Below are 461,373 nucleotides of genomic sequence, written 5' to 3'. Positions count from 1 at the left end.
TGGGGGCTGGGGTTGGGCTGACAGGTGTTCATTCAATCGGAAGCCAAACCCTCACTGCTTCATCCCCAACTCAGCATCATCCATCAGTGCCTTGGCCATCGCACTCAGGTAATGGGCAGCCCAGATCATCATCGGCTTCTCATCCATCAGCCCGGTAATGGTCAATTCGCGGACATTACCCATCAACTCCGACGACTGCTCACGGGCGTCCCTGCACGGGATGCCAGGCTCGATGCGGCTTGGGTGTCTTCTGTTGTCATTGTTCAACCCCCTGATAATTCTCGAGTGCCTGGCCGGGCCTATTCGCGGGCGCGCCCGCTCCCACAGGATCACCACAAGCTTCATGACTTGCACCGTACCTGTGGGAGCGGGCATGCCCGCGAAAGGGCCGGCTCAGGCGACACATCATTAAGCCTCAGTGCGAAGTTCGCGACCTAGATTAGGATCTTCGAGTGAATCTGCGTTCAGGGGTGGATCAGGAACTATCACCACCTGCTGTCAAACAAGAGGGTGGCAGCTGTGCATGGGTTGACTGACCGGTAGAAAAATCCAAAAAACCCGGCGCACACCGTTACCCGCGCTTTCGCCAGAGCCACAATAGGCACCAGCCTTTCCCAGCCTCCGAAATCAGCATCAGCCCAATCCACACCGAGTTACTGATACTGGAAGCCAGCATCGGCAACAACAGGATTATGGATATCGACGGAACGATAAAAAAGATGCGAAAGGGGATCTGCACCATCGCCAAGTAGACAGCCAACCGGCAACGCATAAGAAACAACCCGCAGGTCGCTATCAACGAAAGCTGCAGAATCAGGCCTAGCCAGACGATTAGCTCTAGCCCTCCTCCCCAGATCTGCATGTTGCTCAATGCGTCCTTGAAATCCGACCAGAAAGGTATGGCACCTCGCTCCGTACTGCGGAAAACATAAAGGCAGATGTAGAACGCGTCCATGCCTCCCCAAAACAGGAAAGCGATCGCATGCCAGCTCAAGTTCGAGTTCTTCAATATGCTCCCTCTTCGAACCGCGCCGGAATACCGAGCTTCGCAGGGGCGGCCTTTCGCCGCGAAAGGGCCGCAAAGCGGCCCCGGCAAATTCTGCTGCGACGCTGCTCAAGCCATGGACGAAAGTGTGATCAAAGCAAACAGCTGCGCTGCTGTAATTACGGCAGCCAGCAGCATCCACAACCAATTGGCCAGCGTGAAACGGCTGTTGGCCACTCCTGCCTCATCCCCCGCGCTGAAATTGGCGCCTTTCTGCATGGGCACCAGAATGACCAACCAAGCTGCTTGAATGACTACACCCGCAAAATACGCCGCCCACAACTGATCATCCAGAATCACAGTGGCAGCCACCCAGACAGCACACATACCGTAGTAGCCCAGCGTGAGCCCCAGAATGGACCAAGGGTAGGTTCTGCCTGACTCGCGAATATGATCATTCACCCTTCTCAATAACGGGTAGATGAAGAACACTGCAAAAGCGCTTCGCCAGAATGGGCTGACCTTTTCTCCTGTCCTCACTCCATACAGCTTCCAGCTCTGATAAAAGCAATACAGCCAGTAAAAACCAAGGGTGAAGAAGATCATTACGCCAAACTTCAGGGGCGAGACTACGAAGAAGGGAAGTTGCTTGCCCTCGAAATCAGTCAAGTCGTTCTTGTGGACATCACTCATCAGAAAAGCCTCATTGCGAACACCAAAGCACACATTCAAGGCCAAATGGCATTCGATCCGCAGTAGTCCAGTTCCACTCTGACTTGTGGGAAACGTCTCTACATTTTCCTGCGCCTGCTCCGGCCCTTTCGCGGGTAAACCCGCTCCTACAGGTGCAGCGTTGATGGCTGGGGCTGCGCAGTACTTGTGGGAGCGGGTTTACCCGCGAAAGGGCCCGAACAGGCAAAACAACAACTGCCCCCACCCCGCGTGATCTGTTCGACCAACCACCAGGCATCCCGGAGTTCTCAACCCATATCACCCAAACCTATTAACCTGTCCCCCACCCCACCACCCTCCTACACTCGCAGCATCCCGCCTCAGGACCGCGACCATGCCCGAGACCCTGCTCAACCCCCGCAACCTCGCCTTCGAACTCTACGAAGTCCTCGACGCCGAGGCCCTGACCCAACGCCCGCGCTTCGCCGAGCACAGCCGCGAAACCTTCGATGCGGCGCTTTCAACTGCCCGCACCATCGCAGAGAAATTTTTCGCCCCGCACAACCGCAAGGCCGACGAAAACGAGCCGCGCTACGTGGATGGCCGAGCCGAACTGATCCCTGAAGTGAAACCCGCCGTCGACGCCTTTCTCAAAGCCGGCTTCCTCAACGCCAACCGTGACTTCGAAGCCGGCGGCATGCAGCTGCCGAGCCTGGTTTCGCAGGCCTGCTTCGCCCACTTCCAGGCGGCCAACGCCGGCACCACGGCCTACCCGTTCCTGACCATGGGCGCGGCCAACCTGATCGAGAGCTTCGGCAGCGATGAACAGAAACGCCTGTTTCTGCAGCCGATGATCGAAGGCCGCTACTTCGGCACCATGGCCCTGACCGAACCCCACGCTGGCTCGTCGCTGGCCGATATCCGCACCCGCGCCGAACCTGCCGGTGACGGCAGCTACCGGCTCAAGGGCAACAAGATTTTCATTTCCGGCGGAGATCACGAGCTGTCGGAGAACATCGTGCATATGGTTCTGGCCAAGCTTCCGGATGCTCCGCCCGGCGTGAAGGGCATCTCGCTGTTCATCGTACCCAAGTACCTGGTCAACGAAGATGGCAGCCGTGGCCCGCGCAACGATGTGCTGCTGGCAGGGCTGTTCCACAAGATGGGCTGGCGCGGTACTACCTCCACCGCGCTGAACTTCGGCGACAACGGCCAGTGCGTCGGCTACCTGGTCGGCCAGCCGCACCAGGGCCTGGCCTGCATGTTCCAGATGATGAACGAGGCACGCATCGGTGTCGGCATGGGCGCAGTGATGCTCGGTTACGCCGGCTACCTGTATTCGCTGGAGTACGCCCGCCAGCGCCCGCAGGGTCGGTTGCCGGACAACAAAGACCCGCACAGCCCCGCTGTGCCGATCATCGAGCACAGCGATGTGAAACGTATGCTGCTGGCACAGAAGGCCTACGTGGAGGGCGCCTTCGACCTGGGTCTGTATGCCGCGCGCCTGTTCGACGACACCCAGACTGCCAGCGACGAAAGGGCCCGCAAGCAGGCGCAGGAACTGCTCGACCTGCTGACCCCGATCGTCAAATCCTGGCCCTCGACGTTCTGCCTCAAGGCCAATGAACTGGCGATCCAGATCCTCGGGGGCCACGGCTACACCCGCGAGTACCCGGTAGAACAGTACTACCGCGACAACCGCCTGAACCCGATCCATGAAGGCACCGAGGGCATCCAGTCGCTCGACCTGCTGGGCCGCAAGCTGGCGCAGAACAATGGCGCCGGCCTCAAGCAGTTGATCCGGTCGATCGCTGCCACCGGTGAGCGCGCCAGCCACCATGCGAACCTCGACCCACTGCGCCAGCCGCTGGAGCAACTGGTCAACCGCCTGCAAGGTGTGACGCTGGCGTTGCTGGGTGACCTGGCCGAGGGCAAAGTCGCCGGCGCCCTGGCCAACTCGGCTCTCTACCTCAAGGCCTTCGGCCACTGCGTGATTGGCTGGCGCTGGCTGGAACAGGCGATCCATGCCGAACTCGGCCTGCTCAAGGGCAAACCCACCGACCGCGACTTCTACCTCGGCAAGCTGCAGGCAGCGCGTTATTTCCTGACCTGGGAGGTACCTGGCTGCCATAATGAGCTGGCATTGCTCGAGGCGCGCGACGACACTTGCCTCGCCATGCAGGACGAGTGGTTCTAAGGGGGAGCCACCGTGTACACGGAGGCTTCCACATGTTCGATACCAGCGCCCTGCTGCGCCAGCGCTTTGCCACGCTGCGCAGTACGGCCGAGCTGTTTTCCCTGCGCCATGTGAAACAGTCGCACCAGGCGCTGTCGGTTCGCCGCAACGTCGCGGAACCACCCTTCTTCAGCCAGGACGAGGGCGCCATGCTCACCGTGCGGGTGAATGGCGTGGAAGCCTATGCCGCCACCGCCGACCTGTCCCAGGCCGGCCTGCAGCGCGCCCTGGAGCAGGCCGAGGCGCTGGCTAGGCAGATCGCCCGATACAACCTGCTGGACCTGCGCGAGCAACCGGTGACCAGCGCACGCCACGACCACATTTCGCCCAACTTCGACCAACCCGTGCCCAACCTTGCCGACTGCCTTGGCCTGCTCGCTGCCGAATCGGCCAGCGTGCCCAAGGACAGCCGCCTGGTGGACTGGCAGGCCAGCCTGGGCCTGAGCCTGGTCGAGCAGACCTACCTGAACTCGGCCGGCGCCGAGCTACGCCACGCCCAGCGCTTCCTGTTCCCGGGCCTGGGGGTGACCGCCAGCGACGGCCAGGACAGCCAGAGCCGCAGCCTGGGCCGCGACAACTTCGGCCAGCAGGGCGGCTTCGAGGTCATCGAGCGCTGCGGCCTGGTCGGTGCTGCCCGCCGGGTGGCCGACGAGGCGCTGCAACTGCTGCTGGCGCCGAACACCCCCAGCGGCCCGCGCGACCTGCTGTTGATGCCGGACCAGATGATGCTGCAGATCCACGAATCCATCGGCCACCCGCTGGAGATGGACCGCATTCTCGGCGACGAACGCAACTACGCAGGTACCAGCTTCGTCAAAGCCGATGACTTCGGCCACCTGCAGTACGGCTCCGCGCTGCTCAACGTGACCTTCGACCCGACCATCGGCGAAGAGCTGGCCAGCTACAGCTTCGATGATGACGGCACCCAGGCCAGCAAGCAGTTCCTGATCCTCGATGGCCTGCTGCTGCGCCCGCTGGGTGGTGCGCTGTCGCAGTTCCGCTCCGGCCTCGACGGCGTGGCTAACAGCCGCGCCTGCGGCTGGAACCGTGCGCCGATCGACCGCATGGCCAACCTCAACATCGAGCCGGGCGACCAGAGCCTGGATCAGCTGGTGAAAGGCATCGAGCACGGCATCCTGATGCGCACCAACCGTTCCTGGTCCATTGATGATGCTCGAAACAAGTTCCAGTTCGGCTGTGAATGGGGCCAACTGATCGAAAACGGCGAGCTCAAGGGCATCGTCAAGAACCCCAACTACCGTGGTATCTCCGCGCAGTTCTGGCGCAACCTGGCGGCGGTCGGCGACAGCAGTACCTTCCAGGTGCTGGGCACGCCCAACTGCGGCAAGGGCGAACCCAACCAGGTGGTACGGGTGGGGCATGCCTCGCCGGCCTGCGTGTTCCGCCAGATCGACGTATTCGGAGGAGACGCCTGATGAAACACGCTTTCGAAACCCTGGTCGGGGATGTGCGCAAAGCCCTGCAGACGGGCGAACAGTTCACCCTCGGCTACAGCGCCGAACAATCGCAATTCGTGCGTTTCAACCATGCCAAGGTGCGCCAGGCCGGCACCGTGAACCAGGCCGGCGCGCAACTGCGGCTGATCCGCGATGGCCGCCAGGCAGAGCAACAGGTGACCTTGAGTGGTGACACGCAACTGGATAGCCAGCGTCTGTTCACGGCCCTGGAGCAACTGCGCCAGACCTTGCCACTGCTGGCGGTCGATCCGTACCTGCGCCTGGACGAAAGCGCCTGGCACAGCCACAGCCAGCAGGAGCAGCCGCTGCCCGAACTGAGCGATGTGCTGACCTTGCTCGAGCGCGAAGCCGGCGACCTTGACCTTGTCGGCATCTACGCCGCCGGCCCCATCTGCCGGGGCTTCGCCAGCTCGTTCGGGGCCTTCGGCTGGCACCAGGCCAACAGCTTCAACTTCGACTGGAGCCTGTTCCACGAAAACGGCGAGGCGGTGAAGGCCAATTATGCCGGGCAAGTGTGGAGCGCCGACGACTTCACCGCACGCCTGCGCCAGGCGCGGGAACAGCTGGGTTTCCTTGGCCGCCCTGCCGTCACGCTGAAGCCTGGCAGCTACCGCGCCTACCTGGCCCCGGCGGCCATGGACGAAATAGCCGGCATGCTGTGCTGGGACGGTTTTTCCGCACAGGCCCTGGCCACTGGCAACAGTGCCCTGCAGCGCCTGTACAACGGCGATGCGCGGCTGAGCCCACTGGTGAGTTTCACCGAGCAGGTCAGCGGTTCGCTGAGCCCTGCGTTTTCCGATGAAGGCTCGCCGCGCCTGGATGTGCCGTTGATCCAGCAAGGCGAGGCCCGGCAGCGATTGATCAGTGCGCGCAGTGCGGCCGAGTTCGAGCTGTTGGCCAATGGCGCCGATAGTTACGAGTCACCGTGTGCGCTGAGCCTGGCAACAGGTAGCCTGCCGAACGAGCAGATTCTGGAGCGGCTCGGTACCGGGCTGTACATCAGCAACCTGTGGTACCTGAACTATTCCGACCTGCCGGCGGCACGCATGACCGGGCTGACCCGCTTCGCCACCTTCTGGGTGGAGAACGGGCAGATCCAGGGCCCGGTGAGCACCATGCGCTTCGATGACAGCCTGTACAGCTTGCTCGGCAGCCAGCTGGAGGACCTGACAAGCGAGCGCGAGATGATCCTGTCGACCAGTACCTATGGACAGCGCAGTACCGGGTCGAGTCATTTGCCGGGGGCACTGGTCAAAGGCCTGACCCTGACACTGTGATAGGCATTACCGGCCTCTTCGCGGGCATGCCCGCTCCCACAGGTATTGCACCATCATCGGATGCGGTGCGATACCTGTGGGAGCGGGCGTGCCCGCGAAAGGGCCGGCACTGACAAACGAGGAAGTCATGCCCGAACGCACCCCGCTGGACCCTGTCACCGCCCGCTGGATCCCTTGGGTGGTGGCCATCGCCTTTTTCATGCAGTCCCTGGACGGCACCATCCTCAACACCGCACTGCCAGCCATGGCCCGGTCGCTGGCCGAAGACCCGCTGCGCATGCAGGGCGTGATCATCGCCTACATGCTCACCGTGGCCCTGCTGATCCCCGCCTCAGGCTGGATCGCCGACCGCTTCGGCACCAAGCGCATCTTCTTCAGCGCCATCCTGCTGTTCAGCTTCGGCTCGCTGCTGTGCGCCGCCGCCAACAGCCTCGGTTTCCTGATCTTTGCCCGTGTCGTGCAAGGGCTGGGCGGTGCGCTGATGCTGCCGGTCGGGCGCTTGGTAGTCCTACGTGCCTACCCGCGCACCGAGCTGGTGCGCATCATGAGCTTCATCACCATCCCCGGCCTGCTCGGGCCGCTACTGGGCCCGACGGTTGGCGGCTGGTTGGTGGAAATACTGAGCTGGCACTGGATCTTCCTGCTCAACCTGCCGGTCGGCCTGATCGGCTGCTATGCCGTGTGGAAGTTCATCCCCGACCTGCGCGGCGCCGAGCGCACCACGTTCGACGGCCCCGGGTTCCTGCTGTTTGGCGCAGCGATGGTATTGATCACCATCGCCATGGAAGGCCTGGGCGAACTGCACCTGCCGCACCTGCGGGTGATGTTGCTGCTGTTCGCCGGCATGGCCTGCCTGGCGGCCTACTGGCTGCGCGCCGGGCGCGACCCGGAGCCGTTGTTCTCACCCAGCCTGTTCCGCGTGCGCACCTTTGCCATCGGTATTCTCGGTAACCTGTTCGCCCGCCTGGGCAGCGGCGCGCTGCCGTTCCTTGTGCCGTTGCTGCTGCAAGTGGCGCTGGGCTACTCGCCGGCCCAGGCCGGCATGAGCATGATCCCGCTGGCGGCTGCGGCGATGCTGGCCAAGTCCATTGCCCGACCACTGATCGAACGCTTTGGCTACCGCATCATCCTCACCGGCAACACCCTGCTGCTGGGCCTGCTGCTGGCCAGCCTCGGGCTGGTCGACGAACAGACGCCCTATGCCGTGCTGCTGATTCAGCTGGGCCTGCTCGGCGCGGTCAACTCGATGCAGTTCACCGCGATGAACACGGTAACCCTGATCGACCTCGACGACGCCAGCGCCAGCAGCGGCAACAGCCTGTTGTCGGTGGTCGCGCAGCTGGCCCTGAGCCTGGGCGTGGCATGTGCAGGGGCATTGCTCGGCGGCTTTACCGCAGCCGGAAACGCCGACGGTGTGGAAACCACCTTGGGTGCATTCCAGCTGACCTTCGTTACCATCGGCGTGATGGCCATGCTGGCGGCGGCAATATTCCTGCAGCTGTCGCCGACGGACGGAAGGCGTGCCCGTCGTCCGGAACAACACATGGAGTCGTAGGGTGAATGGCCATGAGGCTGGTAGACTATGCGGCATTTTTCGCTTCGCACCGCAGGCCCGCCTCGTGACCACCGAATCCACCGCCTTTGCCACCTTGCCGCTGTCCACTGCCATGCTGGCCAACCTGGACGCCCTCGGCTATGCCTCGATGACACCGATCCAGGCCCAGAGCCTGCCGGTCATCCTCAAGGGGCAGGACCTGATCGCCCAGGCCAAGACCGGCAGCGGCAAGACCGCCGCCTTCGGCATCGGCCTGCTCAACCCGATCAACCCGCGCTACTTCGGTTGCCAGGCGCTGGTGCTGTGCCCTACCCGCGAACTCGCCGACCAAGTGGCCAAGGAGCTGCGCCGCCTGGCCCGCGCCGAGGACAACATCAAGATCCTGACCCTGTGCGGCGGCGTTTCGCTGGGCCCGCAGATCGCTTCGCTGGAGCACGGCGCACACATCATCGTCGGCACCCCAGGGCGCATCCAGCAGCACCTGGACAAAGGCACCCTGGTGCTCGACGGGCTGAACACCCTGGTGCTGGACGAGGCCGACCGCATGCTCGACATGGGCTTCTTCGATGCCATCGCCAGCATCATCGGCAAGACCCCGTCGCGCCGCCAGACCCTGCTGTTCTCGGCCACCTACCCGGCCGGCATCAAGCAACTGGCCGCCGACTTCATGCGCAACCCGCAACAGGTCAAGGTCGAGAGCCTGCATGCCGACAATCAGATCGAGCAGCGCTTCATCGAGATCGACCCGCAACAGCGCCTCGAGGCGGTCACCCGCGTGCTCGGCCACTACCGCCCGCAGTCCTGCGTGGCGTTCTGCTTCACCAAGCAGCAGTGCGAGGATGTGGTCGCCCACCTGACCGCCAAGGGCATCGTTGCCCAGGCCCTGCATGGCGACCTGGAGCAGCGCGACCGCGACCAGGTGCTGACCATGTTCGCCAACCGCAGCAGCTCGGTGCTGGTGGCTACCGATGTGGCCGCCCGCGGCCTGGACATCGATGGCCTGGACATGGTCATCAACGTCGAACTGGCGCGTGATGCGGAAATCCATGTGCACCGTGTCGGCCGCACCGGCCGTGCTGGCGAGAAAGGCATTGCGGTCAGCCTGGTGGCACCGGCCGAAGGCCACCGCGCCCAGGCCATCGAAGACCTGCAGAAGAGCCCGCTGCGCTGGGACCAGCTGGACAGCCTGAAGCACAAGGGTGGCGAACCGCTGCTGCCGCTTATGAGCACCCTGTGCATCGCTGCCGGGCGCAAGGACAAGCTGCGCCCGGGTGACATCCTCGGGGCGTTGACCGGTGATGCCGGTATCCCCGGCAAGCAGGTGGGCAAGATTGCGATCTTCGATTTCCAGGCGTTCGTGGCCGTGGAGCGACCGCTGGCCAAGCAGGCCATGCAGCGCTTGAACAGCGGCAAGATCAAGGGGCGCTCCCTGAAAGTCCGCATCGTCTGACCTAATTTTGGGGCCGCTTTGCGGCCCTTTCGCGACACAAGGCCGCTCCTACAGGGGATCGCAAACTCCTGTAGGAGCGGCCTTGTGTCGCGAGAGGGCTGCAAAGCAGCCCCCAGCAATCCTGAAGAGGTAACACCGTGCACTCCACCGACGTGATCATCCTCGGCGCCGGCGCCGCCGGCCTGATGTGCGCACAGCTCAGCGCCCGCCGTGGCCGCCGGGTACTGGTGCTCGACCACGCCAACAAACCGGGCAAGAAAATCCTCATGTCCGGCGGCGGCCGCTGCAACTTCACCAACATGTATACCGAGCCGGGCAACTTCCTCTCGCAGAATGCGCATTTCTGCAAGTCGGCCCTGGCTCGCTACACCCAGTGGGACTTCATCGAGCTGGTGTGCAAGCACGGCGTGGCCTACCACGAGAAGAAACTCGGCCAGCTGTTTTGCGACAACAAGGCCAGTGACATCCTCGACATGCTGCTGGCCGAATGCGATGAGGCCGGCGCCGAGATCCGCATGCACACCAGCATCGAGCAGATCGAGAAGACCGAAGGGGGCTACCTGCTGCAGACCAGCGGCGGCCAGTTCGCCTGCCAGTCGCTGGTGATCGCCACCGGCGGCCTGTCGATCCCGACCCTGGGTGCCACCGGCTTCGGCTACCAGGTGGCCCGCCAGTTCGGCCACACCCTGCTGCCGACCCGCGCCGGGCTGGTGCCGTTCACCATCACCGAGCCCCAACTGAAGGCACTGTGCACCGAGTTGTCCGGCACATCGCTGGATTGCACCGCCAGCTGCAACGGCACCAGCTTCCGCGAGAACCTGCTGTTTACCCACCGCGGCCTCAGCGGCCCGGCGATTTTGCAGATTTCCTCGTTCTGGGAAGCAGGCGACACAGTCGAGATCAACCTGCTGCCCGACCGTGATGCACTGACCTGGCTGCAACAGATGCAGGCCGAACGCGCCAACACCGAGCTGAAAACCGTGCTGGGCGAGGTATTTACCCGCAAGCTGGCCAACCTGCTGGCCGAGCAGTGGTTCGAGTCCCGGCCCATGAAGCAGTACACACCGGCGGAACTGGCACAGATCGCCGAGAAGCTGGCGAACTGGCAGGTGGTACCGGCCGGCACCGAGGGCTATCGCACTGCCGAAGTGACCCTGGGCGGCGTGGATACCCGAGAGGTGTCGTCCAAGACCATGGAATCGCTGAAAAGCCCTGGGTTGTATTTCATTGGTGAAGTGCTGGATGTGACTGGCCATTTGGGCGGTTTCAATTTCCAGTGGGCCTGGGCCTCCGCCAACGCCGCGGCGCAGTTCGTGTAGAGTAGAATCCATTCAGCAGCACGGAATGCTTCTTGCTGGCCCGTGCTGGGAGTGCCGAAATTCGCATGGGGCTGCCATGCAGCCCATTCGCGGCACAAGGCCGCTCCTACAGGGGACGCGATCGACTGTAGGAGCGGCCTTGTGCCGCGAATGGGCCGCACAGCGGCCCCAATGACACGGCCTCGAACGGTATTTCTCTGATCACTGCCTAGCAGGCCATCATGTCATCGAGCTCGTTCCGTCAGTCACTGCGTCGCCTGTGGGGTCAAGACAAGTTCAGCTACAGCATCCGGGTCACCATCGCCCTCACCGGCAGCCTGGCCCTGTGCTGGTACCAGAACGAAATGGCCCTGCTGATTCCGCTGTTCCTCGGCATCATCGCCAGCGCCCTGGCCGAAACCGATGACAGCTGGCAGGGCCGCCTCAGCGCCCTGGCCGTCACCCTGGTGTGTTTTGCCATCGCCGCACTGGCGGTCGAACTGCTGTTCCCCTACCCGTGGGTATTCGTCATTGCCCTGGCCTTGGCGGCCTTTGGCCTGACGATGCTCGGTGCCTTGGGCGAACGCTATGGTGCCATCGCTTCAGCGACCCTGATCACTGCGGTGTACACCATGATCGGCGTGGACCAGCGCGGCGGCCAAGTCACCGATTTCTGGCACGAACCGCTACTGCTGGTGGCGGGCGCAGCCTGGTATGGGCTGCTGTCGGTGCTGTGGCAGGCGCTGTTTTCCAACCAGCCGGTGCAGCAGAGCCTGGCCAAGCTGTTTTTCGAGCTGGGCAGCTACCTCAAGCTCAAGGCCAGCCTGTTCGAACCCGTCCGCACCCTAGACGTCGAAGCCCGGCGCCTGGAGCTGGCCCAGCAGAACGGCAAGGTGGTGGCGGCGCTCAACGCGGCCAAGGAAATCATCCTGCACCGGGTGGGCAACAGCCAGCCGAACTCCAAGGTCAGCCGCTACCTCAAGCTGTACTTCCTGGCCCAGGACATCCATGAACGGGTCAGTGCTTCGCACTATCCCTACAACGCCCTGACCGAGGCTTTTTTCCACAGCGACGTGATGTTCCGCTGCCAGCGCCTGCTACGCAAACAGGGCTCGTCCTGCCAGGAGCTGGCCCGATCGATCCGCCTGCGCCAGCCGTTCGTGCTGGCCAGCGGTTATCCCGAAGCCCTCGAAGACCTCAACGCCTCGCTGGAACACCTGCGCACGCAGAACAACCCGGCCTGGCGTGGCCTGCTTCGCTCGCTGCGGGCACTGGCGGCCAACCTGGCGACGCTCGACCGCCTGCTCAGCGCCGCCAGCAACCCGGACAGCCTGGCCGACACCGGCGATAGCAGCCTGCTCGACCGCTCGCCACGCTCGCTGAAGGATGTGTGGACCCGACTGCGCACCCAACTGACGCCGACCTCGCTGCTGTTCCGCCATGCCCTGCGCCTACCCCTGGCGTTGTCGATCGGCTATGGCATGGTGCACCTGATCCACCCCACTCAGGGCTACTGGATCATCCTAACCACGCTGTTCGTGTGCCAGCCCAACTACGGTGCGACCCGACGCAAGCTGGTGCAGCGGATAGCCGGCACCGCCGTCGGCCTGACGGTAGGCTGGGCATTGTTCGACCTGTTCCCCAACCCGGTCATCCAGTCGTTGTTCGCCGTGGTCGCCGGGGTGGTGTTCTTCGTCAACCGCACCACCCGTTACACCTTGGCAACAGCCGCGATCACCCTGATGGTGCTGTTCTGCTTCAACCAGATCGGCGATGGCTATGGCCTGTTCCTGCCGCGTCTGTTCGATACCCTGGTCGGTAGCCTGATCGCCATCCTTGCGGTGTTCCTGTTCCTTCCCGACTGGCAGGGGCGACGGCTGAACAAGGCGCTGGCCAATACGCTGGCCTGCGCCAGCGTGTACCTGCGGCAGATCATGCAGCAGTATGCCCACGGCAAGCGCGATGATTTGGCCTACCGCCTGGCCCGGCGCAACGCCCACAACGCCGACGCGGCGCTGTCCACCACCTTGGCCAACATGCTGATGGAGCCGGGGCATTTCCGGAAGGAGGCCGACGTCGGCTTCCGCTTCCTGGTGCTGTCGCATACCTTGCTCAGCTACCTCTCGGGGCTGGGCGCGCACCGCGACACCGCCTTGCCGGCGGAGGTGCAGGAGCAATTGATCGAAGGTGCCGGGCAAAGCCTGGCCAGCAGCCTGGACGAGATTGCCAACGGCCTGGCCGCGCGGCTACCAGTGGCGATTCACAGTGATGCCGAAGAGGCGCTGGCCAATGCCCTGGAGCAGATGCCGGAAGAGCTGGACGAGCACCAGCGGCTGGTACAGACGCAGTTGGCGTTGATCTGCCGGCAGTTGGGGCCGCTGCGGACCTTGGCAGCGCATTTGATCAAGGAAGGTGCACCGGCCTGAGTTGTAATATCGTCTGTGCCGGCCTCTTCGCGGGTGAACCCGCTCCCACAGGAACCCCACAAGTTTCAAGTCCTGTGTAATACCTGTGGGAGCGGGTTTACCCGCGAAGAGGCCGGCACAGGCGATATAGATCAAAAGCCATGCTGGCGCATGAGCCGCGCATAGCTGCCATCCGCCTTCATCGCCGCAATCGCCTGCTCGAACCGCTCGACGATCCGCGCATGCTCCGGGTTTTTCAGGCTGACCAGGATATGCAGGGTGTTCTCTCCCAACGGCGGCTCCACCAGCATCACCCCATCGCGTACCTCCGGCAGCTCGCGCTGCAAGTTGTAACGGGCCACGTACTCGTCTTCCACCGCCAGGTCCACCCGCCCTGCCGCCAGCATGCGTACCGCAGAGGGAAAGTTGCGCACCGCCACCTTGTGCAGGCGAGTGTCGCGGTCGAACGCGGGAGAATAGGCGTAATCACGCACCACAGCGATGCTGTAGGGGTACAAATCTGACTGGCGCTTGTAACGAAACGCCTCGCCCTTGCGTTGCAACAGGCGAATGCGGTTGACCAGGTAGGCTTCGGAAAACTGCCCGATGCTGGCGCGCGAGTCGTTGTACCAGGCGTTGATCAGTACGTCGTAACGCCCCTCGCTCACCCCCAGCAGAGCCCGCGCCCAAGGAGCCTCTTCGACCCCACTGGTGTAGCCGGCCCGGGCCAGCGCCGTGGTGACGATGCTGGTCGCCAGGCCACCGCCCGGCATGCTGGCATCGGTGAACGGCGGCCAATTGTCGGCCACCAGCCGCAGCTTTTCGTGACCCAGGGCGGGTGTTGCAAGCATCATTGCCAACAATCCCAGAACACAAAGCAGTGGCCGCATGCTCACGTCCTTTCGCAATGGAGGGCACACACTGCCAATGAGATTACACAAAGGCGTCGCCGAGGGCAGCGGCCAATAGTGTCATTTAGCCTCTATTTTGGCCGTGGCACGTGCATCATGCGATGATCGACGGTCCACTCAAGGAGTTCGCACCAATGTCCATCGACTGGCTTTGCAAGCACCACACCGATCTCAGCAAGGACCAGCTCTACGCCATTCTGCAGTTACGCACGGAAGTGTTCGTGGTCGAGCAACGCTGCGCCTACCAGGAAGTCGATGGCCAAGACCTGACCGGCGATACCCTGCACCTGATGGGCTGGCAGGATGACCAGCTGGTGGCCTACCTGCGCCTGCTCGACCCGCAATCCCAGGGTGGGGATGTGGTGATCGGGCGGGTGGTGACTGCACCCGCGGCGCGCGAGCTGAAGCTGGGGCATACCTTGCTGCTCAAGGGGTTGGAGGCAGCGGAGCATTGCTGGCCGGGGGTGCCGGTTTACCTGTCGGCGCAGGCGCATTTGCAGGCGTTCTATGCCCGGCATGGGTTCGCTGTGGTGGGCGAGGAATATCTTGAGGATGACATTCCGCATATCGGGATGCGCAAGGGTTGAGATCGCCGGGGGTGCTTCGCCCCCCTTTCGCGACACAAGGCCGCTCCTACAAGGGAATGCGATCATCTGTAGCAGCCGCCCCCAGTGGATCAGGGATACCCCAGCACTTCGCGAACCTGCCGCAGATGCTGGATGATCCACTGCTTGTCGATCGCCCCCCAGTCATGAATGCGGTAATGCCCGGCGTGGTTGCGCGCGCCTTCCTGCTGTTCGAACTCGCAGACGATATCCAGGTCGGCTAGTGCCGCAATGGTGTCCTGGGCGGTGCGCCGGGGCATGCCGGTCGCTTCCATCAGGGCCGGAACGCTGGTCGCGGTCTGGCTGTCGATCAGCCAGGCCACGTACAGGCGCCGGTAGAAGCTGCTCTTGGTCTTGCTCACTTCCATGCTGCGTGGTCCTTAACAGTTGCCCGGCAGCTCCCGATAGGTCAGGTAGACGCGCAGGTCGAATTCCAGTTGGTGGTAGTCCGGCTCCATGTGCTGGCAGAGCTGGTAGAACGCCTTGTTGTGGTCGCGCTCGCGCAGGTGTGCCAGTTCGTGCACCACGATCATGCGCAAGAACTGCGGCGCGGCCTCCTTGAACAGCGAGGCAATGCGGATTTCCTTCTTCGCCTTGAGCTTGCCGCCCTGCACCCTTGATATCGCCGTATTCAGGCCCAGGGCCCGATGGGTCAGGTCGAGACGATTGTCGAACAGCACCTTGTCCAGGTTCGGCGCGCTGCGCAGGTATTGCTGGCGCAAATCCTGGGCATAGCCGTACAACGCCTTGTCGTTCTGCACGTCATGGCGGTCGGGGTAGCGGCGCTGCAGGTACTCGCCCAGGCGGTCGCTGTCGATCATCTGCCGCACTTGCTGCTGCAGGTGCGGCGGATAAGCTTGCAAATATCGTAATACGGTCATGGCGCTGCATTCGGTGTAACGAATGCCGATTCTAGCCAATCATGGCCCCGGCCAGGAGAAAATCGCCGGGAAGCTGCTGGCATCCGTGGCGGTCATCGGGTAAGCCACCAGGAACCCCTGCACGTACTCACAGCCATTGGCTTTGAGCCAGGCTGCCTGAGCCGGGGTTTCCACCCCCTCGGCGATCACCGTGATGCTGTAGTCGAGGCACAGGCCGATGACGCTGCGCACCAGCGCGGCATCCACCACCGAGTCGGGCAAGCGCGCCACCAGGTGGCGGTCGAGCTTGAGGGTATCGATCGGCAGGTCGCGCAACATGCGCAACGAACAGTCGCCGGCACCAAAGTCATCCAGCGCCACCCGCACACCCAGCTCACGCAAGCGGTGTATCTGTTTCACTGCCGCATCGATGTTGTACATCAGCGAGGTTTCCGCCACTTCCACCTCTAGCTGCGCCGGGTCCAACTGGTAAAGCTGGATGACCCGGTGCAGTTCGTCGACCAGGCTGGGCATGGCGAACTGCGCGCGGCTCAGGCTGATACCCAGCACCAGGTCCGCCGAGAAACGCTGGCACCAGGCCTGGCGCTGTGCCGCGCCCTGGCGGTAGATCCAGCTGGCCAGGCGGTTGATCAAGCGCGCCTCTTCCAGCAACGGGATGAACAGCCCCGGAGGTACGTCGCCGACACTGGGATGCTGCCAGCGCAACAACGCCTCGAAGCCACGTAGGCGGCCATCGATGAAGCCGACCTGCGGCTGGTAAACCAGAGTGAAGTCTTGCTGCTCCACGGCCGTGCGTACGCTGTCCTCGAGCATCAGCCGCGAACGTGCCCTGCCATTGAGTTCCTGATCGTAGAAGCGATACTGCTGGCGCCCGGCCTGCTTGGCTGCGTACATCGCCGCATCGGCCGCGCGCAGCAGGCCTTCGACATTGGCCCCGCAATCCGGATAAGTGGCGATGCCAATGCTCACCCCAAGGCTCACATCCAGCCCTTCCACCTGGTGGCTGATGGAAATGCGTTCCAGCAACCGCTCGGCATAGCGCCCAGCCTGCTCCGGGTAAGGCAGGCTGTCGAACAGTGCAGTGAACTCGTCCCCGCCCATGCGCGCCAGCAGCGCTTCACTGCCCAGGCAATCCTTGAGCTGTTCGGCCACCCAGTGCAGCACCCGGTCGCCCGCGTCGTGGCCGAGCGAGTCGTTTATGCGTTTGAAACCATCCAGGTCCATGTACATCAGCGCCTGTGCCTTGTCCGAGCGCTCATTGCGCAGCAGCGCACCTTCGGCGGCCTGGTAGAACCCGCGGCGGTTGAGCAGGCCGGTAAGCGGGTCGGTGACGGCCTGGTACTCCAGCTGCTGGTGCAGGTTGCGCACCACCGACATGTCCAGCACGGTGACCACCATGGCCTGTTGCTCGGCCGGCAGTGGAGCACAGGACAACGCCACCGGCACCAGCTCCCCGCCAAGGGTGCGCAGCTGAGCATCGTGAACACGGAAGATGCGCCCCCCCAGGTAAGCCTGGTAGAACTCCGACTCGTTCCACAAGCAGGCACTGGCCAGTTGCACCAAATCCAGCAGATGGGCGCCCTGCAACTGCTGGACTGGCGCTGACAACAAACGGGAAATGGCCGGGTTGGCAAAGCTGATGATGCCTTGGGCATCCACCACCAGAATGCCCTCGGCAGCGTTCTCCAGGATCGACGCGTTGAACGCCCTGGCCGTTTCCAGTTCACGGGTCAGGCGCTGCAGCATGCGCCGATTGCGCTGCTGGTCGAGCAGGGCCTGGACCTTGGGCTTGAGAATTTGCGGGTCGAACGGTTTGAACATGTAGTCCACGGCGCCACTGGCGTAACCCTTGAGCACGGCCGCTTCGGACTGTTCATTGGCGGTGAGGAAAATGATCGGGGTCAGCCGAGTGCGCTGGCTGCCGCGCATCAGTCGGGCGACTTCGAAGCCGTCCATCTCCGGCATCTGTACATCCAGCAGCACCAGGTCGACATCGTGTTCAAGCAAAGCACCCAGGGCTTCCATCCCCGAGTTTGCCGTCAACACCTGCCAATCCTGACGGGCCAGCAATGCCCGCATGCTGATGAGGTTTTCGGGGTAATCGTCTACCACCAGAAGAACCGAGTTGCCATCCAGTGGCTGAGGGTGAGGTTGAGCGCCATCCATGCTGCTTCTCTATTATGTGACCGACTTCAAGATACGGTTGGATCCACTAGTACTCTAGACCTGAGCGGATAACACGCAATGCAATCAGAACGCTATCAGTGCCTCAACTATACGGTAGCCGACTAACGGTCGCTTTGCCGGGAATATGTGCCGGCCTTTTCGCGGGCATGCCCGCGCAAGGTTCTAACACCCAAAAATGAAAAAACCCGCATCGCTGCGGGCTTTTTCATCAATACCAGAAGATCAGTTGACCTTGGCGGCCAGCTCACCTTTCAGGTAGCGCTGGTACATGCCTTCCAGGGAGATCGGCTTGATCTTCGAGGCATTGCCAGCGGTGCCGAAGGCTTCGTAACGAGCGATACACACGTCACGCATGGCCTTGATGGTTTCACCGAAGAACTTGCGCGGGTCGAACTCGCTCGGGTTCTGCGCCATCAGGCGGCGCATGGCACCAGTGGAAGCCAGACGCAGGTCGGTGTCGATGTTGACCTTGCGCACGCCGTACTTGATACCTTCGACGATTTCCTCGACCGGTACACCGTAGGTTTCCTTGATGTCGCCGCCGTACTGGTTGATGATCGCCAGCCACTCTTGCGGCACCGAGGACGAACCGTGCATCACCAGGTGGGTGTTGGGGATGCGCTTGTGGATTTCCTTGATGCGGTCGATGGCCAGCACGTCACCGGTTGGTGGCTTGGTGAACTTGTAGGCACCGTGGCTGGTACCGATGGCGATGGCCAGGGCGTCGACCTGGGTCTTCTTGACGAAGTCGGCAGCCTCTTCCGGGTCGGTCAGCATCTGGCTGTGGTCAAGCACGCCTTCGGCGCCGATGCCGTCTTCTTCACCGGCCATGCCAGTTTCCAGCGAACCCAGGCAGCCCAGCTCGCCTTCTACCGAAACACCGCAGGCGTGCGCCATGGCAACGGTCTGCTGGGTAACGCGAACGTTGTACTCGTAGTCGGTCGGGGTCTTGCCATCTTCACCCAGCGAGCCGTCCATCATCACCGAGCTGAAGCCCAGCTGGATCGAGCGCTGGCAGACGTCAGGGCTGGTGCCGTGGTCCTGGTGCATGCACACCGGGATATGCGGGAATTCTTCGATGGCCGCCAGGATCAGGTGACGCAGGAACGGGGCACCGGCATATTTGCGGGCACCGGCCGAAGCCTGGACGATCACCGGGGAGTCGGTCTTGTCGGCCGCTTCCATGATGGCGCGCATCTGCTCGAGGTTGTTGACGTTGAAAGCTGGTACGCCGTAACCGAACTCGGCGGCGTGGTCCAGCATCTGGCGCATGCTAATGAGTGCCATTGTGTATCTCTCTCCCGACAAGCGTCGTTTGTTTCGTGCAAGCCTGCCGCAGGGGCGGTTGCTGTTCAAGTAGTGTGGGCCACCCTCGCGGCCCGGCCAGTCACGGTGCCTTGCAGCCCCGCCCAATCAGATCGTTGGTTGCCACCCAGTACACCAGGCCTTCTTCGCCCTTGGTATGGAAGGCCAGCATGCCATCGCTGTACAGCGCACCCGAAGCACCCGGCTCGGCCTTGAGCCGGTAGACCTGGTCGCCGCCACCAAGGCGCACATCGACCTGATCGCGCTGCACATCGGCGAAGCGCCACAGCACTTCAGCCTGGGTGTCGCAGACCCAACGGGTCCAGTCGTCTGCCGGGGCGGGTTGCGCCGGCTTCAGCAGCGAGCATCCTGCCAGTGTCGCCAGGGCCGTCACGGCCAAAAGCGCTTTCATTACATATCCTCTAGATGACCATGCAGCGGCCGCTTGGTTGCCCGACCCGACGAAATGCCGGGTTCAAGGGCAACCAGGCGCCTTGCGCTGGTGGTCTTCGTCGTACTTTTCCAGGCCTTCCGGGCCCACGCGCTTGCTGATTACCGGCACGGTCTCGGCCTGCCACTCGGACTGGTAGCAACCGCCCTTGGGCGGCTGCGCCGGGTCGGTATCCGAGGACGGGCTGCCGGCGCATGCGCTCAGCAGGCCAGCCAGCATCATCACAGGCAATTGCTTGACCATCAGGCCGCTCCCTTTGCCAAGCGCCGACGTCATCAGGCCTTGGCCCGCTCTTCCAGGATCGCCACGGCCGGCAGTACCTTGCCCTCGACGAACTCGAGGAAGGCGCCACCACCGGTAGAAATGTAGGAGATATCGGCGCCAACGCCATATTTGTCGATGGCAGCCAGGGTGTCACCGCCACCGGCGATGGAGAACGCAGCGCTGTCGGCGATGGCCTTGGCCAGCACCTTGGTGCCGTTGCCGAACTGGTCGAATTCGAACACGCCGACCGGGCCGTTCCACAGGATGGTCTTCGACGACTTCAGCAGCTCGGCGAAGTGGGCTGCGGTTTGCGGGCCGATGTCCAGGATCATGTCGTCAGCGGCAACGTCGGCAATGGCCTTGACGGTGGCTTCGGCGCTCTCGGCGAATTCCTTGGCAACCACGACATCGACCGGCAGAGGCACGCTGACCTTGGCAGCGATGGCCTTGGCGGTATCGACCAGGTCAGGCTCGTACAGTGACTTGCCTACCGGGTGGCCGGCTGCGGCCAGGAAGGTGTTGGCGATGCCACCACCGACGATCAGCTGGTCGCACACCGAGCTCAGGCTGTTCAGCACATCCAGCTTGGTGGAGACCTTGGAACCGGCAACGATGGCCGCCATCGGCTTGGCCGGGGCCTTCAAGGCTTTGCCCAGGGCATCCAGCTCGGCTGCCAGCAGAGGGCCAGCAGCAGCGACCTTGGCAAACTTGGCAACACCATGGGTCGAACCTTCGGCACGGTGGGCAGTACCGAAAGCGTCCATGACGAACACGTCGCACAGGGCGGCGTATTTCTGCGCCAGCTCGTCGGCGTTCTTCTTCTCGCCCTTGTTGAAGCGCACGTTCTCGAACAGCACCAGGTCACCAGCCTTGACCTCGACACCGTCCAGGTAGTCGGCAACCAGCGGCACGTCGCGGCCCAAGGCCTTGCTCAGGTAGTCGGCGACCGGCTTGAGGCTGTTCTCGGCGGAGAATTCACCCTCGGTCGGGCGGCCCAGGTGCGAGCAGACCATTACCGCCGCACCCTTCTCCAGGGCCAGCTTGATGGTCGGCAGCGCTGCCAGGATACGCGCGTCGCTGGCTACCACACCGTCCTTCACAGGCACGTTGAGGTCTTCGCGGATCAGTACGCGCTTACCTTGCAGGTCGAGGTCGGTCATCTTCAACACGGTCATGAATGCAGTCCTTCAGGGCTGTTTGTTGCGGGTTGGGTGGACGACGTGCAGATAGTGTTCGGCAACGTCGAGCATACGGTTGGCGAACCCCCATTCGTTGTCGAACCAGGCCAGCAGGTTCACCAGGCGAGGGCCGGAAACACGGGTCTGGCTGGCATCGACGATCGCCGAATGCGGGTCATGGTTGAAATCACAGCTGGCGTGGGGCAACTCGGTGTAGGCCAGCAAGCCTTTCAGCGGGCCTTCCAGCGCCGCCTCGCGCAGCACCCGGTTGACTTCAGCCGCGCTGGTATCGCGGGCGGTCTGCAGGGTGATATCCAGGCACGAGACGTTGACGGTCGGTACGCGTACCGCTTTGGCCTGGATTCGCCCGGCAAGTTCCGGAAGCAGGCGTTCGATGCCTCGCGCCAGACCAGTGGACACCGGGATCACCGACTGGAAGGCCGAGCGCGTGCGGCGCAGGTCTTCGTGGTGGTAGGCGTCGATCACCGGCTGGTCGTTCATCGCCGAGTGGATGGTGGTGATCTGCACGTACTCGATACCGAATGCCTGGTCCAGCACACGCAGCAGCGGCACGCCGCAGTTGGTGGTGCAAGAGGCGTTGGACACCAGGCGCTCGCTGCCGGTCAGGCAGGCCTGGTTGACGCCGTAGACCACCGTGGCATCGACATCGGCCTCGCTGGCCATCGGCTGCGAGAACAGCACCCGAGGCGCGCCGGCGTCGAGGAAGCGCTGGCCATCGGCGCGGGTGTGGTAGGCGCCGGAGCACTCCAGTACCAGGTCGATGTCCAGGGCGGCCCAGTCGATGCCCTCGGGGGTGGCACTGCGCATCACCTTCACGCAGTCGCCATTGATATGCAGACAGTCCCCATCGACCTTCACCTCACCGGGGAAGCGCCCGTGGGTGGAGTCGAAGCGTGTCAAGTATTCAAGGCTGGCCTGGTCGGCCAGGTCGTTCAGCGCGACGATCTCGAAACCGGCCTTTGCCCCCCGCTCGAACAGCGCGCGCAGGACACAGCGGCCGATACGGCCATAACCGTTGAGTGCAACTTTGTAGGGACGCAGGTGGGGCATAGGTAGCTCTTGAACTCCGGCAGTTGAACGGGGCCGCTGCGCAGCCCATTCGCGGCACAAGGCCGCTCCTACAGGGGACGGCGTGCGCAATACCCTGTAGGAGCGGCCTTGTGCCGCGAACGAGGGCCAAAGGCCCTCGCCTTCCTTGTATCAGTCTTCCAGCAGCTCTTCGGCAGTACCGAGGATGTTCTCCAGGGTGAAGCCGAACTCTTCGAACAGTGCCGAAGCCGGCGCCGACTCACCGTAGGTGGTCATGCCGATGATACGACCTTCCAGGCCGACGTACTTGTACCAGAAGTCGGCGTGAGCGGCCTCGATGGCGATACGCGCACCCACTTCCAGCGGCAGCACGGACTGCTTGTAGGCAGCGTCCTGGGCATCGAACACGCTGGTGCACGGCATGGAAACCACGCGCACCTTGCGGCCTTGTTCGGTCAGCTTGGCGTGCGCCTGAACAGCCAGGCCCACTTCGGAACCGGTGGCGATCAGGATCAGCTCAGGCTCGCCGGCGCAGTCCTTGAGCACGTAGCCACCGCGGCTGATGTCGGCGATCTGCTGGGCGTCGCGGTCCTGGTGCTGCAGGTTCTGGCGCGAGAAGATCAGCGCCGAAGGGCCGTCCTTGCGCTCCAGGGCGCTTTTCCAGGACACGGCAGATTCCACCGCGTCGGCTGGGCGCCAGGTGTCCAGGTTCGGCGTGCTGCGCAGGCTGGTCAGTTGCTCGATCGGCTGGTGAGTCGGGCCGTCTTCGCCCAGGCCGATGGAGTCGTGGGTGTAGACGTGGATCACGCGCTGCTTCATCAGTGCCGACATGCGCACGGCGTTACGGGCGTATTCCATGAACATCAGGAAGGTCGCGCCGTAAGGCACCAGGCCACCGTGCAGGGCAACGCCGTTCATGATGGCGGTCATGCCGAACTCGCGCACGCCGTAGAACACGTAGTTGCCGCTGGCGTCGTTGGCTTCGACACCCTTGCAGCCCTTCCACAGGGTCAGGTTGGAACCGGCCAGGTCGGCCGAACCGCCGAGGAACTCTGGCAGCAGCGGGCCGAAGGCGTTCAGGGCGTTCTGGCTGGCCTTGCGGCTGGCGATGGTTTCGCCCTTGGCGGCCACTTCGTTGATGTAGGCCTGGGCCTTCTCGCTGAAGTCGGCCGGCAGCTCGCCGCTGTCACGGCGCTTGAACTCGGCAGCCAGCTCCGGGTAGGCCTTGGCGTAGGCGTCGAAGCGCTGGTTCCAGTCGGCTTCAACCTTGGCACCGGCAGCCTTGGCGTCCCACTCGGCATAGATGTCGGCCGGGATTTCGAACGGGCCGTGGTTCCAGTTCAGTTCCTTGCGAGCCAGGGCGATTTCGTCGTTGCCCAGCGGTGCGCCGTGGCAGTCTTCCTTGCCCTGCTTGTTCGGCGAGCCGAAACCAATGATGGTCTTGCAGCAGATCAGGGTCGGGCGATCGCTCTTGCGAGCGGTCTCGATGGCGGTCTTGATCTCGTCGGCGTCATGGCCGTCGACGTTGCGGATCACCTGCCAGTTGTACGCTTCGAAGCGCGCCGGGGTGTTGTCGGTGAACCAGCCGTGCACTTCGCCGTCGATGGAAATGCCGTTGTCGTCGTAGAAGGCGATCAGCTTGTTCAGGCCCAGGGTGCCGGCCAGCGAGGCGACTTCATGGGAGATGCCCTCCATCATGCAGCCGTCGCCGAGGAACACGTAGGTGTGGTGGTCGACGATGTTATGGCCATCACGGTTGAACTGGGCAGCGAGCACTTTTTCGGCCAGGGCGAAGCCCACGGCGTTGGCGATACCCTGGCCGAGCGGGCCGGTGGTGGTCTCGACGCCTGGGGTGTAGCCGTATTCCGGGTGGCCCGGGGTGCGGCTGTGCAGCTGGCGGAAGCCTTTGATGTCATCGATGGTGACGTCGTAGCCGGTCAGGTGCAGCAGCGAGTAGATCAGCATCGAACCGTGGCCGTTGGACAGTACGAAGCGGTCACGGTCGGCGAAACTCGGGTTGCTCGGGTTGTGCTTCAGATAGTCGCGCCAAAGCACTTCGGCGATATCCGCCATGCCCATGGGGGCACCTGGGTGGCCGCTGTTGGCCTTTTGCACGGCATCCATGCTGAGGGCACGAATGGCGTTGGCACGTTCACGACGGCTGGGCATCGCTGATCTCCTGGGGGCTTGAATAGGTGGTGTCACGAAAAAAGGCGGCCATTTTCGCCCACTGGGGGGGCTTGGGGCAATGACGTATGGTCGCAGTCGGGGGATTTTCCTGCGATTGGCATTCAATTCGGGGTAAAACCGGGAGAACCACCCCACTCATCACTCAATATCAAAACTTTTTGATATTGCCCTTGCTAGGGCAACGATGCCTGTCTAGACTGCCGCACCATGAACCTCCGTGCGCAATCGATCCCCGAGCAACGCGAAGCATTGGCTGCCCTGTGCAAAGCCAGTGGCGACGAGCTGCGCCTGAACGTATTGCGCGCCCTGGCCAACGACTCGTTCGGCGTGCTGGAGCTGGCGCAGATCTTCGACGTGGGCCAGTCGGGCATGAGCCATCACCTTAAAGTGCTGGCCCAGGCCGAGCTGGTGGCGACCCGCCGCGAGGGCAATGCCATCTTCTACCGCCGCGCCCTGCCCGACAGCTTGCGCCTGGGCGGTCGGCTGCACGCGGCGCTGCTCGAAGAGGTGGACGACCTGACTCTTCCGCCTGACGTGCAGGCGCGCATTGCCCAGGTGCAGCAACGCCGCGCAGCCACCAGCCAGGACTTCTTCCTGCGCGTGGAAGAGAAGTTCCGCGCCCAGCAAGACCTGATCGCCGGCCTGCCGCAGTACCGCGAAAGCCTGCTGGCGCTGCTCGACAAACTGAATTTCGACCCGGCCGCCAGCGCCCTGGAGGTCGGCCCCGGTGACGGTGGCTTCCTGCCCGACCTGGCCCGGCGCTTCGCCCAGGTCACCGCCCTGGACAACAGCCCGACCATGCTCGAACTGGCGCGCCAGGTGTGCCAGCGCGAAGGGCTCGACAACGTGAACCTGCAGTTGGCCGATGCACTGGGTGCAACGGATGTGGCCGCCGACTGCGTTGTGCTGAACATGGTGCTGCACCATTTCAGCGACCCGGCCCTGGCCTTGCGCCAGCTGGCCAAACGGGTGAAGGCAGGCGGCAGCCTGCTGGTAACCGAACTGTGCAGCCATGACCAGGGGTGGGCGCGCGAAGCCTGCGGCGACCTGTGGCTTGGCTTCGAACAGGACGACCTGGCCCGTTGGGCCAACGACGCCGGGCTGGCCCCCGGGGACAGCCTGTACGTGGGCTTGCGTAACGGTTTCCAGATCCAGGTCCGCCATTTCCAGCGGACGGCTGGCGACATACACCATCGGTAAATTTCAGGAACCTTCGAGATGAGCGAATACTCCCTTTTCACCTCCGAGTCCGTGTCCGAAGGGCATCCGGACAAGATCGCCGACCAGATTTCGGACGCCGTCCTTGATGCCATCATCGCCCAGGACAAATACGCCCGCGTAGCCTGCGAAACCCTGGTCAAGACCGGCGTCGCCATCATCGCCGGCGAAGTCACCACCTCCGCCTGGGTCGACCTGGAAGAGCTGGTGCGCAAGGTCATCATCGACATCGGCTACAACAGCTCCGACGTCGGTTTCGACGGCGCCACCTGCGCCGTGATGAACATCATCGGCAAACAGTCGGTGGACATCGCCCAGGGCGTCGACCGTTCCCGCCCGGAAGACCAGGGCGCCGGTGACCAGGGCCTGATGTTCGGCTACGCCAGCAACGAAACCGATGTGCTGATGCCGGCACCGATCTGCTTCTCGCACCGTCTGGTCGAGCGCCAGGCCGAGGCGCGCAAATCGAAACTGCTGCCATGGCTGCGTCCGGACGCCAAGTCGCAGGTCACCTGCCGTTACGAAAATGGCAAGGTGGTCGGCATCGACGCCGTGGTGCTGTCGACCCAGCACAACCCTGAGGTTTCGCAGAAAGACCTGCAGGAAGCCGTGATGGAGCTGATCGTCAAGCACACCCTGCCTGCCGAACTGCTGCACAAGGGCACCCAGTACCACATCAACCCGACCGGCAACTTCATCATCGGTGGCCCGGTGGGTGACTGCGGCCTGACCGGGCGCAAGATCATCGTCGACTCCTACGGCGGCATGGCCCGCCATGGGGGTGGCGCGTTCTCCGGCAAGGACCCATCCAAGGTCGACCGTTCCGCCGCCTACGCCGGCCGCTACGTGGCCAAGAACATCGTCGCCGCCGGCCTGGCCGAGCGTTGCGAGATCCAGGTGTCGTACGCCATCGGCGTGGCCCAGCCGACCTCCATCTCGATCAACACCTTCGGTACCGGCAAGGTCTCCGACGACAAGATCATCCAGCTGGTGCGCGAGTGCTTCGACCTGCGTCCTTACGCCATCACCACCATGCTCGACCTGCTGCACCCGATGTACCAGGAAACCGCTGCCTACGGCCACTTCGGCCGTACCCCGCAGCAGAAGACGGTCGGCGACGACACCTTCACCACCTTCACCTGGGAGCGTACCGACCGCGCCCAGTCGCTGCGTGACGCTGCCGGCCTGTAAGTTTCCTACAACGCCAGGCGAAAGCCCCTGCTGAGCAATCGGCAGGGGCTTTTTTGTGACATATGGGCTGACAAACGCTGCATGGCGACCCGCACGCTACCTGCCTAGGCTGAGGGCTCACACCCGCCATGCAAGGATGCTGGCCATGCCGCTCATGCTGCTTTTCGCCCTACTGTTGACGTTGAATGCTCCCCTGGCCCGTGCCGCCACATGCCCCACCTGGAACCCGCAACAAGTCGAGGCTGAAGTGAGCCGACTGCGCGCCACGCTTGCCCGCTGGGACGACCATTATCATCGTAAGGGCATCGCACTGGTGGCCGATGAACTGTACGACCAGAGCCGCCAGCACCTGGCGCACCTGCAGCAATGCTTTGGCATCACGACTACCCCGTCCCCGCTGGCCAGCGCTGGCGGGCCAATTCCGCATCCGGTACCGCACACCGGCGTCGACAAGCTGGCCGACCGTCAGGCTGTAGAACGCTGGCTGGCCGGCAAGGCAGATGTCTGGGTGCAACCAAAGGTCGATGGCGTAGCAGTCTCCCTCATCTACCGAAAGGGCCGGCTGGTGCAGTTGATCAGCCGGGGGGACGGCGTGCAGGGGCACGACTGGAGCCGCCACATCCCCCTGCTCGTCGAACTCAACCGGCAGCTGCCCCAGGCCATTGACCTGCAACTGCAGGGCGAATTGTACCTGCGCCTGGACGCGCATGTGCAAGCCCGGGCAGGCAGCGCCAACGCCCGAGGGACAGTAGCCGGGCTGCTGGCTCGCAAGCAGCTGGGTCGTGAGCAAGGTGAGCGCATCGGCCTGTTCGTATGGGACTGGCCGCAGGGCCCAGACCAGCAGGCCGAGCGCCTCGCGCAGCTGGCGGATCTGGGTTTTGCGCACAGCCAGGATTACAGCGTCGCCATAGAAACAGCGGACGATGCAGCGCACTGGCGTGAGTACTGGTACCGCTCACCCCTGCCTTTCGCCACCGATGGCGTGGTGTTGCGCCAAGGCGTCCGGCCTCCGTCCGAGCGCTGGCAGGCCAAGGCGCCCTACTGGATCGCGGCGTGGAAGCACCCGTACACGCAGGCCTTGGCCGAAGTGCGCGAAGTACGCTTCCGCGTCGGCCGTACCGGCAGGGTTACGCCAGTCTTGCATGTACTGCCGGTTACCCTGGATGACCGGCGAATCACCCAGGTGAGCCTGGGATCGCTGGCACGTTGGCTCAAGCTCGACATCCGCCCCGGTGACCAGGTGGCCGTCAGCCTTGCCGGGCTGACCATCCCACGCTTGGAGCAAGTGGTGCACCGCGCCGCCGAGCGCCAACCGGTGATCGCACCAGCGCCCGGCCAGCATCATGCCCACAGCTGCTGGCAGATCAGCGAAGGCTGCGAAGAGCAGTTCATTGCTCGTCTCACCTGGCTCAGCGGCAAGCAGGGGCTGGCCCTGCCGCGCACCGGCCCTGGTACCTGGCGCCGACTGGTGGCTGCCGGGCTGGTGACCTCGATGACCGACTGGCTGCATCTGGATGCCGAGCGCCTGGCCCAGGTAGCGGGTATCAGTGACACAACGGCTTCGCAGTTGCTGGGCAGTTTCGACCAAGCCCGCTCACGGCCCTTTGCGCAATGGCTGCGCGGACTCGGCGCGCCTACACCCACCGGCATGCAGGTAACAGGCGACTGGCTGGAGCTGGCTGCCCGCACGAATCTTGAATGGCAAGCCATGCCCGGTATCGGCGAAAAGCGCGGGCAACAGCTTGCTGGATTTTTTGCAACCACCGAGGTTCAAGCCATTGCAACGCAACTGGCCACGGCAGGGATCGATGGATTCCGGATCGACAGGCAAAGCATCGAGCAATGATTATTTACCAATTTACCTGTAGGAAAATCCCGAGATTAAGCCGGAAAACCCCAACAAGGGTTTCTAAATGGGCAAAACCAAGGCAGGATTTCCCCCAACTTTTGCTGCCCCGCCCCCTCAAGGAGGCTTTTCATGAAACGTATTTCGACCCTTTTCCTGATCGCGACACTGGGCCTGGCCGCTGGTGCCGCACAAGCCGCCCAGCCGGATGCCGGCCTGACCGGTTGCGCCGCCAAGCGTAGCGCCATCGAGAACCAGTTGAAGATTGCCCGTGACCACGGCAACAACGAACAGGCCGCAGGGCTTGAAGAGGCACTGCGAGGGGTCGATAACTGCACCGACGCCGGCCTGCGCAAGGAACGTGAGCAGAAGGTGCTCGACGCCCGTCACGAAGTGGCGCAGCGGGAAAAGGACTTGAAGAAAGCCGAGAAGAAAGGCGATTCGGAGAAGATCAACAAGCGCAAGGACAAGCTGGCCGAGTCGCGCAAGGAACTGCAGGAAGCGGTGGAGGATCTGGATCGCTGAGGCTCCGACCGGGCAAACGCGATCATTGTAGGAGCGGCCTTGTGTCGCGATGGGCCGCAAAGCGGCCCCGGCCATTTGTGCATCAGCTGAAATCCTGGGGCCGCTGCGCAGCCCTATCGCGACACAAGGCCGCTCCTACACAGGGCAATGCAGTCCATCAATGATTGCGGAATTCCGTATGACAGGCCTTGCAAGCCGCTTCGACCTTGTCCATCGGCGCCTTCAGCTGCGCAGCGTCCAGCGGCTGACCGCGGGTGACATCGACCAGTTCGCCAGTGACGCCTTCCAGCTGGCGGGCCAGGTCATGAAAGCGCGTCTGCCGCTCCCATACCTCGGCACGCGCACTACTGTCGCCACCATCACGAGCCTGTGGGAAGTGCTGCCAGGGCTGGTGCGAAAGGTTGTCCAGCTTCAGCGCACCGTCGGCAAACTTCACCCCGTCGAACGGCAACCGCCCACGCAACATGCCGCCCAGGTCTTCGCTGGTCTTGAGCATGTCCTTGAAGATCACCTTGCGCTTGCCCAGCGGGGAGTTCGGGTCAACCCGGTCACAACCACCCAGAGCCAGTGCTGCCAGCAGAACAATGGTCAATCGCTTCAACATCACGGTCACTTCGGCCTACGCAAATGGGCGGCCAGTATCGCCGCCCAGCGGCCAAAGACCAATAGCCACATAAAAATAGGGGCGAATATCCGTGTTCACCCATGACAGGAACGTACTCATGAAATCTGCCCTGCGCCATCTGGCCTGGACACTTCCGGCGCTGGCCCTGCTGGCCGGCTGCAACGGTGGCGAAAGCACCAAACCCGAGCCCCATGCCATCGCCACCTACGCCAATGCCACTTGGCAGGACCTGCCCACCGTCAGCGACAGCGACCTGGTGGCGGGCTTCCAGGCCTGGCGCAACGGCTGTGAAAAGCTAAAGCGCGACACCGTCTGGGCCAGCACCTGCGAAGCAGCCGCCAGCGTGCCCGACAATGCCTTGCAGGTGCGTGCCTTCCTGCAACAGAACCTGCAGGTATACGGCCTGCGCTCGGCCGAGAATAACGCCAACGGCCTGATCACCGGTTACTACGAACCGGTCTACCCTGGCAGCCTGAGCCAGTCGGCAACCAACCACGTGGCGGTCTATGGCATCCCCGACGACATGATCGTGGTCGACCTGGCCAGCGTGTACCCCGAACTCAAGGGCAAGCGTCTGCGCGGTCGCCTTGATGGCCGGGTGCTCAAGCCATACGACACCGCCGAGGTGATCAACCGTGACGGCGTCAAGGCACCGGTGCTGGCCTGGCTGACCGACCCGATGGACCTGCAGTTTCTGCAGATTCAGGGTTCCGGCCGGGTACAACTGGAAGACGGGCGCCAGCTGCGCCTGGGTTACGCCGACCAGAACGGCCACCCCTACCGGCCGATCGGGCGCTGGCTGGTGGAACAGGGCCAGTTGAAGAAGGAAGAAGTGAGCATGGGCGCCATTCATGCCTGGGCCCAGGCCAACCCACAACGGGTGCCGGAACTGCTCGCCAGCAACCCCAGCTACGTGTTCTTCAGCACCCGCCCGGACAGCAACGAAGGGCCACGCGGTTCGCTGAACGTACCGCTGACCGCTGGCTACAGCGTGGCCATCGACCGCAAGGTGATTCCGCTGGGCAGCTTGCTGTGGTTGTCCACCACTCGCCCGGACGGTACGCCGGTGGTACGCCCGGTGGGGGCCCAGGATACCGGCGGGGCAATTACTGGCGAGGTGCGCGCGGACCTGTTCTGGGGCACTGGGCCGGAAGCTGGAGAACTGGCCGGGAACATGAAGCAGCAGGGGCAGATCTGGATGCTGTGGCCCAAGGGCAAGCCGCTGCCCGAGGTGCCGAAAGTACCTTGATCGACGGTGGATTCTTCGCGGGCTTGCCCGCGAAGAAGGCGACGCGGTATCAGATTGAAACCACGAAGAAAGCCACGATCATCGCCATCCCGGCAAACCACACCAGCGATCGCAGCATGGCCCAGTCGGCCAGGTAACAGATGATGTAAAGCAGCCGGCTGGTGATGTACATCACCCCCAGCACATCCTGGGTCACCTGCTCGGCATTGCCGACGATATCCGCCACCAGCACCGCCGCGGCAAATGCCGGGAAGGCCTCGTAACTGTTCTGCTGGGCAGCATGCGCGCGCCGCGGCAGCCCGGACAGGGTATCCAGGAACGCACGCGGGTCGTGGTTGTCGCGCAGTCGGAAGCGGCCACTACCGGCCTTGGCGATCAACGCGCAAAGTGGCGGCAAGAGCAGCGCGATCAGGATGCACCACAGGGCAACAGTCATGGACAGGACTCCTTGTTCAGTCTTCGGGTCAAAGCTTCATTACCAGCATGCCGGCCAACACCAGCCCGCAAGCTAGGAGTCTCGGCCCGCCAAAAGGTTCTTTCAGGTAGCGCATGCCCAGCAGCACCACCAGAATCACACTCAACTCGCGCAACGCCGCCGCTTCGGCCACCGACCCGAGGTGCATGGCCCACAGCACCAGCGCGTAACTGAGCAGTACACACAGCCCCACCGCCAGCCCCAGGCGCCACTGAAGGCGCCAGAACAAGATGAATGGCGCACGTCGGGCCACGCTGGCCAGCAACGGGAAGGGCCAGGCACTGAGCAAGGTCAGCCATACCAGATAATCCCAAGGCTTGCCCCACAAGCGCACGGCCTGGCCGTCGAACCAGGTGTAGCAACCAATACACAGGCCAATCAGGACAACCACCGGCAGCATCGACCAAGGCAGCCGGTCACCGCCACCGCCCTGCCACAACAGGCAGGCCATGCCACAGGGGATCAGCAGGATGCCGATGATCTGCTGCTGGCTCAGCGATTCGCCGGCAAAGGCCAGGGTCAGCCCCAGCACCACCAACGGCGACAGCCCGCGCATCAGAGGATAGACCAGCCCCAGGTCGCCCACGCGGTAGGCCTGGATCAACAGGAAGCGGTACAACTGCTCGGCCAGCGCCGAAGCCAGAAGCCAGGGCCAGATATTAGTCGGCGGTACCGCGGCGAAGGGCACCGCCAGCACCGCGAAGGCCAACGCCACCGTATCCATGCTGGCGATCACCAGCAGGCGCTCGCCGCTGAATTTGATCAGGGTATTCCAGGTCGCATGCAGCAGGGCAGCGACCAACACTAGGGAAGTTGCCAGCACGCGAAATCGTCCTTGCCTTCGAGTCAGATTCGTTTGCAGCACTATACATTGGGTAAAAGGTACGACTAAGGAGAAAGACTACAAACTCTGTGGAAGTTTCAATACGCCTTGCAAGCCGGGGCTTACCCCAAAACGCAATACACTCATCGCTCGCTGTGCCGCATGGAAACGCGTGATACCTCAAGGCGGCCACCCAAACGGAAACACACTCGCTTACGAAACGCGATTGACGCTTCAGGCTTTCCAGGATTAGGATCGCCGTAACGCATGGGGTTACCCGTGCCTACCTTCCGAGGCCCGCGATGCGCAAGCATGCGGGCTTTCGTGTTTCTGGGCCAAGGACACCCAGAAATCATGACGCATTATGTGGCCTACCTCGACGAATTCGGCCATGTCGGGCAATACATCTCGCGCACTCATACCCAGTTCAAGACCAGTCCAGTGTTCGGGCTGGGTGGGGTGCTACTACCTGCAGAAGAAGTACGGGAGTTCGCCATCTTCTTCTATCAGCTGAAATGCCAGTTACTTGCCTGGGATATAAACCATGAAAACCCCAGAAGCCTCCCTCCCTATCAATGGGAAAAGAAGGGCTCAAAGTTATTCACGACACGTAACGTCACACAATATCGATCGTTGAGACAGGCAACGTTTCGCCTGCTCAACCACATCAGAAAGATTGGTGGGTATGTCATTTATGCGGGTGAACATAAGACCGGCCCGGCCAGGCAGCACGACGCGACCAAGACATTCAGACGCCAACTGCTGCATGCGGTGCGAACGATCGATCGTTACTGCACGCAGTCCCGCTCAACCTTCATGCTCCTGCTGGATGAGCAGCGTGCTGGCAACGAGTGGCGTGAGCAAAATGTAGAAGCCTGCACCCTGGCAATGTTCGAGGATCCCGCAGAAAAATGTCGGAGCCTGATAGAGCCGCCGCTGCAGGGCGAAAGCCACCTCTTCCAGACCCTGCAATGCGCAGACTGGATCTGCGGCCTTGTAGGTCGTTTGATGGCAATGGCTGTCTCGCCCGAGGAATATCCCGACTGGGAGCCTTTCGACAGGTACTTCTCGACACGAATCGCCGAGGTCGCCCTACCGGGCTCCGGCTTGCAGCACCAGCCCGTCGAGCCAGAAAGCCATGAGTGCTCGACAGCAAGAACCGAAGCATGATGAAACCCGATGGAAACCTCACAACAGAAACGCGGTCTACCTGCACAGTCAAATAGTGTGTCCCGAACCCTGCGCCAGGTCATCAAAGAACTGCCCGAGCCATTCGGGTTACGACTTGGAAGCCACTGTTACAGGATTCGGGATGCTTGAACTAGTTGCCGCGTTTATCTGCCTCACCACCCTCCTCACCTATGTAAATTACCGTTTCATCGGCCTGCCCCCTGCCATCGGCGTGATGGTCACGGCGCTGCTGTTTTCCCTGATGCTGCAGGGCCTGAGCCTGATCGGCTTCCCTGGCCTGGAAGCGCGCGTCGAAGGGCTGATGAACCAGATCGACTTCAATGACCTGCTGATGCACTGGATGCTGGCGTTCCTGCTGTTCGCCGGCGCCTTGCACGTGAACCTTTCCGACCTGCGCAGCTACCGCTGGCCCATCGGCCTGCTGGCCACCGTCGGCGTACTGATTGCCACCGTCGTCATCGGCTACCTGTCGCACTGGGTGTTCGCCCTGTTCGGCTGGCAAGTGCCGCTGATCTACTGCCTGCTGTTCGGTGCGCTGATCTCGCCCACCGACCCGATCGCCGTGCTTGGCGCGCTACGTACCGCCAACGCCTCCAAACCACTGAAAACCACGATCGTCGGCGAGTCGCTGTTCAATGACGGCACCGCGGTAGTGGTGTTCACCGTGTTGCTGGGCATCATCCGTTTGGGCGAAACGCCGAGCATGACCGATACGGCGATCCTGTTCGCCCGCGAGGCCATCGGCGGGGTGCTGTTCGGCGGCCTGATCGGCTATGCCACCTACCGCATGATCAAGAGCGTCGAGCAATACCAGGTGGAAGTGATGCTGACCCTGGCGCTGGTCATCGGCGGCTCGGCAATGTGCTACGAACTGCACGTTTCGGCGCCGATCGCCATGGTGGTGGCCGGGCTGATAATCGGCAACCTGGGGCGCAACCTGGCGATGAACGACATGACCCGTCGCTACATGGACGGCTTCTGGGAGCTGATCGACGACATGCTCAACGCCTTGCTGTTCGCGTTGATCGGCCTGGAGCTGTTGCTGCTGCCTTTCAACTGGATGCACATGGTAGCCGGCGGCGTGCTGGCGCTGGCGGTGCTACTGTCGCGGTTGCTGACCGTGGCCCCGGCGATCGTGCTGCTGCGGCGCTGGCGCCCGGTGCCAAAGGGCACGGTTCGGGTGCTGACCTGGGGTGGCCTGCGCGGTGGGGTATCGGTTGCCCTGGCACTGTCGCTGCCACTGGGCGAGGAACGTGACCTGCTGCTGTCGATCACCTACATCGTGGTGCTGTCGTCGATCCTGGTGCAGGGGTTGAGCATCGGGCGGGTGGTGCGCAAAGTGAGCGCTCAGCCTTGAGAATGCAGGGGCCGCTTTGCGGCCCCAGAATGTTCATTCCACTGCCGAATCCGGGAACTGGTCCTGGATGTACTTGATCTCGGTCCGCCCATGCGCCGCCGGCAACCCATCCTCGCCAAGGTTGACGAAGACCATCTTGTCGACCGTGAGGATGGCCTTGCGGGTGATCTTGTTGCGCACTTCGCACTTGAGGGTGATCGAGGTACGGCCGAACTCGGTGGCAGTGATGCCCAGCTCGATGATGTCGCCCTGACGCGAGGCACTGACGAAGTTGATTTCTGATATGTATTTGGTCACCACACGCTGGTTGCCCAACTGGACGATGGCGTAGATCGCAGCCTCTTCGTCGATCCAGCGCAACAGGCTGCCACCGAACAAAGTGCCATTTGGGTTGAGGTCTTCGGGTTTAACCCACTTGCGGGTATGAAAGTTCATCTGTACTCCTGACCTGCTTGGCTAACGTGCAGCAATGATGGCAGAGCGGCCGCTGCCGCTCCATTGAACATCGACTATCGTCGCGATTAATCGACAGAAAACCTTGGGCAAGCCGACGGGCGCGGCTATAATCTCCGCCGCTTCACATGGCCGCCCACAGCGGCGCCATGCCCGCCACCCGTCCGAGGGGCGCTGCAGCAGGCTAGGCCTGTCAGGCTCGGATGGGGCGTTGCTCGCTCTCGCGAGCGCTTAACGCACAACGGCGCCCATTCGCACACTACGAATGGAGGCTCTCATGAGCGCTGCAAACATGCCTGCTGGTTTTACCGATTACAAAGTCGCCGACATCTCCCTGGCCGCCTGGGGGCGTCGCGAAACCATCATCGCCGAGTCGGAAATGCCTGCACTGATGGGCCTGCGTCGCAAGTACCTGGCCGAGCAACCGCTCAAGGGTGCGAAGATCCTGGGCTGCATCCACATGACCATCCAGACCGCCGTGCTGATCGAAACCCTGGTTGCGCTGGGTGCCGAAGTGCGCTGGTCGTCCTGCAACATCTTCTCCACCCAGGACCAGGCCGCCGCGTCCATCGCCGCCGCCGGTATCCCGGTTTTCGCCTGGAAAGGTGAAACCGAACAGGAGTACGAGTGGTGCCTGGAGCAAACCATCCTCAAGGATGGCCAGCCATGGGACGCCAATATGGTCCTCGACGACGGTGGCGACCTGACCGAGCTGCTGCACAAGAAATACCCGCAAGTGCTGGAGCGCGTCCACGGTGTGACCGAAGAGACCACCACCGGCGTGCACCGCCTGCTGGACATGCTGGCCAAGGGCGAGCTGAAAGTCCCGGCGATCAACGTCAACGACTCGGTTACCAAGAGCAAGAACGACAACAAGTACGGCTGCCGTCACAGCCTGAACGACGCCATCAAGCGTGGTACCGACCACCTGCTGTCGGGCAAGCAGGCCCTGGTGATCGGCTACGGTGACGTGGGCAAGGGCTCGGCCCAGTCCCTGCGCCAGGAAGGCATGATCGTCAAGGTCACCGAAGTTGACCCGATCTGCGCCATGCAGGCCTGCATGGACGGTTTCGAAGTGGTTTCGCCGTTCATCGACGGTATCAACAATGGCACCGAAGCCAGCATCGACAAGGCCCTGCTGGGCAAGATCGACCTGATCGTGACCACTACCGGTAACGTCAACGTCTGCGACGCCAACATGCTCAAGGCGCTGAAGAAGCGTGCCGTGGTGTGCAACATCGGCCACTTCGACAACGAGATCGACACCGCCTTCATGCGCAAGAACTGGGCCTGGGAAGAGGTCAAGCCGCAGGTGCACAAGATCCACCGCACCGGCGCTGGCAGCTTCGACCCGCAGAACGACGACTATCTGATCCTGTTGGCCGAAGGTCGCCTGGTCAACCTGGGTAACGCCACTGGCCACCCAAGCCGCATCATGGACGGTTCGTTCGCCAACCAGGTACTGGCGCAGATCTTCCTGTTCGAGCAGAAGTTCGCCGACCTGCCGGCCGAGAAGAAAGCCGAACGCCTGACCGTCGAAGTACTGCCGAAGAAGCTCGACGAAGAAGTGGCACTGGAAATGGTCCGCGGCTTCGGTGGCGTGGTCACCCAACTGACCAAGCAGCAGGCCGACTACATCGGTGTCACCGTCGAAGGCCCGTTCAAGCCACACGCCTACCGCTACTAAGCGGCCAGCTTGAAGCGTCAAGCGGCAATCAAAGGCAGACCGTGCCATTGCCGCTTGCAGCTCAAGCATCAAGGATCTTGAACGATGCCCAAGCCAGGCCGGCCATAACCGATCTGGCTTTTACTTGCAGCCTGCCGCTTGAAGCTTGCTGCTAGAGGAACGCCAGATGTCCCAGGAACGCCGTTACAGTTTCGAGTTCTTCCCGACCAAGACCGATGCCGGTCACGAAAAGCTGATGGGCGTCGCCCGCCAGTTGGCCGCTTACAACCCGGACTTCTTCTCCTGCACCTACGGTGCCGGTGGCTCGACCCGCGACCGCACGCTGAACACCGTGCTGCAGCTGGAAAGCGAAGTGAAGATACCTGCCGCGCCGCACCTGTCGTGCGTAGGCGACACCAAGGCCGAACTGCGTGCCCTGCTGGCCGAATACAAGGCTGCAGGCATCAAGCGCATCGTCGCCCTGCGTGGCGACCTGCCATCGGGCATGGGTATGGCCAGTGGCGAACTGCGCTACGCCAGCGACCTGGTCGAATTCATCCGCCAGGAAACTGCCGACCACTTCCACCTGGAAGTGGCCGCCTACCCCGAGATGCACCCCCAGGCCCGCAACTTCGAGGCTGACCTGGCCAACTTCGTGCACAAGGTCAAGGCCGGTGCCGACAGCGCCATCACCCAGTACTTCTTCAACGCCGACAGCTACTTCTACTTCGTCGAGCGCGCACAGAAGCTGGGCGTGGACATCCCGGTGGTACCCGGCATCATGCCGATCACCAACTACAGCAAGCTGGCGCGTTTCTCCGACGCCTGTGGCGCCGAGATCCCGCGCTGGATCCGCAAGCAGCTGGAAGCCTATGCCGACGACACCGCCAGCATCCAGGCATTCGGCGAGGAAGTGATCACCGGCATGTGCGAACAGCTGTTGCAAGGTGGCGCACCGGGCCTGCACTTTTACACCTTGAACCAGGCCGAGCCGAGCCTGGCGATCTGGAACAATCTGCAGCTGCCGCGCTGAAATTTTTTGCAAAATCTGTTTAAGATTTGATTAAGGCTTTGGTCATAGACTAAAGCCTTATTCATTTTCCGGTTAAACAGGTCTTGCCTGCCATGCAGCCCCCTCAGCCATTGCGTCCCCAGCTCGTCTACCTGGCTTTTGGCCCGGCAACCTACCATCAGGAAGCCTGCTTCAGCATCATCAGCGCCCTCGCCCATCTGGGCACGGGCGAAGCCATGGACATTCAGGTTTACACCGACAACCCGCAGCCCTATGCCGGTCTGCCGGTCACCGTGCACCTGTTGGACGAAGCCACACGCCAGGCATGGAACGCGCCTCACGGTTATCACTTTCGCAGCAAGCATGTGCTGTTGCGCCAGGTGCTGCAGCAACACCCGCTGGCAGTGCTGATCGACACCGACACCTTCTTCCGCAAGTCGCCGCTGGAGCTGTTCGCTCGGGTAGCCCCTGGCCGCCTGCTGTGCAATGCCATCGGTGCGCGCTACGGCAGCAACCAGAAGTGCCTGCTGTACAAGAACCTGCTGGCCATCCTCGAGTCCAGAGGCCTGGCTGATTGCCAGATGCCACTGGTCAATTCGGGGGTGATCGGCCTCACCGTCGAAGACGCCGGCACCCTGGACCGCTCCATCGCCATGATGGACGAGTTCCACCCCCTGGCTCGCGAGGCCTATACCCTCGAGGAGTTCTGCCTGGCGGTGGCGGCCTACCGCACGCTGGAATTGGCCGAATGCACAGATGTCATCCACCACTACTGGAGCCGCAAGGCGCAGTTCCGCGCCAAGATCCAGGCCTGGCTGCGCAAGCACGGCCACGAGCCGCTGAGCCAGGCGGCGCTGGCTGATGTGTCCCTGGTCAATGACCAGTTGCCTCGCCCCCCGGCTCTGCAACGCCTGGGTTACAAGGCACTGAGCATGACCCTGCCCAGCCACGAGCGCCAGTTCGCCCGCGAGCTGCTTTATGGCTGCTACCCCTACCCCAATGAGTTCGACCGCGCCTGCGCGCCGGCCTGGTGGGACAAGGCCCTGGAAAACCTCAACGCCCGCCATGGCCACGTGGAGCCCGAGCAACTGCGCCAGTGCCTGCGCCACCCGGGGTTGCGCCTGTCGCTGGGCGAGCGGCGCAAGGATATCGAGGCGCACCTGCTGAGGTCATCCCACACTTGAGTAAACCTGTGCCGGCCTCTTCGCGGGTAAACCCGCGCCCACAAGTACATCGCGAGCCTGCAAGCCAGCAGAGATCCTGTGGGAGCGGGCTTACCCGCGAAGAGGCCGGCACAGGAGAACATCATCCTCACTGGCCTTGAACAGGCCGAGCGCGTAATCTCCGGCCATGCCACACGTCGCCCGTCTGTTCTGGATCCTGTTGCTCGCCTGCCTGAGCCCGCTGGCCCTGGGCGAGCGCCTGCGCCTGGTGACCGACGACTGGGCACCTTATGCGTACCAGCACGACGGCCAACCGCGCGGCATCGACTACGAAGTCACCACCCAGGTGTTCGAGCGCCTTGGCGTCGAGGTGGAGTGGGAGTTCCTGCCGTGGAAGCGCTGCCTGGCAATGATCGAGCAGGGCTTGGCCGACGGCATCATGGATATCTTCCAGAACGAGTCGCGCCAGCACTACCTGGTGTACGCCCCCGAGCCCATGTCGGAGGTAGAGTTCGTCCTGTTCCACGCCCGCACTCGACGCCATGCCGTCAAGACTCTCGATGACCTTGCCGGCCTCACCGTCGGCACCTCACCCGGCTACGCCTACGGTGCCGCTTTCAACGAAGCCGTACATTTCCGGCGCGAAGCTGCACCTACCCATGAAGCCAACTTCGGCAAGCTGATGCTGGGCCGCATCGATCTGGCAATCACCGACCGCAAGGTCGGCCATTACCTGCTGCGGCATCTGGGCCTCCAAAAGCAGGTCGAGGAGCTGCCCTTGGTGATCAGCCGCCAGCCCCAGTACCTGGCGCTGGCGCGCAAGCCAGGGCGGGAGGCACTGGCCCAGGCCTTCGCCGTGGAACTGCGGCGCTTCAAGCAGGAACCGGCCTATGCAGCGATCAGCAACCGCTACACAGGCGACATCGGAAACATTCTCAACGCCGTTGAGCAGCAGGAAAGCAGCACAGCGCGATAGCTCTGTTATACTCGGGCCTTCCCGCCCGGCTCACGCCCGGACGCTCGGCCTCGCAACAGGCATCCCGATCGGCATCGACGCACTTTCGCGTCCACCCTCTGCTACCCGGATGTGCAGTGAAAGCCCAGCTGGACCGGACGCGATCGCATCCCACCGATGCCCGTCGCGCCAGGCAGAACATCCCAAACGGGCCCAGCCCACACGAGAACAGGATTGCCCATGTCCTTTGCTTCCCTCGGTCTCTCCGAGGCTCTTGTCCGCGCTATCGAGGCTGCGGGCTATACCCAGCCGACCCCCGTGCAACAGCGGGCGATTCCCGCCGTGTTGCAAGGCCGCGACCTGATGGTCGCCGCACAGACAGGTACTGGTAAAACCGGCGGTTTCGCCCTGCCGATCCTCGAGCGCCTGTTCCCGGCCGGCCACCCCGACAAGTCGCAGCGCCATGGCCCGCGCCAACCTCGCGTGCTGGTCCTGACCCCGACCCGCGAACTGGCAGCCCAGGTGCATGACAGCTTCAAGGTCTATGCCCGTGACCTGCCACTGGTCAGCGCCTGCATTTTCGGCGGCGTCGGCATGAACCCGCAGATCCAGGCCATTGCCAAGGGTGTGGACGTGCTGGTCGCCTGCCCTGGCCGCCTGCTCGACCTGGCCGGCCAAGGCAAGGTTGACCTGGCCCACGTGGAAATCCTGGTGCTGGACGAAGCCGACCGCATGCTCGACATGGGCTTCATCCATGACGTCAAGAAAGTCCTCGCCCGCCTGCCGGCCAAGCGCCAGAACCTGTTGTTCTCGGCCACCTTCTCCAAGGACATCACCGACCTCGCCGACAAGCTCCTGCACAACCCGGAGCGAATCGAGGTCACCCCGCCGAACACTACCGTCGAGCGTATCGAGCAGCGCGTCTACCGCCTGCCCGCCAGCCACAAGCGCGCGCTGCTGGCGCACCTGATCACCCAGGGTGCCTGGGAACAGGTACTGGTGTTCACCCGCACCAAGCACGGCGCCAACCGCCTGGCCGAGTACCTGGAAAAGCACGGCCTGACCGCCGCCGCAATTCATGGCAACAAGAGCCAGAACGCTCGCACCAAGGCCTTGGCCGACTTCAAGGCCAACAGCGTGCGCGTACTGGTCGCCACCGACATCGCCGCCCGTGGCCTGGACATCGACCAGCTGCCGCACGTGGTCAACTTCGAGCTGCCGAACGTAGAGGAAGACTACGTCCACCGTATCGGCCGTACCGGCCGTGCCGGGCGTTCGGGCGAGGCCATTTCCATGGTCGCGCCGGATGAAGAGAAACTGCTCAAGAGCATCGAGCGGGTAACCAAGCAGAAGATTCCTGACGGCGACCTGATGGGTTTCGACGCCAGCCAGGTTGAAGCAGAAAAGCCTGAAGTACGCGAACGCCAGCAGAACAATGGCCGTGGTGGCCGTAACCAGCAGGCCCGCGGCGAAGGCGGCAAAGACGCCAACGGCGGCCGCAAGGACAAGGGCAAGGATAAAGGCAAGGCCAAGCAACAGGCTGCGGACAAGCCGGCCGACAAGGAAAAGAGCGGCGACAAGCAACAGCAGCAACGCAAGCCGCGTGACAAGAAGCCACGCCAGCAGCAACAGCAGGCCAGCAACGGCAGCGTGCCGAAAGTGCCTGCCGACCGTGATCCTGAAGAGTTCCTGGACGACGATATCGACAACTTCGGCAACCGTGCCGACTATGTCAGCCCGTACCAGGGCAAGAACCAGGGCCGGAATCGTCGCCCGGGTGCCAATGCCGGCCAAGGTCAGGGCCAGGGTAATGGCCGCAGCAACACCGGTGGCCAAGGTCGCAACAGCGGCCAGCAGCGCAACGGCGGTGGCGGCGAGAAACGTCCAGCCCGCGCTAACAACGGTGGCGGTGCCCGTCGTGATGGGGGTGGCCGTGGCCGCCCGGCCCGTGACGATGCTGCCCGGCAAGAGCCAGCCGTTCGCAACCCGCGCCAGCCGGAAAAACAGCCAGTGATCATCCGCAAGGAATCCAAGCTCGACCGTTACCCGACGCCTGAGCAGCTGGATGATCTGCCGAGCCGCCCGCGCGGTGAGCGCCCGGCGCTGTTGACCCGCAAGGGCTGACAGAAGCACCGAGGGGGCTGCTTCGCAGCCCTATCGCGACACAAGGCCGCTCCTACAGGGTTACGTAAATCCCTGTAGGAGCGGCCTTGTGTCGCGATAGGGCCGCAAAGCGGCCCCCTCGGTTTTCAGCAGGTAAGAATTACTTCTGCTTCACACCTTCAACACTGATATCCAGGTCCAGGGTCTGCGAGGTAGCGCCCGGGCCCTTGATGCCGAAGTCGTTCAGGTTCAGCGTGGTGGTAGCGTTGAAACCAGCGCGCTCGCCGCCCCATGGATCCTTGCCTTCACCGTTGAAAGTGGCCTTGAAGGTGACCGGCTTGGTCACACCGTGCATGGTCAGGTCGCCAGTCACGTCAGCAGTCTTGTCGCCAGTCGGCTTGACGCTGGTGGAGACGAACTTGGCTTCGGGATACTTCTTCACGTCGAGGAAGTCGGCGCTGGCAATGTGCTTGTCACGCTCGGCGTGGTTCGACCACAGGCTGGCGGTTTTCAGGTCGACGTTGATCTTGCTGGCTTCAGGCTTTGCACTGTCCCAGGTGAAGTTGCCGTCGAAGTCCTTGAAGGTACCGTGAATGAAGCTGTAGCCCAGGTGGCTGATCTTCCAGTCAACGAACGCGTGCTGGCCTTCCTTGTCGATCTTGTACTCGGCAGCCATGGCCTGGCCGGCGGAGAGCAGAGCGGTACCGAGCGCCAGAGCGGCAAAAGTCTTTTTCAACATCCTTACTTCCTTCCTTTGCAATTGAGGTTGAGAGTCAAGCTTTGCGGCCCAGCATGCGGGTCAGGGTCGCGTCACGGTCGATGAAATGGTGCTTGAGCGCTGCCAAGCCATGCAGCACGGCAAAAATCACCAAGCCCCAGGCCAGCCAGAGATGGATCACGCCTGCCAGGTCTGCCTGGTCGGGCAGGTCGCTGACCAGTGCCGGCACTTCGAACAGGCCAAACACCGGAATGCCGACACCGTCGGCGGTGGAAATCAGGTAACCGGCGATCATTACCGCGAACAGCCCCAGGTACAGGGCCAGGTGGCCCAACTTGGCTGCCAGGCGGGTGAATGCGCCGTGGCTGGCTGGTGCCGGTGGTGGCGGGCTGATGAAGCGCCAGAGCACCCGCAGCAGCATCACCGCCAGCAGCACCAGACCAATGCTTTTGTGCAGGTCCGGGCCGGCCTTGCGCCAAGGGCTGTAGTAGTCGAGGCCGACCATCCACAGGCCCAGGCCGAACAGGCCGAAGACTGCCAGAGCCACGCCCCAGTGCAGGACGATGCTGACCACGCCGTAGCGAGAAGGTGAATTGCGCAGTTGCATGTTGCGTGTTTCCCCGTGAAAGCTGTGCACAGACTAACGCGTAACGCATCGAATAAAAGCGTAAAAAACTGCTTTGGATTATCGATAAATACGATATGTATTCTGTAAGTTTCCCATTAAGGAAACATTAACGATAGACGGAGCGTTCGCGGTTGCCAGTGCCGCCCCTTTCGCAGCACAAGGCTGCTCCTACAGGACGGCGCAGAACCTGTAGGAGCAGCCTTGCGCTGCGAAGGGGCCAGCACTGTAATAAATCAACCCGCTTTGGCCTGAGTATTGGCCACAGCTTTCTTGGCCGGTTCGGACTTGGCAGTCGCTTTTTTGGTCTGGGCTGGCTTGTGCGCCGGTGCGCGCTTGGCAGGCGCAGCCTTGGTCGCAGCAGGCTTGGCCGCTGCTTCCTTGACCACAGGCGCTGGCGCAACCGGGGCCGGCGCGGCTTGCGGGGTTGGCGCAGGTGCCGGCGCCACTGCCTCGGCCTTGGCAATCGGCTCGGCCTTCACCTCAGGCTTGTCCGCCCCGCCAAAAAGGCGCTTGAAGAAGCCCGGCTTATCCTGCTTGGCCTCATCGACCGGCTTCGGCTCGGCCTTGACCGGGGCCTTGTCAGCCTTGTCGCCCTTGTCGGAAGAACCACCGAACATGTTGGAGAAGAACCCACCCTTGCTCTCCTTGGCCGCCACGGCGCCTGCAGCTGCTGCCGCCGCCACCGGTGCCGCCTTGGCCGGGTCGAACGACTTGCCGGCCAGCAGGTCCTGCACCTGGCTGGCCGCGCGCTGGCCACTGCGCAGGGCGCCTTCCAGGGTGCCTGGGTAGAGGGCGTCGGTATGCTCACCGGCAAAGGTGATGCGCTGCACCGGGCGCTCCCACAGGCGCCAGTACTTGCTGATCTGGCCCGGGCCATAGGCCAGGTAGGCGCCGCCGGTACCGGCGTCGGTGCTGTAGCGCTTGACCTCGTAGCCGGTGAACGAGCCACGGGCCTGTGGGTAGAACGCATGCAGGCGGATCAGCACCTGGTCGACCATCTGTTTGTCGCCGAACGCCTGCAGCAGGCGGGCGTTGTCGCCCGACAGGTTGATCACCACGTTGGCGCCACCCTTGAGCGCGGGTTCGATCCACAGCATGCCCAAGCCTGCGTTACTGAAGATTTCGCCCGACATGCGCGCCCGGCTTTCCCATACCGGCTTCTTGAACTTGAGCATCAGCTGGTCGCGCCAGCCATAGTTGGTACCCTTCAACGCCGCCAGGTGCTGGCTGTCCAGGCCCGGGGTCATCTGGATCTTGGCCAGGGCGCGCAGGGGCACGGCCATGACCAGGTAATCCGCCTGGTAGCCGACGCTGCCGACCTTGACCGTGACACCGTCCTTGTCCTGGACGATGGAGGTCACGGGTGAACTGGTCTTGATGGTCTTCAGTTGCTTGACGAACGCTTGGGCCAGCACCGGGCTGCCACCAGGCAGGCGCGCGGCACGCAGGTCACGGTCGCTGACGCCGCGATACACGCGGTTCTGCTGGGCAAAATACAGCAGCGACAGGCGCGATGGCTCATCGTAGCGGGTACGGATCTGCTGGTTGACCAGCTGGCGGGCGGTGGTCGGCAACTGCAGCTTGTCCAGCCAGGTGGAGACGTTGATCTGGTCGAGGGCGAACAGCGTGCTGTTGGCTTGCGGGTTCAGCGGGTCTTCGATCGAACGGGCCAAGTCATCAAGGGTTTTCTCGTAACGCTTGAGCGCCTCGGCAGTGGCCGGTTGCTTGGTAGCCAGGTCGGTGGCACTGAAATACTCGCCGTCGATCAGGTAACCGGGGGTACGCACGAACTCCGGTGCCGGCAGTGTTTCAAGTTTGAAACGGTCGAGGTACTGGTTGAGCACCGGCTGCGCCTTGGCGTTGCCGATCCACTCGCTGGTGGCCAGGCCCGAGCGCCCGCCCATGCCTGCCTTGGCTTCCAGCAGCGTCACCTGCCAGCCTTTGTTCTGCAGCTCGTAGGCGGCCGTCAGGCCCGCCAGGCCGCCACCCACGACGATCGCCGAAGGTGTCTTGTCCTTTGCCAGCGCGGCGCCGCTGGACACACCAATCAATACCAACGCGCACAGGCGCACCCAAGCAGCAGCCATGTCGGCGAACTCCGAGTCAGGGGGTTACAGAAACGTGGAGAGGCAGGAATGCCCCGGGAGAGATGCGTTAAGAATACGTCAGGTCTACCGACCCTGCCAGCGCAGTGACATCAAGTCCTTTTCGCCACAGACATTTTTGCCTGCAGCGTTTCCACGCGGTAGCAAGCGTAGCTGGCAACCCGATGAACAGCGGCGGTTGTCCTGCCCTGCGGCATTGCTTAGGCTTACGCGGTCGAACCAAGCCGCAAAGCCAGGAGAAGTGCCCATGGGCCTCAATGATCAGTGGATGCAACGCGACCTCAAGGTCCTGTGGCACCCCTGCACCCAGATGAAAGACCACGAGCAGCTGCCGCTGATCCCGATCAGGCGCGGCGAAGGCGTGTGGCTGGAAGACTTCGAAGGCAAGCGCTACCTGGATGCGGTGAGCAGCTGGTGGGTCAACGTGTTTGGCCACGCCAACCCGCGTATCAACCAGCGCATCAAGGACCAGGTCGACCAACTGGAGCACGTGATCCTGGCCGGTTTCAGCCACCAGCCGGTGATCGAGCTGTCCGAGCGCCTTGTAGCCATGACCCCGGCCGGCCTCGACCGGGTGTTCTATGCCGACAACGGTTCGTCGTGTATCGAAGTGGCGCTGAAGATGAGCTTCCACTACTGGCAGAACGTCGGCAAGCCGGGCAAGAAGCGCTTCGTCACCCTGACCAACAGCTACCACGGCGAAACCATCGCCGCCATGTCGGTCGGCGATGTGCCGCTGTTTACCGAAACCTACAAGGCGCTGCTGCTCGACACCCTCAAGGTGCCCAGCCCCGACTGCTACCTGCGCCCCGAAGGCACGAGCTGGGAAGAGCACTCGCGCACCATGTTCCAGGCCATGGAACAGACCCTGGCCGATCACCACGCCTCGATCAGCGCGGTGATCGTCGAACCGCTGATCCAGGGTGCCGGCGGCATGCGCATGTACCACCCGGTGTACCTCAAGCTGCTGCGCGATGCCTGCGACCGCTACGACGTGCACCTGATCCACGACGAAATCGCCGTGGGCTTCGGCCGCACCGGCACCATGTTCGCCTGTGAACAGGCCGGCATTCGCCCGGACTTCCTGTGCCTGTCCAAGGCCCTGACCGGCGGTTACCTGCCACTGGCCGCCTGCCTGACCACCGACAAGGTGTACCAGGCGTTCTACGACGACTACCCGACCCTGCGTGCGTTCCTCCACTCGCACAGCTACACCGGCAACCCGCTGGCCTGCGCCGCGGCGCTGGCGACCCTGGATATTTTCGAGCAGGACAACGTGATCGAGGCCAACAAGGCCCTGGCCACACGCATGGCCAGCGCCACCGCGCACCTGGTCGACCACGCGCATGTGGCCGAAATTCGCCAGACCGGCATGGCACTGGCCATCGAGATGGTCCAGGACAAGGCCGGCAAGGTCGCCTACCCGTGGCAGGAGCGTCGTGGCCTGAAAGTGTTCGAGCATGCCCTGACGCGTGGCGCCCTGCTGCGCCCGCTGGGCAGCGTGGTGTACTTCCTGCCGCCGTATGTGATTACGCCAGATCAGATCGACTTCCTGGCAGAAGTGGCCAGCGAAGGCATCGACATTGCCACCCGCGATAGCGTCAGCGTGGCCGTACCGGCCAACTTCCACCCCGACTTCCGCGACCCGGGCTAAGCCCGGAAGCCCGCCGCGTACTCTCTGGGAGCGGGTTCACCCGCGAATGCAATAGTGGAGTCACCGCCGCATTCGCGGGTGAACCCGCTCCCACAGGGACCACCTTCTCCCTTTAGCTTGAGCTCAACCATGAGACTGTCCCGCTTTTTCATCGACGCCCCCCTGAGCCTTGGCGAGCATGACCTGCCCGAAGCCCAGGCCCACTACATCGGCCGCGTACTGCGCATGGCCCCCGGCGACGCCGTGCAGCTGTTCGACGGCAGTGGCCAGGAATACCGCGGCCAGTTGCTCGAAGTGGGCAAGAAAACCGTGCGCGTCAGCCTCGACCAGGCCCTCGCCGGCCAGGCCGATTCACCACTGCACGTACACCTCGGCCAAGGCTTGTCCCGTGGCGAGCGCATGGACTGGGCGATCCAGAAAGCCACCGAGCTGGGCGCCAACGAAATCACCCCGATCGTCAGCGAACGCTGCGAAGTGCGGCTGAAGGACGAACGCGCCGACAAGCGCCTGGCCCACTGGCGCCAGGTGGCGATCAGCGCCTGCGAACAATGCGGCCGCTCGACCTTGCCGGTCATCCACCCGCCAGTGACCCTGGCCGAGTGGCTGAGCAGTGCCAAGGCCGACCTGAAACTGGTCCTGCACCCGGTGGCCGAACCGCTCACCAGCCATGCCAAGCCGGCCACCCTGGCCTTTCTGATCGGCCCCGAAGGCGGCCTGAGCGAAGCGGAGGTCGAGCAGGCCAAGGCTGCCGGTTTCCACGCCGCACGCCTCGGCCCACGCGTGCTGCGCACCGAAACCGCACCGGTGGTTGCACTGTCGGTGGCACAGCAACTGTGGGGTGACTTTTAACTAACGCACGTAGAACGACACCGCCACGAAATGCATGAGGCTGCCGGCGATCACGAACAGGTGCCAGATGCCATGCCAGTGGCGGAAGCGGCTGTCGAAGGCGAAGAAGATGATGCCGACGGTGTAGAACACCCCACCGGCAGCCAGCCAGGCAAAGCCGGCGCTACCGAGCGAGTGCAGCAGCGGCTTGACCGCCACCAGCACGATCCAGCCCATCACCGCATAGATGATGATCGACAGGATGCGCGCCTCGGAGCGCGGCTTGATCTCCTGCAACATGCCGATCACCGCCAGCCCCCAGACCACCCCGAACAGGCTCCAGCCCCAGGGCCCGCGCAGGCTGACCAGGCAGAACGGCGTGTAGCTGCCGGCGATCAGCAGATAGATCGACAGGTGATCGAGCTTGCGCATGATCACCTTCGCCCGCCCGCGAGTGCTGTGGTACAGGGTAGAAATGCTGTACAGCAACAGCAAGGTGCTGCCGTAGATGGAGAAACTGACGATCTTCCACGGGTCGCCCTGCAGGCCCGCGACCACGATCAGCCAGATGGCACCGATACAGGCCAGGACGGCACCGACCAGGTGGGTCCAGGCGTTGAAGCGTTCACCGTAGTACATGCAAACACAGACCTCCTGAGGTGGGCTGGGTTCCTGTTGTGATGCTGATGGCCTCTTCGCGGGCACGCCCGCTCCCACAGGTATCCACTTGCCTTGAAGTGTATGATTTTCCTGTGGGAGCGGGCGTGCCCGCGAAAGGGCCCTGTGCCTTACATCCTAACCAATCTCAGGTTGCAGTTCCGCGTCACGCACCAGCCGTTCCAGCCCGACCAGGTCCGGCACCCGCGCTACCTGTTCGCCCACCTGCACCGCCGCCAGTTCCAGGCGACCCAGCGCCACGTCCACGTAGTTCAGCTGGCTGTCCAGCTTGCAGGAGCGCGGTATGTCCTGCAGCAACAACGCCAGGTAGCGCAGGCCGGTATCACCCAAGGCATTGAGCACCACCACGCGTGCCCGCTCGCCGCAGGGTGTCTCGCCACCGCACGCGGCTTCGAAGCCGATCAGCGGCAGGCGCTGCTGGCGCCAGTCGATCCAGCCCAGGTGCCAGGCCGGCTCGCCGCGTTGGCACACCACGTTGCGCTGGCCACTCAACTCCGCCACCGCCACGTTGGGCAACACCAGGGTACGGTCGCCCAACGGCAGCAAAAGCCCGGTCAGGCTGCTGCGTTGGCCGGCGATCAGTTCAAGCATGGGTCTGGCTCCAGTGGGCAATGCTCTGCAACAGGACCGACTCCTGGTACGGCTTGCCCAGGTATTCGTTGACGCCGATGGCCATGGCACGGTCGCGGTGCTTCTGCCCGGTGCGCGAAGTAATCATTATGATCGGCAAGTCTTTCAGTCGTTCATCACGGCGGATACGTGTGGCCACCTCGAAGCCGTCCATGCGCGGCATCTCGATGTCCAGCAGCAACACATCGGGGCGGTGTTCTTCCAGCAGGGCCATTGCATCGACCCCGTCCTTGGCCGTCAGCACACTCATGCCGTGGCGTTCCAACAGGCGGCTGGTGACCTTGCGCACAGTCACCGAATCGTCCACCACCATTACCAGCAACGCCCGCCGTGGCGCCGGGCCGAACACCTGGCGCCGAGCCGCACCGCCACCCGGCAGGCGCGCCAGGCGCCGCTGCTGGCCACGCAACTGGCCCAGCAGGTCGAGAATCAGTACCACCCGACCATCGCCCAACAGCGTTGCCCCCGACAACCCGGCAACTGCGGCAAACTGCGGCCCCAGGCTCTTCACCACGATCTCGCGGCTGGGCGACAGGCTATCGGCCTGGATGGCGAACGACTGCTCCTGGGAATGCACCAGCAGCACCGGCAGCGGCACGCTCTGCCCGAGCAATGCCGGGCGCGGCATGCCCTGCAGCAGCTCACCCAGGTAGCGCAGCTCGTATTCGTGGCCGGCGTACACATAACGCGGGGCGTCCAGCTGGTAGCACGCCGCCAGTTCGGCCGGCGGCACGCGGACGATGCCCTCGATGGTATTCAGCGGAATGGCGTACTGCTCTTCGCCCAGGTGCACCATCAGCGCGCGGTTCACCGACACGGTGAACGGCAGGCGGATCAGAAAGCGCGCGCCCTTGCCCTGGGCTGACTCGATACTCATCGAGCCGCCCAGCTGCTTGACCTCCTCGTGCACCACGTCCATGCCCAGGCCACGCCCGGAAATCTGAGTAATCTTCTCGGCAGTGGAAAAGCCCGGGCGCAGAATGAATTGAAGGATCTCGTGATCGCTCAATTGCGCCTGCGGGTCTAGCAGGCCGCGCTTGATGGCCTTGCGGCGCACCGCTTCCAGTGGCACGCCGGCACCGTCGTCGGTCATTTCGATAACGATATCCGCGCCTTCGTGCAGCAGATTCAGGTGAATGGTGCCCTGCTCCGGCTTGCCCGCAGCCAGGCGCATTTCGCGGCTTTCCAGGCCATGGTCGACGGCGTTGCGCAGCATGTGCTCCAGCGGTGCCACCATACGTTCGAGCACGCTGCGGTCGAGTTCACCCTCGGCATTGCCGACCACCAGCTCCACCTGCTTGCCCAGCTCGCTGGCCACCTGCCGTACCACACGCTGCAAGCGCGGCACCAGGCGCTCGAAGGGTACCATCAGGGTAGCGGTCAGGCCTTCCTGCAACTGGCTGTTCACCCGCGCTTGCTGCTGCAGGAGGCTGTGGGCTTCCTGTGCGCGCTGTGCCAGGGTTTCCTTGAGGTCGAGCAAATCCGAGGCGGACTCGAACAAGGCCCGCGACAGCTGCTGCAGTTGCGAGTGGCGGTCCATTTCCAGCGGGTCGAAGTCGTCATAGGCATCGCCTTCGAACTGCTGCCGGCTGGACATCCGCCCTTGGGTCTCGATATCCAGGCGCAGCAACTGGTCGCGCATGCGCTCGAGGGTGGTTTCCATCTCGTTGAGGGTGAACTGCGCATCGTTCACCTGCTGCTCGATGCGCCCACGGATGATCGAGTGCTCACCGGCCAGGTTGCCCAGGTCGTCGAGCAGCTCGGCATCGACCTTGACCATGTCGCCCGGTGCCCGCTCCGGTGCCACCGCCGGGGCCTCACTGGTTGCGGCTTCGACCGGCCCCTGGCCGGCGGCGCTATCGGCCAGGGCCGAGAAGCTGAAGTTGCGGATGTAGTCGATCAGCGCGGTGGCGGCATGCAGCGGTTGCCCCAGGCGCACGGCATCGAGCATGTGCGCCAGGCGGTCATGGCAGTTCTGCAGCAAGGCGAACAGTGGCGCGCTCGGTGGCATACGGCCTGCGGCCAGCAGTTCGTAGAGAAACTCCAGCTCGTGGGCCAGGTCGCCGATCGGCGCAATTTCGACCATGCGCGCCACACCCTTCAGGGTGTGCAGGTCGCGCATCAGGTTGTCCACCTCGACACTGTTGCGCGGGTCGGCCTGCCAGCGCGCCAGGGCTGCGGCGGCACTCTCGACGATGTCCGAGCTTTCTTCGAGGAAGACTTCCAGCAGCTCTTCGCCTGGGCTTTCCGGCTCTTCGACCAGCGGCTCGGCCACAACCGGCAGCAAGGGGTTGTGCGCAGGCCCCAGGCCAAGGGTATCGGCCAGGTCCATGTCCGGATGCAACGGCGTGACCGTGTCGATGCCCACCAGGCCAGTGGCCTCCGGTGCCAGGGCCTGGCCAAGCAGGTGGCGCAGGCTGTCGACCAGCTCTGGCCTTGGCGGGATGTCCTGCCCGGCCGCCACTTCGTCGAGCATGTCCAGCAGTGCTTCATGGGCCCGCTGCACGTGGGCGAAGAACCGTGCATCGGCGGGCAGGCTGCCCTCCTCCACGGCGCCGTACAAGTCGAGCAAGGCCTCGCACACGTCATCCATCTGCCACAGGTCGGCCAGATGCGCGGCGTGGCCCAGGGTAGTCAGTTCGTCGAGCAGGGTGTCCAGCGCATCGCGCTGGCCGGGCTGTTCCTGCCAGCGCGACAGCAACGACTCGGCATCAAGCAGGATATCCATGGCCTGGGCCAGGAAACTGGCAATCGATTGCGGGTCGCGCTTGCTGCGCCGCCCATGCTGCGGGTCGTCATGCAAGCTGGCCAGGTGCCCGTCAACCGCCTGGCCGACCTGCTCGATCAGTTCTGCGGCACCGGGGATGGCTGCCAACGGCGTGCTGTCGAGTTGCACCAGGCCCAGGTGGAACAGCGAGCGCGCAGCTTCCAGCCATTCGATCTCGGCCATTCGCAGGGGCAGTTGGTGGCCCTTGTATTCACGTGCCAGGCGGTCGAAGGCGGTGGCCAGTTCGGCGACCGGCATCACCCCGGCCATGGCGGCACTGCCCTTGAGCGTGTGCAGGGCGCGCTGCAGGCCATCGCTGACCTGCGTATCGTGGCCGTCGGCGCCCTGCAGGAAAGCATCCAGGCTGGCCAGGTGGCCCTGCGCCTCGCTGCGGAAAATGTCGAGCAGTTGCGGATCGAGGCCGTCGATGTCGGCCGCCACCGGGGCATCGTTTTCGGCGAGGGCATGCAGGTGCCCGGCCAGTTGCTCGATTTCCGTCAGTTGCGGCAACTGGCCTGCGGCGAAGTCGGCCAGCAGGTCGGGCAGGTAGACGAATACCTGCTGCAGGGCCACCACGCCTTCCGGGCTGAGCACGCTGCGGCCCTCGAGTACCCGGTTCAGCAGGTGTTCTGCGCCCCAGGCCAGCTCGGCCACCGCCTCGGCATGCACCATGCGGCCGCTGCCCTTGAGCGTATGCAAGGCGCGGCGTACTTCTCCCAGTGCCTCGCGCTGCTGGTTGTCGGCACGCCAGCGCAACCAGTGGCGCTCGATTTCAGGCAGCAGTTCACCGGCCTCGTCGAGAAACACTTCACGCAGCTCGTCATCGATGCCATCAGCGCTGCCATCCTGGCCTGCGGTGGCCTCGACCATCGCGCAGTGCACACCCAGTGTCGCCAGGCTGGCGCGCGCCATGTCGATGAAGGGCTGGCCATCCGCCAATGGGTCCGCCACCCGCCATTGCAGGTAGCATTCGGCGGCGCTCAGAGCCTCGGCCAAGTGCGTCAGCTCATCGGCTGGCGGCTCCACCTCCAGGTGCTGCAGCCAACGCTGCACATAGCTGGCGCAACCGGCAAACAGCTCGGCCACGGTCGGCAGCATCAACATCGCCAGTGCACCACGAATCTGCTGCAACAGCCCTGGCAAAGGTTGCAGGCGTTGCCGAGGCCAGCCGGATTCCAGGCAATCGCCGATCAGGTCCTTGGCCTGCTGCAGCACATTCAGCGACTCGTTCAACACCAGCTGGCGGATTTCGGCCAGGTCCGAGCCCGGCAGGCCGCCCTGGCCGTTTTCCTCCAGCGGGCCGACCATGCCATTGAGCGTGGCCTCCACGTACAGCAGGGCCCCCGCTACATCCATCAACACCGCGTCGTCCACGGCCCGCTCGCCCTGGGCCAGGGCCTGCAGCGCCAGCACCTGGTCGATGATCACCCGGCGTGGCTGCTGGAAGCCAAGCACCGCCAGGGTGTCGGCCACGTGGCGCAGCGGTGCCAGCAGGGCATCAAGTTGCTCGCTGTGCTGGCGATCGCCACGCACGAACTGGTCCAGGCGCTCCTTGATGCGCATCAGGTCGTCGCACAGCGCGGTCACCACCGAGCGCAGGGCATCGCGGCCAGGCCCTGCCTGCAGCTGCTCGCGCCAGTTGCCCAGCGACAGGTCGAGGTTGGCCAGGTCGTCGGCACCGGCAAAGCGTTGGGTGGCGCCGCTGATCAGGCTGGCCTGGGCCAACGGCTCCTCGCCACGGCAGGCACGCAGTTGGTTGAGCAGCGGCAGCATCACCAGTGGCAGGTCGTGGCGGGCGCCGCGTAGGCGCTCCAGATACGACGGCAGTTGCTCCAGGCCGCGAAACAAAGCGCCCAGGCAATCACCGCGGGGGCTGACCTGACCATCGGCCAGGGCCTTGGCGAACAGCTCCAGTTCTTCAGCCAGGCGCGTGGCACCGCGCAGTTCGAGCATGCGCAGGCAGCCGTGCACCTGGTGCAGGTTGTCTACCACGAATGCCAGCATCGACAGGTCGCCAGGCTCGCCGGCAAAGCGCTCCAGCGCCTGGCGCGCCTGGCCCAGGCAGTCGAGGATGGCGGCTTTGGTCCAGGCCAGCGCCACGGTGTCGTGGCGCTCGGGGCTTACAGCTGCTACAGCCATGGGCATTCCTCGGCGCGGCTTTTCAGTAGAGCTCATCAGTAGGGCTCTTCACTTGGGCTCTGCTGGTGGCGGCAGGGTGAACCCGGACACCGAACGGCGCATCTCGCTGGCCATGCGTGCCAGGTGGCGGATGCTGTCGGCAGTGGCGCCGGAGCCGGCGGAGGTCTGCGCGGTAATCTGCTGGATGACCGCCATGGTGTGGGAGATCTGCCCGGCAGACGAAGTCTGCAGCTGGGCGGCATCGGAGATGCTGTGGATAAGGTCGGCGAGGTTCTGCGAGACGCCTTCGATCTCGGCCAGCGCCACCCCGGCATCCTGGGCAAGGCGGGCACCGCGCACCACCTCGGCGGTAGTCTGCTCCATGGAGATCACCGCCTCGTTGGTGTCGGCCTGGATGGTGCGCACCAGCGCTTCGATCTGCCGGGTGGCCGATGACGAGCGCTCGGCCAGGCGCTGCACTTCGTCGGCGACCACGGCGAACCCACGGCCGGCCTCGCCGGCCAGCGAGGCCTGGATCGCCGCGTTGAGGGCGAGGATGTTGGTCTGGTCGGCAATGTCGTCGATCAGGCTGACGATATCGCCGATTTCCTGGGAGGACTCACCGAGGCGCTTGATCCGTTTGGCGGTGTCCTGGATCTGTTCGCGAATGTTGTCCATGCCGTTGATGGTGTTGTGCACCACCTCGTTGCCCTTGTTGGCGATCGCCACCGAGCGCTCGGCCACCTTGGCCGACTCGTAGGCATGCGCCGAAACCCGGTCGATCGATTCGACCATGTCGCCAACCGCCTCGGAAGCCTCGCTGATCTGCTCGGCCTGGTGCTCCGAGGCCTTGGCCAGCTGGCGTGCGGTGTTCTGTGTGTCCTGCACGGCGGCAGCGACCTGCATGGCACTGTGGTTGATGGTGGCGACCAGGTCGCGCAATTGGTCCACGGAATAGTTGATCGAGTCGGCAATGGCGCCAGTGAAGTCTTCGGTCACCGATACGGTCACGGTCAGGTCGCCGTCAGCCAGCTCTTCGATTTCGTCGAGCAGGCGCATGATCGCCTGCTGGTTGCGTTCGTTCTTTTCCGCCGTCTCACGCAGCTGGCGGTTGGTGGTGCGTACCATGACCAGGCCGATGAGGATGATCGAAGCCAGCGCCAGAAGGCCCAGGACATAGCCGCCGACGGTGTCGAGCGTGCGCCCGCCGGCCAGGTTCTCGAAACCGTTGGCCAGGTGCGAGGCCTCGTCGAGCAGGGTTTGCGACAGGCTGAAGATGTTGCCCGCAGCCTCGCGCACGCGGAACAGTTCCGGCGAGGTTTCGAGGATTTCATCCACCGAGCCGGCAACGAACTGGAACAGCTCTGCAATTTCAGCCAGGCGCGCACGGGCATCGGCGTCCTCGACACGGGTCACCTGGATCGCCGCGTTGCCACTGAGCATGCCCTCGAGCACCTGGCCGAAGCGCCCGGCATCGCGGCCGAAGGCATCCGCCGCCTGGGCCGCGGCGTCGTCACCGGCCAGCACAGTGTTGACCGAGCCGAGAATGCGTTCGGCCAGCAGCAACTGGCGCTGGGCCACCGCCACCTGGCTGGCCGGGGCGCCACTCTGCAGCAGGATCTCGACCACTTTCTCGTATTCCACCTGCAACTGCGGCACGGTCTCGGCCAGGGTCGCCGCCACCTGGTGCAGCGACAGCACGGTCTGCTCGCTGGCCAGGATGGTGTCGGTGTTCTTGCGCAGGTTTTCCCAGTCGCGGCGTACCGCTTCCATTTCGTCACGCACCATGGGCGGCGCAGGTGGCAGGCCGGTGGACTTGTCACCTTCACGCAGGTAGCCCCAGCGCCGTTCGAAATCGTTGCGCGCGTCCGACAGCAGCTTGAAGGCCAGGGCCTTGCCGGTGGCGGCTTCGGTGGCGTTCTTGGCGATGCGCTGCGACAGCACCCGCAGTTCGCCGGCGTGGCCGATGTACTGCTTGTCGTAGTTGGACTGGGTGTTCAGGTAGGCAAAGTTGGCGAACAGCAGAATGATCGACAGGATCAGGATCAGGAACAGCACGGTGATCTGCGCGATGCTGCGGGTACGTGGGGTCACGGTGGTGACGGGGGTGGCAGGCTTGTTCACGTTCGCAGGTCCTATAACGCCACATCGAGAAAGCCCGGCGCCTGGGCCAGGGCGAAGGGGCTGAAGATCGCCCAGTTGCGTTCACGCGGGAAGTGCCCCTGCACGAAAGGTGCAGCGGCGCGGATCAGGGGCTGTGGCGGCGACAGTTGCAGGCTGTCGAGGGCAAAGTGCTGCAGGCCCAGCACCTCGTCTACCAGCAGGCCGACGAACAGGTCCTCGTGGTCCAGCACCAGCACCCGCCGCTGCTTGCCCGGGGCGGCGTGGCCCAGGCCGAAGAAACTGCTCAGGTCCATCACCGGTAGCAGCCGTCCGCGCAGGTTGGCTACCCCGCACACCCACGGCTGCACGCCGGGGACGCGGCTGCTGCGCGGTTCGCGCAGCACCTCGGCAACCTCGCCCATGGGCGCGACGAACCATTGCCCGGCTATGCGGAAGCCGATGCCGCTCCACTGTTGCAGGCGGTTGTCCTGCGGCGGCTGGTCGGCGACCAGCAGGCGGCAGCGCCGGTCGATGTCCAGCAACAACTCGAAGGCGGTCAGCGACGCGCCCTGCGGGCGGGTGGTCAAGCCCCGAGCACTTCTTTGAGCTTGGCGATCAGCGCGTCCTCTTCCACCGGCTTGGTCAGGAAGTCACGAGCGCCCTGGCGCGTGGCCCAGATACGGTCGGTTTCCTGGTCCTTGGTGGTGACCACGATCACCGGGATGGTGCTGGTTTCCGGGTCCTTGCTGAGCTGACGGGTTGCCTGGAAGCCGTTCATGCCGGGCATCACGATGTCCATCAACACCGCGTCGGGCTTGTCCTGCCGTGCCAGGGCCACGCCATCGGCACCGTTGTTGGCCTTGAGCACCTGGTAGCCGTGCTTTTCCAGCCATTCGGTCAATCGGTACATCTCTGTCGGCGAGTCGTCGACAATCAGAACTCGGGCCATGCTGGTTCCCCATCAGGAAAGAAAGACCGTGCCATGGCGAGGCGCGGTCAGGGTGCGTGTTGTTGGGCTGCGGCAAAACCGGGCACGTGGGCGCGGATCGCGTCGAGCAGTTCTTCCTTGCTGAACGGTTTGGTCAGGAACTGGTCGGAGCCGACCACCCGGCCGCGGGCCTTGTCGAACAGGCCGTCACGTGACGACAGCAGAATGACCGGGGTGTCCTTGAAGGCACTGTTGTGCTTGATCACCGCGCAGGTCTGGTAGCCGTCCAGGCGCGGCATCAACACATCGACGAAGATGATGCTGGGCTGGTGGTCGACGATCTTGGCCAGGGCATCGAAGCCATCGCTGGCGGTGATCACCTCGCAGCCCGCTTCACCGAGCAACATCTGTGCGGTGCGGCGGATCGTGCGCGAGTCGTCGATCACCATCACCTTCAGGGGTTGTTCCATCACTTGGGCTACCGTCGCTGCTTATGCCGAATTCCTGGAGCTGCTGCGCAGCCCCAAAGGCCTGTTGTATAGCGCTATGACTGGCATTTTTAGCACACTCCGGGTGGCCGTTCCATCTGCGGCGCCCCTTGACCGGCGGCGTTCACGGCGCCACCCTGAGCCACTTTTCTTTCGATCCATCGCGGCCACGTGCCGCCAAGAGGAACCACCCCATGAGCGTTCGCCTCGGCATTGTCATGGACCCCATCGCGTCCATCTCCTACAAGAAGGACAGCTCGCTGGCCATGCTGCTGGCCGCACAGGCGCGCGGCTGGAGCCTGTTCTACATGGAACAGCGAGATATGTACCTGGGCGCCGGCCAGGCCCGTGCGCAGATGCGCCCGCTGAAAGTGTTTGCCGACCCGGCCCGCTGGTTCGAGCTGGGCGAGGAGCAGGACAGCGCGCTGGCCGAGCTGGACGTGATCCTGATGCGCAAGGACCCGCCCTTCGACATGGAGTTCGTCTACAGCACCTACCTGCTGGAGCAGGCCGAGCGCGAGGGGGTACTGGTGGTCAACCGCCCGCAGAGCCTGCGCGACTGCAACGAAAAACTGTTCGCCACCCAGTTCCCGCAGTGCATGGCGCCTACCCTGGTCAGCCGCCGTGTCGACATCCTGCGCGAGTTCGCCGACAGCCGTGGTGACGTAATCCTCAAGCCGCTGGACGGCATGGGCGGCGCCTCGGTGTTCCGTCACCGCAAGGACGACCCTAACCTGTCGGTGATCCTCGAGACCCTGACCCAGCACGGCGGCCAGCAGATCATGGCGCAGGCCTACCTGCCCGAGATCAAGGACGGCGACAAACGCATCCTGATGATCGACGGCGAGCCGGTGGACTACTGCCTGGCGCGTATCCCGGCCAGCGGCGAGACCCGTGGCAACCTTGCCGCCGGCGGCCGTGGCGAAGCACGCCCGCTGACCGACCGCGACCGCTGGATCGCCGCCCAGGTCGGCCCGACCCTGCGCGAGAAGGGCCTGACGTTCGTGGGCCTGGACGTGATCGGCGACTACCTCACCGAAATCAACGTCACCAGCCCCACCTGCATCCGCGAGATCGATGCCGCCTACAACACCGATATCGGCGGGCAATTGATGGATGCCATTGATCGCCAGCTGAAGGCGCGCTGACCGCCGACGCACGGCAACAACCCAGAGTGGGGTATGATGCGGGTCCTTTTAGCCTGGCCTGCTGCCCCGCCCTGCGGTTGCTGGAAACCCGATGACGCTGCCCGCTGACATCCCCGCCGACCTGCTGCCCCCCCGTGTTCGCCCGGTGGACCGGCTCGGCTTTACCCTGTTCCTGGCTGCCCTGGTGCACCTGGCGCTGATCCTCGGCGTCGGCTTCAGCGTGGTCAAGCCTGCAGAAATCCGCCACACCATGGACATCACCCTGGCCACCTTCAAGAGCGAGAAACCGCCGGAGAAGGCCGATTTCCAGGCCCAGGACAACCAGCAGGGCAGCGGCACCCTGGACAAGAAAGCGGTGCCCAAGACCACCGAACTGGCACCGTTCCAGGACAGCAAGATCAACAAGATCACCCCGCCACCCGCCGCGAAGCCCGAGGTGGTACCGCCCCCTGTCCCGCAGAAGTCGGCGGTAGTGACCACGGCGCCCAAGCCGCAGAAGGTCGAGCCCAAACCCAGGGAAAGCAAACCGCAGCCCAAGCCGGCAGCCCCGGCACCGGACTTCGACAGCTCGCAGTTGTCCAGCCAGATCGCCAGCCTGGAGGCGGAGCTGTCCAACGAACAGCAGATGTACGCCAAGCGCCCGCGCATCCATCGGCTCAACGCCGCCTCGACCATGCGCGACAAGGGTGCCTGGTACAAGGAGGAGTGGCGCAAGAAGGTCGAGCGGGTGGGCAACCTGAACTACCCCGATGAAGCGCGCCGGCAACAGATCTACGGCAACCTGCGCATGATGGTGTCGATAAACCGCGATGGCTCGCTGTACGAGGTACTGGTGCTGGAGTCGTCCGGGCAACCGGTGCTTGACCAGGCGGCGCAGCGCATCGTGCGGCTGGCGGCGCCGTTTGCGCCGTTTACCGGGGACCTGGCCGAGTTTGACCGGCTGGAGATCATCCGCACCTGGCGCTTTGCCCGTGGGGACCGTTTGTCCAGTAACTGAATCAGGGCCGCTTCGCGCCCCATCGCCGGCAAGCCAGCTCCCACAGGGATAGCATGTGGCTTGAGATCGATGCGATCGGTGTGGGAGCTGGCTTGCCGGCGATGGGCTGCACAGCAGCCCCAAAACAGCCATGCCGAGCACCTTGTCAGCCTCGCCACCTGGCGCCACACTATCCCCCATGAAAACCCTCACGCCGAGCTACCTCAAGCATCAGTTCCTGATCGCCATGCCACACATGGCCGATCCGAACTTCGCCCAGACCCTCACGTACATCGTCGAGCACAACGCCCATGGCGCCATGGGCCTGGTGGTCAACCGGCCGCAGGAGCTGAACCTGGCCGACATCCTCGAGCAGCTGCGCCCGGACGAAATGCCACCGGCCAGCACCTTGCAGGTGCCGATCTACCAAGGTGGCCCGGTACAGACCGACCGTGGCTTCGTACTGCACAGCAGCGAATGCAGTTTCCAGGCCACCGTGGCGCTGGAAGGGCTGTCGCTGACCACCTCGCAGGATATATTGCTTGCCATCGCCGCCGGGGTAGGCCCGAAACAGAGCCTGATCACCCTGGGCTATGCCGGCTGGGAAGCGGGCCAACTGGAAGCGGAGCTTGCCGACAACGCCTGGCTCAACTGCCCGTTCGACCCGGAAATCATCTTCGGCCTGACCAGCGACCTGCGCCTGGAAGCCGCCGCCGCCAGCCTGGGGATCAACCTGAACCTGCTGACCAGCCAGGCGGGCCACGCCTGATGGCCGAACTGCACCCTGAACTGCGTCTGCTGCTGGGCTTCGACTACGGCAGCAAACAGATCGGCGTAGCCGTCGGCCAGGTGGTTACCGGCCAGGCCCGCGAGCTTTGCACACTGAAAGCACAGAACGGCGTGCCGGACTGGGCCCAGGTGGAAAAGCTGATTGCCGAATGGAAGCCCGACGCCATCGTCGTCGGCCTGCCGCTAAACATGGACGGCACCCCCAGCGAAATGAGCGCCCGCGCAGAAAAGTTCGCCCGCCGCCTGAACGGCCGCTTCAACCTGCCCGTGCACACCCACGACGAACGCCTGACCACCTTCGAGGCCAAGGGCGAGCGCATGGCCCGTGGCGGCCAGCGCGGCAGCTACCGCGACAACCCGGTCGATGCCATCGCCGCCGCCCTGTTGCTGCAAGGCTGGCTGGAGGCCAATACCTGATCATCTTTGCCGCCGGCCCCGCCCGGCGCACCCTTCCGAGGAGCCCGCAATGAGCCTACCCAATCCCGCCGACCTGATTCGGCAGATGGCTGTCGACCTTCGTGCCCACCTGGCGCGCCGGGCAATTACCGAACCGCGCTACATCGGTATCCGCACCGGCGGCGTCTGGGTTGCCCAGGCCCTGCAGGAAGCCATGGGCGACACCAGCCCCATGGGCACTCTGGACGTCTCGTTCTATCGCGACGACTTCAGCCAGAACGGCCTGCACCCGCAAGTGCGCCCGCCCGAGCTGCCGTTCGAGGTCGAGGGCCAGCACCTGGTGCTGGTGGATGACGTGCTGATGAGCGGCCGCACGGTACGCGCCGCGCTCAACGAACTGTTCGATTATGGCCGCCCGGCCAGCGTCACTCTGGTCTGCTTGCTGGACCTGGATGCCGGCGAACTGCCAATCCGCCCGAATGTACTCGGCGCCACCCTGTCGCTGCCCCCCCATGAACGGGTAAAATTGACCGGACCCGCACCGCTCGCCCTCGAGCGCCAGGACCTCGCCTCCGCTTCCGCCCTTTAAGAGTCCCCCGCGATGACGCCAATCGACGCCAAGCGCCCGCTGCAGCTCAATGATCAGGGCCAGCTGCGCCACTTCCTCTCGCTCGACGGTTTGCCCCGCGAACTGCTCACCGAGATCCTCGACACCGCCGACTCCTTCCTGGAAGTCGGTGCCCGGGCCGTGAAGAAAGTCCCGTTGCTGCGCGGCAAGACTGTGTGCAACGTGTTCTTCGAGAACTCCACCCGTACCCGTACCACGTTCGAACTGGCGGCCCAACGCCTGTCGGCAGACGTGATCAGCCTGAACGTGTCGACCTCCTCGACCAGCAAGGGCGAAACCCTGTTCGATACCCTGCGCAACCTCGAAGCCATGGCCGCCGACATGTTCGTGGTGCGTCACTCCGATTCCGGGGCCGCGCACTTCATCGCCGAGCACGTGTGCCCGGAAGTTGCCGTGATCAACGGCGGTGACGGCCGCCATGCGCACCCGACCCAGGGCATGCTCGACATGCTCACCATCCGCCGCCACAAGGGCAGCTTCGAGAACCTGTCGGTGGCCATCGTCGGCGACATCCTGCACTCGCGCGTGGCCCGCTCCGACATGCTGGCGCTCAAAGCGCTGGGCTGCCCGGACATCCGCGTGATCGGCCCGAAAACCCTGATCCCGATCGGTATCGAGCAGTACGGCGTGAAGGTCTACACGGACCTCGCCGAAGGCCTGAAGGACGTCGACGTGGTGATCATGCTGCGCCTGCAGCGTGAGCGCATGGCCGGCGGCCTGCTGCCCAGCGAAGGCGAGTTCTACCGCCTGTTCGGCCTGACCACCGCGCGCCTGGCCGGGGCCAAGCCCGACGCCATCGTCATGCACCCGGGCCCGATCAACCGCGGCGTGGAAATCGAGTCGGCGGTGGCCGACGGCAAGCACTCGGTGATCCTCAACCAGGTCACCTACGGCATCGCCGTGCGCATGGCCGTGCTGTCCATGGCCATGAGCGGGCAGAACGCGCAACGTCAATTCGACCAGGAGAACGCCCAGTGACCATCAGTATTCTCGGCGCCCGGGTCATCGACCCGAACAGCGGCCTGGACCAGGTCACCGACCTGCACCTGGACGGCGGCCGCATTGCCGCCATCGGTGCAGCCCCGGCCGGCTTCAGCGCCAGCCGCACGATCCAGGCTGATGGCCTGGTCGCCGCACCCGGCCTGGTCGACCTCGGCGTGTCCCTGCGCGAGCCGGGCTACAGCCGCAAAGGCAACATCGCCAGTGAAACCCGCGCCGCCGTCGCCGGCGGTGTCACCAGCCTGTGCTGCCCGCCGCAGACCAAGCCGGTGCTGGACACCTCGGCCGTGGCCGAGCTTATCCTTGACCGCGCCCGCGAGGCCGCCAACAGCAAGGTCTACCCGATCGGCGCCCTGACCAAGGGCCTGGAAGGCGAGCAACTGGCCGAGCTGGTGGCCCTGCGCGACACCGGCTGCGTGGCCTTCGGCAATGGTCTGAAGGAAATCCCCAACAACCGTACCTTGGCCCGCGCCCTGGAATACGCCGCCACCTTCGACCTGACCGTGGTGTTCCACTCCCAGGACCGCGACTTGGCCCAGGGTGGCCTGGCCCACGAAGGTGCCATGGCCAGCTTCCTCGGCCTGCCGGGCATTCCGGAAACCGCCGAGACCGTGGCCCTGGCGCGCAACCTGCTGCTGGTGGAACAGACCGGCGTGCGTGCGCACTTCACCCAGATCACCAGCGCCCGTGGCGCGCGGCTGATCGAGCAGGCCCAGCAGCTTGGCCTGCCGGTGACCGCCGATGTGGCGCTGTACCAACTGATCCTTACCGACGAGTCGCTGCGTGAGTTCTCCAGCCTGTACCACGTGCAGCCACCGCTGCGCACCGCCGCCGACCGTGACGGCCTGCGTGCGGCGGTGAAGTCGGGGGTGATCCAGGCGATTTCCAGCCACCACCAGCCGCACGAGCGCGACGCCAAGCTGGCCCCGTTCGGCGCCACCGAGCCGGGCATCAGCAGCGTCGAGCTGCTGCTGCCGCTGGCCATGACCCTGGTGCAGGACGGCCTGCTCGACCTGCCAACCTTGCTGGCCCGCCTGAGCAGCGGCCCGGCGGCGGCCCTGCGCCTGCCGGCCGGCGAGCTGAAAGTGGGTGGCGCGGCCGACCTGGTGCTGTTCGACCCGCAAGCCTCGACCGTGGCCGGCGAGCAGTGGTTCTCCCGCGGTGAGAACTGCCCGTTCATCGGCCACTGCCTGCCGGGTGCGGTGCGTTATACCTTGGTCGATGGGCATGTCTGCCACGAGGCCTGAGTAACCCTCACTGGCCTCATCGCCGGCAAGCCAGCTCCCACAGGAAATCACTGCCCTCAATGCCTGTGATATCCGTGTGGGAGCTGGCTTGCCGGCGATGAGGCCAGTACAAGGGAACACCTACCATTCATCCCCCACGGTTGAAATCCTTCCCCCCACCCCCATATGAGTCTGCATCAGGCACTTTCGCCCCGCTGCGTGGAGACTCTCCCCTTGACCACCATCGTTTCTGTCCGCCGTAACGGCAAAGTCGTCATGGGCGGCGACGGCCAGGTATCCCTCGGCAACACCGTGATGAAAGGCAACGCCAAGAAGGTGCGCCGCCTGTACCACGGCCAGGTCATCGCGGGCTTCGCCGGCGCCACCGCCGATGCGTTCACCCTTTTCGAGCGCTTTGAAGGCCAGCTTGAAAAACATCAGGGCCACCTGGTCCGCGCCGCCGTCGAGCTGGCCAAGGAATGGCGTACCGACCGCTCCCTGAGCCGCCTGGAAGCCATGCTGGCCGTGGCCAACAAGGACGCCTCCCTGATCATCACCGGCAACGGCGACGTGGTCGAACCCGAAGACGGCCTGATCGCCATGGGTTCCGGCGGCGCCTACGCCCAGGCCGCAGCCCGCGCCCTGCTGAACAAGACCGACCTCTCGGCCCGTGAAATCGCCGAGACCGCCCTGAACATCGCCGGCGACATCTGCGTGTTCACCAACCACAACCTGACCATCGAGGAGCAGGACCTGGCCGACTGATCAGCTGTTCTGGCGCCTCATCCCGGTGATGGGGTTTTTCCACGCTGATTCACTCCGCCCGAGGACCATTTTCATCATGTCCATGACCCCCCGCGAGATCGTCCACGAACTCAACCGCCACATCATCGGCCAGGACGACGCCAAGCGCGCCGTGGCCATCGCCCTACGCAACCGCTGGCGGCGCATGCAGCTCCCCGCCGAGCTGCGCGCCGAAGTGACCCCGAAGAACATCCTGATGATCGGCCCTACCGGCGTCGGCAAGACCGAAATCGCCCGCCGCCTGGCCAAGCTGGCCAACGCGCCGTTCCTCAAGGTCGAAGCCACCAAGTTCACCGAAGTGGGCTACGTGGGCCGCGACGTCGAGTCGATCATCCGCGACCTGGCCGATGCCGCGCTGAAGATGCTGCGTGAGCAAGAGATCATCCGCGTGCGCCACCGCGCCGAAGACGCCGCCGAAGACCGCATCCTCGACGCCCTGCTGCCGCAGGCGCGGGTCAGCAGCTTCGCCGAAGAAGCCGCGCAGACCAGCACCGATTCCAACACCCGCCAGCTGTTCCGCAAACGCCTGCGCGAAGGCCAGCTGGACGACAAGGAAATCGAGATCGAAGTGGCCGATGCCGTGGGCGTCGAAATTGCCGCGCCGCCCGGCATGGAAGAAATGACCAACCAGCTGCAGAGCCTGTTCGCCAACATGGGCAAAGGCAAGCGCAAGGCGCGCAAGCTGAAGGTTAAAGAGGCGCTGAAGATGGTTCGCGATGAAGAAGCGAGCCGCCTGGTCAACGAGGAAGAACTCAAGGCCAAGGCCCTGGAAGCTGTCGAGCAGCACGGCATCGTGTTCATCGACGAAATCGACAAGGTTGCCAAGCGCGGCAATGTTGGCGGCGCCGACGTGTCCCGTGAAGGCGTGCAGCGCGACCTGCTGCCGCTGATCGAAGGCTGCACCGTCAACACCAAGCTGGGCATGGTCAAGACCGACCACATCCTGTTCATTGCCTCGGGTGCGTTCCACCTGAGCAAGCCGAGCGACCTGGTGCCCGAACTGCAAGGCCGCCTGCCGATCCGTGTAGAGCTCAAGGCCCTGACCCCGGAAGACTTCGAGCGCATCCTGCAGGAGCCGCACGCGTCGCTGACCGAACAGTACCAGGCCCTGCTCAAGACCGAAGGCCTGAATATCGAGTTCCTCGCCGACGGTATCAAGCGCCTGGCCGAGATTGCCTACCAGGTGAACGAGAAGACCGAGAACATCGGTGCCCGCCGCCTGCACACCCTGCTCGAGCGTTTGCTCGAAGAGGTGTCGTTCAGCGCTGGCGACCTGGCCAGCACCCATGACGAAGCGCCGATCCAGATCGACGCGGCGTATGTGAACAGCCACCTGGGTGAGCTGGCGCAGAACGAAGACCTGTCGCGTTACATCCTGTAAGACCGCAGGGGGCCGCCTTGCGGCCCATCGCGACGCAAGGCCGCTCCTACAAGGGAACGCGATCTCCTGTCGGAGCGGCCTTGTGTCGCGATGGGCTGCAAAGCAGCCCCTTGCACAATCCCCCGAATCTCCTGAAGCTGTGCACCATCAGCTCCCGAGAGATTCCGCCCATGGCCCGCCTGCCCACCGCCATCAACCTGCACAAAGCCTCGAAAACCCTCAGCCTCACCTACGCCCCCGGCGAGGTCTACCACCTGCCCGCCGAATTCCTGCGCGTGCACTCCCCCTCCGCCGAGGTTCAGGGCCACGGCAACCCCATCCTGCAGTTCGGCAAGATCAACGTCGGCCTCAGCGGGCTGGAACCTGCCGGGCAATACGCACTGAAACTGACCTTCGACGACGGCCATGACAGCGGCCTGTTCACCTGGGAATACCTCGAGCAGCTGTGCCTGCGCCAGGAACAGCTGTGGGCCGAGTACCTCGACGAACTGCACAAGGCCGGCAAATCCCGCGACCCCGCCGAGTCGGTGGTCAAACTCATGCTCTAGCGCAAGGCCTTCAGGATTTAGAGCGCATTTTCTAAATTCATTTGTTTGAATACCTTACAGACAGCCCAGTGACGGGCTGTCTTGCGCATTACATGAAAGTCGGGTAACCAATGGGGGGTGGCAAGTTCCCTGCATCAAATTGCAGGTAGCCAGAACCCTCGCAGCACCGCTGTTCCTTATCACTGGTCACCCGAGTAGCAGTACCGGGCTCAGAACTGTGCACCCGCCACAGAAACCGGTACTCGTCTCAGGACAACGGAGCGTCGTAGATGAGTAACAAGAACAACGATGAGCTGCAGCGGCAGGCCTCGGAAAACACCCTGGGGCTGAACCCGGTCATCGGTATCCGTCGCAAGGACCTGTTGAGCTCGGCACGCACCGTGCTGCGCCAGGCCGTGCGCCAACCGCTGCACAGCGCCAAGCATGTGGCCCACTTTGGCCTGGAGCTGAAGAACGTGCTGCTGGGCAAGTCCAGCCTTGCCCCGGAAAGCGACGACCGTCGCTTCAATGACCCGGCATGGAGCAACAACCCACTTTACCGCCGCTACCTGCAAACCTATCTGGCCTGGCGCAAGGAGCTGCAGGACTGGATCGGCAGCAGTGACCTTTCGCCCCAAGACATCAGCCGTGGCCAGTTCGTCATCAACCTGATGACCGAAGCCATGGCGCCGACCAACACCCTGTCCAACCCGGCAGCGGTCAAACGCTTTTTCGAAACAGGCGGCAAGAGCCTGCTCGATGGCCTGTCCAACCTGGCCAAGGACCTGGTCAACAACGGCGGCATGCCCAGCCAGGTGAACATGGACGCCTTCGAGGTGGGCAAGAACCTGGGCACCAGTGAAGGCGCCGTGGTGTACCGCAACGATGTGCTGGAGCTGATCCAGTACAGCCCCATCACCGAGCAGGTGCATGCCCGCCCGCTACTGGTGGTGCCGCCGCAAATCAACAAGTTCTACGTATTCGACCTGAGCCCGGAAAAGAGCCTGGCGCGCTACTGCCTGCGCTCACAGCAGCAGACCTTCATCATCAGCTGGCGCAACCCGACCAAAGCCCAGCGCGAATGGGGCCTGTCCACCTATATCGATGCGCTCAAGGAGGCGGTCGACGCGGTGCTGGCGATAACCGGCAGCAAGGACTTGAACATGCTCGGTGCCTGCTCCGGCGGCATCACCTGCACGGCATTGGTCGGCCACTATGCCGCGCTCGGCGAGAACAAGGTCAATGCCCTGACCCTGCTGGTCAGCGTGCTGGACACCACCATGGACAACCAGGTCGCCCTGTTCGTCGACGAGCAGACCCTGGAGGCCGCCAAGCGCCACTCCTACCAGGCCGGCGTGCTCGAAGGCAGCGAGATGGCCAAGGTGTTCGCCTGGATGCGCCCCAACGACCTGATCTGGAACTACTGGGTCAACAACTACCTGCTCGGCAACGAGCCGCCGGTGTTCGACATCCTGTTCTGGAACAACGACACCACGCGCCTCCCGGCCGCCTTCCATGGCGACCTGATCGAGATGTTCAAGAGCAACCCGCTGACGCGCCCGGACGCCCTGGAAGTGTGCGGCACTCCGATCGATCTGAAACAGGTCAAATGCGACATCTACAGCCTCGCCGGCACCAATGACCATATTACCCCTTGGCAGTCGTGCTACCGCTCGGCGCACCTGTTCGGCGGCAAGATCGAATTCGTGCTGTCCAACAGCGGCCATATCCAGAGCATCCTCAACCCGCCAGGCAACCCCAAAGCGCGCTTCATGACCGGTGCCGATCGCCCGGGTGACCCGGTGGCCTGGCAAGAAAACGCTACCAAGCATGCGGACTCCTGGTGGCTGCACTGGCAAAGCTGGCTGGGCGAACGTGCCGGCGAGCTGAAAAAGGCACCGACCCGCCTGGGCAACCGTGCCTATGCCGCTGGCGAGGCATCCCCGGGCACCTACGTTCACGAGCGTTGAGCTGCAGCGCCGTGGCCCCCTGCGGGGCGCCACGGTGTTCATTTCACCCCATGAGTCACGCGCATGCCGCAACCCTATATCTTCAGGACCGTCGAGCTGGACAACCAGTCCATCCGCACCGCCGTCCGCCCGGGCAAGTCGCATCTGACGCCGCTGCTGATCTTCAACGGCATCGGCGCCAACCTGGAGCTGGTGTTTCCGTTCATCGAGGCGCTGGACCCGGACCTGGAAGTCATCGCCTTCGATGTGCCCGGGGTCGGCGGCTCGTCCACGCCGCGCCACCCTTACCGCTTTCCCGGGTTGGCCAAGCTGACGGCACGCATGCTCGACTACCTCGACTATGGCCAGGTCAATGTCATCGGTGTGTCCTGGGGCGGCGCCCTGGCCCAGCAGTTCGCCCACGACTACCCCGAGCGCTGCAAGAAGCTGGTGCTGGCCGCCACTGCCGCCGGTGCGGTGATGGTGCCGGGCAAGCCCAAGGTGCTGTGGATGATGGCCAGCCCGCGGCGCTACGTGCAGCCGTCGCATGTCATCCGCATTGCGCCGACGATCTATGGCGGCGGCTTCCGGCGTGACCCGGACCTGGCCATGCAGCACGCCGCCAAGGTGCGATCCGGCGGCAAGATGGGCTACTACTGGCAGCTGTTCGCCGGGCTTGGCTGGACCAGCATCCATTGGCTGCACAAGATCCAGCAGCCGACCCTGGTGCTGGCAGGCGACGACGACCCGTTGATCCCGCTGATCAACATGCGCCTGCTGGCCTGGCGAATTCCCAATGCCCAGCTACACATTATCGACGACGGCCATCTGTTCCTGATCACCCGGGCCGAGGCCGTCGCCCCGATCATCATGAAGTTCCTTCAGCAAGAGCGTCAGCGCGCTGTCATGCACCCTCGCCCGGTTTCGGGCGTGTAGGGGCGTGCTTGCCCGCGAAGCGGCGCCATGGTTAGAACGAGGGAGTGTTGCCATGAAAGACAAAACGGCCAAAGGAACGACAACGCTTCCCGCCACCAGCATGAACGTGCAGAACGCCATCCTCGGACTGCGCGGCCGTGACCTGATTTCCACGCTGCGCAATGTCAGCCGCCAAAGCCTGCGTCACCCGCTGCACACCGCGCATCACCTGTTGGCCCTGGGTGGTCAGCTGGGCAGGGTGATGCTGGGTGACACACCGTTTCAGCCGAACCCGCGGGATCCGCGCTTCAGCGACCCGACATGGAGCCAGAACCCGTTCTACCGGCGCGGCCTGCAAGCCTACCTGGCCTGGCAGAAGCAGACCCGCCTGTGGATCGAGGAAAGCCACCTGGATGACGATGACCGGGCCCGTGCGCACTTCCTGTTCAACCTGATCAACGATGCACTGGCGCCGAGCAACTCGCTGCTCAACCCGCTGGCGGTCAAGGAACTGTTCAACAGCGGTGGCCAGAGCCTGGTACGCGGCGTGGCCCACCTGCTCGATGACCTGCGCCACAACGATGGCCTACCACGCCAGGTCGACGAGCGCGCCTTCGAAGTGGGCGGCAACCTGGCTGCAAGCGCCGGCGCCGTGGTGTTTCGCAACGAGCTGCTGGAGCTGATCCAGTACAAGCCGATGAGCGAAAAGCAGCACGCCCGGCCACTGCTGGTAGTGCCGCCACAGATCAACAAGTTCTACATCTTCGACCTCAGCTCGACCAACAGCTTCGTCCAGTACATGCTCAAGAGCGGCCTGCAGGTGTTCATGGTGAGCTGGCGCAACCCCGACCCGCGACACCGCGAATGGGGCCTGTCGAGCTACGTGCAGGCCCTGGAAGAAGCGCTCAACGCTTGCCGCAGCATCAGCGGCAACCGCGACCCCAACCTGATGGGTGCCTGCGCCGGCGGCCTGACCATGGCCGCGCTGCAGGGTCACCTGCAGGCCAAGCACCAGCTGCGTCGGGTGCGCAGCGCCACCTACCTGGTCAGCCTTCTGGACAGCAAGTTCGAAAGCCCCGCCAGCCTGTTCGCCGACGAGCAGACCATCGAAGCCGCCAAGCGCCGCTCCTACCAACGCGGCGTGCTGGATGGCGCCGAGGTGGCGCGGATCTTTGCCTGGATGCGGCCCAACGACCTGATCTGGAACTACTGGGTCAACAACTACCTGCTCGGCAAGACACCACCAGCCTTCGACATCCTGTACTGGAACGCCGACAGCACGCGCCTGCCCGCCGCGCTGCATGGCGACCTGCTGGACTTCTTCAAGCTCAACCCGCTGACTCACCCAGCCGGCCTGGAGGTATGCGGCACCCCCATCGACCTGCAGAAGGTCGATCTGGACAGTTTCACCGTAGCCGGCAGCAACGACCACATCACCCCGTGGGATGCGGTGTACCGCTCGGCCTTGCTGCTGGGCGGCGACCGTCGCTTCGTGCTGGCCAACAGCGGGCACATCCAGAGCATCATCAACCCGCCCGGCAACCCCAAGGCCTATTACCTGGCCAACCCCAAGCTGTCCAGCGACCCGCGTGCCTGGTTCCACGATGCCAAGCGCAGCGAAGGCAGCTGGTGGCCGTTGTGGCTGGAGTGGATCACCCCGCGCTCCGGCCCGCTCAAGGCACCGCGCAGCGAACTGGGCAATGCCACCTACCCACCGCTGGGCCCTGCGCCGGGCACCTACGTGCTGACCCGATGAGCATGCCGACTGGATGAAGACTCGCGACCGTATCCTCGAATGTGCCCTGCAGCTGTTCAACCAGCAGGGCGAACCGAACGTATCCACCCTGGAAATTGCCAACGAACTGGGCATCAGCCCCGGCAACCTCTACTACCACTTCCACGGCAAGGAGCCGTTGGTGCTGGGGCTGTTCGAGCGCTTTGAAGAAGCGCTGATGCCCTTGCTCGACCCGCCACTGGAGGTACGCCTGGATGCCGAGGATTACTGGCTGTTCCTGCACCTGATCGTCGAACGCATGGCGCAGTACCGCTTCCTGTTCCAGGACCTGTCGAACCTGACCGGGCGCCTGCCCAAACTGGCCCGCGGCATGCGCAGCCTGATCAACGCACTCAAGCGCACACTGGCGGCGTTGCTGGCCAGCCTCAAGGGCCAGAGGCTGGTAGAGAGCGAGACCCAGGCGCTGGGGCAACTGGTGGAGCAGATCACCCTGACACTGATGTTCTCGCTGGATTACCAGCGGGTACTGGGGCGCGAGGGGGATGTGGGGATTGTGGTGTACCAGGTGATGATGCTGGTGGCGCCGCATCTGCAGGCCCAGGCGCGGGGGGCGGCGGAGCAGTTGGCGGTGCGGTATCTGGAGGGGTAAGCCTGACTGGAATGTATTGCGGCAGCCGACGCATTCGCCGGTGAACCCGCTCCTACAGGTACGGTGCAGAGCTTACAAGCGGCGCAGTACCTGTGGGAGCGGGTTTACCCGCGAAGAAGGCGACGCGGTATCAGATCAGGGTACCGGTGCCTGTTTGTGCCGAAGGCGGGTTGCTGGCCGGAGCCGCGGTTGGTGCCGGAGCTGCGCTAGCGGCCGGAGCGGCGCTGGCCGCTGGAGCTGCCGGCTTGGCGGCCGCCGGTTTGGCCGGCGCTTTCTTCACTGCAGGCTTCTTCGCCACAGCCGGCTTGGCCGCTGCCGGTTTCGCCGCAGGCTTGGCCGCTGCAGTCTTGGCAGCAGGTTTCGCCGCAGCAGTCTTGGCCGCCGGCTTGGCCGCCGCAGTTTTCGCCGCAGGCTTGGCCGCTGCCGTCTTGGCCAGTGGCTTGGCCGCCTTGCTCGCAGCCGGTTTGGCCGCAGCGCGCGACGAAATCGGGGTAACCGAAGCGCCGGTAAGTTTCTCGATCTGCTTGGTCAGGCTGTCCACCTGCTGGTGCAGGGCCTTGATCTCGTTGCGGCTCGGCACGCCAAGGCGCGAGATGGCGCTGTTCAGGCGCTTGTCGAAGGCCTCTTCGAGTTCGCTCCACTTGCCCAGCGCACGGTCCTTCACGCCCGACACACGCGAAGTGGTCGACGACTTGGCAGTTTCAGCAACATCTTCGGCGGTCTTCTTCGCCTGCTTCTCGGCCTTCTCGCCATCCTTCACCAGCGAGTCGAACAGCTTCGGGCCGTCCTGGTCGATCTTCGAATAGATACCAAGCCCCGCCAGCCAGATCTTGCGGGAGTACTTCTCGATCCCGCCGACCCAGGAGCTGCCTTCTTTCTCGGAATTCTTCTTGCCAGCCATCCTGCTCTCCTTATGGTTTGTGCGCGACGCGCTCGAGCAGCTCGTGCAGCTGTTCAAGCTTGATGGACAACGCCTCAACGTCATGTTTAGACGGAATGCCAAGGCGATTCAAGGCGCGACCTACCCGCGCGTCGAAAGCTTTTTCGATCTTGTCCAGTTGAACTTCGACCTTGCCGCGTACGCGACTGACTTCCTGGGTCGCTTCTTCGATCTGATTGTTGGCAGCATCGAGCTCCTTGTCGATGCGCTTCTTGCCACGCTTCTCGACGCCTTCGCCGGCCTTGACCAGCTCATTGAAGTAGTCGGAGCCTTCCTGGCCCACACGCGCATAGGCGCCGATGCCCGCCAGCCAGATCTTGCGCGCGTAGCCGCGCACCTCGCCCAGCGTGCCCGGGGCGTCGTCCTTTTTCTTCACAGTCACTTTGGCCATGCTCTGTACCTCATGCTCATGAGTGGAGGATAAACCGCCCATGGAGGTTGGGCTTGAGCACAAGGTAGAGAGGGAAATTAGAATCTTCACCCTAAGGTGATTGAGCATGGCCCCCGGAAGGGGTCAGGCCAGGGCTTTGTCCAGCGCCCGCTCGATCTCGCCCTTAATGGTGCCGCTCATCATCGACAGCATCATGCCCAGCTTCAATTCGACGCGGATGCGGTCATCGAAGATGTGCACGCTGCCGTTGGCACCGCTGCGCGCCACGTCGACCCTGTCGCCGTTCCAGGTGGCCTTGAGGTCGTATTCGCGGGTCAGTTTGTCGACCAGCGCTTCAGCCTTGGCACGGGCGGCATCGCGGCCGAGGGAATGTTTGCGTTCGACGCTGATCTGGGTCATGCGGGTGTTCCTGAAGATGAAGACATAATGGGCATTATGCCCGCCCCTGCCCACTGGCACACCCCGCCAAGACAAATCTGCCCGTTCGCCCTAGAATGGCGGTAATTTTTTCCGGTGAAGCGATATGAACGACCAGCGCAAAGGCGACCACGCCGAACCCACCACCCATTTCGGTTACCAGGACGTCCCTGAAAGCCAGAAGGCGAAGAAAGTCGCCGAGGTGTTCCACTCGGTAGCGGCCAAGTACGACCTGATGAACGACGTGCTTTCCGGCGGCATGCACCGCCTGTGGAAGCGCTTCACCATCGAGCTGTCGGGCGTACGCGCCGGCAATCGTGTACTGGACATCGCCGGCGGTACCGGCGACCTGGCCGCCAAGTTCTCGCGGCTGGTCGGCCCGACCGGTCAGGTAGTGCTGGCCGACATCAACGAATCGATGCTCAAGGTCGGTCGTGACCGCCTGCTCGACCGTGGCGTGGCCGGCAACATCGAGTTCGTTCAGGCCGACGCCGAGAAGCTGCCATTCCCGGACAACCACTTCGACTGCGTGACCATCGCCTTCGGCCTGCGCAACGTCACCCACAAGGACGAAGCCATCCGCTCGATGCTGCGCGTGCTCAAGCCAGGCGGTCGCCTGCTGGTGCTGGAGTTCTCCAAGCCGACCAACAAGCTGATGTCCAAGGCCTACGACGCCTACTCGTTCGCCTTCATGCCGCTGGCCGGCAAGCTGATCACCAACGATTCGGAGAGCTACCGTTACCTCGCCGAGTCGATCCGCATGCACCCCGATCAGGAAACCCTGAAGGCCATGATGGTCGAGGCCGGTTTCGACCGGGTCACCTACCACAACATGACCAGCGGCATCGTTGCCGTGCATCGGGGGATCAAGCCCTGATGCTGCTGGCCGGGCTGCTCGCCAGCGCCGAACATGGCCTGAACCGCGTCCTGCGCATGGACAGCACGGCCCTGCCGCGGCTGGCCGCGCTGGAGGGCAAGGTCATCGAGATCGACTGCCGCCAGCCGGCCTTGCAGGTTTTCATCCTGCCCGATGAAGAGGGCCTGATGCTCGCCGCCCACTGGCAAGGCGAGGTCGACTGCAGCCTGCGCGCCCCGGCCGGCAGCCTGGCGCAACTGGCCCTGGCCAGGGACAAGACCGCCGTGCTGCACAGCCCGCAAGTCGAATTGCATGGCGACAGCGCCGTGCTGCTCGACCTGTTCGGTGTGCTGCAGGACCTGGAGCTGGACTGGGAGCACGAGCTGCAACGCTGGCTTGGCCCGGTCGCCACGGCGCTGCTGGCCGGCCACATCCGCCTGCGCGCACGCTGGACCCGCCAGGGCCTGGCGCGCTTCAGCCAGAACCTTTCCGAGTACCTGGCCGAAGAGTCCCGTACCTTGGTCGGCAAGCGCGAAGCCGAAGCCGCCTTCAGCGAGCTCGATACCCTGAAGCTCGATACAGAACGCCTCGAGGCGCGCCTCAAGCGCCTCTCCCGATCCCTTGATACCAGCGATAACGCATGAAGCTGCTCGCCGTCCGCCGTCTTTTTCGCATCCAGCGTGTGGTGATTCGCTACCGTCTCGATGACCTGCTGTTCGACCTGCCGCTGCCCTGGTGGCTGATGAGCCTGCGCCTGCTGATGCCGTGGCGCTGGCTGCCGCGCAAGCCGTCAGAGCTCAACCGAGGCGCGCGCCTGCGCCTGGCCCTGCAGGACCTGGGGCCGATCTTCATCAAGTTCGGCCAGTTGTTGTCCACCCGCCGTGATCTGCTGCCCAACGACATAGCCGATGAACTGATGCTGCTGCAGGACCGCGTGCCGCCGTTCGACCCCAAGCAGGCCGTGGCACTGATCGAGGCGCAGCTGGGCGCCCCGGTAACGCAACTGTTCAGCCGCTTCGACGTCGAACCACTGGCCTCGGCCTCGGTGGCCCAGGTGCATGCTGCGCGCCTGAAAAGTGGCGAGGAAGTGGTGGTCAAGGTGGTGCGCCCGGGCCTGAAGCCGGTGATCGCCCAGGACCTGGCCTGGCTGTTCCTGATCGCCAAGGCCGCCGAGCGCGCTTCGGCCGACGCCCGCCGCCTGCACCCGGTGGAAATCGTCGGCGACTACGAAAAAACCATCTACGACGAGCTCGACCTGCTGCGCGAAGCGGCCAACGCCAGCCAGTTGCGGCGCAATTTCGAAGGTTCCGAGCTGATGTACGTGCCCCAGGTGTACTGGGACCTGTGCCGCCCCAAGGTGCTGGTGATGGAGCGCATCTACGGCGTGCCGGTGACCGACATGGCCACCTTGGCCGATCAGCGCACCGACATGAAGCTGCTGGCCGAACGAGGCGTGGAGGTATTCTTCACCCAGGTGTTCCGCGACAGCTTCTTCCATGCCGACATGCACCCGGGCAACATCTTCGTCAGCACTGTCAAACCATGGAGCCCGCAGTACATCGCCATCGACTGCGGCATCGTCGGCAGCCTGACCGCCGAGGACCAGGACTACCTGGCGCGCAACCTGATCGCTTTCTTCAAGCGTGACTACCGCCGCGTCGCCCAACTGCACATCGACTCGGGCTGGGTGCCGGCGCACACCAAGGTCAACGAGTTCGAAGCGGCGATCCGCACCGTGTGCGAACCGATCTTCGAAAAACCGTTAAAGGATATTTCCTTCGGCCAGGTGCTGATGCGCCTGTTCCAGACCGCCCGGCGCTTCAACATGGAAGTGCAGCCGCAGCTGGTATTGCTGCAGAAAACCCTGCTCAACATCGAGGGCCTGGGCCGCCAGTTGTACCCAGACCTGGACCTGTGGAGCACCGCCAAGCCATTCCTCGAGCGCTGGATGCGCGACCGCATGAGCCCCAAGGCCGTGCTCGGCAACATCCACAGCCAGGTCGAGCAACTGCCGCACCTGGCCGACATGGCCCGCGACCTGCTCGAGCGCCTGTCGCAACCGCACCTGCACGATCCGCAACTGCCGGAGCGGCGCCGCCAGGGCGACCGCTGGGCGCTGCGCCTGCTCGGCGCCGGCCTGCTCGGCGGGGGCGCGGTACTGGCCGCTGGTGCCGCCGCAGCCACCAGCCTGGCCGCCCCTGCCGCCTGGCCGGCCTGGCTGATGTTGGCCGCCGGCCTTTACCTGATCGTGCGCCAATAGCCAGCCGCGCCCATGGCTGGCACACTAGCGCAAAGGGCCCGGCACAGGAGCGGGCCCGCTTTGGAGTCGACGATGAAAGACTGGCTGGACGAGATCAAGTGGAACAGCGAGGGCCTGGTACCGGCGATCGCCCAGGACCACAAGACCGGACGCGTGCTGATGATGGCCTGGATGAACCGCGAATCGCTGGCCCTGACCGCCGCCGAGCAACGCGCCATCTACTGGTCGCGTTCGCGTGGCAAGCTGTGGCGCAAGGGCGAGGAATCCGGGCATGTGCAGAAGCTGCATGAAATGCGCCTGGACTGCGATGCCGACGTGATCATCCTGATGGTCGAGCAACTGGGCCATATCGCCTGCCATACCGGCCGTGAAAGCTGCTTCTACCGCGTCTTCGAAGACGGCCAGTGGAAAACCGTCGACCCGGTCCTGAAAGACCCGGATGCCATCTACAGCGCAGGACACTGACATGAGCGACACCCTGAACCGCCTGGCCGAAGTGCTTGAAGAACGCAAGCAAGCGGCCCCCGACAGCTCCTACGTGGCCAGCCTGTACCACAAGGGCCTGAACAAGATCCTCGAAAAGCTCGGCGAAGAGTCGGTCGAGACGATCATTGCCGCCAAGGACGCCGCGGTCAGCAAGGATTACAGCGATGTCATCTACGAAACCGCCGACCTGTGGTTTCATAGCCTGGTAATGCTCAGCGCGCTGGGCCAGCATCCGCAGGCCGTGCTCGATGAGCTGGAACGCCGCTTCGGGCTTTCCGGGCATGATGAGAAGGCTGCACGAACGCCTGCTGCCTGACGTATTTTCGGGGCCTGTGGGAGCGGGTTCACCCGCGAACACCGGCAAAGCCGGTGCCATACACCGCGTTGCATTCTTCGCGGGTGAACCCGCTCCCACAATGGTTGCAATGCAGCCCCGATAGGGCCAACACACATTTTTCAGGAGTACGAAATGGGTATCTTTGACTGGAAACACTGGATCGTCCTGCTGGTGGTCGTGGTCCTGGTGTTCGGTACCAAGAAGCTGAAGAACTTCGGCAGTGACCTGGGTGAGTCGATCAAGGGCTTCCGCAAGGCCATGAGCGACGAAGAGAACAAGCCGGCCGAGCAGACCCCGCCGCCTGCCCAACCCGTTCCACCGGTGCAGAACACTGCCCAGCAGAACCAGGGCCACACCATCGAAGGCCAGGCCCAGCCGGTCCAAGAGCCGCAGCGGAAAGACTGACCCATGTTCGGCATCAGTTTCAGCGAGCTGCTGCTCGTCGGCCTGGTCGCCCTGCTGGTGCTCGGCCCCGAGCGCCTGCCCGGTGCCGCGCGCACGGCAGGCCTGTGGATCGGCCGGCTCAAGCGCAGTTTCAACAGCATCAAGATGGAAGTGGAGCGCGAAATCGGCGCCGACGAAATCCGCCGCCAGCTGCACAACGAGCACATCCTGCAGATGGAAGAGGAAGCCAAGCGCATCCTCAACCCGATGACGCCACCGGCGCAGCCGCCTGTCACCACCGCAACCGTTCAGCCCCCCGCCGGGCTCGAAGCCAGGCCGGTCGAGACCGCTGCCGCCCCGGCCACGCCTTCTGAACCGCCTCAACCGCCGCGAGCCCCATGAGCGAAAATCCGGAACACGACCAGCCAATGCCGCTGGTTTCGCACCTGACCGAACTGCGCACCCGCCTGTTGCGCTGCGTTGCCGTCATTTTCCTGATCTTTGCCGGGCTGTTCTCCTTCGCCCAGCAGATCTACACCCTGGTCTCCGCACCGCTGCGCGAGCACTTGCCGGCCAATGCCACGATGATCGCCACCGACGTGGCATCGCCGTTCCTCACGCCGTTCAAGCTGACCATGATCGTCTCGCTGTTCCTGGCGATTCCGTTCATCCTCCAGCAGATCTGGGGCTTCATCGCACCCGGGCTGTACCGCCATGAAAAGCGCATTGCCATTCCGCTGCTGGTGTCGAGCATCTTCCTGTTCTACGCCGGCATGGCCTTCGCCTATTTCCTGGTGTTCCCGCTGATCTTCGGCTTCTTCGCCAGCGCCACGCCAGAAGGCGTGTCGATGATGACCGACATCGCCAGCTACCTCGACTTCGTGATGACGCTGTTCTTCGCCTTTGGCGTGGCCTTCGAAATCCCGGTGGCGGTGGTGCTGCTGGTATGGATCGGCGTGGTCGACGTGAAGTACCTGAAGAAGATTCGCCCCTACGTGATCATCGGCTGCTTCGTGGTCGGCATGGTCCTTACCCCGCCGGACATCTTCTCCCAGACCCTGCTGGCCGTACCCATGTGGCTGCTGTTCGAGATCGGCGTGCTGTGCGGCAGTCTGATCCGCAAGCGCAGCGCCCACGACGAAACCGCCAACGACCACAACGACCAGCCACCAGCGACCCAACCGTGAACCTGTTGCTCCTTGAAGAGGCCGACTTCGTCTCGGCCGACCGCGTCGTCCTCGCAGATAGGCGCTTCACCCACATGCAGGACATCCACCGTGTGGCGGTGGGCGACAACCTGCGCGTGGGGCGAATCAACGGCCTGATGGGCAAGGCCACGGTGCTGCGCCTGGAAAAGCACGAAGCCGAACTGGAAGTCGCCTTTGACCAGCAGCCACCGCCCAAGCTGCCGCTGACCCTTGTGCTGGCCGTACCTCGGCCGAAAATGCTGCGCCGGCTGTTCCAGACCGTGGCCACCCTTGGCGTGCCGCGGCTGATCCTGCTGAACAGCTACAAGGTCGAGAAAAGCTTCTGGCAAACACCGTTCCTGCACCCGGACAGCATTCGCGAGAACCTCATCCTGGGCCTGGAACAAGCCCGCGACACCGTGCTGCCCGAAGTGATGATCGAGAAGCGCTTCAAACCGTTCGTCGAAGACCGCCTGCCGGCCATCGCCGCAGGCACCCTAGGCCTGGTCGGCCACCCCGGCCCCTACCCCGCCTGCCCGCGCGCCGTGGAGCAGCACGTGACCCTGGCCATCGGCCCGGAGGGCGGCTGGATCCCCTACGAGGTGGACCTGCTGGGCAAGGCAGGCCTGGCTCCGGTCCAGCTGGGCGACCGCATCCTGCGGGTCGAGACCGCGGTGACAGCGCTGCTTTCACGGATTTTCTGACACTCTAGTCAATTTTTACCCATAAAGTTTCCCTTCCCCAGGCCGATTGTCTTGGCAACACAACAATTAATCGTGCTGCCAAGGCGCCGGGGAGTCGTACATGTATCAATGGTTCGCCCAATCATTGGGCAATGTGAGCGTCAATCGCAAACTGGGGCTGGGCTTCGGCCTGGTGCTGCTGTTGACCCTGGCCATTACCCTGGCTGGCTGGCACGGCATGGACAGCATCATCAACCGTGGCGACAAGCTGGGAAACATCTCGGTCATCCAGCAGTACACCCAGGAACTGCGCATCGCCCGCCAGCATTACCAGCGCCAGCCTGACGAAGCCTCGGTGGCAGAGCTGGAAAAAGCCCTGGGCAATCTCGAGCGCCAGGTGCAGCTTATGCTCGGGCAGATCGAGCAGCCCGCTGACAGACAGCGCCTTGAGCAGCAGCGCGAGGCCGTGCGCGGCTACCAGCAGGCATTCAACGACCTGAAACAGGCCGGCCAGCGCCGCGAGGCCAGCCGCGCCGTGCTAGGCGACACTGCCGACAAGGCCGCGGAGCTGATTGGCCGGGTGCAACGCGGCCTGCTGCAGGGTGGCGATATCAGCCAGTACCAGCACGCGGTGGAAGTCAGCGCCCTGTTGCAACAGGCGCGGTTCCAGGTACGCGGTTACACCTACAGCGGCAACGCCGACTACCAGCAAACGGCGCTGAAGGCCATCGACCAGGCCTTGGCCGAGCTACGCGCGCTACCGGCCAAAGTGCCGGCGGAGCACGCTGCCAGCCTGGACGATGCCACCACCGCCCTGGCAGGCTACCGCGACGCGGTCACCCAGTTCGGCAATGCCCAGGCCGCCAGTGAGCAGGCCCTGCAGAGCATGGTCGAGCACGGCACGGTACTGCTGCAGACCAGCCAGGCGATGACCACATCGCAAACCGCTGTGCGCGACGCCGGGGCGGCCCAGGCCAAGACCGTGCTTGCCGTGGCTACCGTGCTGGCCCTGGCCCTCGGCCTGCTGGCGGCCTGGGCCATCACCCGGCAGATCATCGTCCCGCTGCGCCAGACCTTGCACGCCGCCGAGCGCGTGGCCAGTGGCGACCTGACCCTGAACCTGCAGGTACAACGCCGCGACGAACTGGGCCAGTTGCAGGCCAGCATGCAGCGCATGACCCAGGGCCTGCGCGAACTGATCAGCGGTATCGGTGATGGCGTCACGCAGATCGCCAGTGCTGCCGAGGAGCTGTCGGCGGTGACCGAGCAGACCAGTGCCGGAGTCAACAACCAGAAGGTCGAGACCGATCAGGTGGCAACCGCCATGAACCAGATGACCGCCACCGTGCATGAGGTGGCGCGCAATGCCGAGCAGGCCTCGGAAGCTGCGTTGATGGCCGACCAGCAAGCCCGCGAAGGCGACCGTGTGGTGGGCGAGGCGGTGGCGCAGATCGAGCGCCTGGCCGGCGAAGTGGTCAATTCCAGCGAAGCGATGAACCAGCTCAAGGCCGAAAGCGACAAGATCGGCAGCGTGCTCGACGTGATCAAGTCGGTGGCCCAGCAGACCAACCTGCTGGCCCTCAACGCGGCGATCGAGGCGGCCCGGGCCGGCGAGGCCGGGCGTGGCTTTGCTGTGGTGGCTGATGAGGTGCGCAGCCTGGCGCAGCGCACCCAGCAATCGACCGAAGAGATCGAAGAGCTGATTGCCGGCCTGCAGAGCGGCACCCAGCGTGTGGCCAGCGTGATGGACAGCAGCCGCCAGTTGACCGACAGCAGCGTCGAACTGACCCGCCGAGCCGGCAGTTCGCTGGAGACCATCACCCGTACCGTGTCTTCGATCCAGGCCATGAACCAGCAGATTGCCACGGCAGCGGAAGAACAGACGGCTGTTGCTGAGGAGATCAACCGCAGCGTGATGAACGTGCGGGATATTTCTGACCAGACCTCGGCGGCCAGTGAAGAGACGGCCAGTTCCAGCGTGGAGCTGGCGCGGTTGGGTACCCACCTGCAAGGGTTGGTGGGGCGGTTCAGGCTCTAGGCTGATGTGTAGGTCACCTGTACTGGCCTCTTCGCGGGTAAACCCGCTCCCACAGGTACCGCACAGTTCTCAAAATCTGTGCAGTACCTGTGGGAGCGGGTTTACCCGCGAAGAGGCCGGCGCAGGTGGAGTATTCCTACCTGTTGAAGTGAAATTTCCTACCTGATTATCAGGTCAAGTCCTACAGCTCCGCTGCCGATTGGCAAAGGTGTGATGCCAGCAATGCGCCTGCATCCTCGCCCCCAATCGCACGGAGATTCCTCATGCTCGGCTACCTCAACCGCAAGCTCGGCAACATCAGTGTCGCAGCCAAGCTCGCCCTCGGCTTTGCCGTAGTCCTGCTGCTTACCCTGGCCACCACCGTCAGTGGCTGGCGTGCACTGGATGACGCCATTGTGCGCTCGCAGCAACTCAGCGAAATCGGCCTGATCAACGACCTGACCAAAGACTTGCGCGCAGAGCGCATCACTTACCGCGTACTCAACGACAATGCCAGCAGAACGCGGATAGCCAACATTCTCGACCAGCTCAACAGCATGCTGAGCACCTTGCAACAACGTAGCAGCGTGGATGAATCCCGGCAGATGCTGACCGAAAAGCTGGCGTTGCTGCAGCGCCTGCGCGGCGATTTCAGCGCGCTGGAGAATACTGTTGCCAAGCGTATCGCCCTGCGCCAGGCCATGCAGGCCCATGAGCAGAAGCTCACCGAAGTAATCGACGATCTCCAGACCCAGGCCTTGCTGAGGATGCCTGCCGACAGCCAGCAAAGCGGTGTGCTGGGGCTGATGGACACGCTTGGCCGACATATCGACGGTGCCAACCAGCAGAGCCTGATTCCGGCCTATACCTTCTCCCCTGTGGAAAGCTTCGCCAAGGTCGGCGACACCTCCCTGGATGCCGCCGCCAGCAGCCTTGCGCAACTGCTCAAAGGCCTTGCTCCACTTGGCTTGCCCCATGCGCTCACCCAGCAGCCCGGCGAGCAGCTGGCCAAGTACCGCGCCAGCCTGGATGAGTATCGTCGGGCTGCGGTGCGTGTCGAACAGCTGCAAAACAACATGGAGAACATGGGCAACGAGCTGCGCGCGGTAAGCCTGGAACTTGGCAAACGCAAGATCGAGCAGCGCGACAGGGAAGCCCTTGAGGCCCGCTCGCTGCTGACCACTGTAGCCCTGCTGGCGTTGGTCGTAGGCGTCGTGGCCGGCTGGCTGATCACCCTGCAGATCACCCAACCTTTGCGCCAGACCCTGGCCGTGGCCGGGCGCATCGCCAAGGGCGACCTGAGCCAGGTCGAACCGGTGCAACGCCGCGACGAGATGGGCCAGTTGCAAACCAGCATGCGCGAAATGACCTTGAGCCTGCGCGAGCTGATCGGTGGCATCGACCAGGGCGTCAGCCACCTGTCACAGGCCGCCACACAGCTGGCGGCCAGCAGCGAAGACACCAAGCTGCGCATCAACCAGCAACGCGAGGAAACCGACCAGGTGGCCACGGCCATGAACCAGATGAGCGCCACCGTGCAGGAAGTGGCGCAGAACGCTGAACAGGCCTCGCTGGCGGCGACCAACGCCGACCAGCAGGCGCAGATCGGCGACCAGGTGGTGGCCGAAGCCATTGGCCGTATCGAACAGCTGGCCGGGCAGATGGACCATTGTCTGGCGGCCATGCAGCACCTGGCGGGCGAGAGCCAGCGCATTGGCAGCATCCTCGATGTGATCAAGTCAGTGTCCGAGCAGACCAACCTGCTGGCCCTGAACGCGGCGATCGAAGCGGCACGGGCGGGTGAAGCCGGGCGTGGTTTTGCCGTGGTGGCCGATGAAGTGCGCGGTCTGGCCCAGCGTACCTCGACGGCGACCGAGGAAATCGGCCAACTGATCGACAGCCTGCACAACGGCACCGACGAAGTGACCCGCCTGCTGGACAACAGCAAGAGCCTGACCGAGCAGAGCGTGGAGCTGAGTCGCAAGGCAGGCCAGGCCCTGAGCCAGATAACTGACACCGTGTCGAACATCCAGGGCATGAACCAGCAGATCGCCACGGCCAGCGAAGAGCAGAGCGTGGTCGCCGAGCAGATCAATCGCAGTGTGCTGAATGTGCGCGATGTGTCGGATCAGACCAGTGCGGCCAGTGAGCAGACGGCGGCGTCGAGCGGGGAACTGGAGCAATTGGGGCAGCAGTTGCGGGGGATGGTGGGGCGGTTCAGCATTTGAGATTGCGGGGGGCTGCTTTGCAGCCCATTCGCCGGCAAGCCAGCTCCCACAGGGACCGTACAGTTCTCAGTACCTGTGGCACTCCTGTGGGAGCCGGCTTGCCGGCGATTGGGGCGCAAAGCGCCCCCCTTCGGTTAAAGCACCTGGCGCAGGAACGCCTGCGCGCGCGGGTCTTTCGGCGAGGCGAAGAACGCGGCCGGGGCCGAATCTTCCAGCAGCTTGCCATGATCGAAGAACAGCACGCGGTCCGCCACTTCACGGGCAAAGCCCATTTCGTGGGTAACGCAGACCATGGTCATGCCTTCCTGGGCCAGGGTCTTCATCACGTCCAGCACCTCGCCGACCATTTCCGGGTCAAGCGCCGAGGTTGGCTCGTCGAACAGCATCACTTTCGGGTCCATGGCCAGGGCCCGGGCGATCGCCACCCGCTGCTGCTGGCCACCGGACAGGCGCGACGGGTATTCGTTGGCTTTCTGCGCAATGCCTACCTTCTCCAGCAGCGCCCGGGCCTTGGCTTCGCGGTCGGCCTTGTTGCGCTTGCGCACCACCTTCTGCGCCAGGCACAGGTTCTCCAGCACGGTCATGTGCGGGAACAGGTTGAAGTGCTGGAACACCATGCCGACTTCGCGGCGGTAGGCGTTGATGTCGGTCTTCGGGTCGGCCAGTTGCAGGCCGTCGATGGCCACATGGCCTTCGTCGAAATGCTCCAGGCCGTTGAGGCAGCGCAGGAAGGTCGATTTGCCCGAGCCCGACGGGCCGAGCACCACCACCACCTCGCCCTTGGCGACCTGGGTGGTGACGTTATCCACAGCCCGTACCACGTGGCCACGGGTGTCGAAGACTTTAAGCAGGTCACGGACTTCAATCACTTTGCGCAAGCCTCCGCTCGAGCCGGCTGGCCAGGTGCGACAGCGGCAGGTTGATCAGCAGGTACAGGCCTGCCACGCAGAACCAGATCTCGAAGGTCGAGAACGAGGTGGTAATGGCCTCGCGGCCGCTCTTGGTCAGTTCGGTGATGGCGATCACCGAGACCAGCGAGGTGTCCTTGACCAGGCTGATGAACTGGCCGGCCAAAGGCGGCAGCACGCGCTTGAAGGCCTGCGGCAGGATGACGTGGCGCATCGACTGGCCCGCGTTCAGGCCCAGCGAGCGGGCTGCTTCGTTCTGGCCCTTGGCAATGGACTGCACGCCGGCACGAACGATTTCGGCCACGTAGGCGCCAGTGAACAACGCCAGTGCGGCCACCCCGGCAAACTCGCGGGACAGGTTGAGCACGGTACCGATGAAGAAGTAGAAGATGAAAATCTGTACCAGCAGCGGTGTACCGCGCACCAGCTCGACGTACACCGTCGACAGGTCCCGCAGCGTAGGGTTGCTGGACAGGCGGCAGAGGCCAGCGAACAGGCCGATCAATAGCCCCAGGGCACCGGACACCACAGAAATCCAAAGCGTGGTCCACAGGCCCCAGGCCAGCGGGCCGGCCGCCCAGTGGCGGGTGACGCCAATCTGGTCGCCTTCGGAAACGTCGTCGCCACGGGCCAGCTGCAGGCTGTCCTTGTCTACATCGAGCACCTGCTCGGCACCGCTCTCATCTTTCAGCGTGACACGGGCATTGTCGCCAGAGATGACGATGTCCTGCACGGTGCCGTAACCGGCGGCGCGCTGTGCTTCCTCGGCCTTGTAGGCGAAGTACTGCGGGACGCGGTTCCAACGCCACTCGTAGGAAATCATCGAGGTGGCCATGTACAGGCTGAACGCCAGGCCCACCAGGACCAGAGCAGTCAAACCGTGCCAGGGCCACTGGGCTTTCTTGTGTTTGATCACGTGGGGTACTTCCGTAAATGCAAACGCGCAGGGTTTGCCTGCGCGTCGGGGTCATAAAGCCGGCTTGTGGCCTGGGCCTTATTCCATTTCCTTCAGCCAGTCCTTGTTCTTGAACCACTTGTCGTGAATACGATCGTAGGTCCCGTCATGCTTGATCTGGTGCAGGAAGTTGTTGATGAAGTTTATGCTGTCGTAGTCGCCTTTCTTCAGGCCGAAGGCCAGCGGCTCGTAGGTGAAGGGTTCTTCGAGGAACAGCAGCTTGCCGGCACCGGCCTTGTCCACTGCCACCACGTTGTACGGCGCGTCGTAGACGAAGGCGTCAGCCTTGCCGTTGACTACGTCCATCACCGCTTCCTGCTCGTTGTCGTAGCCGTGGTACTTGGCCTTGGCGATCAGCTTCTTGGAAACCATTTCGCCGGTGGTGCCGAGCTTGGAGGTGATGCGGTACTTCTCGTTGTTCAGGTCCTTGTACGACTTGATCTCGCCCGCCAGTTCCTTGCGGATCAGCAGGGTCTGGCCGACCACGATGAAGGGTTCGCTGAAGTTCAGGCGCAGGTTGCGTTCCTGGGTCAGGGTCATGCCGCTGCCGATCATGTCGAACTTGTCGGTCAGCAGGGCCGGGATGATGCCGTCATAGGCCGTGGATACCGGCTCGAACTTGACGCCCATGGACTTGGCCATGGCCTTGAGGATATCGACTTCGAAGCCGATGATCTCGCCACGCTTGTTGGTCATCTGGAACGGCATGTAGGTCGGGTCCATGCCCACCCGCAGGGTGCCGCGCTTGACCGCGTCATCGATCGCGCCCGCCTGGGCTGCCGTCACGGCGACCAGGGCGGTGACACCGACCAGCAGTCGCGAAAGGTATTTCTTGATCATCACCAAGTCCCCTAGCAAGAAAAGTAGCGAATCTTATTGTTGGCATGGCCGTGGCGGCCGATGCGTCATATCGGAGAGGGATGCTAACGCATGGCGGCTCGGGGACCTAGAGCCGGGGGGGACTTTGTTGGCCAAAATCCATCATGCAGGGACATTGCTAGCGAGGGCTTTGCCCTCGTTTCGCGACACAAGGCCGCTCCTACAGGGGCATGCATTCCCTTGTAGGAGCGGCCTTGTGTCGCGATAGGGCCGCAAAGCGGCCCCTGGGCCGATCAGGCGCCGACGAGTGCCGGTTGGCCTTCATTCTCCGGATGCAACGGCAACAGCGGCGAATGCGGGTCGTTCTTGATCGACGCACGCCACACGTCGATCCACGCCGCATTGTGCTCGGCCCAGACCTGCTCGTGCAGGCGGGTCAGCGCCACCGGGTCGCTGAGCAGGGCCAGGCGGGTATTGAGATCCAGCCCTTTCGGCCCTACCTCCATCGCCTTGGCCACGCGCTCGGCGCGCAATGCCTCGATCGGCGCTGCCTGACCATGACGGGCAGTGGCCATGGCACAGGCCAGGGCGTTCTGCCGCGGGTCGACCACAGCCCGCACGAAGCCGTCATGCAGGGCATGCCAGCGGTTTTCGTGGGTGTACTGGTCGGTGGCCAGCAGTTCTTGCGGGGTGGCATATTCCTCGGGGATGAGGAACAGCTTCTCGTCCTTGGCGGCAAGGCCCAGGCGGGTGCGGCTGGAGATCACCGAAACCGGGATCGACAGCACCAGCGAACCAACGATTGGCGCCAGCCACCACAGGAAGCTCGGGTTCAGCCAGGCGACCAGCGCCGCCCAGGCGATGCCCAGCAGGGTCTGCGGGCCGTGGCGGCGCACCGCTTCACTCCACGGCGTGGAGTCGTCGTCACGCTGCGGCGAGTTCCAGGTCGCGGCCCAGCCGAGGAACGCGGCCAGCACGAAGCGGGTGTGGAAGATCATGCGCACCGGTGCCAGCAGCATGGAGAACAGCATCTCCATCAGCATCGACAGGGTGACCTTGATGCGCCCGCCAAACTCGGTCGCGCCCTTGGCCCAGATCAGAATGACGCTGAGCAGCTTGGGCAGGAACAGCAGCACGATGGTGGTGGAGAACAGCGCCACGGCCTTCTCCGGGTGCCACTGCGGCCACAGCGGGTAGAGCTGGTACGGCTCGATGAAGTACTGCGGCTCCATCAGCGTGTTGGTGGCCAGCAGCGCGGTCGACAGCACCAGGAACAGGAACCACAGCGGCGCCGACAGGTACGACATCACACCGGTGAGAAACACCGCACGGTGCACCGGGTGCATGCCCTTGACCAGGAACAGGCGGAAGTTCATCAGGTTGCCGTGGCACCAGCGGCGGTCGCGCTTGAGCTCATCGAGCAGGTTCGGCGGCAGTTCTTCGTAGCTGCCCGGCAGGTCGTAGGCAATCCACACGCCCCAGCCGGCACGGCGCATCAGCGCGGCTTCGACGAAGTCGTGGGAGAGGATTGCACCGGCGAACGCACCCTTGCCCGGCAATGGCGCCAGGGCGCAGTGCTCGATGAACGGCTTCATGCGGATGATCGCGTTGTGGCCCCAGTAGTGCGACTCGCCCAGCTGCCAGAAGTGCAGGCCGGCGGTGAACAGCGGGCCGTACACGCGGGTGGCGAACTGCTGCAGGCGCGCATACAGGGTGTCCATGCCCGAGGCCTTCGGCCCGGTCTGGATGATGCCGGCGTCCGGGTTGGCCTCCATCAGGCGCACCAGGCTGCTCAGGCACTCGCCGCTCATGACGCTGTCGGCGTCGAGTACGACCATGTACTTGTATTCGCCGCCCCAACGACGGCAGAAGTCGTCGAGGTTGCCACTCTTGCGCTTCACTCGGCGCCGACGACGGCGGTAGAAGATGCGGCCGAAGCCTTTGGTTTCGCGGCACACGTCCAGCCAGGCCTGTTGCTCGGCAACGGCGATGTCGGTGTCGTTGGTGTCGCTGAGCACGAAGAAGTCGAAGCGATCGAGGTTGCCGCTGGCGGCCACCGACTCGAACGTTGCGCGCAGGCCGGCGAACACGCGCGGCACGTCTTCGTTGCAGATCGGCATCACCAGCGCGGTACGCGCCTCGGGCGCGATCGGCTCGTTGCCTGCACTGCTACCCGAAATCTTGTACTTGTCGCGCCCGGTGAGCAGCTCGAGGAAGCCCATCAGCGCAGTCCAGAAGCCCGCCGATACCCAGCAGAACAGGATGCCGAAGAGAACCAGGATGGACGTCTGCAAGGCATACGGCCAAACCTGCACCACGGTGTCCCACAGCGGCTGGTTGACGACTTCGTCAAAGTCCACGAACGACCAGCCCTGGTACGGCAGGATGCCCTTCATGTACCAGCCGGCAACGATGGTCTGGCCGATCATCAGCGCCAGCAGGATGTAACGGCGGATCGAACCGACCGTACGCCAGCGGGCTGGCGGCAGCTCGCGCTTGGGCGGCTGCGGGGCGTTGGTGCGGCCGGTCATGCGCCGCCAAATGCGGATCAGCACGTTGGTACGCCATGGCTCGGGAACGACCTTGGTGCGCTTGATCGGCGGGGCGATCTTCAGGCACAGGCGGCCGCTGCCGTCGACACCAAGCATTTCGGCGTCTTCCAGCTCGGCGGCGCTGCCTACGGTCAGGCGCGGGCCCACCGAGGCCTGCACGGCCTCGGTAGAGCTGGCGGCCGGGTTGGCCGCCAGGCGTTGGTGCAGCTCACTGAATGACGTGCAGCTGGCGAGTTCCGCCCGTTGCTCGTCGCTCAGTGGTAGGTGGGCCAGGTACTCGCGAAGCGATTCCGGCCTTGCGCTTGAGTTACTCATCGGCAGGCAACTGATAGCTCCAGGTCTCGGTCAGCACCTTCTCGGTGGTGGCCGGGGTCCCGTTGGTGGGCGCCGCATCGGCGGCAGGTTGTTCGGCCTTGGCGGCTTTCTCGGCCTTGGCTTGCTTGGCTGCAGCCTTGTCCTGCTTGGCGTCCTTGGCAGGCTTGGCGGCTTCGACCGGCACGTCACGCACAAGCGCGGCACGCATTTCGGTCGATTTGTTGGCTTCCTTGACCTTCAAACGCAGGGTCAGGCGCCAGCCCTTGGTCTCAGGGTTATAGCGCAGGTTGTTCTCGACCACCTCGGCGTTGTCGCCCACGCTGATCTGGCTGCGCACGGCGGTGTCTTCCGGCAGGGCGGCCAGCGCCGGGCCGGCGAAGTCGACCAGGAAGGCCACGCTGCCGTCTGGCTGGCGGATCAGGTTGGATTGCTTGACGTCGCCGGTGGAACGCAGGGTCTGCTTGACCCAGCCCAGCTCGGGAGCCTGGAACTTCGGCTCGTCGATGGTCCAGTGCAGGCGGTACGCGTACTCGAATGGCTTGCCTGGCTCAGGCAGCTTTTCCGGGCTCCAGAAGGCCACGATGTTGTCATTGGTCTCGTCGGCAGTCGGGATTTCGACCAGGTCGACGGTGCCCTTGCCCCAGTCCCCCTTCGGCTCGATCCAGGCGCTCGGGCGCTTCTGGTAGTTGTCGTCGAGGTCTTCGTAGTCGCTGAAGGCGCGCTGGCGCTGCATCAGGCCGAAACCACGCGGGTTCTCGACGCTGAAGTTGCTCACGGCCAGGTGTTTCGGGTTGTTCAGCGGGCGCCACAGCCATTCGCCGTTGCCGGCATGGATCGACAGGCCTTCGGAGTCGTGCAGGGCCGGACGGTAGTTGAGGACCTTGGACGGCTGGTTGGGGCCGAACAGGTACATGCTGGTCAGCGGGGCAATGCCCAGGCGGCTGACATGGTCACGCAGGAACACGCGGGACTGCACGTCGACCACGGTATCGTTGCCTGGGCGCAGGGTCAGCTTGTAGGCGCCGGTGGAACGCGGCGAGTCCAGCAGGGCGTAAATGACCAGGTGCTTGTCGGCCGGCTTGGGCTTCTCGACCCAGAACTCGGTGAAGCGCGGGAACTCCTCACCCGACGGCAGTGCGGTGTCGATGGCCAGGCCACGGGCCGACAGGCCATATACATGGCCCTTGCCGACCACGCGGAAGTAGCTGGCGCCAAGCAGGGTCATGATCTCGTCCTGCTTGTCGGCCTTGTTGATCGGGTACAGCACGCGGAAACCGGCGTAACCCAGGTTCTTGGTGGTTTCCGGGTCGTGTGGCACGTCACCGAACTCGAAACGGCTCGGGTCGTACTTGATTTCCTCGACCTTGGTGGCGGTGACCTCGTTGATCTTCACCGGGGTATCGAAGTGCATGCCCTGGTGATAGAACGACAGCTTGAACGGGGTCTTGTCCTTGGCCCACTCGGCCTTTTCCTGCAGGAAATGAATCTTCTGGTAGTCCGCGAACTTCATGTCGCGGAATACGGCCGGCAGGTTGCTTTTCGGTGCTTCGTACTTCTGGCCGGCCAGATCCTTTGCCTTGGCTGCAACATCGTCAAGATTGAATGCCCACAGCTGGCCCGCGCTCATCAGGCCGACCAGTGCAACACTGGCCATCAGGGCCTTGCGCAGCCCGGTACCGGGGATTCTTGATGCTTTTTGGGGACTAACAATCACGAGCAACCCTCGCCGAAAACAGATCATGAAACCAACGGCCAGCGACAAATGCCGGGTTGGCGAGCACTGTTCGGACCCCGTGAGGGCGTAATGATTCCCCAAACGGATCCAGACAATACTCGAGTCAGAGTGAAACGAACCTGCGAACGCAGGTCCATGCAGCGCGCGATTATCCAGCAGGTCGCGTGACAACGCATCAGGCTGGAACAACTATTTATCGTACAAAACCCCTTGTTTTCCTGTGAACAAGGGGTTTTTTAACCTCATATTTGTAACATAAATGTTACGGGGCCATCATTGACCAGGTGCACCTGCATGTCTGCGCCAAATTGCCCGCTTGCCACATCGGCGTGCCGGGCCTTCGCCTGCTGCAAAAGATAGTCGAACAACTCGGCGCCAAGGGCCGGTGGCGCTGCCGTCGAGAAGCTCGGGCGCATGCCGTTGCGGGTGTCTGCCGCCAGGGTGAACTGCGACACCAGCAACAAACCTCCCCCCACATCCTTGAGCGACAGGTTCATCTTGCCCTGCTCGTCGCTGAACACCCGGTAGTTCAACAGCTTGTGCAACAGTTTGTCGGCCTGCTCACGGGAATCTTCAGGCTCGACGGCCACCAGCACCAGCAAACCCTGGTCGATGGCACCGACCACCTCCCCTGCTACCTCCACCCGTGCACCGCGCACGCGCTGCAGCAGGCCCCTCATGCTTCTTCCAGGGGCAGGTCGAGCAGGCGCCGGGCCATCTGGTCGGCGGCACGCACCAGGGCATCGGTGATACCCGGCTCGGAAGCCGCGTGGCCAGCGTCACGGATCACCTTGAGCTCGCTGTTGGGCCAGGCCTGGTGCAGCGCCCAGGCGTTGTCCAGCGGGCAGATCACATCATAGCGGCCATGCACGATCACGGCCGGCAGGTGGGCGATCTTCGGCAGATCGCGGATCAGCTGGTCCGGCTCGAGGAAGGCGTTGTTCATGAAGTAGTGGCATTCGATACGGGCGATCGACAGTGCACGCTGCGGCTCGGAGAAGCGGTCGACCACCAGCGGGTTGGGACGCAAGGTGGCGGTACGGCCTTCCCAGGTGGACCACGCCTTGGCCGCGTGCATCTGGGCGATCTGGTCGTTGCCGGTCAGGCGCTTGTGGAAGGCCGTGACCAGGTCACCGCGCTCCTCCGGCGGGATTGGCGCGATGTAGTCCTGCCAGTAATCGGGGAACAGGCGGCTGGCGCCTTCCTGGTAGAACCACTGGATCTCCTGGGGCCTGCACAGGAATATGCCGCGCAGGATCAGGCCATGCACCCGCTCGGGGTGGGTCTGGGCGTAGGCCAGGGCCAGGGTGGAGCCCCACGAGCCGCCGAACAGCACCCACTTGTCGATGCCAAGGTGCTCGCGGATGCGCTCAAGGTCCTCGACCAGGTGCCAGGTGGTGTTGTTCTCCAGGCTTGCGTGCGGCGTGGAGCGGCCACAGCCGCGCTGGTCGAAGGTGATGATGCGGTACAGGGTCGGGTCGAAGTAGCAGCGGCTCTGGGCGTCGCAACCGGCGCCCGGGCCGCCGTGGATGAATACCACCGGCAGACCTTCTGGCGAGCCGCTTTCGTCGACATACAGCACATGCGGCGCTTCCACGGCCAGATCGTGCCGGGCGTAGGGTTTGATCTGCGGGTACAGGGTCTGCATTGCGCACTCCGTGTGAGGATTATTCGGCCGTGGGCCATCATAAACCTGAATTGCGCTTTGAGCACTGCCCGCGCTGATGCCGCCGCACCTCGAGGGCACATATATCTACCTCCAGCAGCTCAGACAGGCCCGCGATAGTCCCTCGCCCCAAATCAAGCAAGGGCTTCGCCATGCCAACTGCAGTCACTGCCGTACCTAGTGTTCATTACGCCACCATCGAGCGCAGAATCCCCACCTGGCTCAAGCAGGCTCCGCCAGAAACCCAGAGCGCGATGCGCAACTGGCATCAAGCCCCTGCCTGGCTGGCGACGGCACTCCAGCAACAACCGGAAGTCGCCAAGGCATGGCAGGAAGAGCACGCACGTCACCGCGAGCACCAGGTGCAGGTGCACAAGCTGTTCGAAAAGCTTCCAACCCTGGAAGCGTACGCCACCAAGACACTCACCGAAGCCATCAAGCAGCGATTCAGGCTTGACCTGGACGTGCGCAACACCTACCTCGTCGATGCCCGCCAGATCGAAACGACCAATGCCATCGACAACCGCCAGGCGGTCGACCGGGCTACACGCTCGCTGCTGCACTGCGCCTTGCACAACTTCGACCAGGATGCCGCTGCCGAGCATGGCATGGACGCGCCCGCCTCCCTGCTCAAGAGGTCGGTCATAGTCGATCACCGGCGCTTCATGGGCACCGTGCCGATCAACAATGCACTGGATATCGCCGCCGAAGACTTCGCCGATTTGTGTCGTACGCTGGATATCGGCGGCAAATACCATCAACAGGTACATGCCATCTACTATCCAGCGGCCACGCCGCCACTCGGCGCGGATGAAGCCGCACTGGCCGTTTATGAAACACTGGGGCGTGCGGAGGTCTCGGCATTCCGGCAATCCCTGCATTTCGCCCGCCTCAAGGGGGATATCAGCGAGGCGCTATATTCCGCCGCTCTTGCCACGCCACTTGACCAGGCGCCATCGCCCTCTTCGCCGGTGACGTTCAGCCTGCTCAACTTGTGGGAAGCCGAGCTGACCGGCGTTGTGCTCATCACCCTGCAAGCTGAAGAGCATCAGGCAGTGGCGCTGTACATCCCCGAAGACAGCACAACGCCCCTCAAGGAATTCGCCAGCCAGGAAGCCATGAACGAAGAGTTGCGCGACAGGCTCCAGGCCGATATCGGATACCTGGACAAGCACCTCGCCGACCGCGACAAGGCGCCGATAACCACCCGCCTGAAGGACCGGCTCATGCCCCTCGCCTGGAGTGTCCGCGGCTTGCATGAACGTGTTCCGGACCCGCACGCCACCCTGTATCCGGTCATGAAGCCTTTCAGCCACGCCTTCCAAGGCGTGATGGCTTTCCAGAAGGTCCAGCGTCATGAAAAGGATGTGCTGTTCCACGCCACGCCAACCGAAATCGTCGACCGGCGCACCGCCCAAGCGCACCGAGAGCTGATTGCCGGCCGTGTGCTCACGGCCTTGAACATCGCCGGCTTCTTCGTGCCGGGGCTTGGCGAGGCAATGCTTGCTGTTTGCCTGGCCCAGCTGGCCCATGAGGTGTATGAAGGGATCGACGCCTGGGAAAACGACGAGCGTGATACTGCCTATGGCTATCTGGTCGATGTGATCGAAAACGTGGCCATCATGGCCGCCCTCAGCGCAGCAGCCAAAGATTTGAGAGGCTTGCACGGCAGCGAAACCGGCACCTCGCTGGAAGGGCCGGAGATTGAAGAGCCAGAGGATGAGGAGCCAGGGATAACCCGTATTCCGGTAGAAACGCCTTCATTCATCGAAGAACTGGAAGACGTGGAAACATCCGACGGTCAGACGCGGTTGTGGAAACCCGACCTCACGCCCTACCAGAGTCACGAGACGCTGCCCCATGACCTGGTACCGGACGAACTGGGCCTACGGCATCACCAAGGCAAACGCTGGCTGGTACTGCAGGGCAATCAGTACATCGTCAGCCAAACGCCAACGACTGGCGAATATCGTTTGCAACACCCTGCAAGTCCTCGCCGTTACCAGCCGCCAGTGCGGCACAACGGTGCCGGAGCATGGTTGCACGTTACGGATAAGCCACTGAGTTGGTCGGGCATGACACTCCTGCGCCGCATCGGCCACTTGAGTGGGCACTTCGACGAGCCGACGCTGCAACGGATTATCGCCGTCAGCGGCGTACACGAAGACGAGCTCCGCCGGGCCCTGGCCGAAAGCCAGCGGCTGCCGGCCTTGCTGGAAGACACCCTGCAACGCTTCAAGCTGGACGAAACGGTCCGCCAGCTGGCGGACGAGAGCACTCGGCCCGCTGAGTTTGCCAGGGCCTACGCCGGCCTTTCGCACGACCTGGCGCCGGGTGCCGAGGCCATCCAGAGGGCGTATCCGAAATTGCCATCAGCAGTCGCCAATGAGCTGGCACGCGAGGCCAGTGCCCTCGAACTGCAGATGCTCGACAGTGGCAAGGTACCACTGCGCCTTGGCGAGGAGGCCCGCGTCTACCAGCAACAAATTCGCCTTGCCCGCACCTGCGAAGGGCTGTACCTGTCCAGCGTGCCGAGCTGGGATAGCGACCTGTTGATCATGCATACGCTCGAACGCTTGCCAGGCTGGCCTGCACAGACCAGGCTCCGGCTGCTCCAGCGCATGTCCTGGCCAACCCAAGATCATGCCATTGGCACGCCGGGCACCCGCCCATACACGACCATCACCCATGCCCCGGCAGGGTACATCGTCCACGACGAAAGCCTGCCCAGTGCGGCGGTCAAGGTGTACCCAAGCCTTTACGCTGCATTGTACGAGGCACTGCCCGCGGCGATGGCGAGCATGGACGTCACCGATCAGCAAGCGCTGCAGCGCCTTGTACAGGAAAGCCCGTTACTACCCCGCCCAGCCCTGAGGGCGCTGCTGGGCATGCAGCCCGTACGCCCCGGCTACCGTTCTCCCATGCGTCTGGCCGATGGTCGCCTGGGCTACCCACTCAGTGGCGGCGGCCCGGCCACCCACGGCATCACCCGTCAGCGCCTGCTCGAAGCTATCGAAGCCACAGGGCTCGCCACACGCACCGGCCGCTCGGCAGATCAGATTCTGCTGGCACTTGCCAGCCGCGGCCGTACACAGCTGCAGATATTCGAGCATTTGCAGACGCTGGTGGAGCAACGCAACGAGCTGCAAAGCAGCCTGGACGATTGGAGCGAAGCCATTTCGCCGGCAAGCGACCAGGCAGCCCACGACTACGACAGCCTGCGTGACTCGATCATGCAACATTGGTACGAGACTGCGCTGGAGGAGAGTGCAGAGCCCACGACCGAACTGCGTATCGCCCGCGTCCCACTTGCCGACGTACCCCTCACCTTGCCCGCTTTTTTCAACACACGCGTGCGCAGCCTGAGCCTGATCGACCTACCGTCAGGATCGCTGGCGGGCTGGGCGCAAAACGAGCGCCTGCTGCAGCGCCTGCTCAGGCAGATGCCGCAGATCGAGTCGCTGGAAATCAGCCGTGCGTTTGACCCCAGGGCAACGCCCTCGCCCTTCCTGTTCAGCGTGCCCACCATCACCGAGTGCCTGCCAGCGTTGCAACGACTGGTGCTCACCAACCAGAACATGACGCTCTCCGAAAGCGACCTGAACCTGCTGTCAGGGCTTCGCCAATTGAGATATCTGGACCTGAGTGGTAACCGGCTGGCGCAGAGCAACAGGCCAAGTTTCCATGAATTGACCCTGGACTACCTGGGCCTGGACCAGATGCAGCTGGCCCAATGGCCGATCGGGATTGGCAGCGACGCCCTGGCGCGCATTTCCCATCTGTCGTTGCGCCACAACAATCTCAGGTCGTTGCCCTCGTTCCTGCTTCATGAAGCGGACATGCTGACCACCCCACCGGTGATCTCGCTGGAAGGCAACAGCATCAATGAATCTCACCTGCAGCGATTGTTGCTGAACGAGCGCGTCGACACCTCGGGCATCACCACGGACCAGCCAGAAGCACTATCCGAACAACTCGCACGCATTCGCGATGAGCGACGACAGATGCGCGATGCGATCGATGGCTGGGCCCAGGCATCCAGTTCGAGCAACCCATTGACCCAAGCCGCGCTAGCAGACAGGCAACGTATCGCGTCAGCGATCGGTCAATTCTGGGAACAACAGGAGCAGGGCCAGTCCTACCTGCGCCTGCAACTTGAGGACGTGGCTATCGAACATTTCCCCAGGCGGCTTCCAGCGTTCTTCGGCGCCCGCGTACGCGCACTCAGCCTGACGCGGTTGCGAGGCAGCGCCTCACAGCTCGATGAACTACTCAGCCGGTTCCCTAACATCAGCCGGTTGACCATCGATGAGCACCAGGCCGCCATGCCCTCGCTGGCATCCGCTCTGGCTCGCCTTCCCCAGCTCACCTTCCTGGAGTTTCGCAACATGGGCCTTGAGGTCGATCAGGCCATGCTCGACATTTTCGCAGGGCTGCGAAACCTGACGTCGCTGGACCTGTCGGGCAACCGCATGGGCAGCATCGACCGGGTGCCCGCATCGCTGGCCAGCAACCTGCAGTCACTCGCATTGACCAACATGAACCTGCAAGCCTGGCCCAACTGGTGTGACAGTTTGCTGCCACTGGAACTTCTCGACCTGAGCTCGAACAACATCACCCAGTTGCCCGAGCACATCCTGTCGAACCTGAACAATCCCATGCCGATCTCGTCGATCGCCTTGTTCGACAACCCGTTGCCTCTTGAAACCATCCTGCGGGTACGCACGTTCTCGGACAGCCAGCACAGCTATTCCTTTGCCCTGGATATCCCCGACGACCTGATGTTCTTCGATACTTCCAGCGAAGGATCTCTCGACCACCCTCACTTCCCACTGCTCGGCGATGATACGCCCAGGCTGGAGGACTGGATGCTGGGTAACGAGGCACAGAATGCAGCATTGCGGGAGTGTTGGGAGCAGCTTGAAGGCAGCGATCTGTTGCGTCTGACAGGCCGTCTGCACAATGCCGCTCCGTACGTTGACCCGAATACGCGAACCACCTTCTGCGAACGGGTACGCATCATGCTGGTGGTGGCTGCAAGCAACGAAACCGAACGCCCGATCATGGAGAGCATCGCCGCTGCGGCATTGCCCGACCCGGCAACCGGCTCGCAGACCTGCCACGATGGAGCGCTGCAGGAGTTCAACAATATTGAACTGTATCTGATGAGCCAACGCCTGTTGATCGACGCCGGCGACTCCCTCCAAGCACTGCGTCGTCGCCTGTTGCAACTTTTCCGGGTCGAACAGCTGGAGCTGATGGCCAACCAACGGACTGGCACGGGTGACCGGGTATCGGTACGCCTGGCCTACCGACGGGAACTGGCCAAGGAACTGGACCTGCCGATCGCCGACAGCATGCGTTTTCGAGGTGCTGCAAACCTGGCGCGCGATGAGCTATCCAGCGTGCTGGAGAAGGTCCGGAAAAGTGAACTGAGCGATGCACTGGTCGATTACATGCTGGCGAATACGGATTGGACCACGCGTCTGCGAGCCGAATTTGCCGACCGATTCGCCGAAATAGAAGCACGTTTCCGCCTGCGGGTGCTTGAGCTGGCAAGCAAGGACCACTCGCTTCAGGACGAGTTGAACTTGCAGCAAGGCCTGCAAGATGACAAGGATCAGGAAGAGAGGGAGCTACTGCGCGAACTCACCATCAAGCAAATCAACAACAACTGAGCAGTAGTGACTGGCGACGCGAACAACCTGCATCGCGTCGCCATTCTCACCGGTGAACTTCACCGCCCGTAACGCGCCTGGCCCCAGTCCAGCAGCGCCTGCAGAAGCTGCTTCAACACCTCCTGTGTCGGTCGTGCCAGGTTTTCGCGGTAATCGAACGGCTCGGCTTCTTCCATATAGGTGCTCTGCGCCAGTTCCAGCTGCACCGCATGGATGTGGTTGGCCGGATCACCGTAATACCGGGTGATATGCCCGCCCTTGAAGCGGCCATTGAGCACGTGGCTGTAGCCTTGGGCCTGGGCACAGACCTCTTTCAGCTGTTCGGCCAGAGCCGGGTCGCAACTGGCGCCGTTGAAGGTACCCAGGTTGAAATCCGGCAGCTTGCCGTCGAACAGGTGCGGGATCAGCGAACGGATCGAATGGGCGTCCCACAGCAGGGCGTAGCCGAATTGCTCGCGCAGCCGTGCCAGCTCACGACGAATCGTGTCGTGGTAGGGGCGCCAGATCTGCTCCAGATACTGCTTGCGCTCCTCGCCTGTCGGCACCAGCCCGTCCTTGAACAATGGCTCGCCATCGAAGAGTGTGGCCGGGTACAGGCCAGTAGTGGCGCCGACGTAAAGTGGTTTGTCGTCATCCGGCCGGTTCAGGTCGATGACGAAACGCGAATACTCCGCGGCTACGACACTGGCGCCCATCTCGCGGGCAAAGTCATACAGCCGCGGAATATGCCAGTCGGTGTCCGGCAGGCTGCGCGCCTGCTCGACCAGGCCGTCTCGAACAGCCGGCGACAGTTTCAGGCCGGCGTGGGGCATGCTGATCAGCAGCGGCAGGCGCCCCTGGTGAAAACTCAGTACCTTGTCCATCGTGCCTCACTCAATTGGAAATTTCGTGGCCCTTGCGCACTACGCGCTTGGGCAGGTCGCCGCCCAGCCAATAGGCCAGGTCGGCGGGGCGTTCGATCTGCCAGGCGACGAAGTCGGCAACCTTGCCCACTTCCAGCGAGCCATGGCTGTCGCCCAGGCCCAGCGCCGTTGCAGCGTGCACGGTGACACCGGCCAGTGCCTCTTCCGGCGTCATGCGGAAACATGTGCAGCCCATGTTCAGCATCAGCCGAAGCGACAACCCTGGCGAGGTGCCGGGATTGAGGTCGCTGGCCAGGGCGATCTTCACACCGTGGCGGCGCAGGGCGTCCATCGGCGGCAGCTGGGTTTCGCGCAGGAAGTAGAACGCGCCCGGCAGCAGCACGGCGACCGTGCCGGCTTTTGCCATGGCAATGGCGTCTTCCTCGGTCATGAACTCCAGGTGGTCGGCCGACAGCGCCTGGTAGCGCGCCGCCAGGCTGGAACCGTGCAGCGACGACAACTGTTCGGCGTGCAGCTTGACCGGCAGGCCCAGTTCGCGCGCCTTGATGAACAGCCGCTCGACCTGGGCCGGGGAGAACGCCAGGTGTTCGCAGAAGGCATCCACTGCGTCCACCAGGCCTTCGGCGGCCAGGGCCGGCAGCATTTCATCGCAGATGTGCGCGATGTAGTCATCAGCCCGGCCGACGTATTCCGGCGGCAAGGCATGGGCTGCCAGACAGGTGGCGCGCACCGCCAGAGGCAACTCGTCGGTTAGGCGCCGGGCCACACGCAGCATCTTGCGCTCGTTGGCCAGGTCCAGGCCGTAGCCGGACTTGATCTCGATGGTGGTCACGCCATCGCGCATCAGCGCCTGGACCCGCTGGCGAGCACTGGCGAACAGCTCGTCCTCGCTGGCCGCGCGGGTGGCCCGCACGGTGCTGGCGATGCCACCGCCCTGTGCGGCGATTTCGGCATAGCTCACGCCCTGCAGGCGCTGCTCGAACTCGCCGCTGCGGTTGCCACCGAACACCGCGTGGGTGTGGCAGTCGATCAGCCCGGGGGTAACCCAGGCGCCGCCCAGGTCCACCGTACGTTCGGCCTCGACCGACGCCAGCTCGACGCGCGGGCCGATCCACTCGATCAGCCCGGCGTTGGTGACAATGGCCGCGTCCTCAATGGCCGAGTAACGGCCCTCGGCCATGGTTGCCACATGGCAGTGCTGCCAGACGGTTCTCATACATCGACTCCTTTACTTAGCGGTGCAGCTCGGCCGGTTCCGCTACTGGCTTGCCCTGCCCTGCGCGCGGCTTGCACCACAGCAGGTAGGACGCCACCAGGAACACCACCCAGACCACGCCGACGAGCAGTGCCGCCTGGGTATCCGGGAAGTAACCGAGCACGCCAAAGATGAACACCATGAACGCAATGGCCATGGCTGGGCCGTATGGCCAGAATGGTACCGGGAACTGCAGCTGGGCCACTTGTTCACGGCTCATGCTGCGGCGCATGGCCACCTGGGTGAGCAGGATCATCAGCCACACCCAGACGGTAGCGAAGGTGGCGATCGAGGCGATCAGCAGGAACACGTTCTCCGGGATCAGGTAGTTGAGCAGCACGCCGATCAGCAGCGCAGCACCCATCACCACAACGGTCATCCACGGCACGCCGTGCTTCGACAGCTTGCTGAAGCCGCGCGGCGCGTGGCCTTGCTGGGCCAGGCCGTACATCATGCGGCCGGCGCCGAAGATGTCGCTGTTGATGGCCGAGATCGCGGCAGAAATCACCACGATGTTCAGCACCGCGGCGGCAGAGCCGATGCCCAGGTTACTGAAGATTTGCACGAACGGGCTGCCCTGGCTGCCAATCTGCGGCCATGGGAACAGGCACATCAGCACGAACAGGGTGAGCACGTAGAACAGCAGGATGCGCAGCGGCACGGCGTTGATCGCCTTGGGGATGACCCGCTGCGGGTCCTTGGCCTCACCGGCGGTCACGCCGATGATCTCGATGCCGCCGAACGCGAACATCACCACGGCAAAGGAAGCGATCAGGCCACCCACGCCATTGGGCATGAAGCCGCCGTGGTCGAACAGGTTGCTGACACCCACGGCCTGCCCGGAGCCTACCTGGCTGAAGCCGAAGGCCATGATGCCGAGGCCGGCCAGGATCATCGCCACGATGGCGCCGACCTTGAGCAGCGACAGCCAGAATTCCATTTCGCCGAAGACCTTGACGTTGCACAGGTTGAGGCCGCCGATCAGGAAGACGATGCCCAGCACCCAGATCCAGCGGGCCACTTCCGGGAACCAGAAGCCCATGTAGATACCGAAGGCGGTGACGTCGGCGATGGCGACGATGACCATCTCGAAGGCGTAGGTCCAGCCGAGGATGAAGCCGGCCATGGGGCCGAGGTAGGTGCTGGCGTAGTGGCCGAACGAGCCGGCGACCGGGTTGTGCACAGCCATTTCGCCGAGGGCGCGCATGACCATGAACACGGCGGCGCCGCCGATCAGGTAGGCCAGCAGCACGGCCGGGCCGGCCATCTGGATGGCCGAGGCGGAGCCGTAGAACAGGCCGGTGCCGATGGCGGAACCGAGGGCCATGAAGCGGATGTGGCGGGCACTTAGCCCGCGTTTTAGACCTTGAGCTTGTTGCATGTCACGTCCTTAAATTGTTTTTGTGGTCGTGAGATCGAGGGGGGCTGCCTTGCAGCCCAATCGCCGGCAAGCCAGCTCCCACAGAGATGGTGTGTCGCATCTCCATCTGTGGGAGCCGGCTTGCCGGCGATGGGCCGCACAGCGGCCCCTGGGAGCATTACAGGCTTGGCAGCACACCAGCCGGCAGCAGGCCGGTCAGGCGCCCCTTGGCCAACAGTTCCACGGCCTTCTCGATGTCGGGCGCGAAGAAGCGGTCACGGTCGTAGTGCGGCACTTCGCTGCGCAGCGCCTGGCGCGCCTGCTCCAGCTTGGCCGAGGTCTTCAGGCCCTTGCGCAGGTCCAGGCCCTGGCAGGCGCCCAGCCATTCGATGGCCAGCACGCCGCGGGTGTTTTCAGCCATTTCCCACAGGCGCTTGCCGGCAGCCGGGGCCATCGACACGTGGTCTTCCTGGTTGGCCGAGGTCGGCAGGCTGTCGACACTGTGCGGGTGCGACAGGGCCTTGTTCTCGCTGGCCAGGGCAGCAGCGGTGACCTGGGCGATCATGAAGCCCGAGTTGACCCCACCGTTTTCCACCAGGAACGGCGGCAGCTGGGACATGTGCTTGTCCATCATCAGCGAGATACGGCGCTCGCTGAGCGAACCGATTTCAGCGATGGCCAGGGCGATGTTGTCGGCGGCCATGGCCACCGGCTCGGCGTGGAAGTTACCGCCGGAAATCACGTCACCTTCGGCAGCGAACACGAGCGGGTTGTCCGACACGGCGTTGGCTTCGATGCCCAGTACCTCGGCGGCCTGGCGCAGCTGGGTCAGGCAGGCGCCCATGACCTGAGGCTGGCAGCGCAGCGAGTACGGGTCCTGGACCTTGTCGCAGTTCTTGTGCGACAGCGACACTTCGCTGGAGTCGCCCAGCAGGTCACGGAAGCAGGCAGCAGTGTCGATCTGGCCGCGCTGGCCACGCACTTCGTGAATGCGCGCATCGAATGGCGAGCGCGAGCCCAGTGCGGCTTCGACGCTCAGGCCGCCGCAGGCGATGGCAGCGGCGTACAGGTCTTCGCCCTGGAACAGGCCACGCAGGGCATAGGCGGTGGACGCCTGGGTGCCGTTGAGCAGGGCCAAACCCTCCTTGGCGGCCAGGGTCAGCGGCTCGAGGCCGGCCACGGCCAGGGCTTCGGTGGCTGGCAGCCACTGGCCCTTGTAGCGGGCCTTGCCTTCACCCAGCAGCACCAGCGACATGTGCGCCAGCGGGGCGAGGTCGCCGGAAGCGCCCACCGAACCCTTCAGCGGGATGTGCGGATAGACTTCGGCGTTGACCAGGGCGATCAGCGCGTCGATGACTTTGCGACGGATGCCGGAGAAGCCACGGCTGAGGCTGTTGATCTTCAGCACCATGATCAGCCGCACCAGGTCGTCATCCAGCGGCGCGCCGACACCGGCGGCGTGGGACAGCACCAGCGAACGCTGCAGGTTTTCCAGGTCGTGGCTGGCGATGCGGGTCGAGGCCAGCAGGCCGAAACCGGTGTTGATGCCGTAGGCGGTACGGTCTTCGGCGATGATCTGCTCGACGCAGGCAACGCTGGCGTCGATGGCTGGCGCGGCGCTGGCGTCCAGTTGCAAGCGCACGGGCGCCGCATGGATGGAGCGCAGTTGGGCCAGGGTCAGGGTGCCGGGCTTGAGGGTCAATTCGGTCACTTCACTACTCCAATCGCGTGGAGCCGCAGGCCCGTTTGTAAGTGCCTGCGTGCTCCTTCTTGTTGTTCAGTATCACCCCTTGTGGGGTGCGATCCAAAGCGTGGCGATCAGCCAGTGATCATCGGCAGGTCCAGGCCCTGCTCCTTGGCGCAGTCGATGGCGATGTCGTAACCGGCATCGGCATGACGCATCACACCGGTCCCTGGGTCGTTGGTCAGCACGCGAGCGATACGCTCGGCGGCTTCATCGGTACCGTCGCAGACGATGACCATGCCAGAGTGCTGGGAGAAGCCCATGCCCACGCCACCACCGTGGTGCAGCGAAACCCAGGTAGCACCGCCGGCGGTGTTCAGCAGGGCGTTGAGCAGCGGCCAGTCGGAGACAGCGTCGGAACCGTCGCGCATGGCTTCGGTTTCACGGTTGGGGCTGGACACCGAACCGGAGTCCAGGTGGTCACGACCGATCACGATCGGTGCCGACAGCTCGCCGCTGCGTACCATTTCGTTGAACGCCAGGCCCAGCTTGGCGCGCAGGCCCAGACCAACCCAGCAGATACGTGCCGGCAGGCCCTGGAAGCTGATGCGCTCGCGAGCCATGTCCAGCCAGCGGTGCAGGTGGGCGTCGTCGGGGATCAGTTCCTTGACCTTGGCGTCGGTCTTGTAGATGTCTTCGGCATCACCGGACAGCGCCGCCCAGCGGAACGGGCCGATGCCACGGCAGAACAGCGGGCGGATGTAGGCCGGCACGAAGCCCGGGAAGTCGAAGGCATTGGCCACGCCTTCTTCCTTGGCCATCTGGCGGATGTTGTTGCCATAGTCGAAGGTCGGGACACCCTGCTTCTGGAAATCGAGCATGGCTTGCACGTGCACGGCCATCGACTGCTTGGCGGCCTTGACCACTGCAGCCGGTTCGGTCTGTGCGCGGTCGCGGTACTGTTCCCAGGTCCAGCCGGCTGGCAGGTAACCGTTCAGCGGGTCGTGGGCGCTGGTCTGGTCGGTGACCATGTCCGGGCGCACGCCACGCTTGACCAGCTCTGGCAGGATTTCGGCAGCGTTGCCGTGCAGGGCGATGGAGATGGCCTTGCCTTCGGCGGTGTACTTGGCAATGCGTGCCAGGGCGTCGTCGAGGTCAGTGGCCTGCTCGTCGACGTAGCGGGTTTCCAGACGGAAGTCGATGCGGCTCTGCTGGCATTCGATGTTCAGCGAGCAGGCACCGGCCAGGGTGGCGGCCAGTGGCTGGGCGCCGCCCATGCCGCCCAGGCCGGCGGTCAGTACCCACTTGCCTTTCAGGCTGCCGCCGTAATGCTGGCGACCGGCTTCGACGAAGGTTTCGTAGGTGCCCTGGACGATGCCCTGGCTGCCGATGTAGATCCAGCTGCCGGCGGTCATCTGGCCGTACATGGCCAGGCCCTTGGCGTCCAGTTCGTTGAAGTGTTCCCAGTTGGCCCAGTGCGGCACCAGGTTGGAGTTGGCAATCAGTACGCGCGGGGCGTTGCTGTGGGTCTTGAACACGCCGACCGGCTTGCCCGACTGCACCAGCAGGGTTTCGTCGTCTTCCAGGCGGGTCAGGGTCTCGACGATCTTGTCGTAGCACGCCCAGTTACGGGCAGCGCGGCCGATACCGCCGTACACCACCAGTTCCTTCGGGTTTTCCGCGACCTGTGGATCGAGGTTGTTCATCAGCATGCGCAGTGGCGCTTCGGTCAGCCAGCTTTTGGCAGTCAGCTTGTTGCCACGTGGGGCACGGATTTCAACGTCACGGTATTTGTTGTTGTCGGTCACGGGAAAGGTCCTCTGCGGTCGTCCGCGGGCGGGTATGTCGTGGTAGATATACAAACACACCTTTACTTGTATGTACAAGCATGGACAACCAAAATAATTGGACCTTTCCGCTGAATGGCAAAAGAAATGGGGCCGCTGCGCGGCCCTTCGCGGGCTTGCCCGCTCCCACAGAGAGCTCCACTGCCTTCAAGGCGTGCGCTGTACCTGTGGGAGCGGGCAAGCCCGCGAAGGGCTGCGCAGCAGCCCCCGGCTATTTCAACGTGAAACGAGTTCGATCAGGCAGAACCGCCCCTGCACATCCAACCCCAACAACTGGTCATTGCCCTCCAGCCGCAAGCAGTCATACAACCCCAACCGCTGCGTCTCACGCCCGGCAATACCCACCTCGACCTGGCTGCTGGCAGCGAACAGCAACACCGTCGACGCCGAACTGTACAAACGGCTGGTGCCATCGAACCACTGCAACCGCGCCCGGTAGCGCTGCGGTGCATATATCAGGTTGAAATCACGGATCGCCCCGCCCAGCAGCTTGCAGCTGACCTGGCTCTCGCCGCTGAAGGCAAAGGCATCGAACGGCAGCAACGGCCGGCTGGCCTGGCCGTCCACCAGCAAGCGCATGCCGTCGCCCTGCAACACGGTGATGATTCGCTGGTAGCCGGCGAAGGTGGAAAAGCCACCGGACTCCTCGATATCGGCAATCGACAAGCGCCAGCCAAAGCCGTCCAGGCCTTCGCCACTGTCGCGGGTAATCTCTTCGGTGAAACCGCCACCGTTCTTCCACGGCATGCGCGGGTAGCCCTGCGCACGCAACAACTGCAGCTGACTCATTTACTGAAACGTCCTTCCAGGCGATGACGGGAACCGGGGTGGATCAGCCGCGCGGCAGTCACCGGCTGGCGGCCGGACCAGGTGCGACGGCGGATCAGCAGGCAGGGCTCGCCCCTCTCGATCTGCAACAGGCGGCATTCTTCCGGCTCGGCCAGGATTGCCTCTACCACGTGCTCACCCTCGGTCAGCGGCGCCACCTGCGACAGGTAGGCGTATGGCGTCTGCCGGGTGAAGTCCTGCTTGAGGTAGTCGGGGGCAATCGCCGCATTGACGTAGCGGTCCTCGATCTGCACCGGCACGCCGTTCTCGAAATGCACGATCAGCGAGTGGAACACTCGCTGGCCTTCGCGCATATCCAGGGCCAGGGCCCGCTCGGAACCGGCCGTTTCCTCGGTGAGGGTGATCACCTGGCAGCTATGCTGGTGGCCACGCGCGGCAATTTCGTCGGCAATGTTGTTGACCTCGAACAGCGCCGAACGCCCCTTGGGCTCGGCCACGAAGGTACCGACCCCTTGCATGCGCACCAGCAGGCCTTCGGCAGTGAGCTCGCGCAGGGCGCGGTTGATGGTCATGCGGCTGAAGCCCAGCTCACTGACCAGTTCGCTCTCCGAGGGTACCCGGTGATGCGGTGGCCAGCTGCCGTTGTCGATCTGCTGGATGATCATCTGTTTGACCCGGGCGTAAAGCGGAGCCGGGCCCTCGCCCATCTGGGCAACCAGCGCGGAGACAGGAGGTGTCGGCACGGCGTTGGATCCTTGTGCAAATGGAATGAGCGGTAGCTTGCCGCAGTTTACCCGGCAGGCAAACGCCTGTATATGTATATACAAGTTAATAATAACAGGATTTTCACCGATGTCCGCCTACTTCGCCGAACGCGCCCTGCTACCCACGGGTTGGGCTAGCCATGTCCGCATCGAGGTCACCAGTGATGGCCATGTGGCCCGCATCGAACCGGGTGCCTCGGCCGAAGGCGCCGAGCGGCTGGCCGGCCCGCTGCTGCCCGGCATGCCCAACTTGCACTCGCATGCCTTCCAGCGCGCCATGGCAGGGCTGGCGGAAGTCGCCGGCAACCCCAACGACAGTTTCTGGACCTGGCGCGACCTGATGTACCGCCTGGTCGGCCAGATCAGTCCAGAGCAGCTGCAGGTCATCGCCCGCCAGCTGTACATCGAAATGCTCAAGGCCGGCTATACCTCGGTCGCCGAGTTCCACTACGTGCACCATGACCAGGCCGGCAGGGCCTACGCCGACCCGGCCGAACTGTCCCACCGCATCAGCGCGGCGGCAGCCGACAGCGGCATTGGCCTGACCTTGCTGCCGGTGCTGTACAGCCACGCAGGCTTCGGCGGCCAAGCCCCGAATGACGGGCAACGGCGCTTCATAAATTCCACTGAACAGTACCTGCAACTGCAAGCGCAGCTGGCCCCGCTGCTGGCCGCGCAACCCGCGCAGCAACTGGGTCTGTGCTTCCATTCGCTGCGCGCGGTGACGCCCGGGCAGATCGCCGAAGTGCTGGCAGCCAGCGACAAACAGTGCCCGGTGCATATCCATATCGCCGAGCAGCAGAAGGAAGTCGACGACTGCCTGGCCTGGAGCGGCCTGCGCCCGTTGCAGTGGCTGTACGAGCACGTGGATGTGGACCCGCGCTGGTGCCTGGTGCACGCAACCCACGCAGAGCCGGATGAAGTCACCGCAATGGCCCGCAGCGGCGCGGTAGCCGGGCTTTGCCTGACCACCGAGGCCAACCTGGGCGACGGGATTTTCCCGGCAGTGGACTACCTGGCGCAGGGTGGGCGCATGGGCATTGGTTCGGACAGCCATGTATCGCTGAGCGTGGTGGAGGAACTGCGCTGGCTGGAATATGGCCAGCGACTGCGCGACCAGCGGCGTAACCGCCTGTATCGCGGCGACCAGCCGATGGTCGGGCGGACTTTGTATGACGCTGCCCTGGCGGGCGGTGCGCAGGCGCTGGGGCAGGCGGTCGGGGAACTGGCCGTGGGCAAGCGCGCCGACTGGCTGGTGCTCGATGGGCAGGACCCTTACATAGCCATGGCCGATGGGGATGCGATTCTCAACCGCTGGCTGTTTGCCGGCGGCGATCGCCAGGTGCGGGATGTGATGGTGAATGGGCAATGGGTGGTGCGCCAGGGGCGGCATGCGCAGGAAGAGCAAAGCGCGCTGGCGTTTGCCGAGGTGTTGCGACAGCTGTTGGGGTGAGTTTATTGGGGCCGCTTTGCGGCCCATCGCGACACAAGGCCGCTCCTACAGGAATGTGCGTTCCCCTGTAGGAGCGGCCTTGTGTCGCGATGGGCTGCAAAGCAGCCCCCAGAAATTCAGTGCATCTTGACGATCTGCTGGTCCGACGCGCGCCAGATCAGCCGACTGGTGTCATAACCCTGCTGCCGGGCCTTGGACATCAGGTTCTCGCGCTCCCAGGCTGGTAGCGTCGGCGTACGCGACAGTAGCCACAAGTGCTTGCGGTCCGGGCTGCCGACCACCGCCGTGCGATAGCGATCATCCACATACAGGATCCAGTACTCGCCCCTCGCCACCCCTGGCACCAGCTTGGTGAACCAGTTGTCGAACTCGACCCACAACTTGTCGGTGTGCCCTGGCTCCTGGATGTTCGCATGCCCTTCGGCGCGCAGCCATTCGTCACCCATGGTGCGGCAGCGGTTGAGCACGCCGAGGCTACCATCGAGCCTGAGGTTGTAGTGCGCTTCGGACTGCTCACAGCCGGTCTGGTAGCGCATTGGCAGGCGCGCCAGTTCGTACCACTTGCCCTGGTAGCGCTTGAGGTCGATGTTGCCCGCGGTTTTCGGCGCCAGCGGGTCGTGCACGGAGCCGGCACAACCGCCCAGCAGCAACGCCAGGCATACCCCCATCAGCAGATAAACGCGCCTCATTTGAGACCCTGCCCTGAATACATGAGCACCTTGTCAGCCGCGTACTGCACACTGATGAAGCTCTTCTCGTCCCCCCAGGTGCAGCTGCTCATGCCCAGCGCGCCAGAGCACTCGGTCGGCGTGCCGAGCAGCTGCTCGACCTCGGCCTTGTTCATACCGGCCTTGATCTTGGAATAGTTTTCCTGATTGATCTTGCTGCAGGCAGTCAGAACGACGCACAGCGACAACAGGGCGAGGGAACGCAACGACATGAAGGACACTCCTGGAGAGGGGATACAGGCGAGTGGCCTGCAGTGACCTTCGACGGTAAAAACCCTCCCAGGTTCCCTGCTCCCCCTCCTCTACCCCTACACCATTGGTCGGATGGCCACTACTGTGCGATTAATCACAAAGAATTACCCCGCACAAACAAAAAGGCCGCCCCTACGTACTGTAGGAGCAGCCTTGTGCTGCGAAAGGGCCGGTGAGGCCAACAGGGATGCATGGGCAGCGAGGGACACTTCGCAGCACAAGGCTGCTCCTACAAGGATCCCGCCAACCCTGGAATCAGAACCTGGACCCAGGCTCCAGCAAAAAGTCCATCTCTTCGCTGGTACTCGGCCGCTCCAGCACCAGGTTGCGGTGCGGGAAGCGCCCGAAACGGGCAATTACCCGCTGGTGCTGCTCGGCATAGTCGAGGAAGCCTTCGAACAACCGGCGGTTGGCTTCGGGCTGCTCGTCCAGCAGCACCTGGTAGCGCTCGACGCACAGGTTCTGCCAGTCCAGCACTTCGGCATGTTCCAGTACCAGCAGCACGAACACCCGCTGTATCGGCAGCAGCTGGTAATCCCAGTTCTTCTGCAAACCCTGCATCGCCACCACCTGAGCACGCCGGTCGCCCTCGAAGGCACGCGGCGTGTCGCGGTAGATCATGCGCGGCAGCTGGTCCAGCAGGATCAGCAGGCCCAGCCAGCCCTGCGGGCTTTGCTGCCACTCGTCGAGCCCACCCGCCAGGGCATGCTCGACCAGATCGCCAAACAGCGCATGGGCGTCGGCGTCATGATGCTTGCCGAACCACAGCGTGCTCTTCTCGTCAGCCACGGCCTGGGGACTGGTGCCCCAACCGAACCACCACTCCAGCAACGGCTGCCAAGGTGCGAGCATGACTTACTCCTTGTGGTAGGCGGTGACGCGCTCTACCTCTTCCTTCGAGCCGAGAATTACCGACACACGCTGGTGCAGGCTTTCTGGCTGGATGTCGAGGATGCGATCGTAACCGTTGGTGGAGGCGCCGCCGGCCTGTTCGATGATGAAGGACATCGGGTTGGCTTCGTACATCAGGCGCAGCTTGCCCGGCTTGCTCGGTTCGCGGGCGTCACGTGGGTACATGAACAGGCCGCCACGGGTCAGGATGCGGTGTACGTCGGCCACCATCGAGGCGATCCAGCGCATGTTGTAGTTTTTCTTCAGCGGGCCGGTCTCGCCTGCCAGCAGTTCCCCCACGTAACGCTGAACCGGGGCTTCCCAGTGGCGCTGGTTGGACATGTTGATGGCGAATTCTGCGGTAGTTTCCGGCACGCGGATGTTTTCGTGGGTGAGGACGAAGCTGCCCAGTTCGCGGTCCAGGGTGAAGCCCTTGACGCCGTTGCCCAGGGTCAGGATCAGCATGGTCTGCGGGCCGTAGATGGCGTAACCGGCGGCAACCTGCTGTGTGCCTGGTTGCAGGAAGGCTTTTTCGTTCAGGGTTTCGTTCTGGCTCAGGTATTCGTTAGGGCAACGCAGTACCGAGAAGATAGTGCCGACCGAAACGTTGACGTCGATGTTGGACGAGCCATCCAGCGGGTCGAATACCAGCAGGTAGGCGCCTTTCGGGTACTTGCCCGGGATCTGGTAGGCGTTGTCCATTTCTTCGGAAGCCATGCCGGCCAGGTGGCCGCCCCACTCGTTGGCTTCCAGCAGGATATCGTTGGAAATCACGTCCAGTTTCTTCTGGACTTCGCCCTGCACGTTTTCAGTGCCCATGCTGCCCAGCACGCCACCGAGGGCGCCTTTGGAAACGTGATGGCTGATTTCCTTGCACGCACGCGCCACCACTTCGATCAGGAAGCGCAGATCGGCAGGGGTATTGTTGCTGCGGGTCTGCTCAATCAGATAGCGACTAAGGGTAACGCGGGACATGTATGGCTCCGAAAGGATTGGGGGATAAAAACCCCCGCAGTTTACAGGGAGAGTTGCAGGCTAGCGAGTGATGAGACTCGCAACGGCTCTCAGACGGCACAATAGGTCGGTAGTTCAGCGCGCGCCAGGCCGGTGGTCTGGTTGTGGGCCCATTCGCGGGCACGCCCGCTCCCACAGGGACTGCACAAGATTTCCAAGGTCGTGCGAATCCTGGGAGAGCGGGCGTGCCCACGAAGAGGCCGGCACAGGCTTACCTCAATCCAAAGCCTTCCAGATCTCGCTGGCATATTCCCGAATGGTCCGGTCCGAGGAGAACCAGCCCATCCGCGCGGTATTCAGCACCGCCATACGCCACCATTCCTGCGGCGTGTGCCAAAGCTCCTCGACCCGTCGCTGGGCATCCCAGTAGGCATCGAAATCGGCACACACCAGGAAACGGTCATGAGCTACCAGCCCGTCGATCAGCGCGCTGTAGCGCGACGGGTCGTCCGGTGAGAACACCCCGCTGCGAACAGCCTGCAACACGTCGTTCAGGCGGCTGGACGCGGCAATCGCCGCACTGGCGCCAAAGTCACCGTCGCGCCGCCTGGCCTCCACCTGCTGCGCAGTAAGGCCGAAGATGAACATGTTTTCGGTACCCACCTGCTCGCTCATCTCGACATTGGCACCATCCAGGGTACCGATGGTCAACGCGCCGTTCAGGCCGAACTTCATGTTGCTGGTGCCGGACGCTTCGTAACCGGCGGTGGAAATCTGCTCGGAAAGGTCCGCCGCCGGGATGATGCTTTCAGCCAGACTGACGTTGTAGTTGGGCAGGAACACCACCTTCAGCAGGCCGCGCACGGTGGGGTCGTTGTTCACCACCCGGGCGATGTCGTTGGCCAGCTTGATGATCAGCTTAGCCTGGTGATAGCTGGCCGCGGCCTTGCCGGCGAAGATCTTCACCCGCGGCACCCAGTCGGTACCGGGGTCGTTGCGCATGGCCTGGTACAACGCCACGGTGTGCAGCAGGTTGAGCAACTGGCGCTTGTATTCGTGGATGCGCTTGACCTGCACGTCGAACAACGCCTCGGGGTTCACCGTAACGCCCAGGCGGTCCTGGATGATGCTGGCCAGGGCACGCTTGCTGTGCAGGCGCTGCGCGGCGAACTGCTTGCGGAAACCGCTCTTGTCGGCGAACGGTACCAGATTGGCCAGGCGTCCTTCGGGGTCGTCCAGCAGATCAGGGCCCAGCGCCTCGATCAGCATCGCGGTCAGCTGCGGGTTGGACTGGTACAGCCAGCGGCGGAAGGTAATGCCGTTAGTCTTGTTGTTGATCCGTTGCGGGTAGAGCTTGTGCAGCTCGGCGAACACCGTGCTTTTCATCAGCTTGCTGTGCAGCGCCGACACACCGTTGACGCTGTGCGAGCCGAGGAACGCCAGGTTGCCCATGCGCACCCGGCGGCCATTGTCTTCCTCGATCAACGACACAGCCCGCAACACGTCGAAGTCGTGCAGGCCTTTCGCCCGCAGCGCGTCGATGTGGTAGGCGTTGATCAGGTAGATGATCTGCATGTGCCGCGGCAGCATGCGTTCCATCAGCGCAACGGGCCAGGTTTCCAGGGCTTCGGGCAGCAAGGTGTGGTTGGTGTAGGCCAGGGTGCCGACGGTCAACTCCCAGGCGGTATCCCAAGGGATCTCATGCTGGTCGACCAGCAGGCGCATCAGCTCGGCCACGGCGATCGACGGGTGGGTGTCGTTGAGCTGGATGGCCGCCGCATCCGGCAGGTTGAGCAGGTTGTCGTGCATGTTCAGATGGCGGCGCAGCAGGTCCTGCAACGAAGCCGAGACGAAGAAGTATTCCTGGCGCAGGCGCAGTTCCTGGCCCGCCTCGGTGCTGTCGGCCGGGTACAGCACCCGCGAAATGCTTTCGGCCCGTGCCACCTCGGCCACCGCGCCCAGGTGGTCGCCGGCATTGAAGCGTTCCAGGTGCAGCTCTTCCAGCGCCCGCGCACGCCACAGGCGCAGGGTATTGACGCTGGCCCCGCGCCAACCGACCACCGGGGTATCGTAGGCCACCGCCCGCACGGTCTCGCCCGGCCACCACACCTGACGCTGCTGGCCGTGGGTGTCGTGCACCGTTTCGACGCTGCCGCCAAAGCTGATGGGGTAGATCACCTCGGCGCGCTCGAACTCCCAGGGGTTGCCGAAGTCGAGCCAGTTCTCGGTCTGCTCCTGCTGCCAGCCATCGACCATGGCCTGACGGAACAGCCCGTGCTCATAGCGGATGCCATAACCGTGAGCAGCGATGCCCAGGGTCGACATGCTCTCCATGAAGCACGCTGCCAGGCGACCCAGGCCACCGTTGCCCAGCGCGGCATCGGGCTCGAGCAGGCGAATGCGCTCCAGGTCCACGTTCAGCCCTTCCAATGCGTCGCGGGCAATGTCGAGCAGGCCCAGGTTGCTCAGGCTGTCATACAGCAGCCGGCCGATGAGGAATTCGAGAGAAAGGTAATAGACCCGCTTCTGGCTGCGGCGATACGCCTGGCGGGTGTGGTCCATCCAGTGATCGACCATGTGATCGCGCGCGGCCAGGGCGATGGCCTCGAACCAGTCGTGGTCGAAGGCGTGCTCTGGGTCCTTGCCAACCGCGTAGGTCAGCTTGTCCAGTACAGCGGCGCGAAATTCGGCCACCTCGGCGTCACGAGCTTTGGGTTCCTGGGACATGCGGCATCCTCGGGCAAGTTGACGAAAACGGAGGGAGACTGTTGAGCCTAGACCCTTCGACAGGGAGTGACAGTTAGCGTTCGCAGTTTTCATGCCCACTTTGCGATTCCGGCAAAAGGTTGTTCATAAATTGAACAATTCCGGTATGATCGCGCGCCCCAAGACCGTGATACACCCCATAAAGATGAAAACGACCCTGATCGCCGCAGCCGAAGTCGACCGCCTGGAGACCTGGCAGCGCTACACCAGCAACATGTGCCATGGCTGCCATTCGACCTGCTGCACCCTGCCGGTGGAGGTGAAGATCAAGGATCTGATCCGTATCGGCGTGGTCGACGAGTTCGAGAAAGACGAACCGCCGAAGAACATCGCCAAGCGCCTGCAGAAGGATGGCATCATCGAACGCTTCAACCAGAAGTCGGGGATCTTCACCCTGACCCGGATGAGCAATGATGACTGCCTGTATCTGGATCGTAAAAGCCGGCTGTGCACCATTTATGACAAGCGGCCGGATACCTGCCGCAACCACCCCAAGGTCGGGCCGCGGCCGGGGTATTGTGCGTACAAGCCCAAGGTGGTCGGGCGCTGATCGCTAGCCTTCAAGGGCCTCTTCGCGGGCTTGCCCGCTCCCACAAGGGTCGCGCAAATCATGGGCTCAGCGACACACCTGTGGGAGCGGGCAAGCCCGCGAAGGGCCGCAAAGCGGCCCCAATTCGCTTAGCTTACTGGCATTAGGACACGCCCGTGAAAAACGGTGAAGCCGGTGCAATCCATTTCAGTATTCAAGCGGCCACTGCTGGCCAATTATGTGCCAAGCCAGATTTCTACTTTCCGCCAGAGGGAAAGCTCCTGCATGCACCACCCTGCTCCGCCGGTGGATGTTCGGGATAGGTCTGCGGCAGCACGCTGACCGGGCTGGTAGCGATAAAGCCATCAGCAAACTTCGCTTCGACGAACTGCGCCCGCCATCCCACCGCCGGCGGCGTGCGCTGCAGGGTGAAGCTCTGCATGGGAGCGAGCGTCTCGGATTGGTAGCGCACCCCGCAGGCAAAACGGAAGTCGCGGTCCTGGCTGTTGCTCGCCGTCCACACCTTCACCGCCACTGGCGGCTCAGAGAAGTCGACGCTCATCTGCCCGGCATACCCGCTGGCCGACACCTGCACGCTTGGCAAAGGTGTGCCATCGCGCAGGCGCGTCACTGCAGGTACCAAGGTACTGACTACCGCTTGACGCACCCCGCCATGGTCAGAGTTCGGCAATACCCTGAGGCTGGTCTGGCCCGGCAGGCGCTGCTGATAATCGGTGACCGGGTCAGGGGCGAAGAAATCGTCACCACTGGCGGACACCAGGTACTTGGGAATGGCCAGACGCTGCCTTTTCTCGTTCAGGTACTGCATCGGGTCCATCATCGCCATCAGCCGCTCGAATGCCGGGGTGCCCAGCTGCTGCAGGACACCAGCCTGCTGGTAGGAACCCAGCGCCAAGGGCCAGTGACCACCATAACGCTTGCGCAATCCGGCCAGCATGTCCGAAGTATCCGCGACGTCGATCACACTGGGCACGATGGCCACCACCCGCTCATCGGCCAATGCCGTGAGCCATGCGCTCCAGCCGCGCTTGGAGGCACCCGTGATAATGAAGCGGTCCACCGTGAGCCCTTGCCCTGCCAGCTCTTGCTCGGCCAGATCCATCGCCCGGCTTGCCGCCGCGGCCATCGGCACGTGCAGTGGCAATTCCGGCGCGGCGCCGCGAAGCGCATGAGCCCAGGTATGGGCCACGGCGTCATCCTCGCGCAAGGGCTTCTCGTTATCGTTGAAGGTCACGTACTGATTGGGCACATCGCTGATCATGACCACGGCCATCCGTGCCTTGAGGGCGACCTCGCGCAATGCCTCGCGGGTATAGTCCGGGGTTTGCGCCGGTCCGAACCGTACACCGTTGTTCACCACCAGCAAGGCTTTGCCGGGCACGGCATTGTGCGGGATATGCAGCTCGACATCATGCTCCCAGCGGCGCGGCTCAACCACCGGCGCTGGTTCCCAAACCTGCGAAACCATCTGCAAGCGACGGAACGCATACCCAGGCTCGGAGGCTTGCTCGAGCAATACGGCTTCCAAGGGTGCCTGACGCACCTTGCCAATATGGCACTGGACAACATCCTGCGGACGCAGGCTGGCACAATCCTGCATGGTGCAAGCCTGCAAGCCTGCCATCAGGCAGGGGATGGCCAGCGCTAAACGGTAATTCATGTGCATGCTTCCGGCTTCGAGAAAGCACTTCACGCTAGGCATCACAACAAGCGCGCACAAGTCGCAAAAGGCCGTGAAGGATGCAACCTACATCAGCTTGAGATATCACCTACAAAAAACCTGCGTCATACAAACAAAAACGCCCCCGGCGATGCGTGCGAGGGCGTTTTGACTCGAACGAGCAAAATGGGAATAGCTCTATTTCTATATCAACCCTGCCGAGCAAGGTCGCGCAGATGAAGTACAACCATAACGATCGCGGCTATGGCGGTCACTATTGATGCCAAGGTACCCAACACGACCGTGGACATTATCGATTCATTATTCCAAACCACGACCTGTTGATTGAGACGATCGTCGTAGAGTATTTGCCCGTCCAACGTGGCGAGTTCACGCACGGTGCTACCATCATCCCCACGTTCCACTGTAAGAATAACCTTCGCATTGATACGAAGCCCCGATGCCTCATACAACTTCCGGTAAGTATAAACACGTTTACCCTCCCGCCTTCCATCAAGCTTATATGCTACGCCAAAATGTACTAGCGAACGGTTATGCTCCCAAACGTCTGGATAACCGGATACTCGCCCCTCGATAACTAGTAGCCTAGACAAATCAGGGGCCTTATATACTTCCAGCTGACTGAAATAAAGCGCAACACCTGCAAGCATCGTAATCACGACAATCGCAAGCAATTGAGCTCGCTTTAAAGGAGGGGACACTCTGAGCAACTTTATGAATCCAGAAAATGACTGCACACGCCCCTCCTGCTATTTTAAATAGGAAAATCACCTAAAAATCTTTAATGATACCTATCAACTCCACCTACGCCCCCGCCAGGCGGGATGATCTCTATAGGACCTATATCAATATTCCACCTGGGGAGTTCCGGCAATGGGAATACCATAGGCCCGCCACCGAAGTCCGGCTCAATATAGCCACCCCCGCCGCCGCCAGATATTCCGTACAGGTGAGAAAGGTCGCTTCCAAGCAGCACGCCTTGCGTATCCGGGTTCCACTGGGTTACCGCAACTCGGCCCGCATAGATTGCGCTGATTTGGGCGAGCGATGCAAGGGCCAAGTCCGGCGCTACCCAGTAATCAGGGTAGGTGGCATTTGTATTTGCAACGAAATGTTTTTGCACTACAGGTGCGATAAAAGAATGATACAAATTTGTTGCCGCATCGGAATTGAGTATCCCCAAGGCATTAGCCCCAACGCCCACAGCAGTGAAAATAACTGCGGGAGTGCCAGCCCCAGCAAGCAAGCTTATACTGCCGACAATCCCCGCAACATTTCCAACCAGGCTCAGGACGTCACCTTTTTCAAATTTCTGGTCGGTCTTGTACTGAGCAGTAATTTTTAGAAATACTGTAGTCGCAGCAAGCGTATTCACCTTGATATTGAGGAAGGGTGTAAAACCCGCAGTCAGCTTTACTATTGACGTGATCCCGGCGACTGCAGCTCCGGTTTGGGCACTCTGATTCACTAGAACGAACCCTGACTTGTCGCTATTGTACTGATCCGTCAGGGAAGTAGCTGCCGCACCCACCGCTACCGGTTTTTCAACGTAGCCCAAGATAATCTCAAGTGTTTTGATCATCTTTCGCTACTCCCTGATCAATGTCTTGAAGGCGATGCTCATACGCAGCCGATTACAACTCACACCAGGCGCCCGAGCACCATGCGGCACTTCCCCATTGAAGATTACAACCCGCCTCGGCTTAGGCTGTACCGACAGCACAATACTTTCTTTGTCAGCGTCGTAGAATACAAGCTCACCACCCCAGCAGGTGGCCCAGTACTCGCTGCAAAACAGCATTACAGTTTTCCCTGGCGCCTCGGCTGTATTGTCACGATGAATAGGACCATCCTGGCTGCTTGTTTGACCATTGGCGTATACCCCTAACAGGGTCGCCGAAGGCATATGCGCAGCCTTGATACGTGCCCAGATATTCGCCAGAAAAGCCCAGTCCGGTCGCTCTCGTAGTTCTTGCTCACAGTCTTCCAATTCATTTCTGCGAGTACCGGCGATAAAACTGTGCCAACATGGACGATCAAGGGGAGCATAAGGATAGGGCCAGCCATAACGCCAGAGCGAGCCAGTTAGGAGCCTCAATATTTTCGTGTGCTCTTCGTCCGTTATTCCATCATCAATCACACAGATATTTTTACAAGCAGTCAAACCTACCATTACTTCAATCTCCTGATCTCAACATAGCGATTGGAGACTGAAAGTTAAAACACCTTTAGATATTCTCACACAGGGAAACAGCCGCTCAGCCGGTGACCTTTACCATAGCCTTGACGTGATAACAGATTTAGTCGCCATAACGAGTTCCAATTTTCTTTACCTCAAAAAAACTTTTTTCAGACTGACACCAACCTGAAGCTTTACCAGCCCCCAAGCATTTACCATGATAAAAGCACGTGTGCGTGAGAGACCGCAGGCAGCCACTGCCCTTGGCTTCACTCAGAATTGGACATAAAAAAACGCCCCCGGCATTTCGACCGGGGGCGTTTTCGTTTCAGCTCAAGCTAGACGATCAAGCCTTGGCTTTCTTGGCAGCGCGGGTACGCTCGCCTTCGTCCAGGATCTTCTTGCGCAGGCGGATCGACTTCGGAGTCACTTCGCACAGCTCATCGTCCTGGATGAATTCCAGGGCCTGTTCCAGGGTGTGGCGAACCGGCGGTACCAGGGCGATGACTTCGTCTTTGCCCGAAGCACGCATGTTGTCGAGCTTCTTGCCTTTGGTCGGGTTCACGCCCAGGTCGTTGTCACGGCTGTTCAGGCCGATGATCTGACCGTTGTAGATGTCCTGACCGTGCTCGATGAACAGCTTGCCGCGAGCCTGCAGGGTTTCCAGCGAATAGGTCAGCGCCTTGCCGGTCTCGATCGAAACCAGTACACCGTTCAGGCGACCGGACATCTGGCCGGCTTTCATGGTGTCGTAGCGATCGAAGATCGAGGTCAGGATGCCTGCACCGTTGGTCAGAGTCAGGAACTGGTTACGGAAACCGATCAGACCACGAGCAGGTACGTTGTACTCCAGACGTACACGGCCTTTGCCATCCGGCGCCATGTTGGTCAGGTCGCCCTTACGCAGGCCCATTTCTTCCATGACCTTGCCCTGGGATTCTTCAGGGATGTCGATGGTGACGTTCTCGAACGGCTCCTGCTTCACGCCGTTGACTTCGCGGATGATCACTTCAGGGCGGCCTACAGCCATCTCGAAGCCTTCACGACGCATGGTTTCGATCAGAACCGACAGGTGCAGCTCACCACGGCCGGAAACCTTGAACTTGTCAGCCGAGTCGCCTTCTTCAACGCGCAGTGCAACGTTGTACAGCAGCTCTTTGTCCAGACGTTCCTTGATGTTACGGCTGGTGACGAACTTGCCTTCCTTGCCGCAGAACGGCGAGTCGTTGACCTGGAAGGTCATCGAAACGGTCGGCTCGTCAACGGTCAGTGGCTTCATCGCCTCGACGTGGTTCATGTCGCACAGGGTGTCGGAGATGAACAGCTCGTCGAAACCGCTGATGCAGACGATGTCGCCAGCCTGGGCTTCTTCAACGTCGACGCGGTGCAGGCCGTGGTGGCCCATCAGCTTGAGGATACGGCCGTTACGCTTCTTGCCTTCGGTGTCGATGGCAACAACCGGGGTGTTCGGCTTGATACGACCACGGGCGATACGGCCAACGCCGATAACACCGAGGAAGCTGTTGTAGTCCAGAGCGGAGATCTGCATCTGGAACGGGCCATCGACGTCAACGTTCGGCGCCGGTACGTTGTCGACGATCGACTGGTACAGCGGGGTCATGTCTTCGGCCATGTCGGTGTGGTCCAGACCGGCGATGCCGTTCAGGGCCGAAGCGTAGACAACCTGGAAGTCCAGCTGATCATCGGTGGCACCGAGGTTGTCGAACAGGTCAAAGATCTGGTCCAGAACCCAGTCAGGACGCGCGCCCGGGCGGTCAACCTTGTTGATCACGACGATCGGCTTCAGGCCAGCTTCGAAAGCCTTCTTGGTCACGAAGCGGGTTTGCGGCATCGGGCCGTCCTGGGCATCGACCAGCAGCAGCACGGAGTCGACCATCGACATTACACGCTCAACCTCGCCACCGAAGTCGGCGTGGCCGGGGGTGTCGACGATGTTGATGTGGTAGCCGTTCCAGTTGATGGCGGTGTTTTTCGCCAGGATGGTAATGCCGCGCTCTTTTTCCTGGTCGTTGGAGTCCATCACGCGCTCGTCGTTGAGCTCGTTACGCTCCAGGGTGCCGGACTGGCGCAGGAGTTTGTCGACCAGGGTGGTTTTACCATGGTCAACGTGGGCGATGATGGCGATGTTACGCAGATTTTCGATCACAACTGTATCTCGATCAGAGGATTCGGTTGCCGCCAGTGTAGGCGGCGAATATGTATGGTTTGAGGCTCAGCGGGCCCGGTGGTCGGGAGGGCGATGGCGGATGCTGCCGCCATACAGCCCTGGCGTCTTATGCCGGACGATAAACACGCACATTGGCATGTCCCTCACTGAGCAGGTGGTGTGCGTGCAGACGGCTCATCACACCTTTGTCGCAATACAGCAAGTACTGGCGGTTGGCATCCAGCTGCTTGAACTTGCTGTTGATGGCATAGAACGGCATGGCCTGGACTTCGATACCGTCCAGCACCAGAGGTTCGTCTTCCTGGGCATCGGGGTGACGAATGTCGATAACGATCTGGCCGGGCAGCGCCTCGGTCACTTCCTCAATTTCGATGTCCTTGCCCAGTTCGTCGATCACATGGTCGATGGAGATCAACCGGGCGCGTTCCAGGGCGCGCTCCAGCACGGCCATGTCGAACTGCTTCTCTTCATGCTCCATGCGGTGGCGCTTGGCGTGAGTGGTCGGGTTTACCGAGATCACGCCGCAGTATTCTGGCATGTGCTTGGCGAAGTCGGCAGTGCCGATCGCGTAGGCCTGGTCGATGATGTCCTGCTTGTGGCTGGCCAGCAGGGGGCGCAGCACCAGCTTGTCGGTGGCCGAGTCGATGATCGACAGGTTCGGCAAGGTCTGGCTGGACACCTGGGAAATCGCTTCGCCGGTGACCAGGGCATCGATCTCCAGGCGGTCGGCCATGTGCGCGGCACCACGCAGCATCATGCGTTTGAGGGTCACGCCCATGTAGCTGTTGTCGACCTTGTTCAGAATCTCGCCGACCACTTCCTCGAACGGCACGCTGATGAACAGCACGCGCTGGCTGCTGCCGAACTTCTTCCACAGGTAGTGAGCCACTTCCATCACGCCCAGCTCGTGGGCACGGCCACCGAGGTTGAAGAAGCAGAAGTGGGTCATCAGGCCGCGGCGCATCATCTGATAAGCCGCCACGGTCGAGTCGAAGCCACCGGACATCAGTACCAGTGTCTGCTCCAGGGCGCCCAGCGGGTAGCCGCCGATGCCCTGGTGCTGGTTATGGATCACGTACAGGCGCTGGTCGCGGATTTCGATGCGCACCAGCACTTCCGGGTTCTTCAGCTCGATGCCGGCGGCGCCGCACTGCTGGCGCAGCTGGCTGCCGACGTAACGGTCGACGTCCATAGAGGTGAAGTCGTGGTGACCACCTCGCTTGCAGCGCACGGCGAAGTGCTTGCCGGCCAGCAGGTGGCCGAAGTGCTGCTTGCACTTGGCGACGATGTCATCGAAGTCGCCGAGCGGGTATTCCTCTACCTGCAGGAAGTGGGTGATACCCGGGGTGCAGGTGAGGCGCTCGATCATCTCGCGCTGGACCTTTTCGTCTTCGACGCGGGTGACCACTTCGAGATTGTCCCAGACACCATCGACCACGAGCTCAGGATCGAGGTCCTTGAGCACGTTGCGGATGTTCTTGCCGAGCTGGCGGATGAAGCGCTTGCGCACCGGCCGGCTCTTGATGGTGATTTCTGGGAAGACTTTGACGATAAGTTTCATTGGTTAACAGCGCGCGCAGGGCCTGCCGAAAATGAGGGGCGCGAATTATAGCGGAAATTGCTCAGGATTTGACCAACTTTTGTACAGAAGGTCGGATTTATATTGCCTGCACCGGCCTCATCGCCGGCAAGCCAGCTCCCACAGGCTATCCACAGTTCTCAAGACCTGCGCCCTACCTGTGGGAGCTGGTTGCCGGCGATGAGGCCCTCAAAGAAAGCACACAACTCAAGCAATGCACACTATTGGTGCACCGCTACCAAAATTCGCATCTTAAGAGTGCACTTCTCCCCAGCAACCCACCCCCAGATGCCCGCAAACGCCCCCTTTTATCCCGCCCTCGCCATTTTCGGGCACTGGCATGCAATTTGCTCCCTTGTGAGGCAGGTAAGCTTGGCCGACTATCCGCGCCCGGCAACACCCTTTTTCCAGGGCAGCGGCCCACCGCGCTCTAGACCATCCGGAGGACAACATGTCGAAGTCGGTTCAACTCATCAAAGATCATGACGTCAAGTGGATTGATCTGCGTTTCACGGACACCAAAGGCACTCAGCACCACGTGACCATGCCGGCGCGTGATGCACTGGAAGACGACTTCTTCGAAGTCGGCAAGATGTTCGACGGTTCCTCCATCGCTGGCTGGAAAGGCATCGAAGCCTCCGACATGATCCTGATGCCGGTCGACGAAACTGCCGTACTGGACCCGTTCACCGAAGAGCCGACCCTGATCATCACCTGCGACATCGTCGACCCGTCGAGCATGCAGGGCTACGATCGTGACCCTCGCGCCATCGCCAAGCGCGCCGAAGAGTACCTGAAGAGCACCGGCATCGGTGACACCGTATTCGCAGGCCCGGAGCCAGAGTTCTTCATTTTCGACGAAGTGAAGTTCCAGTCGGACATCTCCGGCTCGATGTTCAAGATCTTCTCCGAGCAAGGCTCGTGGATGACCGGCGCTGACGTGGAAGGCGGCAACAAAGGCCACCGTCCAGGCGTGAAGGGCGGCTACTTCCCGGTTCCGCCGTTCGACCACGACCACGAAATCCGTACTGCCATGTGCAACGCACTGGAAGAAATGGGCCAGACCGTCGAAGTTCACCACCACGAAGTGGCGACTGCCGGCCAGAACGAAATCGGCGTCAAGTTCAACACCCTGGTGAAGAAGGCTGACGAAGTACAGGCGCTGAAGTACGTCGTGCACAACGTTGCCGACGCCTACGGCCGCACCGCTACCTTCATGCCGAAGCCACTGTACGGCGACAACGGCTCGGGCATGCACGTGCACATGTCGATCTGGAAAGACGGCAAGAACACCTTCTCGGGTGAAGGCTATGCCGGCCTGTCCGACACCGCCCTGTACTTCATCGGCGGTATCATCAAGCACGGTAAGGCCCTGAACGGCTTCACCAACCCGTCGACCAACTCCTACAAGCGTCTGGTCCCAGGCTTCGAAGCCCCGGTAATGCTGGCCTACTCGGCTCGCAACCGTTCCGCCTCGATCCGTATTCCTTACGTCGGCAGCCCGAAAGCCCGCCGTATCGAAGCTCGCTTCCCGGACCCATCGGCCAACCCATACCTGGCCTTCGCGGCCCTGCTGATGGCCGGCCTGGACGGTATCCAGAACAAGATCCACCCAGGCGATGCTGCCGACAAGAACCTGTACGACCTGCCGCCTGAAGAGGCCAAGGACATTCCGCAGGTTTGCGGCAGCCTGAAGGAAGCTCTGGAAGAGCTGGACAAGGGCCGTGCGTTCCTGACCAAGGGCGGCGTGTTCTCCGACGACTTCATCGATGCCTTCATCGAGCTGAAGAGCGAAGAAGAAATCAAGGTCCGCACCTTCGTTCACCCGCTGGAATACGAGCTGTACTACAGCTGCTGATCTGATCGGCGCCTCGCGCCGATGACATGATCACGAACGGCCTCCTTCGGGAGGCCGTTTTCGTTTCCGTGGCTGCGTCCTCGATTTCATACAGAACCGGCAGATGCCGCTGACATTTCGCCGCCCCCCTCAGCACGCAGGGTAGGCGTCCCTTCAGTCAAAGGACATCACGCCATGCGCAAACTTCTACCTGCAATGATTACCGTATCCGCCCTCCTCACCGGCTGCGCCAGCAATGGCACCGCGCCAGGCCAGGCAACGTCACAGGTGCTTCACCGCGCCACCGGCAGTTGGGACGGTACTCCCTATCTCGATTACCCCGAAGGACGACCAGTGCTGTCGCTTGTGAAAGTCAGCATTCCCGCCCACACCACCCTTGGCTGGCACTGTCACCAGGCGCTCAATCTAGGCTATCTGACCGAGGGACGACTCGAGGTGGAAACCCGCGACGGCAAGCGGACAAGCCTGGTTGCAGGCCAGACGCTGGCCGAACTTCAAGGGGAAGTGCACCGCGGGCACACCACTGGGCAGCCCGCCACTGTCATGGTGTTCCACGCAAGCAATGAAGACCTTGCGTTTTCAACGCCAGAAGCCGAATGCCCGCCAACTGTGCGATAAACCCTGAAACCACCTATGCTCCATATTGGTGCGCGCTGTGGACTAACGCCCCCGAATGCACCCCAAAAGCGATCACATGAACCGTTTAATCAGTTCATTCTGGTGCGAATTTTCCCGTTTCCAGGGCTTTATCGGCAAATTCCGCTTCTTTTCGGAGCCTTGGTTTGGTTCTTGCATTTTTTGCCCAAAGACTGGAATCAGCGGATCCACCGCGCGCCCGACCATGGCCGCGCCCATGCCCGACACGCGCCAAAAGAGGTCGACGACGCCCTATGACCATCAGCGATGCCCAGCACCGTCTACTTCTGGACAACCTGACCACCGCCACGCTGCTGCTCAACGCCGAGCTGCGCCTGGAGTACATGAACCCGGCCGCGGAAATGCTTCTGGCAGTGAGTGGCCAGCGCAGCCATGGGCAGTTCATCAGCGAGCTGTTCACCGAGTCGACCGAAGCGCTCAGCTCGCTGCGCCAGGCGGTCGAGCAGGCGCATCCGTTCACCAAGCGCGAAGCGCAGCTCACCTCGCTGACCGGGCAGACCATCACCGTCGACTACGCGGTTACGCCGATCCTGCACCAGGGCCAGACCCTGCTGCTGCTCGAGGTGCACCCGCGCGACCGGCTGCTGCGCATCACCAAGGAAGAGGCCCAGCTGAGCAAGCAGGAAACCACAAAGATGCTGGTACGCGGCCTGGCCCATGAAATCAAGAACCCCCTCGGCGGCATTCGCGGCGCAGCTCAGCTGCTGGCTCGCGAGCTGCCTGAAGAAGGCCTGCGCGACTACACCAACGTGATCATCGAGGAAGCCGATCGCCTGCGTAACCTGGTCGACCGCATGCTCGGCTCGAACAAGCTGCCGTCGCTGGCCATGACCAACATCCACGAAGTGCTTGAGCGGGTCTGCAGCCTGGTCGAGGCCGAAAGCCAGGGTTGCATCACTTTGGTGCGCGATTATGACCCCAGCCTGCCTGACGTATTGGTCGACCGCGAGCAGATGATCCAGGCCGTGCTCAACATCGTGCGCAATGCCATGCAGGCGATCAGTTCGCAGAACGAACTGCGCCTGGGCCGCATCACCCTGCGCAGCCGTGCCCTGCGCCAGTTCACCATCGGCCATGTGCGCCATCGCCTTGTGGCGAGGGTGGAGATCATCGACAACGGCCCGGGCATCCCGCCGGAACTGCAGGACACCCTTTTCTATCCCATGGTCAGCGGTCGCCCGGACGGTACCGGGCTGGGCCTGGCCATTACCCAGAACATCATCAGCCAGCACCAGGGCCTGATCGAGTGTGAAAGCCATGCAGGCCACACCGCATTCTCGATCTACCTGCCCCTGGAACAAGGAGCCACCGCCTCATGAGCCGAAGTGAAACCGTATGGATCGTCGACGATGATCGCTCCATCCGCTGGGTCCTGGAAAAAGCCCTGCAACAGGAAGGCATGACCACCCAGAGCTTCGATAGCGCCGATGGCGTCATGGGCCGCCTGGCACGCCAGCAACCGGACGTGATCATTTCCGACATCCGCATGCCGGGCACCAGCGGCCTCGACCTGCTGGCACAGATCCGTGAGCAGCACCCGCGCCTGCCGGTCATCATCATGACCGCCCACTCCGACCTGGACAGCGCCGTTGCGTCGTACCAGGGCGGTGCATTCGAGTACCTGCCCAAGCCATTCGATGTGGACGAGGCGGTCTCGCTGGTCAAGCGCGCCAACCAGCACGCCCAGGAGCAACAAGGGCTGGATGTGCCGCAGAGTCTGGCGCGCACCCCGGAAATCATCGGTGAAGCACCGGCAATGCAGGAGGTGTTCCGCGCCATCGGCCGCCTCAGCCACTCCAACATCACCGTGCTGATCAACGGTGAGTCCGGTACCGGCAAGGAGCTGGTGGCCCACGCCCTGCACCGCCACAGCCCGCGTGCGGCCTCACCGTTCATCGCCCTGAACATGGCAGCCATCCCCAAGGACCTGATGGAGTCCGAGCTGTTCGGCCATGAAAAGGGCGCCTTCACCGGCGCCGCCAACCTGCGCCGAGGGCGCTTCGAGCAGGCCGACGGCGGCACCCTGTTCCTCGACGAGATCGGCGACATGCCCGCCGACACACAGACCCGCCTGCTGCGAGTGCTGGCCGATGGCGAGTTCTATCGCGTGGGCGGCCACGTACCGGTCAAGGTCGATGTGCGCATCATCGCCGCCACTCACCAGAACCTGGAGTCGCTGGTGCAGGCCGGCAAGTTCCGCGAGGACTTGTTCCACCGCCTGAACGTGATCCGCATCCACATTCCGCGGCTGGCCGACCGCCGCGAAGATATCCCTGCCCTCGCCCGCCACTTCCTCGCCCGCGCCGCCCAGGAACTGGCGGTCGAGCCGAAGATCCTCAAGCCGGAAACCGAGGAATTCATTCGCAATCTGCCGTGGCCGGGCAACGTACGGCAGATGGAGAACACCTGCCGCTGGATCACCGTGATGGCCTCCAGCCGCGAAGTGCTGATCGGCGACCTGCCGCCGGAGCTGCTGAACCTGCCACAGGACGCCGCACCGGTAACCAACTGGGAGCAGGCCCTGCGCCAGTGGGCCGACCAGGCGTTGGCGCGTGGGCAGACCAGCCTGCTGGACAGCGCAGTGCCGAGCTTCGAGCGGATCATGATCGAGACAGCCCTCAAGCACACGGCTGGCCGTCGGCGCGATGCGGCACTGTTGCTGGGTTGGGGACGCAACACCCTGACGCGCAAGATCAAGGAACTGGGGATGAATGTGGCGGGGGGCGATGATGAGGAAGGTGACGAGCACTGAGTTCCAGGTAAACCCATAGTTCTCTGGGGCTGCTGCGCAGCCCATCGCGACACAAGGCCGCTCCTACAGGAGAATGCGATCCCCTGTAGGAGCGGCCTTGTGTCGCGATGGGCCGCAAAGCGGCCCCAAACATTTCAGCCCTTCGATGCACCGATCCTGTGCCCGATGCACCTCACTAAGGCACAAATCCCCTCAAAAAACGGCCAATTCACCCTGAAAGCCCAGATTCACGGGCTTTTCAAAACTGGCACGCCCCCTGCAATAAACAATACATATCCAGTTTCGGGGGCCCTGGTACAGGCAGGCCGGGTGAACCCCTCTTTTATTCGCAACATCGCCAGTTTTGGGGACCTCGGTACAGGCAGGCCGGGCCATCCCCCCTTTATACGCAGTACCCCTTTCGGGGACCCTGGTACAGGCAGGCCGGGATATCCCCTCTTTTATTCGTGCAGTTTCACCTGCAACCGCCAGCGCCCAGCGTCCTCTGCACCGGCCCACTCGCCGTGCAGGGGGCGCGCAGCCACCACCGTCAGCAACAGCCCTTCCTTGCTATTCTGCACCCGCCAACTCACAGGCTTGCCCTGCAGGCTCAGTTGCCCTTGCCGGGCCTTGCCTTGGGCCTGGAACAACAGTGCTACCGTACCGTCCACATTCTCGCCATGCAGCTGAGGCTCTTCGTTGAACCACAGCTCCAGGCCATCCTGCACCACCTCCACCTGCTGCAACTCGCGCTCGTCGGGTGTAGTCAGGCGGCCGATCATCAGCCCTACCATCAAGCCGACGATCGCCAGCGACAGCATCACCCGCGGGAACGCCTTCGAACGCACGTCCGGTTCGGGGGTAGAATGCCCGTCATCTTCACGCTTGGAGCCGTGCATGTTTCACGTCATCCTTTTTCAACCAGAAATTCCGCCGAATACCGGCAACATCATTCGCCTCTGCGCCAACAGCGGCTGCGACCTGCACCTGATCGAGCCCATCAGCTTCGAGCTGGACGACAAGCGCCTGCGGCGCGCGGGGCTGGATTACCACGAGTATGCCACGCTCAAGCGCCACGAAAGCCTGGCCGGATGCCTGGAAAGCCTGGGCAACCCACGGCTGTTCGCCTTCACCACCAAGGGCTCGCACCCGTTCCACGAAGTGGCTTACCAGCCGGGTGATGCCTTCCTGTTCGGGCCAGAAAGCCGCGGCCTGCCGGCCGAAGTACTGGACAGCCTGCCGGCCGAACAACGCCTGCGCCTGCCCATGCGGCCCGGGTGCCGCAGCCTGAATCTGTCCAATACCGTGGCTGTGACGGTGTATGAGGCGTGGCGGCAGAATGGGTTTGCCGGCAGTTGATGCGCTGCCTGCACTGACTCTATCGCCGGCAAGGCAGCTCCCGCAGGGACCGCACCGCCCTTGAAACCTGTGCAGTACCTGTGGGAGCTGGCTTGCCGGCGATAGGGCCGGAACAGGCCAACAAAAAAGGCGACCGAAGTCGCCCTTTTTCAAACGCAGCTATTACTGCACAGTCGGCGCTTCGCCGGCTTCCTGCATGCGCTGCATTTCTTGCGCGTACAGGGCGTCGAAGTTGACCGGCGACAGCATCAGGGCCGGGAACGAACCGCGGGTCACCAGGCTGTCCAGGGTCTCGCGGGCGTACGGGAACAGGATGTTCGGGCAGAACGCACCCAGAGTGTGGCTCATCGAAGCCGCGTCCAGGTTCTTGATCAGGAAGATACCGGCCTGCTGCACTTCAGCGATGAAGGCCACTTCGTCACCGTTCTTGACGGTAACCGACAGGGTCAGCACCACCTCGTGGAAGTCGCCTTCCAGGGCTTTCTGCTTGGTGTTCAGGTCCAGGGCAACGCTCGGCTCCCAGGTCTGGCGGAAGATCTGCGGGCTTTTCGGGGCTTCGAACGACAGGTCGCGCACATAGATGCGCTGCATGGAGAACTGAGGGCTGTTGTCTTCTGCAGCAGCGCCGTTGGTCTGTTGGTCAGTCATGGCAGATCCTTATCCTAATGTTTTTGAATGCAGTGCAAATCAGGCCGCCAGCAGCGCGTCGAGCTTGCCGGCGCGCTCCAGGGCATAAAGGTCATCGCATCCACCGACGTGGGTGCTGCCGATCCAGATCTGCGGCACAGATGTACGGCCGGCCTTCTGGCTCATCTCGGCACGAACCTGTGGCTTGCCGTCGACCTTGATTTCCTCGAAGGCCACGCCCTTGCTCTCGAGCAGGTACTTGGCGCGCATGCAGTAGGGGCAGTAGTCGCTGGAATAGACGATGACGGGCTTCATATCACTTCACCAGGGGCAGGTTATCGGCTTTCCAGCTGGAAACGCCACCGCTCAGTTTGGCGGCGTTGTAACCAGCCTTGAGCAGCTCGCGGCAGATGGTGCCGGACTGCTGGCCCATCGAGTCGACGACGATCAGGGTCTTCTCTTTGTGCTTGTCCAGCTCGCTCATGCGGTTGACCAGCTTGTCCTGCGGGATGTTCACCGCACCGACGATGTGACCGGCGGAGTATTCCTTGGTCGGGCGAATGTCGATGACCAGGGCTTTCTCGGCATTGACCAGGGCAGTCAGCTGGCCGTTGCTCAGGCTCTGGCCGCCGCGACGGATTTCGTTGACCAGCAGCGCGACCAGCAAAACAACGAAGATCGCCACCAGGATGTAGTGGTTTGTCGCAAATTGAATCAGGTTAGCAACCATCTGGGGTGTTCCACGCGATTGAAAATGCCGGCCAGTATACACAGGCCCTTATTGCCACCAAAGCCCGACGGGCCGGCCGGAAAGGTACCTTCATGTTGCCACATTGGCCACGCTGGTCAGGGAACAGGACGAATATTCGCCGCCGGTGGCGCATTTGCCCTAAAATGCGTGTCTTTATCATCTTTGAACAACCGTGAGTTTGATTGATGACGAGTACGCCCAAACCCCTGGTCCTGATCATCCTGGATGGCTTCGGCCACAGCGAAAGCCCCGAATACAACGCCATCTATGCCGCCAACACACCGGTCTATGACCGCCTGCGCGCCAGCCAGCCGCATGGCCTCATTTCCGGCTCAGGCATGGATGTCGGCCTGCCGGACGGGCAGATGGGCAACTCCGAAGTCGGTCACATGAACCTCGGTGCCGGCCGCGTGGTGTATCAGGATTTCACCCGGGTGACCAAAGCCATCCGCGACGGCGAGTTCTTCGAGAACCCGGTACTGACCGGCGCCGTGGACAAGGCAGCCAGTGCCGGCAAGGCTGTGCACATTCTCGGCCTGCTGTCCGATGGCGGCGTACACAGCCACCAGGACCACCTGGTAGCCATGGCCGAACTGGCCGCGCAGCGCGGCGCGCAGAAGATCTACCTGCACGCCTTCCTCGATGGCCGCGACACGCCACCACGCAGCGCGCAGTCGTCCATCGAACTGCTCGACGCCACCTTCGCCAAGCTGGGCAAGGGCCGCATCGCCAGCCTGATCGGCCGCTACTACGCCATGGACCGTGACAACCGCTGGGACCGTGTCAGCGCCGCCTACAACCTGATCGTCGACAGCGCTGCCGAATACACCGCCGACACCGCCTTGGCCGGCCTGGAAGCGGCCTACGCCCGCGACGAGAGCGACGAGTTCGTCAAGGCCACGCGCATTGGTGAAGCAGTCAAGGTCGAAGACGGCGACGCGGTGATCTTCATGAACTTCCGCGCCGACCGCGCCCGCGAACTGTCGCGCGTGTTCGTCGAAGCCGACTTCAACGAATTTCCGCGTGCCCGCCTGCCAAAACTGGCCGCCTACATCGGCCTGACCCAGTACTCGGCAAAAATCCCGGCCCCCGCCGCCTTCGCCCCGGCCAGCCTGAACAACGTGCTGGGCGAGTACCTGGCGAAAAACGGCAAGACCCAGCTGCGCATCGCCGAGACCGAGAAGTATGCCCATGTCACCTTCTTCTTCTCCGGCGGCCGTGAAGAGCCTTTCGAAGGCGAAGAGCGCATTCTGATCCCGTCGCCGAAGGTCGCCACCTACGACCTGCAGCCGGAAATGAGCGCACCGGAAGTTACCGACCGCATCGTCGAGGCTATCGAGCAACAGCGTTATGACGTGATCGTGGTCAACTACGCCAACGGCGACATGGTCGGCCATACCGGCGTGTTCGAGGCTGCGGTGAAGGCCGTCGAGGCCTTGGATGGCTGCGTCGGGCGTATCGTCGAAGCACTGGACAAGGTCGGCGGCGAAGCGCTGATCACCGCCGACCATGGCAACGTCGAGCAAATGGAAGACGAGTGCACCGGCCAGGCGCACACCGCGCATACCACCGAGCCGGTACCGTTCATCTATGTGGGCAAGCGCAACGTCAAGGTGCGTGACGGCGGCGTGCTGGCCGATGTGGCGCCGACCATGCTGAAGCTGCTGGAGCTGGAAAAGCCGGTGGAAATGACTGGTACCTCGATTCTGGTCGATGCCTGATTCGGTGCCAAAGGGAGCCGCTTTGCGGCCCATTCGCAGCACAAGGCTGCTCCTACAAAGGGCTCATGCAATGCCTGTAGGAGCAGCCTTGTGCTGCGAATGGGCTGCACAGCAGCCCCAATAACACATGAATTCCAGACAAACGCCCCTCTGCACCCGCAGCGAGGCGTTTTTTTTGCCCGCCCGCGCGGGCATACTAGGCCAGTCTCCATCCTTGGTACGCCAAACCCCATGCTTCGCGCCCTGATCCTCCTAGCCCTGTCTTGCCTGCTCAGCCCGGCCTTTGCCGATGAGCGTGCGCAGACCCAGCAGCAACTGGACGCCACCCGCCAGGACATTGCCGAGCTCAAGAAGACGCTGGGCAAGCTCCAGGAAGAAAAGGCCGGTGTGCAAAAGGACCTCAAAGCCACCGAGACCGATATCGGCAACCTCGAAAAGCAGGTGGAGGCCCTGCAGCAAGAACTAAAAAAGACCGAGGGCGAGCTGGAGCGCCTTGATACCGAGAAAAAAAAACTCCAGAGCGCCCGCGTTGAACAACAGCGACTGATCGCCATCCAGGCCCGTTCGGCCTACCAGAACGGCCGCGAGGAATACCTCAAGCTGCTGCTCAACCAGCAGAACCCCGAGAAGTTTGCCCGCACCCTCACCTACTACGACTACCTGAGCAAGGCGCGCCTGGAGCAACTGCGCACCTTCAACGAGACCCTGCGCCAGCTGGCCAACGTCGAACAGGAAATCGCTACCCAGCAGCAACAGCTGCTGGCCCAGCGCGCCGACCTCGACAGCCGCCGCCAGGCCCTGGAAACCGAGCGTGGCAAGCGCCAGCAGGTGCTGGCCAAGCTCAACAGCGACATGAAGGACCGCGACCAGAAGCTGCAATCGCGCGAGCAGGATCAGGCCGACCTGTCCAAGGTACTCAAGACCATCGAGGAAACCCTCGCCCGCCAGGCCCGCGAGGCCGAAGAAGCGCGCAAGAAGGCCTTGCTGGCCCAGCAGGAAGCGGAAAAGCGCCGCCAGCAGGAAGCCCTCGCTGCCGCTGCCGCTCGCGAACAGGCCCGCGAACCGGTGGAGCCACCGAAAAAGGCCCGCACCACCCTGGGCCCGCTGGTTTCCAGCGACGGCGCGAACTACGGCGGCGCATTTTCTGCCGCACGGGGAAAACTTCCCTGGCCAGTCAATGGTCGATTGCTGGCACGTTTCGGTGATGCCCGCGGCAGCGATGCCCGTGCCAAGTGGGACGGGGTGATGATCAGCGCCAACCCGGGCACTCAGGTACGTGCCGTGCACGGCGGGCGCGTGGTGTTCGCCGACTGGTTGCGCGGTGCCGGGCTTCTGGTCATTCTCGACCATGGCAACGGTTACCTGAGCCTGTACGGCCATAACCAGAGCCTGCTCAAGAGCGCCGGTGATATCGTCAAGGCCGGCGAGGCCATTTCCACCGTTGGCGACAGCGGCGGCCAGGACGCTGCCGGCTTGTACTTCGCCATCCGCCAGCAGGGCCGGCCTACCGACCCTTCGCAGTGGTGCCGGGGCTAGTCAAATTTCTACGGGGTAGCCCACGGGCTGCGCCGATGCTCCCCAGGGAGCGCTTACAGGATCAGGAGTTCGTTCGACATGCTGCACTCGCCTCGTCTCACCCAGCTGGCCCTGTCCATCGCCCTGGCGGTCGGCGCGCCCCTGGCCACTGCCGCGGAGCCGGCCAAGCCGGCCGCAGTACCGGCCACCGAGGTGACCGCCAAGGCGCCACTGCCGCTTGAAGAGCTGCGCACCTTCGCCGAGGTCATGGACCGCATCAAGGCGGCCTATGTGGAGCCGGTGGATGACAAGACCCTGCTGGAAAATGCCATCAAGGGCATGCTCAGCAACCTCGACCCGCACTCGGCCTACCTCGGCCCAGAGGACTTCCAGGAGCTGCAGGAAAGCACCAGCGGCGAGTTCGGCGGGCTGGGCATCGAAGTAGGCCAGGAAGACGGCTTCATCAAGGTGGTCTCGCCGATCGACGACACCCCGGCATCGCGTGCCGGCGTGCAGGCCGGCGACCTGATCGTCAAGATCAACGGCGCCCCGACCCGTGGCCAGACCATGACCGAAGCGGTCGACAAGATGCGTGGCAAGGTGGGCGAGAAAATCACCCTGACCTTGGTGCGTGACGGCGGCACCCCCTTCGACGTGACCCTGGCCCGCGCGGTCATCCAGGTCAAGAGCGTGAAGAGCCAGCTGCTGGAGAACGACTACGGCTACATCCGCATTACCCAGTTCCAGGTCAAGACCGGCGACGAAGTAGGCAAGGCCCTGGCCAAACTGCGCAAGGACAACGGCAAGAAGCTGCGCGGCGTGGTGCTGGACCTGCGCAACAACCCGGGCGGCGTGCTGCAGTCGGCGGTGGAAGTGGCCGACCACTTCCTGACCAAGGGCCTGATCGTCTACACCAAGGGCCGCATCGCCAACTCCGAGCTGCGCTTCTCGGCCGACCCGGCCGACGCCAGCGACGGCGTGCCACTGGTGGTGCTGATCAACGGCGGCAGTGCCTCGGCCTCGGAAATTGTCGCCGGCGCCCTGCAAGACCAGAAACGCGCCGTGCTGATGGGCACCGACAGCTTCGGCAAAGGCTCGGTGCAGACCGTGCTGCCACTGGCCAACGACCGTGCCCTGAAGCTCACCACCGCGCTGTACTTCACCCCCAACGGCCGCTCGATCCAGGCCCAGGGCATCGTCCCCGACATCGAAGTGCGCCCGGCCAAGCTCACCGCCGAAGCCGACACCGACAACTTCAAGGAAGCCGACCTGCAGGGCCACCTGGGCAACGGCAACGGCGGTGCCGACCGCCCGACCGGCAGCGGCAAGCGCAAGGAGCGCCCGCAGGATGACGACTTCCAGCTGAGCCAGGCTCTGAGCCTGCTCAAAGGCCTGAACATCACCAAGGGCGACTGATCCACTCCATGCGTTATCTGCTGTGTCTGCTGTTCTGCCTGATGGCAGGGGTCGCGCAAGCGGCGCCGGCCGGCAAGGCCTACATGAGCATCATCATCGACGACCTCGGCCAGAGCAGCGAGCGCGACAGCCGCACCTTGGCCCTGCCCGGCCCGGTAACCCTGGCGATCATGCCGGACACTCCGCATGCCACCACGTTTGCCCGGCAGGCGCACAAGGCCGGCAAGACAGTTATCCTGCACATGCCCATGGACCCGGCCACCGGCCCTTACGCCTGGCACCCGGGCACGCCCCTGCCGGAGCTTGCCCACCGCCTGGACACCGCCCTGGCGCAGGTGCCTTACGCAGTCGGTATCAACAACCACATGGGCAGCCGCATGACCGCCCAACCCGAAGCGATGGCCATGCTGATGGCCGACCTGCAACGCCGACACCTGTTTTTTGTCGACAGCCGCACCAGCGCTGCCACGGTGGCTGCATTCCAGGCTCAGGCCCAGGGCCTGGCACAGGTATCCCGCGATGTCTTTCTGGACAACGTACGTACGGTCGAGGCCATCGGCAGCGAATTGCAGCTCGGGGTCGAACTGGCTCGCAAACAAGGCTCAGCCGTGCTGATCGGCCACCCTTATCCGCAAACCCTCGAAGTGCTCGAACGCGAACTGCCCCGACTGAAGCGCCAGGGCGTAGAGCTGATCGGCCTGGAACAGATGATTGCCGAGCGGGGCAATCAGACGATGCCCGCGCATGCCAAGCACCATCCCACCGCCCCCGTTGGCCGACTCAATGGAAAGGAATGATTCCTCGGGCCTGTGCCAGAGTAAGGGCTCCCCTGTGCAATCGCTGTTTCGAGTCTGCAGCGGCCTTGCTACTCAAACGACGCTGGCTCCAGGTCTTGAGGTGACCCACCGTGAAATCCTCTGCAAACGCATCTGGCGAGCTGAAATGAAAGTGCGCAGCCCAGAGGTTCCGCTTGCTCGGTAGACGAACGATCCGGTATTCGTCAAAAGCGCTGCCACCCTGCATGGTGCGCCGTTCCACATATTCGACCTGTATCAGGCGCTTTCCGTGGAGATACTGCAAACCTTCGGCCGACGGATACTTGGTGTCGGTATAGAGCGTGGTCATCTGAAATGTTTTATCCGCCTCCAACTTGTCCAGATCCACTTCCAGCGTCCTGATCAGCTTGTCGTTTCCTCCGGCATCACGCACCACACTGAGTGCCTGATTCAGCTTTTCCAGATGCTGATCGAACAACTGCTTGAGCAACGCCCCTTTGATGTCGTGCTTGACATAGTCCTTGGCCTGCTCCCTGACTGCATCGCTCTCGTCCAGAAGCGCCTGTACCCACATGGGCAGGTCAGTTGGAGCGGCTTCGTCCGACAATGAAGGGCGCTTGCTTTCACGCTGTCGCCATTCCCCATCCACCAGGTCGAAGGTTGCCAGTACTTCTTCACTGAACGTCTCCCGCACTTCAACGATCTGGCTTTCGTCTATCGTCCTTTCCACCCCGATCATCAACTGCCCAGCAAGGTTGCGCACCACTCGCTGCTCTTCGGTAGACACCTTGTAGGGCCTGCGCTTTTGCGCGACCGTTCCACCCTCCTGCTCCGAGATCGCGGCAACCAGCCGCTGTCCTGCATCTTCCTTCAGTTGCTTTACATGGTTGCGATACCGCTCGTGCATCACGGGTTCGATCAGTTCGCCACCTTCACGGAGAATGCGGGCACTGTTGAGTAATGCGGCAGAGTACTCATCCCATGCCTCTTGCAGGATCACGATGCGGTCGTCTGCCGTCAGATTGGCGAAGTCAAGCTCCCCATGAGTCTCTGCGGCATTGCGCAAGGCCGTGCTGACCAGTTCGTCACGGTAGCGGGCGACTGTCTGGAGGCCGCCGGGAGCATTGAGGTGCAAGGCCAGGTCTGCCAGGTTCTGCACCTGATGGAAGCGCATCTGCACGGTCGAAAACGGTCTTTCGTCGATCAGATGCCCCACTGTGCGATGGTCACCAGGGGGGTTGGAAGGTATGACAAGCTCAACCGGCGACTCGGCCAGCAAATTGTCCAGGTGCACTCGTATGGCAAGCATGCGGTCCTGATACTCAGCCACATGCTCCAGCTTGATACGAAACGCAGCATATTGTTCGCCGACTTCAGCCAATGGCTTACCATCAATAGCCCGTTGCAGCGCGGCAAGTTGCGGATAGTCCGTAAGGCTCCAGAGCTCGTTGTAAACGAAGACACAATCGCGAATCAGCTCTGTGCGAGCATTCTCTTCATGCTTGGCAACAGGCTTATCCAACCCATCTTTTTGGCGTTGCCCGGCATATTTGGGTTCCGCCATCGTGATCAACAGCTTTAGCTGTTCGTCTTCCTTGCCAATGGCCTCTTCAAGCAGCGAAACGATTTGCTCACGCTGCTGGGCGATACTTTCCCGCGCATCCATCGCTCGTTGTTCATACTGCGCGGTCAGTGACCGGAGAGCTGTCGTATCGGTACCTGCCGGGGCCGAATTCACATCCTCCTGCGCCTTTGCCTTCAACGCGTCCATTTTGACGAGGCTCTGGTGCAAAGCCATCATCTGCTGACTCGCTGCCTGAACCGTCGACTTCAACTTCGGGATTTCCGCATCCAACTGGACGACGCGGTCGTAAAGTTTCTTGAATCGGACCGATACCGAAGTTCTGGGGCTGGGAGCCCCTCCTGCAAGGCGCAATTTCGTATCCACCCGCCAAGCCCCGTCGACAAATGCCAACCAGGGCCCGTAACCGCCAGTCGCATCGACTACCCGAACTCCCTCAGCCAGCAACTCCACGCTATAGAGGTCACCAGCCATGGCCGCGTAGTAGTTCTTATCGATCTGGTACAGGCCTTCACCATCGCCCGCTGTCAAAGGCTTCAACCCATTGACAGAGACGCTGGAGCGCATGGCTTGCAACCTTTGCCGCTGTTGCGCGGGCAGCCAGTTGAACCCATGCTGGCCGCGCCAGGAAAAGTCCAGCACCTGGCTGCCCAGTTCGCCCAGCGTGCCTTCCGGTTCTTCACGCGCCTCGATAGCTAGTTCGGCAAACGCGCCGTTTTGCCGGTCAGGTCCTTCGAACAGTGAAACATCAGGCAGCCGCCTTGTGGGCACTGTCTCCTGCTTCGGTTGATGGGCATGCAGCAGCGTCATCCCGAGGTTGAGCAACAAGTCGGCCACTGCAGCAGACCGATCGAACTCACCACCCTGCTCCAACGCGGTCAAGTCGTTTTGCAGCGAAGCCAGAAACTGTACCAACCAGGCCACAGACGCGACCGGACCGCGTATCGCCTGAGTCACCACATCGAACAACAGCCAGGCGCCTTCGCACAGGAGCTGCCAGCGGCTCTCGGCGTCAGATACCGATTCCAGCCCTGCCAGCTCGACCAGCAGATCTCGATTGGCCTGGTAGATTTTCTCGTCAACCTTGTTGCGCCACAGCTTCAGGTCGAGCATCGCCGGCTCCGGCTTGGCCGGGAGCGTATAAGGGTCGATACCAATACTCACAATGTGCGGCTCGCTGAAACCACCCTCTGCATATACGTCGCGCGCGGTCGGGTCGATCCAGTCAAGAATGCTCTCTTGGAAGAGAGCCGACTCACGAATATGTGCAAGCAAGGCCTCAAGGCTTGCGTACTCGCGAACCGTGTCCTGTCGATATAGCGGGCGGTACACCAGAACCTTTGCCGGCTCGGCGCAGAACAGCAAGTACATGCCGCGCACAGTGTCTTTCTTGCGCGAATGGCGGCTGCGCCTGAAAGCCAAGGGGATCAGTGACATGCGCGGAACCAAGGGGTCCTGATGACCTGCGCAAAAATCGACCACGCACTGTAAACCCACCTCGGAGACTTTAGCGTCGAGCCTGGCCGAAATGGCGCTGGAAAGAAACGCGCTTCGCCACTCCCTGCCCAAAAGCTCGACGCGCTCGGCACGCATGGCCTGATCATCCAACTGTCCGGCAACATAGGCCGGGTAGCGGCCACCAATGTCTACCTGGGTGACCAATCGCTTCGCTGCATCGGCATTCAGCCACTTCGGAAGCTTGATGCTCTTCTGATGGCGGACCTGCTTGATGTACGCGCCCTTGAGCGAAGCAAGGTTACCAATGGCGAATTCGGTAAGCGACTTGGTGCCCACGAACGCCAGTGGCTCGCCACCGCCGGCTCCAGTCGCAGCGCCACCAGGCACACCCCGGGCGATGTACAGGTCAAGAAGCACCTGATCTGGAGAAATTTCGTCCCCGTGCTCGCTTTTTATCTGCTCGGTCAGTTGCTGCGCGGTATACGCCGTCAATGACTGGATGCCGTCCAGCACCGAAACACCTCCGGCATCCAGTTGGTCGAGGGAGAGTTGCAACAACGCGGCGCGACAGGCAAAGCTGTCCTGCGGGGCGCTGGCCCTGAGCCCCGGCGGGGCTACGGTGGCTGGCGTGTCGTCTTCGTAGCGCACGAACCAGGCCGCCGGGTCGCTCAGCTCGGCAAAACGTTGCTCCAGCGAAGCCACATCCGCCAAGCCACTGAAGCGCATCTGGTCGAAAGCCAGGAACATGGACTCAAGCAACAGCGAAACCTGTTGGGCAAAGACGTTGCCCTCGACCGGCTGACGCGTCCACGACAGGCTTTGGAAGCTGTAGTGCCGCGCCAGTTCGTTGCGCAGCGCGTTACCGAAATCGATCAACGAGGCGAAGCTGCGCGTGATACCGGACGGGGCGCACCAGAGCACCACTTGCCGCTCATCGTAATCGGCAGTGACCAGCAGGTGACTGAGCATCTGGTCGTATTGAATCGACCCACAAGTCAGGCTGGCTTTGACGAAATAGACCGAGGGCTGGGCAGCGCCACCGCGGATCAACCCGCGGATGCAGGCCTGCTCCTGAACATCCAGCCCTTGCAGTGGCAGGCCGCGCAAAAGCGTAGTCTTGAGCAGTAATTGCAGCCACTGGTCACGGCTCACTCCCGCACTGCCCTTGTCACTCCAGTACTTGAGCTGTGCCTCGCAGAACAGCCGTGGCAACCGTTGCACCAGTTCGTCGAGTGCATCGGACAGGCCGCTCAGTTGACGGGTGTCGAACGCGCTGTCCGAGCCAGGAAAACGGTATGAGGAGGTCAATGCAAGATTGTGATGCCGCTCACCGACAGGCTCGATGTCCAGCGGCTGTGCTTCGAGCAATGCCTGGAGCACACGGTCGACCAGCGGTTGCGTGGTCCAGTAAGGCGTGCTGGGGTCGGGACTATCCAGCATGAGAGGGTCGGCGTTGGACAGCGCCGGCTTCACAAAGGCAAGCCAGGACAGCTTCTCCTGCAGCACGGTCCACAGCTGCTCGCTGGTCACCTGCCGCAATGTTGGCCGACCACTGAACTGACTGGCTGCAGCGTACTGAAAATCGAATGTGGGAATAACGGAACGTTTCATAAAGCATGCCTCCGGAAGAAAACCGGCAGGCTGAAGCAAACTTGTCCGTTACCCGGGCTAATTATTGCTTGCCCATGAAAAAGGCCCTGCGTCCTGCAGGGCCTCCTCACCGCTCAAGAATCAGCTGTACACACGCCCCAGCAACTGGCGGTGGCTTTCGAACTGGTCCAGCACATCACGCACGATCTGCTCCGGCGCAAAGCCCATCAGGTCGTACTCCTGGCTGCCATCGTGCAGGTATACCTCGGCGCGGTAGAAGCGCTGGCGCACCTCCGGCTCACCTTCCACCGGCGCTTCGCTCGGCGCGGCCAGGTAGCCATCCAGGCTCACTTCATAGACGAACGGGTTGCCCTCTTCCATCATCACCCGCAGGCCCATCATGTTGCGCGACTGGCCAACCCGGGTTTCCACCTCGAAGCCCAGGGTCTGCAACTGCGCGGCAGCTTCTTTCAGCGCCGGGCTGACCTGCTTGTCCATGAAGCGCTGTACAACGGCCTGGGTCGGCTGCAGCTCCAGCTGGGTCAGGCGCTCGCTGAAGCCACGACGGCCACGTGCGGCCAGCTCGGCACGCTCCTGCTCCACCGCCACGTCCTGCTTCATGGCCTTGTACAGGCCGAACATGAACAGCACCAGCACCACCGAGAACGGCAGACCCGCCAGCACCACCATGGTCTGCATGGCTTCGAAGTTACCGGCGAAAAGTAGGCCGATGGTGACCAGGGTGATGACCACCGACCAGAACACCACCATCCAGTGCGGGGCGTCTTCGTCGACCTTGCCACCTTTGCACGACAGGTTGGCCATCATCACCGCGCCGGAGTCGGCCGGGGTGAGGAACAGCACGAAGCCGACGAACACCGCTACACCGATCACGATCTTGGCCGCCGGGAAGTATTCCAGCAGCTGGTAGATCGACATCGACGGCTGTTCAAGGGCGGTCTTGCCCAGTTCCACGGCGCCTTGGTTGATCACCAGGTCCAGCGCGGTGTTGCCGAAGATCGACAGCCAGGCCAGGGTGAAGCCCAGCGGGATCAGCAACACGCCGCTGACCAGCTGGCGCACGGTGCGACCCTTGGAGATACGGGCAATGAACATGCCGACGAACGGGCCCCAGGAAATCCACCAGGCCCAGTAGAACACGGTCCACAGGCCCAGCCAGCGTTCGGACTTGCCAGCTTCGCCTTCATATACGTAGAGGTCGAAGGTTTTCAGCACGATGCCGTTGAGGTAGTCACCGATGTTCTGCACGAAGCCGTTAAGCAAGTGCAGGGTTTCGCCGCCCAGCAGGACGAAGATCAGCAAGCCGCTGAACAGCACGATGTTGAGGTTGGACAGGCGGCGAATGCCGTTTTCCACACCCGAGACCGCCGCCACGGTGGCGACGCCGGCCATGACCAGGATCACCACCAGCAGGTTGGTCTTGCTGTGATCCATGCCGAACAGGTATTCCAGCCCGGAGGCCACCTGCATCGAGCCGATGCCCAGGTTGGTCACCAGGCCCAGCAGGGTTACGAACATGCCGAAGATGTCCACGGCATTGCCCGCAGCACCCTTGACCCAACGCTCACCGACCAGCGGGTACAGCGCCGAGCGCAGGGCCAGTGGCTGATTGTGGCGGTAGGCGAAGTAACCCACGGCCAAGCCGACCAGGGCGTAGATCGCCCAGCCGTGCAAACCCCAGTGCAGGAAGGTCAGCTGCAGGCCCTGACGCGCTGCGTCGAGGCTGGCAGAAGTGCCTTCCGGTGGGTTGAAGTAGTGGTCCAGCGGCTCGGAGGCGCCGAAGTACAACAGCGAAATGCCGATACCGGAGGAGAACAGCATGCCGGCCCAGGCGCCATAGCTGAAGTCGGGCTGGTCATCCTTGCCGCCAAGCTTGAGCTTGCCGTAGTCGGAGAAGGCCAGGTAGATGACGAACAGCAGGTAACCGCCGATCACCAGCATGTAATACCAGCCGAAGGTGCGCGTCAGCCATTTCTGGGCCACGCCCAGCACTTGGCCGGCGGTTTCGGGTACAGCGATAAGCAAGGCAGTCAAAACGAGAATCATCAGCGCGGAGGTGAAGAACACCACGCGGTTGACCCGTACCCTCTCGGCCGGAGGGTTGGTAAGTGAGGCAGAACTCATTGCACGAATGCTCCGGGCAGTGCGGCTGTGGAGGCTAATCAGTCTTTCCCGAGCAATTGGTGGAATATCCCCACTGCATCAGGTGTTATAAAAGCACCCTTGGAAACCGTGATCCCGAATCGATACGTTGCAAAAAACAGACAGGTGGCCTGCTGCAAATGCCACGCCTCAGCTGAGGTGCGCGCATTGGTCACAGATCACCCCGCCCGCTCCAAGGGCCCGCCGCAGGGTCCATGACCGCACGGCAGAATCTGCATTTCGCATCGCTCATGCCCGTCAACGCCTTGTATTCAGGGGGTTACGCGATTTCCTGGGGTGTCAATCCGTGCCTTCTCGACCGCCTTAAAAACTGTCAATGGCACAAATTGTCGCAGAGCTTATTCTTTATTGATTGAACGTTCAATCAAAACAAAATAGACTGGCCTTCGCCGAGTCAGCCGCCCGTCGTCTGCTCGCAGGCCTGAGGAGAACGCAAGATGCCCAAGGTCGGTATGCAACCCATCCGCCGCCAGCAGTTGATCGAAGCCACGTTGCAGGCGGTCGATCAGGTCGGACTGGGTGACGCCAGCATTGCGCTGATTGCCCGTTTGGCCGGTGTGTCGAACGGCATCATCAGTCACTACTTTCGGGACAAGAACGGCCTGATAGCAGCGACGATGGGTTACATCATGAACATGCTCAACGAAGGTGTTAGAGCACGTCGCCAGGCCCTGACGGACGACAGCCCGCGCGCCCACCTGAAAGTGATCATCGAGGGCAACTTCGATGCCAGCCAGGTAAACGGCCCGGCGATGAAAACCTGGTTGGCCTTCTGGGCTTCCAGCATGCACCAGCCCGATTTGCACAGGTTGCAGCGGATCAACGACCACCGCTTGTATTCCAACCTGTGCTGCCAGTTCCGCCGCGCGCTGCCGCTCTACCATGCGCGCAAGGCAGCCCGCGGCCTGGCAGCTTTGATCGACGGCTTGTGGCTGCGTGGCGCCCTGTCGGGTGATGCATTCGACACCGACCAGGCGATACGGATTGCTTACGAATACATGGATCTACAACTGGCTAAACAGCACACCCTGGGTACAAACGACCAGGCCGCTGAACAACCGCGCACGGCCCTTGCCAACCCAGCAGGAGCGTGACGCGCAAGCCAAACCACACACTGCACTTGCGAGGACACTATGGCCCGTTTCGGAACGCAAAAACTCTACATTGATGGCGCTTACGTCGACGCTGGCAGCGATGCCACCTTCGAAGCCATCAACCCGGCTACCGGCGAAGTCCTCGCCCACGTGCAACGTGCCACCGAGGCTGACGTCGAGAAGGCCGTCGAAAGCGCCGAGCGAGGCCAGAAGGTCTGGGCCGCGATGACCGCCATGCAGCGTTCGCGCATCCTGCGCCGCGCCGTCGAGATCCTGCGCGAGCGCAACGACGAGCTGGCCATGCTGGAAACTCTGGACACCGGCAAGTCGTACTCGGAAACCCGCTACGTCGACATCGTCACCGGCGCCGACGTGCTGGAGTATTACGCTGGCCTGGTTCCGGCCATCGAAGGCGAGCAGATCCCGCTGCGTGAATCGTCCTTCGTCTACACCCGCCGCGAGCCGCTGGGCGTGACCGCCGGTATCGGTGCCTGGAACTACCCGATCCAGATCGCCCTGTGGAAATCCGCCCCGGCCCTGGCCGCCGGCAACGCGATGATCTTCAAGCCGTCGGAAGTCACCTCGCTGACCACCCTGAAGCTGGCCGAGATCTACACCGAAGCCGGCTTGCCGAACGGCGTGTTCAACGTCCTGACCGGCAGCGGCCGTGAAGTCGGCACCTGGCTGACCGAACACCCACGCATCGAAAAAGTCTCCTTCACCGGCGGCACCACCACCGGCAAGAAGGTTATGGCCAGCGCCTCGAGCTCGTCGCTCAAGGAAGTCACCATGGAGCTGGGCGGCAAGTCGCCACTGATCATCTGCGCCGACGCCGACCTGGACAAGGCCGCCGACATCGCCATGATGGCCAACTTCTACAGCTCGGGCCAGGTTTGCACCAACGGCACCCGCGTGTTCATCCCGGCTGATATGAAAGCTGCCTTCGAGGCCAAGATCGTCGAGCGCGTTGCCCGCATCCGCGCTGGCAACCCGGAAGACGAAAACACCAACTTCGGCCCGCTGGTCAGCTTCCAGCACATGGAAAGCGTGCTTGGCTACATCGCCAAGGGCAAGGAAGAAGGCGCACGCGTGCTGTGCGGTGGCGAGCGTCTGACCGCCGGTGATTTCGCCAAGGGTGCATTCGTGGCCCCGACCGTGTTCACCGACTGCACCGACGACATGACCATCGTCAAGGAAGAGATCTTCGGCCCGGTGATGAGCATCCTCACCTACGAAACCGAAGAAGAAGTCATCCGTCGCGCCAACGACACCGAGTACGGCCTGGCCGCCGGTGTCTGCACCAACGACATCACCCGCGCTCACCGCATCATCCACAAGCTGGAAGCCGGTATCTGCTGGATCAACGCCTGGGGCGAATCGCCGGCCGAAATGCCGGTCGGTGGCTACAAGCAGTCGGGCGTCGGCCGTGAGAACGGCGTCAGCTCGCTGGCTCAATACACCCGCATCAAGTCGGTCCAGGTCGAGCTGGGCGGCTACAACTCGGTCTTCTAAGGCCCTGTCCAGCCACGCCCGTGCCTCAGCGCACGGGCGTTCCTGCTCCCTGAACACCGCCAACACGAGGGTACTTTCATGTCCCAAGAATTCGATTACATCATCGTCGGTGCCGGTTCGGCCGGTAACACCCTGGCGACCCGCCTGACCGAAGACGCAGGCGTCACCGTATTGCTGCTGGAAGCCGGTGGCCCCGACTACCGCTTCGACTTCCGCACCCAGATGCCAGCAGCCCTGGCCTTCCCACTGCAGGGCCGCCGCTACAACTGGGCCTACGAGACCGATCCGGAGCCGTACATGGACGGCCGCCGCATGGAATGCGGTCGCGGCAAAGGCCTGGGTGGCTCGTCGCTGATCAACGGCATGTGCTACATCCGCGGTAATGCCCTGGACTTCGATGGCTGGGCAGAACTGCCAGGCCTGGAAGACTGGACCTATCTGGACTGCCTGCCGTACTTCCGCAAGGCCGAAACCCGCGACATCGGCCCGAACGACTACCACGGTGGCGAAGGCCCGGTCAGCGTGACCACGCCGAAAGCCGGCAACAACCCGCTGTTCCACGCCATGGTCGAAGCCGGCGTGCAGGCCGGTTACCCGCGCACCGAAGACCTGAATGGCTACCAGCAGGAAGGCTTCGGCCCGATGGACCGTACGGTGACCAAGAACGGCCGCCGCTCCAGCACCGCCCGTGGCTATCTGGACCAGGCCAAGAAGCGCCCGAACCTGACCATCGTCACCCACGCCCTGACTGACCGCGTGCTGTTCGACGGCAAGCGCGCCATCGGCGTGACCTACCTGGTCGGTGACAGCGAAGAGCGCGTTGAAGCCCGTGCCCGCAAGGAAGTCATCGTCAGCTCCGGCGCCATCGCTTCGCCGCAGCTGTTGCAGCGCTCCGGCGTTGGTCCGCGCGCCCTGCTGGAAAGCCTCGACATCCCGGTGGTGCACGATCTGCCAGGCGTTGGCGAAAACCTGCAGGACCACCTGGAGCTGTACCTGCAGTACGCCTGCACCCAGCCGGTGTCGCTGTACCCGTCGTTGCTGTGGTGGAACCAGCCGGCCATCGGTGCCGAGTGGATGTTCAACGGCACCGGCATCGGCGCCAGCAACCAGTTCGAGGCCGGTGGTTTCATTCGTACCCGCCCTGAATTCAAATGGCCGAACATTCAATACCACTTCCTGCCAGTGGCCATTAACTACAACGGCTCCAATGGCGTGAAGGAACACGGCTTCCAGGCACACATGGGTTCCATGCGCTCGCCTGCCCGCGGCCGCATCCAGGCCAAGTCGAAGGACCCGCGCCAACACCCGAGCATTCTGTTCAACTACATGTCCACCGAGCAGGACTGGCAGGAATTCCGTGACGGCATCCGCCTGACCCGTGAAATCATGGCCCAGCCGGCACTGGACCCGTACCGTGGCCGTGAGATCAGCCCCGGCGCGCACGTGCAGACCGATGAAGAGCTGGACAAGTTCATCCGCGAGCACGCCGAAACCGCCTTCCACCCGTCCTGCTCGTGCAAGATGGGCACCGACGACATGGCGGTGGTCGACGGCGAAGGCCGCGTGCATGGCATGAAGGGCCTGCGTGTGGTCGATGCGTCGATCATGCCGCTGATCATCACCGGTAACCTCAACGCCACCACGATCATGATCGCCGAGAAAATCTCGGACAAGATCCGTGGCCGCAAGCCGCTGCCGCGCAGCACTGCCAAGTACTACGTGGCGGGCGATGCACCGGTGAAGGGCAAGCCGATGCGTGAAATCAAGCAGGCGTAAACTGCACCGGCCCTTTCGCGGGCATGCCCGCTCCCACAGGACTCTCACAGAACTTGAGATTTGTGATTCACCTGTGGGAGCGGGCGCGCCCGCGAAGAGGCCCACCCAGGCAACACCCGAAAAGGCACCCACCGCGGTGCCTTTTTTTCATCTGCAGAAACGCTTTACAGCCTGCCAATTCATCAGGTTAGAATCATTTGGCACGCGACCTGCTAGCGTCATGCTATCAAGTCCCCTCCCCCGCGGTCCCCGGAGTACCTGCCTTTGGATGCAAGCACCATCAACAGCCTGTTCCTGATCGGCGCATTGCTGGTGGGCGCAAGTATCCTGGTCAGTTCGCTGTCGTCGCGCCTGGGCATCCCTATCCTGGTCATCATCCTTGCGGTCGGCATGATCGCCGGCGTCGATGGTGGCGGCATCATCTTCAACAACTATCCGACCGCCTACCTGGTGGGCAACCTGGCTCTGGCCGTGATCCTGCTCGACGGTGGCCTGCGCACACGGGTGGCGAGCTTCCGCGTGGCGCTGTGGCCGGCGCTGTCGCTGGCCACCATCGGCGTAATGATCACCACCGCCCTCACGGGCCTGGTCGCCGCCTGGCTGTTCGACCTGAGCCTGATCCAGGGCCTGCTCATCGGCGCCATCGTCGGTTCCACCGACGCTGCGGCGGTGTTCTCGCTGCTCGGCGGCAAAGGCCTGAACGAGCGGGTCACGGCCACCCTGGAGATCGAGTCGGGTAGCAACGACCCGATGGCAGTTTTCCTCACCGTCACCCTGATCGACATGATCGCCAGCGGCCAGACCGGCCTGCACTGGAGCCTGCTCACCCACCTGCTGCGCGAATTCGGCATCGGCGGGCTGGTGGGCCTGGGCGGCGGCTGGCTGATGCTGCAACTGGTCAACCGCATCAAGCTGGCTGGCGGCCTGTACCCCATCCTGGTGATCGCTGGCGGCCTGGTGGTGTTCTCGCTGACCAACGCCCTGCATGGCAGCGGATTCCTTGCCGTGTACCTGTGCGGCCTGGTGCTGGGCAACAAGCCCATCCGCAGCCGCCACGGCATCCTGCACATGCTCGACGGCATGGCGTGGCTGGCGCAGATCGGCATGTTCCTGGTGCTGGGGCTGCTGGTCACGCCCCATGACCTGCTGCCCATCGCCCTGCCGGCGCTGGGCCTGGCGCTGTGGATGATCCTGGTAGCGCGCCCGCTGTCGGTGGTCGCCAGCCTGTTGCCGTTCAAGGCCTTCCACGGCCGTGAAAAGGCCTTCATTTCCTGGGTCGGCCTGCGCGGTGCGGTACCGATCATCCTCGCGGTGTTCCCGCTGATGGCCGGCCTGCCGGACGCCCAGCTGTTCTTCAACCTGGCCTTCTTCATCGTGCTGGTGTCGCTGCTGGTGCAAGGCACCAGCCTGCCGTGGATGGCCAAGCTGCTGAAAGTGACGGTACCGCCAGACCCGGCGCCGATCTCCCGTTCGGCGCTGGAAGTGCACATCACCAGCGAGTGGGAAATGTTCGTCTACCGCCTGGGTGCCGAAAAATGGTGCATCGGCGCCGCCCTGCGCGAGCTGAAGATGCCCGAAGGCACGCGAATCGCCGCGCTGTTCCGGGGCGAGCAACTGCTGCACCCGTCCGGCAGTACGGTACTGGAAGTAGGCGACATGCTCTGTGTGATCGGCCACGAGCACAACCTGCCGGCCCTGGGCAAGCTGTTCAGCCAGGCGCCACAACGTGGCCTCGACCTGCGTTTCTTCGGCGACTTCGTGCTCGAAGGCGATGCCGAACTGGGTGCGGTGGCAGCGTTGTACGGTCTGAAACTCGACGGCCTGGACGCGAAAATGCCACTGGCCCAGTTCATCCGACAGAAGGTCGGAGGCGCTCCAGTAGTAGGTGACCAGGTCGAATGGCATGGCACGATCTGGACCGTGGCCACCATGGACGGGAACAAGATTCAGAAAGTAGGCGTCAGATTCCCCGAAGGAACGCGACCCGGACCAGGATTGTTCCTCTAAACTTCGTTTCTGCCGGATCCACAAGTAGTCTGCCTATGTCCCTGCGCGTGTACCTCCGCACAGCCCTGTTCGGGCTGTGCCTGTCTCTCTCTTTTGCAGCCACGGCAGCAGAAGCCCCGACCACCGCCAGCATCCAGAACAGCCTCGACAAGATCGCCGAGCGCAAACTGCCCGAGGCCGAGCAGAAAGCCCTGCAGCAGGTGCTGGAGCAAACCCTCAGCCTGCTCGCCAGCAAGGAAGACAATGAGAAGAAACTCGCCGCGCTGAAGCAGGAGCTGACCGGCGCGCCGAAAGAAACCAGCGACAGCCAGCGCGAACTGGCCAGGCTCAAGGAAACCAAGCCACAGCCGGTAGCCCAGCGTTATGCCGCCCTTTCCGTGCCGCAACTGGAGCAGATGCTCAGCGAGCGCAGCACCCTGCAGGGCGAGCTGCAGAAGGCGTTGTCCGAAGCCAACAGCCTGATCATCAACTCGCAGACCCGCCCGGAACGCGCCCAGGCCGAAATCAGCAACAGCCAGGCGCGCACCCAGCAGATCAACAGCATCCTCAAGACCGGCAAGGACGCCGGCAAACCGATCAACACCGACCAGCGCAACCAGTTGAATGCCGAACTGGCCTCGCTCAACGCGCTGACCCTGCTGCGCCGCCAGGAGCTGGCCGGCAACAGCCTACTGCAAGATCTGGGCAACGCCCGCCACGACCTGCTGATCGAACGGGCCGCGCGCCTGGAGCAGGAAATTCAGGACCTGCAGACCCTGATCAACGACAAGCGCCTGGCCCAGTCCCAGGAAGCGGTCACCCAGCAATCGATCGAGGCCCAGAAAGCCGGCGGCAGCAGCCTGCTGGCCACCGAAAGTGCGGTCAACCTCAAGCTTTCCGACTACCTGCTGAAAAGTACCGACCGCCTCAACGAACTGACCCAGCAGAACCTGCGCACCAAGCAGCAACTGGACAGCCTGACCCAAGCCGACCAGGCGCTGGACGAGCAGATCAACGTGCTCAAGGGCAGCCTGCTGCTGTCGAAGATCCTCTACAAGCAGAAGCAGACCCTGCCGCACCTGAAGGTCGATCGCGACCTGGCCGACCAGATCGCTGACACCCGCCTGTACCAGTTCGAGGTCAACCAGCAACGCGAGCAGATGAGCAGCCCGGTCACCTACGTCGACAAGCTGCTGGCTGCCCAACCACAGGAAGATGTGACACCACAGCTGCGCAAGGCCCTGCTGGAAGTGGCGATTACCCGCAGCGACCTGCTGGAGCGGCTGAACCGCGAGTTGTCGGCACTGCTCAACGAATCGATCACCCTGCAGCTCAACCAGAAGCAGCTGCTGGGCACCGCCCAGAGCCTGCGCACCACCCTCGACGAGCAAATGTTCTGGATCCCCAGCAACAAGCCGCTGGACTGGGACTGGCTGCGCTATGTGCCGGAACGCCTGGCCGACCAGGTGGCCAACTTGCCGTGGGGCTCGGGCCTGAAGGAGCTGGGCGACGGCCTGAGCCAGCGCCCGTTGCTGTTCCTGCCGCTGCTGCTGGTGATCGGCGCCCTGCTGTGGCGGCGCAAATACCTGTACCAACGGCTGGGCAAGGTGCACCAGGACATCGGCCACTTCCGCCGTGACAGCCAGTGGCACACGCCCCAGGCGATCCTCATCAACATCCTGCTGGCAATGCCCGTCAGCCTGGGCCTGGCCCTGTGCAGCTACGCCCTGCAGATCGACGCCCGCGGGCAGAACGCCAACCTTGGTGCAGCCCTCTGGCAACTGGCCCAGGCCTGGCTGGTGTTCTACACCGCCTACCGCATCCTCGCCCCGGGCGGAGTGGCGGAAATCCACTTCCGCTGGCACAAGCCGCAGGTCGAGTTCCTGCGCGGCTGGGTGCGCCGCCTGGGCACCGTGGTGCTGGCACTGGTCGGTGTGGTGGCGGTGGCCGAGCATCAGCCTTCGGCGCTGGCCGATGATGTGTTGGGTATCGGCGTGGTACTGACCTGCTACGCACTGATGGCCTGGCTGCTCAGCCGCCTGCTGCTCAGCAGCCCGGCGCACCGCGATACCTCGCTGTTCCGCAAGGCCGTGGGTGTGGCCTTCACCGCCCTGCCCATCGCCCTGTTCGTGGCCGTGTGCTTCGGCTACTACTACACCGCGCTGAAACTTACCGACCGGCTGATCTATACCTTGTACCTGCTGCTGTTCTGGCTGGTGATCGAAGCCGCGTTCGTACGTGGCCTGTCGGTGGCGGCACGGCGCCTGGCCTACCAGCGCGCGCTGAGCAAGCGGGCGGCGGCCAAGGAAGGGCTGGATGGCGAAGTCATCACCGAAGAACCAGCGCTGGACATCGAACAGGTCAACCAGCAGTCACTGCGCCTGATCCGCCTGGCCCTGCTTGGCGGCTTCATCGCGGGCCTGTACTGGGTGTGGTCGGACCTGATCTCGGTGTTCGCCTACCTCAACAACTTCGTCCTCTACGAATACACCAGCGGCACCGGCGCCGCCGCCAGCATGGTGCCGATCAGCCTCGGCGACCTGCTGGGCGCACTGGTAATCGTCGGCATCACCTTTGCCCTGGCCGGCAACTTGCCGGGCCTGCTGGAAGTGCTGGTGCTGTCACGCCTGAACCTGGCCCAGGGCAGTGCCTACGCCACCACCACGCTGTTGTCGTACACCATCGTCGGTATCGGTATCGTCAGCACCCTGTCGACCCTGGGTGTCAGCTGGGACAAGCTGCAATGGCTGGTGGCCGCGCTGTCGGTGGGCCTGGGCTTCGGTATGCAGGAGATCTTCGCCAACTTCATCTCCGGCATCATGATCCTGTTCGAGCGCCCGGTACGGATTGGCGACACCATCACCATCGGCAACCTGTCGGGCACGGTGAGCAAGATCCGCATCCGCGCCACCACCATCACCGACTTCGACCGCAAGGACATCATCGTCCCCAACAAGACCTTCATCACCGGCCAGCTGATCAACTGGTCGCTGACCGACACGGTCACCCGGGTAACGCTGAAGCTGGGCATCGACTATGGCTCCGACCTGGACCTGGTGCGCGACCTGCTGCTCAAGGGTGCTCACGAAAACCCACGCGTGCTCAAGGACCCGGAGCCGATCGTGTACTTCCTCAACTTCGGCGAGAGCTCACTGGACCACGAGCTGCGCATGCACGTACGCGACCTGGGCGACCGCAACCCGACGCTGGACGAGATCAACCGCTACATCAACCGCGAGTTCAAGGCGCACAACATCAAGATCTCGGTGCGCCAGGTCGAGGTGTTTCTGATGGATCCGAAGGGCGGCAAACAGCAGCTGATTCCGGTGGAGCAGCCGAAACCGGATGGCACTCACCCTGTGTGAGTGGACTCCATAGAGCATGAACGCCCAGAATGCCTGCGAGGGCTTCGCCCTCGATCGCCGGCAAGCCAGCTCCCACAGTGACCGTGCCGCACCCAAGCCCTGCACATCCCCTGTGGGAGCTGGCTTGCCGGCGATGGGCCGCAAAGCGGCCCCCTAGGTACCGACTTCCAGGAGCAGCCCGTGAAAGCCCTCGACCAACTCACCTTCGACAATCGCTTCGCCCGCCTGGGCGACGCGTTCTCCACCCAGGTCCTGCCCGAACCCATCGCAGACCCACGCCTGGTGGTAGCGAGCGAGTCGGCCATGGCGCTGCTCGACCTCGACCCAGCCCAGGCAGAGCTGCCGGTTTTCGCCGAGCTGTTCAGCGGCCACAAGCTATGGGAAGAGGCCGACCCGCGGGCGATGGTCTATTCCGGCCATCAGTTCGGCTCCTACAACCCACGCCTGGGTGATGGCCGCGGCCTGCTGCTGGCCGAAGTGCTGAATGACCAGGGCGAGCACTGGGACCTGCACCTCAAGGGCGCCGGCCAGACGCCCTACTCGCGCATGGGCGACGGCCGCGCCGTGCTGCGTTCCTCGATCCGCGAGTTCCTCGCCTCCGAGGCTCTGCACGCCCTGGGCATTCCCAGCAGCCGGGCACTGTGCGTGATCGGCTCGAGCACCCCGGTTTGGCGCGAAACCCGCGAAAGTGCGGCCATGCTCACCCGCCTGGCGCAAAGCCATGTGCGCTTCGGGCATTTCGAATACTTCTACTACACCAGGCAACCAGAACAGCAGCGGGTGCTGATCGACCATGTGCTGGAGCAGCACTATCCGGAATGCCGCGACGCCGAACAGCCCTACCTGGCCATGTTCCGCACCATCGTCGAGCGCAATGCCGAGCTGATCGCCCGTTGGCAGGCCTATGGTTTCTGCCACGGGGTGATGAACACCGACAACATGTCGATCCTCGGCATCACCTTCGACTTCGGCCCGTACGCCTTCCTCGACGACTTCGACGCCAACTTCATCTGCAACCACTCCGACGACCGTGGCCGCTACAGCTACGCCAACCAGGTACCGATCGCTCACTGGAACCTCAGTGCGCTGGCCCAGGCGCTGACCACGGTGATCGAAGTCGAACCGCTCAAGGAGGCGCTGGGCCTGTTCCTGCCGCTGTACCAGGCACACTACCTGGACCTGATGCGCCGCCGCCTGGGCCTGACCACCGCTGAAGAAGACGACATGGCGTTGGTCGAGCGCCTGCTGCAGCGCATGCAGAGCGGTGGTGTGGACTACAGCCTGTTCTTCCGCAAGTTGGGCGATCAGCCCGTGGCCGAGGCGCTGAAGATGGTGCGTGACGATTTCATCGACCTGGCCGGTTTCGATGCCTGGGGGGCGGACTACCTGGCCCGCTGCGAGCGCGAAGCGGATAATGTCGAAGGACGGCGTGAGCGCATGCATGCGGTGAACCCGCTGTATGTGCTGCGCAACTACCTGGCACAGAAAGCCATCGAAGCGGCCGAAGCGGGGGATTACAGTGAAGTGCGACGGCTGCATCAGGTGTTGAGCAAACCGTTCGAGGAGCAGGCCGGGATGCAGGGCTATGCCGAACGCCCGCCGGAATGGGGCAAGCACCTGGAAATCAGCTGCTCATCATGAATCCTGGGACCGCTGCGCGGCCCATCGCGACACAAGGCCGCTCCTACAAGGGTACGCGGACTCCTGTAGGAGCGGCCTTGTGTCGCGATGGGCTGCAAAGCAGCCCCAAAAACCTCAAGGAAACGACATGTCCGAACCACTGGTAATCCCCTGCCCCCACTGCAACGGCCTCAACCGCCTGCCCGCCGAGCGCCTGGGCGACGCGCCGAAATGCGGCCGCTGCAAACAGGACGTGCTGCTGAGCACTCCCTTCGAACTCACCGAAGCCAGCTACGCCAACCAGATCAAAGGCGACCTGCCACTGCTGGTCGACATCTGGGCCGACTGGTGCGGCCCGTGCAAATCCTTCGCCCCCACCTTCGAACAGGCCGCCCGCCAACTGGCCGGCCGCTGCCGCCTGGCCAAGCTCGACAGCGAAGCCAACCGCAACCTGGCCGGGCAACTGGGCATCCGCTCTATCCCCAGCCTGCTGCTGTTCAAGAATGGCCGTGAAGTCAGCCGTCAGGCCGGGGCGTTTCCACTCCAGTCGTTGCTGGAGTGGTTGCGTAGCCAGGGGGTTTAAGCGTTCTCTTCTAGTAGCGAATGCAACTCGACAAACTGCTGGGTCAGCTTGTGCCTGGGCTCCAGGTGAATCAGCGGAAGGCTGGCATGGTGCGACTCACGCATCTTCACCGAGCTGCCCAGGTACACCGGTAGCACCGGGAGCCCTTCGGCCAGCAGCTCGTCGAGCATCTGCTGTGGCAGGCTGGCACGGGACTGGAACTGGTTGACCACGATGCCTTCGACCACCAGGTCTTCGTTGTGGTCGTCCTTGAGCTCTTCGATCTCAGCCAGCAGGCCATACAGTGCCTGGCGCGAGAAGCTGTCGCAGTCGAAAGGAATCAGCACGCGATCGGCGGCGATCAGTGCGGAAACCGCATAGAAGTTCAGCGCTGGCGGTGTATCGATGTAAATGCGCTCGTAGTCCTCGTCCAGTTCGTCGAGCAACTTACGCAGCTTGTTGATCTTGTGCTTCGCCTCAAGCTTCGGCTGCAGATCGGCCAGCTCGGCCGTGGCGGTGACCACGTGCAAGTTGTCGAACGGGGTTTCGTAGATATCGACCTGGTTCTTCTTGCTGAACGGCCCGCTGGACAGGCTTTGCTTGAAGAAGTCGGCGATACCCATGGGGATATCGTCGCCGGTCAGGCCAGTCAGGTACTGGGTCGAGTTGGCCTGGGCATCCAGGTCGATCAGCAGGGTCCGATAACCTTCGCTGGCGCTCACAGCCGCCAGGTTGCAAGCGATGCTCGACTTGCCCACACCACCTTTCTGATTGAACACCACGCGCCGCATGATTGACCTCCGTGTATCAACGAATGCCCGAGTATGTGGCGCCGCTGCGGCAATGACCAGTGCCATTTGCCCGGAACAACAGCCTTGTGCTGCCTGCCCTGGCCCTATCGCCGGCAAGCCGGCTCCCACACCGACCGCATAAGCCTCAAGCCATGTGCGTCCCTTGTGGGAGCTGGCTTGCCGGCGATGGGGCCCGATCAGGCAACTACACTGCCCCCGCCAACCACCTGCCCCGTGAGCAACTCGGCAAATGCCCGTGCCATCGCCGACCCACCATGCTCGCGCTGCACCAGCCACACCGCCGACATCGCCCCTTCATCCAGCAGCGTGCGATAAACCACCCCCTCGATGCGCATCCGCTGGAACGACGCCGGCAGCACCGATACCCCAAGCCCTGCCGATACCAGCCCGATGATGGTCATCGCCTCCCCCGCCTCCTGGGCAAAATGCGGGCTGAAACCCGCCTGGCGCGCCAGGCTCAGCAACTGTGCGTGCAACCCGCTGCCATAGCTGCGCGGGAAGAACACGAACGGCTCATGGGCCAGCGCGGCCATGTGCAGGCCATGTTCCGTGCCTTCGGCCAATGGATGCGAGGCATTGATCACTGCCACCAGCGGCTCGCGAAACAACTCGGTGGCCACCAGCCCTTCCGGCAGCGGCATCGGCCGCATCAGCCCGACCTCGATGGACTCGTCGAACACCCCTTCTGCGACGTCGCGACTGCTCATTTCCTTGAGGTTCAGGTGTACCGCCGGGAAACGCTTGCGGAAGGCGTGGATGGCCTTGGGTATCTTCGAAGTAAACGGTGCCGAGGAGGTAAAGCCGATCTTCATCTCCCCCAGCTCCCCCAACTGCGCACGCCGGGCGACATCGGCGGCCTTTTCCACCTGCGCCAGCACCTGGCGGGCTTCCTCGAGGAACAACCGCCCCGCCTCGCTCAGCTCGACCCGACGGTTGGTACGCTCGAACAGCCGGGCCCCCAGCTCCTGCTCCAGCGCCTGGATCTGCTGACTCAAGGGTGGCTGCGAAATGCCCAGCTGCTGGGCAGCGCGGCCAAAATGCAGCTCTTCGGCCACGGCGATGAAGTAACGCAGATGGCGCAGTTCCATGATCAGCTCCAAACAGGTCGTATAACGTCTCAAATAGGTCGAACAATATATTGGATCTAATCATTAGCCAGCTATATGCTTTTTTCATTGCGCCAGAGGTACCCGCCCGTGAAAACTGCTGTAGCTCCCCTTCCCGCCGAGCCAGAACCTGCCCCGCTGAACGAAATGTGGATCGAAAAAGGCACCCCCGCCTTCATGAAGACCGTGCTGGCGCTATTCAGCGGCGGCTTCGCCACCTTCGCCCTGCTGTACTGCGTGCAGCCGATGATGCCGTTGCTGTCGAAGGAATTTGCCATCAATGCGGCGCAGAGCAGCCTGGTGCTGTCGGTCTCCACAGCCATGCTGGCGTTCGGCCTGCTGATCACCGGCCCTATCTCCGACCGCATCGGGCGCAAGCCGGTGATGGTGTTTGCCCTGGCCTGCGCCGCCCTTTCCACCCTGGCCAGCGCGGCGATGCCGAGCTGGGAGCTGGTACTGGCCACCCGCGCTCTGGTCGGCCTGTCGCTGAGCGGCCTCGCGGCGGTGGCGATGACCTACCTGAGCGAAGAGATCCACCCGCAGCACATCGGCCTGGCCATGGGCCTGTACATCGGCGGCAACGCCATTGGCGGCATGAGCGGGCGCCTGATCACCGGCGTGCTGATCGACTTCGTCAGCTGGCACACGGCGATGCTGACCATCGGCGGCCTGGCCCTGGTGGCGGCGCTGGTGTTCTGGAAGGTGCTGCCCGAATCGCGCAATTTCCGCCCGCAGTCGATGAACCCACGCAGCCTGCTGGATGGGTTCGTCATGCACTTCAGGGATGCCGGCCTGCCCTGGTTGTTCCTCGAAGCCTTCCTGCTGATGGGAGCCTTCGTCACCCTGTTCAACTACATCGGCTACCGCCTGCTGGCCGAGCCGTATCACATGAACCAGGCGCTGGTCGGCTTGCTGTCGGTGGTTTACCTGTCGGGCATCTACAGCTCGGCGCAGGTCGGTGCACTGGCGGATAAACTGGGCCGGCGCAAAGTGTTCTGGGCCAGTATCGTGGTGATGGCGGGCGGCTTGCTGATGACCCTGGCCAGCCCGCTGGTGATGGTGATCGTCGGTATGCTGGTGTTCACCTTCGGCTTTTTTGGCGCGCACTCGGTGGCCAGCAGCTGGATCGGCCGCAGGGCTTTGAAGGCCAAGGGACAGGCGTCGTCGTTGTACCTGTTCAGCTATTACGCCGGGTCGAGCGTGGCCGGTACGGCGGGCGGGGTGTTCTGGCACCAGTGGGGCTGGAATGGCATCGGGCTGTTCATTGGCAGCCTGCTGGCGGTGGCGTTGCTGGTGGCGCTGCACCTGAGCAAGTTGCCACCGAAATCGGGCTGAACCCCATCACGACAAAAGGCCGCTACTACAGCGGAACGCGATTCCCTGTAGGAGCGGCCTTGTGTCGCGATGGGCTGCAAAGCAGCCCCAAAATCTCGGATCAGTTGATGATCTCGACCATATCCACATCCACCTCCCGGCTCATCAGGTGCTTCTCCACCTCACCGGTCAGCTTGACCTTTGTCTTGTCGTTGAACGGCGTCGGCGGCAGGTCTTCATCATCGATTTCCACGGTGATGGTGCCGGTGTTGTCCTTGAACTCGTACTTGTCGTCGTTGTTGATCTTCTTGGTCACGAAGCCTTGCAGCACCACTGGGGTGTCGTCGGCTGCATCGTTGGCCGCAGCTACGGTGGTCACCGACTGGGCGCCCGGACCGGTGTAGCCGGCAGCCAGGGCGGCAGTGCTGAACAAGGGGGCAAGAATCATCGCAAGGTAACGTGCTTTCATGAGGATCAGGTCCTGTTTCGGTTTCGATGGGACCAGATTAACGATGATCGCTGAATTAAAACTTAATGAACAAAAAGCCCGACACATGGCCGGGCTTCGTGTTCAGCGATCGACTCACTGATGGTATTGCGCCGACAGCTCATGCACGGCGTTGATGAACACGCCAGCGTGCTCCGGGTCGACTTCCGGTGTGATGCCGTGGCCCAGGTTGAACACATGGCCCGTGCCGTGGCCATAGCTGGCCAGGATACGCGCCACTTCCTTGCGGATGGCCTCGGGCTTGGCGTACAGCACGGTCGGGTCCATGTTGCCCTGCAGCGCCACCTTGTCACCCACGCGGCGGCGAGCATCGCCGATCTCGCAGGTCCAGTCCAGGCCCAGCGCGTCGGCACCGGCTTCGGCGATGCTTTCCAGCCACAGGCCGCCGTTCTTGGTGAACAGGATCACCGGCACCTTGCGCCCCTCGTGCTCGCGGATCAGGCCGCTGACGATCTTGCGCATGTAGGCCAGGGAGAACTCCTGGTAGGCCGCCGCCGACAGGTTGCCGCCCCAGGTGTCGAAAATCTGCACGGCCTGGGCACCAGCGAGGATCTGGCCGTTGAGGTAGCTGGTGACCGACTGGGCCAGCTTTTCCAGCAGCAGGTGCAGGGCCTGCGGGTTGTCGTAGGCCATGGCCTTGGTCTTGCGGAAGTCCTTCGACGAGCCGCCTTCGACCATGTAGGTGGCCAGGGTCCACGGGCTGCCGGAGAAGCCGATCAGCGGCACGCGGCCGTTGAGCTCACGGCGGATGGTGCTGACCGCGTCCATCACATAGCCGAGGTCTTTCTGCGGGTCGGGGATTGGCAGCGCCTCGATGTCGGCCGGGGTGCTGATGACCTTCTTGAAGCGAGGGCCTTCGCCGCTTTCGAAGTACAAGCCCAGGCCCATGGCATCGGGGATGGTCAGGATGTCCGAGAACAGGATCGCCGCGTCCAGCGGGTAGCGGTCCAGCGGCTGCAGGGTGACCTCGCAGGCGAACTGCGGGTTCATGCACAGGCTCATGAAGTCACCGGCCTTGGCGCGGCTGGCGCGGTACTCCGGCAGGTAGCGGCCGGCCTGGCGCATCATCCACACCGGGGTGACGTCTACGGGTTGCTTGAGCAGTGCACGCAGGAAACGATCGTTCTTCAGGGCAGTCATGTCGGCATCCGGAAAAATAGTGCGGGCATTTTCTCAGACGCCAGCGCAAAAGGCACGGTCAAGGCCATGCGTTTTGTCTATTGGATGCCATGGATCAAGGATTTTTGTATACAAAAATGCCTTTGGGGCTGCTTTGCAGCCCGTCGCGACACAAGGCCGCTCCTACAGGAAGTACGCGATCCCCTGTAGGAGCGGCCTTGTGTCGCGATGGGCCGCGAAGCGGCCCCGACAATCAATCAGACTTCCAGGTAGTCCAGAATGCCTTCAGCAGCAGTACGCCCTTCGAAGATAGCCGTCACCACCAGGTCCGACCCACGCACCATGTCGCCGCCGGCAAACACTTTCGGGTTGCTGGTCTGGTGCTTGAACTTGCCTTTCTCCGGCGCAACCACGCGGCCCTGGCTGTCCAGTTGGATGCCATGCTGCTCAAACCAAGGCGCCGGGCTTGGGCGGAAGCCGAAGGCGATGACCACGGCATCGGCCGGCAGAATCTCTTCAGACCCCGGGATCGGCTCCGGGCTGCGGCGGCCACGGGCATCCGGCTCGCCGAGACGGGTCTCGACCACCTTCACGCCTTCGACCTTGTCCTCGCCGACAATGGCGATAGGCTGGCGGTTGTAGAGGAACTTCACGCCCTCTTCCTTGGCGTTCTTCACCTCACGACGCGAACCCGGCATGTTGGCCTCGTCACGGCGATAGGCGCAGGTCACCGACTTGGCGCCATGGCGGATCGAGGTGCGGTTGCAGTCCATCGCGGTGTCACCACCGCCCAATACCACCACCTTCTTGCCCTGCATGTCGACGAAGTCTTCCGGCGACTTCTCGAAGCCCAGGTTGCGGTTGACGTTGGCGATCAGGAAGTCCAGCGCATCATGCACGCCCGGCAAGTCCTCGCCCGGGAAGCCGCCCTTCATGTAGGTGTAGGTACCCATGCCCATGAACACCGCGTCGTACTCGGCGAGCAGTTGCTCCATGGTCACGTCCTTGCCCACCTCGGTGTTCAGGCGGAACTCGATGCCCATGCCGGTGAACACTTCACGGCGGTTGCTGAGCACGGTCTTTTCCAGCTTGAACTCGGGAATACCGAAGGTCAGCAGGCCGCCGATTTCCGGGTTGCGGTCGAACACCACCGGGGTCACGCCGGCACGTACCAGCACGTCGGCACAGCCCAGGCCGGCCGGGCCTGCACCGATGATGGCGACGCGCTTGCCGGTTGGCTTGACCTTGGACATGTCCGGGCGCCAGCCCATGGCGAAGGCGGTGTCGGTGATGTACTTCTCCACCGAGCCGATGGTCACCGCACCGAAGCCGTCGTTCAGGGTGCAGGCACCCTCGCACAGACGGTCCTGCGGGCATACGCGGCCGCACACTTCCGGCAGGGTATTGGTCTGGTGCGACAGCTCCGCCGCAGCCAGGATGTTGCCTTCGGAAACCAGCTTCAGCCAGTTGGGGATGAAGTTGTGTACCGGGCACTTCCATTCGCAATACGGGTTACCGCAGCCCAGGCAGCGGTGCGCCTGCTCCACGGACTGCTGCGGCTTGAACGGCTCGTAGATTTCCACGAACTCCTTCTTGCGCTGGCGCAGCAGCTTTTTCTTCGGGTCCTTGCGGCCCACTTCGATGAACTGGAAGTCGTTGTTCAGACGTTCAGCCATTTTTCAAAACCTCTTTACCGCAGTTGCCAGCCTCAGGCTGCAAGCTGCAAGACGATCACTTGAGCACGACGGGCCCCGCGCACGGGGCCGTCACTTGCAGCTGTTGTTACTGCGGGTTGGCACGGGTGCTGGACAGCAGTTGCTTCAGGTTGGCTGCCTTCGGCTTGACCAGCCAGAAGCGCCGCACGTAGTCGTCCAGGTTCTCCGAGAGCTCACGCCCCCACTCGCTGCCGGTCTCTTCCACGTACTCGGCAAGGACCCGCGCCAGGTGGCTGCGGTAGGCCTCCATCGCTTCACCACTGATACGCTGGATTTCCACCAGCTCATGGTTGAGCTTGTCAACGAAGGTATTGTCCATGTCGAGCACGTAGGCGAAGCCGCCAGTCATGCCAGAACCGAAGTTGTAACCGGTCTTGCCCAGCACACAGACAAAGCCGCCGGTCATGTACTCACAGCAGTGATCGCCAGTGCCCTCGACAACAGCGTGGGCGCCGGAGTTACGTACAGCGAAGCGCTCGCCAGCAGTACCGGCGGCGAACAGTTTGCCGCCAGTGGCGCCATACAGGCAGGTGTTGCCGACGATGGCGCTGTGCTGGGTTTCGAACGGGCTGCCGGCTGGCGGCACGATGGTGACCTTGCCACCGGTCATGCCCTTGCCGACGTAGTCGTTGGCATCGCCTTCCAGGTGCAGGTTCAGGCCACCAGCGTTCCACACGCCGAAGCTCTGGCCCGCAGTGCCCTTGAAGCGGAAGGTGATCGGTGCCGCGGCCATGCCCTGGTTGCCGTGCAGGCGGGCGATTTCACCCGAGACCCGCGCACCGATCGAGCGGTCGCAGTTGCAGATGTCGAGGCTGAACTCGCCACCGGCCTGGTCGCGGATGGCCGGCATGGCCATTTCCACCATCTTCTCGGCCAGCTCGCCCTGGTCGAATGGTGGGTTCTTGTCGACTTCGCAGAACTGCGGCTTGTCAGCCGGGATGTGCGAGCTGCCCAGCAGCGGCGTCAGGTCCAGGTACTGCTGGCGCTCGGTGTCGCCTGGCAGCACGTCGAGCAGGTCGGTACGGCCGATCAGCTCGCCGAGGCTGCGTACGCCCAGCTTGGCCAGCCACTCACGGGTTTCTTCGGCGACGAAGGTGAAGAAGTTGATCACCATGTCGACGGTGCCGATGTAATGGTCCTTGCGCAGCTTGTCGTTCTGGGTGGCCACGCCGGTAGCGCAGTTGTTCAGGTGGCAGATGCGCAGGTACTTGCAGCCCAGGGCGATCATCGGCGCGGTACCGAAGCCGAAGCTTTCGGCGCCGAGGATGGCTGCCTTGATCACGTCCAGGCCAGTCTTCAGGCCGCCGTCGGTCTGTACCCGTACCTTGCCGCGCAGGTCGTTGCCGCGCAGGGTCTGGTGGGTCTCGGCCAGGCCCAGCTCCCATGGGGCGCCGGCGTACTTGATCGAGGTCAGCGGCGAAGCACCGGTACCACCGTCGTAGCCGGAGATGGTGATCAGGTCGGCATAGGCCTTGGCCACACCGGCGGCGATGGTGCCGACGCCGGCTTCTGCCACCAGCTTGACCGAAACCAGGGCCTGCGGGTTGACCTGCTTGAGGTCGTAGATCAGCTGGGCCAGGTCTTCGATCGAGTAGATGTCGTGGTGCGGCGGTGGCGAGATCAGGGTTACGCCCGGTACCGCGTAACGCAGCTTGGCGATCAGGCCGTTGACCTTACCGCCTGGCAGCTGGCCGCCTTCACCGGGCTTGGCGCCCTGGGCAACCTTGATCTGCAGCACTTCGGCGTTGACCAGGTACTCCGGGGTCACGCCAAAGCGGCCGGTGGCCACCTGTTTGATCTTCGAGCTCTTGATGGTGCCGTAGCGCGCAGGGTCTTCACCGCCCTCGCCAGAGTTGGAACGCGCGCCCAGGCGGTTCATCGCCTCGGCCAGCGCTTCGTGAGCCTCCGGCGACAGTGCACCCAGCGAAATACCGGCGGAGTCGAAGCGTTTGAGGATCGCCTCCAGCGGCTCGATCTGCTCCAGCGGCAGCGGCTGGTCAGCCACTTTCACCTTCAGCAGGTCGCGGATCATCGACACCGGGCGCTGGTCGACCAGCGTGGTGTATTCCTTGAACTTGGCATAGTCGCCCTGCTGCACGGCAGCCTGCAGGGTGTTGACCACATCCGGGTTGTAGGCGTGGTACTCGCCACCGTGAACGAACTTCAACAGGCCGCCTTGCTGGATCGGCTTGCGCGCGCTCCAGGCTTCGGCTGCCAGCAGCTTCTGGTCGCTTTCCAGGTCTGCGAAACGCGCACCCTTGATGCGGCTGGAAACGCCCTTGAAGCTCAGGCCGACCACTTCCTCGGACAGGCCGATGGCTTCGAACAACTGCGCACCACGGTACGAGGCAATGGTGGAGATACCCATCTTCGACAGGATCTTCAGCAGGCCCTTGGAGATGCCCTTGCGGTAGTACTTGAAGACTTCGTCCAGGTCGCCCAGCACTTCGCCGGTACGAATCAGGTCAGCCAGCACTTCATAGGCCAGGTACGGGTAAACGGCCGAGGCACCGAAGCCCAGCAGCACGGCGAAGTGGTGCGGGTCGCGGGCGGTGGCGGTTTCCACCAGGATGTTGCTGTCGCAACGCAGGCCCTGTTCGGTCAGGCGGTGGTGTACCGCACCAACGGCCAGCGAGGCGTGCACCGGCAGTTTGCCAGGGGCAATGTAGCGGTCGCTCAGCACCAGCTGGGTCTTGCCAGCGCGCACGGCTTCTTCAGCCTGGTCGGCGATGTTGCGGATGGCCGCTTCCAGGCCGACGCTCTCTTCATAGTTGAGGTCGATCAGCTGGCGGTCGAAACCTTCGCGCTCCAGGTTCATCAGCGAACGCCACTTGGCGGGCGAGATGACCGGCGAGCTGAGGATTACCCGCGAAGCGTGCTCGGGGGATTCCTGGAAGATGTTGCGTTCGGCGCCCAGGCAGATTTCCAGGGACATGACGATCGCTTCGCGCAGCGGGTCGATCGGCGGGTTGGTCACCTGGGCAAACTGCTGGCGGAAGAAGTCGTACGGCGAACGCACGCGCTGCGACAGAACGGCCATCGGCGTATCGTCACCCATCGAGCCGACCGCTTCCTGGCCCTGCTCGCCGAGCGGGCGCAGTACCTGGTCACGCTCTTCGAAGGTGACCTGGAACATCTTCATGTACTGCTTGAGCTGGTCGGCGTCGTAGCTGGCCACGCCCTGGTCATCGGTCAGCGTCGCCTGGATGCGCGTGGCGTGCTGACGCAGCCAGCGCTTGTACGGGTGGCGCGACTTCAGGCGGTTGTCGATGGCGTCAGTGTCGAGGATCTGGCCGGTTTCGGTGTCCACGGCGAAGATCTGGCCCGGGCCAACGCGGCCCTTGGCGATGACGTCCTCGGGCTTGTAGTCCCAGACACCGATTTCCGACGCCAGGGTGATGTAGCCGTTCTTGGTGGTCACCCAGCGCGCCGGGCGCAGGCCGTTACGGTCGAGCAGGCACACCGCATGGCGGCCTTCGGTCATGACGATACCGGCCGGGCCATCCCACGGTTCCATATGCATGGAGTTGTATTCGTAGAAGGCACGCAGGTCGGCGTCCATGGTCTCGACGTTTTGCCAAGCTGGCGGTACCAGCATGCGCACGCCACGGAACAGGTCGATGCCGCCAGTGACCATCAGCTCCAGCATGTTGTCCATGCTAGAGGAGTCGGAGCCGACGCGGTTGACCAGCGGGCCGAGCTCTTCGAGGTCGGGGATCAGGTCGTTGGCGAATTTGGTGCGACGGGCCATGGCCCAGTTGCGGTTGCCGGTGATGGTGTTGATCTCGCCGTTGTGGGCGAGGAAGCGGAACGGCTGCGCCAGCGGCCATTTCGGCAGGGTGTTGGTGGAGAAGCGCTGGTGGAACACGCAGATCGCGGTTTGCAGGCGCTCGTCACCCAGGTCCGGGTAGAAGGCCGCGAGATCGCGCGGCATCATCAGGCCTTTGTAGATGATGGTCTTGTGCGAGAAGCTGCAGATGTAGTGGTCGGCGTCGTGGGCGTTGGCCACGGACGAACGGCGACGGGCACTGAACAGCTTGATGGCGAATTCCTGGTCGCTCAGGCCTTCACCGCCGATGAACACCTGCTCGATCTGTGGCAGGCGCTCAAGGGCCAGGCGGCCGAGCACGCTGGTATCGATCGGCACCTTGCGCCAGCCGACCAGTTTCAGGCCAGCAGCGAGGATTTCGCGGTCCATGTTGGCGCGGGCGGCTTCCGCTTTGACCGGGTCCTGGTTGAAGAACACCATGCCGACGGCGTACTGCTTGGGCAGCTCGACGGCGAAGTGCTCCTGGGCCACGGCACGCAGGAATTGATCGGGCTTCTGCATGAGCAGACCGCAACCGTCACCGGTCTTGCCGTCGGCGTTGATACCGCCGCGGTGGGTCATGCAGGTCAGTGCCTGCATGGCGGTTTGCAGAAGGTGGTGGCTCGGTTCGCCCGTCATATGGGCGATCAGGCCAAAACCACAGTTGTCCTTGAATTCTTCGGGATGGTACAGACCTGTTTTCATAGACACATTCTCACCAGGTTCACCTCTCAACGGAGGTAAATCTCTTTTTTAACAACCACTTACCATCCACGCCGATCAAACGCCAGCTTTTTTGCGGTGGCCATGGAAAACCATTGTTGCACAGCGACAGCGATGCCCACAAATTTTCATGTCTCACCATTGAAAATTTATGTCGCAATTTTGAATGTTTTTGCGCCATGCGCCGTGATAGCGGCTTGGCTCGAGTCTGAAGCGTTTCAGCCATGACTGCAAGTAAGGCTTGTGGCCGGCAGCCTGGGACAGAAAAGCCTGCCGCGTGACAACGCAGCAGGCTAGTCGAAAGTCAGTAATCGCTCAGCAACTGGGCGGCGGGGTGGTGCCGCCCGGAAGGTATCAGCGGGCCGAGGCCAGCTCTTGTTGGACGCTGGCGACGGTACGTGGCCAAGGTTTACCAGCCTGGACCTTCGCTGGCAAGTTCTTGATTGCCGCAACCGCTGCGTCGCGGTTGGCGAAGTTGCCGTAAGTGACTACGTACAGCGGCTTGCCCTGCAGGTTTTTCTTGAAGTAGCGATAGTCGCCACCTTGAGCCTTCACGAACGCCTGAGCCGAAGCCTCGGAGCTGGTACCCAGGATCTGCACCACATAATTGCCCGGTTTCTGCCCGGCGTACCAACCGCTGTTGCCGCTGCCACCGGCTGCCGGCTTCTCGACAGGCTTGGCGGCCGGCTTGGCCACGGGGACCTGGGTTGGTGCTGGTGCAGGCTTGGCAGGCGCAACCGGCTTGGCAGGTTGGGTTGCGACAGGTTTTGGCGCAGGCGCAACCGGCTGCGGTGGCGTCTGTACTGGCTGGGCTGGCGCCGCGGCTACTGGCTGGGCAGGTACCGGTGCAGGGCCCGCTGGCACACCTTGCGGCGGCGCGATGGTGGTCACGGTTGGCGGCGGGTTGCCTGGCTGCAGGGCGGTATCACCGGCCGGGCTGCCCTCTTCACCCTCGCCCATGCCCGCGGCCTGGGCCAGTGGCTCGCGCATCACCGGCTGCGACTGGCCAACCAGCGGCAGCGGCATCGGCTGGGACGAACCCGAGAACTCGATGGCGGGATTGCCACCATTGGCCTGGCCCTCGCCAAGCGGCAGCTGGGCCTGGGCGGCCGGCGCTTCGGCAGGTGCCTTGTCACCTTTCTTCGGCATCAACACCGCGGCCGCAACGGCGACCACAACCACAGCGGACAGCGCGAGCACATGTTTTTTAGGCATCTTGAACCCCATGGATGGTCGCTTGGCCGTCGAGCGGCTGGCGATCATGGCTTCGATCAAAGTGTCACGGGCGACCTGGTTGATGTTGCCAGGCCAGCCGTCGGAGTTTTCATGGATATCGACGATCTGTTCACGGCTGAACACCTCGATGCCCCGGCCAGCACCTTCCAGGCGCTGCTCCAGGTACTCGCGGGTTTCTTCTTCACTGTAGGGGGCGAGTTCGATGATGTGGAAGCGTTCTTCCTCGATATTGATCTCGTCCAGCCCGGCAATCAGCGACGGCTCACCGAACAGGAACACGTGCGGGCGCCCTTCCGGTACACCCGCCGCCAATTCCAGCAACGCTTGGAGTGCCGACTCGTCGAGTTGTTCCGCATCGTCCACCAGCAAATACACTTCCTGGCCGGTCAGTGCCAGTTGCACCACCTTGGCCAGGATCGCCTGCATTTCGGCCTCGGCCACATCCAGGTTCTGTGCAACCTGGCCGAGTACGCTGGCGGCATCGCTGGCGCCACGGGCGGACACCACCACGCTCTGCACCGCCTGCTTGTTGGTACTGGCCACCAGGGCCTGGCGCAGCAGGGTCTTGCCACTGCCCAGCGGGCCGGTGACAACCAGCATCAGCTGGCTGTAGCGCGCCAGGTGATGCAGCTGGCCGAGCACGGGCTTGCGCTGGGCCGGGAAGAACTTGAAGCCGGGCACGCGGGGCGCGAACGGATCATGGCTCAACTGGTAATGGTCGAGAAAGGCCTCATCGGCATGCAAACTGGTCATTGCGCTGTCACAACCTCAAAGCTGGGCCACGATCGCGCGGTAATCCGCCGACAACGTGGCCTGTAGAATCTCTTTCGGATAGTCGTCGGTCACCACGGCCTCGCCCATCTGGCGCAGCAGCACCAGACGCAGGCGGCCGTCGAGCACTTTCTTGTCGACCGCCATGTGCTCCATGAAATGCGCCGGGGTCATTTCCTGTGGTGGCACCACCGGCAAACCTGCGTCCTGCAACAGGCGGATTCCGCGATCGCGCTCGGCCTGGTCGATCCAGCCAAGGCGCATGGACATCTCCAGGGCCATCACCGTGCCCGCCGCCACGGCTTCGCCGTGCAGCCACACGCCGTAACCCATGTGGGTCTCGATGGCATGCCCGAAGGTATGCCCCAGGTTCAGCGTGGCGCGCACGCCAGACTCGCGCTCGTCGGCACCCACCACCGCGGCCTTGGCCGCGCAGGAGCGGCGGATGGCTTCGGTCAGCGCCACCGGGTCGAGGGCACGCAGTGCCTGCATATTGTCCTCGAGCCAGGCGAGGAACGGTTTGTCGCAGATCAGGCCGTACTTGATCACTTCGGCCAGGCCTGCTGACAGCTCGCGTGCCGGCAGGGTCTTGAGGCTGGTGGTGTCTATCAGCACCGCATTGGGCTGGTAGAAGGCACCGACCATGTTCTTGCCAAGCGGGTGGTTGATACCGGTCTTGCCGCCGACCGAGGAGTCGACCTGGGACAGCAAAGTGGTCGGCACCTGGATGAAGTCGACGCCGCGCTGGTAGCAGGCGGCAGCGAAGCCGGCCATGTCACCGATCACGCCGCCGCCCAGGGCAACCACGGTGGTGCGGCGGTCGTGCCGTGCAGTCAGCAGGCCATCGAAGATCAGCTGCAGGGTTTCCCAGTTCTTGTGGGCTTCGCCATCGGGCAATACCACCGGCAGCACCGAATAGGCCCCCAGGGTCTTGCTCAGGCGTTCGAGATACAGGGGCGCGACGGTCTCGTTGGAAACAATGGCAACCTGCCGCCCGGCAATGTGCGGCGCCAGCAGCTCAGGCTGGTCCAGCAGGCCTTCGCCAATGTAGATCGGGTAGCTACGCTCGCCCAGGTCGACCTTTAGTGTCTGCATGTATCCCCACAATGTACTTGTGCGCGGCGCCGCTCGGGCACCTACGCGGTTACGTTGAACCTCGCCTCGGCGCTGGTGGCCGAGAATAGTCCCGGGCTAACGGGGCGGCAACTGCTGCAAGCGCTCGAGAATATCGATCACCACCATGCGTGGCGGCCGCTCGTCGGTTTCTACCACCAGGTCGGCGATCTCGCGGTAGAGCGGGTCGCGGGCTTCCAGCAGGGCGCGCAAGGTCGCCTCGGGGTTGGCGGTGCGCAACAGGGGGCGATTGCGATCACGCGCGGTGCGACCAACCTGCTGTTCGACCGAAGCATGCAGATAGATCACCCGGCCACCCTGGTGCAGGGCCTTGCGGTTGGCTTCGCGCATTACCGCACCACCGCCGGTCGCCAAGACCACGCCATCGAGTGCGCACAGCTCGGCGATCATCGCCTGCTCGCGGTCACGGAAACCCGGCTCGCCTTCCTTGTCGAAAATCCACGGGATGTTGGCGCCGCATCGCAGTTCGATTTCCTTGTCGGAATCCTTGAACAGCAGGCGCAGCTCTTTGGCCAATAGGCGTCCGATGGTGCTTTTACCAGCACCCATGGGCCCCACAAGTATCAAATTTCGCACAGAATCAACGACTCACAGCAATCGCCTGGTCACTCATGATACGCGGAGTCAGGAAGACCAGCAGCTCGGATTTTTTCTCTTGTAATGCATCGCGTCGAAACAGCCGCCCAACATACGGCAGATCGCCGAAAAATGGCACCTTGTCGACCACATTGTTTTGCGAAGTCGAGTACACGCCACCGATCACGATCGTTTCTCCGTCCGTCACGCGAACCTTCGCATTGACCTCGTTCTTGCGGATCGGCGGTACGTTGTTCAAGGCATTGACGTAATCCGGCTCGTCCTTGGTCACCCTGACGGTCATGATCACCTTGTTGTCCGGAGTGATCTGCGGGGTCACTTCCAGCGACAACGAGGCTTCGCGGAACGCTACCGAGGTGGCGCCGCTCTTGCTGGTTTCCTGGTACGGCACCTCGGTGCCTTTGAGGATCCTGGCCGTTTCCTTGTCGGCCGTGACCACCTTGGGCTGCGAGATGATTTCGCCGTTGCCGCTCTTTTCCATGGCACTGAGTTCCAGGTCGAGCAGCACATCGCCACGCAACAAGCCCAGACCGATGCTACCGCCCACCCGCTCCACCCCGAGATCGACGAACAGATCCTTGCCCGGGCGCGGGTTCTCGACATACAGCGGCCCACCCCAGCGCACCCCCAGGCTTTTCTCGTAATCGACGTTGGCCTCGACGATACGTGCCTCGATCGCCACCTGACGCACCGGCACATCCAGCTGCGCCACCAGCTGCCTCAGTTCGGCAAGGCGGTCTGCCGGCTGGTACACCACCAGCGTATTGGTGCGCTCATCGACACTCAGGCTGCCCCGACCGTTGAGGATGCCGTCATCCGCCAGGCTCGCCAGCAGCAGCTCTGCCAGCTCGGCGGCCTTGGCGTGATGAATGGGCAACAGCTCCCGACGCAACGGCTGCAACTGTGCATCCAGCGCCTGGCCCACATGGGCATCGACAGACTGCGCGGCAAACTCCGCCGCGGGCGCCACCAACAGCACATTGCCCTCCTGTCGCCGGGCCAAGCCCTTGCTGCGCAGCACCAGATCCAGCGCCTGGTCCCATGGAACATCCTCAAGGCGCAAGGTGACGCTACCCTGCACGGCATCGCTGGCAACCAGGTTGACACCGGCATAGTCAGCCAGCACCTGCAGCACCGAGCGCACTTCCACATCCTGGAAGTTCAGCGACAGTGGTTCACCCTGATAAGGCATTGCCGACGCCAGCGGGAACGGCAGCAGGGCTGCCAGCATCCATTTCATCAATCTTTTCATCGTCGTCCGGGGCCTCCTTGCCCAGGTGCTTTGCCAGCGTGATGAACGCCGTGCGTTCATGCCACCCCCCTGCCATGAACAGCCGTTCGCGTACTTCGACCTGGGATTGATCAACTCTCGCCACCACCCCCTGGTCACGCCCGACCCGGTCCCCAGGGCGTACGCGATAGAGCCTGCCCGCCGCCATCAGCAGTGCTTCGTGTTCCGCTCCACGTGACAGGCTGCCGACCATCTCCAGTTGCGCCAAAGGCACGCCGGCCAACCCGCTGGCCGACAATCGCGTCGCTCCAGGCGCAAACGGGTCGACTGCGGGCGCTGCCGTCCCGCCCCTGGCTGGCATGCGCGCTAGCATCGCAGGCTGCGGCACTGGCGCCAGCGCCTGATAGGCATCAACCCGCAACTGCAGGCGCAGCAGCCCAGGCTTGCCATCTGCTGGAGCCAGTTGCAGGTCACCACTACGCAAAACACGCGCCTGGCCCAACCAGTCACCCAGCCACTGGCGCAATGCCGCGTATCGCCCCACCACCTGTAACTCCAGCGGCACCTGGCGGAAACCGGCCTGCTGTTCGTCTTCATGAACGTCGAAGCGCTCGATCAGCAAGCCATGCGCGTGCCCCGAAGCCGCCAGACGCTCGAGAAGGTCACTCATGCCCTCACCGGCCGCCAGGTGCCAGTGCGCCTCGCGCAAGCGTTGCTCGGCGATGGTTACCGACGCGTGGAGTTGCTCCAACTCGGCCAGTTGCACCGCGCCGGCTGAATGCTGTTCGTTCAACTCGGCGTGCCGAGCCTCCTCCTGCGCCTGCTGTTGCAGCGCTGCAGGCAGACGTATGGCGCAGCCCAGGCCGAACAACGCCAAGGCCACCAGCACTGGCGCCAGCTGCCTGAAGCGGCTGGAGCTCTCGGCCATGGCCAGCCAGCCGAGCACCTGCGCAGCATTCACGACCAGAACGCCGAAACGCGCGCCCCCAGCAGGAATTCATCGCCGCCTGGCAGGCTCCTGACGCGTTTGAGTTCCAGACCGACCAGCGCACTCGAGCGACTCAGGTCACGCATGAACTGTGCGACCACGGCACCTGACTTGGCCAGCCCGGTCATCTGCAGATTGCCATCCTCCAGGCTGAGGTCGAGCAGTTGCACACCCACCGGCAACGCCCGCTCGAGGTCAGCGAAGACCCCGACCAGCACATCCTGATGGGCGCGCAGTGCTTCCAGCGCCACCACGCGTGCCAGCAGCGCCTCATGCTGCGCATGCACATCGGCCAGCGGCTGCAACTGCTCGCCCAACGCCTCAAGGGCTGCCTGGTGCCGGGTATTGGCCAGCGCCTGCTGCTCCCCGCGCCAGCGGGCCAGCTGGTCGACCAACATCACGCCACACAGGGCCAGTAGAGCGCCGGCGACCAGTTGCCTGCGGAAAGACCGCAACGCGGCTTGCCGCTGCCGTTCGCGCCAGGGCAGAAGGTTCAGCCGCATCATCGACGCAATCCTCCGAGAGCCAGGGCGCAAGCCAGAATCATCGCACCATCGACGTGTTCCAGACGCGCCAGGTCAGGCACTAGGCGGCACGGAAGGTTCAGCTGGGAGCCGAGGCTTTGCAACTGGCCCGCTTCGACCGGAGAACAGCTGGCAATCAACAGGCATTCCGGCAAAGGCTCACCGGCGAGCAAGGCCAGCAGGCGCTCTGGCAGCGCCCCGGTTATCGTCGACAGCCCCAGGCTCAGCTCACGCCGTTGCTGAGGCTGCCCCGAATGCCAGCCATAAAGAATGGTGCTGTGCGCCTCGATACGCAGCAACGCCGAGCTTTGGTGCCGGCCCTGCGACAGCATGCGCCCCAAGGCAATGCTGTCGACCTCCACGGCCTCCAGTTGCAGCCCTGCCTCCTCGACGATGCCTTCAAGTGGCGCCAGTGCGCTCTGCCGACATGCCGCCACCATCACCTCGGCGCAGCCTGGCTGGACGCGAGAACCGCCCAGGACCTGAAAATCCAGGGCCAGGTCTTCCAGCGGAAATGGAAACAGCCGTTCGGCGTCAGCCAGCAGCTGCGCCTCCACTTCTGCACCGCCCTGTTCCACTGGCAGGTGGCATAGCTTGCAGATCACCTGGTTACCCGGCAGTGCCAGCGCGACCCGGCGCTGTCTGAGGCCGCTGCGCCTGTAGGCGCGCCTCAAGGCAGCCGCCACGGCGCCAGGCTCTGCCGCCCAATCACTGCCAGCCAATGATTCGAACGGCTCTTGTACCGAGGCAAGCACCCGGCAGCGCCGGTTACGCCGCTGCAGTTGCACAATCCGAACGGAGTCAGGGGCAATTTCCACCCCCACGAGTGAACCGGCATCCTTGCCGAAGCGTCCTAGCATCGTGGCATCCTTGTTGTCTGTCGCCGCCATCTTTCGCGGCTACCTGCCCCAACCCCGCGTCAGCACTAGGCCGCGCCTGCCCATCGAGGCGACGGGCAGCCTGGCCGGTAACCCGGAGAGGCGAAAAAATGCTTATAATGCCCAGCGTTTTTTGGTCCGCCGGACCTGCGTGCAATCCACTCCCAACCTGGACACCGAAAAGCCTTGATACGTCTGCTGAAGTTCTTCTGGTGGTCTTCCGTCGCAGTCATCTGCGCGCTCGTACTCGGTGTGAGCGGTGCGTTTCTGTATCTTAGCCCCAACCTGCCCTCGGTCGAGTCGCTCAGAAGCATCCAGTTGCAGATCCCCCTCAGGGTGTACAGCAGCGACGGCAAGCTGATTGCCGAGTTCGGCGAAATGCGTCGCTCACCGATCCGCTTCGAGGAAATTCCCCCACAATTCATCCAGGCGCTTCTGTCGGCCGAGGACGACAACTTCCTCAATCACTACGGTGTCGACCCCAGCAGCCTGATGCGCGCCGCGACCCAGTTGGTGAAAACCGGCCATATCCAGACCGGCGGCAGTACCATCACCATGCAGGTGGCGAAGAACTTCTTCCTCACCAGCGAGCGCAGCTTCTCGCGCAAGACCAATGAAATCCTGCTGGCCCTGCAGATCGAGCGTGAGCTGACCAAGGACGAGATCCTCGAGCTGTACGTGAACAAGATCTACCTGGGCAACCGCGCCTACGGTATCGATGCCGCCGCGCAGGTGTACTACGGCAAGTCGATCCGCGACGTGAGCCTGGCGCAGATGGCGATGATCGCCGGCCTGCCCAAGGCACCCTCGCGCTTCAACCCGCTGGCCAACCCCGTACGCGCCAAAGAGCGCCGCGACTGGATCCTCGGCCGCATGTACAAGCTGGGCAAGATCGACGAAGCCAGTTACCAGGCGGCCCTGGCCGAGCCGCTCAACGCCAGCTACCACGTGCCCACGCCTGAAGTGAATGCGCCTTACATCGCCGAAATGGCCCGCGCCGAAATGGTCGGTCGCTACGGCAGCGACGCCTACACCGAAGGCTTCCGCGTCACTACCACGGTGCCCAGCGACATGCAGGAAATGGCCAACAAGGCCATCCTCAACGGTCTCTCCGACTACGATGAGCGCCACGGCTACCGCGGGCCCGAAGCACGCTTCCCGGGCCGCACCCAGGCAGCCTGGCTGCAGGAACTGGGCAAGCAGCGCAGCCTCGGCGGCCTGGAGCCGGTCATCGTCACCCAGGTCGAAAAAACCGGCCTCAAGGTGCTGACCCGCAGCGGCCAGGAAGAGCAGGTGGCCTGGGACACCATGAAATGGGCGCGCCCGTTCATCAACAGCAACTCCCAGGGCCGTGCGCCGCAGTCACCGGCAGATGTGGCCCAGGTTGGCGACCTGGTGCGCGTGCAGCGCCTTGAGGATGGCAAGTTCAAGTTCAGCCAGGTACCTGGCGCGCAGAGTGCGCTGGTCACCCTCGACCCTTACAACGGCGCCATCCGCGCCCTGGTCGGCGGTTTCTCGTTCGAGCAAAGCAACTACAACCGCGCCATGCAGGCCAAGCGTCAGCCGGGCTCGAGCTTCAAGCCGTTCATCTACAGCGCCGCACTGGACAGTGGCTACACCGCATCCAGCCTGGTCAACGATGCACCAATCGTGTTCGTCGACGAGTACCTGGACAAAGTCTGGCGACCGAAGAACGACACCAATACCTTCCTTGGTCCGATCCGCATGCGCGAAGCGCTGTACAAGTCGCGCAACCTGGTGTCGATCCGCCTGCTGCAGGCCATGGGCGTGGACCGCACCATCGACTACATCGCCAAGTTCGGCTTCAACAAGCAGGACCTGCCACGCAACCTGTCGCTGGCACTGGGCACCGCCACCCTGACCCCTATGGAAATCGCCACAGGCTGGAGTACTTTTGCCAACGGCGGGTACAAGATCACCCCGTACCTGATCGATCGCATCGAAAGCCGCAGCGGCGAGACGCTGTTCACCGCCAACCCGGCTCGGGTACCGCAAGGTGCCGAGGACCAGGCGGGTGTGGCCGCGCCCGAACAGCCGATCAGCACAACCGCCATGCCTGGCGAGGCACCCGCTGCCTTCAGCCAGGTGGCTTCTGCACCGCAGGCGCCGGCCGTGGCCGAGCGGATCATCGACGGTCGCACCACCTACATCCTCACCAGCATGCTGCAGGACGTGATCAAGCGCGGCACCGGCCGCCGGGCGCTGGCCCTGGGCCGCACCGACCTGGCAGGCAAGACCGGTACCACCAACGAGTCCAAGGACGCCTGGTTCTCTGGCTACAACGCCGACTACGTGACCACCGTGTGGGTCGGCTTCGATCAGCCCGAAACCCTTGGACGCCGCGAGTACGGCGGCACGGCGGCACTGCCGATCTGGATGAGCTTCATGGGCGCGGCACTCAAGGACAAGCCTGCGCATGCGCCGGCAGAACCGGAAGGCATCCTCAGCCTGCGCGTCGACCCGGTCAGCGGCCGTGCCGCTTCGCCGAGCACGCCGAATGCCTACTTCGAGCTGTTCAAGGCCGAGGACTCGCCGCCGTCGGTGGATGAACTGGGCACTGGCGCAGCACCGGGCAGCCCACTGCCGGCGGATGAAGCGGCGCCGATGGACCTGTTCTGACGGCAGGTGCTTGTCTCAGGTTTTTGCGTGGGCGCGTAAATCGAGCGCCGCCCGCGCGGCGCTTCGCGGCACAAGGCCGCTCCCACATTTGTTGCAACGTGGCCATGTCTGTGAGGCCATGGTTGTCAGCCTTGTTGGCATGACTGGATTTCAAGGTGGGCATTGATGCCGCCCCGTCTGGCTAAAACCATGCACTAAGGCGGGCAACCATGGCCTGACAGGTTCGGCACGTTGCAACAAATGTGGGAGCGGCCTTGTGCCGCGAAGCGCCGCGCGGGCGGCGCTCGATCTCATAGGCGACAAATTTGCCATGGCAAACACCAGCAGCCCTGACACATCCTTCACAACGGCAAACAAAAAGCCCCGGCTCATACGAGCCGGGGCTTTTTTGTGTCGCCAGGCAGCAATCAGCCTTTGAACACGTCATCCACGCTGGTCAGCGGGTAGTGCTTCGGATACGGCAGGGTTGCCACGCCGGATTCGATGGCGGCCTTGGCCACAGCGTCGGAAACGACGGTGATCAGGCGTGCGTCCAACGGCTTCGGAATGATGTACTCACGACCAAATTCCAGAGCCTGTACGCCGTAGGCGTCGCACACTTCCTTCGGCACTGGCAGCTTTGCCAGATCTTTCAGGGCGATGGCGGCGGCGATTTTCATTTCTTCGTTGATGCGCTTGGCGCGAACGTCCAGGGCACCACGGAAGATGAACGGGAAGCCCAGTACGTTGTTGACCTGGTTCGGGTAGTCGGAACGACCGGTAGCCATGATCACGTCGCTGCGAGTGGCATGCGCCAGCTCTGGCGAGATTTCCGGGTCCGGGTTCGAGCAGGCGAACACGATCGGGTTGGCAGCCATCGACTTCAGGCCTTCGGCGCTCAGCAGGTTCGGGCCGGACAGGCCTACGAACACGTCGGCACCGTCGAGGGCGTCAGCCAGGGTACGCTTGTCGGTGGCGTGGGCGAACTGCGCCTTGTACTGGTTCAGGTCGTCACGGCCAGCGTGGATCACGCCGCTGCGGTCGATCATGTAAATGTTTTCGACCTTGGCACCCATGCTTACCAGCAGCTTCATGCAGGAGATGGCGGCAGCGCCGGCACCCAGGCAGACGATCTTGGCGTTTTCCAGCTTCTTGCCGGCGATTTCCAGGGCGTTGATCATGCCGGCAGCGGTCACGATGGCGGTACCGTGCTGGTCATCGTGGAATACCGGGATGTCGCACTGTTCGATCAGGGTGCGCTCGATTTCGAAGCACTCAGGCGCCTTGATGTCTTCGAGGTTGATGCCACCGAAGGTGATCGAGATGCGGCGAACGGTGTCGATGAACGCCTGCGGGCTTTCCGACTCCACTTCGATGTCGAACACGTCGATACCGGCGAAACGCTTGAACAGAACACCCTTGCCTTCCATGACCGGCTTGGAAGCCAGTGGGCCGAGGTCACCCAGACCGAGGATGGCGGTGCCATCGGAAATCACCGCAACCAGGTTGCCTTTGCCGGTGTATTTGTAAGCCAGCTCTGGATCACGGCCGATTTCACGCACGGGCTCAGCAACACCTGGGCTGTAGGCCAGGGCGAGGTCACGGGCGGTGGCTGTGGGCTTGGAGAGTTCGACGCTCAGTTTCCCCGGACGAGGTTGAGCGTGATATTCGAGAGCGGCGGTTTTCAGGTCTGACATGGTGGGCATTCCGCTATTTACTGTTCTGACGGACCGCCGAGGATACGCAAAGAGCCGGGGAGCCACAAGACTGGTCGGTCACTTGTGTCAAGGCCTTTAGCCTACGACTTTACGCTATAACCCACGGGGCATACGCCTAACAGTGTGTACAATCCAATAGCGAAATGTCTACATCTTTTAGCCTGAAATGCGCTCCAACATGCTCGGATCGGTCAACGGCAACAGCCAACGTCGCTGCCCGGGCTTGAGGCCGCCCTTGCGGGAACGATCCAGCACCCAGCCACGCGCCTCGACTTGGCGTCCCTTGAGGTTATCGAAGAAGCTGGCGGGGAAGTTGCGCTGCAGACGAGCGGGAACCTGCAGCACCACCGCACCGTCCAGGTTCAGCCAGACCCCGCCACGGTTGCGCTCCACGCCTTCGATGCGGCCCGCAATGACCGCGAAACCCGACTGCCGGACATCCCCGGCACGCACCACCGGCGAACGACGCCACAGCCCGGAGCCAGCCTTGCGCGCAGCCTGCTCGGCAAGCTGCTGGCAAGCGCTGAGGCGCACATTGGGGGCAACCGCGACGCGATAGCCCAAGCCCTCGCTGAGCAGCTGTGCTTCGATATTGTCGCCATTGCGCCCGTAGATATGCGCCAGCGTGCGGCCGTATTTGTCCTTGGACTCGACGCCCGGCTCCAGCCCTACACGCCCGTCGCTGGCTTTGACCAAAGCTTGCAAACGCTGCCTGGCGGCCTCGGCATAGGGTTCGCTAGTGCGCCCGTTACGGCCGATTTCCGGGGCATTGATGCCGATCAATCGCACGCTGCGGCCATCGACCAGGCGCAAGGTATCGCCATCGACCACCTGGCGCACCGCCACCTGCTGAGGGCTGCCTGGTAGCGGGCAGAACGCCAGGGCCGGGAATTGCCAGATGACGCCCATAAAAAAGGCGCCCACAAGGGGCGCCTTTTTTTGCAGCAATGCGAAACCCGAGGGGTTCGCCATGCGCATGATTACTTCTTGGTACCGAACATACCGAAGCGATCGGCGAACTTCTGTACGCGACCACCGGTGTCCAGGACTTTCTGCTTACCGGTGTAGAACGGGTGGCACAGGTTGCAAACGTCGATCGCCAGGGTGCTGCCCAGGGTCGAACGGGTTTCAAACTTGTTGCCGCAGCTGCAGGTGACTGCAACTACTTCGTAGTTCGGATGAATATCTGCTTTCATGGTCACTTCCTCGAGCTGCGTGCCGCCACCCAACACCAATTGTTGAATACCGCACGTAATTAGGCGGCGAATAATACCAGAGCATCACGCCAACGCAAGTTGTCGCTTGCACCGACCGTCGTCTGCTAGGCTCGCCAGTCTTTGAAACGCCCTCCGAGACTTTCCGCGTGTCCGACGTCATCCTGCGCCTTGCCCTGCCCTCCCCGCTGCGTCGCCTGTTCGACTACAAGGCGCCGGCAAGCATGGCACGCCAGGCCTTGACTCCGGGCATGCGCATTCGCGTGCCATTCGGCCGCCGCGAAATGATCGGCGTGCTGGTGGAGGTGTGCGAGCAGAGCGAAGTGCCCGCCGACAAGCTCAAGCCGGCCAGCGCCCTGCTCGACCCGGTATCACCGATCCCGCCGTCGCTGTTCAAGTTGTGCTTGTGGACCGCCCAGTATTACCAGCACAGCCTGGGTGACACGCTGAGCTGGGCCTTGCCGACCCTGCTGCGCCAAGGCGAACCTGCCGAGATGCGCCAGGAGCGCTTCTGGCACGTCGCCCCCGGCGCCCGCCTGGAAGACCCGCGCATCGCCCGCGCTCCGCGCCAGCGCGATGCCCTCAAGACCCTGGCCCAGCACCCGCATGGCGTGGCCCACAGCCTGCTGGCCAAGCTCAATCTGAACAAGGACAGCCTCGACCTGCTGCTGGCCAAGGACCTGGTGCAGATCGAGGTCCGCCGCCATCTGCCGGCACTTCGCCACGAACACTGGCTGGCACAGCCGGAACTGCCGCTCAACGAAGAGCAACGCGAAGCATTCGACGCCGTGCGCGAAGGCTTTGGCGGCTTTGGCGCCTTTCTGCTGGCCGGTGTCACCGGCAGCGGCAAGACCGAGGTCTACCTGCAACTGATCCGCGAAACACTGGAAGCCGGCAAGCAGGCCCTGGTGCTGATCCCGGAGATCAACCTCGGCCCGCAGACCCTGGCCCGCTTCGAGCAACGCTTCAACGCCCGCATCGCCCTGCTGCATTCGGCGGTGAACGACCGCGAACGCCTGGATGCCTGGCTGGCAGCCCGGGACGGCGAGGCCGACATCATCATCGGCACCCGCTCGGCACTGTTCACGCCGATGAAGAACCCCGGCCTGATCATCATCGACGAGGAGCACGACGGCTCCTATAAACAGCAGGAAGGCCTGCGCTATCACGCCCGCGACCTGGCGCTGGTACGTGCCCACCAGGAAAACGTCCCGATCCTGCTCGGTTCTGCCACGCCATCGCTGGAAACCCTGCACAACGCCCTGACCGGTCGCTACCGCCTGCTGCGCATGAACCAGCGTGCCGGCGGTGCCCGCCCGCCACGCATGCTGCGCCTGGATGTGAAGAGCCTGCCGCTGGACAGCGGCATCAGCGGCCCACTGCAGCAAGCCATCCGCCAAACCCTGGAAGCGGGCCAGCAAGTACTAGTGTTCCTCAACCGCCGCGGTTTCGCCCCGACCTTGCTGTGCCACGATTGTGGCTGGCTGTCCGAATGCCCGCGCTGCGATGCGCGCATGACCGTGCACCAGCGCTCCGGCGTGCTGCGTTGCCACCATTGTGGCTATGACGAGCGCCTGCCGCAGCAGTGCCCGCAGTGCAACCACGTTGACCTGCGCCCGGTCGGCGCCGGCACCGAGCGCGCCGAGGAGCGCCTGAAAGTGCTGTTCCCGGATTACCCGATCCTGCGTGTGGACCGCGACAGCACCGCGCGCAAGGACGCCATGCACAACCTGTTCAGCACCATCCAGCGCGGCCAGCCGAGCATCCTTGTCGGCACCCAGATGCTCGCCAAGGGCCATCACTTCCCGCGGGTGACCCTGGTGGCCATCCTCGATGCCGATGGCGGGCTGTTCTCCGGCGATTTCCGCGCCAGCGAACGCATGGCACAGCTGATCGTGCAGGTTGCCGGTCGGGCCGGGCGGGCCGAAGAGCCCGGCAAGGTCATCATCCAGACCCACCTGGCCGACCATCCACTGCTGGTGCAGCTTACCGAGCAGGGCTACTTCGCCTTCGCCGAGCAGGCCCTGGACGAACGCCGCGCCGCCGGGCTGCCGCCTTACTCGCACCTGGCGCTGCTGCGCGCCGAAGCGCACAAGCCCGGACAGGCCGAAGGTTTCCTCGACGAGGCCTGCGCCGCCGCCGAGCGCCTGGTGGCCGAACAGCGCCTGCCCGGCATCGAGCTGCTGGGGCCGGTGCCAGCACCGATGGAGCGCCGCGCCGGGCGCTTCCGCGCACAACTGTTGATACAGGCCAATACCCGGGCGCCTTTGCATCGACTGATCAGCGCCTGGTTGCTAGTGTTGGAGCAGATGCCGAGCGGGCGCCAGGTGCGGTGGTCGCTGGATGTCGACCCGGTAGACCTGTACTGAATCGACCGGCCTCATCGCCGGCAAGCCAGCTCCCACAGGTTGCGCGCACTCTTCTGTGGGAGCTGGCTTGCCGGCGATGAGGCCCTCGAACACAACATGGAACCCTTGATGGTTGCACCCCAAAGGTTGGCAACCCGCCCCCAGCCACGGATAATGCCCAGTTTTTCCACCTGCGCATCCAAGCGCTCCACCGCGCTTGCGGTCGAAAAGAGATCCCCATGAAAGACACCATTCGCCAGCTGATCCAGCAAGCCCTCACCCAACTCGTCACCGACGGTGTGCTGCCTGAAGGGCTGTCGCCGGCGATCCAGGTGGAAAACGCCCGGGACAAGACCCACGGCGACTTCGCCAGCAACATCGCCATGATGCTGGCCAAGCCGGCCGGCATGAAGCCGCGCGACCTGGCCGAGAAACTGATCAATGCCCTGCCGGCCAGCGCCGACATCAGCAAGGTCGAGATCGCCGGCCCCGGCTTCCTCAACTTCTTCCAGAACACCGACGCCCTGGCCAACCGCCTGGATGCCGCACTGGCCGACGCCCACCTGGGCGCGCGCAAGGCCGGCCCTGCGCAAAAGGTTGTGATCGACATGTCGGCACCCAACCTGGCCAAGGAGATGCACGTCGGCCACCTGCGTTCGACCATCATCGGTGACAGCGTGGCGCGCGTGCTGGAGTTCCTCGGCGATGACGTGATCCGCCAGAACCACGTGGGCGACTGGGGCACCCAGTTCGGCATGCTGCTGGCCTACCTGGAAGAAAACCCGATCACCAGCGACGAGCTGTCGGACCTGGAAAACTTCTATCGCGCCGCCAAGAAGCGCTTCGACGAATCCGAAGAATTCGCCACCCGCGCCCGCGGCCTGGTGGTCAAGCTGCAGGCCGGCGACCCGGACTGCATGGCCCTGTGGACGCGTTTCAAGGACATTTCGCTGTCGCACTGCCAGAAGACCTACGAGCTGCTCAACGTCAAGCTGACCATGGCCGACGTGATGGGTGAAAGCGCCTACAACGACGACCTGGCCAACGTGGTCGCCGACCTCAAGGCCAAGGGGCTGCTGGTCGAAGACCAGGGCGCCCAGTGCGTGTTCCTCGACGAGTTCAAGAACAGCGAAGGCGAGCCACTGCCGGTGATCGTGCAGAAGGCCGACGGCGGCTACCTGTACGCCACCACCGACCTGGCTGCCGTGCGCTACCGCAGCAACGTGCTCAAGGCAGACCGCGCCCTGTACTTCGTCGACCAGCGCCAGGCCCTGCACTTCAACCAGGTGTTCGAAGTTGCACGCCGCGCAGGCTTCGTGGGCCACCCGATGCAGATGGAGCACATGGGCTTCGGCACCATGAACGGTGCCGACGGCCGCCCGTTCAAGACCCGTGACGGCGGTACCGTGAAGCTGATCGACCTGCTCACCGAGGCCAAGGAACGCGCCTACGCGCTGGTCAAGGAAAAGAACCCGAGCCTGGCCGACGAAGAACTGCGCCACATCGGCGAAGTGGTTGGCATCGGCGCAGTGAAGTACGCCGACCTGTCCAAGCACCGCACCAGCGACTACAGCTTCAACTTCGAGCTGATGCTCAACTTCGAAGGCAACACCGCGCCTTACCTGCTGTACGCCTACACCCGCGTGGCCGGCGTATTCCGCAAACTGGGCAAGGGCTTCGATGAAGTCGACGGCAACATCGTGCTGCAGGCTGCCCACGAGCAGGACCTGGCCGCGCGCCTGGCGCAGTTTGGCGAAATCCTCAACAACGTCGCCGACAAGGGCACGCCGCACGTGCTGTGCAGCTACCTGTACGACCTGGCCGGCCTGTTCTCCAGCTTCTACGAGAACTGCCCGATCCTTGCCGCCGAAACCCCGCAGCAGCAGCAGAGCCGCCTGCGCCTGGCGGCCCTGACCGGCCGCACCCTCAAGCAAGGTCTGGAACTGCTCGGCCTGGAAACCCTGGAGCGCATGTAAGTTGGCTGCCAAGAAAAAACCTGCACCCAAACGCGGCGCCAGCCGCCAGACGGCGCCGGCCAAGCAGCCGATTCCCGGTTGGGTATGGCTGGCGGTCGGCCTGACCGTAGGCGCGTTCATCGTGTTCCTGATGAAGCTCGAGCCTGGTGGCGAAGACATCAAGCGCACCAAGCCGGAGCAGCAGAAAGCGGACAAAGTGGCCGAAGCCGGCAAGTCGGCGCAGCCCACTCCGCAGCAGCCTGTGAAGCCGAAGTACGACTTCTACACGCTGCTGCCGGAGTCCGAGGTGATCGTGCCGCCGGAGGCCGTACCAGAGAAGACACCACCCGTCCCGGCCCAGCCGGTGACCCCGGTGACGCCAGCCGAAGCGGCAAAGATCGACACGGCGCGAGCCCAGGCAGCATTGATGGGCCAGACACCGCCACCGGCACCGCCAGTCATCAAGCCGGCGGCGACCACCCAGTTCTTCCTGCAGGCCGGCTCGTTCCGCAAGCAGGCCGATGCTGACAAGGTGCGCGCGCAGATCATCCTGCTGGGGCAGTCGGTAAAGGTAGAGTCGGGCACGGTCAAGGACGAAACCTGGTACCGCGTGCTAGTGGGCCCGTTCAGCAACCGCGAGCAGCTGACCGGGGCGCAGAAGCAGTTGGCCGGGGCAGGTTTCAGCAACCTGCTGCTGCAACAGCGGCAGACCCGTCAGTAACCTGCGTTCGGGGGGCGCTTTGCGCCCCTATCGCGACACAAGGCCGCTCCTACAATGTGCGGGTAAACCTGAAAGTCGGGTTTACGCGCCCCCTGTAGGAGCGGCCTTGTGTCGCGATAGGGCTGCAAAGCAGCCCCCATGTGAACTCAACCCCGCCCCGCATTCCGCTCGGAAACCTGGCTGTTCAGCGTCCAGAAGTCATACAGAACCCCCACCAGGAACAGCCCGCCGGTAAAGAAGTAGATGATTGCGGTGATCCACTTGCCCTGATACAGCCGGTGCAGACCAAACACCCCTAGGAAGGTCAGCAGGATCCAGGCGATGTTGTAGTCAATGCGCCCGGACTGGAACCGGAGGTCAGCTTCACGGTCCATGGACGGGATCAGGAACAGGTCAATCAACCAGCCGATGCCCAGCAGGCCCAGGGTGAAGAACCAGATGGTGCCGGTTACGGGCTTGCCGTAATAGAAACGATGCGACCCGGTAAAGCCGAAAATCCATAGCAGGTAGCCAATGGTCTTGCTGTGGGTGTCGTGAAACGGCGCCCCCTGTTGATAACTGTTCATTCATAGCCCCCGTGGGTTATCCGAAAATTTTCTAAGAAAAAATGTGACTTTCTTGTCGCAGGCCGACGTACGGCACCTGGACAATCGACCAACGGATCAAAGATTGATCAAAAAGCTGTTATAAAGTTGCGCGCCCAACACATAACTATTCATAAGAGCTTCATCTATGCCGCCTTTACTCAAGACATGGCTGACCCTCTGCCTATTATTGCCCCTGGCCGCCCACGCCACCAATCGTGAGCAACGTCTTCCCAATGGTTTTACCGGCTACACCACCAATGCCTCGGTAAGACACGCACCAGTCAAGCAGACCGCGCTGCGCACCCGCCCAAGCAATGCCGCCATCAGCCGCAGCGTGCCCGGTGCGCCAGTCGCCGCCATGTCGCCGAAGCAGAGCAGCGATGTGCTCAGCCGCGCGGTAAATGTGCTCGGCACCCCTTATGTCTGGGGCGGCAGCAGCCCGAAGAAAGGCTTCGACTGCAGCGGGCTGGTCAAATACGCCTTCAACGACGTCGCCGACGTCGACCTGCCGCGCACCTCCAATGCCATGGCCCAGGGCCACGGCATCAAGGTGGCCAAGGGTGACCTGAAGCCAGGCGACCTGATCTTCTTCAACATCAAGAGCCGTCGGGTGAACCACGTTGCCATCTACCTGGGCAACGACCGCTTCATCCATGCTCCACGCCGTGGCAAGCGGGTGAGCATCGACACCCTGAGCAAGCCTTACTGGCAGAAGCATTACGTGGTGGCCAAGCGAGTGCTGCCGAAAGAACAGCAGCAACTGAGCCTGGCCAAGCGCTGATCTGATCGGCGCTCTCCTGTATCGGCCTCTTCGCGGGCACGCCCGCTCCCACAGGTACACCACAGCATTCGAAGGCTGTGTTATCCATGTGGGAGCGGGTTTACCCGCGAAAGGGCCAGCACAGGCACTATAGATCGCTGATCAGCCCCCTCTCCTTCAACCCTCGCATCGCCCCTTCCATCGTCCGCATCCCGTCCGCACCACCCGCCTGCATCACCGAACACAACTGCGCCATTCGCCCTTCCCGAACCAGGTTACGCACCGCTGACGTCACCACCAGCACTTCCCGCGCAGCAACCCGCCCTCCGCCCGCGCGCCTGACCAGCACCTGCGCTACCACCAGGCGCAACGACTCGGCCAGCATCGCCCGCACCAACGGTTTCTCTTCGGCAGCGAACACCTCCACCAACCGGTCAACACTGCTCACCGCCGAACGGGTATGCACGGTCGCCAGTACCAGGTGCCCGGTCTCAGCCGCACGCAAGGCCAGGCGAATGGTTTCCAGGTCGCGCAGCTCACCGATCATGATCACATCCGGGTCCTGGCGCAGGGCACTGCGCAGCCCCTGGGCGAACCCACCGCAATGGCGGCCGACCTCACGCTGGTTGACCAGGCTGCGCTGGCTGCTGTGGATAACTTCGACAGGGTCCTCAAGGGTGATGATATGCAGAGCACGATCTCGGTTCAGTTGGTCGAGCAGTGCCGCCAAGGTGCTGGACTTGCCACTGCCGGTCGGCCCACCGACGAGGATCAAGCCATCTCGGCACTGCGCAACAGCTTGAAACACATCGACCAGGTCGAGTTCATCGAGCGTGGCTATATGCCCCGGGATCAGGCGAAAGGTGGCCGCAGGGCCGTGCAACTGGCGAAACAGATTCAGCCGAAAGCGCCCTAGCGCCGGCAATTCCAGCGCCAGGTCCAGCTCATCACCCTGGGCCCACTGTCGGCGCTGGTCTTCATCCAGCAAGGGTGCCATGCCCTTGGTCAAGGTCGCCGGGCCCAAGGTCGGCAGGGCCATGCGCTGCAGCTCGCCATCCAGGCGCAACATCGGTAACTGGCCCGCCGCCAGGTGCAGGTCGGAAGCCCCCGCATCCACGGCCCGGGCCAACAGGTCGGTCACATCCATGAGACTCCCCAAAGGCCTTCAAGTAGGTAGAATGCCGCAAACCCTCCAGCCGCCGGCATCAGTCCATGTCCACCCTAGCAGACAACCTTTCCGCTATTTCCGCCCGTATCGCCAGCGCTGCCCAGGCTGCCGGGCGTGATCCGGCCAGCGTCCAGTTGCTGGCCGTGAGCAAGACCAAGCCAGCCAGCGCCATCCGCGAAATCCACGCCGCCGGCGTATGCGATCTCGGGGAAAACTACCTACAGGAAGCGCTGACAAAGCAGCAGGCACTCGGCGACCTGCCCTTGATCTGGCACTTCATCGGCCCCATCCAGTCGAACAAGACCAAAGCCATCGCCGAGCATTTCGACTGGGTACATTCCGTGGACCGCCTGAAAATCGCCCAACGCCTCTCGGAGCAGCGCCCGGCCGGTCTGCCACCACTGAACATCTGCCTGCAGGTGAACGTCAGCGGCGAAGACAGCAAATCCGGCTGCACCCCTGCCGACCTGCCGGCCCTGGCCAAAGCGGTAGCCGCACTGCCCAACCTTCGCCTGCGCGGGCTGATGGCCATTCCCGAACCCACTGATGACCGCGCCGCCCAGGAAGCCGCCTTCGCCACCCTGCGCCAGTTGCAGGAAGGCCTCGGCCTTGGTCTGGACACCCTGTCCATGGGCATGAGCCACGATCTGGAAGCGGCCATTGCACAGGGTGCGACCTGGGTGCGTATCGGTACCGCCCTGTTCGGTGCCCGCGATTACGGGCAGCCCTGATTCCATGCTTTACTCACTCTTTCCTACAAGGACCTGACATGAGCAAGACTCGTATTGCCTTTATCGGCGCCGGCAACATGGCCGCCAGCCTGATCGGTGGTCTGCGTGCCCAGGGCCTGGACGCCTCGCAGATCCGCGCCAGCGACCCGGGCGCCGAGACCCGCAGCCGCATCCAGGCCGAGCACGGCATCGAAACCTTCGAGAACAACGCCCAGGCCATCGATGGCGCCGACGTCATCGTGCTGGCGGTCAAGCCGCAGGTCATGAAAGCCGTATGCCAGTCCCTGCAACCGAACCTGCAGGAAGGCCAGCTGATCGTTTCCATTGCCGCCGGCATCACCTGCGCCAGCCTGCAAAGCTGGGTCGGCGCTCGCCCGGTGGTGCGCTGCATGCCCAACACCCCGGCACTGCTGCGCCAGGGCGTCAGCGGCCTGTACGCCACCGCGGAAGTATCCAGCGAACAACGCCAGCAGGCCGAGCAACTGCTGTCGGCCGTGGGCACCGCCCTGTGGCTCGAGCAGGAGCAGCAACTGGACGCCGTGACGGCAGTCTCCGGCAGCGGCCCGGCGTACTTCTTCCTGCTGATCGAAGCCATGACCGCGGCAGGCGAAAAGCTTGGCCTGCCACGTGAAACTGCCTCCCAGCTGACCCTGCAGACTGCCTTGGGCGCCGCACGCATGGCGGTTGCCAGCGATGTCGATGCTGCCGAACTGCGCCGCCGAGTCACCTCGCCTGCAGGCACTACCGAAGCGGCGATCAAGTCGTTCCAGGCCAGCGGCTTCGAAGCCATCGTCGAACAGGCGCTGCAGGCTGCGGCTACACGTTCCGCCGAGCTGGCCGAACAACTGGGCAAATAAGGAGCTTCAGATGAATGCACTGTCCGGCGCCGCGATCTTCGTGGTGCAAACCCTGGTCAGCCTGTACCTGGTGATCGTCCTGCTGCGCTTTGTCCTGCAGCTGGTCAAGGCCAACTTCTACAACCCGCTGTGCCAGTTCGCCGTGCGCGCCACACAGCCGCTGCTCAAGCCGATTCGCCGAGTCATCCCCAGCGTTGGTGGGCTGGATACCTCGTCGCTGCTGTTGTCGGTGGTCATCCAGGCGCTGCTGATGGCTTTCGTGCTGATGGTCACCTACGGGACCTTCGGTGACATCCTGCACCTGCTGATGTGGGCCATCATCGGTATCACCTCGCTGTTCCTGAAGATTTTCTGGGTCGCGATGATCGTCATGGTGATCGTGTCCTGGGTTGCTCCCAACAGCCACAACCCGGCGGCTGAGCTGGCCTACCAGATCAGTGAACCGGTGCTGGCACCGTTCCGCCGCATCGTGCCCAACCTGGGCGGCATGGACATCTCGCCGATCTTCGCCTTCCTCGCGATCCAGGTAATCCAGTCGTTCGTCATGCCGCCGCTGGCCGCCTACGCCGGCATGCCACAAGAGCTATGGCGGATGATCTGAGCCCCAGCTGACTCTGGTTGCTTCCAGCGACAAGCCTCTGCTTGCCGCTGGGGGTAGCGCTCTTTAGACTTACGCCTCCGTCAAGCGTGAGCAGGGTCGATGTCCACTGTCTTTCCCGAAGATTCCGTCGGTCTGGTAGTACCGCAAACCGCCCGGTTCGATGAACCGCTGGCCCTGGCCTGCGGTCGCTCCCTGGCCAGTTACGAACTGGTCTACGAGACCTATGGCACCCTGAACGCCAGCGCGAGCAACGCCGTGCTGATCTGCCATGCCCTCTCCGGCCACCACCATGCCGCTGGCTACCATGCCGCCACCGACCGCAAGCCGGGCTGGTGGGACAGCTGTATCGGCCCTGGCAAGCCGATCGACACCAACCGCTTCTTCGTGGTCAGCCTGAACAACCTGGGCGGCTGCAACGGCAGCACCGGCCCCAGCAGCATCAACCCGGCCACCGGCAAGCCCTACGGCGCTGACTTCCCGGTGCTGACCGTGGAAGACTGGGTGCACAGCCAGGTGCGCCTGGCCGAGCGCCTGGGCATCCAGCAGTGGGCCGCCGTGGTCGGTGGCAGCCTGGGTGGCATGCAGGCGCTGCAGTGGACCATCAGCTACCCCGAGCGTGTGCGCCATTGCGTCGACATCGCCTCGGCTCCCAAGCTGTCGGCACAGAACATCGCTTTCAATGAAGTGGCACGCCAGGCCATCCTCACCGACCCCGAATTCCACGGCGGTTCATTCCAGGACCAGGGCGTGATCCCCAAGCGTGGCCTGATGCTGGCGCGCATGGTCGGCCACATCACCTACCTGTCGGATGACTCGATGGGTGAAAAATTCGGCCGCGAGCTGAAGAGCGACAAGCTCAACTACGACTTCCACAGCGTCGAATTCCAGGTCGAGAGCTACCTGCGCTACCAGGGCGAGGAATTTTCCGGGCGCTTCGACGCCAACACCTACCTGCTGATGACCAAGGCGCTGGACTACTTCGACCCCGCCGCCGCCCAGGGCGGCGACCTGGCAGCCACCCTGGCCCACGTCAAGGCGGATTACTGCATCATGTCGTTCACCACCGACTGGCGCTTCTCCCCGGCCCGTTCGCGCGAGATCGTCGACGCCCTGATGGCCGCGCGCAAGAATGTCTGCTACCTGGAGATCGACTCGCCTTACGGGCACGATGCCTTCCTGATCCCCACGCCTCGCTACATGCAGGGTTTCTCGAACTACATGAACCGCATTGCCATCTGAGGACAGCATGAGAGCCGATCTGGAAATCATCCACGACTGGATCCCCGCCGGCAGCCGGGTACTCGACCTGGGTTGCGGCAGCGGCGAACTGCTGGCCTCGCTGCGCGACCGCAAGCAGGTCACCGGCTATGGCCTGGAGATCGACGCCGACAACATCGCGGCCTGTGTGGCCAAGGGCGTCAACGTCATCGAGCAGGACCTGGACAAGGGCCTGGGCAACTTCGCCAGCAACAGTTTCGACGTGGTGATCATGACCCAGGCCCTGCAGGCCGTGGAGTACCCCGACCGCATCCTCGACGAGATGCTGCGCGTGGGCCGCCAGTGCATCATCACCTTCCCCAACTTCGGCCACTGGCGTTGCCGCTGGTACCTGGCGACCAAAGGCCGCATGCCGGTTTCGGACTTCATGCCGTACACCTGGTACAACACGCCGAACATCCACTTCTGCACCTTTGCCGACTTCGAAGAGCTGTGCCACGAGCGCCGCGCCAAGGTGCTAGACCGCCTGGCGGTCGACCACTTGCACCGCAACGGGTGGGGTGGCCGGCTTTGGCCTAATCTTCTAGGTGAGATCGGCATCTACCGTGTCAGCAGCCCGGGCCTGCAAGAACATCAGCTCGCGGTCTGACGCCCACCGGAGGAATCACCCCATGCGTCGCCTAGCCCTGTTCCTGATCAGCCTGTGCCTGGCCCTGCCGGTACTGGCTGCCGATGCTGCCCGTCCCGAGCGCAAGGAAGTGTTTGGCGACGTGACGGTGCACTACAGCGCGTTCACCTCGAGCATGCTGACACCGGAGGTGGCCGCAGCCACCGGCCTGGTACGCAGCAAGAACCAGGGCGTACTCAACATCGCCGTGCTCAAGGCCAACAAACCCGCCATGGCGGTGGTCAGCGGCACGGTCAAGGACCTGACCGGGCGCAGCAGCCCGCTGTCGTTCAAGCAGATCACCGAACAGGGCGCGGTGTACTACATCGCCCAGTTCAAGATCGACCAGCCAGAAACCGTCACCTTCGACCTGAATATCGAAACCGGCGGTATCAGCAACTCCCTCAGTTTCAACCAGGAAGTGTTCCCAGGCGAATGATGAATTTCCAGCAACTCGTATTGGCCAGCCACAACGCCGGCAAACTCAAGGAACTCCAGGCCATGCTCGGCGCGTCCGTGCAACTGCGCTCGATCGGCGAGTTCAGTCAGGTCGAGCCGGAAGAAACCGGCCTGTCGTTCGTCGAGAATGCCATCCTCAAGGCGCGCAACGCCGCACGCATTTCCGGCCTGCCGGCCCTGGCCGACGATTCTGGCCTGGCGGTGGACTTCCTCGGCGGCGCGCCGGGCATCTACTCGGCGCGCTATGCCGACGGCAAGGGTGATGCGGCGAACAATACCAAGCTGCTCGAAGCACTGAAAGACGTGCCTGAAGCCGAGCGCGGTGCTCAGTTCGTCTGCGTCCTGGCACTGGTGCGCCATGCTGACGACCCGCTGCCGATCCTGTGCGAAGGCCTGTGGCACGGGCGCATCATGTTCGAGGCCAGTGGCGAGCACGGCTTTGGCTACGACCCGCTGTTCTGGGTACCGGAGCGCAGCTGCTCCAGCGCCGACCTGGCCCCTGTGGACAAGAACCAGCTCAGCCACCGCGCCCGCGCCATGGCCCTGCTGCGCCAACGTCTGGGCCTGGCATGATCGAAACGCTGTCCAACCCCGGCGCGGCGGGTTTCACCAGCCTGCCGCCGCTGGCGCTGTACATCCACATCCCGTGGTGCGTACGCAAATGCCCTTACTGCGACTTCAACTCCCACGCTGCCGGGCCTGAACTGCCGGAAGATGCCTACGTCGCCGCCCTGCTGACCGACCTCGACCAGGAGCTGGCTGCCGTGCAAGGCCGGCCGATCAGCTCGATCTTCTTCGGCGGCGGTACCCCCAGCCTGTTCAGTGCCGACGCCCTTGGCCGGCTGCTGCGTGGCGTGGAACAACGTATCCCGTTTGCGCCGGACATCGAAATCACCCTGGAGGCCAACCCGGGCACGTTCGAGCAGGACAAGTTCAAGGCCTACCGGCAAACCGGTATCAATCGTCTGTCCATCGGTGTGCAGAGCTTCCAGCCAGCCAAACTGCAGGCGCTGGGGCGTATCCACAATGGCGATGAAGCGGTCCGCGCCGCCGGCATGGCGCGCGCCGCCGGCTTCGACAACTTCAACATGGACCTGATGCACGGCCTGCCCGACCAGTCGCTCGACGACGCGCTGGGCGACCTGCGCCAGGCCATCGACCTGGGGCCGACGCACCTGTCGTGGTACCAGCTGACCGTGGAGCCGAACACGGTGTTCTGGAACCAGCCGCCCGAGCTGCCCGAGGACGACATCCTCTGGGATATCCAGGAGGCCGGCCAGGCACTGATGGCCGAACACGGCTTCCGCCAGTACGAAGTCTCGGCCTATGCCCAAGCGGGGCGCGCTGCCCGGCACAACCTCAACTACTGGCGCTTTGGCGACTTCATCGGCATCGGCGCTGGTGCCCACGGCAAGCTGACCTTCGCCGACGGGCGCATCCTGCGCACCTGGAAAACTCGCCTGCCCAAGGACTACCTGAACCTGGCCAAGCCGTTCAAGGCCGGCGAAAAGCTGCTGCCAGTCGACGAGCTGCCGTTCGAGTTCCTGATGAATGCCCTGCGCCTGACCGATGGGGTGGAAGCCGAACTGTTCACCCAACGCACCGGTTTGCCGCTGGCACAACTGCGCGAGGCACGCCGCGCGGCCGAACAAAAGGGCCTTTTGCAGGTCGAACCGGATCAACTGGTGGCCACGCCGAGGGGCCAGTTGTTCCTCAATGACCTGCTGCAGTATTTCTTGACCTAAGGATGACCCATGGATCTGGTACTTGATCTGCTCGCGACGGTTTCTCGCTGGAGCCGCAGCAACCTGTCGGAGATTTCACTGGCCTTGGTAGGCTGCCTGTTGGTGCTGTTCGGCACCGATATCAAGGGCTGGGTGGAACAACGCCTGGGCGGCCTGGCGGGCGCCCTGCGCGTACCGTTCATGGCCTTGCTGGTGATGATCGGCAGCGGTGCGGCGCTGATCTATGCCACGCCTTGGGTGGTGAAAGGGCTGAGCCAGTTCAACAACTACGCGCTGGCGCCGGTGTTGCTGGTGGTACTGGTGCTGATCGGGGTGGTGGCGGATCGACGGGGCTGAACCACGGCCTTGCACTGAACCTTGCAGGAGCGGCTTGTGTCGCGAAAGGGCCGCAAAGCGGCCCCAGCAATTGCTGCCTCACCGCTGACATCCTGGGACCGCTACGCGGCCCATCGCGACACAAGGTCGCTCCTACAATGACCGCGTAATCTGGCGAGTACAGAGATGGGTTGTAAAAGCTGCCCCGGAGAATCAGGGCAGCCCTACCACCTGACTAGCCCTTACCGGGCATCATCGAAGTGATCGCGCATGAAGTCCCGAACGGTCTTGAGCACAGTCAAAATCCGGATGAACGTCCAAACGCGGCTCAGCGCATCAAGCAAACGCTTCATATGCCTTGGCCTCCGTGTTGGCGGGCCAATCTTCCAGCATCTAACCGGCACTTCGATGCCTTCGAAAACTGTGTGAGAGTCTTCTGTGAAGTGGCCAGGTCAATGGCCCTTCGAAGAGGTGCACCGGCACGGTTCTCAGGCCGTGTCGAAGGGACCGGAAAGCAGAATTCTTCTCCTACCCGGCCCATCACTGATTTCATCCACACAGGAGCAGCGCGATGATACTTGGAATGCTCACCCAAGACTGTTAACCGCTCCGACACACGTGATGCCGGATATTTCTGAGCATTGACGTTCCCCCGCTACGCTGCCTATGATCAGCCAACTGTGTGAGGGTTTTCTGTGAAACCTCAGAGCGAAGGATACTCAGTCCTGTTGCTCACATAAAAAACCGCCCTTTCAAAGGCGGTTTTTTTTCGCCTGCATTTCTGCAGGCATCGGCAAATCGAAAGGCCGTATCAGCCGGTCAATCCACCTTCTCGAACTTCAAATCCCAAACCCCATGCCCCAGCCGCTCGCCGCGGCGCTCGAACTTGGTGATCGGGCGTTCTTCCGGCCGTGGCACGTAAGTACCGTCGGCCGCACGGTTGCGATAGCCCGGGGCAGCGCTCATCACTTCCAGCATGTACTCGGCATACGGTTCCCAGTCGGTGGCCATGTGGAACACGCCACCGGGCTTGAGCTTGCGCCGTACCAGTTCAGCGAACTCCAGCTGGACGATGCGGCGCTTGTGGTGGCGCGCCTTGTGCCATGGGTCGGGGAAGAACAGCATCAGGCGGTCGAGGCTGTTGTCCGCCACGCAGCGGTTCAGCACTTCGATGGCATCGCAGTCATATACCCGCAGGTTTTTCAGGCCCTGGGTCAGCACGCCGTTGAGCAGCGCACCAACACCCGGGCGGTGTACTTCCACACCAATGAAGTCCTGTTCAGGCGCGGCAGCAGCCATTTCCAGCAGGGAATGGCCCATGCCGAAGCCGATCTCCAGGGTGCGCGGCGCCGAGCGGCCGAACACCTGGTCGTAGTCCACCGGGCTGTCGGCCAGCGGCAGGATGTACAGCGGGCCGCCCTGCTCCAGGCCACGTTGCTGGCCTTCGGTCATGCGCCCGGCGCGCATCACGAAACTCTTGATGCGGCGGTGCGGGCGGGCTTCGCCGTCGGGGGTGATCGGCGTATCGTGCGATTCAGTCATCAGGGGCTCTTACTTGATCAGACCATCCAGCGGCGAAGAGGCGCTGGCATAGAGTTTCTTCGGCATACGGCCGGCCAGGTAGGCCATGCGACCGGCGACGATGGCGTGCTTCATGGCCTCGGCCATCAGCACCGGCTGCTGGGCGTGGGCGATGGCCGAGTTCATCAGCACAGCTTCGCAGCCCATTTCCATGGCGATGGTGGCGTCGGACGCAGTACCCACACCAGCATCCACCAGCACCGGCACCTTGGACTCTTCCAGGATGATCTGCAGGTTGTAGGGGTTGCAGATACCCAGGCCGGTACCGATCAGGCCAGCCAGCGGCATGACCGCAATGCAGCCGACTTCGGCCAACTGGCGGGCGATGATCGGATCATCGCTGGTGTAGACCATCACATCGAAACCGTCTTTGACCAACACTTCGGCGGCCTTGAGGGTTTCGATCACATTGGGGAACAGGGTTTTCTGGTCGGCCAGTACTTCCAGCTTGACCAGGTTGTGGCCATCCAGCAGTTCGCGGGCCAGGCGGCAGGTGCGCACGGCTTCGACCGCGTCGTAGCAGCCAGCGGTGTTCGGCAGGATGGTATAGCGGTCCGGAGGCAGCACATCGAGCAGGTTCGGCTCGCCCGGGTTCTGGCCAATGTTGGTGCGGCGCACGGCTACGGTGACGATTTCGGCACCCGAGGCTTCGATGGCCAGGCGGGTTTCTTCCATGTCACGGTACTTGCCGGTACCGACCAGCAGGCGCGACTGGAAAGTACGCCCGGCTAGGGTGAAGGGCTTGTCGCTACGAACGTTGCTCATGGTTGTTCCTCGGGAAAAGGTTGCTGGGCTTGCAGGTGAATCGCCGGCCAGAATCAGCCGCCACCGATGGCGTGGACCACCTCGACCTGATCGCCGTCGTTCAACAGCGTGCTGTCGTGCTGGCTACGCGGCACGATATCCAGGTTCAGTTCCACCGCGACGCGGCGCCCGGTCAGCTCCAGGCGGGCCAGCAGGGCCGCGACACTTTCGCCAGCGGGCAATTCGTAAGGTTCACCGTTCAGTTGAATGCGCATGCGCACGGCCACCATTGTTCTTTGGGGGCCCGCATTCTAGCGCTGAACCGCCCTGCAACCCAAGGGCGCTGCACACCATTAGTCGTGATTGTGGACCACCCGGTCAACCGAGCCGCCAGGCTGCCAGGCCCAGGCACAGCCAGCCGGCGAGGAAGCACAGGCCACCAATCGGGGTGATGATGCCGAGCTTGCCCAGGCCGCTGAGGGTCAGCAGGTACAGGCTACCGGAGAACAGCACTATCCCCACGGCAAACAGGCCGCCAGCCCAGCCGACCAGGCGCCCTGGCAGGTGCACCGAGAGCACGGCGACAGCGAAGATCGCCAAGGCATGCACCAACTGGTATGTCACACCAGTCTGGAAGATCGCCAGATAGTCGGCCGTCAGCCGGCTTTTCAGGCCATGGGCGGCGAAAGCGCCCAGGGCGACACCGGTGAAGCCGAAAAAGGCGGCAAGCATCAGGAAGCTGCGAAGCATGGGACGACTCCTTGGATCGGGTCTGTATAATGGCCCCTTCCACCCGTACGGCCAAGCCATCGCCATGCTGCCAACCCTTCTCCGCCGCCTCTCTCGCGCCCTGCTCTGGTTCGCTGCCGGCAGCATTGTGCTGGTACTGGTGTTCCGCTGGGTCCCACCACCCGGTACGGCGCTGATGGTGGAGCGCAAGGTGCAGTCCTGGGTGAATGGCGAGCCGATCGACCTGCAGCGCGACTGGGAGCCGTGGGAGAACATCTCCGACGACCTCAAGGTCGCGGTCATTGCCGGCGAGGACCAGAAGTTCGCCAACCACTGGGGCTTCGACATCCCGGCCATCCAGGCAGCGCTGGCCTACAACGAGCGCGGCGGCAGCATTCGCGGTGCCAGCACCCTGACCCAGCAGGTGGCCAAGAACCTGTTCCTGTGGTCCGGGCGCAGCTGGTTCCGCAAAGGCCTGGAGGCCTGGTTCACCGCGTTGATCGAGCTGTTCTGGTCGAAGGAGCGGATTCTCGAGGTCTACCTGAACAGTGCCGAATGGGGCAAAGGTGTGTTTGGCGCCCAGGCGGCAGCGCGCTACCACTTTGGCGTCGATGCCAGCCGGCTTAGCCGCCAGCAGGCGGCGCAGCTGGCGGCGGTGCTGCCGAGCCCGATCAAGTGGAGCGCCAGCCGGCCGAGCGCCTATGTGGCCAGCCGTGCCGGCTGGATTCGCCGGCAGATGAGCCAGTTGGGTGGGCCCAGCTACCTGATGCAGCTCGACACTTCGCGCAAACTTTGAGCCTTTTGGGGCTGCTGCGCAGCCCATCGCGACACAAGGCCGCTCCTACAGGGGATCGCTGTCTCTTGTAGGAGCGGCCTTGTGTCGCGAAAGGGCCGCAAAGCGGCCCCAAAATCCCCCGGCCAAAAAAAAGGTTCATCGCGCTTTCCCGGGGAAGGCAGCCTTGATTTTCAGGAAAAAGTATTCCGAGTCCCGAAAACCATAGGCCATACGCTTGATCACCTTGATGCGGTTGTTGACGCCCTCAAGGACGCTGGTATGCATATGGAAGTTGGCACTGGCGAGGATGCCTCGGGCGTATTTGCGCAGGTTGCGAGCGAAGCGCTGTAGCGGCGCGAGGCCGCTGTCCCGGGCGTGCCGCAACCAGGTTCGCCAGCGGCGCCAGCCCTCTCGTACGCTGGGGGCGAACCAGACATCCTTCAGCGCATCCTTGAGGACATAGACCGTAGCCAGCGGCTGGTTGGCCGCGAGTAGTTCTTGAAGCTGCACGGCTTGTCCGTCCTTCAGGTTGTTGCGATTGCGCAGCAGCAGCCAGCGGCTTTGCTTGACCGCCTTTCGTGCCGGCTTGTCTTCGCGCAGGAGGTTGGCCTGGTCAACCCGGATACGGTCGATCACATCCCGACCGTAGCGCGCGACGACGTGAAACAGGTCGTACACCACTTCGGCTTGCGGGCAATGCTTCTTCACCTCCAAATCAAAAGCCGTGTTCATGTCCATGGCCACCGCCTCTATCTGCTGGCAGTGCTTGCCGAGCAATTCAAAGAACGGGCGGACCGCCTCGCGGCTGTTGCCGTGGCCGACCCACAATACCCGCGTTCGCTCGGCATCCATGATGACCGTGGCATAGCGATGCCCTTTGTGCAGGGCGAACTCGTCCATCACCAGGCGGCGGACACCGGTTGAATCGAAGTTGCCTACCTCGGCTTGAAGGCGTCGTTTATCGAGCGTTTTGAGGGTGTGCCAATGCAGGCCGGTGAGCTGGCTGACGTGGCTGATCGGCAGCAGCCGCAGCAAGCTTTCGAGCCATATCCGTAACCGCTGGGTCAGCCGAGATGCTGGCTCCAACCAGTCGATCCGCTCGGTCACCCGCCCACAACTCAGGCAATCGACTCGGCGCACTGGTAGTTGAAGCAGGACGCGCTGATCGAACAGATCACGATCACGCACCAGACGAATCCGGCGATCGTGAATCAACGGGCTGAACTGGCCACAACGCCCGCACTTAGGAAGAGAGCCGGCTTGAGGTTCAAGCTCAATGAGGAGGGTGTTATCGGTAGATGGGCGACAGGTAACGGCGTCGTAGCCTGGCCAGAAAGCGGCAAGATCAATAGGATGCACGGCGACAGCAGGGACAGGTGAAGGGTGTGTTTGGCGACTGCCAATTTACCTGCTTCCCTGACTGTCAACTCGCTCTTCCCCCAGACTCCGCGAAGAACCAAAAAAAAGCCGCTCACCCTATGCGGGCCAGCGGCTTTTCCTTGCAGCCAGGACTCGATCAGACCGCGATCAGCGCCTTGACCTTGTTCATCGCATTCTTCTCCAGCTGGCGAATCCGCTCAGCCGAAACGCTGTACTTGTCCGCCAGCTCATGCAACGTGGCCTTCTCTTCCGCCAACCAGCGCTGGTAGAGAATGTCGCGGCTACGCTCGTCCAGCCCTTGCAGTGCTTCGTGCAGGTTGCTGGTGGAGTTGTCGCTCCAGTCGGCATCCTCCAGCTGCACTGCCGGGTCGTAACGGTGGTCTTCCAGGTAATGCGCAGGCGACTGGAAGGCACTGTCGTCGTCAGCTTCCGCTGCCGGGTCGAACGCCATGTCCTGGCCGCTGAGGCGGCTTTCCATCTCGCGCACTTCACGCGGCTCCACGCCCAGGCTTTCCGCCACGCGGTGCACTTCGTCATTGTTCAGCCAGGCCAGACGCTTCTTCTGGCTGCGCAGGTTGAAGAACAGCTTGCGCTGGGCCTTGGTGGTGGCCACCTTGACGATGCGCCAGTTGCGCAGGATGAACTCGTGGATCTCTGCCTTGATCCAGTGCACGGCGAACGACACCAGGCGCACGCCCATTTCCGGGTTGAAGCGCTTGACGGCTTTCATCAGGCCGACGTTGCCTTCCTGGATCAGGTCGGCCTGGGCCAGCCCGTAGCCGGCATAGCTACGGGCGATATGTACGACGAAACGCAGGTGGGCCATCACCATTTGACGAGCGGCCTCGACATCCTGCTCATAATAGAGACGCTCGCCCAGATCACGCTCCTGCTCGACAGTCAGCAGCGGGATGCTGTTGACCGTGTGCACGTAGGCTTCCAGGTTTGCACCAGGTACCAGGGCATAGGCAGGTTGCAACGATGTGGTCATTCAAGAACCTCCGACTTACAGAACTTGCGCCTTGTGGGCGCTGCCAACATTGACCTGGAACGACGGTACAAGTTCCATGGTGAATAATTTGTCAATGCTGGCACGTAAAAACTATCGCGGCGCCAGCTCGTTCAGATGACGAGCCACTGCGATCCATGCACCGATATACCCCAACAGCACCGCTCCGATCAAGAGCGACAGACCATCGGACGCCGGCACCCCACCCAGGGCGAAGTCGCTGCCGTACAGCCCGGAAAGCCCTACCACCGCCTCGTTCAGCCAGTTCAGGCCAAACGCCAGAATACCCCAAGCAATCACCCCTGCACCCAGGCCATACAGTGCGCCCATGTAAAGGAAAGGCCGGCGTACGTAGGCGTCTGTACCACCGACCAGCTTGATCACTTCGATCTCGGTACGGCGGTTTTCAATATGTAGACGAATTGTGTTACCGATTACTAACAGCAGGGCAGAAATCAGCATCACGGCCAGGCCGAAGACGAAGCGGTCACCCAGCTTGAGGATGGCCGCCAGGCGCTCGACCCATACCAGGTCGAGTTGCGCCACCTCCACCCGCGGCAGCTCCGACAGGCGCTGACGCAAGGCTTCCAGGGCCGGCTTGTCGACTTCGGTCGGGGTCACCACCACTACGCCGGGCAGCGGGTTGTCAGGCAGTTCACGCAGGGCTTCGCCCAGGCCAGACTGTTGCTGGAACTCCTCCAGCGCCTGCTCGCGGCTGACATACTGAGCGTCGGCCACGCCGGGCATGCCCTTGATCTCGTCGCGCAGCGCCTCGCCTTCGCGGCTACCGGCATCGAGCTTGAGGTATAGCGAGATCTGTGCGGCGCGCTGCCACGAGCCGCCAAGCTTCTCGACGTTCTTCAGCAGCAATGACAGGCCCATGGGCATGCTCAGCGCCACCGCCATCACCAGGCAGGTGAAGAAGCTGCCGATCGGCTGCTTGCCCAGCCGGCGCAGGCTGTCGGCCATGCTGGCACGGTGGCTTTCCAGCCAGGCATGCAGCAGCGTGCGGAAATCCGGGCCGTCATCGTCGTCGTGCTTTTTCTTCGCCGGTTGCGGGTCGGCCGGCTTCGGCGCAACCCGCTCGGAAACCTTCGGCGTACGTGTAGTGCTCATTGCCCGGCCTCCCCATCGCCGATCAAGCGGCCGCGCTGCAAGGTCAGCATGCGGTGGCGCATGCGCGCAATCAGTGCCAGGTCGTGGCTGGCGATCAATACCGTGGTACCCAGGCGGTTGATGTCCTCGAACACCCCCATGATCTCCGCGGCCAGGCGCGGGTCGAGGTTACCGGTGGGTTCGTCGGCCAGCAGCAGGGCCGGCTGGTGAACGATGGCGCGGGCGATGCCCACCCGTTGCTGCTGCCCGGTGGACAGGTCGGCCGGGAACAGCTCGCCCTTGTCGGCCAGCGACACTCGCTCCAGCGCCGAGTCCACGCGCTTGGCGACCTCGGCCTTGGACAGGCCGAGAATCTGCAGCGGCAAGGCGATGTTGTTGAACACCGTGCGGTCGAACAACAGCTGGTGGTTCTGGAACACCACGCCGATCTGCCGACGCAGGAACGGGATCTGCGAGTTGCTGATCTGGCCCAGGTCCTGCCCGGCCAGCATCAGCTTGCCGCTGGTCGGGCGCTCCATGGCCAGCAGCAGGCGCAGCAAGGTGCTCTTGCCCGCGCCCGAGTGGCCGGTGACGAACAGGAATTCGCCCCGGCGCGCCCGGAAACTCAGCTCATGCAAACCCACATGACCATTGGGATAGCGCTTGGCAACCTGTTCGAATCGGATCATGTTCAGTCTCGCTCGGCGAACAGAGCCTTGACGAACGGCTCGGCTTCGAAGGTACGCAGGTCGTCGATGCCTTCACCGACACCGATGAAGCGGATCGGCAGCTTGAACTGCTTGGCCAGGGCGAAGATCACCCCGCCCTTGGCAGTGCCGTCCAGCTTGGTCAGGGCCAGGCCGGTCAGTTCGACGCTCTGGTTGAAGTACTTGGCCTGGCTGATGGCGTTCTGGCCGGTGCCCGCATCGAGTACCAGCAGCACCTCGTGCGGCGCCTCGGCGTCGAGCTTTCCGATGACCCGGCGGACCTTCTTCAGCTCTTCCATCAGGTTGTCTTTGGTGTGCAGGCGGCCAGCGGTGTCGGCGATCAGCACGTCGACGCCACGGGCCTTGGCGGCCTGTACGGCATCGAAGATCACCGAAGCGGAGTCGGCGCCGGTGTGCTGGGCGATCACCGGGATCTGGTTACGCTCGCCCCACACCTGCAGTTGCTCGACCGCAGCAGCACGGAAGGTGTCGCCAGCAGCCAGCATCACTTTCTTGCCTTCGAGCTGCAGCTTCTTGGCCAGTTTGCCGATGGTGGTGGTCTTGCCGGCGCCGTTCACACCGACCACCAGGATCACATAGGGCTTGTTCTGCGCCTGCACCACCAGCGGCTGCTCGACCGGGCGCAGCAGCGCAGCCAGTTCTTCCTGCAGCGACTTGTACAGAGCATCGGCGTCGGCCAGCTGCTTGCGGGCAACCTTCTGGGTCAGGTTCTGGACGATGGTGGAAGTGGCTTCCACGCCAACGTCGGCGGTCAGCAGTCGGGTTTCGATTTCGTCAAGCAGGTCGTCATCGATGACTTTCTTGCCCAGGAACAGGCTGGCCATGCCCTCGCCGATGCTGGCGCTGGTCTTCGACAGGCCCTGCTTGAGGCGGGCGAAGAAGCCGGGCTTGGCCTGTTCGGCCTGCACGGCGACCGGGGCTGCAGCCACAGGGGCAACAGGCTCTGGTGCAGGGCGTTCCGGGATGGCGGGCGGCGCTTTCGGCTCCAGATCCGGCACCAGGGCCACGGGCTCTTCAGCAACCGGCAGCACCAGGTTGCTGACCGGCGCGGCCGGTTCGACGACCGGGGCCGCCTCGATCGGGGCCGCCTGCAAGGGCATCGACGCGACCGGCTGCGGTGCAGGTGCCACCAGCGGCTGGGAAGCGACCGGCTCGGGTTCAGGGGCCTGCAACGGCTGGGAAGCAACCGGTTCGGGGACAGGGGCCTCGACCACTGGGGATTGGACGGGTGCGGCGACCTGCTGCGGTTCTGTCAGCTGTGGGGCCGCAGGGGCCTGAACGGGTTCAGGGGCCTGTGGCGCTTCGGCGGTAGCCCCTTCGACCGGAGCGGCTGCAGGCTGCTCGACGGCTGGGGGTTCATTCGCGGGCACGCCCGTTGCCACAGGTTGCTGCGGCTTCTTGCGAAACCAGCTGAACAGGCCTTTCTTCTCACCAGCCTCGGCTGGCGCTTTTTTGTCGTCGTTGGAACCAAACATGGAAGACGGCTATCTCAGGGTAGCGATGGGCCAGCTATGGCGCATCGGGAATTCTCTCTACGCAGAACAGACTATCTTGAAGCCGGCTGGTTCATGCGCAACGTTTTGTCTTAGTGTCCTGCGGGCCAGAACGGCGACAGGCATGGTCGCCAGGCAACCGGATCAGTATCCTAGCACCTCCTGGCCCGCCGACGCTAAACCAGCGGGCCGCCGAACAGGTTAAACACCGTATGAATGCTCTAGCCCGCCGCGCCGCTGGCCTGTTGCTCGGCACGCTCTGCCTGCCGCTCGCGGCCTTCGCCGCCGATGTGCAACCCACCCATGAATTCATCCTCGACAACGGCCTGAAAGTAGTCGTGCGCGAGGACCATCGCGCCCCGGTGGTGGTCTCGCAGATCTGGTACAAGGTTGGCTCCAGCTACGAAACCCCTGGCCAGACCGGCCTGTCACACGCGCTGGAACACATGATGTTCAAGGGCAGCGCCAAGGTCGGCCCCGGCGAGGCCTCGCGCATCCTGCGTGACATTGGCGCCGAAGAAAACGCCTTCACCAGCGACGACTACACCGCCTATTACCAGGTGCTGGCCCGCGACCGCCTGCCGGTGGCCCTGGAGCTGGAGGCCGACCGCCTGGCCAGCCTGCGCCTGCCCGCTGACGAATTCAGCCGCGAAATCGAGGTGATCAAGGAAGAACGCCGCCTGCGCACCGACGACCAGCCCAACTCCAAGGCGTTCGAGCTGTTCCGCGCCATGGCCTACCCGGCCAGCGGCTACCATACCCCGACCATCGGCTGGATGGCCGACCTGGAGCGCATGAAGGTCGAGGAACTGCGCCACTGGTACGAATCCTGGTACGCCCCCAACAACGCCACCCTGGTGGTGGTCGGCGATGTCACCGTCGATGAGGTCAAGGGCCTGGCGCAGAAGTACTTCGGCAGCATCCCCAAACGCGCCGTGCCACCGGCCAAGTTGCCGCTCGAGCTGGTCCAACCAGGCCAGCGCCAGCTGACGCTGCACGTGCGCACCCAGTTGCCGAGCCTGATCTACGGTTTCAACGTACCTGGCCTGCCCACCGCCAAGGATCCGCGTACGGTGCATGCCCTGCGCCTGATCTCGGCATTGCTCGACGGCGGCTACAGCGCCCGCATGCCGGCACGCCTGGAACGCGGCCAGGAACTGGTGGCCGGCGCTTCGTCCAGCTACAACGCCTTCACCCGCGGCGACAGCCTGTTCCTGATCTCGGCCACGCCGAACGTGCAGAAGCAAAAAACCCTCGCCGATGTCGAGAAAGGCATCTGGCAGCTGCTTGATGAGCTCAAGACCACCCCGCCCAGCGCCGAAGAGCTGGAGCGCGTACGCGCCCAGGTCATTGCCGGCCTGGTCTACGACCGCGACTCCATCAGCAGCCAGGCCACTACCATCGGCCAGCTGGAAACCGTCGGCCTGTCGTGGAAGCTGATCGACAGCGAGCTGGATGAGCTCAAGCGCGTTACTCCGCAGGATATCCAGAACGCCGCGCGTACCTACTTCACCCGCGAACGCCTGAGCGTTGCCCATGTACTGCCCGAGGAGTCCGCTCATGAGTAATCGCCGCGTACCACGCCCAACCCTGCTGACCACGGGCATCCGCGCCCTGGCGCTGGCGGCGGTGCTGGCCGCCCCGGCCATGGCTGACAATGCCGCCAAAGCCGACAGCAACGCGGCACGCCCGGCCAATACCTTGCAGTCACTGGCCGAACTGGATGGCAAGGCGCCCAGCCGGCGCCAGTTGAACATACAGCACTGGAACACTGCAGAAGGCGCCCGCGTGCTGTTCGTCGAGGCCCGCGAACTGCCGATGTTCGACCTGCGCATCACCTTCGCCGCCGGCAGCAGCCAGGATGGCGGCACGCCAGGCCTGGCCGCCCTGACCAACGCCATGCTCAACGAAGGCGTGGCCGGCAAGGATGTGACTGCCATCGCCGAAGGCTTCGAGGGCCTGGGCGCCGACTTTGGCAACGGCTCCTACCGCGATATGGCCGTGGCTTCGCTGCGCAGCCTCAGCGCCAAGGACAAGCGTGAACCGGCGCTCAAGCTGTTCACCGAAGTGACTGGCAAGCCGACCTTCCCTGAAGACGCCCTCAAGCGCATCAAGAACCAGATGCTCGCCGGCTTCGAATACGAGAAGCAAAACCCCGGCAAGGTCGCCAGCAAGGCATTGTTCGCCAATCTCTACGGCGACCACCCCTACGCTCACCCAAGCGACGGCACCGCCGAGAGCATCAATGCCATCAGCCTGGCACAGCTGCGCGCTTTCCATGCCAAGGCCTACACCGGCGGCAACGCAGTCATTGCCCTGGTCGGCGACCTCAGCCGTAGCGAGGCCGAAAGCATCGCCACCCAGGTATCCGCCGGCCTGCCCAAGGGCCCGGCACTGGCAGCACCGGCCCAACCTGCTGAAACCTACCCAAGCCTCAACCACATCGATTTTCCGTCCACGCAGACACACCTTATGCTCGCCGCCCTGGGTATCGACCGCCAGGATCCGGACTGGCCAGCGCTATCGCTGGGCAACCAGATTCTCGGTGGGGGTTCCTTCGGTACCCGATTGATGAGCGAGGTGCGCGAGAAGCGCGGCCTGACCTACGGCGTGTACTCGGTATTCAGCCCGATGCAGGTGCGTGGCCCGTTCATGATCAACCTGCAAACCCGTGCCGAGCTCAGCGAAGGTACGCTCAAGCTGGTACAGAGCATTCTCGCTGATTACCTCAAGACCGGCCCCACCCAGCAGGAACTGGACGACGCCAAGCGCGAGTTGGCTGGGAGTTTCCCACTGTCCAATGCAAGCAATGCGAGTATCGTCGGCCAACTGGGCGCCATCGGTTTCTACAATCTGCCGCTGACCTGGCTGGAGGACTTCATGCAGCAGTCCCAGGCACTCACCGTCGAGCAGGTCAAAGCAGCCATGAACAAACACCTGTCAGCGGATAAACTGGTGATGGTTACCGTGGGCCCGAAAGTGCCACAGAAACCGCTGCCTGCCCCCACTGACAAGCCCTCCGAGCAGCCGCTCGGGGTACCGGAGCACTAATGCCAAGATCCACCCCTCCCGCCCGCCCGCAACCCGGCCAAAGCAAGGGCCAGGGCCACCTGCGCATCATCGCCGGCGAATGGCGCAGCCGCCGCCTGTCGGTGCCGGATGGAGAAGGCCTGCGGCCAACGCCCGACCGCGTGCGCGAAACCCTGTTCAACTGGCTGGCACCCTATATCGAGGGAGCCCGCGTGCTGGACGCCTTCACCGGCAGCGGCGCCCTGGTGCTCGAAGCCCTGTCCCGCGGGGCCGAGGACGCGGTCGCGCTGGACAGCAACCCGGCGGCCATCGCCAACCTGAAGAACAACCTCGAGATACTGCGCTGCCCGCGCGGGCAAATCCTGCAGACCGACGCCCTACGTTATCTGCAAGGCCCAGCCAAGCAGCAGTTCGATGTGGTGTTCCTTGACCCACCGTTCCACCAGGACCTGCTGGCCGACACCTGCAACCTGCTGGAACAGAACCAGTGGTTGCGCGAACAGGCGTGGGTCTACACCGAAAGCGAGGCCGCCCCGTCGACCTTGCAGTTGCCGGGCAACTGGCGCCTGCACCGCGAGAAAAAGACCGGCCAGGTGCACTACGCACTTTGGCAACGGGGTTGATCCGGTAACCCTGGGTTGCCGTATTTAGTTACCACAAACCCGCCGCCTTCTTGGCTGAAGCTGCTCCTCCGATTCCTGCAGGAGCACTTCAACCATGACCCACCACCCCGCCCCACCCGCGCCGGCAGGCTCGGTGCACAGCTTTACCCTCGCCAACGGCCTGCGCGTCTACCTGCGTGAAGACAACCGCGCGCCGCTGGTCAGCGTGCAGCTGTGGTACCATGTAGGCTCCAGCTACGAGCCTGAAGGCCACACCGGCCTGTCCCATGCCCTGGAGCATCTGCTGTTCGAAGGCAGCAGCAAACTGGCTCCAGGCCAGTATTCTGCCCTCATGAGCCGCCTGGGCGGTGACCCGAATGCCTTTACCTACGCCGATGCCACGGTCTTTCCGCTGACTTTGCCACGCAACCGCCTGGAGATTGCCCTGGAGGCGATGGCCGACGTCATGGCCAGCGCCACCCTCAGCGAAGTACCTTTTGCCCGTGAACTGGCAGTAGTCATGGCCGAGCGACGCGAGGATATCGACAACAGCCCCTTGGCACTGGCAGTGGAACATCACCAGTTGCTGGCCTATGGCAACAGCGGCTATGGCACCCCCGTGACCGGCCACAAGACCGACCTCGGCCATATGACCCCGGCGGCGGCGCGCACCTGGTACCAGACCTGGTACCACCCCAACAACGCCACGCTCGCCGTGGCCGGTGACATTGCCCTGGCCCAGCTGCAAAAGCTGGTGACACGGCACTTTGCAGCGATCCCCGCCAACCGCCTGCCAACACGGCAAACACCCATAAAGCCTTCTGGGCAAGTTCGGCGCAGCCAGACCCTTCGCTGGCATGGCCTGTACACCGGCGTGATCATCAGCTTCAACCTTCCCAGCCAATGCACCGCACGCTCTGGCTCACACGCCTGCGCACTGCGCCTGCTGCCGGACATTCTTGCCGAAGGCCACTCCAGCACGCTGCTGCGCCTGTTGGTACAGGACACTCCGCTGCTACAGGGCTTGAGAGCGACCTATGAGCCATGGCAGCGCGGTGACAGCCTGCTGACCTTGTACGCGTTCTGCAGCCCGCAGGTTACGCCGGAGGCCGCAGCCGAAAGGCTGATGCTGGAAATCGAAGCGTTCCGCCAGTCGGCCCCCTCCAAGGAAGACCTTCAACGCGCCAAGGCTCGCCTGCTGGCCAGGCAACTGTTCGAAAGGGACGACATCGGCAAACAGGCAGAGGCCATCGGCAAACAGGCCGCCTGCGGTCTGGACCCCGTTGCCCTGGATGATGAGCGGCAAGCCATCGAAGCCGTGACAGCCGAGCAGGTAGGCCTGGTTGCGCTGGAGTTCCTGACTGATGCCCGTGCGGCCATCACCTTCATGCACCACAAGGAGAGTACCGATGAATGACAAGATCGCGAGCATGCCGCAACCGGCTGTAGCCAACGGAAGTTACAGTGGTCTGGTCTCGGCCCAAGGGGTTGATCTGGACCAGCTCGACACCCTTCAGACGCAGGTGCAGGCGTGGACCACCGAAGCAGGCACAGGCGTGAAGTTCGTAGAAGCCCGCGGGCTGCCTATCGTCGATGTGGTCTTGCGGTTCAAGGCCGGCACGACCCAGGACACCTTGCAACCCGGCCTGGCAGCCTTGACGCTGTACATGCTCGACGAGGGCAGCAGGCGCTACACCAGCGCCCGGCAAGCTGAGGGCATGGAGCGCCTGGGCGCGATCATGGAAAAGCAGATACGCCTGGAGCATGCAACGCTGAGCCTGCGCAGCGTGAGCACGAAAACGATACTTGAACCTGCCCTGGACCTGTTTACCGACCTCGTGGCAAACCCGGCTTTCCCCGCGCCTGCCCTGGAAAAGGTCAAACGCCAGCTCGTGCAGCACAACGCATCACGCGAACGGCGCCCCAGGCTCAGGGCGCGCAGCGAGGCGTTTCGCCATTTGTTCCAGGGCCATCCCTATGGCAACCCGCTGGGCAGCACCATTCAAGGCGTGGACGCCGTCAGCCCTGAAGACTTGCGGGCATTCCACCAACGCGCCTACAGCGCCAGCAACCTGGAAATGGTGCTTGTCGGGGACCTGGCCCTGAGCGAGGCGCAAGCCATCGCGCAACAGATCAGCCAGGCCCTGCCGAAAGGCTGGTCCGCCGTTGACCTGCCAGCCATCCCGGTAGCGACACATGCAACCATCAACGTCGAACAGCCCGGCACCAGCAGTGCAGTGCTGCTGGCTCTGCCCATGAACGTTCCCGCCAATGACCCGGAATTCCCAGCCCTGGTGCTGGCCAGTGAAGTGTTGGGTTCAGGCCTCGAATCGCGCCTGATGGTGGAACTGCGCCAACGTCGCGGGTTGACCTACGGCATCTACAGCCATGCTTCGCCGTTGAGTGCCGGCGGGCTGTTCACCATAGAGTGGGAGATCGCGCCACCGTACGTGCAAGGCTCCCAGGAACTTGTAGCAGCCTTGCTGCGCGATTTCATGGAGCAAGGGCCAACCCAGGCCGAGCTCCAGCTGGCGCGCAAACAGCTGGCTGGGCAGTTGCTGCGTGGCGTGGCGCAGAACAACAGCCTGGCAGCATTGCTCACGGCGATCACCCAGCAGCATCAGCCTGCAGACCACCTGAACAGCTACATCGAGCGCATCGGCAGGCTGAGCCCGGCAGATATCCGTGCGGTGATGCAGCGCCGGCTCGACCTGAACTGCAAGGTGCTGGTCAGTGTCGGCCCACGTGTCGACCAGCAACCGCTGCCAGCCACCGACCAATAGCGCAGGTACAGTGGCGTTGTTTCATGGCACTCTAGGCAGGCACATCACGAGTCGTCCAGCATGCCCAGCCCCAGCGCCACATTCCGCCCGGCCATCGGCCTGTCCAACCCCCACCTGCAAACTCTGTGGGGGCCATTGTGGCGAAAACTGCCAGAGCTGCAGCGCAACCGCGAGCGGCTATGGCTGGCCGATGGCGACTTCATCGACCTGGACTGGCACGGACCGCACCAGCCCCACGCGCCGTTGGTGCTGGTGCTGCACGGCTTGACCGGCTCCTCCCACTCGCCCTACGTCAAAGGCTTGCAGCAAGCGCTGCAAGGCCGCGGCTGGGCCAGCGTGGCGGTGAACTGGCGCGGTTGCTCGGGCGAGCCCAACCTGCTGCCACGCAGCTACCATTCCGGTGCCAGCGAAGACCTGGCCGAAATCGTCAGCCACCTGCGCGCCCAGCGCCCGTTGGCGCCGTTGTATGCGGTGGGTTATTCGCTGGGGGGCAATGTGCTGCTGAAATACCTTGGCGAAAGCGGTGTCGCCAGCCAGCTGCAGGCTGCGGTGGCAGTGTCGGTGCCGTTTCGCCTGGACCACTGCGCCGACCGCATCGGCCAGGGCTTTTCAAAGGTGTACCAGGCGCATTTCATGCGCGAGATGCTGGCTTATGTTCAGCTCAAGCAGCGGCACTTCCACGACAAGGGCCAGCATGAACGGCTGGCGACGCTGCAACGGCTGGGGCCGCTGGTCAACCTGCGCACGTTCTGGGAATTCGACGGCAAGGTCACCGCACCGCTGAACGGTTTTCGCGATGCGCACGACTACTACCGCCGCTCATCGAGCCATTTCTTCCTCGGCCAGAACCGCACACCGACGCTGATCATCCATTCCAGCGATGACCCTTTCGTCTCCGGCCACAGCCTGCCAACAGCCCGCGAACTGGCGCCGCAGACCCGCTTCGAATTGCACAGCCGCGGCGGCCATGTGGGCTTTGTCGATGGCAGCCTGCGTAACCCGGGGTATTACCTGGAGCGGCGGATTCCACAGTGGTTGGTGGAAGGCCAATAGGAGCTGCAGATTTCATTGGCAGTACCGACCTAATCGCCGGCAAGCCTGCTCCCACAGGTGTGCCACAGGCCCGATGGGTAGTGATGTACCTGTGGGAGCTGGCTTGCCGGCGATGAGGCCGGGCCTGCTTACTCGCCAGTGGCTACGCCATGCTGCGGATCGTTGATCCACTCGCTCCACGACCCGGCATACAGCTTGCCCAGTGGATATCCCGCCAACGCCAAGGCGAAAAGGTTATGACACGCTGTCACCCCCGACCCGCAATACGCCACCAACTGCTCCGGTGCACGCCCGGCGAGCTTTTCAGCAAAGCGCTGTTTTAGCTGGTCCGAAGGCAGAAAACGCCCATCAGCCCCAAGGTTGTCGGTAAACGCCGCGCACTGCGCCCCCGGAATATGTCCAGCAACCGGGTCGATCGGTTCCACTTCGCCACGGAAGCGCGGCAAGGCACGCGCATCGATCAAGGTCAGGTCTGGGTTACCCAGACGCTTGGCCAGGTGCTCGGCATCGATCAGCAGCTTGCCGTCCGGCTCACCGTTGAAGGTGCCTTCCCGCTTGAGCGGCGGGTCCAGGCTGAGCGGCAGGTGCGCCGCATGCCAGGCCTTCAGGCCACCGTCGAGGATCGCTACACCGCTGCGCTTGCCCAGCCAGGCCAGCAGCCACCAGGCACGGGCGGCAAAAGCGCCAGGGCCGTCGTCGTACAACACCACCTCGCTGTCATCGTCCAGGCCCCACTCACGCAGGCGCTCGACCAACCGGCGCGCATCCGGCAATGGGTGGCGCCCGGTGCGTCCCTTGCTCACAGGCCCGCTGAGGTCACGCTCCAGGTCGGCAAAATGCGCTCCGGCAATATGCCCCTGGGCATAGCTGCGTTGGCCATAGTCCACATCCTCGAGGGCAAAGCGGCAGTCGAGGATCACCAACTTGGGCGAACCCAGACGCTCGGCCAACTGCTGCGGGGTGATCAATTGCGCAAGGGGCATGACAATCTCCTGATCGATGGCACTATCGATAACACTGAGGCCCTGGGTTAGTGCTCCAGGGCCTGGTTGAACGGTACATGGAATTCCTGGCAAAGGGCGTCCACCGCATTGCGGGCGTTGTCGGTGACGAAGCCGAGCTCCAGCACCAGTACCTGGTAGACGCCGCGCTTGAAGGCTTCTTCACCCAGGTGCGCGGAATGTTCCCGCGTGGTGCTGAGAAAACGTACCCAGGACGTCAATACGATCCAGGCATTGATGGTCAGCGATTCGATCTGGGCTGGTGTCATGGCCAGGATGCCCGCCTCGACGAAACCGCGGTAGATCGCCTGGCCCTGACGCAGGCAGCGTTCGGAAAAGCGCCGATAACGTGCGGCCAGCTCCGGGTCGCTGTCCAGCAGATGCTCCAGGTCACGATGCAGAAAACGGTAGTTCCACATCGCCGCCAGCAGCGCCTTCAGGTAGAAGCGCTTGTCCTCCACGGTCGCCGAACGGCCTTGCGGCGGGCGCAGGAAGCTGTCCACCAGTTCTTCGTACTGACTGAACAGCAAAGCGATGATCGCCTGCTTGTTGGGGAAGTGGTAATACAGGTTGCCGGGCGAAATTTCCATGTGCGCGGCAATGTGGTTGGTACTGACGCTGCGTTCGCCCTGCTGGTTGAACAGCTCCAGGCTGTTCTGCACGATGCGCTCTCGGGTCTTCATGCGCGGGGCCATGCTCAGCTCCCAGTCTGCGGGCCTTCAACAAAGGGGCATCTTACGGCGTATTGGCGGTGGAGTGCACCGCTCGATAAAGCGGAAAAATTCGCACCATGGTACAGATTAGAGTATAGGCTCTAGTGATTTCCTGCTCGGACTCGGAGCCGCCATGACCTCGCCCAGTGCCTTGCCCCCTGTGCAATTCGACCTCGACCTTGCGGCGACGTTCGCCACCCAACGCCAGGCCTTTGCCGGCAACCCACTGCCACCAGCTGCGCAGCGGCGTCAATGGCTGAAAAGCCTGCGGGAAGCCCTGCTGGCCAGCCAGGCCGAACTGATCGAGGCAATCGGCCAGGACTTTGAAGGGCGCAGCGCCGACGAAACCCTGCTGGCCGAGCTGCTGCCCTCGGTGCAAGGCCTGCGCCACGCCGAAAAACACCTGCGGCGCTGGATGCGCGCCAGCCGGCGCAGGGTCGGCCTGGCCTTCCAGCCGGCCAGCGCGCATGTGCGGTACCAACCCCTGGGCGTGGTCGGCATCATCGTGCCGTGGAATTACCCGCTGCTCCTTGCCATCGGCCCCCTGACCTGCGCTCTGGCTGCCGGTAATCGGGTCATGCTCAAGCTCAGCGAGGCCACGCCTGCCACTGGCCTGGCGCTGAAAAAACTACTTGAGCAAGTGTTCCCCACCGATCTGGTCAGCGTGGTGCTCGGCGAGATCGAGATAGGCCAGGCCTTTGCCCGCCTGCCGTTCGATCACCTGTTGTTCACCGGCGCCACCAGCGTGGGGCGCAAGGTAATGCTGGCTGCGGCGCACAACCTGACCCCCGTCACCCTGGAGCTGGGTGGCAAGTCGCCAGCCATAGTCTCGGCCGACGTACCGCTGGACAGCGCCGCCGAACGCATTGCCTTCGGCAAGACCCTAAACGCCGGCCAGACCTGCGTCGCCCCCGACTACGTGCTGGTGCCACGCGAGCGCCTGGAGGCCTTCAGCGACGCCTACCAGCGTGCAGTACGCCGGCTATACCCGCGCATCGCCGACAACCCTGACTACACCGCAATCATCAACTCGCGCCAACTGCAGCGCTTGCAGCATTTACTGGACGATGCTCACGCCAAAGGAGCGCAGGTACTTGACCTGTACCCGGGTGAAACCCGCCAGGGCCGGCGCCTGCCACCACACCTGCTGCTGGGCGTGAACGATGACATGCAGGTGATGCAGGACGAAATCTTCGGCCCGCTGCTACCGCTGGTTCCCTACGACAACCTCGAGCAGGCACTGGCCTACATCAACCAGCGCCCGCGCCCGCTGGCGCTGTACTACTTCGGCTATGACCGCGCCATACAGGAGCAGGTGCTGCGCCACACCCACTCCGGCGGAGTGTGCCTGAACGACACCCTGCTGCACGTGGCTCAGGACGACTTGCCGTTCGGCGGCATCGGGCCTTCAGGCATGGGCCATTACCATGGCCATGACGGCTTCCTGACCTTCAGCAAGGCCAAGGCGGTGCTGACCAAGCAACGCTTCAACGCTGCCCGGCTGGTCTACCCGCCTTATGGCAAAGCCTTGCAGCGCCTGGTCTTCAAGCTTTTTATCCGCTGAGGGCCGGCAGATGCACCGCCGCGAACTGTTGCGCTTCAGCCTTGGCGCCAGCGTCTTTCTGGCCGGTACCAGCCTGGTCGGCTGCAGCGCACAGACAGCCGCAACGGGTTACCGGGTACTGCGGGACGACGATCTGCCGATGTTGCGCGCGCTGATCCCGGTAGTACTGGCCGGCACGCAGGCTGCCGATACTCTGGTGCTGCACAGTCTCGACCACAAGCTGGCGGCGCTGTCGCCGGAAATGCTCAAGCTCACCCGGCAGTTGTTCGACGTGCTAAACCTGTCGCTCACCCGCGGCCCCCTGACCGGCGTCTGGGGCGCCTGGGAACAAGCCAGCGCGGCACAGGTCACCGCCTTCCTGCAACGTTGGCAGGACAGCTCGCTGAACCTGCTGCGCATGGGCCACGCCTCGCTGTTGCAGTTGCTGCAGATGGCCTGGTACGAACGCCCCGAATCCTGGGCCGCCTGCGGCTACCCCGGTCCACCGAAAATCTGAAAACAACAAGAGCAGCACCAATGCCTGTACCCGACACGTTTCGCCAAGGCCTGGAAAGCGGCTGGATCACCCACGACGCGTCGCGCCTGGAGCACGACCTCACGCTGGAAGCCGACGTTGCCGTGATCGGCAGCGGGGCCGGCGGCGCTACCAGCGCGCAAATGCTCAGCACTGCCGGCTTCAAGGTGCTGCTGATCGAAGAAGGCCCGCTGAAGACCAGCAGCGATTTCCACCTGCTGGAAAACGAAGCCTATGCCAGCCTGTACCAGGAAGGCCTGGGCCGCATGAGCAAGGACGGCGCCATCACCATCCTCCAGGGCCGCGCCGTGGGCGGCACCACGCTGGTCAACTGGACCTCCAGCTTTCGCACGCCGCCACAGACCCTGGCGCACTGGGCCGCAGCCCACAACGTGACCGGCATGGGCGAGGAGCAAATGCGCCCCTGGTTCGAGCGCATCGAGCAGGAACTGGGCATCACCCCCTGGGCCCTGCCACCGAACGCCAACAACGATGTGCTGCGCCGTGGCTGCGAACAGCTGGGCTACCGCTGGGCGGTGATCCCGCGCAACGTGCGCGGCTGCTGGAACCTGGGCTACTGCGGCATGGGTTGCCCGGTGAATGCCAAGCAGTCGATGCTGGTAACGCGTATTCCCGCCACCCTCGAACAGGGCGGCGAGCTGCTGTACCTGGCGCGGGCCGAGCGCTTCGAACACAACGGCGAGCGCATCCAGGGCCTGTCATGCCAGGCCCTGGATAGCCACGGCATACATGCCACAGGCCGGCAGGTCCGCGTTCGCGCGCGTCACTACATCCTTGCCGGTGGCGGCATCAACAGCCCGGCCTTGCTGCTGCGTTCCGACGCGCCCGACCCGCATGGACGCCTGGGCAAACGCACCTTCCTGCACCTGGTCAACTTCAGCGCAGCACGCTTCAACGACCGTATCGACCCCTACTACGGCGCCCCACAGTCCATCTACAGCGACCACTTCCAATGGCAAGGCGGCAACGATGGCCCGATTGGCTACAAGCTGGAGGTGCCACCGCTGCACCCGGCCCTGGCCAGCACGCTGCTGGGCGGGCATGGCCACGAGAATGCCCAGCGCATGGCCGAGCTGCCACATACCCACGTGATGCTGGCGCTGCTGCGTGACGGCTTCCACCCGCAAAGCCAGGGCGGGACCGTGGAGCTGCGCGGCGATGGCTCACCGGTGCTCGATTACCCGGTCACCGATTACCTGCGCGACGGCCTGCGCCGCGCCTATCGCAGCATGGCGCAGATCCAGTTCGCCGCTGGTGCCACCCAGGTCACCCCCGTGCACAGCGACGCCAACGCCGCGTCCCGCCTGGAACACGCCTTGGCCATGATCGACAAGTTGCGCCTGGAGCCGTTCCGCACGCGCCTGGGCAGCGCTCACGTGATGGGTGGCTGCGCCCTTGGCGACGATCCGCGCCAGGCAGTATGCGACAGCCTGGGCCGCCATCACCAGCTGGAAAACCTGTCGGTTCACGATGGCTCACTGTTCCCCACCAGCATCGGCGCCAACCCGCAACTGTCGGTGTATGCCATCAGTGCCAGGCTCACCGAAGCACTGGTCGCCCGCCTGGCACACAGTGCATGACAAGGAACAGGCCCCCTGTCTATAGTGCCGTCAGCCGGCCGCATGACTTGGCCGGGGCGCCGTCGCTGCGCTACCATCCGACTCCCCAACGCACTCCAGCCAGGATGACGCGATGAACCGAGTGTTGTACCCGGGTACTTTCGACCCCATTACCAAAGGCCATGGCGACCTGGTCGAGCGTGCCTCGCGGCTGTTCGACCACGTGATCATCGCGGTGGCGGCCAGCCCGAAGAAAAACCCGCTGTTCCCGCTGGAACAACGGGTGGAGCTCGCCCGTGAGGTCACCAAGCACCTGCCCAATGTCGAAGTCATCGGCTTCTCCTCCCTGCTGGCGCATTTCGCCAAGGAACAGGGCGCCAACGTCTTCCTGCGTGGCCTGCGTGCGGTGTCCGACTTCGAGTACGAGTTTCAGCTGGCGAACATGAACCGGCAACTGGCCCCCGACGTCGAGAGCCTGTTCCTCACGCCTTCGGAGCGTTATTCGTTCATTTCCTCGACCCTGGTCAGGGAAATTGCCGCCCTGGGCGGTGATATCAGCAAATTCGTCCACCCAGTGGTGGCCGAGGCGCTGACCGAACGCTTCAAGAAATGACCTTTAGCGGCTGATTATCGCGCCCGCGTGCACTGCGGGCGCGAATGCGGCACAATTGTGCCCACTGCGTTGAACATGCCCGGGCGCGGAGCCCCGGCCGGAGTCCCCATGTCCCTGATCATCACCGACGACTGCATCAACTGCGACGTCTGCGAACCCGAGTGCCCGAACGAGGCCATCTCCCAAGGCGAAGAGATCTACGTGATCGACCCTAACCTGTGCACCCAGTGCGTGGGCCATTACGACGAGCCACAATGCCAGCAGGTCTGCCCGGTCGATTGCATCCCGCTGGATGAAGCGCACCCGGAAACCGAAGAAGAGCTGATGGCCAAGTACCGCCGGATTACTGGCAAGGCCTGATCCCCTCAGCCCTACGCTGTACCTGTAGGAGCGGCCTTGTGTCGCGATGGGGTACGAAGCGCCCCCAAATTTCAGCTCCGCAGCAGAAATTGCCGGGGCCGCTTTGCGGCCCATCGCGACACAAGGCCGCTCCTACAAGTTTCCGCGTAACTTGCCTCAGCGCTGGCAACGCGGGCAATACACACTCGCCCTCTGCCCCAGCTTCACCTCGCGCAACTCCGTGCCACACACCTTGCACGGCTGCCCGCCCCGCCCGTACACGAACAATTCCTGCTGGAAGTACCCCGGCTGCCCGTCGCCACCGATGAAGTCGCGTAGCGTGGTGCCGCCCTGTTCGATCGCCGCCGCCAGCACACGCTTGATCTCGATCGCCAGCTTCAAGTAGCGCGCCCGGGAAATCCCGCCCGCTTCCCGACGGGGGTCGATGCCAGCGGCAAACAGCGCCTCGGTGGCGTAGATGTTGCCCACTCCCACCACAACCGCGTTGTCCATGATGAACGGCTTGACCGCCATCGACCGCCCACGGGACAGCTGGAACAGTCGCTCGCCGTCGAACAGGTCGGTCAGCGGTTCAGGCCCCAGGCGCAGCAGCAGTTCGTGATTGAGCGGGTCCAGGCTCCACAGCATCGCGCCAAAGCGGCGCGGGTCGGTGTAGCGCAGCATCAACCCCGACTCCAGCTCGATATCCACATGCTCATGCTTGGCCGCCGGCAAGCCCAGTTCGACCAGGCGCAGGTTGCCCGACATGCCCAGGTGACTGATCAGGGTGCCGACCTCTGCATTGATCAACAGATACTTGGCGCGCCGCTCGACACTGACGATGCGCTGCCCCGACAGTCGCACATCCAGGTCTTCCGGAATCGGCCAGCGCAGGCGCCGGTCGCGCACCACTACCCGGCTGACACGCTGGCCTTCCAGATGGGGCGCAATACCGCGTCGGGTGGTTTCTACTTCTGGCAATTCCGGCATGTGTCAGTGCCCGCCCATCTCGCGAATATTCTGCTTGAGGTTCTCGAAATCGTATTCCGACAAGCCGATGTAATCGAGCACCAGCGGGCCGACCACATTCCATTCGTGGTCCACGGCCTGGTTGCCCAGCACCCGGTACGATGCGCAGATGTGCTCGGCCATCTTCAGCACCGCCAGCAGGTTTTTAAGCTGGCTCTGGGTATTGCGCGAGCTCTCGTCGCGGAACACCGCCAGAGCGTTGTGGTGGTTGGCAATGGCCGCGCTGAGGTGCTCGGGCAGGCGCCAGGATTTGGCAGTGAAATAGCCGACCACAGAATGATTGGTGTTGAACACGCGGTTTTCGGTGTCGACCACGCGGGTTTCCTCGTCGGACTTGGCATAGGCGTCCTCCAGCACATCCATATAGTCGGGGAAGCGCTTGAGCATCAGCGGCACGCCACAGTCATGGAACAGGCCCAGGGTGTAGGCCTCGTCCGCCGCCTGGATGCCGGTGCGCTTGGCCAGGGTCAGACAGGTCATCGCCACGTCCTGGGCAGTGTCCCAGAAGCGGTTGAGGGTAACGATGGTCTCGTCGGTCATCTCACCCTTGATCGACTGGGCGTTGATCAGGTTGATGATCGAACGGCTGCCCAGCAGGTTCACCGCGCGCTGGATCGAACCGATCTTGTTGGAAAGACCGAAATGCGGGGAATTGACCAGCTTGAGCAAGGCGCCCGAGAGGCCCGGGTCCTGGGAAATCAGCTTGGCGATGGTTTCCAGGTCCGGGTCAGGCATGTACTGCTCGAACTGCAGGTCGACCATTATCTGCGGTTGCGGCGGGATGGTGATGCCTTGCAAGGCTTGCTGGATCTGTTCGGCGCTGAGTTCTTGGGACATACGTGCACACTCGTTTGGGACCGGCGATTCTAACCCTCCAGACCGGAAAGGGACCAACCACTGAATCGTTGCGCCGGAACTTTACTCTATCCATGCGGGCCTCTTTCTCATATTCATCAAGGAAAGGAGCAAGGCCCATGAGTGTAGAACTGAACGGCAAGCGAGTGGCTTTCCTGGTCACCGACGGCTTCGAGCAAGTGGAACTGACAGGCCCCCGCGAGGCCCTGGAACAGAGCGGCGCGGTGGTGGACATCCTCAGCAACAAAGAGGGAACGGTACGCGGCTGGAACCACGACCAGCCGGCTGACGCATTCGCCGTGGACGCAACCTTCGAAAGCGCCCACCTGGACCTCTACGATGCCCTGGTGCTGCCCGGTGGCGTGCAAAACTCTGACACGATTCGGTTGATTCCCGCTGCGCAGAAACTGGTGAAAAGCCACGATTCGGCTGGCAAGCTGCTGGCGGTGATTTGTCATGGTGGCTGGTTGCTGGTGTCCTGCGGGTTGGCCAAGGGCAGGCGGCTGACCAGCTACAAGACCCTGCAGGACGACATCCGCAATGCCGGCGGAGACTGGGTGGATGAAGAAGTGGTGGTCGATGGCAACCTGATCACCAGCCGCCAGCCCGATGACATTCCGGCGTTCAACCGGCAACTGATCAAGGCATTGGCAGCCTGACGTCATCTCATGGCCGACGCGAGGCTGCTCCTGCAAGGGACGAGTGCCCAGGCAACAGGCTATAATCCCGCTCTTTTTCCCGGAGCGACGTCATGTCCCTGCCCAGCCTACGCCTCAAAGCCAATGCCGACCGCCGCCTGCGCGCCGGCCACCTGTGGGTCTACAGCAACGAAGTCGACGTCAGCGCGACCCCGCTGCAAGGCTTCCAGGCCGGCCAGCAGGCTGTTCTCGAGGCGGCCAACGGCAAGCCGCTGGGTATCGTCGCACTGAGCCCGAACAACCTGATCTGCGCCCGCCTGCTGTCGCGCGACGCCAAGCTGCCGCTGGACAAGTCGCTGCTGGTGCACCGCCTGAACGTCGCCCTGTCGCTGCGCCAGCGCCTGTTCGACCAACCGTGCTACCGCCTGGTCTATGGCGATTCCGACCTGTTGCCAGGCCTGGTGGTCGACCGCTTCTTCGACATCCTCGTGGTGCAATTGGCCTCCGCCACCATGGAAGCGCACAAGGACGACGTGATTGCAGCCCTGGTACAGGTGCTCAAGCCAAGCGGCATCCTGTTCAAGAACGACTCCTCCGCACGGGATGCCGAAGGCCTGCAGCGCTATGTCGAAACCGTCTATGGCGAGGTGCCGGACTGGGTGCCGCTGGAAGAAAACGGCGTCAAATTCGAAGCCCCGGTACGCGAAGGCCAGAAGACCGGCTGGTTCTACGACCACCGCATGAACCGTGCACGCCTGGCGCCGTACGTGAAAGGCAAGCGCGTGCTCGACCTGTTCAGCTACATCGGTGGCTGGGGCGTGCAAGCCGGTGCCTTCGGCGCCAGCGAAGTGTTCTGCGTCGACGCCTCGGGCTTCGCCCTGGACGGCGTGGAGCGTAACGCCGCGCTGAACGGCATCAGCGAGAAACTGACCTGCATCGAAGGCGATGTGTTCGAGGCCCTGCGCGAACTGAAGGCCGCCGAAGAGCGCTTCGACGTGATCATTGCCGACCCACCCGCCTTCATCAAGCGCAAGAAAGACCTGAAGAACGGCGAAGCGGCCTACCGCCGCCTGAACGAACAGGCCATGCGCATGCTGACCAAGGACGGCATCCTGGTCAGTGCCTCGTGCTCGATGCACCTGCCCGAGGACGACCTGCACAACATCCTGCTGACCAGCGCCCGTCACCTGGACCGCAACCTGCAGTTGCTCGAACGCGGCGGCCAAGGCCCCGACCACCCGGTGCACCCGGCCATCGCCGAAACCCGCTACATCAAGAGCATCACCTGCCGTTTGCTGCCAAACAGCTGATATCCGCTAAAAAGGGCCGCCAAGCGGCCCTTTCCTGCTGCAATCTCCCCGCCAGCTATCCACATCTGCATTCCCTCGCCGCGCCAGCGGTGTAGAATCGGCCTATTCATCGCCAGTCATCCCCGGCGGGTTTATGAGCTCTGCCCAAGCACGCGGCGATCCCGCGCGGTCTTCGGCCCCATCCGTGCCAGTGGCAACCGGCCTGCGGTACAAAGGACAAGAGAAGCTCACTCCCCTTTTTGTGACCTGATTAAGCCGCCAGGAGTGTTTCATGCCTGATTATCGTTCCAAGACTTCCACCCAAGGCCGCAACATGGCCGGCGCCCGTGCCCTGTGGCGCGCCACCGGGATGAAGGACGAAGATTTCAAGAAACCGATCATCGCCATCGCCAACTCGTTCACCCAGTTTGTCCCGGGCCACGTGCACCTGAAGGACCTGGGCCAGCTGGTCGCCCGCGAAATCGAACGCGCCGGTGGCGTGGCCAAGGAATTCAACACCATCGCGGTCGATGACGGCATCGCCATGGGCCACGACGGCATGCTCTACTCGCTGCCAAGCCGCGAGATCATCGCCGACGCCGTGGAGTACATGGTCAACGCCCATTGCGCCGACGCCATCGTGTGCATCTCCAACTGCGACAAGATCACCCCCGGCATGCTGATGGCCGCCCTGCGCCTGAACATCCCGGTAATCTTCGTCTCCGGCGGCCCGATGGAAGCCGGCAAGACCAAGCTGGCCAGCCACGGCCTGGACCTGGTCGACGCCATGGTCATTGCCGCCGACTCCTCGGCTTCCGACGAAAAAGTCGCCGAATACGAGCGCAGCGCCTGCCCTACCTGCGGTTCGTGCTCCGGCATGTTCACCGCCAACTCGATGAACTGCCTGACCGAAGCCCTGGGCCTGGCCCTGCCGGGCAACGGTTCGACCCTGGCCACCCACGCCGACCGCGAGCAGTTGTTCCTCACTGCCGGCCGCACCATCGTCGAGCTGTGCAAGCGCTACTACGGCGAGAACGATGAGTCGGTACTGCCGCGCAACATCGCCAATTTCAAGGCGTTCGAGAACGCCATGATGCTCGACATCGCCATGGGCGGTTCGACCAACACCATCCTGCACCTGCTGGCTGCCGCCCAGGAAGCCGAGGTGGCGTTCGACCTGCGCGACATCGACCGCCTGTCGCGCAAGGTGCCGCAACTGTGCAAGGTTGCGCCGAACATTCAGAAATATCACATGGAAGACGTGCACCGTGCCGGCGGCATCTTCAGCATCCTCGGCTCGCTGGCCCGTGGCGGCCTGCTGCACACCGACCTGCCGACCGTGCACAGCCGCAGCATGGAAGAAGCCATCGCCAAGTGGGACATCACCCAGACCGATGACGAAGCCGTGCACACCTTCTTCAAGGCTGGCCCTGCCGGCATTCCGACCCAGACGGCATTCAGCCAGTCGACCCGCTGGCCGAGCCTGGACCTGGATCGTGCCGAAGGCTGCATTCGCAGTGTCGAGCACGCCTATTCGCAGGAAGGCGGCCTGGCCGTGCTGTACGGCAACATCGCGCTGGATGGCTGCGTGGTGAAAACCGCCGGTGTCGACGAGTCGATCCTGGTGTTCGAAGGCACCGCGAAGATCTTCGAGAGCCAGGACAGCGCCGTACGCGGCATCCTCGCCGACGAAGTGAAGGCCGGCGACATCGTGATCATCCGCTACGAAGGCCCGAAAGGTGGCCCGGGCATGCAGGAAATGCTGTACCCGACCTCGTACCTGAAGTCCAAGGGCCTGGGCAAGGCTTGCGCCCTGCTCACCGACGGCCGCTTCTCGGGCGGCACCTCGGGCCTGTCGATCGGCCACGCCTCGCCGGAAGCCGCAGCCGGCGGCGCCATCGGCCTGGTGCGCGACGGCGACAAGGTGCTGATCGACATCCCGAATCGTTCGATCAACCTGCAGGTCAGCGACGAAGAGCTGGCCGAGCGCCGTGTCGAGCAGGACAAGAAGGGCTGGAAACCGGCTGAAGTACGCCCACGCAAGGTGACCACCGCGCTGAAGGCCTATGCCCTGCTGGCGACCAGTGCCGACAAGGGTGCTGTGCGTAACAAGGCGATGCTGGAAGGGTTGTAAGGCTTTCTGGCGTTTGAAAAAGCCGGCGCCTTGTGCGCCGGCTTTTTTATGGCGCTAGAGAAATGCTGAGTCAAAGCTCCCCCCTCGAAGCACATTGGCGCAATTGCGCCAGCAGCAGGGCAACTGAGCGCTTCGGCTTCGCCACCGAGGTCAAAATGAACTGCGCTTGAGGAAGGGATGGCAGCGTTGGCACTTCCTGTAAACCTGCAGTCAGTGCGGACGACCGGGTGACTGGCGTTACACCCAGCCCACCACTGACAGCGGTTATCAGCCCCCCGGCACTTGGGCTCTGGCAAACGATCCGCCATTGTCGCCCCGCACGCGCCAGGGCTTCGATGGCGGCGGCACGGTAGGGGCATTGATCGGAAAACACCGCCAAGGGTATTGGAGTGGTTGCATCATCGGTGGGCAGCGCAACCGGCCCTCTCGCCCAGACCAACGGCTCGGACCAAAGCAGTTCGCCACGTTCTTCGTCGCCGCAGCGGCTCCCCAACACGATATCGAGCCCACCCGATTGAACAAGTGCAAGCAGCTCGCCGGTCAGGCCGACTTTCAGGGAAACCTCTACATCGGGATGCGCCACCGAGAATCGACGCAGGCAGTCGATGATGGGGGCTTTCACCATCTCCTCGCTCAAGCCCACAAATACCATGCCTGAAACCCGACGGCCTACGCCCAGGCTCGCGCGAGCATCATCATGCAACGCCAGGATAGTGCGGGCATAACCTGCCAGCCGGGCGCCCGCTGGCGTCAGGCTGACCGAACGGGTCGTGCGCTCCAGCAATTTGTGCCCAGCTTCACTCTCCAGCCGCCTGATGTGAGCGCTGATCGCCGACTGCGTTAGATGCAGCCTCTGCGCCGCGCGCGTGAAACCACCGTTGTCGGCAACGGCAAGCAAGCTACGCAAAAGCACAGTATCGAACACAGATTAATCACCTATCTCACTCAATATGCAGAGCATACGTCATTTCTATAAACAATCATTCTGAATCAGACTTTGCGCCAAGCACCTGTGCAGTCGAACGCCAGGGGAAGTGTCACCAACGCTGCCAAGGAGAAGCCCAATGGTTGAACGTATCTTGTATGTTTGTGCCTCACCGAGAGGAGAGCGGTCCGTTTCCACTCAGATTGCAGAAGTGTTCCTGACGGCATTGGCCGAGCGCAAAGCCGTGGAGATTGACTGCCTTGACCCTTGGGAATGCGAGCTCCCCGAAGTGGATGGCGCTTTGCTCGCGGCAAAGTACGCAGGGCTTGCCGATGCCCCACTGTCAACCGCCCAGGCTGCAGCATGGGGGCAGATCAAGGCACTCGCTGAACGGTTCCACCGGGCTGATACCTTGGTGTTCAGCGTACCGCTGTGGAATTTCGGCATCCCGTACAAGCTCAAGCATCTGATCGACGCAATTTCGCACAAAGGCGTCCTGTTCACCTTCGATGAGCAAGGGTTGAATGGCATGCTGGGCGGACGTCGAGCTGTTGCAATCTACTCCCGTGGACTTGGTTACGGCTCTGACTCACAGACACCCGACCAGGCTTTTGGACTGGAAAAACCCTTCATCGATACGTGGTTCCGCTTCGTCGGGATTAACCAGGTGCACAGTGTCGTGGTCGAACAGACGCTTGGCCCGGTGGGGGCCAGCGTCCGTGCAAGCGCCATCGAAGCAGTGACCTTGTTGGCACAGAACATCGATCAGGAAGCGGCCCGGACTCTCATCGTGGGCCGCAACGGCTGACAGGCCTCGTTACTGGATCTGCTCCGGTGTCACGATCACCCAGTTCTTGTCGGCGGTCACTGGCAGCCCTTCCTTGGCCTGCGCCGCAGCATTCCTGGCAATCATCCCGTTCAGCTGGTCCATGTACTTGGCCTTGCGATTTATCCACAGGTGAATGCCGCCCTTGCCCACATCCACGCCATGGAATTGCATGTAGCCATCACTGGTCGGCGTATCGCCGCCGACCAGCACCGGCTTTTTCCACTCATCGATATAGGTGAGGATCGCCGCCTGCTTGCCTGCCATCCAGGTGGCCGGGGTCCACAGGTATGGGGTCAGCTCCAGCCCCACGTTGGCCTTGGCATCATAGTGCCCGGCGCTGATCTGCTTGCGTGCGGTGGTCAACTGACCGCTGGCACGGTCCTTCAGCAACAGGCTCACGCCAATCACGTTCTGCGGCTTCACGTTGTAGCCGTACTTGGGGTCCGACGCGACCATGCGCACCAGCTCCTCGGAAGCAGCGGAAACCACATAGACCTCGATACCGTTCTCCATCAGCTTGTTGTACAGCTCGGCCTGGCCCTTGAAGACCTTGGGTGGCTGTACCTCGATGGCCTTGACCTGGTCCCCTTCGTAATAGGTGGCCGGGATCGGTTTGCCGGAGGCCATCAGCTCATCCACCTGCACCTTCAGCTCCTGCAGGGTAAAGCCGGAGAACACCTGGGCCACCCACGGGTAGCAGACCATGTCGTCCACTTCACACAGCCGGTAGTAGTAGCTGAACAGGCTTTCCTTATGCTCGGCGGTGTCCTTGAACGGCATCAGCTTCAACGAGGGGTCGAGCTTGTCGCGGCTCAGCAGGCCCTTGTTTTCCATGAACGGCAGCAAGGCCTCTTCAAGATCGTAGCGGTAGCTGGTGTTGTCCATGTCGAACACCGCGTAGTTACCCTTGTTGGCATTGGCGGCGATCATGCTGTCGAGCTGCCTGGCCGCGTCGGCGGGCCAGTGTTTGAGCTCGGTGGCGAAGGTTTCGATACTGAACAACAGGGACAGGCCGACGGCGACGGCTTTCGGAGCAAACTTCATGTACGAATCTCCTGAAATGACTCAGAAACGCTAGTGCAACAACCTGCGCTGGCAGCCCTCGATAACGACCTCCATGCAGCTGCAAACGCCGCGTTCATTGCAATCCGCGACACATCGTTATTCCATAAACGACTATACAAATTCCATTTGGGTATAAATTCGTTTGTTTTCAGGCTGTTAGCATTTCCGTTCGCAATCGCTCACAGGGGCGATGCCTCTTCTGCTTTTTTCTGCTGGAGCTTCAATGAACCTGCCGCTGTCCCTTAACCTGCTGGCGTTCCTGGCCCTGTTGCTGGACCTGGCACAAACCCGCCGCACCGACTGGAGCCTGGCCAAGAAGGTATTGCTGGGCCTGGTGCTGGGCGTGGTGTTCGGCCTGATCCTGCATACCGTCTATGGCGCTGGTCACCCTGTGCTCAAGGCCACCATCGCCTGGCTCGATCTGGTCGGCAACGGCTACGTCGGCTTGCTGCAGATGATCGTCATGCCGCTGATCTTCGCCTCGATCCTCAGTGCCGTGGCGCGCCTGCACAATGCCTCGTCGTTGGGCCGCATCAGTGTGCTGAGCATCGGCACCCTGCTGCTGACCACCGCCATCGCTGCGTTGATCGGCATCGTCCTGACCAACCTGTTCGGCCTCAGCGCCGAAGGCCTGGTGGCCGGCGCCCAGGAAAGCGCGCGCATGCAGGTTATCCACAGCGACTACGCCGGCAAGGTCGCCGACCTCAACATCCCGCAACTGCTGCTGTCGTTCATCCCCAGCAACCCGGTAGGTGACCTGGCACGGGCCAAGCCGACCTCGATCATCAGCGTGGTGATCTTTGCCGTGTTCCTGGGCCTGGCCGCGCTGCAGCTGATCAAGGACGATGCCGAGAAAGGCGAGCGCGCACTGTCGGCCATCGACACCCTGCAGGCCTGGGTGATGCGCCTGGTGCGGGTGGTGATGAAGCTGACCCCGTATGGCGTACTGGCGCTGATGACCAAGGTGGTGGCCAGCTCGAACATGGAAGACATCCTCAAGCTGGGCAGCTTCGTGGTGGTGTCGTACCTGGGCCTGGCGCTGATGTTCGTGGTGCACGGCATTATCCTCGCCGCCACCGGCGTGAGCCCGCTGCGCTTCTTCCGCAAGGTGTGGCCGGTGCTGACCTTCGCCTTCACCAGCCGCTCCAGCGCCGCCAGCATTCCGCTGAACATCGAAGCGCAAACCCGCCGCCTGGGCGTACCGCAGTCGATTGCCAGCTTCAGCGCATCGTTCGGTACCACCATTGGCCAGAACGGCTGCGCCGGGCTCTATCCCGCGATGCTGGCGGTGATGGTGGCGCCGGCGGTGGGCATCGATACCTTCGACCCGCTGTGGATCGCCACCCTCGTGGCCATCGTCACCTTGAGTTCGGCAGGTGTTGCCGGCGTAGGTGGCGGTGCGACTTTCGCCGCGCTGATCGTGCTGCCGGCCATGGGCTTGCCGGTGGAGCTGGTGGCGTTGCTGATTTCGGTGGAGCCGCTGATCGACATGGGCCGCACGGCGTTGAACGTGAACGGTTCGATGACCGCAGGGGTGGTGACCAGCCAACTGCTGAAAGAGACCGACAAGGATGTGCTGGCTGGCGATGAACATGCCGAGCTGAGTCATTCCTGACAGATTGCCGGGGGCGCGTTGCGCCCCTGTCGCGACACAAGGCCGCTCCTACAATCGCCCAGCGTACGCCGATCAATGTAGGAGCGGCCTTGTGTCGCGATAGGGCTGCAAGGCAGCCCCGGCAATCTCAAACCTTGTCCCAGACCTCGAAATGATACCCAGGCTTGCCTTTCTCAGCCTGCGCCTCGCTCGATACCCGCTTCCACTGCCCCCGATCGAACTCAGGGAACCACGCATCCCCTTCCGGCGACAACTCGACCCGCGTCAGGTACATGCGGCTGACCAGCCCTTTCTCCAGCGCTTGCCCATACAGCTGCGCCCCGCCAATCAGCATAAGCTCATCAACGCCCTGCTCACGCGCCCACTGCTCGGCCCGCACCAGCGCCTCTTCCAGCGAGCCAAACACCTCGGCCCCCGCCAGTTCCAGCCCTGCCTGCCGGCTGACGACGATATTCAACCGCCCGGGCAATGGCCTGCCCAGCGAGTCCCAGGTCTTGCGCCCCATGATGATCGGCTTGCCCAGGGTAGTGGCCTTGAAGTACTTGAAGTCCCCCGGCAGATGCCAGGGCATGGAGTTGTCGATGCCGATCACGCGGTTCTCGGCGTGAGCCGCGATCAGGCTGAGGGGGAGTGATGTATTCATGCCAGCGAGGATAGCACCGGGCGTGTGGGTTATGCTTCTGCCCTGACCTGTGCAATGGAAGACCTTGTGACTGCACCCACTTCACTGGACAAGCGCTGGCTCACCGAAGCGGTACGCCTGCGCGAGGAACATGCCGGCCCGCTGGAGGACCAGGAAGCCAACCGCTGCGCCCGCCAGGCAGGCGGTGACCTGGCGGCCCGCATCGAAACCCGTGCCCTGTTCCTGGCCGAACGCGACGGCATCACCACCGCCCTGCGCCACTGGAAACAGGGCGCACGCCTGGCGCTGCTGGCCTTGCTGGTACTGGCCGTGCTCAGCGGCGCAGGGTTGGCCCTGGCCGCCTTGAGCGACGGGCAGCGCCCGGTGAATGTGTTCTGGGCCCTCGGCAGCCTGCTCGGGCTGAACCTGCTGATGCTGCTGGGCTGGGCCATCGGCTTTGCCCTGAGCGGCGAGCATGGCGCGGGGCTGGGCCGTTTGTGGCTGTGGCTGAGCGAACGCTTTGCCCGTGACGCCAAGGCCGCGCACCTGGCACCGGCGCTGCTGGTGCTGCTGCAACGTCAACGCCTCAACCGCTGGCTGCTCGGCCTGCTGGTGCATGGCCTGTGGCTGCTGGCGATGATCACCGCGCTGGGCATGCTGCTGGCCTTGCTGGCGACCCGGCGCTATGGCTTTGTCTGGGAGACAACCCTGCTCGCCGCCGACCCGTTCATCCACCTGACCCAGGCCTTGGGCGCGCTGCCCTCGTTGCTGGGCTTCACGGTACCCGACGAGGCCATGATCCGCGCCAGCGGCGACAGCCAGCCGGCCCTGGACCTGGCGCGCCAGGCCTGGGCCAGCTGGCTGCTTGGCGTGGTGCTGGTGTACGGCCTGCTTCCGCGCCTGCTGTTGGCCGGGCTGTGCCTGTGGCGCTGGCGTCAAGGCCGCCAACGCCTGGCGCTGGACCTCAGCCTGCCCGGCTACGCGCAGCTGCGTGAAGCGCTGATGCCGCGCAGCGAACGCATCGGCGTCCAGGATGCCGCGCCCGAGGCCTTGCCGCAGTTTGCCGCTGGCCAGCTGGAAAGTGGCAGCAGCGGCGCCCTGCTGGTCGGCCTGGAGCTGGACGACCAGCACCCCTGGCCGCCCGCGCTGCCAAAAAGCGTAACCAGTGCCGGCGTGCTCGACAGCCGAGAATCGCGTAACCGCCTGCTCGAACAGCTCAGCCGTTTCCCGCCAGCACGCCTGGCCATCGCTTGCGACCCGCGCCGCTCTCCCGATCGTGGCAGCCTGGCGTTGCTCGCCGAACTGGCACGCAACGCCGGCGCCACCCGTATATGGCTACTGCAGGCCGCACCGGGCGAGGCCCTGGACGCCCAGCGCCTGGGCGACTGGCACGAAGCCCTCGACCACCTTGGTCTGGCGCATGCCGATACCTCGCCGCTGACCTGGCTGGAGCATGGCCATGATTGAGCCGCTGAAACTGGCCGTGGTCGGCCACACCAACGTCGGCAAGACCTCGCTGCTGCGCACCCTGACCCGTGACGTCGGCTTTGGCGAAGTTTCCCACCGCCCCAGCACCACCCGCCATGTGGAAGGTGCGCGGCTGTCGGTGGACGGCGAACCTTTGCTCGAGTTGTATGACACCCCGGGCCTGGAAGACGCCATTGCCCTGCTCGACTATCTCGAACGCCTGGAGCGCCCGGGCGAGCGGCTGGACGGCCCGGCCCGCCTCGAGCGCTTTCTGCAAGGCAGCGAGGCACGCCAGCGTTTCGAGCAGGAGGCCAAGGTGCTACGCCAGCTGCTGGCCAGCAATGCCGGCTTGTATGTGATCGACGCCCGCGAACCAGTGCTGGCCAAATACCGCGACGAACTGGAAGTGCTGGCCAGCTGCGGCAAACCGCTGCTACCGGTGCTCAATTTCGTCGCCAGCCATCAGCACCGCGAGCCGCAATGGCGTGAAGTCCTTGCCAGGCTTGGGCTTCACGCGTTGGTGCGGTTCGACAGCGTGGCCCCGCCAGAGGATGGCGAGCGCCGGTTGTACGAAAGCCTGGCCCTGCTGCTGGAAGACGCCCGCCCGGCCCTGCAGCGGCTGATCGACGACCAGCAGGCACAGCGCCTGGCACGCCGCCACAGCGGCAAGCGCCTGATTGCCGAGCTGCTGCTGGACTGCGCCGCCTGCCGGCGCAGCGTCGAGGCCGAGCCGGCTGCCGAAGCCCGGGCCATCGAGGCATTGCGGCAAGAGGTGCGCCAGCGCGAACAGCGCTGTGTCGAGGCACTGCTCAAGCTATATGCCTTCCGCCGCGAGGACGCCCATGCCAGCGACCTGCCGTTGCTGGATGGCCGTTGGGGCGATGACCTGTTCAATCCCGAAACCTTGAAGCTGCTGGGCGTGCGTTTGGGCAGCGGTGTGGCCGCCGGTGCTGCGGCGGGTGCCGGGGTGGACCTGCTGGTCGGCGGCCTGACACTGGGGGCTGCCGCCCTGGCCGGGGCAATTGCCGGCGGCGCGCTGCAGACGGCGCGCAACTATGGGTCGCGGTTGATGGGCAAGCTCAAGGGCAAGCGCGAGCTGACGGTGGACGACACGGTGTTGCGCCTGCTGGCCTTGCGTCAGCAGCAGTTGATGGTGGCGCTGGAAAACCGCGGGCATGCGGCGCAGGACAGCATTCGGCTGGGGGAACTGGATGAGAAGGCCTGGCGGGAGGGCAAGTTGCCGGAGGCGCTGAGCAAGGCGCGGGCGCATCCGCAGTGGTCCACCCTGAACCCTGGGGCGAAGCTGAACCAGGCTGAGCGGCAGGAACAGCTGGAGGCGCTGGTTTCACAGTTTTGATCAAGCGGGTCTGGCCTCTTCGCGGGTAAACCCGCTCCCACAGGTATCTCACATTCCTTGAGATGTGCACTATTCCTGTGGGAGCGGGTTCACCCGCGAAGAGGCCCGCACAGGCAGCCCACATCTCAAAGTAATGCCAAAGCCTTCCGCTTCAACCCATCCAGGTCAATCACCGTCACCCCGACCACCTTGGCCCGCTCATCCCACTCCCTCATCCGCAAGCTCACCTCGAACAGCGGATCCCGCTCGAACACATCCGCCTCGTCCTCGCTCATCACGCCCCCCTGATACTCCAAAGTCCGCCGGCTCGCCTCACTCAACCGCTGGTAATACCCAGGCTGGCGCAAAGTCAGGTAGCGCTTGGCCTCCACGTGATACTGCACCAGCCGCGCCATGCGTTCGCCGAAGCCACAGCGGCGTAAATACTCAGCGCCGATGCGCTCATGGCTGACCACGCCATAGCCGCCCATGCTCGCGTCACCGCCGCACAGGTGGCCAATGTCGTGGAAGAACGCCGCCAGCACCACTTCGTCGTCGAAGCCTTCGGCGATGGCCAGTTGCGCGGCCTGGGACATGTGTTCGAGCTGGGTGATCGCTTCGCCGATGTAGTCGTCACTGCCGTGGCGTTCGTACAGCGCGAAGGTGCTGTCGATGATCTGGGCTGGGGTTGGCATCACCGTCTTCTCCTGGCTTGATTGGGTGGTGGCTTCTTCGCAGCACAAGGCTGCTCCTACAGGTTGTCGCCGCCCCGTAGGAGCAGCCTTGTGCTGCGAAGAGGCCGGTGCAGGTTACTGCTGAGCCACCTTCTCCGACTTGCCGTCATAGCGCTTGCGCCACTCGGCCAGGATCTGGTCACGGTTCTTCGAGGCCCAGGCAAAGTCGTTCTTGATCAGGCGCTGTTCATAGTCAGCCGGCAGTTCGGTCTGCGGCTTGGCAATACCCGGGGCAGCCAGCACGGCGAAGTTCTCCTTGTACAGCTCCATGGCCGCCGGGCTTGCCGAGAAATCAGCCAGGCGCCTGGCCGCATCCGCTTTTGGCGAACCTTTGATCACCGCAGTCGCCTCGATCTCCCAACCCAGGCCTTCCTTCGGCAGCACGATGTCCAGCGGCGCGCCCTGGCGCTTGAGCTGCACGGCCGGGTACTCGAACGAGATACCGATCGGGAATTCACCCGCTGCGGCAAGCTTGCACGGCTTGGAACCGGAATGAACATACTGGCCGATGTTCTGGTGCAGTGCATCCATGTACGCCCAACCCTGTGGCTCGCCGAAGGTCTGCAGCCAGGCACTGACATCCAGGAAGCCGGTGCCGGACGAAGCCGGGTTCGGCATGACGATCTTGCCCTTGTACTCGGGCTTGGTCAGGTCCTGCCAGCTCACCGGCTTGCTCAGGCCCTGCTTCTCGGCCTCGATGGTATTGAAGCAGATGGTCGCGGCCCACACGTCCATACCGACCCAGGCTGGCGGGTTGGCAGCATCGCGGTAGTTGGCGGCAATCTTGCCCAGGTCCTTCGGTGCGTAGGCTTCGAGCATGCCGTTCTGGTCGAGGATAGCCAGGCTGGAAGCAGCCAGACCCCACACTGCGTCGGCTTGCGGGCGGTCTTTCTCGGCCAGCAGCTTGGCGGTGATGATGCCGGTAGAGTCGCGAACCCACTTGATCTCGATGTCCGGGTTGGCCTTCTCGAAGGCTTGCTTGTAGCTCTTCAGCTGTTCGGCTTCCAGGGCGGTGTAGACCGTCAGCTGGGTACCAGCGGCCGAAGCCTGCAGGCTGAACACGGCGGAAACGGCAGCGGCAAGTGCAAGGTGCTTGTACATGGGTAGGTTCCTTACAGGTCAGACGGTCGCGGCGCGTTGGCGCCAGGCTTGGGAGCGGCGCAGCAGGCCGCGTGAGGCTGCGGCCAGCAGCAGTGAAGCGCCGGCACTGGTCAGCAGGATCAACGTCGACATGGCGGCGGCACCACCGACATTGCCGGCGTCATCCATGTTCAGCACGGCGACGGCAGCCAGGATGGTGTCGGGGCTGTACAGGAAGATTGCCGCCGACACGGTGGTCATCGCCGATACGAACAGGTAGCGAATGATGTCCAGCAGCGCCGGCAGGCAGATCGGCACGGTCACCCGCAGGAAGTGCCTGTAAAGCGGCGCCTTCAGCGACAGCGCGGCGGCCTCGAACTCGCCGTCGAGCTGGCGCAGGGCGGTGGTCGCGGTCATCTGCGCGGTGGTCAGGTAGTGGGCGATGGTGCACACCACCAGCAGCCCCATGCCGCCGTAGAACACATGCAGCGGGTTGCCGTTCAGGTTGAAGAAGAATACGTAGCCCAGGCCCAGCACCAGGCCCGGCACGGCCATGGGGATGAAGCTGAGCAGGCGCAGCGCCTGGTTGAGCAGGCGTTGGCCCTGGGTCTTCTCCATCAGGTAGGCGCCGGTGAAGATCACGATGCTGCCGATCAGCGCGGTGCCGATGGCCATGGTCACGCTGTTGCGGTAGGCCAGCCAGCCACCACCGGCGGTGTCCTCGAACATGTAGTGACGCAGCGACAACGACAGGTTGTAGGGCCAGAACGTGACCAGCGACGAATACACCGCCATGCCGATCACCAGCAGCAATGCCGCGCACACCAGCAGCACGATCGCCAGGAAGCAGGCATCACGGCCGCGCGACGGCTTGGGCTCGAACACCTGGGCACGGCCGCTCATGGCTTCGCCCTGGCGCCGGCGCAGCCAGGCATCGACGGTAAAGCTGAACAGCGCCGGCAACAGCAGCACCATGCCGATCAACGCGCCGCGGCCGAACTGCTGCTGGCCGACCACCGCCTTGTAGGCTTCCAGCGCCAGCACCTGATAGTCGCCGCCGACCACGACCGGTACACCGAAGTCGGTGATGGTCAGGGTGAACACCAGGCAGAACGCTGCGAATACTGCCTGGCGCGTGGCCGGCCAGGTGATGCTGGTGAACGCTCGCCAAGGGCCGGCACCCATGCTGGACGCTGCGTCGAACAGGCGTGCATCGGCCAGCGATAGCGCCGACAGCAGGATCATCAGGGCATGCGGGAAGGTGTAGATGGCCTCGCCCAGCACAATCCCCCAGAAGCCATAGATGTTGTCGCTGAGCAACCCGCGCAGCAGCCCCTGGTTACCGAACAGGTAGACCAGGGCGATGGCCGGCAGCATTGACGGCGCCAGCAGCGGCAGCAACGAAATCCCCCGCCACAGGCCTTTGCCCGGAATCAGCGTGCGTTGCAGGGCATAGGCGAACAGGTAGGCCAGCGGCACCACGATGGCTGCCACCGTGAAGGCCACCGACAGGCTGTTGCCCAGCAGCCAGTGGAAGTTTTCACTGGCCAACAGTTCGCGGGCCGCCAGCAGGCCACCACCCTGGCCCGCTTCTGCGCTGAAGCCGCGCCAGAAGATCGCCAGCAGCGGCATCAGCACCGCCAGCACCAGAAGGATCAGCAGCAGGCTCTTGCCGCCGACGACGAACAACCGGTCGCCCAAGGCGACACCAGCACGCGGCGTGGCTTTGGCCTGGCTCAGCGGCAGGGACATTGGCGCGGCCATCTCAGGCAAACACCTGCAGGCTCTGCGGTGGCAGCGCCACCCAGATGTCCTGCGAGCCCAGCCGCGGCATGGCCTCGGGGGCAAGCTCCGCCAGCAGTGCATGGCCAGGCAGCGCCTTGAGCTCGAAGCTCATGCGGCAGCGGTTACCAAGGAAGGTGATTTCACGGACCATGGCCGGGAACAGGTTTTCTTCGTGCACCGCCGGGTTGACCGTGATCGCCTCCGGGCGGCAGAACAGCCGGCCGCTGCTGGGTCGGGCCGAACCTGGTGCCAGACGCATGTTCATGCCACCGACCTGGGCATGGCTGTCACTGCTGCGCTGGAACGGCAACCAGTTGCCCTGGCCGACGAACTCGGCAACGAACGGCGTGGCCGGCTGGTCGTAGATTTCCTGCGGGGTGGCGTACTGCTCGACCTGGCCGTTGTTCATCACCGCAATGCGGTCGGCCATCAACATGGCCTCGTCCTGGTTGTGGGTGACCATCAGCGTGGTGATACCCAGCTGGCGCTGCAGCTGGCGCAGTTCGGTGCACAGGTGCTCGCGCACCCGGGCATCCAGCGCCGACATCGGCTCGTCCAGCAGCAGCAACGACGGCGACGGTGCCAGCGCGCGGGCCAGGGCCACACGCTGCTGCTGGCCACCGGAAAGCTGGCCGGGGTATTTCTTCTCGCTGCCGGCCAGGCCCACCAGTTCGAGCATTTCGGTCACTCGCTGGCGGGCCTGTTCACGGCCGCTGCCAGTCAGGCCATAGGCGATATTGGCTTCGACGGTGAGGTTGGGGAACAGCGCGTAGGACTGGAACAGGATGCCGTAGTCACGGGCCTGGGGTGGCAGCTCGGAGATATCGCGCTCGCCGATGTACAACGTACCGCGGTCCTGGCGCTCCAGGCCGGCGATGCAGCGCAGCAACGTGGTCTTGCCGCAGCCGGACGGGCCGAGCAGGCACACCAGTTCGCCGGCGGCGATGTCCAGCGAGACATCATTCAGCGCCGTGAAGGCGCCGAAGCGCTTGTGGATGTTGCGCACTTTCATCTGTGCGCCGGGGGTGGTGTGGTTCATGGCAGGGCCTCATCGAAGAGATGGAGGCCATGCTAGGAAGGCTGTGCGAAGGTTCTGTGGCTTTAGGGCAAAAGCGGGTGATAGTGGTATAGGCAGATTTTGTAGTGGCCTTCAAGGACCCTATTGCCGGCAAGCCAGCTCCCACAGGTACTGCACAGGTTTCAAGGACTGTGGGGTACCTGTGGGAGCTGGCTTGCCGGCGATAGGGCCGGTACAGCCACTACATGGCTATCAGAAGTGCGAACCGGCCACTTCCTGCGCCACCCCAAGGAAGGCCGCCGGCAACCGCGCCTGGCGCCGCTCCTTCAGGCAATACAGGTACTCATGCATCACCGGCGCGTTCTCCAGCGCCAGCACCCGCAACTCAGGGTTGTGCGGCACCTCGTGCCGGGCAATCACGCTGATGCCGATATTGCGCAGTACCGCCTCACGGATCGATTCGCGGCTGCCAATCTCCAGCAACGCCCCGGCTTTCACCCCGGCCTCCTGCATCATCTGCTCGGTCAGCTTGCGTGTGGTCGAGCCCTTCTCGCGCATCAGCAGGCAATGCCCGGCCACCACGTCAATGGACACCGCCTGGCGGTGTGCCAACGGGTGGTTGCGATGCACCGCCACCACCAACGGGTCAGTCCCCAGCACCCGCCGCACCAGCCGCGCGTCTTCCAGCAGTTGCGACGAAGCGGCGATATCCACCCGGTAGTCCTCGAGCATCTCCAGCACCTGCTGCGAGTTGCCGATTTCCACCGCCACTTCCACCTGCGGCAGGCGTTCGCGGTAGATCTTCACCAGGTCGAGGATGTAGTAAGGCGCCGTGGCCGCGATGCGCAGGCTGCCCTGTGCCTGGCCGCTGTTGCGCAGTTCGAACTCGATGTCGGCTTCCTGCTGAAGCAGTGCCTTGACCATCGGCAGCAGGCGCACGCCCTCCTCGCTCAGCACCAGGCGCCGCCCGCCGCGGTAGAACAGCTCCACCGCGTACTGGCTCTCCAGGTTGCGAATCTGCGTGGTCACCGTGGGCTGGCTGAGGCCGAGCTTCTTCGCCGCCAGGGTGATGCTGCCCAGGCGGGCCACCATGTAGAAGGCTTTAAGCTCCGAACTCAGCATGCACGTCCTCTATTTGCGCAACAGGCGCAAGCCGTTGAACACCACCAGCAGGCTCACGCCCATGTCGGCAAACACCGCCATCCACATGGTGGCCATGCCGGCAAAGGTGATCGCCAGGAATATCGCCTTGATGCCCAACGCCAGAACGATGTTCTGCATGAGGATCGCCGCACTTTGGCGCGACAGCCTGACGAAGGCCGGGATTTTCCGCAAGTCGTCGTCCATCAGCGCCACATCGGCGGTCTCGATGGCGGTGTCGGTACCGGCCGCCGCCATTGCAAAACCGATCTCGGCACGAGCCAGTGCCGGGGCGTCGTTGATGCCGTCACCGACCATGCCCACCCGATGGCCCTGGGCGTACAGGGTTTCGATGCTCTTGAGCTTGTCGGCAGGCAGCAGGTTGCCTTCGGCACGGTCGATACCCACCACGGTGGCGATGGCCTGGGCGGTATGTGGATTGTCACCGGTCAGCATGACAGTCTTGATGCCCAGCTCGTGCAGCTCGGCGATGGCCTGGCGACTGCTTTCCTTGACCGTGTCGGCCACCGCGAACAGCGCCAACGGGCCGGAGCGGTCGAGCAGCAGCACCACGGTCTTGCCCTGGCGCTCCAGCGCATCCAACTGGGCCTCGAGCTCGGGCGAGCACAGCCCCAGCTCCTCGACCAGACGGTGGTTACCCAAGTGGTAAACCTCACCCGCGATGGTGCCGCGCACGCCGCGCCCGGCAAGGGCTGCGAAGTCGTCTACCTCGCTCAAGGCCAGGCCTTGCTCCTTGCCGAACTGGGCAATGGCGCGGGAGACCGGGTGGTCCGAACGCTCGCCAAGGCTGGCGGCCAGGGCTTGCGCGCGGCCTTCGAACAGCGGCTCCAGTACCTTGGCATCGGTTTGCACCGGCTTGCCGTGGGTGATAGTGCCGGTCTTGTCCAGGGCCAGGAAGTCCAACTGGCGCCCGCCTTCCAGGTACACGCCACCCTTGATCAGGATGCCCTTGCGCGCGGCGGCAGCCAGGCCGCTGACGATGGTCACCGGGGTCGAGATCACCAGGGCACACGGGCAGGCCACCACCAGCAGCACCAGGGCGCGATAGACCCAGTCGAACCAGGCACCGGCCATGAACAGCGGCGGTATCACCGCAACGGCCAGGGCAATGGCAAACACCACTGGGGTGTAGATGCGCGAGAAGCGGTCGACGAAACGCTGGGTAGGCGCCCGCGCGCCTTGCGCTTCCTCGACGGCCTTGATGATCCGCGCCAGGGTCGATTGCCCGGCAGCAGCGGTAACGCGGAACTCCAGCGCCCCTGCCTGGTTGATGGTGCCGGCGAACAACTTGTCGCCCACCGTCTTCTCCACAGGCAGGCTTTCGCCGGTGATCGGTGCCTGATCGACGGTGGATTGCCCGCTGGTCACTTCACCGTCCAGGCCAATGCGTTCGCCGGGGCGTACCCGCACCAGGGCCCCGATGGCCACCTCCCGCACCTCTGCTTCCCGCCACTGGCCATCGGCCTGGCGCACGGTAGCCATGTCCGGGGTGAGCTGCATCAGGCCGCCAATGGCGTTGCGCGCGCGGTCCAGCGAGCGGGCTTCGATCAGCTCGGCGACGGTGAACAACACCATCACCATGGCCGCTTCCGGCCACTGGCCGATCAGCACCGCGCCAGTCACGGCAATGCTCATCAGCGCGTTGATGTTGAGGTTGCGGTTTTTCAGGGCGATCCAGCCCTTCTTGTAGGTACCCAGGCCACAGCCGAGGATCGCTGCCAGCGCCAGCGCCGCCACCACCCACTCCGGGGCCAGTGCGGCAAAGTGCACGATTTCGGCGGCGATCGCGGCAATACCGGACAGCGCCAGGGGCCACCAGCGGGTCTTGGCCACTTGCGGTGCGCTGGCAGTGCTATCGTCTTCGGCGCCAAGCGGCTCGGCTTTCATGCCCAGGCTGTCGATGGCCTGCTCGATTTCAGCAGTGCCACCCAGGGTGTGGCGCACGCCAAGCACACGGTTGATCAGGTTGAACTCCAGCTGCTCGATACCGGCCAGCTTGCCCAGCTTGTCCTGGATCAGGGTCTGCTCGGTAGGGCAGTCCATGGCCTCGATGCGGAAACGGCTGAACTGGGCGTGGCTGCTGGCCTTTTCGCTCAGCTGGACCAACGCTGGCGCAGCAGCGCTGCCACAGCAGCTGTGGGCGTGGTGATCGTGCTTGTGTTCGTGGCTGACAGGCTGGTTCATGGGGTCATCCTTAATTTGAGCCTGTTGCCAAGTGAACACCCTGTAGCCACTATAGGGTCAAGCCACTTGCTGGAGAATTTCGTGATGAAGATCGGAGAACTGGCCAAAGCCACCGACTGCGCCGTGGAAACCATCCGCTACTACGAGCGTGAACAGCTGCTGCCGGAGCCGGCACGCAGCGACGGCAACTACCGGCTGTACACCCAGGCCCACGTCGAGCGGCTTACCTTCATCCGCAACTGCCGCACCCTGGACATGACCCTGGATGAAATCCGCAGCCTGCTACGCCTGCGCGACAGCCCCGATGATTCGTGCGGCAGCGTCAATGCGCTGATCGACGAACATATCGAGCATGTGCAGGCTAGGATCGATGGCCTGGTGGCGCTGCAGGAACAGCTGGTGGAGCTGCGGCGGCGCTGCAATGCGCAAGGGGCGGAGTGTGCGATCTTGCAGCAACTGGAGACGAACGGGGCGGTATCGGTGCCGGAAACCGAGCATTCGCATGTGGGGCGAAGTCATGGGCATTGAGATTTTGGGGCTGCTTTGCAGCCCATCGCGACACAAGGCCGCTCCTACAGGCTACGCGATCTCCTGTAGGAGCGGCCTTGTGTCGCGAAAGGGGCGCAAAGCGCCCCCGGCAATCTAGAACATCACACCGCCATCGGCGCCGTCATCGGCGCATGGTGCTCATACCCTTCCAGCCAGAAATCGCTCGGCTCGATCTTCTCCAGCCACTCCGGCTCGTACTTGCCCGTCTCGGCAAACGCCGGCACGCGGTCGCTGATCACCAGCTTCGGCGCCTCCAGCGGCTCACGCTTGAGCTGCTCGTTGAGCATGTCCAGATGATTTTCATACACATGGGCATCGCCGATGAAGTAGGTGAACCAGCGCGGGGTGTAGCCGGTCAGGCGGCCGAACAGCGACAGCAGCGCCGCGCCTTCGGTGAGGTTGAACGGCGTACCCAGGCCCAGGTCGTTCGAGCGGATGTAGAGGGTCAGGGAGATTTCCCTGGTCTCAACGTTCGGGTGGAACTGGTACAGCAGGTGGCACGGCGGCAGGGCCATTTCGTCCAGCTGCGCACAGTTCCAGCCGTGGAACAGGATACGGCGGCTGCCCGGGTCGTTGGCGATGGTGTCCAGGCACTGGCGCACCTGGTCGATGGCCTTGTACAGGATGACGAACGCGACGCCGTCCTCCTCGTCCTGGGCGATGCGGCGGAAGCCCGCCTTCTCGGCCATTTCGATGGCCGCCGGGTTGCTCAGCGGGATGCGCTTGTAGCCCGGCCACTGGCGCCATTGCACGCCGTAGATCTCGCCCAGGTCGTCATGGCCCTGGCGGAACGGGTTGGCCAGCCACTGGGCGTTCTCGTTGGCGTTCTGGTCCCAGACCTTGCAGCCCAGTTCGCGGAATTCACCGGCGTTCTTCACGCCACGCAGGAAACCGACCATTTCACCGATCGCCGACTTGAACGCCAGTTTGCGCGTGGTAATGGCCGGGAAGCCCTTCTGCAAGTCGAAACGCAGCATGGCGCCCGGCAGGCTGATGGTGCGGATGCCGGTGCGGTTGCCCTGCAGCGTGCCGTTGTCGATGACGTCGCGGACCAGGTCCAGATACTGTTTCATGGCTTACCTGTAGCAAAAACGGCAGGGGGATCGCCCCTGCCGTGGGATTAATCAGGCGGGTTTCGCCGTAGGCTTGCGATTATAAGCCCACCAGATCAGGCCAAGGCCAGCCAGGATCATCGGCACGCACAGAATCTGACCCATGGTCAGCCAGCCCCAGGCCAGGTAGCCAAGCTGGGCATCCGGTACGCGGACGAATTCGACGATGAAGCGGAAGATACCGTAGAACAGCGCGAACATGCCGGATACCGCCATGGTCGGCCGCGGCTTGCGCGAGAACGCCCAGAGGATCAGGAACAGCGCCACACCTTCGAGTGCGAACTGGTAAAGCTGCGATGGGTGACGCGGCAGCTGCGCCGGGTCGCTGAACGGCGGGAAGACCATCGCCCATGGCACGTCGGTGGCCTTGCCCCACAGCTCGGCGTTGATGAAGTTGCCGATGCGCCCGGCCCCCAGGCCGATCGGCACCAGCGGGGCGACAAAGTCCATCAGCTCGAAGAACGACTTGTTGTTGCGCTTGCCGAACCACAAGGCCGCCAGCATCACGCCGATGAAACCGCCGTGGAACGACATGCCACCCTTCCACACTTCGAAGATCAGCGTCGGATTGGCCAGGTAGGCGTGCAGGTCGTAGAAAAGCACGTAGCCCAGGCGACCACCGACGATCACACCCATCGACAGCCAGAACACCAGGTCGGAGAGCTTTTCGCGCGTCCAGGTGGGGTCGAAGCGGTTCAGCCGGCGCGAGGCGAGCAGCCAGGCACCGCCGATGCCGACCAGGTACATCAGGCCGTACCAATGGATTTTCAGCGGCCCGATGGCCACGGCCACGGGGTCTATCTGCGGGTAAGGCAGCATGGAACTTCCTCTCGATTCAAATCAAAAAGCTGAGGCCGACACAGAACAGCAGGGCTGCGAACAGGCGTTTCAACAAACGTGGCGACAGCTTGTGCGCCAGGCGCGCGCCGAAGCGGGCGAAAAACATGCTGGTCACGGCAATGCCGAGCAGCGCCGGCAGGTACACGTAACCCAGGCTGTGGGCCGGCAGGTGCTGCTCGTGCCAACCCAGCAGCATGAAACTCAGGGCACTGGCCAAGGCAATGGGCAGGCCACAGGCCGAAGACGTGGCCACTGCCTGCTGCATGGGCAGGCTGCGCCAGGTCAGGAACGGCACGGTCAGCGAACCGCCGCCGATGCCGAAAATGGCCGAAGCCCAGCCGATCACCCCACCTGCACCGATCAGCGCGGGCTTGCCGGGGATGCCACGACTGGCCTTGGGTTTGAGGTCCAGGGCCATCTGCGCGGCGATGACCAGGGCGAACACACCGATGATCTTTTGCAGCAACGGCCCCTGTATCAGCGAGGCGGTCTTGGCGCCGACACCGGCCCCAAGGAGGATGCCGAGGGTCATCCAGGCGAAGATCGGCCATTGCACCGCGCCCTTGCGATGGTGCTCGAGCACGGCGTTGATCGAGGTGAAAACGATGGTTGCCAGCGACGTACCGACAGCCAGGTGGGTCAGCACCGAGGCATCGAAACCCTGCAAGGTGAAGCTGAACACCAGCACCGGCACGATGATGATACCGCCGCCCACGCCGAACAGCCCGGCCAGCACACCGGCGCAGGCGCCCAACAGCAGATAGAGCACGAATTCCATTCGTCTTCCCCGAGAAAACAATCCGGCATGGTAACGGAAGCCGGGCTCGGGGCTCTAGTGAACAGTGTGTCAGGATGGATCCTCCCTGCCGCTGTGGGTACAGTGGCGAAAAAACGGAGGCCCGACAGATGTGCCTGATCGTATTCGCCTGGCGGCCGGGGCACGCCCTGCCGCTGATCGTGGCGGCCAACCGCGATGAGTTCTATGCCCGCCCCACCCAGGCCCTGGCGGCCTGGGAGGATGCACCCGGGGTATATGCCGGGCGCGACCTGGAAGCCGGCGGCACCTGGCTGGGCGTCGGCCCGCAGGGGCGGTTCGCGGCGCTGACCAATATTCGCGACCCGGCGCAGGCACTGGGGCCACGCTCGCGGGGCGAGCTGGTGGCGGCGTATCTGCAGGGGGAGTTGGGGGTCGAGGCCTATCTGGACCAGGTGGCCAGCCGCAGCAGGCAATATTCAGGGTTCAACCTGCTGGTGGGCGATGGACGGCAGTTGGGCTACCTGCATGCCCAAGACGCGGCGCCGCGCTTGCTGGAGGCCGGGGTTTACGGGCTTTCCAATGCCGGGCTAGATACGCCTTGGCCGAAGCTGGTGAAGGCGCGCAGTGGGCTGGAAGGGTTACTGGAAACGCCAGAGCCACAGCGCTTGCTAGCGTTGCTGGCCGATGCCGAACCGGCGCCGGAGGGCGAGTTGCCGGAGACGGGCGTGGGGTTGGCGACCGAGAAGTTGCTGTCGAGCGTGTTCATTGCCAGCCAGAACTACGGGACGCGGGCGAGCACGGTGCTGATAGTGGATGATCAGGGGAAAAGGCGGCTTATTGAGCGCAGTTTTGGGCCATTTGGCGGGCACTTGGGGGAAGTTGAGCTTTCGGTCTGAGCACTGTGCTGGCCTTTGTGGGAGCGGGCGAGCCCGCGAACACCGGCGAAGCCGGTGCCATACAGCGAGTCGCCTGCTTCGCGGGCACGCCCGCTCCCACAAACCCGCGAAGAGGCCGGAACAGGCACCCCGCATTCAGAGGGTCTTATTGGCCCCAGGCCCGATCATCCGCGCCAACCCAAGGTTTTTCAGGGCCAGTTGCAGCGAGCTGTGGATAACCTGCGGGTTGTCATGGCTCAGTGCCTCGGTCAGCAATTCCTTGGCCTTGACCAGGTTGATCTGGCGCAGCATCCACTTCACCTTCGGCAGGTTGGTGGCGTTCATCGACAGACTGTCGAAGCCCATGGCCATCAACAGGATCGCCGCTGCCGGGTCACCGGCCATCTCACCGCAGATACTCACCGGCTTGCCTTCGCCATGGGCGTCGCGCACCACCGTGTTCAGCGCCTGCAACACCGCCGGGTGCAGGTAGTCGTACAGGTCGGCGACCCGCGGGTTGTTGCGGTCCACCGCCAGCAGGTACTGGGTCAGGTCGTTGGAACCGACCGACAGGAAGTCCACCTGCCGCGCCAGCTCCTTGGTCTGGTAAACCGCCGCAGGAATTTCCACCATCACGCCAACTGGTGGCATCGGCACATCGGTGCCTTCGTCACGCACCTCGCCCCAGGCGCGGTGGATCAGGTGCAGCGCCTCTTCCAGCTCATGGATGCCGGAAATCATCGGCAGCAGGATACGCAGGTTGTTCAGCCCCTCGCTGGCCTTGAGCATGGCGCGGGTCTGAACCAGGAAGATTTCCGGGTGGTCGAGGGTGACGCGGATGCCGCGCCAGCCGAGGAACGGGTTTTCTTCCTTGATCGGGAAGTACGACAGCGACTTGTCGCCACCGATGTCGAGGGTACGCATGGTCACCGGCAGCGGGTGGAAGGCCGCCAGCTGCTCGCGGTAGATGGCCAGCTGCTCTTTCTCGCTGGGGAAGCGCTGGTTGATCATGAACGGCACTTCGGTGCGGTACAGCCCCACCCCTTCGGCGCCACGCTGCTGGGCACGGGCCACGTCGGCGAGCAGGCCGGTGTTGACCCACAGCGGCATGCGGTGGCCGTCCGGGGTAACGCACGGCAGTTCGCGCAGGGCATCCAGGCCCTGGGCCAGCTGGCGCTCCTCCTCGACCACGTCGCTGTACTGCTTGCGCAGCACTTCGCTGGGGTTGGTGAACACCTCGCCCTTGTAGCCGTCGACGATCATCTCGATGCCGTCGACCTTGGAATAAGGCAAATCGACCAGGCCCATCACCGTGGGGATGCCCATGGCGCGAGCCAGGATGGCGACGTGGGAGTTGCCCGAGCCCAGTACCGAGACCAGGCCGACCAGCTTGCCTTCAGGCACTTCGCCGAGCATCGCCGGGGTCAGCTCTTCACTGACCAGGATGGTGTTGTCGGCATACACCAGCGACTGCGCGCGGGCTTCCTGCAGGTAGGCCAGCAGGCGCCGGCCCAGGTCCTTGACGTCGGAGGCGCGCTCGCGCAGGTAGTCATCGTCCATCAGCTCGAAGCGGTTGACGTGCTCGCCCACCACCTGGCGCAGTGCGCCCTGGGCCCACTGGCCGGTCTTGATGACTTCGGTCACCTCACCGCCCAGAGCCGCGTCTTCGAGCATCATCAGGTACACATCGAACAGTGCACGCTCCTCCGGGCGCAGCTGGGTGGCCAGCTTGGCCGACAGCTTGCGCATATCGTCGCGCACACCTTCGAGGGCGTTCTGGAACAGCTTCAGTTCGGCGTCGATGTCATCGACGGTCTTGTCCGGCACCACTTCCAGATCGGCTGGCGGTAGCATCACCACTGCGCGCCCCACGGCGGCGCCAGGCGAGCCCGGTACGCCGACGAAGCGCGCTTCCTGGATGCCCTTGCCCTGGCGGCCCAGGCCACGGATCGAGCCAGTAGCCTCGGCGTGGGCGATAACCCCTGCGAGCTGGGCGCTCATGGTGACCAGGAAGGCTTCTTCGCCCTCGTCGAACTGGCGGCGCTCCTTTTGCTGGATGACCAATACCCCGACCACGCGGCGGTGGTGGATAATCGGCGCACCGAGGAAGGAGGCGAATTTTTCCTCGCCGGTTTCGGCAAAGTAGCGGTAACGCGGGTGGTCGGCAGCGTTTTCCAGGTTCAGCGGCTCTTCCCGGGTACCGACCAGGCCGACCAGGCCTTCGTTGGGGGCCATGCTGACCTTGCCGATGGAACGCTTGTTCAGGCCTTCGGTGGCCATCAGCACGAAGCGGTTGGTTTCCGGGTCGAGCAGGTAGACCGAGCAGACCTGGCTGCCCATGGCCTCCTTGACACGCAAGACAATGATCCCCAACGCCGACTTGAGATCTTTGGCGGAGTTTACTTCCTGGACGATCTTGCGCAGCGTATTGAGCATGGCTCGGGGTCGAACTCCGTCGTCAGTCGCGCGTCAGCAGACGCGGTGCTAGCTCTTTCAGGGCGCGTCGGTAGACCTCGCGCTTGAATGTCACAACCTGGCCCAGCGGGTACCAATAGCTGACCCAGCGCCAGCCGTCGAATTCCGGCTTGCCGGTCAGGTCCATCCGCACCCGTTGTTCGTTGCTGACCAGACGCAGCAGGAACCATTTCTGCTTCTGGCCGATGCACAGCGGCTGGCTATGCGTACGCACCAGTCGCTGGGGTAAACGATAACGCAACCAGCCACGGGTGCAGGCAAGAATTTCCACATCATCGCGTTCAAGGCCAACTTCTTCGTTCAGCTCGCGGTACAGGGCATCTTCCGGCGTCTCGTCAGGGTTGATGCCACCCTGGGGAAACTGCCAGGCATCCTGGTTGATCCGTCGAGCCCATAGCACCTGCCCGGCATCATTCGTGAGAATGATCCCGACATTGGGGCGAAAACCATCCGGGTCGATCACGGCAGCAACCTCGCAAACGCATGTCACCGCATTGTTCCACAAAGCTTGCGAGCGCAGCAACGCGCCCGCCAAGCTTATGTGCAGCAGCGTGAAAACTCCGTATTCTGCGGGCCTACCCTGTGGCTTATGCGAGTGACCGCGATGCGCCTGGCTTTATTCGACCTGGACAATACCCTCCTCGGTGGCGACAGCGACCATGCCTGGGGTGACTACCTTTGCCAGCGCGGCATCCTCGACCCGGTTACCTACAAGCAACGCAACGATGGCTTCTATCAGGAATACCTGAACGGCACCCTGGACCTGCAGGCCTACCTGGCCTTTTCCATGGAAATCCTTGCGGCAACACCGGTAGCCCAGCTCGACGAATGGCACCGCGACTTCATGCGCGCCTGCATCGAGCCGATCATCCTGCCCAAGGCGCTGACCTTGCTGCAGCAGCACCGCGAGGCCGGCGACCAGCTGGTGATCATCACCGCCACCAACCGCTTCGTCACCGCACCGATTGCCCGGCGCCTGGGGGTTCGCGTGTTGCTGGCGACCGAATGCGAAACGCGTGATGGCCGCTATACCGGGCGTAGTACCGATATACCGTGTTTCCGTGAAGGCAAGGTGACGCGGCTGGAGCGCTGGATGCTGGAAAACGGCTTCGACCTTGAGGACAGCTATTTCTATAGCGACTCGATGAACGATTTGCCGCTGTTGCAGCGGGTGGCGCATGCGGTGGCGGTGGACCCCGACCCGAAGCTGCGGGCGGAGGCCGAGATGCGTGGGTGGCCTGTGGTTTCGCTGCGGGATTGAGGTTTTCCTGTAGCGGCCACTTCGCGGGCATGCCCGCTCCCACAGGGATCACCACAGGCCTGGAGGGCTGCGCCGTACCTGTGGGAGCGGGCGCGCCCGCGAAGAGGCCGGTACATACAGCACTAGGCTGACAGACCGGCTTGGCCCCCATCAGCCCGGCGATGGACAGGAAGCAAACCCCACTGAACACCGCCAGTGCCAAGGTAAAGCGCAGCCCCACCACCTCGGCCTTGCGCAGCCGGTTCAACCGCACCAGCAGCCACCACACGGCAAACGCGCCCAGCGTATAGATGACGCTGGACGCCAGCACCCAGGTCTGCCCCAGCGGCCAGCCCACCAGGTGCACCAGCCACCAGCCGGTGAACGGCATGCTCACCAGGCACAGGCCCATCACCAGCCAGACGAACACCAGCGGCCGACGCAGCAGCTTGGCGTAGGCCTCGGCATCGCCCTGGCGGCGGGCGCGCACGGTCCAGAGCGCCAGGCCCAGAGCACCCAGCAGCAGGAGCGCGGTGGCGATGATGTGCAGGGTCTTGAGGGTGGTCAGGTGTTCCATGTCCGAATTGTCCTTTGTCAGGCCATTTTTGCAGCAGCCCCTAACCCTTGTAGGAGCGGCCTTGTGTCGCGAAAGGGCCGCAAAAGCGGCCCCGGGATCTCGGCCATGATCACACATTGCCGGGGCCGCCTTGCGGCCCATCGCGACACAAGGCCGCTCCTACAAAAAGCGAGATATCTGGCTTAGCTTAGCCGCTCAGCCCAGGAACAGCTTGTAAGCCGGGTTGTCGGTTTCGTCCCAGTACGGGTAGCCGATCTTCGCCAGCGCCGCCGGCACCATGTGGCGCTCGTCCTCCGGCACCTGCAACCCCGCCACCACGCGCCCGTCAGCGGCGCCATGGTTGCGGTAGTGGAACATCGAAATGTTCCAGCGCCCGCCCAGCTTGTTGAGGAAGTTGAACAGCGCCCCCGGCCGCTCGGGGAACTCGAAGCGCAGCACCATCTCGTCACTGGCACCGGCCGAATGACCACCAACCATATGGCGAATATGCAGCTTGGCCAGCTCGTTGTCGGTCAAGTCGGTAACCGGGAAGCCCTGCTCGGTCAGTTGCTGTACCAGCGCCGCACGCGGGTCGTTTTCCGGGTGGGTCTGCACGCCGACGAAGATATGCGCCTCGTCGGAGGTGTGCTTGCGGTAGTTGAATTCGGTGATCTGGCGCTTGCCGATAGCCTCGCAGAAGGCCTTGAAGCTGCCCGGGCGCTCAGGGATGGTCACGGCGATGATCGCTTCGCGCTTTTCACCCAGCTCGGCACGCTCGGCCACATGGCGCAGGCGGTCGAAGTTGACGTTGGCACCGGAGTCGATGGCCACCAGGGTCTGCCCGGTCACGCCGTACAACTCGACGTACTTCTTGATGCCCGCCACGCCCAAGGCACCGGCAGGTTCGGTGATCGAGCGGGTATCATCGTAGATATCCTTGATAGCCGCGCAGATTTCGTCGGTACTGACGGTGACCACTTCATCCACATGATGGCGGCAGATGTCGAAGGTGTGCTGGCCGATCTGCGCCACCGCCACGCCGTCGGCGAACAGCCCGACCTGCGGCAGCACCACGCGCTCGCCGGCCGCCATGGCCGCCTGCAGGCAGTTGGAGTCGTCCGGCTCGACACCAATCACTTTGATTTCCGGGCGCAGGTATTTCACGTATGCAGCAATGCCGGCGATCAGGCCACCGCCACCCACCGGCACGAAGATCGCGTCCAGCTGGCCTGGGTGCTGGCGCAGGATCTCCATGGCCACGGTGCCCTGCCCGGCGATGGTGTGCGGGTCGTCGTAGGGGTGCACGTAGACGAAGCCCTTTTCATCGACCAGTTTCAGCGAATAGGCCAGCGCCTCGGGGAACGAGTCGCCATGCAGCACCACCTTGCCGCCCCGCGAACGCACGCCCTCGACCTTGATCTCCGGGGTGGTCTTGGGCATCACGATAGTGGCCTTGATGCCCATCTCGCGCGCGGCCAGGGCTAGGCCCTGGGCGTGGTTGCCGGCCGAGGCGGTGACCACGCCACGGGCCAGTTCTTCCGGGGTCAGTTGGGCCAGCTTGTTGTAGGCCCCGCGGATCTTGAACGAGAACACCGGCTGCAGGTCTTCGCGCTTGAGCAGAATCTGGTTGCCCAGGCGCTTGCTCAGCTGCCCGGCGCTCTGGAGCGGGGTTTCGACCGCAACGTCGTAGACGCGCGAGGTGAGGATCTTCTTGACGTACTGTTCGAGCATCGGGAATGCATCACTGGGCCGCGGGACAAGGGCTGGGAGTCTACCCCAGCGCTACGTCGGGCGACCACAGCAAAGCCGCCCGAGCCGTTATACTAGGCTCTTTTCAAAACCGCCCTGCCCCCTCTCGGAGCCCGCATGACCCAGGACCAACTCAAACAGGCCGTCGCCCAGGCCGCTGTCGACTTCATTCTGCCCAAGCTGGATGAAAAGAGCGTCGTCGGCGTCGGCACCGGTTCGACCGCCAACTTCTTCATCGACGCCCTGGCTCAGCACAAGACCGCCTTCGACGGCGCGGTCGCCAGCTCCGAAGCCACTGCCCAGCGTCTGAAGGGCCATGGCATCCCGGTCTACGAGCTGAACAGCGTCAGCGAACTGGAGTTCTACGTGGACGGCGCCGACGAGAGCGACGCGCACCTGAACCTGATCAAAGGCGGCGGCGCAGCCCTGACCCGCGAGAAGATCGTCGCCGCCGTGGCCAAGACCTTCATCTGCATCGCCGATGCCAGCAAGCTGGTACCGGTGCTGGGCGCGTTCCCGCTGCCGGTCGAAGTGATCCCGATGGCCCGCAGCCACGTGGCGCGCCAGCTGGTCAAATTGGGCGGTGACCCGGTGTACCGTGAGGGCGTGGTTACCGACAACGGCAACGTGATCCTCGATGTGCACAACCTGCAGATCACCAACCCGGTGGAGCTGGAAGCGCAGATCAATGCCATTGTTGGCGTGGTGACCAACGGCCTGTTCGCGGCGCGGCCGGCAGATTTGCTGCTGCTGGGTACCTCTGAGGGCGTGAAGAGCCTCAAGGCCGAGTAACTTTCTGCTAGAGCTTCGCCCTCGATTCGCAGCACAAGGCTGCTCCTACAGGGGTACGCGGTTTCCTGTAGGAGCAGCCTTGTGCTGCGAATGGGCTGCAAAGCAGCCCCACCTGCTCACTCCGCTGGCTGTTTGAACACATAGAACAGGTTCGGCTCACTGACCAGATAGATGGTCCCCGCCTCATCCATCGCAATCCCCTCCGCCTGTGGCACCGTCGCCTGCAACCCCTGGAACCCCTTGCGCAACGACAAGGTACTCAGCGGCCGGCCCTCCACATCCAGCTCCAGCACCAGCCGCGACTCGTCCGACAGCGCCAGCAGGTGCCCGCTGCGCTCATCGAACTGCAAGCTCGACAGGTCCCGCACGAACAGCCGCGAATCACGCTTGCGGTCCTGCACCACATGCACCGCATAGGGCTGCTCAGGATTGTCGTGCGGGAAGCCATGCACCTCGTAGATCAGCATTGGGTCACGCTCCTTGGCCACGAACAGGCGCTTGCCCGCCGAATCATAGGCCAGCCCCTCGAAGCCCTTGTTGCCATTCAGGCCAATGCCCAGGGTCAGCTGCTCGGCATCGCCGGCATCGAGGAACATCGTGTCGTCCTCCAGGCGCACGCGAATCAGCCGCTGCTGACGCTCGTCGGTGATCACATAGCTGTTGGGCCCGACGTACTCCACGGCTTCCGGGTCGCCGAAGCCGGTCAGCGGCACTCGGCGCAGGATGCGCCCGTCCAGCGACAGCTCGATCAGCTCCGAGCGTGCATTGGTAACGGTAAACAGAGTCTTGCGGTCGGGGTCGTAGGTCAGCGCCGAGATGTCGTCATCCAGCCCCTCGATCGGCTGCGCCTCCACCACCACCCGGTAACGGTCCAGGCCGATGCTTTGCTCGGCTGGCTGCCACCAGGCGTTGAGGTTGAACCAGCCACGCTCGAACAGGCGAAACTCCTGCCCGGCCAAGCCGAGCAGGATCAGGCCGATAACGACCAGAACAGGGAACGGACGAACAAAACGGCGCATGAGGGAAGACTCGACACAGGGGTGACGAATCTAATCACGAACAACTGAAGTAAAGCTTAATGCCAGCATCCGAAAAGTCGGATGTTTGGGTCAGTTTTTGCTGAAGCGATAGAACAGTGCAGGCTCGCTGACCATGTACAGGTTGCCCTTGTCGTCCATGGCCACCCCTTCGGCACGCGGGATGGTGTCCTGCAGGCCGTTGAAACCGCCGAGCAGGGTCATGAAACTGACTTGCTGGCCCTGCTCGTCCAGTTCCAGAAGCATGTTGGAGTCGGACGACAGCACCAGCAAGTGGCCGGTACGCGGATCCACGCCAAGCGCCGATAGGTTGCGCAGGTCAAGTTCATCACTGGGCAAAAGCTGTTTTTCACCCGTGAGCGGGCTGCGGCCGTCGGTATTCCAGGTATACAGCCTGGGCGGGCGCTCCTCGCCGATGACCAGGCGCTGGCGCAGCGGGTCCCAGGCCACCGCCTCGAAGCCCTTGTTGCTCTTCAACGACGGGCCCAGGTCGTGGCTCTGGAAATCATCATGGTTCAACGAGGTGGTCTGCGCATCCACCTTGACCACGGTCAGGTCGTGCAGGCGCTCATCGGTGATTGCCAGGTAGCCGTCTTCCAGTACGGCGACGCCTTCCGGGTTGTTCCAGCCGTTGAGGGGGATCTTGCGCAGTACATCGCCATCCAGGCTCAGTTCGACCAGGATCGGGTTCTTGCCCATGACTGCGAACAGGGTGCGGGTACGCGGGTTGAAGGCCACATCTGAAGCTTCATCGTCGTCCATGCCCGGCAACGGTTTGGCATTGATGTCGACCTTGTAGTCTGGTAGCCATACGCTCTCGCTGCGCTCGGCGGCGCTTTCGAAACTTTCTTTGACCCACAGCGCACCGCGGTCATCCCAGTGCATGGCTACGGCCACGCCATAGCCGACTACCGCCGCCACAGCCAGGCCGAAGGGCCAGCGCAGAAAGAAACGACGCTTGGGGGTTGCCGGGGCGCTGGAGGGAGATGGCATGCAGGGGTCCTGGGGAAATGGGCGAAGATTCGCGCATTATCCGGATCAGGTGTGAAAAATCGGTAAACAGGACCGGCCTCTTCGCGGGTTTACCCGCGAAGAAGGCGACGCGGTCTCGAGTCAGAGCACCCGGCTTTCGAAGCGGCTCACACCCGGCAACTCCAGCACCAATTCGTCACCGACATTGAACGGCCCCACACCCGCCGGGGTACCGGTGAGGATCACATCCCCCGCCTGCAGCGAGAAATGCGCGGCCATGTGCTGGATCATCGGCACGATCGGGTTGAGCATCATCGCGCTGTTACCATCCTGGCGAACTTCGCCGTTGACGGTCAGGCGCACTGGGATGTCGGTCACATCCTCGAAGCTGGCGGCCGACACGAACGGCGGCAGTACGCAGGCGCCATCGAAGCACTTGGCCAACTCCCAGGGCAGGCCCTTCTCTTTCAGCTTGGCCTGCACGTCACGCAGGGTAAGGTCTAGCGCCGGTGCATAGCCGGAAATGGCGTCCAGCACCTCTTCCTCACTCGGGTGAGTCGACAGCGGCTTGCCCAGCAGCACGGCAATTTCCGCCTCATAGTGCACCGAGCCACGTTCCGTCGGGATCTTGAAGCCGCCCTCGGCTGGTACCACGCAGCTGCCCGGCTTGATGAACAGCAGCGGTTCGGTGGGGATCGGATTGTCCAGCTCCTTGGCATGCTCGGCATAGTTACGGCCGATGCAAACCACCTTGCCCAGCGGGAAGTGAATGCGTGTGCCGTCTACGTACTGATGCTGGTAACTCATGGCCGACTCCTCTGGACACTGCTTTCTATTCAGGTGCGAAGATCTTACCCGGATTCATGATGCCGTTAGGGTCGAACACGGCCTTTATTGCCTTCATGCAGGCAATTTCTTCGGGCGAGCGGCTATAGCCCAGGTAGTCACGCTTGGTCATGCCCACACCATGCTCGGCGGAGATCGAGCCGTTGTAGCGCTCGACGATCTCGAACACCCACTTGTTGACCTTGGTGCACGAGGCGAAGAAGTCGTCCTTGCTCATGTGCTCGGGCTTGAGGATGTTCAGGTGCAGGTTGCCGTCGCCGATGTGGCCGTACCACACCACTTCGTAATCCGGGTAATGTTCGGCGACGATGGCATCTATATCGCGCAGGAACGCTGGCACTTTCGACACCGTGACAGAAATGTCGTTCTTGTACGGGGTCCAGTGCGAGATGGTTTCCGACAGGTACTCGCGCAGTTTCCACAGGTTTTTCAGCTGGGTCTCACTCTGGCTCATCACCCCGTCCAGCACCCAGCCTTGCTCGACGCAGTGCTCGAAGGTGGCCAGGGCTTCGTTGGCCACCTCCTCGGTGCTGGCCTCGAATTCCAGCAGCGCATAGAACGGGCAGTCGGTCTCGAACGGTGCCGGCACATCGCCACGCGCCAGGATCTTGGCCAGGCCCTTGTCGGAAAAGAACTCGAAGGCGGTCAGGTCCAGCTTGCCCTGGAAGGCATGCAGCACCGGCATGATCGAGTCGAAATCCGGGGTCCCCAGCACCATCGCGGTGAGGTTGCGCGGCGCACGGTCCAGACGCATGGTGGCCTCGACCACAAAGCCCAGGGTACCTTCGGCACCGATGAACAGCTGCCGCAGGTCGTAGCCGGTGGCGTTCTTGATCAGGTCCTTGTTCAGCTCCAGCAGCTCACCCTTGCCGGTCACCACTTTCAACCCGGCCACCCAGTTGCGGGTCATGCCGTAGCGAATCACCTTGATTCCGCCGGCATTGGTGCCGATATTGCCGCCAATCTGGCTGGAACCGCTGGAGGCGAAGTCCACGGGGTAATACAGGCCCTGTTCTTCGGCGTAGGCCTGCAGCTGGCGGGTAATCACCCCTGGCTGGCAGACCACGGTGCGGTCGAAGGCATTGAAGCCGAGAATCTGGTTCATGTAGTCGAAGGCGACCACCACTTCGCCATTGGCCGCCACGGCGCCTGCGGAAAGCCCGGTACGCCCGCCAGACGGCACCAGCGCCACCTTGTGCGTATTGGCCCAGCGCACGATCGCCTGCACCTGCTCCACCGTCTTGGGAAAGACGATGGCGCTGGGTGCCGGTGGGTAATGCTTGGTCCAGTCCTTGCCATAGGCTTCCAGGGAAGCTGCGTCGGTCAGGACCTTGCCAGGGTCGACAAGGGTCATCAGTTCATCAATTACAGCGGGGTGGGTCATCGCTGGAACTCTCGACTTATTCATAGTCACCCTGAGCACTCTTCACCTGTCGGGATAAGCTCAGATTGTGTCGCGTATGCTAGCATAGCCCTCCCGCTGTTCATGCTAAGGCCGCCTTTGCGCCTAGCATCACCCTCGCCATTTTTTCTCCGGGATACAGGTTTACGCAGATGAGCAAGACTTCTCTCGACAAGAGCAAGATCCGGTTCCTTCTTCTTGAAGGTGTGCACCAGAACGCGGTCGATACCCTCAAGGCCGCCGGCTACACCAACATCGAATACCTCACTGGTTCGCTGCCGGAAGCCGAGCTGAAGGAAAAGATCGCAGATGCCCACTTCATCGGCATCCGTTCGCGCACCCAGCTGACCGAAGAGATCTTCGACTGCGCCAAGAAACTGGTCGCCGTTGGCTGCTTCTGCATCGGCACCAACCAGGTCGACCTGGAAGCTGCCCGCGAGCGCGGTATCGCCGTGTTCAACGCGCCATACTCCAACACCCGTTCGGTAGCCGAACTGGTACTGGCCGAAGCCATCCTGCTGCTGCGCGGCATCCCCGAGAAGAACGCTTCCTGCCACCGTGGCGGCTGGATCAAGAGCGCGGCCAATTCCTTCGAAATCCGCGGCAAGAAGCTGGGTATCGTCGGTTACGGCTCGATCGGCACCCAGCTGTCGGTCCTGGCCGAGAACATGGGCATGCAGGTGTATTTCTACGACCCGCTGACCAAGCTGCCACTGGGCAACGCCGTGCAGGTCACCAGCCTGCACGAGCTGCTGGGCCTGGCCGACATCGTTTCGCTGCACGTGCCTGAGCTGCCGTCCACCCAGTGGATGATCGGCGAGAAGGAAATCCGCGCGATGAAGAAGGGCGCGATCCTGATCAACGCCGCACGCGGCACGGTGGTCGAGCTGGACCACCTGGCCGCCGCCATCAAGGACCAGCACCTGATCGGCGCCGCCATCGACGTGTTCCCGGTGGAGCCGCGCTCCAACGACGAGCAGTTCGAAAGCCCGCTGCGTGGCCTGGACAACGTGATCCTGACCCCGCACATCGGTGGTTCCACTGCCGAAGCCCAGGCCAACATCGGCCTGGAAGTGGCCGAGAAGCTGGTCAAGTACAGCGACAACGGTACCTCGGTATCCTCGGTCAACTTCCCGGAAGTGGCCCTGCCGGCGCACCCAGGCAAGCACCGCCTGCTGCACATCCACGAAAACATCCCGGGCGTGCTCAGCGAAATCAACAAGGTCTTCGCCGAGAACGGCATCAACATCTCTGGTCAGTTCCTGCAGACCAACGAGAAAGTCGGTTACGTGGTGATCGACGTTGACGCCGAGTACTCCGACCTGGCGCAAGAGAAGCTGCAACAGGTCAAGGGCACCATCCGTTCCCGCGTGCTGTTCTAAGTTCGCTGGCGGCATGAAAAAAGGGAGGCCCTGGTGGCCTCCCTTTTTTTGCCTGTGACATTGGTGTCGCTTGCTTCGCGGGCTTGCCCGCGAAGAGCTCAACCCCTATTTCACGTCGACAGTAATCTTCTGCGACACGACGCTCGGCTTGAACGGCACGTGATACTGGTCACCCAGCACCAGCTGCAGGGTGTGCTTGCCTGGGGTCAGGGTAATGCTGGTTTCGGTCTGCGCCTTGCCGAAGTGCAATACTTGCGGGCCATCCGGCAACGCGGTGCCGGCCTGTGGCATCAGGCTGGCCGGCAGGGCCATGTCGGCCACCGGCTCTTTATCCACATCCACCAGCAGGTGGTGGTGGCCGGAGTGCGGGGTGTTGTCACCCGCAGGCTTGAGCGCCATGCCCTCGATGCCGAACTTGACGGTGAAGGTCTTGTCGACCGTGGCGCCATCGGCAGGGGAAACGATGAAGACCTTGGCATCCTTGGGCGGCTCCTGGCTCTTCAGGGCATCTGCGGCACTGGCGAACATCGACGCTCCCATCATCAGACCAGCAACGGCAGCACGCGAAAATAGGCTGTTCATTCACTTCTCCTGTGATTCACTTATTGACCGCCGCCAGTATTCCAGTGGCGGCGGTGGTTCACCTTAGTTGATATGTTTGCCCAGATGTTCACATCCTCAGGCAGAAATATTTCAATCAGGGTTAAACAATGCCGAGGCTTCAAGGTCATAGGCTGCGCTCGACCACGGCGAGGAAGAAAGCCGTGGCGAAGGTTATTCATCTGCCAAAGAGAAAAGGGGCTTTAATGCGTTCGACCATAGGAGTAATGCTGGCGGTACTGATCACGCCATTGGCTCAGGCCGAGCTGATAGACGAAATTGCCGACCGGGGCGAACTGCGCATAGCCGTACAGGCCGACAACTCGCCGTACGCATTCAAGGAAAATGACCACCTGAGCGGCTTCGAGATCGACTTCGGCCAGGCGCTGGCCAAGGAACTGGACCTGCGCGCCGAGTTCATCGAAGCCCCTGCGGCAGAGGTACTGCCCGGTGTCGAGAGTGGCAAGTACGACATCGCACTGACCCCGTCGAGCGAATCGCCCAAAGGTGACGGCCAGCTCGATATGAGCCTGCCGTTTGGCGAGAAGCAGCTGGTGATCCCGTTCCAGAAGGACAACCCGGCGTTCGAGAGCGCGGTGAACAATGCACTGCAGCGGCTCAAGGACAGCGGGCGGACTGCCGAGCTTGAGCAGAAGTGGTTCAAGGGTGTGCCTGAGACTGCGTCCGGGCAGTAAGCGCTTTATTGCCTATCACGGCCTCTTCGCAGCACAAGGCTGCTCCTACAGGGATCGCTTACCCTTGTGCTGCGAAAGGGCCGGGACAGGCTCAAGCCGAAAGCCCAGCCAACGCCTGCTCCGCCAGTTCCAGCTCCAGCTCGCTGAACACCAGCACCCCCGCCCGCCGCAGTAATGCCGTGGTCACCCCTTCCCCGGCCACCTTCACACCACTGAACGTGCCGTCATAGGTCAACCGGTTGCCACACGAAGGGCTTCCAGCCTTCAGCACGGCCACGCGAATGCCATGCCGGCGCACCAGGTCCAGCGCCCGCTGCGCCCCGGCCAGGAACTCGGCGCTGACATTCTCGCCCGTCACCGTAAGCACCTGCGCGTCACCATCGAGCACCTCCCCACCCTGCCCGCCCGGTATCTCTGCAGGCGGCCGTGGAGTCGGCAAGCCACCCGCCACTTCCGGGCACAACGGCACCACGCGCCCTTCGGCCTGCCAGCGCTGCAACAGGTCGGGGTGACCACTGGCTCGGCCGTCATAGCGCACTGGCTGCCCCAGCAGGCAGGCGCTGACCAGCACCTTGGGCAGGTCAGAACGGGTCATTGCCACGGCGTCGGAACCAGCCGGTCAACGACAGCCGCTCACGCCCGGCCGGCAGCACCTCATGGGGCACCTCGCCCGACAGGAACACTACCAGGCAGCCCGCCACCGGCTCGACATCATGCTCGACACCATCCGCCAGGAACATGCGCAACTGGCCACCGTCCTGCGGCTGCCAGCCTTCATTCAGGTACAGGACTGCCGACACCATGCGCCGGTCATCATCGCGGAAGCGGTCAAGGTGCCGGCGATAGAACGCCCCTGGCGGGTACAAGGCAAAATGGCACTCGAAGTCTTCCAGGCCAAGGAACAGGCCCTGGTTGATGGCCTGGCGCAGCTGGTCCATGGCGCTCAGGTACTGGTCGCAGGCCTCGGCCTGGCCGGGGTCGATCCACTGGATCTGGTCGCCGCGAATGGCCTCGCGCACCTCCTGGGCAGCACCGCGCCCAACCCCTGCAGGGTTGAGTTCGCCTTCGGCATCACGGCGCCGGCACTCGGCCGCGAGCGCACGCACCAGGTCGGCAGGCAGAAAAAGCGCCTGCTGGGACCAGCCATGGGTGGCCAGATCGTCGACGACGGCCGCAAGCATCGGGTGTTCAGGGGAGATGTGCATGGCGCGCATCATATCCATTAGCCATGCCGGCGCACAGCGCCACTTGGCCGAGAAGCACGCGGATATCTCGACAAACCGGCGCCCGGCCACGGACAATAGCCACCTGCCGACAGGAGTCCTGAATGCGCCGTCTGTTTTCCCTGATTCTGCTGATGATCTGCACCGTGCCTGTCTGGGCAGACAACCTGGATCAACTGTACAAGGCCGCCGGCTGGCCCGACCAGCGCGCCCATTTCAATGATGCCCTGACCGCTGCCCAGGAACGCTACCGCAACAGTTTGCCACCCGCCGTGTACCAGGCGCTGGTAAACAACAGCAACCAGCGCTTCCAGGCCCAGGCGGTGGACCGTCGCGCCCAGGCGCAGCTGCGCGCAACCTTGGCCAACCCGGCACCGGCGCTGGCTTTCTTCCGGTCGCCGCTGGGGCGCAAGGTGGTGGCTGCGGAGCTCAAGGCCACACGCAAGGACGAACTGGCCAGGAATGCCAAGGGCTTGCCGAAGATCCAGGCCAGCGATGATCGCCTGCTGATAATCGGGCATCTGGCCCAGGCCCTGCCGGCGCGCGAAGCCGGCGCCGAAGTGAGCCTGGCCATCGCCGGCGTGGCTGCCGACAGCCTCAGTTCGATGATCCCCGGCCTGTTCGGCGGCGGTCAGGCCCAGGGCCTGCTCGATGGTCAGCGCCAGCGTCTGATGAGCCAGATTGGCGAAGACCTCAACAACACGCTGCTGTATGTCTACCGCGACCTGTCCGATGCCGAGCTGGAAGAGTTCGCCACCTTTGCCGAGTCGCCGGACGGCAAGGCTTACTACCAGGCAGCCCTGGCCGCTGTACGCGCAGGCCTGGCGGTTGGCCAGAGCACCAACGACCTGAAGTGATCAGTTCAGGCGCTGGTCGATGAAGTCGAAGTAGCGCTTGCGAATGCCAGGTAGCTCGTTGGCCAGGTGGTGACGGGCCTCGGGCAGCATCAGAATCTGCGGCTCGGCAAACTTGGCCTTGAGTACTTCGAGGTTGTACGGCCAGTCCACTGTGCCATCCGCTTCTCCTTGCACGATCAACGGCCGCCGCGAGCTGCGCGGCGCGGCTTCGATACGCTTGACCCAGGCAATCAAGGCGCCCACCCAGGCGGTTGGCAGACGGCGCGGTTGCAGCGGGTCGGCTTCGAGGAACGGCAGGAAGGTCGGGTCATTGGTGTTCTCGCTGAAGCGCCGCTCGATGCCATTCACGAAGTGACGCAACACGCGATAGCTCAGCTTCGACCAGCGCCAGGCACAGGGCCGCACCAGCGGTGCCAACAGGATGACCTGGCCATCGATGGGGCTGCGCGCGCCTTGGTACAACAGGTGGTCCACGGCGATGGCGCCACCGGTGCTTTGCCCGCACAGGTGCCAGGGGCGCGGCAGTTGCAGCGTGCGCGCCTGTTCGAGCAAAGCCTCCAGCACCTGCTGGTAAACCGCGAAATCACTGATGCTGGCCCGCTCGCCGCTGGACAGGCCATGGCCGGGCAGGTCGCAACTGATCACGGCGAACCCCTGTTTGAGCGCCCAATCGATCACGTGACGGTACAGCCCCATGTGATCGTAATAGCCGTGCAGCAGAAACAGAGTCGCGCTCGGCTGCTCGGGTAGCCAGGCCTGCCCGACCAGATCGAACCCCGCGGCCTGGAAGCCGCCCAGCCAACTGTGAGCCGACAGGTTGAGGCCATAGAAGCGCTGGTAGTCTTGCGCCTGCGCCGACAACGGCTGGCGAACGGTCAGCGGCGCCAGGCTGGTGCGCAGGAGGTCGGGATGAAAGGCAGCGGGCATCGGGTACATCCACAGTGAAGCAAGTATTGATCTGGGATATTCAGCTCTGGCTGGCGTCGTGGCAAGCTTGCTCGATTTCAGGCCGATAGCGGTATCCCCCGGTAGGAGCAGCCTTGTGCTGCGAAGAGGCCGGTACTGCCACAACAACTCCCTCAGTCATGCCGGCCCTTTCGCAGCACAAGGCTGCTCCTACAGAGGGCCGCGGAAACTTCATGAAGACTCGGATCATCAAACCGCTGTGCACGGCAATCGCCCTTCTGGTCGGCGTGACCATCCTCTGGCAGGCCTACACCACCTTCCAGGCCCGCTACCTGCGCCCGTTCGACAACCAGGCCACGCTGTTCGACGGCAGCCAGCTGCAGTTGCCCCCCGAACTGGCAGGCCCCGGCCCGATCCGGGTAGTGCATTTCTGGGACCCGGCCTGCCCGTGCAACGTCGGCAACCAGCAGCACCTGGGCGACCTGGTCAGCCGGTTCGCCAGCCAGGGCGTGACCTTCCACGTGCTGCAAAAGCCCGACAGCCACGGCCAGCTGCCAGCCAACCTCACCGCCCTCAAGCCACTCGCCAGCCTGCCCGGCAGCGAACACCTGCCCGCCTCCCCGGCCGTGGCCATCTGGGACCGGCAAGGCCACCTGGCCTACTTCGGCCCTTACAGCGAAGGCGCGGTGTGCAATGCCAGCAACAGCTTCATCGAGCCGATCCTCAAGGCGCTACTCGACGGCCGCCAGGTGAGTGCCTCAAATACCCTGGCGGTGGGCTGCTACTGCCCCTGGGCCGGCTGACGCACCCGCGCAGGGTTGCCCACCACCACCGCCCCAGCCGGCACATCCCGAGTCACCACACTACCGGCACCCACCACGGCGTTATCGCCAATGGTCACCCCCGGCAGGATGATCGCCGCGCCGCCGATCCACACGTTGTTGCCGATGGTCACCGGCCGGCCACTCTCCAGCCCAGTGCGGCGCACCTCGGGGTCGAGCGGGTGGTCGGCGGTATAGATCTGCACGTTGGGGCCGATCTGGCAGTCATCACCGATACGCACCGGCAGCACATCGAGGATCACGCAGTTGAAATTCATGAAGGTGTTGCGGCCGACGCTGATGTTGTAGCCATAGTCGCAATAGAACGGCGGGCGGATCACCGCGCCTTCGCCGACCTGGCCAAAGTGCTCTACCAGGAGCCCATGACGTGCGTCGTTGAGCAATTCGACACTGCTGTTGTAGCGGTGCATCCAGTGCTTGTTGGCGATCTGCTCGGCCTGCAGCTCGGGGCAGCCAGCGTGATAGAGCTGGCCTGTAAGCATTTTCTGTTTTTCGCTGAGGGACATGGAAACTCCTTCCTGGGGCTATGCTCTGGTCGCGAATCCGCCGATCATCGGACCACATTTTTCGCTTGAACGCACAAGGAGCCTGCATGAAGCGCAGCTTGACCCTGTTGGCCGTGATGGTTGCCGTGGCCGCCGGCGCCGGATACTGGTATGTGCAGGGCAAGCTGCCGCAACGCGAGGGCGACGTGGCCATCGCCGGCCTGCAGGCGCCGGTCAACGTGCGCTACGACGCCCGTGGGGTGCCGCACCTGCAGGCGCAGAGCGAGCCGGACCTGTATCGTGCTCTCGGTTACGTGCATGCCCAGGACCGGCTGTTCCAGATGGAGATCCTGCGGCGCCTGGCCCGGGGCGAGCTGGCCGAGGTACTGGGCGACAAGCTGCTGCCCACCGACACCCTGTTCCGCAGCCTGCGCATTCGCGAACAGGCAGCACTGATGGCCAAGCGTCAGGACCGCCAGTCACCCGCCTGGCAAGCCCTGCAGGCCTACCTCGACGGGGTGAACAGCTGGCAGGCCAGCCACCCAAAACCCGTGGAGTTCGACCTGCTCGGCATCACCCCACGCCCCTTCAGCGCCGAAGACACCCTGAGCATCGCCGGCTACCTGGCCTACAGCTTCGCCGCCGCGTTTCGCACCGAGCCCGCGCTGACCTACATCCGCGACCAGCTGGGCCCTGAGTACCTGAACATCTTCGATCTCGCCTGGCAGCCCGAGGGCGCCTTGGGTACACCGCTAGCTGCTGCCGACTGGCAAAGCCTGGAGGCCCTCGCCCACCTCAGCCATGACGCGCTGGGCGATGCGGGCATCCCGCAATTCGAGGGCAGCAACGCCTGGGCCGTGGCCGGCAGCCGCACCCGCAGCGGCAGGCCGCTGCTGGCCGGCGACCCGCACATCGGTTTTGCGGTGCCGGCGGTGTGGTACGAGGCCGAGCTGTCGGCGCCGGGCTTCAACCTGTATGGCTACTTCCAGGCGCTCAACCCGTTCGCCCTGCTCGGCCACAACCGCGACTTCGGCTGGAGCCTGACCATGTTCCAGAATGACGACGTCGACCTGATCGCCGAGCGCACCAACCCTGCCGACGCCAACCAGGTGATGGTCGATGGCAAATGGCAGGCGCTGGAAAAGACCGAGCAGCAGATTGCCGTCAAAGGCGAAGCACCGGTCACCCTCAGCCTCCGCCGCTCGCCCCATGGCCCGATCGTCAACGACGTGCTGGGTGCCATTGCCGGGCCCACGCCAATCGCCATGTGGTGGGCGTTCCTAGAAACCGAAAACCCGCTCCTCGACGGTTTCTACCATCTCAACCGCGCGGATACCCTGGGCAAGATGCGCGAGGCTGCGGCCAAGGTGCATGCGCCAGGGCTGAACCTGGTCTGGGCCAATGCCCGTGGCGATATCGGCTGGTGGGCGGCGGCGCAGTTGCCGATCCGCCCCGACGGCGTCGACCCCGTGTTCATCCTCGATGGTGCCAGTGCGCAGGCGGACAAGCTCGGCTTCTACCCCTTCAGCGTCAACCCCCAGCAGGAGAACCCGGCACGCGGCTACATTGTCTCGGCCAACTACCAGCCTCCAGCAGCAGTGCCGATACCCGGTTACTACAACCTGCCGGACCGAGGCCGCCAGCTCGATCGCCACTTGGCCAACCCCGACGTGAAGTGGGATACCCAAAATAGCCAGGCGCTGCAGTTGGACACTGGCAGTGACTATGGTCCGCGCACCCTTGCACCACTGCTGGCAACGCTGCGCGCAGTGGCCGAAGGTGACGAAGAGAAGGAGCTGGTCGAGCAACTGGCAGCCTGGAGCGGCGACTACCCGCTCGACTCGACCAGTGCCACGCTGTTCAACCAGTTCCTCTACGAGCTGGCATTCGCGGCCTTGCATGACGAGCTGGGCGACACCTGGTTCCCGGTGCTGATCAGCACCCGCGCCATCGACGCAGCCCTGCCGCGCCTGGCGGCGGATGCCGATTCACCGTGGTGGAACACCCGCGGAGCCAACCAGCGCACCGACCGTAACGCCGTGGTGCGGATGGCGTGGCAGAACAGCTTGAAGCACCTGCGGGAAACCCTGGGCAACGACCCGGCCAGTTGGCAGTGGGGCAAGGCCCATACCCTGACCCACAACCACCCGCTGGGGGTCAAAAAGCCGCTGAACCTGCTGTTCAACGTCGGCCCGTTCGCCGCACCGGGCACCCATGAAGTGCCGAACAACCTCTCGGCGAAGATCGGCCCGGCGCCATGGCCGGTGACCTATGGGCCGTCGACGCGGCGGCTGGTCGACTTTGCCGATGCCGGGCAGGCGCTGACCACCAACCCGGTCGGGCAGAGTGGTGTGCCGTTCGACAGGCATTTTGCGGATCAGGCCGAAGGGTATGTGCAGGGGCAGTACCAGAAGGCGCAGATGGGGGTGATTCCGGCGCAGAGTACCTTGCGTCTGGTGCCAGCCCATTCGCAGCACAAGGCTGCTCCTACAAGAGACCGCGATCCCCTGTAGGAGCAGACTTGTGCTGCGAATGGACCGCAAAGCGGCCCCCGACAATTTCGAATACCCTACAGCGCTCCCAGCCGAGACCCATTCCATGCAAAGACACTTCATCGAAATCGACGGCGCCCGCATGAGCTACATCGACCAGGGCCAAGGCTTCCCGGTCCTGCTCGGCCACAGCTACCTGTGGTCCGCCCAGATGTGGCAGCCGCAAATCGAAGCCCTGTCAGCACACTTCCGCGTCATCGTCCCTGAGCTTTGGGGCCACGGCGGCTCCGATGCTCCGCCTGCCACGACCATCGACATTAACAGCCTGGTCCGCCAGCACCTGACGTTGCTGGACAAACTGGAAATCACCAGGTGCCACCTGGTCGGGCTGTCGGTAGGCGGTATGTGGGGGGCACCGCTGGCTGCTACCCACCCTGACCGAATTGATCGCCTGGTGCTCATGGACACTTACCTGGGCGCCGAGCCGGAGGAGACTCGGCTCAAGTACTTCGCCTTGCTGGATGCCGCCAGCGAAGCCGGCGAATTCAGCGACCTGCTGCTCGACATCATCGTGCCTATTTTTTTCCATGCAGGCGGCCAGACCGTGCCTGAAATCCGTAAGCGGTTTCGCGCTCAGCTAAAGGCAAGCAGTGCACAAACAATTTCCGAGAGCCTCGATCCCATGGGGCGGATAATCTTTGGACGACACGACCTGCTGGAGCAACTCGAGCAGCTGCCGAGCGAGAGAACCATCCTGATGTGCGGCGACCAGGACATTCCGCGGCCGCCGGAAGAGTCCAATGAAATGGCGCGGATCATTGGCTGCCTGGCGGCGCAGATTCCGTTTGCGGGGCATATCTCCAGCCTGGAGAACCCACGGGTGGTGAATGAGTTCCTGTTGAACTGGCTGCCGCGCAACCAGTGAGATTGCCGGGGCTGCTTTGCAGCCCTTGTGGGAGCGGGTTCACCCGCGAAGCAGGCAACGCGGTGCATGGCACCGGCTTCGCCGGTGTTCGCGGGTGAACCCGCTCCCACAACAGCCTCATTTACCCGACTAACCCTGCCACTTGCCCCCTTCCACAATCACGCTTTCCGGCTTGGTGTCATCGCTCAGTTCCTTGCGTACATACTGGTCATACAGCTTCAGCAGAAACTTCTCCTCCCCCAATTTGGCCAGCTCGGCATTCACCCAGTCACGCAGCTCGGTGTTGCCCTTTTTCACCGCCGGTGCAATCGGTGCCTCGTCACCCAGCAGCTCAGGCAGCACGCGGTACCCCGGGTTCTGCTTGGCCCAGCTGAACAGAATCAGGTTGTCCTGCGCATAGGCATCGCCACGCCCGGTGGCCAGCGCCTGCAGCGACTCGCTGTTCTTCTCGAACTTGAGCAGTTTCCAGTCCGGGTGGTTCTTGGTCAGCCAGATATCAGCGGTAGTGCCGGTGGTGACGATGATGGTCTTGTCGGCCAGGTCGTCGAGCTTCTGCACCGGGCTGCCATCCGCGACGATGGCCTGCACGGCAACGCGCAGGTTGGGGTTGGTGAAGTCCACCGCTTCCTTGCGCTCCGGGGTCACGGTCATGTTGGCGAGAATCAGGTCGACCTTGTCGCTCTGCAGGAACGGGATACGGCTGGCCGGCTCCACGGCAACGAACTCGACCTTGTTTTCATCACCCAGCAGGTCCTTGGCCAGGCGCCGGCCGATATCGGTATCAAAGCCCACGTAGCGGCCCTGCTCATCGACGAAACCGAACGGTGGCTTGTCGGTGAACACGCCGACAATCAGCTTGTCGCGGGCCTTGATGGTTTCCAGGTAGCTGGTGGCCGGCGAGGCCGCCGCCGGCTTGGGTGGCTCTTCAGCCTTGTTGCAGCCGGCCAGCAGGGCCAGGCCGAACAACGGCGCCAGCAGTTTGGTGAGGTTGGCAGTTTTCATGACAGTTCCTTGTGCAGTGTCTTCGGCAGGCTTTCTACGAAGGAGAATTTCTCCAGGAACTGCTGCGCGCGTGCGGTCCGCGGTCGTGTGAAGAAGCTCTCGGGGTCGCCCTGTTCAAGGATCCTGCCGGCCTCCATGAACACGATGCGGTCGGCCACCGCGCGAGCGAAGGCCATTTCGTGGGTAACGATGAGCAAGGTCATGCCGTCGCGGGCCAGGCCCTGGATCACCTGCAGCACCTCCTTGACCATTTCCGGGTCGACGGCTGCGGTAACCTCGTCGAACAGCATCACCTCGGGGTTCATGCACAGCGAACGCACGATGGCGATGCGCTGTTGCTGGCCCCCGGACAATTGCCGGGGAAAGGCGTCGCGCTTGTCCAGCAGGCCGACCCGCGCCAGCAACGCCTCGGCCTGGGCCTGGGCTTCGGCGCGCTCGCGCCTTTGTACCTTGAGCGGGCCAAGCAGCAGGTTGTCGATCACGCTCATGTGACCGAACAGGTGATAGCTCTGGAACACCATGCCGACCCGCTGGCGGATCTCGCGCCAATCGGTGCGCGGGTCGAGCAGCTCCTGCCCGGCCAGGCGCAGGTGGCCGCCGTGGGCCTGCTCCAGGCCGTTGAGGCAGCGCAGCAGCGTGCTTTTGCCACAACCGCTGGGGCCGAGGATGACCACCACCTCGCCGGCCGCCACCTGGAGGTCGACGTCCTTGAGCACCTGGTGCTCGCCAAAGAACTTGTTGAAACCCTGAAATTCGATCAATGCGCTCATGAGTGGGCCCAGCGGCGTTCCAGCACGCGTGAAGCGGCGGACAGCGGATAGCAGACGATGAAAAAGAACAGGAACAAGGCGCCGTAGATCAGCACCGACTCGTAGGTGCGTTCGATAATCTGCTGGCCGGCCTTGATCACCTCGACCACGCCGATCAGCACCGCCAGCGAGCTGGTCTTGATGATCCGCGTGTAGATGTTGATGGTTGGCGGGGTCATGCGCTTGAGCGCCTGTGGCAACAGCACGTAGCCATACAGCTGCCAGCCGGCCAGGCCGATCGACAACCCCGCCTCGCGCTGGCCGCACGGCAGCGAGCGCAGCGCGCCACGCACCACCTCGCCCACCTCGCTGGCGCCCCACAGGCCCAGCACCAGTACCGCGCACCAGAAGCTGGGGATGCTCAGCGCCAGGAAGATCGGCAGGCCGAAGAACACCAGGTACAGCCAGACCAGCACCGGGATGGCACGGAACAGCTCCAGGTACACCTGCAAGGCAATGTTCAGGGCCCGGTTGCCCAAGGTTGCCAGCACGCCATAGAGCACACCGCCCAGCGTCGCGAAGAGGATGCCCAGCGCAGAGATGGCCAGGGTCTGCGCCGCGCCGCCAGCCAGCTGCGGCAATGCCTGCAGCAGCAGTTCAGACGCCGAACTGGCCATGTTGCAGCCTCCTTTCGATATAGCGCAGCAGCAAGGACAGCGGCAGGAACAGCAGCACACAGAGCAGGGTCAGCACGGTGAGCATTTCATAGGTCTTGTAGTACAGCGCGATGTAGTTCTTGGTCGTGTAGAGAATTTCCGGCACGGCCACCGCCGACACCACGGTGGTTTCCTTGAGCAGGAAGACGAAGTTGGCGAACAGTGCCGGCAGGCTGAGGATGCCCGCCTGGGGCAGCACCACATGGCGCAGTAGCTGGCCTTCGGACAGGCCGATGGAGCGCCCGGACTCCAGCTGGGTACGGGGCACGGCCTCGATGCCGGCACGCAGCACCTCGGTGAGGTAGGCACCGCCCATGAAGGTCATGGTGAAGATTGCAGCGGCAAAGCCGGAAATCTTCAGGCCCAGGCTGGGCAAGGCGAAGTAGACGAAGAACAGCTGGATCAGCAGCGGCGTGTTGCGGGCCAGCTCCACGTAGGCTTTTACCAGGCGCCACAGGTACGGGGTGCGTAATACCAGCAGTGTGGCGTTGACCAGAGCGACCAGCAGCGAGGTGGCGATGGCGATCAGGCCGACCTGCAGGGTCACGCCCACGGCCTTGAGGAAGGCGGGCAGCGTGCCAAGGATGAATGTGGTGTCGAGGGTCATGGGTAAAGCAGGTCTGCAGGGTGCGCGTGGGCACGATAAATAGACTCTAATGATCTAAAAACTTTTTAATAAATATCTTTTTCATATATACATATCACTGAGAATTCAGCGCTGATGGCATGTATTGCCGGCGCATACAGGACCTTGTGGGAGCGGCTTTAGCCGCGAACACCGGCGCAGCCGGTGCCATGCACCGGGTTGAATTCTTCGCGGCTAAAGCCCAGAAATGAAAACGCCGACACAAGAGTGTCGGCGTTGGGTCATGCAAGGTAATGCAAGCGCATCAGAACGCCGGCAGCACCGCACCTTGGTACTTCTTGGCGATGAATTCCTTCACTTCCGGGCTGGTCAGGGCCTTGGCCAGTTTCTGGATGGCTTCGCTGTCCTTGTTGTCCGGGCGGGCGACCAGGAAGTTCACGTATGGCGAGTCGCTGCCTTCGATCACCAGCGCGTCCTTGGCCGGGTTCAGGCCGGCTTCCAGGGCGTAGTTGGTGTTGATCATGTCCAGGTCGACTTGGTCCAGCACGCGCGGCAGCATGGCCGACTCAAGCTCGCGGAACTTCAGCTTCTTCGGGTTCTCGGCAATGTCCTTGGGGGTGGCCAGGGCGTTCTTCGGATCCTTCAGGGTGATCAGGCCAGCCTTCTGCAGCAGTAGCAGGGCGCGGCCGCTGTTGCTGCCCTCGTTAGGGATGGCAACGGTAGCGCCTTCTTTCAGTTCGCTCAGGCTCTTGACCTTCTTCGAGTAACCACCAAAGGGTTCGACATGCACGCCGATCACGGTTTCCAGGTGGGTGCCCTTGCCTTCGTTGAAGTTCTGCAGATAAGGCAGGGTCTGGAAGTAGTTGGCGTCCAGGCGCTTCTGGTCAACCTGCACGTTCGGCTGCACGTAGTCGGTGAAAACCTTGATCTGCAGGTCCACACCTTCCTTGGCCAGGGTCGGCTTGATCAGCTCGAGGATTTCGGCGTGCGGTACCGGGGTGGCGGCGACAACCAGTTTCTCGGCGGCGGTAGCCAGGCCGGCAAACGACAGGGCAGCGGCCAGGGCAGTGGTCAGCAGGGTCTTCTTCATGGTGATCCTTGTTCTGGTTCTGGGCCATCGACGATGGCGAATCGGGTGCCCAACCGGTTCACCAGCGGGCGTGAGGCGGACAATACCCAGATTTTTTATTCCGCAAAAATATCTTTTATTTAGCTGCTTATTCCAAAAACAAAATGCTATCAGCCATTTTGCTTTTGAGCAGTGCCTAGCGCGCAGGATCGGGCAGGTCCAGGTCCTCTGCCAGGATCTCCTCGCCATCATTCAGCAGCAAGGCAAAGTGGATGACATTCTCCAGTTCACGGGTGTTGCCGGGCCAGGGGTGTGCCTCCAGCGCCTGCTGTGCCGCCTCGCTAACCAGCGGCACAGGCCGCTGCAGGCGCACGCTGTAGATGCCCACGAAGTACTCGGCCAACGGCAGGATATCGCCCGGCCGCTCGCGCAGTGGCGGTAGCTCCAGCGCTCCCTCGCGCAGGTACTGGTACAGGCGCTCGTTGAAGCGCCCCGCGCGCACCACCCGCGCCAGATCGATGCTGGTAGCGGCCACCAGGCGCACGTCCACCGGTTGCGGCTGCTGCGCGCCCACCCGGGTAACCTCGCGGTTTTCCAGGGCGGCCAGCAGCTTGCCCTGGATGGCCAGCGGCAAGTCGGCGATCTCGTCCAGGTACAACGTGCCGCCGTTGGCAGAGCCGAACCAGCCGGCACGGCTGCTGGCTGTGCCACCTTGGCTGCCGGCACTGTAGCCGAACAGCTCGGCATCGGCGTAGGTGGGGCTGATGGCAGCGCAGTTGACCGACACGAACAACCCGCTGCGGTCACTGGCACGGTGGATCTGCCGGGCCAGCAGTTCCTTGCCGGTGCCGGTTTCGCCACGGATCAGCACCGGCAAGGATTGTGGCGCCAGGTGCTCGAGCTCCTCGCGCAACTGCTGCGAACGTGGGTCGATGAACACCAGCGCCTTGGCGCGGATGCTCAGCGGGCTCTTGTCCAGTTCAGGGAAGGTCAGCAACGGCTGGCCAAAAGGGTTTTGAAAAGTCATGACGAACTCCCGCCCCAGGCCTTCAATGGCCGGGCGTCAGGCAAACGGTAAACAGTAAGGGCGATCAGGCGCGGCGCAGTGCGCGCTGCTCGACCCGGCTCTGCAAGCGATACAAGTAGGCGAAACCTTGTTCCCAGCGCTCATGGCCGGACTTGACGTTGATGTGCCCGGCGTTGGTCAGCAGCCCTGCTTCGGCGCCCCAGACCTGGGCCAGATACAACGCCCTTGGCACGCTCACGGCCGGGTCGTTGTCCGAGCTGACCACCTGGCTGGGGAATGGCAGTGCTTCGGTCGGGATCGGTGCGAAGTTGCGCAGAGCTGGCGCGCAGGTCGGCCGCTCCACGTCAGCGGGTGCCACCAGCAGCGCGCCACGTACCCGCCGCAGCAGGGCCGGGCTGGCCTGCGCGGCCCAATGAGCGACGGTTATGCAGCCCAGGCTATGGGCAATCAGAATCACCGGCGAGCGCTCGGCGGCAATCGCCTGCTCCAGTGCCTGCACCCAGTCCTGGCGTTGCGGAGTCAGCCAGTCGTTCTGCTCGACCCGCATACTGTTCGGCAGGGTGCGCTGCCAGTGACTTTGCCAATGATTGTCTGGCGATCCTTGCCAGCCCGGCACAATCAGGTAACGAATCGACTCATTGCGCATGGGGACGCCTCCGGTGAGTTTGCGTGCTTGGAGACAAGTATAGGGAGGGAGTTATACCAGTAAAGGAATAAGAAGCTATTTATTAATAACCAAAAATCTCAATATCTTGTGCGACCCCTGTGGGAGCGGGCATGCCCGCGAAGCAAGCACCGCGGTGGATGGCACGGGCTTCGCCCGTGTTCGCGGGCACGCCCGCTCCCACAGGGATCACGCAAAAAAAAGGAGCCATCCCCTGCCAAGAGATATGCCCCCTAAGCACTTGCCTGAAGAAAGTTGACGGGTTCAGCGCGCGGTAATCACCGCCAGCTTGCTGATCCCGGCACGTTCGATAGCCGCCATGGCCCGCGCCACTTCGCCGTAGTTCACGCCGTCATCGGCCTGCAGCTGTACGCGCAGCTCCCCGTCCTTGTCCTTGGCAGCCTTGAGGCTGGTTTCCAGCAGGTCTGGCTGGATCTCGTCCTTGTTGATGAACAACTTGCCGTCACCATCAATGCTGACCACCAGCGGGTCCTTCTGCTCCACCGGGGCCACAGCCTCGGTCTTGGGCAGGTTGATGGGGATGGCATTGGTCAGCAGCGGCGCGGTGACGATGAACACCACCAGCAGCACCAGCATGACGTCCACCAACGGCGTGACGTTGATTTCACTGAGGACTTCGTCGCTGTCCTGGGTCGAAAAGGCCATGTCAGGACGCCTCCTTCACCGGTTGGGTGAAACCGGCCTGGGGCCTGTGCACGGCCGGGTGCACCAGCACGCGGAAAGCACTCTTCTGCGCCAGGCTGTAGAAGTCGTGGGCGAAGTCATCGAGGTCGGCGGCGGTTAGCTTGAGGCGGCGCAGGAAGTAGTTGTAGACCAGCACCGCCGGCACCGCGACGGCGATACCCACGCCGGTGGCCACCAGTGCCGCGCCAATCGGCCCGGCCACGGTTTCCAGGCTGGCGGAACCAGCCGCGCTGATGCCCTTGAGCGCTTCCATGATGCCCCAGACGGTGCCGAACAGGCCGATGAAGGGCGAGGTACTGCCAATACTGGCGACCACCGCCAGGCCGGTTTCCAGCGAACGGCGCTCACGCACGATCTGCTGGCGCAGGGCGCGCTCCAGGCGGTCCTGGTGGTTGATGGCGTGGCTCAGGTCATTGGCCTGGCTGTCACCGACTGCGATGGCGGCATAACCGGCCTGGGCAACACGGGCGACAGGGCCTGGCAGGTGGTGGCTGGGCTCGGCAGCCGAGTCCAGGCTCGAGGCGGCCCAGAATTGCTGGTGGAAGCGTTTGTCCTGGTTCTTCAGCCGCACGAACTGCACGACCTTGACCAGGGCCAGGCCCCAGGTGACGACAGAAAAACCGACCAGCAGCCAGATGACTGCGCTTTCAACGGATTGGAGGGGGGATGCCAGCAGGCTCATGATGATGTCTTCCTGTGTTCTGCGAAAAAGTTAGCGAAGCTTGAAATCAATCGGCACGCTGACCCAGCCGGTCTGGGCCACGTCACCCTGCTTGGCAGGCACGAAACTCCAGCGCTTGACCGCGGCCAGTGCGGCAGCGTCGAGGGCATCACGGCCGCTGCTCTTCTGGATCTGGATCTGTCCGGGCTTGCCGCTGGGCAGCACCTCGACGCGCAGCAGCACGGTGCCTTCCCAACCGCGGCGCTGGGCCATCTGCGGGTACTCCGGCGCCGGGTTCTTCAGGTACGCCGCGTTGGCCGATGCCGGGGTGACCGGGGCCGGCGCGGGTGGTGCTGGCGGGGCCGGAGCGGCCACAGGGGCTGGCGGCGGTGCTTCGACCGGCTTGGGCTGAGGTTTGGGCTGTTGCTTGACCACCGGCTTGGGCACGGGCTTTGGCTTGGGTTTGGGCTTGGCGGCCAGTTCGTCGACCACGGCCGGCGGTGGCGACTGGACCACCGGCGGTGCCGGGGCTGGTGGCGGTGGTTCGACTACAGGCGGTGCTGGCGCGGCGAACTCGATGGTCATCGGCGGTACTTGCGGTGGCACCACCGGCAGCTCGGGCGTTGGTGCCTGGTTGACCCAATACGCTGCTGCGCCATGCAGGGCCAGCACCAGCAGGCCCAGCACCAGCTTGTCGCGGCGCTTGAGCCCACTGACAGGCGTGCGTTGCAAGCGCAGCTGGCCAAGCGGGAGGCGAAGCGTGCGTCCAAGGTCGACCAGGTCACCCGGGGCCGGGCGCCATGGCTGGTCGTAGGCCCTGACGGCCGACTGGACATTACCCATTGATCAAACTCCTGGGACTCGATTCAGGTGTGTGGCTGAATCATCGGGGCCAGGGGCTTATCACTTAAAGTAATGTTTAAAATTATGATTAGAACTTTACTGAATATAGTTTTTGAAGGATTGTGGCAAAGCCGCGGAATTCGCGGGCTGTGGCCGGGCGGGTTTTCAATCATGCATTGCCGGCATGCGAAATATTCGCGTAAGGCATGAGATTGCCGCGAGGGCTGCGCCCTCGATCGCCGGCAAGCCAGCTCCCACAGGGAACGGTGTTACGCGGTCAATGTGGGAGCTGGCTTGCCGGCGATGGGCTGCAAAGCAGCCCCGGCAATCCATCAGGCATAAAAAAGCCCAGGACCAACCCTGGGCTTTTTCATCATCAAAGCCGACTCAGATATCCGCCACCTTCTGCCAAACCTTTGGCCGGAAGAACAATGTCTCCCCCCGCGCCAACCCGGTCAGGCTGTCATGGTCCTTGACCACTTCGGCCTCGATCAGCTCGCTCTGCCCCTCCACCTTCAAGGTCACCCGCGTGGTCGCGCCCAACGGCCGAATGTCGCGCACCTCGGCCGCATGGTGCCCTTCGGTCTCGTGCCGCGACAGCGACACTTCGTGGGGGCGGAACAGCACATGATGTCCTTCGCTCAGGGCCAGGCGGTTGGAATCACCGAGGAAGTGGTAGACGAAATCGTTGGCCGGGTGCTCGTACACCTCGCCCGGCGAGCCGATCTGTTCGATCACGCCCTTGTTCATCACCACGATGCGGTCAGCCACCTCCATGGCTTCTTCCTGGTCGTGGGTGACGAACACCGACGTCAGGTTGATGTCCTCGTGCAGGCGCGCCAGCCAGCGGCGCAGCTCCTTGCGCACCTTGGCATCCAGCGCACCGAAAGGCTCGTCCAGCAGCAGCACCTTGGGTTCCACCGCCAGCGCACGGGCCAGGGCGATACGCTGGCGCTGGCCACCGGACAACTGCTCGGGGTAGCGGTCGGACAGCCAGTCCAGCTGCACCATGTTCAGCAGTTCATGCACCTTCTCGGCTATCTTGCTCTCGCTCGGGCGCTCGCCCTTGGGCTTCATGCGCAGGCCGAAGGCAACGTTGTCGAACACACTCATGTGGCGGAACAACGCGTAGTGCTGGAACACGAAACCGACGTTGCGGTCGCGCACGTCATGGCCGGACACGTCCTCGCCATGGAACACGATATTGCCCTGGTCGGGGGTTTCCAGGCCGGCGATGATGCGCAGCAACGTGGTCTTGCCGCAGCCGGAAGGGCCGAGCAGGGCCACCAGCTCGCCGCTGTTGATGTCCAGGTTGATGTTGTCCAGGGCCTGGAAGCTGTTGAAGCGCTTGCTGACGTTACGAACTTCGATCGACATGAATCATTCCTCCGCGGCGCTGTGGCGCAGGCGGTTAATACGGTTCTCGCTCCACTGCTTGAGCAGCAGGATGAAGAGCGCCAGGATCAGCAACAGGCTGGCCACGCTGAAGGCCGCGACATGGTTGTACTCGTTGTAGAGGATCTCCACGTGCAGCGGCAAGGTGTTGGTCACGCCGCGAATGTGGCCGGACACCACCGACACCGCGCCAAACTCGCCCATGGCCCGCGCGGTGCACAGCACCACCCCGTAGATCAGGCCCCATTTGATGTTCGGCAGGGTCACGTGCCAGAACATCTGCCAGCCATTGGCGCCGAGCAAGCGCGCGGCCTCCTCTTCCTGCGTGCCCTGCTCCTGCATCAGCGGGATCAGCTCACGGGCCACGAACGGTACGGTGACGAAGATGGTGGCCAGGACGATGCCCGGCAGGGCGAACACGATCTGGATATCGTGGTCCTGCAGCCATGGCCCGAACAGGCCTTGAGCGCCGAACATCAGCACGTAGACCAGGCCCGCGATCACCGGCGACACCGAGAACGGCAGATCGATCAGGGTGACCAGGATACTCTTGCCACGGAAGGTGTACTTGCTCACGCACCAGGCGGCGCTGACACCGAACACCAGGTTCAGCGGCACCGAAATAGCCACGGCGAGCAGGGTCAGCTTCAGCGCCGACAATGCGTCAGGCTCGAAGATCGCCTCGAAGAAGGTGCCAAAGCCGTTCTTCAGCGCCTGCGACACCACGATCACCAGTGGCAGCAGCAGGAACAGCGCGAACACCAGCCAGCCAAGGCCGATCAGGATACGCCGCGAAGTGGCGCTGCCCCGGCGGGCAGCGTTGGCGGCGGCGGTTGCATTCAGGGATGAACTGGACATGCCGGCCTCCTTCAAGGGGTTTCGATGCGGCGCTGCAGCAGGTTGATCAGCAGCAGCAGGATGAAGGAAACCACCAGCATCAGCACGCCGATGGCGGTCGCGCCGGTGTAGTCATACTGGTCGAGCTTGACCATGATCAGCAGCGGCAGGATCTCGGTCTTCATCGGCATGTTGCCGGCAATGAAGATCACCGAACCATACTCGCCCACGCCGCGGGCGAAGGCCAGGGCAAAACCTGTCAGCCAGGCAGGCAGCAGCGCTGGCGCCAGCACATGGCGGAACACCTGCAGCGGCTTGGCGCCCAGGCAGGCAGCGGCCTCCTCCACTTCACGCGGAATGTCGGCCAGCACCGGCTGCACCGTACGCACCACGAACGGCAGGGTGACGAAGGTCAGCGCCAGGGTGATGCCCAGTGGGGTGTAGGCGATCTTGAAGCCCAGGTCGGTGGCGAACTGGCCGACCCAGCCCGAGGGCGCGTACAGGGCGGTCAGGGCGATACCGGCTACAGCCGTGGGCAGGGCGAACGGCAGGTCGATCATCGCATCGATGATCTTGCGCCCGGGGAAGGTGTAGCGCACCAGCACCCAGGCCAGCAGGGTGCCGATCACTCCGTTGATGATGGCGGCGAACAGGGCGGTGCCGAAACTCAGCTTGAGCGCGGCGATCACCCGCGGTGCGCTGATGATGTTCCAGAACTGCTCCCAGGTAAGCTGCGCGGCATGCACGAACATGGCGGCCAGCGGTATCAGCACGATCAGGCTGAGGTACACCAAGGTGTAGCCCAGCGTCAGCCCGAAGCCGGGTATGACGGGGGAAATGCGGCGTGACATAAATATCCCTGGTTGAACGCACTTGGCCCGGGAACGATCCCGGGCTGGTGCTAGCTTCTGAAATCCTGGGGCTGCTTTGCAGCCCATCGCGACGCAAGGCCGCTCCTACAGGGGTGCGCGTACCTCTGTAGGAGCGGCCTTGTGTCGCGATGGGCCGCATGGCGGCCCCGCTTTTCCTTGGCCCTTACTGTGCCTGATAGATCTGGTCGAACACACCGCCATCATTGAAGAATTTCGGTTGTGCAGTCTTCCAGCCACCAAAGTCCTTGTCGATGGTTACCAGGTCCAGTTTCGGGAACTGCTTGCCAAACTCGGCAGCGACCTTCTCGTCACGCGGGCGGTAGAAGTTCTCGGCTGCGATCTTCTGCCCGGCCGGGCTGTACAGGTGCTTGAGGTATTCGGTGGCAATCTCGGTATTGCCCTTCTTCTCGGCGTTCTTGTCCACCACCGCAACCGGCGGTTCGGCGAGGATCGACAACGACGGCACGACGATCTCGAACTTGTCGGCGCCACCGTCTTCCTTCAGCGCCAGGAAGGCTTCGTTTTCCCAGGCCAACAGCACATCGCCCTGGCCGTTATTGACGAAGGTGATGGTCGAGCCACGGGCGCCGGTATCCAGCACCGGGACGTGCTTGAACAGCTCCTGCACGTACTCCTTGGCCTTTTCTTCGCTACCGCCGGCCTTCAGGCCATAGGCCCAGGCCGCCAGGAAGTTCCAGCGGGCGCCGCCGGAGGTTTTCGGGTTGGGGGTGATGACCGACACATCCTTCTTGATCAGGTCGCCCCAGTCCTTGATGCCTTTAGGGTTGCCCTTGCGCACCAGGAACACGATGGTCGAGGTGTACGGGGTGCTGGCATCCGGCAGGCGGGTCTGCCAGTTGTCTGGCAGGGTCTTGCCGAGCTTGGCGACTTCATCGATGTCGCCGGCCAGGGCCAGGGTCACCACGTCGGCACGCAGGCCATCGATCACCGCACGGGCCTGCTTGCCCGAACCGCCGTGGGATTGCTGGATCTTCACCTTGTCGCCCGGGTGGGCCTGCTGCCAGTGCTTGATGAACTCGGCGTTGTACTGCTGGTACAGCTCGCGGGTCGGGTCGTAGGACACGTTCAGCAGTTCGTAGTCCTTGGCGATGGCGGAACCGGCAAAAACAGCACTGGCCAGGGCGGCAAGCGCATAACGGCGGATGGACATGGTGAAGCTCCCGATTGGCATTTTTCTAGTTTTTGAATGTGTGGTGCGATCAGCCGGTCTTGTTGCCGGGCTGCTGCAGGCGGAACTTCTCCTTGCGCTCGATCTGTACGACCTGAGCGTTGTGCACGGTGATCTCCACCGCACCGAATCGCAGGTCGCGCAGAGCGCTCTGGATTTCCCGCAGAATGGTGGCTTCGTCCTGACCGTCGATGCTACGCAGAGATGCACTCATGCTCGTTCTCCTTGGAGTGAGGGTGCCGGGCTGAGGTTTGAAGGGGATTTGCGCCTGGCTTGAGGGCAATAGTAGTGAGGCGGGATTATTCTTAAAAATACTGTTTGAGAATGTTTATATAACCATTTTTCAAGCGCCGCATTTCCCTTGTAGGAGCAGCCTCGTGCTGCGAAGAGGCCGGCAATCCCATCAGCATTTGATGATGAATTTACCGGCCTCTTCGCAGCACGAGGCTGCTCCTACAAGGGGATACGTGGTCAGGAGGGTTTCTTCTGTGGCTCGCGGATCTTGTACCAGGCCACATACAAGGCCGGCAGGAACAGCAGCGTCAGCAGGGTCGCCACGATGATCCCGCCAATCATGGCGTAGGCCATCGGCCCCCAGAACACTTCGCGGGCAATCGGGATCATGCCCAGGCTCGCCGCCGCCGCGGTCAGCAGAATCGGCCGGCGCCGGTGGTTGGTTGCCTCCACCACCGCATCCCACGGCGACAAGCCCTGGGCTTCGAACTCGTCGATCTGGGTCACCAGGATCACCGAGTTACGAATGATGATGCCCGCCAGCGCGAGAATGCCGAGAATCGCCACGAAGCCCATGGGCGTACCTGTGGGCACCAGCGCAATGATCACGCCAATCAACCCCAGCGGCGCCACGCTGACCACCAGGAACAGCTTCTGCACGCTGTGCAGCTGGATCATCAGGAACGTCGCCATCAGGAACAGCATCAGCGGGATGACCTTGCGGATCGGCCCCTGCGCCTTGGCGCTCTCCTCCACCGTGCCGCCGGTGGCCACTTCGAAGCCCACCGGCAACTTGCTGGCGAACTCGTCGATCTTCGGCTTCAGCTGGGCCACCAGGTCGGTGGGCTGGATGTCACCGTTGACCGATGCCTTGATGGTGATGGTCGGCTTGCGGTCACGACGCCACACAAGCGGCTGCTCCAGCTCGTAGCGCACAGTAGCGAACGCAAGCAGCGGGATCGAAGTGCCGTTGGGTGTCAGGATCTGCAGGTTCTGCAAGGTATCCGGCGAGCCACGCTCGCTGTCCTCGGCACGGGCGACCACGTCGACCAGGTAGATGTTGTCGTTGACCTGGGTGATCTGCACGCCGCTGACGATGCTGTTCATCACATTGGCCACGTCCTCCGACGACAGGCCCAGCTGGCGCGCCTTGTCCTGGGCGATTTCCACGCGCAGCACCTTACCCGGCTCGTTCCAGTCGTAGATCATCTCGCCGATGTGCTCGTTCTGGTCGAGCAAGGTGGCCAGCTCGATGGCGTGCTTGCGAACCTCGTCGATATTGGCACCGCTTACCCGATACTGGATCGGTCGGCCCACCGGTGGGCCCATTTCCAGCGATTGCACGTTGGTGCCGACGCCAACGAATTCTTCATGCAGGATCTTCTGCAGGCGCTCCATCATGGCCTGGCGTTCTTCGAAGCCCTTGCTGACGATCACCAGCTGCGCGTAGTACGGGTTCTGCAACTGCTGGTCGAGGGGCAGGTAGAAGCGGATCGCGCCCTGGCCGATATAGGTAGTCCAGTGCACCAGGTCCGGGTCGTCCTTGATCCGCGCCTCGAAACGGTCGACCACCTTGCGCGTCTCCTCGATCGAGGCGTTCTGCGGCAGGTTGAGGTCGACGAGGATTTCCGGGCGGTCAGAGGACGGGAAGAACTGGTTCTGCACGAAGCGTTCGCAGAAGATCGCCAGGGCGAACAGCACCACGGTGCCGATGATGGTCAGCCAGCGGTTGCGCATGCACCACAACAAACCATGCTCGAAGGCCCGGCCGACGCGCCCGGGCTCGGCTTCATGGTGCTTGAGCTTGGCACTGCTGAGGATGTGCACGCCTAACACCGGGGCGAAGAATACCGCCACCACCCACGACACCATCAGTGCCACGGCAATTACCGCAAACAGCGTGTAGGTGTATTCACCCGCCGAACTGGCGTTGAGGCCGATCGGCACGAAACCGGCCACAGTCACCAGGGTGCCGGTGAGCATGGGGAAGGCTGTGGAGGTATAGGCAAAAGTCGCCGCCTGCTCCTTGCTTTCGCCCATTTCCAGCCGTGTGACCATCACTTCCACAGTGATCATCGCATCATCCACCAGCAGCCCCAGGGCGATGATCAGCGCCCCCAGCGAAATCCGCTGCATGGTGATACCGCTGTACTCCATGAACACGAACACCATGGCCAGCACCAGCGGGATCGAGCAGGCCACCACCAGCCCGGCACGCACGCCGAGGCTGACGAAGCTCACCGCCAGCACGATCACCACCGCCTCGAACAGCGCACTGGTAAAGCCGCCGACCGCTTGCTTGACCACCACGGCCTGGTCGGAAACAGTGTGCACCCCGACGCCCACCGGCAGGTCTTCGACCACCTGGTCCATGCGCTTTTTCAGCGCCGCGCCGAACACCTGGATATTGCCGCCGGCCTTCATGCCGATGGCCAGGCCCAGCGCCGTCTGGCCGTTGTAGCGGAACATCGGCGAAGGAGGGTCGACGTAGCCGCGCTCGATATCGGCGATGTCTGCCAGGCGGAAGAAGCGGTCGTTGATCTTCAGGTTGACGGTTTCCAGGTCCTTTTCCGAGGTGAACTGCCCGGAGGTACGCACCGAGATACGTTCAGGCCCTGCCTCGATCACACCGGCAGGGGTCACGGCGTTTTGCGATTGCAGGGCCTGCATGACCTGGCGCTGGTCGATGCCCAAGGCTGCCAGCTTGCGGGTGGAGAAGTTCAGGTACAGCACTTCGTCCTGGGTGCCGATCAGCTCGATCTTGCCGATGTTGGGCACATCGCGCACTTCGGCCCGCGCCTGCTCCACGTAGTCGCGCAGCTGGCGCAGGGTCAGGCCGTCGGCAGTGAAGGCATAGATAGAACCGAACACATCGCCGAATTCATCGTTGAACCCGGGCCCCTGGATGCCTGCAGGGAATTCACCGCGAATGTCCTGGATCTTCTTGCGCACCTGGTACCAGATTTCCGGGATGTCCTTGGCCTTGGTGGTGTCGCGCAGGTACACGTAGACCGTGGATTCGCCGGGGCGGGTGTAGCTTTTGGTGTAGTCGAGGGAGTCGAGTTCCTCGAGCTTCTTCTCGATACGGTCGGTGACCTGGTACAGGGTTTCGTCCTGGGTAGCGCCGGGCCAGCGGGTCTGGATGACCATGGTCTTGATGGTGAACGACGGGTCTTCCTCACGGCCCAGGTTGAAGTAGGAGAAAATCCCCATCAACAGGGCAACGAACATCAGGTACCAGACGAACGATTGATGCTTGAGCGCCCAGTCGGACAGGTTGAAGCTTCCTTTCATTGCGCATCCTCGTCGAAGGTGACCTTCTGGCCAGGCTTGAGGCTATTCACGCCCGCAGTCACCACCCGCTCGCCGGGCTGTACGCCCGAGGTCAGGACGATGCTGTCGGCGGTTCGACCGATCAGGGCCACATCACGAGTGGCCACGGTCTTCTGTTGCGTATCGATCACCCATACCTGGGTCTTGCCGTCGCGCTCGAGCAAGGCACTCAAGGGCAGTTCACTGCGCGGCGACACCTCCGAACTCAGGGTCACGCTGATGGCGGTGCCCAGGTGGAAGGCCGCCGGGGTGCTGGCCAGGGTCAGGCGCGCGCGGCGGGTGCGAGTGGTGGCGTCGGCCTGGGGTTCCAGTTCCCGCAGGCTGGCGGTGGTGTTGATGGTCGGGTCCAGCTGCGAAGCAACGGTGAACGTCAGGCCTTTGCTCAACTGCTCGGCCAGGCCGATCGGCAGGTCGATCACCGCTTCCTTCACATCCGGCCTGGCCAGGGTTACCACGGCCTGGCCGGCGGTGACGGTTTGCCCGGCTTCGGCCTGCCAGGCAGTGATTACCGCGGCGTGGTCGGTGCGCAGGGTACTGTAATCGAGCTGGTCACGCGCCTGGCTGAGCGCAGAGCGCGCTTGCTCCAACGCCGCACTGGTGGTTTTCAGATTGGTCTGAGCGATATCCAGCTGGGCCTGGGCGCCTACGCCACGGTCGTACAGCTGTTGTTGGCGGCGGGCATCGGCCTGGGCGTTGATCCACTGCGCCTGCACCTTGGCCAGGTCGCCCTCGGCGGCGCGCAACTGGTTCTGCTGGTCGGTCGGGTCGAGGGTGGCCAGGGTGTCGCCCGGTTTCACCTGGGCGCCCACATCCAGCCAGCGCCGGGCAATACGCCCGGAAACCCGGAAGCCCAAGGTGCTTTCGAAACGGGCTTGGATACTGCCGGCGAAGCGGCCCAGCTGCGACTGCACCTGGGGTTCGACCTTGACCGACAGCACCGGCCGAATCGGCTCCGGCACTTCATCCTCGCTACTGCAGCCGGCCAACAGCACGCCGGCCGACAGCATCAGCAGCAGGCGCTTCATAGCTCACCCCCTTTGGCCTTGGCATCGACCTTCAGTACCTGCATGCCGGGGTGCAGCAACTGCCCGCCATTTACCACCACGGTCTCGCCGCCTTTCAGGCCACTGGCGACCACGATCCTGCCGGTGAGGTAACGGCTGACCTCGACCTTGCGCAGCTCTACCTTGTCACCCTCGCCCACTACCCAGACGGCGGGCTCATGCAGGGCCTTGGTCAGTGCCGACCATGGCAGCTCGATACTTGGTCGGCCCTGGGCATTGGTGGTGGCCGTCACCGGTGCACCCAGTTGCATCCCTGGCGGCACATCCCTCAGCCCGACCTTGACCTGTACCGTGCCGCTTTGCGCGGACACCGTAGGGGTGATTTCGCGCACGAAGCCACGGGCCTGAACCTTGGGGTCGTCCAGCAGGCTGACGATCACTCCAGCGTCGCTGGGCGGGGCCACCAGCAGCGATTCGTAGACATTGAACACGGCATCACGGTCGCCATCGGTGGCCAGGCTGAAGATTGGCATGGTCGCTTGAACCACCTGGCCGACCTCGGCCTGGCGCTCGGTGATGACCCCATCGGCCTCGGAGACCAGCGCGGTATAGCTCAGTTGTTCGTTGGCATTGGCCAATTGCGCTTGCGCGGCCTTGAGCGCGCTCTGGTTGCTGCGCAGCGCGGCTTCGGCGGAATCGTATTCGCTCTGGCTGGTGTAGCCCTTGGGCAACAGCTTTTGCTGGCGCACGAACGCGGCACTGGTCTGGGTGACCCGCGCCTGCGCGGCGAACACCTCGGCCTTGGCCGAGTCGACATTGTTCTGCAGGTCTTTCGGGTCCAGCCGCGCCAACACCTGGTTGGCCTTTACGTGGTCGCCGACATCGACACTGCGCGAAATGATCTTGCCGCCCACCCGGAACGACAGGTCGGTCTGCACCCGCGCCTGCACATCGCCAGTCAGGGTGACCCTGGCAGCGAAATCGGTGGGTGATACCTGTTGCACGCCTACGCGTGGCAGTGTTTCGGTGGTTTCTTCCTTACTACAGCCCGACAGCAGGGACACAAGCCCCAGGCAGACGACCAACAGCGGACGTATCAACGTCATGCAGGCTCCTTGCTTGCGCGCAAATGATTCGTGGAATGCGACTGTCAGCGTAGTTCAGGGTTCGATAAACGGCACTAACCGCGATCAAGCTGGCATTTTCGGCGCCTGCGCGGGCCTCTTCGCGGGCACGCCCGCTCCCACAGGATGGTCGCCAGCCTCAAGCGTGCGCTGTACCTGTGGGAGCGGGCGTGCCCGCGAAAGGGTGAAGGTCAGAGCTGAACTGAAGCCTTGTTCAGTCCCAGTTCGATGTCATCGATCAGTGCTTTTGCAAAGCCACTGAGAATTCTCGCGGCACTACCGGCCAGCCGGTCATTTTCCATCTCGGCTTCGGTCGTCAGGTGATTGATGCAACCGAGCATTACGGAGAGTTCGGAGAAGGCATGGTTGAAGGGGATGTTGGCCTGGACGCGAAACAGGTCCATGCAGGTTTCGCGGCCGACGGTGCTGCTGTTTTTTGGGTGATTTGGAACGTGCGTTGTCATGGTCGGAATCCAATGTCGTTTATGGAACCGCCAGCTCATCTTTCTCACGGATAAGGGGTGGCAGCCGTACGCGGGGTGAGAAAACCGAGGACATTGAACCCGGCCAGGCCTAGGCCTGCCCACGCAAGGCCGCCATGACAGGAAGCCTGTTCAACATCGAGCGGGTTTCTCACACCCGGTCACCTTGGTTGGCGACTCGACGACGTTATCCCTGGGGCATTTCCCCTACAACAGAGCAGCTTCCACACGGCTCGTAGGATAATTCCCAAGCCGATCCAACTGAAGCCTTTGGTTTGAGTTGATGAAAAGTCGTACGCCTTGAGGGCCCCTTCGCGGGCATGCCCGCTCCCACAGGAATGTCGCCAGCCCCAAGCCAGTGCTGTACCTGTGGGAGCGGGCGCGCCCGCGAAGAGGCCGGCACAGCAATGCATGAGCTTCTGCCATATTCAGAAACCATCAGCCACCCGGTCCCCCCGCTTCAGCCACTACCTTTCAAAAGGAGGTTCAATTTCAAGGAAGATCACAATGCCATTAGCCGAATCCCACCGACTGCGTCGTGGGCGCTACTCCGAGCCAGGCAGGCTCTACCTGCTGACCACCATCACGCACCAACGAAAACCACTGTTCCATGACTTCGACAATGCTCGCCTGGTGGTCAAACATCTGCGGGTTTCAAATGACATTCAGGATTGCCATTCCCTGGCCTCGGTAGTGATGCCGGACCACCTGCACTGGCTGGTCGAGCTGAAGGAAGTGGCATTGGGAACGTTGATGCGCAAGTTCAAATCACGCACAGCCATTGCGTTACGCAAGGCAGGTGTCAGGCACAAACCGATCTGGCAACCCGGTTACCATGACCATGCGCTGCGGCGGGAAGAGTGTGTGGTGCATGTAGCCCGGTACATTGTTGCCAATCCTCTGAGAGCAGGATTGGTCAGGAGTGTCAGGGACTATCCACACTGGGATGCGGTATGGCTTTGAGTCGGCGTTGGGGCCTTCGCGGGCTTGCCCGCTCCCACAAGGACATCACAGCCTTCAGGCTTGTGGTGATCCCTGTGGGAGCGGGCGAGCCCGCGAAAGGGCCAGATCAGGCCGACGCCGCAACCTGCGCCGGGCGCTTCACCTGTGGCTGCGAAGCATTCGCCGCAGCGCCCTCTTCGATCGCCTGCTGTATCGCCTTGCGCCGGCGCTCTTCCGCTTGGCGGCTGAAGTACCAGACGAAGAAGGTCACCAGCGACACCGACAGCAGGATCAGGCTGGCCACGGCGTTGATCTCCGGCTTCACGCCCAGGCGCACCGCCGAGAACACTTCCATCGGCAAGGTGGTCGAACCAGGGCCGGAGACGAAACTCGCCAGTACCAGGTCATCCAGCGACAGGGCGAACGACATCATGCCGCCCGCCGCCAGCGATGGTGCAATCATCGGGATGGTGATCAGGAAGAACACCTTCCACGGCTTGGCACCCAGGTCCATCGCCGCTTCCTCGATCGACAGGTCCAGCTCCCGCAGGCGTGCCGACACCACCACCGCCACATACGCGGCACAGAACGTGGTATGGGCGATCCAGATGGTGACGATGCCACGCTCCTGCGGCCAGCCGATCATCTGCGCCATGGCCACGAACAGCAGCAACAGCGACAGGCCGGTGATCACCTCAGGCATTACCAGCGGCGCAGTGACCAGGCCACCGAACAGCGTGCGGCCCTTGAAGCGGGTAACCCGGGTCAGCACGAACGCCGCCAAGGTACCCAGCGCCACCGCCGCCACCGCCGTGTAGCAGGCGATTTCCAGCGAACGCATCACCGACCCCATCAACTGGGTGTTGTCGAGCAGGCCGACGTACCACTTCACCGACCAGCCACCCCACACCGTCACCAGCTTGGAGGCGTTGAACGAGTAGATCACCAGGATCAGCATCGGCAGGTAGATGAACAGCAAGCCGAGCACCAGCATCAGCTTGGAGAAACTGAAGCGCTTCATGCCCTGCCCTCCATTTCTTTGGCCTGGCTGCGGTTGAACAGCAGGATCGGCACGATCAGGATCGCCAGCATGACCACCGCCAGCGCAGAGGCCACCGGCCAGTCACGGTTGTTGAAGAACTCTTGCCACAGCACCTTGCCGATCATCAGGGTTTCCGGGCCGCCAAGCAGTTCAGGAATCACGAACTCGCCCACCACCGGGATGAACACCAGCATGCAGCCGGCGATGATGCCGTTCTTCGACAGTGGTACGGTGATCTTCCAGAAGCTGTTGAAGGTGCTCGAACCCAGGTCCGAAGCGGCCTCGAGCAGGCTCGGGTCGTGCTTCACCAGGTTGGCGAACAGCGGCAGGATCATGAACGGCAGGTACGAATAGACCACGCCGATGTACACCGCCAGGTTGGTGTTGAGGATTTGCAGCGGCTGGTCGATCAACCCGGTCCACAGCAGGAAGCCGTTGAGCAGGCCGTTGTTGCTGAGAATGCCCATCCAGGCATAGACGCGGATCAGGATCGCGGTCCAGGTCGGCATCATGATCAGCAACAGCAGGACCGTCTGGGTTTCCTTCTTGGCGTTGGCAATGGCATAGGCCATCGGGTAGCCGATCAACAGGCACAGCAGGGTGCTGAAGAAGGCCATCTTCAGCGAGCCCAGGTAGGCCGAGATATACAGCTCATCCTCGGTCAACAGGCCATAGTTGGCCAGGTTGAGCACCAGCTGGACCTTGTCTTCGACGTAGCTGTAGATCTCGGTATACGGCGGGATCGCCACGTCGGCTTCGGCGAAGCTGATCTTCAGCACGATGAAGAACGGCAGCATGAAGAACAGGAACAGCCAGATGAACGGCACGCCGATCACCAGGTGCCGCCCCTCCGGGGTAATACGCTGGAAGGCTCGCTTGAGCTTGCGCAGTTTCATGACCGCAGTACCACGCCGCTGTCGTCTTCCCACCACACGTACACTTCATCGCCCCAGGTCGGGCGGGTGCCCTGGCGCTCGGCGTTGGCGACGAACGACTGGACGACCTTGCCGCTCGGCAACTCGACGTAGAACACCGAGTGGCCACCCAGGTAGGCAATGTCGTGAACCTTGCCGCGCGACCAGTTGTGCTCGCAGGTCGGTTGCTGGGTGGTGACCAGCATCTTTTCCGGGCGCAGGGCGTAGGTGATGTGCTTGTCTTCCACCGACGTGGTGATGCCGTGGCCGACATAGATCTTGCGCTCCAGCTCCGGGCTGGCAATGATCGCGTGGCCTTCGGCGTCGTCGACCACTTCACCTTCGAACAGGTTGACGTTGCCGATGAATTCGCACACCAGGCGGCTGGTAGGCGTCTCGTAGATGTCCACCGGCGAGCCGATCTGGGCGATCCAGCCCAGGTGCATGATGGCGATGCGCTGGGCCATGGTCATGGCCTCTTCCTGGTCGTGGGTCACCATCACGCAGGTCACGCCAACGCGCTCGATGATCTCCACCAGTTCCAGCTGCATCTGCGAACGCAGTTTCTTGTCCAGTGCACCCATCGGCTCGTCGAGCAGCAGCAGCTTGGGGCGCTTGGCCAGCGAGCGGGCCAGTGCCACGCGCTGGCGCTGGCCACCGGACAGCTGGTGCGGCTTGCGCTTGGCGTACTGGGTCATGTGCACCAGCTTGAGCATCTCGGCCACGCGGGCGTCGATCTCGGCCTTGGGCATCTTGTCCTGCTGCAGACCGAAGGCGATGTTCTGCGCCACGGTCATGTGCGGGAACAGCGCGTAGGACTGGAACATCATATTGATCGGCCGCTCGTAGGGCGGCATGTCGGTGATGTCGACGCCATCGAGGAAGATCCGCCCTTCGGTCGGGCGTTCGAAGCCGGCCAGCATGCGCAGCAAGGTGGACTTGCCGGAACCGGAGCCCCCCAGCAGGGCGAAGATCTCGCCCTTGCGGATTTCCAGGGACACATCGTCCACGGCTACCGTTTCGTCGAACTTTTTCGTGACCCGGTCGATCTTGACCAGCACCTGCTTGGGTTGCTGGCCACCCTCGAGGGCTTTTTTATAGGCACCGGAGGCAACTGCCATGAGTGAAACTCCCAACAAGATTTTTGTGCCCGCGAGCCCTGTGCTACAGGTGCCGCCACGGGCCTGGATTTTTACTTGCCCGACTTGACCTTGGTCCAGCTACGGGTCATCAGCCGTTGCACCTTGGGTGGCAACTCTGAATTCACGAACATCTTGTTCAGCACTTCCTGCGGTGGGTAAACCGCGGCGTCAGTCCTCACGGCCTGGTCCATCAGGTCGCCAGCCTTGGGGTTCGGGTTGGCGTAACCGACGTAATCACTGACCTGGGCGATAACCTCAGGCTTCAGCAAATAGTTGATGAAGGCATGCGCCTCTTTGACGTTCTTGGCGTCCTTGGGAATCGCCAGCACGTCGAACCAGAGGTTGCCGCCTTCCTTGGGAATGGCGTAGGCCAGGTTCACGCCCTTCTTCGCTTCTTCGGCGCGGGTCTTGGCCTGGAACACATCACCTGAGAAACCTGCCGCGACGCAGATGTCGCCGTTGGCCAGGTCGGTGATGTACTTGGACGAGTGGAAGTAGGTCACGTACGGGCGTACCGCCAGCAGTTTCTTCTCGGCGGCCTGGTAGTCCTTGGCATTGGTGCTGTTAGGGTCCAGCCCCATGTAGTTGAGCACCGCCGGCAGCATTTCGTCCGCCGAGTCGAGGAAGGCCACGCCGCACTTGGCGAGCTTCTTCATGTTCTCGGGCTCGAACAGCACTGCCCAGGAGTCGATGGTGTCCACGCCCAGCGCGGCCTTCACCTTGTCGACGTTGTAACCGATGCCGTTGGTGCCCCACAGGTAAGGCACGGCGTACTGGTTGCCCGGGTCGTTCCTTTCCAGGCGCTTCATCAGCGCCGGGTCCAGGTTGGAATAATTGGGCAGCAGGTTCTTGTCGAGCTTCTGGAATGCGCCCGCCTTGATCTGCTTGCCGAGGAAATGGTTGGACGGCACTACCACGTCATAGCCGGTATTGCCGGCCAGCAGCTTGCCTTCCAGGGTTTCGTTGGAATCGAACACATCTTGCACGGGCTTGATGCCTGTGGCTTTCTCGAAGTCCGCGAGTGTGGTCGGGCCGATGTAGTCGGACCAGTTGTAGAAGTGCACCGTAGGCGCCGCTTGGACGCTGCATGCCAGCGTCAGGCCCGCTCCAGCCATCAAGGCCTTGCGGAATACAGAAATGGACAAGTGGGTGGTCCTCACAATCAGTGCCTGGGTAGCGACAATGCTGCCGCACACGCAAAACCGGCGCGCAACTTACCTTCGCAGCTTCGATGCCGCAATCATCAATTGCCTTTCACTGGCTCTGGGCCGGGACTCCCCGACCCAGAGGTACCGCATCGGGCTTATTTGCCCGACTTGATCTTGGTCCAGCTGCGGGTGATCACACGCTGGGCAGAAGCTTCAGGCGCAGCGATCGCGTACAGCTGCTTCTTCACTTCAGCTGGTGGATAGATGCTCGGATCGCTGGTGATTTCCTTGTCCACGAACTGGGTGGCGGCAGCGTTGCCGTTCGGGAAGCGCACGGCGTTGGTGATCTCGGCCATGATTTCCGGCTGCATCAGGAAGTTCATGAACTGGTAGGCAGCGTCTTTATGCTCGGCATCCTTGGGGATGGCGACCATGTCGTAGAAGGTACCGGCACCTTCCTTCGGAATGACGTAGTCCACCTTGACCTTGTCGCCAGCTTCGTGGGCACGGGCCTTGGACTGCTCCAGGTCACCCGAGTAACCGACAGCTACGCAGATGTTGCCGTTGGCCATGTCGCCGATGTACTTGGACGAGTGGAAGTAGGTGATCGAAGGACGGATCTTGAGGAACAGGTCCTCGGCGGCCTTCAGGTCTTCCTTCTTGGTACTGTCGGTCGGCAGGCCCAGGTAGTGCAGAGCAGCCGGGAGCATTTCGGTCGGGGCATCGAGGAAGCTCACGCCGCAGCTCTTGAGCTTGGCGATGTTCTCAGGCTTGAACACCACGTCCCACGAGTCGATCTTGTCCACGCCCAGCGCGGCCTTGACCTTCTCCGGGTTGTAGCCGATACCGATCGAGCCCCACATGTACGGGAAGGCGTGCTTGTTGTCCTTGTCGCTGGCATCGCCAACGGCCTTGAGCAGGTCAGGGTCGAGGTTTTTCCAGTTCGGCAACTTGGAGCGGTCCAGTTCCTCATACACGCCAGCCTTGATCTGCTTGGCCAGGAAGTTGTTGGACGGCACTACGATGTCGTAGCCGGACTTGCCGGCCAGCAGTTTGGCCTCGAGGGTTTCGTTGCTGTCGAATACGTCGTACTTGACCTTGATGCCCGACTGTTTCTCGAACTTGGCGATGGTGTCCGGAGCGATGTAGTCCGACCAGTTGTAGACGTTCAACACCTTGTCTTCAGCCTGAACAGCGGTAGCCATGGCACCCATCAGGGCGGTGGCCAGCAACGTCTTGCCCAATTTATTCATGCGTAATGCTCCAGAATTTTTTATTTAGCCATCTGTTCAGCAGCCAGGACCTACGGTGCAGAGCGCGCGGCGACTGAAACAGTCGCTAGTCTGGCAAGTTACAAGGCTCTGTATCAAGGAAAGCAGGGCCTTGTAACGACTTAATGTCACATCGCTAGCCTAGCAAACTGTCAACGAATCGCTTCGAGCGTCAGGTCCAGGCATTTGCGTGCCTTTTCCACCAGTTCGTCGATCTCTGCATGGCTGATCACCAGCGGCGGCGCAATGATCATGGTGTCACCCACCGCACGCATGATCAGGCCGTTTTCGAAGCAGAAGGTGCGGCAGATCATGCCCACGCCCTTGCCTTCGTAACGGCTGCGGGTGGCCTTGTCCTTGACCAGCTCGATCGCGCCGAGCAGGCCCAGGCCGCGTACCTCGCCCACCAGAGGGTGGTCCTGCAGCTCACGCAAACGCTTTTGCAAATAAGGTGCCGCTTCGGTGCGCGCCTTCTCGACGATTTTCTCGTCGCGCAGGATGCGCAGGTTTTCCAGGCCCACCGCCGCCGCTACCGGGTGGCCGGAGTAGGTGAAGCCGTGGTTGAAGTCGCCGCCTTCGCTGAGTACCTGGGCCACGGTGTCACGCACGATCACACCGCCCATGGGGATGTAACCGGAAGTCAGGCCCTTGGCGATGGTCATCAGGTCGGGCTTGAGGTCGTAGTAGTCGGAGCCGAACCACTCGCCGGTGCGGCCGAAACCGCAGATCACTTCGTCGGCAACGAACAGGATTTCGTACTTGGCGAGGATCTCCTTGACCTTCGGCCAGTAGGTTTCCGGCGGGATGATCACGCCGCCGGCACCCTGGATCGGCTCGGCGATGAAGGCGGCGACGTTGTCTTCGCCGACTTCGAGGATTTTCTGCTCCAGCTGCTCGGCCGCCCACACCCCGAACTCATCCGGGGTCATGTCGCCGCCTTCGCCGAACCAGTAAGGCTGTGGGATATGCACGATGCCAGGAATCGGCAGGCCGCCCTGCTCGTGCATGCCGCTCATGCCACCCAGGCTGGCACCAGCCACGGTGGAGCCGTGGTAGCCGTTGATGCGGCCGATGATGGTCTGCTTCTGTGGCTTGCCTTTCAGCGCCCAGTAATGGCGGACCATGCGCAGCACGGTGTCGTTGCCTTCGGAGCCGGAGCCGGTGAAGAACACATGGGTCATGCCTTGCGGCGCCACGTCGGAGATCGCCTTGGCCAGTTCCAGCGCAGGCGGGTGGGCAGTCTGGAAGAACAGGTTGTAGTACGGCAGCTCGCGCATCTGCTTTTCTGCCGCCTGCACCAGTTCTTCACGGCCATAGCCCACAGCCACGCACCACAGGCCAGCCATGCCGTCGAGGATCTTGTGCCCCTCGCTATCCCACAAATGCACACCCTGGGCCTTGGTGATGATGCGCGGCCCCTTCTCCTTCAGCTGCTTGTAGTCGCTGAAGGGCGCGAGGTGATGCTCCCCGCTCAGGGTTTGCCATTCACGGGTTTGCGGGTTGTTGACGCTCATGTGCTTCTCCGTTGTTCGACAGCCGCGTCCTGCGGCACCAAGTTGATCAGACAGCAAACAGCAGGAACTCACGCTCCCAGGAACTGATGACTCGCTTGAAGTTCTCGTGCTCGGCGCGCTTGGTGGCGACGTAGCCGGTGATGAACTTCTTGCCCAGGTACTGCACCAGTGCACGGCTGTTTTCCATGCGTTCCAGGGCATCTTCGATGGTCAGTGGCAGGCGCAGGTTGCGGCGTTCGTAGCCACGGCCCTGCACCGGCGCGCTGGCGTCGATGCCTTCGACCATGCCGATGTAGCCACACAGCAGGCTGGCGGCGATGGCCAGGTAAGGGTTGGCGTCGGCGCCTGGCAGGCGGTTCTCGACCCGGCGGCTTTGCGGGCCGGCGTCCGGCACGCGCAGGCCGACGGTACGGTTTTCCTCGCCCCATTCCACGTTCACCGGCGCCGAGGTGTCGGGCAGGAAGCGGCGGAACGAGTTGACGTTGGGGGCGAACAGCGGCAATGCCTCGGGGATGAACTTCTGCAGGCCACCGATGTGGTGCAGGAACAGTTCGCTCATGCTGCCGTCGTCGTTGCTGAAGATGTTCTTGCCGGTGGCCACGTCGACCACGCTCTGGTGCAGGTGCATGGCACTGCCTGGCTCACCGGTCATGGGCTTGGCCATGAAAGTGGCGGCCACATTGTGCTTGAGCGCGGCCTCGCGCATGGTGCGCTTGAACACCAGGATCTGGTCGGCCAGGTGCAGAGCGTTGCCATGACGGAAGTTGATCTCCATCTGCGCCGTGCCGTCTTCATGGATCAGCGTGTCGAGGTCCAGCTGCTGCAGTTCGCACCAGTCGTAGACGTCTTCGAACAGCGGGTCGAATTCGTTGGCGGCTTCGATCGAGAACGACTGGCGGCCGGTTTCCGGCCGGCCCGAACGGCCTACCGGGGGCTGCAGCGGGAAGTCCGGGTCTTCGCTGCGCTTGGTCAGGTAGAACTCCATCTCCGGCGCGACGATCGGCTGCCAGCCCTTGTCGGCGTATAGCTTGAGGACTTTCTTCAGCACGTTGCGCGGCGACAGTTCGACCGGGTTGCCCTTCTTGTCGTAGGTGTCGTGGATCACCTGGGCGGTCGGCTCGATGGCCCATGGCACCAGGAACACGGCGTTCTCGTCGGGGCGGCAGATCATGTCGATGTCCGCCGGGTCCAGCAGTTCGTAATAGATGTCGTCGTCGACGTAGTCGCCGGTCACGGTCTGCAGCAGCACGCTCTCAGGCAGGCGCATGCCTTTTTCGGCGATGAACTTGTTGGTAGGCGAAATCTTGCCGCGCGTGATGCCGGTCAGGTCACTGATCATGCATTCGACTTCGGTGATCTTGTGCTCTTTCAACCAATCGGTGAGCTGGTCGAGGTTGTTACTCATAAATACCTCAGGAGGTAAGGTGGTCCGCGCACTGATTCTGGATGGAGTACATTGCTAAAGCAAAAACCCCCGCGCAGAGCCGCAGTGGATACACTGAAAACAAGTGTGTCCGTAATGAGTTCGAAAGGCAGGAAGACGAAACGAAGGGCGGCAAGCCGCTGCGAGGGCAGGTCCGGGAGCACCAAACGTCAATTATTGCGGCCAGGGCGGCCACGCCGTTGACGAAGCTTGCAAAAATGACGGATGTACCCGATGGCACTGCGCAGGCAGTACTTTCAGGTCTCGGCAAGCGGACCATGTGACCCTCGTATTATTGTGTTCTGGGTTGAGACCGAGCTTAGCCTTGTTCATTTTTTTACACAACACCTCCGTAAAAAATAAAACACGGCTGGTCGGAGATAGCCCTTTGCGAGGGAAATAGCGGATAATGGCTTGCCCCGATATGCAGCAAATCTGCCGTCGATGTGCCATTTCAGGGCATCATGGGGTTGGCTTGACATCAGTTTGTCTTTTCGATTGACTGGTCTTGCAAGCCCCCCTTGATTGATATTTTTAACAACAAAGGTGTTGCATCATGTCGGTACCCCCGCGTGCCGTTCAGCTTAACGAAGCGAACGCGTTCCTTAAGGAACATCCTGAGGTTCTCTACGTTGACCTTCTGATTGCAGATATGAATGGTGTGGTGCGTGGCAAGCGCATAGAGCGCACCAGCCTCCACAAGGTTTACGAGAAAGGCATCAACCTGCCTGCCTCCCTCTTCGCCCTGGACATCAACGGTTCCACCGTCGAAAGCACCGGGCTGGGCCTGGACATCGGCGATGCTGACCGCATCTGCTACCCGATCCCCGGCACCCTCTCCAACGAACCCTGGCAGAAGCGCCCGACCGCCCAGCTGCTGATGACCATGCACGAGCTCGAAGGTGAGCCGTTTTTTGCCGACCCGCGTGAAGTGCTGCGCCAGGTGGTCGACAAGTTCACCGAGATGGGCCTGACCATCTGCGCCGCGTTCGAGCTGGAGTTCTACCTGATCGACCAGGAAAACGTGAACGGCCGCCCGCAGCCGCCGCGCTCGCCAATTTCGGGCAAGCGCCCGCAGTCGACCCAGGTGTACCTGATCGACGACCTCGACGAATACGCCGACTGCCTGCAGGACATCCTGGAAGGCGCGAAGGAGCAAGGCATCCCGGCCGACGCCATCGTCAAGGAAAGCGCCCCAGCGCAGTTCGAAGTCAACCTGCACCACGTGGCCGACCCGCTCAAGGCCTGCGATTACGCGGTACTGCTCAAGCGGTTGATCAAGAACATCGCCTACGACCATGAAATGGACACCACCTTCATGGCCAAGCCCTACCCGGGCCAGGCAGGCAACGGCCTGCATGTACACATTTCCGTGCTGGACAAAGATGGCAACAACATCTTCACCAGCGAGGATCCCGAGCAGAACGCCGCGCTACGTCACGCTGTCGGCGGTGTGCTCGAGACCCTGCCCGCGTCCATGGCGTTCCTTTGCCCGAACGTCAACTCGTACCGCCGCTTCGGCGCGCAGTTCTATGTACCGAACGCGCCAAGCTGGGGCCTGGACAACCGCACCGTGGCCCTGCGCGTGCCGACCGGTTCGCCGGACGCCGTGCGCATCGAGCACCGCGTGGCCGGTGCCGACGCCAACCCGTACCTGATGATGGCCGCCGTACTGGCCGGCGTGCACCATGGCCTGACCAACAAGGTCGAGCCGGGTGAGCCGATCGAAGGCAACTCGTACGAGCAGTTGGAGCAGAGCCTGCCGAACAACCTGCGCGATGCCCTGCGCGAGCTGGACGACAGCGAGATCCTGAACAAGTACATCGATCCGAAGTACATCGACATCTTCGTCGCGTGCAAGGAGAGCGAGCTGGAGGAGTTCGAGCACTCGATCTCCGACCTCGAGTACAACTGGTACCTGCATACCGTGTAAACGAAAACGCCGCCCACAAGGGCGGCGTTTTTGTTCGAGATCGGTGTCGCCTGCTTCGCGGGTAAACCCGCTCCCACAGGGACCGCGCCGGCCTCAGGTCCGGTGAAGATCCTGTGGGAGCGGGTTCACCCGCGAAGAGGCCAGTACAGGTTTACAAGGGCTTCTCGAAGATCTTCGAATTACGCTGGTAGTTGTACAGCGAAGCCCGCGCCGCTGGCAGTCGCTCGACCCCACTCGGAGCAAACCCGCGTTCGCGGAACCAGTGCGCGGTACGCGTCGTCAGCACGAACAAGGTGTTCAGCCCCAACTGTCGCGCCCGGCTTTCGATGCGCTCCAGCAGCTCGTCGCCACGCCCGCCATGGCGGTACTCCGGGTTCACCGCCAGGCACGCCAGCTCGCCGGCATCGGAGTCGGCAATCGGGTACAACGCCGCACAGGCGATGATCATGCCCTCGCGCTCGACCACGCTGAACTGCTCGATCTCCCGCTCCAGCACCTCACGCGAACGGCGTACCAGGATGCCCTGCTCTTCCAGCGGGCTGATCAGCTCCAGCAAACCGCCCACGTCCTCGATGGTCGCCTCGCGTACCACTTCGAACTGCTCCTGCGACACCAGCGTGCCGCCACCGCCACGGGTGAACAGCTCGGTCAGCAAGGCGCCGTCCTCGGCATAGCTGACGATATGGCTGCGCGCCACGCCGCCTTTGCAGGCTTCGGCCGCGGCATCCAGCAATTCTCCCTGGTAATCGCTGCCCAGGCGCTGCAGATGCGGGGCAACCTGCTGCGGGCGCAGCTCACGCACCAGCTTGCCATCGGCATCCAGCAAGCCCGGCTCGGCACCGAACAGCAGCAGCTTGTCGGCACCCAGTTCAATGGCGGCGCGGGTGGCCACGTCTTCGCAGGCCAGGTTGAAGATTTCACCCGTGGGCGAATAGCCCAGCGGTGACAACAGCACGATGGAGCGCTCGTCGAGCAGGCGGCTGATGCCCTTGCGGTCAACTCGACGCACTTCGCCGGTGTGATGGTAGTCCACGCCTTCTAGCACACCGATCGGCCGCGCCGTGACCAGGTTGCCGGACGCCACGCGCAGGCGCGAACCCTGCATCGGCGAAGCGGCGATGTCCATCGACAGGCGTGCCTCGATGGCCAGGCGCAAGGCGCCGACGGCATCGATCACGCAATCCAGGGTGGCGGCATCGGTGATGCGCAGGCCACGGTGGTAGTGCGGGGTCAGGCCGCGATCAGCCAGGCGGCTTTCGATCTGCGGGCGCGAGCCATGCACCAGTACCAGGCGCACGCCCAGGCTGTGCAGCAGCACCAGGTCGTGGACGATGTTGCCGAAATTAGGGTGTTCCACCCCATCGCCAGGGAGCATGACCACGAAGGTGCAGTCGCGATGGGCATTGATATACGGGGAGGCATGACGCAGCCAGTTGACGTAGTCGGGCATGACAGGGCCTGTGGATAAGTGGACGGAGAACGGCGATACAGGTGGCGTTCAGGATCATCGTCGGAACAGGCTTGCGGTCACGCGCGGTCTCCTCTAGGCAGGAACGAAACAGTTCGGTTGACGTTTAGTCCAGGCAATAGTGCCGGATCAGGTCACGCAATAGACGCACGGTAGGCTCGATTCGTGACATTTCCAGGTATTCGCCGGGCTGGTGGGCACAGGCGATGTCGCCGGGGCCCAGCACGATGGTCTGGCAACCCAGTTGCTGAAGATAAGGCGCTTCAGTGCCGAACGCCACCGCTTCGGCGCGATGGCCGGTCAGGCGCTCCGCCACTTGCACCAACTCGGCGTCGGCTGCCTGCTCGAAAGGCGGCACCTCCGGGAACAACGGCGCATAGTCGATGCGCACCTCAAAGCGCTCTGCCACCGGCATCAGCTTGGCGCGAATGGCCGCGCGCAGTTGCTCCACATCCATGCCTGGCAGTGGGCGCAGGTCGAACTCCAGGGCACATTGGCCGCAGATACGGTTGGGGTTGTCGCCGCCGTGGATGCAGCCGAAGTTCATGGTCGGGGTCGGTACGGTGAACTGCGGGTTGCGGTAGGTTTGCTGCCATTGCTGGCGCAACCCCATCAGCTCGCCCATCACTGCGTGCATGGCCTCCAAGGCGCTGCGGCCCAGGCTTGGGTCCGAGGAGTGGCCGCTGCGCCCGAGGATGTGGATACGGTCCATGAGGATGCCTTTGTGCATGCGGATCGGCCGCAGCCCAGTGGGCTCGCCGATCACCGCCGCACGGCCGAGCGGCTGGCCGGCCTCGGCCAGGGCACGGGCCCCGGACATGGAGCTTTCTTCGTCACAGGTGGCGAGGATCAGCAGCGGCTGCTTGAAATCGTGCTCCAGCAGCGGGATGACCGCTTCGATGACCAGAGCGAAGAAGCCCTTCATGTCACAGCTGCCCAGGCCGACCCAGCGGCCGTCGGTTTCGGTCAGTTTCAGCGGGTCGCTGGCCCACAGCTGTTCGTCGTAGGGCACCGTGTCGCTGTGCCCCGCCAGCACCAGGCCACCCGGGCCGGTGCCACGGCTGGCCAGCAGGTTGAACTTGCCGGGGCTGACCTGCTGGATGTCGCACTTGAAACCCAGGTCGCCCAACCAACCGGCCAGCAGGTCGATGACCTGGCGATTGGACTGGTCCAGCGCAGGCTGGGTGCAACTGACCGAGGGCGCGGCGATCAGGGCGGCGAACTGGTCTTTCAGCGTCGGCAACGGCATGCGCGTACTCCTCGGAAGCGTTGCCCATCATAGCAATGCCGTCCAACCGTGTGGGCTTCTTCGCGGGTAAACCCGCTACCACAGGGAAAGCGCCGCACCTGAGGGCAGCACAGGACCTGTGGCAGCGGGTTCACCCGCGAAGAAGCCTCCACGATCCAACAGACGAGAGCCGACTCCTGTAGACTGCTGGGCAACCACGCCCCTCCTTCGAGCCTGTGATGCACAAAGAAACCGAACTCAAGCTCCGCGCCAGCCGCGAGACCCTTGCCGCCCTGCGCGAGCACCCTCTGCTGAAAAAGCGCAACAAGTCCGGCTGGCAGACCCGCGAACTGCTCAACCAGTACTTCGACACTCCCGAGCGCGAGCTCTCTGCTGCCCGTGTCGCCCTGCGCCTGCGCCGCGATGGCGAGGCCATCATCCAGACCCTCAAGTGCCGCGGCACCAGTGTGGCCGGTCTGTCCGAGCGCAACGAGCATGAATGGCAGCTGGACAAGGTCAAGCTCGACCTGAAGAAGCTCGACGACAGCTGCTGGCCCGCGCAACTGGCCAACCTGGACAAAAAGACCATCAAGCCGCTGTTCACCACCGACTTCAGCCGTGAATACGCCGAAATCGCCTGGGGCCGTGGCAAGAGCAAGGTGGTGATCGAGGCCGCGCTGGACCAGGGTTTCGTGATCGCCGGCAAGCGCAAGGAAGAAATCTGCGAGCTGGAACTGGAACTGCGTGAAGGTGAGCCGCAGGCACTGCTGGAACTGGCCGCCGAGCTGGCCGCCAGCCTGCCGCTGATGCCATGTGACATCAGCAAGGCCGAGCGTGGCTACCGCCTGCTGGAGCCGGACAGCTACGAGCTGGGCCTGCCGCACACCGAGCTGGAAGCCGAAATGGCCGTGGACGACGCCTACGCCGCACTGGCCTGGCAACTGCTGGGCAGCAGCCAGCGCCTGGCCGAGCAATACCGCCACAACGGCCACTGGCGCCTGCTGCAGGACTGGGTCGAGTGCCTGAGCGAGCTGCGTGCCATTACCGCCAGCCTGGGCCAGGCCGCGCCACGCGCCATCACCCGTGACCTGCGCAGCAGCCTGGACGCCTTGCTCGAAGACTGGCGCCCGCTGGTGCAGGCCGGTAACGAAGACGAAGATATCCGCCGCGCCGCCCCCGAGCAGTTCGCCGAAGAACTGGAAGACGTGCGCTGGGGCCAGTTCTCGCTGGAAACCTCGCGCTGGCTGCTGGCCCGTGCCTGGACCGTGGAGCGCAAAGGCCGTGGCGAGCGCCAGGGCAAGGCGCAGCTGGCAAGCTGGCTGGCGCACCTGCTGGGCGAAGAAGGCCGAGCGTTGAAGCTGCCGCTGTACACCCAGCGGCCGGAAGACCTGGCCGAGCAACTGCCGCGTATCGAGCAGCTGCTGGCCTGGCTGCACCATGCTCGTCAGGTGCTGGAAGCGCCCCAGATGGACCGCCTGTATGGCGACCTGAAGAAGCTACATGAGCTGGCTGAGCAGCCGATCAGCGATGAGGTACTGGAAGCGCGTATCGAGCAGGCTCGGGCGGTGGATCAGAGCCGCGGCTGGAAGCACCTGCTCAAGGCTTGATACCGCGTCGCCTGCTTCGCAGCACAAGGCTGCTCCTACAGGGCACCGATATCCCCTGTAGGAGCAGCCTTGTGCTGCGAAGACCTCACCGCGACAGTGGCAGGCTGGTGGTGGACTTGATCTCCGACAGCGCCACGATCGAGTTCACCTCCTGAATCCCCGGCACGTTCGACAGCTTTTCGAAGAAGAACCGTTCATAAGCCTCGATATCCGGGGTGACGATGCGCAACAGAAAGTCCACCGACCCCATCAGCACATAACACTCCAGCACCTCCGGAAACCCGCGGATCGCGTCGGTGAACTCTGTGAAGTTGGAGCGCCCATGGGCGTTCAGTTTCACCTCGGCGAAAATCTGCGTGTTCAGGCCGACCTTCTTGCGGTCCAGCAAGGTCACCTGCCCACGAATCACCCCCTCCTCCTTCAACCGTTGGATACGCCGCCAGCACGGCGATTGCGACAGCCCCACGCGTTCGGCGATCTGCGCGCTGGACAGCGAAGCGTCCTCCTGCAGCAGTTCGAGGATACGGCGGTCGTAGGCATCCAGCTCGCTGTGCATAGACAATTCTCCTGAGAATCATTTTATGAATAGATCAATTCGCCAATACCGCGAAATGCTCAAATAATAGCGAAAAAATACCGCCACCAACGTGCAAGAATTTCTCCAACATTTGCGGAGACCAGCATGAACGCACAGCCCCGTACCGACGCCTGGGCCGCCAGCAGCGCCCACAGCACCGTGCACTATCGCCTGCAGGCCGAGGCCGAGCCTGACAGCCTGTGCCGGGTACTCAACCTGTTTGCCCTGCAGTTCCTGACCCCACACAGCGTGCAGGTCAGTCAGCAGGACGACTGGCTGGATATCGAGGTCGGCATCGGCGGCCTGAGCTGGCACCGGGCCGAGGTGATTGCGCAAAAACTGCGTAACCTGGTGTGTGTGGGTGAGGTGAGCCTGAGCAACCTGCAGCGGGTGGAGCTGGCGGTTGTGTAAGCATTTACCGACCCTATCGCCGGCAAGCCGGCTCCCACAGGTACAGCGCAATCTTCGAGCCTGTGGTGGTCCTGTGGGAGCTGGCTTGCCAGCGATAGGGCCAGTACAGGCACAGTAAATTTCCGAAACTTTTCACTTCCGTTAACCTTCCGCCGTCCGGCTAGCCTTGATCAGCACTCCCCTATCAGGCACGGACGCCAACCATGCACTCCCCCGACAACCCGGCACTCGACCTCAAGCGCGTGCTCCAGGCCCTGCTCGCCGACCAGCACCTGCACGCCAACGACACCCTGCAGGTACTCGAGCACGCCGCCAATCACCCCACCGCCCACCCGCTGGAACAGATCGCCGCCTGCGCCCTGGAAGACCGCCGACACCCTGGCGAGCCCCTGGACCTGGATCGCCTCTGCCAATGGCTGGCCAACAAGGTCGGCCAGCCCTACCTGCGCATCGACCCGCTGCAACTGGACCTGCCCCAGGTCACCGGCCTGATATCCCCGGCCTTCGCCCAGCGCCACGGCATCCTTATCGTCGCCGCCGACGCCTCCAGCGTCACCGTCGCCAGCGCCCAGCCCTACCAGGACGACTGGCTGGCCGACCTCACCCGCAGCCTGGGCCGGCCGATCCGGCGCGTTCTGGCCAGCCCGCAGCAGGTCCGCCAGGCAGGGCAGTCGTTCCACCGCCTGGCCCAATCGGTAAAGGGCGCGCAACACCAGCAGTCAGCCAGCCTGGGCGAACTCGAACAGCTGCTGGAGCTGGGCAAGCGCCAGGCCGAGGCCAGTGCGGACGACGCGCACATCGTGCATATCGTCGACTGGCTGCTGCAGTACGCCATCGAGCAACGCGCCAGCGATATCCACCTGGAACCACGCCGCGAACAGGGCCAACTGCGCTACCGCATCGACGGCCTGCTGCACAACGTCTACGCCTTCCCCGCCGGGGTGACCCTGGCGCTGGTCAGCCGCCTGAAACACCTGGGGCGCATGGACGTCGCGGAAAAACGGCGGCCGCAGGATGGCCGGCTGCATAGCCGCCTGCCTGGCGGCGGCGAGGTGGAACTGCGACTGTCGACCTTGCCGACTCCGTTCGGCGAGAAACTGGTGCTGCGCCTGTTCGACCCGCAACAGTTGCAAGAGGGCTTCGACCGGCTCGGCCTGGACGGGGCGCAACTGGACCAGTGGCAAGGCCTGCTGCGTCATCGTCAGGGCATCATCCTGGTTACCGGCCCCACCGGGTCCGGCAAGACCAGCACGCTTTACGCCAGCCTCAAGCTGCTGGCCACGCCGCAGGTCAACCTGTGCACCATCGAAGACCCGATCGAGCGCCTGGAACCCGCCTTCAACCAGTTGCAGGTGCAACCCGCCCTGGACCTGGGATTCGCCAATGGTGTGCGGGCCATGCTGCGCCAGGACCCGGACATCATCATGATCGGCGAAATCCGTGATCGCGAGACCGCCCTGGTGGCGGTACAGGCAGCCCTTACCGGGCACCTGGTCCTGTCGACCCTGCATACCAACGACGCCTGTGGCGCGATCACCCGCCTGCAGGAGCTGGGTGTGGCCGACTACCTGATCAAGGCGACGCTGGTGGGGGTCATGGCCCAGCGGCTGGTGCGCACACTGTGCGCGGATTGCCGGGGTGATACAGCGCTGCGCGAAGGGCAGCCATGCCGTACCTGTCGTGGCACGGGGTTCCATGGCCGCACAGGGTTGTTCGAGCTGCTGATACCCAGCGACAGACTGCGCGCCCTGATAGGCCCGGACAGCGATCTGGCCAGTTTGCGTCGTCAGGCCGTGGCCGATGGCTTGCTCGATCTGCGCCGCTGCGGCGATGCCAAGGTAGCCTGTGGGCAGACCCGCCAAGAGGAAGTGCTACGGGCCTGTTCCTGAGCAAAAATCCTTTGTATTCAAGGAACTTGCCCCCCTGTGGCAGGATCAAACCGCGCATCTTCAACCCTCACCCTTCGAGGTGTTTCAACATGCGTTTCAAAACCGCCATCGCTGCCGCTGCCTTGCTTTCGCTGCCTATCGGCTCGGCCATGGCCGATACCTTCTGGCGTAACGTGATGACTACCGGTGCTACCACGGCATCGAGCTACCTGACTTCCGGGGATCACAAGCTGGTGATGGCGGCGCAGGATGACGCCGGCAGCTTCGTGGCCAGCGAAGGCGCGATCCGTGGGCCGTTCCTCGAAGCGGCAATTCGCCAGGCTCGCGCGGAGAACCCGGGGATGCAGGCTTCCGACATGGAACTGGCCAATGCCATCTTGGCCAAGAATGCGGTAGCCGAGTAACCGCGTCGCCTGCTTCGCGGGTGAACCCGCTCCCACAGGTACTGCACAGTATTCGAAACTTGTACAAGTCCTGTAGGAGCGGGTTTACCCGCGAAGGGGCCGGCACAGGCAAACCACAATTAGCGATACGCCTCCACCGGCACACAAGCACAGAACAGATTCCTGTCCCCATAAACGTTGTCGACCCGGTTCACCGCTGGCCAGTACTTGTGCTGGCGCACGTGAGCACTGGGCGCCACCGCCTGCTCCAGGCTGTAAGGCCTGTCCCACTCCGCCAGCACATCGGCCAGGGTATGCGGCGCATGCTTGAGCGGGTTGTTCTCCGCCGGCCAGTTGCCCTCCTGCACTTCGCCAATTTCCGCCCTAATCGCCAGCATCGCCTCGACGAAGCGGTCCAGTTCAGCCTTCGATTCACTCTCGGTCGGCTCGACCATCAGCGTGCCCGGCACCGGGAACGACATGGTCGGCGCATGGAAGCCATAGTCCATCAGGCGCTTGGCCACGTCCTCTTCACTGATGCCGGTCAGCGCCTTCAGCGGCCGCAGGTCGAGGATGCACTCATGCGCCACCCGCTGGTTGCGCCCGCGGTAGAGCACCGGGAAGGCACCACCCAGCTGGCTGGCCAGGTAATTGGCCGAGAGGATCGCCACCTCGCTGGCATCGGCCAGTTGCGGGCCCATCATGGCTATGTACATCCAGCTGATCGGCAGGATGCTCGCACTGCCCCAGGGCGCAGCACTGACCGCGCTGTTGTTCGGGTCCAGGCCGGGTACCGGCACCACCGGATGGCTGGCAACGAACGGCTTGAGGTGCGCGCGAATGCCGATCGGGCCCATGCCCGGGCCGCCACCACCGTGGGGGATGCAGAAGGTCTTGTGCAGGTTCATGTGTGAAACGTCGGCGCCGATATCCGCCGGACGCGCCAGGCCCACCTGGGCATTGAGGTTGGCACCATCCATATACACTTGGCCACCGTGCTGGTGGACCACTTCGCAGATTTCGCGAATCCCCTCTTCATAAACGCCGTGGGTCGACGGGTAAGTGATCATCAGGCACGACAACCGATCCCCGGCCGAGTGGGCCTTGGCCTTGAGGTCGGCCAGGTCGACGTTGCCATCGTCGTCGCAATCGACGATCACCACCTCCATGCCGGCCATTTGCGCCGATGCCGGGTTGGTGCCGTGGGCCGACGACGGGATCAGGCAGAGCGTGCGTTGCGGCTGGTGGCGGCTGCGATGATAGCGGGTAATGGCCATCAGGCCGGCATACTCGCCCTGGGCGCCGGAGTTGGGCTGCATGCAGATGGCATCGAAGCCGGTAATGGCGCACAGCCAGCTTTCCAGTTCGTCGATCATCGCCTTGTAGCCGGTGGCCTGGGCCGCCGGGGCAAACGGGTGCAGCTGGGCAAAGCCGGGCCAGGTGATGGGGATCATCTCGCTGGTAGCGTTGAGCTTCATGGTGCACGAGCCCAGCGGGATCATCGACTGGTTCAGCGCCAGGTCCTTGTTCTCGAGTTGCTTGAGGTAGCGCAGCATCTCGGTTTCGCTGTGGTGCAGGTTGAACACCGGGTGGGCGAGAAACGGCGTGCGCCGCACCAGGCTGGCAGGGATGCCTTCGGGCAGGGCCAGTTGGTCGAGTGCGGCTATATCCAGGCCGTGATCCACCCCCAGGAAGATATCGAACAGGCGCAACACCGTCTGCTCCGAGCAAGTCTCGTCCAGGCTCACGCCCAGATGCCCGCGGCCAAGGATTCGCAGGTTGATCTGGGCGGCCTCGGCGCTTTCGATGATGGCCGCCTGGGCACCGCCGACGTCCAGGGTAAGGGTGTCGAAGAAGTGCTGGTTGAGGCGCTTGATGCCCTTGGCCTCAAGGCCGGCGGCCAGGATGAAGGTCAGCCGGTGCACGCGCTGGGCAATGCGCTGCAGGCCTTCGGGGCCATGGTATACCGCATAGAAGCCGGCAATGTTGGCCAGCAGCACCTGGGCCGTGCAGATGTTGGAGTTGGCCTTCTCGCGGCGGATATGCTGCTCGCGGGTCTGCAGTGCCATGCGCAGCGCGGTGTTGCCACGGGCATCGCGCGACACGCCGATGATGCGCCCCGGCATGGCTCGCTTGTAGTCATCGCGGCAGGCGAAATAGGCCGCGTGGGGGCCGCCATAGCCCATCGGTACGCCAAAGCGTTGGGTTGAACCCAGCACAACATCGGCTCCCAGCTCCCCGGGCGGTGCCAGCACCACCAGGCTGAGCAAGTCGGCGGCTACGCAGGCCAGGGCATGCTGGCTGTGCAAATGGTCGACCAGCGGGCGCAGGTCGCGCACCTCGCCATGAGTATCCGGGTACTGCAGCAAGGCCCCGAAAACCGCGTGTTTGCCAAGGTTATCCACAGAGTCGACGATCAGCTCGAAGCCGAAGCCCTCGGCACGGGTCTTGAGTACCGACAGGGTTTGCGGGTGACAGTGCTCGTCGGCGAAGAAGGCATTGCTCTTGTTGCGCGCCACCCGCTTGGCCAGGGCCATTGCCTCGGCGGCGGCGGTGGCTTCGTCGAGCAGCGAGGCATTGGCCAGGGCCAGCCCGGTGAGGTCGATGACCATCTGCTGGAAGTTCAGCAGCGCCTCCAGCCGGCCTTGGGCAATCTCGGGCTGATAAGGCGTGTAGGCGGTGTACCAGCCCGGGTTCTCCAGCACGTTGCGCAGGATGACCGTGGGGGTGATGGTGCCGTGGTAGCCCATGCCGATCAGACTGGTCCAGACCTGGTTCTGCCCGGCGTAACCGGCGAGCTTGGCCAGGGCGGCCTGTTCGTCCAGTGCCGGCGGCAGGTCGAGGGGGCGATTGAGGCGGATGTCTGGCGGTACGGTCTGCTCGATCAGCTCACTGCGGCTGGCGACACCCAGCGCGTTGAGCATGGCCTGCTGCTCCGTGGCATCCGGGCCAAGGTGGCGACGCAGGAATGGGTTGAGCTCTTGCAGTTGATGCAGGGATGGCGACTGGGACATGACGACGCTCTCTTCCTGGAACAGCTCTCATGGAGACTTACAAGTCTAGGAAGGGATTGCCGATTCTGCGGGGAAACTTGTTTTGCCAGTACCGGCCCTATCGCCGGCAAGCCAGCTCCCACAGGTAACCACAGGCCCTGAGGCGCGCGCTATCTCTGTGGGAGCTGGCTTGCCGGCGATGAGGCCTGAAGCCCTATTCGCCGATAGCGGCCGCGTAACCAGCAGCATCCAGCAGCTTGTCCAGCTCAGACTTGTCGCTTGGCTTCAGCTTGAAAATCCAAGAATCGTAAGGTTCTTCGTTGAGCAGCTCAGGGCTATCAGCCAGCTCTTCGTTGACCGCAATCACTTCGCCACCGACCGGGGCGTAGATGTCCGAAGCGGCCTTGACCGACTCGACCACACCGGCCGCATCGCCAGCGGCGAATACCTTGCCGACTTCGGCCAACTCGACGAACACCACGTCACCCAGGGCTTGCTGGGCGTGGTCGCTGATACCAACAGTCACGGTGCCGTCGGCTTCCAGGCGAGCCCACTCGTGGCTTTCGGCAAAACGCAGTTCGGCGGGGATATTGCTCATGTCTTGAATTCCTCGATTGGCTCAGCGGTACGCCCGCCGGTTAAAAATTGTTCAGATCAGGATCTTGCCGTGGCGCACGAAGGTCGGTTTGACCACCCGCACCGGGTACCACTTGCTGCGAATTTCCACCTCGGCCCGGTCGCCGGTGGCCATGGGCACGCGTGCAAGGGCAATGGACTTGCTCAGCGTAGGCGAGAAACTACCACTGGTGATCTCCCCTTCGCCAATCCCGGCTACACGCACCACCTGGTGGGCACGCAGCACGCCACGCTCTTCCAGCACCAGGCCGACCAGTTTTTCCTGCACGCCGTGCTCGATTTCCGCCAGCAGCCCGGCGCGCCCGATGAAATCGCGCTCGGCCGGCTCCCAGGCGATGCTCCAGCCGAGGTTGGAGGTGAGCGGTGTGTGGTTTTCGTCGATGTCCTGGCCGTACAGGTTCATGCCGGCTTCCAGGCGCAGGGTATCGCGGGCACCAAGGCCGCTGGGGGCGATGCCGGCACCGACCAGGTCGTTGAAGAAGGCCACGGCCTGCTCGCCGGGGAGGATGATCTCCAGGCCGTCTTCACCGGTATAACCGGTGCGGGCAATGAACCAGTCGCCTTCGGCAAAGCCTTCGAAAGGACGCAGTTCGCGGATCAGCGCCGCACGCGAGGGGCTGAGCAGGGCTGCAACCTTTTCTCGAGCATGCGGGCCCTGGATGGCAAGGATGGCCAGGTCTGGGCGGACCTGGAAGTCCACGGCAAAACCGCCACGCTGCTGCTGCAGCCAGTCGAGTACCTTGGCACGGGTGGCGGCGTTGGTGACCAGGCGATAGCCATGTTGTGTGCGGTAGACGATCAGGTCGTCGATCACCCTGCCCTGTTCCTGCAACAGCGGGCTGTACAGCGCCTTGCCGGTGTCGTCGAGGCGGGCCACGTCGTTGGCCAGCAGACGCTGCAACCAGGCAGTGGCGTCGCTACCATCGACATCGATCACGGTCATGTGGGAAACATCGAACACCCCGCAATCGCTGCGCACCTGATGGTGCTCCTCGACCTGCGAGCCATAGTGCAGGGGCATGTCCCAGCCACCGAAATCGACCGTCTTGGCGCCAAGCGCCAGGTGCAGGTCATACAAAAGCGTGCGCTGTCCCATGGGTTTCTCCTTCCGGGCGTGGCGAAGCGGCGGCGGTCGATGACGTCGGGTCGTCAGCTCTTCTTGTGTAGGACCCGCCGCGCGAATGCCGCGCATTGTAGCCGCAAGGGCGCGGGCTGGCACCCTCAGTGACTGTGACCGGGTCGACGTGCCGAACGGCGGATCAGGCCGATGACCGGCAGCAGGCCCACCAGCACCAGGGTCAGTGCCGGCAACGATGCACGCGCCCACTCACCCTCGCTGGTCATCTCGAACACCCTTACCGCCAAGGTGTCCCAGCCGAACGGGCGCATCAGCAAGGTGGCCGGCATTTCCTTGAGCACGTCGACGAACACCAGCAGGGCGGCGCTGAGCGCGCCAGGCACCAGCAGCGGCAGATACACCTTGAAAAACAATCCCGCGCCACCGACGCCCAGGCTGCGGGATGCCTCGGGCAGTGACGGGCGGATCCGCTCCAGGCTGCTCTCCAGCGGCCCGTAGGCCACCGCGATGAAGCGCACCAGGTAGGCCAGCAGCAATGCGGCCAGGCTGCCCAGCAGCAGCGGCTTGCCGGCACCGCCCAGCCAGCTGGACAGCGGGATGACCAGGTGGTTGTCGAGGTAACTGAAGGCCAGCATGATCGAAACCGCCAGCACCGAGCCGGGCAAGGCATAGCCCAGGTTGGCCAGGCCCACCCCGGCGCGAATACCACCCGTCGGCGCCTGGCGCCGGGCAAAGGCCAGCAGCAACGCCACGCACACCGTGACCAGCGCCGCCATGCCGCCCAGGTACAGGGTGTGCAACACCAGGCCGACATAGCGCTCGTCCAGGTCATGTCGGCCACGCTGCCAGAACCACGCCAGCAGTTGCAGCAGCGGGATGACGAAGGCGCAGGCGAACACCAGCAGGCACCAACCGCTGGCCAGCAACGCCTTGACCCCGTGCAGGTGGTACAGCGCCTGCCCGCGCGGCCGCTCGTTGCCGCTGCGGCTGGCCCCCCTGGCACGGCGCTCGCCATACAGCACCAGCATCACCGCCAGCAGCAGCAGGCTGGCCAGCTGGGCAGCGCTGGACAGGCTGAAGAAGCCGTACCAGGTCTTGTAGATGGCCGTGGTGAAAGTGTCGAAGTTGAATACCGCAACCGCGCCGAAGTCGGCCAGTGTTTCCATCAGGGCCAGGGCAATACCGGCGCCGATCGCAGGCCGAGCCATGGGCAGAGCCACGCGCCAGAACGCTTGCAGCGGGGACAGCCCCAGCACCCGCGCGGCTTCCATCAGGCCCTTGCCCTGGGCCAGGAATGCGCTGCGCGCCAGCAGGTAGACATAGGGGTAGAACACCAGCACCAGTACGACGATCACCCCGCCGGTGGAGCGAACCCGCGGCAGGCGCATCGGCCCGAACACCTCGCGCAGGGCGCTCTGCACCGGGCCGGCGAAGTCCAGCAGGCCGACGAAGACGAACGCCAGCACATAAGCAGGGATGGCGAACGGTAGCATCAGCGCCCAGTCCAGCCAGCGCCGGCCAGGGAACTCGCAGAGGCTGGTCAACCAGGCCAGGCTGACCCCCAGTAACGTGACGCCGATGCCCACACCCGCCACCAGCGTCAGGGTATTGCCCAGCAGGCGAGTCATCTGGGTGTCGAGCAGGTGCGACCAGATCTGCAGGTCGATCGACTGCCAGGACAACAGCAGGACGCTCAGGGGCAGGAGCACCAGGGCGGCGACCAGGGTGACCGGGAGGTACCAGCGGCGTTGGGGGGAGTGGGGCAAGTTGAATGTCTCTGTGGCTGATTTGCGACCGCTATGCGGTCGTTCGCGGGCATGCCCGCTCCCACAGAGATCGAGTAATCCTGTGGGAGCGGGCATGCCCGCGAAGAGGCCCTGAAAGGCCCCGGAAGGATAAAGCCTGGCGCTTAGTTCCAGCCAGCCCGATCCATCAAGCGAATCGCTTCAGCCTGGCGCTTGCCAGCGATTTCAACCGGAATGCTGTCAGCCTTGAAGCTGCCCCACGCTGCCACTTCTTCCGATGGCTTGACCTTCGGGTTGGCCGGGAACTCCTGGTTGATGTCGGCGAACAGCTTCTGCGCCTCTTCACCAGTCATCCATTCAACCAGCTTCTTCGCCGCCTCCGGGTGTGGTGCATGCTTGGTCAGACCGATGCCCGACAGGTTCACGTGCACGCCACGGTCACCCTGGTTGGGCCAGAAGATCTTCACCGGCAGTTTCGGGTTCTGGTTGTGCAGACGACCGTAGTAGTAGGTGTTGACCACGCCCACGTCGCACTGGCCGGCCTCGATGGCCTGGATCACTGCGTTATCGTCGGAGAACACGTCGGTGGACAGGTTGTTGACCCAGCCTTTGACGATCTGCTCGGTCTTCGCCTCGCCGTGGGTCTCGATCAGGGTGGCGGTGAGCGACTGGTTGTACACTTTCTTCGCCGTGCGCAGGCACAGGCGGCCTTCCCACTGCTTGTCGGCCAGGGCTTCGTAGGTGCTCAGCTCTTGCGGCTTGACCCGCTCGGTGGAGTAGATGATGGTGCGCGCGCGCAGGCTCAGGCCGGTCCAGTCGTGGGACGAGGCGCGGTACTGCGGCGGGATGTTCTGGTCGATGATGTCGGACTTGATCGGCTGCAGGATGCCCATCTGCTCGGCCTGCCACAGGTTGCCGGCATCGACGGTCAGCAGCAGGTCGGCCACGCCGTTTTCGCCCTCGGCCTTGATGCGCTGCATCAGCGGGGCTTCCTTGTCGGTGATGAACTTGATCTTGACCCCAGTCTTGGCGGTATAGGCATCGAACACCGGCTTGATCAGCTCGTCGATGCGCGAGGAGTACACCACCACTTCGTCCGCTGCCTGGGCGGTGCCGCCGAACAGGGTCAGGGCCAGGGCGGCCAGTAGGGGCTTGCGTGGCAACATGGAAAGCACTCCTCGGATCGTATGAGAGGTGCAAATGGTAGTGAATCCCATTTTCCGACTCATCTACATAGGCGTTACCGGATGTTGCAGAGGGGGCTGCTGTGCAGCCCATCGCGACACAAGGCCGCTCCTACAAGAGATTGCGTCCCCCTGTAGGAGCGGCCTTGTGTCGCGAAAGGGCCGCAAAGCGGCCCCGACAATCTCAAGCCTTGGCCAGATCCGGCAGATCACCGCTCAAACCCAGCGCCTGCCGCACGAACAGCGCCTTGGCCTCCGGCATCTGCTCCACCAGCTTCAACCCGCTGTTACGCAACCAGCGCAACGGCAACGGGTTGGCCTGGAACAACCGCTCGAACCCTTCCATCGCCGCCATCAGCGCCAGGTTGTGCGGCATGCGCCGTCGCTCGTAACGGCTCAGTACCTTCACATCCGCCAGCCGCTCGCCACGCTCGCAGGCGTTGACCAGCACCTCGGCCAGCACCGCAGCATCGAGGAAGCCCAGGTTGACGCCCTGCCCGGCCAGCGGGTGAATGGTGTGCGCGGCATCGCCGATCAATGCCAGGCCTTCATCCACATAGCGCTTGGCGTGGCGCTGGCGCAGCGGCACGCACAGCCGCGGGTCGGCCTGCAGCACATCACCCAGGCGCCCCTCGAAAGCCCGCTCAAGGGCTTTCAGGAAGGCCGCTTCATCCAGCGCCATCAACTGCTCGGCATGCTCCGGCGTGGTCGACCACACGATCGAGCACCAGTCCTGCTGGCCATCGCGGGTCAGCGGCAGGAACGCCAGTGGCCCTTCATCGGTGAAGCGCTGCCAGGCCGTGGCCTGGTGCCCGGCGCTGCAACGCACGCTGGTGACGATGGCGTGGTGCAGGTAATCCCACTCGCGGGTTTCGCAGCCGGCCAGGCGCCGCACTGCCGAGTTGGCACCGTCGGCCGCGATCACCAGCGGCGCACGCAACTGGCGGCCATCGGCGAGGGTCAGCAGCCACTCGTCGCCGGAGCGTCGCAGCTGTTCGAGCCGCGCATTGGGCAGCAGGCCGATATCGCTGTCATGCAGGCGCTCCAGCAGGCCATCCTGCACCACCCGGTTCTCGACGATGTGGCCGAGCACTTGGGCATGCACGCTGGCAGCCGAGAAGTGAATCTGCCCGGTGCCGCTGCCATCCCATACATGCATGTCCGAGTATGGCGTGGCACGCCGGCGGGCGATGCCATCCCAAGCGCCAAGGCGCTCGAGGATGCGCTGGCTGGCTGCCGACAGCGCGCTGACACGCGGCTCGAACGGGGCCTGGGCATCGAACGGCTTGACCGTCAGCGGGCCGCCGTCGAGCAAGAGGATTTGCAAGCCACTGTGGCGCAACGCCAGGGCCAGGGCGCTGCCGACCATACCGGCACCGACAATCAACAGATCTGCGCGCATTTCCATGCCTTACGCCAGCCTCGCTTGCGGCTTGAGCCGCACATATAGGGTTTTATCGACCCGCGCCACCAGCTCGCCGGCGCCGTCGCGGATATCGACCTGCAAACGCGGCAGGCACTTCTTGCCGGTGGCAGTCTGCTGGCGGATTTCGTCCAGCAGCGCGTCATCGACGTGGAGTTCGGCATACACCGGGCCTTTGCCCGGCGAAATGAAATCGATGCTGGCGGCCTTGTCCCAGACGATATAGTCACGCCCCAGCTGCTCGATCAACAGCAGCATGTAGAACGGGTCGACCATGCCGTACAGGCTGCCGCCGCACTGGGTGCCGACGTAGTTGCGGTTCCAGCGGGTCAGCTTCATCGCCACCTTGACGCTGCGCAGGTCCGGGCTGATGTGCTGTACGCGGATACCAGCGCCGAGGTGCGGCGGGAACAGGTTCAGCCGCCAGCGCAACAGGCACGCCCGGCGCGCCAGCCTGCGCGTGTTGTCACTCATGCCTGACCTCGCGGATCGGGGCGGGTGCCCAGGCCCATGGCCTGGCGGGCGAACCAGCTTTTGGCCGGTGGCAGCAGGTCGAGCCCGAGCAGGCCAAGGTTGCGGCCGGCGGCCAGCAATGGCTGGCTGCTGCCGAACAGACGGGTGACCTGATCGGAAAAGCCGATGGTCATGGCCTGGTCCACGCGCTGGCGCTGGTGGTAGGCCTGCAATGTTGTCAGGTCGCCAGGCTGCTGCGGGCCGGCCAGCAGCGCCTCGGCAAGCGCCTGCACGTCACGCAGCGACAGATTGAAGCCTTGGCCGGCAATAGGGTGCAGGCTGTGCGCGGCGTTACCCAGCACCACCAGATGCGGCCGCACCTGCTCCTGGGCCTCGATCAGCGACAGTGGGTAGAGGTGCCGCGCGCCGACCTGGCGCAAGGCGCCCAGGCGATAGCCGAACACGCCCTGCAGTTCACGCAGGAAATTGCGCTCGTCGATGTCGGCCAGACGCCTCGCGTCCATGCCCTGGCGGGTCCAGACCAGCGCGCAGCGGTTATCCGGCAGCGGCAGCAGGGCCATGGGGCCTTCTTCGGTGAAACGTTCGAAGGCCTGGCCGCCGTGGGCCTCGCCCGGGGTTATGTTGGCGATCAGCGCGCTCTGTTGGTAGGGCGTGTGGCGCACGTGGATACCCAGCTGTTCGCGCAGGCCGGAACGGCCACCGTCGGCCAGTACAGCCAGGTCGCACTCCAACTGGGTGTCATCGTTCAGCTGCAGGCGGTAGCCACCCTCAATGGCCTGCATCGCAGTCACTTCCGCCGGGCAGCGCCAGCTCACCACCTCGCTGTCCAGCCCTTGCCAAAGGCACTGGCCCAGCCAGGCGTTTTCCACCACGTAGCCAAGCGCCGGCACACCCTCTTCCCGGGCATCCAGGCGGGTGGCACCGAAACGGCCGCGGTCGGACACGTGAATCTGCAAGATCGGCTCGGCGCGATGGCCGATGGCCTGCCACAGGCCCAACTGCTGGTAGATCTGCTGGGTACCGAACGACAGTGCCGACGAACGCGCGTCGTAGCTGGGCTGGAAGCTGTCACCGGGGGCGAACGGCTCGATCAGCAGGATCTTCCAGCCTCGCGCCTTGGCCCCCGCCTGCAGGGCCAGGGCCAGGCTCGCGCCCACCAGGCCGCCACCGATGATCGCCAGGTTTACCCGATTCATGCCGCGTCCTTGCGGGCGGCCTGCATCAGCGCCTCGATCTCGGCGACCGTGCGCGGCACGCCCGAAGTCAGGATTTCACAACCTTGCCTGGTCACTACCACGTCGTCCTCGATCCTTACACCAATGCCGCGCCATTTCTTGGCCACGGCCTGATTGTCGGCGCCTATGTAGATGCCCGGCTCGACGGTCAGCGCCATGCCGGGTTCTAGCACCCGCCACTCACCGCCCACCTTGTACTCGCCCACATCGTGCACATCCATGCCCAGCCAGTGCCCGGCGCGGTGCATGTAGAAGGCACGATAGGCCTCGCTGTCGATCAGCGCCTGTACCTCGCCGGTCAGCAGGCCCAGTTCCACCAGGCCCTCGGTGATGACCCGCACGGTCGCCTCATGGGCGTGGTTCCAGTGCTTGCCAGGGGCGATTTCGGCAAACGCCGCTGCCTGGGCCTTGAGCACCAGCTCGTAGATGGCCCTCTGCTCGGGCGAAAAACGCCCGCTGACAGGGAAGGTACGGGTGATGTCGCTGGCGTAGCAGTCGATCTCGCAGCCGGCGTCGATCAGCACCAGGTCGCCATCCTTGAGCGGGGCGTCGTTCTGCTGATAGTGCAGGATGCAGCCATTGCGCCCGGCCGCGACGATCGAGCCGTAGGCCGGCATCTTCGCCCCGCCCTTGCGGAACTCATAGTCCAGCTCGGCTTCCAGGCTGTATTCGTGCAAGCCGGCCCGGCAGGCCTGCATGGCCCGCACGTGGGCCCGCGCCGAGATGTCTGCGGCAGCGCGCATCACCTTCACTTCCGCTGCCGATTTATACAGGCGCATGTCGTGCAGCAGATGATCCAGCGCAACGAACTCGTTCGGCGGCTGGGCCCCCAGGCGCGCCTTGGAGCGGATCACGTTGATCCAGTCCATCAGCCGGCGGTCGAACTCGGGGTTGCTGCCCATGGCGCTGTATACCCGCTCACGGCCTTCGATCAGGCCCGGCAGGATCTCGTCGATGTCGGTGATGGGGAAGGCATCGTCTGCGCCAAAATCGCGCACCGCACCTTCCTGGCCGGCACGCAGGCCGTCCCACAGCTCGCGCTCGGGGTTGCGTTCTCGGCAAAACAGCACGTATTCGCCATGCTCGCGACCGGGAATCAGCGCAATCACCGCTTCCGGCTCGGGGAAACCACTGAGGTACTGGAAGTCGCTGTCCTGGCGGTAAACGTGCTCGACGTCGCGGTTACGGATGGCAACCGCGGCGGCGGGCAGGATGGCGATGCTGTTGGGGACCATCTGCGCCATCAGCGCCTTGCGCCGACGGGCATACTCGGCCTTGGGAATGTGGCTCATGGGCAGACTACCCCTGGTTGATCAGTGCAGCGATGGCTTGGGTGCAGGGGCGGCCGGCTTGGCCAGCTCGGAGAACAGCAGCAACGGCGCCACACGCAGGTATTCCATGACTTCCATGTAATCGCTCTCGCCATCCTCGGACTCCTCGAGGGCTTCCTGGACCTGGGAAATGGCCACCAGGTCCTGCAGCACTTCCTTGGCCTCGTCGGACAGGTCCTTGCCACCGGCATTCAGGCCGAAACCGGTGATGAAGCCCTGGCACCACTGGCCCAGCGCGGTGGCGCGATCGCTCAGGGCGGCGTCGTCGGAAGGCAGCAGCAGGACGATCGCCATGTCGTCGCTGGTCAGTTCGCCCTTGACCATTTCCTGCAGGCCGACCAGGGCGTTGCGTACGGTGTCACCGGGCTCGGTTTCCAGCAGCTGGGCGGCATCGGCCAGCCAGCCGTCGGCGTCGAAGCCGGCACCGGCGCAGCTGCGGCCGATCAGCAGGCCGTGCAGTTCGGCCGGTGTTACAGGATGGCCATTGCTGGACAGCAGCATGGCGAAGGCGATGTAGGGCGATTGGGTATTGGGCATGGGCAGCTAGGCGCCAGACGGCGCAATGACTAGAATGGAGACCTTGTATCCTAGCACCGGCAGGCGCGCCAAGACCATCGGCACTGGCCGTCGCCGCCCAGGGAGAGGCATCATCGCCAGGTGACTCAACGACGGAGCGAATCGAGTGCAACCCACGCAAGAGAACGACCTGCAGGCACTGATGAGCCGATTCGAGTTGCTGATCGAACGTGTCGAGCAACTAAAACGGCAAAATGCACTCCTAGTAGCTCAGGAAAAGTCCTGGCGCGAAGAGCGCGCCCACCTCATCGAAAAGAACGAGATCGCCAAGCGCAAGGTCGAGTCGATGATTTTACGCCTCAAGGCTCTGGAGCAAGACTCATGAGTTCAAGCAATAGCGTCACCGTGCAGATCCTCGACAAGGAATATTCGATCATCTGCCCGCCGGAAGAGCGCAACAACCTGGTCAGTGCCGCGCGCTACCTGGACGGCAAGATGCGCGAAATCCGCAGCAGCGGCAAGGTGATCGGCGCCGACCGCATCGCGGTCATGGCAGCGTTGAACATCACCCACGAAATGCTGCACCGCCAGGAAGAGCGCAACGATGCTCCGGCAGGCGGCACCACCCGCGAACAGGTGCGCGACCTGCTGGAACGGGTCGACCAGGCACTGTCCGACGACGCGGATACCAAAATCGGCTGAGATTGGTATACTGGCGCCACTCCCTGGGGGATGCGCCAGTCGGTTATGTCCCTGAGCCGATACGCACAACCACGGGGGTTGCACGCTGGGGCCGGTGTGCATGTCCGCCCGACGGAAAGCCTTAACGCCCCCTGCAATCTCCACCTTGAACTTTCGGGTTCAAGGGCTACACCGATAGCGGTCTTATCGGGGAGCCTGAATTCTCTTGCCCGCCCTTCCGGCGGGCAATTCGTTTTGGCCGACCACGTCGGCCAGCACCTGGGATCGCCCGTGCCATGACCGACACCGCGCAGCTCACCCGCCCCCAGCTCCGTCGCCTGCTCCGCAATGCCCGCCGCGCCCTTACCCCTGCTCAGCAACGCCAGGCCGCCCTTGGCCTTTACCGCCAGCTGGCGCAGCACCCGCTGTTCCGACGCGCCCGGCACATTGCCCTGTACTTGCCCAACGATGGCGAAATCGACCCTTACCTGCTGCTGCGCGAGGCCCAGCGCCGCGGCAAGCGCACCTACCTGCCGGTGCTGCACGCCTGGCCGCGCACGCGCATGGTGTTCCAGCGCTTCGAGCAAGGCGAGAAGCTCAAGCCCAACCGCTTTCGCATTCCCGAGCCGGTCACCGAGCGCAAGCGCCAGCGCCCGATCTGGTCGCTGGACCTGATCCTGCTACCGTTGGTCGGTTTCGACGAAGTGGGCGGTCGCCTGGGAATGGGCGGTGGTTTCTATGATCGCAGCCTGGCCTACCAGGCGCGTCGCCAGACCTGGAAAAAGCCGTTGCTGTTGGGGCTGGCACATGAATGCCAGAAGGTCGAGCGGCTGGCTCAGGCCAGTTGGGATGTACCGCTGCAGGGGACGGTCTCGGACCGTGGCTGGTACCTGGCGCCGCGTTGAGCGGCGCCAGCGGGGGCATCAACGTTTCGGCTGGCTGGCGTCGACCGGCATCTGATAGGCGTTGTCCAGCTTGCGCTCCCAGATCCCTTGCGCATAACCGGTAGTGACCACACCCAGGCCGAAAATGAACACCAAGACCCACAGCAGATCCGGCTTGTTACGTTGATTCATCGAAGATTGCCCCCCAGGCAAACTGTTCACGCTCGGCAACTTTCTGGGTATTGCCGGAGCATCGCGCTTTAAACGGGGCGCATTTTCCGACAACCTGCGTCTGCACGCAAACCTTGACGCCAACCGGCTGTCGGTTTCGTGCAACAGGTTATTTCAAACCTTTTCAGGAGCAGCACCCCATGGCCTACTGGCTGATGAAATCCGAGCCCGACGAGCTCTCCATTGAAGCCCTCGGCCGGCTCGGCGAAGCGCGCTGGGACGGCGTGCGCAACTATCAGGCACGCAATTTCCTGCGGGCCATGAGCGTTGGCGACGAGTTCTTCTTCTACCACTCCAGCTGTCCGCAGCCGGGCATCGCCGGCATTGCCAGGATCACCCGCGCAGCCTACCCGGACCCAACCGCGCTGGACCCGCAGAGCCCCTACTACGATGCCAAGGCCACGGCCGACAAGAACCCTTGGAGCGCGGTCGATGTGGCCCATGTGCAAACCCTGCCACGGGTGCTGGAGCTGGGCTGGCTGAAACAGCAGACAAGCCTGGCCGAACTGCCGCTGGTGCAGAAGGGCAGCCGCCTGTCGGTAATGCCCGTGACGCCAGAGCAATGGGCGGTGATTGTCGCTTTGCGTTGAAACTGCGGCTAAGGTCAGATCTTGCTGACCGGGGCGGTCCCCTGTAGGAGCGGCCTTGTGTCGCGATGGGGCGCACAGCGGCCCCGGGATATCAGCGTCACCCCATGAATTGCCGGGGCTGCTTTGCAGCCCTTTCGCGACACAAGGCCGCTCCTACAGGGACTGTGGGGGCCTTTGATTGATATCAACACATCGCTCATGGCTGCACGCCATGATGCAGTGTGCATGACCGCAAGGATGCAGACCGATGAACCGATACGCCCCCAGGATCTTCGCCACCGCGCTGATCGCCCTACTCGCAACAGCCGGTGGGCTGGGGTACTGGAAGTCGCTCCACGACCAGTTGCCCGAAGGCCTGAGCATGGGCAACGGCCGCCTGGAAGCCACCGAAGTGCAGATCGCCAGCAAAATCCCCGGCCGCCTGGCCGAAGTGCTGGTCGACGAAGGTGACAAGGTAACTCGCGGCCAGCTGCTGGCGCGCATCGACACCCGTACCATGGAAGCCCAGCGCAGCCAGGCCGAAGCCGAAGTGCTGCGCGCCCGGGAAAACTACGCCGCCGCCCAGGCCAGTGTGCAGCTGCGCCAAAGCGAACTGCTGCTGGCCAGCCAGGAGCTCAAGCGCGTGCGCGAGATCTTCCAGCGCAAATACGCCAGCCAGCAGTTGCTCGACCAACAGCAGGCGCGCTTCGACACGGCCAACGCCGCCGTAGTCGCCGCCCGCGCCCAACTGGCGGCGATCAAGGCCGCCATCGGCGCCGCCGAGGCCCAGGTAGCGCAGCTCACCAGCGAAATCGACGACAGCAGTCTGCGCGCACCGATCAACGGCATCATCCAGCTGCGCCTGGCCGAGCCCGGTGAAGTGCTGGGTGCCGGCGGCCGCGTGCTGATGTTGATCGACCCCAGCGACCAGTACATGAACCTTTACCTGCCCGCCTCCACCAGCGGCCGGCTGACCGTCGGCGACCAGGCACGGATCGTGCTCGACGCCCTGCCCGAGCGGGCGCTGCCGGCGAAGGTTGCCTTTGTCGCGGCCAAGGCCCAGTTCACCCCCAAGCAGGTGGAAACCCGCGACGAGCGGCAGAAGCTGGTGTTCCGGGTCAAGTTGCGCCTGACCGACCCGGGCGCCGTGCCGCAGGCCAAGCCGGGCATGCCAGGCGCCGGCTACGTACGCACGGCTGAGGTGGACTGGCCGGCCAACCTGCAATGAACGCCCCGGCACTGCTGGCCGAGGGTATCAGCCATCGCTACGGCGACCTGGTCGCCTTGCACCCCCTCGGGTTCAGCCTGCCGGCGGGCACCCGCTGCGCGCTGATCGGCCCTGACGGGGCTGGCAAATCGACCCTGCTGGGGCTGATCGCCGGCGTCAAGCGCCTGCAACAGGGCGAACTGCAGGTGCTGGGTGGCTCGATCCGCCAGCGGCGCCATCGCGCGGCGCTGTACCCGAAAGTGGCGTTCATGCCGCAGGGGCTGGGCAACAACCTGTATCCGGAGCTGTCGATCAGCGAGAACATCCGCTTTTTCGCCACCCTGTTCGGCCTCGGCCGTCGCGAATGCGAACAGCGCATGGCCAACCTGCTACAGGCCACCGACCTGCAGCGCTTTGCCGAGCGCCCGGCGGGCAAACTGTCGGGCGGCATGAAGCAGAAGCTTGGCCTATGCTGCGCGCTGATCCACGAGCCGGACCTGCTGATCCTCGACGAGCCGACCACCGGCGTCGACCCACTGTCGCGGCGGCGCTTCTGGGAGCTGGTCGAACAGGTACGCGCACAGCGCCCGCAACTGACCCTGCTGGTGGCCACCGCCTACATGGAAGAGGCTGAACAGTTCGAGCATTGCCTGATGCTCGATGGCGGCCGTCTGCTGGCCGCCGGCCCCAGCCATGAACTGGGCGCAGTCACCCCCAGTGGCAAGCTGGACGACGCCTTCACCCACTACCAGGGCGCGGGCAAGGCACAACACCCTCCGCTCATCATCCCGCCGCGCCCGGCCGCTGACAGCCCGGTCGCCATCGAGGCCCACGACCTGACCCTGCGCTTTGGCGATTTCACTGCTGTGAACAAGGTCAGCTTCGCCATTGGCCGCGGGGAGATTTTCGGCTTCCTGGGCTCCAACGGCTGCGGCAAGACCACCACCATGAAAGTGCTCACCGGCCTGATGCCGGCCAGCGAAGGCAGCGCCAGCCTGCTCGGCCGCCCGGTGGATGCCAGTGACCTGGCCACGCGCAAACGGGTCGGTTTCATGTCGCAGAGTTTTTCGTTGTATGGCGAGCTGAGCACCCGGCAGAACCTCACTCTGCATGCACGCCTGTTCGACCTGCCCAAGGCCGAGAGCGCCCAGCGCATCGACGAGCTGATCGAGCGCTTCGACCTGGTTGCCATCGCCGACCAGCCATCCGGTGCCCTGCCCCTCGGCCTGCGTCAGCGCCTGTCACTGGCGGTAGCGGTGCTGCACCGCCCGGAAGTGCTGATCCTCGACGAACCCACCTCCGGCGTCGACCCGGCTGCCCGTGACGACTTCTGGCGCCTGCTGGTGGAGCTTTCACGCGAGCAGGGCGTGACCATTTTCCTTTCTACCCACTTCATGAACGAAGCCCAGCGCTGCGACCGTATCTCGCTGATGCATGCAGGCCGGGTACTGGCCTGCGACACGCCGGATGCCCTGCAACGCCACTACCAGGGCAACACTCTGGAAGACGCGTTCGTGCGCTGCCTGGAACAGGCTCAGGAACTAGCGCCGCAAGCCACCGACAACACCGTGCTGGAGCAGACCGCCACGCCTGCGCCGACGCTGCGCCAGGGCTTCAGCCTTAGTCGCCTGCTGGCGGTGGCCAGCCGTGAGGGCAAGGAGCTGCTGCGCGACAAGGTGCGCCTGGCCTTCGCCCTGCTGGGGGCGATGTTCATGATGGTGATCTTCGGCTATGGCATTTCACTGGATGTGGAAAACCTCGCCTTCGCCGTACACGACCAGGACCAGAGCCCGCAAAGCCGGGCCTACCTCGAAGCCTTCCGTGGTTCACGCTATTTCGCCGAACAGGCGCCCATCCGCGACACCCGCGAAATGCACCAGCGCCTGCAGCGCTCGGAAATCAAACTGGCACTGGAAATTCCACCCGGCTTCGGCCGCGACCTCTACGCCGGGCGTCAACCGGTGGTGGCCGCCTGGCTCGATGGCGGTATGCCGTTCCGCGCCGAAACCAGCCGCAATTACGTGGAAGCCGTGCACCAGGCCAATCTCGAGCAACTAGCCAAAGCCAGCCCACAGCCGCAGCCGCGCCAGGACCTGGTGCGCCTGGAAACCCGTTTTCGCTACAACCAGGATGTGGTCAGCGTGAACGCCATCGGCCCTGGGGTAATGGCGCTGATCCTGGCCTTCATCCCGGCCATGCTCACCGCGCTAGGTATCGTCCGCGAGAAAGAGCTCGGCTCCATCACCAACTTCTACGCCACACCCCTCACCCGCCTGGAGTTTCTGCTCGGCAAGCAGATGCCCTATCTGGCCGTGAGCCTGGTCAACCTGGCGCTGCTGGTGGCGATGAACCGCTGGCTGTTCGCCGTGCCGCTCAAGGGCAGCGTGCTGGCCCTGGCCTGTGGCGGCGTCGCCTACCTGCTGGCTACCACCAGCCTGGGCCTGTTGATCTCGGCCTTCACCCGCACACAGATCGCCGCCATCCTGGGCACCATGATCATCACCAGCTTGCCGACCATCCAGTTTTCCGGGCTGATCGTGCCACGCTCGTCGCTGGATGGCGCGGCGGCGGTGATGGGCCAACTGTTCCCGGCGGGCTACTTCCTCGATATCGCGGTCGGCACCTTCACCAAGGCGCTGGGACTGCGCGAGCTGTGGCCGCAGTGCCTGATCCTGCTCAGCTTTTTTGCCGTGTTCACCGGCCTGAGCCTGGCCATGCTGAAGAAGCAGGAGGCCTGATATGTCACGCCTGAACCACACCCTGCGTCTTGGCCTGAAAGAGCTGACCAGCCTGCGCCATGACAGCGTGCTACTGCTGTTCCTGCTGTATGCCTTCAGCGTGGCCATCTACATGCCGGCAGCCGGCTCGGTGATCGGCGTGCACAACGCCAGTGTCGCGATGGTGGACGAAGACCACAGCCTGCTATCGCGCAAGCTTGGTGAAGCCCTGCAACCACCCGAGTTCCAGCCCGCCGTGCCACTGGCCCCGCAGCGTCTGGACCAGGCCATGGACAGCGGCCAGTACACCTTCGTGATCAACGTGCCGGTGAACTTCCAGAGCGACCTGCTGGCCGGGCGCTCGCCGGAACTGCAGATCTATGTCGACGCCACGGCCATGAGCCAGGCGTTCATGGGTGCCGGCTACATCGGCCGCATCTTCGAACGCGAGTTGCTCGACTACAGCCAGCGCAGCAACACACAGAGCCCGGTGATAATAAACGCCAAGGCTCTGTTCAACCCCAACCTGGAGGGCGGCTGGTTCCTTGCGGTGATCCAGATCGTCAACAACATCACCATACTGGCGATCATCCTCACCGGCACCGCGTTGCTGCGCGAGCGCGAGCACGGCACCCTCGACCACCTGCTGGTGCTACCGCTGACCGCGCTGGAAATCATGCTGGCGAAGATTGCCAGCAACGCGCTGGTAGTGGTGATCTGTACCTGGATTTCGCTGGTGGTGGTGGTCAAGGGCGCGCTTGGCGTGCCGCTGTCCGGTTCGATGGGCCTGTTCCTGGCCGTGACGGCGCTCTACCTGTTCGTCAGTACCGCACTGGGCATCTTCCTCGCCACCCTGGCGCGCTCGACGCCACAATTCGGCCTGCTGGCGATCCCGGTGATCATCCCGATGCTGTTGCTTTCCGGCGGCAGCACACCGCTGGACAGCATGCCGCAGTGGCTGCAGTGGGTGATGCAGGGGTCGCCGTCGACGCACTTTGTCAGCCTTGGCGCCGCAATTCTGTTTCGTGATGCCGGTTGGACGGTGGTGTGGCCGGACATCCTGGCGCTGGCCGTGATCGGGCTGGTGTTCTTCGGCGTGGCGCTGGCGCGGTTTCGCCGAAGCCTGGCGTCCTGATCCAAATTGGTATCTAGCACAAAGACAAAGGGCGCCTTTCGGCGCCCTACTCACAGACAGGTCGGCTTGTCATCGCCGTACACCTGCCCGGCTCTGTAATTGCTGGTTGAACCAGGATCCGCAGAGTCTTGCAAGCCCCTTACGGGAACGGGCCCATTATCACGCATCGAGCGTTACATTGCCAACAGACTGCACTGTTGCTGGATGTGAGAAACCCAGCGTAAAACCAACAGCAGCCCTCACGGCGGCGAAGTGCTCCGGCCGCATTGTAAAGGTCATGTATTCCCGACCACCGCCCTGGCGCGATCTGATCCGACATCTGTCCAGTCTGGAGGTAGCTACCGTGTAGATCATGTCGCACTTGGCCCAGCATGTCGGGGCCGGGCCAGGCAGATAACTCGGCAGCACAACGTGATGCCTTGTCAGTTGATCCGGTGCGGTGGTGCTCAGTGGGATTATCGTCACCAACTGACGGTTTTGACTGTGCTTGCGAAGAACGACAACGGGGCGCACCTTGATCATTTCAGGCACTTGAAAGCCTGAAAAGTCGCACATCAGTACAGTCGCCTCTTTCGGCTGGTACTTCAAAGGCATTGCCAACACTCTCAAGCAACTGAAGACAAGGCACAATTTAGCTCGGCCTTGGCTTCAGAAACCGAAAACTGGCGGGCTTACAGGAAAGACGGAAAAGTCCTACAACCGTGGTAAGCCTGACTTCAATCCAGCTCACCAGCAATCGACCTCACAATGCTTCAGATCACTGCACGATCAGGTTGTTGAATAGCAGGTCTTCAACGATCGGCTTGCCTTCTTCGGCTTCCATCACCTGCTGCACCTGTTTCAGCGCTTCCTGGCGAAGATGCTCCTTGGCCTCGACGTTGCTCATGCTGTCCACCGACTGTTGGGTGAACAGCGCCACCAGCTGGTTGCGGATCAGCGGCTCGTGGTGCTTCACCGCCTTGGCGGCTTCGTCGCCGGTCACGCGCAGGGCCACGTCGGCCTTGTACACGCGCAGCCGCGGGCTACCGTCGAGGGCGTAGTTGCCCACAAAGGGCGGACTCAGGCTGATGTAGGCGACTTTCGGCGCCCCTTCCTTGGCTTCCTCGCCCATGGCCGCAGCCGGCAGCAGCAGCGCCAGCACCATCAAGATCCACGCTTTCAAGAATTCGCTCCTCAATACAGTTGGTGCCAGCTTACCCAGCATGCCGCTCAAACCCAAGCCCGTGCTTGTGCCGCCACTTATGCCTGCACATCAGGGCGCCCCATGCTCGTTGACCGGGCAGGCGGCCCTCCTACACTTATCGGCCACGACCCGCAAAGGAATAGCCCCGATGAAAGCTGTGTTGTGCAAAACCCTGGGCCCGGCGCGCGACCTGGTGCTGGAAGAGGTAGCCAGCCCGGTGCCGAAGAAAAACGAGATCCTGCTGGATGTGCAGGCCGCAGGGGTCAACTTCCCCGACACCCTGATCATCGAAGGCAAGTACCAGTTCCAGCCACCGTTGCCGTTCTCCCCCGGCGGCGAGGCAGCGGGCGTGGTGGCCGCAGTCGGGGAAAAGGCCGGCGCGTTCAAGGTCGGTGACCGGGTCATGGCGCTGACCGGCTGGGGTGCATTCGCCGAGCAGGTGGCGGTGCCGTTCTACAATGTGTTGCCGATCCCGGCGAGCATGGACTTCACCACTGCCGCGGCATTCGGCATGACATACGGAACCTCCATGCACGCCCTGCGCCAGCGCGGCCAGTTGCAGGCGGGCGAGACGCTGTTGGTGCTGGGTGCGTCCGGCGGGGTCGGCCTGGCGGCGGTGGAGATCGGCAAGGCCATGGGCGCGCGGGTGATCGCGGCCGCCAGCAGTGCGGAAAAACTGGCCGTGGCCAAGGCAGCCGGCGCGGATGAACTGATCGACTACAGCCAGGCCAGCCTGCGTGACGAGATCAAGCGCCTGACCGGTGGCCAGGGCGTAGACGTGATCTACGACCCGGTGGGTGGCGAGTTGTTCGAGCAGGCCGTGCGCGGGCTGGCCTGGAATGGCCGGTTGCTGGTGGTGGGCTTTGCCAGCGGGACCATCCCGCAGCTGGCGGCCAACCTGGTGTTGCTCAAGGGTGCGGCGGTGCTCGGGGTATTCTGGGGGGCGTTTGCCCAGCGTCAGCCGGAGGACAATGCGGCCAACTTCCGGCAGCTGTTTGCATGGCATGCCGAAGGCAAGTTGAAGCCGCTGGTGTCGCAGACTTATCCACTGGCTGAGGCAGGGGCTGCCATTGAAAAGTTGGGGCAGCGTCAGGCTGTGGGTAAGTTGGTGGTGCTGGCCAGGTAAGGATTGAGAAATCTGTTGCCTGTCAGGGCCCTATCGCCGGCAAGCCGGCTCCCACAGGATCTCCACAGTGTCCAAGGCCAGTGGAGTACCTGTGGGAGCGGGCGTGCCCGCGAAGAGGCTGGTGCAGGCCAATCAGACTTCGCGCAGGTTATGGCAGCGCCTGAACCGCGCCTCCAGGTTGCGATCGGGCATCTGGTGGCTGCGCAGGGCATTCAAGGTCTGTTCGACATAATCACGCGTAGTGCCATAGCGCCCCTTGGCACTGGCCAGGATCTGGCTTAGCAGGGTGTCCGGCAGGTTCCCGGCATAGCACGGCAAATGCCGCTCCAGCACGAAACCCAGGGCCTGCACCTTGCTGCCATCACCCAACCGGCAGCTGAGCCAGTGCGGCCGGTACGCCGGGTACGGCATCTCGCGCTGCCACAAGGCCATCAGCGAATCGTCCAGGCTGCTGTCATCCAGCCGGTAGGCAAAACCGCTGCAGGAGCCACCACGGTCCAGGCCGAACACCAGGCCAGGGGTTTCCGGGGTGCCACGGTGCTCATGCGACCACAGGTACAAGCCACGGTGGTAACCATGCACCCGCGCGCGCTGGCGCTCCACCGAGTTGCACTCCGGTCGCCAGATCAACGAACCATAGGCGAACAGCCACACCGGCCCACCCTGATGGCGAGACATGGTTGTCTTCATGGAATTGAACAACTGTTCGCGAGTATGTTGCTGACCGAAGTCGAGTGTCGGTGGATATGAAACTTCCCAGGACATACTTTCAAGTGCCGACATAAGCTGCCGCCATTATCCCTGTGAACTACGGATGTAGCGAGATTCGATTACGATGCGCCCCCAGCCTCTGTACCAAGGGCGCTTGCAGTAACCATAGGACAGAAGTGCAGGAATACTCAAGCCCTCGCGCCAGAGTTTCATCCTCGCTCCCGACGACTGGAAAGTACTGTTTCAGCAACTGTGAAAGTTATTAGCCAAGGCGGTAACAATTACCGCCTTATACCAATACTTTCAAACTCCAGTTATTAGCCGCGCGGTGCGTAGGCAAACACATCGGCACGCATGCGATGCGCATCCATGCCGGCTTCGACCAAGGCGTCGAGCGTGGCATAGATCATGTTCGGCGAGCCGCTGGCATATACATGCACGCTGTTGAGATCGGCGATGTCTTCGCAGACCGCCTCATGCAGCATGCCGCAACGGCCTTCCCAACCGCACAGGTCGCTGACCACCTGGTGCAGGAACAGGTTGGGCAGGCGCTGCCACTCGTCCCAGTGCTCGATCTGGTAGAAGTCCTCGGGCCGACGCACGCCCCAGTACAGGTGCACCGGGTGCTTGAAACCCTGTGCCCGGCAATGCTCGACCAGGCTGTGCATCTGACCCATGCCGGTGCCAGCAGCGATTAGCACCAGCGGCCCATCGGGCAACTCGGCCAGGTGGGTGTCACCGAACGGCATTTCAATGCGCGCCAGGCCGTCGCGCTTGAGCTGCTCGATAAGTTGCAGCGCACTGGGCTCGCGCGCCAGCACATGCAGCTCCAGCTCGCGTCCGGCATGGGGTGCGGAAGCCAGCGAAAACGCCGCCTGCTTGCCGCCTTCGCGCTCGATCATCAGGTACTGCCCCGCGTGATAGCGCGGCGGCCTGCCAGCCGGCGCGCGCAACCGCACGCGCCAGACGTCGCCACCGACCTCGACGCACTCACTGACACTGCACGCCAGTTTGCGCACCGGCAGCTCGCCAAGGGCGAGCACACCATCCCAGAGCAACACGCAGTCCTCCAGCGGTTCGGCAATACAGGTGAACAGCTCGCCATGGTCGAGGACTTCGCCGTCCTGGCGTACCCGGCCTTCGACCAACAACGCGGCGCAGACATGGCAATTGCCATTGCGGCAGCTGTTCGGGCAGTCATAGCCCAGCCGCCGCGCTCCATCCAGGATCCGTTCCCCGGGTTCGAGCGCCAGCACCGCCCCGGACGGCTGCAACGTTACCTGCATCAATCTATTCCCAACTGATCCCACAGCTCATCGATACGGCGGGTGACGGCTTCGTCCTTGACGATGACCCGTCCCCATTCGCGTGTAGTCTCGCCCGGCCACTTGTGCGTGGCATCCAGGCCCATCTTCGACCCCAGCCCGGATACCGGTGACGCGAAGTCCAGGTAGTCGATCGGGGTGTTGTCGATCATCACCGTATCACGCTTGGGGTCCATGCGTGTGGTGATGGCCCAGATCACGTCATTCCAGTCACGGGCATTGATATCGTCATCGGTGACAATAACGAACTTGGTGTACATGAACTGTCGCAGGAACGACCACACACCCAGCATCACGCGCTTGGCGTGGCCCGGGTACTGCTTCTTCATGGTCACCACCGCCATGCGATACGAGCAGCCTTCCGGTGGCAGATAGAAATCGACGATTTCCGGGAACTGCTTCTGCAGGATCGGCACAAACACTTCGTTCAGCGCCACGCCGAGGATCGCCGGCTCATCTGGCGGCCGGCCGGTGTAGGTGCTGTGGTAGATCGGTTTCTGCCGATGGGTGATGCGCTCCACGGTGAACACCGGGAAGCTGTCCACTTCGTTGTAGTAGCCGGTGTGGTCGCCATACGGGCCTTCCGGGGCCATTTCGCCCGGGTGGATCACGCCTTCCAGGATGATTTCGGCGGTGGCCGGTACCTGCAGGTTGCTGCCCCGGCACTTGACCAGTTCGGTGCGGTTGCCACGCAGCAGGCCGGCGAAGGCATACTCGGAGAGGGTGTCCGGCACCGGGGTCACGGCGCCGAGGATGGTGGCCGGGTCGGCGCCCAGGGCCACGGCGACCGGGAACGGCTGGCCAGGGTTCTTCTCACACCATTCGCGGTAGTCCAGGGCGCCGCCACGGTGGCTGAGCCAGCGCATGATGACCTTGTTGCGGCCGATAACCTGCTGGCGGTAGATGCCCAGGTTCTGACGGTCCTTGTTCGGGCCGCGGGTGACGGTAAGGCCCCAGGTGATCAGCGGTGCCACGTCGCCCGGCCAGCAGTGCTGGATTGGCAGAGCGCCGAGGTCGACGTCATCGCCCTCGATGACCACTTCCTGACACACCGCGTCCTTGACCACTTTCGGCGCCATCGACACGACTTTCTTGAAGATCGGAAGCTTGGACCAGGCATCCTTCAGACCCTTCGGCGGCTCGGGCTCCTTGAGGAAGGCCAGCAGCTTGCCGATTTCCCGCAGTTCATCGACCGACTCGGCGCCCATGCCCATGGCCACACGTTCCGGGGTGCCGAACAGGTTGCCCAGCACCGGGATGTCGAAGCCGGTGGGCTTTTCGAACAGCAATGCAGGGCCCTTGGCACGCAAGGTGCGGTCGCAGACCTCGGTCATTTCCAGGACGGGGGAGATCGGAACCTGGATGCGCTTGAGCTCGCCGCGCTGTTCCAGGCCACGGATGAAGTCGCGCAAGTCGCGATACTGCATGCAGAAGCCTCATGTTGGCCGTATCGGTCGGGGGTGCAGAGTGTAGCGCCGTTCAGTACCCAATGGCCAAAAATGACTTGGGGCCGCTTCGCGCCCCATCGCCGGCAAGCCAGCTCCCACAGAGTCCGCACAAGCTTCAAGAGCTGTACAGTACCTGTGGGAGCTGGCTTGCCGGCGATGGGCTGCGAAGCAGCCCCAATCAAATCCGGCCTGAAACGCTTACTTGCGCTTCATCGACAGGAAGAACTCGTCGTTGGTCTTGGTCTGCTTGAGCTTGTCGACCAGGAACTCAATGGCGGCGATTTCGTCCATCGGGTGCAGCAACTTGCGCAGGATCCACATGCGCTGCAGCTCGTCGTCGGCAGTCAGCAGCTCTTCGCGGCGGGTACCGGAGCGGTTGATGTTGATGGCCGGGAACACGCGCTTCTCGGCGATGCGGCGGTCCAGAGGCAGCTCCATGTTGCCGGTGCCCTTGAACTCTTCGTAGATCACTTCGTCCATCTTCGAGCCGGTTTCGACCAGCGCGGTAGCGATGATGGTCAGCGAACCGCCTTCCTCGATGTTACGCGCGGCGCCGAAGAAGCGCTTCGGCTTCTCCAGGGCGTGGGCGTCGACACCACCGGTCAGTACCTTGCCGGAGCTCGGGATCACGGTGTTGTAGGCACGCGCCAGACGGGTGATGGAGTCCAGCAGGATGACCACATCCTTCTTGTGCTCGACCAGGCGCTTGGCCTTCTCGATTACCATTTCGGCAACCTGCACGTGGCGGGTTGGCGGCTCGTCGAAGGTGGAGGCAACCACTTCGCCGCGCACGGTGCGCTGCATTTCGGTCACTTCTTCCGGGCGCTCGTCGATCAGCAGAACGATCAGGTGGCACTCGGGGTTGTTACGGGTGATGTTGGCCGCGATGTTCTGCAACATGATCGTCTTGCCCGCTTTCGGCGGAGCAACGATCAGGCCACGCTGGCCTTTGCCGATCGGGGCGCACAGGTCGATGACGCGGCCGGTCAGGTCTTCGGTGGAGCCGTTACCGGCTTCCATCTTCAGGCGCTTGTTCGGGAACAGCGGCGTCAGGTTTTCGAACAGGATCTTGTTCTTCGCGTTTTCCGGGCGGTCGAAGTTGATGGTGTCGACCTTCAGCAGGGCGAAGTAACGCTCCCCTTCCTTCGGCGGGCGGATCTTGCCGACGATGGTGTCGCCGGTACGCAGGTTGAAGCGGCGGATCTGGCTGGGCGAGACGTAGATATCGTCAGGGCCGGCCAGGTAGGACGCATCAGCCGAACGCAGGAAACCGAAACCATCCTGGAGAATCTCCAGCACGCCGTCACCCGAGATCTCTTCGCCGCTTTTCGCGTGCTTCTTCAGCAGGGCGAAAATCACGTCCTGTTTGCGCGAACGGGCCATGTTTTCGATGCCCATCTGTTCGGCCATTTCCAAAAGATCGGTAATCGGCTTTTGCTTGAGTTCAGTCAGGTTCATAAGGGGAATGACGTAATCATGTAAGAAGGGAGAATTAAGCTTCTGGCTTAATGAGGCCGCGCCGCTAGATGGCGACAAGATCGCGTACTGATTCGAATTAGGGATGCTTCGGCGACGGCGTGTAGAGGGCACTGGAGAAGCAGTGCGAGGCCGAATGTAACACTTGCTTTTTTCTGCGTCTAGTGGTTTTGCCCTGCCATTTTCAGCTGCAACACACCTGCCCGTAGGAGCAGCCTTGTGCTGCGAAGAGGCCATCAACCGCAGCGACAACGTCAGCCTTACCGGCCCTTTCGCAGCACAAGGCTGCTCCTACATGGGCAAGACTGCCTTTGCAGAGGCAAAAAAAACCCCGCATCTGCGGGGCTTTTTTACATCACAGGTGGGCGTCGAGGAACGCGGCCAGCTGCGATTTGGACAGGGCGCCGACCTTGGTGGCTTCGACGTTGCCGTTCTTGAACAGCATCAGCGTCGGGATACCACGCACGCCGTGCTTGGCCGGGGTTTCCTGGTTCTCGTCGATGTTCAGCTTGGCGACGGTCAGCTTGCCCTCGTAGGTGGCAGCGATGTCGTCCAGAACCGGAGCGATCATCTTGCATGGGCCGCACCATTCAGCCCAGTAGTCGACCAGCACCGGGCCTTGAGCCTGCAGTACGTCGGCTTCGAAGCTGGCGTCGGTGACGTGTTTGATTTTGTCGCTCATGGAAATCTCCAAGGTCGTAAGCAATAAAAAACGTTGCCCATCATAGCCGCACCCGTCTCCTACAGGAAGCCGCGGACGATTGAGTGTAACTATAGTTGTGCAAGACGCCACGAATCGAAACTGTCATGCAAACGTCATAGCATCGAATGGCACATTGCCTTGCATCAAGGCCAGCTCAACGGCTGTGTGCCACGCGTTGGCGACAGCCTGCTATCGTGGCACGATTGCCGGGTTAACGACCGAGAACAACCAGATCATGCCGCATACCATCGCGAAGAACTTGTCCCTGATCGCCGCCATCGACCTTGGCTCCAACAGCTTCCACATGGTCGTGGCCAAGGCCCACCATACCGAAATCCGCATTCTCGAGCGGCTCGGCGAGAAGGTTCAACTGGCCGCCGGCATCGACGAAGAACGCATGCTCAGCGAAGAGGCAATGGAACGAGGCCTGGATTGCCTCAAGCGCTTTTCCCAACTGATCAACGGCATGCCGGCAGGCTCCGTGCGCATCGTCGGTACCAACGCCTTGCGCGAAGCGCGCAACCGCAACGAATTCATCCAGCGCGCCGAAGCCATCCTTGGCCACCCGGTCGAGGTGATCTCCGGCCGTGAAGAAGCGCGCCTGATCTACCTGGGCGTGTCGCACACCCTGGCCGACACCCCCGGCAAGCGCCTGGTGGCCGATATCGGCGGCGGCAGTACCGAGTTCATCATCGGCCAGCGCTTCGAGCCGCTGCTGCGCGAAAGCCTTCAGATGGGCTGTGTAAGCTTCACCCAGCGCTACTTCCGCGACGGCAAGATAACCCCGGCCCGCTACGCCCAGGCCTACACCGCCGCGCGCCTGGAGCTGATGAGCATCGAGAATGCCCTGCACCGCCTGACCTGGGACGAGGCCATCGGCTCGTCCGGTACCATTCGTGCCATCGGCGCCGCCATCAAGGCAGGCGGCCTGGGCAATGGCGAGGTCAACGCCGAAGGGCTGGCCTGGGTCAAACGCAAGCTGTTCAAGCTGGGAGAGGTCGACAAGATCGACTTCGAAGGCGTCAAGCCGGACCGCCGCACCATCTTCCCGGCGGGCCTGGCGATTCTCGAAGCGATCTTCGATGCCCTGGAACTGCAGCGCATGGACCACTGCGACGGCGCCCTGCGCGAAGGCGTGCTGTTCGACCTGCTGGGCCGCCACCACCACGAAGACGTGCGCGAACGCACCCTGAACTCGCTGATGGAGCGCTACCACGTGGATCAGGGCCAGGCCGCGCGCGTCGAGCGCAAGGCATTGCACGCCTTCGACCAGGTGGCCGACGCGTGGGACCTCAAAGACGGGAACTGGCGCGATCTACTGGGCTGGGCGGCGAAAGTGCACGAAATCGGCCTGGATATCGCCCACTACCATTACCACAAGCACGGCGCCTACCTGATCGAGCACTCCGACCTGTCGGGCTTCTCCCGCGAGGACCAGCAGATGATGGCCTTGCTGGTACGCGGCCATCGCCGCAACATCCCAAAGGACAAGATCGCCGAACTGGGCGAGGAAGGAGTCAAGCTGCTGCGCCTGTGCGTGCTGCTGCGCTTCGCCATCCTGTTCCACCACATCCGTGGCAATCAGCAGATGCCGAAGGTCGAGCTCAAGGCTGCCGACAGCAGCCTCGATGTCGCCTTCCCGGAGGGCTGGCTGGAACAGAACCAGCTGACCCAGGCCGACTTCGCCAACGAGGCGGAGTGGCTGGCCCGGGTCGGCTTCGTCCTCAGCGTACGTTGAGGACCGGGTTGCTCAGGCGCTCCAGCAGGGTCGCCTGGGCACTGCGCGGGTTCTGGTTGCCGGTCGGCGTGCTGCGCACATAGCGCCCGTCCGGCTGCAGGGTCCAGGCGTGGGTGTTATCGGTCAGGTAGCCTTCCAGCTCCTTCTTCACCCGCAGCAACAGCTTCTTGCCTTCCACCGGGAAGCAGGTTTCGACGCGCTTGTCGAGGTTGCGCTCCATCCAGTCGGCACTGGACAGGTAGATCTGCTCTTCGCCGCCATTGAGGAAGTAGAACACCCGCGTGTGCTCGAGGAAGCGGCCGATGATCGAGCGCACCTGGATGTTGTGCGAAACCCCCGGAATGCCTGGGCGCAGGCAGCACATGCCACGCACCACCAGGTCGATCTTCACGCCCGACTGGCTGGCCTTGTACAGCGCCTTGATGACCTTCGCGTCGGTCAGCGAGTTGAACTTGGCGATGATATGCGCCGGCTTGCCTTCGAGGGCAAACTGGGTTTCCCGCGCGATCATGTCGAGCATGCCCTTCTTCAGGGTGAACGGCGCGTGCAGCAGCTTCTTCATGCGCAGGGTCTTGCCCATGCCGATCAACTGGCTGAACAGCTTGCCGACGTCCTCGGTGAGGGCGTCGTCGGAGGTCAGCAGGCTGTAGTCGGTATACAGGCGGGCGTTGCCGGCGTGGTAGTTACCGGTGCCCAGGTGCGCATAACGCACGATCTCGCCGTGCTCTCGGCGCAGAATCAGCATCATCTTGGCGTGGGTCTTGAAGCCGACCACGCCGTAGATCACCACCGCACCGGCCGCTTGCAGGCGGCTGGCCATCTGCAGGTTGGACTCTTCGTCGAAGCGCGCCCGCAACTCGATCACCGCAGTGACCTCCTTGCCGTTACGCGCCGCGTCCACCAGCGCATCGACGATTTCCGAGTTGGCCCCGGAACGGTACAGGGTCTGGCGCACGGCAAGCACGTGCGGGTCCTTGGCGGCCTGGCGCAGCAGGTCGATCACCGGGGTGAAGGACTCGAACGGGTGCATCAGCAGGATATCCTGCTTGCCGATCACGCTGAATATGTTGTCGGCGTTCTGCAGCAGCTTGGGGATCGCCGGGGTGAACGGCGTGTACTGCAACTCGGGGTGGCTGTCCAGGCCAGTGATGCTGAACAGGCGGGTAAGGTTGACCGGGCCGTTGACCTGGTAAAGCTCGCTTTCGCTGAGGCTGAACTGCTTGAGCAGGTAGTCCGACAGGTGTTTCGGGCAGGTGTCGGCCACCTCCAGGCGAACGGCGTCACCGTAGCGGCGCGAGAACAGCTCGCCGCGCAGCGCGCGGGCCAAGTCATCGACCTCTTCGGAGTCCAGCGCCAGGTCGGCGTTACGGGTCAGGCGGAACTGGTAGCAGCCCTTCACCTTCATGCCCTGGAACAAGTCGTCGGCGTGCGCGTGGATCATCGACGACAGGAACACATAGTTGGCGCCCGGCCCACCCACCTCTTCCGGCACCCGGATGACCCGCGGTAGCAGGCGCGGGGCCGGGATGATCGCCAGGCCCGAATCGCGGCCGAAGGCGTCGACACCCTCGAGCTCGACGATGAAGTTGAGACTCTTGTTCACCAGCAGCGGGAACGGGTGGGTCGGGTCGAGGCCGATCGGGGTGATGATCGGGGCGATTTCGTCGCGGAAGTAGCGGCGCACCCAGGTCTTGAGCTTGGGCGTCCAGTAACGCCGGCGGATGAAGCGGATATGGTGCTTTTCCAGCTCGGGCAGCAGCACGTCGTTGAGGATCGCGTACTGGCGCTCCACTTCGCTGTGCACCAGGTCGCTGATACGCGCCAGCGCCTGGTGCGGCTGCAGGCCGTCGGCACCGGCCTGTTCACGGGCAAAGTTGATCTGCTTCTTCAGGCCGGCGACGCGGATCTCGAAGAATTCGTCGAGGTTGCTGGAGAAGATCAACAGGAACTTGAGGCGTTCGAGCAGCGGGTAGTTCTCGTCCAGCGCCTGCTCCAGCACACGGATATTGAACTGCAGCTGCGAGAGTTCGCGATGAATGTACAGGCTGCTGTCGTCCAGGCCTGGGATGACGATCGCCGGGGCCGGCGCAGGGGCCGGGGCCGCAGTCTCTGCCACCGGTTCGGCAGGCAGGGGCGCTGGCGGCAGGTCTGGCGGGGTCTGCACCATCTCTTCGGGGAGTTCCTGAGCATCCTTGATCGCGACAGGGGTTAGCACTTCATTATTCATCTGGCGTTCCTGAGGACGTTAACGCCCTATCATCTATTGAGCGGCAAGATAAGCGCCCATTATGACGCCTGTGTTACACGCCAGGGCAAGCCGTGGCGCGTGGCTTCTGGCATTCTCCAAGCAGGAATTGTTCATGTCGAGACACATCTGGACACTTTCACGAACGCGCGCGAAGGGGTAGGCTTCGCGTTCATTTCGCCAGCACCTCAGAAAATGCTTCAACAATTCCTGCAGGATTTCGGCTACTTCGCCCTTTTTCTAGGCACCTTCTTCGAAGGCGAGACCATCCTGGTGCTTGCAGGATTCCTTGCGTTCCGCGGTTACATGGACATCAACCTGGTGTGTCTGGTGGCATTTTTCGGCAGTTATGCCGGCGACCAGCTGTGGTACTTCATGGGCCGCCGCCACGGGCGCAGGATCCTGGCGCGCAAGCCACGCTGGCAGGCGATGGGTGACCGGGCGCTGGACCACATCCGTCGCCACCCCGACATCTGGGTACTGAGTTTCCGCTTCGTCTATGGCTTGCGCACGGTCATGCCGGTGGCCATTGGCCTGTCCGGCTACCCGCCACGCCGCTATTTGCTGCTGAACGGTATCGGCGCGGCCATCTGGGCAGTGGCCCTGGGCGCGGCCGCGTATCACTTCGGCGCCATCCTTGAAGGCCTGCTGGGCAACGTGAAGCGCTACGAGCTATGGGTGCTCGGTGGCCTGTTGGCGCTGGGCGGCCTGTTGTGGCTGCGCCGGCGCTTCCGCACGTTGCGCGCGGAGCGCAAGGCGGCGGGCAAAGCCCAGGCCCCAGAGGCTGAGCAGGCTGTAAGCCACGAGGAACAACCAGGTCGGCGGCACGACCACCGCTAGGCCCAGTGCGCCCGCCAGGTAAAGCGCCGGCGCATTTGCCAGCAACCGTACCAACTCCAGGCGTATGGCCCATGGTCGGTTCTCCAGCAGCGCGCCAAGTACGAACAAGCCAAACGCCATCTGCGCCCAGCCAAGTACCAGGGCGGCGATTGGCACGCGCTCGGCCACCTCCATCAGATAGCTGCCTAGCGCCACGTAACCCACGAATTGCGCCGCCACATAGGCCTGCTGCGCACGGCCCAAGGCAACCTCGAACTTGCGAAACAACGCCAGGTCCTGCTTGGCCTGCGGGTAGCGTGCGGCCACATCGGCCGGGCGCCAGCCGGTGGGCATGAACCAGATGCGCAGCTTGTCCCACAGGCTGTCGGTGCGCCGGGCGTCGTGCCAGAGCTGGGCATAGAACTGCAGGTTGGCCCACAGCGGGTTCCAGCTGGCCAGCGGCGTGGTCACCCCGAACACCACCGGCTCGGCTGGGTCCTCCTCTTTGAAGGTGCCGAACAGACGATCCCAGAGAATGAACACGCCGCCGTAATTGCGATCCAAGTAAGCAGGATTTTGCGCATGGTGGACGCGATGGTTGGATGGCGTGATCAACACCCACTCAAGCCAGCCCAGCTTGGGAATGTGCCGGGTATGCACCCAGAACTGGTACAGCAGGTTGAGCGATGCCACCGTGATGAACACCAGCGGCGGCACACCGAGCAACGCCAGCGGCAGGTAGAACAGCCACGAGAAGATGAACCCACTGCTGGTCTGGCGCAGCGCCGTGGTGAGGTTGTACTCCTCGCTCTGATGATGCACCGAATGCGCAGCCCACAGCACGTTGCGCTCGTGGCCAAGACGATGCAGCCAGTAGTAGCAGAAGTCGTACAGGACAAAGGCCAGCAACCACACCCACCAGGCCTGCGGCGGCAGGCGCAGCAACGCCATGTGTTCGAACGCCAGGGCATAGGTCACCAGCCCCACCCCTTTGGTCAGCAACCCGGTACTGGTCGACAGCGCACCGGTGCTGAGGCTGTTGATCGAGTCGGCCAGGGTGAAGTTGCGCTGGCCGCGCACACGGTCGGCCAGCAGTTCGACGGCGATCAGCACGAAGAAGAACGGCACGGCCAGCAGGATCAGGTCCATGGGTACGACCTCAGACGTTATCCGCCAAGATTAGGCCGCGCTTGCAGGAATCCCTATGGCTACATCTGCCAAACTAGAGGACATTTAGCGCCTCGACACTGGAGTAGAAAGCATGACAAAAAAAGTAGCGGTGATTCTTTCCGGCTGTGGCGTTTATGACGGCGCCGAAATCCACGAAAGCGTGATCACCCTGCTGCGCCTCGACCAGCGTGGTGCGCAGGTGCAGTGCTTCGCGCCGAACATTGCGCAGATGCATGTGATCAACCACCTGACCGGCGAGGAAATGCCCGAATCGCGGAATGTGCTGGTGGAGTCGGCGCGCATTGCCCGCGGCGAGGTCAAGGACATCCGCGAGGCCAAGGCCGAAGACTTCGATGCGCTGATCGTGCCGGGCGGTTTCGGGGCGGCGAAGAACCTGTCCAACTTTGCCGTGGAAGGCGCCAACTGCAACGTTAACCCGGATGTGCTGGCCCTGGCCGAAGCCTTTGCCGACGCCTGCAAGCCGGTCGGCCTGATCTGCATCTCGCCGGCGCTGGCGGCGAAGATCTACGGGCCAGGCGTGATCTGCACCATCGGTACCGACGCTGGCACTGCGGCGGCCGTGACGAAGATGGGTGGCACCCATGAAGAGTGCGATGTGCACGATATTGTCGAGGACACCCAGCGCAAGCTGGTGACCACCCCGGCGTACATGGAGGCCAAGTCGATCAGTGAAGCGGCTGGCGGGATCTACAAGCTGGTGGATCGGGTGCTGGAGCTGACGCACGAATAGGTTCTTGCTGGCACGCGCGGTGTAGGGGCGGCCTTGTGTCGCGATCGGGCCGCGAAGCGGCCCCGGCAATTTATGCGGCGAAGCTGAAAACCTGGGGCCGCGCTGCGGCCCGATCGCGACACAAGGCCGCTCCTACAGGGACCGCGCCTGCCCTCAGGGTTTGGACAACCGGGCAATGATCCGGTCCAGCGCATTGGCAAACGCCTGCTTCTCGCGCTCGCCATAAGGCGCCTGCCCTCCCCCCACCTGGCCCTGCTCGCGCAACTCGGTAAACAAGTTGCGCGCCGCCAGCCGATCACCCATGTTGCGCTCGTCGAACTCGCGCCCGCGCGGGTCCAGCGCCGCCACGCCCTTTTTCACCAGGCGGTCGGCCAGAGGCACGTCACTGCAGATCACCAACTCACCAGGCACGGCGTGCTCCACCAGGTAATCGTCGGCTGCGTCCATGCCGCTGGGCACCACGATCAGGCGCACGATCGCGAACGCCGGCTTGGCCACAGCCTGGCCCGCCACCATCACTACCTCGAACTTGCGCTTGAGGGCGAACTTGACGATCAGATCCTTGGCCGCCTTGGGGCAGGCGTCGGCATCGATCCACACACGCATCGGAAAACCTCGCAATCAGCTGGAGGCGCCCATCATGCCTCAAGCGCTACGAAAGCTGCAGCCCGCCGCCCACGCGCGCTGGGAAAATGGCGCCAATATTTCAATTGCCGCTTATCCGACCCAGCCACTCAGGCTACACTCGCCACAGCCCCGCTGGCCTGCCCGAGTGCGCAATGAACCACCCCCACGAAATCCGCCCCGACCTGGACGAAGGCATCGACCGCAAGGTCCTGGCGACATTGCGTACGCGCTTCCTGCGACTCAACCAAGGCCGGCTGCAGCGGGCCCTGGAGGGCCTGTCGACGCGCCAGCAACAGGTGCTGACACTGCTGCCGCTGCTGTTTCATGTGAACCACCCGTTGCTGCCGGGCTATGTCTCCGGCAGCACCCCCGCCGGCGTATCGGGCTACGAGCCAAGCGCCGAGCTGGTAGTCGAGGCCCAGCGCCTGGCCCGCTCGTTCACCTACAAGGCCCGCCATGGCAACCCACCGTGGCCGATCCACGGCCTGTTCCTGATGGGCAGCCTGGGCTCACTGGCCCAGGCCGAGCAAAGCGACATGGACCTGTGGGTTTGCCACGCCCCGGGCCTGGCCGATGAGCTGCTGGACGAACTGCGCCGCAAATGCCAGCTGCTAGAGGCATGGGCGGAAAGCCTGGGTGCCGAGGCGCACTTCTTCCTGATCGACACGCAAGGTTTCGCCCAAGGCCAGCGCGAAGGCCAGCTCGGCTCCGACGATTGCGGCACCACCCAGCACTATCTGCTGCTGGACGAGTTCTACCGCACCACTATCTGGCTGGCCGGGCGCACGCCACTGTGGTGGCTGGTGCCGGTCTACCAGGAACACGATTACCACACCTATACCCAGACCCTGCTGTCCAAGCGTTTCATCCGCAGCCAGGACGCCCTCGATCTCGGCAACCTGGCGCACATCCCGCCCGGCGAGTTCGTCGGCGCCGGCTTGTGGCAGCTGTTCAAAGGCATCGACTCGCCCTACAAGTCGCTGCTCAAGCTGCTGCTGACCGAGGCCTATGCCAGCGAGCACCCCACCGTTCGCTGCCTGAGCCTGGACTACAAGCAGGCAGTGTTCGCCAACCAGCTAGACCTCGACGAGCTGGACCCCTACGTGATGGTGTACCGGCGCATCGAGCGCTACCTGCTGCAGCGTGGCGAACACGCGCGCCTGGAGCTGGTGCGGCGCAGCCTGTACCTGAAGGTGAACAAGAAACTCAGCGACCCGACCCGGGCCAATGGCTGGCAACGCCGGCTGTTGCAGCGCCTGGCCGACGAATGGGGTTGGGACGAGCGCCAGCTGGCCCTGCTGGACAGTCGCAATCAATGGAAGGTGCAGCAGGTTGCCATCGAGCGCCGTGAACTGGTGGCCGAACTGAACCATAGCTACCGATTTCTCAGCCAGTTCGCTCGCACCCAGAACGCCAGCAGCCGCGCCGACCAACGCGATCTCAATGTGCTGGGCCGGCGCCTTTACGCCGCCTTCGAGCGCCGCGCCGGCAAGGTCGAAGTCATCAACCCCGGTATCGCCCCGGACCTGGCCGAAGGCACCCTGACCCTGGTACAAGCGCCTAATCGCAAGGAGCCCGGCAGCCATCACTGGGAGCTGTACACCGGCAACCTGAGCCCCCATGAGGTGGACCACTTCAGCCCGCTCAAGCGCTGCCGCGAGCTGCTCGAGTTGCTGACCTGGGCTTATCGCAACGGGGTGATCGACAGCAGCACGCGCCTGGCGCTGCACCCGGGTGTCAGCGACCTCAGCGAATTCGAGCTGTTCAACCTGATCGGCTGCCTGCAGCAAAGCATTCCCCTGCCCTTGCCGACCGTCAGCGAGGTGCGCTTGTTGCAGCCGAGCGTTGCCGACGAGGTGCTGTTGCTGGTCAACGTCGCCATCGACCCGCTGCGCCACCACCGCGACCTGAACATCCTGATGACCACCGAGCGCACCGACTCTTTGAGCTACGCAGGCGTGCGCGAAAACCTGGTCCTGACCCTGGACCAGGTCATCCTCAACAGCTGGAACGAAGTACTGGTCCAGCGCTATGACGGCGAGCACGCACTGGTGCGCTGCCTGCGCGACTTCCTCAACAGCCCCGTGCCGCGCGGACACCGGCCGAAGGTGCGGGTGCGTTGCTTCTGCCAGAGCCGCGCCCAGGCCATAGGCCAACGCGTGGAGGAAATATTCGACACCGTACAACTGCTGCTGGACCAGGGCCTGAACCACCGCTACCTGCTGCAGGTGGCCCAGCACACCCATGTGCTGGAGCTGATGCCCGGGCATGTCGGCCTCACCACCTTGGCCGAGCATGAGGCACTGCTGAACCACCTGGGCGAAGAACGCAGCGCCTACAGCCCACTGTACCTGGATGCCAACGCCCTGCAGGACCACGACCTGCACCTGGTGCTGGAGCAAGGCCGGCCTTTCTGCATCCAGGTGTTCTACCGCCTGCAGGGTGGCTGGGCCGAGTTGTACGTGCTGGATGAATACAATGCCCTGTGGCAGCAACGCCTGCCGCTGCACGACGAAGCTCACTTGCTGTTGCCGCTGCAGCGTTTTCTGCGCTCGGTGGTGATGCGCCGTGATGCCCGGCTACCGCTGGACACCCAGCGCGCGGCTTCACTGGACATCCACTACGCGCAACTGTTGCCTTCCGGGCCAGGCAAGGCGCGCAGCATCGAGCCGCGCCAGGCGCCGGCCGAGGGTAGCGACCAGCCTTACTATGAGGTGCAGGCGATCATCCAGGCCGGGGTGGCAGGCGCGGCGCACGTGACGCTGTATTGCGACCAGCAGGAGTTTTCCGAACTGGAGCATGGTGAGCAGTTGTATGCGGTGGTGGCCCGGCAGATCATCGGGCAGCGACGTGGTGCAGGGCAGTACCGCTGTTACATCACGGACCTGGATTTGTCCGAGTTGCTGGATGACCAGCTGGGGTCGACGCAGCTGTACCTGCGCTACAAGCGGGAGCTGGAGCAGGCTTTGAACGAGGGGTTGGAGCAGGTTTTGGCGCAAGAGGCTTGAATTGCCGGGGGCGCGTTGCGCCCCTTTCGCGACACAAGGCTGCTCCTACAGGGAATGCGTAATCCTGTAGGAGCGGCCTTGTGTCGCGATGGGCCGCAAAGCGGCCCCCTAGCCCTTACAGGTCGAAATCGCCCGCCGCTTCCGGCTGGTATTCCACTTCCAGCAGCTTCAGCTTGAGGGTCTTGCCCCCCGGCGCCGGCCAGTCGATCTGCGCGCCCACCGACAACCCCAGCAAGGCGCAACCGATCGGCGCCAGGATCGAGACCTTGCCTTCCGGCCCGGCATCCTTCGGGTATACCAGGGTCAGGTGGTAGTCCTTGCCGCTGGCTTCCTCACGGCAGTGCACACGCGAGTTCATGGTCACCACGCCAGCCGGTACTTCCTCGTGACCGACCACCTGCTCGGCGCGGTCCAGCTCGCCCTGCAGGGCGAGCACACCCGGCGTACTCTCGTCGAGGCTGTCGATCAGACGCTCCAGACGTTGTACGTCCAATCGGGTGAGGATGAGGGAAGGCTTGGTGCTCATGATCCAGTCAGACTCCTTTGAACAGGCGGTTTTCATCGTGCAGATAAAGCAAAACCCCGCCCAAGGGCGGGGTTTGTGAAGGCTTTGGCGTCACCGACGCAGAACCCGACGTTACCACAGCCGGGTAAATACTCAAGCCCCTGCGATCAGTGTGCCTTAGCCTGGTCGCGCAGGGCCTGGGCCTCGCGGCAAATCTGCCGGCGCCGTTCGTCATCGGCCGAACGCCATTCACGGATATGCTCGACATGCCGGTGGCAACCTGTGCACACCCGCTGTTCGTCCAGCCGGCAAACGCTGATGCACGGCGACGGCACGGCGGGGCTGACGTTGCTGTAGAGCGGTTTGGGCGGCCGGGCCTGGGTACTGCTCATGTCAGATCTCGTCGAAGTCCAGCTTCTCGCCGGCCCGCTCCCAGACGATGCGCTCGAGCATTTCGCCCAGCAGCTCCTCGCTCTTCTCGCACACCCACTTGCCGCTTTCTTCGTCGTAGTCGAAGTGGAAACCGCCGGAACGGTCGGCCAGCCACAGCTGGCGCAGCGGCTCCTGGCGGCTGAAGATCAGCGTGCTGCCATTGTCGAACTTGATGGTCAGGACACCAGCGGAGTTCTCCATGTCCAGATCCAGGCCGCTCTCGTCGAACAGGTCTTCCAGGGCCTGTTGGGTCGCGTCGACCAGATCATGGAAACGCGCTTCACTCAAACTCATTGCAGGAACCTCGAAATTGGCTGCGTTACAGGCAAGCCCGGCAAGATACGGGCGCTTGCCGCCGAATGCAAAGGTTTAGCCGCTACCTTCACTGGCATGAACTCAAAGCCAGCGCAGTACCTGTGGGAGCGGGCATGCCCGCGAATCAGGTGCCGCGGTGTGTGGCACCGGCTTTGCCGGTGTTCGCGGGCACGCCCGCTCCCACAGGTACTGCGAAAGGGCCCTTGCAGGCGGTAAGAATAGCCCGCCCGGCGGGCCGGCCCTTGCATAGGCAAGCCGTCGGTCGCTCGGTATACTCGGGCGCAATACTGCATATTTCTAAGGATTTCACCCATGAAGCGCCTGATTTCCTCCCTCGCGGCGCTGGTCGCTGTTGCCTGCCTCGTTTCGGCCTGCGGCCAGAAAGGCCCGCTGTACCTGCCTGAAGACGGCAAGGACGGCAAGGCCAGCCACAAGTCGCACCAGTACCAGCCAAAAGCCAAGCCGGCCCCGACGCAGGAGCAGCAACCCGAGCTGCAGTCCGAGCCCGAGCAGTCGCCAGCGCAGTAAGGAAACCAGATGAACGCTTTCAACTACCGCGACGGCGAGCTGTTCGCGGAAGGCGTGGGCCTGTCGGCCATCGCCGAACGCTACGGCACCCCTACCTACGTGTATTCGCGCGCCCACATCGAGGCCCAGTACCGTAGCTACGCCGATGCACTGCAAGGCACCGAGCACCTGGTATGTTTCGCGGTCAAGGCCAACTCCAACCTTGGCGTGCTGAACGTGCTGGCACGCCTGGGCGCAGGCTTTGACATCGTCTCTGGCGGTGAGCTGGAGCGCGTGCTGGCCGCTGGCGGCCGTGCCGACCGCGTGGTGTTCTCCGGTGTCGGCAAGACCCGCGAGGACATGCGCCGTGCCCTGGAAGTCGGCGTGCACTGCTTCAACGTCGAATCCACCGACGAACTGGAGCGCCTGCAGGTAGTGGCCGCCGAGATGGGCAAGGTTGCCCCGGTCTCGCTGCGGGTCAACCCGGACGTCGACGCCGGTACCCACCCGTACATCTCCACCGGCCTGAAAGAGAACAAGTTCGGCATCGCCATCGCCGACGCCGAGGCCATCTACGTGCGGGCCGCGCAGTTGCCGAACCTGGAAGTGGTCGGCGTCGACTGCCACATCGGTTCGCAGCTGACCACCGTCGAGCCTTTCCTCGATGCCCTTGACCGCCTGCTGGTGCTGGTCGACCGCCTGGCCGAGTGCGGCATCCATCTGCGCCACCTGGACCTGGGTGGCGGCGTCGGCGTGCGTTACCGCGATGAGGAGCCGCCGCTGGTGGCCGACTACATCAAGGCGATCCGCGAGCGCGTCGGCGACCGCGACCTGGCCCTGGTGTTCGAGCCGGGCCGCTACATCGTGGCCAACGCCGGCGTCCTGCTGACCCGCGTGGAATACCTCAAGCACACCGAACACAAGGACTTCGCCATCATCGATGCGGCGATGAACGACCTGATCCGCCCGGCCCTGTACCAGGCCTGGATGGGTGTCAGCGCGGTCAAGCCACGCGCAGGCGAAGGCCGTGCCTACGACCTGGTCGGTCCTATCTGCGAGACTGGCGACTTCCTCGGCAAGGACCGCGTGCTGAACCTGGCCGAAGGTGACCTGCTGGCCGTACAGTCCGCGGGCGCCTATGGTTTTGTCATGAGCTCCAACTACAACACCCGTGGCCGTTGCGCTGAAATCCTGGTCGACGGCGACCAGGCCTTCGAAGTACGCCGCCGCGAGACCATCGCCGAATTGTACGCTGGCGAAAGCCTGCTGCCGGAGTAAGCCCATGCTGCTGCGTTTTACCAAGATGCATGGGCTGGGCAACGACTTCATGGTCCTCGACCTGGTCAGCCAGCACGCGCACATCCAGCCCAAGCACGCCAAGCAATGGGGTGACCGCCACACCGGCATAGGCTTCGATCAGTTGCTGATCGTCGAGGCGCCGAACAACCCGGAAGTGGACTTCCGCTACCGCATCTTCAATGCCGACGGCTCCGAGGTCGAGCAGTGCGGCAACGGTGCGCGCTGCTTCGCCCGCTTCGTGCTGGACAAGCGCCTGACCGCGAAAAAGCGCATCCGCGTGGAAACCAAGAGCGGCATCATCGAGCTGGACGTGCAGAACGACGGCCAGATCAGTGTCGACATGGGCCCACCGCGCTTCATCCCTGCCGAAATCCCCTTCGTCGCCGACGAGCAGGCGCTGAACTACCCACTGGAAGTCGACGGCCAGGTGCATTCGATTGCCGCCGTGTCCATGGGGAACCCGCATGCCGTGCTGCGTGTCGACGACGTGCGTACCGCCCCTGTGCATGAGCTGGGCCCGAAGATCGAAAACCACCCACGCTTCCCGCAGCGGGTAAATGCCGGCTTCCTCCAGGTCATCGACCGCCACCGCGCCAACCTGCGGGTGTGGGAACGTGGTGCGGGCGAAACCCAGGCCTGCGGCACCGGCGCCTGCGCCGCCGCCGTGGCGGCGATCAGCCAGGGCTGGATGGACTCCCCGGTATCCCTCGACCTGCCCGGTGGCCGCCTGCACATCGAGTGGGCCGGCCCCGGCAAGCCCGTGCTGATGACTGGCCCAGCCGTACGCGTCTACGAAGGACAGGTTCGTCTCTAAGCGAGTAACCGCCATGACCGATCAGCCCCAGGTTGTACCCCAGCAGTCCGCCGAGCTCGATGCCGAAGCGGTGGTCGCCTACCTGCGCGCCCACCCCACCTTCTTCGCCGAGCACGACGAGTTGCTGATCGAACAACGCATCCCTCACCAGCGTGGCGACAGCGTGTCGCTGGTGGAGCGCCAGCTCAAGTTGCTGCGCGACCGCAACATCGAGATGCGCCACCGCCTGTCGCAACTGATGGACGTGGCCCGCGACAACGATCGGCTTTTCGACAAGACCCGCCGGCTGATCCTCGACCTGCTCGACGCCGGCAGCCTGGAGGAAGTGGTGATGGCAGTCGAAGACAGCCTGCGCCAGGAATTCCAGGTGCCCTTCGTCAGCCTGATCCTGTTCGGCGAAAACGTCGCGCCGGTCGGGCGCTGGGTGAGCAACGCCGAAGCGCAGCAGGCCATCGGTGCCCTGCTGGGTGGCGGCAAGACGGTCAGCGGCAACCTGCGCGAGCACGAGCTGGCCTTCCTGTTCGGTGAAGAACAGCGCCGGGAAGTGGGCTCCAGCGCCGTGGCTGCCCTGGAATACCAGGGCCTGCACGGGGTGCTGGCGATCGGCAGCCGCGACCCGCAACACTACAAGAGCAGCGTCGGCACCTTGTTCCTTGGCTACATTGCCGAGGTGCTTGGCCGCGTTGTGCCACGCGTTACCCAGACCCTGCGCCCGGTACGCTGATGGAACGCCAGCTGGAGGCTTATTGCGCACACCTGCGCAACGAGCGCCAGGTGTCCGAGCACACCTTGCTGGGCTACCGTCGCGACCTGGACAAGGTGGTCGCCTACTGCAAAGAACATGGCATTACCGGTTGGGAGGCGCTGCAGATCCAGCAGCTGCGCCAGCTGATCGCCCGCCAGCACCACCACGGCCAGTCCTCGCGCAGCCTGGCCCGGCTGCTGTCGGCGGTGCGTGGCCTGTACCGCTATCTCAACCGCGAAGGCCTGTGCCAGCACGACCCGGCCAGCGGCCTGAGCCCGCCCAAGGGCGAACGCCGGCTGCCCAAGGTGCTGGACACCGACCGCGCCCTGCAACTGCTGGATGGCGGTGTCGACGATGACTTCATCGCCCGTCGTGACCAGGCCATCCTCGAACTGTTCTATTCGTCGGGCCTGCGCCTGTCCGAGCTGACCAACCTCGACCTCGATCACCTGGACCTCGCAGCCGGCCTGGTGCAGGTGCTGGGCAAAGGCGGCAAGGCCCGCGTGCTGCCGGTCGGCCGCAAGGCCCGCGAGGCATTGCAGGCCTGGTACCGCCTGCGCGGCATCGGCAACCCGCGCGACCGCGCGGTTTTCATCACCCGCCAAGGCAACCGCATCAGCCCACGGGCCGTTCAGCAACGGGTGAAGGCGGCCGGTGAGCGCGAGCTGGGCCAGCACCTGCACCCGCACATGCTTCGCCATTCCTTCGCCAGCCACGTGCTGGAATCGTCCCAGGACCTGCGCGCGGTGCAGGAGATGCTCGGCCACGCCGACATCGGCACCACGCAGATCTACACCCACCTGGACTTCCAGCACCTGGCCGCGGTGTACGACAGCGCCCACCCTCGGGCCAAACGCAGCAAAGGCACAGACTCATGAGCATCAAGCTGATCACCTTCGACCTCGACGACACCCTGTGGGATACCGCGCCGGTGATTGCCAGCGCGGAAGTCGTGCTGCGCGACTGGCTCGAAGCCAACGCCCCGATCCTTGGCGGCGTACCGGTGGAGCACCTGTTCGCCATTCGCGAGCGCCTGGTACAAGCCGAACCCGGCCTGAAGCACCGTATCAGCGCCCTGCGTCGACGGGTGCTGTTTCATGCCCTGGAAGAAGTCGGCTACAGCGAAAAACATGCGCAGGAGCTGGCCAACGAAGGTTTCGAAGTATTCCTGCATGCCCGCCACCAGGTGGAGATTTTCCCGGAGGTGCAGCCGGTGCTGGAGATCCTGCGCCATCACTACACCTTGGGCGTGGTCACCAACGGCAATGCCGACGTAAGCCGGCTGGGGCTGGCGGACTATTTCCGCTTTGCCCTGTGTGCCGAAGACCTCGGCATCGGCAAGCCGGACCCGGCGCCGTTCCTCGAAGCCCTGCGCCGCGGTGACGTGGAGGCCAGCGCAGCGGTGCACATCGGTGACCACCCGGGCGATGACATTGCCGGCGCCCAGCGCGCCGGGCTGCGGGCGGTGTGGTTCAACCCCCAGGGCAAGGCGTGGGTAGGCGAACAGGCGCCTGATGCCGAGATCCAGCGCCTGTCGCAGTTACCCGACATCCTCGCGCGCTGGCGCTGACAGGCGCCGCTTCGCGGCCCATTCGCGGGCACGCCCGCTCCCACAGGTTTACTGCCCTCTCAGCTTCTGCGCGATCCCAGTGGGAGCGGGCGAGCCCGCGAAGAGGCCGGTACAGGCAACACAAAACAGACAGGCACAAAAAAGCCCGCAGCGACGGCGGGCTTTTTTTCGATCAGCCACTCAGATAGGGCGGCTGCCGTACTTGTTGTCCGGCTTCTTGGGCGGATCGGCGACCACGTTGGCCTCGACTTCCTGAACCTTGCCGCCGCGAGCAAGGAACTCTTCCATGGCCTTGGCCAGGGCGTCACGCTCCTTCTGCTTGGCTTCCATGCTCGGCATCTCGTCTACCGAGACCGCGGCCTTGGATTTGCCCTTGGCAGCGGGTGCCGGGCTGCTGTCGTCATCGCCAGCGTCTTCGGCGCCATCATCAGCTGCCGCTTCGAGGCCTTCATCGCCCTCGTCTTCGTCGCCTACTTCGAGGTCATCATTTTCCAGATCGTCGTCGCTCATGTTCTACCTCATGACTTGCGAAAAGCAGGTTAGTTATAGACCAGTGCAGCCGTAGACCGGCAGCCACCAGTGAAAATTCAACTGGCCGTGGGTTAGGCCACTGCCCTAGGGTCGGCGCTCCTGATGGGAGGCGGCACCCAGCAGACCCTGCTCCTGGCAGGACCTGACAAATCCTTTAGCCCCTGCTGGCCACACGCTATTGGCAAGCCTAGCAAAGGCTGGCGAAGCGTGTGGACTACTCGTCAAACACCCTTCGGCGCGCATTCTAGCGCGCCAGCAGAAAAAGCAAAGCACCATGAATGCTCTGCGTTTTGTAAGATTTCCGCCTACGTCGCGAACGTGTCGGATAAACCGTTTGCCGTGCGGGAAATGCTAAAAATCTGGCAAAAAAATGCCCGGCAAGCCGGGCAAGTTTTTACCGCGTCGCAGTTACAGGTTGTAGCCGCGCTCGTTGTGCTGAGCCAGGTCGAGGCCGACCGACTCTTCTTCTTCGCTTGCCCGCAGGCCCATCACCACATCAAGCACCTTGAGAATCACGTAGGTGACGATGGCGGTGTAGACCACGGTGAAGATCACGCCCTTGGCCTGGATCCAGACCTGCATGCCGATGTCGGTGACGGCACCGAAGCCGCCCAGCGCCGGAGCTGCGAACACACCGGTGAGGATGGCGCCGACGATACCGCCGATGCCGTGCACGCCGAAGGCGTCCAGCGAGTCGTCATAGCCCAGCTTGCGCTTGAGGCTGGTGGCGCAGAAGTAGCAGACCACACCCGAGACCAGGCCGATCACCAGGGCACCCATGGGGCCTACGGTACCGGCAGCCGGGGTGATGGCGACCAGGCCGGCGACCACACCCGAAGCAATGCCCAGGGCACTCGGTTTTCCGTGACCGATCCACTCGGCGAACATCCAGCCCAGGGCCGCGGCGGCGGTGGCGATCTGGGTCACCAGCATGGCCATGCCGGCGGTGCCGTTGGCAGCCGCGGCAGAGCCTGCGTTGAAGCCGAACCAGCCGACCCACAGCATGGCCGCGCCCATCAGGGTATAGCCCAGGTTGTGCGGAGCCATCGGGGTGGTCGGGTAGCCCTTGCGCTTGCCCAGCACCAGGCAGCAGACCAGGCCAGCGATACCGGCGTTGATGTGCACCACGGTGCCGCCAGCGAAGTCAAGCACGCCCCAGTCCCACATCAGTGCACCGTCACCGCTCCAGACCATGTGCGCGATCGGCGCGTAGACCAGGGTGAACCAGATGCCCATGAACACCAGCATCGCGGAGAACTTCATGCGCTCGGCGAACGCACCGACGATCAGCGCCGGGGTGATGATGGCGAAGGTCATCTGGAAGGTGATGAATACCGCTTCAGGGAACAGCGCGGCAGCCGAGGTCAGGTTCGAGGGCGTGACGCCGCTGAGGAACGCCTTGGAGAAGCCACCGACGAAGGAATTGAAGTTGAGCACGCCCTTTTCCATACCGGTGGTATCGAAGGCCATGCTGTAGCCATAGACGACCCAGAGAATGCTCATAAGGCCAGTAATTGCAAAGCACTGCATCATTACCGACAGCACGTTCTTGGAACGCACCATGCCGCCATAGAACAGGGCCAGGCCCGGAATGGTCATGAACAGCACCAGCGCCGTTGCGGTGAGCATCCAGGCGGTGTCGCCGGAATTCAGCGCTGGGGCAGCTTCCTCTGCCAGGGCAAGCCCGGGCATTACGAGGGACAATAGGGCTCCTAGCCCTGCGATCTTACGCAGAGTCATGTTGTTTTCTCCTGGGGCGTTGGGTTTGGTGAGGCTTTGTTGCTGCTTAGATCGCGTCGGTATCGGTTTCGCCGGTACGGATACGGATCGCCTGCTCCAGATTCACCACGAAAATCTTGCCGTCACCGATCTTGCCGGTGTTGGCTGCCTTGGTGATGGCTTCGATTACCCGATCAAGGTCCTTGTCATCGATGGCGACATCGATCTTCACCTTGGGCAGGAAATCGACCACATATTCAGCACCGCGATACAGCTCGGTGTGGCCCTTCTGCCGACCGAAGCCTTTGACTTCGGTGACGGTGATGCCCTGCACGCCGATTTCCGACAGCGACTCGCGCACGTCGTCCAGCTTGAACGGCTTGATGATGGCTGTGACTAGCTTCATGAAACTCTCTCCCGATTTGGTGGACTTGCCCCAGGAAAACAAACCCGTCTCAAGTCTAAGCGCAGCGGTTGGCTTTGTAACGCGTCGTCGGCATCCGGCTCCGCGTGCGCACTGCCTGGTCACAAGGAACTGCATCAGTGCATGGCTCGCACTGGTCTTTGCAGAAACCTTGCCAGTTCCGTCAAAACACGGGAAAACAGCGAGTTATGTGAATCAGTCGGGATTGGCCAGTCGCCAGCATGGAAAACATGCACAATTCCGGTGCATCCCGACCTGGCGCATTGCTCGAAAAATGTGCAGTTCCAGAGGAGCGCCGCTCCTACACGAGCCAGCGACGAGGCCGGATGTTCATGCATGCGTGTTACACTGCCGGCCATTTCCCAGTATCAGTGGACAGCCCCATGCTCGCGCCCAAAGCCCTTCTCGATGCCCTGAGCGACCAGGCATCGCGCCTGTTCAGCAGCGATACCGCCCAGCCCCGCGCCGAACTGGAAAGTCAGTTCAAGGTGCTGATGCAAGGTGCCTTCAGCAAGCTGGACCTGGTCAGCCGCGAAGAATTCGACAGCCAGATGGTCGTACTGGCGCGCACCCGCGCACGCCTTGAGGCTTTGGAAAAACAAGTGGCCGAGCTGGAAGCCCGGCTGAACCCGACCCCACAGGATGAGTGAATGCAACCCTCCAGCGCATACCCGGTACTGTTGTTTTCCTACGGCACCTTGCAGGACAAGGCCGTGCAGCTCACCAACTTCGGCCGCGAACTGAGCGGCCAGGCCGACCGCATGCTGGGCTACCGCCAGGACTGGGTCGAGATCACCGACCCGGCCGTGCTGGCAGCCAGCGGCAAGTCCCATCACCCTATCGTCGCTCCCAGCAGCCAGGCAGACGACAGCGTGGCCGGCATGGTCTTCCAGATCAGCGAAGAAGAGCTGGCAGCGGCGGATCGCTATGAAGTCGCAGACTACAAGCGCGTGGCCGTAACGCTCGCATCGGGCCTGACCGCCTGGGTTTATGTACGCGCCTGAGCCCTTCCGGCGCACAGCAGGCACGAACCCGACAGGGTGACAATGCAGGGGAAAACCCTGCCTGAAAAACCAGGACGCACACTTCTTTCGCCGGCCCGGGCCGTGCTCGCTATTCTTGCAAAGCCGCAGGAAGCGGCCCTCTTCAGCGACAACGGAGCGTCCATGTCCCTAGCCCTCGTCCACAGCCGCGCCCAGGTGGGCGTGCAGGCACCGGCGGTCAGCGTCGAAACCCACCTGGCCAACGGCTTGCCCCATCTCACGCTGGTCGGTCTGCCGGAAACCACGGTCAAAGAGAGCAAGGACCGGGTACGCAGCGCCATCGTCAACTCCGGTTTGAACTACCCGCAGCGGCGCATCACCCAGAACCTCGCCCCCGCCGACCTGCCCAAGGATGGCGGGCGCTATGACCTGGCAATTGCCCTGGGTATCCTCGCCGCCGATGGCCAGGTACCAACGGCCACCCTTGCCGAGGTCGAATGCCTGGGCGAACTGGCGCTGTCTGGCAAGTTGCGCCCGGTGCAGGGCGTGTTGCCCGCAGCACTGGCGGCACGCGAAGCAGGCCGGGCGCTGGTGGTGCCGCGGGAGAATGCCGAGGAAGCCAGCCTGGCAGGCGGGCTGGTGGTGTATGCGGTGGGGCACCTGCTGGAACTGGTCGCCCACCTGAACGGCCAGGTGCCATTGCCACCGTATGCCGCCAACGGCCTGATCCTGCAGCAACGTCCGTACCCGGACCTGAGCGAAGTGCAGGGCCAACTGGCGGCCAAGCGTGCGCTGCTGCTAGCGGCGGCCGGGGCGCACAACCTTTTGTTCACCGGGCCTCCCGGTACCGGCAAGACCTTGCTTGCCAGCCGCTTGCCGGGGCTGCTGCCACCACTGGACGAGCACGAAGCACTGGAAGTGGCGGCGATACAGTCGGTCAGCGGCCATACGCCACTGAGCAGCTGGCCGCAGCGGCCCTTCCGCCATCCGCATCACTCCGCCTCCGGCCCGGCACTGGTCGGCGGCAGCAGCCGGCCGCAACCGGGCGAAATCACCCTCGCCCACCATGGCGTGCTGTTTCTGGATGAACTACCTGAGTTCGAGCGTCGCGTGCTGGAAGTGTTGCGCGAACCGCTGGAGTCGGGCGAGATCGTGATTGCCCGGGCCCGCGACAAGGTGCGCTTCCCCGCACGTTTCCAGCTGGTGGCGGCAATGAACCCCTGCCCTTGCACGGTCGACATGGACGACGTGGACAGACATAGTCTACATTGTGCGCCCCATGGACATTTAGACCCTCACACCTAAATGGCAACCCTAGAAAGAATTCGCTACACCCCCACCCAAATTAAGCTGCTAGACGGTGAGTTGCACAGAACACCAGCGTCAGCTAAGAACATCATCGAGTCACTCCCGCAAATCGTTTGGGCTGACCAGACCCCGTGGAGAGAGGCGAACCTTTGGGCATTCGAGCAGGCGAGCAAAAGTACCGACTCGAAAACTACTTTATCTTCGATCACCCACCTTCATGCTTATGCCAAATGGCTAGAGCGACAAAATGTTCAGTGGTGGCATTTTCCGGCGCGTGAGGCAGATCGATGCTTAGTGAGGTTCCGAGGCGACCTGATCGCGGCTAGAGATTGCGGAGAGCTGGCACCGTCTACGGCGTCTCAACGCATGGCGGCAGTTGTCAGATTCTATAAGTGGTTGGCAGCGTCCCGGTTGCTGTCTACAGAATGGCCCATGTGGACTGACGAGCAAGTCGGCGTCCGGCTGGTGGATGAGTTCGGTTTTGCTAGAACGATGATGGTCGCGACCACAAATTTAGCGATCCCAAATCGCAAGTCTCAGGGAGAAAAGCTTGAAGATGGGCTCATCCCACTTACCGCAGAGGCTGCCAGTCAGGTGGTCAGCTTCGCTTTGATACATGGGAATTATGAGCTCTACCTTATATTGAGACTCGGCTTCGGCACAGGGATGCGGATAGGCACACTATGTGATCTGAGGATCGCCACAATTAAGCGGGCCGTGCCTGATCCCATGTTCCCAGGTTTCAACAAGCTTGCAGTTGGCCCAGGAGCGCACCCGCCAGTACACACTAAGTTTGGTGTTACAGGTCAGATCTGGATCAGCGACGAAGATCTGAAGCTTTTGAATGAATACATTTACTCGACACGAAGGTTAGCCCGCCAGAGCCAGGCTGCCCCTGATAGCCGCGATGTGATCTTCCTGAGTCGTTACGGGAAAGCTTTCGGCCACGGAGATGGCAATGCTAGTCGCGGTATCAGTGTACAACTGGGCAGGCTGCGAAAAGACGGAATTTCAAATGGGATCAGTGCCTTTCGGAACTTCCGATTTCATCAAAGTAGGTGCACTTTCGCAACTGAACTCGCTCGAATTGCATTAAAACACGGCACAGTTAGCACGGCTATTCAACTGGTTAGACAAGCACTGCTACATAAAAGCGAAAAAACCTCCCTCACCTATATTCGCTTCATCGAGAAGATGGAAGTTATGTCAGAAATAGCGGACGCTTTCACACGTGACTTCTTAGGAATAGCCGGCTCGGATGCATTCGGCAATGAGTAAAATTCTAGACCTAACCTTTCCAGCGCTCCCCTATGGCACGCATGAAGCTAAGTTTGACCTCGCTTCTTTGCTCTACATCGGGGCCTCTAAAGCCCCCGCTGACAAGGTTATGAAATTGATTGAGGCTGGCCATTTCGGCCTACCTGACGCTAAGCGATTCCCGCTGGTTCAGGCATTGCATGACGAATTAAGCGCACAGATAGTCCGTGGCGTTCAGCAAGTTACTGTCAAAACCAGAATCCGAACTTTGCGCACATTTTTCTCATGGTGTGACCAGAACACTTCCCAGGCGACTATAGAGCAAGTCGCTGCGTCCTACCAATCTTGGGTAGAACACTTGATCCAGAGAGTGCGGGTCAATCGAGACTTAAAAAATATGACCGCCTACAGGCAGGCAAAAACGATTGACAACCTACTAAAGCCTTGCCTCCGGCTCACTGTCGGCCTTCTAACCACAACTAGGCTTAGGGTGAGCTCAAAAAAAAATAGAGCCTTGGGCACAGAGGCTGACAAACAAAACTTAGAGGAGCTCTTTAGGTTCGGCAGCTTATTAATGGATCTATCAAATAACTTAACGGTAGAAGCGATGACTGGACCTCTGCCGTTATTAATAAAATTAAAATCCGGCGATGTACTTACTGAACAACCGGGGCTGCTAAACAGAAAAATCGAAGATTCCTGCCAAGCCACCTCAGAAAAAAATAGATTTTTAGAGCGCAGAGCGGCAATTCCACCTCATCTGGTTTTTGAAAAGCGGAAATCCCTGGTAAACCTCCGGATAGAGGTCGAGATTTTAATTTTCATATCCCAGACCGGAATGAATCTTTCCCAAGCCGCAAGACTGAAAGTTGGAAGTTTTAGATATAAGACTGATGGGGATGACGTGGTAGTTTACAGAGTCTACAAGGGGCGTCTGGGCGGAGAAGCTGAGTTTGTAATATTCAAAGAATATGTACCACTGTTCAAGAGATACCTAGAATGGGTTAAAATTTTAGGGGTCGCTGACGACGACCGATTGTTCCCCTTTGTGTACTCAAACAAGATACCCGTCGAGGGTAGCTTTCCAACATTTCAGGGTATTATTTCTCGGTGCAGAACACTAGGAATAAAACATTTCCGCCCTATGGCCTTGCGCAAGTCTAGAATCAATTGGTTACTTCGGAAAAGTCGCAGTCCTGACCTCGTGGCTGAAATGGCCCAGCATACAAAAGAAACCTTGCTACATATATATGAGGAGCCACATCACCAAGCAGCGGCTGTAGAGATATCTCGATTCTATCGAATGACCGATCCAGCTGTCGCGTCAGTGGGGCCCGGAATGTGTATAGCACCAGTTCATCCCATCATGTCGGGCACGTTATTGGATGGAGCCTATAAGCCTGATTGCTCAACACCTGCAGGTTGCCTTTTCTGCGAATACCAACGCGATGTAGATAGCGAAGATTACGTGTGGTCCTTAGCTACCTATAAATACCTAAAAGCGTTGGAACTAGATCGTTCTGTTCCTTCCAAAGAAACAAAAAAAGATCACCCCATAACTACACTGATAAACCGCATAGATACAAAGCTTAACCATTTTTCCAAAAGTGGTGAGCCTCGCACATCTTGGGTGCTAGAATCTGAGAACAGAATGAGAGAAGGCCGCTTTCATCGCAACTATGAGGGACTGATACAACTTATGGAGCTAGGGCGGTGATGCCGAGTATGGTTTTTGCTGGCTTGAATATAGTTACAGCCACGGCATCGCCAAGCGACGTGAATTTTATGCCGAGCGCGTGGCCGCCCGCACCTGACTTTCCAATCTGCATATCTACCGAGGGTGAAATAACAGCGAGGTATGGCGATAACGAGTGGGACCTAACACCATGGGCAGGCTTTGTACTAAAGCTAAACTTTGGAGAATCTAAGAGAAAAAGATCCGGAGATATCAGCCCGGAGAACTCTGAAATCTTCAAACGCATTGTAGCATTTTGGATTTACGGCCCTAATCCGTGTAGAGAAATCCGGACTTTAGTGAGTCAATATGAAAATTTTAGACAGATCTTCACATACTGCACAAAGAACAATATTCTAGCGACTGACTTGTATCGATTCCCAAAAGTTATTGAAAGCTTCTCTAAGGTCGTCTGGCCGTCTCAGGCTCGTCGACTTATCGTACTGCTTCATACCTTATGGGAGCAACGCGAGCATTCTGGCGTATACATTCTTGACGCCAAAGGAATAGCCGAATTACAGTCAAAAATCCCTGCACATGAAAAATCACAGACAGCCTATATCCCGCCCCGGATATGGCTGTATCAATTAAGTCGACTCCGTGATTTCCTTGAAGACTTCAGGAATAACTTAGGTGCTTTGGAGGCATGTGCGGAATACTGCCTTCAAGCATATGCTCTAAACGCCGGAAGCTTGGAAGCTTCATGCTCACAACAATTGACAAAATATAACCTCCCCTTTGTATCACTAAACAATCCAGCTTTAAAGTCGAAGTTATTTAGCGGTCATAAATTTGGCCCTTTTTATATCACCGCCGAAAATTTTGGGATATTGGATCTGCTAGAGAAATGGTGTGGAGATGTCCGACATAATGGCGCCACCATCTTGTCGCAGTATTTTTCAATGGCTAGCAATATCGGTAAAGCATACTTACTAAATTTTACGCTAATGCGTATCGATGAAACATCCTCGCTCAGATCCGATTGCTTGGTGATTGAAAAAGACAAGGTTACAAAAGAAGACATTTACCTCCTTAGAGGCTCGACTAACAAAACAGTCGAGGACGATGAAGCATACTGGATCACCTCCCCATCTTCGAACTTGGCCATTGAGGTAATGAACTCAGTTAGCAAATTTAGGACCAGGTGTGCCTCCTTCAACTCAAATATTTCATTGACTGAGGAAGACAAACAAAATCCTTTTCTTGCACTTAGAGCTTACGAGCCATGGCGTAGAAGTACCAGATTTGATACCACCCCCGATATCCGCTGCCATGAACTCCATTACAGTATGTTTCTAAGCAGATATCCAAGATTATTTGATACTAACGAGCTTAAGATCCAGGAAGGCGATTTAGTAGGGGCTCTTTTGATCACTCCAACATTATCCCCTGCAAAATATGCTGTGGGTAAAATCTGGCCGCTTGCATGGCATCAGCTTCGGCGCACGGGGGCGGTTAACATGAGCGCCTCAGGGATTGTGAGCGACCCCTCAGTTCAGTATCAACTGAAGCATGCGAGTCGTGCCATGACTAGGTATTATGGAAATGGGTATTACCATCTCAATGCTAACTTAAATCAAGAAGCGCAGGCTGAGTATATCCGCGCCATGTATGAATCAGTGGCTAGAAGCTTCTCTGCACTCAACACCTCTACCTTCGTAAGCCCACATGGCGAAAAGAGAAAAGACCAAATTTTAAATCTAGTCAGCGTGAAAGATCACAACAAGCTTGTAAAGGCTGCGAAAGATGGCGCGATTGGTTACCGCGAAATTCTTCTAGGAGCATGCGCCAACCCAATGCCCTGCCCCTATGGGGGATAGATTATGTTGGCAGATGTGGTGGTGGCGATGGCAAACCCCCGTGTCTTGATCTGCTGATTGATAAGGGTAAAAAACAACAAATCCTAAAATTGCGGGGACGTCCTTCAAAAGCGTTCGAGAGATGCCGAAGATGGATCTCCATTCCATATATCAATCAACTATCAGCTGCAGGCTGTAGAGAGCGTCTTGGATGTCATCAAAAATTCCTAATTCACCTCGCGGCGGGCGTGCCGAGACAGCATTCCGTGAGGCTTTTGACAGGCTCAAGCGGGGTAAACCGAACCTATTACCTAAAGGAACGCGGGTTACTCAAAATAACGTGGCCAGGGAGGCGGGTTTAGATCCATCGGCTTTGAAAAAAGCCAGGTTTCCCACACTTGTTGAGGAGATCCAGTATTGGATCAACCAGTACGGTGATGAGCAACCCCGCTCTCCATCACAATCAATTTACGCTCAGCGCAATCGCAATAGGACGCTACGGGAGCAAATTGAGGCACTCAAAAGCCAACGGGATAATGCCCTGGCTCTGCTAGTGGAGGCTGACTCAAAAATCCTTGAACTCACGATGGAAAATCAACGGCTCCAAGCAACAAAGCCAAAAAGCAACATTTCCAAGTTAGGCAGGTAAGCCGAGACTTTCTCACCCATTTGCATTTCGGCATGACCAGATATTTCCGACGGATTTGATCATCTGACGTGCTCGCATCTCCACACACATTATTGTCAGCGGGTGAAAGTTCGCCGGGGTTGAAATCGGAAAGGGAATGGAAGCTCGAAGGGTGAGAGGTTTTCAAATCTTGTTTTCTTCGAGCTTCGATGGGATCGCTCTGAGCAGTCACCGTTTCAGATGGTGCTCGGTGCTCAGTCCCTATGAGTTCTAACACCTTGTTTACTAACGTGAGCAATAGGCCGATAACGAATGGCATCCGTGGATGAATCATAGAACGATTGGTAAAATGTGAATTCTTCGCGACCTCTTATCTTACACATCCTTTCTACCATTTCTAAAAGCTTATACTTATCTGAATCCGCTGTTTTTATCCCAAATATAATTCCGTCCAGGTCATCAAAGCTATAACGAAGCTTCCTATCTTCTTCGTTAAGATAGGAGTTAAACTGAGACTTTAGAATAAGCCTGTACTCCTGTTCATTCGACCAGTGCCTTGTTTTCACTGTAAGGCTTTTAAAATTGTCCCTGTGGTAATTATCACGCCATTGTGAATGATTCTCGAAGACATCTGATTTTCTCGAGCTTACATTTCCATTTTTATCGGTATACCATTTATCTATAACTTCCTGTGCACCATATGCAGCTAGGCTACAAAAAAAATCAAGATTAGGGCTCTTTTCTGTATAAGATACTTTAGTGAAATGAAATTTGGTTTGAGTCCACCACTTTATGCCCTGTTTTAATCCGGGTTTCATAAGCGAGATCCCTGGCTGCCCTTCCTCATTGTTTACTTTAAATTTTAGACAAACGCCTTGGTGGTTATTGCCATATGTACCCCAGATTGCCGAGTTCTCACAATTCTCCATAAAACAGCTTACGAACCATTCAGAGGTTGTGAGCCTGATCCTGGATGTCAAAAACTCTTCTGGAAAATCTATGCAAAGCCGTGTCCAATTTTTGGATTCGCCTATTTTAGATCTAGCATAACCTTTTACCAAGTCATCACTTCTTAAAAATGCCAGCGCAGAACTATCGAATTCAACGTTTAACAGCTCGTCACCTAGCCCTTCTAGATAATCTAGAAGGTTGGTTGAAACTGCTAGCAACTCTTCATGCGAAGCGCCATTTATACCGAAGCCTTTTTCAACAAGCTTGTAGGAAACTAACACTTCAGAAATAATATGCATTGCGAAGTATTGAATCGATCGCAGGTGCAGTATTAGCTCGTGTTGATTTACTTCCCGCCCCTTAAAAGCCAAAACTGCGATATGTCTTTTTACATTTGGCGAGTCAAAAAATCTCGATACAAGACCGGCGATCTCTTTGTAATTTTCAGGTGGTACTGCTTGAATGTCATAATTTGGAAATATCGGAAAATCTAAATTTTCAAACTCCCCAGTAAAATATTGAGTATTTCGAATGAGTAAGCAGTCCATGAAGTGCTGGAAGAAATTCTCCCATACGACCGAATCCCCTTTCCATACGATCTCCCGATGTCCTTCCAGTGGGTCGTTGAGCTTTTCCGGTGGCGAGAAGTAGATATAGCACCCTTCCAGCTCGCTTTCTCTGGTACCGCCAAGCAGGCTACTGACAGGGCGAAACCTATAAAGATGATTGAGCACTGCCGTCCCTCCGTGTCTGTTTGAGCTTCTATTTTCACCATGATGGGCATCTGCGCTTAGATCTTCCCGTGAATGCAAGTCACACTGGCAAGATTACGTCAGTTAACGATCGCTTCGGTCCGTTTTTTGCTGATCATGGTCAAAATGTGTGCATGGCAAATCCGGTGGTATCGATGGTGAGCACGAATGCAGAAGACAGGTCCGGTCAGGGCGGCTCAACGGCTTACTCCTGCGCATGGCATCTACCCTGTTGTCGAGCGTCTTAACGGGCTGCTTCAGTTCTGCCAACGCTTTCAGCTACCGTAACGGCTTGAGCCTTGAACTCATCAGTGTAGTTACGGCGAGTGCTCGGGTACATGGCAGTCTCCAACATAGCGATCTAAGTATCGCTTCTTGGCGTTCGTTGTCATGGGACAGGTCCTTTTTCACTCCCATAACAACTGGCCTGTAAACTACTTTTTTTACTTGTAAACCACTATGGTTTACAGTGAAAAAAAGTAGTTTACACGAAGCCAGGACATGCCTGATTTACAAGACGAAGCTAAGACCTACATCGAGTCCGCTCTAGGTGTAAAAGCGCACCTAACGCCGATGCCCCTTCGCGTCCCCTACTCCATCCGGGATAGCTACAAGACCTACGAATTGAGAATGCGGATGGGTAAAAACTCGGCGTTCAATATGATGCTGCTGGTCTCGCGTGATGAGGTTGCTTATCCAGGCATCGTGAGCCTGCAGAAGCACATCGAGCTCGTGCACAAGGTCACCAACCAGGTAGTAGTCTACGTCTGCAGATCATTGACGATTCAAGACCGCCGTAGCCTCATCACGCATCAAGTCAACTTCATCCAACCCAGCTTCCAGATGTTCATACCGGAAATGGCTCTGGACCTGCGCGAACGCTTCCGCCTGCGCCGAGAGCAAAGCGAGGTGGCCTCCCTGCTCCCTGCGGCCCAAGCCATGCTGCTCTCATGCCTGTATGCCGGCAAAACCGACGAAGCCTATTTCACGACAAACGCCCTCCTGGGCGACCTCAATTACAGCCGGGTAACACTCTCGAAGGCTGTGGAACAGCTGACCTCCCGTGAGGTGATTACCCCTGCAAAGAGCGAGCTTCACTGGAAGACCTATGCCTTCAACGGGACACCAGTTGAGGTGTTCCGAAAGGCCAAGCAATACCTACGGTCCCCCGTCAGACAGAAAATTGGCATAACCCGCAACACTCTCCCCATGGCGGCCGGTGTGTGTCTCGCAGGGGAAACTGCCCTGGCCAAATACACGATGTTGGCGGAGCCTAAGCAGGCCGTGTGGGGAATGACCAAGAAAGTGTTCAACGACATGCTGGCGCTTGATGCGTTCGAAGTCATAGATTCGTTGGACAGGATCGAGGAATGGGTAGAGATCTGGGCCTATCCGTCCCTCACCGAAAGACAATACATAGCAGATGCGGCATCGCTGTATCTGAGCCTGGAAGAAAACCCTGACGAACGCATTCAGATTGCATTAGATGAACTCAAGGAGCAAGTCAATTGGCTAGCGTGAAAGGCTTAAAGCGTACACTCGATAGTGTATTGTCTAAGATTAAAAACTTGAAAATTTGTTGCTACTAGACACAGGGGAACTGTCTTGCCTCCAATAATTCAAAACTTAGATCTAGCGAAGCGTATTTTTTTTGAGGAGCACGCTCGCTATCCGAAGTATAGAATTCAGTATTACGTACCCCATTTTAGGGCTGATTGCGAGTCAGCTTCATTTTTTATGGCGTATTGGCCAGGGATACTTTTCTCGGCTGAGTTGTTGGAGCTCTCTTTGATGTTGCCGTGCGACATTCGAGAGATCAAGTGTCAACGTAGACCTGTCGTGGTTTCAAGAGCTGCCGGAATAACATCATTCACAATCATACCTATAACGATCGAGTCTCTGGTGCGCGGCGCAGAAGTAATGAGTGCTGTTACGTATAAGTGTTTATTGTCGAATGATAGGACCTTCGAAGCTGCGCAAGAATTCATGAATGCGAAGGGGGATGGATGGCTGCATGTGTCATTGTCAGGTAAGGCTGATGCGGATATTAGGGATTTCAGCAACGATCGCTTTCTTAAATACATACTACATCGGACCGCTCAACTAAAAGAACGTGGGCAGGCTGATGAGATTTTTACTGATTCAATACATGATTTGCTTAGTCCTAAACGCCCACCCTGGAGCAGGCTGCAGTTTCCAGGGTATGCGCATGGTATAACCCGCCCTAACGAAATTATCGCTGCATCAATAGATTCAAAGATAAGCCTGGAAAAGAGGCTCGCAGTAAACCGAGTTGAGGAGTACGTGCCAGCAGTTGTGAAATCCTGTCGGGCAGTGCTAAGTCTGCGTAGAAAATTGGCAGCAGATGTGCCAGTTGAAAATGAGATTTGTTTGACGGTTGAGCCGATCCTTTGGCATCTGCACAGAGCTGATGTAGATAGAGAGTTATTTGATAAAGCTGATGAATGCAAAGAGGTTATAAGTGCACTTCGCAGGATGGTAAAATCAATAAAGAAACCTGGAGGCTACACAAAACTAAGCATTGCAGATAACGAAAAAGACCTGGTTGGCTTACTCAAAAACAAAACAATATCAGCTTTTTTGAAAGCTTATCAGATGGAGTTGCGAGCATTTGGAACCAGTCTGGCTTTGCTCAACGCCTCCGAACTCACTCCTGTACTTAGACTGGAATCTAGAATAAATAGTATTAAAGGTGACCTTGTAAATTTATCGGCTTGCGCTAGGGGCGGAAATCCCCATGTTAAATTCAAGTCAAGCAAGCTTGCGCAAAAAATTCAAACTACTATGAAGTCGTTAGTGTCATTGGAGCACCATAAATTAATCAACGATACCTTGCCGGAGTTCACAGGCGTGGTGCTCCTTGGAGATATTCCTCTTGAATGGCTGCCCCTCCGAGACTTACCGCTTACATTGAGGTGTGACGTGAGTCGGATCTCAGCCACCCCAGGCAACCTAAGTTTGCAGCAATGCCTAAGAAGTCAATATATCAATGTGGCTCAAGCAGATTTTGAGGAGGTTTTGATAGTTAGGTCTTTTCACGAGGGAGACAGAATTCGCACTGTGTTAGAGGATGCGATAAGCAAGTTGTCAAGCATGCACAAGGCTTTTCCGAAGTGTAAAATAGTAGATGTTGAGAGTGTTGAAGAATTTATTTTGGCGGTTAACAGCTTTAGCGGCGCCATGATGATATTCGATGGCCACGGAACTATTGCTGACAATACTGGAGTTGGGTCCATAGTTGTTGGTGGCGAAGCGATAGATGTGTGGAAGCTGCGAAACTCTATACGGATGCCACCCATAGTTCTGTTGAGCGCGTGTGATACCCTCCCTTTAGATGGAGGGCATGGCGCATCAGCGAACGGAATGCTGGCGCTGGGTGCGGTTACAGTATTAGGTACAGTTTTGCCAATTGACTCAGGTCGCGCAGCAGGATTTATCGGACGTCTATTATTAAGAGTTCAAGAGTACTTGCCAATAGTACTAAAGCGTTCCAGTTACTTGCCATGGCGCTCATTCATGAGCGGGATGCTTCGCATGACATATTGCACAGAGCTCATAATCTCACTTATTGAAGAAGCAAAAATAATTTCCCCCAAGGATTGGGCTGGAATCCAGGCCAAGGCTAATTTTGCCATTAACTCTCTGAATCCGGATTGGTTTGAGGTGATTGTAGATGAGGTGGCTGCGTGTTCTGGGCTTGAAAGAGGTGTCGTACGTGAAAAGTGTTTGTTCTGGGGCTCATTGGTTGATTCGTTGAAGTATATTCAACTAGGCCGTCCCGAGAAAATTCGACTTCGACCTCACAGCCTTGGAGATGTGATTTCCGCTATGCTGGCTGAAAAGTCTATCCCACAAAGCGTAGTTCCGATGATGGATTTTTACCCTGGCTTGTTCTTACACTCGGAACAATTTATTCCTCAGGACTTTAAATAAAGGTTAATTTTGACTCGAAGCGTAATATTTTTACAACTAGATGCTCCGCGCGGTCAAGTGGAGTGCAATTGCCCAGCCAATGACTAAATCCCATTGCCTATGGACATTTTCGAGTCTGATGTCCACGTTCATTCAAGATATCCATGGACACTTTATGTTCAGTCCAAACCGTTGGTTTAGGCCGCCTTCAGCGCTTGTCCATAGATATTATGTCGACCGTGCATGTGCGGCTATCTGGGCGACCCCACTGGCCGCTGCCGCTGCAGTACCGAGCAGATCGCGCGGTATCGCAACAAGCTGTCCGGGCCGTTGCTGGACCGTATCGACCTGCACCTGACCGTGGCCCGGGAGAGCACCACGCTGAACAACCAGCCCTGCGGCGAGACCAGTGCCGATGTGGCGGCCAAGGTAGCCGAGGCACGTGAACTGCAACAGCGGCGGCAAGGGTGTGCGAATGCGTTTCTCGACCTTGAGGGGTTGCGCCGCCATTGTGGCTTGGCAGCGGCGGACCAGGCCTGGCTGGAGGGGGCATGTGAACGGCTGACCCTGTCGTTGCGCGCGGCACACCGGTTGCTGAAGGTGGCGCGGACGCTGGCGGATCTGGAAGGTAGCCAGGCAATTGGCCGGGCGCATCTGGCCGAGGCCCTGCAGTACCGGCCGGGGAGCAGTTAGATTGCCGGGGCTGCCTTGCAGCCCATCGCCGGCAAGCCAGCTCCCACCCCGACCGCATCGGCCTCAAGCCATGCGCAGTCCCTGTAGGAGCGATGAGGCCAGTACAGGCAGTGCAAGACAGTTTCTCCCAAACCGAATACATCGGCCCAAAGCCTGCGCAGTACCTGTAGGAGCGGGCAAGCCCGCGAAGGGGCCGGGGCAGGAATACCTCACTGGCTGCCCACCAAAGCATCCTCAACCACCTTCAGCAGCACCTCTTCAGAAAATGGCTTGCCCAGGCAGACCAGCGCCCCAAGCGCCATCGCCGCCCGCACCGCCCCTTCATCCCAGTGCGCCGACATGCAGATCACCGGCAACCGCCACCCCAGCCTGGCCAGCTCGCGCTGCACCACCAGCCCGCTCATTCCGGGCATCCTCAGGTCGAGCAGCACACACCCCGCTTGCCGCGCCAGTGCCGAGGCCAGGAACAGGTCCCCGGCAGCAAAAGACAAGGTCTCGAAACCTGCCGAACGTAGCAGGTTGGCCAGGCTTTTGCGCACCGAAGCATCGTCGTCGACGATGCACACCGTGCTGCTCATGCGCCGCCCAGGCCCTCAGGCTGCGCCCCGATAACGTTGTGCATGGCCACCAGTTCAAGCAGCGAGCGGGACTGCATCTTGTTCATGATGTTTTTCTTGTGCACCTTGGTCGTCACCTCGCTGGTGCCGATCTGCCTGGCGATCTGCTTGTGCGACAGGCCACCGACCACCAGCGAGAACACCTGGCGCTCGCGCTGGGTCAGGCGCTGGTACTTTTCCTCGACCTGCCGCGCATGGTGCCACTTGCGCCCTTCGGCCACGGCACGCGTGCGCACCGCCTGCAACAGTGTCAGCAGCTGGTCTTCGTCGAACGGTTTGGTCAGGAACTCCACGGCCCCGGCACGCATGGCCTGGACGGTCATCGGGATGGTGCCGAAGCCGGTCATGAACACGATCGGCCAGGGCAGCGCAAGTCGGCGCAGCGCATCTTGGACTTCCAGGCCGCTGGTATCGGGCAGGTGCATGTCCAGCAACAGGCAGGCATAGGGGGTTTCCAGGCGGGCCTCGAACAACGCCTCGGCACTGGCGAACAAATGATGCGGAATGTCCTGCGAGCGCAGCAGGCGGCCCAACGCCGTGCGCACCGACGGGTCGTCATCCACCACCAGCACCGGCACGTTCAAGTGCTCATCGAACAACTCGACAGTTTCGGCCGCGGCGCACAGCGGCGATTTGCCCGCCGCCTTGCCAGGCAACTCGAGGCTGATCTCGGCGGCCAGGCGGTAGCCCCGGCGTGGCACGGTCTGGATCAGGCCACGGTCGCCAAAGGCCTTGCGCAGCAAGGACACCTGCACCTGCAGGTTGTTGTCCTCGACTACCGTGCCGGCCCACACCTGGCTGAACAGCTCGTCCTTGTCGACCACCCGCCCCTTGGCCTTGATCAGCGTCGCCAGCACTTCGAATGCCCGCCCCCCCAACAGGACAGGCTTACCGTCAACAAAGGCTTCGCGCCGCTCCAGCGACACCTGGGCATTACCTATTCGGATCATGGCTTCCTCGCGCGGGCACGGGCGTTTCCCAGCCCAGGGCAGCCTAGGCCAGGGTACGCCTTCAGACAATTATCCCGAGGGATAGGTTGGCCTGAGGACTATACAAAAGCCCGCCAGCCCCCAGGGGACGATAACGGACAACAGCGTACCCTTTCCTGCCAAGCAGCCTGCAGCCCGCATCCCTGCTGGGTCCGCTGCGTATACTCGTGCGTCAGGATGTCGCTAGCAGGGGTGCCTTATGCTCGATGAACGCCTTGCCCACAGGCCCATCGATTACGACCAGTCCGTCGACGAGGGGTGGCTGAACCGGTGCGACATCAACGCGCTGGGCCAGGAAGGTGAACTCAGTTACTTCCGCCTTCGCGATCCAGCCACCGACCAGGCATGGATCGCCGTGCGCGCCCCGCGCGAGGTCCCCGCCGCCTGCCAGCGCCTGGAACGTGACTACCGCCTGCAACTCGACCCGCAATGGGCGGTGATCCCCTCGGCGTTCGTGCGCTCGGCCGAAGGCCCCCTGCTGGTGTACCCGGCCGGCCGCTCCATCGCCGACCTTATCGCAGAGGGCCCTGCCGCCCTGACGCCGTTTCTCGAGATTGCGGTAAACGCGGCCACTGCCTTGGCCCAGGCCCACGAACGCAATGTGCTGCACGGCGCGCTGCAGCCCGAACATGTGTGCCTGCACACCAACCAGCGAGTGCGGCTTGGCTGCTTTCGCGCCGACCCGGCGGAGCTGATCAGCGAACAGGGCACCGCGCTCGGCAACTGGGCGTACCTGGCACCGGAACAGGTCTGCCCGCACGGCAGCAGCAGCGACCGACGCACCGACATCTATGCCCTGGGCGCGATCCTTTACCAGCTACTGCTGGGCGAATTGCCTCTGGCCGGGCGCGACACCCAGCACTGGCGCCAGCTGCATGCCGGCGTGCAGCCACGAGCGGCCTGCGAAGTGGACAGCAATGTGCCGCAACCTCTCAGCCGGATCCTGGCCAAGGCCTTGGCCAAAGAGCCGGACGCCCGCTACCAGAGTGCTCGCGCCCTGGCGGTGGACTTGGCCTATTGCCAGCGACAGTGGGCCGCCAGCAAGTCCATGGAGGCCTTCGAACCAGGCTGTGCCGACCCGATGACGCCCGACCGCGCACGCCTATATGGCCGCAGTGCCGAACAGAAGGCCATCGCCCTGCTGCTCAAGGCACAGCGCCGTAACAGCAAGCCACAAGCCCTGTTCATCAATGGGGCTACGGGCATGGGCAAGTCGAGCCTGGTCGAGGCAGCGCTCAGGGCCAACGCCCAGGGTTACTGGGCCACCGGCAAGTGCAACGGCGTTGCCCAGGCCGTGCCCTACGCGCCCTGGGTCGAAATTCTCGGCGCGCTGACCACCCAGTTGCTGGCCAAGAACAGCCGGGACCTCGACGCCTTGCGCTGCGAGATTCTGCGCCGTATCAAAGGCCACGGCCGGCTGCTCGGCAAGCTGGCACCAGACCTGCAACTGATCCTCGGCCCCTTGCCCGAGTTGCCGGCCAAGCCCACGCGTCTGGCGCTGCAGAAGGAGCTGCGGGCGATCGTCGAATTCCTGCAGGTATTCAGCCGCCCCGACCAGCCGCTGGTGCTGTTCTTCGATGACATGCATTGGGTCGACGACTCCAGCCAGCAACTGCTGGCGCAACTTCTGGCTCACTCGCCCGGCAACCTGTTGCTGATCTTCGCCCGGCGCAGTGATGCGCCAGCCAGCAGTACACCCCTTGCCCTGCCCGCAGCGTTGCGCAGCACCACGCTGAACCTGCGGCCCCTGGCGGTGAGCGCGGTGACCGAGTTGATCGGCGAGCGCTACCACGTCGGCCCCGAGGACGCATTGCAGGTGGCCGAACTGGTACACGACAAGACTGCGGGCAATCCGTTCTTCATCAATCAGATCCTCCGGGCCATGGTCGAGGACCAGCTGTTCACCTTCGATACCCAGGCCATGCGCTGGTCATGGTGCCTGCAGGCCGTGGCCCGCCACCGCTATTCCGACAATGTCGCCGACCTGATGATCCACCGCCTGGTGCGCCTGCCCGAGCCGCAGCGCGACCTGCTGCGGGTGGTCAGTGCGGCTGGCAGCCGCTGTGATGAACGCCTGCTTCACCAGGTACTCTCTCAAGCGCCCGGCGAGCCGTTGAAAGCCTTGATTGGCGCGGGTTTCCTGCAACCGGGCCAGAACGGCCTGGGCTTCGCCCATGAACGGGTGATGGAAGCTGCGTACGCTCTCACGCCAGCGCGCGCACGTGCCCAACTGCATGCACGTATTGCCCAGGCCATGCGCCAGGCCTGGCCGGGGCGCCTGCACGAGGTACTGTTCGAGCTTGCCAACCAGCTGCAACGCGCCAGCCCATGCGGGTTTGCAGCGGATGACTGCGAAGCTTTTCTGCAGCTTTTACGCGAGGCAGCAGCACGCGCACGCGATGGCGGCGCGTTCGAACAATCGGCTGGCTACCTGCACACGGCCGAGCAGTTGCTGCAACGCGGCGCAACGCTGGAAAGCCGCGCCACGCATGGCTTTGCCATCGCCTGCATGGCCACCGAGTGCGACATGCAACTGTCGCGAATGGTCGCGGCCGAGGCCCGCATCACTGAATGCCGCCTGCGCGCGCGCTCGGCGTTGGACCAGGCGCGGGTATGCCGCCTGCAGGCGCTGCTGTACACCTTGCGCGGCGACTATCAGGCGGCCATCGACAGCGCCATTTCCGGCCTGGACTTGCTGGGTATGAGCCCGGTGCGAGGTGTCGACTGGCAACAGGTCGAAGCCAGTCATGCCCATGTACAGACCTTGGTCGAACAGAAAGGCCGACACTGCCTGGAATCGCTGCAGCGCACCGATTCGGAGGAAGTGACAGTTGCCATCAGCCTGCTGGCCACCCTGTCGTCATCGTTTTTCGTGAAGGACGACATCTGCTTCCTGCACCTGGCCAAGCTCATGGAGCTGTCACTGCTGCACGGCGTCGCCCCGGGCAGCACCTACGGCATGGCCTGGTACGGGGTGATGATTGCCGAGCGCTTCGGCGCCTACCATGATGGCCACGCTTGCTGCCTGGCTGCGCTCAAGCTGATAGAGCGGCACGGTTTCGACGCTGACTTGACCAGCGCGCTGCTGGCCCTGGACCAGGTCAGCGCCTGGACCTCGCCCATGGAGTTCGCCCGCCGTACCGCACTGGATGCGGTCGACTCGGGGCGCCTGAGCGGCGACCTGGCGATGAGCTGCTATGCCTGCAACCACCTGGTTTCCGATTCGCTGTTCATGGGCCGCTACCTGCCGGACGTGGTGGAGGAACTGGCGCAAGGCCTGGCCACCGTGCGTCGCTACGGTTACCGCGACATCGAGCAGATCCTGCAGGCCCAGCAAGCGTTCGTCGCCAAATTGAGCGGCACGCCCTGCCCGGCCTCGGCCACAGCCTCGAAATCGCCTACCACGCGGTTCTTCCAGTACCTGATGGCCGGCATGTGCGACTTCTACCTGGGCAATATCCCGCAGGCCATGCGTAACCTGGCACTGGCCGGCGACAACACCTGGGCGGTACCGGCGCACATCAACCTGGCCGACTATCACCTGTTCCACGGCCTGGCCCTGGGCAGCCCCGAGGCCATTGGCAGCCTTGCCGACAAGCTGCGCGAGCTGCAGGCCCTGCGGGAGCGCTTCGGCCGCTGGGCCGGCTTCAACCCGGCCACCTTCCGCAACAAGCTGTTGCTGATCGAAGGCGTGATCGCCAAGCTCGAAGGCGACGGCCTGGCCGCCATCCGCTGCTTCGACCAGGCACAGATCGCCGCCACCGCAGCCGGTTTCATCCACGAGCAGGCGCTGGCCCACGAGCAGTTGGCCGAAGTATGTATCCCCAGCGGCCTGATCTCTGGCGCCAACCTGCACCTGCGCATCGCCCGCGACTGTTTCCATATCTGGGGCGCGACCGGCAAGGTGCACCAGCTGGAGGCGTTGCACCCGTTCCTGCGCACCCAGCCAATCCAGGAAAGCCAACGCGCAACCAACCAGGCCAAGCTCGACCTGGAAGCCGGCATCGAGGCAGCACGGGCGCTGTCCGAGGAAGTACTGCTCGAAGGCCTTATCGAAACCCTGATGGGCCACCTGACCCAGCATTCCGGGGCCGACCACGGTGCGCTGCTGATCGTCAGCGGTGCCGAATTCCAGATGGCTGCCCTCGCCTACATCGACGACGCCGGGCTGCACGTGAGCATGGACGACTGCCAGAAGTTCTTGACCCAGGCACCGCTGTCGATCATCAACGCCACCATGCGCACCAAGAAGCCCCTGGTGCTCAACGATGCCCAGAGCGATTGCCCCGAGGCCTTCCGCCAGCAGTTGCAGGCGCGCAAGGCCCGTTCGGTACTGTGCCTGCCGCTGGTGATCCAGGGCGTGCTGATCGGCCTGGTGTACCTGGAAAACCGCCTGGTACCGAACCTGTTCGGCAGCCAGCGCCTGGCCATGCTGGAAATCCTCGCCTCGCAGGCAGCGGTGTCGCTGCAAACCGCCAAGTTCTACACACGCCTGGCCGAAGACAACCAGACCCGCGCCCAGATGGAGGCCGAGTTGCGCCGCTCCCGCGCGGAGTTGGCGCGCACGGCGCACCTGCAGGTGATGAACGAGCTGTCCGCGTCCATCGCCCACGAGATCAGCCAGCCGCTGCTGGGCATAGCCTCCAACGCCGCTGCCAGCCTGCGCTGGTTGAAACGCGCCAAGCCCGACCTGGAAGAGGCGATTGCCGGCCTGGAAGATATACGCAACGACAGCGAACGGGCCGCCAACATCGTGCGTGCACTGCGCTCGCTGGCCAAGCAGTCGCCGATGCAGCTCAAGGTAGTAAAGCTGGACGAACTGATCCGCGAAGTGGTGCGCCTGACCTCGGCCGATGCCGCCAAGGGCACGGTGGATGTGCAGATGCGCTTGCAGGCGGGGGTGAGCGTGATGGCCGACCCGGTGCAGTTGCAGCAGTTGGTGTTCAACCTGATTACCAATGGCCTGGAGGCGCTGGCGGGGTATCGCAGCGATGGGGTGCTGCGGATTGCGTCGGCGGTGGTCGGGGATGGGGTGGAAATCTGCGTGGACGACAACGGGCCGGGGATTGCAGCGGATGAGCGCGAGCGAGTGTTCGATGCGTTTCATACCACCAAGATCGGTGGCATGGGGATGGGCTTGGCGATCTGCAACTCGGTGGTGCAGGCCCATGGTGGGCAGTTGCAGGCGCTGGTGTCAGAGCTGGGGGGGTGCCGGATTCGCCTCACTCTGCCTGTGAATCATTCTTAGCCTGCTCCGGCCTCTTCGCGGGCACGCCCGCGAAGGGGCCGGTACAGGTTTACATCAACGGGCGCTCAGGGCCGCATAGCTGTTCATCAGGTTGCGGTAGTTGGGAATGCGCTGCGACAGCAGGTTACCCAGCCCTTCGATGTCGTTGCGCCAGTCGCGGTGCAGCTCACAGGCCACCGAGAACCAGTTCATCATCTGTGCACCCGCCTGGGTCATGCGCACCCAGGCCGCCTGCTGCACGGTTTCGTTGAAGGTGCCCGAAGCATCGGTCACCACGAACACTTCAAAACCTTCCGCCAGCGCCGACAGGGTCGGGAACGCCACGCACACATCGGTCACCACGCCTGCGATGATCAGCTGCTTGCGGCCAGTGGCCTTGATCGCCTTGACGAAGTCTTCGTTGTCCCAGGCGTTGATCTGGCCAGGGCGGGCAATGTACGGCGCATCCGGGAACATCTCTTTCAGCTCGGGCACCAGCGGGCCGTTCGGGCCTTGCTCGAAGCTGGTGGTGAGGATGGTCGGCAGGCCGAAGAACTTGGCCAGGTCGCCCAGGGCCAGCACGTTGTTCTTGAACTCGTTGGGCGAGAAGTCCTGCACCAGCGAAATCAGGCCGGTCTGGTGGTCGACCAGCAGCACCACGGCGTCGTCTTTGTTCAGGCGCTTGTAATCGGGTTGGCTCATCGGGGTGACTCCTTGGGTTGGGAAAACAGGCCGGCACTGTCCACAAGGGGCTATACCGGCGGATAGGTTCGGCTTAAGGATGGGCCTGCGCCTGGCGCCAGGCCTTGGGTGGCTGGCCGACCAGGCGGCTGAAGGCGCGGGTGAAATGGGCCTGGTCGCAGAAGCCGCATTCCAGGCTCACGTGGGTGATCGGCGCCTCGGTGGCGAGCAGGCGCTTGGCCTTTTCCATGCGTGCCAGCAGGCGCCACGCCTGGGGCGAGAGGCCGGTGTTGACCTTGAACGCACGCGAGAAGTGGCTGCGGGTGAGGTTGCATAACCCGGCGATTTCGATGATCGACAACGAGCTGTGCAACATCAGTTCCTTGGCCCGGCGCAAGCGCGCCGGCGTCAGTGCGCCGGGGGTTTGCAGCGGCGCTTGGGGCGTCCCGGGGTGCATGGCGGCTCTCCTGTTCAATGCAGAAAGTCTCGCCTCCGGCACATGACAAAGTCCTGAGCCAAACCTGAATTGTTGTTAATTGCGCGCTGCTGGCCCTGACGGTTTTGCCGATACCTTAAGATGCGTTTCGTATTCAGCTTCGGGCCGCTGGTGGCGGCCGGCATTCAAGGCAAAAGAGCGATGCAGGAAAAACCCGCCCACCGCACCGTGGCCATGGTGTTGTTCAATGATGTGTTGTTGCTGGACGTGACCGGGCCCATGGACGCGTTTGCCATTGCTAACCGCTTCCTTCCTGCCGAGCGGAAGTACCGGCTGCTGACCCTGGCCGAAGGGCAGGCAGCGGTGCGCGGCTCCTGCGGGTTGAAAGTGGTAGCCGACCTGCGTCTGGAGGATTTGCCGGAAGCCGTCGACCTGTTGCTGGTGCCAGGCGGCCCGGGCGCCTATGACATCGCCCTGCCGGGCATCGAGCGCTGGCTGCCCCAGGCCGTGCGCCGGGCCAAACGCTTTGGTGCAATATGCACCGGAATATTCCTGCTGGGCCGGGCCGGGCTGCTGGACGGCTATCGCTGCACCACCCACTGGAACTACGTGGAGCGCCTGGCACAAGCGTTCCCCGAGGCGAAGGTCGAGACCGAGCAGATCTACGTGATCGACCGTTGCCTGATTACCTCGGGTGGCATCACCGCAGGCATCGACCTGGCACTGGCAGTGGTGGCCGAGGACCACGGCAAGGCGCTGGCCCTGGAAGTGGCCAAGGTGCTGCTGGTCGCCCGCCATCGCCAGGGTGGGCAAACGCCTTACGGGCCACTGCTGGCGGCTGTGCCGCGGGATGATTCGCCGATTGCACGGGTGCAGGCGTATATCGTCGACCATATCGAGCAAGCCTTCACTGTGCAGAAGATGGCCGACCTGGTGGCCATGAGCGGGCGCAACTTCGCCCGCACCTTTCAACGCGAGGTGGGCATCACGCCGCTGCAATACTTGCAGAACGCACGCATCGACCGCGCGCGCAAGCTGCTGGAAAGCAGCGACCTGCCATTGAAAGTGGTGGCGACGCAGTGCGGTTTTGGCAGTGACCGGCATTTGCGCAAGGTTTTCTGCGAGCGGATTGGCATGACGCCGGCGCAGTATCGGGCGCAGTTTGGTGGCAGTTGAGTATGCAGATTTCCTGTGCCGGCCTCTTCGCGGGTGAACCCGCTCCCACAGGTGTTGCGCAGGCTTGAAGACACCGCTGTACCTGTGGGAGCGGGTTCACCCGCGAAGAGGCCAGCACGACTGTCACCTGATTCAGGACAATGTGTCTTCCTCACAGCAGATTGTCTGGCACTCCCACATTCCCCAGAATTGTCCGCCAAACTGATCTAACGCTGCCCCAGCAGCTCATGGAGTACGAGCCAATGCCACACGAAGGCAGCCTTCTGCAAACCGCGGTGATCTTTCTGCTTGCCGCTGTCCTCGCCGTCCCGCTGGCCAAGCGACTGAAACTGGGGGCCGTGCTCGGCTACCTGCTCGCCGGCGTGATCATCGGCCCGCAGGCGCTGGGCCTGATCCGCGATACCGAAAGCGTGGCGCACATTTCCGAGCTGGGCGTGGTCCTGCTGTTGTTCATCATCGGCCTCGAGCTGTCGCCCAAGCGCCTGTGGCTGATGCGCAAGTCCGTATTCGGCGTCGGCACCGCCCAGGTGCTGCTGACCGGTGCGCTGATCGGCGCCATCGCCCTGTTCGGCTTCAGCCAGACGCTACCGGCGGCCATCGTGCTCGGTCTGGGCCTGGCGCTGTCGTCCACCGCCCTTGGCCTGCAGAGCCTGGCCGAGAGCAAGCAGCTCAACGCCCCGCACGGCCGCCTGGCGTTCGCCATCCTGCTGTTCCAGGACATCGCCGCCATCCCACTGATCGCATTGGTTCCGCTGCTGGCCGCCAGTGGCCCGGACACCAGCCACGGCGACAGCCTGGAGCATGGCCTGAAGGTGTTCGCCAGCATCGCAGTGGTCATCGTCGGTGGCCGCTACCTGCTGCGCCCGGTGTTCCGCACCGTGGCCCGCACCGGCCTGCCGGAAGTGTCCACCGCCACCGCGCTGCTGGTTGTGATCGGCACGGCCTGGCTGATGGAAGAAGCCGGCATTTCCATGGCCCTGGGTGCCTTCCTCGCCGGCCTGCTGCTGGCCGACTCGGAATATCGCCACGAGCTGGAATCGCAGATCGAACCGTTCAAAGGCCTGCTGCTGGGGCTGTTCTTCATCAGCGTCGGCATGGGTGCCAACCTGCGCCTGCTGCTTGAAATGCCTTTGGTGGTGCTGGGCCTGACCCTGCTGCTGGTGGCCGTGAAGCTGGTACTGCTGATCGGCGTCGGGCGCCTGGCCGGTGGCCTGAACAGCGCCAGCGCCCTGCGCCTGGGCATGGTGCTGGCTGCCGGTGGCGAATTTGCCTTCGTGGTGTTCAAGCTGGGCAAGGACCAAGGCCTGTTCGACACCCAGACCTACGACCTGCTGCTGATGACCATCACCCTGTCGATGGCCATTACCCCGCTGCTGATGATTGGCTGCGCCCACGCCCTCAAGCGCCCGCAAACGGCGCGTGAAGTGCCGGAGCATTACAAGCAGATCCAGGCTGACACGCCACGGGTGGTGATCGTTGGCATGGGCCGCATGGGCCAGATCGTCGCGCGCATCCTGCGGGCACAGAAGATTCCGTTCATTGCCCTGGAAACCTCGGTGGACACCATCGAGATGACCCGTATGTTCGAACAGGTACCCGTGTTCTACGGCGACCCTCTGCGCCCCGAGGTGCTGCATGCCGCCAAGGTGGGCGAGGCGGAATACTTCATCATCACCATCGATGACCCGGAAGCTGCCATTCACACAGCGGAACGGGTGAAACGCCTGTACCCGCACCTGAAAGTGCTGGCCCGCGCGCGTAACCGCCAGCATGTGCACAAGTTGGCGGATGTCGGCACCGAGCCGATTCGCGAGACGTTCTACTCCAGCCTGGAGATGACCCGCCGGGCATTGGTGGGGTTGGGGTTGAGCGAGGCGCAGGCGGCGGACCGGATTGCGCGGTTTACCCAGCATGACGAAGAGGTGCTGGTGGCCCAGGGGCAGGTGCGTGATGACCGGGCCAAGGTGATGCAGACGGCCAAGGAGGCCCGGGCGGAGTTGGAGCGGTTGTTTGATTCGGATGCGGATTGAGGATCTCGAGCGCATGACTGTAGAGATGCAGCGCCCTTGCGATCGAGCGCCGCCCGCGCGGCGCTTCGCGGGACAAGCCCGCTCCCACATTTGTTTCGGGCCAATTATTCCTGTGCCAGGTGGGTTGCAGCCTTGGTGTATGGCTGAAGATGAATGAAGAGCAATTGCGCCCCCTTCGATATCGAATGGAACAAACAAGGCGGACAGAGGTGACTTCACAGGAGTGACTGGCCCGAAACAGATGTGGGAGCGGGCTTGTCCCGCGAAGCGCCGCGCGGGCGGCGCTCGGTCTCATAGGCGCCAGAAATCTATCGTCAGGCACCTGGAGGCCATTCTGCAACCTCCCGACGGTCACCTCCCTGCCATTACGCGGATACCAAAAAACCATCAAAAAATCGTCCGTCTCAGCAAGGTCCTACCTCCTAGCGAACCATTTCCTACGTTAATGCTGACCCTGACGAATTATCCTACGCACCGTGTCGACGCCCGTCTGATTGTCCGGGGAAAGCCTGCTCTCTAGGCTTGCCGGGTCGCTGTCGGTTCAGCGATCGGGTGTGGAAACCCGTCTCGGTTTGAGGTTCTGTCGTCAATGGCAGTTGTGCGCGGGAGGCCGTATGGCCTACCGGGTTGCCTCTCACCGGTTTTCCACCCCGCGTACAACTGCCACCCTTCGCGTGGAAACGGATGATTGCAGTACAACCTAGAGAGCTTACTGCAATGAAAAAGATTGTTCCCAATCCACCTCTTCCCGACACCAAAGAGCGCGCTTTCAGCCGCTGCGATGCCGGCCATCCACCTTTGTTCACAGTAAACCCGGGCGTCTCTGCCCACGACGCCCTGGTGCATGTCGCCCAGTACCTGCGCGGCGCCTACGACTGTGGCTACAAAGCCCTGGAACACCTGGATGAAACCGGCAAGAGCCTGTTCTGGAGCAACCTGAATGCGCTCGAAATGGCAGAAGGATTGGTTGAGGCATTGCTGGATGGGATTGAGTCGCAGCCCATGAATTGATGTTGTCCTTGCTGGCCTCTTCGCGGGTGAACCCGCTCCCACAAGGATCACCACAGGCGCTGAAACTGTGCAGTACCTGTGGGAGCGGGTTTACCCGCGAAAGGGCCAGCGCAGCAAACAAAAAAGGCCAGCTCCCTACAGAGGGAGCCGGCCTTTTTGCATTCAACTAACGGGCTGTTACTTACCCGCAGTCAACGCGTTGTAGCTGGTAATCAGGTTGCGATAATCCGGAATGTGGTTGGAGCACAGCGCCGCCAGCCCTTCGATGTCGTTGCGCCAGTCGCGGTGCAACTCACAGGCCACGCCGAACCAGGTCATCATTTGCGCGCCTGCGCGGCTCATGCGGTCATGGGCAGCATCGCGGGTCATTTCGTTGAAGGTGCCAGAAGCATCGGTCACCACGAAAACTTCGAACTCCTCTTCCAGGGCCGACAGCGCCGGGAACGCTACACAGACCTCGGTCACCACGCCGGCAATGATCAGCTGTTTCTTGCCAGTGGCCTTCACCGCCTTGACGAAGTCCTCGTTGTCCCAGGCGTTGATCTGGCCTGGGCGGGCGATGTACGGGGCGTCCGGGAACAGGGCTTTCAGCTCTGGTACCAGCGGGCCGTTGGGGCCTTGTTCGAAGCTGGTGGTGAGGATGGTCGGCAGGTTGAAGAACTTGGCCAGGTCGGCCAGGGCCAGCACGTTGTTCTTGAACTTGTCCGGCTCGATGTCACGGACCAGGGACAGCAGGCCAGCCTGGTGGTCGACCAGCAGGACAGCGGCATCGTCTTTGTTCAGGCGGTTGTAGGTGAATTTGCTCATGGTCTGTGCTCCTGAGGGTTATGAATTTTTCAGCATTCGGGGGTGTTTCGCGTTGATGGGCACAGATTAAAATCATCACCTTTGTGGCGGTAGATAGCAGAATTTGGCTTTAGCGTTCCGTTTTATGAACGATAGATTGGCGCTGCCTGTACTGGCCTCTTCGCGGGCACGCCCGCTCCCACAGCTACTGCACTGGCTTTGAATCTTGAGCGATCCCTGTGGGAGCGGGCGTGCCCGCGAAGAGGCCAGTACAGGCAGCCAACAATCCGGAGACCGATCATTGGAAGACCTCAACTCCCTCTACTACTTCACCCAAGTAGTCGAACACGGCGGCTTCGCCCCGGCTGGCCGGGCGCTGGACATGCCCAAGTCGAAGCTAAGCCGGCGCATCGCCGATCTCGAAGACCGCCTGGGCGTGCGCCTGCTGCACCGCACCAGCCGCCATTGTTCGCTCACCGAGATCGGCCAGGCCTACTACAACCGCTGCCTGGCCATGCGCGTGGAGGCCGAGGGCGCGGCGGAGATCATCGAGCGCAACCGCAGCGAACCGCGCGGCCTGGTGCGTATCAGTTGCCCGACCACCCTGCTCAATTCCTGGGTCGGGCCGATGCTGACCCGCTACATGCTCAAGTACCCGCAGGTGGAGCTGTTCATCGAGAGCACCAACCGCCGCGTCGACCTGCTGCACGAGGGGTTCGACATCGCCCTGCGGGTGCGCTTTCCACCGCTGGAGAACACCGACATGGTGATGAAGGTACTGAGCAACAGTACCCAGTGCCTGGTCGGCCAGCCGCAGTACCTGGAGCAGTTGCCCAAGGGCTTCGACCCGCAGTTGCTCGGCACGCTGCCGAGCCTGCATTGGGGCAGCGCCCAGCGTGAGTACCAATGGGAGCTGTTCCAGGGCGAAGACAGCAGCCGCAGCATCGTCATCCCGCACACACCGCGTATGGTGACGGACGACCTGTTCGCCCTGCGCCATTTCGTGGTGGCCGGGGTGGGTATTGCGCACCTGCCGCGGGTGGCGGTGCGCGAAGACCTGGCGGCGGGTCGGCTGGTGGAATTGTTGCCGGACTGGCACCCGCGTTGCGGCATCGTGCATGCGATCTTCCCGTCACGGCGGGGGTTGCTGCCATCGGTGCGGGCGCTGATCGATCATCTGGCCGAAGAATTCGCCATCAGCGACATGGCTTGAGCCGGCACAGGCAAGACCAGCCAGAGCACACGCATACAAGACCCCTGGCCTATCCTTCCTCCACAGTCCCGGATCATTCCTCCCGGAGCCCCCATGATCCGCGCCACCCACGGACCAGGCCGCGCCCTGCTCGCCACCCTCGCCCTGTGCCCGGTGCTCAGCCAGGCCGAAGAGCCCGGCTGGTCGCTGCTCAGCCGCAACTACTTCCTGCACAGCGACTTCCGCTCGCCCTCCGGCAGTGGCCAGAACTACCGCCAGGAATGGGCCCAGGGCTTCATTGGCGAAATCCGCTCCGGCTTCACCGAGGGCACACTCGGCGTCGGCATCGATGCCCATGGTTTTCTCGGCCTCAAGCTGGACGGCGGCCGCGGCCATGCCGGCACCGGCCTGCTGCCGCGCGACAGCGATGGCCGCGCCGAGTCCGACTACTCCAGCGCCGGCGCCGCACTCAAGCTGCGCCTGGGCAACACCCAACTGTGCTACGGCGAAATGACCGTGGAAACCCCGGTGTTCGACACCAGCGACAAACGCCTGCACCCGGAGTACGCCACCGGCTGGTTCCTGGACAACACCGACATGCCCGACTGGCGCCTGCAGGCCGGGCACTTCACCGCCTTCAAAAACCAGGACAACAGCTCCAGCCATGATGACTTCAGCGGCTACGGCGCTACCACTGACAACCGCGCCATCAGCCTGGCCGGTGCCGCGTTCGCACCCGACGGGCCATTCGGCGGCGCACTGTACGCAGGCCAGCTGGAGGACACCTGGCGCCAGGCCTACCTCAACCTGAACCTGGCCGAGGGCAACTGGCGCCTGGACGGCAACCTGTACAAGACCCACGACACCGGCAATGCCAGTGCCGGGGCAATCGACACCCTCGCCTACAGCCTGCTGGCCAGGTACAGCTTCGGCGCCCAGGCGCTGAGCCTGGCCTACCAGAAGGTCGAGGGCGATACCCCGTTCGACTTCGTCGGCGGCGACTCCATCTACCTGGCCAACTCGATCAAGTACGCCGACTTCAACGGCCCCGGCGAGCGCTCGTGGCAACTGCGCTACGACCTCGACTTCGCCACCCTCGGCGCCCCCGGCCTGAGCCTGATGGGCCGCTACGTCAGCGGCCGTGGCATCGACGGTAGCCATGCCCCGGCAGGCGGCGCCTATGTGGGCCAGTACGGCGACGGCGGCAAGCACTGGGAGCGCGACATCGACCTGAAATACGTGGTGCAGTCGGGCGCCGCCAAGGACCTGAGCCTGTCGTTTTCCCACGTCAGCCACCGCGCCAACCAGGCCCAGGCCGGCGATGACATCGACCGGATCTACCTGATCATCGAATACCCACTCAAAGGCAGCTTCTGACATGAGCACGACCCCTTCAGGCGCCTGGAGCCCATTGCGCAACGCCACCTTCCGCATGCTGTGGATCGCCACCATCGCTTCCAACATCGGCACCTGGATGCATGAGGTGGGCGCCGGCTGGCTGATGACCACGCTGTCGGCCAGCCCGTTGCATGTGGCCCTGATCCAGGTAGCCGGCTCGCTACCAATGTTCTTCCTCGCCCTGCCGGCCGGCGCGGCGGCTGATATCGTCGACAAGCGCCGCTACCTGTTGCTGGTGCAACTGTGGATGTCTTCGGTGGCCGTGGTGCTGGCGGCCCTGACCCTGCTCGGGCTGATGAACGTCACCCTGCTGCTGGTGCTTACCCTGGCGTTGGGCATCGGCACGGCACTGATGATGCCGGCCTGGAGCGCGCTGACACCGGAGCTGGTAGGCAAGGACGACCTGGCCAACGCGGTGGCGCTTTCCAGTGTCGGTATCAACGTGTCGCGCGCCATCGGCCCGGCTTTGGCGGGCGTGGTGGTGAGCATGGTCGGCCCGTGGTTGACCTTCGCCTTGAATGCCATCTCGTTCGCCGGGGTGATCCTGGTGCTGTTCCTGTGGAAGCGCGAGGTGAAGGAGCCGCTGCTGCCGGCCGAGCGCTTCGTCGGCGCCATGCGCACCGGGCTGCGTTTCGCGCGCAGTGCCAAACCCTTGCAGGCGGTGATATTGCGCGCCTTGGCATTCTTTTTCTGCGCCAGCGCGGGCACCTCGCTGCTGCCGTTGATCGTGCGTGGCGAGATGCATGGCACCGCCGCCGATTTCGGCCTGCTGCTGGCGGCCATCGGCATCGGCGCGGTGGCCGGCGCCACCTTGCTGCCACGCCTGCGCGAACGCATCAGCCGCGACCGCCTGGTGCTGCTCGCCAGCCTGCTGTATGCCCTGTTCCTGCTCGCCCTGGCGCTGGTGCGCAACTTCTATGTGCTGCTGCCGGCAATGCTGCTCAGCGGCGCGGCGTGGATTGCCGTGCTGTCCAACCTGCAGGTGGCGGCGCAGACCTCGGTGCCGGCCTGGGTACGGGCGCGGGCGCTGTCGGTGTACATCCTGATCTTCTTTGGTGCCATGGCCAGTGGCGGGTTGCTGTGGGGCACGCTGGCCAGCCATGCAACGATCACCTTGAGCCTGCTGCTGGCCGCAGGAGGCCTGGCACTGGGCACGCTGCTGACCTGCAAGGTGACGCTGCCGGAAACCGCAGCCGAGGAGCTGACGCCGTCACTGCATTGGCCGGTGCCGCTGCTGAGCGACGACATGGACAAGGAAAGCGGGCCGGTGATGGTCACCGTGGAATACCACATCGACCCGGCCAAGGCCGAGGCGTTCCAGCAGGCAGCGCGGGAGCTGGAGGCGATGCGCAAGCGCAATGGCGCGTTGTCGTGGGGGTTGATGCGCGACAGCGCGGACCCGGCGGTGTGGCTGGAGTTCTTCTTCGAGGAATCGTGGCTGGAGCATTTGCGGCATCACCACCGGGTTACCCGGGGTGAGCTGAAGATCGAGGCGCGGGTGCGGATGCTGCAGACCGCTGGGGTGGAAGTGAAGATTCGGCATCTGTTGGCTGGAGCTGAGCACAAGGCTCACCATTGATGTTGGCCTTTCCGGCTTCTTCGCGGGTAAACCCGCTCCCACAGGGACAACACAGGCCTGAGTGCGCCGCCGTACCTGTAGGAGCGGGTTTACCCGCGAAGAGGCCAGCACAGAAGGAACAAAAAAGGGGGCCAATAACTGGCCTCCTTTTCATCAGCTCAGCTTAGAACGCGAAGCACGAGCAACCCAGCGCCCCCCAGAAGCCCTGGAAGTCATTCACCGGCACACTCGAATGCCGTGCCTTCTCATGGCTGTGCGCATGCACCCCGCAAGGCCCGACACACTGGTGCGCCACCGCTGCCAGCGACGGCGTGCCCACGCGCCAGTGGCCCGGCACCTTGGTCACCGGAGACCACTCCGGCAGCACCGGCACCTGGGGCGGGCCGAGCTTGTCGAATTCCGCCGCGCCATACACCACCTTGCCATCGACCACGGTCAGCACCGACTCGATGCCTTTGATCGCCTCTTCATCGACACTGAAGAAGTCCAGCGACAGCGCCGCCAGGTCAGCCAGCTGGCCCACCTTGATCTGGCCTTTCTTGCCCTGCTCGCTGGAGAACCAGGCGCTGCCCTGGGTGAACAGCTGCAGCGCGGTGTCACGGCTGAGGCCTTCCGGGTACAGCTCCATGCCACCGACGGTCTTGCCGCTGACCAGCCAGTACAGCGAGGTCCAAGGGTTGTAGCTGGACACGCGGGTGGCGTCGGTACCGGCGCCCACCGGCACGCCCATGTCGAGCATGCGCTTGATCGGCGGGGTCTGCTCGGCAGCCTTGGCGCCGTAGCGGTCAACGAAATACTCACCCTGGAAGGCCATGCGATCCTGGATCGCGATACCGCCGCCCAGCGCACGCACACGCTCGATGTTCTGCGGGGTGATGGTTTCGGCGTGGTCGAAGAACCATGGCAGGCCATTGAACGGGATGTCGCGGTTGACCTTCTCGAACACGTCGAGCATGCGCGTGATCGATTCGTTGTAGGTGGCATGCAGGCGGAACGGCCAGCGCTGCTCGACCAGGTGGCGCACCACCGGCTCCAGCTCTTGTTCCATGGTTTGCGGCAGGTCCGGGCGCGGTTCGAGGAAGTCCTCGAAGTCGGCGGCGGAAAACACCAGCATTTCGCCGGCGCCATTGTGGCGCAGGAAGTCGGTACCGCTGTGCAGCTTCACGCTGGAGGTCCACTTGCGGAAGTCGTCCAGCTCTTCCTTGGGCTTCTGGGTGAACAGGTTGTAGGCAATGCGCACGGTCAGCTGGTTGTTGTCGGCCAGCTCCTGGATCACCTGATAGTCGTCCGGGTAGTTCTGGTAGCCACCACCGGCATCGATGGCACTGGTCAGGCCCAGGCGGTTGAGCTCGCGCATGAACTGGCGGGTGGAGTTGACCTGGTATTCCAGCGGCAGCTTCGGCCCCTTGGCCAGGGTGGCGTAGAGGATCATCGCGTTGGGGCGGGCGATGAGCATGCCGGTCGGGTTGCCGAACTTGTCACGCTGGATCTCGCCGCCCGGCGGGTTGGGCGTGTCCTTGGTGTAGCCGACTGCCTTGAGCGCGGCGCGGTTGAGCAGTGCGCGGTCATACAGGTGCAGCAGGAATACCGGGGTGTCAGGTGCGGCCTGGTTGATTTCCTCCAGGGTGGGCATGCGTTTTTCGGCGAACTGGAACTCGTTCCAGCCGCCGACCACACGCACCCACTGCGGGGTCGGCGTGCGCGCGGCCTGGTCCTTGAGCATGCGCAGGGCATCGGCCACCGAAGGCACGCCTTCCCAGCGCAGCTCCAGGTTGTAGTTCAGGCCACCACGGATCAGGTGCAGGTGCGAGTCGTTCAGGCCAGGGATGACCGTACGCTGCTTGAGGTCGATGATCTGCGTGGTGGCGCCCTTGTGGGCCATGGCTTCGGCGTCGTTGCCCACGGCGATGAAACGGCCATCCTTGATGGCGACGGCGGTCGCGGTGGGCTTTTCACGATCAACGGTGTGCAGTTTGCCGTTGAACAGAATCAGATCGGCGGTCATGGAACCTCCTTGGGTGGATGCGTGAGCGGAACCGGCGGAACCGGTAAAGGGCAATGCGGACCAGAGCGCGCCAGCGGCACCGAGCACGGTACTGGTGGCGAGGAACTGGCGACGGGTCTTGTCGTTGCGGTCCTGGGACATGGGGTTCTCCGTCTGGTGCGGCAGCGGGCAGGCGCAACTGCGGAGCATGCCGGTTGGTGTAGGGGCAAGGCTTGGATGGATGTGCGGTGGGTTGTTGAAGGTTAGCCTTGTTCAGCATTTGCGCTGCCTGGGCTGGCCTCTTCGCGGGCACGCCCGCGAATGCCCCAGCACAGTTACTTCTGAAGGAACGCCAGCAAGTCTTGATTGAGCTGCTGTGCATGGGTCACCGCAAACCCGTGCGGCGCCCCCGCATACACCTTCAGCTCAGCCCCACGAATCAGCTCCGCCGCCCGCTTGCCGGTGCTCTCGAACGGCACGATCTGGTCGTCGTCACCGTGGATCACCAGGGTCGGCACATCGATCTTGGCCATATCCGGGCGGAAGTCGGTTTCGGAGAACGCGGTCACGCAATCCAGGGTGCCCTTGATCGATGCCATCAGCGCAATGTTCAAGGTCTGGGTCTGCACACCCTGGGACACCTGCTGCCCATGGTTGATGCCATAGAACGGCGTGGCGAAATCGGCGATGAACTGCGCCCGGTCGGCACGCAGGCCGGCGCAGATACCCTCGAACACCGATAGGTCGACACCTTCAGGGTTGTCGTCACGCTTGCCGAACACCGGCGTCACCGCGCCCAGCAGCACCAGCCCGGCCACACGCTCGCTGCCGTGGCGGGCGATGTAGCGGCTAACGTCGCCGCCACCCATCGAGAAGCCCACCAAAGTCACGTCGCGCAGGTCGAGGTGTTCGATCAGCTGGGCGATGTCATCGGCGAAGGTGTCGTAGTCGTAGCCGTTCCATGGCTGGCTCGAACGGCCGAAACCACGGCGGTCGAAGGCGATGGCGCGGTAGCCGCGGCTGGCCAGGAATTCCATCTGCGAATCCCACATGTCGGCATCCAGTGGCCAGCCGTGGCTGAACAGCACAGGTTTGCCGCTGCCCCAGTCCTTGAAGTAGATCGAAGTGCCATCGCGGGTAACGAACGTGCTCATGTCGGTATCTCCTTGAAAATGTCGAGGTAAAGGCCTGGCTCAGCCACGTAGCCAGTTGGCGCAGCGGCGGGTTACCCAAGGCATGATGTAGAACACCACGGGCAGGATGACGAACAGGTTGACGATCAGATTGCCGGTGATCGCGCCCCCCAACTGCGGAAAGCGTGCAAACAACGGTGCCAGCAGTTGTGGAATGATCATGGTCATCGGGCAGATCACCAGGTAGGTCAGCAACGCCTGCTTCCAGCGCGGCGGTTGCGCCGGCGTGGTGCCCGTCGAACTGGCGATTACCTTGTGTTGCAGGCATACGGTCACTACGTCGCGGTTGTCTTGGGGTGCGGTGTTCATCGGCGTTCCTTGGGATGAGCTTGCCCGCATCCACTGTGCAACGGCGGACGGGCGCTGGATTGGACAGGTGTGCTGCCTTGGCGGGCACCGGCTGGCGGTGCCCGCGCATCTGGCTTACTTGCTGGCGTTGAAAGCGTTGTAGCTGGTGATCAGGTTGCGGTAGTCCGGGATGTGGTTGGAGCACAGCGCGGCCAGGCCTTCGATGTCGTTACGCCAGTCGCGGTGCAGCTCACAGGCCACGCCGAACCAGGTCATCAGTTGTGCGCCGGCCTGGCTCATGCGGTCGTGGGCGGCGTCGCGGGTCATGGCGTTGAAGGTGCCGGAGGCATCGGTGACCACGAACACTTCGAACTCTTCCTCCAGGGCTGACAGCGCCGGGAAGGCTACGCACACTTCGGTCACCACGCCGGCGATGATCAGCTGCTTCTTGCCGGTGGCCTTCACCGCCTTGACGAAGTCCTCGTTGTCCCAGGCGTTGATCTGGCCTGGGCGGGCGATGTAGGGGGCGTCCGGGAACAGGGCTTTCAGCTCTGGTACCAGCGGGCCGTTGGGGCCTTGTTCGAAGCTGGTGGTGAGGATGGTCGGCAGGTTGAAGAACTTGGCCAGGTCGGCCAGGGCCAATACGTTGTTCTTGAACGCGTCCGGCTCAATGTCGCGGACCAGGGACAGCAGGCCAGCCTGGTGGTCGACCAGCAGGACAGCGGCGTCGTCTTTGTTCAGGCGGTTGTATTTGAAGTTGGTCATGGTCGTTGCTCCTAAGGTTTTGATCTTTTCAGTAAGTTGGGTGTTTCGCGTTGATGGGAGAAGATTAAAACCATGACCTTTTGGGCGGTAGATAGCAGTTTTTGGCTCTAGCGTTCTGTTTTGTGAACGATGGATTGATGCTCGATTTGCCGGCCTCTTCGCGGGCTTGCCCGCTCCCACAGGGATCGCGCATCCATCAACTCATGCACAACATCTGTGGGAGCGGGCAAGCCCGCGAAGAGGTCGGCACAGGCTGTCATTGCCTGCCCGGCCAACCTGCTCTATTACTACCCACAGCCCTCCCCTCACCCGAGACCACCATGCTGGCGTTCATCCAGTCGTACCCGCTGTTGCTCGGCACCGCCCTGATCCTGCTCGACCTCGCGCTCTGGCAGCTGATTCCTCTCCAGCAACGCGCCTGGCGTATCGGCACACGGTTGGTGCTGTTCCTGCTGTTCAGCTCGGTACTGGTGGCTGCCGGCATGAGCCCGATGCAACCACCACCCTGGCCCGATGATGTCTCGCGCAACCTGATCGCCACGGTACTGGCGATCGGCTGGTGGCTGTTCGGCGCACGCACGGTGACGGTGGTGTTCGGCCTGTTGCTGGGTGCCCGTGGCAGCCATGGCGGGCGTTTGCTGCAGGATGTGCTGGGGGCGCTGATCTTCCTGGCTGCGGTAGTCGCCGCCGCAGGTTATGTGTTGCAGTTGCCGGTGAAGGGCCTGCTGGCTACATCGGGGGTAATGGCCATCGTCATCGGCCTGGCGCTGCAGAGCACATTGGCCGACGTGTTCAGTGGCATCATCCTGAACACCACGCGGCCGTATCAGATTGGCGACTCGATCTCCATCGATAGCACCGAAGGCAAGGTGCTGGAAATCGACTGGCGTGCCACCCGCCTGCTCACCAGCACCGGCAGCCTGGCGGTGATCCCCAACTCGGTGGCGGCCAAGGCCCGGCTGCTCAACCACAGCCGCCCGGCCGATGTGCACGGGGTGTCGGTCAGCGTGGTGGTACCGGCCAAGGTGCGGCCCAAACGGGTGTTCGATGCTCTGGAAAAAGCCTTGCAAGGCGTCAGTGCCATCCTGGCTACACCAAGACCAAAGGTGACGGTGAAAGCCTCGACGCTGGAATCAGTGGAGTACGAAGCCAGCGGCTTCGTGGCCGACGCGGGCGCCAAGGGCGACGCGCGCAATCAGCTGTTCGACCTGGCCCACCGGCACCTGGAGGCCAGCGGGGTAATGTGGAACACCGACCTGGCCATGCCACCACGCAGCCGCCAGCGCGAGGTGCTGGATGAGGTGCGGGTGTTCCGCTCGCTGAGCGCTGAAGAGCGCGATGCGTTGAGCCAGCGTATGACGGCGGTGGAATACCTTGCCGACCAGGTAATCCTGGGCGTGGGCGAGCATTCCGATCACTTGCTGGTGATTGGCAGCGGGGTGGTTTCGGCGTCGATCCGCGATGGCGACAAGCTGGTCGAGGCCGGGCGCATGGGGCCGGGCGAGGTGCTGGGGATCGAAGGAATCATCGACGAAGAGGACTCGCTGGCCGAGTTCCGCACGCTGACCGGTTGCGTGCTGTATCGGATCGACAAGGAACAGGTGAAGAGCTGCCTGGTGCAACGCGGCGATGTGCAAACGGCGTTGAGCAAGTTGCAGCGGTTTCGGCGGCAGAGCCGGGAGTCGTTGTTGCTGCAGAAGCCGGTTTCGATCAAGAAGGGCGGTTTTCTCAGCTGGTTGCACAAGTAAGCCTGTGCCGGCCCTATCGCCGGCGAGCCGGCTCCCACAGGTACTGCACAGGCTTTAAGGGCAATGCGATCAATGTGGGAGCTGGCTTGCCGGCGATAGGGCCGGTGCTTACAACACAACCCTTAGGCATTGCCCCGCGTGGTACAGCGAGAACCCGGACTCGTAGAACGCAGTCCGCAGCGAGGGCGCACTCACGCCCTTCATCGGCGAAAACGGAATCGGCAGGCTGCCCGCCTCCCCCTTCAGCAGGAACTCGGCAAACGCCCGGCCAATCACGGTCCCAGTAGTATTGCCCCGCCCGTTGTACCCGGTCACGGCCACCAGCCCCGGCGCCGGTTCGAACAGGCGCATCAGGTGGTCCGGGGTGAAGTCGATGCAGCCGGTCCAGTGCATTTCCCACTCGACCTTGCCCAGCTCCGGGTAATAGTGGCTCTGGATGCGGTCGGCCCAGCTGCGCACGAACCACGCCGGCTTGTTGTCGACCCGGCCCAGGCTGCCGAGCAGCAGGCGGCCCTGGTCGTCGCGACGGATGCTGCTGAGCACGGTGCGGGTGTCCCACGAGCCTTGGCCATGTGGCAGCACCTTGTCGGCTGCAGCACCCTGCAACGGCTTGGATGCCACCTGGTAGTAGTAGCCACGGAAGAATTGCTTCTGCAGGTTGCTCCAGTCGCCTTCGGTATAGGCACCAGTGGAAATCACCACCTTGTCGGCGCGCACCGAACCACGTGCGGTCTTCACCCGCCAGGCATCGCCGTCACGCTCCAGGCCTTCGACCGAAGACTGCTGGAACAGCTTGCCACCCAGGCGTGCCACCGCTGCGGCCAGGCCCTGGGTGTAGCCCATGGGGTTGATGGTGCCGGCGCGGCGGTCGAGCAGCGCGGCGGAAATCTTGTCGGTGCCGCAGTATTCCTGGCATTGGGCGCCGGTCAGCAGCTCCACATCGGCACCACGGCGGCGCCATTGCTCGTGGCGGGCCTCCAGGTCGGCGATACCGGTGGCGTTATGCGCCATGTGCAGCGTGCCTTTGTGCTGGGCCTGGCAGTCGATGCCAAGGCGCTCGATCATGGCGAACACTTCAGCCGGGGCCTCGCCGAGCACCTTGTTCAGGCGGCTGCCCTGCTGCAGGCCGAGGGTGGCCTCGACATCGTCGGGGCGGATCCAGGTGCCGGCGTTGACCAGGCCGACGTTGCGCCCGGAGCCACCGTGACCGATCTTCCAGGCCTCCAGCAGGATCACCGACTTGCCCTGTTCGAGCAGGTGGATGGCCGCCGACAGGCCGGTAATACCGCCACCGATCACACAGACATCGGCCTTGTGCTCACCGGCCAGGGCCTGGGCGGCGACGGTCGGTTTGCTGACGAATTCCCACAAGCATTCTTGACGCAGTTCGGACATGGCCCGGCTCCAGCAATTTGTTCTTGTTGGGGCTGCATTGCAGCCCATCGCCGGCAAGCCAGCTCCCACAGTGTGGGAGCTGGCTTGCCGGCGAAACGGGGGCAAAGTCCCCGCCTGCGGACATCAGTCGAACACGATACCCTGCGCCAGCGGCAGTTCGCGCGAGTAGTTCACGGTGTTGGTCTGGCGACGCATGTAGCCTTTCCAGGCGTCCGAACCGGACTCACGGCCACCGCCAGTCTCCTTCTCGCCACCGAACGCACCGCCGATCTCGGCGCCGCTGGTGCCGATGTTGACGTTGGCGATGCCGCAGTCGCTGCCCGAGGCGCTCTGGAAGCGTTCGGCCTCACGGATGTCGGTGGTGAAGATGCACGACGACAGGCCTTGTGGCACTTCGTTGTTCAGGCGCAGGGCCTCTTCGAAGTCGTCGTAGGCCAGCACGTACAGTATCGGGGCGAAGGTTTCGTGGCGCACCACGTCGCTCTGCGCCGGCATTTCGGCGATGGCAGGCGATACGTAGTAAGCGTTCGGGTACTGATCGGCCAGCTGACGCTCGCCACCAAATACCTGGCCACCTTCGTCGCGGGCCTTGGCCAGCGCGCCCTGCATGGCGTCGAACGACTGCTTGTCGATCAGCGGGCCCACCAGGTTGTCCTTGCGTGGGTCACCGATGCGCACCTTGCCGTAGGCGGCTTTGACACGGGCAACCACTTCGTCCTTGATCGAACGGTGCACGATCAGGCGGCGCAGGGTGGTGCAACGCTGGCCGGCGGTGCCGACTGCGGAGAACAGGATGCCACGCACGGCCAGGTCGAGGTCGGCGCTCGGGGCCAGGATCATGGCGTTGTTGCCGCCCAGTTCGAGGATGCTGCGGCCGAAGCGGGCAGCCACACGCGGGCCGACTTCGCGCCCCATGCGGGTGCTGCCGGTGGCGCTGACCAGCGGTACGCGCGGGTCGTCGACCATGGCTTCGCCGGCTTCACGGCCGCCGATCACCAGTTGTGCCAGGCCAGCCGGGGCATCACCAAAGGCTTTCAGGGCTTTTTCGAACAGCGCCTGGCAGGCCAGGGCGGTCAGCGGGGTCTTCTCGGACGGTTTCCATACCACCGAGTTACCGGCGACCAGGGCCAGGGCAGTGTTCCAGGCCCAGACTGCGACCGGGAAGTTGAAGGCGCTGATCACGCCGACCACGCCAAGCGGGTGCCAGGTTTCACGCATGTGGTGGCCAGGGCGCTCGGAAGCGATGGTCAGGCCGTACAGCTGGCGCGAAAGGCCAACGGCGAAGTCGCAGATGTCGATCATTTCCTGCACTTCGCCCAGGCCTTCCTGGGTGATCTTGCCGGCTTCGATCGAAACCAGCTCGCCGAGGTCGGCCTTGTGCTCACGCAGCACTTCGCCGAACAGGCGCACCAGCTCGCCACGGCGCGGGGCCGGCACGCTGCGCCAGGCTTCGAAGGCGCTCTGGGCCTGATCGATGCGGGCGATGGTCTCGGCCTTGCCGAGCAGTTTCACCGAGGCGATCTGGCTGCCGTCGATCGGCGTGTGAACAGGGTAGTCGCCCTGGGTGTAAGCCTCGGCAGCAACGCCAAGGCGCTCGAGCAGTCCAGCAACCATTTGTGCATCTCCTACATCGGGTGATGGGGTGGAAAAATGATGTGGATCAGTATTAATCCGATCACACCGGTGCAACAAACGACCTTTATTCCGCATATCATTCCGTCAGGTAATGATTTGAGCCGCAGAGACCGCTATGTCCAAACGCCTGGTGCCCTCCATGACCGCCCTGCAGTGCTTCGAAGCTGCAGCCCGCCATTTGAGCTTTACCCGTGCCGCCGAAGAGCTGCACCTGACCCAGAGCGCAGTCAGCAAGCAGGTGGCGCAGCTTGAAGACATGCTGCGCCACCACCTGTTCCTGCGTATCCGCCGCCGTCTGCAGCTGACGCCGGCGGGTAGCCTGTACCTGGCCGAGGTCAACAAGATCCTCACCCAGGTGGATATGTCCAGCCGCTACGTGCTCACCTACGGCGAGCAGACCGAGATATTGAAGGTAGCCACTCAGCCGAGTTTTGGCGTGCGCTGGTTGATCCCGCACCTCAAGGGTTTTGGCAAGCGCCACAACAACATCCACCTGGACATCCGCAACGAGATGGAGCCTTTCGCCCTGCTGCAAGGATCGGCGGACGTGGTGTTCTTCTATGGCCAGGGTACTTGGCCGGGGGCCACCTGCGTGGAGCTGTTCGGTGAAGAGGTGGTGCCGGTATGTGCGCCGGAGTTGCTGGCCGGGCGTGAACTGAACGATGCCGGGGAGCTGGCCGACCTGGTGCTGCTGCAGAGCACCTCGCGGCCAGAGGCCTGGCACGAGTGGTTCCTGGAGTTGGGCTTGCAGAGCGTCAGTGCCTACCACGGGCCGCGCTTCGATACCTTCTACATGGCCTTGAGCGCGGCGCAGGCCGGGTGCGGGGTGGCGTTGGTGCCGCGCTATCTGGCGGCGAAGGAGCTGGCCGAGGGGAGTTTGGTGGTGCCGTGGAACCATGCGATGCGCAGTGCCGGGGCGCATTACCTGGCGTATGCCGAGCATGCGGCGGAGGTGCCCAAGGTAAGGGCGTTGGTGGAATGGATTCGCGAGCAGCTTCAGGCTTGAGATTGCCGGGGCCGCTTTGCGGCCCATCGCCGGCAAGCCAGCTCCCACAGGGAGCTCCACAATTGCTGAATCCTGTGTCCAACCTGTGGGAGCTAGCTTGCCGGCGATAGGGCCCTTGAGGTCGATCAAAAAAGGAATGACACACTCACTTTTTTTCGCTTGTGAGCAAAGTGCATTCCCAGCTTTCATGTAAGCGTCCGAACCCAACCAGGAAGCTAGCGATGCCCGCCCACGATTTCGTCAGCCCCGACAGCATCCGCGCGCAGTTCTCTGCCGCCATGTCGCTCATGTACAAACAGGAAGTGCCCCTGTACGGCACGCTGCTGGAGCTGGTGAGCGAAATCAACCAGCAGGTCATGGCCCAGCAACCCGAGGTTGCCGAGGCCCTGCGCTGGACCGGCGAAATCGAGCGCCTGGATCAGGAGCGCCACGGCGCCATCCGTGTCGGCACCGCCGCAGAGCTGGCCACCATCGCCCGGTTGTTCGCGGTCATGGGCATGCAGCCAGTCGGCTACTACGACCTTAGTTCCGCCGGCGTGCCGGTGCATTCCACCGCCTTCCGCGCGGTGCACGAGCAGTCGCTGCACGTCAGCCCGTTCCGCGTATTCACTTCGCTGCTGCGCCTGGAGCTGATCGACAACCCGCAACTGCGCGAGCTGGCAGAGAGCATCCTGGCCAAGCGCCAGATCTTCACCGCCCGCGCCCTAGAGCTGATCGACCAATGCGAGCGCGATGGTGGCCTGAATGCCGCCGATGCCGAGGTGTTCGTGCAAGAAGCGCTGCACACCTTCCGCTGGCACCATGACGCCACCGTCACTGCCGAGCAGTACCAGCAGTTGCACGACCAGCACCGCCTGATCGCCGATGTGGTGGCCTTCAAGGGCCCGCACATCAACCACCTGACCCCGCGCACCCTTGACATCGATGCAATCCAGCTCGGCATGCCGGCCAAGGGCATCCCGCCAAAGGCCGTGGTCGAGGGCCCGCCCACCCGCCGCCATCCGATCCTGCTGCGCCAGACCAGCTTCAAGGCCCTGCAGGAAAAGGTTGCGTTCAGCGACCAGCAGGGCAGCCACACCGCGCGCTTCGGCGAAATCGAGCAACGCGGCGCGGCGCTGACGCCGAAAGGCCGCCAGCTGTACGACAAGCTGCTAGACGCCACCCGCGCCGCCCTGGGTGGCGCCCCGGCCGAGGCCAATGCCGAACGCTACATGGCGTTGTTGAAGGACACCTTTGCCGAGTTCCCGGACGACCTGGCGCAGATGCGTGAACAAGGGCTGGCCTACTTCCGCTACTTCGCCACCGAGAAAGGCCTGGCTGCGCGCGACCAGGACGACCGCCCGACCACACTGGATGGGCTGATCGAGGCTGGCCATGTGCATTTCGAGGCGCTGGTGTACGAGGACTTCCTGCCGGTGAGCGCGGCGGGGATCTTCCAGTCCAACCTGGGTGACGATGCGCAGGCCGAGTACGGCAGCAACGCCAACCGCGATGCGTTCGAAACAGCGCTGGGGCTGCAGGTGCAGGATGAGCTGGCGCTGTATGCGCAGAGCGAGCGTCGGTCGCTGCAGGCGTGTGCACAGGCGTTGAACCTGGGCTCGATGTAAGGCTGTAGATCGCAGGGGCCGCTTCGCGGCCCTATCGCCGGCAAGCCAGCTCCCACAGGATGGCATCGAGCCTGAGGCAAATGCAGTCCCTGTGGGAGCTGGCTTGCCGGCGATGAGGCCAGGGCAGGCAACACAGACAGTTGCCCCCAAACCTGTGGGAGCGGGCAAGCCCGCGAAGAGGCCGGCACAGGCGATCAAAGGGGCGGCAGGATCTGCACATCCGGCAAATCCATCGCCGCCACCTCCTCTTCCAGAAACGCGCTCAAACGCCGCAACCGCTCGCCCCCTGGCCGAGTGCGCGGCCACACCAGGTAATAATCCATCCCGCTGGGCACGGCCGTCGGCCAAGGCAGGCTCAAGCGCCCCTGCGCCACATCTTCGGCCACCATCAGCAAATCACCCATGGAAATGCCGTAGCCACGCGCAGCGGCAATCATGCCCAGCTCCAGGGTGTCGAACACCTGCCCGCCCTTGAGCGAAACCTTGTCACTCAACCCCATGCGCTCCAGCCATTCCCGCCAGTCGCGCTTGTCCACCGTGGGGTGCAGCAGCTCTATGCAGGCCAGCCGACGCTCGTCCCAGGGTTCCTCGTCGAGCAGGTCTGGCGCACCCACGGGGATCAGCAGTTCCGGGAACAACCTGCGCACTTCCCATTCCGGCGGGAACACCCCGTCGCTGAGCAACACCGCGCAATCGAACGGCTCCTGGTTGAAGTCCACATGGTCGACATCCATCCAGGCGCTGGTCAGCTGCACTTCGTTGCCAGGCTGCAAGTGGCGAAAGCGGCTAAGGCGCGCCAGCAACCAGCGCATGGTCAGGGTCGAGGGAGCCTTCATGCGCAGGATGTCATCCTCACCGCGCAAGGTATCGCAAGCCCGTTCCAGCGCGGCAAAGCCTTCACGCACACCGGGCAGCAGCACCCGCGCCGCTTCGGTCAGTTGCAGGCTGCGGCCGCTGCGCACGAACAGGCGGCAGGCAAAGTGCTCCTCCAGCGTGCGGATATGCCGGCTGACCGCGCTCTGGGTAATCGACAGCTCTTCGCCGGCACGGGTGAAGGAGCTTAGCCGCGCGGCGGCTTCGAATGCGCGCAGGGCATACAGCGGGGGGAGCTGACGGGACATGAGGCACCTGCCATACGGGGCTGTGAAATGAATCACCGGGAAGCATATATACATGAGTCAGACTCATGCCAATGATCGCTTTTATCCTTTTGTGCAAAGTTGACCAAAGCCTCAGAATCGCCCTTCGTTGATCACCCCAGGAAAAGGACTGCCCCCATGCATGTCGCGCCCACCACAGAACTCAAGGCTTTGCTGCGCCTGGCCGGGCCGCTGATCGCCTCGCAGTTGGCGCACATGCTGATGGTGCTGACCGATACCCTGATGATGGCCCGCATCAGCCCGCAAGCCCTGGCTGGCGGCGGCCTGGGTGCGGCGAGCTACTCGTTCGTGTCGATCTTCTGCCTTGGCGTGATCGCTGCGGTCGGCACCCTGGTGGCCATTCGCAAGGGCGCCAACGACATCGAGGGCGCCACCCGCCTGGCGCAGGGTGGCCTGTGGCTGGCCTGGAGCCTGGCGCTGTTCGCTGCGCTGGTGTTGTGGAACCTTGAACCGGTACTGCTGCTGTTCGGGCAAAAGCCCGAAAACGTTGCATCGGCCGCCGAATTCCTCACCCTGCTGCCACTGGCGCTGCCCGGCTACCTGACCTTCATGGCGTTGCGCGGCTTCACCAGCGCGCTGGGCCGGTCTACGCCGGTGATGGTCATCAGCCTGGTCGGCACGGTGCTCAACTACCTGTTCAACGTGGCGCTGATCGAAGGCATGTTCGGCCTGCCCAAGCTGGGCCTGATGGGCATCGGCCTGGTCACCGCGGTGGTGTCGATGGGCATGGCCATTGCCTTGGCGCTGTATATCCGTTGGCACCCGGCCTATGCCGCCTACCCATTGCGCAAGGGCCTGTCGCGCTCTTCGCTGCCGGCCCTGCGCGAGCTGTGGCGGCTGGGCTTGCCGATTGGTGGCACCTACATGGTGGAAGTCGGCCTGTTCGCCTTCGCCGCGCTGTGCATGGGCGTGCTGGGCAGCACCGAGCTGGCAGCGCACCAGATCGCCCTGCAGATCGTCTCCACAGCGTTCATGGTGCCAACCGGGTTGTCGTATGCGGTGACCATGCGCGTGGGGCTGTACTACGGCGCCGGCAACCTGCTGGCGGCGCGCAGTGCCGGGCGGGTGGGCATAGGCTTCGGGGCGATGATCATGTTTGCCTTCGCCGCGCTGTTCTGGCTGCTGCCCGATACGCTGGTGGGGCTGTTCATCGACAGTGACGACCCGGCATTTGCGGCGATCTTCCAGCTGGCGGTGCAGTTGCTGATGGTGGCTGCGTGGTTCGAGCTGTTCGATGGCATGCAGACGATCGCGATGGGCTCGATCCGTGGGCTGAAGGATGCCAAGACGACCTTCCTGATCGGGCTGGTGTGCTACTGGCTGGTAGGGGCGCCGAGCGCCTGGCTGTTCACCTTTACCCTGGGCGGTGGCGCAGTCGGGGTGTGGTGGGGGCTGGCGTTGGGGCTGGCGTGTGCGGCGGTGGCACTGACCTTTGGCTTTGAGTGGCGCATGAAGCGGCTTTTGGGCAAGGCAGGTCTGGCTGACGGGTCGGCAGTGTCTGTGTGATTGCCGGGGCTGCTTTGCAGCCCTTTCGCGACGCAAGGCCGCTCCCACATGGGAATGCGTTCGCCGATCAATGTGGGAGCGGCCTTGTGTCGCGAAAGGAGGGCGAAGCCCTCCCCTGCGATGTCACAGGCTAACCAGCTTCGGCTTGCTGTAATCCAGCAAGAACTCCATCAACTCCCCCACCGGCAGCGGCTTGCTGACCAGGAAGCCCTGCACCTGGTCACAGCCAAACCCGCGCAGCAACGCCATCTGCTCTTCACTCTCCACACCTTCGGCCACTACTTCGAGGTTGAGGTTGTGCGCCAGGTTGATCATGGCGTGCACCAGCTTGCGGTTCTCCTCGCGCATTTCCATTTCCGCGACAAAGCTGCGGTCCACCTTGAGCAAGGTGATCGGCAGGCTGTTGAGGTGCACGAACGAAGAGAACCCGGTACCGAAATCATCGAGCGAGAAGCGCACGCCCAGGCGCCCCAGGGCGTCCATGGTCTGGCGCACCAGTTCGTTGCGGCGCATCACTGCCGTTTCGGTCAATTCGAACTCCAGCCAGCGGGCATCCACGCCATGTTCGAGAATCAGGCGGCTCAAGGTCGCCAGCAACTGGCTGTCCTGGAACTGGCGGAAGCTCAGGTTGACCGCCATGTGCAGCGGCTCCAGGCCGCGCTCGCACAGCGCCTGCATGTCGCGCAGGGCTCGGGAAATCACCCAGTAGCCCAGCGGCACGATCAGGCCGCTCTGCTCGGCCAGCGGCACGAACTCGCTGGGCGGCAACAGGCCACGCTCGGCATGCCGCCAGCGCACCAGCGCCTCGAGGCCGACGATACACCCGTCGGCCAGGTTCAACCGCGGCTGGTAATGCAGCTCCAGCTCGTCCCGGCGCAGGGCGCGGCGCAGTTCGCTTTCCAGGTCGGCAAGGCTGCGGGCGTTGCGGTTGATGCGTTCGTTGAACACATGGAAAGTGCAACCCTGGCTGCCTTTGGCCTGGCGCATGGCGATGTGCGCGTGCCACATCAGCGGGTCGGCACCACCCTGGGCGCGGGCATGGGCCAGGCCCAGGCTGCAGCCCAGCAGCAGGCTTTCGCCGTCGATCCAGTAGGGTTCGGCCAACGCCTCGACAATCCGCTCGGCAATCCACTCGGCACGGTTGGGGTCGCGTCGGGTGTCGATCAGCAGGGCGAACTCGTCGCTGCCCAGGCGCGCCAGTTGGTCGCCCGCCTCCAGTTGCTGTTTCAGCCGCGCCACCACCTGCAGGATCAGGCGGTCGCCGCTCTGGTGGCCAAGGGCGTCGTTGACGTGGCGGAAGTTGTCCAGGTCCAGGTGGCCGAGGGCAAGGCCACGGCCGTCGTTCTCGGCCAGGCGCGCGGTCAGCAAGGCCTGGAAGCCTTGGCGGTTGGCGATGCCGGTCAGCGGATCCTGCTCGGCCAGGCGCTGCAAAGTGGCCACCAGCACGCCGCGCTCGCGCACATGGCGCAGCGAGCGACGCAAGGTGTCGGCATTGAGCTGGTCACGCACCAGCCAGTCACTGACGGCGCTGGGCGCTAACTGAGGCTCGTGGTCGAGCAGCAGGATGGTCGGCAGCTCGCAGCGCCCAGGCGCGGGCTGCAGGGCCGGGGTTGCCAGCACGACAGCCTGGCGGTCCTGGTTGAACAGGTTGTCGACCGACTCCCAGTTCGGCGCCGTCAGCAGCACGGCGCTGCCACCCTGGGCAGGCATGCACTCGCGTAGCAGCGCGCCCCATTCCGGCTCATCGGCCAACAGCAGCAAACGCAATGGTTCGACAGGCGTGGACAAGCGGGCTCCTTAGGCTTCACGGTGCAACGGAAACTGCCAGGTATGCTACTGCATTAATGAAAATGATTTTCAATTTAATACATGTTTTTACGGGTGTAGCATCCCGACGTATTTTGTCGTGCATCCTGCGCGAAACTGCGCCAGCCGGCAAATCCCGTTTACATATTTGACTCAGACGTCAGACGGTCGCGCCACAAACGCCCCATGCCTGTTAGAATGCGCGGCTATTTTCTGGCGACCCCCGGTTTCTAGCATGTCCCGACTCAATCCCCGGCAGCAGGAAGCCCGTGACTATGTCGGCGGCCCTCTTTTGGTGCTCGCCGGTGCAGGCTCGGGCAAGACCAGCGTGATCACGCGCAAGATTGCCCACCTCATCCAGAACTGCGGCATCCGTGCCCAGTACATCGTGGCGATGACCTTCACCAACAAGGCCGCGCGCGAGATGAAGGAACGGGTCGCCACCCTGCTGCGCCCGGGGGAAGGCCGCGGCCTGACTGTGTGCACATTCCACAACCTGGGCCTGAACATCATCCGCAGGGAGCACGAGCGCCTGGGCTACAAGCCGGGTTTCTCGATCTTCGACGAGTCCGACATCAAGGCGTTGCTGTCGGACATCATGCAGAAGGAATACTCCGGCGACGACGGCATCGACGAGATCAAGAACATGATCGGTGCCTGGAAGAACGACCTGATCCTGCCCGCCGAGGCCCTGGAGAAGGCGCGCAACCCGCGCGAGCAGACTGCCGCCATCGTCTACACCCACTACCAGCGCACGCTCAAGGCGTTCAACGCGGTGGACTTCGACGACCTGATCCTGCTGCCGGTCAAGCTGTTCCAGGAGCACCCCGATGTGCTGGAGCGCTGGCAGAACCGCGTGCGCTACCTGCTGGTGGACGAATACCAGGACACCAACGCCAGCCAGTACCTGCTGGTGAAGATGCTGATCGGCATGCGCAACCAGTTCACCGTGGTAGGCGACGACGACCAGTCGATCTACGCCTGGCGTGGCGCCCGGCCGGAAAACCTGATGCTGCTCAAGGAGGACTACCCCTCCCTGAAGGTGGTGATGCTGGAGCAGAACTACCGCTCCACCAGCCGCATCCTGCGCTGCGCCAACGTGCTGATTGCCAACAACCCGCACGCGTTCGAGAAGCAGCTGTGGAGCGAGATGGGCGTGGGCGACGAGATCCGCGTCATCCGCTGCAAGAACGAGGAAGCCGAGGCCGAACGCGTGGCTATGGAAATCCTCACCCTGCACCTGCGCACCAACCGTCCGTACAGCGACTTTGCCATCCTCTACCGCGGCAACTACCAGGCCAAGCTGATCGAACTGAAGCTGCAGCACCACCAGGTGCCATATCGCCTGTCGGGCGGCAACAGCTTCTTCGGCCGCCAGGAGGTCAAGGACCTGATGGCCTACCTGCGTCTGCTGGTGAACCCGGACGATGACAACGCCTACCTGCGGGTGATCAACGTACCCCGCCGCGAAATCGGCTCCACCACCCTGGAAAAACTCGGCAACTACGCCACCGAGCGCGGTATTTCGATGTACGCCGCCAGCGAGGAGCTTGGCCTGGGCGAGCATCTGGACGCCCGCTACACCGAGCGTTTGCAGCGCTTCAAGCATTGGCTGGACGGGGTGCGCCACAAGGTTGCCCTGGAAGACCCGATTGCCGCGCTGCACGAGATGATCCGCGATATCGACTACGAGAACTGGATCCGCCAGCAGACCGCCAGCGACAAGGCTGCCGAGTTCCGCATCAGCAACGTCTGGTTCCTGGTCGAAGCGCTGAAGAACACCCTCGAGAAGGACGAAGAGGGTGACATGACCATCGAGGACGCCATCGGCAAGCTGGTGCTGCGCGACATGCTCGAGCGCCAGCAGGAAGAGGAAGAGAACGCCGAAGGTGTGCAGATGATGACTCTGCATGCCTCCAAGGGCCTGGAATTCCCATACGTGTTCATCATGGGCATGGAAGAGGAAATCCTCCCGCACCGCTCCAGCATCGAGGCCGACACCATCGAAGAGGAACGACGCCTGGCCTACGTGGGCATCACCCGCGCGCGCCAGACCCTGGCCTTCACCTTCGCCGCCAAGCGCAAGCAGTACGGTGAAATCATCGACTGCACGCCCAGCCGGTTCCTCGACGAACTGCCACCGGACGACCTGGCCTGGGAGGGCCTTGACGATGCGCCGGTCGAGGTAAAGGCCGCACGGGGCAACAATGCCCTGGCCGATATCCGGGCAATGCTCAAACGCTGATCAACCATTACTCTTTAACTTTGCCGCTATTTGCGGCGACCTTTGTTACATCGAGGAATACCACAGTGGAAGCACTGCATCAGAAGATTCGCGAAGAAGGCATCGTGCTTTCCGATCAGGTTCTCAAAGTCGATGCGTTTCTCAACCACCAGATCGACCCTGCGCTGATGCAGCTGATCGGTGACGAGTTCGCCCGCCTGTTCGCCGACGCGGGCGTGACCAAGATCGTCACCATCGAAGCCTCGGGCATTGCCCCGGCGGTGATGACTGGCCTGAAGCTGGGCGTGCCGGTGATCTTCGCCCGCAAGCACCAGTCGCTGACCCTGACCGAGAACCTGCTGACCGCCTCGGTGTATTCCTTCACCAAGCAGACCGAGAACACCGTGGCCATCTCGCCGCGTCACCTCAACAGCAGCGACCGCGTGCTGGTGATCGACGACTTCCTGGCCAACGGCAAGGCGTCGCAGGCCCTGATCTCGATCATCAAGCAGGCCGGCGCCACCGTGGCCGGCCTGGGTATCGTGATCGAGAAGTCGTTCCAGGGCGGCCGTGCCGAGCTGGACAGCCAGGGCTATCGCGTCGAGTCGCTGGCCCGGGTGAAGTCGCTGGAAGGTGGTGTGGTTACCTTCATCGAGTAATCGCGGCGCCTGCTTCGCGGGCACGCCCGCTCCCACAGGTAAACCACAGGTTTTGAATGCTGTGGTGTACCTGTGGGAGCGGGCGTGCCCGCGAATGGCCTCAATCCTCTCTATCTGGCAGCCGCCAACCCCGCCAGCAGCAACCGCTGGTAAAGCTCTTCCTTCAGCCCCTGCGGCTGATCCAGCTGCATCCGCACAAGATGCCTCGCATAGCCCTCCGGCCCCGGCGCATCCAGCGCTGCCTTGCCCAGCTCCAGCACCTCGCTCAGCTTGAACTTGCTCTTCAACCAGTTCAGCGCCCGCAGCAAATCCCGCTCTTCAGCCGTAAAGTCCGTACCCAGCGGATACTCCGGGAACAACCGCGAATGCCGCGCCCTGATCGCCTCCAGCCGCTGCGGCGTATTGTCGGTAAAGCACGCCTCCAGTTGAAAATCCTTGGCCAGCTTGCCGGCATCCTTTGCCTGCTCGATCAGCCCCTGCTGGAACCGCGAATCACATACCGCCAGCAACCGCGCAATCACCTCGCTGTCGGTCTGCCCACGCAGGTCGGCAATGCCGTACTCGGTCACCACGATATCGCGCAGGTGCCGGGGGATGGTGCAATGGCCATAGTTCCAGAACAGGTTCGAGGTCACCTCCCCGCCCGCCTCACGCCAGCTGCGCAGCAGCAGGATCGAACGCCCGCCCTCCAGCGCATGGCCCTGGGCGACGAAGTTGTACTGCCCGCCCACGCCACTGAGTACTCGGCCATCCTCCAGCTGGTCAGCCACCCCAGCGCCAAGCAGGGTCATGCCGAATACGCTGTTGATGAAGCGCGCATCGCGGCGTTGCCGGCGCTTGAGTTCCTCCTGCCCGTACAGCTCGTTGATGAAGCTGATACGAGTCATGGCAAACCGTGCGCGCTGTTCCAGCGGCATGTCGCGCAAGCGCTGGTAGAACGCCTGGGGGCCGAGGAAGAAACCGCCATGCAGCACTGCCGCCACCTGCTCGTCCGCCGGGCGCCGCAACAGGCCCGCTTCGGCCAGCGCCAGCAAGCCGTTGACGAACATCTCGCTGCAGCCGTACAGGCCTTGGGCGAAGGTATCCAGGCCCCCTTCCCGTTCGATCAGCGCTTGCCGCGAGCCAGCACCCAGCGCGTCGAGCACGGCACGATAACCGGCGTTGTCACCCTGACGCGCCAGCAATGCGGCAGCTACCGCATCGCCCATGGCACCAATGCCGATCTGTAGCGTGCCGCCGTCGCGAACCAGGCTGCTGGCGTGCAGGCCGATGCAGTGGTCCTGGGTGTTAACCGGCATGTTCGGCGTGGAGAACAGGCGGCGTTGCTCGGCTGTATCGATCAGCAGGTCGAACGTGTCGATTGGTAGCTCGCCGTCACCCGGCATGTAAGGCAGCTCGGCATGCACCTGGCCGAGCATGAGGATGGTCTCGCCGGCAGCGCGGCGCTTGGCGATCATCGGCAGCAGGTCGAGGGTGATGTCGGGGTTGCAAGCCAGGCTCAGGTGCACCGGCCTCTCGGGCGTGGCGGCCACCAGCTGCGCGATCAGGTTCAGGCCCTTGGCGTTGATGTCACGTGCTGCGTGGCTGTAGTTGCTGCTGATGTAGCTTTGCTGGGCCGAATCGCTGTGCAACAGGCTGCCGGGCTGCATGAAGAATTGTTCAACCTGGATGTTCGGCGGCAGACTGTCATTGCGCAGGTCGGCGAGGTAGGTAAGTTCTTCATAGTCGGCGAAGACGCGCTCGACGAAGGGCTCGAGAAAGCGCCGCTGCAGGCCATCCCCCAGTGGCGGGCGGCCGAGGGACAGGGCCGTGTAGATGGTCAGCTGCCGTTCGGGCAGCTCGCGGATGCGGGCGTAAAGCGCATTGACGAAGGCATTGGGCTTGCCCAGGCCCAGCGGCAGGCCCATGTGGATATGGGCTGGCAGGCGCGACAGGACTTGCTCGACGGCCTGGTCGATGGAGCAGAGGTGCATCGGGGCCTCCTGAGACATCCATGGGTTCAGGGGTTGGACATGGGCTTTGGTGGGTTGGTTGCCTGTGCCGGCCCTTTCGCGGCTAAAGCCGCTCCTACAGAGACCTCACTGCCCTTGAGTCCTGTGCTGCACCTGTGAGTTCCCATAGGGACCCCACAATCCTTGAAGCCTGCACTGTACCTGTGGGAGCGGCTTTAGCCGCGAAAGGGCCGGTAAAGGCGCCACAAAAACAAAGCCCGCCATCAACGGCGGGCTTCATGCAATTCAGCTGTTTCTCACAGCCCGGACATCTTCTTGATCGCCCCTTTCAGGTCGTCATCCGAGCAGTCTGCGCAGGTGCCTTTCGGTGGCATGGCGTTGATGCCGGTAATGGCCTTGGCCAGGATGCCGTCCAGGCCGCCCTGGTGGTCGGCGCGTTCCTTCCACGCCGCGGTATCGCCAATTTTCGGTGCGCCGAGCAGGCCGGAGCCATGGCAGGCATTGCAGTGCTTGGCGATGATCTCGTCCGGCGTCTTGGCACCACCGCCACCTGCGGCGGCGGCCACTTCCATGCCCTTGCACTCCTGGCCCTGGACGCACACCTGGCCAACCGGCTCCAGGCGCTTGGCGATGTCATCATTGGTCGCAGCGGTTGCGCTCATTGCCCAGAGGGCGAATACGGCTGCTGGTACGGCCAGCATCTTCTTGATTTGGTTCACGCGAACACCCTCATGGTGGCTAATCACGCTCGCGGCCACGGATCGGCGAGCGTTGAAAAGTATAGCGGGAACCCAGAGGCCGTGAAACGACCCCACACGGGAAAGGGGTATTGCCGAATCAATGCACTGCGCTGGATCAAAAGTTTGAAGGCGTCGCCGCACTGATCAGCCGCGCCGGCCGGTCGAACGGGTTGCGAAAGCGGTGCGGGCGGGTGCTTTCGAAGTAGTAGCTGTCGCCCTCTTCAAGGATGAAGATCTCGTTGCCGACCACCAGCTCCAGGCGGCCTTCGAGCAGGATGCCGGTTTCTTCACCGTCATGGGTAAGCATTTCGGCGCCCGTGTCGGCACCCGGTGGGTACACCTCGGTGAGAAAGGCGATGGCACGGTTGGGGTGCGACTTGCCGACCAGCTTCATGGTCACCGCACCGTCGGAGATATCGATCAGCTCATGGGCCTTGTAGACGATCTGCGTGGGGCTTTCAGGTTCCAGTTCGACCGAAAAGAACTCGACCATGGACATGGGAATGCCGCTCAGCACCTTGCGCAGCGAGCTGATCGACGGGCTCACGCTGTTCTTCTCGATCATCGAGATGGTGCTGTTGGTCACGCCGGCACGCTTGGCGAGTTCACGCTGGGACAGGCCCTTGAGCTTGCGGATGGCTTGCAGTCGTTCGCCGACGTCCAAAGCTGGAGCCTCCTGAAACGGTGGAAAGGGGGGTGGATGTGAACGATATCATGGCAATGCCGTTCAGTATTTACAACACACCGCCCTTCAACCTGTCCGCTTCAGCGTGTCATTCGCCGATGTAGTCCCGCGGTACTCGCTTCAGGTTGCAGAAAATCTGGTACGGAATGGTACCCGCGTGCGCAGCCACCTCACTGGCCAGCACATGCTTGCCCCATAGTTCGACCGGGCTGCCGACGGTGGCTTCCGGCACGTCGGTCAGGTCGATGCTGAGCATGTCCATCGACACCCGGCCGATCAGTTGGGTGCGCTTGCCGGCGACCAGCACTGGGGTACCGTTGGGCGCCTGGCGCGGGTAGCCATCGGCATAGCCCATGGCAACCACACCAACGCGGGTTGGCCGTGGGCTGACGAACTTGGCGCCATAGCCCACCGGCTCGCCGGCAGGCAGTTCGCGCACGCTGATCACCCGCGATTGCAGGGTCATCACCGGTTGCAGGCGCTCGGCCTCGGCCTGGGCCACTTCGAACGGTGTGGCACCGTACAGCATCAGGCCCGGGCGCACCCAGTCGCTGGGGGCCTGCGGCCAGCCCAGCACACCGGGGGAGTTGCGCAGGCTGCACTCGGCGGCCAGGCCCTGGCGGGCGGCCTCGAACACGGCGATCTGTTGGGCGGTAGCGTCGGCATCCAGTTCGTCGGCGCGAGCGAAGTGGCTCATCAGCACGATGCGCGCGACCTTGCCGCTGGCCAGCAGGCGCTGGTAGGCCTCGTGGTAGTCCTTGGGGTGCAGGCCGACGCGGTGCATGCCGCTGTCGAGCTTGAGCCAGACGCTGAGCGGCTTGTGCAGCTGGGTCTTTTCGATCGCTTCCAGTTGCCACAGCGAGTGCACAACGCACCATAGGTCGTGCTCGGCGATCAGGGCCAGTTCGCTGGCTTCGAAGAAACCTTCCAGCAGCAGCACCGGGGCCTTGATACCGGCGGCGCGCAGTTCCAGCGCTTCTTCGATGCAGGCCACGGCAAAGCCGTCGGCTTCGGCCTCCAGGGCCAGGGCACAGCGCACGGCGCCGTGGCCGTAGGCGTCGGCCTTGATCACGGCGAGGGCTTTGGCACCGGTCAGTTCACGGGCCAGACGGTAGTTGTGGCGCAGGGCCTGGAGGTCGATCAGGGCGCGGGCGGGACGCATGGCGGCTGCCTTATGGTGGTTCACAGGTTGAAAACGGTGTTGGGTTCTTCGCGGGCTCGCCCGCTCCCACAGGTACTGCACAGTTTTCAATATCTGTGGTTTTCCTGTGGGAGCGGGCGAGCCCGCGAAGAGGCCGGTACAGGCGAACTTACTGCTGGTGAGCCGGCGCAGTCTGCCCGTGCTTGGCCACTTCCGGGCTGTTGCCATAACGGGAAATGTCCAGGCCTTCGGCACTGATCTGCGGCTTCTTGCGCGCAATCAGGTCGGCCAGCAGGCGACCGGAACCGCACGCCATGGTCCAGCCCAAAGTACCGTGACCGGTGTTCAGGAACAGGTTGCGGAACGCCGTGGCACCAACGATCGGCGTGCCGTCCGGGGTCGCCGGGCGCAGGCCGGTCCAGAAGCTGGCCTGGCTCAGATCACCGCCGCGAGGATAAAGGTCGTTGACGATCATCTCCAGCGTTTCGCGCCGACGCGGGTTCAACGACAGGTCAAAACCGGCGATCTCAGCCATGCCGCCGACGCGGATACGGTTGTCGAAACGGGTAATGGCGACCTTGTAGGTCTCGTCGAGAATGGTCGAGGTCGGGGCCATGTCGGCGTTGGTGATCGGCACGGTCAGCGAGTAGCCCTTCAGCGGGTATACCGGGGCCTTGATGCCCAGCGGCTTGAGCATCTGCGGCGAGTAGCTGCCCAGCGCCAGCACGTAGCGGTCGGCGGTTTCCAGCTTGCCGTCGATCCACACGCCATTGATGCGGTCACCCGCGAAGTCCAGGCGCTGGATGTCCTGGCCGAAGCGGAACTCCACGCCCAGCTTCACGGCCATTTCGGCAAGCTTGGTGGTGAACAGCTGGCAGTCGCCAGTCTGGTCGTTTGGCAGGCGCAGGGCGCCGGCCAGGATGTCCTTGACGCCAGCCAGGGCCGGTTCGACGCGAGCAATGCCGTCGCGGTCAAGCAGCTCGTAAGGTACGCCGGACTGCTCCAGAACGGCAATGTCCTTGGCCGCGGCATCCACCTGGGCCTGGGTACGGAACAGCTGGGTGGTGCCCAGGCTGCGGTTTTCGTAGGCGATGCCGGTTTCGGCGCGCAGTTCGTCGAGGCAGTCACGGCTGTACTCGGACAGGCGCACCATGCGCTCCTTGTTCACCGCGTAACGGCTGGCGGTGCAGTTGCGCAGCATCTGTGCCATCCACAGGTACTGGTCGACGTCGCCGGTGAGCTTGATGGCCAGGGGCGCGTGGCGCTCCAGCAGCCATTTGATGGCCTTCAGCGGCACGCCTGGGGCGGCCCAGGGCGAGGCATAGCCGGGCGAGATCTGGCCGGCGTTGGCAAAGCTGGTTTCCATGGCCACCGCCGGCTGGCGATCGACCACCGTTACTTCGAAACCTTGCCGGGCCAGATAGTAGGCACTGGCGGTTCCGATCACACCGCTACCAAGTACCAGAACTCGCATCGTTTTATCCCTCGCACGCGGCGCGCCGCAGACTTTTATTGAAATGGCATGAATGCGCGCAGTATAGGAATTTGAAGGCAGTGCAATTCACTATATAAAAGCCTATTATTGGCGAGAATTCTCGGCAAAGTCGCCTTTCACGGAGGGGCATCCCCTATGAGAACCCAGCACCAGAGCAAGCGTGAACTGGACAAGATCGACCGTAACATCCTGCGTATCCTGCAGAATGACGGGCGTATTTCCTTCACCGAACTGGGCGAGAAAGTTGGGCTTTCCACCACCCCTTGCACCGAGCGGGTCCGCCGCCTGGAGCGCGAGGGCATCATCATGGGCTACAACGCCCGCCTGAACCCGCAGCACCTCAAGGGCAGCCTGCTGGTGTTCGTGGAAATCAGCCTGGACTACAAATCGGGCGACACCTTCGAGGAGTTCCGCCGCGCGGTGCTGAAACTGCCCCACGTGCTGGAATGCCACCTGGTTTCAGGCGACTTCGACTACCTGGTGAAGGCGCGTATTTCCGAGATGGCCTCTTACCGCAAGCTGCTCGGCGACATCCTGCTGAAGCTGCCGCACGTGCGCGAATCGAAGAGCTACATCGTGATGGAAGAGGTGAAAGAGAGCCTTTGCCTGCCGATCCCGGACTGAAGTCAGACAAGCACCTGGCGGGTGGTGGCAATGAACTGGTGGACCAGCTGCTCGGCAGCGGGCTCGATCATCTGTTCAGGGCCACGGCCACGCGGGCAGGCCAGGCGCGGGGTGGTGCCGAACAGGCGGCAGATCATCGGGCGCTCTTCATACACCGTGCAGCCGTTGGGGCCCAGGTGCACACAGTCCAGGCGCTCCAGGGCGGCGTCCTGCTCGGCCTGGGACTTGCGCGGCAGGCGGGCCATTTCTTCCGCCGAAGTGGTGACCGGGCCGCAGCAATCGTGGCAGCCGGGCTCGCACTCGAAGGAAGGGATGAGTTCGCGCAGGAAGTGGATCTTGTGGCGGTTGCAGGACATGGCTGGGTACAAGTCTGAGAACTGAGGTTGAATTATAAGGCCAATCGCCGGCAAGCCGGCTCCCACAGGTACACCGTCGGTCTCAAGTGCCACGCGGACCCTGTGGGAGCTGGCTTGCCGGCGATGAGGCCGGTTGCCCCTCCCCGAAGCCCCGGCTTATCCTCCTCCCCCTCAGCCCACCAGCCTCAGGACCTGCCCAATGATCCACAGCGCGCAGCACGCCGCCTCCTACTACGCCGCCAGCAGCGCGCCACACCCCGACCACTCCTTCCTGCAAGGCGAGCACAGCGCCGACGTGTGTATCGTTGGCGGCGGCTACTCGGGCCTGAACACCGCCATCGAACTGGCCGAGCGCGGCTTTTCGGTCATCCTGCTGGAGGCGCGCAAGCTCGGTTGGGGCGCCAGCGGGCGCAATGGTGGGCAACTGATCCGTGGCGTCGGCCACGGCCTGGAGCAATTCCTCCCGGTCATCGGCGAGGAAGGCGTGCGCAGCCTGAAACTGATGGGCCTGGAAGCCGTGCAGATCGTCCGCGAGCGGATCGAAAAGCATGCCATCGCCTGCGACCTGACTTGGGGCTACTGCGACCTGGCCAACAAACCCGCCGAACTGCTGGGCTTTGCGGAGGATGCTGAAGAACTGCGCACCCTCGGCTACGCACATGAACTGCGCCTGGTCGGCAAGGACGATATCCACAGCGTGGTCGGTGCCGACTGTTATGTCGGCGGGCTGGTCGACATGGGTTCCGGGCACCTGCACCCGCTCAACCTGGCCCTGGGTGAGGCTGCCGTGGCCAGCCGCCTGGGTGTGAAGCTGTTCGAGCAGTCCGAGGTCACACGCATCGACTACGGCCCGGAAGTACAGGTACACACCGCCCAAGGCCGGGTACGCGCCAAGACTCTGGTGCTGTGCTGCAACGCCTACCACAACGACCTCAACCGCGAACTGGGCGGCAAGGTGCTGCCAGCCGGCAGCTACATCATCGCCACCGAGCCGCTGGGCGAGGAACGTGCCCGTTCGCTGCTGCCGCAGAACATGGCGGTGTGTGACCAGCGCGTGGCACTGGACTATTACCGCCTGTCCGCCGACCAGCGCCTGTTGTTCGGCGGTGCCTGCCACTATTCAGGCCGCGACCCGAAGGACATCGCCGCCTACATGCGGCCAAAGATGCTCAAGGTTTTCCCGCAACTGGCCGACGTGCGCATCGACTACCAGTGGGGTGGCATGATCGGCATCGGCGCCAACCGCCTGCCACAGGTTGGCCGCCTGGCCAGCCAGCCGAACGTGTATTACGCCCAGGCCTACTCCGGCCATGGGCTCAACGCCACCCACTTGGCTGCGCGCCTGCTCGGCGAAGCCATCAGCGGCCAGGAAAGCGGGCGGTTCGACCTGTTTGCCAAGGTGCCGCACATCACCTTCCCCGGCGGCAAGCACCTGCGCTCGCCGCTGCTGGCGTTGGGGATGCTGTGGCATCGCCTGAAAGAGCTGATCTGAAAGCTGCGCGGTCCCTGTAGGAGCGGCCTTGTGTCGCGAAAGGGGTGCGTAGCGCCCCCAGGTTTTCAGCTTCGCCGCAAATATCGCTGGGGCCGCTCTGCGGCCCTATCGCGACACAAGGCCGCTCCTACATCGACCGCGCAACATCTGTATGGTCAGTCTTTCCAGAAGGGCTTACGCCCTTCGGCCCGGGCCTGCTCCCAGCTCAGCCCGATATCGCGCAACTCGTCATCAGTCAACTGCAGCAGCGCCCTGCGGGTGTGCCAGCGATGCAGCATCAGCCCCCAACGCCCCAACCCTTCCGGCGCGTTGAACACCTTGGCTTGCTGCCCGGCTTCCAGTTCCTTGGCCAACAGTTGCAAGCGCACATCGCTCATGCCACCCATCACCGCATCCTCTCGTTCAGTTGATACTGTGGAGAAAGCATGCGCGTCGACAGCACCGGCAATACAGATCCAATACAGCCTTATTATTCCCATACAGAATTGGCCGCAGACCGACTGAATGCTGTATTTTCAGCGCAACTGTACCGGTCGCCACGCTATTACAGCGCAGGAGTATGCCGTGACCCTTTACCTGAACCTCGCCGAACTGCTCGGTGCCCGTATCGAACAGGGCCTCTACCGCCCCGGCCAGCGCCTGCCGTCAGTGCGCGCCCTGAGTGTGGAGCACGGGGTCAGCCTGAGCACCGTGCAGCAGGCCTACCGCATGCTGGAAGACAGCGGCATGGTCTCGCCCGGCCCAAGTCCGGCTACTTCGTCAACGACCACCGCCACCTGCCAGCCCTGCCCGCCGTCAGCCGCCCGGCCCAGCGCCCGGTGGACATCTCGCAATGGGAGCAGGTGCTGGAACTGGTGCGCAGCACCCCACGCCAAGGCGTGATCCAGCTCGGCCGCGGCATGCCCGACATCGACAGCCCCACCCTCAAGCCACTGCTGCGCAGCCTCGCCCAGCTGAGCCGGCGGCAGGACATGCCCGGCCTGTACTACGACAACATCCACGGCAACCTGGCCCTGCGCGAACAGGTGGCCCGGCTGACGCTCGACTCCGGCTGCCGCCTAGGCCCGGCCGACCTGGTGATAACCACCGGCTGCCATGAGGCGCTGTCATGCAGCATTCGCGCGGTGTGCGAGCCGGGCGATATCGTCGCGGTCGACTCGCCCAGCTTCCACGGCGCCATGCAGACCCTCAAGGGCCTGGGCATGAAAGCCCTGGAGATCCCCACCGACCCGGTCACCGGCATCAGCCTGGAGGCGCTGGAGCTGGCCTTGGAGCAGTGGCCGATCAAGCTCATCCAGATCACCCCCAGCTGCAACAACCCGCTCGGCTACATCATGCCCGAGGCCCGCAAGAAGGCCCTGCTGAGCCTGGCACAGCGCTACGACGTGGCGATCCTCGAAGATGATGTATATGGCGACCTGGCCTACACCTACCCGCGCCCACGCACCCTCAAGTCGTTTGACGACGACGGCCGCGTGCTGCTTTGCAGTTCATTCTCCAAGACCCTCGCCCCCGGTCTGCGGATAGGCTGGGTGGCACCCGGTCGTTACCTGGAGCGGGTGCTGCACATGAAATACATCAGCACCGGAAGCACGGCCAGCCAGCCACAGTTGGCCATTGCCGACTTCATCGCCGGCGGGCACTACCAGCCCCACGTACGGCGCATGCGCAGCCAGTACCAGCGTGGCCGCGACCTGATGAGCGACTGGGTGACCCGCTACTTCCCGGCGGGCACCCGGGTCAGTCGACCGCAAGGTGGCTTCATGCTGTGGGTGGAATTACCCGAACATTTCGATACGCTGCGCCTGAACCGGGCTTTACTGGAGCAGGACGTGCAGGTTGCCGTGGGCAGTATTTTCTCGGCCTCGGGCAAGTTCCGCCACTGCCTGCGCATGAACTTCGCCGCACGGCCCACGCAGCAGATCGAAGCTGCCGTGCGCAGGGTTGGTGAAACCGCCCTTCGTCTACTGGAAGAAGAAAGCGCCGGCGCGTAACTTTGCGCCGCCCGCCACGGTCCAACCATTTAAGCCTTTGCTGCACAGGACGATCCACCCTTGAGACTCCAGCGAGCCCTGCCTCTGCTGCTGGTGCTACTGCTTGGTCTTGCCGGCTGTGCCAGCGTCGGCACGCCCCGCGAAACCAGCCAGGCGTTACCCGCCAACGACTCGGCCTTCGGCCGCTCGGTACTGCGCCAGGCCGCGCCGTACGACGGCCGCTCGGGCTTTCGCCTGCTGCCCAACAGCAACGAGGCGTTCCGCGCCCGTGCCGAACTGATCCGCAACGCCCAGGCGAGCATCGACCTGCAGTACTACATCGTCCACGATGGCCTCAGCACTCGTGCACTGGTTCATGAACTGCTGCGCGCCGCCGACCGTGGCGTGCGTGTGCGCATCCTGCTCGACGACACCACCAGCGATGGCTTGGACGTCATCATGGGCACCCTCGATGCCCACCCGAACATCCAGATACGGGTGTTCAACCCGCTACACCTGGGCCGCAGCACCGGCGTGACGCGCGCGGTGGGCCGCCTGTTCAACCTGTCGCGCCAGCATCGGCGCATGCACAACAAACTGTTCCTGGTGGACAACAGCATGGCCATCGTCGGCGGGCGCAACCTGGGCGATGAGTATTTCGATGCCGAACCCAACCTCAACTTCACCGACATCGACTTGCTGGGTGTCGGCCCGGTGGCCGAACAGCTCGGCCACAGTTTCGACCAATACTGGAACAGCGCCCTGAGCCGGCCGATTACCGACTTTCTCTGGCGCGACCCGGACGCCAGCGACCTGCGCGCCAGCCGCCACCGCCTGGAAATTTCACTCGCCGAAGCCAGGACCCAGCGCAAAGCCCTGTATGACCGCTTGATGGCCTACCAGTCGCAGCCGCGCCTGGATGTGTGGCGCAACGAACTGATCTGGGCCCATGCCCAGGCGCTGTGGGATGCGCCGAGCAAGGTGCTGGCCGATGACGAACCGGACCCGCAACTACTGCTGACCCAGCAACTGGCTCCTGACTTGAGCAAGGTGCAACGCGAGCTGATCCTGGTATCGGCGTACTTCGTGCCAGGCGAGTCCGGCCTGCTGTACCTTACCCACAGCGCAGACGCGGGTATCTCGGTCAAACTGCTGACCAACTCGCTGGAAGCCACCGACGTGCCGGCAGTGCATGGCGGCTATGCGCCGTATCGGCGGGCGCTGCTGGAGCATGGCGTGCAGCTGTACGAACTGCGCCGCCAACCCGGTGACCCCAGCGCCAGACACAGCTTGAGCTTCCATGGCAGCTCCGACTCGAGCCTGCACAGCAAGGCGATCGTGTTCGACCGGCGCAAGACCTTCATCGGCTCGTTCAACTTCGACCCACGTTCGGTGTTGTGGAATACCGAGGTCGGGGTGCTGGTGGACAGCCCGGAGCTGGCCGAGTACACCCGCGCGCTGGCGGTACAGGGCATGGCCCCGGCCTTGAGCTACCAGCCGACGCTGGTGGGTAACCAGATGGTGTGGGTGACCGAGGAAAATGGCAGGCGACGCATGCTCACGTCCGAGCCGGGCGGGATTTGGCGGCGGTTCAATGCCTGGATCAGCAAGGCGGTTGGCCTGGAGAAGATGTTGTAGCGGCGATTTTGGGGCTGCTTTGCAGCCCATCGCGACGCAAGGCCGCTCCTACATGGGATCGCGTATCTCCTGTAGGAGCGGCCTTGCGTCGCGATGGGCCGCAAAGCGGCCCCAAAATCCATCAGGCAGAAGCCGGCTCAAACGCCCCGCGCCGCCGGGTCAACACCACCAACCCCGCAGCCCCCGCAGCCATCAGCAACGGCAACGCATGCCCGCTGATCCACTGGCTGCCGGCCCCGGCCAGCAGCGGCCCGAGCAGGCAGCCAATACCCCACAGCTGCGCCACATGGGCGTTGGCCCGCACCAGCGCATCATCCCGGTAGCGCTCACCAATCAGCACCAGCGACAAGGTGAACAAGCCCCCTGCACTGGCCCCGAACAGCACCCACAGCGGCCAGATCGCCGGTGAATGCAGCAGCAACGGAATCGCCAGGCTGGACACCAGCAGGGTCACCGCACAACCGGTGAACAGGGCGCGCCGCGACATATGATCGGCCAGCGCACCGATGGGCAGCTGCAGCACCGCGTCGCCCACCACCACGGTACTGACCATGAAAAGGGCGATTTCGGTGCTGAAGCCCTGTTGCAGGCAATACACCGGCAACAAGGTCAGGATCATCGCCTCGAACGAGGCAAACAGGGCAATGGCCCAGGCGATCACCGGCAAGCGCCGGCAGAAGGCGAACAGGTCGCCGAAGGTGACGCTGCAGGCCTCTGTGCTGGGTGCCCCGCCACGGCCCAGGAGAATCAGCGGCGCCACCAGCAGCAGGCCGGTAGCGGCCCAGAAGCCGAAGTCGTCATCCGAGCCAAGAAAGCCCAGCACCAGCGGCCCGGCCAGCTGGCTTAGGGCATAGCTGCTGCCGTACAGCGCCACCAGGCGGCCACGCCATTGCTCGACTACCAGCTGATTGATCCAGCTTTCACCCAGTATGAACACCACGGTCAGCGACATACCGATCAGCAACCGCAGCAGCAGCCACAGCGGGTAACTGGGCAGCAGTGCGACCAGGCCAATCGACAGCGCCCCGCCCCACAGGCACAGGCGCATGGCTGAGGGCACACCGACCCAGCCGGCCAGGCGGCTGGCCAGGCTGGCACCTACCAGCACGCCCAGCGCCGGCATCGCGGCCATCACACCGATGGCGAAGCTGCCGTAGCCCCGGGCCTCCAGGCGCAGGGATACCAGCGGCATGCTCACGCCGAGTGCCAGCCCGACGCTTAGCACCGATGCCAGTACGGCGAAGTAGGTACCCCAACGCATCCTTGACCTCTTGAGTTCTTGGGGCTGCTTTGCAGCCCATTCGCGGCACAAGGCCGCTCCTACAGGGAAACGCATACCCCTGTAGGAGCGGCCTTGTGCCGCGAATGGGCCGCGAAGCGGCCCCACGGGATTACAACTTGATCCAGGTCGCCTTCAGCTCGGTGTACTTCTCCAGCGCATGCAGCGACTTGTCACGGCCGTTGCCCGACTGCTTGAAGCCACCGAACGGCGCGGTCATGTCGCCGCCGTCGTACTGGTTGACCCAGACGCTGCCAGCGCGCACGGCGCGGGCGGTCTTGTGGGCCTTGGAGATGTCCGAAGTCCAGATGCCAGCGGCCAGGCCATACGGCGTGTCGTTGGCAATGGCGACGGCTTCTTCGGCGGTATCGAAGGCGATCACCGACAGCACCGGGCCGAAGATTTCTTCCTGGGCGATCTTCATGGCGTTGGTCACGCCGTCGAAGATGGTCGGCTCGACATAAGTGCCACCGGTTTCTTCCAGGGTGCGCTTGCCGCCAGCCAGCAGCTTGGCGCCGTCCTTGTGGCCAGCCTCGATGTACGACAGCACGGTGTTCATCTGCTGGGTGTCGACCAGGGCACCGACGGTGGTCTGTGGGTCCAGCGGGTTGCCTGGCTTCCAGCCTTTCAGGGCCTCGACCACCATCGGCAGGAACTTGTCCTTGATCGAACGCTCGACCAGCAGGCGCGAGCCGGCGGTGCACACTTCGCCCTGGTTGAAGGCGATGGCGCTGGCGGCAGCTTCGGCGGCAGCTTGCAGGTCCGGAGCGTCAGCGAAGACGATGTTCGGGCTCTTGCCGCCGGCTTCCAGCCAGATGCGCTTCATGTTCGATTCGCCCGCGTAAACCATCAGCTGCTTGGCGATCTTGGTCGAACCGGTGAATACCAGGGTGTCGACGTCCATGTGCAGGGCCAGGGCCTTACCCACGGTGTGGCCGTAGCCTGGCAGCACGTTCAGCACGCCAGCCGGGATACCGGCTTCGATGGCCAGCTGGGCGATGCGAATGGCCGTCAGCGGCGACTTTTCGGACGGCTTGAGCACTACCGAGTTACCGGTGGCCAAGGCCGGGCCGAGCTTCCAGCAGGCCATCAGCAGCGGGAAGTTCCACGGTACGATGGCACCGACCACACCCACCGCTTCGCGGGTGACCAGGCCGAGCTGGTCATGCGGGGTCGGGGCGACTTCGTCGTAGACCTTGTCGATGGCTTCGGCAGTCCAGTGGATGGCATTGGCCGCGCCAGGTACGTCGATGCTGGAGGAGTCGCCGATCGGCTTGCCCATGTCCAGGGTTTCCAGCAGCGCCAGCTCTTCGACGTTCTTGCGCAGCAGGTCGGCGAAGCGGATCAGCTTGGCCTTGCGCTTGGCCGGGGCCAGCTGCGACCACACGCCGGAGTTGAAGGTGGCACGGGCGTTTTCCACAGCGCGGTTGGCATCGGCCAGATCGCAGCTGGCAACCTTGGCCAGGAAGCGTCCGTCGACCGGGCTCAGGCACTCGAAGGTTTCACCAGATGCGGCATCGGTGTATTCGCCGTTGATGAAGGCACGGCCTTCGATCTTCAGTTGCTGGGCACGTTGTTCCCAGTCCGCACGAGTCAGGGTGGTCATACGAAACTCCTCCTCTTGTTTAGGTGCAACGCCGCACTGAGGACTCACAGGCGTTGTCAGAATTCTGCCCCAGCGTCGAGGGCATTTTGGCTACCGACACCCTAAACCAGCCGGTGTAAACTATCAATATATTTGACACGAAAGGCTCAAAAGCCTACTCATGTGCATTTTATTAAACAACAACAGGAGCCGAACCATGAGTATCGACAGCATAATCGACTTCGCGCAGGTCATTACCGAGGCCGAACGCTACCGCCCGGCGGCGGAAAAAATCCTCAAGGGCGAGCCAGACCAGGCGGTCTACAATCATTATTCCAGCCCGTGCGGGCAGTTTGCCGCGGGCGTGTGGGAAGGCGAGGTCGGGCAGTGGACGGTGAACTACACGGAGCATGAGTACTGCGAGATCGTCCAGGGCGTTTCGGTGCTGCGTGACCAGGACGGCGGAGCCAAGACCCTTCGCGCCGGTGACCGGTTTGTCATCCCGGCCGGCTTCAAGGGCACCTGGGAGGTGCTGGAGCCTTGCCGCAAGATCTATGTGATGTTCGAGCAGAAATGATCTGAGGCCCGAACAGGCATAAAAAAACCCGCATCCTTTCGGAGGCGGGTTTTTTCAGGTCGCCGATCAATTACTTGATCTTGGCTTCCTTGTACACCACGTGCTTGCGAACAACCGGATCGTATTTCTTGATCTCGATTTTGTCCGGAGTGGTGCGCTTGTTCTTGTCGGTGGTGTAGAAGTGGCCAGTGCCAGCACTCGAAACCAGACGGATCAATTCACGCATGACGTTCTCCTTAGAACTTTTCGCCGCGAGCGCGCAGCTCGGCCAGCACTACGTCGATACCACGCTTGTCAATAACGCGCATGCCTTTGGCAGATACGCGCAGACGCACGAAACGCTTCTCGGATTCAACCCAGAAACGGTGGTGCTGCAGGTTCGGCAGGAAACGACGACGGGTTTTGTTGTTTGCGTGGGAAATGTTGTTCCCGGTTACTGGACCCTTACCAGTAACTTGACAGACTCTCGACATGACTCAGCCCTCTAAAACCACATGCCCAACCCGGCATGGGTTGGCCGCTTAATCTCTCAGTCTTTGGCGCCTGGGCGCCGTGATTCTGGAGGTCTTATCGGCCGCATTCGCTGATGCGACAGGCCGAGCCCCTAGAAAAGAGCGCTGCTTTATACCAGAAAGACTCCGTCGCAACAACATATCGTGATATTAGACGTGAACATTCGTGGAGCCCCGCTACCGGGACCGAGCGCGTCGCCCAGCATAACGGCGGGCCTCAGTAAGCGTCGACCACTCGTCGACAGTTTTGTAAAAAAGGGTGTGGTCATTTCCCGACGAGCACACTAGGGTAGGCCTTTTCCAGACTGCACTGGCAGATGGGCCACTGACAGCCAAGGAGCCACTATGCGTGCCGCCGCCCTTTCCTTATTGTTCAACTCCTTGTTCGCCGCAGGCGCCCTGATCGCCGCCAGCGTTGCCCAGGCCGCCCCGCTGAGCGTCTGCAGCGAGGCCAGCCCCGAAGGCTTCGACGTGGTGCAGTACAACTCACTGACCACCACCAACGCCACAGCCGATGTGCTGATGAACCGCCTGGTGGAGTTCGACGCGGCGCAAGGCAAGGTGGTGCCGAGCCTGGCGGCCAGCTGGACGGTATCGGCCGACGGCCTGATCTACGACTTCACCCTGCGCGATGATGTGAACTTCCACACCACCGCCTACTTCAAGCCAAGCCGCCCACTGAACGCCGACGATGTGCTGTTCAGCTTCCAGCGCATGCTCTACCCCGCCCATGCCTGGCACAAGACCGCGCCGGGCGGCTACCCGCATGCCCAGTCGCTGCAACTAGGCAGCCTGATCAAGGCGATCGAGGCACCCGCGCCAAACACCGTGCGCTTCACCCTCAACCACCCGGACGCCACGTTCCTGGCCACGTTGAGCATGGGCTTCGCATCGATCTACTCCGCCGAGTACGCGGACAAACTGCTCAAGGCCGGCACGCCGGAGAAGCTCAACAGCCAGCCGATCGGCACCGGGCCGTTCATCTTCCAGCGCTTCCAGAAGGACGCCGTAGTACGCTATCGCGCCAACCCTGACTACTTCGCCGGCAAGCCGGCGGTCGACCCGCTGATCTTCGCCATCACCACCGATGCCAACGTGCGCCTGCAGAAGCTCAAGCGCGGCGAGTGCCAGGTCGCGTTGTCGCCCAAGCCGCTGGACATTGCCGAAGCCGGCAAGGACGGCAACCTCAAGGTGGCCACCACCCCGGCGTTCATGACCGCCTTCGTCGCCATCAACAGCCAGCACCCTCCGCTGGACAAGACGGAAGTGCGCCAGGCCATCAACCTGGCCTTCGACAAACAGGCCTACCTCAAGGCCGTATTCGAAGACTCCGCGGTGGCCGCCAACGGACCCTACCCGCCCAATACCTGGAGCTACGCCAAGGACCTGCCCGGCTACCCGCTGGACCTGAAGAAAGCCAAGGCCCTGCTGACCAAGGCCGGCCTGGCCGAGGGCTTCAGCACCACGATCTGGACCCGCCCGTCGGGCAGCCTGCTCAACCCCAACCCCAGCCTCGGTGCGCAGATGCTGCAGGCCGACCTGGCCAAGATTGGCATCAAGGCCGAGATCCGCGTGATCGAGTGGGGCGAGCTGATCCGCCGCGCCAAGGCGGGCGAGCATGACCTGCTGTTCATGGGTTGGGCGGGTGACAACGGCGACCCGGACAACTTCCTCAGCCCGCAGTTTTCCTGCGCGGCGGTGCAGTCGGGGACCAACTTCGCACGCTTCTGCGACAGCCGCCTGGACCAGCTGATCAGCGCCGGACGCACCACCAACGACCAGAGTGTGCGCAGCCGGCTTTATCAGCAGGCACAGACGCTGATCCAGCAGCAGGCGCTGTGGGTGCCGCTGGCGCACCCGACAGCGGCGACGCTGCTGCGCCAGGGGGTCGAGGGGTACCAGGTGAGCCCGTTCGGGCGGTTGGATTTCAGCAAGGTATCAGTGAACAAATAAGCCTGCACCGGCCTCTTCGCGGGCTTGCCCGCTCCCACAGGGACCTCGCCAACTTTCAACATGGCACTATTCCTGTAGGAGCGGGTTTACCCGCGAAAAGGCCGGGACAGACAGCACAAGTGCCTAAGCCACAATCCACCCATGCTCGACCATCGACAGCGGCTCCCCGTCACCGATGATGATGTGATCCAGCACCCGCACATCGATCAACGCCAGCCCCCGCTTCAACGACAGGGTCAAATGCACATCATCCTGGCTCGGCTCGTTGTTGCCTGAAGGATGGTTGTAATGGCACTTATGGTATATGTTCGGAAACGTTGCAGATCTGGAGCTACCGATGCCAGACGTCCCTTTCTGCGAGATCCGAATGATTCGTACTGCCTCCAGCGGCCTCAGGCCATACCTGCTGGTGCAGGGGGTTCCAGTGATCCTAGCAAACCTCTGGGCGGAGGATTTGCTCCACAGATCGCGTCTCAATACCGTCGAAAATTACCTACGTGACATCGCTATCGCGTACGAGTGGGCTCTCAGCCGAGGTTCTCCACTGGAAGCGAAGCTTGAGCGCCTAGCGGTGTTCAGCTCAGCGGAACTGACATCGCTGGCCGAACGCCTCTGCTCCACCAAACGCGGTGCGGGTGCGAGCCAATCGACATGCACCCGACGACTCGAAGCTGTCAAATCATTCATAGATTTCTCCTTCGAGCACTACGTTGAGCTCAATCGACTAGGTCTACTTGAGCAAAGCCAAGCGGAAAAAAACAAAGCCAAGAATCTGCGAAATCTTCAAAAAAAATCACCAAGATTGCATATCAATCAGAACCGCCGCTACCAGCAACGCCACTTGACTCCGGCGGACAAGCCTTATTCAAAGGGGTGCTCAGTCCTGATGACTTTAGGAACCCATTCCAAAGTAAACAGATACAGGCACGCAATTACTGTCTGTTCTTAGTAATGCTTGAAACACTTGCCAGGCGTGGCGAAGTGGTTCTCATAGAACTCGACGACGTTGACCTTGGTCCCTCACCTACAATACGCATCAAGCGCCCAAGCGATATCAACAGGGAGCGGAGACTGGACGGGGCTAGTCTCAAGACGCGCGGTCGGATAGTCCCCATAACCGCATCGGTAGCCGCGGTTCTGAACGAATACATTTCCGATCATCGCCCTAAACTGATCAAACCAAAAAGACCTTGTACAGCCCTATTCGTGAGTTCCCGTGACGGGAGACGGCTATCTGCGCGAACCGTAAACACCATTCTTCGTACCGTTGCAGCCAGCCTCGGCTTGCCAAACTTTTCAACACGAATTCATCCGCACGGCTTGAGGGCGACAGGGGCAAATATAGCTCGCAAAAAGTTTGAAAAAAGTGGCGCCAACAGCATTAATGTAAAAGATGCTCTGGCGTATCTGGGCGGATGGAGCCCCAGCAGCGAAAGTGTTCAGCGCTACTCTCGACAGGCCATATCTGATCGGCTCGGCGAAATAATCAGAAGCTCAGACAGCTCAAATTTTCGAGGCAATGAAGATGATTAAAATTTCGCCTGCCGAACTCGTAGCCGAGATTGAATGTCGCTTCGGCATCGAGGCCGATGCCTTTCCTTCCACAGTCAAATCCACCTTCGGTCAGGCTATAACAATTCACAACAATGATGCGTGGGTTGAGAGAATAACGGTAGAGATTGTCGGGTGTGCTCCGATGAATATTGCGTGGAGCAAGCCCCTACATTCTAACTTGTTAGTTGAGTGGCTACTCAGAGGGTGGTTCATCGACAGACTCCAAACCCACATCGACCTTAGGCCTCTGATTGTCGTCCAGCGGCTTCTGGCCCAGCATAAATTTTCGGGAAATGACGCGGATACTATTGGCAATAGGTTATCGACATTTGCTGTACGTGAATGCACTCGATTAAAAGCATCAAGCTGGTATGAGGAGCTAGTTGCTCTTCGAGTATTTTATCGATGGTGCTTGGATGAAGAAGTCCCAGGCTTCAACGAACATGACAGCCTTGAACTATCACAGCTTACAGTAAAGGCGCATGATAACAGGCATTTAGTCACGATGCGAGATGATGACTTTGGCCCTTTCACTCGCGTACAACTCGCGAACATTGAGATGAAGCTTGCCAACAATCCGCTCATCACTCATGCCCAACGCACGCTTTTTTTGCTCTGTCGCGACTGGGCTCTTCGCCCTATACAGTTGGCCCTAATGCAGGTTACTGACTTCGGGATCGATGAGGGCGGCCCCTTTGTAAAGGTGCCGAGTGTTAAAGGAATTAGACGTTCAAGGCTCAGGAGGCATCCGAGCAACCTGGTAAAACGTTACATCGCTAACGATACTGCAGAGGCAGTAGAACTTCAGTGCACTTTAGCTGAGACCCAATGCAATGCCGCATCGAAGGAAATCAACGCGATATGTGCCAGGCATGGAATAAGCACTCCAGTACTTCCTACGCCGTTGTTTCCCTCGGCGTACACAACCGAAAACCGCCTTTTACGCTTCCTCACCAACCCCAAGCTGACACCATTCACATTACATCTCGACAACCATAGAATAAGTTATGCGCTAACATCTCTCACTTGGATACTCCAGTTACCAGACCCTCATCGACCCATACAAAAAACAGAGCCCTTCATGCGGATCACCGCGTACCGACTGCGCAGGACCAAGGCTACTTCAATGGTTCTTTCCGGTGCATCCCCTGAAGAGGTCGCTGAAGCTTTAGATCATTCAAATCTGAACTCTATAAAGCACTACTTCCATTACAACCTTGAGCTGCAAGAGTTCATAAATACGACCCACATGGCAAGCCCGGAGATCAATGCAGCCGTGCAGATGTGGTGCGGCAAATTCATGGAAGAAATCCCTGACAGATCCGCGCTAAGGCCAATAAGTGGCTTAGGATCATGCAATTCTGAAGAGCCATGTCCTTACCACCCGACGGTCACTTGCTATGCATGCCCTAAATTCAGACCTAGCCGTCATGCTAATCATGAAGGGGCTTTAGCAGACATCACTAAATTCCAGCAGATGCTCGGGAGCAATTCCACTGGCGCTATGGCCCAACAGGTCGAAGCAGCAATTCACGGCGCTAAGTCAGTAATCATTGCTGTGAAGGAGTTGAAAGAATGAGCATATCAATGATGGTCTTAGACGACCGATACAAACATGCAGAGCAACAATTTAATGACCTCAAGGCCAACGGATTAGTAGCAGGAGATTTCGAGGGCAAGGTATGGCAGTATCGATCGAGTAATATTCCCTTCACATCACTCGATCCTCTCAACAGGCGAAATCAAGACCAACCCCCTCTCCCGCTAGTGATTGGCAAGCTTGCGCGCTGCTTTATAGTTAAAGAAATTCTGGCACATCCGTCAGCAGAGCTGATTATCGGCAGAATGGCCTCGATTAGGCATCTATCCGCAGTAATGGATAGCGAAAACATTGAGTGGAGCGACATAACGCGCAAAGTCTTCGACCGCACCGTAGACTCGATCAGGCATGGACGTTCAGACTCTACCATTTACCATAGAGCAAATGCCCTCAAGGCATTTGTTGATTTCCTCAACCAACTTAGCGTAATGGTCGATGGAGTACTGCTGCGATTCGTCGATAGGTTTATCAAATGGCAAACTGGGATACCCAACCCGACTCATAGTGCGCTTGAACTCACATCACGAGAGTTTCAGCAAAGAGAAGAAAATCTATACTCTTCTGACTTGCACAAAGGGATTGCACAAGCCAGGTGGTTGATCAAGCAGAACCCACATTTGGAGCCAACTGCGGGCTTCGATAGAATTCGACTTGAGGCGACCTGCTTTGGAATGGCGCTCGGTTTGAGAGTTGGTGAGATCGCGAATCTTCCAAAGAGTTGCCTTTTCCAAGATCCCAACACTCACACGACGTTCGTACGAGTGCCTGTAGAAAAAAACTGCATCCCCAACGCCGTACCCGTCGCAGACCTATGGAGCGCACCACTCACCGAAGCGTACGAGTACTTGCTGGCTGTCACTCAGGATGCTAGAGAGCGTGCTCTTGACATTGAAACCAATGGTTTCTCATTTATAGATAAAGCACTCGCAGCCTATCGCGCTAACCATCCGTTAGATCCCGGCGCGGTGGATCAACTCTCATCGTTGGATCTGCCCGTAGAACATCACTACTTTGTTGAGGAGATATGTAAGTGCTTCCCCGTATCTCCAAAAGAGCTCTACAGTGGTGGGCGATTTTACAGCAGCAGCGTTGAACTCCCTAGAATAACGGCCGCTCGAATCGCAATTTGGATAGATGAACGAATGCATAATTGGGATTGGTCTAATTTTCTCAATGAGTACAAAAAGAACTGTTATAGCGTATCCGTCATTGACATTGCAAAACACACAAAATCCTCCGAGGCGTCAGTAAAAAAGAGCAAATGGTTTGTAGATCACCTGCGCACCTTTCTCAAGGGAATGGTTCACGACGGGCTTTTCAAGCCTGGAAACAATCCTTCACATGCGCAACTCTTCGACATCCGGAATGAGTGGGCAAGCATCAGAGAACTTATGTTATCTCAAAGAGGATTCGGGGCGGGAGTACCATCCCTGGTCATAGATATCAGACTGCTCAAGCGCCTTTTAGAAGATAAATACAGATTTCACCTGCGACGCCATTTTGAAGAACAATTTTCAATGCCTGGTGATGGAAGTGAAGCACCTTATCATGCGAAGCACACTGCCAAAGGTTATCCTAGCAAGCTGAGTGACAACTTACTTGTAATCTGGGAAAACCAGTTTGACTCGATATCTGAGCTAGGGATCATCCCCCGCCCCCTATTTAGAGCCGATCTCTACAACTATCTCTCTTCGAACTTCTCAAAAAAAACAATCTTTCAGCGCCTTGACCTACGAGGGCAAGACGGTGAAATCTTTTCCATCACTCCTCATCAAATCCGTCGTTGGGTTACCACGGCAATTCTTCGTTCTGGTCCCTCTGAAACAGCTGTGGACCTATGGATGGGGCGAACCCCACGCCAAAGCCGTCAATATGACTACCGTACTGCCAAAGAGCGAGCAGAATATGTGAGATCTTTATACTTGGCCGTTGACCCTCCCCCAGACTTTTTGGGCAGGCTAGTAATCCGATGGCGGGAGGAGTCAATCGCTGACGAACAAATCGAAGAGATGATCATCGAGAAACTCAGCATTCTCAACCTAACGCCTTGGGGCGGGTGTACACGTGAGCTCTATATCAGTCCGTGCGACAGGGGCCTCATGTGTATCAGAGGCTTCGGTACAGATTCTGGATGTAAATCCTTTCACCTGAACCCTGATGATCTGGAAGCAAAGGCCGCTATCGAGAGCTTACTCAGCGAGTACGAGAAAATTTTGAGGGCAATTTTTGACAACCAAACTGACATCACGTCTAGTATTGAGGCTGAGCTCGATAATACTCACGCTTTCGATCAGCACGTTCTGTTTGTGATGGATATGGTTACGAGCTGCAAAACGGCCTTAGAAGCTTACTCAAAACCTAAGAAGGCTTCATCATGAAGCAGGAAAAAAAATGGAAGGACCACGTGCGGTCCATTCTCGCCGAATATGAGGCCGGACGGGTTCAGGAACCGCTCACCCAAAGTGGCCTTGCCCAGCAGGCGGGTGTTAGTCGTCAAACGCTCTGGAGAGATGAGGAAATACGATCTTTATATACGGCCACTCAGACCCATCTTAAAGACTTCAAAAAGGTCGGGCGTAAAAATAGTGATGCGAGAATTTATGCTCTCGAAGCACAGCTACAAAAAGCACGCATGGAGAACAATCGATTAATTCAGACAATCGTCAAAGCCGCTCAGCTAATGACCGAGGATGCAATTGACCCAAGACGATACTTCGAAGATACCACGAGCTGACTCACCAGCTATCCTCGTCTGTAAAGTTCCTTGAAGAAGCCATACTCACGGCACTCGGAGCTGTTAGGCTGGTAATACCGACGACCGCCTTGAACGGTGTAACACCTGTACAAACGATCCTCGCTTTCATGAATGACCTCCAGATGCTCCATCGCCCACCCGCTACTACCGTTCATCCACCCGGGAGTAACAATCTGAAGGGATAACTCAACGGCACCATTCAGGGTTAAACGCGTGAACTGCTCCAGCCCACGCATGTCCTCCAGAAAGAAGACCTCCACACACGTGTCCTCTCCCCGCTCCCTCGTCACCGTGATGTGAATCCATGGCGATGACAGCCGTTGCTCCACGAAATGCCAAGCCTGCTGATCCTCAGCCAGCCAGGCGAAGGAGCGATCCACCTCTGCCCATCGGTTGGTGATAAACATCATGACCCCCTCTCAAATGAACAGCATACATTGTAGTCATATACTGTTCACGGGTGCCTCATCTTTCCTTTTGCGGAAGATGCAAAGTGGAATTGAGACAGGCATTCGGTCGGGTTCTGAAGTGGATGCGAGTCCAGCAAAAGCTGACCCAAGAAGACTTCGCGACGGTGAGCAGTCGTACCTACATCAGCACGCTGGAAAGGGGACGATACGTCCCGACCATCGAGAAACTGGACACCATCGCACCAGTGCTGGGAGTTCATCCGATCACATTACTGGTTGGGAGCTATGCCCTCAAAGAGAACCGAGCAGTGGCAGAGTTACTCGCTCAAATCACTCAAGAAGCTGAACGCATGGACCTTGCAACGGCCTTCCCGGACTCAAGCAAAACCTCACACCAGAGCTGATCACCACCTGCTAATGCCGCGAAGCGATTGCCCAAGCGCCAATGGGGGGACTGGATTTTGCTCTATTGCAGGGCTGTTTAGGCCACAAGATACTTAGCACGCTTTCTGTCTAGCCTGATAAAATCTCAGGCCACTTCTTGGAGAATCTCATGTCCCGTCTCGCTGAATTTCGCCTTCTCGAACAACAGCTCGCCGCGCAGCTCGCCGAACTGGAAGCACTGAAGAATGATTCCGCCCTGAAGCAGGAAATGGAATTCGAAACGAAGCTCCGCAACCTGCTCAACGATTACGGCTACAGCCTGCGTCACGTGATCCAGATCATTGATCCGCAGCCCGTAGATTCCGGATCTATTGCACAAAAACCTGCACGGAAACCACGAGTAGTGAAAACCTACAAGAACCCGCATAGCGGAGAAGTCGTTGAGACGAAGGGGGGCAATCAGCGCACTCTGAAGGCCTGGAAGGCAGAGTACGGTGCCGAGGTGGTTGAGTCCTGGTTAGCCAACTGACTGTGCTGTAGTCGACCTGTGGCAGGAGCATAAACGTGAATCGTCGCCAAATGCGAATTCCCATTCTGGGGCGCGACGATTTTTTTGGTAGGTGGTAATGACACACCATTTATGCGCATTAAATAGAGGTCCACTTCAGAAACGGACGCTCCAAAATGCGCAATGCTCTCGTCACAATCTCAGTAAACACCCTCGCAAGCATCCTGGCTGGTCTCATGCTCCACTGGATCACCCCCCCTCCTACTGCCGAAGCCATTCGATCCGGGATCGCGACGCCTGTCTCACCGTCTAAGTCGGTTACCGAGCCTTGACATCTGCACCTCCGAATCATGTGGCCGGCTTACCCAGTGGATGCCTCAAAAAAGCAGAACTTGGGGACCAGTTCGCGCCCCGCCCGAAGCGCATGAAGTGATGTTCCGTTTTTAGACCAAGCGAGAGCACGCCAGGCTTACAAGTCAGTTGCATGATCAGCTGAACGAATTGCTGGAGCATTTCGTAAACCTCAACGAGGGGCTGTACTTCGGGGGCGGATGTCACGGTATTGCAGAATTTCACTATGCTCGATGCGGAGGATGAAGACTTCGTGCATTACAGCCTGCACGACTGGTTCAGTTTTGGAGACGCCATAGAAGACGACGATTTGCTGATTGAGCGGCCTTGATCGACGGTGCTGGGCCATAGCTGACGGCTGGTCTGCCTACCAACTGATCCGTTCCGTGGCAGGTGTTATTTTCTCTACAAGAATAGCCTCCACGCCTCGGGCGGGTCCCAGACCTGCACTGCGCACCAGGGGGTTAGTTGTTTCTGGGGCTCACAGACTCCTTACGGGGTAATCCCATGCTTCTGGCAAGGCCTGCCACCGGAGGGTGACCACCTAAGGGGCAGATAGGCCTTCCTGCTACCGAACTTCGCTGGGTACGATCAATAAACCCTCTATTGATACGGTTTTGGCAAAGATGGATGTGTACAAGCTCCGCATTGAAGACACTGAAAGCAAAACCATAGACAAGGATCGGTTCGAGTCTGAGACCTTCCGCAGGGAGCCGTGGTATCAGCCCGGAAGCGCGGGCAAGCTGGCTCAGTTCGCGGTGTGCCGTAACCGTCCGGCCATGTCATCTACCCAGCCCCGCAAAGCCAAGACATCGAGTGCACTCAAATTTAAGTGAGCACCAGATCTAGCCTTTAAACGGGTATTTCATGCAGCCAACACTCGGTTCCTATTCCAAGGCCTTCAAAGCCCAGGTCATTCAATATGGGTGCCCAGCACGGCACTACAATTGCCAGCATCGCATTCAGCCGTAAGCGTGCCCGTGGAAGTCGCAAGGCTGGCATGACGCTTTTTTTTGTAAAATTTTTGACGATAGGATGAAGCGTACTCTTCAGAAACTGCTCGTGCCGCCGATGGCCCAGAGGAGCCAAATTCAACCTTCGGGGTTTCAATGCTAGTAAGCAGCTATAACAGCGTGTATGTGCTGTTTTCCTTCGCCGTAGCGATCCTGGCGTCTTATACCGCGCTGGACATGACTGGTCGAGTCACCCGTACCGAAGGCAAAGCATCGGCACTTTGGCTTGCCGGTGGATCTTCCGCCATGGGCACGGGCCTCTGGTCGATGCATTTTATTGGCATGTTGGCCTTCCAACTGCCCATCGAGCTGGGTTACGACCTGACGCTGACTGGCTTATCGTTGTTGATCGCCATCGCCTCCTCCGCCTTTGCTTTGTGGCTAGCATGCCAGACGGAAATGCCACTGCCGCGTTTGCTGCTTGGTGCGGTGCTCATGGGTATCGGAATTGCATCCATGCACTACGTTGGAATGGCGGCGCTGCTGATGAATCCTGTAGTGGAATACGTTCCGTCGTTGTTCGCGCTATCGGTGCTGATTGCTATCCTTGCTTCGGGCGTGGCTTTGTGGATCGCTTTCCGCATGCGTGGCGAAGGTCAGTACATCAATCGTACACGCATCGGCGCCTCGTTAATTATGGGGTGTGCCATTGTTGGAATGCACTATACCGGAATGGCGGCTGCCCAATTTCCTATCGGGAGCGTGTGCGGAGCGGTCAATGCAGGCATTGATAGCAACTGGCTAATGGTTTTGGTGATTCTGATCACGCTGGCTGTCTGCGCTATTGCCTTGATCGTATCAATGCTTGACGTCCGCACCAGCATACTTGCCAGCTCCCTTGACCTCGCAAACAGTGAACTGGTGCAGCTAGCTCTTCACGACAATCTTACTCGCCTCCCTAACCGTATCCTCCTAAACGACCGTCTTCAGCAAGCGATTCATAAAGCCATCAGGCAGAAGAGCCACTTTGCCGTACTCTTCATGGATCTGGATGGTTTCAAAGCTGTTAACGATACTTACGGTCATCACACTGGCGACCAGTTGCTTCTGCAAGTAGCAAAGCGAATCAACGACGCCAAACGCGGCGAAGATACGGTGGCTCGCCTCGGAGGCGACGAGTTCGTTCTGCTTATCGATCCCGGCGAACCTGAAGACGCTGCGATGTTGGCGCAACGCTTGGTGGAAAATATTCGATTACCTTACGTACTTGGGCGGCAGACAGTGCATGTGTCCGCTAGCATCGGTATCGCTATATTCCCAGAAAATGGCCTAACCGAGCATGAGCTGATGGTCAATGCCGATGCGGCTATGTACCACGCCAAGGAGCAGGGCCGCGATGGCTACTGCTTCTTTGAAAAAGCTATGAACGTTAACGCTCACCTGCAGTTGGAAATGCAACAGGATCTGCGGTGCGCACTGGATCGGAATGAATTTATCCTGCACTTCCAGCCGAAGATGCTCGCCCCAAATGGCCCTATGATCGGCGTTGAAGCTTTACTGCGTTGGAACAAGCCAGGTTTGGGCTTGGTGCCGCCCGTCCGTTTCCTGCCCTTGGCAGAGCGTACTGGATTGATCGTGCCAATCGGTAGCTGGGTAATCCATGAGGCGTGCCGGCAGATGGCCGAATGGCAAGCGTTAGGCGAAGGTAAAGACGAATGGAGTATTGCGGTCAACATTTCGACGGTACAACTGGCCCATGCAAAGCTCGTTGATGTCGTGCGCAATGCCCTGCAAAGCAGTGGCCTGCCCCCCCGTTTCCTGACACTGGAAGTTACCGAATCTACGGCGATGCGGGACGCTGAAGCTGCTTTGATTGTTCTTGATCAATTGGCAGCATTGGGCGTGAATATCTCCATCGACGACTTTGGTACCGGTTATTCCAGCCTGCTTTATCTTAAGCGCCTACCAGCCAACGAACTGAAGATCGACCGAGGTTTTATCACCGAGCTGGCTAAGTGTAACGATGACGCGGCTATCGTTTCGGCCATAGTAGCGCTCGGTAAAACGCTGGGGCTGAGGATCGTTGCAGAGGGTGTGGAAACCGCTGAACAACAACAGATGCTTACCGAGTTGGGTTGCGACATTTTGCAAGGTTACCTGCTGGGCAAGCCGATGAGCGCAGAGAGGATGCTGGAAAGCTTAAGCGCGACCAAGACTCTAGCGTGATACTGCACAAGCCATAGATTCAAGTTGGTGCTTGCTGGTGCAATTTGCAGACCCGCTACATCACCTGATTTAAGCATCAGTTAAACATTCGAATTGGGATTTACGGCTTCTCCTCATTCGTCCGATAGTAAAATTCACTCTAAGGCTAATCAATGTTCAACAAGGCAATCAAGCAGACCTTGGCTGAGGCTCTGCAAAAGCTTCAGGCCGCAGAAGCAAGGGCCGTGGCCGTTGACCGTTCGACGGCAACAATTGAATTTAAACCCGATGGCACCATCATAGGTGCCAATGAGAACCTTCTTACCACCATGGGCTACCGACTGGAGGAGATCGTCGGACAGCACCATCGTATTTTCTGTTTTCCTGATTACCAGGCGAGTGCCGACTATCGTAAGTTCTGGCAGCGCCTGGCTGGTGGCGAGTACATACGTGAACGTTTCCTGAGGCGTAATAAGCAAGGCCTGGAGGTCTGGCTCGAAGCCAGCTACAACCCTATCCGAGGCGCCGATGGTCGCGTCGAAGGCGTGCTGAAGCTGGCCACCGACATTACTACTCAGGTGATCCGTGAGCAGGAGCAGAGCAGCATGGTTCAGGCCATCAGTCGCTCGATGGCTGCGATTTCCTTTAACTTGAAAGGTGAGGTTCTCGACGCCAACGAAAACTTCGAGCAGGCCATGGGCTATCGCCTGGATGAGATTCGGGGAAAGCACCACCGCATGTTCTGCACACGAGGTGAAGCGGACTCTCCTGAATACCGCGATTTCTGGGAGCGACTGAACCGTGGTGAGTTCTTCTCTGGACGCTTCCAGCGACTCAACCGGCATGGCGATACCGTCTGGCTGAGCGCAACCTACAACCCGGTATTCGATGCCAGTGGCCGGCTTTACAAAGTAGTTAAGTTTGCCCGTGATATTACGTCCCAAGTGCGCCAGCAGCAGGCAGAATCCGATGCAGCCACGTTCGCCTACAATATATCCCAGCAGACGGACAGAAGCGCTCGCCATGGTGCCGAGGTCATTAGTGAAACGGTCGAGGTGGTACAAGGCATAGCAGCCGAGCTCTCACGAGCGGCTGAAGGCATCACTGCAGTCAATCAGCAGTCAGAGATGATCCGCAGCATCGTGCAGACCATCCGAGGTATCGCCGAGCAGACCAACCTACTTGCTCTAAATGCTGCTATCGAAGCTGCAAGGGCGGGTGAACAAGGCCGAGGTTTTGCGGTGGTCGCCGATGAAGTACGAAACCTTGCAGCCCGCACGGCGCAGGCCACCGTGGAAATCGTCGATGTTGTGAAGCGCAACCATGAACTAGCGCAGGATGCTGTGGAGAGCATGCAGGCTAGTCGCCAAAAGGTCGATCAAGGCGTCGATTTGGTCAGCCAAGCCGGCTTTGTGATAGAGGAAATTCAGAGCGGAGCACGGCAAGTAGTCGACGCCGTGCGCCAGTTCGCCGAGGCAAAGGAAGAGCTCTGATGTAACTGTATCGGGCACAACCTCGTAAGGCTGTTCCAATTTCTCACGATAAGCGTGCTTGTCCAATATGACATCATCGCTGCTTACTGGGCGCAACTGAACGTTTGCATCCGAGCATCACGTCTTACGCAATTAGACCGGTTGCCAAATATGCGGCAGCAAATGATCGATTTCACTCGCCCGCTGCGTCGGCAGGCGTGTGAGCACGTCCTTCAAATAGGCATACGGATCATGACCGTTGAGCCGCGCAGACTGGATCAAACTCATGATCGCCGCCGCCCGCTTTCCGCTGCGTAGCGACCCTGCGAAGAGCCAGTTCTTGCGTCCAAGAGCCCATGGTCGGATCTGGTTCTCTGCCCAATTGTTGTCTATGGGTACAGCCCCGTCATCGAGGTAGCGCGACAGCGCTGCCCAGCGTTTCAGGCTGTAATCGAGTGCTTTGCTGATGGCTGAGCCTTCGGGCACAAGGTCGCGCTGGGCGCTCATCCAGACATGTAGCATGTCCATTACCGGGACGGCTTTTTCTTTCCGTATTCGCCGCCGTAAATCCGGCTCCAGATCGCGGACTTCGCTCTCGATTTCGTACAACAACTGGATATAGCGCAGGGCTTGCTCAGCAAGCGTGCTTTTATTCGTAGCGTGCAGCTCGAAGAATTTGCGCCGTGCATGGGCCATGCAGCCGATTTCGGTCACGCCGAGTTCGAAGCTGGCTTTGTAACCGCCAAAATCGTCACAGACCAGCTTGCCCCTCCAGCCTTGCAGGAAGTTGCGAGCATGCTCTCCGGCACGGCTGGGGCTGAAGTCATAAACCACCGCTGCCACATCCGAGAACTGGCTGGTGGCGTAGGCCCAAACATAGGAACGGTGGGTTTTCTTTGTTCCCGGCATGAGCATTTGCACGGGTGTTTCATCGGCATGAATAATCTGCTGCCCGAGTACCACTTCGCGCAGCGCATCGACCAGCGGCTGCAACTGAACCCCAGTCACGCCAACCCATTCGGCCAAGGTTGAGCGTGGAATCGCCAGGCCCGCTCGACCGAAGATCGATTCCTGACGGTAAAGCGGTAAATGGTCAGCAAACTTGGCAATCATGACGTGGGCCAGCAGCCCAGCGGTTGGGATGCCCTTGTCGATGATCTGAGCCGGAACCGGTGCCTGGATAAGCGTTTCGCAGTCATCGCAGACCCATTTGCCACGTACATGACGCTCGACGGTGAACACGCCCGGTGTGTAATCCAACTTCTCACTGACATCTTCACCGATGCGTTTCAGCGCGCAGCCGCATGGGCAGTGAGTGTTGTCAGGTTCGTGATGGATCAGTGTGCGTGGAAACTCAGCCGGCAATGCAGTGCGCTTGGGCTTCTGCTTTTTCTCGGTCGCCGCTGGCACTGTTTGCAAGGCCTGAAGCTCTGCTTCAATCGCTGCGATATCTGTATCGATCAGGTCATCGAGCAAACTGGCCTGCTCAGGATTCATCTGCTCGCTGCGCTTGGCAAATTTCAAGCGCTTGAGCTGCGCAATTTCGAAGGTCAGCTTCTCGATCACCGTCTGATCGCGGTTGATCTTCTTGCCCATGGTTTCGACCGTCTTACCCATTGTTTCGACTTGCGAGAGCAATTGCGCAGCTAAGGCACGCAGTTGGTCGGGAGTCATTTGGTCGAGATTGGGAGAAGAAGTCATGCGCCGAATTTTGCCAGAGCAGGCGCTTCGCGGCGATAGACCGATAGGCTAATGGCAGCCGTTAAAGCAGTGTGATCGAGCCGCCGGAACCTGCTCGTTGCCATGGCAGGCCCAATACCAAGGCTTGGAGTTGCTCGGTGTCCAACTGCATTTCAGAGCCATGACGAATGCTTGGCCAGTGGAACTTGCCCTGGCTCAACCGGCGCGCCGCCAGCCATATGCCGAAGCCGTCATGCACCAGCACTTTCATGCGATTGGCGCGGCGGTTGGCGAAAAGATAAGCACAGTGCGGCTGCGCCGCACCGAACACCGCAATCACCTTGGCTAATGCCGTTTCGGTACCAGCGCGCATGTCCATCGGCTCGGTGGCGAGCCAGATGGAGTCGATGCGAATCATCGCAGAAGGTCTCGAAGAAAGGTCGCGCAGGCAGCAGCATTTTCAGTGGGCCAGTTCACTGTGACGGTGCCACGCGGGTGCTGTATTTCAACGCAAATATTCGATGATGATGTGTGGGATTTCGCCCCTGCCAGCGGCACGGGTAACGGAATAAATGCAGGTTGCAGCGCCGTGCTTTTCTGCGCTTGCAGGCGAATCCATTTGTGGACGAGGTTTGCGTTGAGGTTATGGCTGAGTGCGATGCTGGCAATCGAAGCACCGGGCTGGGCACACTCTTGAATGACCTGAGCTTTGAAGGATTTGGAATAGGAACGGCGTGTTGGCTGCATGAAATACCCGCTTAAAAGGCTAGAACTGGTGCCCACTTAAATGTAAGTGCACACCATGTCTTGGCTTTGCAGGGCTGGGTAGATGACTTGGCCGTACGCATACGGTGTGCCCGGCATGCGACAACCCTGTCCAGCTGGTAGGGCTGTATGAGTTACCCCCAAACGTAAAAAATCCCTTCGGAAAGCACGCGACGAAGAGCATTCGCGGTATCGCTCCATTTGATGGAGAGGCCCGTAACGATTGCCCATACTTCCAGCCCCGTCAGCACAAGAAGACCGACCGAAAAACCGGTTTTGACGGCGTACCGCGGAAGATTCTCAGGCTTTTGATAGAACAGTTTGACCGCGTGGTTTACATCCTGGAGAAGGAAACCCAGGTGGTGCTCTCGGAGAAAGCCTTGCGAGGCATGCTGCAGCGTTACAAAGGGGAGCGCGGCTACCTCTATACCGGTGCGACGCTACGCAACGTGCCATGGATCTTCGCCTATATGTCGGACGCCACTCGGCTCTTTGGCCAGAAGATAGGTGGGAATGCTGAGCTTGTGAAAGCGATAGAGTCTCAAGTGCCAGGGGCGGAAATCAGCACCAAAGGCCGGCTGGAGGCGAAGAGCCTTCCTGGGATGAAAGGCCCCTACTTCGATCTCAAGATGAGTTTCATCCGCCACCGGATCTCTAAGGATAACGAGGAATCCGGCCTGGTTGAGAGCATGGAGTTTGTAGTGTCCCAGCTTCGCAAAGGTGAGCTTGAGCACATTCACAAGCAGGTGCTCAAATTCGATCCGGCTTGGTTCGAGAGCCTCATCCGAATGCCTGTTGATCATCCCTATCGCAGGATGGACCGAGTGGATATGGCCCGTGAAGAGCTAGGCGATTTGCTGGTGTCGAACGGGTAGAGGTGAGCATCGTGTAAACCTATTTTTTTACCTGTTAACTACAGTGGTTAACAGGTAAAAAAACTGGTTTACAGGGACAGCGCTCGGCAGCTGTCCAGAACTGCTGCCAAGCGATAGCTCTATACCGCTATCAGCTACCAGCTGGTGCTTGGACGACCGTTAGCTGAATCCTGGAGGGCCGCTTAGCCCCCATATGTACGGTATTTCGAGCAGTCCTTTTTTTGTTCGCGCAGCCTTCCGGCTCACCGCTGTTGGGGTTTACGTCGAACCGTGGGAAATTGCTGCCGGCAATCTCAAGGCGCAAGCTGTGACCGCGCTTGAACAGGTTGCAGGTTGCAAACGGTTCGATCTGCACCTTGAAACATTCCCCAGGTACCGTCGGCTTCGGATCGTTCCAGCTGTCCCGGTATCGGCAACGAATGATGCCGTCTGTAATGTTCATGGCATACCCCTCTGGGAAGTCATCGCTTGGCGGATAGACGTCGACCACCTTAGCGGTAAAGTCAGTGTCTAAGCCGTCGGTCTCGACCCACAGCTGGATCGTTACCGGACCGGCGACAGCAAGGTCAGCTTCAAGCGGCTCAGTTTCGAAACACAGCACATCGCTGCGCTGGCAGATGGCACTGCCATCTCCGCGCGCGCCGAAGAAGCGTGGTGTTTCTCGCTGATCAAACGCTCCGCCTTCGAAGACAGGAGCGCCGGAAGTCAGCGCGCCGCCGATGGTCGGTACTGGATTAGATGGATCGGCGAGGAAGTGGCAAGCAGCATCGGTTGCCGCTGGCCCCCCTTTGCTCAACTGACCGTCAGGATGAAGATAAAGATCCAACCGCTGGCTGCCAGGTAATGGCCACTGCTGTGCATCAAGCCACTGACCACCATGATCTATTCGCGTGTCCTGAAGCTTGCGACCACTACCACCGCCCATCATGAATACCTGCACCTGTTGGGCTGGTGCAGTGATCTGTAGCTGCAGATGGTTTACAAACCACTCAATACGACAGGACAGCCAATCCTGCGCCACTTGCCCATCGAAAGCGGCGGCTGGGCCAAACTCGGCATCGCCGCTGTGGCTAATGTTGCGGTCGCCATGCAGCCAAGGGCCCATCACGAGTCGTTGTGGTGCCTTACCGTTCGCGACGAAGGCAGCAAAGTTATCCAGGGTTGAGCTGACATAGGCGTCATACCAGCTCGACATGTGCAGCACCGGAATATCGGGAATGTTGCTGCGATAGTGATCGGCGCAAATGCCCAACTGTTGCCAATAGGCATCGAAACAGCCGCGGCCCCATTGGTCGAACAGGTAGTCCTCATACGCTGGCGCATGACGCAGCGGTGAAAATCCTGGACGCCACGGCATATGGGCGAACCAATGCCGGATGTCTTCCTGCTCCAATGCTTCGCGCAATAGTGGATCGGCTTTGGCTGCCGGACTTTCCTTGGCCTGCTTGTATGCCCATGTGGCCTGTTTGAGCTCGAATGCGCCTCCTTGGCGGATGCCACATTGATAAGCGTTGGCGAAGCCTCCAGAGTCCAGCACCATCGTCTTCAGCCCTGGAGGATTTAAGCAGGCCATAGCGAGCTGAGTATGGGCTGCATAAGAAAGACCCATGCTTCCGACCTTCCCATTGCACCAAGGCTGCTCGACCAACCAGGCCAAAGTGTCGTAGCCGTCTTCTGCTTCGTTGACGTACTTGATGAATTCGCCTTCGGAGGCGTAGCGACCGCGGCAGTCCTGAAACACAGTGACGAAGCCATGTTCGGCAAAGGCTTGGGCCATCTCTTCACGCCCTAAGTGATGACCATTCAGGCATTTCTCCGAGCGTGAGGGCTTGCTCTTGTCGTATGGAGTGCGTTCGATCACCACTGGCCACACGCCGGTACTTTCATCAGGCAGGTAGACATCGGTGGCCAACCGAACGCCATCGCGCATCGGGACCATCAGGTTTCTGAGGATTTGCATGTTTGACACTCAAAGCAGTAGGGCCGCATACGCGGCCCGAGATTTCAGTAGCCGGTCAGAACGGCAATGGAGAGGAGGCACATGGCGATGGCCGCGAATACCAGGCACAACGGCCAGATGAATCGCGCCCATTGACCCCATCCGACTTGAGCGGTCGCAAGCAGCACTAGTAGGCCACTTGAGGTAGGAGTGATCAGGTTTGTTAGACCATTGCCCAGCAAAAAGGCATACACAGTGGTCTGAGCGCTCACACCTGACAATTGCCCCAACGGTCCGAAGATTGGCATGGTCACTGCTGCTTGCCCCGACGTGGACGGGATCAGGACATCCAGCCCGAGTTGTGCGAAGAACATGCCGTACGCCGAAACTAGAGGGCCGTGATCGCTGACCAGGTTGGAAAGGTTGTTGACGATAGTGTCGAGCACCTGGCCAGTGCTGAGGATGATCTCCACCGCAGTGGCGAGACCGATCAGCACGCCGGCCATTAGCACCTTCTTCATTCCGTCGACGAATGCGCCGGCAGCCTCGCTGGCACCGATGCCAGCCACCACACTGAACACCATGCTCATCGCCAAGTAGTACGCAGACAACTCTGGGTACTTCCAGTGCCAGCGATTGGAGGCATAAACCAGGAAGGCGACGCCCGCTCCCAGCAGTAGAAGGTTGAGACTGTGGCGTGGCGCTAGCGGTGTGCGCTTAAAAGTAAACTCAGCACTGGCGTCGTAACCCAGTCGGCGTACAGTCATTAACACGAAGCCAATGCCGACCAGCAGAAACACCAAGTAGGCTGCCACACGCATATTCAGCCCGCTGAACATTGGAACGCCCACTAGCGGCTGGGCAACCGCCAATGCCACGGGGTTGGTAATCGAACCCAGATAGCCGATTTTCACCGAGATCACCACGATCGCCAGACCAACAATGTTGGGCAGCCCCAGGCGATTGGCCATCGCTACCATTAGCGGGACGATCAGGATGAACTCTTTGGCCAGTCCCATGAACGTGCTACCGGCCGAGAACACCAGCATCAAGCAGGGTACCAGCACGTAGATGTTGCCCCGGGTAAGGCCAAGTATCCGCTCAAGACCAGCATCGATTGCCCCGGCCTTGTTCAGCACGCCAAACATTCCGCCGATGAACAAAACCATGAAGATCAGGCCGGCTCGCTTCTCGATGCCTTGTGGAATGGCCATGAAAGCCTCAACCAAGGAGACCGGACGTGCAGCAGAATCGGTTGTGGCACGCGGCTCTGTGGAAAATAGCTGGCTTAGAGAGGCGTCCTTTTCCAAGGTCTGGTACGAACCGGGGACAACAGCGATGTCTTTGCGCTGGAACTGGCCTGAATCGACGAAGTAGGTGAAGGCCAGAGCCATGAAAACAATGCTCAACAGGATCAACGCAGGATTGAGCTGCTTGGCCGGGCGAGGGATGTCTGCTTTTCCAGCAGGCGCGGCTTGCGCCGCCGGTGCATGAGGTAGGTTCATGGTGCGCGATCTCGATTATTGTTTTGTAGGGGCCCAGGGCTACAGGGCGCACACTAGTTCAATCGGATGCAGTCACTCAACGTTATGAGTAAATCGGGTTGGGCTATGCAATTTATTGCGTTGGCGTAGAACCATTCACCTCTGTGAGCCTGTTACGCATGTGCTCCGCGAAACTCTCAACCAGCAAAGAGCGTGGCTGGTCTTTGCGGAAAATCAGGCCAAAACGATAGCAAAGCGCAGGTCTCAGCGGCTTGGCGATCAAAGGAAGGCCACCAAACTCTTTGGCCAAAAGACCATTGATAATTGAGACCCCCATACCCTCTGCAACGAATGCGCAAGCAGCACTGACCGAGTGGACCTCTACGCGAACTTGAGGGGTAATTTCAGCCTCTCGGAAACGCAGGTCGAGTTCAGATCGAAGGCTCCTTTGCCGCCCCAGAAGCACGAGGGGTTCATACCGCAATGCTTCGAGACTGACCTCCGATAGCTCCGCCAGTGGATGGCTTTGGTGCATGACGCACATCCCTTCGGTCTCCAGTACCGGTAGCACTTCAAAATGCTGAAGTTCCGTAGGCAAACGCACGAAAGCGAAGTCAGCGCTTTTGTCGAGTACGGCCCTTTCCAGCGCATCGTATCCGCCGGTGATGACCTCTACGACGACGTCCTCACGGCCCTGCATGAATTCGGCAACGATCCTCGGTAGCAAGTGTTGAGACATGCTGGTCGGTACTGCAACCTTGAGCAGACTCCGGCGCGAATGACCCAGTCTCAGCTCATCTGCCATGCGTTGTACGCGCTGGAGGTTGTCTACGAGCTCCGCCACCTGTCCAAGGAGTTCTTCCGCCTCAGGAGTCGCCATCAATCTGCCCTTACGTCGAAGGAAGAGCGCGAGGCCTAAGTGATCTTCGAGCTGAGTTAACAAGCGGCTGACGGCCGATTGGGACAAGCCCATACGGGTAGCAGCTCCGATGGTAGAGCCCGTTGTCATGATGGCTTGAAAAGCTTCGAGTTGTTTGAGGTTCACAAGATACTCCGAGGTTTCTTACCAACTAAACGCATAGCCTCATGCGTATTACTCATAACGTTGTTGCCGATTCCACGACGGGTTAGTGTCCGCCGCATGAGTGAATCCCGTCCAGCATGACGCTGCGTAATCTGCGATGGATAGTACTGGGTCGCTCCATTTTGATGCTGCCAAAAATCACAATACACAGCAGAGATTTCCGATGAACACCCTCACAACATCGCGCACACTCGCGTGTGCAAGCGTCATTGCTAGCTTGTTCCCCAATTTTGCTGAAGCAGACTTCTTCAAAGACTCCGAGGGCCGGCTGGCTCTGCGAAATTACTATTTCAATGATGGATTTCGTGATGGGGGCGAAGATCGCAAAGAGTGGGCGCAGGGTTTTCTGCTCAAGCTACAGTCAGGTTACACCGAAGGACCTGTAGGCTTTGGTTTGGAGGCACTGGGACTTTCAGGAATCCGGCTCGACTCAAGCGCTAAGCATGCGGGGACAGGCCTTCTGCCGGTCCACGACGATGGTCGGGCAGCTAGCGAATATTCGAGTCTTGGCATTACCGCTAAGGCCAAATGGAATGACCTTTTGGTCAGTGGTGGCACTCTCCTCCCCAAAATCCCCGTCCTGGTTTACAACGATGGTCGACTACTACCTCAAACGTTCCGAGGTACCCAAGCGGAGTACACCGGTGTTGATCGGTTGTACCTTCAAGCTGGGCATCTAGACAAATTCAAAGCCCGAAACTCTACCGATAGCGTCGATATATTTCCTCAGGGATATTCCGGAGGTGGCGGTACGGACTTTGATTTTGCGGGGATGCGCTACGACCTCACCAAACAGCTCAGTTTTAGCAGCTACTACGGGGAACTTCGGGATTTCTACCGCCAACAATTTTTCGGGTTGGTTTACACACTGCCGCTTGGCCCAGGCAAGCTAACTAGCGATCTACGTTACTTTATCAGTGATGATGCTGGCGCAGCCCGTAATGGTGTAGTTGATAGCGATATGTTTAGCGGTTTACTCAGTTATCGTCTGGGTGGCCACACGTTCAGTGCTGGATATCAAAAGGTTGATGGCAGCACCGCACTTCCGTACGTGAGCGTAAGCACGGTCTACTCGTTCAGCAATGCTAGCGTTGGCAAATTCATTCAGCCCGGAGAGCGGACCTGGATGGCGAGGTACGACTACGATTTTACTAGCATGGGAATTCCTGGACTGAGCTTCATGACCCGCTACTACAAGGGCGAGGATGGGGTCTATCGTGGTCAGGAAGCCCGGGAGCACGAGTCCAATACGAACCTGAAATATGTGATCCAGGACGGGCTCTTCAAAGGTGTGGGGGCTGAGTTTCGATATGCAGTGGCCAGGAGCACGTACAGCAGCGACCGGGATAACTACCGCTTGTATCTGACGTACGACATTGCATTGTGGTGATAGCTTCAAGTTCCCCTTGAAGCCGTCATCTAAAGGCAGCTCCCGCAGTCGGGAGCTGCCTTGTTAACCTACTCCCCCTTTTTGTGCTTGTGGGGTTTCAGGTCCGGATGGTCCTTCTGCTTCTCAGGCGTGACTCGCTGCCTTTTATCCGGAGTGCCATCTTCGTTAGTTCGTTTAGGGCCTGGCTTGATGCTCATGCGAGATTTCCTTTATCGCTTGGGTTGGTGGGTGCTGCTATGTAGTTAGTCCAGCTTCTTATAGCTGTCAAAGCGGACGGGAGCAGAAGCACTTGGCATCCCAGAGGGGCCATCCTACTTCGTGTCTTAGAGGCCTGAGTAAGAGCCTCCTGGCAAGGGCTTGCACGGGGCAGTGAAATCCAAGGCTGAGCGGTACGAGGACGTCTGGACATTCATCATCCCGAGCACTGTGTGAAACAGGTTGTCGTGGCTAAGAGGTGAGCTTGCTTGAGCTTTCAAACAGCCGACGTTGAGCCTTTCACTCTTCGCAAGAGAATCGGACATCCAAAGCACCAATGGCACCTTGGTTTGCTCTTCAGGAGCCATCGCATAAGGCAGCCCATGCAGGTAGAGCCCACCCTCACCCAGTGATTCTCCGTGGTCAGAAACGTACAGGAGCCCAGTGTCGAATTTGGTGTTCGCTGCCAGGATGTCGATCAGCCCGGCTGTAACGTAGTCGGTGTAAAGGATCGAGTTATCGTAGGCATTGAGCACTTCCTGCTGCTTACATTTGTCGAGCTCGTTGGTCTCGCACACCGGCGCGAATTTCTTGAATTGCGCGGGGTAGCGCTTGTAGTAGGCCGGGCCATGGCTACCTTTGTAGTGGAGCACCAGGACAGCATCGCCTTCTTGACGCTTGATGAAGTCTTGCATCTCCGAGAGCAGCACCCCGTCCTTACACTCCTCGCTGGTGCAAAGTTGGGGATCCGCGTGAGAGGCAGCCTTGTGGTTGGGAACCCTGTCGCAGGCCCCTTTGCACCCCGAGTTGTTGTCAGTCCACATGACACTAATGCCTGCGCGTTGAAGCACGTCGAGCAGCCCTTCTCGGCTCTTGGCCAAGCCATCTTTGTACTCGGCCTTACCCACATCCAGGAACATGCATGGCAACGAAACTGCGGTGGCGGTGCCGCAGGAGCTGACGTTGGAGAAGCTGATGACGTTGCGTTTTTCCAGCTCCGGGTTCGTTTCACGGGTGTAGCCATTGAGGGAGAAGTTGGCGGAGCGGGCGGTCTCTCCTACAGCCAGTACCAGCAGCCTAGGTTTACGGGCCGCCCCCTGTCGATTAACTACCGCATCAGTTCCAATGGCCGTCAGCGTTTTAGGTGTGGCCAGCTGGCGCTTCAGGTAACCATGGCCAGCCGCAAACAAGTTGGTGGGTACCAGGATCAGTCGGATCTCCCGATTGTTGCGCAGCAAGGAGGCATATGACTGGTATTGACTCAGCACGATGCCAGACAAGGTCAACAGAGCGAGCGACAGAGCAATGACCCTGCTGACCAAAGCTCTGGCCCAAGGCTTGCGCCGGAGGGGAACCCGGGAGATCAGGTAGACGGGCAACACCCCAACCATTGCGACCCACAGACCGAGCTTCCAATTCAGCAGCTCGGTTGCCTCAGCGACGTCTGTCTCCACAACGTTGGTGAACATTGTGTAATCGATCACGATGCCATAGGCATTCATGAAGTAACTCGCAAAAGCCGCGCTGATCAGTACGAGACATAGAAAAGGTTTGGTCAGCCGCGCCCATGACAGCAAGCTCAGAACCGTAAACACCCATGCGAATACTATGACTGGGAGGCTAGCTGCTAGCAGCCAGTTCACTTCATCGGTTTTGAATACCAGCTTCCAGAGCACGCTCCAGAGCTCAGCATTCGCGAATAGCAGCAACCAAAGAGTTACCAGCCCAATGAGCAGATTAGTGCTGATGCCTTCCTGTCGGGCAGTGCGAATAGCAAAGATCCATTTACTTAACAGGGTGTGAACAATGGATTTTGAAGGTGTCATTATCAAACTCTGAGAGGCTGCTTATCCATGCGTTAGCTGTGGAGTTAGCGGGAGCTGCTTGGCAAACCATCGACAGATGCTGAGCGATTGCGCAATGTGCGGAGCGCCAGAGGCCTTAGGGCCTAGGCGTTGGAGACGCTTAGAATGTGTGAGGCATAGGGACAAAAGAGAAATAAATCTCGCTGAGCGCATTATTTCCGGCGCCTGATAACGACACGATGACCTCGTGATTACAATGCTGACAGAAATGCAATAACTGCTGTTTTAATTGCCATCGACCAGGCTATGATAAAAATTAGGGCGACACCATCTATTAAACGCAGAGCACCGCTCAGCTAGATAAATTTAATTTCACAAACAAAACGGCTTCGTTTTGACGTAGGCTAATTTTGAACTTTCACTTTAACTTACAAGTCTTTCTCGCGAGCAGAACATTCTTTTCAACTTTTGCTCGTTAATATGTCACCCATCAATGAGGGGCGAATACCATGAGCTTTTTCAAAAATATCCTGGGCGGGCACCATGGCCGTGGAAACCACGGTGGAGGCAAGCACCACAGCGGGGGACATGGGGCCGAGCAATACGATCGCCATGGCCGGCAGCAGGGCTGCGACGGCGGCAACCAGGTGTATGACGGCGGGCGCCATGCCACTCCAGCCCCCATTAAAGATCTGCAGGGCTGCAGGCAGTGCCGGACGGCCAACGATCCGTCAGCACGCTTTTGTCTAAACTGCGGAACACCACTATCGAGTGGTTGCACCGCCTGTGGCTCGTTGCTGAGCGCAGGAGCAAAATTCTGCAGTCAGTGTGGCCAAGCGACGCTCTAACGATAGGCAGACAGGAAGGCCAACGAGACCACAACCCTGCGCAAGGAGAAATACGTGGGTTCAAATCATGACCATGGCAGCGCTGCAGTACGCGAGGGGCATCAGAAGAAGCTAATCATGGCGCTCGCCTTGACTGGCAGCTTCATGATTGCAGAAGTGATCGGTGCGTGGATTACCGGCAGCCTGGCGCTGCTGTCTGACGCATCCCACATGTTCACAGATACTGCCGCCTTGGCGATCTCACTGATTGCACTTCAGATAGCCAAGCGCCCGGCGGATCAGAAAAGAACCTTCGGCTATGCGCGCCTGGAGATTCTGGCTTCGACGTTCAACGCCGTGCTGCTCTTCCTGGTGGCGATGTACATCTTGTACGAGGCCTACCAGCGCTTTTTCATGCCGGCGGAGATCGCTACCGGGGCGATGATGTGGATCGCAATCGCCGGCCTGATCATCAACCTAATCTCGATGCGCCTTCTGGCATCTGCGAGCAACGAGAGCCTTAACGTCAAAGGCGCCTACCTCGAAGTTTGGAGCGACATGCTCGGCTCGCTAGGCGTAATCATTGCAGCACTCATCATCCGCTTCACGGGCTGGACCTGGGTCGACACGATTGTCGCTGTGGCAATCGGACTTTGGGTACTGCCGCGGACGTGGCAGTTGCTTCGCGAAAGCCTGGGGATTCTCATGGAGGGTGTGCCGAGGGGGCTCGACGTTACGGCAATCGAGGCCACCATCCGCGGCGTAGATGGGGTCACGGACGTTCATGACTTGCACGTCTGGGCCGTCAGCAGTGGCAGCAACGTGATGACGTCGCACGTAGTGGTACGGGATTCTGCAGATGGGGATGCTGTGTTGGCGGCCGTCGTGGATGCTGTCAGCGATGGATTTGAAATCCATCACTGCACCATCCAGATCGAGCGGGCAGCTTTCCACGAGAGCGTTCCCTCGCCCTCGCACTGATCGATCGGTAAACACCATGCAGACACATCCCCTTCCTGGCTGAGGGGGATGTTGTAGAAGAAATGCGATGAGGGATGGCGTAAACGGCAGGAGCACTTCGAGAGGGGTTGGAGAATGGCTTCACCTCCCCCGTCCACAATCCCCAGAAGGTTCAGCGATGGCTTGGATCATCACGAAGTACCTACTCACTGCCGGAATAGTGATTCTCGTATCAGAGCTGGCGAAACGCAGTGACAAGCTGGGCGGCCTGGTCGCCGCCCTACCCCTGGTCACTGTCTTGACGCTGGTCTGGCTCTATTTGGAGAACCAGAGCATGGAGAAGATCTCCAATCATGCTTGGTACACGTTCTGGTACGTGCTTCCTACACTGCCGATGTTTATCGCGTTCCCGTTGCTGCTACCTAAGCTCGGCTTCTGGCCGACCCTTATCAGCAGCATCCTCATCACAATGGCCAGTTTCGGATGTTTCGCCGTACTGCTGCGCCGGTTCGGCATTGAGCTTCTATGATCCGGCGACCGCAGACATCATCTTGATGAGCCTTAACGGCTGTTAATACACTCGCCCTTCACCAGGTAGCGAACCATGTGCAGCTCGCCTTTCGAGTCTTCGTAGGTCATCATACTTCTTACATTACCGCAGTACCGCACGCTGGGTGATACATACACCAACTTACCAACGTCAAGGTCCATACCGTAGGCATAGTCTTCAAGTTGAGGCATGGGCTTTTTTACGCGCTGAGCATAATCCGCAGTAGCCTCTCTAGCAGAACGCTCAATGCGTTGGTTTATTTCCATACCGCTTTGTGCATTGGCTGTTAGTGATGTGAAGAGCATAAACACGGCGATCGCTGATACAGTAGTGTTCATAAGAAGTCCCTTAATAAAAAAGCGCCCGTAGGGGGGCGCTAAAATTCACCTACCAAAGGAGCGTATGGTTTACAGGTGAATGCATTGACGAGAACAACTGCCCGCTGCTCTTGCCAAGCTGCTTTGAAATGAGACAATTTCCAAAGCAGCGATGCCTCTTCCGCTGCCCTTAAACTAGCAAAGGAGGCTAACACCAAGATGATCGCGCAATTACAATTTGGACATGTAATAGATTGTAAGGTAATTATTCGGGAGACTACTGAGCCACCAAGTGAACTAATTCGCAGAAAGGCGTAGCAGTTCGCGGCCGTGCATGGGGACTGCCTGCGTGGCGCACTCGATGCAAGGCCAGCGCCAGTCTCTGCAAGCTGGCGACCGAAATACTGCCTGTCATGGCCGATTCCGCCTGTCAGGCGAAGCTGTCATACACCGTCGCAGACCCCAGAATCCGCTAAGCTCAGAGCTGGAGCCTGCATGACTGTCAGAAATCTTGCGGCTACATTACAAATTTGTAGGATTTCGCCGCGGCCAGCTTCTTCGCGTTAAGATTCAAGCGTCCTCAGGTGACCCGGCGTATGGACAGAGGTAGCGACTACCACATGCCATACCCTCAGCCTATCTTTCGAACAGCCTGCAACCATAATCTTGGCGGATTAGGCCAACTCCTTCCTCACACCTTGAGATAAGTTATGCGCGTTCTAGTTGTGGAAGACGAAATTAAAACTGCCGAATATCTTCAGCAGGGCCTATCCGAAAGCGGGTATGTCGTAGATATCGTGCACAACGGTGTAGATGCCCTGCACTTGTTCAACACTAATGTCTATTCGTTGGTCCTTCTGGACGTGAACCTCCCCGGTATCGACGGCTGGGACCTGCTGGAAACCATCCGTAAGACCAGCCGGGTCCGCATCATCATGCTGACCGCCCGCGGACGCATCAATGACAAGCTCAAGGGCTTGGACGGCGGCGCGGATGACTACCTTGTGAAGCCATTCGAATTCCCTGAACTGCTTGCTCGCATCCGTTCGCTGCAACGCCGTGGTGATGAGTTGGTCGAGAAGAGCTCGCTGAAAATTGCGGATCTGGAACTCGACTCCGTCCGCCATCGCGTCTTCCGCGGTGGCACACGCATCGATCTCACCACCAAGGAATTTGCGCTTCTGCACCTGCTCATGAGCCGAACGGGCGAAGCGCTGACTCGTTCCCAGATCATCTCGTTGGTCTGGGATATGAATTTCGATTGCGACACCAATGTCATCGATGTAGCCATCCGGCGCTTGCGCTCGAAGATCGATGACCCGTTTGAAACCAAGCTCATTCACACGCTTCGTGGCGTTGGGTACGTTTTTGAGGAACGCGCATGAGGCCATTCAGCCTGGCTGCAAAGCTGGGGTTAAAAGTTGGGTTGATGAGCGCAGCGTTGCTGCTTCTGTTCGCCACCTTTGGCTATCTGATGGTAGGTAAGGCTCTGGAAAGAAATGCCCGAGCGGACCTGGAAGTAAAGATGGCGGGGATGGCTCACAACCTGTCCACCATCCCGGATATCTCCGGCGTCAACGCAGATGCACATCAGCTTGTCGATTTGGTCATGGGCCACAACAACCTGTATGTGAGCATATTCGATACCTCACAGAATCAGACTCCTCTGCTCTCGATTGGCTCGAAACAGGTCAATCTGGAGGTGCACAAGTTTCAGCCGGCGGCCCAGCCTAAAGAGCATGAATGGCGTGATACGCAGGACCGTCCTCTGCTGAGTGCTTCTCGGATCATGCGCTTGGGCGATGGAACAGAGGTCAGCGTCTATATGACCATGGACCAGTCATCCAGTGAGGCACTGCTTGATGCGTTGCTGACTTGGGCCTTGATGATGTCCCCCGTCATCCTCGCACTGATCTTGGCCATTGGCTGGTGGACCGTGCGCAGAGGCCTGCTGCCGCTGACCAAATTCCTCAAGGTGGCGTCAAAGATCTCAACGGAGAGCCTCGACCATCGTCTTCCGACTGATGGGATGCCGGCAGAACTCAAGAAGCTCGCCGACGGCATCAACATCATGCTGGCTCGCCTGGATGATGGCGTTCAGCAGCTCTCGCAGTTCTCTGACGACCTTGCCCACGAACTTCGAGCACCGCTTTCCAACCTGATGGGCAAGGCCCAGGTTGCCTTGACCAGAGAAAGATCGCTTTCCGAGTACCGGGAGGTTCTAGAGTCGTGCACAGAAGAGTTGGACCGCATGAGCCGCATGGTTTCCGACATGCTGTTCTTGGCCCAGGTCAGTCACCCTGCGTCCATGGTGGAGTTCGAACCGGTGTCCCTGGTCGACGAGGTTCAGCGCGTATGCGACCTCTTCAGCATTTCGGCAGAGGAAGGCGAGATCCAGCTGCAGATTTCTGGGAGTGATGATGTGGTACGCGGGAACCGCCTGATGGTTCAACGGGCCGTCTCAAACCTCGTGTCGAACGCGATCCGCTACTGCCCTCGCGGCCGCACGGTCTACGTGAAGGTGCAGCATAGTGCGAGCGGTACGACCTTGAGTGTCGGCAACCCCGGCCGCGGTATTGCCAAGGAACACCATGCGCACTTATTTGAGCGGTTCTACCGTGTGGACAAGAGCCGAGCACGGAGCGAAGGCGGTACCGGTCTTGGCTTGGCCATTGTGCAGTCGATCATGAGCCTGCACCAAGGGTCGGCGAGCGTGGAGGTGACCGAAGAAAACTTCACCTGGTTCCACCTTCACTTTCCCGCAGCCCAGCAACTGCAGCCAGCAATGACCGCCGCTTAAACCGCGCAGACATGATTAGGCCCGTCCATCGACGGGCCTTTTTGTTTGCTCAATGCATCAGTGCCGGAGGACCACAGGGTCCATAGGCGACCGCAGAATCACCGACTTGATGATCTTCTGCTCGTCAGGATTGGCGTTCTTCCACAGGTGTGAGAAGTACTGAGCATTCACTTTCTCTTGAGCACTTACGCTGCCGGCGGCATCGATCAGGCGCATGGTCGAGTAGACACAGATCAGCGCCAGAATGAAGAACGACGTGGCGACCACCATCACATAACGCTTGGCCAGCACCGGTGCCCGCTTGAGCTCCTGGATAGAGGCGTCCGCCGCCTTTGTCGCTGCTGTAAGCTCCGAGATCAGTGGCTGGATGGCGGTGTCGACTCCGCGGCATGCAGCTGAATACGCTGATGCAGCGGCGCGCAAGGCAACCTCCTCCGCGTTCGACCAAGCCTTCTCCGCCTTTCGCACCTCCTCCTGAATCTGCCGGCCGACAGCGTCCACCTGCTCCACCAGTTCGTTCGACCTCTCCAGAACAGCGCTGGAGGTCCGCGTCTGCGAGGTCAGCTCATCGAGCTGGACAGTGAGTTTTTCAGTGCAGCGGCGAAAGTCACCGATAGCAACTGCCCAGGGCTCTATGTCATTCATGGCTATCTCCTAGGGCGGCCAACAACGCCGCGCTGAATTAACGCGCTAGATATCAAAATTGTAATTTAAGAGAAAATTCTTAGTCGCCCTCGACAGTGCCGAGATAGACATGATCCTTCCAGATTTGAGGATTTAACGCATCCTGCCTGCCGCCAAAATTACGGAATTGTAATTATTGACTCACCTTGTCGTTAGCTTCGCGTTCCTAAACTACAAACCAACAAAGGCCGCTAATCAGGCAGGCCTAGTATGAACCGAGGTTCACAATGAAATTTGTCAAATCTATCGCTATTGGCAGCCTGCTGCTGGGTCTCATGGGTACCGCTTACGCTGAAGGTGGCTTCGAGCGAGCGAAACAGTTCAATGAAAACTTCCGAACCGAACAGGCTCGCCTATGGAGCGATGACTCTTCGGACCAGAACAAACAACAAGTCGCTCAAGAGCAAAAGAAAGAAAGCAAGGATGGTAAGGAACAAGCCGACAATTAATCGGCGGTTAAATAGGACTTCAAATGACGAAAGAAATCGACAAAAAAGCCAGGATAAAACCTGGCTTTTTTGTGCTTGGAATTTAGCCTTCGTTCTTGCGAGGCGTTTCCGCATTGCTTTCTCCAGCCAGACCCTCGGCACCTTGTACGGTACGTTTCCAATGGCACAGCATGAGCTGGCTGGCGTTCGCTTCGGTGATCGCTGTACATGCTAGATCAGCGGGCAGACCATCCTTGCTGTCTCGCAAGCGCCTGGACAGATAGAACGAGCCATCCTGCGGCCACTTGGCAGGATCCTTGATGTTCTCGGACTTTCCGCTGCTGTAAAACTCCGACGAGTATGAGCGGCGGCCAGGATAGATCAGGGGAGCGGAATGAGCAGACTGCACATTGAGCCAGGCTTGAACCACATCTCGCTGATTCTGAGGTCGCTCCTCAAGTACCCCGGCGTAGATGATGCCCGCACCGATGATTGGTAACACCAATGCACTCGCCGCGGCAGCCCATGTAGTCTTCGGGCCAACATCGCTGATCCGTCCGGATAGCAGCAATGCCCAGGCTGGCAGCGCAGGTAGCAGGTAGGTCCACAGAATGTTGCCTGCAAATGTGAAGAAGACCGGTGTCGCCAAGGCCCACAGCCAGAGGTAAGCCTCGAAGCGCTGCATTGATTCACGCTTGCGGATCAGTAATGGTAAGAAAAAGGCCCACGGCAGTAGCGACAGTCCGAGCTGGATCCAGATGGTGCCATATGGCTTGGCATGAGCACTGCCGTATAGGTCGCCCGCCCAGTTACTGACGACGTAGCGGCTCCAGTGCTCACCAACGAAGAAGTACTCCATGAAGCCGGGCGTTTTCATCTCGGCCGCGACATACCAAGGCACGGATATACCGAACATGAGTACAAGGCCGCTGATCCAGGGAAGCCTCAGTACCCGTCCCCATTCCTTGTAGATAACGAACCAGGCGAATGCCGGCGCCCCCATAAGCACTAGGGTCAGAGGGCCTTTGGCAAGCAAGCCCAGCCCGAGACCTGCGAACATCAGGTAGGCATCCGCCTTGCTGGCGCACTTCATCCAACGCCAGAAACCGTAGCTGGCCAGCAGAATCGAGAACGACAAAACAGGGTCGGTCAGCACGACACCGCTGGAGACTAGGCCAAGGGTGGTGCTGGAAAAGATAATGGCGGCCCAGATGCCGGCGTTACGGGAAATCTGCTGCGTGCCGAGTTTGATGATGATGAAACAGCTTGCCAGGTGCAGCAGCCACGCCGGGAAACGCGCAGCGAACTCGTTAACGCCGAAGACCGTCATGCTTGCGGCCTGGGTCCAGAAGGACAACGGTGGCTTGCCCCAGAACGGTACCCCGTAGTCGAACATGGGCGTGATCCAGTCATTCAACTCGACCATCTTGCGAGCCATTTCAGCGTAGCGAGCCTCCGATGTGTCCATCAGTGGATAGATGCCCAGCCCCACCAAACGCAAGAGCAAAATCGAACCCAGGATCCACCACAGCGTCCGCTCGTTTTTCAGGCTCAGCATTTCTTACCCTCGATCGAGGCCATCGAAGGGTGGAGTGACACGGGATCCGCCTTGCTGCTGTGCTTCAGGAAATAGAGAGGCCGGCGCTTCACTTCCGCGAGTGTCACGCCCAGGTACTCCCCCACCATGGCGACACCGACGCACATGAATGAAGCCATTCCGACGATCAGGTGATGGATGTCGAAACTTCCTGCCACAAGCGACGCAAGCATGTAGCAGATGCTGGAGACGAAAAGACCGAAACTGATGAGGCTGAAAATGCGCAGCGGTTTGCGAGAGAAGCTGACGATGCTTTCGATGGCCAGATTGAACAGGCCAGCTGCATTCCACTTGGTGCTGCCGGCATGGCGAACGGTGCGATTGTAGGGCAGCTCGATGGTACGGAAGCCTACCCAGCCGATCATGCCTTTGAGAATCCTGGAGCGTTCGTCCAGCGCCCGCAGTGCTGCCAGCGGCGCAGGCCCAATCAATCGGAAATCGCTGACATCGGCCGGCATGTCCACCTTCTCCACCAGGCGCTGCATGACCCAGTAGTAAGCCCGGGCACTCATGCGCTTAAACCACGAATCACCGACTCTCAGGTTGCGTTGCATGTTCACCACGTCGTAACCGCGTTGCCAGTGGTCCACCATGGCCGAGATGAGCTCTGGTGGGTCCTGCAGGTCGACATCGATGAAGATCAGCGCACTGCCACGGGCATGGTCTATCCCGGCGCTGAGTGCAGCCTCTTTGCCGAAGTTGCGACTCAGGGACAGACAACGTACAGATGACCCATCCTGATAGTGGCGAAGAATGTCGGCCGTTCGGTCGTTACTGCCATCGTCGATATAGAGGATTTCGCAGGAGACGGGTAAGCGCTTCACGACGCGGGTGATCCGCTGGTGGAACTCGGGGATGGTTTCCTCTTCCTGGAAGCAAGGGACGACGATGGTTAACAAGGGATCAGGGCGCTCGGGAAAGCGATGTAATGTCTGCATGATTGAATGTCCAAAAACGATGTGCAATGAATCCAAGTGCAGTGAGGCTTAAGGTCACTACAAGTTGGGAGATGAGCGGTGACAGATTCGACTTGATGAGGAACCACATACCCACGCCATTGCCGAAGTTTGTGGCTAACGCGACCAGTGCAAACCTGACAGGCTGAAACTTACGAGAGCCATCTGACACAAAGCAGAGCGCCCTATTTCCAATAAAGCTTGCGATAGCGCCAACCATGCCTCCACAGATACTGGCTAGCAATGGAGTAGATAATTCTGTCGTAACCAGCACTAGGAACACCGCATAATGGATTCCCGTTGCTATGAAGCCGATCCCCAGATAACGAATCAGTAAGGTAGTAAGAGGTAGGGTTTGATTTTCCATGCCCAAAGCCTATGGAGGCAAAGGTGAAAAAAAAGTGAACCAAATGTAAATGCGTAATTGGCTAAATTTAGATCTGCCAAGTAATGAAATTGGCGCGCTAGGCTAGCACGCTACAATATCAGCAAGATTGCTCGAAAATTACGCTTTCGAAATAAAACCTTCCGATAACGCATGCATGACCTGCGGATTACAATGCTGACAAGATAAGGAAATGCTGGGTGGCATTGAGATAGATTCCCCGAATTAAGGGGGACCCAATGGTTACACAAAATGAAACATTTACAAGCAGCGTTGTTCCTTACAGTCCTGACATATTGGATGATCTGCCAATTGATGATCAGCTGGCCGTAGAGTTTTTCGCAACAGCACGTTGTGCCAGTTTCAAACAGGCTGCCCGGGGGCTCAATGTGCCAGTGGTAGGCCTTCGGAAACGCTTGGAGAAACTGGAAGAGCACATTGGTGCTCCCGTGTTTGTATACAAACACAACAAGCTTGCCCTGACCCGCACTGGCGAGAGGGTCAGCCATTACCTGTGCCAGCTCTTCGGCCCAGACGGCCTTGGCAAGTCCGGTGAAAAGGAAGTCCCCAGGCTTACCATCGCGATCACGGAGCCAGTGTTGAGCGACATCGTAAACCGCGATCTAGTCGCCTACGTGCGCGATCATGCCGAAATGCAGCTTGAAATCCATTCAGAGTGCACAACGCAGATGCTCTCTGAGTGTGAAGTCGATGTGGGTATCGCTTTCGTGAGCCCAGATGATGAGGGCGCGTTTGATCGCCATCCTACGTATAGGTTTGAACGGCTTGGCCGGATTGGGCACTCGCTGTTCATTTCCAGCCGCTACTCAAGAAGCGTCACCCTTCCAGTGCAGAGCCTGGATTTGCACAACTTCATGCTCGTTATCCCTTGGGATGAAGAGATTTTGGCGGGCTCACGAAAGTGGGCATCGATAATGGCTGAGCATCAGGGCGGTACCACTCGGGTAAAGAACTATAACTTATCCCGTGGCCTTGTCGTAGGAGGCGCGTGTATCGGTGTGCTGCCCGACTATAGTCGAAAGATGGAGAGGAATATTCTGCCGGTGCCGGGTTTTTTGGACGATCTGGAGGAGAAAGATGTCTATCTTGTTATCAAAACCAAGCTTGCCCGCAACCCGCACGTTCTGGAAATCCGTAGATTGATCAAGAAGAGCTTCTTTGATAAGAAGGACTGGCTTGTTCGGTAACAGTTTTGTTAGGTTTCAAACTCTCCTGTTAACACTACAGAAACACAACTGTCATATTCGCTTGCAATCTAGTCAGAGTGCTTAGAACAAAGGCATCTTGTTACAGCAGGTGACAACCGTGGCCTGCTCCCATCTGCAAGATAAATTTAGGCCGACGAAGGGCGAAATACAACGTCGGTAGCTAAGCACTTAACATACGAGAGGCAAGCAATGATCCGTTCTTCGAACATGCGGGAAAAGCTGTTGGCTGCCGCAATAATAGGCACATTTTCCTCGCAAGCATTCTCCGGAACAGTAACCACTGACGGAGCTGACATCGTTCTGAAGACCAAGGGCGGTCTTGAAGTATCGACTTCTGACAAGGAATTCAGTTTCAAACTGGGCGGTCGCGTTCAGGCCGACTACGGCCGTTTCGATGGTGTCTTCACCAAGAATGGCGATACCGCTGACGCCGGCTACTTCCGTCGCGCCTACCTTGAGTTCGGCGGCGTTCTGTACCGCGACTGGAAGTATCAGCTCAACTACGACCTTTCCCGCAACACGGGCAACGACTCCGACGGTTACTTCGACGAGGCCAGCCTGACCTACACCGGTTTCAAGCCCGTCCAACTGCGATTCGGTCGTTTCTACACCGACTTCGGTCTTGAGAAAGCCACCAGTTCGAAGTGGACCACTGCCATGGAGCGGAACCTCTCGTACGACCTGGCGGACTGGATCAACGACAACGCCGGCATGGGTGTTCAAGCCACCAGCACCATCGCTGACATGGCTTATGTCTCCGGTAGCGTTTTCAGCGAAACCAACAACAACTCGGATGGCGACAGCACCAAGCGCTACAACGCACGTGCCGTGTTCGCACCGCTGCACAGTGATGGCAACGTCCTGCACGTCGGTGCTCAGTACGCTTACCGCGACCTCAAAAACAGTGCGGTCGATACCCGGATTCGTTCGCGTCTTGGCGTTCGCGGTGTAGATACCAATGGCGGCGGCGATGCCGGCACCAACGGCAACCGCATGCTGTTTGGCGGTGCCGCCGCACAAGATGGCCTGTGGAAGGACGATTCGGTCTGGGGTCTCGAAGGTGCCTGGGCCACCGGCCCGTTCTCGGTGCAAGCGGAATACCTTCGCCGCAAGCTGAAAGCTGACCAGGCCAACAGCGACATGAAGGCCTCTGGTTACTACGCCCAGATGGCTTACACCCTGACCGGCGAGCCGCGTATCTACAAGCTCGACGGTGCCAAGTTCGACACTATCAAACCAGAGAACAAGGAACTGGGGGCCTGGGAAGTTTTCTACCGCTTTGACGATATCAAGGTCGAAGACGGCAACCTGGTCACCGCAGCGGATCAATCGAACGAGCGCAAGGCCAAGAGCCACACTGTGGGTGTGAACTGGTATGTCAACGAGGCAGTGAAACTCAGTGCCAACTACATCAACGTGCGTACTGACAATAACGAGAACACCGTGGGCGACGACAGCGGCAATGCAATCGTGACCCGCCTGCAATACGTCTTCTGATCCCTCTCATCAGTCTGACGTGAGAAAGCCGGAAGCGCTCAATGTGCTTCCGGCTTCCCTGTTTCTGACGTGATCGAGCTTGGAGCGTCCTCCTCCTACCTGCTCTCGCTCACCTGATGACCTCTCTTGCCAAAACTCGGCGAATCTGGTGTGATTGCCGCGTCGGGTTTTGCATGGTGGCCGTGCAAGCAAACCAAACCTGACTCCTACTCATGATTGAACCTGATTCGACGTCCAGCTTCGCGTCTAACGGCCCTACAAGCGCAGCTACCCCAACGTCGCTCATTAGGGGATAGTCATGTCTGCCAAAAAGCTGCTTCAACCTCTCGCTGCTCAGCTGCACGCCTCATTCTCGGCTTCCGGTCGCCCGTACGCTCACCAGCACATTCACCAGTTGCTCCACGCTGCCATTGGCTCCGTCTCCCCAGAAGTTGACTCCCAAGACAATCTGCCAATCCAGGTATGCCGTGACAGCGACAGGCAGTACAACCTCTACGAGACGATTGAGCGGGCGAAAAAGTGCTTGGGATTGACCGATCTTCAAGCAGTCGGCGTGGCTGAAGAAGTCATCGAAGTACTACGAGCTGCAGGGATAGGCGTGAACCAGGTTCGCCTGCTCCTCGACCCCTCCTTCACCTCGAAGACTCGTAAAAAGGCATTCAAAGCCCTTTGCAAGAATCTGGATCTGAACGAGCTCGGCGATCGATTCGTCCCGAAAACGGCGACGCTGGCCATTGCGGCGGGTATGGCACCGCCTCCGAAAATCACGTGGAAAGATCGCTTCGCACTGGCTGCAGATTTCCCTATACGGGGACAGAGCCAGCTCGTCGAAATGGTGACTCGAAGCGAGTGCTATCTGTGGGTATTTCCGCCGACTGATCATCAAGCTACGGCTTCGGCGAGTCACGACCGCTATTTCGGTGAACAGACCCATCCGAGCGCTGAGATGGGCATGGGGTTCACTATCATCGATTCCGGATCGACCCGCCCTAAATTTCCGATGCTCTCCAAACAGCCGGAAGAGACCTTCATCCAGTATTCACTTTCGGCGCCGATGTGGTTCTGGCGCGCACAAAGTAACACCTGGCGGCTGGGAAACATCCTGCGCTCCAAGATCCTTGACGGGGCTCCTTGGCATAACGAGCCCTTGAGCGATGTGCTGCCAGGTGGTCTGAAGTCTCTGCCGCGGATTTATGGGTGCACCACCTGCCAAACGCTGTTCGTCGAGAAACACAGCGGCTATCCGGATGTACCCACTCAGTGCCAATGCGGTGAGGCGAGCAGCACGCGTGACCAAAACGAGTCACCTGCTCTCAATAGCTGATTTTCCTTACGGTGGCGGGCTATGCCCCCCGTTAGGGATTGGCTATGGGAGCGGGATTCGCTCACCCCAAACCTGAAGGCGCCGCCATCTAACCGAGCGATATGAGCTGAATGCTCGCGGAGTAGATATGCAGAACAGTACCAACAAACAAGACACCCTGGCGGCGATCAATGCACTTGTGGAGATTGCGTATGATCAGGGATTTGCGAACGGACAAGGGGTCGGCAATCAAGTCGGTTTCGTAGCCGGTGTCATGAGTCTCAAAGCTGCGTTGGCCTGCGGCTTAAGGCACGGCTCACCTGAGTGTGGGAAGGCCCTTGAAAGCCTCAAGCGCATCGGGATCGACGAGTGAGAAAAGTACGGGTCGTGCGCTGATCGCGCACGACCCGTACTTCTACTTCAAGTCATTTCCCTGCTTAGCTTCATGATTGAAGCTCAGGGATCAGGAGCTTCTGCGGTAGGCCAACAACCGCAAGGCGTTGAAGACGACCAGCAGTGTGGAGCCCTCATGGATCGCAACGGCGGCACCAATGCTCAAGCCCATGATGGTAGACGGAACCAAGATGGCCACAATCCCCAAGCTGACGAACAGGTTCTGGCGGATGATCGATCGCGTGTGACGGCTCAGCCCCACCGCAAATGGGAGTTGCCTGATGTCGTCAGCCATAAGCGCGATATCAGCCGTTTCCAGGGCGACATCAGATCCGGCAGCCCCCATTGCGATGCCAACGCTCGAATTGGCCATGGCAGGGGCATCATTCACGCCGTCACCCACCATGGCCACCCTGGCGCTGAGGCGCAGGTTCTTGATGGCCTTGACCTTGTCTTCCGGCATTAGGTCTCCCCACGCCTCATCTAAGCCAACTTGTTTGGCTACCGCCTCTGCAACGCGGTTGTGGTCCCCAGAAATCATGACCATGCGGTCGATGCCCATCTCTCTGAGTTTCTGGAGTGCCTCTTTGGCACCCTCTCGGGGTGTGTCCAATAGCCCGATAGCGCCCAGATCCTTGTCAGCGCGACGTACCACCATGGTTGTGCGGCCCGACTGACGCAGACGCTCCGCAGCCTCCAAGGCTGCCTTGCTCAGTGCGGGAATACCATTGGTACCGAACATCTCGACCTTGCCAATCCAGACGAACTGCCCATCAAGCTCGGCACGTACGCCGCGGCCAATCATGTTGCTCATGTTCTTGGCTTGCAATCGGCGCCGTGTGCCAATCATCTCTTCACCGTCACGCACAATTGCCGCAGCCAGCGGATGGTCGCTCATCGACTCCACAGCGATGGCGACGTTTAGTAGATCCTCGATCTGCGTGCCGCCTACCGGTATTACATCGGTGATGCGTGGGCGCCCTTCGGTCAGGGTACCGGTCTTGTCGAATGCCATGGCATTCAAGGAGCCGAGCTCTTCAAGCGGTGCACCGCCCTTGATCAGCACGCCACCTCGGGCTGCCCTGGCGATGCCAGATAGAATGGCGCTTGGTGTTGCGATCGCCAGCGCGCAGGGGCTGGCTGCAACCAGTACGGCCATCGCCCGGTAGAACGAGTCACGGAACGGCTCATCAAGGAAAATGCCGGCAAATAGCAGCCCGACTACCAGCAGCAAAACCAACGGGACGAATATGCGTTGGAAGCGGTCCGTGAATCGCTGGGTCGGTGACTTCCTGACTTCGGCTTCACTGACCATCTTGATGACCCGCGCCAGGGTACTTTCCGTAGAGCGCCGTGTTACCTCAACCTCGATGAGCGTTTCGCCATTGATGGTACCGGCGAAGACTTTCGAGGCTGCATCCACTGCATCTGGCTTGCTGCGTGCGAGTTCGGCATCAGGGACAGGTTGCTTGTCCACGGGGACGCTCTCACCGGTTACTGGCGTCTGGTTGATACTTGAGGAGCCCACTACAACAAAACCATCGGCCGGTAGGCGGTCATTGGGGCGCACGATGACAACGTCACCGGGAACCAGCAGCTCCACAGGCATTTCCAACGTGCCATTTGCTCTGCGTACGATCGCGGTGGCTGGTGCGAGCTTGGACAGTGCCTCAATCGCTTTCTTGGCCCGCCCCATCGCGTAGCTTTCAAGGGAATGCCCCAGACTGAACAGGAACAGCAGCAGAGCCCCCTCCGCCCAGGCGCCAATGCTCGCGGCACCGGCTGCGGCGAGAAGCATCAGCGAATCGATCTCGAAGCGTTTCTGGCGGATGTTGCTGATCGCTTCCTTGGTGGTGAACCATCCACCGAACACATAGGCCGACACGTACAGAATCAGGGGCAGTCGATCAATCAGGTCAAGTTGTCCTGCGAGAGCTCCGGCACCCAGGAGGGCACCACAGATCAGCGCGAAAATCAGCTCCGTGTTCATGCCAAAAATGCCGCCATGCTCATGGCTATGACCTTCATGCCCAGCTTGGTCATCAGGGCGTTCAAGCAAACTCTTCATAACTCGTCCCTTCTGGGGTCAAGGCTTCCAATTGCCCTCTGCAGTTGGGAGCCGTCGCGGTTGGTTAGCTAAGACCTATTGCACGGTTTGCCCCGGCCCAGGCGTTAACATGTCAAAACCATGGGGCATCGGGCGTAATAAAAAATGCCAGGCACTGCCTGGCATTTATGAATTCTCTAATTGTTCTGTTCAAATCGTTTACTACTTGTTGTTGATGCATTGCGAATACATCGAGTAACGAACAGTCTTGAGCGTGCCCTGGGAGTCCTCGAAGGTCATCAACCGTGGGTAGACCTGGCAGGTACGTGGGTCCTGCGACTGACGTACGAACTTAGCAACGTCTATCTTCATGCCATATTTGTAATCCTGAATCTCTGGCATTGGCTTGCCATTTTTCTCCGCGTACTTGGCCACTGCGGTCTGGTGCTCCTTGGTGTATTGCAGCTGCTTGCTCTCGGAAAAAGTGTTGGCCTGCGAAGCCACCGAGAAAACAACAAGTGCAGCAGCGATAATTAGCTTTTTCATAAAACCCTCTCAATTTCAAAACTTCTCGGGCGTAACCTTAGCAATGCATAGGCATCACCGGCATGACGAGAAACTTACAATTTTGAAAGGTAAGTGCATCTACTTCACTTTAAACAAAAAAGCCCACAACACGTGTTGTGGGCTTCTCTTTAGCGGAGCCTGTTAGCTAACCACTTCGGCCTCGTCGCCGTCTTCATCCTTGCGGTGTGCCCAGTAATACAGGGCAGGCAGTACCAACAAGGTCAATGCGGTGGAGGACAGGATCCCGCCAATCACCACAGTCGCCAGTGGCCGCTGAACTTCTGCACCGGTACCGGTGGCCAAAGCCATCGGGATGAAGCCCAGGGAAGCTACCAAGGCAGTCATCAGAACAGGTCGCAGACGGGTTAATGCACCTTCATCGACTGCCTGCCTGAGCGTTCGCCCTTCCTCCCTTAGCCCGCGGATGAAGGCAATCATCACCAGGCCGTTCAGTACTGCAACGCCGGACAGTGCAATGAAGCCGACACCTGCCGAGATCGACAGTGGGATGTCCCGCAACCACAACGCCACAACACCACCGGTGAGTGCGAATGGAATACCGGTGAAGACCAGCATGCCGTCCTTCAGGTTGTTGAACATCAGGAACAACAAGGTCATGACCAGCAGCAAGGCGACTGGAACAACGATCTGCAGCCGTTTGGCAGCCGACTGCAGCTGCTCGAACTGGCCACCCCAAGTCGTCCAGTAGCCCGCAGGGATTTGCACCTTCTGATCCAGCGAAGCGGTCGCCTCCTCAACGAAGGATCCCAGGTCACGGCCTCGAACGTTGGCACTGACGATTACCAGACGCTTGCCGTTCTCGCGGCTGATTTGGTTCGGGCCCAGTTGCAGGTCCAGATTAGCGACCTGCGACAGCGGGATGAAACCGATCTGGTTGGCACCCTGAGCCGCATTGGCAGGCACCGGAATCAGCAAACTGGACATCCCCGCTACGTCGGTGCGAACGGTCTCAGGCAGGCGCACTACCATGTCGAACCGACGGTCGCCCTCATACAGCGTGCCGGCCTGGCGACCACCCACGGCGATAGCGATCGAGTTCTGAACATCCGCGATGTTCAGGCCGTAGCGTGCTGCTTTCTCGCGGTCGATGTTGATTGTCAGCACCGGCAGGCCGGATGTCTGCTCAACTTTCACTTCCGACGAGCCCGGTACCGCTTTGAGCGCTGCCGCGATCTTGTTGGCGGTGTTGTTGAGCACGTCCATGTCATCGCCGAAGACCTTCACAGCGACATCACTACGCACGCCCGAAATCAGCTCGTTGAAACGCAGTTGGATTGGCTGCGACAACTCGTAGTTGCTTCCTGGAACACCCGCTGCGGCCTTCTGCACCTCAGCAATCAGCTCATCGCGAGGCTTCTTGGGGTTAGGCCACTGATCCTGAGGCTTGAGCATGATGTAGGCGTCGGAGGCGTTCGGTGGCATCGGGTCAGATGCAATTTCCGCGGTACCCGAGCGTGCGAACATCCGCTCGACTTCAGGCACCTGCGCTATTACCGCTTTCTCCAGACGCTGCTGCATCTCGACGGACTGAGTGAGGCTCGTTCCAGGCACACGCATGGCCTGCATCGCAAAGTCACCCTCACTGAGGCTTGGGATGAACTCGCTACCCATACGACTTGCCAGCACACCACTGAGCACGACCAAGGCTACTGCGGCCGAGAAAGCGATGTTCCGATGTCCCAGCACCCATTGCAGAACCGGCTCATAGCGCAGTCGAGCTGTGCGCATGACCACGCCTTCCTCTTCCTTCACCTTGCCAGTGACGAACATGGCAATAGCTGCAGGAACAAAGGTAACGGACAGGATCATTGCGCCCAGCAGAGCCATCACAACGGTGAACGCCATAGGGTGGAACATTTTGCCTTCGACGCCGGTGAGGGCGAAGATCGGCAGGTACACCACCATGATGATCAGCTGACCGAAGATCAGCGGCCGGCGAGCTTCTCGCGCCGCGGCAAAGACCTCGTGGAAGCGTTCGGTTTTGGTGAGCATGCGGCCATGCTTATGCTGCGCATGAGCCAGTCGACGGATCGCGTTTTCTACAATAACCACGGCACCGTCGACGATGATGCCGAAGTCGAGTGCCCCCAAACTCATTAAGTTGGCACTGACCTTGTTGTTGAACATGCCTGTGAAGGTGAAAAGCATGGACAGCGGAATCACCATCGCGGTGATCAGGGCTGCACGGATGTTGCCGAGGAACAGGAACAGAATCGCGATTACCAAGATCGCGCCTTCTACCAGGTTCTTCTTCACCGTCGCGATGGCTTTTTCAACCAGGTTGGTACGGTCGTAAACGGTCACAGCCACCACGCCCTTTGGCAGGGTGCGGTTGATGTCCGCCAGTTTGGCGGCGACAGCTTGAGACACAGTACGGCTGTTTTCACCAATCAGCATGAACACGGTACCGAGCACGACTTCGCGGCCGTTCTCAGTAGCAGCACCTGTGCGGAGTTCTTTACCGATGCTGACGTCAGCAACGCTGCTGATGCGAATCGGTGCACCATCCACGCTGGTGATCACGATGTTGGCGATGTCTTCGATGTTGCCTACCTGGCCGGGCGCACGGATGAGCAACTGCTCACCATTACGTTCGATGTAGCCGGCGCCGACGTTGGCATTGTTACTTTCCAACGCTGCGACCAGGTCATTGAGGGTAAGCTTGTAGGTAGCCAGGCGCTTAGGATCTGGCGCAACCAGGAACTGCTTGGCATAGCCGCCGATGGTATTGATCTCGGCTACACCCGGGACGTTGCGCAGCTGAGGCTTGATGATCCAGTCTTGGATCACGCGCAGGTCGGTCGGGGTGTAAGGCGTACCGTCCTCTTTGACCGCGCCATCTTCGGCTTCAACGGTCCACAGGAAGATCTCGCCGAGGCCGGTAGATACCGGGCCCATAACGGCCTCTACGCCTTCTGGCAGCTGTTCCTTCGCAACCTGCAGCCGCTCGTTGATCAACTGGCGGGCAAAGAAGATGTCAGTGCCATCCTTGAAGATCACGGTGACCTGAGACAGGCCAGAGCGAGACAGGGAACGGGTCTGCTGAAGGCCCGGGAGACCGGCCATGGCCGTTTCAACTGGAAACGTGATCCGTTGTTCGGTTTCCAAAGGCGAATAACCAGGCGCTGCAGTGTTGATCTGCACCTGGACGTTGGTGATATCGGGTACCGCATCGATGGGCAGCTTTTGATAGCTGTAGATACCGATACCCGCCATGATCAGAACAGCGATCATTACTACGATGCGCTGCTCGATGGCGAATCTGATGATACGTTCAAACATGAGAAATCATCCTGTCAGTTCGCATCAGTGACCGTGTTCGGCAGAAGCTTTGCCGAGCTCGGACTTGAGTGTGAAGCTGCCACTGGTTGCTACCTGGGCGCCGGCTTCAATACCGTCGATGACTTCCACGTACCCATTGTCGCGACGACCCAGTTTTACCGGGCGGGTGTCAAACCCATCTGGGGTGCGTACGAATACCGAGGGTTTGTCTTCAACGGTCTGGACTGCGTGCTCAGGGACCGCTACGGCAACTCGATCAGTCTGGGAAGTGACCGCAATGTTCACGAACAGGCCTGGACGCCAGGCACCGTTGGGGTTGGTCAAGGTGACGCGGACAGTGGCTGCGCGGTTTTGCTCGCCCAGCAGGCTCCCGACATAACCCACCTTCCCTTCGACCTCGACATTCATGTCAGGCGAAGAGACTTTCACCGCACGACCAGTCGTGACCTTGCCCAGATCTGTAGGCGGGACGGCGAAGGTTGCCCAGACCTGATTCAGGTCAGAAAGGATGAAGGCGTTGGTCGCCTCGCTGACGACTTCGCCAACGGTCAGGTGTTTCTCCACCACCACGGCGTCGAAAGGAGCTCGGAGTTCGTAACGATTACCGCCAACGGAGTTAACCGAAGCACCGATCGCACCGACCTTCTGCTTGGCGTTGGCCAAGGAGATCTCCGCTTCTTGCAGCGCTTGGCGTGCTTGGAGGTAGTCTTGCTCCGCGGAAATCTTGTCCTGCCACAGCTGCTTCTCACGCTCGAAGGTCACTCGCGCCAGTTCGACGCGACGCTGTGCGGCCTGTTGTTCGCTGCGCAGGTCAGAGATCTGCTGGCTCGCGATTACAGCGAGGACCTGACCCTTTTTGACCGTCTCACCCAGGTCGGCTTGGACAGTCTCTACAACGCCAGGAACACGAGGAACCACGTGGGCGGTCCGGTCTTCATCGAAGCGAATTTCGCCCGGGAAGCTCACGACTGTACCCAAGTCACGCGGCGCTGCAGCTTCCAGGGCAACGCCGGCAGCCTTGATCTGCTCAGCGCTAAGCGTCAGCTTGCCCTCTTCTTCACCGCCCTCTTCGCTGTGGCCTTCTTCACCATGGCCCTCATCACCCTCCTCTTTGGCGGCAGATGCGGCTTTCTTTTCGTCGCCATGGCCATCGTTAGCGCCATGCTCGGCGGTACTAGCGGCCTGCTGTCCAGAACTGTTGTTCCAGGCAAGGCTGCCAAATCCGAGGGCTGCCACAGCGGCTACCGCGAGGGCGATCTTGCGTTTGTTATCCATTGCTACTCCTGCTGATCGTAGGCACCGGCTTGTTCAAGGCTGTGTGCCGAAGAAAATGTTTGGCCCGTTCAGCGAGCGCCGGCAGTTGAGCCGACTTCGCCATAAACCCTTTCCACCTGCGCACGCGCATTGGTCGCCGCTGCCAACGATTCGAGATATTGGCCACGAGCGACGATCAAGGTGCGCTGGGCATCCAGCACTTCGATGAAGCCGAATTTGCCCATCTCGAAGCCGCGGGTTGCGGTATCTACGGCTTGTTGGGCTGACGGCAGAATGGTCTTGTCGTAGGACTCGACCTCCTGCATGGCGGTGGACCACTGGTTCAACGCGGTTTGGGTTTCGGTGCGCAGCCGCAGCTCCACAGCATTGCGCTGGTCTCGGGCCTGATCTGCACGACGAGAAGCGGAAAGAATGTTGCCCTGGTTGCGATCAAACAGCGGCAAAGGCATAGAGACGCCCACAGTGTTGACACGCTCGCGCACAGAGCGGTCGTACTGGCTACCTACGCTGA

General features: G+C 62.1%; 396 protein-coding genes, 1 other RNA gene, 10 pseudogenes and 1 riboswitch (1 of these 408 cut by a window edge). Of the genes and pseudogenes, 189 read left to right on the top strand and 218 right to left on the bottom strand.

Translation table 11 applies throughout. The annotated features are described in order from the left end of the window. Window positions 1-51: 51 nt before the first annotated feature. The 3 genes from GYA95_RS25905 to GYA95_RS25895 form a co-directional block, all read right to left on the bottom strand. Window positions 52-303 (bottom strand): DUF3077 domain-containing protein, encoded by a 252-nt coding sequence (locus GYA95_RS25905; protein WP_043936290.1) that lies wholly within the window; start codon window positions 301-303, stop codon window positions 52-54. 268 nt (window positions 304-571) lie between these two features. Further along, entirely contained in the window at window positions 572-1,009 is a 438-nt protein-coding gene (locus GYA95_RS25900; RefSeq protein WP_015272043.1) for a hypothetical protein, read from the bottom strand. A gap of 105 nt (window positions 1,010-1,114) precedes the next feature. Next, window positions 1,115-1,678, bottom strand: a complete 564-nt coding sequence (locus GYA95_RS25895; RefSeq protein WP_015272044.1) for a hypothetical protein — start codon at window positions 1,676-1,678, stop codon at window positions 1,115-1,117. A 373-nt stretch (window positions 1,679-2,051) separates the two neighbouring features. Between GYA95_RS25895 and GYA95_RS25890 the strand changes: the two genes are divergently transcribed. From GYA95_RS25890 to yccS, 7 genes are all read left to right on the top strand, one after another. Then, the gene (locus GYA95_RS25890) at window positions 2,052-3,854 is read left to right on the top strand and encodes an acyl-CoA dehydrogenase (protein ID WP_015272045.1); all 1,803 of its coding nucleotides are present in this window, start codon (window positions 2,052-2,054) and stop codon (window positions 3,852-3,854) included. 32 nt (window positions 3,855-3,886) lie between these two features. Continuing rightward, entirely contained in the window at window positions 3,887-5,329 is a 1,443-nt protein-coding gene (locus GYA95_RS25885; RefSeq protein ID WP_015272046.1) for a TldD/PmbA family protein, read from the top strand. Further along, window positions 5,329-6,648, top strand: a complete 1,320-nt coding sequence (locus GYA95_RS25880) for a TldD/PmbA family protein (protein ID WP_015272047.1) — start codon at window positions 5,329-5,331, stop codon at window positions 6,646-6,648. Before GYA95_RS25885 ends, GYA95_RS25880 begins: the two co-directional genes overlap by 1 nt. Window positions 6,649-6,775: 127 nt before the next feature. Further along, on the top strand, window positions 6,776-8,203 hold the full coding sequence (gene mdtD, locus GYA95_RS25875) for a multidrug transporter subunit MdtD (RefSeq protein WP_015272048.1): 1,428 nt from the start codon (window positions 6,776-6,778) through the stop codon (window positions 8,201-8,203). 112 nt (window positions 8,204-8,315) lie between these two features. Beyond that, window positions 8,316-9,653 carry an ATP-dependent RNA helicase DbpA gene (gene dbpA, locus GYA95_RS25870; protein ID WP_230396947.1) on the top strand — a complete coding sequence of 446 codons (1,338 nt, stop codon included), beginning with the start codon at window positions 8,316-8,318 and terminating at the stop codon, window positions 9,651-9,653. A 137-nt stretch (window positions 9,654-9,790) separates the two neighbouring features. Continuing rightward, window positions 9,791-10,972 carry a BaiN/RdsA family NAD(P)/FAD-dependent oxidoreductase gene (locus GYA95_RS25865; protein ID WP_015272049.1) on the top strand — a complete coding sequence of 394 codons (1,182 nt, stop codon included), beginning with the start codon at window positions 9,791-9,793 and terminating at the stop codon, window positions 10,970-10,972. 221 nt (window positions 10,973-11,193) lie between these two features. After that, on the top strand, window positions 11,194-13,377 hold the full coding sequence (yccS, locus tag GYA95_RS25860; RefSeq protein ID WP_015272050.1) for a YccS family putative transporter: 2,184 nt from the start codon (window positions 11,194-11,196) through the stop codon (window positions 13,375-13,377). A gap of 131 nt (window positions 13,378-13,508) precedes the next feature. On the opposite strand, the gene GYA95_RS25855 is transcribed toward yccS, so the two are convergent. Continuing rightward, entirely contained in the window at window positions 13,509-14,246 is a 738-nt protein-coding gene (locus GYA95_RS25855; RefSeq protein ID WP_043935950.1) for a substrate-binding periplasmic protein, read from the bottom strand. A gap of 155 nt (window positions 14,247-14,401) precedes the next feature. Here GYA95_RS25855 and GYA95_RS25850 point away from each other — a divergent pair, with 155 nt between their 5' ends. Beyond that, window positions 14,402-14,854 (top strand): GNAT family N-acetyltransferase, encoded by a 453-nt coding sequence (locus GYA95_RS25850; protein ID WP_015272052.1) that lies wholly within the window; start codon window positions 14,402-14,404, stop codon window positions 14,852-14,854. 89 nt (window positions 14,855-14,943) lie between these two features. Here the strand turns inward: GYA95_RS25850 and GYA95_RS25845 are convergent, their stop codons facing one another. The 9 genes from GYA95_RS25845 to tkt all read right to left on the bottom strand — a co-directional run bounded on the left by GYA95_RS25845 (window position 14,944) and on the right by tkt (window position 24,357). Then, window positions 14,944-15,240, bottom strand: coding sequence for a winged helix-turn-helix domain-containing protein (locus GYA95_RS25845; protein ID WP_013974495.1), 297 nt, complete (start codon window positions 15,238-15,240; stop codon window positions 14,944-14,946). Between the two features lie 12 nt (window positions 15,241-15,252). After that, window positions 15,253-15,753 (bottom strand): M48 metallopeptidase family protein, encoded by a 501-nt coding sequence (locus GYA95_RS25840; protein ID WP_003259625.1) that lies wholly within the window; start codon window positions 15,751-15,753, stop codon window positions 15,253-15,255. Between the two features lie 39 nt (window positions 15,754-15,792). Next, complete coding sequence (locus GYA95_RS25835) at window positions 15,793-17,919, bottom strand: putative bifunctional diguanylate cyclase/phosphodiesterase (protein WP_015272053.1); 2,127 nt, start codon at window positions 17,917-17,919, stop codon at window positions 15,793-15,795. 243 nt (window positions 17,920-18,162) lie between these two features. Further along, the gene (fba, locus tag GYA95_RS25830; protein WP_015272054.1) at window positions 18,163-19,227 is read right to left on the bottom strand and encodes a class II fructose-bisphosphate aldolase; all 1,065 of its coding nucleotides are present in this window, start codon (window positions 19,225-19,227) and stop codon (window positions 18,163-18,165) included. 100 nt (window positions 19,228-19,327) lie between these two features. Next, complete coding sequence (locus GYA95_RS25825) at window positions 19,328-19,657, bottom strand: MliC family protein (RefSeq protein ID WP_015272055.1); 330 nt, start codon at window positions 19,655-19,657, stop codon at window positions 19,328-19,330. A gap of 63 nt (window positions 19,658-19,720) precedes the next feature. Continuing rightward, window positions 19,721-19,972: a hypothetical protein gene (locus tag GYA95_RS25820; protein WP_015272056.1), complete on the bottom strand. Its 252-nt coding sequence runs from the start codon at window positions 19,970-19,972 to the stop codon at window positions 19,721-19,723. Next, window positions 19,972-21,135 (bottom strand): phosphoglycerate kinase, encoded by a 1,164-nt coding sequence (locus tag GYA95_RS25815; protein ID WP_013974501.1) that lies wholly within the window; start codon window positions 21,133-21,135, stop codon window positions 19,972-19,974. The genes GYA95_RS25820 and GYA95_RS25815 overlap by 1 nt, the downstream gene beginning before the upstream one ends. Before the next feature lie 12 nt (window positions 21,136-21,147). Continuing rightward, window positions 21,148-22,209: an erythrose-4-phosphate dehydrogenase gene (epd, locus tag GYA95_RS25810; protein ID WP_015272057.1), complete on the bottom strand. Its 1,062-nt coding sequence runs from the start codon at window positions 22,207-22,209 to the stop codon at window positions 21,148-21,150. Between the two features lie 150 nt (window positions 22,210-22,359). Next, window positions 22,360-24,357, bottom strand: coding sequence for a transketolase (gene tkt, locus GYA95_RS25805; RefSeq protein ID WP_015272058.1), 1,998 nt, complete (start codon window positions 24,355-24,357; stop codon window positions 22,360-22,362). A 228-nt stretch (window positions 24,358-24,585) separates the two neighbouring features. On the opposite strand from tkt, the gene GYA95_RS25800 reads away from it, so the two are divergent. From GYA95_RS25800 to GYA95_RS25785, 4 genes are all read left to right on the top strand, one after another. Continuing rightward, the gene (locus GYA95_RS25800; RefSeq protein WP_015272059.1) at window positions 24,586-25,578 is read left to right on the top strand and encodes an ArsR/SmtB family transcription factor; all 993 of its coding nucleotides are present in this window, start codon (window positions 24,586-24,588) and stop codon (window positions 25,576-25,578) included. An 18-nt stretch (window positions 25,579-25,596) separates the two neighbouring features. Further along, window positions 25,597-26,787 (top strand): methionine adenosyltransferase, encoded by a 1,191-nt coding sequence (gene metK / locus GYA95_RS25795; protein WP_015272060.1) that lies wholly within the window; start codon window positions 25,597-25,599, stop codon window positions 26,785-26,787. Window positions 26,788-26,932: 145 nt separating this feature from the next. Further along, window positions 26,933-28,633 (top strand): NAD-dependent DNA ligase LigB, encoded by a 1,701-nt coding sequence (ligB, locus tag GYA95_RS25790; protein WP_015272061.1) that lies wholly within the window; start codon window positions 26,933-26,935, stop codon window positions 28,631-28,633. 132 nt (window positions 28,634-28,765) lie between these two features. Then, entirely contained in the window at window positions 28,766-29,158 is a 393-nt protein-coding gene (locus GYA95_RS25785; RefSeq protein ID WP_015272062.1) for a DUF1090 domain-containing protein, read from the top strand. Between the two features lie 157 nt (window positions 29,159-29,315). Here GYA95_RS25785 and GYA95_RS25780 read toward each other — a convergent pair whose 3' ends face one another. Next, window positions 29,316-29,762 (bottom strand): c-type cytochrome, encoded by a 447-nt coding sequence (locus GYA95_RS25780; protein ID WP_015272063.1) that lies wholly within the window; start codon window positions 29,760-29,762, stop codon window positions 29,316-29,318. A 118-nt stretch (window positions 29,763-29,880) separates the two neighbouring features. Between GYA95_RS25780 and mltA the strand changes: the two genes are divergently transcribed. Then, window positions 29,881-31,032, top strand: a complete 1,152-nt coding sequence (mltA, locus tag GYA95_RS25775; protein ID WP_015272064.1) for a murein transglycosylase A — start codon at window positions 29,881-29,883, stop codon at window positions 31,030-31,032. A gap of 49 nt (window positions 31,033-31,081) precedes the next feature. Here the strand turns inward: mltA and GYA95_RS25770 are convergent, their stop codons facing one another. Next, a complete protein-coding gene (locus GYA95_RS25770; RefSeq protein WP_015272065.1) occupies window positions 31,082-31,468 on the bottom strand; it encodes an MAPEG family protein in 387 nt (128 codons plus the stop codon). A gap of 28 nt (window positions 31,469-31,496) precedes the next feature. After that, window positions 31,497-32,330, bottom strand: a complete 834-nt coding sequence (locus GYA95_RS25765) for an EamA family transporter (RefSeq protein WP_015272066.1) — start codon at window positions 32,328-32,330, stop codon at window positions 31,497-31,499. A 354-nt stretch (window positions 32,331-32,684) separates the two neighbouring features. Here GYA95_RS25765 and GYA95_RS25760 point away from each other — a divergent pair, with 354 nt between their 5' ends. Together GYA95_RS25760 and GYA95_RS25755 are read left to right on the top strand one after the other, a co-directional pair. Then, on the top strand, window positions 32,685-33,500 hold the full coding sequence (locus GYA95_RS25760; RefSeq protein ID WP_015272067.1) for a DUF3800 domain-containing protein: 816 nt from the start codon (window positions 32,685-32,687) through the stop codon (window positions 33,498-33,500). Window positions 33,501-33,642: 142 nt separating this feature from the next. Beyond that, a complete protein-coding gene (locus GYA95_RS25755) occupies window positions 33,643-34,878 on the top strand; it encodes a cation:proton antiporter (protein WP_015272068.1) in 1,236 nt (411 codons plus the stop codon). Between the two features lie 33 nt (window positions 34,879-34,911). Here GYA95_RS25755 and GYA95_RS25750 read toward each other — a convergent pair whose 3' ends face one another. Continuing rightward, entirely contained in the window at window positions 34,912-35,313 is a 402-nt protein-coding gene (locus GYA95_RS25750) for an acyl-CoA thioesterase (protein WP_003257757.1), read from the bottom strand. Window positions 35,314-35,491: 178 nt separating this feature from the next. Beyond that, window positions 35,492-35,588, top strand: a riboswitch (S-adenosyl-L-homocysteine riboswitch). A 20-nt stretch (window positions 35,589-35,608) separates the two neighbouring features. Here GYA95_RS25750 and ahcY point away from each other — a divergent pair. The 5 genes from ahcY (at window position 35,609) to GYA95_RS25725 (ending at window position 42,251) form a co-directional block, all read left to right on the top strand. Next, window positions 35,609-37,018, top strand: coding sequence for an adenosylhomocysteinase (gene ahcY / locus GYA95_RS25745; protein ID WP_015272069.1), 1,410 nt, complete (start codon window positions 35,609-35,611; stop codon window positions 37,016-37,018). Between the two features lie 166 nt (window positions 37,019-37,184). After that, window positions 37,185-38,030: a methylenetetrahydrofolate reductase [NAD(P)H] gene (metF, locus tag GYA95_RS25740; RefSeq protein WP_015272070.1), complete on the top strand. Its 846-nt coding sequence runs from the start codon at window positions 37,185-37,187 to the stop codon at window positions 38,028-38,030. A gap of 92 nt (window positions 38,031-38,122) precedes the next feature. Then, complete coding sequence (locus GYA95_RS25735; RefSeq protein ID WP_015272071.1) at window positions 38,123-39,193, top strand: hypothetical protein; 1,071 nt, start codon at window positions 38,123-38,125, stop codon at window positions 39,191-39,193. 166 nt (window positions 39,194-39,359) lie between these two features. Next, window positions 39,360-40,148: a substrate-binding periplasmic protein gene (locus GYA95_RS25730; RefSeq protein WP_015272072.1), complete on the top strand. Its 789-nt coding sequence runs from the start codon at window positions 39,360-39,362 to the stop codon at window positions 40,146-40,148. 219 nt (window positions 40,149-40,367) lie between these two features. Further along, on the top strand, window positions 40,368-42,251 hold the full coding sequence (locus tag GYA95_RS25725) for a DEAD/DEAH box helicase (protein WP_015272073.1): 1,884 nt from the start codon (window positions 40,368-40,370) through the stop codon (window positions 42,249-42,251). A gap of 139 nt (window positions 42,252-42,390) precedes the next feature. Here the strand turns inward: GYA95_RS25725 and GYA95_RS25720 are convergent, their stop codons facing one another. The 3 genes from GYA95_RS25720 to GYA95_RS25710 form a co-directional block, all read right to left on the bottom strand. Continuing rightward, a complete protein-coding gene (locus tag GYA95_RS25720) occupies window positions 42,391-42,969 on the bottom strand; it encodes a YceI family protein (RefSeq protein WP_013974517.1) in 579 nt (192 codons plus the stop codon). A gap of 34 nt (window positions 42,970-43,003) precedes the next feature. Beyond that, window positions 43,004-43,555, bottom strand: coding sequence for a cytochrome b (locus tag GYA95_RS25715; RefSeq protein ID WP_003257760.1), 552 nt, complete (start codon window positions 43,553-43,555; stop codon window positions 43,004-43,006). A 254-nt stretch (window positions 43,556-43,809) separates the two neighbouring features. Continuing rightward, window positions 43,810-45,663, bottom strand: a complete 1,854-nt coding sequence (locus GYA95_RS25710) for a flavin monoamine oxidase family protein (RefSeq protein WP_015272074.1) — start codon at window positions 45,661-45,663, stop codon at window positions 43,810-43,812. Window positions 45,664-45,928: 265 nt separating this feature from the next. Here GYA95_RS25710 and GYA95_RS25705 point away from each other — a divergent pair, with 265 nt between their 5' ends. Both GYA95_RS25705 and GYA95_RS25700 read left to right on the top strand, forming a co-directional pair. Next, the gene (locus GYA95_RS25705) at window positions 45,929-47,335 is read left to right on the top strand and encodes an adenosylmethionine--8-amino-7-oxononanoate transaminase (RefSeq protein ID WP_015272075.1); all 1,407 of its coding nucleotides are present in this window, start codon (window positions 45,929-45,931) and stop codon (window positions 47,333-47,335) included. A gap of 129 nt (window positions 47,336-47,464) precedes the next feature. After that, window positions 47,465-48,184 (top strand): 16S rRNA (uracil(1498)-N(3))-methyltransferase, encoded by a 720-nt coding sequence (locus tag GYA95_RS25700; RefSeq protein ID WP_015272076.1) that lies wholly within the window; start codon window positions 47,465-47,467, stop codon window positions 48,182-48,184. On the opposite strand, the gene trhA is transcribed toward GYA95_RS25700, so the two are convergent. The 7 genes from trhA to GYA95_RS25665 all read right to left on the bottom strand — a co-directional run bounded on the left by trhA (window position 48,185) and on the right by GYA95_RS25665 (window position 57,857). Beyond that, window positions 48,185-48,802, bottom strand: coding sequence for a PAQR family membrane homeostasis protein TrhA (gene trhA, locus GYA95_RS25695; RefSeq protein ID WP_013974522.1), 618 nt, complete (start codon window positions 48,800-48,802; stop codon window positions 48,185-48,187). Window positions 48,803-48,958: 156 nt separating this feature from the next. After that, window positions 48,959-49,432 (bottom strand): chemotaxis protein CheW, encoded by a 474-nt coding sequence (locus GYA95_RS25690; RefSeq protein ID WP_015272077.1) that lies wholly within the window; start codon window positions 49,430-49,432, stop codon window positions 48,959-48,961. Then, window positions 49,425-54,377, bottom strand: coding sequence for a hybrid sensor histidine kinase/response regulator (locus GYA95_RS25685; RefSeq protein WP_015272078.1), 4,953 nt, complete (start codon window positions 54,375-54,377; stop codon window positions 49,425-49,427). The genes GYA95_RS25690 and GYA95_RS25685 overlap by 8 nt, the downstream gene beginning before the upstream one ends. Before the next feature lie 48 nt (window positions 54,378-54,425). After that, complete coding sequence (locus tag GYA95_RS25680) at window positions 54,426-56,480, bottom strand: methyl-accepting chemotaxis protein (protein WP_015272079.1); 2,055 nt, start codon at window positions 56,478-56,480, stop codon at window positions 54,426-54,428. An 11-nt stretch (window positions 56,481-56,491) separates the two neighbouring features. After that, entirely contained in the window at window positions 56,492-57,046 is a 555-nt protein-coding gene (locus tag GYA95_RS25675) for a chemotaxis protein CheW (protein WP_003257767.1), read from the bottom strand. Beyond that, entirely contained in the window at window positions 57,043-57,408 is a 366-nt protein-coding gene (gene pilH, locus GYA95_RS25670) for a twitching motility response regulator PilH (protein WP_003257768.1), read from the bottom strand. Before pilH ends, GYA95_RS25675 begins: the two co-directional genes overlap by 4 nt. A gap of 47 nt (window positions 57,409-57,455) precedes the next feature. After that, on the bottom strand, window positions 57,456-57,857 hold the full coding sequence (locus tag GYA95_RS25665; protein WP_003257770.1) for a response regulator: 402 nt from the start codon (window positions 57,855-57,857) through the stop codon (window positions 57,456-57,458). A 212-nt stretch (window positions 57,858-58,069) separates the two neighbouring features. Between GYA95_RS25665 and gshB the strand changes: the two genes are divergently transcribed. The 14 genes from gshB to GYA95_RS25595 all read left to right on the top strand — a co-directional run bounded on the left by gshB (window position 58,070) and on the right by GYA95_RS25595 (window position 71,997). Continuing rightward, window positions 58,070-59,023, top strand: a complete 954-nt coding sequence (gshB, locus tag GYA95_RS25660; RefSeq protein ID WP_015272080.1) for a glutathione synthase — start codon at window positions 58,070-58,072, stop codon at window positions 59,021-59,023. Window positions 59,024-59,114: 91 nt separating this feature from the next. Then, window positions 59,115-60,020: an energy transducer TonB gene (locus GYA95_RS25655; protein ID WP_013974528.1), complete on the top strand. Its 906-nt coding sequence runs from the start codon at window positions 59,115-59,117 to the stop codon at window positions 60,018-60,020. A gap of 178 nt (window positions 60,021-60,198) precedes the next feature. Then, window positions 60,199-60,768, top strand: coding sequence for a YqgE/AlgH family protein (locus tag GYA95_RS25650; RefSeq protein ID WP_015272081.1), 570 nt, complete (start codon window positions 60,199-60,201; stop codon window positions 60,766-60,768). Beyond that, window positions 60,768-61,205 (top strand): Holliday junction resolvase RuvX, encoded by a 438-nt coding sequence (gene ruvX, locus GYA95_RS25645; protein ID WP_013974530.1) that lies wholly within the window; start codon window positions 60,768-60,770, stop codon window positions 61,203-61,205. Before GYA95_RS25650 ends, ruvX begins: the two co-directional genes overlap by 1 nt. 49 nt (window positions 61,206-61,254) lie before the next feature. Then, window positions 61,255-61,773, top strand: coding sequence for a bifunctional pyr operon transcriptional regulator/uracil phosphoribosyltransferase PyrR (pyrR, locus tag GYA95_RS25640; protein WP_161551519.1), 519 nt, complete (start codon window positions 61,255-61,257; stop codon window positions 61,771-61,773). A gap of 12 nt (window positions 61,774-61,785) precedes the next feature. Next, window positions 61,786-62,790, top strand: coding sequence for an aspartate carbamoyltransferase catalytic subunit (locus GYA95_RS25635; RefSeq protein WP_003257774.1), 1,005 nt, complete (start codon window positions 61,786-61,788; stop codon window positions 62,788-62,790). Further along, entirely contained in the window at window positions 62,787-64,058 is a 1,272-nt protein-coding gene (locus GYA95_RS25630; RefSeq protein WP_015272083.1) for a dihydroorotase, read from the top strand. Before GYA95_RS25635 ends, GYA95_RS25630 begins: the two co-directional genes overlap by 4 nt. A 213-nt stretch (window positions 64,059-64,271) precedes the next feature. Next, window positions 64,272-64,802 carry an ATP-dependent protease subunit HslV gene (gene hslV / locus GYA95_RS25625; RefSeq protein ID WP_003249309.1) on the top strand — a complete coding sequence of 177 codons (531 nt, stop codon included), beginning with the start codon at window positions 64,272-64,274 and terminating at the stop codon, window positions 64,800-64,802. Window positions 64,803-64,878: 76 nt separating this feature from the next. Next, complete coding sequence (gene hslU, locus GYA95_RS25620) at window positions 64,879-66,222, top strand: ATP-dependent protease ATPase subunit HslU (RefSeq protein WP_015272084.1); 1,344 nt, start codon at window positions 64,879-64,881, stop codon at window positions 66,220-66,222. A gap of 170 nt (window positions 66,223-66,392) precedes the next feature. Next, window positions 66,393-66,770, top strand: a complete 378-nt coding sequence (locus GYA95_RS25615) for a gamma-butyrobetaine hydroxylase family protein (protein WP_003249306.1) — start codon at window positions 66,393-66,395, stop codon at window positions 66,768-66,770. A gap of 269 nt (window positions 66,771-67,039) precedes the next feature. Then, complete coding sequence (gene phaC / locus GYA95_RS25610) at window positions 67,040-68,719, top strand: class II poly(R)-hydroxyalkanoic acid synthase (RefSeq protein ID WP_015272085.1); 1,680 nt, start codon at window positions 67,040-67,042, stop codon at window positions 68,717-68,719. A gap of 63 nt (window positions 68,720-68,782) precedes the next feature. Next, a complete protein-coding gene (phaZ, locus tag GYA95_RS25605; RefSeq protein ID WP_015272086.1) occupies window positions 68,783-69,634 on the top strand; it encodes a poly(3-hydroxyalkanoate) depolymerase in 852 nt (283 codons plus the stop codon). A 52-nt stretch (window positions 69,635-69,686) separates the two neighbouring features. Beyond that, on the top strand, window positions 69,687-71,369 hold the full coding sequence (gene phaC / locus GYA95_RS25600) for a class II poly(R)-hydroxyalkanoic acid synthase (protein WP_015272087.1): 1,683 nt from the start codon (window positions 69,687-69,689) through the stop codon (window positions 71,367-71,369). Window positions 71,370-71,382: 13 nt separating this feature from the next. Next, window positions 71,383-71,997: a TetR/AcrR family transcriptional regulator gene (locus GYA95_RS25595; RefSeq protein WP_015272088.1), complete on the top strand. Its 615-nt coding sequence runs from the start codon at window positions 71,383-71,385 to the stop codon at window positions 71,995-71,997. A gap of 130 nt (window positions 71,998-72,127) precedes the next feature. Here the strand turns inward: GYA95_RS25595 and GYA95_RS25590 are convergent, their stop codons facing one another. The 3 genes from GYA95_RS25590 to GYA95_RS25580 all read right to left on the bottom strand — a co-directional run bounded on the left by GYA95_RS25590 (window position 72,128) and on the right by GYA95_RS25580 (window position 73,727). Continuing rightward, a complete protein-coding gene (locus tag GYA95_RS25590) occupies window positions 72,128-72,898 on the bottom strand; it encodes a phasin family protein (RefSeq protein ID WP_015272089.1) in 771 nt (256 codons plus the stop codon). Window positions 72,899-72,908: 10 nt separating this feature from the next. Beyond that, window positions 72,909-73,328: a phasin family protein gene (locus tag GYA95_RS25585; RefSeq protein WP_015272090.1), complete on the bottom strand. Its 420-nt coding sequence runs from the start codon at window positions 73,326-73,328 to the stop codon at window positions 72,909-72,911. 123 nt (window positions 73,329-73,451) lie between these two features. Beyond that, window positions 73,452-73,727, bottom strand: a complete 276-nt coding sequence (locus GYA95_RS25580) for a polyhydroxyalkanoic acid system family protein (protein ID WP_015272091.1) — start codon at window positions 73,725-73,727, stop codon at window positions 73,452-73,454. A 124-nt stretch (window positions 73,728-73,851) separates the two neighbouring features. On the opposite strand from GYA95_RS25580, the gene ubiE reads away from it, so the two are divergent. The 13 genes and pseudogenes from ubiE to GYA95_RS28420 all read left to right on the top strand — a co-directional run bounded on the left by ubiE (window position 73,852) and on the right by GYA95_RS28420 (window position 84,183). Further along, window positions 73,852-74,622 carry a bifunctional demethylmenaquinone methyltransferase/2-methoxy-6-polyprenyl-1,4-benzoquinol methylase UbiE gene (ubiE, locus tag GYA95_RS25575; protein WP_013974541.1) on the top strand — a complete coding sequence of 257 codons (771 nt, stop codon included), beginning with the start codon at window positions 73,852-73,854 and terminating at the stop codon, window positions 74,620-74,622. Then, entirely contained in the window at window positions 74,622-75,245 is a 624-nt protein-coding gene (locus GYA95_RS25570) for a ubiquinone biosynthesis accessory factor UbiJ (protein WP_003259850.1), read from the top strand. Before ubiE ends, GYA95_RS25570 begins: the two co-directional genes overlap by 1 nt. Next, entirely contained in the window at window positions 75,242-76,861 is a 1,620-nt protein-coding gene (gene ubiB / locus GYA95_RS25565) for a ubiquinone biosynthesis regulatory protein kinase UbiB (RefSeq protein ID WP_015272092.1), read from the top strand. The genes GYA95_RS25570 and ubiB overlap by 4 nt, the downstream gene beginning before the upstream one ends. Window positions 76,862-76,933: 72 nt before the next feature. Further along, window positions 76,934-77,326, top strand: coding sequence for a phosphoribosyl-AMP cyclohydrolase (hisI, locus tag GYA95_RS25560; protein ID WP_013974544.1), 393 nt, complete (start codon window positions 76,934-76,936; stop codon window positions 77,324-77,326). 1 nt (window position 77,327) lies between these two features. Next, the gene (locus GYA95_RS25555) at window positions 77,328-77,663 is read left to right on the top strand and encodes a phosphoribosyl-ATP diphosphatase (protein WP_015272093.1); all 336 of its coding nucleotides are present in this window, start codon (window positions 77,328-77,330) and stop codon (window positions 77,661-77,663) included. Between the two features lie 153 nt (window positions 77,664-77,816). Continuing rightward, window positions 77,817-78,089 (top strand): twin-arginine translocase TatA/TatE family subunit, encoded by a 273-nt coding sequence (locus GYA95_RS25550; RefSeq protein WP_003259853.1) that lies wholly within the window; start codon window positions 77,817-77,819, stop codon window positions 78,087-78,089. Between the two features lie 3 nt (window positions 78,090-78,092). Then, complete coding sequence (tatB, locus tag GYA95_RS25545) at window positions 78,093-78,470, top strand: Sec-independent protein translocase protein TatB (protein ID WP_003259854.1); 378 nt, start codon at window positions 78,093-78,095, stop codon at window positions 78,468-78,470. Further along, the gene (gene tatC / locus GYA95_RS25540) at window positions 78,467-79,255 is read left to right on the top strand and encodes a twin-arginine translocase subunit TatC (protein ID WP_013974546.1); all 789 of its coding nucleotides are present in this window, start codon (window positions 78,467-78,469) and stop codon (window positions 79,253-79,255) included. The genes tatB and tatC overlap by 4 nt, the downstream gene beginning before the upstream one ends. Then, window positions 79,252-79,959 (top strand): 16S rRNA (uracil(1498)-N(3))-methyltransferase, encoded by a 708-nt coding sequence (locus GYA95_RS25535; RefSeq protein WP_015272094.1) that lies wholly within the window; start codon window positions 79,252-79,254, stop codon window positions 79,957-79,959. The genes tatC and GYA95_RS25535 overlap by 4 nt, the downstream gene beginning before the upstream one ends. A 100-nt stretch (window positions 79,960-80,059) precedes the next feature. Beyond that, window positions 80,060-81,121: pseudogene (locus tag GYA95_RS28465) on the top strand (methyl-accepting chemotaxis protein); the annotation flags it as partial. After that, window positions 81,104-81,976, top strand: coding sequence for a methyl-accepting chemotaxis protein (locus GYA95_RS28460; protein WP_409201723.1), 873 nt, complete (start codon window positions 81,104-81,106; stop codon window positions 81,974-81,976). The pseudogene GYA95_RS28465 and the gene GYA95_RS28460, both read left to right, overlap by 18 nt. 263 nt (window positions 81,977-82,239) lie before the next feature. Then, window positions 82,240-83,280 (top strand): annotated as a pseudogene (locus GYA95_RS28425) (methyl-accepting chemotaxis protein); the annotation flags it as partial. A gap of 9 nt (window positions 83,281-83,289) precedes the next feature. Then, the gene (locus GYA95_RS28420) at window positions 83,290-84,183 is read left to right on the top strand and encodes a methyl-accepting chemotaxis protein (RefSeq protein WP_371807312.1); all 894 of its coding nucleotides are present in this window, start codon (window positions 83,290-83,292) and stop codon (window positions 84,181-84,183) included. 134 nt (window positions 84,184-84,317) lie between these two features. Here the strand turns inward: GYA95_RS28420 and GYA95_RS25520 are convergent, their stop codons facing one another. The 7 genes from GYA95_RS25520 to pip form a co-directional block, all read right to left on the bottom strand. After that, window positions 84,318-85,052, bottom strand: a complete 735-nt coding sequence (locus GYA95_RS25520) for an amino acid ABC transporter ATP-binding protein (protein WP_013974550.1) — start codon at window positions 85,050-85,052, stop codon at window positions 84,318-84,320. Next, window positions 85,045-86,007 (bottom strand): amino acid ABC transporter permease, encoded by a 963-nt coding sequence (locus GYA95_RS25515; RefSeq protein ID WP_015272097.1) that lies wholly within the window; start codon window positions 86,005-86,007, stop codon window positions 85,045-85,047. The genes GYA95_RS25520 and GYA95_RS25515 overlap by 8 nt, the downstream gene beginning before the upstream one ends. 78 nt (window positions 86,008-86,085) lie before the next feature. Continuing rightward, the gene (locus tag GYA95_RS25510) at window positions 86,086-86,883 is read right to left on the bottom strand and encodes a transporter substrate-binding domain-containing protein (RefSeq protein WP_024087841.1); all 798 of its coding nucleotides are present in this window, start codon (window positions 86,881-86,883) and stop codon (window positions 86,086-86,088) included. 275 nt (window positions 86,884-87,158) lie between these two features. Further along, window positions 87,159-89,732, bottom strand: a complete 2,574-nt coding sequence (mdoH, locus tag GYA95_RS25505; protein WP_015272099.1) for a glucans biosynthesis glucosyltransferase MdoH — start codon at window positions 89,730-89,732, stop codon at window positions 87,159-87,161. Then, a complete protein-coding gene (locus GYA95_RS25500; protein WP_015272100.1) occupies window positions 89,725-91,446 on the bottom strand; it encodes a glucan biosynthesis protein G in 1,722 nt (573 codons plus the stop codon). The genes mdoH and GYA95_RS25500 overlap by 8 nt, the downstream gene beginning before the upstream one ends. A gap of 263 nt (window positions 91,447-91,709) precedes the next feature. Further along, window positions 91,710-92,147 carry a D-aminoacyl-tRNA deacylase gene (gene dtd, locus GYA95_RS25495; RefSeq protein WP_013974555.1) on the bottom strand — a complete coding sequence of 146 codons (438 nt, stop codon included), beginning with the start codon at window positions 92,145-92,147 and terminating at the stop codon, window positions 91,710-91,712. Next, complete coding sequence (pip, locus tag GYA95_RS25490; RefSeq protein WP_013974556.1) at window positions 92,144-93,115, bottom strand: prolyl aminopeptidase; 972 nt, start codon at window positions 93,113-93,115, stop codon at window positions 92,144-92,146. The genes dtd and pip overlap by 4 nt, the downstream gene beginning before the upstream one ends. 170 nt (window positions 93,116-93,285) lie before the next feature. Here pip and GYA95_RS25485 point away from each other — a divergent pair, with 170 nt between their 5' ends. Continuing rightward, window positions 93,286-98,811 carry a dermonecrotic toxin domain-containing protein gene (locus GYA95_RS25485; RefSeq protein WP_226989593.1) on the top strand — a complete coding sequence of 1,842 codons (5,526 nt, stop codon included), beginning with the start codon at window positions 93,286-93,288 and terminating at the stop codon, window positions 98,809-98,811. A 59-nt stretch (window positions 98,812-98,870) separates the two neighbouring features. On the opposite strand, the gene hutG is transcribed toward GYA95_RS25485, so the two are convergent. The 7 genes from hutG to hutC all read right to left on the bottom strand — a co-directional run bounded on the left by hutG (window position 98,871) and on the right by hutC (window position 107,316). After that, window positions 98,871-99,674: an N-formylglutamate deformylase gene (gene hutG / locus GYA95_RS25480; RefSeq protein WP_015272102.1), complete on the bottom strand. Its 804-nt coding sequence runs from the start codon at window positions 99,672-99,674 to the stop codon at window positions 98,871-98,873. Between the two features lie 10 nt (window positions 99,675-99,684). After that, window positions 99,685-100,890, bottom strand: coding sequence for an imidazolonepropionase (gene hutI, locus GYA95_RS25475; protein WP_015272103.1), 1,206 nt, complete (start codon window positions 100,888-100,890; stop codon window positions 99,685-99,687). 16 nt (window positions 100,891-100,906) lie between these two features. Beyond that, entirely contained in the window at window positions 100,907-102,310 is a 1,404-nt protein-coding gene (locus GYA95_RS25470; protein ID WP_015272104.1) for an amino acid permease, read from the bottom strand. Window positions 102,311-102,467: 157 nt separating this feature from the next. Next, a complete protein-coding gene (gene hutH / locus GYA95_RS25465; RefSeq protein ID WP_015272105.1) occupies window positions 102,468-104,000 on the bottom strand; it encodes a histidine ammonia-lyase in 1,533 nt (510 codons plus the stop codon). A gap of 107 nt (window positions 104,001-104,107) precedes the next feature. Next, window positions 104,108-105,781: a urocanate hydratase gene (gene hutU / locus GYA95_RS25460; RefSeq protein WP_015272106.1), complete on the bottom strand. Its 1,674-nt coding sequence runs from the start codon at window positions 105,779-105,781 to the stop codon at window positions 104,108-104,110. Window positions 105,782-106,036: 255 nt separating this feature from the next. Continuing rightward, on the bottom strand, window positions 106,037-106,609 hold the full coding sequence (locus tag GYA95_RS25455; protein WP_013974562.1) for a HutD/Ves family protein: 573 nt from the start codon (window positions 106,607-106,609) through the stop codon (window positions 106,037-106,039). After that, on the bottom strand, window positions 106,606-107,316 hold the full coding sequence (gene hutC / locus GYA95_RS25450; RefSeq protein WP_013974563.1) for a histidine utilization repressor: 711 nt from the start codon (window positions 107,314-107,316) through the stop codon (window positions 106,606-106,608). Before hutC ends, GYA95_RS25455 begins: the two co-directional genes overlap by 4 nt. A 145-nt stretch (window positions 107,317-107,461) precedes the next feature. Between hutC and GYA95_RS25445 the strand changes: the two genes are divergently transcribed. Then, a complete protein-coding gene (locus GYA95_RS25445) occupies window positions 107,462-108,826 on the top strand; it encodes a formimidoylglutamate deiminase (protein WP_015272108.1) in 1,365 nt (454 codons plus the stop codon). A gap of 116 nt (window positions 108,827-108,942) precedes the next feature. Here the strand turns inward: GYA95_RS25445 and GYA95_RS25440 are convergent, their stop codons facing one another. The 5 genes from GYA95_RS25440 to GYA95_RS25420 all read right to left on the bottom strand — a co-directional run bounded on the left by GYA95_RS25440 (window position 108,943) and on the right by GYA95_RS25420 (window position 114,378). After that, window positions 108,943-109,515 carry a lipocalin family protein gene (locus tag GYA95_RS25440; protein ID WP_003259870.1) on the bottom strand — a complete coding sequence of 191 codons (573 nt, stop codon included), beginning with the start codon at window positions 109,513-109,515 and terminating at the stop codon, window positions 108,943-108,945. Beyond that, on the bottom strand, window positions 109,512-109,766 hold the full coding sequence (gene bamE, locus GYA95_RS25435) for an outer membrane protein assembly factor BamE domain-containing protein (protein ID WP_003249234.1): 255 nt from the start codon (window positions 109,764-109,766) through the stop codon (window positions 109,512-109,514). Before bamE ends, GYA95_RS25440 begins: the two co-directional genes overlap by 4 nt. 295 nt (window positions 109,767-110,061) lie before the next feature. Next, complete coding sequence (locus GYA95_RS25430) at window positions 110,062-110,658, bottom strand: DUF924 family protein (protein WP_013974567.1); 597 nt, start codon at window positions 110,656-110,658, stop codon at window positions 110,062-110,064. 3 nt (window positions 110,659-110,661) lie between these two features. After that, window positions 110,662-111,672 carry a class 1 fructose-bisphosphatase gene (locus GYA95_RS25425; protein ID WP_013974568.1) on the bottom strand — a complete coding sequence of 337 codons (1,011 nt, stop codon included), beginning with the start codon at window positions 111,670-111,672 and terminating at the stop codon, window positions 110,662-110,664. A 255-nt stretch (window positions 111,673-111,927) separates the two neighbouring features. Next, window positions 111,928-114,378, bottom strand: a complete 2,451-nt coding sequence (locus GYA95_RS25420) for a glycogen/starch/alpha-glucan phosphorylase (RefSeq protein ID WP_015272110.1) — start codon at window positions 114,376-114,378, stop codon at window positions 111,928-111,930. Window positions 114,379-114,562: 184 nt separating this feature from the next. On the opposite strand from GYA95_RS25420, the gene GYA95_RS25415 reads away from it, so the two are divergent. Continuing rightward, entirely contained in the window at window positions 114,563-114,967 is a 405-nt protein-coding gene (locus tag GYA95_RS25415) for a YkgJ family cysteine cluster protein (protein ID WP_003259873.1), read from the top strand. 235 nt (window positions 114,968-115,202) lie between these two features. Here GYA95_RS25415 and GYA95_RS25410 read toward each other — a convergent pair whose 3' ends face one another. The 6 genes from GYA95_RS25410 to thiI form a co-directional block, all read right to left on the bottom strand. After that, window positions 115,203-116,627 (bottom strand): PhoPQ-activated pathogenicity-related family protein, encoded by a 1,425-nt coding sequence (locus GYA95_RS25410; protein WP_015272111.1) that lies wholly within the window; start codon window positions 116,625-116,627, stop codon window positions 115,203-115,205. Window positions 116,628-116,836: 209 nt separating this feature from the next. Continuing rightward, entirely contained in the window at window positions 116,837-117,385 is a 549-nt protein-coding gene (locus GYA95_RS25405) for a hypothetical protein (RefSeq protein ID WP_015272112.1), read from the bottom strand. Window positions 117,386-117,429: 44 nt separating this feature from the next. Then, window positions 117,430-118,230: a hypothetical protein gene (locus GYA95_RS25400; protein ID WP_015272113.1), complete on the bottom strand. Its 801-nt coding sequence runs from the start codon at window positions 118,228-118,230 to the stop codon at window positions 117,430-117,432. A gap of 6 nt (window positions 118,231-118,236) precedes the next feature. Next, window positions 118,237-118,821 carry a 2OG-Fe(II) oxygenase gene (locus tag GYA95_RS25395; RefSeq protein ID WP_080604908.1) on the bottom strand — a complete coding sequence of 195 codons (585 nt, stop codon included), beginning with the start codon at window positions 118,819-118,821 and terminating at the stop codon, window positions 118,237-118,239. A gap of 352 nt (window positions 118,822-119,173) precedes the next feature. After that, window positions 119,174-120,994 carry a translational GTPase TypA gene (typA, locus tag GYA95_RS25390; protein ID WP_013974573.1) on the bottom strand — a complete coding sequence of 607 codons (1,821 nt, stop codon included), beginning with the start codon at window positions 120,992-120,994 and terminating at the stop codon, window positions 119,174-119,176. 127 nt (window positions 120,995-121,121) lie between these two features. Further along, the gene (gene thiI, locus GYA95_RS25385; protein WP_013974574.1) at window positions 121,122-122,576 is read right to left on the bottom strand and encodes a tRNA uracil 4-sulfurtransferase ThiI; all 1,455 of its coding nucleotides are present in this window, start codon (window positions 122,574-122,576) and stop codon (window positions 121,122-121,124) included. Window positions 122,577-123,045: 469 nt separating this feature from the next. Here thiI and glnA point away from each other — a divergent pair, with 469 nt between their 5' ends. From glnA to ntrC, 4 genes are all read left to right on the top strand, one after another. Beyond that, window positions 123,046-124,452, top strand: a complete 1,407-nt coding sequence (gene glnA / locus GYA95_RS25380; protein ID WP_015272115.1) for a type I glutamate--ammonia ligase — start codon at window positions 123,046-123,048, stop codon at window positions 124,450-124,452. Window positions 124,453-124,626: 174 nt separating this feature from the next. Beyond that, complete coding sequence (locus GYA95_RS25375; RefSeq protein WP_015272116.1) at window positions 124,627-125,070, top strand: cupin domain-containing protein; 444 nt, start codon at window positions 124,627-124,629, stop codon at window positions 125,068-125,070. Window positions 125,071-125,342: 272 nt separating this feature from the next. Beyond that, window positions 125,343-126,428, top strand: coding sequence for a nitrogen regulation protein NR(II) (glnL, locus tag GYA95_RS25370; RefSeq protein WP_013974577.1), 1,086 nt, complete (start codon window positions 125,343-125,345; stop codon window positions 126,426-126,428). Continuing rightward, a complete protein-coding gene (gene ntrC, locus GYA95_RS25365; protein ID WP_013974578.1) occupies window positions 126,425-127,861 on the top strand; it encodes a nitrogen regulation protein NR(I) in 1,437 nt (478 codons plus the stop codon). Before glnL ends, ntrC begins: the two co-directional genes overlap by 4 nt. A 440-nt stretch (window positions 127,862-128,301) precedes the next feature. On the opposite strand, the gene GYA95_RS25360 is transcribed toward ntrC, so the two are convergent. Continuing rightward, window positions 128,302-128,739: a hypothetical protein gene (locus tag GYA95_RS25360; protein WP_015272117.1), complete on the bottom strand. Its 438-nt coding sequence runs from the start codon at window positions 128,737-128,739 to the stop codon at window positions 128,302-128,304. On the opposite strand from GYA95_RS25360, the gene trmL reads away from it, so the two are divergent. Continuing rightward, window positions 128,738-129,199, top strand: a complete 462-nt coding sequence (gene trmL / locus GYA95_RS25355) for a tRNA (uridine(34)/cytosine(34)/5-carboxymethylaminomethyluridine(34)-2'-O)-methyltransferase TrmL (protein WP_013974580.1) — start codon at window positions 128,738-128,740, stop codon at window positions 129,197-129,199. The two genes, GYA95_RS25360 and trmL, sit on opposite strands and share 2 nt — an antisense overlap. Window positions 129,200-129,361: 162 nt before the next feature. On the opposite strand, the gene secB is transcribed toward trmL, so the two are convergent. The 3 genes from secB to GYA95_RS25340 are packed head-to-tail and all read right to left on the bottom strand — an operon-like array spanning window position 129,362 to window position 130,556. Then, a complete protein-coding gene (gene secB / locus GYA95_RS25350; RefSeq protein WP_013974581.1) occupies window positions 129,362-129,847 on the bottom strand; it encodes a protein-export chaperone SecB in 486 nt (161 codons plus the stop codon). A gap of 39 nt (window positions 129,848-129,886) precedes the next feature. Beyond that, window positions 129,887-130,141, bottom strand: coding sequence for a glutaredoxin 3 (grxC, locus tag GYA95_RS25345; RefSeq protein ID WP_003249204.1), 255 nt, complete (start codon window positions 130,139-130,141; stop codon window positions 129,887-129,889). 1 nt (window position 130,142) lies between these two features. Further along, a complete protein-coding gene (locus GYA95_RS25340; RefSeq protein WP_003259887.1) occupies window positions 130,143-130,556 on the bottom strand; it encodes a rhodanese-like domain-containing protein in 414 nt (137 codons plus the stop codon). A gap of 206 nt (window positions 130,557-130,762) precedes the next feature. On the opposite strand from GYA95_RS25340, the gene gpmI reads away from it, so the two are divergent. The 4 genes from gpmI (at window position 130,763) to GYA95_RS25320 (ending at window position 136,026) form a co-directional block, all read left to right on the top strand. Next, window positions 130,763-132,298 (top strand): 2,3-bisphosphoglycerate-independent phosphoglycerate mutase, encoded by a 1,536-nt coding sequence (gpmI, locus tag GYA95_RS25335; protein WP_015272118.1) that lies wholly within the window; start codon window positions 130,763-130,765, stop codon window positions 132,296-132,298. 231 nt (window positions 132,299-132,529) lie between these two features. Then, entirely contained in the window at window positions 132,530-133,834 is a 1,305-nt protein-coding gene (locus GYA95_RS25330) for a murein hydrolase activator EnvC family protein (RefSeq protein WP_015272119.1), read from the top strand. Window positions 133,835-133,912: 78 nt separating this feature from the next. Next, window positions 133,913-135,229 carry a S41 family peptidase gene (locus tag GYA95_RS25325; RefSeq protein WP_015272120.1) on the top strand — a complete coding sequence of 439 codons (1,317 nt, stop codon included), beginning with the start codon at window positions 133,913-133,915 and terminating at the stop codon, window positions 135,227-135,229. An 8-nt stretch (window positions 135,230-135,237) separates the two neighbouring features. Then, on the top strand, window positions 135,238-136,026 hold the full coding sequence (locus GYA95_RS25320) for a divergent polysaccharide deacetylase family protein (RefSeq protein ID WP_015272121.1): 789 nt from the start codon (window positions 135,238-135,240) through the stop codon (window positions 136,024-136,026). On the opposite strand, the gene GYA95_RS25315 is transcribed toward GYA95_RS25320, so the two are convergent. Then, window positions 136,010-140,656, bottom strand: a complete 4,647-nt coding sequence (locus GYA95_RS25315; protein ID WP_102059418.1) for a dermonecrotic toxin domain-containing protein — start codon at window positions 140,654-140,656, stop codon at window positions 136,010-136,012. The genes GYA95_RS25320 and GYA95_RS25315 overlap by 17 nt on opposite strands. A 120-nt stretch (window positions 140,657-140,776) precedes the next feature. Continuing rightward, window positions 140,777-142,723 carry a BCCT family transporter gene (locus GYA95_RS25310; protein ID WP_223998156.1) on the bottom strand — a complete coding sequence of 649 codons (1,947 nt, stop codon included), beginning with the start codon at window positions 142,721-142,723 and terminating at the stop codon, window positions 140,777-140,779. A 533-nt stretch (window positions 142,724-143,256) separates the two neighbouring features. On the opposite strand from GYA95_RS25310, the gene betI reads away from it, so the two are divergent. The 7 genes from betI to trxC all read left to right on the top strand — a co-directional run bounded on the left by betI (window position 143,257) and on the right by trxC (window position 154,755). Beyond that, window positions 143,257-143,913 carry a transcriptional regulator BetI gene (betI, locus tag GYA95_RS25305; protein ID WP_003259891.1) on the top strand — a complete coding sequence of 219 codons (657 nt, stop codon included), beginning with the start codon at window positions 143,257-143,259 and terminating at the stop codon, window positions 143,911-143,913. Window positions 143,914-143,952: 39 nt separating this feature from the next. Continuing rightward, entirely contained in the window at window positions 143,953-145,425 is a 1,473-nt protein-coding gene (gene betB, locus GYA95_RS25300) for a betaine-aldehyde dehydrogenase (RefSeq protein ID WP_015272124.1), read from the top strand. A 78-nt stretch (window positions 145,426-145,503) separates the two neighbouring features. Continuing rightward, window positions 145,504-147,201: a choline dehydrogenase gene (betA, locus tag GYA95_RS25295; RefSeq protein WP_015272125.1), complete on the top strand. Its 1,698-nt coding sequence runs from the start codon at window positions 145,504-145,506 to the stop codon at window positions 147,199-147,201. Window positions 147,202-147,465: 264 nt separating this feature from the next. Continuing rightward, window positions 147,466-149,208: a potassium/proton antiporter gene (locus tag GYA95_RS25290; RefSeq protein ID WP_013974590.1), complete on the top strand. Its 1,743-nt coding sequence runs from the start codon at window positions 147,466-147,468 to the stop codon at window positions 149,206-149,208. 35 nt (window positions 149,209-149,243) lie between these two features. Further along, window positions 149,244-152,552, top strand: coding sequence for a mechanosensitive channel MscK (gene mscK / locus GYA95_RS25285; protein ID WP_015272126.1), 3,309 nt, complete (start codon window positions 149,244-149,246; stop codon window positions 152,550-152,552). Between the two features lie 180 nt (window positions 152,553-152,732). Further along, on the top strand, window positions 152,733-154,193 hold the full coding sequence (gene selO / locus GYA95_RS25280) for a protein adenylyltransferase SelO (protein WP_015272127.1): 1,461 nt from the start codon (window positions 152,733-152,735) through the stop codon (window positions 154,191-154,193). A gap of 127 nt (window positions 154,194-154,320) precedes the next feature. After that, on the top strand, window positions 154,321-154,755 hold the full coding sequence (gene trxC / locus GYA95_RS25275) for a thioredoxin TrxC (RefSeq protein ID WP_015272128.1): 435 nt from the start codon (window positions 154,321-154,323) through the stop codon (window positions 154,753-154,755). Here the strand turns inward: trxC and GYA95_RS25270 are convergent. Beyond that, entirely contained in the window at window positions 154,752-155,525 is a 774-nt protein-coding gene (locus GYA95_RS25270) for a ParA family protein (protein ID WP_013974594.1), read from the bottom strand. The two genes, trxC and GYA95_RS25270, sit on opposite strands and share 4 nt — an antisense overlap. Before the next feature lie 197 nt (window positions 155,526-155,722). Continuing rightward, entirely contained in the window at window positions 155,723-156,634 is a 912-nt protein-coding gene (locus GYA95_RS25265) for a LysR family transcriptional regulator (protein ID WP_015272129.1), read from the bottom strand. A 165-nt stretch (window positions 156,635-156,799) separates the two neighbouring features. Here GYA95_RS25265 and GYA95_RS25260 point away from each other — a divergent pair, with 165 nt between their 5' ends. Beyond that, window positions 156,800-157,987, top strand: coding sequence for an MFS transporter (locus GYA95_RS25260; RefSeq protein WP_015272130.1), 1,188 nt, complete (start codon window positions 156,800-156,802; stop codon window positions 157,985-157,987). A gap of 100 nt (window positions 157,988-158,087) precedes the next feature. On the opposite strand, the gene GYA95_RS25255 is transcribed toward GYA95_RS25260, so the two are convergent. The 11 genes from GYA95_RS25255 to pilM form a co-directional block, all read right to left on the bottom strand. Beyond that, window positions 158,088-158,435 (bottom strand): YgiW/YdeI family stress tolerance OB fold protein, encoded by a 348-nt coding sequence (locus GYA95_RS25255; protein WP_015272131.1) that lies wholly within the window; start codon window positions 158,433-158,435, stop codon window positions 158,088-158,090. Window positions 158,436-158,549: 114 nt separating this feature from the next. Then, window positions 158,550-159,614: a uroporphyrinogen decarboxylase gene (hemE, locus tag GYA95_RS25250; protein WP_015272132.1), complete on the bottom strand. Its 1,065-nt coding sequence runs from the start codon at window positions 159,612-159,614 to the stop codon at window positions 158,550-158,552. 236 nt (window positions 159,615-159,850) lie between these two features. Continuing rightward, window positions 159,851-161,269 carry an FAD-dependent oxidoreductase gene (locus GYA95_RS25245; protein WP_015272133.1) on the bottom strand — a complete coding sequence of 473 codons (1,419 nt, stop codon included), beginning with the start codon at window positions 161,267-161,269 and terminating at the stop codon, window positions 159,851-159,853. Window positions 161,270-161,375: 106 nt separating this feature from the next. Further along, window positions 161,376-165,821 (bottom strand): glutamate synthase large subunit, encoded by a 4,446-nt coding sequence (gene gltB, locus GYA95_RS25240; protein WP_013974600.1) that lies wholly within the window; start codon window positions 165,819-165,821, stop codon window positions 161,376-161,378. A gap of 372 nt (window positions 165,822-166,193) precedes the next feature. Then, a complete protein-coding gene (locus GYA95_RS25235; protein WP_015272134.1) occupies window positions 166,194-167,828 on the bottom strand; it encodes an SPOR domain-containing protein in 1,635 nt (544 codons plus the stop codon). 15 nt (window positions 167,829-167,843) lie between these two features. Continuing rightward, the gene (aroB, locus tag GYA95_RS25230; RefSeq protein ID WP_015272135.1) at window positions 167,844-168,941 is read right to left on the bottom strand and encodes a 3-dehydroquinate synthase; all 1,098 of its coding nucleotides are present in this window, start codon (window positions 168,939-168,941) and stop codon (window positions 167,844-167,846) included. A 96-nt stretch (window positions 168,942-169,037) separates the two neighbouring features. Beyond that, window positions 169,038-169,556, bottom strand: a complete 519-nt coding sequence (gene aroK, locus GYA95_RS25225; RefSeq protein WP_015272136.1) for a shikimate kinase AroK — start codon at window positions 169,554-169,556, stop codon at window positions 169,038-169,040. A 4-nt stretch (window positions 169,557-169,560) separates the two neighbouring features. Continuing rightward, the gene (locus GYA95_RS25220; RefSeq protein ID WP_080604909.1) at window positions 169,561-170,829 is read right to left on the bottom strand and encodes a type IV pilus secretin PilQ; all 1,269 of its coding nucleotides are present in this window, start codon (window positions 170,827-170,829) and stop codon (window positions 169,561-169,563) included. Continuing rightward, window positions 170,753-171,754: a pilus assembly protein PilP gene (locus GYA95_RS25215; RefSeq protein ID WP_043936291.1), complete on the bottom strand. Its 1,002-nt coding sequence runs from the start codon at window positions 171,752-171,754 to the stop codon at window positions 170,753-170,755. Before GYA95_RS25215 ends, GYA95_RS25220 begins: the two co-directional genes overlap by 77 nt. A gap of 11 nt (window positions 171,755-171,765) precedes the next feature. Further along, window positions 171,766-172,302, bottom strand: coding sequence for a PilN domain-containing protein (locus GYA95_RS25210; RefSeq protein ID WP_015272139.1), 537 nt, complete (start codon window positions 172,300-172,302; stop codon window positions 171,766-171,768). Then, window positions 172,299-173,180: a type IV pilus biogenesis protein PilM gene (gene pilM, locus GYA95_RS25205; protein ID WP_043935968.1), complete on the bottom strand. Its 882-nt coding sequence runs from the start codon at window positions 173,178-173,180 to the stop codon at window positions 172,299-172,301. The genes GYA95_RS25210 and pilM overlap by 4 nt, the downstream gene beginning before the upstream one ends. A 207-nt stretch (window positions 173,181-173,387) precedes the next feature. On the opposite strand from pilM, the gene GYA95_RS25200 reads away from it, so the two are divergent. Then, window positions 173,388-175,838 carry a penicillin-binding protein 1A gene (locus GYA95_RS25200; protein WP_371035194.1) on the top strand — a complete coding sequence of 817 codons (2,451 nt, stop codon included), beginning with the start codon at window positions 173,388-173,390 and terminating at the stop codon, window positions 175,836-175,838. Window positions 175,839-176,245: 407 nt separating this feature from the next. Here the strand turns inward: GYA95_RS25200 and GYA95_RS25195 are convergent, their stop codons facing one another. From GYA95_RS25195 to rpmE, 3 genes are all read right to left on the bottom strand, one after another. Beyond that, window positions 176,246-177,514, bottom strand: coding sequence for a malic enzyme-like NAD(P)-binding protein (locus GYA95_RS25195; protein WP_015272142.1), 1,269 nt, complete (start codon window positions 177,512-177,514; stop codon window positions 176,246-176,248). 177 nt (window positions 177,515-177,691) lie between these two features. Then, on the bottom strand, window positions 177,692-178,513 hold the full coding sequence (locus GYA95_RS25190) for a thermonuclease family protein (RefSeq protein WP_043935970.1): 822 nt from the start codon (window positions 178,511-178,513) through the stop codon (window positions 177,692-177,694). 2 nt (window positions 178,514-178,515) lie between these two features. Beyond that, window positions 178,516-178,731, bottom strand: coding sequence for a 50S ribosomal protein L31 (gene rpmE / locus GYA95_RS25185; protein ID WP_003257833.1), 216 nt, complete (start codon window positions 178,729-178,731; stop codon window positions 178,516-178,518). Between the two features lie 167 nt (window positions 178,732-178,898). On the opposite strand from rpmE, the gene GYA95_RS25180 reads away from it, so the two are divergent. The 3 genes from GYA95_RS25180 to GYA95_RS25170 all read left to right on the top strand — a co-directional run bounded on the left by GYA95_RS25180 (window position 178,899) and on the right by GYA95_RS25170 (window position 183,773). Continuing rightward, window positions 178,899-181,118: a primosomal protein N' gene (locus tag GYA95_RS25180; RefSeq protein ID WP_015272144.1), complete on the top strand. Its 2,220-nt coding sequence runs from the start codon at window positions 178,899-178,901 to the stop codon at window positions 181,116-181,118. Window positions 181,119-181,336: 218 nt separating this feature from the next. Continuing rightward, complete coding sequence (gene argS / locus GYA95_RS25175; protein WP_013974613.1) at window positions 181,337-183,073, top strand: arginine--tRNA ligase; 1,737 nt, start codon at window positions 181,337-181,339, stop codon at window positions 183,071-183,073. A gap of 1 nt (window position 183,074) precedes the next feature. Further along, window positions 183,075-183,773, top strand: a complete 699-nt coding sequence (locus tag GYA95_RS25170) for an SPOR domain-containing protein (RefSeq protein WP_003257831.1) — start codon at window positions 183,075-183,077, stop codon at window positions 183,771-183,773. Between the two features lie 146 nt (window positions 183,774-183,919). Here the strand turns inward: GYA95_RS25170 and GYA95_RS25165 are convergent, their stop codons facing one another. After that, the gene (locus GYA95_RS25165; protein ID WP_013974614.1) at window positions 183,920-184,339 is read right to left on the bottom strand and encodes an NINE protein; all 420 of its coding nucleotides are present in this window, start codon (window positions 184,337-184,339) and stop codon (window positions 183,920-183,922) included. 166 nt (window positions 184,340-184,505) lie between these two features. On the opposite strand from GYA95_RS25165, the gene GYA95_RS25160 reads away from it, so the two are divergent. Continuing rightward, on the top strand, window positions 184,506-185,141 hold the full coding sequence (locus tag GYA95_RS25160; RefSeq protein WP_043935972.1) for a C40 family peptidase: 636 nt from the start codon (window positions 184,506-184,508) through the stop codon (window positions 185,139-185,141). 127 nt (window positions 185,142-185,268) lie between these two features. Here GYA95_RS25160 and GYA95_RS25155 read toward each other — a convergent pair whose 3' ends face one another. Continuing rightward, entirely contained in the window at window positions 185,269-186,267 is a 999-nt protein-coding gene (locus tag GYA95_RS25155; RefSeq protein WP_015272146.1) for a type IV pilus twitching motility protein PilT, read from the bottom strand. Window positions 186,268-186,332: 65 nt separating this feature from the next. Between GYA95_RS25155 and GYA95_RS25150 the strand changes: the two genes are divergently transcribed. The 9 genes from GYA95_RS25150 (at window position 186,333) to GYA95_RS25110 (ending at window position 192,902) form a co-directional block, all read left to right on the top strand. Beyond that, on the top strand, window positions 186,333-187,019 hold the full coding sequence (locus GYA95_RS25150; RefSeq protein WP_015272147.1) for a YggS family pyridoxal phosphate-dependent enzyme: 687 nt from the start codon (window positions 186,333-186,335) through the stop codon (window positions 187,017-187,019). A 38-nt stretch (window positions 187,020-187,057) separates the two neighbouring features. Further along, window positions 187,058-187,876: a pyrroline-5-carboxylate reductase gene (proC, locus tag GYA95_RS25145; RefSeq protein WP_015272148.1), complete on the top strand. Its 819-nt coding sequence runs from the start codon at window positions 187,058-187,060 to the stop codon at window positions 187,874-187,876. Between the two features lie 10 nt (window positions 187,877-187,886). Then, window positions 187,887-188,477, top strand: a complete 591-nt coding sequence (locus GYA95_RS25140; protein WP_013974619.1) for a YggT family protein — start codon at window positions 187,887-187,889, stop codon at window positions 188,475-188,477. A gap of 99 nt (window positions 188,478-188,576) precedes the next feature. Beyond that, on the top strand, window positions 188,577-189,716 hold the full coding sequence (metX, locus tag GYA95_RS25135) for a homoserine O-succinyltransferase MetX (protein ID WP_013974620.1): 1,140 nt from the start codon (window positions 188,577-188,579) through the stop codon (window positions 189,714-189,716). Between the two features lie 7 nt (window positions 189,717-189,723). Further along, a complete protein-coding gene (gene metW / locus GYA95_RS25130) occupies window positions 189,724-190,344 on the top strand; it encodes a methionine biosynthesis protein MetW (RefSeq protein WP_015272149.1) in 621 nt (206 codons plus the stop codon). Between the two features lie 22 nt (window positions 190,345-190,366). Next, window positions 190,367-190,801 carry a DUF4426 domain-containing protein gene (locus GYA95_RS25125; RefSeq protein WP_013974622.1) on the top strand — a complete coding sequence of 145 codons (435 nt, stop codon included), beginning with the start codon at window positions 190,367-190,369 and terminating at the stop codon, window positions 190,799-190,801. Continuing rightward, window positions 190,798-191,394 carry an RdgB/HAM1 family non-canonical purine NTP pyrophosphatase gene (gene rdgB, locus GYA95_RS25120; protein ID WP_015272150.1) on the top strand — a complete coding sequence of 199 codons (597 nt, stop codon included), beginning with the start codon at window positions 190,798-190,800 and terminating at the stop codon, window positions 191,392-191,394. The genes GYA95_RS25125 and rdgB overlap by 4 nt, the downstream gene beginning before the upstream one ends. Then, window positions 191,391-192,566, top strand: coding sequence for a radical SAM family heme chaperone HemW (gene hemW, locus GYA95_RS25115; protein WP_015272151.1), 1,176 nt, complete (start codon window positions 191,391-191,393; stop codon window positions 192,564-192,566). Before rdgB ends, hemW begins: the two co-directional genes overlap by 4 nt. 9 nt (window positions 192,567-192,575) lie before the next feature. Further along, window positions 192,576-192,902, top strand: a complete 327-nt coding sequence (locus tag GYA95_RS25110) for a DUF3392 domain-containing protein (protein ID WP_003257821.1) — start codon at window positions 192,576-192,578, stop codon at window positions 192,900-192,902. 798 nt (window positions 192,903-193,700) lie between these two features. Here GYA95_RS25110 and trmB read toward each other — a convergent pair. The 4 genes from trmB to GYA95_RS25090 form a co-directional block, all read right to left on the bottom strand. After that, window positions 193,701-194,423, bottom strand: coding sequence for a tRNA (guanosine(46)-N7)-methyltransferase TrmB (gene trmB, locus GYA95_RS25105; RefSeq protein WP_013974624.1), 723 nt, complete (start codon window positions 194,421-194,423; stop codon window positions 193,701-193,703). 9 nt (window positions 194,424-194,432) lie between these two features. After that, window positions 194,433-195,227 (bottom strand): thiazole synthase, encoded by a 795-nt coding sequence (locus GYA95_RS25100; protein WP_015272152.1) that lies wholly within the window; start codon window positions 195,225-195,227, stop codon window positions 194,433-194,435. Between the two features lie 53 nt (window positions 195,228-195,280). Further along, complete coding sequence (gene thiS, locus GYA95_RS25095) at window positions 195,281-195,481, bottom strand: sulfur carrier protein ThiS (protein ID WP_003257817.1); 201 nt, start codon at window positions 195,479-195,481, stop codon at window positions 195,281-195,283. 103 nt (window positions 195,482-195,584) lie between these two features. After that, entirely contained in the window at window positions 195,585-195,956 is a 372-nt protein-coding gene (locus GYA95_RS25090) for a DUF423 domain-containing protein (protein ID WP_015272153.1), read from the bottom strand. 64 nt (window positions 195,957-196,020) lie between these two features. Between GYA95_RS25090 and mtgA the strand changes: the two genes are divergently transcribed. Next, complete coding sequence (mtgA, locus tag GYA95_RS25085) at window positions 196,021-196,731, top strand: monofunctional biosynthetic peptidoglycan transglycosylase (RefSeq protein ID WP_015272154.1); 711 nt, start codon at window positions 196,021-196,023, stop codon at window positions 196,729-196,731. Window positions 196,732-196,866: 135 nt separating this feature from the next. Here mtgA and GYA95_RS25080 read toward each other — a convergent pair whose 3' ends face one another. The 5 genes from GYA95_RS25080 to ftsY all read right to left on the bottom strand — a co-directional run bounded on the left by GYA95_RS25080 (window position 196,867) and on the right by ftsY (window position 202,397). Further along, window positions 196,867-198,069 (bottom strand): ISL3 family transposase, encoded by a 1,203-nt coding sequence (locus tag GYA95_RS25080; protein ID WP_003464938.1) that lies wholly within the window; start codon window positions 198,067-198,069, stop codon window positions 196,867-196,869. Between the two features lie 157 nt (window positions 198,070-198,226). After that, entirely contained in the window at window positions 198,227-199,081 is an 855-nt protein-coding gene (rpoH, locus tag GYA95_RS25075; RefSeq protein WP_015272155.1) for an RNA polymerase sigma factor RpoH, read from the bottom strand. 111 nt (window positions 199,082-199,192) lie between these two features. After that, window positions 199,193-200,215, bottom strand: coding sequence for a permease-like cell division protein FtsX (ftsX, locus tag GYA95_RS25070; RefSeq protein ID WP_013974629.1), 1,023 nt, complete (start codon window positions 200,213-200,215; stop codon window positions 199,193-199,195). Beyond that, window positions 200,212-200,883: a cell division ATP-binding protein FtsE gene (gene ftsE, locus GYA95_RS25065; protein WP_013974630.1), complete on the bottom strand. Its 672-nt coding sequence runs from the start codon at window positions 200,881-200,883 to the stop codon at window positions 200,212-200,214. Before ftsE ends, ftsX begins: the two co-directional genes overlap by 4 nt. 2 nt (window positions 200,884-200,885) lie before the next feature. Then, window positions 200,886-202,397 (bottom strand): signal recognition particle-docking protein FtsY, encoded by a 1,512-nt coding sequence (gene ftsY, locus GYA95_RS25060; protein ID WP_015272156.1) that lies wholly within the window; start codon window positions 202,395-202,397, stop codon window positions 200,886-200,888. Window positions 202,398-202,627: 230 nt separating this feature from the next. On the opposite strand from ftsY, the gene GYA95_RS25055 reads away from it, so the two are divergent. From GYA95_RS25055 to GYA95_RS25030, 6 genes are all read left to right on the top strand, one after another. After that, window positions 202,628-203,983, top strand: coding sequence for a M16 family metallopeptidase (locus tag GYA95_RS25055; protein ID WP_015272157.1), 1,356 nt, complete (start codon window positions 202,628-202,630; stop codon window positions 203,981-203,983). Next, window positions 203,976-205,466, top strand: coding sequence for a M16 family metallopeptidase (locus tag GYA95_RS25050; RefSeq protein WP_015272158.1), 1,491 nt, complete (start codon window positions 203,976-203,978; stop codon window positions 205,464-205,466). The genes GYA95_RS25055 and GYA95_RS25050 overlap by 8 nt, the downstream gene beginning before the upstream one ends. Next, complete coding sequence (gene rsmD / locus GYA95_RS25045; RefSeq protein ID WP_015272159.1) at window positions 205,466-206,068, top strand: 16S rRNA (guanine(966)-N(2))-methyltransferase RsmD; 603 nt, start codon at window positions 205,466-205,468, stop codon at window positions 206,066-206,068. The genes GYA95_RS25050 and rsmD overlap by 1 nt, the downstream gene beginning before the upstream one ends. 94 nt (window positions 206,069-206,162) lie before the next feature. Then, complete coding sequence (locus GYA95_RS25040) at window positions 206,163-207,464, top strand: M16 family metallopeptidase (protein ID WP_161551518.1); 1,302 nt, start codon at window positions 206,163-206,165, stop codon at window positions 207,462-207,464. Then, complete coding sequence (locus tag GYA95_RS25035; RefSeq protein ID WP_015272161.1) at window positions 207,457-208,830, top strand: M16 family metallopeptidase; 1,374 nt, start codon at window positions 207,457-207,459, stop codon at window positions 208,828-208,830. The genes GYA95_RS25040 and GYA95_RS25035 overlap by 8 nt, the downstream gene beginning before the upstream one ends. Window positions 208,831-208,890: 60 nt before the next feature. Beyond that, entirely contained in the window at window positions 208,891-209,883 is a 993-nt protein-coding gene (locus GYA95_RS25030) for a hydrolase (protein WP_015272162.1), read from the top strand. 128 nt (window positions 209,884-210,011) lie between these two features. On the opposite strand, the gene GYA95_RS25025 is transcribed toward GYA95_RS25030, so the two are convergent. After that, on the bottom strand, window positions 210,012-210,866 hold the full coding sequence (locus GYA95_RS25025; RefSeq protein WP_013974638.1) for a sulfurtransferase: 855 nt from the start codon (window positions 210,864-210,866) through the stop codon (window positions 210,012-210,014). Between the two features lie 47 nt (window positions 210,867-210,913). After that, window positions 210,914-211,579: a TetR/AcrR family transcriptional regulator gene (locus GYA95_RS25020; RefSeq protein ID WP_015272163.1), complete on the bottom strand. Its 666-nt coding sequence runs from the start codon at window positions 211,577-211,579 to the stop codon at window positions 210,914-210,916. A gap of 151 nt (window positions 211,580-211,730) precedes the next feature. On the opposite strand from GYA95_RS25020, the gene GYA95_RS25015 reads away from it, so the two are divergent. From GYA95_RS25015 to GYA95_RS24995, 5 genes are all read left to right on the top strand, one after another. After that, complete coding sequence (locus GYA95_RS25015; protein WP_015272164.1) at window positions 211,731-213,161, top strand: coniferyl aldehyde dehydrogenase; 1,431 nt, start codon at window positions 211,731-211,733, stop codon at window positions 213,159-213,161. A 10-nt stretch (window positions 213,162-213,171) separates the two neighbouring features. Beyond that, the gene (locus tag GYA95_RS25010) at window positions 213,172-213,657 is read left to right on the top strand and encodes a hypothetical protein (RefSeq protein WP_015272165.1); all 486 of its coding nucleotides are present in this window, start codon (window positions 213,172-213,174) and stop codon (window positions 213,655-213,657) included. Window positions 213,658-213,677: 20 nt separating this feature from the next. After that, window positions 213,678-215,276: a GMC family oxidoreductase gene (locus GYA95_RS25005; protein WP_015272166.1), complete on the top strand. Its 1,599-nt coding sequence runs from the start codon at window positions 213,678-213,680 to the stop codon at window positions 215,274-215,276. A gap of 112 nt (window positions 215,277-215,388) precedes the next feature. Beyond that, window positions 215,389-215,868, top strand: coding sequence for a pantetheine-phosphate adenylyltransferase (gene coaD / locus GYA95_RS25000; RefSeq protein ID WP_014861498.1), 480 nt, complete (start codon window positions 215,389-215,391; stop codon window positions 215,866-215,868). A 108-nt stretch (window positions 215,869-215,976) separates the two neighbouring features. Then, window positions 215,977-216,228, top strand: a complete 252-nt coding sequence (locus tag GYA95_RS24995) for a YfhL family 4Fe-4S dicluster ferredoxin (RefSeq protein ID WP_013974644.1) — start codon at window positions 215,977-215,979, stop codon at window positions 216,226-216,228. A 156-nt stretch (window positions 216,229-216,384) separates the two neighbouring features. Here GYA95_RS24995 and mutM read toward each other — a convergent pair whose 3' ends face one another. Further along, window positions 216,385-217,197: a bifunctional DNA-formamidopyrimidine glycosylase/DNA-(apurinic or apyrimidinic site) lyase gene (mutM, locus tag GYA95_RS24990; RefSeq protein ID WP_010955661.1), complete on the bottom strand. Its 813-nt coding sequence runs from the start codon at window positions 217,195-217,197 to the stop codon at window positions 216,385-216,387. A gap of 3 nt (window positions 217,198-217,200) precedes the next feature. Continuing rightward, window positions 217,201-218,019 carry an HDOD domain-containing protein gene (locus GYA95_RS24985; protein ID WP_170976286.1) on the bottom strand — a complete coding sequence of 273 codons (819 nt, stop codon included), beginning with the start codon at window positions 218,017-218,019 and terminating at the stop codon, window positions 217,201-217,203. A 191-nt stretch (window positions 218,020-218,210) separates the two neighbouring features. On the opposite strand from GYA95_RS24985, the gene GYA95_RS24980 reads away from it, so the two are divergent. From GYA95_RS24980 to ilvD, 3 genes are all read left to right on the top strand, one after another. After that, window positions 218,211-218,750, top strand: a complete 540-nt coding sequence (locus GYA95_RS24980; protein ID WP_015272168.1) for a type 1 glutamine amidotransferase domain-containing protein — start codon at window positions 218,211-218,213, stop codon at window positions 218,748-218,750. A 92-nt stretch (window positions 218,751-218,842) separates the two neighbouring features. Beyond that, window positions 218,843-220,039, top strand: a complete 1,197-nt coding sequence (locus tag GYA95_RS24975) for a class I SAM-dependent rRNA methyltransferase (protein ID WP_013974648.1) — start codon at window positions 218,843-218,845, stop codon at window positions 220,037-220,039. Window positions 220,040-220,310: 271 nt separating this feature from the next. Continuing rightward, window positions 220,311-222,152: a dihydroxy-acid dehydratase gene (ilvD, locus tag GYA95_RS24970; RefSeq protein WP_015272169.1), complete on the top strand. Its 1,842-nt coding sequence runs from the start codon at window positions 220,311-220,313 to the stop codon at window positions 222,150-222,152. 70 nt (window positions 222,153-222,222) lie between these two features. Here the strand turns inward: ilvD and GYA95_RS24965 are convergent, their stop codons facing one another. Beyond that, complete coding sequence (locus tag GYA95_RS24965; protein ID WP_015272170.1) at window positions 222,223-223,077, bottom strand: LysR family transcriptional regulator; 855 nt, start codon at window positions 223,075-223,077, stop codon at window positions 222,223-222,225. 139 nt (window positions 223,078-223,216) lie between these two features. Between GYA95_RS24965 and GYA95_RS24960 the strand changes: the two genes are divergently transcribed. Continuing rightward, on the top strand, window positions 223,217-223,885 hold the full coding sequence (locus GYA95_RS24960) for an FMN-dependent NADH-azoreductase (RefSeq protein WP_015272171.1): 669 nt from the start codon (window positions 223,217-223,219) through the stop codon (window positions 223,883-223,885). Window positions 223,886-223,894: 9 nt separating this feature from the next. Here the strand turns inward: GYA95_RS24960 and GYA95_RS24955 are convergent, their stop codons facing one another. Beyond that, window positions 223,895-224,950, bottom strand: a complete 1,056-nt coding sequence (locus tag GYA95_RS24955; RefSeq protein WP_015272172.1) for an HAD family hydrolase — start codon at window positions 224,948-224,950, stop codon at window positions 223,895-223,897. A 244-nt stretch (window positions 224,951-225,194) separates the two neighbouring features. Here GYA95_RS24955 and GYA95_RS24950 point away from each other — a divergent pair, with 244 nt between their 5' ends. Continuing rightward, entirely contained in the window at window positions 225,195-226,586 is a 1,392-nt protein-coding gene (locus GYA95_RS24950) for an L-cystine transporter (protein WP_161551517.1), read from the top strand. 127 nt (window positions 226,587-226,713) lie between these two features. Here GYA95_RS24950 and GYA95_RS24945 read toward each other — a convergent pair whose 3' ends face one another. Then, on the bottom strand, window positions 226,714-227,229 hold the full coding sequence (locus GYA95_RS24945; protein ID WP_015272174.1) for a dihydrofolate reductase: 516 nt from the start codon (window positions 227,227-227,229) through the stop codon (window positions 226,714-226,716). Window positions 227,230-227,283: 54 nt separating this feature from the next. Between GYA95_RS24945 and GYA95_RS24940 the strand changes: the two genes are divergently transcribed. Then, entirely contained in the window at window positions 227,284-228,675 is a 1,392-nt protein-coding gene (locus GYA95_RS24940; protein WP_043935982.1) for a DUF2868 domain-containing protein, read from the top strand. Next, a complete protein-coding gene (locus GYA95_RS24935; RefSeq protein ID WP_161551516.1) occupies window positions 228,668-230,032 on the top strand; it encodes a GTPase/DUF3482 domain-containing protein in 1,365 nt (454 codons plus the stop codon). Before GYA95_RS24940 ends, GYA95_RS24935 begins: the two co-directional genes overlap by 8 nt. A gap of 125 nt (window positions 230,033-230,157) precedes the next feature. Here the strand turns inward: GYA95_RS24935 and GYA95_RS24930 are convergent, their stop codons facing one another. From GYA95_RS24930 to GYA95_RS24905, 6 genes are all read right to left on the bottom strand, one after another. Next, window positions 230,158-230,706, bottom strand: a complete 549-nt coding sequence (locus GYA95_RS24930) for a phosphonate degradation HD-domain oxygenase (protein ID WP_015272177.1) — start codon at window positions 230,704-230,706, stop codon at window positions 230,158-230,160. Between the two features lie 114 nt (window positions 230,707-230,820). Then, the gene (locus tag GYA95_RS24925) at window positions 230,821-231,846 is read right to left on the bottom strand and encodes a putative 2-aminoethylphosphonate ABC transporter substrate-binding protein (RefSeq protein WP_015272178.1); all 1,026 of its coding nucleotides are present in this window, start codon (window positions 231,844-231,846) and stop codon (window positions 230,821-230,823) included. Between the two features lie 18 nt (window positions 231,847-231,864). After that, the gene (locus GYA95_RS24920) at window positions 231,865-233,589 is read right to left on the bottom strand and encodes a putative 2-aminoethylphosphonate ABC transporter permease subunit (RefSeq protein ID WP_015272179.1); all 1,725 of its coding nucleotides are present in this window, start codon (window positions 233,587-233,589) and stop codon (window positions 231,865-231,867) included. 1 nt (window position 233,590) lies between these two features. After that, window positions 233,591-234,649 (bottom strand): putative 2-aminoethylphosphonate ABC transporter ATP-binding protein, encoded by a 1,059-nt coding sequence (locus tag GYA95_RS24915; RefSeq protein WP_015272180.1) that lies wholly within the window; start codon window positions 234,647-234,649, stop codon window positions 233,591-233,593. Between the two features lie 231 nt (window positions 234,650-234,880). Continuing rightward, a complete protein-coding gene (locus tag GYA95_RS24910; RefSeq protein ID WP_015272181.1) occupies window positions 234,881-235,750 on the bottom strand; it encodes a LysR family transcriptional regulator in 870 nt (289 codons plus the stop codon). A gap of 9 nt (window positions 235,751-235,759) precedes the next feature. Next, window positions 235,760-237,973 carry a heavy metal translocating P-type ATPase gene (locus GYA95_RS24905; protein WP_015272182.1) on the bottom strand — a complete coding sequence of 738 codons (2,214 nt, stop codon included), beginning with the start codon at window positions 237,971-237,973 and terminating at the stop codon, window positions 235,760-235,762. 84 nt (window positions 237,974-238,057) lie between these two features. Between GYA95_RS24905 and cadR the strand changes: the two genes are divergently transcribed. After that, window positions 238,058-238,501: a cadmium resistance transcriptional regulator CadR gene (gene cadR, locus GYA95_RS24900; protein WP_015272183.1), complete on the top strand. Its 444-nt coding sequence runs from the start codon at window positions 238,058-238,060 to the stop codon at window positions 238,499-238,501. Window positions 238,502-238,623: 122 nt separating this feature from the next. On the opposite strand, the gene GYA95_RS24895 is transcribed toward cadR, so the two are convergent. From GYA95_RS24895 to GYA95_RS24885, 3 genes are read right to left on the bottom strand one after another with little or no spacing between them, the layout of a single operon-like run. Beyond that, complete coding sequence (locus tag GYA95_RS24895) at window positions 238,624-239,595, bottom strand: thymidylate synthase (RefSeq protein ID WP_013974664.1); 972 nt, start codon at window positions 239,593-239,595, stop codon at window positions 238,624-238,626. 51 nt (window positions 239,596-239,646) lie between these two features. After that, window positions 239,647-240,453 (bottom strand): prolipoprotein diacylglyceryl transferase, encoded by an 807-nt coding sequence (lgt, locus tag GYA95_RS24890; RefSeq protein ID WP_013974665.1) that lies wholly within the window; start codon window positions 240,451-240,453, stop codon window positions 239,647-239,649. A gap of 16 nt (window positions 240,454-240,469) precedes the next feature. Then, window positions 240,470-241,252 (bottom strand): sulfite exporter TauE/SafE family protein, encoded by a 783-nt coding sequence (locus GYA95_RS24885; protein ID WP_015272184.1) that lies wholly within the window; start codon window positions 241,250-241,252, stop codon window positions 240,470-240,472. A gap of 128 nt (window positions 241,253-241,380) precedes the next feature. On the opposite strand from GYA95_RS24885, the gene GYA95_RS24880 reads away from it, so the two are divergent. Further along, entirely contained in the window at window positions 241,381-242,127 is a 747-nt protein-coding gene (locus GYA95_RS24880) for an NRDE family protein (protein ID WP_015272185.1), read from the top strand. Between the two features lie 135 nt (window positions 242,128-242,262). On the opposite strand, the gene ptsP is transcribed toward GYA95_RS24880, so the two are convergent. Together ptsP and GYA95_RS24870 are read right to left on the bottom strand one after the other, a co-directional pair. Beyond that, window positions 242,263-244,542 carry a phosphoenolpyruvate--protein phosphotransferase gene (ptsP, locus tag GYA95_RS24875; protein WP_015272186.1) on the bottom strand — a complete coding sequence of 760 codons (2,280 nt, stop codon included), beginning with the start codon at window positions 244,540-244,542 and terminating at the stop codon, window positions 242,263-242,265. Between the two features lie 22 nt (window positions 244,543-244,564). Further along, window positions 244,565-245,044 carry an RNA pyrophosphohydrolase gene (locus tag GYA95_RS24870; protein WP_003249017.1) on the bottom strand — a complete coding sequence of 160 codons (480 nt, stop codon included), beginning with the start codon at window positions 245,042-245,044 and terminating at the stop codon, window positions 244,565-244,567. Window positions 245,045-245,185: 141 nt separating this feature from the next. On the opposite strand from GYA95_RS24870, the gene GYA95_RS24865 reads away from it, so the two are divergent. Then, window positions 245,186-245,842: a histidinol-phosphatase gene (locus GYA95_RS24865; RefSeq protein ID WP_003258535.1), complete on the top strand. Its 657-nt coding sequence runs from the start codon at window positions 245,186-245,188 to the stop codon at window positions 245,840-245,842. Between the two features lie 133 nt (window positions 245,843-245,975). Here GYA95_RS24865 and GYA95_RS24860 read toward each other — a convergent pair. Next, a pseudogene (locus GYA95_RS24860) lies at window positions 245,976-246,398 on the bottom strand (DUF2269 domain-containing protein); the annotation flags it as partial. A gap of 195 nt (window positions 246,399-246,593) precedes the next feature. Then, a complete protein-coding gene (ilvA, locus tag GYA95_RS24855) occupies window positions 246,594-248,108 on the bottom strand; it encodes a threonine ammonia-lyase, biosynthetic (protein WP_015272188.1) in 1,515 nt (504 codons plus the stop codon). Between the two features lie 135 nt (window positions 248,109-248,243). Between ilvA and rpiA the strand changes: the two genes are divergently transcribed. Then, window positions 248,244-248,918, top strand: a complete 675-nt coding sequence (rpiA, locus tag GYA95_RS24850; protein ID WP_013974672.1) for a ribose-5-phosphate isomerase RpiA — start codon at window positions 248,244-248,246, stop codon at window positions 248,916-248,918. A 116-nt stretch (window positions 248,919-249,034) separates the two neighbouring features. Here the strand turns inward: rpiA and GYA95_RS24845 are convergent, their stop codons facing one another. From GYA95_RS24845 to GYA95_RS24830, 4 genes are all read right to left on the bottom strand, one after another. Then, the gene (locus GYA95_RS24845; RefSeq protein WP_015272189.1) at window positions 249,035-249,937 is read right to left on the bottom strand and encodes an SdiA-regulated domain-containing protein; all 903 of its coding nucleotides are present in this window, start codon (window positions 249,935-249,937) and stop codon (window positions 249,035-249,037) included. 90 nt (window positions 249,938-250,027) lie between these two features. Beyond that, window positions 250,028-250,948 carry an SdiA-regulated domain-containing protein gene (locus GYA95_RS24840; protein WP_015272190.1) on the bottom strand — a complete coding sequence of 307 codons (921 nt, stop codon included), beginning with the start codon at window positions 250,946-250,948 and terminating at the stop codon, window positions 250,028-250,030. Window positions 250,949-251,068: 120 nt separating this feature from the next. Then, window positions 251,069-251,734 carry a fumarylacetoacetate hydrolase family protein gene (locus GYA95_RS24835; protein ID WP_015272191.1) on the bottom strand — a complete coding sequence of 222 codons (666 nt, stop codon included), beginning with the start codon at window positions 251,732-251,734 and terminating at the stop codon, window positions 251,069-251,071. Window positions 251,735-251,759: 25 nt separating this feature from the next. Next, complete coding sequence (locus GYA95_RS24830) at window positions 251,760-253,157, bottom strand: FAD-binding oxidoreductase (protein ID WP_015272192.1); 1,398 nt, start codon at window positions 253,155-253,157, stop codon at window positions 251,760-251,762. A 170-nt stretch (window positions 253,158-253,327) separates the two neighbouring features. Here GYA95_RS24830 and serA point away from each other — a divergent pair, with 170 nt between their 5' ends. Further along, window positions 253,328-254,557, top strand: coding sequence for a phosphoglycerate dehydrogenase (serA, locus tag GYA95_RS24825; RefSeq protein ID WP_003258542.1), 1,230 nt, complete (start codon window positions 253,328-253,330; stop codon window positions 254,555-254,557). A gap of 105 nt (window positions 254,558-254,662) precedes the next feature. Here serA and GYA95_RS24820 read toward each other — a convergent pair whose 3' ends face one another. Next, a complete protein-coding gene (locus GYA95_RS24820; protein ID WP_015272193.1) occupies window positions 254,663-255,139 on the bottom strand; it encodes a DUF4399 domain-containing protein in 477 nt (158 codons plus the stop codon). Between the two features lie 224 nt (window positions 255,140-255,363). Between GYA95_RS24820 and GYA95_RS24815 the strand changes: the two genes are divergently transcribed. Then, on the top strand, window positions 255,364-255,852 hold the full coding sequence (locus GYA95_RS24815; protein WP_043935986.1) for a substrate-binding periplasmic protein: 489 nt from the start codon (window positions 255,364-255,366) through the stop codon (window positions 255,850-255,852). A gap of 91 nt (window positions 255,853-255,943) precedes the next feature. On the opposite strand, the gene GYA95_RS24810 is transcribed toward GYA95_RS24815, so the two are convergent. Then, the gene (locus GYA95_RS24810; protein WP_015272195.1) at window positions 255,944-256,447 is read right to left on the bottom strand and encodes a 2-thiouracil desulfurase family protein; all 504 of its coding nucleotides are present in this window, start codon (window positions 256,445-256,447) and stop codon (window positions 255,944-255,946) included. Further along, a complete protein-coding gene (locus GYA95_RS24805) occupies window positions 256,434-257,066 on the bottom strand; it encodes a 2OG-Fe(II) oxygenase (RefSeq protein WP_024087880.1) in 633 nt (210 codons plus the stop codon). The genes GYA95_RS24810 and GYA95_RS24805 overlap by 14 nt, the downstream gene beginning before the upstream one ends. A 113-nt stretch (window positions 257,067-257,179) precedes the next feature. Between GYA95_RS24805 and GYA95_RS24800 the strand changes: the two genes are divergently transcribed. Next, window positions 257,180-257,932, top strand: coding sequence for a DUF2059 domain-containing protein (locus GYA95_RS24800; protein WP_015272197.1), 753 nt, complete (start codon window positions 257,180-257,182; stop codon window positions 257,930-257,932). Here the strand turns inward: GYA95_RS24800 and bipL are convergent, their stop codons facing one another. Continuing rightward, on the bottom strand, window positions 257,933-258,859 hold the full coding sequence (bipL, locus tag GYA95_RS24795; protein WP_015272198.1) for a phospholipase BipL: 927 nt from the start codon (window positions 258,857-258,859) through the stop codon (window positions 257,933-257,935). Between the two features lie 212 nt (window positions 258,860-259,071). On the opposite strand from bipL, the gene GYA95_RS24790 reads away from it, so the two are divergent. Beyond that, complete coding sequence (locus GYA95_RS24790; RefSeq protein ID WP_015272199.1) at window positions 259,072-259,641, top strand: DUF6436 domain-containing protein; 570 nt, start codon at window positions 259,072-259,074, stop codon at window positions 259,639-259,641. On the opposite strand, the gene GYA95_RS24785 is transcribed toward GYA95_RS24790, so the two are convergent. Next, window positions 259,620-260,186 carry a sugar O-acetyltransferase gene (locus GYA95_RS24785; protein WP_015272200.1) on the bottom strand — a complete coding sequence of 189 codons (567 nt, stop codon included), beginning with the start codon at window positions 260,184-260,186 and terminating at the stop codon, window positions 259,620-259,622. The two genes, GYA95_RS24790 and GYA95_RS24785, sit on opposite strands and share 22 nt — an antisense overlap. A gap of 86 nt (window positions 260,187-260,272) precedes the next feature. Here GYA95_RS24785 and GYA95_RS24780 point away from each other — a divergent pair, with 86 nt between their 5' ends. Both GYA95_RS24780 and GYA95_RS24775 read left to right on the top strand, forming a co-directional pair. Beyond that, complete coding sequence (locus GYA95_RS24780; protein WP_015272201.1) at window positions 260,273-262,678, top strand: penicillin acylase family protein; 2,406 nt, start codon at window positions 260,273-260,275, stop codon at window positions 262,676-262,678. 85 nt (window positions 262,679-262,763) lie between these two features. After that, the gene (locus tag GYA95_RS24775; protein WP_043936295.1) at window positions 262,764-263,582 is read left to right on the top strand and encodes an alpha/beta fold hydrolase; all 819 of its coding nucleotides are present in this window, start codon (window positions 262,764-262,766) and stop codon (window positions 263,580-263,582) included. Between the two features lie 129 nt (window positions 263,583-263,711). Here the strand turns inward: GYA95_RS24775 and GYA95_RS24770 are convergent, their stop codons facing one another. From GYA95_RS24770 to GYA95_RS24680, 19 genes are all read right to left on the bottom strand, one after another. After that, a complete protein-coding gene (locus tag GYA95_RS24770; RefSeq protein ID WP_015272203.1) occupies window positions 263,712-264,584 on the bottom strand; it encodes a transporter substrate-binding domain-containing protein in 873 nt (290 codons plus the stop codon). Then, window positions 264,581-265,354 carry an amino acid ABC transporter ATP-binding protein gene (locus GYA95_RS24765; RefSeq protein WP_015272204.1) on the bottom strand — a complete coding sequence of 258 codons (774 nt, stop codon included), beginning with the start codon at window positions 265,352-265,354 and terminating at the stop codon, window positions 264,581-264,583. Before GYA95_RS24765 ends, GYA95_RS24770 begins: the two co-directional genes overlap by 4 nt. Then, the gene (locus GYA95_RS24760; protein ID WP_015272205.1) at window positions 265,351-266,010 is read right to left on the bottom strand and encodes an amino acid ABC transporter permease; all 660 of its coding nucleotides are present in this window, start codon (window positions 266,008-266,010) and stop codon (window positions 265,351-265,353) included. Before GYA95_RS24760 ends, GYA95_RS24765 begins: the two co-directional genes overlap by 4 nt. Further along, window positions 265,991-266,656, bottom strand: a complete 666-nt coding sequence (locus GYA95_RS24755; protein ID WP_015272206.1) for an amino acid ABC transporter permease — start codon at window positions 266,654-266,656, stop codon at window positions 265,991-265,993. The genes GYA95_RS24760 and GYA95_RS24755 overlap by 20 nt, the downstream gene beginning before the upstream one ends. Before the next feature lie 283 nt (window positions 266,657-266,939). Then, window positions 266,940-267,725 (bottom strand): MetQ/NlpA family ABC transporter substrate-binding protein, encoded by a 786-nt coding sequence (locus GYA95_RS24750; RefSeq protein WP_013974690.1) that lies wholly within the window; start codon window positions 267,723-267,725, stop codon window positions 266,940-266,942. A gap of 175 nt (window positions 267,726-267,900) precedes the next feature. Continuing rightward, a complete protein-coding gene (locus tag GYA95_RS24745) occupies window positions 267,901-268,731 on the bottom strand; it encodes a sigma 54-interacting transcriptional regulator (protein ID WP_015272207.1) in 831 nt (276 codons plus the stop codon). 64 nt (window positions 268,732-268,795) lie between these two features. After that, window positions 268,796-269,377, bottom strand: a complete 582-nt coding sequence (locus GYA95_RS24740) for an alpha/beta hydrolase (RefSeq protein ID WP_015272208.1) — start codon at window positions 269,375-269,377, stop codon at window positions 268,796-268,798. A 282-nt stretch (window positions 269,378-269,659) separates the two neighbouring features. Further along, on the bottom strand, window positions 269,660-270,061 hold the full coding sequence (locus GYA95_RS24735) for an ExbD/TolR family protein (protein ID WP_054573412.1): 402 nt from the start codon (window positions 270,059-270,061) through the stop codon (window positions 269,660-269,662). A gap of 1 nt (window position 270,062) precedes the next feature. Beyond that, window positions 270,063-270,782, bottom strand: coding sequence for a MotA/TolQ/ExbB proton channel family protein (locus GYA95_RS24730; RefSeq protein WP_015272210.1), 720 nt, complete (start codon window positions 270,780-270,782; stop codon window positions 270,063-270,065). 30 nt (window positions 270,783-270,812) lie between these two features. Next, a complete protein-coding gene (locus GYA95_RS24725; protein ID WP_015272211.1) occupies window positions 270,813-271,604 on the bottom strand; it encodes an energy transducer TonB in 792 nt (263 codons plus the stop codon). A gap of 387 nt (window positions 271,605-271,991) precedes the next feature. Continuing rightward, complete coding sequence (locus GYA95_RS24720) at window positions 271,992-272,981, bottom strand: sulfate/molybdate ABC transporter ATP-binding protein (RefSeq protein ID WP_013974693.1); 990 nt, start codon at window positions 272,979-272,981, stop codon at window positions 271,992-271,994. Between the two features lie 3 nt (window positions 272,982-272,984). Beyond that, entirely contained in the window at window positions 272,985-273,857 is an 873-nt protein-coding gene (gene cysW, locus GYA95_RS24715; protein WP_015272212.1) for a sulfate ABC transporter permease subunit CysW, read from the bottom strand. A gap of 11 nt (window positions 273,858-273,868) precedes the next feature. Continuing rightward, window positions 273,869-274,687 carry a sulfate ABC transporter permease subunit CysT gene (cysT, locus tag GYA95_RS24710; protein WP_013974695.1) on the bottom strand — a complete coding sequence of 273 codons (819 nt, stop codon included), beginning with the start codon at window positions 274,685-274,687 and terminating at the stop codon, window positions 273,869-273,871. A gap of 184 nt (window positions 274,688-274,871) precedes the next feature. Further along, window positions 274,872-275,879 carry a sulfate ABC transporter substrate-binding protein gene (locus GYA95_RS24705; protein WP_013974696.1) on the bottom strand — a complete coding sequence of 336 codons (1,008 nt, stop codon included), beginning with the start codon at window positions 275,877-275,879 and terminating at the stop codon, window positions 274,872-274,874. A gap of 49 nt (window positions 275,880-275,928) precedes the next feature. Continuing rightward, window positions 275,929-276,111 (bottom strand): sulfur starvation response protein OscA, encoded by a 183-nt coding sequence (gene oscA / locus GYA95_RS24700; RefSeq protein ID WP_003258557.1) that lies wholly within the window; start codon window positions 276,109-276,111, stop codon window positions 275,929-275,931. Between the two features lie 257 nt (window positions 276,112-276,368). Beyond that, on the bottom strand, window positions 276,369-279,425 hold the full coding sequence (locus GYA95_RS24695) for an efflux RND transporter permease subunit (RefSeq protein ID WP_015272213.1): 3,057 nt from the start codon (window positions 279,423-279,425) through the stop codon (window positions 276,369-276,371). Beyond that, on the bottom strand, window positions 279,422-280,489 hold the full coding sequence (locus GYA95_RS24690; protein WP_013974699.1) for an efflux RND transporter periplasmic adaptor subunit: 1,068 nt from the start codon (window positions 280,487-280,489) through the stop codon (window positions 279,422-279,424). Before GYA95_RS24690 ends, GYA95_RS24695 begins: the two co-directional genes overlap by 4 nt. Then, a complete protein-coding gene (locus GYA95_RS24685; RefSeq protein WP_015272214.1) occupies window positions 280,486-281,574 on the bottom strand; it encodes an efflux RND transporter periplasmic adaptor subunit in 1,089 nt (362 codons plus the stop codon). The genes GYA95_RS24690 and GYA95_RS24685 overlap by 4 nt, the downstream gene beginning before the upstream one ends. Before the next feature lie 209 nt (window positions 281,575-281,783). Further along, a complete protein-coding gene (locus GYA95_RS24680) occupies window positions 281,784-282,056 on the bottom strand; it encodes a DUF3077 domain-containing protein (RefSeq protein ID WP_015272215.1) in 273 nt (90 codons plus the stop codon). A 525-nt stretch (window positions 282,057-282,581) separates the two neighbouring features. On the opposite strand from GYA95_RS24680, the gene GYA95_RS24675 reads away from it, so the two are divergent. After that, window positions 282,582-283,037 carry an REP-associated tyrosine transposase gene (locus GYA95_RS24675; protein ID WP_015272216.1) on the top strand — a complete coding sequence of 152 codons (456 nt, stop codon included), beginning with the start codon at window positions 282,582-282,584 and terminating at the stop codon, window positions 283,035-283,037. A 106-nt stretch (window positions 283,038-283,143) separates the two neighbouring features. Here the strand turns inward: GYA95_RS24675 and GYA95_RS24670 are convergent, their stop codons facing one another. The 7 genes from GYA95_RS24670 to GYA95_RS24640 all read right to left on the bottom strand — a co-directional run bounded on the left by GYA95_RS24670 (window position 283,144) and on the right by GYA95_RS24640 (window position 291,452). Beyond that, window positions 283,144-284,037, bottom strand: coding sequence for an ABC transporter permease subunit (locus GYA95_RS24670; protein ID WP_003258560.1), 894 nt, complete (start codon window positions 284,035-284,037; stop codon window positions 283,144-283,146). Beyond that, window positions 284,034-284,954: an ABC transporter permease subunit gene (locus GYA95_RS24665; protein ID WP_015272217.1), complete on the bottom strand. Its 921-nt coding sequence runs from the start codon at window positions 284,952-284,954 to the stop codon at window positions 284,034-284,036. Before GYA95_RS24665 ends, GYA95_RS24670 begins: the two co-directional genes overlap by 4 nt. Next, window positions 284,951-286,093, bottom strand: coding sequence for a polyamine ABC transporter ATP-binding protein (gene potA / locus GYA95_RS24660; RefSeq protein ID WP_013974704.1), 1,143 nt, complete (start codon window positions 286,091-286,093; stop codon window positions 284,951-284,953). Before potA ends, GYA95_RS24665 begins: the two co-directional genes overlap by 4 nt. 71 nt (window positions 286,094-286,164) lie before the next feature. Beyond that, window positions 286,165-287,259 (bottom strand): polyamine ABC transporter substrate-binding protein, encoded by a 1,095-nt coding sequence (locus tag GYA95_RS24655; RefSeq protein WP_015272218.1) that lies wholly within the window; start codon window positions 287,257-287,259, stop codon window positions 286,165-286,167. A gap of 158 nt (window positions 287,260-287,417) precedes the next feature. Further along, the gene (locus tag GYA95_RS24650; protein ID WP_039615410.1) at window positions 287,418-288,515 is read right to left on the bottom strand and encodes a polyamine ABC transporter substrate-binding protein; all 1,098 of its coding nucleotides are present in this window, start codon (window positions 288,513-288,515) and stop codon (window positions 287,418-287,420) included. Between the two features lie 170 nt (window positions 288,516-288,685). After that, window positions 288,686-290,047 carry an aspartate aminotransferase family protein gene (locus GYA95_RS24645; RefSeq protein ID WP_015272220.1) on the bottom strand — a complete coding sequence of 454 codons (1,362 nt, stop codon included), beginning with the start codon at window positions 290,045-290,047 and terminating at the stop codon, window positions 288,686-288,688. A 46-nt stretch (window positions 290,048-290,093) separates the two neighbouring features. Next, the gene (locus tag GYA95_RS24640; protein WP_013974708.1) at window positions 290,094-291,452 is read right to left on the bottom strand and encodes a glutamine synthetase family protein; all 1,359 of its coding nucleotides are present in this window, start codon (window positions 291,450-291,452) and stop codon (window positions 290,094-290,096) included. Between the two features lie 41 nt (window positions 291,453-291,493). On the opposite strand from GYA95_RS24640, the gene GYA95_RS24635 reads away from it, so the two are divergent. Together GYA95_RS24635 and GYA95_RS24630 are read left to right on the top strand one after the other, a co-directional pair. Further along, a complete protein-coding gene (locus tag GYA95_RS24635; protein WP_015272221.1) occupies window positions 291,494-291,754 on the top strand; it encodes a hypothetical protein in 261 nt (86 codons plus the stop codon). Window positions 291,755-292,026: 272 nt separating this feature from the next. After that, complete coding sequence (locus GYA95_RS24630) at window positions 292,027-293,403, top strand: glutamine synthetase family protein (RefSeq protein WP_015272222.1); 1,377 nt, start codon at window positions 292,027-292,029, stop codon at window positions 293,401-293,403. A 151-nt stretch (window positions 293,404-293,554) separates the two neighbouring features. On the opposite strand, the gene argA is transcribed toward GYA95_RS24630, so the two are convergent. Together argA and argE are read right to left on the bottom strand one after the other, a co-directional pair. Then, window positions 293,555-294,853 carry an amino-acid N-acetyltransferase gene (gene argA, locus GYA95_RS24625; RefSeq protein ID WP_013974710.1) on the bottom strand — a complete coding sequence of 433 codons (1,299 nt, stop codon included), beginning with the start codon at window positions 294,851-294,853 and terminating at the stop codon, window positions 293,555-293,557. A 124-nt stretch (window positions 294,854-294,977) separates the two neighbouring features. Further along, window positions 294,978-296,120 (bottom strand): acetylornithine deacetylase, encoded by a 1,143-nt coding sequence (argE, locus tag GYA95_RS24620; protein WP_015272223.1) that lies wholly within the window; start codon window positions 296,118-296,120, stop codon window positions 294,978-294,980. 218 nt (window positions 296,121-296,338) lie between these two features. On the opposite strand from argE, the gene GYA95_RS24615 reads away from it, so the two are divergent. Continuing rightward, the gene (locus GYA95_RS24615) at window positions 296,339-297,706 is read left to right on the top strand and encodes a CYTH domain-containing protein (RefSeq protein WP_015272224.1); all 1,368 of its coding nucleotides are present in this window, start codon (window positions 296,339-296,341) and stop codon (window positions 297,704-297,706) included. Between the two features lie 85 nt (window positions 297,707-297,791). On the opposite strand, the gene GYA95_RS24610 is transcribed toward GYA95_RS24615, so the two are convergent. Next, window positions 297,792-298,262 (bottom strand): Lrp/AsnC family transcriptional regulator, encoded by a 471-nt coding sequence (locus tag GYA95_RS24610; RefSeq protein WP_015272225.1) that lies wholly within the window; start codon window positions 298,260-298,262, stop codon window positions 297,792-297,794. A 126-nt stretch (window positions 298,263-298,388) separates the two neighbouring features. Here GYA95_RS24610 and GYA95_RS24605 point away from each other — a divergent pair, with 126 nt between their 5' ends. From GYA95_RS24605 to GYA95_RS24595, 3 genes are all read left to right on the top strand, one after another. After that, window positions 298,389-298,694, top strand: coding sequence for a hypothetical protein (locus GYA95_RS24605; RefSeq protein WP_003259353.1), 306 nt, complete (start codon window positions 298,389-298,391; stop codon window positions 298,692-298,694). 203 nt (window positions 298,695-298,897) lie between these two features. Beyond that, entirely contained in the window at window positions 298,898-300,583 is a 1,686-nt protein-coding gene (locus GYA95_RS24600) for a GspE/PulE family protein (RefSeq protein ID WP_015272226.1), read from the top strand. An 89-nt stretch (window positions 300,584-300,672) separates the two neighbouring features. Continuing rightward, window positions 300,673-300,987 (top strand): DUF2388 domain-containing protein, encoded by a 315-nt coding sequence (locus GYA95_RS24595; protein ID WP_003259356.1) that lies wholly within the window; start codon window positions 300,673-300,675, stop codon window positions 300,985-300,987. Between the two features lie 119 nt (window positions 300,988-301,106). Here GYA95_RS24595 and gcvP read toward each other — a convergent pair whose 3' ends face one another. The 10 genes from gcvP to GYA95_RS24545 form a co-directional block, all read right to left on the bottom strand. Continuing rightward, window positions 301,107-303,980, bottom strand: coding sequence for an aminomethyl-transferring glycine dehydrogenase (gcvP, locus tag GYA95_RS24590; protein WP_015272227.1), 2,874 nt, complete (start codon window positions 303,978-303,980; stop codon window positions 301,107-301,109). Window positions 303,981-304,173: 193 nt separating this feature from the next. Further along, on the bottom strand, window positions 304,174-304,557 hold the full coding sequence (gene gcvH / locus GYA95_RS24585) for a glycine cleavage system protein GcvH (protein WP_015272228.1): 384 nt from the start codon (window positions 304,555-304,557) through the stop codon (window positions 304,174-304,176). A 51-nt stretch (window positions 304,558-304,608) separates the two neighbouring features. Further along, complete coding sequence (gene gcvT / locus GYA95_RS24580) at window positions 304,609-305,691, bottom strand: glycine cleavage system aminomethyltransferase GcvT (protein WP_015272229.1); 1,083 nt, start codon at window positions 305,689-305,691, stop codon at window positions 304,609-304,611. A 125-nt stretch (window positions 305,692-305,816) separates the two neighbouring features. Further along, window positions 305,817-307,439, bottom strand: a complete 1,623-nt coding sequence (locus tag GYA95_RS24575) for an ABC transporter permease (protein ID WP_015272230.1) — start codon at window positions 307,437-307,439, stop codon at window positions 305,817-305,819. A gap of 143 nt (window positions 307,440-307,582) precedes the next feature. Beyond that, a complete protein-coding gene (locus GYA95_RS24570) occupies window positions 307,583-308,584 on the bottom strand; it encodes an extracellular solute-binding protein (RefSeq protein WP_015272231.1) in 1,002 nt (333 codons plus the stop codon). Between the two features lie 202 nt (window positions 308,585-308,786). After that, window positions 308,787-310,004, bottom strand: coding sequence for a 2-octaprenyl-3-methyl-6-methoxy-1,4-benzoquinol hydroxylase (locus GYA95_RS24565; RefSeq protein WP_167506578.1), 1,218 nt, complete (start codon window positions 310,002-310,004; stop codon window positions 308,787-308,789). A 9-nt stretch (window positions 310,005-310,013) separates the two neighbouring features. Then, complete coding sequence (locus tag GYA95_RS24560) at window positions 310,014-310,499, bottom strand: DUF4442 domain-containing protein (protein WP_013974720.1); 486 nt, start codon at window positions 310,497-310,499, stop codon at window positions 310,014-310,016. Continuing rightward, on the bottom strand, window positions 310,496-311,695 hold the full coding sequence (ubiH, locus tag GYA95_RS24555; protein ID WP_015272233.1) for a 2-octaprenyl-6-methoxyphenyl hydroxylase: 1,200 nt from the start codon (window positions 311,693-311,695) through the stop codon (window positions 310,496-310,498). The genes GYA95_RS24560 and ubiH overlap by 4 nt, the downstream gene beginning before the upstream one ends. Continuing rightward, window positions 311,692-313,026: a Xaa-Pro aminopeptidase gene (gene pepP / locus GYA95_RS24550; RefSeq protein ID WP_015272234.1), complete on the bottom strand. Its 1,335-nt coding sequence runs from the start codon at window positions 313,024-313,026 to the stop codon at window positions 311,692-311,694. The genes ubiH and pepP overlap by 4 nt, the downstream gene beginning before the upstream one ends. Before the next feature lie 21 nt (window positions 313,027-313,047). Then, entirely contained in the window at window positions 313,048-313,602 is a 555-nt protein-coding gene (locus GYA95_RS24545) for a YecA/YgfB family protein (RefSeq protein ID WP_003259367.1), read from the bottom strand. Between the two features lie 181 nt (window positions 313,603-313,783). Here GYA95_RS24545 and GYA95_RS24540 point away from each other — a divergent pair, with 181 nt between their 5' ends. The 4 genes from GYA95_RS24540 (at window position 313,784) to GYA95_RS24525 (ending at window position 315,167) form a co-directional block, all read left to right on the top strand. Next, window positions 313,784-313,966 carry a TIGR02449 family protein gene (locus tag GYA95_RS24540; RefSeq protein WP_029886233.1) on the top strand — a complete coding sequence of 61 codons (183 nt, stop codon included), beginning with the start codon at window positions 313,784-313,786 and terminating at the stop codon, window positions 313,964-313,966. After that, window positions 313,963-314,283 (top strand): cell division protein ZapA, encoded by a 321-nt coding sequence (locus GYA95_RS24535; protein ID WP_015272235.1) that lies wholly within the window; start codon window positions 313,963-313,965, stop codon window positions 314,281-314,283. Before GYA95_RS24540 ends, GYA95_RS24535 begins: the two co-directional genes overlap by 4 nt. 17 nt (window positions 314,284-314,300) lie before the next feature. Continuing rightward, window positions 314,301-314,480: non-coding RNA, 6S RNA (ssrS, locus tag GYA95_RS24530), on the top strand. 78 nt (window positions 314,481-314,558) lie between these two features. Then, the gene (locus tag GYA95_RS24525) at window positions 314,559-315,167 is read left to right on the top strand and encodes a 5-formyltetrahydrofolate cyclo-ligase (RefSeq protein WP_003259369.1); all 609 of its coding nucleotides are present in this window, start codon (window positions 314,559-314,561) and stop codon (window positions 315,165-315,167) included. Window positions 315,168-315,185: 18 nt separating this feature from the next. Here GYA95_RS24525 and GYA95_RS27720 read toward each other — a convergent pair whose 3' ends face one another. Further along, entirely contained in the window at window positions 315,186-315,338 is a 153-nt protein-coding gene (locus GYA95_RS27720; RefSeq protein WP_015272236.1) for a hypothetical protein, read from the bottom strand. Window positions 315,339-315,517: 179 nt separating this feature from the next. On the opposite strand from GYA95_RS27720, the gene GYA95_RS24520 reads away from it, so the two are divergent. From GYA95_RS24520 to GYA95_RS24505, 4 genes are all read left to right on the top strand, one after another. Next, window positions 315,518-315,967 carry an EVE domain-containing protein gene (locus GYA95_RS24520; RefSeq protein ID WP_015272237.1) on the top strand — a complete coding sequence of 150 codons (450 nt, stop codon included), beginning with the start codon at window positions 315,518-315,520 and terminating at the stop codon, window positions 315,965-315,967. Window positions 315,968-316,214: 247 nt separating this feature from the next. Further along, window positions 316,215-317,174 carry an HlyD family secretion protein gene (locus tag GYA95_RS24515; RefSeq protein ID WP_015272238.1) on the top strand — a complete coding sequence of 320 codons (960 nt, stop codon included), beginning with the start codon at window positions 316,215-316,217 and terminating at the stop codon, window positions 317,172-317,174. Further along, a complete protein-coding gene (gene rbbA / locus GYA95_RS24510) occupies window positions 317,171-319,891 on the top strand; it encodes a ribosome-associated ATPase/putative transporter RbbA (protein ID WP_015272239.1) in 2,721 nt (906 codons plus the stop codon). Before GYA95_RS24515 ends, rbbA begins: the two co-directional genes overlap by 4 nt. Before the next feature lies 1 nt (window position 319,892). Next, the gene (locus GYA95_RS24505; protein WP_015272240.1) at window positions 319,893-321,005 is read left to right on the top strand and encodes an ABC transporter permease; all 1,113 of its coding nucleotides are present in this window, start codon (window positions 319,893-319,895) and stop codon (window positions 321,003-321,005) included. 159 nt (window positions 321,006-321,164) lie between these two features. Here GYA95_RS24505 and GYA95_RS24500 read toward each other — a convergent pair whose 3' ends face one another. Both GYA95_RS24500 and GYA95_RS24495 read right to left on the bottom strand, forming a co-directional pair. Continuing rightward, window positions 321,165-321,599, bottom strand: coding sequence for a type II toxin-antitoxin system PemK/MazF family toxin (locus GYA95_RS24500; protein ID WP_043935993.1), 435 nt, complete (start codon window positions 321,597-321,599; stop codon window positions 321,165-321,167). Window positions 321,600-321,762: 163 nt separating this feature from the next. Then, window positions 321,763-322,167, bottom strand: coding sequence for a flagellar basal body-associated protein FliL (locus GYA95_RS24495; RefSeq protein ID WP_003259380.1), 405 nt, complete (start codon window positions 322,165-322,167; stop codon window positions 321,763-321,765). Between the two features lie 169 nt (window positions 322,168-322,336). Between GYA95_RS24495 and GYA95_RS24490 the strand changes: the two genes are divergently transcribed. Then, window positions 322,337-323,314, top strand: coding sequence for an NADPH:quinone oxidoreductase family protein (locus GYA95_RS24490; RefSeq protein WP_015272242.1), 978 nt, complete (start codon window positions 322,337-322,339; stop codon window positions 323,312-323,314). A 132-nt stretch (window positions 323,315-323,446) separates the two neighbouring features. On the opposite strand, the gene GYA95_RS24485 is transcribed toward GYA95_RS24490, so the two are convergent. The 5 genes from GYA95_RS24485 to trxA form a co-directional block, all read right to left on the bottom strand. Continuing rightward, window positions 323,447-324,097, bottom strand: a complete 651-nt coding sequence (locus GYA95_RS24485; protein ID WP_043935995.1) for a gamma-glutamylcyclotransferase — start codon at window positions 324,095-324,097, stop codon at window positions 323,447-323,449. A gap of 245 nt (window positions 324,098-324,342) precedes the next feature. Next, window positions 324,343-325,311: a CDP-6-deoxy-delta-3,4-glucoseen reductase gene (locus tag GYA95_RS24480; RefSeq protein WP_015272244.1), complete on the bottom strand. Its 969-nt coding sequence runs from the start codon at window positions 325,309-325,311 to the stop codon at window positions 324,343-324,345. Further along, the gene (gene ubiD, locus GYA95_RS24475) at window positions 325,311-326,777 is read right to left on the bottom strand and encodes a 4-hydroxy-3-polyprenylbenzoate decarboxylase (protein WP_013974733.1); all 1,467 of its coding nucleotides are present in this window, start codon (window positions 326,775-326,777) and stop codon (window positions 325,311-325,313) included. Before ubiD ends, GYA95_RS24480 begins: the two co-directional genes overlap by 1 nt. A 219-nt stretch (window positions 326,778-326,996) precedes the next feature. Then, window positions 326,997-328,256 carry a transcription termination factor Rho gene (gene rho, locus GYA95_RS24470; protein ID WP_003253661.1) on the bottom strand — a complete coding sequence of 420 codons (1,260 nt, stop codon included), beginning with the start codon at window positions 328,254-328,256 and terminating at the stop codon, window positions 326,997-326,999. A gap of 373 nt (window positions 328,257-328,629) precedes the next feature. Further along, window positions 328,630-328,956: a thioredoxin TrxA gene (gene trxA, locus GYA95_RS24465; protein ID WP_012274768.1), complete on the bottom strand. Its 327-nt coding sequence runs from the start codon at window positions 328,954-328,956 to the stop codon at window positions 328,630-328,632. 256 nt (window positions 328,957-329,212) lie between these two features. On the opposite strand from trxA, the gene ppx reads away from it, so the two are divergent. Next, entirely contained in the window at window positions 329,213-330,715 is a 1,503-nt protein-coding gene (ppx, locus tag GYA95_RS24460; protein WP_004375529.1) for an exopolyphosphatase, read from the top strand. Here the strand turns inward: ppx and ppk1 are convergent. Beyond that, window positions 330,702-332,942 carry a polyphosphate kinase 1 gene (ppk1, locus tag GYA95_RS24455; RefSeq protein WP_013974735.1) on the bottom strand — a complete coding sequence of 747 codons (2,241 nt, stop codon included), beginning with the start codon at window positions 332,940-332,942 and terminating at the stop codon, window positions 330,702-330,704. The genes ppx and ppk1 overlap by 14 nt on opposite strands. Window positions 332,943-333,155: 213 nt before the next feature. Here ppk1 and GYA95_RS24450 point away from each other — a divergent pair, with 213 nt between their 5' ends. After that, a complete protein-coding gene (locus tag GYA95_RS24450; protein ID WP_015272245.1) occupies window positions 333,156-333,800 on the top strand; it encodes a DedA family protein in 645 nt (214 codons plus the stop codon). Between the two features lie 501 nt (window positions 333,801-334,301). Here GYA95_RS24450 and GYA95_RS28080 read toward each other — a convergent pair. Next, window positions 334,302-334,730, bottom strand: a pseudogene (locus tag GYA95_RS28080) (sterol desaturase family protein); the annotation flags it as partial. A gap of 310 nt (window positions 334,731-335,040) precedes the next feature. Between GYA95_RS28080 and elbB the strand changes: the two are divergent. Then, window positions 335,041-335,700, top strand: coding sequence for an isoprenoid biosynthesis glyoxalase ElbB (gene elbB, locus GYA95_RS24440; protein WP_015272247.1), 660 nt, complete (start codon window positions 335,041-335,043; stop codon window positions 335,698-335,700). A 153-nt stretch (window positions 335,701-335,853) separates the two neighbouring features. Here the strand turns inward: elbB and GYA95_RS24435 are convergent, their stop codons facing one another. After that, window positions 335,854-336,306 (bottom strand): YaiI/YqxD family protein, encoded by a 453-nt coding sequence (locus GYA95_RS24435; protein WP_013974739.1) that lies wholly within the window; start codon window positions 336,304-336,306, stop codon window positions 335,854-335,856. Between the two features lie 173 nt (window positions 336,307-336,479). Here GYA95_RS24435 and GYA95_RS24430 point away from each other — a divergent pair, with 173 nt between their 5' ends. Next, window positions 336,480-339,335: a class I adenylate cyclase gene (locus GYA95_RS24430; RefSeq protein ID WP_015272248.1), complete on the top strand. Its 2,856-nt coding sequence runs from the start codon at window positions 336,480-336,482 to the stop codon at window positions 339,333-339,335. A gap of 115 nt (window positions 339,336-339,450) precedes the next feature. Here GYA95_RS24430 and rnk read toward each other — a convergent pair whose 3' ends face one another. From rnk to cyaY, 3 genes are all read right to left on the bottom strand, one after another. Then, on the bottom strand, window positions 339,451-339,861 hold the full coding sequence (gene rnk / locus GYA95_RS24425; protein WP_015272249.1) for a nucleoside diphosphate kinase regulator: 411 nt from the start codon (window positions 339,859-339,861) through the stop codon (window positions 339,451-339,453). Window positions 339,862-340,007: 146 nt separating this feature from the next. Further along, window positions 340,008-340,232 carry a DUF1289 domain-containing protein gene (locus GYA95_RS24420; protein ID WP_013974742.1) on the bottom strand — a complete coding sequence of 75 codons (225 nt, stop codon included), beginning with the start codon at window positions 340,230-340,232 and terminating at the stop codon, window positions 340,008-340,010. Window position 340,233: 1 nt separating this feature from the next. Then, window positions 340,234-340,566 carry an iron donor protein CyaY gene (gene cyaY / locus GYA95_RS24415; RefSeq protein ID WP_004375540.1) on the bottom strand — a complete coding sequence of 111 codons (333 nt, stop codon included), beginning with the start codon at window positions 340,564-340,566 and terminating at the stop codon, window positions 340,234-340,236. Window positions 340,567-340,899: 333 nt separating this feature from the next. On the opposite strand from cyaY, the gene lptM reads away from it, so the two are divergent. From lptM to GYA95_RS24385, 6 genes are read left to right on the top strand one after another with little or no spacing between them, the layout of a single operon-like run. Further along, window positions 340,900-341,115, top strand: a complete 216-nt coding sequence (lptM, locus tag GYA95_RS24410; protein ID WP_004375542.1) for an LPS translocon maturation chaperone LptM — start codon at window positions 340,900-340,902, stop codon at window positions 341,113-341,115. A gap of 9 nt (window positions 341,116-341,124) precedes the next feature. After that, window positions 341,125-342,372, top strand: coding sequence for a diaminopimelate decarboxylase (gene lysA / locus GYA95_RS24405; protein ID WP_015272250.1), 1,248 nt, complete (start codon window positions 341,125-341,127; stop codon window positions 342,370-342,372). A gap of 4 nt (window positions 342,373-342,376) precedes the next feature. Beyond that, window positions 342,377-343,207: a diaminopimelate epimerase gene (gene dapF, locus GYA95_RS24400; RefSeq protein ID WP_013974744.1), complete on the top strand. Its 831-nt coding sequence runs from the start codon at window positions 342,377-342,379 to the stop codon at window positions 343,205-343,207. A 13-nt stretch (window positions 343,208-343,220) separates the two neighbouring features. After that, the gene (locus tag GYA95_RS24395) at window positions 343,221-343,931 is read left to right on the top strand and encodes a DUF484 family protein (RefSeq protein ID WP_015272252.1); all 711 of its coding nucleotides are present in this window, start codon (window positions 343,221-343,223) and stop codon (window positions 343,929-343,931) included. After that, on the top strand, window positions 343,931-344,830 hold the full coding sequence (gene xerC / locus GYA95_RS24390) for a tyrosine recombinase XerC (RefSeq protein WP_015272253.1): 900 nt from the start codon (window positions 343,931-343,933) through the stop codon (window positions 344,828-344,830). Before GYA95_RS24395 ends, xerC begins: the two co-directional genes overlap by 1 nt. Further along, complete coding sequence (locus GYA95_RS24385; RefSeq protein ID WP_013974747.1) at window positions 344,827-345,522, top strand: HAD family hydrolase; 696 nt, start codon at window positions 344,827-344,829, stop codon at window positions 345,520-345,522. The genes xerC and GYA95_RS24385 overlap by 4 nt, the downstream gene beginning before the upstream one ends. 180 nt (window positions 345,523-345,702) lie before the next feature. On the opposite strand, the gene sutA is transcribed toward GYA95_RS24385, so the two are convergent. From sutA to glnK, 3 genes are all read right to left on the bottom strand, one after another. Next, the gene (gene sutA / locus GYA95_RS24380; RefSeq protein WP_013974748.1) at window positions 345,703-346,032 is read right to left on the bottom strand and encodes a transcriptional regulator SutA; all 330 of its coding nucleotides are present in this window, start codon (window positions 346,030-346,032) and stop codon (window positions 345,703-345,705) included. A gap of 429 nt (window positions 346,033-346,461) precedes the next feature. Beyond that, window positions 346,462-347,793 carry an ammonium transporter gene (locus GYA95_RS24375; RefSeq protein WP_015272254.1) on the bottom strand — a complete coding sequence of 444 codons (1,332 nt, stop codon included), beginning with the start codon at window positions 347,791-347,793 and terminating at the stop codon, window positions 346,462-346,464. Between the two features lie 46 nt (window positions 347,794-347,839). Next, window positions 347,840-348,178 (bottom strand): P-II family nitrogen regulator, encoded by a 339-nt coding sequence (gene glnK, locus GYA95_RS24370; RefSeq protein WP_002555808.1) that lies wholly within the window; start codon window positions 348,176-348,178, stop codon window positions 347,840-347,842. Between the two features lie 401 nt (window positions 348,179-348,579). Here glnK and GYA95_RS24365 point away from each other — a divergent pair, with 401 nt between their 5' ends. From GYA95_RS24365 to GYA95_RS24335, 7 genes and pseudogenes are all read left to right on the top strand, one after another. After that, a complete protein-coding gene (locus GYA95_RS24365; protein WP_015272255.1) occupies window positions 348,580-348,846 on the top strand; it encodes an accessory factor UbiK family protein in 267 nt (88 codons plus the stop codon). Then, window positions 348,847-349,200: a gamma-glutamylcyclotransferase family protein gene (locus GYA95_RS24360; protein ID WP_015272256.1), complete on the top strand. Its 354-nt coding sequence runs from the start codon at window positions 348,847-348,849 to the stop codon at window positions 349,198-349,200. Between the two features lie 162 nt (window positions 349,201-349,362). After that, window positions 349,363-350,457 (top strand): annotated as a pseudogene (locus GYA95_RS24355) (YifB family Mg chelatase-like AAA ATPase); the annotation flags it as partial. 462 nt (window positions 350,458-350,919) lie between these two features. Next, entirely contained in the window at window positions 350,920-351,765 is an 846-nt protein-coding gene (locus GYA95_RS24350; RefSeq protein ID WP_231115648.1) for a site-specific integrase, read from the top strand. Then, on the top strand, window positions 351,758-353,461 hold the full coding sequence (locus tag GYA95_RS24345; RefSeq protein WP_161551515.1) for a site-specific integrase: 1,704 nt from the start codon (window positions 351,758-351,760) through the stop codon (window positions 353,459-353,461). The genes GYA95_RS24350 and GYA95_RS24345 overlap by 8 nt, the downstream gene beginning before the upstream one ends. Further along, window positions 353,461-355,299 (top strand): site-specific integrase, encoded by a 1,839-nt coding sequence (locus GYA95_RS24340; protein WP_238841726.1) that lies wholly within the window; start codon window positions 353,461-353,463, stop codon window positions 355,297-355,299. The genes GYA95_RS24345 and GYA95_RS24340 overlap by 1 nt, the downstream gene beginning before the upstream one ends. 190 nt (window positions 355,300-355,489) lie before the next feature. Beyond that, window positions 355,490-355,927 carry a hypothetical protein gene (locus tag GYA95_RS24335; protein ID WP_029380251.1) on the top strand — a complete coding sequence of 146 codons (438 nt, stop codon included), beginning with the start codon at window positions 355,490-355,492 and terminating at the stop codon, window positions 355,925-355,927. Window positions 355,928-356,160: 233 nt separating this feature from the next. On the opposite strand, the gene GYA95_RS24330 is transcribed toward GYA95_RS24335, so the two are convergent. After that, window positions 356,161-357,591, bottom strand: coding sequence for a DUF2971 domain-containing protein (locus tag GYA95_RS24330; protein ID WP_080578091.1), 1,431 nt, complete (start codon window positions 357,589-357,591; stop codon window positions 356,161-356,163). A gap of 519 nt (window positions 357,592-358,110) precedes the next feature. Between GYA95_RS24330 and GYA95_RS24325 the strand changes: the two genes are divergently transcribed. From GYA95_RS24325 to GYA95_RS24315, 3 genes and pseudogenes are all read left to right on the top strand, one after another. Beyond that, window positions 358,111-359,130 carry a hypothetical protein gene (locus GYA95_RS24325; protein WP_016712650.1) on the top strand — a complete coding sequence of 340 codons (1,020 nt, stop codon included), beginning with the start codon at window positions 358,111-358,113 and terminating at the stop codon, window positions 359,128-359,130. Between the two features lie 381 nt (window positions 359,131-359,511). Continuing rightward, on the top strand, window positions 359,512-361,563 hold the full coding sequence (locus GYA95_RS24320) for a hypothetical protein (protein ID WP_161551514.1): 2,052 nt from the start codon (window positions 359,512-359,514) through the stop codon (window positions 361,561-361,563). A 216-nt stretch (window positions 361,564-361,779) separates the two neighbouring features. Next, window positions 361,780-362,235: pseudogene (locus tag GYA95_RS24315) on the top strand (magnesium chelatase subunit ChlI family protein); the annotation flags it as partial. A gap of 209 nt (window positions 362,236-362,444) precedes the next feature. Here the strand turns inward: GYA95_RS24315 and GYA95_RS24310 are convergent. Next, window positions 362,445-362,813, bottom strand: coding sequence for a response regulator transcription factor (locus GYA95_RS24310; RefSeq protein WP_015272300.1), 369 nt, complete (start codon window positions 362,811-362,813; stop codon window positions 362,445-362,447). Beyond that, entirely contained in the window at window positions 362,810-363,802 is a 993-nt protein-coding gene (locus GYA95_RS24305; RefSeq protein ID WP_015272301.1) for a response regulator, read from the bottom strand. The genes GYA95_RS24310 and GYA95_RS24305 overlap by 4 nt, the downstream gene beginning before the upstream one ends. A gap of 238 nt (window positions 363,803-364,040) precedes the next feature. On the opposite strand from GYA95_RS24305, the gene GYA95_RS24300 reads away from it, so the two are divergent. Continuing rightward, complete coding sequence (locus tag GYA95_RS24300; RefSeq protein ID WP_015272302.1) at window positions 364,041-369,089, top strand: trifunctional serine/threonine-protein kinase/ATP-binding protein/sensor histidine kinase; 5,049 nt, start codon at window positions 364,041-364,043, stop codon at window positions 369,087-369,089. A gap of 54 nt (window positions 369,090-369,143) precedes the next feature. Here GYA95_RS24300 and ycaC (GYA95_RS24295) read toward each other — a convergent pair whose 3' ends face one another. Together ycaC (GYA95_RS24295) and GYA95_RS24290 are read right to left on the bottom strand one after the other, a co-directional pair. Beyond that, window positions 369,144-369,770, bottom strand: coding sequence for an isochorismate family cysteine hydrolase YcaC (gene ycaC, locus GYA95_RS24295; protein ID WP_004375560.1), 627 nt, complete (start codon window positions 369,768-369,770; stop codon window positions 369,144-369,146). Window positions 369,771-369,843: 73 nt separating this feature from the next. Further along, a complete protein-coding gene (locus tag GYA95_RS24290) occupies window positions 369,844-370,206 on the bottom strand; it encodes a helix-turn-helix domain-containing protein (protein WP_015272303.1) in 363 nt (120 codons plus the stop codon). Between the two features lie 180 nt (window positions 370,207-370,386). Between GYA95_RS24290 and GYA95_RS24285 the strand changes: the two genes are divergently transcribed. The 3 genes from GYA95_RS24285 (at window position 370,387) to GYA95_RS24275 (ending at window position 374,402) form a co-directional block, all read left to right on the top strand. Continuing rightward, on the top strand, window positions 370,387-371,361 hold the full coding sequence (locus tag GYA95_RS24285) for a GlxA family transcriptional regulator (RefSeq protein ID WP_043936302.1): 975 nt from the start codon (window positions 370,387-370,389) through the stop codon (window positions 371,359-371,361). A gap of 242 nt (window positions 371,362-371,603) precedes the next feature. Then, the gene (locus GYA95_RS24280; protein ID WP_102059513.1) at window positions 371,604-373,391 is read left to right on the top strand and encodes a monovalent cation:proton antiporter-2 (CPA2) family protein; all 1,788 of its coding nucleotides are present in this window, start codon (window positions 371,604-371,606) and stop codon (window positions 373,389-373,391) included. Window positions 373,392-374,108: 717 nt separating this feature from the next. Further along, window positions 374,109-374,402 carry a hypothetical protein gene (locus GYA95_RS24275; protein ID WP_015272306.1) on the top strand — a complete coding sequence of 98 codons (294 nt, stop codon included), beginning with the start codon at window positions 374,109-374,111 and terminating at the stop codon, window positions 374,400-374,402. 177 nt (window positions 374,403-374,579) lie between these two features. On the opposite strand, the gene ycaC (GYA95_RS24270) is transcribed toward GYA95_RS24275, so the two are convergent. Next, on the bottom strand, window positions 374,580-375,209 hold the full coding sequence (ycaC, locus tag GYA95_RS24270; RefSeq protein WP_013974760.1) for an isochorismate family cysteine hydrolase YcaC: 630 nt from the start codon (window positions 375,207-375,209) through the stop codon (window positions 374,580-374,582). A 280-nt stretch (window positions 375,210-375,489) separates the two neighbouring features. Here ycaC (GYA95_RS24270) and GYA95_RS24265 point away from each other — a divergent pair, with 280 nt between their 5' ends. From GYA95_RS24265 to GYA95_RS24255, 3 genes are all read left to right on the top strand, one after another. Continuing rightward, window positions 375,490-376,401: a LysR substrate-binding domain-containing protein gene (locus GYA95_RS24265; protein ID WP_015272307.1), complete on the top strand. Its 912-nt coding sequence runs from the start codon at window positions 375,490-375,492 to the stop codon at window positions 376,399-376,401. A 93-nt stretch (window positions 376,402-376,494) separates the two neighbouring features. Continuing rightward, window positions 376,495-377,757 (top strand): OprD family porin, encoded by a 1,263-nt coding sequence (locus GYA95_RS24260; protein WP_015272308.1) that lies wholly within the window; start codon window positions 376,495-376,497, stop codon window positions 377,755-377,757. 1 nt (window position 377,758) lies between these two features. Beyond that, on the top strand, window positions 377,759-379,357 hold the full coding sequence (locus tag GYA95_RS24255) for an MFS transporter (RefSeq protein ID WP_043936021.1): 1,599 nt from the start codon (window positions 377,759-377,761) through the stop codon (window positions 379,355-379,357). Window positions 379,358-379,520: 163 nt separating this feature from the next. Here the strand turns inward: GYA95_RS24255 and GYA95_RS24250 are convergent, their stop codons facing one another. From GYA95_RS24250 to ycaC (GYA95_RS24235), 4 genes are all read right to left on the bottom strand, one after another. Continuing rightward, window positions 379,521-381,362 carry an amidohydrolase gene (locus GYA95_RS24250; protein ID WP_015272310.1) on the bottom strand — a complete coding sequence of 614 codons (1,842 nt, stop codon included), beginning with the start codon at window positions 381,360-381,362 and terminating at the stop codon, window positions 379,521-379,523. Window positions 381,363-381,676: 314 nt separating this feature from the next. Next, window positions 381,677-382,495: an alpha/beta fold hydrolase gene (locus GYA95_RS24245; RefSeq protein WP_015272311.1), complete on the bottom strand. Its 819-nt coding sequence runs from the start codon at window positions 382,493-382,495 to the stop codon at window positions 381,677-381,679. A 39-nt stretch (window positions 382,496-382,534) separates the two neighbouring features. Further along, complete coding sequence (locus GYA95_RS24240; protein ID WP_015272312.1) at window positions 382,535-382,843, bottom strand: hypothetical protein; 309 nt, start codon at window positions 382,841-382,843, stop codon at window positions 382,535-382,537. A 114-nt stretch (window positions 382,844-382,957) separates the two neighbouring features. Next, window positions 382,958-383,587, bottom strand: coding sequence for an isochorismate family cysteine hydrolase YcaC (gene ycaC / locus GYA95_RS24235; RefSeq protein ID WP_015272313.1), 630 nt, complete (start codon window positions 383,585-383,587; stop codon window positions 382,958-382,960). Window positions 383,588-383,907: 320 nt separating this feature from the next. On the opposite strand from ycaC (GYA95_RS24235), the gene GYA95_RS24230 reads away from it, so the two are divergent. Beyond that, window positions 383,908-385,335, top strand: a complete 1,428-nt coding sequence (locus GYA95_RS24230; protein WP_015272314.1) for a mechanosensitive ion channel family protein — start codon at window positions 383,908-383,910, stop codon at window positions 385,333-385,335. A gap of 108 nt (window positions 385,336-385,443) precedes the next feature. On the opposite strand, the gene amaA is transcribed toward GYA95_RS24230, so the two are convergent. Further along, entirely contained in the window at window positions 385,444-386,730 is a 1,287-nt protein-coding gene (gene amaA / locus GYA95_RS24225) for an L-pipecolate oxidase (RefSeq protein ID WP_013974769.1), read from the bottom strand. Between the two features lie 123 nt (window positions 386,731-386,853). Next, window positions 386,854-388,344: an L-piperidine-6-carboxylate dehydrogenase gene (gene amaB, locus GYA95_RS24220; protein WP_003253547.1), complete on the bottom strand. Its 1,491-nt coding sequence runs from the start codon at window positions 388,342-388,344 to the stop codon at window positions 386,854-386,856. A 136-nt stretch (window positions 388,345-388,480) separates the two neighbouring features. On the opposite strand from amaB, the gene GYA95_RS24215 reads away from it, so the two are divergent. Both GYA95_RS24215 and hglS read left to right on the top strand, forming a co-directional pair. Next, on the top strand, window positions 388,481-389,371 hold the full coding sequence (locus GYA95_RS24215) for a LysR family transcriptional regulator (RefSeq protein WP_015272315.1): 891 nt from the start codon (window positions 388,481-388,483) through the stop codon (window positions 389,369-389,371). 221 nt (window positions 389,372-389,592) lie between these two features. Further along, complete coding sequence (gene hglS, locus GYA95_RS24210) at window positions 389,593-390,978, top strand: 2-oxoadipate dioxygenase/decarboxylase HglS (protein WP_015272316.1); 1,386 nt, start codon at window positions 389,593-389,595, stop codon at window positions 390,976-390,978. A gap of 194 nt (window positions 390,979-391,172) precedes the next feature. On the opposite strand, the gene GYA95_RS24205 is transcribed toward hglS, so the two are convergent. Next, the gene (locus GYA95_RS24205) at window positions 391,173-392,099 is read right to left on the bottom strand and encodes a LysR substrate-binding domain-containing protein (protein WP_015272317.1); all 927 of its coding nucleotides are present in this window, start codon (window positions 392,097-392,099) and stop codon (window positions 391,173-391,175) included. Window positions 392,100-392,255: 156 nt separating this feature from the next. Here GYA95_RS24205 and GYA95_RS24200 point away from each other — a divergent pair, with 156 nt between their 5' ends. Next, window positions 392,256-393,644, top strand: coding sequence for a NorM family multidrug efflux MATE transporter (locus tag GYA95_RS24200; protein WP_161551513.1), 1,389 nt, complete (start codon window positions 392,256-392,258; stop codon window positions 393,642-393,644). A gap of 123 nt (window positions 393,645-393,767) precedes the next feature. Here GYA95_RS24200 and GYA95_RS24195 read toward each other — a convergent pair whose 3' ends face one another. Continuing rightward, complete coding sequence (locus tag GYA95_RS24195) at window positions 393,768-395,432, bottom strand: putative bifunctional diguanylate cyclase/phosphodiesterase (RefSeq protein ID WP_015272319.1); 1,665 nt, start codon at window positions 395,430-395,432, stop codon at window positions 393,768-393,770. Window positions 395,433-395,685: 253 nt separating this feature from the next. On the opposite strand from GYA95_RS24195, the gene rep reads away from it, so the two are divergent. Both rep and GYA95_RS24185 read left to right on the top strand, forming a co-directional pair. Continuing rightward, window positions 395,686-397,695, top strand: coding sequence for a DNA helicase Rep (gene rep / locus GYA95_RS24190; protein WP_015272320.1), 2,010 nt, complete (start codon window positions 395,686-395,688; stop codon window positions 397,693-397,695). A gap of 65 nt (window positions 397,696-397,760) precedes the next feature. Beyond that, window positions 397,761-398,333 carry a xanthine phosphoribosyltransferase gene (locus tag GYA95_RS24185; protein WP_009683322.1) on the top strand — a complete coding sequence of 191 codons (573 nt, stop codon included), beginning with the start codon at window positions 397,761-397,763 and terminating at the stop codon, window positions 398,331-398,333. Window positions 398,334-398,443: 110 nt separating this feature from the next. On the opposite strand, the gene GYA95_RS24180 is transcribed toward GYA95_RS24185, so the two are convergent. From GYA95_RS24180 to dadA, 5 genes are all read right to left on the bottom strand, one after another. Then, a complete protein-coding gene (locus GYA95_RS24180; RefSeq protein ID WP_015272321.1) occupies window positions 398,444-400,306 on the bottom strand; it encodes an acetyl-CoA hydrolase/transferase C-terminal domain-containing protein in 1,863 nt (620 codons plus the stop codon). Window positions 400,307-400,581: 275 nt separating this feature from the next. Continuing rightward, on the bottom strand, window positions 400,582-400,986 hold the full coding sequence (locus tag GYA95_RS24175) for a c-type cytochrome (RefSeq protein ID WP_038408395.1): 405 nt from the start codon (window positions 400,984-400,986) through the stop codon (window positions 400,582-400,584). Window positions 400,987-401,140: 154 nt separating this feature from the next. Continuing rightward, on the bottom strand, window positions 401,141-401,689 hold the full coding sequence (locus GYA95_RS24170; protein ID WP_013974777.1) for a cupin domain-containing protein: 549 nt from the start codon (window positions 401,687-401,689) through the stop codon (window positions 401,141-401,143). 109 nt (window positions 401,690-401,798) lie between these two features. After that, window positions 401,799-402,872 (bottom strand): alanine racemase, encoded by a 1,074-nt coding sequence (alr, locus tag GYA95_RS24165; RefSeq protein WP_015272322.1) that lies wholly within the window; start codon window positions 402,870-402,872, stop codon window positions 401,799-401,801. Between the two features lie 148 nt (window positions 402,873-403,020). Then, the gene (dadA, locus tag GYA95_RS24160; protein WP_013974779.1) at window positions 403,021-404,325 is read right to left on the bottom strand and encodes a D-amino acid dehydrogenase; all 1,305 of its coding nucleotides are present in this window, start codon (window positions 404,323-404,325) and stop codon (window positions 403,021-403,023) included. A gap of 156 nt (window positions 404,326-404,481) precedes the next feature. Here dadA and dadR point away from each other — a divergent pair, with 156 nt between their 5' ends. Beyond that, entirely contained in the window at window positions 404,482-404,970 is a 489-nt protein-coding gene (gene dadR, locus GYA95_RS24155; RefSeq protein ID WP_003258963.1) for a transcriptional regulator DadR, read from the top strand. 2 nt (window positions 404,971-404,972) lie between these two features. On the opposite strand, the gene GYA95_RS24150 is transcribed toward dadR, so the two are convergent. Beyond that, a complete protein-coding gene (locus GYA95_RS24150; RefSeq protein WP_013974780.1) occupies window positions 404,973-405,326 on the bottom strand; it encodes a YkgJ family cysteine cluster protein in 354 nt (117 codons plus the stop codon). 199 nt (window positions 405,327-405,525) lie between these two features. On the opposite strand from GYA95_RS24150, the gene GYA95_RS24145 reads away from it, so the two are divergent. After that, window positions 405,526-406,818: an NAD(P)/FAD-dependent oxidoreductase gene (locus GYA95_RS24145; protein ID WP_015272323.1), complete on the top strand. Its 1,293-nt coding sequence runs from the start codon at window positions 405,526-405,528 to the stop codon at window positions 406,816-406,818. 155 nt (window positions 406,819-406,973) lie between these two features. On the opposite strand, the gene GYA95_RS24140 is transcribed toward GYA95_RS24145, so the two are convergent. Further along, window positions 406,974-407,204 carry a DUF1127 domain-containing protein gene (locus GYA95_RS24140; RefSeq protein ID WP_015272324.1) on the bottom strand — a complete coding sequence of 77 codons (231 nt, stop codon included), beginning with the start codon at window positions 407,202-407,204 and terminating at the stop codon, window positions 406,974-406,976. 178 nt (window positions 407,205-407,382) lie between these two features. Between GYA95_RS24140 and GYA95_RS24135 the strand changes: the two are divergent. Further along, window positions 407,383-408,812 (top strand): annotated as a pseudogene (locus GYA95_RS24135) (aminotransferase-like domain-containing protein). A 60-nt stretch (window positions 408,813-408,872) separates the two neighbouring features. Then, window positions 408,873-410,429, top strand: coding sequence for a phospholipase D family protein (locus GYA95_RS24130; protein ID WP_015272325.1), 1,557 nt, complete (start codon window positions 408,873-408,875; stop codon window positions 410,427-410,429). Between the two features lie 121 nt (window positions 410,430-410,550). Here GYA95_RS24130 and GYA95_RS24125 read toward each other — a convergent pair whose 3' ends face one another. Then, window positions 410,551-411,690: an MFS transporter gene (locus GYA95_RS24125; protein WP_161551512.1), complete on the bottom strand. Its 1,140-nt coding sequence runs from the start codon at window positions 411,688-411,690 to the stop codon at window positions 410,551-410,553. 130 nt (window positions 411,691-411,820) lie between these two features. After that, window positions 411,821-413,314, bottom strand: a complete 1,494-nt coding sequence (locus GYA95_RS24120; RefSeq protein WP_013974786.1) for an aldehyde dehydrogenase — start codon at window positions 413,312-413,314, stop codon at window positions 411,821-411,823. A 196-nt stretch (window positions 413,315-413,510) separates the two neighbouring features. On the opposite strand from GYA95_RS24120, the gene GYA95_RS24115 reads away from it, so the two are divergent. Beyond that, window positions 413,511-413,870, top strand: a complete 360-nt coding sequence (locus tag GYA95_RS24115; protein WP_003258971.1) for a cupin domain-containing protein — start codon at window positions 413,511-413,513, stop codon at window positions 413,868-413,870. A gap of 70 nt (window positions 413,871-413,940) precedes the next feature. Here the strand turns inward: GYA95_RS24115 and rpmG are convergent, their stop codons facing one another. Together rpmG and rpmB are read right to left on the bottom strand one after the other, a co-directional pair. Beyond that, a complete protein-coding gene (gene rpmG, locus GYA95_RS24110; RefSeq protein WP_003253507.1) occupies window positions 413,941-414,096 on the bottom strand; it encodes a 50S ribosomal protein L33 in 156 nt (51 codons plus the stop codon). 10 nt (window positions 414,097-414,106) lie between these two features. Then, window positions 414,107-414,343, bottom strand: a complete 237-nt coding sequence (rpmB, locus tag GYA95_RS24105; protein WP_003258972.1) for a 50S ribosomal protein L28 — start codon at window positions 414,341-414,343, stop codon at window positions 414,107-414,109. A 384-nt stretch (window positions 414,344-414,727) separates the two neighbouring features. Between rpmB and GYA95_RS24100 the strand changes: the two genes are divergently transcribed. Continuing rightward, window positions 414,728-416,335 (top strand): ABC transporter substrate-binding protein, encoded by a 1,608-nt coding sequence (locus GYA95_RS24100; RefSeq protein WP_015272327.1) that lies wholly within the window; start codon window positions 414,728-414,730, stop codon window positions 416,333-416,335. A 123-nt stretch (window positions 416,336-416,458) separates the two neighbouring features. Here GYA95_RS24100 and GYA95_RS24095 read toward each other — a convergent pair. After that, window positions 416,459-416,623 (bottom strand): annotated as a pseudogene (locus GYA95_RS24095) (JAB domain-containing protein); the annotation flags it as partial. A gap of 79 nt (window positions 416,624-416,702) precedes the next feature. Between GYA95_RS24095 and GYA95_RS28075 the strand changes: the two are divergent. The 5 genes from GYA95_RS28075 to GYA95_RS24075 are packed head-to-tail and all read left to right on the top strand — an operon-like array spanning window position 416,703 to window position 422,223. Next, window positions 416,703-417,284, top strand: coding sequence for a hypothetical protein (locus GYA95_RS28075; protein ID WP_238841727.1), 582 nt, complete (start codon window positions 416,703-416,705; stop codon window positions 417,282-417,284). Between the two features lie 2 nt (window positions 417,285-417,286). Beyond that, window positions 417,287-417,868 carry a tyrosine-type recombinase/integrase gene (locus tag GYA95_RS28070; protein WP_232914252.1) on the top strand — a complete coding sequence of 194 codons (582 nt, stop codon included), beginning with the start codon at window positions 417,287-417,289 and terminating at the stop codon, window positions 417,866-417,868. After that, window positions 417,861-419,468: a site-specific integrase gene (locus GYA95_RS24085; RefSeq protein ID WP_003253494.1), complete on the top strand. Its 1,608-nt coding sequence runs from the start codon at window positions 417,861-417,863 to the stop codon at window positions 419,466-419,468. The genes GYA95_RS28070 and GYA95_RS24085 overlap by 8 nt, the downstream gene beginning before the upstream one ends. Beyond that, window positions 419,465-421,867, top strand: coding sequence for a hypothetical protein (locus GYA95_RS24080; RefSeq protein ID WP_161551511.1), 2,403 nt, complete (start codon window positions 419,465-419,467; stop codon window positions 421,865-421,867). The genes GYA95_RS24085 and GYA95_RS24080 overlap by 4 nt, the downstream gene beginning before the upstream one ends. Next, window positions 421,864-422,223, top strand: a complete 360-nt coding sequence (locus GYA95_RS24075; protein WP_003253491.1) for a hypothetical protein — start codon at window positions 421,864-421,866, stop codon at window positions 422,221-422,223. Before GYA95_RS24080 ends, GYA95_RS24075 begins: the two co-directional genes overlap by 4 nt. An 8-nt stretch (window positions 422,224-422,231) precedes the next feature. Here the strand turns inward: GYA95_RS24075 and GYA95_RS24070 are convergent, their stop codons facing one another. Next, complete coding sequence (locus GYA95_RS24070) at window positions 422,232-422,654, bottom strand: hypothetical protein (RefSeq protein WP_003253488.1); 423 nt, start codon at window positions 422,652-422,654, stop codon at window positions 422,232-422,234. A gap of 83 nt (window positions 422,655-422,737) precedes the next feature. Between GYA95_RS24070 and GYA95_RS24065 the strand changes: the two genes are divergently transcribed. From GYA95_RS24065 to GYA95_RS28410, 5 genes and pseudogenes are all read left to right on the top strand, one after another. Continuing rightward, on the top strand, window positions 422,738-423,058 hold the full coding sequence (locus GYA95_RS24065) for a helix-turn-helix domain-containing protein (protein ID WP_003253486.1): 321 nt from the start codon (window positions 422,738-422,740) through the stop codon (window positions 423,056-423,058). 149 nt (window positions 423,059-423,207) lie between these two features. Next, window positions 423,208-423,567, top strand: a complete 360-nt coding sequence (locus GYA95_RS24060; protein WP_003253484.1) for a histone-like nucleoid-structuring protein, MvaT/MvaU family — start codon at window positions 423,208-423,210, stop codon at window positions 423,565-423,567. Between the two features lie 1,439 nt (window positions 423,568-425,006). Next, complete coding sequence (locus GYA95_RS24055; protein WP_060501710.1) at window positions 425,007-427,076, top strand: putative bifunctional diguanylate cyclase/phosphodiesterase; 2,070 nt, start codon at window positions 425,007-425,009, stop codon at window positions 427,074-427,076. Window positions 427,077-427,228: 152 nt separating this feature from the next. Continuing rightward, window positions 427,229-428,005: pseudogene (locus GYA95_RS28415) on the top strand (PAS domain-containing protein); the annotation flags it as partial. Continuing rightward, window positions 428,000-428,548, top strand: a complete 549-nt coding sequence (locus GYA95_RS28410; RefSeq protein ID WP_226342901.1) for a methyl-accepting chemotaxis protein — start codon at window positions 428,000-428,002, stop codon at window positions 428,546-428,548. The pseudogene GYA95_RS28415 and the gene GYA95_RS28410, both read left to right, overlap by 6 nt. A gap of 132 nt (window positions 428,549-428,680) precedes the next feature. Here the strand turns inward: GYA95_RS28410 and tnpC are convergent, their stop codons facing one another. The 3 genes from tnpC to tnpA form a co-directional block, all read right to left on the bottom strand. Further along, complete coding sequence (gene tnpC / locus GYA95_RS24045) at window positions 428,681-430,228, bottom strand: IS66 family transposase (RefSeq protein WP_034128274.1); 1,548 nt, start codon at window positions 430,226-430,228, stop codon at window positions 428,681-428,683. Between the two features lie 61 nt (window positions 430,229-430,289). Continuing rightward, window positions 430,290-430,625, bottom strand: a complete 336-nt coding sequence (gene tnpB, locus GYA95_RS28055; RefSeq protein ID WP_009682493.1) for an IS66 family insertion sequence element accessory protein TnpB — start codon at window positions 430,623-430,625, stop codon at window positions 430,290-430,292. Further along, entirely contained in the window at window positions 430,622-430,954 is a 333-nt protein-coding gene (tnpA, locus tag GYA95_RS24035; protein WP_009682494.1) for an IS66-like element accessory protein TnpA, read from the bottom strand. Before tnpA ends, tnpB begins: the two co-directional genes overlap by 4 nt. 104 nt (window positions 430,955-431,058) lie before the next feature. Here tnpA and GYA95_RS24030 point away from each other — a divergent pair. Continuing rightward, window positions 431,059-431,847 (top strand): annotated as a pseudogene (locus tag GYA95_RS24030) (hypothetical protein); the annotation flags it as partial. Between the two features lie 130 nt (window positions 431,848-431,977). On the opposite strand, the gene GYA95_RS24025 reads toward GYA95_RS24030, so the two are convergent. The 3 genes from GYA95_RS24025 to GYA95_RS24015 all read right to left on the bottom strand — a co-directional run bounded on the left by GYA95_RS24025 (window position 431,978) and on the right by GYA95_RS24015 (window position 436,315). Further along, window positions 431,978-433,807 carry a CocE/NonD family hydrolase gene (locus GYA95_RS24025; RefSeq protein WP_003253477.1) on the bottom strand — a complete coding sequence of 610 codons (1,830 nt, stop codon included), beginning with the start codon at window positions 433,805-433,807 and terminating at the stop codon, window positions 431,978-431,980. Between the two features lie 44 nt (window positions 433,808-433,851). Beyond that, window positions 433,852-435,291 (bottom strand): YfcC family protein, encoded by a 1,440-nt coding sequence (locus GYA95_RS24020; RefSeq protein WP_003253475.1) that lies wholly within the window; start codon window positions 435,289-435,291, stop codon window positions 433,852-433,854. A gap of 112 nt (window positions 435,292-435,403) precedes the next feature. Continuing rightward, the gene (locus tag GYA95_RS24015) at window positions 435,404-436,315 is read right to left on the bottom strand and encodes a LysR family transcriptional regulator (RefSeq protein ID WP_003253472.1); all 912 of its coding nucleotides are present in this window, start codon (window positions 436,313-436,315) and stop codon (window positions 435,404-435,406) included. 202 nt (window positions 436,316-436,517) lie between these two features. Here GYA95_RS24015 and GYA95_RS24010 point away from each other — a divergent pair, with 202 nt between their 5' ends. After that, on the top strand, window positions 436,518-437,744 hold the full coding sequence (locus GYA95_RS24010) for an OprD family porin (RefSeq protein WP_009682006.1): 1,227 nt from the start codon (window positions 436,518-436,520) through the stop codon (window positions 437,742-437,744). A gap of 323 nt (window positions 437,745-438,067) precedes the next feature. On the opposite strand, the gene GYA95_RS24005 is transcribed toward GYA95_RS24010, so the two are convergent. Further along, window positions 438,068-439,765 (bottom strand): phosphoethanolamine transferase, encoded by a 1,698-nt coding sequence (locus GYA95_RS24005; protein ID WP_003253466.1) that lies wholly within the window; start codon window positions 439,763-439,765, stop codon window positions 438,068-438,070. Window positions 439,766-440,205: 440 nt separating this feature from the next. Beyond that, the gene (locus tag GYA95_RS28050) at window positions 440,206-440,412 is read right to left on the bottom strand and encodes a hypothetical protein (protein ID WP_003253464.1); all 207 of its coding nucleotides are present in this window, start codon (window positions 440,410-440,412) and stop codon (window positions 440,206-440,208) included. Here GYA95_RS28050 and GYA95_RS28045 point away from each other — a divergent pair. From GYA95_RS28045 to GYA95_RS23990, 3 genes are all read left to right on the top strand, one after another. Further along, window positions 440,392-440,592 carry a zinc ribbon domain-containing protein gene (locus GYA95_RS28045; RefSeq protein WP_223255137.1) on the top strand — a complete coding sequence of 67 codons (201 nt, stop codon included), beginning with the start codon at window positions 440,392-440,394 and terminating at the stop codon, window positions 440,590-440,592. The genes GYA95_RS28050 and GYA95_RS28045 overlap by 21 nt on opposite strands. A 54-nt stretch (window positions 440,593-440,646) precedes the next feature. Further along, window positions 440,647-441,552, top strand: coding sequence for a cation diffusion facilitator family transporter (locus tag GYA95_RS23995; protein ID WP_003253462.1), 906 nt, complete (start codon window positions 440,647-440,649; stop codon window positions 441,550-441,552). Window positions 441,553-441,709: 157 nt separating this feature from the next. Continuing rightward, a complete protein-coding gene (locus GYA95_RS23990) occupies window positions 441,710-442,060 on the top strand; it encodes a DUF3147 family protein (protein ID WP_003253461.1) in 351 nt (116 codons plus the stop codon). 32 nt (window positions 442,061-442,092) lie between these two features. On the opposite strand, the gene GYA95_RS23985 is transcribed toward GYA95_RS23990, so the two are convergent. Then, window positions 442,093-442,419 (bottom strand): DUF2790 domain-containing protein, encoded by a 327-nt coding sequence (locus tag GYA95_RS23985; RefSeq protein ID WP_003253458.1) that lies wholly within the window; start codon window positions 442,417-442,419, stop codon window positions 442,093-442,095. Window positions 442,420-443,108: 689 nt separating this feature from the next. On the opposite strand from GYA95_RS23985, the gene GYA95_RS23980 reads away from it, so the two are divergent. Together GYA95_RS23980 and GYA95_RS23975 are read left to right on the top strand one after the other, a co-directional pair. Further along, window positions 443,109-443,783, top strand: a complete 675-nt coding sequence (locus tag GYA95_RS23980; RefSeq protein WP_003253457.1) for a heavy metal response regulator transcription factor — start codon at window positions 443,109-443,111, stop codon at window positions 443,781-443,783. Beyond that, window positions 443,780-445,198 (top strand): heavy metal sensor histidine kinase, encoded by a 1,419-nt coding sequence (locus tag GYA95_RS23975; RefSeq protein WP_009682005.1) that lies wholly within the window; start codon window positions 443,780-443,782, stop codon window positions 445,196-445,198. Before GYA95_RS23980 ends, GYA95_RS23975 begins: the two co-directional genes overlap by 4 nt. 57 nt (window positions 445,199-445,255) lie before the next feature. Here the strand turns inward: GYA95_RS23975 and GYA95_RS23970 are convergent, their stop codons facing one another. Beyond that, window positions 445,256-445,843, bottom strand: a complete 588-nt coding sequence (locus tag GYA95_RS23970; protein ID WP_003253452.1) for a hypothetical protein — start codon at window positions 445,841-445,843, stop codon at window positions 445,256-445,258. A 266-nt stretch (window positions 445,844-446,109) separates the two neighbouring features. Here GYA95_RS23970 and GYA95_RS23965 point away from each other — a divergent pair, with 266 nt between their 5' ends. Beyond that, the gene (locus GYA95_RS23965; RefSeq protein WP_003253450.1) at window positions 446,110-446,331 is read left to right on the top strand and encodes a hypothetical protein; all 222 of its coding nucleotides are present in this window, start codon (window positions 446,110-446,112) and stop codon (window positions 446,329-446,331) included. An 82-nt stretch (window positions 446,332-446,413) separates the two neighbouring features. Here GYA95_RS23965 and GYA95_RS23960 read toward each other — a convergent pair whose 3' ends face one another. From GYA95_RS23960 to GYA95_RS23950, 3 genes are read right to left on the bottom strand one after another with little or no spacing between them, the layout of a single operon-like run. Then, the gene (locus GYA95_RS23960) at window positions 446,414-447,868 is read right to left on the bottom strand and encodes an ArnT family glycosyltransferase (protein ID WP_003253448.1); all 1,455 of its coding nucleotides are present in this window, start codon (window positions 447,866-447,868) and stop codon (window positions 446,414-446,416) included. Then, window positions 447,862-448,845 carry a glycosyltransferase family 2 protein gene (locus GYA95_RS23955; RefSeq protein WP_003253446.1) on the bottom strand — a complete coding sequence of 328 codons (984 nt, stop codon included), beginning with the start codon at window positions 448,843-448,845 and terminating at the stop codon, window positions 447,862-447,864. The genes GYA95_RS23960 and GYA95_RS23955 overlap by 7 nt, the downstream gene beginning before the upstream one ends. Beyond that, window positions 448,811-449,230, bottom strand: a complete 420-nt coding sequence (locus GYA95_RS23950) for a GtrA family protein (protein ID WP_003253444.1) — start codon at window positions 449,228-449,230, stop codon at window positions 448,811-448,813. Before GYA95_RS23950 ends, GYA95_RS23955 begins: the two co-directional genes overlap by 35 nt. Before the next feature lie 257 nt (window positions 449,231-449,487). On the opposite strand from GYA95_RS23950, the gene GYA95_RS23945 reads away from it, so the two are divergent. The 4 genes from GYA95_RS23945 (at window position 449,488) to GYA95_RS23930 (ending at window position 453,650) form a co-directional block, all read left to right on the top strand. Further along, window positions 449,488-450,456: a LysR family transcriptional regulator gene (locus GYA95_RS23945; RefSeq protein ID WP_009682003.1), complete on the top strand. Its 969-nt coding sequence runs from the start codon at window positions 449,488-449,490 to the stop codon at window positions 450,454-450,456. A 210-nt stretch (window positions 450,457-450,666) separates the two neighbouring features. After that, complete coding sequence (locus GYA95_RS23940) at window positions 450,667-451,974, top strand: OprO/OprP family phosphate-selective porin (RefSeq protein WP_161551510.1); 1,308 nt, start codon at window positions 450,667-450,669, stop codon at window positions 451,972-451,974. Window positions 451,975-452,272: 298 nt separating this feature from the next. Then, entirely contained in the window at window positions 452,273-453,298 is a 1,026-nt protein-coding gene (locus GYA95_RS23935) for a hypothetical protein (RefSeq protein WP_003253439.1), read from the top strand. 127 nt (window positions 453,299-453,425) lie between these two features. Continuing rightward, window positions 453,426-453,650, top strand: coding sequence for a hypothetical protein (locus GYA95_RS23930; RefSeq protein WP_003253436.1), 225 nt, complete (start codon window positions 453,426-453,428; stop codon window positions 453,648-453,650). Window positions 453,651-453,740: 90 nt separating this feature from the next. Here GYA95_RS23930 and GYA95_RS23925 read toward each other — a convergent pair whose 3' ends face one another. The 5 genes from GYA95_RS23925 to GYA95_RS23905 all read right to left on the bottom strand — a co-directional run. Further along, window positions 453,741-455,738: a heavy metal translocating P-type ATPase gene (locus GYA95_RS23925; RefSeq protein ID WP_161551509.1), complete on the bottom strand. Its 1,998-nt coding sequence runs from the start codon at window positions 455,736-455,738 to the stop codon at window positions 453,741-453,743. 201 nt (window positions 455,739-455,939) lie between these two features. Then, complete coding sequence (locus tag GYA95_RS23920) at window positions 455,940-456,263, bottom strand: DUF2790 domain-containing protein (protein WP_003253432.1); 324 nt, start codon at window positions 456,261-456,263, stop codon at window positions 455,940-455,942. 162 nt (window positions 456,264-456,425) lie between these two features. Further along, window positions 456,426-459,587 (bottom strand): CusA/CzcA family heavy metal efflux RND transporter, encoded by a 3,162-nt coding sequence (locus GYA95_RS23915; protein WP_003253428.1) that lies wholly within the window; start codon window positions 459,585-459,587, stop codon window positions 456,426-456,428. A gap of 24 nt (window positions 459,588-459,611) precedes the next feature. After that, window positions 459,612-460,862 carry an efflux RND transporter periplasmic adaptor subunit gene (locus GYA95_RS23910; RefSeq protein WP_003253426.1) on the bottom strand — a complete coding sequence of 417 codons (1,251 nt, stop codon included), beginning with the start codon at window positions 460,860-460,862 and terminating at the stop codon, window positions 459,612-459,614. Between the two features lie 68 nt (window positions 460,863-460,930). Then, window positions 460,931-461,373: the end of a TolC family protein gene (locus tag GYA95_RS23905; protein ID WP_016712696.1), read on the bottom strand. 829 nt of this gene lie beyond the right edge of the window; 443 of the gene's 1,272 nt are visible here — the last part of the coding sequence; its start codon lies off the right edge, out of view; the stop codon is at window positions 460,931-460,933.

The organism is Pseudomonas asiatica, from assembly GCF_009932335.1.
GTDB lineage: Bacteria > Pseudomonadota > Gammaproteobacteria > Pseudomonadales > Pseudomonadaceae > Aquipseudomonas > Aquipseudomonas asiatica.
This window is presented reverse-complemented; position numbering and strand designations above follow the sequence as displayed.

Excerpts from the sequence above, each read along its gene's own strand:
- GYA95_RS24560 (WP_013974720.1), bottom strand. The coding sequence starts at position 310,499 with ATGAGTGACAACACGCGCAGGCTGGCGCGCCGGGCGTGCCTGTTGCGC.
- GYA95_RS24920 (WP_015272179.1), bottom strand. The coding sequence starts at position 233,589 with ATGGCCGCGCCAATGTCCCTGCCGCTGAGCCAGGCCAAAGCCACGCCG.
- GYA95_RS24720 (WP_013974693.1), bottom strand. The coding sequence starts at position 272,981 with ATGTCGATCGAAGTTCGTAACGTCAGCAAGCGCTTCAACAGCTTCCAG.
- GYA95_RS24545 (WP_003259367.1), bottom strand. The coding sequence starts at position 313,602 with ATGCCCAATACCCAATCGCCCTACATCGCCTTCGCCATGCTGCTGTCC.
- GYA95_RS24075 (WP_003253491.1), top strand. The coding sequence starts at position 421,864 with ATGAAGCAGGAAAAAAAATGGAAGGACCACGTGCGGTCCATTCTCGCC.
- GYA95_RS25570 (WP_003259850.1), top strand. The coding sequence starts at position 74,622 with ATGCTGCTGGCCGGGCTGCTCGCCAGCGCCGAACATGGCCTGAACCGC.
- ppx (WP_004375529.1), top strand. The coding sequence starts at position 329,213 with ATGCCGCATACCATCGCGAAGAACTTGTCCCTGATCGCCGCCATCGAC.
- GYA95_RS24755 (WP_015272206.1), bottom strand. The coding sequence starts at position 266,656 with ATGACCCTCGACACCACATTCATCCTTGGCACGCTGCCCGCCTTCCTC.
- metK (WP_015272060.1), top strand. The coding sequence starts at position 25,597 with ATGAGCGAATACTCCCTTTTCACCTCCGAGTCCGTGTCCGAAGGGCAT.
- GYA95_RS24500 (WP_043935993.1), bottom strand. The coding sequence starts at position 321,599 with ATGCCTTTGAAGTACCAGCCGAAAGAGGCGACTGTACTGATGTGCGAC.
- GYA95_RS24945 (WP_015272174.1), bottom strand. The coding sequence starts at position 227,229 with ATGAATACATCACTCCCCCTCAGCCTGATCGCGGCTCACGCCGAGAAC.
- cyaY (WP_004375540.1), bottom strand. The coding sequence starts at position 340,566 with ATGAGTTTGAGTGAAGCGCGTTTCCATGATCTGGTCGACGCGACCCAA.
- GYA95_RS24740 (WP_015272208.1), bottom strand. The coding sequence starts at position 269,377 with ATGCGCAATGAGTCGATTCGTTACCTGATTGTGCCGGGCTGGCAAGGA.
- GYA95_RS24835 (WP_015272191.1), bottom strand. The coding sequence starts at position 251,734 with ATGAGTTACCAGCATCAGTACGTAGACGGCACACGCATTCACTTCCCG.
- pilH (WP_003257768.1), bottom strand. The coding sequence starts at position 57,408 with ATGGCCCGAGTTCTGATTGTCGACGACTCGCCGACAGAGATGTACCGA.
- tnpC (WP_034128274.1), bottom strand. The coding sequence starts at position 430,228 with ATGACTTCTTCTCCCAATCTCGACCAAATGACTCCCGACCAACTGCGT.
- GYA95_RS24280 (WP_102059513.1), top strand. The coding sequence starts at position 371,604 with ATGCCACACGAAGGCAGCCTTCTGCAAACCGCGGTGATCTTTCTGCTT.
- GYA95_RS24215 (WP_015272315.1), top strand. The coding sequence starts at position 388,481 with ATGTCCAAACGCCTGGTGCCCTCCATGACCGCCCTGCAGTGCTTCGAA.
- GYA95_RS25125 (WP_013974622.1), top strand. The coding sequence starts at position 190,367 with ATGCGTCGCCTAGCCCTGTTCCTGATCAGCCTGTGCCTGGCCCTGCCG.
- GYA95_RS25585 (WP_015272090.1), bottom strand. The coding sequence starts at position 73,328 with ATGGCCAAAGTGACTGTGAAGAAAAAGGACGACGCCCCGGGCACGCTG.
- GYA95_RS25190 (WP_043935970.1), bottom strand. The coding sequence starts at position 178,513 with ATGCGCATGGCGAACCCCTCGGGTTTCGCATTGCTGCAAAAAAAGGCG.
- argE (WP_015272223.1), bottom strand. The coding sequence starts at position 296,120 with ATGCCGTTGCCGACGCTGAAAGACCAGTTCGCCGCCCTGATCGCCGCG.
- tatC (WP_013974546.1), top strand. The coding sequence starts at position 78,467 with ATGAGCGAAAATCCGGAACACGACCAGCCAATGCCGCTGGTTTCGCAC.
- GYA95_RS25445 (WP_015272108.1), top strand. The coding sequence starts at position 107,462 with ATGTCCGCCTACTTCGCCGAACGCGCCCTGCTACCCACGGGTTGGGCT.
- glnA (WP_015272115.1), top strand. The coding sequence starts at position 123,046 with ATGTCGAAGTCGGTTCAACTCATCAAAGATCATGACGTCAAGTGGATT.
- GYA95_RS24995 (WP_013974644.1), top strand. The coding sequence starts at position 215,977 with ATGTCCCTGATCATCACCGACGACTGCATCAACTGCGACGTCTGCGAA.
- GYA95_RS27720 (WP_015272236.1), bottom strand. The coding sequence starts at position 315,338 with ATGAATCAACGTAACAAGCCGGATCTGCTGTGGGTCTTGGTGTTCATT.
- rpmE (WP_003257833.1), bottom strand. The coding sequence starts at position 178,731 with ATGAAAGCAGATATTCATCCGAACTACGAAGTAGTTGCAGTCACCTGC.
- GYA95_RS24200 (WP_161551513.1), top strand. The coding sequence starts at position 392,256 with ATGCATGTCGCGCCCACCACAGAACTCAAGGCTTTGCTGCGCCTGGCC.
- GYA95_RS24010 (WP_009682006.1), top strand. The coding sequence starts at position 436,518 with ATGAACACCCTCACAACATCGCGCACACTCGCGTGTGCAAGCGTCATT.
- fba (WP_015272054.1), bottom strand. The coding sequence starts at position 19,227 with ATGGCACTCATTAGCATGCGCCAGATGCTGGACCACGCCGCCGAGTTC.
- GYA95_RS24125 (WP_161551512.1), bottom strand. The coding sequence starts at position 411,690 with ATGCGTTGGGGTACCTACTTCGCCGTACTGGCATCGGTGCTAAGCGTC.
- ubiD (WP_013974733.1), bottom strand. The coding sequence starts at position 326,777 with ATGCAGTATCGCGACTTGCGCGACTTCATCCGTGGCCTGGAACAGCGC.
- GYA95_RS24525 (WP_003259369.1), top strand. The coding sequence starts at position 314,559 with ATGACCGACACCGCGCAGCTCACCCGCCCCCAGCTCCGTCGCCTGCTC.
- gshB (WP_015272080.1), top strand. The coding sequence starts at position 58,070 with ATGAGCGTTCGCCTCGGCATTGTCATGGACCCCATCGCGTCCATCTCC.
- GYA95_RS23950 (WP_003253444.1), bottom strand. The coding sequence starts at position 449,230 with ATGGAAAATCAAACCCTACCTCTTACTACCTTACTGATTCGTTATCTG.
- GYA95_RS25375 (WP_015272116.1), top strand. The coding sequence starts at position 124,627 with ATGCGCAAACTTCTACCTGCAATGATTACCGTATCCGCCCTCCTCACC.
- GYA95_RS24735 (WP_054573412.1), bottom strand. The coding sequence starts at position 270,061 with ATGGCCTTTTCGACCCAGGACAGCGACGAAGTCCTCAGTGAAATCAAC.
- GYA95_RS25885 (WP_015272046.1), top strand. The coding sequence starts at position 3,887 with ATGTTCGATACCAGCGCCCTGCTGCGCCAGCGCTTTGCCACGCTGCGC.
- serA (WP_003258542.1), top strand. The coding sequence starts at position 253,328 with ATGAGCAAGACTTCTCTCGACAAGAGCAAGATCCGGTTCCTTCTTCTT.
- GYA95_RS28070 (WP_232914252.1), top strand. The coding sequence starts at position 417,287 with ATGCTTGAAACACTTGCCAGGCGTGGCGAAGTGGTTCTCATAGAACTC.
- GYA95_RS25850 (WP_015272052.1), top strand. The coding sequence starts at position 14,402 with ATGTCCATCGACTGGCTTTGCAAGCACCACACCGATCTCAGCAAGGAC.
- GYA95_RS25890 (WP_015272045.1), top strand. The coding sequence starts at position 2,052 with ATGCCCGAGACCCTGCTCAACCCCCGCAACCTCGCCTTCGAACTCTAC.
- GYA95_RS25845 (WP_013974495.1), bottom strand. The coding sequence starts at position 15,240 with ATGGAAGTGAGCAAGACCAAGAGCAGCTTCTACCGGCGCCTGTACGTG.
- GYA95_RS25220 (WP_080604909.1), bottom strand. The coding sequence starts at position 170,829 with ATGAAAAGATTGATGAAATGGATGCTGGCAGCCCTGCTGCCGTTCCCG.
- thiI (WP_013974574.1), bottom strand. The coding sequence starts at position 122,576 with ATGAAACTTATCGTCAAAGTCTTCCCAGAAATCACCATCAAGAGCCGG.
- GYA95_RS24765 (WP_015272204.1), bottom strand. The coding sequence starts at position 265,354 with ATGAGCGCATTGATCGAATTTCAGGGTTTCAACAAGTTCTTTGGCGAG.
- GYA95_RS24100 (WP_015272327.1), top strand. The coding sequence starts at position 414,728 with ATGCGTGCCGCCGCCCTTTCCTTATTGTTCAACTCCTTGTTCGCCGCA.
- ruvX (WP_013974530.1), top strand. The coding sequence starts at position 60,768 with ATGGCCGAACTGCACCCTGAACTGCGTCTGCTGCTGGGCTTCGACTAC.
- GYA95_RS24605 (WP_003259353.1), top strand. The coding sequence starts at position 298,389 with ATGAACGCACAGCCCCGTACCGACGCCTGGGCCGCCAGCAGCGCCCAC.
- xerC (WP_015272253.1), top strand. The coding sequence starts at position 343,931 with ATGGAACGCCAGCTGGAGGCTTATTGCGCACACCTGCGCAACGAGCGC.
- GYA95_RS25400 (WP_015272113.1), bottom strand. The coding sequence starts at position 118,230 with ATGATCAAAACACTTGAGATTATCTTGGGCTACGTTGAAAAACCGGTA.
- amaA (WP_013974769.1), bottom strand. The coding sequence starts at position 386,730 with ATGTCCGAACTGCGTCAAGAATGCTTGTGGGAATTCGTCAGCAAACCG.
- phaC (WP_015272085.1), top strand. The coding sequence starts at position 67,040 with ATGAGTAACAAGAACAACGATGAGCTGCAGCGGCAGGCCTCGGAAAAC.
- GYA95_RS25785 (WP_015272062.1), top strand. The coding sequence starts at position 28,766 with ATGAAACGTATTTCGACCCTTTTCCTGATCGCGACACTGGGCCTGGCC.
- GYA95_RS24680 (WP_015272215.1), bottom strand. The coding sequence starts at position 282,056 with ATGACAACGCACGTTCCAAATCACCCAAAAAACAGCAGCACCGTCGGC.
- GYA95_RS25330 (WP_015272119.1), top strand. The coding sequence starts at position 132,530 with ATGCTTCGCGCCCTGATCCTCCTAGCCCTGTCTTGCCTGCTCAGCCCG.
- GYA95_RS25360 (WP_015272117.1), bottom strand. The coding sequence starts at position 128,739 with ATGCACGGCTCCAAGCGTGAAGATGACGGGCATTCTACCCCCGAACCG.
- GYA95_RS25715 (WP_003257760.1), bottom strand. The coding sequence starts at position 43,555 with ATGCAACTGCGCAATTCACCTTCTCGCTACGGCGTGGTCAGCATCGTC.
- GYA95_RS24940 (WP_043935982.1), top strand. The coding sequence starts at position 227,284 with ATGGAAGACCTTGTGACTGCACCCACTTCACTGGACAAGCGCTGGCTC.
- GYA95_RS24540 (WP_029886233.1), top strand. The coding sequence starts at position 313,784 with ATGAGCCGATTCGAGTTGCTGATCGAACGTGTCGAGCAACTAAAACGG.
- hisI (WP_013974544.1), top strand. The coding sequence starts at position 76,934 with ATGAAAGACTGGCTGGACGAGATCAAGTGGAACAGCGAGGGCCTGGTA.
- GYA95_RS25100 (WP_015272152.1), bottom strand. The coding sequence starts at position 195,227 with ATGAGCAACGTTCGTAGCGACAAGCCCTTCACCCTAGCCGGGCGTACT.
- metX (WP_013974620.1), top strand. The coding sequence starts at position 188,577 with ATGTCCACTGTCTTTCCCGAAGATTCCGTCGGTCTGGTAGTACCGCAA.
- argA (WP_013974710.1), bottom strand. The coding sequence starts at position 294,853 with ATGCCCGACTACGTCAACTGGCTGCGTCATGCCTCCCCGTATATCAAT.
- gcvT (WP_015272229.1), bottom strand. The coding sequence starts at position 305,691 with ATGGGACAGCGCACGCTTTTGTATGACCTGCACCTGGCGCTTGGCGCC.
- lptM (WP_004375542.1), top strand. The coding sequence starts at position 340,900 with ATGAAGCGCCTGATTTCCTCCCTCGCGGCGCTGGTCGCTGTTGCCTGC.
- rnk (WP_015272249.1), bottom strand. The coding sequence starts at position 339,861 with ATGAGCACCAAGCCTTCCCTCATCCTCACCCGATTGGACGTACAACGT.
- ppk1 (WP_013974735.1), bottom strand. The coding sequence starts at position 332,942 with ATGAATAATGAAGTGCTAACCCCTGTCGCGATCAAGGATGCTCAGGAA.
- GYA95_RS25325 (WP_015272120.1), top strand. The coding sequence starts at position 133,913 with ATGCTGCACTCGCCTCGTCTCACCCAGCTGGCCCTGTCCATCGCCCTG.
- GYA95_RS24490 (WP_015272242.1), top strand. The coding sequence starts at position 322,337 with ATGAAAGCTGTGTTGTGCAAAACCCTGGGCCCGGCGCGCGACCTGGTG.
- GYA95_RS25880 (WP_015272047.1), top strand. The coding sequence starts at position 5,329 with ATGAAACACGCTTTCGAAACCCTGGTCGGGGATGTGCGCAAAGCCCTG.
- tnpB (WP_009682493.1), bottom strand. The coding sequence starts at position 430,625 with ATGATTCGCATCGACTCCATCTGGCTCGCCACCGAGCCGATGGACATG.
- GYA95_RS24905 (WP_015272182.1), bottom strand. The coding sequence starts at position 237,973 with ATGAACCAGCCTGTCAGCCACGAACACAAGCACGATCACCACGCCCAC.
- GYA95_RS24435 (WP_013974739.1), bottom strand. The coding sequence starts at position 336,306 with ATGCGTGTGTGGATCGATGCCGACGCCTGCCCCAAGGCGGCCAAGGAT.
- GYA95_RS25615 (WP_003249306.1), top strand. The coding sequence starts at position 66,393 with ATGGCCCGCCTGCCCACCGCCATCAACCTGCACAAAGCCTCGAAAACC.
- GYA95_RS24865 (WP_003258535.1), top strand. The coding sequence starts at position 245,186 with ATGCGCCTGGCTTTATTCGACCTGGACAATACCCTCCTCGGTGGCGAC.
- pepP (WP_015272234.1), bottom strand. The coding sequence starts at position 313,026 with ATGAGCCACATTCCCAAGGCCGAGTATGCCCGTCGGCGCAAGGCGCTG.
- ubiE (WP_013974541.1), top strand. The coding sequence starts at position 73,852 with ATGAACGACCAGCGCAAAGGCGACCACGCCGAACCCACCACCCATTTC.
- GYA95_RS24345 (WP_161551515.1), top strand. The coding sequence starts at position 351,758 with ATGAGTAAAATTCTAGACCTAACCTTTCCAGCGCTCCCCTATGGCACG.
- GYA95_RS24960 (WP_015272171.1), top strand. The coding sequence starts at position 223,217 with ATGGTTGAACGTATCTTGTATGTTTGTGCCTCACCGAGAGGAGAGCGG.
- GYA95_RS25770 (WP_015272065.1), bottom strand. The coding sequence starts at position 31,468 with ATGACTGTTGCCCTGTGGTGCATCCTGATCGCGCTGCTCTTGCCGCCA.
- GYA95_RS25760 (WP_015272067.1), top strand. The coding sequence starts at position 32,685 with ATGACGCATTATGTGGCCTACCTCGACGAATTCGGCCATGTCGGGCAA.
- bamE (WP_003249234.1), bottom strand. The coding sequence starts at position 109,766 with ATGTCGTTGCGTTCCCTCGCCCTGTTGTCGCTGTGCGTCGTTCTGACT.
- dbpA (WP_230396947.1), top strand. The coding sequence starts at position 8,316 with ATGCTGGCCAACCTGGACGCCCTCGGCTATGCCTCGATGACACCGATC.
- GYA95_RS23980 (WP_003253457.1), top strand. The coding sequence starts at position 443,109 with ATGCGCGTTCTAGTTGTGGAAGACGAAATTAAAACTGCCGAATATCTT.
- GYA95_RS25160 (WP_043935972.1), top strand. The coding sequence starts at position 184,506 with ATGCCGCCTTTACTCAAGACATGGCTGACCCTCTGCCTATTATTGCCC.
- GYA95_RS24955 (WP_015272172.1), bottom strand. The coding sequence starts at position 224,950 with ATGAAGTTTGCTCCGAAAGCCGTCGCCGTCGGCCTGTCCCTGTTGTTC.
- hemE (WP_015272132.1), bottom strand. The coding sequence starts at position 159,614 with ATGACTGCCCTGAAGAACGATCGTTTCCTGCGTGCACTGCTCAAGCAA.
- GYA95_RS24635 (WP_015272221.1), top strand. The coding sequence starts at position 291,494 with ATGGAGTACATTGCTAAAGCAAAAACCCCCGCGCAGAGCCGCAGTGGA.
- elbB (WP_015272247.1), top strand. The coding sequence starts at position 335,041 with ATGACAAAAAAAGTAGCGGTGATTCTTTCCGGCTGTGGCGTTTATGAC.
- GYA95_RS24610 (WP_015272225.1), bottom strand. The coding sequence starts at position 298,262 with ATGCACAGCGAGCTGGATGCCTACGACCGCCGTATCCTCGAACTGCTG.
- ntrC (WP_013974578.1), top strand. The coding sequence starts at position 126,425 with ATGAGCCGAAGTGAAACCGTATGGATCGTCGACGATGATCGCTCCATC.
- GYA95_RS24760 (WP_015272205.1), bottom strand. The coding sequence starts at position 266,010 with ATGGCCAGTTCGGCGTCTGAACTGCTGCTGCAGGCATTGCCGCAGCTG.
- mdoH (WP_015272099.1), bottom strand. The coding sequence starts at position 89,732 with ATGAGTAACTCAAGCGCAAGGCCGGAATCGCTTCGCGAGTACCTGGCC.
- GYA95_RS23935 (WP_003253439.1), top strand. The coding sequence starts at position 452,273 with ATGTCTGCCAAAAAGCTGCTTCAACCTCTCGCTGCTCAGCTGCACGCC.
- GYA95_RS24535 (WP_015272235.1), top strand. The coding sequence starts at position 313,963 with ATGAGTTCAAGCAATAGCGTCACCGTGCAGATCCTCGACAAGGAATAT.
- GYA95_RS25840 (WP_003259625.1), bottom strand. The coding sequence starts at position 15,753 with ATGACCGTATTACGATATTTGCAAGCTTATCCGCCGCACCTGCAGCAG.
- ahcY (WP_015272069.1), top strand. The coding sequence starts at position 35,609 with ATGAGCGCTGCAAACATGCCTGCTGGTTTTACCGATTACAAAGTCGCC.
- GYA95_RS24830 (WP_015272192.1), bottom strand. The coding sequence starts at position 253,157 with ATGACCCACCCCGCTGTAATTGATGAACTGATGACCCTTGTCGACCCT.
- GYA95_RS24180 (WP_015272321.1), bottom strand. The coding sequence starts at position 400,306 with ATGCACCTCTGCTCCATCGACCAGGCCGTCGAGCAAGTCCTGTCGCGC.
- glnK (WP_002555808.1), bottom strand. The coding sequence starts at position 348,178 with ATGAAGCTAGTCACAGCCATCATCAAGCCGTTCAAGCTGGACGACGTG.
- GYA95_RS23940 (WP_161551510.1), top strand. The coding sequence starts at position 450,667 with ATGATCCGTTCTTCGAACATGCGGGAAAAGCTGTTGGCTGCCGCAATA.
- hslU (WP_015272084.1), top strand. The coding sequence starts at position 64,879 with ATGTCCATGACCCCCCGCGAGATCGTCCACGAACTCAACCGCCACATC.
- GYA95_RS25265 (WP_015272129.1), bottom strand. The coding sequence starts at position 156,634 with ATGGAACTGCGCCATCTGCGTTACTTCATCGCCGTGGCCGAAGAGCTG.
- GYA95_RS24420 (WP_013974742.1), bottom strand. The coding sequence starts at position 340,232 with ATGAGCAGTACCCAGGCCCGGCCGCCCAAACCGCTCTACAGCAACGTC.
- lysA (WP_015272250.1), top strand. The coding sequence starts at position 341,125 with ATGAACGCTTTCAACTACCGCGACGGCGAGCTGTTCGCGGAAGGCGTG.
- GYA95_RS24750 (WP_013974690.1), bottom strand. The coding sequence starts at position 267,725 with ATGAAGAAGACCCTGCTGACCACTGCCCTGGCCGCTGCCCTGTCGTTT.
- amaB (WP_003253547.1), bottom strand. The coding sequence starts at position 388,344 with ATGGTTGCTGGACTGCTCGAGCGCCTTGGCGTTGCTGCCGAGGCTTAC.
- betI (WP_003259891.1), top strand. The coding sequence starts at position 143,257 with ATGCCCAAGGTCGGTATGCAACCCATCCGCCGCCAGCAGTTGATCGAA.
- GYA95_RS25455 (WP_013974562.1), bottom strand. The coding sequence starts at position 106,609 with ATGAGTCAGCTGCAGTTGTTGCGTGCGCAGGGCTACCCGCGCATGCCG.
- GYA95_RS25155 (WP_015272146.1), bottom strand. The coding sequence starts at position 186,267 with ATGGATGTGACCGACCTGTTGGCCCGGGCCGTGGATGCGGGGGCTTCC.
- GYA95_RS24770 (WP_015272203.1), bottom strand. The coding sequence starts at position 264,584 with ATGAAAACTGCCAACCTCACCAAACTGCTGGCGCCGTTGTTCGGCCTG.
- GYA95_RS25035 (WP_015272161.1), top strand. The coding sequence starts at position 207,457 with ATGAATGACAAGATCGCGAGCATGCCGCAACCGGCTGTAGCCAACGGA.
- GYA95_RS24685 (WP_015272214.1), bottom strand. The coding sequence starts at position 281,574 with ATGACGTTGATACGTCCGCTGTTGGTCGTCTGCCTGGGGCTTGTGTCC.
- cadR (WP_015272183.1), top strand. The coding sequence starts at position 238,058 with ATGAAGATCGGAGAACTGGCCAAAGCCACCGACTGCGCCGTGGAAACC.
- GYA95_RS28460 (WP_409201723.1), top strand. The coding sequence starts at position 81,104 with ATGCAGCGCATGACCCAGGGCCTGCGCGAACTGATCAGCGGTATCGGT.
- mscK (WP_015272126.1), top strand. The coding sequence starts at position 149,244 with ATGTCCCTGCGCGTGTACCTCCGCACAGCCCTGTTCGGGCTGTGCCTG.
- pip (WP_013974556.1), bottom strand. The coding sequence starts at position 93,115 with ATGCAGACCCTGTACCCGCAGATCAAACCCTACGCCCGGCACGATCTG.
- GYA95_RS24335 (WP_029380251.1), top strand. The coding sequence starts at position 355,490 with ATGTCATCAAAAATTCCTAATTCACCTCGCGGCGGGCGTGCCGAGACA.
- GYA95_RS25425 (WP_013974568.1), bottom strand. The coding sequence starts at position 111,672 with ATGTCCCGCGTTACCCTTAGTCGCTATCTGATTGAGCAGACCCGCAGC.
- argS (WP_013974613.1), top strand. The coding sequence starts at position 181,337 with ATGAAAGACACCATTCGCCAGCTGATCCAGCAAGCCCTCACCCAACTC.
- hutC (WP_013974563.1), bottom strand. The coding sequence starts at position 107,316 with ATGGGCGAGGGCCCGGCTCCGCTTTACGCCCGGGTCAAACAGATGATC.
- ilvA (WP_015272188.1), bottom strand. The coding sequence starts at position 248,108 with ATGCTCGAACAGTACGTCAAGAAGATCCTCACCTCGCGCGTCTACGAC.
- GYA95_RS25195 (WP_015272142.1), bottom strand. The coding sequence starts at position 177,514 with ATGTCAGACCTGAAAACCGCCGCTCTCGAATATCACGCTCAACCTCGT.
- GYA95_RS24350 (WP_231115648.1), top strand. The coding sequence starts at position 350,920 with ATGTGGACTGACGAGCAAGTCGGCGTCCGGCTGGTGGATGAGTTCGGT.
- gcvP (WP_015272227.1), bottom strand. The coding sequence starts at position 303,980 with ATGTCCCAGTCGCCATCCCTGCATCAACTGCAAGAGCTCAACCCATTC.
- GYA95_RS25025 (WP_013974638.1), bottom strand. The coding sequence starts at position 210,866 with ATGCCCCTTGCGCAATTGATCACCCCGCAGCAGTTGGCCGAGCGTCTG.
- GYA95_RS24245 (WP_015272311.1), bottom strand. The coding sequence starts at position 382,495 with ATGAGCACGTTCGTTACCCGCGATGGCACTTCGATCTACTTCAAGGAC.
- trhA (WP_013974522.1), bottom strand. The coding sequence starts at position 48,802 with ATGTACTACGGTGAACGCTTCAACGCCTGGACCCACCTGGTCGGTGCC.
- metW (WP_015272149.1), top strand. The coding sequence starts at position 189,724 with ATGAGAGCCGATCTGGAAATCATCCACGACTGGATCCCCGCCGGCAGC.
- rpmG (WP_003253507.1), bottom strand. The coding sequence starts at position 414,096 with ATGCGTGAATTGATCCGTCTGGTTTCGAGTGCTGGCACTGGCCACTTC.
- GYA95_RS24325 (WP_016712650.1), top strand. The coding sequence starts at position 358,111 with ATGCCTGATTTACAAGACGAAGCTAAGACCTACATCGAGTCCGCTCTA.
- dadA (WP_013974779.1), bottom strand. The coding sequence starts at position 404,325 with ATGCGAGTTCTGGTACTTGGTAGCGGTGTGATCGGAACCGCCAGTGCC.
- GYA95_RS24290 (WP_015272303.1), bottom strand. The coding sequence starts at position 370,206 with ATGCACCCCGGGACGCCCCAAGCGCCGCTGCAAACCCCCGGCGCACTG.
- GYA95_RS24375 (WP_015272254.1), bottom strand. The coding sequence starts at position 347,793 with ATGACTCTGCGTAAGATCGCAGGGCTAGGAGCCCTATTGTCCCTCGTA.
- GYA95_RS24675 (WP_015272216.1), top strand. The coding sequence starts at position 282,582 with ATGCCATTAGCCGAATCCCACCGACTGCGTCGTGGGCGCTACTCCGAG.
- GYA95_RS24505 (WP_015272240.1), top strand. The coding sequence starts at position 319,893 with ATGTCACGCCTGAACCACACCCTGCGTCTTGGCCTGAAAGAGCTGACC.
- mtgA (WP_015272154.1), top strand. The coding sequence starts at position 196,021 with ATGCTGCCAACCCTTCTCCGCCGCCTCTCTCGCGCCCTGCTCTGGTTC.
- GYA95_RS23910 (WP_003253426.1), bottom strand. The coding sequence starts at position 460,862 with ATGGATAACAAACGCAAGATCGCCCTCGCGGTAGCCGCTGTGGCAGCC.
- GYA95_RS25820 (WP_015272056.1), bottom strand. The coding sequence starts at position 19,972 with ATGACGTCGGCGCTTGGCAAAGGGAGCGGCCTGATGGTCAAGCAATTG.
- GYA95_RS25055 (WP_015272157.1), top strand. The coding sequence starts at position 202,628 with ATGAATGCTCTAGCCCGCCGCGCCGCTGGCCTGTTGCTCGGCACGCTC.
- GYA95_RS25410 (WP_015272111.1), bottom strand. The coding sequence starts at position 116,627 with ATGAATTACCGTTTAGCGCTGGCCATCCCCTGCCTGATGGCAGGCTTG.
- GYA95_RS24060 (WP_003253484.1), top strand. The coding sequence starts at position 423,208 with ATGTCCCGTCTCGCTGAATTTCGCCTTCTCGAACAACAGCTCGCCGCG.
- GYA95_RS25555 (WP_015272093.1), top strand. The coding sequence starts at position 77,328 with ATGAGCGACACCCTGAACCGCCTGGCCGAAGTGCTTGAAGAACGCAAG.
- glnL (WP_013974577.1), top strand. The coding sequence starts at position 125,343 with ATGACCATCAGCGATGCCCAGCACCGTCTACTTCTGGACAACCTGACC.
- GYA95_RS25395 (WP_080604908.1), bottom strand. The coding sequence starts at position 118,821 with ATGGTAGGTTTGACTGCTTGTAAAAATATCTGTGTGATTGATGATGGA.
- coaD (WP_014861498.1), top strand. The coding sequence starts at position 215,389 with ATGAACCGAGTGTTGTACCCGGGTACTTTCGACCCCATTACCAAAGGC.
- GYA95_RS25780 (WP_015272063.1), bottom strand. The coding sequence starts at position 29,762 with ATGTTGAAGCGATTGACCATTGTTCTGCTGGCAGCACTGGCTCTGGGT.
- trxC (WP_015272128.1), top strand. The coding sequence starts at position 154,321 with ATGTCCGAACCACTGGTAATCCCCTGCCCCCACTGCAACGGCCTCAAC.
- GYA95_RS25635 (WP_003257774.1), top strand. The coding sequence starts at position 61,786 with ATGACGCCAATCGACGCCAAGCGCCCGCTGCAGCTCAATGATCAGGGC.
- GYA95_RS24145 (WP_015272323.1), top strand. The coding sequence starts at position 405,526 with ATGATCCACAGCGCGCAGCACGCCGCCTCCTACTACGCCGCCAGCAGC.
- GYA95_RS24810 (WP_015272195.1), bottom strand. The coding sequence starts at position 256,447 with ATGACCCGTTCTGACCTGCCCAAGGTGCTGGTCAGCGCCTGCCTGCTG.
- GYA95_RS25005 (WP_015272166.1), top strand. The coding sequence starts at position 213,678 with ATGCCTGTACCCGACACGTTTCGCCAAGGCCTGGAAAGCGGCTGGATC.
- GYA95_RS25340 (WP_003259887.1), bottom strand. The coding sequence starts at position 130,556 with ATGGTTGCTAACCTGATTCAATTTGCGACAAACCACTACATCCTGGTG.
- GYA95_RS24480 (WP_015272244.1), bottom strand. The coding sequence starts at position 325,311 with ATGCAGGTAACGTTGCAGCCGTCCGGGGCGGTGCTGGCGCTCGAACCC.
- GYA95_RS25750 (WP_003257757.1), bottom strand. The coding sequence starts at position 35,313 with ATGAACTTTCATACCCGCAAGTGGGTTAAACCCGAAGACCTCAACCCA.
- GYA95_RS24790 (WP_015272199.1), top strand. The coding sequence starts at position 259,072 with ATGAAGACTCGGATCATCAAACCGCTGTGCACGGCAATCGCCCTTCTG.
- hutI (WP_015272103.1), bottom strand. The coding sequence starts at position 100,890 with ATGAGAACCGTCTGGCAGCACTGCCATGTGGCAACCATGGCCGAGGGC.
- GYA95_RS25050 (WP_015272158.1), top strand. The coding sequence starts at position 203,976 with ATGAGTAATCGCCGCGTACCACGCCCAACCCTGCTGACCACGGGCATC.
- GYA95_RS23945 (WP_009682003.1), top strand. The coding sequence starts at position 449,488 with ATGGTTACACAAAATGAAACATTTACAAGCAGCGTTGTTCCTTACAGT.
- GYA95_RS25580 (WP_015272091.1), bottom strand. The coding sequence starts at position 73,727 with ATGACCCAGATCAGCGTCGAACGCAAACATTCCCTCGGCCGCGATGCC.
- GYA95_RS25470 (WP_015272104.1), bottom strand. The coding sequence starts at position 102,310 with ATGCAACAAGCTCAAGGTCTAAAACGCGGGCTAAGTGCCCGCCACATC.
- GYA95_RS24115 (WP_003258971.1), top strand. The coding sequence starts at position 413,511 with ATGAGTATCGACAGCATAATCGACTTCGCGCAGGTCATTACCGAGGCC.
- GYA95_RS24980 (WP_015272168.1), top strand. The coding sequence starts at position 218,211 with ATGAGTGTAGAACTGAACGGCAAGCGAGTGGCTTTCCTGGTCACCGAC.
- GYA95_RS24260 (WP_015272308.1), top strand. The coding sequence starts at position 376,495 with ATGATCCGCGCCACCCACGGACCAGGCCGCGCCCTGCTCGCCACCCTC.
- GYA95_RS24230 (WP_015272314.1), top strand. The coding sequence starts at position 383,908 with ATGCTGGCGTTCATCCAGTCGTACCCGCTGTTGCTCGGCACCGCCCTG.
- GYA95_RS25825 (WP_015272055.1), bottom strand. The coding sequence starts at position 19,657 with ATGAAAGCGCTTTTGGCCGTGACGGCCCTGGCGACACTGGCAGGATGC.
- GYA95_RS24595 (WP_003259356.1), top strand. The coding sequence starts at position 300,673 with ATGCGTTTCAAAACCGCCATCGCTGCCGCTGCCTTGCTTTCGCTGCCT.
- GYA95_RS25735 (WP_015272071.1), top strand. The coding sequence starts at position 38,123 with ATGCAGCCCCCTCAGCCATTGCGTCCCCAGCTCGTCTACCTGGCTTTT.
- GYA95_RS25590 (WP_015272089.1), bottom strand. The coding sequence starts at position 72,898 with ATGGCTGGCAAGAAGAATTCCGAGAAAGAAGGCAGCTCCTGGGTCGGC.
- GYA95_RS25110 (WP_003257821.1), top strand. The coding sequence starts at position 192,576 with ATGGATCTGGTACTTGATCTGCTCGCGACGGTTTCTCGCTGGAGCCGC.
- GYA95_RS24745 (WP_015272207.1), bottom strand. The coding sequence starts at position 268,731 with ATGACTTTTCAAAACCCTTTTGGCCAGCCGTTGCTGACCTTCCCTGAA.
- GYA95_RS24910 (WP_015272181.1), bottom strand. The coding sequence starts at position 235,750 with ATGCTGAGTTCGGAGCTTAAAGCCTTCTACATGGTGGCCCGCCTGGGC.
- GYA95_RS24055 (WP_060501710.1), top strand. The coding sequence starts at position 425,007 with ATGCTAGTAAGCAGCTATAACAGCGTGTATGTGCTGTTTTCCTTCGCC.
- GYA95_RS25260 (WP_015272130.1), top strand. The coding sequence starts at position 156,800 with ATGTGGATCGAAAAAGGCACCCCCGCCTTCATGAAGACCGTGCTGGCG.
- GYA95_RS25315 (WP_102059418.1), bottom strand. The coding sequence starts at position 140,656 with ATGAAACGTTCCGTTATTCCCACATTCGATTTTCAGTACGCTGCAGCC.
- GYA95_RS24300 (WP_015272302.1), top strand. The coding sequence starts at position 364,041 with ATGCTCGATGAACGCCTTGCCCACAGGCCCATCGATTACGACCAGTCC.
- GYA95_RS23915 (WP_003253428.1), bottom strand. The coding sequence starts at position 459,587 with ATGTTTGAACGTATCATCAGATTCGCCATCGAGCAGCGCATCGTAGTA.
- ubiB (WP_015272092.1), top strand. The coding sequence starts at position 75,242 with ATGAAGCTGCTCGCCGTCCGCCGTCTTTTTCGCATCCAGCGTGTGGTG.
- rpiA (WP_013974672.1), top strand. The coding sequence starts at position 248,244 with ATGACCCAGGACCAACTCAAACAGGCCGTCGCCCAGGCCGCTGTCGAC.
- trmB (WP_013974624.1), bottom strand. The coding sequence starts at position 194,423 with ATGACTGAATCGCACGATACGCCGATCACCCCCGACGGCGAAGCCCGC.
- GYA95_RS24645 (WP_015272220.1), bottom strand. The coding sequence starts at position 290,047 with ATGAGCGTCAACAACCCGCAAACCCGTGAATGGCAAACCCTGAGCGGG.
- GYA95_RS24880 (WP_015272185.1), top strand. The coding sequence starts at position 241,381 with ATGTGCCTGATCGTATTCGCCTGGCGGCCGGGGCACGCCCTGCCGCTG.
- GYA95_RS24520 (WP_015272237.1), top strand. The coding sequence starts at position 315,518 with ATGGCCTACTGGCTGATGAAATCCGAGCCCGACGAGCTCTCCATTGAA.
- GYA95_RS25485 (WP_226989593.1), top strand. The coding sequence starts at position 93,286 with ATGCCAACTGCAGTCACTGCCGTACCTAGTGTTCATTACGCCACCATC.
- trxA (WP_012274768.1), bottom strand. The coding sequence starts at position 328,956 with ATGAGCGACAAAATCAAACACGTCACCGACGCCAGCTTCGAAGCCGAC.
- GYA95_RS25210 (WP_015272139.1), bottom strand. The coding sequence starts at position 172,302 with ATGATGCGGCTGAACCTTCTGCCCTGGCGCGAACGGCAGCGGCAAGCC.
- GYA95_RS25700 (WP_015272076.1), top strand. The coding sequence starts at position 47,465 with ATGAGACTGTCCCGCTTTTTCATCGACGCCCCCCTGAGCCTTGGCGAG.
- hutG (WP_015272102.1), bottom strand. The coding sequence starts at position 99,674 with ATGGACAAGGTACTGAGTTTTCACCAGGGGCGCCTGCCGCTGCTGATC.
- cysT (WP_013974695.1), bottom strand. The coding sequence starts at position 274,687 with ATGTCACGCCGCATTTCCCCCGTCATACCCGGCTTCGGGCTGACGCTG.
- GYA95_RS24640 (WP_013974708.1), bottom strand. The coding sequence starts at position 291,452 with ATGAGTAACAACCTCGACCAGCTCACCGATTGGTTGAAAGAGCACAAG.
- GYA95_RS24805 (WP_024087880.1), bottom strand. The coding sequence starts at position 257,066 with ATGCGCGCCATGCACATCTCCCCTGAACACCCGATGCTTGCGGCCGTC.
- dtd (WP_013974555.1), bottom strand. The coding sequence starts at position 92,147 with ATGAGGGGCCTGCTGCAGCGCGTGCGCGGTGCACGGGTGGAGGTAGCA.
- GYA95_RS25020 (WP_015272163.1), bottom strand. The coding sequence starts at position 211,579 with ATGGCCCCGCGCATGAAGACCCGAGAGCGCATCGTGCAGAACAGCCTG.
- GYA95_RS25420 (WP_015272110.1), bottom strand. The coding sequence starts at position 114,378 with ATGTCCCAGGAACCCAAAGCTCGTGACGCCGAGGTGGCCGAATTTCGC.
- ftsX (WP_013974629.1), bottom strand. The coding sequence starts at position 200,215 with ATGAGCACTACACGTACGCCGAAGGTTTCCGAGCGGGTTGCGCCGAAG.
- GYA95_RS24140 (WP_015272324.1), bottom strand. The coding sequence starts at position 407,204 with ATGGGTGGCATGAGCGATGTGCGCTTGCAACTGTTGGCCAAGGAACTG.
- GYA95_RS25705 (WP_015272075.1), top strand. The coding sequence starts at position 45,929 with ATGGGCCTCAATGATCAGTGGATGCAACGCGACCTCAAGGTCCTGTGG.
- GYA95_RS24250 (WP_015272310.1), bottom strand. The coding sequence starts at position 381,362 with ATGACCGCCGATCTGATTCTGTTCAACGGCAAACTGCACACCGTTGAT.
- pyrR (WP_161551519.1), top strand. The coding sequence starts at position 61,255 with ATGAGCCTACCCAATCCCGCCGACCTGATTCGGCAGATGGCTGTCGAC.
- tatB (WP_003259854.1), top strand. The coding sequence starts at position 78,093 with ATGTTCGGCATCAGTTTCAGCGAGCTGCTGCTCGTCGGCCTGGTCGCC.
- tkt (WP_015272058.1), bottom strand. The coding sequence starts at position 24,357 with ATGCCCAGCCGTCGTGAACGTGCCAACGCCATTCGTGCCCTCAGCATG.
- rpoH (WP_015272155.1), bottom strand. The coding sequence starts at position 199,081 with ATGACCACATCGTTGCAACCTGCCTATGCCCTGGTACCTGGTGCAAAC.
- GYA95_RS24885 (WP_015272184.1), bottom strand. The coding sequence starts at position 241,252 with ATGGAATTCGTGCTCTATCTGCTGTTGGGCGCCTGCGCCGGTGTGCTG.
- proC (WP_015272148.1), top strand. The coding sequence starts at position 187,058 with ATGAGCAAGACTCGTATTGCCTTTATCGGCGCCGGCAACATGGCCGCC.
- GYA95_RS24430 (WP_015272248.1), top strand. The coding sequence starts at position 336,480 with ATGAACCACCCCCACGAAATCCGCCCCGACCTGGACGAAGGCATCGAC.
- secB (WP_013974581.1), bottom strand. The coding sequence starts at position 129,847 with ATGACTGACCAACAGACCAACGGCGCTGCTGCAGAAGACAACAGCCCT.
- GYA95_RS25730 (WP_015272072.1), top strand. The coding sequence starts at position 39,360 with ATGCCACACGTCGCCCGTCTGTTCTGGATCCTGTTGCTCGCCTGCCTG.
- GYA95_RS23920 (WP_003253432.1), bottom strand. The coding sequence starts at position 456,263 with ATGAAAAAGCTAATTATCGCTGCTGCACTTGTTGTTTTCTCGGTGGCT.
- GYA95_RS23965 (WP_003253450.1), top strand. The coding sequence starts at position 446,110 with ATGAAATTTGTCAAATCTATCGCTATTGGCAGCCTGCTGCTGGGTCTC.
- gpmI (WP_015272118.1), top strand. The coding sequence starts at position 130,763 with ATGACGAGTACGCCCAAACCCCTGGTCCTGATCATCCTGGATGGCTTC.
- GYA95_RS25690 (WP_015272077.1), bottom strand. The coding sequence starts at position 49,432 with ATGCTTGAACTGATCGCCGGCCAACGCAGCAGCCTGACCGGGCTTTTG.
- GYA95_RS25440 (WP_003259870.1), bottom strand. The coding sequence starts at position 109,515 with ATGAGGCGCGTTTATCTGCTGATGGGGGTATGCCTGGCGTTGCTGCTG.
- GYA95_RS24515 (WP_015272238.1), top strand. The coding sequence starts at position 316,215 with ATGAACCGATACGCCCCCAGGATCTTCGCCACCGCGCTGATCGCCCTA.
- phaZ (WP_015272086.1), top strand. The coding sequence starts at position 68,783 with ATGCCGCAACCCTATATCTTCAGGACCGTCGAGCTGGACAACCAGTCC.
- GYA95_RS25725 (WP_015272073.1), top strand. The coding sequence starts at position 40,368 with ATGTCCTTTGCTTCCCTCGGTCTCTCCGAGGCTCTTGTCCGCGCTATC.
- rpmB (WP_003258972.1), bottom strand. The coding sequence starts at position 414,343 with ATGTCGAGAGTCTGTCAAGTTACTGGTAAGGGTCCAGTAACCGGGAAC.
- GYA95_RS24020 (WP_003253475.1), bottom strand. The coding sequence starts at position 435,291 with ATGAACCTACCTCATGCACCGGCGGCGCAAGCCGCGCCTGCTGGAAAA.
- GYA95_RS24725 (WP_015272211.1), bottom strand. The coding sequence starts at position 271,604 with ATGGGTAATGTCCAGTCGGCCGTCAGGGCCTACGACCAGCCATGGCGC.
- bipL (WP_015272198.1), bottom strand. The coding sequence starts at position 258,859 with ATGCCCGCTGCCTTTCATCCCGACCTCCTGCGCACCAGCCTGGCGCCG.
- GYA95_RS25895 (WP_015272044.1), bottom strand. The coding sequence starts at position 1,678 with ATGAGTGATGTCCACAAGAACGACTTGACTGATTTCGAGGGCAAGCAA.
- GYA95_RS24615 (WP_015272224.1), top strand. The coding sequence starts at position 296,339 with ATGCACAAAGAAACCGAACTCAAGCTCCGCGCCAGCCGCGAGACCCTT.
- GYA95_RS24785 (WP_015272200.1), bottom strand. The coding sequence starts at position 260,186 with ATGTCCCTCAGCGAAAAACAGAAAATGCTTACAGGCCAGCTCTATCAC.
- metF (WP_015272070.1), top strand. The coding sequence starts at position 37,185 with ATGTCCCAGGAACGCCGTTACAGTTTCGAGTTCTTCCCGACCAAGACC.
- GYA95_RS24600 (WP_015272226.1), top strand. The coding sequence starts at position 298,898 with ATGCACTCCCCCGACAACCCGGCACTCGACCTCAAGCGCGTGCTCCAG.
- phaC (WP_015272087.1), top strand. The coding sequence starts at position 69,687 with ATGAAAGACAAAACGGCCAAAGGAACGACAACGCTTCCCGCCACCAGC.
- GYA95_RS24005 (WP_003253466.1), bottom strand. The coding sequence starts at position 439,765 with ATGACACCTTCAAAATCCATTGTTCACACCCTGTTAAGTAAATGGATC.
- GYA95_RS24385 (WP_013974747.1), top strand. The coding sequence starts at position 344,827 with ATGAGCATCAAGCTGATCACCTTCGACCTCGACGACACCCTGTGGGAT.
- GYA95_RS23985 (WP_003253458.1), bottom strand. The coding sequence starts at position 442,419 with ATGAACACTACTGTATCAGCGATCGCCGTGTTTATGCTCTTCACATCA.
- GYA95_RS25235 (WP_015272134.1), bottom strand. The coding sequence starts at position 167,828 with ATGACCAGTTTGCATGCCGATGAGGCCTTTCTCGACCATTACCAGTTG.
- GYA95_RS24800 (WP_015272197.1), top strand. The coding sequence starts at position 257,180 with ATGCGCCGTCTGTTTTCCCTGATTCTGCTGATGATCTGCACCGTGCCT.
- rdgB (WP_015272150.1), top strand. The coding sequence starts at position 190,798 with ATGATGAATTTCCAGCAACTCGTATTGGCCAGCCACAACGCCGGCAAA.
- betB (WP_015272124.1), top strand. The coding sequence starts at position 143,953 with ATGGCCCGTTTCGGAACGCAAAAACTCTACATTGATGGCGCTTACGTC.
- GYA95_RS23930 (WP_003253436.1), top strand. The coding sequence starts at position 453,426 with ATGCAGAACAGTACCAACAAACAAGACACCCTGGCGGCGATCAATGCA.
- GYA95_RS25710 (WP_015272074.1), bottom strand. The coding sequence starts at position 45,663 with ATGGCTGCTGCTTGGGTGCGCCTGTGCGCGTTGGTATTGATTGGTGTG.
- GYA95_RS23975 (WP_009682005.1), top strand. The coding sequence starts at position 443,780 with ATGAGGCCATTCAGCCTGGCTGCAAAGCTGGGGTTAAAAGTTGGGTTG.
- mdtD (WP_015272048.1), top strand. The coding sequence starts at position 6,776 with ATGCCCGAACGCACCCCGCTGGACCCTGTCACCGCCCGCTGGATCCCT.
- GYA95_RS24205 (WP_015272317.1), bottom strand. The coding sequence starts at position 392,099 with ATGTCCCGTCAGCTCCCCCCGCTGTATGCCCTGCGCGCATTCGAAGCC.
- GYA95_RS24730 (WP_015272210.1), bottom strand. The coding sequence starts at position 270,782 with ATGAGCCTGCTGGCATCCCCCCTCCAATCCGTTGAAAGCGCAGTCATC.
- GYA95_RS24780 (WP_015272201.1), top strand. The coding sequence starts at position 260,273 with ATGAAGCGCAGCTTGACCCTGTTGGCCGTGATGGTTGCCGTGGCCGCC.
- GYA95_RS24925 (WP_015272178.1), bottom strand. The coding sequence starts at position 231,846 with ATGTACAAGCACCTTGCACTTGCCGCTGCCGTTTCCGCCGTGTTCAGC.
- GYA95_RS24305 (WP_015272301.1), bottom strand. The coding sequence starts at position 363,802 with ATGATCCGAATAGGTAATGCCCAGGTGTCGCTGGAGCGGCGCGAAGCC.
- ubiH (WP_015272233.1), bottom strand. The coding sequence starts at position 311,695 with ATGAATCGGGTAAACCTGGCGATCATCGGTGGCGGCCTGGTGGGCGCG.
- GYA95_RS23970 (WP_003253452.1), bottom strand. The coding sequence starts at position 445,843 with ATGAATGACATAGAGCCCTGGGCAGTTGCTATCGGTGACTTTCGCCGC.
- GYA95_RS25415 (WP_003259873.1), top strand. The coding sequence starts at position 114,563 with ATGAAAACGACCCTGATCGCCGCAGCCGAAGTCGACCGCCTGGAGACC.
- rsmD (WP_015272159.1), top strand. The coding sequence starts at position 205,466 with ATGCCAAGATCCACCCCTCCCGCCCGCCCGCAACCCGGCCAAAGCAAG.
- GYA95_RS25665 (WP_003257770.1), bottom strand. The coding sequence starts at position 57,857 with ATGGAACAACCCCTGAAGGTGATGGTGATCGACGACTCGCGCACGATC.
- GYA95_RS24840 (WP_015272190.1), bottom strand. The coding sequence starts at position 250,948 with ATGCCATCTCCCTCCAGCGCCCCGGCAACCCCCAAGCGTCGTTTCTTT.
- GYA95_RS24950 (WP_161551517.1), top strand. The coding sequence starts at position 225,195 with ATGAACCTGCCGCTGTCCCTTAACCTGCTGGCGTTCCTGGCCCTGTTG.
- GYA95_RS24630 (WP_015272222.1), top strand. The coding sequence starts at position 292,027 with ATGTCGGTACCCCCGCGTGCCGTTCAGCTTAACGAAGCGAACGCGTTC.
- grxC (WP_003249204.1), bottom strand. The coding sequence starts at position 130,141 with ATGAAGCCCGTCATCGTCTATTCCAGCGACTACTGCCCCTACTGCATG.
- rep (WP_015272320.1), top strand. The coding sequence starts at position 395,686 with ATGTCCCGACTCAATCCCCGGCAGCAGGAAGCCCGTGACTATGTCGGC.
- gcvH (WP_015272228.1), bottom strand. The coding sequence starts at position 304,557 with ATGAGCAATATCCCCGCCGAACTGCGTTTTGCCGAAAGCCACGAGTGG.
- ycaC (WP_015272313.1), bottom strand. The coding sequence starts at position 383,587 with ATGACCAACTTCAAATACAACCGCCTGAACAAAGACGACGCCGCTGTC.
- dapF (WP_013974744.1), top strand. The coding sequence starts at position 342,377 with ATGCTGCTGCGTTTTACCAAGATGCATGGGCTGGGCAACGACTTCATG.
- GYA95_RS25245 (WP_015272133.1), bottom strand. The coding sequence starts at position 161,269 with ATGGCTGAACGTCTGAACAACGACTTCCAGTTCATCGAAGTGGGCCGC.
- GYA95_RS25755 (WP_015272068.1), top strand. The coding sequence starts at position 33,643 with ATGCTTGAACTAGTTGCCGCGTTTATCTGCCTCACCACCCTCCTCACC.
- GYA95_RS25270 (WP_013974594.1), bottom strand. The coding sequence starts at position 155,525 with ATGCGGCGCGTGGTGTTCAATCAGAAAGGTGGTGTGGGCAAGTCGAGC.
- GYA95_RS24275 (WP_015272306.1), top strand. The coding sequence starts at position 374,109 with ATGAAAAAGATTGTTCCCAATCCACCTCTTCCCGACACCAAAGAGCGC.
- pilM (WP_043935968.1), bottom strand. The coding sequence starts at position 173,180 with ATGCTAGGACGCTTCGGCAAGGATGCCGGTTCACTCGTGGGGGTGGAA.
- epd (WP_015272057.1), bottom strand. The coding sequence starts at position 22,209 with ATGCCCCACCTGCGTCCCTACAAAGTTGCACTCAACGGTTATGGCCGT.
- GYA95_RS23990 (WP_003253461.1), top strand. The coding sequence starts at position 441,710 with ATGGCTTGGATCATCACGAAGTACCTACTCACTGCCGGAATAGTGATT.
- betA (WP_015272125.1), top strand. The coding sequence starts at position 145,504 with ATGTCCCAAGAATTCGATTACATCATCGTCGGTGCCGGTTCGGCCGGT.
- GYA95_RS25015 (WP_015272164.1), top strand. The coding sequence starts at position 211,731 with ATGACCTCGCCCAGTGCCTTGCCCCCTGTGCAATTCGACCTCGACCTT.
- hglS (WP_015272316.1), top strand. The coding sequence starts at position 389,593 with ATGCCCGCCCACGATTTCGTCAGCCCCGACAGCATCCGCGCGCAGTTC.
- GYA95_RS25595 (WP_015272088.1), top strand. The coding sequence starts at position 71,383 with ATGAAGACTCGCGACCGTATCCTCGAATGTGCCCTGCAGCTGTTCAAC.
- GYA95_RS24240 (WP_015272312.1), bottom strand. The coding sequence starts at position 382,843 with ATGAACACCGCACCCCAAGACAACCGCGACGTAGTGACCGTATGCCTG.
- mltA (WP_015272064.1), top strand. The coding sequence starts at position 29,881 with ATGAAATCTGCCCTGCGCCATCTGGCCTGGACACTTCCGGCGCTGGCC.
- GYA95_RS24310 (WP_015272300.1), bottom strand. The coding sequence starts at position 362,813 with ATGAGCAGCACGGTGTGCATCGTCGACGACGATGCTTCGGTGCGCAAA.
- ftsY (WP_015272156.1), bottom strand. The coding sequence starts at position 202,397 with ATGTTTGGTTCCAACGACGACAAAAAAGCGCCAGCCGAGGCTGGTGAG.
- GYA95_RS25655 (WP_013974528.1), top strand. The coding sequence starts at position 59,115 with ATGACGCTGCCCGCTGACATCCCCGCCGACCTGCTGCCCCCCCGTGTT.
- trmL (WP_013974580.1), top strand. The coding sequence starts at position 128,738 with ATGTTTCACGTCATCCTTTTTCAACCAGAAATTCCGCCGAATACCGGC.
- rho (WP_003253661.1), bottom strand. The coding sequence starts at position 328,256 with ATGAACCTGACTGAACTCAAGCAAAAGCCGATTACCGATCTTTTGGAA.
- GYA95_RS23955 (WP_003253446.1), bottom strand. The coding sequence starts at position 448,845 with ATGCAGACATTACATCGCTTTCCCGAGCGCCCTGATCCCTTGTTAACC.
- GYA95_RS23925 (WP_161551509.1), bottom strand. The coding sequence starts at position 455,738 with ATGAAGAGTTTGCTTGAACGCCCTGATGACCAAGCTGGGCATGAAGGT.
- GYA95_RS24080 (WP_161551511.1), top strand. The coding sequence starts at position 419,465 with ATGAGCATATCAATGATGGTCTTAGACGACCGATACAAACATGCAGAG.
- dadR (WP_003258963.1), top strand. The coding sequence starts at position 404,482 with ATGAGAACCCAGCACCAGAGCAAGCGTGAACTGGACAAGATCGACCGT.
- GYA95_RS24360 (WP_015272256.1), top strand. The coding sequence starts at position 348,847 with ATGCAACCCTCCAGCGCATACCCGGTACTGTTGTTTTCCTACGGCACC.
- GYA95_RS25255 (WP_015272131.1), bottom strand. The coding sequence starts at position 158,435 with ATGAAAGCACGTTACCTTGCGATGATTCTTGCCCCCTTGTTCAGCACT.
- GYA95_RS24150 (WP_013974780.1), bottom strand. The coding sequence starts at position 405,326 with ATGTCCTGCAACCGCCACAAGATCCACTTCCTGCGCGAACTCATCCCT.
- GYA95_RS24665 (WP_015272217.1), bottom strand. The coding sequence starts at position 284,954 with ATGAAACTGCGCAAGCTCAAGCGAGCCTTCCAGCGTATTACCCCGGAG.
- GYA95_RS24845 (WP_015272189.1), bottom strand. The coding sequence starts at position 249,937 with ATGCGCCGTTTTGTTCGTCCGTTCCCTGTTCTGGTCGTTATCGGCCTG.
- GYA95_RS25800 (WP_015272059.1), top strand. The coding sequence starts at position 24,586 with ATGAACCTCCGTGCGCAATCGATCCCCGAGCAACGCGAAGCATTGGCT.
- GYA95_RS24365 (WP_015272255.1), top strand. The coding sequence starts at position 348,580 with ATGCTCGCGCCCAAAGCCCTTCTCGATGCCCTGAGCGACCAGGCATCG.
- tnpA (WP_009682494.1), bottom strand. The coding sequence starts at position 430,954 with ATGCAGCCAACACGCCGTTCCTATTCCAAATCCTTCAAAGCTCAGGTC.
- GYA95_RS24670 (WP_003258560.1), bottom strand. The coding sequence starts at position 284,037 with ATGAAGCGCTTCAGTTTCTCCAAGCTGATGCTGGTGCTCGGCTTGCTG.
- GYA95_RS25010 (WP_015272165.1), top strand. The coding sequence starts at position 213,172 with ATGCACCGCCGCGAACTGTTGCGCTTCAGCCTTGGCGCCAGCGTCTTT.
- alr (WP_015272322.1), bottom strand. The coding sequence starts at position 402,872 with ATGCGTCCCGCCCGCGCCCTGATCGACCTCCAGGCCCTGCGCCACAAC.
- ilvD (WP_015272169.1), top strand. The coding sequence starts at position 220,311 with ATGCCTGATTATCGTTCCAAGACTTCCACCCAAGGCCGCAACATGGCC.
- GYA95_RS24285 (WP_043936302.1), top strand. The coding sequence starts at position 370,387 with ATGCAGGAAAAACCCGCCCACCGCACCGTGGCCATGGTGTTGTTCAAT.
- GYA95_RS24485 (WP_043935995.1), bottom strand. The coding sequence starts at position 324,097 with ATGTCGGCACTTGAAAGTATGTCCTGGGAAGTTTCATATCCACCGACA.
- GYA95_RS24340 (WP_238841726.1), top strand. The coding sequence starts at position 353,461 with ATGCCGAGTATGGTTTTTGCTGGCTTGAATATAGTTACAGCCACGGCA.
- GYA95_RS24070 (WP_003253488.1), bottom strand. The coding sequence starts at position 422,654 with ATGATGTTTATCACCAACCGATGGGCAGAGGTGGATCGCTCCTTCGCC.
- mutM (WP_010955661.1), bottom strand. The coding sequence starts at position 217,197 with ATGCCGGAATTGCCAGAAGTAGAAACCACCCGACGCGGTATTGCGCCC.
- GYA95_RS24975 (WP_013974648.1), top strand. The coding sequence starts at position 218,843 with ATGTCCCTGCCCAGCCTACGCCTCAAAGCCAATGCCGACCGCCGCCTG.
- GYA95_RS25855 (WP_043935950.1), bottom strand. The coding sequence starts at position 14,246 with ATGCGGCCACTGCTTTGTGTTCTGGGATTGTTGGCAATGATGCTTGCA.
- GYA95_RS24820 (WP_015272193.1), bottom strand. The coding sequence starts at position 255,139 with ATGAACAGCCTATTTTCGCGTGCTGCCGTTGCTGGTCTGATGATGGGA.
- ycaC (WP_013974760.1), bottom strand. The coding sequence starts at position 375,209 with ATGAGCAAATTCACCTACAACCGCCTGAACAAAGACGATGCCGCTGTC.
- GYA95_RS25430 (WP_013974567.1), bottom strand. The coding sequence starts at position 110,658 with ATGCTCGCACCTTGGCAGCCGTTGCTGGAGTGGTGGTTCGGTTGGGGC.
- GYA95_RS24395 (WP_015272252.1), top strand. The coding sequence starts at position 343,221 with ATGACCGATCAGCCCCAGGTTGTACCCCAGCAGTCCGCCGAGCTCGAT.
- lgt (WP_013974665.1), bottom strand. The coding sequence starts at position 240,453 with ATGCTGCCTTACCCGCAGATAGACCCCGTGGCCGTGGCCATCGGGCCG.
- GYA95_RS23960 (WP_003253448.1), bottom strand. The coding sequence starts at position 447,868 with ATGCTGAGCCTGAAAAACGAGCGGACGCTGTGGTGGATCCTGGGTTCG.
- GYA95_RS24895 (WP_013974664.1), bottom strand. The coding sequence starts at position 239,595 with ATGAAACAGTATCTGGACCTGGTCCGCGACGTCATCGACAACGGCACG.
- GYA95_RS28420 (WP_371807312.1), top strand. The coding sequence starts at position 83,290 with ATGGGCCAGTTGCAAACCAGCATGCGCGAAATGACCTTGAGCCTGCGC.
- GYA95_RS25165 (WP_013974614.1), bottom strand. The coding sequence starts at position 184,339 with ATGAACAGTTATCAACAGGGGGCGCCGTTTCACGACACCCACAGCAAG.
- GYA95_RS25720 (WP_013974517.1), bottom strand. The coding sequence starts at position 42,969 with ATGTTGAAAAAGACTTTTGCCGCTCTGGCGCTCGGTACCGCTCTGCTC.
- ptsP (WP_015272186.1), bottom strand. The coding sequence starts at position 244,542 with ATGCTCAATACGCTGCGCAAGATCGTCCAGGAAGTAAACTCCGCCAAA.
- oscA (WP_003258557.1), bottom strand. The coding sequence starts at position 276,111 with ATGAGTGCATCTCTGCGTAGCATCGACGGTCAGGACGAAGCCACCATT.
- GYA95_RS25815 (WP_013974501.1), bottom strand. The coding sequence starts at position 21,135 with ATGACCGTGTTGAAGATGACCGACCTCGACCTGCAAGGTAAGCGCGTA.
- thiS (WP_003257817.1), bottom strand. The coding sequence starts at position 195,481 with ATGCGCATTCAACTGAACGGTGAACCTTACGAATTGCCCGCTGGCGAA.
- GYA95_RS28050 (WP_003253464.1), bottom strand. The coding sequence starts at position 440,412 with ATGGCGCCCGCCGTCATACACCTGGTTGCCGCCGTCGCAGCCCTGCTG.
- GYA95_RS25090 (WP_015272153.1), bottom strand. The coding sequence starts at position 195,956 with ATGCTTCGCAGCTTCCTGATGCTTGCCGCCTTTTTCGGCTTCACCGGT.
- hemW (WP_015272151.1), top strand. The coding sequence starts at position 191,391 with ATGATCGAAACGCTGTCCAACCCCGGCGCGGCGGGTTTCACCAGCCTG.
- GYA95_RS24570 (WP_015272231.1), bottom strand. The coding sequence starts at position 308,584 with ATGTTGCCACGCAAGCCCCTACTGGCCGCCCTGGCCCTGACCCTGTTC.
- GYA95_RS24775 (WP_043936295.1), top strand. The coding sequence starts at position 262,764 with ATGCAAAGACACTTCATCGAAATCGACGGCGCCCGCATGAGCTACATC.
- GYA95_RS24695 (WP_015272213.1), bottom strand. The coding sequence starts at position 279,425 with ATGAAAGGAAGCTTCAACCTGTCCGACTGGGCGCTCAAGCATCAATCG.
- GYA95_RS24650 (WP_039615410.1), bottom strand. The coding sequence starts at position 288,515 with ATGAATAAATTGGGCAAGACGTTGCTGGCCACCGCCCTGATGGGTGCC.
- GYA95_RS25650 (WP_015272081.1), top strand. The coding sequence starts at position 60,199 with ATGAAAACCCTCACGCCGAGCTACCTCAAGCATCAGTTCCTGATCGCC.
- gltB (WP_013974600.1), bottom strand. The coding sequence starts at position 165,821 with ATGAAAACAGGTCTGTACCATCCCGAAGAATTCAAGGACAACTGTGGT.
- GYA95_RS24815 (WP_043935986.1), top strand. The coding sequence starts at position 255,364 with ATGCGTTCGACCATAGGAGTAATGCTGGCGGTACTGATCACGCCATTG.
- GYA95_RS24935 (WP_161551516.1), top strand. The coding sequence starts at position 228,668 with ATGATTGAGCCGCTGAAACTGGCCGTGGTCGGCCACACCAACGTCGGC.
- GYA95_RS25320 (WP_015272121.1), top strand. The coding sequence starts at position 135,238 with ATGCGTTATCTGCTGTGTCTGCTGTTCTGCCTGATGGCAGGGGTCGCG.
- GYA95_RS25685 (WP_015272078.1), bottom strand. The coding sequence starts at position 54,377 with ATGGCTGTAGCAGCTGTAAGCCCCGAGCGCCACGACACCGTGGCGCTG.
- GYA95_RS24120 (WP_013974786.1), bottom strand. The coding sequence starts at position 413,314 with ATGACCACCCTGACTCGTGCGGACTGGGAACAACGTGCCCAGCAACTG.
- GYA95_RS24025 (WP_003253477.1), bottom strand. The coding sequence starts at position 433,807 with ATGCAAATCCTCAGAAACCTGATGGTCCCGATGCGCGATGGCGTTCGG.
- GYA95_RS25040 (WP_161551518.1), top strand. The coding sequence starts at position 206,163 with ATGACCCACCACCCCGCCCCACCCGCGCCGGCAGGCTCGGTGCACAGC.
- GYA95_RS25140 (WP_013974619.1), top strand. The coding sequence starts at position 187,887 with ATGAATGCACTGTCCGGCGCCGCGATCTTCGTGGTGCAAACCCTGGTC.
- GYA95_RS25550 (WP_003259853.1), top strand. The coding sequence starts at position 77,817 with ATGGGTATCTTTGACTGGAAACACTGGATCGTCCTGCTGGTGGTCGTG.
- GYA95_RS24930 (WP_015272177.1), bottom strand. The coding sequence starts at position 230,706 with ATGCCAACCCCAGCCCAGATCATCGACAGCACCTTCGCGCTGTACGAA.
- GYA95_RS24085 (WP_003253494.1), top strand. The coding sequence starts at position 417,861 with ATGATTAAAATTTCGCCTGCCGAACTCGTAGCCGAGATTGAATGTCGC.
- cysW (WP_015272212.1), bottom strand. The coding sequence starts at position 273,857 with ATGTCCAGTTCATCCCTGAATGCAACCGCCGCCGCCAACGCTGCCCGC.
- GYA95_RS25030 (WP_015272162.1), top strand. The coding sequence starts at position 208,891 with ATGCCCAGCCCCAGCGCCACATTCCGCCCGGCCATCGGCCTGTCCAAC.
- GYA95_RS28075 (WP_238841727.1), top strand. The coding sequence starts at position 416,703 with ATGATTCGTACTGCCTCCAGCGGCCTCAGGCCATACCTGCTGGTGCAG.
- GYA95_RS24565 (WP_167506578.1), bottom strand. The coding sequence starts at position 310,004 with ATGCGCGCAGATCTGTTGATTGTCGGTGCCGGTATGGTCGGCAGCGCC.
- GYA95_RS24450 (WP_015272245.1), top strand. The coding sequence starts at position 333,156 with ATGCTTCAACAATTCCTGCAGGATTTCGGCTACTTCGCCCTTTTTCTA.
- rbbA (WP_015272239.1), top strand. The coding sequence starts at position 317,171 with ATGAACGCCCCGGCACTGCTGGCCGAGGGTATCAGCCATCGCTACGGC.
- sutA (WP_013974748.1), bottom strand. The coding sequence starts at position 346,032 with ATGAGCGACGACGATCTGGAAAATGATGACCTCGAAGTAGGCGACGAA.
- GYA95_RS24255 (WP_043936021.1), top strand. The coding sequence starts at position 377,759 with ATGAGCACGACCCCTTCAGGCGCCTGGAGCCCATTGCGCAACGCCACC.
- ycaC (WP_004375560.1), bottom strand. The coding sequence starts at position 369,770 with ATGAGCCAACCCGATTACAAGCGCCTGAACAAAGACGACGCCGTGGTG.
- GYA95_RS24690 (WP_013974699.1), bottom strand. The coding sequence starts at position 280,489 with ATGAAGCGCCTGCTGCTGATGCTGTCGGCCGGCGTGCTGTTGGCCGGC.
- GYA95_RS24175 (WP_038408395.1), bottom strand. The coding sequence starts at position 400,986 with ATGCTGGCCGTACCAGCAGCCGTATTCGCCCTCTGGGCAATGAGCGCA.
- GYA95_RS25835 (WP_015272053.1), bottom strand. The coding sequence starts at position 17,919 with ATGGATGGCGCTCAACCTCACCCTCAGCCACTGGATGGCAACTCGGTT.
- ligB (WP_015272061.1), top strand. The coding sequence starts at position 26,933 with ATGCCGCTCATGCTGCTTTTCGCCCTACTGTTGACGTTGAATGCTCCC.
- ftsE (WP_013974630.1), bottom strand. The coding sequence starts at position 200,883 with ATGATCCGATTCGAACAGGTTGCCAAGCGCTATCCCAATGGTCATGTG.
- GYA95_RS24915 (WP_015272180.1), bottom strand. The coding sequence starts at position 234,649 with ATGAACCACACCACCCCCGGCGCACAGATGAAAGTGCGCAACATCCAC.
- aroB (WP_015272135.1), bottom strand. The coding sequence starts at position 168,941 with ATGCAGACACTAAAGGTCGACCTGGGCGAGCGTAGCTACCCGATCTAC.
- potA (WP_013974704.1), bottom strand. The coding sequence starts at position 286,093 with ATGGCAGTTGCCTCCGGTGCCTATAAAAAAGCCCTCGAGGGTGGCCAG.
- GYA95_RS25150 (WP_015272147.1), top strand. The coding sequence starts at position 186,333 with ATGTCCACCCTAGCAGACAACCTTTCCGCTATTTCCGCCCGTATCGCC.
- yccS (WP_015272050.1), top strand. The coding sequence starts at position 11,194 with ATGTCATCGAGCTCGTTCCGTCAGTCACTGCGTCGCCTGTGGGGTCAA.
- GYA95_RS24705 (WP_013974696.1), bottom strand. The coding sequence starts at position 275,879 with ATGTCCATCCGCCGTTATGCGCTTGCCGCCCTGGCCAGTGCTGTTTTT.